This window comes from Enterococcus sp. DIV0174 (genome assembly GCF_050529065.1).
Classification (GTDB): domain Bacteria; phylum Bacillota; class Bacilli; order Lactobacillales; family Enterococcaceae; genus Enterococcus_B; species Enterococcus_B thailandicus.
Genome location: NZ_CP172881.1, coordinates 287,503 through 748,875, shown reverse-complemented (window position 1 = coordinate 748,875; position 461,373 = coordinate 287,503). Strand labels below are relative to the sequence as shown.

The window sequence follows — 461,373 nt, the reverse complement described above, 5'->3', positions numbered from 1 at the left end:
CCAGTTAAAATACGTGTAAAAAACGATTGATTTCTACTATAATTTTGACTCTACGTCTCCTGATTTACTAACATCTAAAGTTTTTTTCAGAAACATTGAAAGTCCCCACACTCTCTGATAAAATTTTAATTTGTACGAAAAGAAATCGATAAGGAGACTGAATATGTCCATAAAAAAAACACGGTTAGTTGTTCTGCTTGCTAGCCTCATCTTATGTGTTGCCTCCCTTTTCCCCACATTAACTGTTAGGGCTGACGACACGTTTTCTGTTGGCGCCAAAGCGGCCTTTGCAATTGATGCCGAAACCGGCAAGATTTTGTATAACCAAGATGGTGATACACCGATGGGAATTGCCTCAGTCACAAAAATCATTGGTCTTTACATTATCCTTGACCAAGTTAAACAGGGAAAGCTTGCTTGGGATGATGAAGTATCCATTTCAGATTATGCGGAAGAATTAAGTGTTACACCAGATCTATCAAATGTGCCATTGCACAAGGAAAACACGTATACTGTCAAAGAACTTTTTGATTCTGCTGCAATCCAATCTGCTAACGCATCAATTGTTGCACTTGCTGAAAAAATTGCTGGTAGTGAACCTAAATTCGTTGAGTTGATGCAAACACAATTAAAAAAATGGGGTATCACAGATGCTACTTTAGTCAATGCTTCTGGACTAAATAATAGCTATTTGGGGGATAATCGCTACCCAGGAAGCTCTGAAACAGACGAAAATCAGCTTTCTGCACGTGATGTCGCTATTGTTGCTCGTCACCTGATTCTAGATTATCCAGAGATTTTAGAAGTCACTAGTACTGCGACTCAAATGTTTGGTGAAGATACGGTTTCCCCAGTTGAGATGGTTAACTGGAACTGGATGCTTCCGGGATTTATCAACCACAAAGAAGGCGTTGATGGATTAAAAACTGGAACAACTGATTTGGCCGGTGCCTGTTTTGTTGGTACGATCAAAAAAGATGATCGTCGTGTAATCACCGTTGTATTAAATGCTGATGGCCATGAAGAAAATCCAAGTGCTCGCTTTACTGCTACTGCAAACTTAATGGACTACTGCTATGACAACTGGTCAGAAAAAGAATTAGGTAAAGCTGGCGCAAGTATTCCAGACATGAAAACAATCGATGTTCTTGATGGTAAAGAACAAACTGTTCCAGTCGCACTTAAGTCACCAGTTAAAGTTTGGGTTCGTAATGACATGGATACAGGAAAGTTAACCATTACACCTACACTTGCAAAAGATTCATTAACCGATCAAAAAATTCAAGCACCTGCAGACAAAGGAACAAAAGTCGGTACTGCTACAATCACTTTAGCAGATGACAAACTTGGCTATTTAGATGAAAAAGATGCACCTGCAACTGATATCATCACAACTGCTAAAGTTGAAAAAGCGAATATTTTCGTTCTTGGTTGGCGACATGTCGCTGAATTCTTTACAAATCTTTTTTAATCCTAAGTAAAGTAATCTACAATTCATTAAGCGTGAGAAACGTTTGTCACACGACAACGGCTCTCACGCTTTTTTATTTCGCTCATTTTCTTTCAATTTTTTAGTTTTATTAAAAGCTTTTTTAGAGAAATTTCGTTATACTTAATGAATGAAAAAGGAGTTGAACTTATGAATTTAACCAGAGATCTAGCTTTTATGGCTCTCTATTTTTTAGGCATTGTTGGTATTTATTATTGGCGGAAAAAACAAAAAGATCCTGCACTTTTTTTCTATGGTAGTACATGGTCCTTTGGTGTATTACTGACTTACTTGATTGTATTAGAAATTTCCTATCACTCACTCTTTTTTATGATTCCCTTATTCTTTTTTAGTGTCTTTGCCTTTTTTTATTTTACGGAGAAAAGGCGACTACTGAATGGGTGGTTGTTTAATTTATTTCTGATCAGCTTCGGTATTTACTTAGTCATGCTTTTGTTTGAAACAGAGAATGTTTTCATTGGTGGATTGCTTGCACTGATTGCTATTCCCCTTCTTTTAATCCTGTTGTTTGGATTATATATATTGATTGTCGTTTTATTTTGGAATGGCATCGTGGTATTAAAAAAAGAATCACATTCACTAGCGAATTTGTTGACATTATTGCTTGGTGTTTTCTTAACCATCTTTTTGTTAACTGAACTTTTCTTACTTCAATATCTGCCACAGTGGGCAAACGTTTTGTTCAGTGTTGTACCCATGATTTTATTCTACTTGTTTGTCGTATTTTATAATTTCTTGACGATTTCTGTTCTATATCAATTCAATCGTCCACGGTTCAACCAAGATTTCATCATCGTTTTAGGTGCTGGACTTTTGGGTGGTGAAAAAGTATCACCTTTACTTGGTCAACGAATTGATAAAGCAATTGCCTTTTATCGAGCGCAAGAGCGAGCAACACTTAATCCACCAAAATTATTGATGTCTGGCGGACAAGGAGCTGACGAGAAGTTGCCTGAAGCTGTTGCAATGAAGAATTACGCGTTGAAAAAAGGCATTCCGGAAGAACAGATTATTGTTGAAACAAATTCAACGACTACTTTAGAAAATATGCGTTTTTCTAAGGAAATCATGGATCGTTTAATGAAAGGCCCTTACCAAGCAATCTTCAGTTCAAATAACTATCATATTTTTCGTGCAGGACTTTATGCGCGACAAGCACAACTCAAAGCAAACGGAATTGGTTCAAAGACAGCTTTATATTATCTGCCAAATGCTTTTCTAAGAGAATACATTGCAATCTTGATGCTGAATAAAAAGCGCCATCTCATTATGTGTTCGTTGATTTTCGCTTTTGATTTGTTGCTGGTGTTGGTAACACTGTTTAATTAGGTTGTGGCGCAAAACGATTAGCTCCGACTAGATAGTGAGCAGACACTCAAAATAGCTTTTCATATTTTGAAGTGGTTGCAAGCTATCTTGAGGAGTTGTTTTGGGAACACCGTGTATTAGGTTGTGGCGCAAAACGGTTAGCTCCGACTAGATAGTGAGCAGACACTCAAAATAGCTTTTCATATTTCGAAGTGGTTGCAAGCTATCTTGAGGAGTTGTTTTGGGAACACCGTGAATAAAGGGTTGTAGCTCCAAACCTTAATTACTCAACAAAAAATATCCACAAAACAAAAAGCAAGTCGAAGTCCGAACTGACCTCGACTTGCTTTTTTATTTCCTTTTATTGCGGAATGATTCAAGAACAGGTGTAAAAAAGATTCCCTTTTTTATACTAACCTGTTGTGCAGAATAAATACCATTGTTGCCAGAACACATAAAGCTAACTAGACAAATCAAAAAGAAATACACGGCTGCTTCACTACCAAACAATTCAACTCCCATAATAAAGCAAGCTATTGGTGTATTCGTCGCACCAGAAAACACACCAATGAAACCAAGTCCAGCTAAAAATGGAACAGAGACATGTAAGATTGGTGCCAAACTTGCACCTAATGTTGCACCAATTTCAAACAGGGGTGTTACTTCCCCACCTTGGAATCCAGCGCCCAAAGATAAAATAGTAAAACCCAGTTTTCCTAAAAAATCAAAGGGGTGCGCATTACCATTAAAAGCATCTTGCAGTAAAGGTAAGCTTAAGCCAAGATAACGTTGTGTTTGCAAGACAACAGCTACCAAAACAACAATTGCTCCACCCATAAAGTTTCGTAAAACAGGATTCGTAAACCAATTAGCATAGACTTTTTTCAAAAAGACGATTGAACGACTAAATACCCAGCCACAAAGACCAAAGACAATTCCTGCCAACATCAATTTACCAAATAAACTACCACTCCACGCAGGAATTTCTCCCATTGGATAATGGACGTGAACAATTCCAAAACTTTCTGCCATGAGATTTGCAAAAATAGCTGCAAAAAAGCTTGGAAATAAAGCCTCTGTCCGAACTTTCCCAATTGCTAAAACCTCTAAGCCAAACAAGGTTCCTGCCAAAGGTGTGCCAAAAACAGAACTAAATCCTGCACTGATTCCACTGATAATCAAGATTTCTCGCTCTAACTGATTCAGTTTAAATACACGTGATAAGTTATCTGCTAATGCGCCCCCCATTTGAACAGCCGTTCCTTCACGACCAACTGATCCACCAAATAAGTGAGTCGTGATTGTTCCAAATAAAGTCAATGGAATCAATCGTAGCGGAACTCTTTCTTCCCCACCATTACCTTGATCGATAACTAAATTATTTCCACGACTTGAATTCCCACCATAATTTGTATATAAATAAGCAAAAATAGCACCACTTACGGGTAAAAGAAATAATAGCCACGTATGGGTCAAGCGCAAATTAGTTACAAACGTTAAACTGTTTAAGAAAAATGCTGAAAGGCTTCCCATTACCACTCCTAAAATGGCCGTAATCAGTAGCCACTTCAGCATATAGCCTCCTATTCTTAACACATTTGTTGTTTGTTTTTCCATTAAAACTCCTCCTAAAAAAAAGACACCTACTAAAAAAGAGGACACTTATCCCGTTTTTTAGTAGGCGTCATTAGTTTATTGATAAACGTTTAAAGGCGAACACCATCACCTATTCACTTCATTTAAAAATATAGCATGATTTTCTGAAAATGACAATCAACTATCGTTCTTTTTTCACGCGGTGAACAAATTCATAAAATGGCTCAAGTTGTACCAATTGATGATTACACATATCGCTATCGTGACAAATATAATTGCCTTTTTTTGTATAGGTACCGTCTGAACCAGACTTTGTCGTTGAAAGAAAGAGTGAAACATTCGATGTTTTCTGGCAAATAGCACAAATTCCTTTTGTAATGGTTGGTGATAGACTGCCGTAATCTCCTTGGAGTTTTCCTTCTTCATAGTAAAGCAAATACTTTCTTTGACTTCCCGGATCGTTGAACCCTACATAAGTGTGTTCTCTAAGATCATATGCTGACCAGGTTGGTTGTTTCAGCTTTTTCACTTTCCGAAAAATTTTGTCAACTTGTTGCTTCGAAGGTTGCTCAAAAGGTATGACATAGGATTTCAGTTCTTCCAACGCACGCTCCGCTTTTGCTCGTGTTAGCGTGACATTCATTACGATTGCTAAAAAATCGGTGATCTCAGGTAATTCTTCCTGAATGACAGAATGAATTTTTTCAGTTGCTAATGCTTGAACTGTTTGAACCGTTTTCGGATCGTTCACAGAAGAATAAGCATTAAGTAATTGTTCTACTTCACGTTGAATAAAATAATATTGATATGGTTGGATTGTTTGTTTCATTTTAAGAGTCCTTTCTTCTTTCAAAAGTCATACTTTGAAGAAAAAAGTTGTTTCAACAAAGCATGTCGTTACTTGTTCAAACCCAACTCTTTTAAATAAGATACGTTAGTGTGCATCTCATCATCACCCCCTTTAATGGTATTGATCTATGTACTTGCTTAAATGGTCATCTGTAAGTAAACACCAATTTCGCTTTTTCGTCAATCATTGCTTGTGATGTGTTCCTCTTCAAAGAAACATATCCAGATTCCTTCGACAGGTTTCAGACGCTTTCCACATTTTGAACACATCGACTCTTTTCTCTTCCATACTCAAACTTCAGACAATAAAAAAGATGGACAAAACGTGCTTGCGTTCTGTTCCATCTTTTTGGCTAAAAAACATTTTTCGATGTTTGGCTACTGATCAATAGCTAAAAGTCTTTTTTTGGTAACAATACTTGTACGAGTATTAGTTGTTTTGACTATTCTTATATTTTTCCTCTTGGATTTTCAACAAAATCTTGGTAAGATTCCCCCAATCGACGGGGCGAGGTGGATTTAACCAGACGACAACTTGTGGAGAACTTTCCCCATACAAATTATTCATGTTGGTAATAACTACATCTGTATAAGCTGATTGTTCATCATCAACGACCTCTACATTTAGATTGATATATAAACCTAAGTTTTCCTTGATAAATTGGTTATAAGCAGATCCGTAAGAAAAATCGATACCGACTTTTACCGGATCAGAAATCAATTTGATCGGTATATAATTGATTACTAACATCAAGTAACTAAAAAACAGAAAAATTTTATCTCGAGATAATTCTTTGTACTCTTCCGTTAATAACTTGACATAATCTAACAAATAGAAGTAGAACTCCGGATAATTTTGCCTAAAAAAATAAATATTAATAGTAAATTCATCAAATTTATTGATAGGATAATACAGAATATTAAAATGAATTTTACTTAGTTCTCTACGAATTTCCCAAGTATTTTCTTCTTGAAGCGGCTTAAATCGTTCTTCAATTTTTTGGATAAAGTGATCATTTAACTGTTCGATACCCTCGTCTTTATTGTTTTCGATATACGTTCGATCTACTTTATCATTCAGATAAAGCCAAATCAGAACTAGATAGCCAAAAGTAGTTGAAGATATTTTTAATAACTTTTTTATTTTTGTAACGTCTTCTTCAGAGAAAAAATGGATAATGTTTTTACAAATCTCTAACTCTTTTGACTTCTCTGCTAATAAATTGACAGATAGATAATGAAATAATTTTTTCTTTTCATAAACAGACAAAGAATATTCATTACTTAATAAAAAAATAAATTGATTTGTTTGATCGATGACATCTCCCGGATAAACTTTCGTATAAGAAATATCTGTAACCAGAAATAATTGATAATAGAAAATGACAATATTCCTTCGATTTCCGTATAATTTTTTTTTATCAAAAAAAATCTGATGCTTCTTCAACACTTTTTTTAGCTCTTGCAAGATAGTATACGCTGAAGAATAACTGATATGGTGCTCATCTGCAAAAACTTCAAGGGTAGTGTAATCTTCTCGAAAAAATTCAATCAATAAATCTAAATAAATGGATCGTTTGATATAATTTGACAATAAAAAACCACTAGAGTAATGGCCATCAATCTCTAAAGAAACTTCTGTACCTGTCGCAAGAATCTTTAAATGTTCACTTATACCTAGCTCATCAAGATCATCATTTAAGTTTTCAATCGTTTTTTTCAAAAGGAAAGTTGATAATGATAATTCCTCTTGGATTTTCAGTATTGATTCTGACAAATTTGAGCTTTCTTCCAAATATTTAAGTAAGGAATAACTGCGATAGTCCTCTTTGCTCAAAAAAAACTCATAATTCATTAGTAATCAGCTCTTTCTTCCATATATTGCTGTTCCCACTAATTCATCAATCAATTGGAAATAAAATAGATTATCGGGGTCTGGGTCGTCACCATCAAGACCACCATTTTGTATAACATCTTTGTTGACATTAAATAGTTCTTTCGTTAAATAAATTTTCTTAGTTGGTTTCTTTTGAGCCTTTTCATTTGTTACTGAAGTTGTAGCAGAAGATTTTTGTATTTCTTTCGATTCCTTACTACTCTCTTGTGTTTCAGATACTGTTTCAGAACTATCTTCGATTGAAACAACGGCTTCATTTTCATGTGTATTTTCCAGTGGTTGGACTTGTTGATTAGGGTTTGTTGGGTCATAAATAGGATGCTGATTTTCTTCTCCATATACTACACTTGTTGCTTTTAAAAGGGAGAGAATAATAGAACTCCACAATAAAATATTTTTATACTGATTCATCATTTTATACGTATCGCCAAATCACATAGCTACCTATACCTAATGCAGTGAACATTATGAAAAGAGGTATTAAGCTATATTTCACGATACTCCTTTGTAATATTTTTTTATTTGGTGTCACATTATTCTTAGTATTCTGTAAAGTTTCTTGTTCTTCCCGATCAACTAGTTTTGCAGTCACTACAATTCGTTTATCAGTAAGCTCAGGCTTATCACAAGTAATGAGTGTTAACTGAGGTATGTTCGTACTTTCTAAAACACTAAGATTCGTTTCATTGACTGTTTCCTTTTTAATTACTCGATATTGTATCTTGTTCGTTAGATAGGTCACAGTGATTTTGTCATTGACTTGTAAATTTTGAATATTGCCCAATAGTAGCTCCGTCATGCTTAAATGATGACCCAAAAGTACCAAGTTATCCTTTAGAACATTACGCTCTGGATACATAGCCCCTACACCAAATAACATTTGTTGATTGTTTAAACCAGCAAAAATAGGTATTTTTATTTTCTGGCTGGGAATGTTTAGTTCTCCGATAGCTGTTCCAAGATTTTTGGAAGATGCTGTTAGATAACTTTCAATTGTCGGTAAAACGATTCGTTCATTCGGGTTTACTACTGGCAGTTCTTCCTTTGTTACTACTTTTGTCTTTTGAATTTTTACGATTGTAATTGTATTTTTAATAATAGGAAAAGAAATCAAACATACACCCATAATAAAAAGTAAATTGATAATGATTTTAAGTTTGTTCTTCCTCATGTTTTTTCTTTCTCCAAATCAACCAAAGTATCAGCAACAACATCAATAACAAGAAAATGATTCCTATCAGGATATAAAGTTTAGTATTATCTTTTTTGATTGTGACATCCTTCGCATTTAACTTCTGAGCAACATCACCAGCAATTGTAAAATCTTTTTCAAATTCCCAATAGTTGGTGTAGTTAACAGTCGTGTTCTCTTTTTCTCTAGTAAACTTTCCTGACTCATTTTCATTTCCAAATACAGTCATTTTTAGATTATACTCACCTGGTTCCAAGGCAGCACCACCTAGAGAAGTAGGAAAAGAAAAGTTGCTGTTTGGTGCAATCTGTAAATCTTCTTTATCTTCACGGTATAAAACTTCTGAGCGACCTTTTTTTGTAATTTTGGTTTGAATACTCACTTGGTTGATATACGTTTTTTGATCATTTTGGATATTCGCTAAAATGACATTTCTAGCATTGATTTGCCCAGGCTCAACCTCATGAAGAATTAAATTAGGTGCCACTTCATTTAAGTTTTGGCGCATCAGTAAAGCTACAACATAAGAATACTCATTTTTGATTGATAATCCTTGCTCATCTTTTTCCTTTTGTTTCTCTTCATCTTGAACTTCTTTAAATGTAATCCCACTAGCCAGTACGCCATCAAATGTTTCATTTGGCATCGTAACTTGGAAGGTAACGGTTTGATTACTATGAGGTTTCAAGGTAACTGTTTCTGGATAGTCCACATAATCTTCCAGATTAAATGTTAGGCTACTATCTTTTTTTATCTCATTTTTTCCATATTCAACTACTACATTTGAATTAGTCGTAGCACTATTTAGTGAAACATCAATTTTAACTTCTTTATCCGTATCATTTCGCAAATTAACGTTTAACTTTTCTTGTTGATTTGGTTCGAGCTGGATATCAAAATAAGTTTTTTCCTTGTCAATTTGATTTGCAGGTGTTATCGGCGTAACCGCGAAATTGAATTCACTGGCAGCTATCGTTTTACTGCTAGCAAAAACACTTAAAATAACTAGTGCAATTGTGAATAGTATTTGTTTTCGTTTCAATCAAACCACTCCTTACCAATAGATAAGAGACGAGAATGATTTCTCGTCTCTCAAGGCATTAATTTCCTGGTACGTCAGTCAGTGTCCATGTTAACTTAGTTGAATATTTTTCAGCATATTTTGTTGTTGAACCTGGGACACTTAGTTCAATGCTTTCACTAGCTGTTGTAGCAGTTCCCCAAGTGTAAAGGTACGTTCCAGCACCGTTTCCTACACTGGCTGCCATAACATCAGATTGTGAACCATCTGCATTTAAAACGATTGTTTCTGGTCCAACTGGTTTACCTGAATCAGATGCTGTCACTACACGCCCATTTTTGAAACTAATTGTTGCACCAGTTAGTTCTTTTCCTGAAGTAGATGTAAATTGACCTTCTTGATTCACTTTCAATGACCAGCCAGCCTCTGTCCCACGATTATCAGTCACTTGAACATAATTGGGGCCCTCTTTCACTTCAGTTGATGGATTACCCTCTGCATCTAAGGTTTTATACTTTTGTGATGCAGCAAAGTAAGTTTGGTCTTTCGAAGTGATTTTTTGTACACCAAAATCTAAACTTGAAGCATAGTCAATTGATAGTGGACCATTTGTTCCAGGATTTGGTCCATCTGGATCCGTTGGATCGATTGGATTTACTGGACCTGTTGGATCCGTAGGGTCAACTGGATCGGTTGGGTCTTCATTTGGTACGAATTCTACCACACCGTTTGAAGTATAAACGCCACCGTCAGCTGCAAAAGTAGTTACTGGTACAGTTAGTGCGCCTAGGATAATTGTTGACATAAATAATTTAGTTGATTTTTTCATTTTATTTGCTCCATTCTTTTGATTATGGGACATCTTCAAGCGCCCATTCTAAAGTTCCTTTATAAGTCCCTAACAATTGTTTTTCTATCGGTATTTTCAGACTGAGTCCCTCTGTATCATTCCAACCGTCTGATAAATTTGTTTCGCCATCTTCTGTTAGCTTACCTTCTTCAACGGGAATTGATTCACTAGTAATATTGATTGTTTCCACATCATTCGTGTAATAAAATTGTCCCGCTAAGCTATTATGGTCCGAAACTAAAGGAGATTTTTCTTTCAACGTAATTCGCCAAGGATTTTTTTCAGCTCCCCGCGTATCAGAAACAATTAAGTTTCCAATTACATTGGGTGTATATTTTGTTCGGATACTGCTAACTTTTTGCGTACCAAAATCAAATGTTTCAGGTACAGCCTTCAGTTCTAAGGTTCCTATGACAACTATTTTTGTTGCAGCTTTAAAGACAGCATCGCGGTAAGCATATTCTTCTGCAGGCTGAATGTTCCCAACTTCAGTATTCGTTTTTGGTGGATCCGGAATTTGTGTTATTTTGCCACTTGTATCCTGTAAAAAGATTTGTAGTACATCATCTTTCTTTAAACTTAGATTTGAAAGGGACAACGTCCATTTTCCTTCACTAGAAACATTCGTAGTATTGGTTTGCCTTTCACCATTTAGTGTTATCGTAACGATTGCCCCAGCTTCACCAGTTCCTGATAGCTCTTTGACCAAAGGTGATAAGGTTTCACCGCTATCGATAATGGCTGGTTCTGGAGGTGTAACATCAATTACAAGATATTTTGATGCTTCTTCCGAAATCCATGGACCTCTTTGCGCTGTTGCCTGCATATCTTTTCCTGCAAGATTAAATGATTCTGATTGATAACTTGCATAGCCATTTTCATCTGTCAATAAATCTTTCGTTACTTTCCCGTGGGTATCAGTAATTGTCACATTTGCTTGATTTTTGGAAGCATAAACAGGAATATAGCTAACTTCTCCGTCAGCATTTAATCCATTATTATCTGGCACATAACCGATAATCACTCTGGCTTTAATTGTTTTATCTGCATCTGTAACAGGAACCCACTCAACGACAGGGTTTTGGTTCATTCCTGAGATTCTACGATAATTTTTTTGAGAAAAAGAATTCAATCCCGAGGTGGTAGCACTAATTTGTTCATTTGAGCCATTACCGGTTACTGAAAATTGAGCTACTTTTGTATATGTTTCATCTGAGGGGCCTAGAGGTTGGGTAGCTAACTTCCACAAATCAATATCAGAATCGACAATCTGAAAAAGATTATCCGTATAATTTCCCATAGCAACTTGAACTGCTGTGTAGCCATCTCTTAAATTACGAATGTCGTATTGAGCAGGACTATTCAAAATAAACTTGTTATTTTGTCTTCTAACATTTCCCGTACCTAGTCCATTGGCAGACAAATTAATCAGTGGCTGATTACTTACACCAATCGTGTAAAAGTAAGCCCCTGGTTCAACAATCAAATAATTATTGTCATTACTATAAGCTACAACTGAACCAGAATTTTGTTTACTAGTTAAGTTAACGATTGCCCCTGCTTTTATAGTCATTCCTGCACCATCCATATCAAATCGAACAGCATTTCCGGGCATATTTACATTAAATGTACTATTTTCTCCCACCGTCAATGCTTGATAATATGAATAAACTGCTGGATAAGTCGTACCCGTTGTCTGACTTTGTGTTAAATCGACACGACAATTTTTTCCAATCGTAAATTCTTTGCTTGCACCTGTGGATGTATCTGCAGCAGCAACGTTATACCAAAAAATCGAGAAATTGTAATAATTTACATTCCCTTTGTAATTGGTACCATCTTCCATTTTCAAACTACCTAAATAGAAGTTTTCCGCACGTGTATCGATGTCCATTTTTCCATATACGGTTACTTCAGAATAAGAGGCTCTTGCCAGCCTTTGGACATCGGGTTCCGTTGTAATATTGCCAAAACGATATCGCCATTTCCCGCCATTAGTGTAATTTAAACGAGTGCCCACAATGTCTTCACTATTTGCTCCACCGTAACGTTGATTAAGCACGATATCATGCATATGAAAATTCCCTGATCCTGTTGGCGAACCCAGCTGAATAGATGTACTTTTGAAATCCACTCGATGACCTCTACCATCTATTTCTAAGTCATTTTTTCTCGAATAGTTGGTTAAAGATGTATCTGTATTACTGGGATTGTCAAAATCACCTGTCAAAATAATCTTAGTGACTGCTTCGTCTCTAATAGCTTGAACAAATGTACTCCAACTGGATACTTCTACACCGTCAATAGCTGCTTCTCTTGTAGTGATTAGCGCATTGCCCTCATTTTTTTCTTCTACTTTAGACGTTTTCTTTGTAGTATCACTTGATTCTGTAGTACTTTCATTCCCATTTTCACTTGAAGAAAGTGTCTCACGGGTTGAATCAGCTGTCGGAATGTCGCTCGTTTCTGTTTGCTGATCAGAAATATCCGTGTTTAATCGTTCTGAAATGTCTGTATCAGGCAATTCATTTTGAGTGGTTTCAGAACTGTTTGTAATAGAGTCTGAACTAAATGTATTGGCAATAGGAGAGATATTGGTCGCTAATATGCCGCTTAACATTAGCGTAACTATTTTTCCTTTGAACATATCTCTTTCCCCCTAATCTCTAAATTCCTGGAACATCCGTTAACGTCCAAACTAATTTTGTTTGGTATTTAACCGCATCTTTAGGCGTTGAACCAGGTACAGCTAATTGGATAGCCTTTGTAACATTTACCTTTTGTGCATCACCATTTTCATCAACTTCTTCAACTTCTTCTACAGCTCCCCAATAGGTTGCCCAAGTTCCAGCACCAGCTTCTGCTTTGGCTGTTGTCACAACAGACTCCTGTCCAGGTACTAAAGCAATATTATCTTTTGCATCAGGAGATACTACGTTTTGTGCATTACTATTCACTGTTGGATCATTTAAAGTAATTTGTGCACCCGTTAAAACATTATTCAATGTTTGTGTTGTCGAAGTTAATTGAGTCTCTTGTTTAACTGTCAACGTCCAACCACCGTTTGTTCCGCGATTGTCAGAAATCTGAACAAAGTTCGCCGTATCTTTTTGGTCACCTTGATAAGCTTGTGCTCTGGCAAAGTAAACTTGATCTTTATTGGAGATACGATTTTTACCAAAATCTAAACTAGAAGCATAGTCAATTGACAATGGTCCTTGTGTTCCTGGATTTGGCCCATTTGGATCTGTTGGATCAATTGGGTTTACTGGTTTTTCTGGATCTGGATTTTCTGGATCAACTGGAACAGTTGGATCTAAATTAGGAATAAATTCTACGAGTCCAGTTGAGTCATACTGTTTGTTCTCTGCTGCATATCCTTCGATAGATGTCGCTAACAGTCCTAAAGTGCTAAAAGCTAACAGACCGATGAGTTGCTTTTTCATTGATACTCTCCTCCTCAAACTTAGTTATTTGGTGTATTTTCCAAAGACCATACTAATTTTGTTGAATATTGTTGTGCTAATTTGACCGATTTCCCTGGTACTGAAAGTTGAACAGCGTCTTTGTTTTCTTCTTCATTGGCACCAAAACGATAAACCCATGTTCCAACGCCAGTTCCTTCTTTCGCATTGATTGCAAGCGTATTACTTGCTCCAGGTGTCAATATTAAATCAGCGTTCACAGTTGTTGGTGTATATTTTTCATCCACTAAAGAAGCAGCTTGTCCCTTTGTAAATGCTAATTGTGCGCCAACTAACTCTTCACCTGATGCTGTTTTGAATTGTTCTGGTTGAGAAAGGCTTAGCTTCCATCCTGCCAATGTCCCTCTTTTATCGGTAACTTGGACATAAGTCGGTTTTTTAGAACCATCTGTCATTTCATCTGGTGCTGCGTAATACACTTTATCTGCTGTAGAGATTTTTTGTACACCAAATTTAAATTTTGAACCATAATCAATCGATAATGCCCCACCTGTTCCTGGTCCTGGAGGATCCACTGGATCTACAGGATCTGTTGGATCTGGATTTTCCGGATCGACTGGGGGTGTTACCTCTTCGTCCCCTGCTTCAAAAGTAATAATTCCTTCTGAGTTGTATTCTTTTGGAAATGTTTCCTCTGCAGCCACTTGAATCGAGTGTGCCATCAAACTGAATAGCAAAGTAGTTGACATCAATTTAACCATCTTTTTCATCTATCAAATTCCCCTTTTCTCTTTTTCATAAAAATAAAAATGCTTACTCCGATTAACAGAATAACCCCCACATGCGTAAAAGCTGGATAAGTATAATCTCCTGTACTTGGTAATATGACTTGGCCAGTTGATAAATAATTATTAGATCCTGCTACCCAATCAGATCCAGAATTATTTGAATCATTTTTATTCTCGTACTCATATTTACCATAAAAACTCGCTTGTCCATTTGAGTCATAGTTCTGCTCTATTGCATTTATTTCATTTGTAATCCCTATTACACAAAAAAATAGCAGTAGAACACTCATCATTTTTAAAATATTTCTCATATGCTACTCCTTTCTTGTCTTTTTGTGATTTGATTGAACTGGCCTCCAACCATACTTAATTATAAAAAAATAAAAAACTTGTTTCTTTCAAACTTTTTACTTAACTATCAAAAAAAAATATATAAACCGTTATGTGCCAACAATTGTTAGCGTTTACACACGGGATTTTTTGACCGCTTTCTTTTTTTGTATTGCAAATCATAGTTATTATTTTATTTTTCTTAATCGTTATTCATATACAAAATGATTATTCCATTAAGGCAATCAAAAAGAGAGCAGAAAAACAGATTATTCGCTGTTTTCTTGCTCTTTCGATAGAAAAAAAGACAACGATCAATTACGATCGCTGCCCTATGCTTTTTGTCTTAAATAGATTGTTCTTTTCCAAAATAATGTTGCCATTTTTGACGCATGCTACTAGTCATTGGTTGAGCAGCTTCTTTCACTGCACAATACTTATCAACAAATGTCACAATGTAGCTTTCTTTATATTTGGGTGGTGCAATGGTTGCTCCCCACATATGTTTCAAGATAATATCACGTTCTAAATCAGATAGTTCCGTGATTTTTTCTGCATTTTTCACAGCAATTCTTGGGTGTACATACGCATGTGAACCTTCATCAAATTTAGTCGTTCGCCAGTCGTAATAAAACAGATCATGTAAAAGCCCAGCTCTTGCTGTTGCCTTAGCATCCCCGCCCCATTTTTTCGCTAATAAATAACTATAATAAGAAACACTAATGGAATGTTCCAATCGTGTTGAGTGGACATGTTGCGTGTAGTCGGCTAATTTTTTCACTGCATCTGTTTCCAAAAGATCTGCTACATAAGACATGTATTCTTCGTCTTCACGCCATTTTTCTGTCATATTTTCAATCTGCCACCTTTTGATTTTCGTTATTTCTGAAATTGACCATAGTATATCACCTGAAACGATAAGATTCTAGCTACTGAGCAGTAAAATAAGAAAGCTTAATAGTTCCTTAACTAAACTGCAAAGTGGTACAACAAGATACCTGTCGCCACACCTACGTTCAATGATTCAGCATTTCCACTCATTGGTATATAGATATTTTTATCTGTGAAGTTCAATAATTCTTGGCTAACTCCCTGTCCTTCATTTCCCATAATAATGGCAAAATTAGCCGGTTTTTCTACTTCATTCAACGCAGTTGCTGCTTCATTCAACTCTGTTCCATAAATCATAATCCCCTGCTCTTTTAGTTGCTGAACAGCAAGTGATAAGTCCATCTGGATAACAGGCAAATGATAATTACTGCCTTGCATACTTCTTAACACTTTCGTACTGTATAAATCAGCTGTTCCCTGGCCAAGCAACACGCCTGCTAAGCCAAAAGCGTCAGCTGTTCGAATCATCGTCCCCACATTTCCGGGATCTTGGACATTATCTAGCAACAACCAGCCACCCGAAAAAACTGGTGGTTCCATTGCTTCACGTGCTACAACAGCAAGGATTCCCTGTGGTGTTGGTAAATCAGATAAGGCTTGCATGACTTCATCTGTTACGAAAAATAATTCAATCTCAGCTAGTTTCTCTAGCCAAGTTTGCCATTCTCTTTGACCTTTTTGGGTAACATAAATTTCTTTGATGACAGCATTTGCAGCCACTGCCTCTTCAATCAAGTGAAAACCTTCTAAAAGATAAGCGCGATTTTCTTCGCGATATTTTTTCTTATGCAATTTTTTCAATTCTTTGATTCGTGGATTTTTTGCGGATTGAATTTCTTTCACCTTTTTCACCTCACTTGATTATAGCATGTATTCAAGGCTGTAACTTGTTTCTCTCATAAAAAATAGTTATCATAAAGATAAGAAAATGAAAGCGGGTGACAACTTATGCGTAAAGTCAAAATGAATGTCCAAGGTCGCGTCCAAGGTGTTGGTTTTCGTTACACAACAAAAATGGTTGCAGATCGTTTAGGAATTTATGGAACAGTAAAAAATGAAGAAGATGGTTCCGTTACAATAGAGGCCGCAGGCGAGGATGAACAAGTAGAAAGCTTCATTAAAGAGATCAAAGATTCACCCAGTCCTGCTGGTCGAGTGACCTATCTCGATTTACAAGACAATCCGTGGATGGATAACCGAACAAGTTTTGACGTCATCTACTAAGAACTTCATGAAAAAGGAAAAAACAGGTTTCTGATTTTCCTCTTTATTTTTTCTGTGTATTCTGGGGACAGTTTCCGAACATTTCTATGACTTTTCTATGAAGTTGATTGAATTATGAAATTTTTTTTAGTATAGTTAATTTTGTGTAAAAATTATGGAAGAGGAAGTATTTTATGAATAAATGGAAAAATTGGTTATTGGGATCTGGACTAGTTACTGTCCTACTTTTTTTATCCGGTTGTGTTCGAACTGACTCGCATGGAAATCCTGACACATCAGGTTTTGTCTATCGAGTTCTTGTTCATCCGATGGGGCAAGCAATTACCTATTTAGTAGAAAATTTTAATTGGTCTTATGGCTGGGCCGTTATTGTTTTGACTATTATCGTTCGGTTAGTAATCCTGCCTTTAGGTATTAGCCAATCGAAAAAAACAATGATCCAATCAGAAAAAATGCAAGCGTTAAAACCACAAGTATCAGCTGCACAAGAAAAGTTAAAAGCTGCTACGACTCGTGAAGAACAAGTCGCTGCACAAGCAGAGATGCAACAAGTATATAAAGATAATGGGATGAGTATGACTGGTGGAATTGGTTGCTTACCCTTGCTAATCCAAATGCCTATCTTCTCAGCACTTTACTTTACTGCCCGTTATACTGAAGGAATCCGCGAATCAAGCTTTTACGGAATCGATCTTGGCTCACCAAGTTTAGTGTTAGTTGCTATCGCTGGTATTGCTTATTTGCTTCAAGGATATATCTCAACGATTGGTATTCCCGAAGAGCAAAAGAAAACCATGCGTACGATGCTGATTGTTTCACCAGCAATGATTGTCTTTATGTCAATTAGTGCACCAGCCGGCGTTACGCTGTACTGGGTAGTTGGTGGTATCTTTAGTTGTATTCAAACATTCATTACGAACGTTTTGATGAAGCCTCGTTTAAAAGCTCAAGTGGCTGAAGAATTGAAACAAAATCCGCCCAAGCAAGTCGTGACACCTCGAAAAGACGTCACACCTGCTGAAACGAAAAAAGCACCTAAACAAGTCAATACACAACAAAGAAATAATTCATCAAAAAAACGAAATGCTGGTAAACAAAACCGTAACTAAAATTTTTATTTCAAGCATTTTACTTTCAACAAGAAAAAGAGTGGCTGATCCTTCGATCAGCCACTCTTTTTCATGATGTATAATTTTATTCATCCTCTTCTTCATTCGTCAGTGCAATCATTTGATTAACAGAAACGATATTTTGCTGACCGGAAGTAATAAAATCAACAGGTGTATCAAGCAATGTCCCATTGATAAACTCAATCACCATTGGCATATTCATCCCTGCATAAAGTTCAATCGCTGCGCCTTCCATAATCATACGAGAGATGACATTGCAGGGCGTCCCTCCCATTAAGTCACAAAAGACAACATAGGAGTCTAATTCATCTGTGACTTGTAAAAATTTTTCTTTAAAGTCTTCTACTCCATCTGATTCTAACAACGACACCGTATGAATTGCTGTTTGTGGTCCCATAATCATTTCTGTACTTTTTTTCAAGGCTTCACATAATTGACCATGACTAATCAAAACTAACTCTTGACTCATTTCTTACACCCCATTATTTTGAAATCACACCAAGGGCTGATAACGCAACACAGACAATCAAAACAATAAAGATAGCGCGTGTAGATGTCATATTTTTCTTACCTAACATCCAATACACACCACCAACGATTGCTGCTGGTAAAAGCTTAGGTAAAATCATATCAATATTATTTTGCATGTTTAACGTCACATCACCAATGCTTGGTGCCCAAGAAAATTTTACATTGACCATCGTTGCTACTAAAGCGCCCACCATGAAGACACCGAGTAAAGTTGCTGCATCAGTTAACGCAGTGAGCCGCGATTGCATTGTTGTTACCAAGGAAATTCCTTCCTTATAGGCAAACTCCAATTGCTTCCAACGAAAGACCATGACTGCAATTTGAGCCGCGATCCAAATGAAAACACCCGCTGGATTTCCATTGATTGCCATGTTCGCAGCCAATGCACCAAAAATAGTTGGAATAAGTGCTGCGAAGATCGAGTCACCAATTGCGGCAAAAGGTCCCATTAACCCAGCTTTCATCCCAGAAACGGTTTGTTTTGCTGCAATGCCTTCCTTCTCTTCAATTGCAAGGTCGATACCAGTTACAATCGTATTAAAGAAGTTTGACGTATTAAAAAACTGCGTATGCGTTTTCATTATTTCTTTTAATTCAGGTGTATCATCACCATAAATTTTACGAAGTTGAGGTAAAATCGTATACAAATAACCTGAACCTTGCATCCGTTCATAGTTCCAACCTAGTTGAAAGGTGAATAAGCTTCTTCGATTGATTTGTTTAAAATCTTCCTTTGTCAATTTATAATTAGATTTCGTCATCTTCGATTTCCCCCTCAGCTGATTCTACTTGCTCGCTTGCTACTGGTTTTTGATTGTGATTGTTCTGACCATTTTTATAACTAATTGCTGCTAATGCAAATCCAATCAAAGCAACAGCTAACATTGGTAATGAGTTAAACGTTCCTGGCATTTCTTTCACTACACTTGCGACACTTGTTCCAAGTAATTGAACGTTTGAGAAAAGTGTTGCTAACAATGCAGTAATCGTGAAACCTAAAACAAGATATGGAAAATGTTTCTTAACAGGTAGATAACGTAATAAGATAGCAAACCCAACTGCTGGCAAAACAGCTCCGGCTACAGACAAACCATCACCTAGCCATTTTAGGTCACCATTTAACACACCAACAACATTTTCAACTAAGCCGCCACCAAAAGCCAAAGCTAAGAAGACAGGAACTAATCGAGAAAGTGACCAAGGTAAGGCACCCATCAAGAAGTTTCGTTCAATTGCTTTATAATTCATTGTTTCAACATGTCGATCAATTCGATGTGCAAAATACGTATTTGCAAAGCGAGCTAAAATATCTAATTGGATCATCAAACTAGCTACCGGCACAGCAATTGCTGCAATCGCTTGCTCAGGATTCATTCCAAGCGAGATAGAGAATGCCGTCGCTAAAATCGTCCCTGAGTTTGCGTCAATCTTAGAGGCACCACCAAATGTCCCAACACCTAACACTGTTAACTGCATACTACCACCAATAATAAGACCGGATTGCAAGTCACCCATCACTAAACCTGCAAATAAACCTGCAAACACGGGTGCACTCATTGACGAATAAATTTGTAACTCATCTAAAATTTGATAGCCTGCGTATAATGATAATAATAAGATCTGCCACCATTGAATATCCATGAATTATTCCTCCTATTTTGTTAACAGACTCATAAAGTCTTCGGCTTTGTCACTTGGGACCATTTGGGCAATCAGGTGTACACCTTTGGCTGCCAACTGCTTAAATACGGACACATCTTCTTCTACAACATTGATTGACTTAGTAATCGATCGAGTTTCATCTGTTTGAGACATATTGCCAACATTGATTTCTGTTAAAGGAACGCCTAATTCAACTAACTTCAATAAACGATCTGGCTTCTTTGCAACAATCAGCAATCGTTGCGAATCATACTTTCCAGCTAAAATATTAGTTGCTGCTTTTTCTACTGGTAACACGCTTAACTTTACCCCGGCTGGTGTAGCAAGCTTTAGACCACTTTTTTCGATTGCATTCGTTGCTACCTCGTCGTCCACTACCATGATTCGCGTAATATTTAATTTTGTTGTCCACAAATTCGCTACTTGTCCATGAATCAGTCTGCCATCAATCCGTACGCCAATAATTGCCATTTTGCTTCGTTCCCTTCTATTTTTAAATATGTGATGTTACTATAAAAAGCAATCGAAACCGCTTACTTTTCCTTCAATTAAAATGAAACTGTTATGCTTTTTCATACCAAGGTGTCGCTGTTTGTTCCACAACTTCATTTAATTCCTCGATGTTTGCCCGACCAGTCGTTTGCAACCAATCAATTGCGCCTGCTCGACCACTCTCAACATAGGCTTTTACACCGTCTTTCCAAGTTGCTCGGCCACAAAGAACACCGTTAAAGTCCGAACCAGATTTGTGGGCAAAGACCAACGTTTCTTGGAATAATTTCGTTGACACTCCTGCACTTAAGAAAATAAATGGTAAATTCGTTGCTTCACTTTGCTCTTTAAAGAATTCTTGTGCTTCAACTTGTGTGTAGCATGTTTCGCTAGTAGCAAACCCCTCAACGTAATTCATATTGACAGGCACTTCGACTTTTAATACATCCACTTTATAGTTTGGCCGTGAAAATTCTTTCATCATCTCAATGACTTTATGGGGTTTGATTTTCGCATATTCAATTGAATTACTATCTGTAATTGTTGCATCATAAGAAACCAATTCTAAGTAAAAAGGACGATCCTCTCCTGCGCACTCACTTCCTAAACGTTCGACAAAAACATGTTTTACATGATTGATTGCTGGGTCTTCATCTACGTCATAATATAGTAAGAATTTAACAGCATCTGCTTGCGCTATTTTTAAACGTAAGGCAGACCAATCTTCGAGCAAATCAGGTAGACGCCCTGGTTTCGTCGCATCATACCCCGTTTTTTCATAAGCTAATAACAAGCCTGCTTGTTCGTCACGAGCGTTTGCCGCAGGTAAGCCATACTCTGGATCTAACAAAATAGCAGAAGCAAAAGGTGTCAGTTCACTTGAAACGAGGGTTTTAAATTCGCTGATTTGTTCTGCTGTCGCATCCATTCCTAGTGCATTCATCATTTTTTTCAGTGCACCACGTTGATCAATTGCTAATGCACTGATTTTCCCGGTTTCTGTGGATAATCGATTCATTGCTGCTTGTTTTTCTGTTGTCAAGTTCACTTATTTTCTCCTCTTTTCTTTAAATTCCTGGATAGTCGTGAATCGTTACTCCCTTAACAACACGATTAACGGTTCCGCTTGGTGAAGGAGTATCTGGGGTATTTCCGATTTTGATGGATGTCAACAATGCAATCAGTTGTGCAACTAAGATCATCGCTAAAGATAGGTACCCATCAGGCAAACGAATTTCAGTTGCTTCGATTTGGAAAGTTTGACCAGAATAGTTTATTTTTCCAGGTTGAGCAATCGCAATCGCTTGTTTCGCAATTTTATCTCCGTGAATTTCTTCTAAAATATCTAAATCATAGGTTCGTGTGTAAGGCTGATTGTTGACAAATACAAAGACGAGCGTTTCGTCATTTACAAATGATTTAGGTCCATGACGAAAACCCATGGAAGAATCAAAACTAGTAGCGACTTTTCCCGCAGTTAATTCTAAAATTTTAAGTTGTGCTTCTCTTGCCAAACCTGCTAAGCTACCTGATCCTAGATAAACAATTCTTTGAAAATCTGGCGAAATCAATTCCTTAATCTCAGTTGCTCTGTTTAAGATATCCTTACCCAGCGTTGATAAAACGGTTACATATTTTTCCTTTGTTTCATCCGGTGTTTGATCAAAAATCAGTAAGGCACTTAACATCATGCACGTAAAACTTCCAGTCATTGCAAAACCAGCATCATTTGATTTTTCAGGCATCAATAATAAAAAGTTGTTTGCATCTTTTTCTGCTGCTTTAGCCAAACTTCCCTCTGCTGCACAAGTAATCGTTAAATGAAAAATCGTCGAAACAACTTGATTTGCGAGCTCAACTGCCGCTAAACTTTCAGGGCTATTCCCACTGCGTGCAAACGATACAAGTAATGTGGGTTCGTCTGGAATTAAATAATCTTGTGGTGCAGCAACGATATCAGTTGTTCCAATACTTTGGAAAATAAACTTTTGTGTTTCACCATGTCCATTCAAATAAGGAACAATTGTATCTCCAACATATTGAGACGTTCCCGCTCCAGTGAAAATCACTCGGATACGTTTTCCGTCTGCTGCTTCATCCATTTTTTCAAAAAATTCTTTGAGTTTTTCTTTTTTTTCCTTCATGATTGTAACGGTTTCTTGCCATAATTCTGGTTGCTGTTGAATTTCACTAGCCGTGATTGCTGCACCTAGCTCTTTCAACTTTGTTTTTTGTTCAAGCATTTGACTTCCTCCTTAATTACTACGTACGTGCCGAATTTTATAATGGAACTGATCTGCTCTGGCAACGCTGACTGTGTATTCGATAATTTCATTTTTATGATTGTACGTCGACCGAATCAAATGTAATACAGGTGCACTATCTGCGATACGTAATAAATCGGCGTCTTTCTTTTGAACGATGCTCGCATAAAATTCTTCATCTGCAAACTGGACGATTTGATTGTAGTCTTGTGAGAAAACATCATATAAGGGTTTACTTTCAAGTAACGGTAAATCTAAATTCATAAATAATTTAACTGGCAAGTAAGAACGTTCTACCATCAAGGGTTCTGCATCTGCCAATCGTAATCGTTTGATTTTAAACACTGGTTCACCAAGCATTATATTCAAAGCTTGGGCAATTTTCTTTGTTGCTTCGATTTGACGAAATTCTAAAATAACTGTCTTAGGTAGTCTGCCTAATTCTTTCATTGCTTCTGTAAAACTGTATGCTCCAGCTAAGTTGGATGATTTCACAGATAGATCAGAGACAAATGTACCTTTACCATGGCGGCGATAAATGCAACCTAGTGTTTCTAATTCTTGTAAAGCTAAGCGAACAGTCGTGCGACTAACGCCGTAATGTTGACATAATTCTCGTTCAGATGGCAGTTGATCGTGTGCTGTCATCTGCGTTTCGATTCGATCTTTTAATACATCAACAAGTTGATAGTATAATGATTTTCCTTTGCTTGAGCTCTCCATTATTTTTTCCTTCCTCTAACTGGTTATAACCACATGACAAGAATAAAAATATTTCTCTATTTTGTCAAACCTTTTTTTAAAAAAAATTATACATTATCAGTATTATCAAGGATTTTTTTTCATTTCAGAAAAGTACCAGACTGATACCAGTTGATAAAATTATGACACTTATTGCTTGATAATGGCTTCTAATGCAAAAAAACTGAGACAAATTTCATTGTCTCAGTTCTAAATAAACTTATTTTTTTGAAAAAGTATGGGCCCGCTATCTCAATGAAGCTGAACGTTTGGTGCCACAACCTTATTCACGGTGTTCCCCAAGCAACTCCTCAAAATAATTCATAACTGTCCAAAAACATGAAAAGCTATTTTTGTCAGTTGCTCATTATTTTTTTGGAGCTGAGCGCTTGGCGCCACAACCTTATTCACGGTGTTCCCCAAGCAACTCCTCAAAATAATTCATAACTGTCCAAAAACATGAAAAGCTATTTTTGTCAGTTGCTCATTATTTTTTTGGAGCTGAGCGCTTGGCGCCACAACCTTATTCACGGTGTTCCCCAAGCAGCTTCTTTGGCAATAAGTCCTCTTTTCTTAAAATATGGAAAACTATTTTTAGAAAAGTATTCTTATTGCTTGAAGCTTAACGCTTGGTACCACAACCTCATTTTGTCATAATCTTATCCAAGCTTGCCAAAGACAACGCCATAAATGCAATTTCTTTCAATTGCGTTAAGCGGTTGGCACGTACTGCTTGATCTTCCGCCATAACCATTGTTTGATCAAAATATTCTTCAATCAATGGGCGCAATTGGACTAAGCTTTCATAGCTTTCACCTAATGTTTGTGTTGCAAAATTAGCTTTTAACTCATTCACAGCTTCATTCAATGCTGATTCTGCTTCATTTTCAAATAATGCGGGGTCTACTACACCAACTTCTGTTGTTTCTGCTTTTTTCGCTAAGTTGATGACACGTGTCAAAGCTTCCATAGATGGTTTGAAATCTGCATCATTCAAATGTTCTTTAAATAATTGTGCTGCGCTAAAGACTTTTGTTAAATCTTTTTGTTCCGCATTCAATACTGCGTCAATCACATCGTGACGAATTTCTTTAGTGACTAATAATTGGCGTAGACGTCCTTTGATAAATGAAAGAACTTCGCCTTGACCACTGGCTAAGTCAATTCCAAAACGTGTTAGATCTTTACTGATTTCTTCATCAATAACTTCTTGCAATTTAGCTAACGGGAAGCTCCATCCTTTTGATTCAACGATACGAACCACACCATAAGCTTGGCGACGTAAAGCATATGGATCGTTTGATCCACTTGGTACCATTCCTACAGCAAAGAAAGAAAAGATACTATCTAACTTGTCTGCAACTGCTAAAACCGAACCAATAACTGATTCTGGTAGTTCACCTTCGCTTGAAATTGGCATGTAGTGTTCACGAATCGCTTTCGCAACTGCAGGTTTTTCACCTTCAAGTAACGCATATTTTTCACCCATGATTCCTTGCAGTTCAGGGAATTCACCGACCATATTCGTCACTAAATCAAATTTATAAATTTCGGCAGCTCGTTGAAGATCTGTTAATTCTGATTCAGATAACCCAACTTCTTCCCCAATAATGCGGGCAGCGATTTGAACACGTTGCATTTTTTCATAAATGCTACCGATTTTTTCATGGAAAGTAACTGATTTCAGTTTTTCTACGTCTTCTGCGATTGAAACTTTCTTGTCTTCATTGTAGAAAAATTCAGCATCTTCTAAACGTGCAGTCAATACTTTTTGATTTCCTTTAATAACATTGTCTAATTTGACAGCATCTCCATTACGAGCGGAAATAAAGTGAGGTAATAACATTCCTTGGTCATTTCGAACTTCAAAGTAACGTTGATGCTCTTTCATTGAAGTTACCAAGACTTCTTCTGGTACAGAAAGATATTTTTCTTCAAAATCACCAGCAAAAACAGTTGGATATTCTACCAAGTTATTTACTTCTTCAAGCAACTCTGGATCAAGGTCAATTACCCAATGATTTTTTTCTGCTAATTTTTGTGCTTGGCTAACAATCATTGCTTCTCTTTTTTGTGGTGAAGCAATCACAAACTGCTCATTCAATTTATCTTCATATTCTTTCGCATGGTCAAAAGTGATTGGTTCGCCTAAGAAACGATGTCCACGAGAAGTACGACCTGTTTCAACATCTAATACGCTAAATGGAATGACTTCATCATCTAACAACGCAACGATCCAATGAATTGGACGAATATATTCAAAATCAAAATTTGCCCAGTGCATTGTTACAGGGAAAGTTAAACTTTTAATTACATCTGCCAACCCAGCTAAAACTTCAATTGCAGGTTTTCCGTGCATGTATTTTGTAACATAAACATATTCAACATCTTTTAATTCTCTAAAAGTAATATCAGCTGTTGTTAGTCCTTGCCCACGAACAAATCCTTCGGCTGCTTTTGACCAATTTCCATCAGCATCTAATGCAATTTTTTTTGCAGGTCCCTTGATTTCTTCTTCACTGTCTGCTTGGCGTTCAGGAACATTTACTACTTTGATTGCTAAACGACGCGGTGTTGAAAATGTTTCGATTGAATCATAAGTCAATTGATGTTCATCTAAAAATTTTGCTGTTTTTTCTTCTAGTTGCTTCATGCTTGGTGTTACTACATGAGCGGGCATTTCTTCTAGTCCAATTTCTAATAATAAGTCTTTTGCCATCTTATTCAGCCTCCTTAACTGTTTCTGGATTTGCTGTGTTCTTGTTCAATAGTGGGAATCCTAATTTTTCACGCTCTGCAACAAAGATTTTTGCTACCGCGCGAGCCATATTTCGGATTCGAGAAAGATAGCCAGCACGTTCTGTAACTGAAACAGCGCCACGTGCATCAAGTAGATTAAACGTATGGCTACATTTTAAGATGTAATCATATGCTGGATGAACAAGGTTTTCATCAATGCAGCGATTCGCTTCTTTTTCAAAACGATCAAAATTTTGTAACAATAATTCTTGGTCACTGACTTCAAATGAATATTTTGAGTGCTCATATTCAGGTTGTTTGAAAATCTCACCATATTTCACGCCTGCCGACCATTCAAGATCATAAACACTTTCCACTTCTTGGATATAAGAAGCTAAACGTTCTAACCCGTAAGTGATTTCTGAAGTCACAGGTTTGCATGGTAAGCCACCTACTTGTTGGAAGTACGTAAACTGTGTAATTTCCATTCCATCTAACCAAACTTCCCAACCAACACCAGCACAACCCATTGAAGGATTTTCCCAGTTATCTTCAACGAAACGAATATCGTGTTCCAGTGGGTCGACTCCTAATAAACGTAAACTTTCTAAATATAATTCTTGGATATTTTCTGGTGAAGGCTTCATCACGACTTGAAATTGATGATGTTGATACAAACGGTTTGGATTTTCACCGTAACGACCATCTGCAGGACGACGTGAAGGCTCCACATAAGCTGCATTCCAAGGTTCTGGTCCAATGGCACGTAAAAATGTGTAAGGACTCATTGTTCCGGCACCTTTTTCTGTGTCATAGGCTTGCATCAGCATACAACCATTTGATGCCCAAAATTTTTGTAATGTTAAAATCATGTCTTGAACGCTTAATTTTTCACTCATAGTATAGTACCCCTTTCATTTCTTACAAAGCTTGCACGACTGGATAAAATGCGACGACTGAACCTGGAATCAACTTCACACGAACAACGTCTGTCTCAGCTAATTGTGCAGTAATTGAATAAATCGTTTCTTCTGGTCTGGTGGTAAAGCTTTCTTTCACTTGTTCTTGGTCATCAACAACACTGACTGCTAATGCGACACTTGAAAGAATTTTGATTCGGTTTTCTTTAAACTCTGTTGCCGGGATTTCCATGTCAAATTGCATCTTGATTTCCTCCTAAAAATACAAAAAGTCCCTATGTCTGACTACAGACATAGGGACGAATAAATTCGCGGTTCCACCCTACTTCCGAATAAACATTCGGCAGCTTCGTTTCACGTACTCCCAAGCGCCACTTCAAAAATCGATTGTATTCGGCTCACACTCTCCCGAACTCGCTTTTACCCACGTATTTTTTACTCTTCTTGATCAACGTACTATTTTTATCTACGGTTAATAATAGCCGTTTCGTTACTCTTTTGTCAAATTTTTTTATTGACCAATTAAATTTCTTTTTTTCTCGGCTCACTCATGATCTGTAGGATCAGCTGACAAGGGTGACTCGGGTTCCTCAGCTACTTCTTCTTGCTCAGTCGCTGGGGCGTCACCTTTTTTCTCTAATGGTTTGAGCACATGCTCCCATGATTTCATTTGATCAATAAATTTTTTGCTTTTAAGATGAATCCCCACATATTCTTCATAAAGCTGATCAATCAATTGACGAATCGCTTGCTTCGTTTCTTCTTTTAAATGGATTCCGTTGATTCTCTCATAAGAAATAGCAGAAAACATACGTGCAAAATAAACAGCTCGAGGATCCGCGTGATACCTTCTTGGATCAAGGGACCAATGACGTTCGCAAATCACACCGCCATATTTTGAAGAATAATCAAATTTTCCTTGTGTTTCACCGCAAACCGCGCAATGCGTCCAAATCGGTGCAATCCCAAATCGTTGTAGGATTTGGATCTCAAAAATATTGGTGATGATTTCTGCATCGTCTCCTTGATTCATTCTTTCCAACGCTTGTTGCGTAAAATGAAAAAGATTCGGATCATATTGGTGATCTTCAATTGCTGCATCAACCAAACTTAACAAATAAGTCCCATAGCCACTCAAAAAAATATCTTCTTGAATTTTACGATAGGCATGAACATCTTTGACACTCGTGATAAAAGATAGACCCTCACTTTTAAAGGTGCCAATATAAACAGCTTGAGTAAACGGTCGAATAGCAGGTGCTAATGGCTGGTTTTGTCGATGGATACCTTTGACATAAAACATCATTTTCCCCGCTGATTCTGTAAAAATCTTGACCAATTTATCTTTTTCTTTATAGTTGCGACTAGAAATAATCAAGCCTTTTGATTCAACCAATTGACTCAATCGATTCCCCTCCTCAAAAAAAGAAATCTGGAAAAAGTATTGCTACCTGTCCAGATCCGTTCTTTTTTACTGATTTTAGTATTCGTCTTTACGGTAACCAAAGTCTTGGAGATAGACTTTTTTGTCACGCCAATCCTTTTGAACTTTTACCCAAAGTTCCAAGAAAACTTTATCACCGAGTAAACTTTCAATATCTTTACGCGCTTTTGTTCCGATTTGTTTCAACATTTTTCCGCCTTTGCCAATGATGATTCCTTTTTGGCTATCACGTTCAACAATGATCGTTGCTTGGATTTGAATTTTATCATTTTCATTACGTTTCATCGAATCAACAACGACTGCTACGGAATGAGGAACTTCGTCACGAGTCAATACCAGTACTTTTTCTCGAATCAATTCTGAAACAACAAAATATTCTGGATGATCTGTTATTTGATCTTCTGGGAAATATTGCGGACCCTCTGGCATTTCATCCACTAAAGTTTCCATCAAACGATCCACATTGTTTCCTTCAGTTGCAGAAATCGGCACTACTTGAGCAAATGGCATCTGTGAAGAATAATCTTCGATAATACTTAACAACTCATCTGGATGGATTTTATCAATTTTATTGATAACTAGATAAACAGGTGAGGTTACATTTTTTAGTCGTTCAATAATAAAATCATCCCCACGGCCACGCTTTTGATCCGCACTAATCATAAACAACACAGCATCTACTTCTTTCAGTGCGCTGTAAGCTGCTTCGACCATGAAGTCACCTAAGCGATGTTTGGGTTTATGAATTCCTGGCGTATCAATAAAAATCAATTGTGCTTCTGGTGTCGTGTAGACTCCTTGGATTTTATTTCTAGTTGTTTGTGCTTTGTCACTCATGATGGCAATTTTTTGACCAACGATTCGATTCAAAAGTGTTGACTTACCAACGTTAGGGCGTCCAACAATGGCAACAAATCCTGATTTATGTTCTGGCATATTGTTTCTCCTTCTTCTTTAAAAAAATAATTGATAAATTTTGGGAACAAATAAAATCAAACCTACGATCACCGCAAAACAAGCCGTCAATAAAACCGCTCCCGCAGCCATGTCTTTAATTTTTTTCCCGATCGGGTGAAAATGAAAGTCCGTAAACATATCGACAACATTTTCAAAAACAGTATTTAAAATTTCAACGATCCACACTAAAAAAATAGCTAAAAACAGCCACAGCCATTCATTCTGACTAAGCTGAAAAATAACGCCAGCAATCAATGCAAAGATGCCGAACACAACATGAGTTTTCATGTTGCGTTCTTCATCAAAAACCGTTTTTACTCCTTGAATGGCAAATTCCACAGAAGTCATAAAATGTTTATTCTTCTCAACCTGTTTATCTTTTAAGTCCATAAGCATCCAAAATCTCTTTCTGTAACCCAAACATTTCTTTCTCGTCTTCAGGGGTCATGTGGTCATACCCGTTGATGTGTAAGAAACCATGTACTGCTAAGAAACCTAATTCGCGATCATATGAATGGCCATATGATTCTGCTTGTTCTGCAGCGCGTTCGATTGAAATCATAATGTCGCCAAGAACACGTGGCATTGGATTCTCTCCATCTTCAAAAATAACTGGGATCTCGTCTTCGCCTTCTTCTTCCAAAGCAAAACTAATGACGTCAGTTGGTGCATCTTTTCCTCGATAATCACGATTGATTACTTGAATCGCATCATTATCCATGAAAGTCACTGACATTTCAGTTTCTTCAGGCAATTTTAAATAATCGGCTGCAAACTGGAGTAGTTCGTCGATTTCTTGCATCTTCTCCTCAGGTACTTTGTTTGTTTCATCCATGAATGTAATATCCATTAGTCATCGCTTCTTTCTTTACTCACTTTTTAGATTATTCTTGTGTTTGTGCTTGCTCTTCTTTTAATTTTTCAGCTTCTGATTTCATTTTTGGATACTTGATTCGCGAGTGGAACGTACTACTTAATCCACTAATCAATGATTTCTCAACTTTGCGAATTTCTTTCAATGTTAAACCAGTCTCGTCTAGCTGACCATCTGAAATGCGTTCTGCAATCAAGTTATGAACAAATTGTTCGATTTTTTCACCAGTTGGATGATCCATTGCACGTACAGCTGCTTCACAGCTATCGGCAATATTGACAATCCCAGCTTCTCTTGTTTGTGGTTTTGGTCCCGGATAGCGGAACTGCTCCTCTGTTATTTCAGGGTTACGTTCCTTTGCTTTCACGTAAAAATACCGCATCAATGTCGTTCCGTGATGTTGGTTACAAATGTCAATGACCATTTCAGGCATACCATATTCTTCTAAAATTTTAGCACCATCAGTCACATGACCAAAAATAATTTGTTTACTATCTTCTGGCAACAGGAAATTATGTGGATTTTCAGCACCAGACGGTAGGTTTTCAACAAAAAAACTAGCATGTTTAATTTTACCAATATCATGATAGTAACAAGCCACTCGGGTTAATAGCGAGCGACCACCAATTTCTGCTACTGCATTTGCACTTAGATTAGCTACCATCATACTATGATGATACGTTCCCGGCGCTTCTTCTAATAGTTGTTTCAATAGTGGATGATTTGGGTTACTTAGTTCATTTAAGACAATCACACTATCATCTGTCACCATTAATTCAATGTAAGGATGCAAGCCCATCGTTAATAAGAAAGATAACAGTGCACCTGTTACACCACAAACTAAAGTCAACCAAGTTGTTCCATCACTAAAGCTCATACCTTGATAAACAATCAAGATGATATTCATCAACGTTGGGAAGATAATTACCCATAAAACCGCTGGTAATCCTTGTTCAGAAATTCGTTGACGACGAACGATTGTCCCCATCAAACCAGAAAACAGATACGAAACTAATAACACGGTTAAGGTATTTGTCCCAATAGAACCATAATAGATAAATAACGCTGTTACCGCTTGGAAAAGTGCTGCCATAATCCCGGCTCTTCGATTAAGGAAGAAATTTAAGACCAATGGGGTAAACGCCGCTGGGTAAAACAACGGGATATAAGTTGCTTGTTCCGTTTGGAATAATTGGAAAAATTTCATCATGATAATACTTAAAGACATTGCTGTTACATAAAACAACACATATTCCGTCCGTTTATCTGAATCTTGAAATTGCAATGAATTGTAAGTCAAAACAACAATTTGAAGCAACACAGCTAAAATCATTGCAACTAGCGGAAAAATCGAAGTTGTTTGATTGGTTAGTCCCAATAATTCTAATTTTTTCATTGCGGCTGCATCAATTTGATTTCCTTCGCGTACAATGATTTCTCCTTGGAAAATCATTACAGGCTGAACAGCTTCCCGCGCAGTAGCTTTCAGTTCTTCGGTCTTCTTCTCATTAAGAACATCATTCACTACGATTCCTTGATCCACCAAGTAGTTCAGTACTTGTTGTTGCGCAGAGGTAACATTGAGATATTGGATTTTATCCTGTGCCTCTTGCTTAAATGTGTCAACATCGCTTTCTCTTACTTGCTTACTCATTTGTTCATCGATTAATTTCAGACTTTCATCACGAACAGTCGACAATTCATCCTCTGTCATACCGAAAATGAGTGTATAAAAATTGCTAGGTAACTTTTGGTAAAACGCGACATCTTCTACGTTCACTGTTTCAAAATTCTTCTTCAGTGCTGCAATTCTTTCATCAATCGTCGGTTTAGGAATATTAGCATCGTCACTGGCCTTTTTGACTTTCTCATCATACGCCTTGTCGATTGTATCATTTGTTTTGTTAATCAAATCAAACAATTGCTTGATTCGGTCATTTTGATCAGCTGCTAAATCTTGTTGATAGGTGTACTCTGGTGTGACTGCTTCGGCTGCCAATTTTCTCTTTTGCTCGGTCTCTTCTGTATTCTCAATCGTTTTGGTTGCACGAATACTTTCTTCAGCTACTTGTCCTTCTCTAAAATCGTTTGCTTTTTGTTTGACACTACTAAAAGTAACTCCACAAACGATCACAAAAAACACAGCTAACAGCAAGGGCAAAAACGCTTTTCCTAATTTTGCTTGCAGTTGCTGGATTGTTTTATTCAACATGTGCTTATCCTCCTAAGCAAAGCTTATTCTTGATGAAGATCGGCTTTTTCGTACGCTTGAATAATTTCAGCAACTACTGGATGTCGCACAACATCGCTGGCTTCGAAATTAACAAAATCAATTTTTTTGATTTGCTTCAACGTACGTTCAGCATGAACTAAGCCACTCATTGTCCCTCTCGGCAAGTCAATTTGACTAGTGTCTCCATTGACGATCATTTTCGATTGGTAACCAAGACGAGTCAAAAACATCTTCATTTGAGCCACAGTCGTATTTTGTGCCTCATCTAAAATAACAAATGCGTCATCCAATGTTCGACCACGCATGTACGCCAAAGGTGCAATTTCAATTACGCCTCGTTCCATTAAACGGTTCGTATGTTCCAACCCGAAGATTTGGTAAAGTGCATCATAAACAGGACGTAGATAAGGATCAACTTTTTCTTTCAGATCCCCGGGTAAAAAGCCCAGATTCTCCCCTGCTTCAACAGCTGGTCGAGTCAAAATAATCTTTTGGACTTCGCCTTTTTTTAATGCGGCAATTGCTAACACAACCGCTAAGAAAGTCTTTCCAGTTCCAGCAGGTCCAATACCAAAAACGACGTCATGATGTTTGACGGACTCAACGTATTTCTTTTGTCCACTATTTTTTACCCGGATAGGTTTACCATTTCTGTCTTTCACAATTTCTTCTTCATACATCTCGATGAAGTAATCTAAGGTACCTTTTCGCCCCATATTTATCGCCGCTACCACATCTGGTGTACTGATATGGATTCCGCGTTTGATCAGTTCTTGTAGTGTGCGGATAACTGAACTAGCCAATTTCACTTGTTCATTTGTTCCAATTAGTTGAATTGTTTCACCACGCGTATTGATAACGGTGTCGGTTGCATCTTCTATAAGTTTGATGTGTTTATCGTGCGCACCAAAAAGTAAGCTGGCATCGTCAGCCGCTGTTAATCTAATCTCTAAAGAAATGGACTCTTCTGTCAAAAATAGACATCTCCTTTATCTCTTTCATTTCTTGTCTATTTTACCACACTCATAGAAAACTATATAGCAAATAAAAAGCGGGGCGTTGACACACCTTTTTCTTCAAACTCAAACAACAGAAAAAAACCGCAAACATTTCTGTCTGCGGTTCAGATTACAAAATTAAGCTTGTAATAGTTCTTTTACGATTGCATTTACTTGATTTCCGTCTGCTTTTCCTTTGACTTTAGGCATGATAACTCCCATTACTTTGCCAAATTCTTTAACAGATGAAGCACCAGTTTGTGCAATAGCGTCTTGAACAAGTTGTCGAATTTCATCATCAGAAAGTTGTTCTGGCATATACTTTTCGACAATTACAATTTCGCCTTTTACTTTATCAGCTAAATCATCGCGTCCTGCCTGCTCAAACTCATGTAAAGAATCACGACGTTGTTTCATCTCACGAGACAACACTGTTAATTCTTCATCTTCCGTCAAGTCGTGGCCTACTTTGATTTGCTCGTTTTGTATTGATGACTTAATCATACGAATGACTTGCAAAGTTTCTTTCTCTTTTGCCTTCATCGCTGCTTTCATGTCATCGTTCAATCTACTTAGTAGTGACACACTACCAGCTCCAATTCATCAAAGAACTAGAATTTTTTGCGTTTTCTAGCTGCTTCAGATTTTTTCTTACGTTTCACGCTTGGTTTTTCGTAGAATTCACGTTTACGAGATTCTTGTAAAGTACCCGCTTTTGACACGGAACGTTTGAAGCGACGAAGAGCATCGTCAAGTGATTCGTTTTTGCGAACGACTGTTTTTGACATGTTAATTCCCTCCCTCCGAGCTTAAAAAGTAACCGTAGTGCTATTGAAATAATTATCCCAAAAAACAAACTGTCCTTTAAACATTATAGCTAATGCTCTTTTGACCGTCAAGGGATTCTTTCTTTTTTTTTGATTTATTAGTTGTTATTTTATTTTATCGAATCATTGACAATCTTCACAACGCCCAAAGATTTCAAATCGGTGACCTTCAATCGTGCACCCACCAAGTTGTTCTTCAAAATAGTTCATTGGGCACATATGGATTTCTTTCGTCTTCCCACATACAGTGCAGATAAAATGATGATGGTGACCGATTTCGCCCTGACAACAATGAAAGCGGAATTTCATTTCCCCATTCAAGTCGGTTTCTTCCAATAAATCAAGTTCAGCAAAATCATGCAAGTTGCGGTAAATCGTATCGTAACTTACACCTTTGAATGTTTCGTTCATATAGTCAAAGACTTCTTTAGCAGAGACATAGCGATTACGCTTTACCAAGTAAGTCAACAAAGCTTCTCTTTTTTTCGTGTATTTAAATCCGTTATTTTTGAGTGTTTCCAAAGATTGTTCAATTAATGTTTGCTTTTTCATTCCTCTTCCTCCAAATCAAAACGATTACGAAGTACGCATTCCAGAGTATGGTATAATAAAGCAAAAAAAAAAGCAAGTGAGGTTTTTCTTATGGCTTCAGATTCAACTGAATTAGTTACTTTTTTTGTCATCTCTGATTCTGCTGGTGAAACAGCAACCAAATTAGCACAAGCAACAATGGCTCAGTATCCAAGTGTCGAATTCAATTTATTTCGTCGAACATTTGTCACTGACAAAGAAACTTTACTCAATGCATTAAATGATGCCTTGACAGAACAAGCCATCGTTCTCCACACCTTGATCAATCAAGAATTGATCGACACAGCTCGAACATTTTGTGATGAAAACGAATTGTTCAGCTTTGATATCATGACGCCACCTGTAGCCGAAATCGAACGACGAACCGGGATTCAACCAACGCGTCAACCTGGCGCACTTCATTTGTTGAATGAAAACTATTTCAAACGCATCAAAGCAATGGAATTTGCAGTGAAATATGATGATGGTAAAGACCCTCGAGGATTTTTAGAAGCAGATGTTGTTTTGCTTGGCGTTTCTCGTACTTCCAAAACACCTTTGAGTCTATTTTTAGCCAACAAAAATTTAAAGGTTGCAAATTTACCTTTGATTCCACAAGCACATATTCCAAAGCAATTGTGGGAAGTAGATCCTAAAAAAATTGTCGGTCTAACCAATGATCCCGATATTTTAAACAGCATTCGTAAGGAACGCATGCGCTCTTATGGGTTAAATCCAGATACTGCTTATTCTGATATTGAAAAGATTCGTGCAGAATTAGACTTCGCAAATGATCTTTATCAAAAACTGGGCTGTGTAGTAATCAATGTCGCCTCGCTTTCTATTGAAGAAACTGCTTCTCTGATTTTAAATGCACTTGAATTAGAAGACCACAGCTATTATGGAACAGAGTCTTCTGAAACTTCCGATTGATTCCCTGATTCTTATTTTAATTCGCACCAACGAAAAAGGTGAGCCCACATCCGATAACGGTTTGGGCTCACCTTTTTTCGAGCAAAATCATTTGGCTTTTATTTCTTAGACTGGATTACTGTTTCAAATACTTTTTGTTTTCTGACTTAGTCATGCTCCACATGCTTGACAGTCTGCTCTAAGATATCTAAAACATGGGAGTCATCCAGCACATATAAGATTGCTTTTCCTTCACGGCGAGAACGAACGATTTTATTTTCTCGGAGTAATCGCAGCTGATGCGAAACAGCTGATTGTTCCATTTCCACCGCTTGGCTGATAGCTGTCACATTTTGTTCACCATTTTTTAGATACAATAAAATTTTTAAACGTGTTGGATCGCTTAACATTTTAAATAGCTGACTGATCTTTTCAATTTTTGTTCCTTGAACCTCTGACAAAGGCTTCACCTCCAACTATCCAAAAAGACTGACTTCTAAAGTTTACCACTTTTTCCGTCAGTCTCAAATTCCTTAGTCTTTTGTAATTGCTTGGATGCTTGCTTCATAAGCTGCAATTTTTGCTTCAGCATCGTCTTGCGAGTTTCCTTTAACTCCAATGTAGAATTTGATCTTTGGTTCTGTACCAGAAGGTCGAATTGCTACCCAACCTTGTTCTTCTAACATATATTTCAAGACATCAGAAGGTGGTGTTGTTAATGCTTCAACATTTCCAGCTGCATCTGTTCTTGTTAATTTCTTGAAGTCTTCTGTCTGCAATACTTTGGCACCTGCAAATTCAGTTGGTGCTTCTTGACGGAATTTCTCCATTAACGCTGCGATTTTAGCTGATCCTTCTTGACCACTCATGGTAACAGAAATCGTTTTTTCTGCATAGTAACCATACGTTTCAAAAATTGATTGTAACCCATCATACAATGTTTTTCCTTGTTTCTTGTAAAAAGCAGCAACCTCTGCCAATAGAACTAATGCTTGGATTGCGTCTTTATCACGTACAAATGGTTTAACTAAATAGCCATAGCTTTCTTCAAAGCCAAACATAAATGTATGTGAATGGTCTTCTTCAAACTGTTGGATTTTTTCAGCAATAAATTTGAACCCAGTTAGCACATTGAACATCGTTGCACCATAGTTTTTTGCAATTGCAGTTGGTAATTCACTTGATACGATTGATTTCAACACCGCTGGATTCGCTGGCATCGTCTTTCTTGCTTGATGTGCTTCTAAGATGTATTGAATCATGATTGCGCCAAGTTGGTTTCCTGTTAATACTTCGTACGAACCATCAGGTAAACGAACGGCAGCACCAAGACGATCGGCATCTGGATCTGTTGCAATCAACAAATCAGCGCCTTCTTTTTCACCTAGACGGATTGCATATTCAAAAGCAGAATGTTCTTCCGGATTCGGAGATTTAACCGTTGTAAAATCAGGATCTGGAATGGCTTGTTCAGGTACCAAAACAAATTGCTCAAAACCAGCTTGTTTTAAGGCTTTTTCGCCTAACATTTTCCCGGTTCCGTGAAGAGGTGTATAAACCAATTTTAAGTCTTTACCCATTTCTTCAATCAATTCGTGGTCAATCGTTACAGCCTTCATTTCTGCTAAATAGGCGTTGTCTACTTCTTCGCCGATAATTGAAATCAGACCACTGTGTTTCACTTCTTCATCTGACATCACTTCGACTTTCAGCGGATTGCTAACTTCACGTACATATTTAGTCAATGCATCGGCATCTGCTGGTGGCATTTGTCCACCATCTTCGCCATAAACTTTATAACCATTATAAGCAGCAGGATTATGAGAAGCCGTAATCATGATGCCAGTAAACGCATTCAAGTGACGAACAGCAAAAGATAATTCTGGTGTTGGTCGTAAACTTTCAAAAACAAAAGATGGAATATCGTGCTTGGCTAAGGTCTTCGCAGCCTCCATCGCAAATTCCGGTGATTGATGACGTGAGTCATATGCGATTGCTACACCACGACGTTTTGTTTCAGGATCTTGTGCATCCATAAAACGAGCGAGTCCTTCAGTTGCTTGGCGGACTGTGTAAATATTCATACGATTAATACCAGGGCCTAAAATACCACGCATTCCTGCTGTACCAAATCCTAAAGGCGCATAAAAAGCATCTTCTAATTGTTTAGAATCCTGACTCAATACAGTTAATTGCTGTTTTAAATTTTCTTCTAGGTTCACTTCATTTGCCCATTGTTCATAAACTTGTTCCCAAGACATGAAAATAACACCTCTTTCTAAAATATGAATTCTGTTTTAGTATAGCATTCACTAAGATTAGATGAAAGTCACAACGAGAAAAAATGATATCAGTTAGGATTTTCAATGGGTAAATAAAAACAAAGCCCAACCAAAAATGAGGATACACTTTTGGTTGAGCTTTTTTATTTTGTTAACATAATAAGTTTATGCTTGTGTAGTGGATTCTGCTAAAGTTTCTAAATACTTGAACACTTGTTGCCCAGCAATCCCACCATCACCAACTGCTGTCGTGATTTGTCGTAAATCTTTTTCACGCACATCCCCTACAGCAAAAACACCTGGCATATTCGTTTTCATTTCTTGATCAGTTGGAATCCAACCAGCGGCATTGGTTAAGCCAGTTTGTTTGAACGGATCTGTTAGTGGATCAAGACCAACATAGATAAAGACACCGTCAGCTGCTAAAGCTACTTCATTCCCTGTTTTCACATTATGTGCTTTAACACCTGTTACCACCATTTCATTTCCAATGATTTCATCAACAACTGTGTCCCAAACAAATGAAATTTTTTCATTGGCAAAGGCACGCTCTTGGATAATTTTTTGTGCACGTAATTCATCACGACGATGAACGATCACAACTTCAGAAGCAAATTGCGTTAAGTAAATCGCTTCTTCAACTGCAGAATCTCCACCACCGATCACAACTAATCGTTTATTACGGAAAAACGCACCGTCACACACTGCACAGTAAGAAACGCCGCGACCTGCATACTCTTCTTCACCAGAAACACCAAGTTTACGGTGGACACAGCCAGTAGCAATGATGACTGTTTTTCCTTCATACGTTTTATCTTCACAGATGACTTCTTTGTACGTACCATGATCTCTGATATCTTGGACGATCCCATAGGCATTTTCTGTACCAAATTTTGAGACGCCTTCATACATTTTATACGCAAGATCAGGGCCCATAATTGACTCAAATCCTGGATAATTTTCGATTTCTGCTGTGTTATTCATTTGACCACCAGGCGCGCCTTGCTCAATCATCACAACTGATAAATTTGAGCGTGAAGCATACAAGGCAGCTGTCATTCCAGCAGGGCCTGCGCCAATGACAATTACATCATACATATGTACATTCCTCCGTTTAAAATCAAGTAAGCTTACTTTACAGCCAACATCAAAAAAAGTCTATTGTTCTGCTTACCTTTTCGAATATGTACATTATACTCGAACAAAAGGCGCAAAAACAATAGACTTTTCAGTTAATTATTCATTCGCTAAGTCTTCACCATTTGAGGCAATTACTTTTTTATACCAATCAAATGATTTTTTCTTCGTACGGGCTAACGTTCCTTCACCATAGTTATCTCGATCTACATAGATAAAGCCATAGCGTTTTTTCATTTCACCTGTTCCGGCTGATACTAAATCGATACAGCCCCAAGTCGTGTAGCCCAATAAATCTACTCCATCTAACTCAACAGCATCTTTCATTGCTTGGATATGAGCTGCTAAATAAGAAATGCGATAATCATCAACAACATACCCATTTTCATCAGGTTCATCTACCGCACCTAAGCCATTTTCAACAATAAAAAGTGGCTTTTGGTAACGATCATAGATATCATTCATTGTAATTCTTAACCCTAATGGATCAATTTGCCAACCCCATTCGCTTGCTTCTAAATAAGGGTTTTTAACAGAAGCAAAAATATTTCCTGCAGTTTGTTCTAATAATTTAGGATCTGTTGTCGATACACGAGAAGAGTAATAAGAGAAGGAAATAAAGTCCACCGTATGTTCTTTAAGTAAGTCCAAATCACCAGGTTCCATTTTTAATTCGATACCTTCACGTGCCATTTCTTTTAATGCGTAAGCAGGATATTCTCCACGTGACTGAACATCAATAAAGAAATAATTTTCGCGGTCTGCTTGGCGTGATGCCCACACATCCCCTGGCTTACATGTGTATGGATAATTTGCACCTGCGGCTAACATACAACCTACTTGGTTATTTGGATCCACTTCGTGCGCAATTTTTGTTGCAATTGCACTTGCTACTAATTCGTGATGTGCTGCTTGATATTTTACTTGTTCAACATTTTCGCCTTCTTCAAAAACAAGACCTGCGCCCATAAACGGTGCATGTAAAATCATATTGATTTCATTAAAAGTTAGCCAATATTTAACCAACCCTTTATAACGGTTAAAAATAACTCGGCATAGATTTTCATAGAAACCAACTACTTCACGTGAACGCCATGCACCATATTCTTTAATCAAATGCATTGGGCAGTCAAAGTGAGTGATTGTCACTAGTGGTTCTATACCATGCTTTTGACATTCTTTAAATACATCTTCGTAAAATTTTAGTCCTTCTTCATTTGGCTCCTTTTCGTCACCCATTGGAAAAATCCGACTCCAAGCAATTGATAAACGATATGTTTTAAAGCCCATTTCTGCAAATAAGGCAATATCTTCTTTATAACGATGATACATATCAATTGCTACTTTTGCTGGATAAAAATGTTCTTCGTCAAATTCAAGCATTGATTTTTGACCTGTAATAACTGGAAAACGATCTTCACCAATTGGTACCACATCCACATTAGCTAGGCCACGTCCACCTTCATCGTAGCCACCCTCACATTGATTGGCAGCTGTTGCGCCACCCCATAAAAAATCTTTTCTAAAACCCATTTGTCTTTCCCCTTTTCTTTTCAACTATTCCACTCATCATCTTGTCTTCTTGTTCTCAGATCAGTTCAAAATGCTTGAATGCTAACCAAATGCCATCATTATCAACAGATTCCGTAATGTAATCAGCCATTTCTTTGATTTCTGGGCCACCATTCCCCATCGCTATCCCAGTGCCGCAATGCTCTAGCATCGGAATATCAACTTTCGCATCACCAAATGCGAAACTATTCTCTATAGCAATATGCAAATGAGTTAATAGTTCATCTACTGCTACTGCTTTGTTGATACCACTTAGTGCAATATCACCAAACAAAGCTGTTTCACCAGCGCCGCCCCAAGTACCAAGCTTATATTCTGGGAAGGTTGCTACTGCCTCTAAATAGTCTTCATAGCTATCCAAGATAAAACTGATTTTATTCACATCTTCTCGGTATAGGTCTGCGCCAAAGAGCATCTCTGGAAAAACTTCTCGAACAGTCGCCTGTCCTTTCCCTTTTCGTTGTGAATACTCTTGAATCGTCTTTTCACCACGGTCTTCGAAAAAGTCACTAGCGTACAGTCCGCTATTCGCTTCCAAATAAAATTCCAGGCCCTTTTGCTTTAACCAATCAACAATTTTAGTTGTGTCTTCCAAGGTCAAGGTCGCTTCTTTTAGCACTTTGTCTTCAAACTCAATGTAGCTCCCATTACCGCCAATATACCCGTCAAAGCCAATATCCAATATATCTTGATACATCTCGGCTTTACTGCGACCCGTTACGGTAAAAACTAAATTTCCTTTTCTTCGTGTCTCTTGAATAGCTTTGATGGCTGACACAGGCAAATCATTTTCGTAATTCACTAGCGTTCCATCTACATCTAAAAAGACGATTTTTTTCGTCATGACGATTCCCCTCAAACTTTCACTGCGTCTAATTCACGAGCTACTTCATCTTGTACCTCAATGCCTTCTTGTTTTAATCGTTCAATTGTTTCACTAAATTGTGGTAAATACTCTTGATGTGCAATAAACAGTTCATCCATGATTCGTTTCGCTGTTTCTCCTGAACGCACCAACGGATTGATTGTAAATGCTTGCAATGCCGTTCCATAGTCGCCAGTTACGGCAGCTTCAATGGTTAACAATTCCATATTTTTCATTACTTGTAACCAACCTCTTTCAGCTGGTGCTAATGAACCAAAGGCAACATTTCGCGCACCTTGAGCACCAACATAAGCAGTTACTTCTACGACACAATCTGCTGGCAGATCAGGAACAGCACCTTCATTTTTCGTGGAAACGACAATTTGAGTCTCTTTGTTTCCATAAATTGAGGCAATCGTTTCACAAGCCGCATCTGAATAATAAGCGCCTCCGCGTTTTTGTAACTGCTCAGGTTTATGGTCAAGTTTTGGATCTTTGTAAAGCTCAAATAACTCTGCCTCTGTTTCTTTCACTTGTTGGGCACGAGTACCGATTGTCCGATATTCTTCCAGTGCATGAGCTAGCATTTCTTCTTCGCGATAATAATAACGGTGATAGCCACAAGGAACCATTTGCATTTGTTTTAATTGTTCTTTGAAAAATGGAATATCGAAAATGTTTTTTGGCAAACCATTATCTTCATCATAAAGTCGGTCAATCAGGCGGTCTGTGATGTCTTTCCCCGTTTTATCTGCAACTTTATGCCAGTGGAAATGATTTAAACCTGCAAATTTATAAATCAAATCTTCTTTCTTTTCACCCAGCATTTCTGGTTCAGTCATCATCGCCATAACAGGCACATTACATAAGCCAATGACCCGATCCCATTTTCCATAACGAACAACTGCTTCCGTTACCATACCACTTGGATTCGCAAAATTGATGAGCCATGCATTCGGACATAAACGTTTCATGTCTTCAACCACAGACAAAATCACAGGAACGGTACGAAAAGCTTTAAACATCCCACCAGCGCCATTTGTTTCTTGACCAATCATGCCATAATAAGCAGGAATTCGTTCATCCTTCACACGTGCATCTAGTTGACCCACTCGAAATTGAGTTGTTACAAAATCGGCATCTTTTAACGCTTCTTCACGGTCAAGTGTCGCATAGATTTTCACATCATAAGGGGTTGCATCCCACATCCGTTGGGCCATTTTACTAACAATTTCTAGTTTTTCTTTCCCCGCTTCAACATCAACCAACCAAATTTCACGTATTGGTAATTCTTCATAGCGTTTGATAAAGCCTTCCATTAATTCAGGGGTGTAACTACTGCCGCCGCCAATCGTCGCAATCTTGATTCCTTTTGTCATGTGCTCACTCCTTCAATTTTGTTTACATCTTCATTATCATTTTTGTAAAAGAAATTCTCAAGACACCTCCTTGATTTTGCAGAATCATTTACAAAAATCGAGGTTTTTTTGGTTTATTTTGTAAATACCACTTTGTCTAGCGCTTAATATTTCTTAAACTTTACTGATTTCTCTATAGAATAATTTAAAAACGTTTACAATCCATTCACAAAAAAGATATAATTCATGTAAAAAGGAGGCGTTCGATGCTTTTACGAGAAAAAATCAAACAAACTACTTTTTCACCTGCCGAAACACAAGTTGTTCACTTCCTCTTTGAGAACACGCAACAAGTTGCGCAACTGACGATTCAAGAAATTGCGAATCAATCTTTCGTTCATCCTTCAACTTTGATTCGCGTGGCAAAAAAACTGGAATTCAATGGCTGGCTTGAATTACGTGATACTTTTTTAGCTGAAGCTGAATATTTAGAAAGAAACTTTCAAGAAGTTGATGCCAATCTGCCTTTTACAGGTGAGGAAGGAATCATGACAATCGCAAACAAATTAGCTTCTTTGGAACAAACAACGATTCAAGATACGCTTTCATTGATTCATCATGATGACTTACAACAAGCAAAACAGTTACTACTCAAAGCAAAAAAAATCGTCATTTTTGCCAGCAATGCCAATACATTAATCTCCCAAGACTTCATTTTAAAAATGAAACGTATCAAAATGGATGTTCATATTGTTACCACATTTGGTGAATCATCTTATGAAGCGTATAACTGTGATGAAGACACATGTGCTTTACTGATTTCTTATACTGGTGAGAATCAGATGATTTTAAAAACCGCGCACATTTTACGCGAAAAAAATGTGCCAATTTTAGCTTTGACCAGCATCGGCGAGTGCAGTCTTTCCACTTTAAGTACCGTTGTCCTACGTTTGACAACTCGGGAACGACTCTATTCAAAAATTGGGAATTTTACAATCAATACGTCAATCTGCTATTTGCTAGATGTACTTTATGGCTGTGTCTTTGCTGAAAATTATCAACAAAACTTGAACCATCTGATCGCTGTTGGACAAAAAGTTGATAAACGTCCAATCAGCTCTGCGATCATGCAAGAGAACCACGGGGAAAACTTTCAAGTGAAGGATTCCTTTTTACCCAATTGATCCTTTACGCAAAAAATGTTTCTTTTTTGCAATAAAAAAAGCAAGTAATGAATGGACCTGTTTAGGCCTTCTTCATTGCTTGCTTTATTTTTACTATTGGTTAACTGCTTTGTAGTTGATACATATCTGCATATAAACCGCCAATTTGTAACAGTTCTTCATGATTTCCCCGTTCAACAATTTTTCCCTTATCTAAAACTAAAATAAGTTCTGCATCACGAATGGTCGACAGTCGGTGAGCAATAGCGATTGTTGTTCGTCCTTGCCTCATTTTAGCCAAACCTTCTTGAATCAAACCCTCTGTTTCCGTGTCAATGTTTGCTGTCGCCTCATCCAACACAAGAATTTTAGGATCTGTCACAATCGTCCGTGCAAAAGTAATCAACTGGCGTTGCCCGCTGGAGTAACTCGCGCCTCGTTCAATCACTTTCGAATGATACCCTTGCGGCAAGTCATCAATAAATCGATTCGCTTGGACAAACTCAGCCGCTTCGCGAATTTGTTCATCTGTGATCTTGTCGTTAAACATTCGGATATTCCCAGCAATGTCGCCGTAGAATAAAAATGCGTCTTGGAGAACCAACCCCATTTTTTCTCGAAGTTCATTGATTGGATAAGATCGGATGTCACGATCATCAATCAAAATTTCACCTTCATAAAATTCATAAAAGCGCATCAAAACATTGATGATTGAGCTTTTCCCACTACCGGTATGTCCAACTAAAGCCACTGTTTCACCAGGATTTGCAACAAACGAAATATTATTTAAAACATTGTTTTTTCCATCATAAGAGAAACTAACATTTCTAAATTCGATTTTGCCATTGATAATTTCACCGCTGGCATGTTCCTCTTGTTGTGGCGCATATTCTGTCGTATCCATAATTTTTAAGATTCGACTTCCAGCAACGATTCCATCGGTAAAGACACTTAAAAAGTCCATCATTTGTGACATTGGATTAAAGAAACCTTGAACATATGTCGTAAACGCATAAATCAATCCCACTTCCACTGGAGAGTGTAGGGCATCGATCCCAAATAAAGTTAAGACAAGCGCAATCGCTAACGCATATAAAAAATTGATGATTGGACTCAACAAAATTGAATTCGTTTTGATCATCGCATAGCGAGTCGCCAAATAATCATCATTTACTTCTTCAAACTCATTGGCCAAACGAGCTTCTTGCCGAAATTGCTGAATGATTTTCATTCCAGAAATTGATTCATTTAACTTGGTATTCAACTGACTCAGTTTTTCACGCATGTTCCGATAAATCCGAGAACTGAATTTTTGATAATACCAAATAACTACACCTAAAATTGGTAAAAAGATTAATGTCCAAAGTGTAATTTTCACATTGATCTGAATCATTGCAACTAATGAAGAAATCACTGCAAAGATTCCCGTCAGAACCATCAAGAATACATACCAGAATTCAAATAATGTTTCTGTATCATTCGTGACACGCGACACGATTGAACCTGCTGGTGTCTGGTCAAAATAGCGCATACCTAATGTATGAAGCTTTTCAAATAGTTTTACCCGAATATGCTGGAAGGTCTTTAATGAAGCCATTGAATATAAATACCACTGGAAAAACCAGATAATACTTTTGACAATAACTCCGAATAAATACAACCCCGCAAAAAACAAGATGACTTGGGTTGTCGCTGATTGATTTGCTAAATGGTTATCCATAAACGACTGGATGATCCTTGGCAAAATGACATTAATAACAGATAAACCTAACGCAAATAAGATAGCCACAATGAATGTTTGCTTAAATGGTTTGGCAAAAACCAGCAATCGCTTGATAATCTGTTTCTGTTCTTTTAAAGGAATGGATTTGGTCCATTCCGATTGATAATTTTCGTCCATTACGCCTCACCTCCCTCAATTTTTGCTTCTAGTTGTTGCTTGTCCCACATTTGTTGATACCAGCCACCTAACGTTAATAGCTCCTCGTGTGTTCCACGTTCTACAATCTTTCCTTGATCGATAACTAAGATTTCTTTGGCATGCATCACACTGCTTAAGCGATGGGCAGCAATGATTGTCGTTTTTTCTTTACGATTCGACTTTAAATTTTGAAGAATCGCTTCTTCTGTTTTAGCATCGACAGCCGATAACGCATCATCTAAAATCAACAACTCTGGATTTTGAATTAATGCTCGTGCAATGGAAATTCGTTGCTTCTGTCCTCCTGACAAGGACACGCCACGTTCACCAACCAATGTGTCATACCCTTTTGGTAACTCTTTGATTTCATTATTAATAAATGCCATAGTTGCAGCTTTTTCTACTGCATCTTCTGGCAATGCTGGATTAGAAAAACGAATATTTTCACGAATCGTCATGGAGAATAAGAAATGATCCTGTGGAACATAGCCAATTGATTGCAATAAAGCATCCAAAGAGTACTCTTTGATATCCTTTCCACCAATCATCAATTTTCCTTGATATTGGTCGTACTCGCGCATCAAAAGTTTAATAATCGTTGTTTTCCCAGCACCTGTTTTTCCTACAATCCCCAAAGTGTCCCCTTCATGAACTGTAAAATCAATTTTTTCTAATGCAGGTCCTTGTTCTTCAGGATAACTGAATGAATCAATTGCAACAGTCAACTCACCTTTGGCTGGTGTTTGAATGGCGCCTATTTGCTCAACAATATGCGTTTTCTCATGTAGTAGCTCGTTTACACGATCGTAAGAAGCATTTCCTCTTTCCAACACATTGAATAAACGTCCAATCGCAAACATTGGCCACACCAGCATCCCAATATAACTAATGAAAGAAACCAATTGGCCAATTGTAATCGTTCCTTCTAAAACATATTTTCCTCCAAGAATAATCGTCAAAACATAAGAAATACCAATAATCAGTGTAATAAATGGATCAAACAAGGCATCTAAAAAATTCACTCGTTTATTTTTTTCAATTGCCTCTGCAATCTTTGTTTCAAAATCCACCAAATCTTCTTGTTCTTGACCAAACGTTTTGATTACTTTGATCCCCGTGATACTTTCTTGTGTTTTATCATTAATCGATGAAAAGGCTTCTTGTGCTTCACGAAATCCATCATGAAGCTTGGTACCCAATACACGCGACGTTACAGCTAACAACGGTAACGGAATCAGTGCAATCAGCGTCAGTCGCCAATCAACAAATAAAATCATCGCAATGATTGTCGCACCTCCAGTGATTACTGAATCTGCAAAAGTCAAAATTCCTGCACCAGCCACATTTTGGATTGCATTTAAATCATTGGTCGCGTGTGCCATCAAGTCACCCGTTCGATATTTTTGATAAAAGAGGGTATCCATTTTAGTAAAGTGCTTGAATAAACGTTGACGCAACTCTTTCTCAAGTCGTGCGGCACTTCCCCAAATGTTCATACGCCAAATGTAACGAAAAAGATATTGAAGAACGGCTGCCACTAATAAGATGGCAATCCAAAAGGCAATCGTCGACAATGAAATTTTTTTATCTGCGATTTCATCAATGATTAGTCCGATGACTTTTGGTGGAACTAGTTGGACAAGTGCAACAATCATCAACGAGAATACGCCTACGAAATAATGCTTTTTTTCTTGTTTAAAAAACCAACCAAGTTTTCTAAAAATCGACATTTTATGCCTCCTTTGTTTTTTCTCAAGAGCATTCAGTTTTAATTATCTGAATTTTCTAACAACTGCAATCAAAAAAAGCGGGCTGAAAAAAATCAGCCCGCTTAAACGTGTGTCATTTTGGAAGGAGAACCTATTTTTTGCCTTGGTTCTTCATTTGCTGCATCATCTGACGAATTTTCTTTTCAGATGGTTTTTGCCCCATTGACATCATCATTGATCGTAACATGTCCTCATTAACGGGAGGATTTTTTTCTAAATAGTCTTGCATATATTTGCGCGCAAAAAAGAATCCACCTATTGCGCCGATTAGTAACGCGATTACAGCGATAAGTACGACAATACCTGTTGATACCATGTAAATCTCTCCTTTCCTTTTCCGAATTGCTCTCAATAAAACATTTTACTAAAGATTTTATAAAAAGAAAAGCCGTTTTCTGAATAATGCGTAAAAAATTGGATAAAAATTCCTTGTACACCCATTTTCTTTCGGATTTTTCCCATCCTCCCCTAAGAAGGTGCGCCTTATTATTAATTTTAGGCTAACCGAATTTTTTTCTTGAATTTTATTTAATTAGGTGTAAAATGTAGTCGTAAAATCAAAACAGAAAGGTGGTTTGATTGTGGAAAATTCAAACCAACATAAACACCGTTTAATTGAACATACAAACGGCTTATCCTTGGCCGAAGTCAATGGTACAGTTGAAGTACCGAAGGGAAAAGGCTTTTTCAAAACTTTACTTGCTTATTCAGGTCCTGGCGCTTTAGTAGCTGTTGGCTATATGGATCCAGGTAACTGGTCAACTTCTATTACAGGTGGACAAAATTTTCAATATTTACTCATGTCAGTCATTTTAATGTCAAGTTTGATTGCCATGCTTCTTCAATACATGGCAGCCAAATTAGGTATTGTTAGCCAAATGGACTTAGCACAAGCCATTCGAGCTCGTACCAGTAAAACATTAGGTATTATCCTCTGGGTACTGACAGAATTAGCTATCATGGCAACTGATATTGCTGAAGTCATTGGTGCAGCAATTGCTCTGTATCTTCTCTTTGGAATTCCATTAGTCGTTGCTGTTTTCATTACTGTTTTTGATGTCTTCTTACTTTTATTGTTAACGAAAGTTGGTTTTCGAAAAATTGAGGCAATTGTTGTTTGCTTGATTTTCGTGATTTTATTCGTTTTCGTTTATCAAGTTGCTTTGTCTGATCCCGATTGGAAAGCTTTATTTGCAGGCTTCATTCCAAACAGTCACACTTTTGCTGACAGTCCTGCAATTGGTGGACAGACACCATTGACTGGTGCTTTAGGTATCATTGGAGCAACAGTGATGCCACACAATTTATATCTCCATTCAGCTGTTTCACAAACAAGAAAAATCAACCATGATGACAACGCAGATGTAGCTCGTGCAGTGCGTTTTACTACTTGGGATTCTAACATTCAATTATCCATGGCCTTTCTTGTTAACGCTCTTCTATTGATTATGGGTGTTGCTGTTTTCAAAACTGGAACTGTAGAAGACCCCTCTTTCTTTGGCCTTTATGAAGCCTTATCAAATCCGGCCACGATGAGTAATGGGATTTTGGGTGAAGTTGCAAAATCAGGAATACTTTCTACTTTATTTGCGGTTGCCCTACTTGCTTCTGGTCAAAACTCAACGATTACGGGTACTTTGACTGGACAAGTTATTATGGAAGGTTTTATCCATATGCGTATTCCAGTTTGGTTGCGTCGTTTAGTAACTCGTTTACTTTCAGTTATTCCTGTTCTGATCTGTGTCATGTTAACTAGCGGAAAAAGTGCCATTGCTGAACATGAAGCATTAAATAATCTGATGAATGAATCACAAGTCTTCTTGGCTTTTGCTTTACCATTCTCAATGATTCCTTTATTGATGATGACTAATAGTCAAGTAGAAATGGGAAAACAATTCAAAAATTCATTCGTAATCAAAATTTTAGGTTGGTTTTCTGTCATTAGTCTGACTTATCTCAATTTACGAGGATTACCCGGACAAATCGAAAGTTTCTTTGGTAGCCAAGCAACGATTTCAGAAATCTCGTTGGCTGACAATATTGCCTATGCAATTATTGCGGCAGTCCTGTTATTGCTAGCTTGGACCATCATTGAATTGTATCAAGGAAACAAGAAACATGAACAATATCTAAAAGAAGTTATGCAAGAAGAAGGATAATAAGGCTGTGGTATAAAGCGTTCAGCTTCAAGCAATAAGGAAACTTTTCTAAAAATAGTTTCGCATATTTTTATGAAAGGTGGGCTTATTGCCGAAGAAGCTGCTTTAGGAACACCGTAAATGAGGTTGTGGCGCCAAGCGTTCAGCTCCGACAAGATAGCGAGCAGTCACTCAAATAGTTCTTCATATTTTGAAGTGAGTACAAGCTATTTCGAGGAGTTGCTTGGGGAACACCGTAAATGTGGTTGTAGCACAAAGCGTTACAGTACAAAACATTTAGCTACGACCAAATTTCAACATCTTGAAATTTGTCACAATGCTTCATTTAAATCACAAAAAAGAATCCGCAAAAATCGTTTGATTTTGCGGATTCTTTTTGTTTCATACTATCTATTTTATAATTTTACAATTGAGTTTATACTTCTTCAAGTAGTTCTGGAAAGAGAATTGGCTCAAATCTTTGTTCTTTGAACATTGTGATTTCTTTACCATACGGTGCATAAGCTTTCTTTTTATCTTTTCCAACGTAAGGTGTTTCTAAAATTTTTGATACATGTTCAAAGCGAGAATCGTGAACAATTGTGTTCAACGCATCAAAGCCAATCGTTCCAAAACCAATATTTGCATGACGATCTTTATGTGAGCCCTGTGGATTTTTAGAATCATTGATGTGCAACACTTTTAAGCGATCCAGCCCGATTACTCGATCAAATTCAGTCATTACACCATCAAAATCATTTTTCACATCGTATCCTGCATCATTTGTGTGACAAGTATCGAAAGTGACAGATAATTTTTCATTCAAAGTAACCCCATCCATAATTTTTGCAAGCTCTTCAAATGTGCGACCAATCTCTGTTCCTTTACCTGCCATCGTTTCTAAAGCAATCTGAGCAGTTTGGTCTTTCGTCAATACTTCATTCAATCCTTCGACAATGCGCGCAATTCCGGCTTCAGGGCCAGCACCAACATGTGCGCCTGGATGTAAAGTGATTTGAGTCGCACCTAATGCTTCAGCACGTTCGATTTCTTCTCTTAAAAATTGGATTGCAAAAGGAAACATTTCCGGCTTTATCGTATTTCCTAAATTAATGATATACGGTGCATGAACCACAATATTTGAAAGACCGTTTTCAGCCATAAACTCTTTTCCTGCAGGAATATTCATTTCGTCGATTGCTTTTCTTCTCGTATTCTGTGGTGCACCTGTATAGATCATAAAAGTTGAAGCGCCATAACTTGCTGCTTCTTCAGCTGCGCCTAAAAGCATTTTTTTCCCACTCATACTAACATGTGAGCCTAGTAACATGTATTTTTCCTCCTAATTTCCAGTCGTTTGCTCCAGATGATCGATCCCTTTTGAGCCCTTTTTTCATCTTAACCGAAACTGTACATAAAGAAAAGTTTAAGGATTGTTTGTTGGAGAAATTCTTCAAAATGATTGCTTATTTTCAATTAAAACTGGTAATTTTAACCTAAAAAATGCGTAGTCTGTTTTTTTGCCCGTTTTTTTGCTATAATTAGCGAAATAATTCAATAGTTGAGGTGACTCTTTTGCCACAAAAAGATATTAAAAAAAGGAAGAAACACGCCAACACTGAAAGATGGTTCATTCCTAAAATTATTTTTAGAGTTTTTCAGTCGTTAGCAGTCGTGATTGTCGTACTTTTATTACTAGCTGGTGCACTTGGTCTCGGGATTGGAGCTGGTTATTTTGCTTACCTTGTTGAAGACACCCAGACACCAACAAAAGAAGAATTGCAAGCTGACTTAGGCAATATCACAGAAACATCCAAACTTGTCTATTCAGATAACAGTGAGATTTCAACCATTCAAACAGATTTGATGCGAACAACCGTCGCTTCAGACAAGATTTCTCCCTTATTAAAAACAGCGATTATTAGTACAGAAGATGAGTATTTTGATGAACATGACGGCTTTGTACCTAAAGCAGTCTTACGTGCCTTAGTTTCTGAAGCTACTGGAATTGGTTCTTCTGGTGGATCAACGTTGACACAACAGTTAGTTAAGCAACAAATTTTAACTGACGAAACAACATTTAAAAGAAAAGCCAATGAAATTTTACTTTCGGCACAAGTCGAGAAATATTTTTCTAAAGACGAGATTATTTCAACTTATTTGAATGTCTCTCCTTTTGGCCGAAATAACAAAGGACAAAACATCGCCGGTGTACAAGAAGCAGCGAAAGGGATTTTTGGGGTAGATGCAAAAGATGTTTCTTTACCACAGGCTGCCTTTATTGCTGGACTGCCACAAAGCCCAATTACTTATAGCCCTTACACTAATACTGGTGCTTTGAAAGAAGACGTTTCAGACGGACTTGACCGAAAAGATTTTGTTTTGTTTAGTATGTATCGTGAAAAGAAAATTACGAAAGATGAATACGAAGCGGCGAAAGCTTACGATTTGACCAAAGATTTCTTACCGCAGCAAATTGCTGAACAAAATGATCGGGGTTTTCTCTACTACACTGTTATGAACAACGCAACTGAAATCGTAACGAAGCAACTAGCCGAAAAAGACAATGCGGATCTTGCCGACAGCAAAACGTATGATGCTTACTATCAAAAAGCGCAACAAACGATTCAAAACAAAGGATATACAGTTCATTCAACCATTGATAAAGATATTTATGCAGCTATGCAAGATGCCGTTGCAAATTACGGTTATTTATTAGATGACGTTTCTGGTACTCGTGTCGAAACTGGGAATGTATTGATGGACAATCGAACGGGTCGGATTTATGGCTTCGTTGGCAGTCGTGATTACGCGCAAAGTCAAAATAATCATGCCTTTGATATGATGCGCCAAGCCGGTTCGTCAATCAAGCCAGTATTGGTTTATGGACCCGCGATTGATATGGGCTTAGTTGGTTCCGAATCACGAATTTCCAACTACACCACAACTTGGAAAGAAGGCGCAAACTCTGGTGAAGAGATCGTGAATGCGACAAATCAACATCTCAACACTTTCCAAACGATTCGGGAATCTTTAGATTGGTCAAATAACATACCTGCCTATCATTTATATCAAGATGTACTTGATTCAGGTGGCTCAAAGCAAGCTGCTTATGATAACTATTTAGCCAAAATGAATTATCCAAAAAATGATAATTGGGGTGTTGAATCTGCACCACTAGGAACTGTAGAAGTGACTACCCTTCAGCAAACAAATGGGTTTCAAACATTAGCTAATAATGGAGTTTACCAAGAAGGTTACCTAATCGACTCGATTACAGATAACGAAGGTAACGTTATTTACCAACATGAAGAAAAACCTGTTCGCGTCTATTCAGAAGCAGCCGCTTCAATTATGAATAACTTAATGCGTAGTGTATTAGATCAAAAAATCACTACACCATTTAAAGAAGTGATTACGAATTTAGATGGTACATTAGGAAATGCTGATTGGGTTGGGAAAACTGGTTCGACCAATGAATATCGTGATTCTTGGTTAATTGTTTCAACGCCATCAATTACAATTAGTAGTTGGTCGGGACACGATGATAACACGCCAATGGATAATCAGGCTGGAAAACGTTCCGCAAACTATTTAGCCTATTTAATTAACCGTGTCTATCAGACCAATCCAACTGTTTTTGCAACACAAGAAAAATTCGAACTTTCCTCTGATGTGAAAAAAGAAAAAGTGGCTTCCTTTACTGGTCAACTTCCTGGAAAAGTCACAGTCAATAAGCGTTCGATTCAAACACCAAGTAATACGGTTGAATCTCTTTGGGCAAAAAATGAACCAGAAAAGAGTACCTTTAAATTCGGTATTGGTGGAACAGATGACAATTATACTGATTATTGGAAGACAGCTTCTACTTATGCACGTACAACTTCCAAGACAAAAAATGCACGAAACAACAATGACTAAAAGAAAAGCCACGGCATATGCTGTGGCTTTTCTTTTGGTTCTATTTTCTTTTGGTCCTTATTTTTAATTCCTAACTACTGTGCTCTCAAAAGTGGGTGTTTTTTATGTTTGTTTACTATTTTTTTGAGTGCTTGTTCGCTATCTTTTGAGTGCAGTGTTTTGTGCTACAAGCTTTATCCACGGTGTTCCCAAAGCAACTTCTTCGGCAATAAGTTCTCTTTTCTTAAAAATATGGGGAACTGTTTTTAGAAAAGCCTTCTTATTGCTTGAAGCTAAACGCTTGGCGCCACAACCTTATCCACGGTGTTCCCCAAGCAACTTCTTCGGCAATAAGTTCTCTTTTCTTAAAAATATGGGGAACTGTTTTTAGAAAAGCCTTCTTATTGCTTGAAGCTAAACGCTTGGCGCCACAACCTTATCCACGGTGTTCCCAAAACAACTCCTCCATATAGCTTGCATTCACTTCAAAATATGTAAAACTATTTTGAGTACTTGCTCGCTATCTTGTCGGAGTTAAGCGTTTTGCGCCACAACCTTTTATCAAAAAAGCCACGAACAATCAAAATGATTGCTCATGGCTACTTTTTCAATCAAAAATTATTTTGTTGAACCTTTTTCTTCAATTCCATAAGGTAAAACAATTGTTTTTTCTTCAACTTCTTCTTTGTTCATCATTTTTGTCAACAAACGCATTGAAACCGCACCAATATCATATAAAGGTTGTGTAATACTTGTCAAACGAGGACGAGCTACTTCAGTTAATAATGAGTTGTTGCTTGTGATGATCTCAAATTCTTCAGGAACTTTGATTCCTTTATCCAGCATGCCATCCAAGATACCAATTGCTAGTTCATCATCTGAAACATATACAGCAGTTGCTCCACTGTTATGGATACGATCAACTAATGACAAGCCATCTTTGAAGTTATAACTTGCTTCAAAAATCAGACCTTCACTATAAGGTAAGTTATTTTCTTTCAATGCATCTTTATAACCTTTCAAACGGTTTTGACCATTGATTGGGTCAATTAGTGCACCACTAACAAACGCAATTTTTTCGTTGCCGTTTTTTGCTAATTGATTCACTGCATCTTTTGTTGCAGAAGTATAATCAATGTTTACGCTACCTACTTGTTCATCTGGGTCAATTGAGCCCGCTAAAACAACTGGTGTTTTTGAGCGAGAAAATTCGCCACGGATTTCATCAGTAATATGATGTCCCATAAAAATTACACCATCAACTTGTTTTGCTAACAAGTTGTTTAGTACGTTTACTTCTTTTTGGTCATTACCATCTGAGTTAGCCAAAATAATATTGTATTTGTACATTGTCGCAACATCATCGATTCCTCGAGCCAATGAAGCGAAAAACATATTGCTGACATCAGGAATGATTACACCAACAGTAGTAGTTTTCTTGCTTGCTAATCCACGCGCAACAGCATTTGGTCGATAATCAAGACGATCGATTACTTCCAAAACTTTCTTTCGTGTCGCAGGTTTAACATTTGGGTTTCCGTTCACAACGCGTGAAACAGTTGCCATTGACACATTTGCTTCTCTAGCTACATCGTAGATAGTAATTGTTTGTTTTTCCATTTGTGTTCTCCCGTTCTTATTTATCTGATTTTTTCTGAAAATACGACTTACATTTCTAAATTAGAATATCAAATTATTTTATGGATTGCAACCGTTTTAACAGTGTTTTCATGAAAATTATGTTTTTCTTTCAATTTATCGGAATGGTCTTTCGAAAAATTTAATGTTACAATGATAAATAGTTTGAATTATCAGAAAGAAGGAAGCTAAATGAACAATGTAAAAATCAATGAATTGCGTCAATGGATGGCAAATAATCAGGTTGAGCTTGCTTATATCAGCGACCCTGGACACATCGCATATTTCTCCGGTTACGAAAGTGATCCACATGAACGTGTGCTTGCGTTATTTATTCCATTAGAACAAGACCCATTTTTATTCACACCAGCTTTAGAAGTTGATGATGCCAAAAATAGTGGTTGGACTTTTGATGTTCGCGGTTACCTTGATAGTGAAAACCCTTGGGAAATCATTGGCAAAGAAATTCGTACGCGTTATGGTCAACCCGGCAATGTTGGAATTGAAAAAAATGCTTTGACTGTTGAACGTTTTGATTATATGTCGGATATTTTATCTGGAACAGATTTCTTTACTGACTTGACTCCGGTTATTCAACGTTTACAATTGATCAAAACAGTGGAAGAAAAAGATAAATTAATTGCAGCTGGAAAATGGGCAGATGTTGCTTTTGAAATTGGATTTAAAGCAGTAAAGGAAGGCATTACAGAACAAGCAATCATTGCCGAAATTGAGTACCAATTGAAAAAACAAGGTGTTTCACAAATGTCTTTTGATACATTAGTTTTAGCTGGAAAAAATGCGGCTAGTCCTCATGGTGCACCAGGGAATACACAAGTTAAACCAAATGAACTTGTTCTATTTGATTTAGGTGTTGTTTGGGACGGTTACTGTAGTGATGCAACTCGAACAATTGCTTACAAAAAACCAACTGAATTCCAAGAAAAAATCTACAATATTACATTAGAAGCTCAACTAGCAGCTCATGATGCTGTTCGTCCTGGAATTACGGCTGGCGAATTAGATCAGATTGCACGCGGTGTAATTGATAGCTATGGCTATGGTGAATACTTCAATCATCGTTTAGGACATGGGATTGGTACAACTGTTCATGAGTACCCATCTTTAGTCGAAGGAAATGATTTGGTTATTGAGGAAGGTATGTGTTTCTCTCTTGAACCAGGTATTTACATTCCTGAACAAGTGGGTGTGCGTATTGAAGATTGTGTTTATGTGACAAAAGATGGTTGTGTGCCATTTACAACAACACCAAAAGAATTGTTGATTTTGGAATAAGGTTGTGGCACCAAGCGATTAGCTTCAAGCAATAAGAAGGCTTTTCTAAAAATAGTTCCCCATATTTTTAAGAAAAGAGAACTTATTGTTGAAGAAGCTGCTTGGGGAACACCGTGTATGAGGTTGTAAAAGAAGTGCCCAACTTCAATAAATAAGAATAAATTTTCGGAAATTGCTTTTCAAATTTTTGTGAAATTTAGGCTTATTTTGAAGGAGTTACTTCTTGAACACCGTGGATAAGGTTGTGACACCAAGCGATTAGCTCCGAAAAGATAGCGAGTAGGCACTCAAAATAGCATTTCATATTTTTAAGTGAGTGTGAGCTATGTCGAGTAGAAACAAAAAATAGCTTTCCATATTTTGAAGTGAATGTAAGCTATGTCGAGGAGTTGCTTTGGGAACACCACGATATCTAGCAAAAAAGACGGGTCGGAATAATTTCCGATCCGTCTTTTTATCAGTGTAGCTTACTTTTCTTCTACAACTTTTTTAGCAGCATCTTTCACATCTTCTTTTGCCATGTCTGCTAAATCTTTTGTATCTTCAACGACAGGTTTTGCTTCTGCAACACCATCTTTCACTGTTTCCTTTGCTTGCACTGCAGAATCCTTCACATCTTCTGCAATATCTGCTGTTGTGTCTTTTGCAAGACTACCTAAATCTGCAGTTTGTGCTTTTAATTCATCTGCTGATTTTTTAAAACGATCAGATAAATCTGCTGATTGTTCTTTCAGATTCAATAAAATATCATCTGATTCATCGCTTGCTTGCTCCGCAGTTTGGTCAACTTTGTTTTTGATGTTGCCGGCTAACTCACCAGCTTGTTGTGAAAGATCAGCCGCCTTTTCTTTTGCAATATCCGTTAGCTCTGCAGATTTTTCTTTTGCAAGGTCAGTATAATCTGAAGCTGCGTCTAATAGATCATCTGCTTGTGCTGCTAAGTCATCGCGTAACTCTTTTCCTGATTTTGGTGCTAACAATAATGCTGCAACTGCCGCTGCTGTTCCACCAATCACTGCACCTAATAGAAATCCACCTTTTTTAGCCATATTTATTTTCCTCCTGTCTGTTCATTCTGTTTTTTATTTTTAAAAAATTTCATTGCTGTTCCACCGACTTTACCAGCAACTGTCGCTTGCGCAGTTGTTTTTCCTAAGCCGCCAACTTTTGTTACCAAATTTTTACTTGAAGAATTCAATTCTGAAACACTTTCACTTAAATCAGCTACAGCTGTAAACAATGGATCAATCGTTGCAACTTTTCCATTGACATCTTCAAGCAAATCATTACTCTTCACAAGTAGTCCCTCTACTTGTCTTGAAAGGATATCTACATCCTTTGTTACAACTGCAATCGTTGTATTCGCTTCTGCAACAGTCTTATCAACTTTTTCTAATGTTTTTGATACTTGCATCAAGATACGTACTAAAAACACGACTAACACTGCAAAAGCTATTGCTGCAATCAATCCTGCGATTTCTCCGCCTGTCATAATCAATCTCCTTCCCTTGCCTCTCCTCTTAAGAATAGCATTTACGTTTTTTTTAGACAAATAAAATACTACCAATTCTTACTTTTATCAAAAAAGAAAGCCTCAACTACCAGTAAACTATGAGTAGTTGAAGCTTTTTCTTACTTACGCAAAAGTAACTTATTTTTCTTTTGATTCAACTTTTTTTGTTTCTTTTGCTGGAGTTGCTAATGTTTTGCTCAACTCAATAATATATTCTTTTAATGGTGCACCGACTTCTGGATGTTTTAATCCATATTCAATACTTGTTTTCATAAACCCAAATTTGTCTCCTACATCAAAACGTTGACCAGTAAACTGACGAGCGAAGACACGTTGCGTTTTATTCAGCGTGTCAATTGCATCCGTTAATTGGATTTCATTTCCCGCACCAGGTTCTTGGTTTTCTAGCACTTCAAAAATTTCTGGAGTCAATAAGTAACGACCAATGATTGCTAAATCACTTGGTGCTTTGCTTGGATCTGGTTTTTCTACAAAATTTTTCACATTGTAAAGACCTTTTTCTAGCTCGCCACCAGGATTGATAATACCGTATTTTGATGTTTCTTCATGTGGGACTTCCATTACAGCAATGGTTGAAGCATGGGTTTCTTCGTAGTCATTGATTAGTTGTTGTGTTAATGGAATGTCGTCCTCCATGATGTCGTCACCAAGCATTACAACAAATGGTTCGTTCCCAATAAAAGCTTTTGCTTGCAAAACAGCATGTCCTAACCCTTTAGGATGAGATTGTCGGATAAAATGTAGATTGACATCTGTTGTTTCTTCAACCAATTTCAATAAATCATTTTTCCCTTTTTCACGAAGATTTGTTTCTAGTTCAATATTGGCATCAAAATGATCTTCGATTGGACGTTTAGCTTTTCCAGTAACAATCAAAATATCTTCAATTCCAGATTTCAATGCCTCTTCGACAATAAATTGAATCGTTGGTTTATCCACGATTGGTAACATTTCTTTTGCCATTGCTTTCGTAGCCGGTAAAAATCTTGTTCCTAATCCTGCTGCTGGAATAACTGCTTTTTTTACTTTCATGATTGACGACTCCTTTAAAAAATAGTTAATGAAAATTCATTTTCAACTTTTCCATCACGTAACATAATTTCTTTTGCTGCTTTTTTGATGTCTTTTCCCTCATAAAGGACTTCATAAATCGTTTGTGTTATTGGCATTTCCACGCCCATACTATCGGCCAATTCCATAGCTGCTTGCGTCGTATTAACGCCTTCGACTACCATTCCCATGTTTTCTAATACTTCGGGTAATTTTTGACCTTGCCCTAATAAATTGCCGGCACGCCAGTTACGAGAATGAACACTAGTCCCTGTGACAATCAAATCACCAACACCACTTAACCCAATGAAAGTTAAAGGGTTAGCACCCATTGCAACACCTAAGCGACTGATTTCAGCTAATCCTCTTGTCATGATTGCAGCTTTTGCATTATCACCAAAGCCTAGTCCATGAATTGCTCCTGTGCCGATTGCAATAATGTTTTTTAACGCTGCCCCCATCTCAACTCCAATGACGTCAGGGTTGGTGTAAATTCGGAAATAGTCATTCATAAATAATCGTTGGACATATTTTGCAGCTTCTGTATTCGTACTTGCTGCTGTAACTGTCGTAATATCATGGTTAGCTACTTCTTCAGCATGACTTGGACCAGATAAGACAACGACTGCTTTTCTTTGTTCCACTGGAATTTCTTCTAATAAGATTTCTGAAATACGCTTATGTGTCTTTTGTTCCAATCCTTTGCTGGCATGAATGATGACAGGTTTCGTATTCGGCGTCATTTTCATCACAACTTCTTGTGCTACAGAACGAATCGCTTTCGTTGGCACCACGAATAAAATAGCGTCTACGTCAGCTAAGGCTTCTGCCATTTCGGTAAACGCCCGAATAGCTGTTGCTAATTTCAGTTCTGGTAAATACCGTTGATTCGTATGCTTTGTGTTGATTTCAGCTACTTGTTCTGCTCGGTGTCCCCAGATTCTTACATCATGACCATTTTCTGCAAGCACTTGGGCTAGTGCCGTCCCCCATGAACCAGGACCTAACACTGCGATTTTTTGTTGCATTTAACCACTCCTTTGCACGGAACATTGTTTGCTTGATCATTAAATAATTGATTGATTATCACCAAAACTTCGATCATAATCTGTTAAATTTTTATCTTTTTTACGACGTAAAATGAATACGATGATGGTTCCAATAAATAGTACTGCTGAGAGTAACTGAGAAATGCGAATGATATTTAGGAAGTATAAGCTATCTGTTCGAAGCCCTTCGATAAAGAAACGTCCGAAACTATACCAGATAAGATATAAAAGAAAAACTTCTCCTTTTTTAAGCAAATGTGGTCGTTTTCTCAACATCAATAATAAGATGACGCCAAGCAAACTCCATACTGATTCGTAGAGAAAAGTCGGCTGACGAAACGCGCCATCAATGTACATATTTTCAATAATAAACTGTGGTAAATGTAGACTTTCTAAAAAGCTACGAGTTGTTTCCGGCCCAAAAGCCTCATGATTCATAAAGTTTCCCCAACGACCAATGGCTTGTGCAAGCAACACGCTAGGCGCTGCAATGTCAAGAAAAGTCCACGGTGAAATAAAGTGATACTTGGTAAAGAAATACATCGTAAGTCCACCAGCAATCAATCCACCATAAATAGCTAACCCACCCGAGCGAATATTAAAAATCTGGATTGGGTCTGCAATATATTGAGGTAAATCAAAAAGAATATAATATAAACGAGCACCGATGATTGAAAGTGGTAATCCCCATAGCATAAAATCCGTCACGTCATCTGCTTTCATACCGACTCTGACTGCTTCTCTAGTGCTTAGCCACATGGCAATAATGATCCCTGAAACAATGATCAATGCATACCAATAAATAGGGATTCCGGCAAGCTCAAACGCTACTCGATTGATTTGTGCGAGCATTTTGTCACTCCTTATTTATTAATTTCCTGAATTTTCTTCGATTAAACGACTTAATCGTTCTTCAAATGTTTTTGTTGCGTCGAATCCCATTGTTTTCGCACGGAAGTTCATCGCAGCAACTTCAATGATGATAGCCACATTTCGTCCAGTCTTAACTGGAATTTTGATTTGTGGGATGCCGACTTCTGCAATTTCAACCGACGTATCCTCTGAGCCTAATCGATCATATTTCTTATCTTTCGCCCAAGCTTCTAAATAGACAGCCAGTTGGACTTGCATCGAACCACGTACCGCACTTGCACCAAATAAGTTCATGACATCGATGATGCCAATTCCACGAATCTCAATCAAATGCTCCAAGATTTTTGGTGGCTCACCAATCACGGTTAATTCATCTTGTTGATAAACATCCACTCGGTCATCTGCAATCAAACGGTGACCACGCTTGATCAATTCTAATGCTGTTTCACTCTTACCAATTCCGCTATCTCCTTGGATCAAGACACCTAGTCCATAGACATCAACTAAAACACCGTGGACACTTGTTCGTGGTGCTAATCGTCCGTCTAAATAGCTAGAAAGTTCTCCTAACAAACGTGATGTTGAAATTGGTGAGCGCAAGACAGCCATCCCATGTTCATTTGCAGCCTGAATCATTTCTTCTGGTGCAGATAAACCTCTGGAGATAATAAACGCGGGCATATCTTCGCTGCATAAACGTCGCATAATCATCAAACGTTCCTCTGGAATCATGCGCTCTGCAAAACTAATTTCTTTGCTTCCAAATAATTGAAGCCGATCATGTGAATAATAACTAAAATAACCAGTCAGTTCTAAGCCTGGACGTGAAATGTCACCTGTGACTATGACACGTTCTAAACTTTTTTCATCGCCGGTCACGATTTCTAAAGATAATTTTTCAACCAGTTGGCTAACTTTAACTACTTCTGCCATATTCATGCTACCTCATTTCTATTAGGGTGTTCGTTTTCATTTTATCATTGTCTACCCAAACTTACTACCAAATAAAAAAAACGGTTTATTTCTTTTTCAAATAAAAAAGATTGCAAGAAAAGTCTATTGAACTTTCCCTGCAATCTCTGTTTTTTCTTGCTGAATAAAGAAATGATGATTTTTTAGTTGGTGTCTTTCGTAGTTACTGACGATTTAAATTATGCTCACTAACAACAACATTTACTAATGACATAACAATTGCTACTAGAAATGCTGCTCCAAATGATGCAAATCCAAAATTGGCTGCTCCAACAAAGAAGGAAGTCAATTTTAATATTGCTGCGTTCACTACAAAGCTAAACAATCCAAAAGTAACTAAGGTCAGCGGTAAAGATAAAATTGTTAAAATCGGTTTGACGAACATGTTTAACACCGATAAAACAAAACTTGCTAACACCGCTGTCCAAATACTACTCACATGGATCATTTGGGGAAAAAGGACTGCTAGTGAAATGAATGTCAAAGTATTCACAACGATTCGTTGGAAATAAGACATTAGAAGTCACTCCAATCATCATCATCGATTTTTTCAGCTTCTTTGCGTTTATTCGTTTGTTCGCGATAATTATTTTTTTGGTAATATTCATTATTGTGACCATAGTTTGTACGAGAAGATTTACCAGACGGTATGATGACAGCTAGTAAAATGTACAAAATAATTGGACTGCCAAATGCAACAAGACTCAAAAAGACATACACCACACGAACAATTGTTGGATCAATACCAATAAACTCTGCAATTCCCGCAAGTGTACCGGTTAATACAATATTATCAGTTGATTTCGTTAATTTTTTTTTCATTCTATTTCACCTCTGTCCTATCTATTTTAATCGAAAATATTGGGAAACAAAAGTCTGTTCCACTTATTTTTTGGCGACTACACAGACTAGAATGAACAGCCCAGAATAGCCCATTTTTTTGGGCTATCCTGTGTCCATCTCACATTTGTTTTTCTATTTAATAAGCGTTCCCTTACTCAGCATCTTTCAAAAAGATGTTTCCTGTTGTGGTTGATAATTGAACTTGGGCAATTCCTGTATCAGAAATGCGGCGGAATTGTAACATTTGATTGGTTCTTTCTTTCTTTTCACGGACAACATCATACTCACTCATGCGGCTATTGATACTGCCTAAGCTTGTTTTTGCATGTCCTTCGACACCTAATGTTTCCGGTAACGCTACTTTGACGTTTCCATTGACAGAGCTTGCTTCGACTTTTCTTAATGAGTTCTCTGTTAATGTCAAGCGAACATCCCCATTGACTAATGATACCGAAACATTTTCAGGCGTTGTTGCCATGGTGACTGTTCCGTTGACCGTTTCAATGATTGAGTCTAAAATTTGACCGCGATTCACGTCAATATTGCCATTGACTCCTTCAATTTCTAACATAGTTGCTGTCAAATCATTAATTAGGATATTTCCATTCGTTGATTTCGCATAAGTGTCTTTTGTTTCTAAACCTTTAATTGTGATATTTCCGTTAAGCAATTTGATTGCTACATGGTCGTATAAGCGTGTTGGTAAGTAGAAAACAAGGTCTGCTCGTACACGTTTATTCGGAATTTGGAAAGAAATGTGGTCTTCATTGACTTCGATTTGGCTTCTTTCTAAAAAGGCATCAAATGGTTCAGCTGTCATTTTTCCGTAGAGTTTGATTTTGGCTTCTACTTTGACATCTTCACTATCCCACGTTTTCAAAAGCACGTTTCCGTTTGCCGCTTTGATATCGATGATACTTGCTTCTGGTGCTTCATAGTAAAATTCATGTTCGAATTTCGTTGTTGCAATACCAGGAACACGTAAATTAACATCTTTCCATTCCATGTTGTCGTTCACAGAATCAGAAACCGTTTGGAACGTTTTCTTCAAGAACTTGCCTAATTGGCTACCCGCTTCAGACATTTTTTCGCCAACTTGGTTCAAGGTGTCTGTTGCTTGTTCTTTCCAATCATCTGGTAAGTCAAATTTTTCAGCAATTGAATCTTTCGTTTCTGACCATTGATTTTTACGAATATCTTTTAATTCTGCTTCGAGCTTCAATTGTTGCTCAACTAGCTTATTGCCTTCTGCTTCTAACGTTTGGATTTCACTTTCCAACGCTTGACGTTGTTCAAGTTCTTCTGCGGTTAACTCATCTAGTTCTTCTTTTGTATTCAACTGCATCAATGCTTCCTGTTTGTCATTGCGTGCTTGTCGATTTTCTTGTAATTCAGCATTCACTTCATCTAAATGTGCAGATGCTTTGTTTGCTTCTGTTGCTAATTCATCAAGAATTTTTTCTAAGTTTTCTTGATCTTGTTTTTCTTTTTCCTTTGGATCCACTTCAGAATCAGTGAAGGTTTCCTCTGCATCATTTTCTAAATCATCCATCAATTGACTTACTTGATCTTTTTCTTTATGACTAGCAGTTACTTTGTCTGCTTCTTTTTTAATTGACTTTTCGTCTTTTTCAGTTGCCATACTTTCTAACAAATCTAAGCCTTCTTCAGTCGAAAGGATTCCTTTTTTTACTAAGTCTAAAATACGTTCTCTTTCTTTCATGGAAATTGCCTCCTTGAGCAAATATTGTTTGCAACTTTTCCTTACATCCATATTATGCCTTCATTTGAAGAAAATGTCATAGGACTTAAGATGTAACTTTTTCTCCACCTTCCGTCATTCCCTACTATTCTAATCATACTAAAAAAAGAGATTGGAAGAAAACAAAGTGCGTTTTCCCCCAATCTCTTAAAGGTAAGTTCATTTTTTATTGTTTGACACTAACTTTTTGGAACACTCGCTATCTTGTCAGAGCTAAACACTTTGCGTCACAAATTTTATCCACGGTGTTCAAGAAGTAACTCCTGCTAAATAAGTCTAAATTTCACAAAAATTTGAAAAGCAATTTCTGAAAATTTATTCTTATTTATTGGAGCTGTGCACTTCTTTCACAACCTTTTTCACGGTGTTCCCAAAACAACTCCTCGAAATAATTCATAACTGTCAAAAAATATGAAAAGCTATTTTTGTTAGTTACTCATTATTTTTTCGGAGCTGACCGCTTTGCGCCACAACCTTTTTAAAAAATCTCATCATGGGTCGTATTCAATTCCGTAATCTTACCTGTTGCCAAGTAAACAATCCACTCACAAATATTTGTAACATAGTCACCAATACGCTCCAAGTAACTAGCAACATTCAAATAGTCTGTTCCGCTAATGACTGTTTCTGGATTTGCTTCCATGTTTTTGATTGTTGCATTGTAGATTCGATTGAAATACTCATTTACACGTTGATCCATGTTGGCAATTGTCCGAGCGTCTTTTTCGTCCGTTTTAACATAGGCAACCAACACATTATCAACCATTTTCTTCACATAGTCTGACATGTCCGAGATTTCTTTTTCGATTTCAGGAATTCTCGTTTGTCCTTTGACACGAATCGTTGATTTTGCAACAGATACCGCGTGATCCGCCATTCTTTCCAAATCAGAACTTGCTTTCATAACGGTAATAATCATGCGCAAGTCTGTCGTTACTGGTTGTTGCAGAGCAATCATTTCAAAGCTTTTCTTTTCTAAACGAATTTCCATATCATTGATATTTGTATCGTTTTCGATTACTTCTTGTGCCAGGGCTTTGTCATGCTTCACATAAGAGCGAACAGACTTATGCACCGCACTACTTACCATCATACCCATTTCATAAAATTGATTATGAAGATTTAATAATTCCTCTTCAAATTGCGTTCGTAGCATTTTATTTCCCCCTTATCCGAATCGTCCTGAGATGTAATCTTCTGTTTCTTGCTTTTCTGGATTCATAAAAATTTTCTTTGTATCATTGAATTCAATTAAATGACCATCTAAGAAGAAAGCTGTCTTATCTGAAATACGAGAAGCCTGTGACATGTTATGTGTGACCATAATCATCGTATAGTTCTCTTTCAATTCTAACAACATACTTTCAATTTTTCCAGTTGAAACAGGGTCAAGTGCACTTGTTGGTTCATCTAGTAAAATAATTTCTGGGTTGACTGCTAAGACACGTGCGATACATACTCGTTGTTGCTGTCCACCTGATAAAGACAAAGCGCTCTTATGCAGTTTATCCTTCACATCATCCCAAACTGAAGCGGCTTTTAGACTTTCTTCAACTACTTGATCTAACACTTTTTTGTCTTTTTCGCCTTTTAGTTTCAATCCATAAATAACGTTCTCATAGATTGAAAAAGGAAAAGGATTAGGCTGTTGGAATACCATGCCGATTTCTTTGCGTAGTTCAACGGTATCAGTTTTAGGACCGTAAATATCTTTTCCTTTATACAGCACACTTCCGGTGATCGTTACACCAGGAATCAAGTCATTCATTCGATTCAATGAACGCAGGTAAGTTGACTTTCCACAACCTGAAGGACCAATCATCGCCGTAATCTCACCTTGGTTGATACTTAAGTCAATTCCTTTTAAAGCTTCTTTTTTTCCATAATATAAATGAAGATCTTTTGATGAAATAATTTCTTTTGTCATAATGAAGCCTCCGTTTTAACCAAAATGACCGGACACATAATCTTCGGTTGCTTGAATTTTCGGTCTAGTAAATATCTTCTTCGTTTGATCATATTCGATTACTTTTCCTAAGTAAAAGAATGCCGTGTAGTCACTGATACGCGCAGCCTGTTGCATGTTGTGTGTCACGATGATGATGGTAAAATCTTCTTTTAAGTTCACCAACGTTTCCTCAACTGTCCCAGTAGAAATAGGGTCCAATGCACTTGCTGGCTCGTCCAGTAATAAAATATCTGGTTTCATTGCAATCGCACGAGCAATACATAAACGTTGTTGTTGCCCTCCTGACAAGGCTAAAGCACTTTTATCAAGGTTATCTTTGACCTGTTCCCACAGGGCAGCTTGTTTCAAACTAGTTTCAACGATTTCATCTAGCTTCTTCTTGTCTTTTTCCCCATGTTGCTTCAAAGCAAACGTGATATTTTCATAAATGGATTTACTAAATGGGTTCGGACGTTGGAACACCATACCGATTCGTTTACGCATTTCATAAACGTCGACTTGGGGTGCGTTGACATCAACATCCTTATACATGATCTTCCCAGTGATTTTTGTGTTTGCAATACCATCATTCATTCGATTCAACGAACGTAAATAAGTTGACTTCCCACAACCAGAAGGACCAATTAATGCAGTGATTTTATTTTTTTCAAATTCTAAGTCAACACCTTTGATTGCTTCGTTATCACCATACCAAACATGTAAATCTTCAGTGTGTAAAGCAATCTTCTTTTCAGGAGGCATCGTGATGATATTTGTATCATTCAAATTGTATTCTTTCATAGTTTCTTCTTCTCCTTAGGCTGAAGTCATTTTACGGTATAACCGTTTCCCAATCGCACGTGCCCCAAAGTTGAAGAGCAAGACTGCAATGATCAATACGGCAGATGCTCCGGCTGACACAGCAGCGCCATCTGGCATCGTTCCTTCAGTATTGATTTTCCAAATATGAACAGCCAATGTTTCCGCTTGGCGGAAGATACTAATCGGACTTGAAACACTTAGTGGATTCCAGTTACTAAAATCAAGAGCTGGCGCGCTTTGTCCTGCTGTGTAAATCAAAGCAGCCGCTTCCCCAAAAATCCTTCCAGAACTTAAGATTACACCCGTTAGAATTCCAGGTGTTGCTTCTGGAACTACGACTTTTAAAACTGTTTCCCAACGTGATAAGCCCAAAGCTAAACCAGCTTCTCGTTGTGTGTAATGAACAGCTTGTAATGATTCTTCCACTGTTCTTGTCAAAAGTGGCAAATTAAAGACAGTCAACGCTAACGCACCAGACAAAATGGAAAAACCATATTGAAACTGAATAACGAAGACCAAGAAACCAAACAAACCAACTACGACAGAAGGTAATGAACTCAAAATTTCAATAGAAGTACGAACCACATCTGTCATCCAGTTCTTGCTTGCATACTCGGATAGATAAATTCCCGCACCAAGTGATAAAGGGAAACTAATAATCATTGTAATCAATAATAAATAAATCGAGTTGAATAATTGAATACCTACACCGCCACCTTCTTGATAAGCTTTTGATGGCTCAGTCAAGAAAGACCAAGAGATATGAGGAATTCCACGCACTAAAATATATAGTAACAAAGCAGCCAAAATCAAGACAATGATTCCAGAAACGGTATATAAAATACCAGTTGCGATTTTATCGGAACGTTTTGCATTCATATTATTTTAAGGCTCCCTTCTTACCAATCATGCGGATAACAATATTAAAGAATAATGACATCAATAATAGGATCAATGCTAAGGACCACAACACATTATTTTCAATCGTGCCCATGATCGTATTACCGATTCCCATTGTTAAAATCGAAGTCAAAGTTGAAGCTGGTGTTGTTAAGCTAGTTGGCATCAACGCTGCATTCCCGATCACCATTTGGATCGCCAAAGCTTCCCCGAAGGCACGTGCCATTCCGAAAACAACTGCTGTCAAAATTCCAGGTACAGCTGCTCTAAGAACTACCTTATAGATCGTTTGCCATCTCGTTGCTCCCAAAGCTAATGATGCTTCTCGGTAATGTCGAGGAACAGACTTCAATGCATCTACAGTCATCGTTGTTACTGTTGGCAAAATCATAACAAACAAGACAAATGTTCCGGCTAAGATTCCAAACCCTGTACCGCCAAAGACGTTACGAACAAACGGCACGATCACAGATAAACCGATAAAACCATAAACGACTGATGGAATACCAACTAACAGCTCAATTACTGGCTGTAAAATTTTTGTTCCGTTTTTCGGCGAAATTTCCGTCATGAAAACTGCAGCACCAATAGCAAATGGTGTTGCGATGATGGCAGATAAAAATGTCACGATAAATGAACCTGTGATCATTGGCAATGCCCCAACCATCGGTTTTCCATCTGGACCAACTTGACTTGGATTCCAACTCGTCCCAAATAAAAAGTCGAACACATTCACTTTGTCGACAAAGAAAGTCGCTAACCCTTTACTTGCAACAAAATAAAAAATAGCTAATACCACTAAAACAATTAAAGCGATACAAAGAAAACTAATAAATTTTCCACGTTGCTCCATTTTTGAACGCTTCGATTTTGTTAATAATACTTTTTTTACATCCTCCACAGATGACTCCCCCTTGCTCAGGTTTAACATACTTGTTCAGTGTACAAAACAAACATCAATTTGGTTTTAATAACATGTAAAAGTTTCGCTAAGTTTGTAAATTTTTTGTAAAGGTTATTCAGAAATGATATTTCCTTCCCAATCACGTTCCACTTTCATCTGTGAAACTGGAATATAGCCTAATTCGCCAACGATATTATTTTGAATTTCGTCTGAAAGAATATACGCTAAAAATTCATCCGTTAACTCCGTTGGTTTTCCTTTTGTATACATATGTTCATATGCCCAAATGGTCCATTCATTTGTTGTCACATTTTCATCTGTTGGTTCCACGCCATCGATTTTAAGCGTTGCTACTTCGTCTGTTACATAAGAAAAGGCAACATAACTGATTGCCCCCGGTGTGTCGGCAACAATTTGGCGAACCATGCCGCTTGAATCTTGTTCCTGTGCCTGGATTGCAGACTCACCATCCAATACCCATTTTTCAAACGTACTACGGGTTCCACTTCCAGAAGCTCGGTTTAAAATAACCACTGCTTGATCTTTTCCACCAAGTTCTTTCCAGTTTTTGATTTCACCAGTAAATAGTTTTTTTAACTCTTCCATGGAAATAGCTGAAACGCCCACTTTTTTATTCACAATCGGTGTTATTCCAACGACAGCAACCTTGTGATCTACTAAAGCTTTTGCATCAATCCCAGACTTTTCTTCCGCAAATAAGTCAGAGTTACCGATGTCCACAGCACCAGATTGAACTTGAGATAATCCCGTTCCGCTACCGCCACCTTGGACATTAACAAATTTTCCAGGATTTTCTGTTTGATAGCTCTCTGCGACCGTTTCAACTAGCGGTTGTAATGCAGAAGAACCTACCGCTGTAATTGATTCCCCGCGATCAATCCATTTCGCACATCCAGATAAAAGAACGGCTAATCCCAATACTGGTAATAATAATTTTAATTTTTTCATTAAAAATCTCCTTTAGTCATAAAGTAATTTTATTCTAACATTTTCCTTGTTTATTGAAAATGAATCAAAATCATTAAATAACGAATTGATGAGTTATTCTTGATAAAATAAAAATAAAACTATCTCATTATTTTTGACTATGCTATACTATTTCTGAAATGCGTCTCTTGAATAAAGACTTGAGTGAACTTATTTCTTGCTTTCCCCAAAAAACAAGAAATACCCCAAAGTTCATGAAAGTAGATTGAGACGTTTTCTTCATTTCTGAGTTTATTCAGAAGTGACCCCGATAAAAAAGGACCTGGAACATAAATCAATGATTTATGCTTCAAGTCCTTTTTGCTTATTCTTCTTAAAGTAACGGTGAGACTAATCTCGCTAAGCCTTCTTTAAGTTTGATTACCGTTCCACGATTTTCATAGATTTCTCTGGTTAATTGTTTCGATACATTTGAGTCATCAAAAAATGCTTTACGTACTTGTGAAGCCATTCGTTCATCATAAACTAGCGTATTGACTTCAAAATCCAAACGGAAAGAGCGAACATCAATATTTGCCGATCCAACTGAAACGACACCACCATCAATAATCATCGTCTTCGCATGAATAAACCCGTTCTCGTAGGTTTCAACAATTGCCCCATACTCAATCAGTTCTGCTGCAAAAGAATAAGTTGCCCAGTAAACCAATGGATGGTCAGGTTTATTTGGAATTTGCAAATGAACTTTGACGCCTGCCAGCAAAGCTAGCTTGAGTGCTTCATGAATCGAACCATCGGGAATGTAATAAGGCGTCTGAATCAAAATTTCTCGTTTTGCTAAAGAAATCATTTTTAAATAGGTCATCTTGATCTGTTCGTGTTCCGAATCCGGCCCGCTGGTCACGATTTGAACAGCCATCTCCCCTGTTGAATCAATCATTGGGAAAAAATTGGGCGAATAGCTGACTTCATTTGTGTGTTGAGAATTCCAGTCCATCAAAAATCGATTTTGTAAACTGTAAACAGCTTCGCCATAAATTCTTAAATGATTATCACGCCAATAACCAAATTTTTTGACCAAACCTAAGTACTCATTTCCCACATTAAATCCACCTGTATACCCAATCTGTCCATCAATTACAACGATTTTTCGATGATTTCGATAATTGATTCGCGGATTGATGTATGGAACAAATAATGGAAAAAAGAATGCGACTTCTCCGCCGTTTTTCTTTAATTCATCAAAAAAACTTAGTGAAACCTGCGTCGATCCCCAAGCATCTAATAAAACCCGCACTTTTACGCCTCGTTGTGCTGCAACAATCAATGCATCTCGCAGTTCTACGCCTAAATCATCACTTCGATAAATATAATACTCAAGATGGATATGATTTTGTGCATGATTGATATCATCAATCAACGCATCAAATTTTTCACGACCATCTGTAAACAACGTAACTTCGTTTTGCGTCGTGTATAATGTTCCTTCTGAAACAGTCAACATATAAATCAGTTGCCTGACATCGGCTTGTCCTGTTGGTGGATGGGGATACAATCCACGTTTTAATGCACGTTTATCTTCTTCAATTTCCAAATTCATCCCAATTTTTCCTTGCATCTTCAAATCAAAAATTTTGTCTTTTGAAATTCCCCTACCAAAAAAAATGTATAGAATAAATCCTAAAATCGGGATAAACATCAACACAAGTAACCAAGCCCATGTCTGTGCTGTTTCTCTTCTTTCACGAAACACAATGATTAACGATAATAAAATGTTCGCAATCAAAATGATCGTAAAAAAATTATCAACAATCACCTTCATGGATTCACCTCTTCATTTTCTAACCTCCTAAGCATAACCAAGTTTTTTTTTAAAGTAAAGAGAAAAAAGAACACGCTTCAATCCACCATTTTTCAGTATTCTTTTCGACACAACAAAAAAACATTGCACCCACTTTTCATGAGTACAATGTTCTTTTACTTTGAATGATTGATTAAATTTTCAAGAATCGTCTCATTGAGATCGTCGATCCTAAAGAACCAATGATTACGCCGATACCAGTCATCAAAACATTGATTTTCCAAACAAAATCAGCTGGTTGCAACAAGGAATAGTTCGAGCGTAGTAACGATGGATTAACCAATTGGAAAATTTCACGATAACCAAATGTTAAAATCAACATTGGAATAATTGCTCCAATCAAACCGATCCAACCGCCTTCTAAGAAGAACGGCCAACGAATATAGCCATTTTTTGCTCCAACTAATCGCATAATTTGAATCTCTCTTTGACGAGATAAAATTGTAATTCGAATCGTGTTAGAGATCAAGAACATAGCAACAAATAATAGCAACGCTGCTGCTGCTAATCCCCATGTACGAACAGCTCCCGCAATTTCAAAGATTCGGTCTGAAGAAGTGCCACCGTAATCTGCTCGGTAAACGTTAGACAATTTTGCCGCTTCTTTTGAGACATCTTTGGTGTAAGAAGGTTCTGTTGCACTTACCACGTATACATCATATAAAGGATTGCTATCTCCTTCAAACAAATTCCATGAATCACCCATTGCTGCTTGGATTTTTTTCAATTCTTGGTCTTTACTTGAAAAAGATACTTTTTCAACATGGTCAAGCTTTTCTAATTCTGTTCCTAATTTTTTGATATCCGCCTCTTTTGTACCAATATCAACAAAAACTGAAACATCTACGTTTCCTTCAATATCTTGTGCAAGTTTAGTTGCATTCATAATAACAGCCATAAAAATACCAACAAGTGCTAAAGTGATTGTTACCGCACTAACTGAGGCAACAGTCATCCAGCCATTACGTTTCAAGCTTTTGATACTTTCTAATAAGTGGCGGAAAAAGGTTCTAATCATCGTATCCGTATTCCCCTTCCGCTTGGTCTCGAATAATTCGGCCGTTTTCAATGGCGATTACCCGATGACGAATTGTATTTACGATCGTACTGTTATGTGTTGCCATAACAACTGTCGTTCCTTGTGCATTGATGCGGTCAAGAAGTTTCATGATTTCCCATGAATTTTCAGGATCTAAGTTACCTGTTGGTTCATCTGCAATCAAAACCTTTGGTGTGTTTACAATCGCGCGCGCAATCGCAACACGTTGCTGTTCCCCACCAGATAATTCACTTGGAAAAACACGTACTTTATGTTTTAAACCAACTAAATCCAAAACTTCCATCACACGTTTTTTAATTTCACGTGGTTTACGACCAATTACTTGCATAGCGTAAGCTACATTTTCATAAACAGTCTTTCGCGGCAATAATTTATAGTCTTGGAAGACGATTCCAATTTCTCTGCGTAAATAAGGAACTTCACGATTTTTGATAGCCATCAAATCATGTCCTGCAATAGTCAATGTTCCTTTAGTTGCTTTTTCTTCTCGGTACATCAATTTGATAAATGTAGATTTTCCTGCTCCTGATGGTCCAACTACATAAACGAATTCTCCTTGATCGATAACGACCGAGAGATTGCGGATGGCAGTCGTACCATTGGAGTACTTCTTCATTACATCCTTCATTTCAATCATGGCATTCTCTCCATATCTTTTTCAGTCTTCAGCCATTATAGCATGGCAATGTTTCAAGTTGCTTGCAAAATTTTACAATTTTATGTCAATTAAATAATAATCCACTAATGTTATACCAGATGCATTTTTAAATAAGCATCAATAAATAAGTCTAAGTCACCGTCCATGACCGCTTGAACATTCCCAGTTTCTGCATTTGTGCGGTGATCTTTAACCATTGAATAAGGATGGAATACATAGGAACGGATCTGTGAACCCCAGCCAATTTCTTTTTGTTCACCACGTAAAGCTGCAGCTTCTTGTTCTTTTTTCTCTACTTCAAGTTGATAAAGTTTCGCCTTCAACATGCCCATAGCTTGCTCTCTATTTTTTAACTGAGAACGTTGTGCTTGGCTTGCAACCACCGTTCCAGTTGGGATATGTGTGATTCGCACAGCAGACTCTGTTTTATTGATATGTTGTCCACCAGCTCCACTGGCACGGTACGTATCAATTTTTAAATCATCTGGATTGATCTCAATATCAATTGTCTCATCCAGTTCAGGCATGACATCTACCGAACAAAACGAAGTATGACGTCTTTTAGCTGAATCAAACGGTGAAATTCGAACTAACCGGTGAACACCTTTTTCAGATTTCAAATAACCAAATGCATTATGCCCTTTGATTAACAAAGTGACGCTCTTGATTCCAGCTTCGTCTCCCGCTTGGTAATCCAAGATTTCCACTTGATACCCATGCTGTTCTGACCAACGTGTATACATGCGTAACAACATGCTGCCCCAATCTTGTGATTCCGTACCGCCTGCTCCAGGATGTAATTCCAGAATAGCATTGTTTCGATCATACGGTCCATCAAGTAACATGGCTAACTCATACGTATTCATTTTTTCATTTAATGCATGTAACCGTGTCTCCAGCTCTGTTTGCATTTCTGCATCTGGTTCTTCTTGTAATAACTCCGTCAAAAGTTCTAACTCTTCCAATTCACCTGCTAAAGAATGAAATTGGTCGTAAGCTTCTTTATTCGCATTATTTTCATTAATTACTTGTTGCGCAGCAACACTGTCATCCCAAAAACCCGGTTCAGCCATTTTGTACTCAGCTTGTGCAATCGATTCTTCCAGCTGATCTAAGTCAAAGAGACCCCCTAAAGCTTGTGACCTTCTCTTGCATGTCAGCTAACAAATTACGAATCTCAAAAATTTCCATGTTTGCTTCCTTCTTTCTCTGGACAATCGTTTTCGTCTTCTTTTCACTTCTTTTTCTAGTCTACCAGAATCTAAAGATAACAGAAAGAAGGTGAGACAAATTCTTTCTAAAAAGAACTTCTCTCACCAGCTTCTTTCTATTTAAAAATGATTATGCTTCATTTTTTCCGTGGCAGTTTTTGTATTTCTTTCCACTTCCACAAGGGCAAGGATCATTTCGTCCAACTTTATTCACTTGAACTGGTTGTTTTTTTGCACTTGTATTACTTTTTTCTTCCGCACTTGCTTCGGTGGCATGTGAAGCTTCACCTTGAGAAACTTGTTCTCGTTGAACATTTTGGCGAATTTCAGCTTTCATGAATAAACGAGTTACTTCATATTCAATTGCGCCGACCATATCTTCAAACATTTTGTATCCTTCTGTTTGATATTCAACTAACGGATTATTTTGTCCATACGCACGTAACCCAATTGATTGACGTAATTGATCCATTGCATCAATATGATCTGTCCATTTCGAATCAACCACACGTAAGATAACAACTTTTTCAAATTCTAAGAGTTGTTCTGGACCATTTAAATGGTTGGCTTTTGTATTAAACACGTCTTGTGCTAACTCATTTAAATAAACTTTCATTTCATCTGGTGTTTTTCCTTCAAGATCTTTCACGCTGATGCTGTCTTCGTGGACAATTGCATTCCCCGCAAAATCGACGATTCCTTCAAGGTTCCAGTTTTCTTTTTCTAGTTGTGTGTGTGCATCTACTACTCGACTAATTGTTCGTTTGACCATATTCATCAATGGTTGAGACAAACTATTTTCTTCCATGATTACATCTTGACGTTGTTTATAGATTACTTCACGTTGTTCACGCATCACATCGTCATATTGTAAGACATTTTTACGCGTATCATAGTTATTTCCTTCTACGCGTTTTTGAGCAGACTCAACTTGCTTCGTTAGCATCTTACTTTGGATAACCGCATCTTCATCCCCAATTTTCATCCGATCCAAGAAAGCTTTGATTCGTTCTGAACCAAAACGTTTCATCAAATCATCTTCTAATGAAAGATAAAATTGTGACATACCTGGGTCTCCTTGACGTCCAGCACGTCCACGTAACTGATTATCGATACGACGAGATTCATGACGTTCTGTACCAATAACAGCTAAACCACCTAATTCACGTACACCAAGACCTAGCTTGATATCTGTCCCACGACCAGCCATATTGGTAGCAATCGTAACTGCACCTTTTTGACCAGCATTCATAATAATTTCAGCTTCTTTAAAGTGATTTTTAGCATTCAATACTTCATGTGGAATCCGTTCACGGTTCAACATATCTGATAGTAATTCAGATGTTTCAACCGCAACTGTACCTACCAAGACTGGTTGTCCTTTACGATAACGGTCTTTGATATCCTGAACAACTGCGTGGAATTTACTTTCCAATGTTGGATAAAGTAAATCTGCACGGTCATCACGAATAACTGGGCGATTCGTTGGAATTTGAATAACTTGAATGTTATAGATTTCTCTGAATTCTTCTTCTTCTGTTTTCGCAGTACCAGTCATCCCAGAAAGTTTTTTGTACATACGGAAATAGTTTTGGAATGTGATTGAAGCCATTGTTTTTGTTTCGTCTTCGATTTCCACGCCTTCTTTTGCTTCGATTGCTTGGTGAAGCCCATCAGAGTAACGACGTCCATCCATGATACGACCAGTAAATTGGTCAACGATCATGACTTTTCCGTCTTGAACCACATAATCAATATCAAGTAACATGATGTAGTTAGCACGCAATGCTTGATCTAAGTGATGTGTCAAAGCAGTATTTTCAAGATCATATAAGTTTTCTAATCCAAAAGTTTCCTCTGCTTTTTCGATTCCCGCTTCAGTTAGCCCAATGGTTTTTGATTGAACATCGATTTTATAATCTTCTTCTTCCTTCAAACGTTTAACGAAGTTATCTGTTCTTGTGTATAAAGCAGTTGATTTTTCTGCTTGTCCTGAAATAATCAATGGTGTTCTTGCTTCATCAATCAAAATTGAATCCACTTCATCGACAATCGCATAGTTCAATGGTCGTTGAACCATTTGATTACGATAAACAACCATGTTGTCACGCAAATAGTCAAATCCTAATTCATTATTTGTACTATAAGTAATATCACAGTTATACGCTTCACGTTTTTCATCAGCTGATTTAGAATTGATATTCAAACCAACGCTAAGTCCCAAAAAGTTATAAAGTTCTCCCATTTCAGTTGAGTCACGGGTTGCTAAATATTCATTTACTGTAACAACGTGTACCCCTTCACCTGACAATGCATTTAAATACACTGGCATAGTCGCAGTTAACGTTTTACCTTCACCAGTACGCATTTCTGGAATGTTCCCATCATGAAGAACGATCCCACCCATCAATTGGACGTGATAAGGGTATAAGCCCAAGACACGTTTCGCTGCTTCGCGAACAACGGCGAACGCTTCTGGCAATAGTTGGTCCAAAGTTTCACCTTTTTGATATCTACCTTTAAATTCATCAGTTTTTGCTTGTAATTGCTCATCAGTTAAAGCTGCCATTTTATCAGCGTGTAATTCAACTTTTTTAGCAATGCTATCTAAACGTTTTAGTTCTTTTTTATCATTTTCAATGATTGAACGTATAAAATTGGCCATTCGTTGTATAATCTCCTTTTTCTGCAGTATCCATCTCGCTTATGTAGACTCTCCTATCCATTTTATCATTACTTATAGATAATTGAAATATCTTAGCTATATTATTCTCTGAACTTCTTTATTCTTAATAAAAATACAGCTTCTTTATGTAAAAAAAACCTTGTGGTATCTAATCAGACACCACAAGGGTTTAAAAAATAGTTATTTTTAGTCAGTTTCAATTAAACCGTATTTTCCATCTTTACGACGGTAAACGATACTTGTACCATTGGTTTCAGCATCTTCAAAGATAAAGAAATTGTGTCCTAACATATTCATTTGTAAGACAGCTTCTTCACTATCCATTGGTTTCAATGACAAACGTTTTGTACGAACGATATCTAATTCAGATTCGTTTTCGCCTTCACCATTTTCTTCATTGAATAATACTGCAGCACTTGCAGTATTCATGCCCGTTTCACGAGATTTGCGGTTGATTTTTGTTTTAAATTTGCGAATTTGACGTTCTAATTTATCAACAACCAAATCAATACTTGCATATAAATCTGGTGAAGTTTCTTCCGCACGTAATACAAGATAAGGTAATGGAATCGTTACTTCCACTTTTGCTGTTTTTTCAGTATAAACTTTTAAGTTTACATGGGCTGTAGCATCGGGTGCATCACTGAAATAACGTTCTAACTTGCCTACTTTTTTTTCAACATAGTCACGAATCGCTTCAGTTACTTCGATATTTTCGCCGCGTACATTATATCTAAACATAAAAATTACCCCTTTCGTCTACCACAATCAAGAAGGAGAAGGACCACTCTTTCCCTCTTCTTATTTATATTATATCGAACTCTAATCTATTTGCAAACTAAATCGCTACCAATTTCACGTATTTTTTAGTTTTTCTTTTATCGTGCTAAAGAAAACGTCCGAATTTTAGTTGGTTGATGCTCTGCAAGACAAGCCGCAGCATGAAATAACGTCTGTCCTGTTGTATACACATCATCAATCAATAAAATTTTACATTGCTTGATTTGCTCCGGCTCAACACCTAAAGCGAACGGCTGAGGCATTGCCAGTCTTTCTTCCCGAGAATGTTGTGTTTGAGTCGACTGATGTTTGACTCGTTCAAGCAATGACTGAAAAGTCACCCTAGCCTCGGTCAACATCTGACTCACTTGATTAAATCCACGTTGTGCCAACCGCTCATTTGATAATGGAATCGGACAAAAAAGATAATCCGGAAATCTTTTTGGTAAACTTTGCCACTGCTTTTCAAACGTTTTAGCCAAGCGAACATCTCCAATAAACTTGTATTGTTGGAACCAAGCTTGCATCGCTTCATCATATTGAAAAAAACTTCTATGGCAAAAATCATATGTCGGGTAACGATTTTTCCAGTAAAGACAATCCGTGCAAAATGTTTTTTGACTTTGTACAAATTGTTTCTCACTCTCTAACAAACTTTTTTGGCAACCATCACAACTGTTTACTGTGGACAAAGGAGTAAATAGTTTGGCACATTGCCAACAAAGTTCACTCGATTTTTTCGGTTGAAAAAGTTCCTTAATGGTTAAATTTTTAATGATTGATTTTTGACAATAGCAGCATTTCATTGTATGAGTTTCCCCGCTTTGTTCATCCTTTTGATTTCTTTCACCGCTTTTTTGATTGCACTCGTTTTTTCATGATAAAAGAAACAGACTTGACTATTACTGAATTCTCCCTTGCGATCAGCTCGACCAGCAATTTGGACCAATGAAGATTTCGTAAAAACTTCATGTTCTGCCCCTAAAACAATAACTGAAATATTTTCGAAGGTAACACCTCGTTCAAGAATCATAGTAGTTAAAAGCACATCATATTTTTGCTGCCGCATCGCTTGTACTTTCTCTGGACGCTTTTCATCTTTTGAAGATACAGATGAAATTTTAATTGTTGGTAACCACTCTGCTAATTTCATTTGCAACTCATTCATCAACTCAATACTTGGACAAAACAATAAGACATGATTTTTTTTTACTAGTTTTTGGATTGCTTTGATTAATGGTTCCATTTTTTTTCGTTTGTTTAAGCATCGGCGCCAATTATTCCAGAAAATGAGTCGAGGCTCAGGTAACAATCGTTGATGAAAACGCAGAGGTAAGTAATGAATCTGAAACGTTCGTTTGATTTCTTTTAACAGACGTTCATCCGGTGTTGCCGTCAAATAAATCAATTGTCCCTCAGGTTTCTTTGCTGTTTCTGTTGCATACCGAAGTCCTTGATCGATAACATAAGGAAACGCATCAATTTCATCAACCACTAGCAAATCAAACGCATGGTAAAAACGATACAACTGATGAGTCGTACAAATAACGAAGGAACTAAACGCATAGGGAATCTGCTGTTTGCCATGAAGTAAAATGATTTTTTCTTCTGGAAAAACTGCAGTAAAACGTAGCCATAGTTCCTGGCACACGTCCACCCGCGGTGAAGCAATCGCAACTCGTTTCCCAGTTGCTAGCAACAATTGCAGAAGCGGATACAGGATTTCTGTTTTACCAGCACCGGTCACTGCAGAGGTTTTTGATAAAACGTAAAATTATATAGTCAAACCTTTCCACTTTTTGATATGATTAAATTGTCATAAAATAGGAGGATGTAAATGAAAAAAGTGGTTAAAGTGGTTTTTATTGGAATGTTAGCTTTGTTGTTTTTAGCTGGTTGTGGTTCAAGTTCTAAAGAGCAGAAAGCTGATTACACAACTGAGCAAGCTGAAAAAGCATTGAATGAAGGTAAATCAATTGATGGAAAGACTGTTAAAATTACAGTAGATGAATTAGTACCTGACAGCGCATTTGGATATAATATTCAAACTGGTGAGCATTTAAACTTTGTTTCATCAGAAAATCCAAAAGTTGAAAAAGGTGATACTTTGGTTGTGAAAGTTACAAAAGTCGAAAGCATGCTAGGTTCGTTTATTATTAGCTACGAAAAATAATCTAATTTCTCAATCTGAATAATATATGTACTGCCTCTCTATCAAAGAGAGGCTATTTTTTATAGTTTATTCGCATTCAAGCGACGTTGTAATTCTTTCACTACATCTGATGGTGCGCTGATAATTCCATCTTGCGTTGTACCAAAATATTTCTGCAATGATTTAATAGTAGCTTGACCGAACAAACCATCTTGTGAAATGTCCAAAAATTTTTGCAACGCTTTGACCACGTTTGATCCAATTAAGCTATTATCAAATTGAGCAGCATAGATATTTTGATTGTACTTCTGTTTGTACTGATGACTAACAACACCATCTTTTCCTGCAGTATCAAAGTATTCTTGCAGACGTCTAGCTGTTGCATTGCCAAATTGGCCATCAAGAGCTAGTTGAATCATTTGTGGTTTATCATCTGTGTTGTTAGCTGAACCACCTTCAATAATTCGATAGAAATTATGCTGCAGTCGCGTTCCCATGTACGCATCATTCGTATCAATCGCAATTCCGTTGTGTGTATATGAACAATGAATAAATGAGCCATTACTTAGAAATATTCCTGTGTGACCAGCCGACCCATTAGAACCGCCCGGAGTTCCGGATACAAAAATATCTCCTCGTTGTACTTCTGAACGACTAATTTTCTTTAGCTTCGTTCCAACCATTCCAAACAAAGTTTCGGTATTCCCCATTGAACCAGAAGGCAAAAATCCACCTGCAATCATTGCTAAGAAAACTGCAGAACTGCAATCGTAACTGTTTGGCCCTAAACGATGCGTCATCGAATAAGTAACTTTACCCAAGCGATTCTGCATCCATTGAATCATGCTTTCTTTACTCATTATTTGACATCCTTTCGCTCAGTGAATTCTTGCCCATCACCGTAGTCCGCTTTTTCGTCAATCTTAGGCGTGTCATATTCCAGCGCTTGTTTACTGTCTGTGACGCCTTGCGTTGTTGGATCAGGAATAACATTCAACGCGTTTACAAGCATCGTGCCCAGTACAAAAGGATTGCTAATTGCGTTAACAATCACATCGCCAATCGCTTTCCATGAAGTTAGATCTTCCGCTTTTAATCCGTAATACGTTAAAACAGGTAAGAAAACCGCAATTACAAATCTAAAAATAAATGTCTTATTTTCAGCCCAGTTAAAACGAATTTTCCAGTTAATATTTTTCATTTTCTAGTCTCCTTAAACAAAGTTATAATTTGCTGGTTATGTTTCACTAACTGCTTATCCTGATCGTCTAAACGCTCATCATGTCTGTTTAATTCGTCATGAATCATAGAACGATCATCCTTGCTAGCTTCTAAGTCTTTTGTCAGTAATCGCAACGTATAATTCACTTCTGACAACGTTTCTGTAATTTTTGCAAACGAAGAAATGACAGGTTTTATCACTAACAAAACAAGAGAGGCAATCGCCGTAATTGAACCAGCAATTGCCCCCCATTTTCCAATATCAATCACTTACTCACCAACTTCCGTAAAGAAAAAGTACACTCGAATGAGCACACTTATCTTTTAAATTAAAAAGCATAATTAAAATCAACAGTCACAAAATCACTTGCATTGTAGACTGCTTCTGAATTGTTCTCTAAATATAAATATCCATCTGTTTTTACTGTTAGACGAGTAATTACCGTTCTTCCCGAAATTGTTGTGCTGATGCCAGTCATGTACTGCTGTATTTGTGGTGGGATAGGCAGTTTCAATAACTGCTTATTTGCTGCATCCACTCCTTTGACAGCACCTTTACAGTAAATCCGTGAACCAATTAGCGAAAACGATACTTTGTTTACAGATGAACTCGTATACTCTGTAATTCCAGACGAAAATTGAAACGGCATTGTTGTAATCACGCTATCATTTGCAATATATCTTGCTTGGGTATATTTAGTTGGATTCGTTACTTTATTATCATGTATGGAAATATCTGTAGTTTGAGCGGTTGCTAAAATTGCACGTGTATTTTCATATCCATCATTGATTGTATTATTTGCGATTTGGCACATTGTTGAATTTAAACCGATTAATACACTTTCTTCTTTTTTTACTTTAGACGTATTTATCAAAGTGTTCGAGTTTGCGATAACAGCAATTGAATTATCCACAATATGAATGCCGTGCACATCACATTCGCTAATCGCATTAGCTGATATTAAAACATTTTCGGAAAACAATTCTAACGCTGCTTCATCTGTATTTGATTTAGAGACGTAAATCCCTGACGAACCACAATTACTAATTACATTTGCAGAGATTGATCCTCGTTTTGATCCTGAAACTGAAATTCCATTGTTAGAAACATCATTAACGACATTTCCAGAAACAGTGAAATCATCCGTCTTGTAAATAAAAATACCAGACCACTTTCCGCCCTCGCAGACATTGTCAGAGACAGTGACATTGGTTACTTTGCCCGTGTTTTGTCCCCACAACGAAATTGACGACACGTACTGTTCTGTAGCTTTTGACTGCACTATGGTATTGCCAGTAATTACAATCTTACTTGTATTCACGCTCATATTTGTCTGAACACCGTTTGAGTCAACTGTATCTTCTGGGCGCTCAATAATTGTGTTGATAACAATACCAGAAGCGCAGTTATAAAGCCTGTTGTTTTTTATAACTACATCTGTCCAATTATAGCCGCGGATTCCTACCGTCAAACAATCATGAATTTCGCAATCTGAAATGGTAATACGTTCAAATTGTTTATCCACTACAGCAGAATGACTTTCTACTGCACGCCCCCAAGAGCCAAGTTCACTGCTGATAAATTTACAACGTGCGACTGAAATATTTTTGGCAGGTGTATAGTCAAAACTTTGGTGATCCACATATAGATCTCCAAAAGCACCTTCCTTATCTAAATCAATTTGGATTGCACCGCGATAGGCCTCACCAATATATCCCTCAAAAACGCAATCCCGAACAGTGACACCATCCGAACTGTTAATCTCGATAGCATGACCATTATTGATATTTTTGACATGGGCATTTTTAATCATGACATTATGTGAGTGGCAAAAGAAAAAGCACTGACCTGTTGCTTGATTATTCGTGTAGAAATCCCAAAATCCACCATCAATCGTGATATTGCCATTTCCATTATATTGTGTTTTCGGCGCATCATGTAATTCAAAATTTAAAGTGAAGTTTTTGTTATGATATCGTAGAAATACGGCATTCTCGCCACACAACAAATGGGTTCCATCAAGCAAAATTAGCTCTTTAGTTAATTTGTATTTTCCATCTGGAATAAATACTTTAGTATTCGCAACTTTTGCAGCACGAATAGCAGCTTGAATCGCCTCTGTGTCATCTACAATTCCGTCTCCCGCAGCACCGTACCAACGCACGTTTATCGACAAATCTTGGATGTCTTCATCTACACTATTTAAGCGATCTTTTAGTAAAGGAAACTTTTGCCCACGAATATTCGTTCGAGCTTGTACTACTTCTGCATCGCTTGTTCCAGAATTAATAATTAAATCATCAATTTCACTTCTGAGTTTAGAGACTTCGATTTGAGCTGCTTCTGCTACATCACTCGCTTCTTTTGCAGAATTATAGGCATTTTCGCTATTTTTTTCTGCACGATTTGCTGGATCTATTGCAAACTTGTTAATTTTAACGCGACCATCATTTAGATAATCTGTTTCGTTAATATGTTCAACAGCCATCTAATTCACCACCTTAATCGATTGAATATTGATCGTAGAATAGATATTTTCTCCAAATACTAAAAAATCATTTTTTCTATTGCCCATTTCATCTTTTTCAGTCAACTTAGTGAATGTTTCTTTAGCATCATAGCTATCTACTTCAATAATGTCAGCATCTTTGCTGTGCTCTTTAATTTCTAATTTCATTTAGAATTCTCCTCCAAGCTGTGACTTAATAAACACTCTTAGTGTGACTTGCGCTTCTATTCTAGCTAAATTATTAGGTGTCATAACAATTTCATGCCATCCCTTTTGGATTGTTCCATCTTCATTTTTTTGAAGGTAAGGCACTAAATTAAATCGTTCTTTGCTTGTTTCAGTGCCAGAAATAGCATTGCCGTCTACAGTGATTTTTACCTGACTTGCTCGTTCCCTTGCTTCATAAATGCCGTACTCGATTTCGTGCGTGTGATTTGGCAATGTAATCTCATGTGTATGACTTGGCAAATTTATTTCATGTGTATGATCTGGCAATGTGATTTCATGGGTGTGGTTTGGAACGGTAAAGTTGTGACTATGGGCCGGTATATTGATAGATACTCTATGTGTGTGGGCTGGAATGGTTACATTGTGTGAGTGATTGTCCGCTGCTTCTGCAGTATAGATATCATTATTCGCACCTTGAAATTCCAAAAGGGAACTTCCATACGCTTTGTACCTTGTCGTTTGAATCGGACCAAGTTCACTAGTAGGCGAAAACATTCTATGTCTGTGACTGCCATTCGCGCTGGACGTTTGTGTTGATCCGCCACCACTTTCAGAAGTATTGCTTTGAACACTTGCCCCACCAGATTGAGTCGAACTAGCTGTATAACCACCAGAACTTGTGGATTTTACAATACTGCCACCGCCGCCAGTCGCTTTTACAATAGCGCCACCAGCTTTTGTACTTGTCACTACTGCACCGCCACCTTCGATAGCTTTCGAATACGCTCTGAATGCAGAAGTATCAAAAGTAAGCTCGCAAGTATTGATTTTTACTACATCATCATCAATGTAAAATTTGAATTTTACTGGGTAGGTTGGATCGCAATTATCAGCTTTGTCATAATTAAGAATATTCGTTGCGCCTTGAGAATAAAGCTGATTGATTTGAATGTTACGTTCATTATCAGCTTGTGTTGTTCCTAAATCACTTGGCACATAACCAACAGACAACTGCAAGTCTTGCGGATTGCCGAAAACGTCTGTTTTTGATTCTTTTAAAATTCGTAAATTCAATGTTCCGAATTTTTTTGTTTTTACTTGAATGACTTTGTTTAATCGTAATTCATCAATTTTAGGTATTTTTTGGTTTGGCTTTTGAGGAATAGCTTTGATTAAGTCAACTGCATCAATGGACCATGAAACACTCGGTAATTTCCATTTGTTCAGCAAAGCTTTAGTTGAGCTAAATAGACTATTCGCATCTGTAAACCTACGATCCGACCACACGTATTCAATCAATCCATATTTTGCAATAGAAGCCGAATCTTCTACATAATATTTTTTCGTTGGATTTACTTTTGCGATATTTAACTGATTGATTCCTTCGCCTTGACCAAGTGGATAGATTCTATTGATTAACTGATTAGGATTACTTTCAACTGTAAAACCTTTTAGATTGTGTCCTTCCCAAACACGCGCGGTAACGTCCATTGGCGGTTTCACTAAATTGAGCGTCCAAGGATATGTCTTCGTGTCAAATGTCCACATATACTCCTCATCAAAGGGTTGAGGAATACTCCAAATCGCATCAATCAAGCCATTTTCATTCTCCCAAGAATATTGAAAGTAGCGAGCGAACTCACATTTTCCTAATTTCCAATGAGTGACTTTTTGTAAACTTAATAAGTAATTTAAAACATCTACTGTTTTTGTATTTGGACTAATTTCGTGATAACGAAACATCACGCTATCCATCAAAGTTGATAGCACATGAAAACACGAGAATTTCACTCGATTATTTTCAACGCTGATTGCTGTTTCAGTTGGCATCACTCGAAAAAGTCCAATGTACTCATTATCGCTGTCAACAAATTCCACATAGCCCAATTGTTGAACCTTATCAACTTTTGGATCATCGAGTGGTAAACAAAAAGAAGCAGACCAAATTGAATTGGTTTGCTTCTCGTAGCTGACATTAAACGCATTTTCAAGATATGCTGTCGTTTGTCTATTAATATTCATTGCTTTAAGCATTTCACCACTCCTTACAAAACATCTCGATACTTGATTGTCAACGAAAAGTTCATATTTGTTCCTGTAACCACAATTTTTTGATTGGGCATAATGTAAAAATCATCCATTTCAATAATCTTTTCGCTTCCGTTGAAATAAGCGACAAACATTTCTGTATCAATTTTAATAGTTTGATTTGAAAAAGTGCCTACTGAAATCACTCGATTTCCGCAAGTAATTTTCACGTTTGTTCCTGTCCCAACAAGCGTAATTTCTGGCTTCACTGCGTTTCCTTCAACAAACGAATTGATGCTTGTATTAGATACGATTTTCAAAGCATTTGCGCCAGTTCCAGTATTGCCAAGACGATACCCTGCCTGAAATGAAATCTTTTTGGATCCCCACAAAATCTCATCTGTCGAAACATTTGAATATTTCATGCCATCCAAGCTAACGATTTCGAGAATAAATGTCGCGGCAGTTGAATAAAGCTTTGGAACAGGCGCTACTGCGATTTTTCCCCAGTAGTAAACGTCAGGTTCCAAACTCTTTTGAATTTTTACGATTCGTGGGTAACCAAATTCATCAAGAATAAATCGTTTAAAGGCTCTAATCTTGTATGAGCGTTCTACTTCCGTTTTTGCAAGTACGATGACAGGAAATTTTTCGCTAAAAGAGCCTACCTCATCCCCAAAGTCATATAATCCCTTTTTGCCTGGTATTTTTACTGTTTTAGATGAGATTGAACCGAATAGCTCTTGTTCATTTCCTTGCGTGTTTTTCATACCGAAATCATCTAAAGTATATTCGTCATCGAAAGTCAATACGTCCATTAAACGCTCACCCCTCTTCTAAAACCTTTTTTAGTTGCTGCGTCGTTACTCATTTTCTCTAAAGCAGTAGCCATTTTTGTTTTTGTTTTGTCAACAAGAGAGTCACCATCTAGCAAAACATCGAAATCCTTTTCTAAAATGGCAAGCAAGATATTAGTTATCGTGTCTAATGATTCACTGTTATCTGTTGTAGTATCGACTTTTGAACTTGTAACGATAGCTCGGCTAGTCGCCTCTTTTGTAACATTCATGCTGATATCGCTATCGTCAAAATTCAGCAAGCTATCTGTTGAAGTGATTCCGCTTGCCAATGATTGAACATTTTTTAATTGGTCATGTAAATTGCTAGTGATTGTTTTTCCTGCGTTCAATAAAGCGTTTGTTGGATATTTCGCATTTTTATCAATACCAATTTGCCAACCCAGCATCATGTTTTGACCAATCATATCTCGCATCCATCTTGATGGCGAATGAATGCCCAATGCGCTTTGGATTCTCCCTTTGATATTTCCTGCAACTTCTGAAATCTTTGAAGCTACTGAATCGACCATCGAACCAATACCATTTATCAAGCCTTGAATCAAATTTTTACCTGTATCGTAAAGGCTATCTGGGACAAATACACCAACAATTGCATCTAGCAAGTTTAGTGCTGCGTCACGAATATCTCCCTTTCGATTCCTAATGTTAGTAGCAAAGCCATTGATTAAAGTAATTGCAGCGTTCATTAATCTGTCTTGTGCGTCTATAACTCCTCGCACCATTGCATCGACTAATCCCATTGCCGCATTCACAATGTCGGGTATTTTATTCGCAATACCTGACAAAAATTTAACGATTAAGTTCACCGCTGCATTGATTATCTGGTCTAAGTTATTCGCAATACCATTAACAAAATTGACAATCAATGTAACTGCCGATTGAATGATGTCGGGCATTCTTGATGCTAAAGCATTGAGAAAACTAACCATCAAATTGACTGCAGTATTTACGATTGTTGGCATATTTTGAATAATCACATTCGCAAAATTAATAATAATATTTAACGCTTGTTGCGCTACTTGACCAATATTATTTGCGATGCCTTGTAAAAAAGTAATCAACAAATTGAATCCGGCCTGCAAAATCATCGGCAAATAAGCATTTAGTGACGTGAGCCACGTAGTGATCAAAACTGCGGTATTTGCTACGAGTGATGGAATAGCTAATGTAATACCTTGTAACAAACTGTTTATTAGATTAGTTCCTGCTAAAATAATCTGTGGTAGAGCTACTGTAAATGCTGCAAGAAAAGCAACAATAATTTGCGTTGCTGATAATACAATTATCGGAATAAGCAACAACATTGAAGTCGTAAAAGCAGTTATTAGTTGTGCAGCTGCTAATGCGATTTGTGGTAATCCCTGTGCGATACCTGAAATAAAACCAGCGATAACTCTCAACCCACCAGCGATAATGCCCGACAAAGCATTTGCAATAGCTGTCAAAATACCTTGCATAGCTGTACCAAACGACGTCCCAATCTCAGGCGCATTTTGTTTAATTCCACTTGCTAACGTACTAAAACTAGAAATCATTTGGTCGATACCAGCTTTTACTTCTCCACCGCCTAAAACTTTAGCAATTAAAGTAAATGCTTTTATCGCTAAACCGATCGGACCTAGCAAAGCTAAAATAACGGTTTTCACTACTTTGAAAGCTACGCCAAACCAGTCAACTGATCCAGCCGAACTTGATGCCTTCTTGCCGATATTCCCAATAGCGTTAGCTACTTTGTCACCTATTTCAGAAACAAGCTTCATGCCATTTGATAATGCTTTTGTGACTGTCTCAGACTTAGCAAAATTGCTGATTAGCTCTTTTGCTTTACCAGCAACATTATTGATACTGTTACGAACGTTTTCGTTTGTTTTGTATAGATACATCAAACCTGCGACAAGTGCCCCAACCGCAACTAATATCACGCCAAATGGATTAGCTAGCATTGCTGCTTTCAACACTGTGAAGGCTGTTTTGATTCCCGTTATTGCAGTTTTTAGAGAAGTAAATATACTGATTGCACCTTTAAAAGCTAAAAATCCAGCTAGCGCGCCTAACGCAACTGAACCAAGAAATTTGAACATTTCTGCGTTCTTTTGAATCCAATCAACCATTTTCCCAAAGACAGGAAAAGTTTCACTGATAGAACCGAGCAATTCGCCGAATGCCGATTTCACATAAGGAATTGAAGCTTTAATAAACGTCACAATTGCGCCCGGCAATGCTTTCAAAATATTAGCTACCATTGGAATAAAATTGCCAACTAAGAATGTCGATGTCGTTTCGGCTAGCTGGTTTAATGACGGTTTAATATCTTGCCCAAGCGCCATTTTACCTAGCACGTTAGAAAACGAAGCTTTCATTGCTGCAAACGAACCACTGAACGTTTCTGCTGCTTCTTTTGCTGTTGTGCCTGTAATATCGAGCTTGCCTTGAATTGCATGAATCGCATTGTAAACATCGCTTAAATTACTAATGTCATATTTCACACCAGTCAATTTTTCAGCATCAGTTAACAAGCGTTGCATTTCTTCTTTTGTACCGCCATACCCAAGTTTCAAGTTATCTAGCATGGTGTAATTCTGCTTAGCGAAACCCTGATAAGCATTTTGAATATCGCCCATGTTCGATCCCATTTTGTTGGCATTGTCTGACATGTCAATCATGGCCATGTTCGCAACATCTGCTGCTTTCTCGGTGTCTCCGCCAACTGATTGAAGCAAACTAGCACTAAAACTGGTTACATTTTCCATGTAAGCATTGGCGGATAATCCAGATGTTTTATATGCTTCATCTGCATATTTTTTCACTTTATCCGCACTGCCTTTGAACAGTGTTTCGATACCACCGAGCGACTGTTCAAGGTTCGCACCTTCGGTTAAAGCAGCGCCAATCGTTTTACCAATTGCAGCAGTAGCAATGACACCTTTTACAACAGTAACGAGCTTGCTTCCTAGACTATTACCAGCGCTTATACCAGCCGAGCTAGCTTCTGGATCAAGCTGTTTTGAAATAGCGCCCGAAATTCCTTTCGCTGATGGAATAATTTGCACATACGCTTGTCCTAACTCAGTTGCCATTAACTATCGCCTCCTTCGATTAAACGTTGACGTACGCGTTCAAACTCCTCGCCAGAATTAAACACAATTTCGCTTTTTTCTTGTTTTGTAGAATTCGTCAAACTTTCTGAAATTGAAGTTGGACGATTGACCCCTTTTTGCCCATCCTTTGTTTTGAACCAAATCAACAAACCTAGCTTGTCACTAATGCTTGCTAGCAATAGCGTATCGAGCGGCACTTGTTGATTATTCAACTTCATATGGATTCGAGAATCTTGTTTTAAACCACAAGAAAAAACAGCTACAGTCGAAACTGGTAGCTGTCTGTAATCGTATATATGATACGTTTCTGCAAGATCGCATATTAGCGCTTCTTCATCAATCTGTATCATTCTAGCAAGGGTTATTAGTTTTTTAATTTAGGATTGTTTAAAACGTCTGTGAATTCTTCCGTCAGTTTTGCCATTGGAACAAATCCGTCTTCGGTGCGAATATGGTCTTTTAGTTTTTCTAGTTGCTCCTTGCCAAAAAGCATTTTCAACACTTTCGGCAATTTCGAAGCATTTTCATCTGTTTCTGCGATAGCTTCGATAAACTCGTAATTTTCCACTTGTTCTTTTTGGATTTGATACGCGAAACCTGATTTAGTTTTTCCTGTGATAATCATAATGTTCCTCCTGATTTTATTCTTTCGTTAAGATAACTGGCTCTGACCAATCAGAACCTAATTTGTTCTCGTTTAAGTACGCAGCTTTTTCGATGTCATTCGACCCAACTCCGATTTCATTAAAGGTTTGAACGTACAAATAGATTTTGTCACCAGCTTGTAATTCTGGCACATCTGCTGTAGATAACGACCACTCGTTTGTTTCTGAATAGCCCATGAAAGTTGCTTTATGCGGATCAGATTCATTAGCATTTGAATAGTGAACAACATAGGCTTTTGCGTCATTCACAGCGTCCCAGTTCAAAGAAATTGCTCCTTCTTCATTAAGAACCCCAGTAACGTTCTGGGGCGCATTAGGGTGTAGGTTGTGAAGAAGGTTTTTGAATATATTCGTAGTGAGTATTTTCTTTTGCATCAGGTAAAGCAGTAATCGTTGTTTCATAACCGCTTGCTTCATCGTCTTTATAGACAATTTCCCCAACCTCTGACACTTTGCCATTAGGAACCACAATACGTTTTAAGATACCGCCCTTCATGATCATTTCTACAACTAAAGCATGTTCTTCCATCGGTGTAGAGTTCGCTTTGATGGCAATTCCTGTTTCTAGAGTTCCCGATACGTTCGCATCTCCATATACTTCTTTCAGTACATCTGGATTCAAAGCTTCAATTAAAGTGTAAGCAAAAGTGTCTTCTTTGGAAGTTTGCACTACAGCAACCGTGTCACCGCCCCAAGCTTTGATATTGTCCGATTCTGGACTATTTGTGTTTGTCATCCCGTCCTCGGAAATATAGCCTAGGCTTTTAAATGCTTCGGCAAGTTCATCAACTGCGTTTGTTGGTAATGTTGTCCCCAGCGGAGCTGAATAGACCGCACCGCCAATTTTCGGTTTTGCAGTTGTTACATTTTTTACATCTGACATGTTTGTACCTCCTAGTAATGGTTAATATCAAATACCGCTTGATAGCGATATTCTTTGGTCGTTGTATCTGTGAAATTGTAATCACTGTTTAATCTAACGTTGCTGATTTCATCTAACATCAGCAAATTTTCAACGACTGTCTTAACTTCTTCGTTAAGCTTTGCTGCTTCATACATTGATTCGGCGTAACTTTGAAATGCGAAAGTTGACGATGGTAATTGATTTCGTTTTGAGCTTCCCGTTTTTTCAAATAGCACGAACCGTTTTGGCATTTTGCCTGTCCGTTCTAAAAAAGCCGGCACAGACAAATGAACATCGAGAAATTGCTTAATGACAATCTCAATCATTTATCGCACCGCCTTTAGTAACGTATTATTTTTCATGTTGTCTCTTTTTGCTTTGTAAGAGTCAGCATAGACCATCGCATTTGCACGAGTTTTCCCAACGTACACATCTTGCCCGTAGCCTTCTCCAGCGCGATTTTTAATCGCTGTTGCCTTTTCAGCCAATACGCCTTGCATTTCTGCGGACTTCAAAAGTTGCCCAACGCCAGAATGGTTGAGTTTGAATTTTGATTTAGACATAACGCTCCACCATCACTTTCTTATTCCAAGCCAAAGGGATCAAATCGGCAATTCCTTCCGTCGGAAAGCCGAAAGTCCGCCAACGTTCGCCAAAAAATTTGACTTCTTTGTCTTCCCAATCGTGCGTATCGCCTTTTGGAATGCCTAAGGTGTAGACGGCTTTTTTTCCAGTTAAAGTCATTTGATTGACGATATCGTCTGATGACGTAGGACTAACAAGCACGTTCTCAACTTCAATGTCCCCATCTTCATAAATTGGGCTGCCGAATGGATCAGTTCCTGTTTTTACTTTATCCACTAAAATGATTGTTATACCTTTAATTTTCGCCATAAAAATCAATCACCCCATAACGCTGACGTCTTAAACCCAAGCGATTTAGCTCGCTATTTTTTATGAATAAGCCACCGCCTGGCACAAGATAAGAGCCAGACCAAGAATAGCCCAAAGCACTCTCTGTCGTCTGCGTCATTGGCTCCTGATCGGTTGAGGTCATAAGTGTACGTGCAACAATGTCGACCGTCACAGACTTAACTACATTGGTAAAATAAGGTGGCTTTTCATCAATCATCTTGTCTAAGTCTTTTCCCACTCGTCCAGCTTCTTCACGTAATGAATCAGAAACGATTTCAAGCAACTTTTCCGCTCGTTCATGTTCGCCTTGTTTCAAAGGACGCCACAAACTTTCTAAGTCTTCAATCGTTGCAAAAGGTTCCACGAGATCACTCCCCTTGTGCCATCATTAAGTCATACAATTCTTGTTTTTTAGCACGAGGGTTGTATTCAATCCCAAATGCATCAAGTTCTTGCTTAATTTGCGGAACAGTAATTGAATCAAAATTTTCATCACCTGTTTTAGATTCAATTCCTTCTTGTTGCTTTTCTTGTTGCTTTTCTTGTTGCTCTTCTTGTTGTTCTTGTTGATGTTCTTCATCAATAACTTGATGAATTTCTTGTTTAATCTGTTCTTTTGGTTTTTCTACACGTGCCCAATCGTCGCCAGAAATAACAAAGGAACTGTCAATGACAGCTCCTGTCTTAGTATTTTTGTAACGCATATTATTCGCCACCTTCTGCAGTAGTTTCAACGATACGAGCGAACATTTCAGGTGCCAAAATTCCCCATCCAAGGTATGCTTCTGCACGTACATAAATTTGGTTATGTCCTTTCAAGTCCATACCAGAGTTGTCAGGATCACCATATTCAATAATTTCCATTGGGATTTCTTTTGCATAACCCCATTTAAACGCATTTGCAAAATCACCAATTACCGCACGATCGTTTACAGTATCATTCATATCAGACACCGTTTTGTTAACATCTGTTGGCAACCCATTGATAGTTGATGGTGCATTTCCCCACGCTAAATCTGGAAACATTGGATTTCCTTGCTTATCTTGTTGTTTTGCTAAAGCAGACCGGAATGAAGGACTGATTGCCATTCCGGTCACTTCGCCTTCGGAACCCGTCACTAATTCAATCGCACTTTCTACAGCACCATTAGGATCTGCAAGTCCAGTTGTCATTTCTACTTTTTGTGTGACTTTAGCATCAAAATGATTTGTACCAATAACGGTTGACGCTTGGCCTGTTCTAGGAACAACCCCATGAAAAGCCATCAAATCAATACCGCGAGCGACTTTTTTTGCAAAACCATCGTTAAAAGATTCAAGAATCTCAATTTGTTCTTCTTCTGAACCATACATAAATTCATCGGAAATACGTGCACCGTATTCGATTTTAATCGGTGCCATTTTTTGTGGTGTTAAGGTCATCCCACCATGTGACTTAGCTCCGCTTTCTGCAACAATGTCAATTTCAGAATCCATTGTAAAAGTGAATACTTTTTCTCCGTTAAACGGGATTGGTTTTTGAGCTGATAAACGTGCAAGTGAGCTTTTTCCTTTTACTTTACTAATTAAATCTGTTACTAATTTTGGTTCAAATAAAGTTCCTTTTTCTAATGTCATGTTTTTATTCTCCTTCTTTTTTTAGTCCATTTAATAAATTTTTGTAAGCAATGGTTTTATCTTCTTTTGGTGCTGATTCTGTACTTTTTAGTGGTGGAGGTGTTTGTTGCTTTTTGCCTACAAAACCTGCCAAACGCTCTGCATCGGCTTTAATGCTTTTCTCGTCATCGCCAACTAAACGGTCAGCTAAGTCGATAGGCAAGCCATTTTGAATGGCAATTCGAGTTCGCAAGCTTGCTGTTTCATAGCCTGCGATTTTTTTGTTAAGGTCTGCTACTGTGTCGTCATGTGTTTTAATCTTTGCATTCGATTCGTCAATCGTTGTTTGCAAAGCATTCAATTTTGATTCGTACGATTCATTTTCACTTTTTAATTTGTCATAGTCCGCATATTTTTCACGTTCGCGAGCTAATCTATCCTTGATAATTTGGTCAAGTGCCTCTTGTGTTTCAATTGGTTTAAAATCTGACATAATAAACGTCCTTTCTCCTGCTTGCCCGGCAGTTCGGTAATTTTGTGTATTAAAAAAACGACTATCAAAATTGATAATCGTTTAATACCTGATTTGTTGTTTTTTCTTGGGCTTAACATTGCTACATGCCCAATGTGCTAATAAAGCACTATCCATAAGACCAATGTCCATATCTTCAAATTGCGATTTATACCCAAATCCACCATTTGACCCAATATTACGTTTTTCACTGTTTGTAACGACTTGTGTTAATGATGGTTGGTCACAATGACAAATGCTTTTTTGGTAGATTCCTTGCTCCCACAAAGAGTTTGCGGTAATAATTTCGGAAACTCTCGGCAAGATTGGTTCTTTTAGTCTGAAATCTTTCATTTCAGTTGCTAAAATATTCTGGCCGCCTGCACCATCAATCGTTACACTTTCAACTTTTGCTTGTTTCAAGAAATTAATAATCCATTGATTCCCATTTCTGACTGATTGGCAGTCAATTGCTTCAATGAATATTTTTCCTGATAAAGTTTTGACAGCGATACTCATTGACACGTTTGCGCCATCGTTGCCGTATTTGATGCCAACATGAAGTGGACCCTTTAAAACAGGCAAAGCATTCACTTTCAACGCTTCCCAGTCATTTTTTGAAATAGCCGATTTTTGATTGTATTTAGGCCAATAGCCAAGACGTTGTACGTTGTGATCTAGCTTGTCTTCGCCGAGTTCAGCTTCGATTTTACGTTCATTTAAATGGTAACCCATTGATGGATTCGAATTGTACCAAGCTTCCACATCGTGAATATCTTTGATTTCATCAACTGACCATTCTGCCCAACCTGAATACTTAGACTGACCGAATAACGTATTTTCGCGATAGTTCGTAAACACTGTACCAGATGAAACCGGCGTTGGCGGTGTACCACACATAATAGTCAAAGGATTTTGGCTGTCGGTAACTGTATACTTCAAAGCCGATTCTTGCTCTATAGTGTACTCTTGCGCTTCATCAATGATTAAAACGTCAAAGCCTTCACCAAGACCGCCGTTTGACGTACGAGTTCTAAACTGGATAACGCCTCCTGATTCGTACAACTCTATGCGTTCTTGCCCTTTTGCTTTAATCGAGTTGAAATCTTGTCCGTCAACGTACCCACTATCTTCAAGATATTTCTTCATTTTTTCAAAGGAAGAATGTGACGTACTAATCCTGTGTGCTGTATGCAAAACATTTAGTCCGTTTTCCAACGCCCACAATTCGACATCATAAACAATTTCTGTCTTACCATTCCGCCGAGAAATCGAGAAACCAAATTTTTGGTGAACCCACAAGCCGTCATCATCAATAGCCATCACGCTTTTTAGCAAATCTCGTTGCCATTCGTAGCATTTACGACCTGTTTTTTCATAGTATTCAATCGCTTCTTGATACAAAGATTTGTCATATGGCAATATTACCGATTGAGTAGGATGCTGATTACCAAAACGCGCTTTAGTAGTCATAGCTTTCCCCTTTCAATCTCAATCAAACCTTTTATAGCCGTGCTTAGGGCAAAATAAATATCCTTGCTTTAAGGTTTTATAAGTGTAATGCAGATGTTTTCCTGCTTTTTATAAACATCTAAATAAAATTCACTTTTATCACCGTTATAAGTTACTTCAAAATACAAGCCATCACCATCGATGTTTGTTGAAAGTAAAGCTTTGTTATTCTGTAATGCCTTTGTTAGCCAAACTACATACAGATTGGTTTCATTAAGTCTTGGTGCTAACGACCCTTTTCGAGCGTTATAAGATTCAACAATAAGTTCTTTGCATTTACTTACAAATTCTTGATTTCCCATTATTTATCCCTCTTTCTTAAATTCAGTGTTTTTCTTATTGCAATTTTTTCTTTTTGCTTTTGTTCTCTCCATTTTTTCGTGTGTGAGTTCTGAACTCTGCGACCATCTTTAGGATTGTATTCAACTGTGCATCTGCAACGCTCATGTCGTCGATAGATGTCGTCTGGTGCGTTGTAATAGTCATATGTTCCAGCTAAGCTTTTACACCAGTCACAAGCATCACCACGCATTTTTCTTGTAAGCGTCGGTTCAAGCCCTGTATTTGCATGAAAATCAACATTAGTTGCAATAACATCATCAACAATCGACTGACTAAAATTGATGATAGGATCATCCAAAAGCCATTTAACATCCTCAAAACTGTTTGCACTAGAAAGTTTATTGACTAGCCCATCGACACGATCTTGATTAAATTCTGGAGTTTGGCTTTTTAAATGCAAGTTTGCTTCATCGTTTAATAGTTTCTGTACATCAACAGCAAATCCAGAAATCAGTTCATAGTTTTTCTTCAAAGTTGAATTCAAAATACGTTCTGCGATATTAAAATACATTTTTCCATCTGGTAAAATTTCTGCAGTAACATTAGTGCCGAAAACATTCGTAAGAATTTCACCAACTTCAATCGCAAAGTCGTTTACATCGAGATAATTTGCTTTTTTGGACTCTAACAGCTTCACCGCTCTTTTTAGTTTTTCACTGTTATACGTTTGTTCATCAAATTGTGATTCAATCGTAGCAAGAAGTTCTGGGACAATGTCATCAGCCATTACCCTCATCTCCTTCAACGTTTGTATCTTTTTCTAGCATTTTGATAGCTTCCTCGTTTGAAAAACCAAGTTTGGTTAGCATCAAAATTGCATTATTTTTGGTGATTTTCCCTTCAACCCATTTTTGAAGCAAACTCGTAATTTCATAAGTTGAAATTTTTCTTTCTTGGTTTTCGACTTCGTTTTCGTTGCTTTGTGTTGGTGTAGATTCAACAACTACCGGAATTTCTTCTCCACCAACAATCCCGGTCAAATCTTGAATTGTATTTCTATCCATAAAGCCCGGAATTGCTTGATTTAGCTTAATTGCGCCATCACCAATCATGCTAAGCATACTTGCATCAGATTCGAATAATGGCTCCCATTTTGGCACAGTAGCATTAAATTGATATCGTCGATATTCCATTTCATCTCTTAAACACGCTGCAACATAAGCAACATTCAATAGACCGGAACCAAGAGACCGCTGCGCCTTTCTTCCAGCAAGTCTCAAATTTTCATGACTTGCTTTAATTGCCTCAACACTAGATGGATTGTCTGAAACAAAACCTAAATCATCCATTGTCAAACCTGTTTCACCTGCAAATCCAGCAGCAGCCGTTTTGAGTTGTTCAGTAAATGGCGACATGCTCGAAGTAGTGAACTGTCCCAGTTTAGGGCTATCACCGCCTTCGTCTTTAGTGAATTGAAGCATAGCGGAAATGGTAGCTTTCCACGCATCTATCGGTTCTGCTTCTTGGCTAATTCCTGTAACGTATTTTTGTGGGAAACTGTAGAATTCTGCTGTAACATCCGCTCTTTCTAAAGTTCTCTTTGCATAACGTTGCCAATACATACCAGAGCGAGTAATGCGTGAGCGTCCAAACGGTCGGACAGCATCAGGACGGTGTATAAGCGGTACAAGCAAAGGAATCTTGAATTCGTGCGTGGTTCTTTTTGGCTTGCCAGTCACATAATAGTAATCGGTATATCCCGGTCCAAAATAGGCTTCAATCGTCGGACTATTGTATTTATCTCGTTCAAGAACTGCATAACCTTCTGTTAGCAAACCCGTAATCGGATCAATAATGCCTGTCGCGTTGCTTGCCTCTATGACTTGTAGTCGAGGTAGTTCGTCCTCCCCTTTCGAGACATAAACAAAAGCGCATGATGCAATCAAAGCTGAAAGCACTGCGCTGTCAAAAAACACATCAGGGTTATTTGCTTGAAAAATCTCATTTACTTCAAAATCGTCATTTACGAACTCTCGAAAAACAAGACGATCTGCAAGGCTATCTACTGCTTTTGCTGACCAGCCCAGAACTGATCTGTAACGTCCTCTTACTTGCTTAGGAATCGTGACGCTGACGTCTTGATCAATGTATTTCATCGCATATTGCTTGTAACGCATATCAACACGATTTTTGTGCGTATTTAGCTTATTTCGCAAGTATTCTATACCTTGCAATTCCATTTCATCACTCCTTTCAAATATCGCGCGAGAAAAAATGTACAGTGACTGCGTGAACCACGGAGCAAGCACCGGTGGGGTGGGTATGCCCCCTCTTTTTTAAAGAACATTGATTTATCAACGTTTCTTTTTTTATTTTTTTCATAAATGCTGTTAAATCAACGTTTATAACCTTAAAGACTTAAAAAATAAATAATTTTAACGTTTTTTTGCTAATTTAGCGTATTATAAGTAATTTTGCTATTTTTGCTGATATAAAGCCCAATTCAAGCTTTGTGGCAAGTTTCTATTGCCAATAACTTTTGTTTCTTCCTTCTTAACGTTAAATAACTTATCCGACTTCTGCCTGTTGCACGTCCAGTGCGCTAGCTGAAGGTTCTCTATCGCTGACGGATGTCCTCCTTTATTTATTGGAATGATGTGGTCAATTACCGGGCTCATTGGATCAGGAGCTTTCAGATGTTTATTGACAGGCTTTCCACAGATTCCACAGACGTTTTCAGTCTTGAGTAATCTCTTTCTATTCTTATCGAATGCAACACGGTGTGCGCCTTGTTTGTCCGCTCTTAGTGCCATGATGATGATTCCCTAAACGTTATTAACGCTGAATGTGCGCATTACGAATTCCATTGCTTGTTCTTCATTGAAGCCCTGCATAACAAGCTGGTCATAGAAATACTTAGCTTGCTTTGCGATCAACGTTAGACTTTTTTGGGCTTCATAGAATGTTGCTTCTGCGGTTTGATTTGACTCATTCATCTTAAATAATTCTTGTAGTTGTTTTTCATTCATTTGTTTTCTCTCCTTCTTAAATTCCAACGACAACTTCTTTCTTTGAAAAGCAATAACACTTATTGAACAGGTTCAGTTGTAACCAAGAAACAATCACTAGTTTCCCATCATCAGTTTTATACTTAGTGATGTAATGATGCATTTGTTCTCAACTCCTTTCAAAATAAAAAGACCACTCAAAGAGTGATCTCATATGTACTAGCAATCTACACACAGACAAGTCTGTTACTTTCTGCACCTCGCCACTACCGCGTCCCTCGATTGCAATTGACGTGATCGGACTCGAACCGACGACCTGCGCATTATCAGTGCCCCGCTCTACCAACTGAGCTACACGTCACGACTTATATAGCAGTGAATCAGGAAAGTTAGGTTATCAGCCTTTCTCATTACGTCCGCTTAACTAGTATTGCGGAATCAACCTGACGTACTAATGCGTAAGTCGCTGGCAAGGAATCGAACCTTGCAGGTTGCACCTAAAAGATAGATGAGCTTTTACCATTCAGCCACAGCGACATAATAATAGACAGCAACCTGTTGAAATAGATAAGAGGAATGTGTTTTATTTTTTGTTGGTTGCTGTCTATCTGTTAAAGAAGAGCTGTTTGTTGACTGAAACAAAATAAACGATGTTCTTTTTATTTTTGTTTTTGTGAGTAGTCTTCAAAAACTCTCTGTAAAACAATTCAATCAGTCGAAAATAATAACAGTTAAAGTAGTTTGACTTTTCACGCTGATTGATTGTTTTGTGTCGTTTTATTTAATCTTTCGACACTATCATAATAAATCATTTAACAGGTATATGAAGTGTACAAAAAGTGTATAAAATGGGTAGTAAATAGGTATAAAAAGTGTAAAACTGGCTACTTAAAAGCAACCAGTTCTAGCGCTGATGCAAATTGAACGATAATCATGTTTGATTCTTGCTTTACTGACTCTTCACTAATGTGATTTCTTTCTGCGACTGCAAAGACCGCTTTTCCGCGTAAATAACGATCGTAGAATATTCTCTTTCTTCTCTCTGTGACATCTGGTTTGTGTGGATGTTGAATAGCTGAATAACCACGAATAAACAATTTATGAAGATAAATGAACTCTTCTTGCGCTTCTTCTTTATCAATCAGTATCTGTTCAGCTTCAAATGTGCTGTTAGCAGTAGATGGTGGAACCAAAGAAAAAGAAGCGGTAACTTTTGGCTCACGTGGTTGACCTACTCTGCATCTAGCTGAAAGATACGCTGAAAGAAAAACACTCACATTATGTTTCGTACGCTCCATATCCACGTCTTTTGCACTTGGCGTTTCGTATTTACTTACATCGAAAAGTACCATTTCTTGATTCCCCCTATGGTATAATAAACTTGTCGAATTTATTAAATAGTCGGAGGAATCCGGCTTTTTTATTTGTTTTCTTTACGACCTTCCTCTTTCCCTGCATAAAAGCCTAACATCAAAGTCATAATCCAAAATACGATACCTACAATTATTTTTAATATCATTCTGTCCCCTCCTGTTCCATTACCCACAAAGAAAATATTTCAAGAACTTGTGCAAATTCTTTGTTGCTTAACGTTCTTTCTGAATCACTTAGATAGTCATACAGTGCGTGGTCAACTAAACTTCCAAACCAACTATAATTATTCACTAATCTAGTAAACATTTCTTTCTGGTTGTCATTGAGTTGTGTTTTAGGAATCAACACTTTTTGTATCTTATCCAGTGTACTTTCTGACGTATCAGCTCTTGCGTTGTACATATCAAGAATGAACTTAATATCAACGAGTTTTTGTTCTACTTCATTCATCCTTCTGCCACCTCCTCAGCCTCAATAATATTAGAGCTATCGACATCAATACTTGTGATAGTGACATTAGGATCGTGTATAGGATAAACTAAAGCGTTGATAGCAGCCTCCCTAGTTTCTGCTACGACCTCATAAACATCTTTGCTTTCTAAAACAACTCTAAATTTTTTCATCCTTCCACCTCATCCACTTGCACAGCAAACTGTTTAATGTCTGGAAAATATTTATCTAGTTCTGCTTGTGTAAACTTCTGTGCATTTCCTTGTCTGAAAGAAACATGGTCATCTTTCACGCAGTAGTGTGCTGGGAATGAGACGTGTGGAACAGGCATAACGTACAACAGCTCTTTCTCGACCTCGTAGCCGTAACGAAGCGCATCACACAATATATAAAGCGTGTCAGAATCTTTAGCTAGCCAATTGTAAAAATCGACAGACCATCCCCATTTTTCCAATATAAGACCGTCTGAGTCTGTTGCATAGATAATGCTATCAAACAACTGAATTACATCAGTTGAAGATTGTGCTATTTTCAGAAATTGTTCTGCACATTTTGGCACAACTGGCTTTCGTGGTTCGTCTAGTTGTTGCGCTAGACCAATCGCATTGACATATGTTTCTGCTTTTCCTTGCCAATATTCACCAAGATTATCTGTTTCAATTTTTCGTTTGGCGCTTTCTTTAAGCTCTTCTAGTATTTCAATCAATTCTTGTTTATTCATCGTGTTCCTCCTAAAAAATTAACTGCCAAAGCAATATAATCACTTTCAATGATACAAATCCCACCAGTGCTATAATCACAGATATAAACGCACAGTTTATGAAACAGCCAACTAAGACACTTGCTTCTTCTAACCAGTCTTTCATCGTGTTCCTCCTTCAAATAAAATAATCTCTCATTTTTCTGACATCTTGTATGTGAATATTGCCATACCGTTTTTCTAAAATATCTACTGCTTTTTCAGAAGAGCTGCACTGAATCCATTTGATTGTATAAACTAGTTTATCCCACTCATAGTAAGCAAAGTCTACAGCATAAGTTTTCACTCACTCCGCCTCCAACAAATCTGGATTATCGTATATATTTCCGATGACCCTTACATAGGGCTTTAGCCGAGCTAATAACAAATCTCCAGCACACCATGTCAAGTCGTGTTGATTCCATCCAACTACATAATCACCTTCGATTTCCATCCCTGCACTGCTGTCTTCTTTTCTTTGAAACGGATGGTTTTCGACCACTACAACATCCCCCTCAAAAATTTCAACACCGTTCTTGTCTTTCAATCCTGTCGATTGCATGAGGGCTAAATTTCGTACATGATACGATTTCAATTCGGAAGGCGTCTTCCAATATTCGATACCGTTGACCTTACCACCTTTAGTAAAATGTAAGACTGCTACTTCTCTCATAACGCTCTTTCGCTTATCCCACGCTCGAAATTTAGGTATCATTTGCTGTCCTCCCTCGTAAACATCATTGGTTCTGGCATAATCTGATCTGCTTTTAAAAAAATATTCGGATATTTTTTCATTAGTTTTTTATTGTTTGTAAAAGTTTTTAGAAGCCATCTGCTAGCTTCCATCTTTGTTGCACCTGAAAAGTAAATTTTTCCTGTTCGAATACCTGCCACTTGAATCATAATTTCACCTCAAATTAAATTTTTATCGGTTAAATGGAGCAAAAGTAATCCGACATCAAGAATTTTTTGATCCATTATTTCCGCGACCTCAGTTGGTCGAACTCCTTGAGAAAAGAGCAGGCTCGCTTGCTCAATTTCCTCATGAGTCCAAATAAATTTCGCTTCTTCCAAAATGATAACTGGGCTAGTTCCCATTATTTTTCTGGGAAAATGATGTCGTCTTTATGTTTTGACCATGTATCAGCAAACGGCGCAAAGTATTTTCGAGCTGTCTCGATTTGGTCGATTAGAGCTGTTTCAGATAGTTCGTGATCTGCAGCAATGTCGTTCAAGCTGTCACCGTCTGATAATCTGATAAGAGCATCACGAACATTTACAGTTACGTTTTCAGGTAACTCTAACGTTGTTGCTTTTTTGATAAATTCATCAATTGTTTCTTTTGATACTAGAACTGTGACGTTTTCGACTTCTTCAACGTTATCGCCAATTTCAAGTGAAGTCTGTTCTTCTTTCAGCATTTCGATTGTTCCGTCAGAATTCACAACATATTCAACATTCGGTTTTTTCGTTTGTTTATTCACTGGTAATGTGTACTCTATTGTTTCTGGTTGAATTGTTACAGATACTGTTTTGCCTAACAACGCATCTAAATCGTCTTTTTTACCGACTAATGAGCCGTTGCTAACAACTAATAATACTTCTGTATTTCCATTTCCTTTTGATGTAGCTTTCTTTAATTCTGGTCTGAAATTTACTTGATTTGTCATTTTATTTTTCCTCCAATTTTTTCTTACGTCTGTCTGATTGTCTTTTTCGTTGCTGTCTTGCTGATTCAAAGCAATCCATTTCAATAAATTTGTTGATTTTTGAATCAAATTTGACAAAGATTACTGGGAAACCATAGCGATGCGCAAACATCTTCATTTTCAGCATTGAGATAGCATCTTGATAACCTTTCACATCAATCACTTTTTTCACTTTGCCATTTTCGTAAATAACAAAATCTGCTCGATAGTGAATTGGTGCGATTTTACGATCATTGCATAGATAACCTTCTTGCAATAAAACATTTTCTTGCATCGCACAATAAGTTTCTGACAGAGGCATAAAGCTCATGCCATTCCGTTTTAATTTCATGTAATAGCGAGCTTCTGCTTTCGAGTCGAACATAATACCGTCGACTTCTATCTTTTTGTTTCCATATTTGCTTCGTGTCGCCATCTCGCATACTCCTTTTTCCGTTTTTCCATGTATTCTTTTGCTTTCTGCCCCTTATCGTTGCATACGGGGCAAGGTTCACATGTTGACCATCCGAGCGAAGTCTTGTACCAAATAACCGTTTCATCATTGCATCTTAAGCAAGTCATTTTGCACCTCGCATCCAAGCCTGATTGCCAAGCTCTTTTTTAATCGGTTTAACAATTTGAGAAGTGCTTTTCCGCTCTACTTTTTTCCGTTTGGGTTTCAGTGTTTTAAAAACTTCACCACCACAAACTTTTGCTACTAAATCTGCTGTTTCGTAATCCTCGTAATACTCTGCTCCTTTAGAAGAAACGACACCATTACCATTTTTATCTAAATAACACATCTTCTTTACTACAAAACTCAAAGCTGTTCCCCCCTCTTGTCAGTCGTCGTTTTAAATACTGCGATGTTTCCTTTTGTCCCATTCATCACACGAGAGAACACTCGCTCACCGTATGCGTGTTTTAATTGTTTCGATGATAAATTAGTCGTGAATATCGTAGCTTTGTTTAAACGAGCTTCTGTGAGCGATGTAAGCACATCAACATCATACGCAGTAGCTTTGTTGTTCTCTTCCATTCGTCCAAGCTCGGCGCCCAAGTCATCAATAACAACAAAATCAGATTTCTTTATTTCAGCCATCAGTGAACCTGTAACGGCTTTTCTTGCTTCTTTGTCATCCATTGCGAATTTCAGTTGTTCTAACAACTCGCGATAGCTAATGAACGAACAAGATATTTTGTAATCTGATACACGCATTACTTCTTTAATTACCGATGCGCCTAAATGGGTTTTTCCTGAACCCGGTTTTCCTGTAATAACCGCATGAAGTTTACTACCTTCAATGATTTGTTCCGCCCAATTTTCAGCCATTCGTTTTGCTTGCGTAGTTTCTTCATCCGACGTTTGATAAGTTGCAAATTCATAAGTCCAAATTTCACCATCTGTAATCATTGAACTATTCATCATTCGATTGATAGCATCTTTTTTTCTAGCGGTTTCTGCTTTTTGAAGTGCTTCTCTCTGATTCTTTGTAACCATCTCGCGATAACCGCATGTTTTATTGATGCATGTAGGACCACAGCGATCTGTGCCATCTTTGTTTTTAGACTTCCAAACGTAAAGATCATCACCGCATTTTGGGCACTTGTGGTCTGCGATTTGCAAACCGCCATAAGGAGTAGCTAAAGCCTTTAGTTTTTCATTCATTACCATTCCTCACCTGTTTCTGGCAATTCTTCATCAGAAACACTTTGTTGTTTTCTTTTATTCTTTTGAGCTAGCATCTTGTCAAAGTGTTTTCTCAAACTTGTCGCTGACAAAATGACACCTGACCAGAAATCATTGCTAGTTGCCCAAACGATCATGTCTTGAACTTCTTTTCCAGTGCGTTTGTCAGATTCAATAGTCAATCGAATCGTATTCGCCCACTTATCCAAATCAGGTTCTTTGATGTTTTGATTCTTTTGAATGAGTTTGAATAAAAGAACTGCTAATTTTTTATTAGGGTCGTCGTCCGAGTAAATCCGTTTTTTGGATTTCTTCGACGTAATATTATTATTCTTTTCATTCTTATCATTCTTATCATTCTTGTATGTTGTCAGTGGCTTGTCACCTGATTGTCCATCGCTTGTCAGTGGCTTGTCACTCGACTGGTAGTCAGACCAGTTTTTTATTGTAATGACGCTATATCTAGCGTTTGATTGGATTGTCAATAATTCTTCATTTTCAAATTTCTTAAGCCATCTCCATAGGGTTCGCCATGCAATTGCTTTGTCACTTGGCACACCTTCGTTGTATTCTTTTGCTATTGCGTGGGCGCCTGTGACGAATTGTCCGCTTGTCAAGCGTACCTCTTGACCGTTAAACAGAAACTTTCTATCTTCGTGACTAGCTTTCATTAAACACAATATCCATAGCTTGAACATGTCGGAATTGGTCCAGACGAATGAACTAGTCACTTTACGGTACAACTTGATATATCCTAGATTCATTCGTAAAGTACCTCCGTTTAAAGATCGTCCATGCTAGTGAATCCAGTTATGCGATTGTTTCCGCGACAGTATTCGCAGATACCACAAGTGTGTGGCTTTTCTTCACCGTTCTTCACTTTGACAATTCTTTCTATTTTTTCTTTCAGTAAAACTAATTCATAAGCCATTTTGTCCTCATCAATGGTTATCAAGCGCGCTTCACTCGGCGTTTGCTTAGACACCGCTGCAATGATTGGAATGCAGTGTTTACCGAATTTTTGTAAAATCAGTTCTTGATAAATTGCCATCTGCAGTACATATCCAAAGTTGACTAGAAAAGTTTCACGTGCGCCGTATTCATCATTCCACTTGCGTTCGTGCATATCCTTTGTTGTTTTGATGTCAACAAAATATCCCTCGTCCAAATTTAAGCAATCAATTTTGCCTTTCCACGTAGTGCCAAAAAGCTCACCAATCACAATCGCTTCTTTTTCGCCCTGATAAATATTTAAAAAGGCATCTTCTGCAATTAAGCGATCAATCATTTGTTCAGCAATCTGAAAATCTTTCAAAAGCCCATGCGGTTTGCGACTAGAAAACATCTTAGATTTGTTCTCTTCTTTGAACGCTTCATGTACTTCTAACGATTCGAAATAAGAATGTACATAATTACCAACAAGTAACGCTTTTGGATCAGATGACGGTTGCCAATCGCCTTTTAATTTTGCTAAAGCAGCGGCTTCACATTTTAGGAATGACTTGTATTGCGAAGTTGACATATACTGCCAATCTGCTTCACTTGAGTAATAGTTTTCATCAGAAAGGATAGTCGTCGTCTTCAAATTCTGAGACATCTTTTACACCTTCCTCACGTCCAAAATTCGGAACATCTAGTAATTCTTCTTGGATTGGTTCATCAACTTGTTCAGTTAGAACTTCTGTTTTTGGCTCATCTGGCATTTCTTGTACATCATCAGGAATTACAATTGGTTCTGCTTCTTTTTGAATTGGTTCGTCGATTGTCTTATTTGAAAAAAGCTTTTGTTCGAGCGCCACCGTTTGTTTTTCAGGCGTTACATCTTTGCGACTGTTGTCATATTCGTTTTCTGTCGTACGCTTGATTGATTCTGTCAACAAGTCACTATCATCACTTGTGTTGATGAAACTTTTTGCCGCTCGATTGATAACTGTACGTTTCGCCATTTCTTGTGGAAAATCTGTTTGAACGTTTTTCGTTTTTGCTTTGCTCCAAGATTTATCAATTTCTTTTTTTGTCATCACTGTATAAACACGTTCACCGTCAATTTTTTCGATAACGGCAAATGCGCCAATAATTTCATTGTCTTGATTGGCAAAATCAGGTTCGAACTCTGTTATGATAGTTCTGCCTTGATTGCTCCCAATTTTGAACACATCGCCTTTGTGAACAACTTCCGCCCAAATATCCTTTACGTTGTTTAAACGTTTGAGAACGGCTTGTGTGCCGAAATACGAGCGTTGCAATTGCAATTCTTTTCCGAAGACTACAAAATAACATTGAGTTTTTGCTGGACTTAAACCTTGAACAACCATGTCAAGCAACGCATTAGCGATAGATTCTTTCGTTGCGACTTCCAAAGCTGGTTTTCTGTTTCTATCTTGTGCTTTTTGAATAGCAAACCACGCAGATTTTAAAGCGTTCGCTGCGTTGTAGTTCGATGGCAATTTCAGCCCTTCTTCTTCTAAACCTTTAATACGACTAGATACTTGATCTGTAATATCTTTTTGAATAATTACTTCGTTTGACATGTTTAAATTCCCCCTAGTATTCGGTTTTTTCGATGTTTAAATTTGCACTAAAGTTATATTTATAATCAAAAGCGTTCACCGCACCTTTTACAAAAGCATTCACCAAAGCGGATTTATTTTCTTCTTTTTCCATTTCTTTTTTCACCATGGATTTTAATAAGTTTTTGTTCTCTTCGATATATTCTTGTATAGCCTCTTTAGATGCATCTCTAATCGCCTTTTTTACTTGTGTATCAACGAACGTGAATTTATTATCGCTACTATAGCGACTTACATTACCGTTTTCATCTACTTTTTGAGACAAAGCGCTGTTAATCAACGCTGACATGTATTCTTCTTTGTTTCCCATCGCGCTTATAATCGATTGATTTAATGTTTGCTCGAAAATAGTTTTAATGACATCCTCGTTTATTTCTAAGTTCATATTTGCTAAATTCGTCATTTTAAATTCCCCCTAATTCAATTCTTGGATAATGTTGTTGTGCGTACTCTAAAAGATCATCTTCGTGGACATAGCCATCGCTAGTTAAATAGTAGAGATCGCCTGTAAATATTGGATTGTCTTGCCAATCTAACCCAACTGCGTTTCGCTCTGGTTTTGGTTGCTGTCTAGCTCCTAACGAATCAAAATCATTCATGACAATCCTCCTAAAATTCCCAAAATAATTTAACGCTGCCATCTTCACGCTCAAAATTTGAAATACCTTCGCTTTCTAGCGCGGCTAAAAATGATGGTGTCAGTCCTTTCGAACGAACGGTACAACTTGTTTGTCCGTAACTTGCAGCGGTTAATATTTTTTCTTGAATGTCTTGTTGTGCTTTATTCATCATTGCTTCGAATATTTCATCGCCTAGACCTTTTACTGAAATCATTTGAAGTCACCTCTTAAAATTCGTTCAAAAATGTTGGGTAAATCATTCAAATCGTCTACTACAATCGTGTGCTTGTTATTCGTTGATTTGTTCGCACTTTCCATCTCATTAAGTGCTTCTATTCCAGCCGAACGTAAAACATTTGATGGAATAGTCAATTCTTCATCTAAAGATTCTTCTTGAATAGCTAAACAAAGAGCAAAATCAGCTACTGAATCACCAACAGCCATATTTACACACTCACCATTTTTATTTAGAGTGCAAATAGCAGTTACGTTTTCTTTCGCACATTCATTTTGTAGCTCGTTTAATAGTGTTTTAATTTTTTCATTCATGTGGTAAAATCTCCTTGTATTTTGTATTTTTTGGACACGATTAAGCTTGGCGGCGGTCGTGTCTTTTTTTGGTTTATGCATCAAATCATCACTTTCTATAAAATGACTAAGACAACAGACAATAAAATGATGTTTAAAACTAAACTGATGTAGCAAAGTGCTTGCAGCTGACGTATCTTGTAAACTGGCTTTTTGTGTTGCGCTAGTGTCGCAAGTAGTAGCTTGTTGTTGATCCGTCTTTTGACTGGTTTTCTAAATTCAATCATGTGTACATGCTCCTTCTCTTCTGGAAAATATCGATCAATAACACATTCTGCCTCTTCTTTTGTTTTCACAGCATGAGACATCTGACCGTCTGAAATTTTTATTGTTGGCATTTTTCTTCACCTCGCTTGCTTTTTTCGAAAGCCTGAATCACGATTTTCCTAATTTCAATATCGAATTTAACTTTTGAGATATCTTTGATTACATTTCCATTTTTATCTAAATCAATTACATTCAAACCAATCCCCTCTCACTTCATTTCAAACTATCGCTAAAAGCGATTGAATCTCCAAAAAAAATACCATCAATCGGGTATTTATAAATCTTTGAAAATGCGAACATATACTTCACCGGCATATCAGAAGAATTTTTCTCCCAACGCATAATAGTTTCTCTTGTGACACCTAGTTCTTTAGCAACTTGTAGTTGCGTTAATTGCATTCTTTTTCTCAATGCTGCTAATGTCATCATTTGTTCTTTTGGCATTGTTTTCATCTCCTCTCGATGGCTTAATCATATATCGCTTAAAGCGATAAGTCAACACTTAAAGCGATAAAAAACACACACCAAGTAAAATAAATATTGTTTTAAGCTATGCAATTATCTCTTTAAGTGATATACTATTTTTTGTGGATGTATATAGGAAGGAGTTTTAATAAATGAGCGAAGATTTAAAGATTTTATTCGGGAAAAATTTACAAAGATTAAGAAAGTTAAAAAACATTAGTATGAATGAGTTAGCAGAATCCATAGGTGTTTCTCAATCTACGATATCAGATTGGGAAAATGGTAAGAAGATGCCTCGATCTGGATCAATACAAAAAATAGCTGATTATTTTAACGTTCCCAAAACAGAATTACTTATTGAGAAAAACGAAAGTGAAGGATTAAGCCTTTATCCAATAAGTCAATTAGTAAATATACCTATTCTTGGAACAATCACTTGCGGACAACCAATTTTAGCAGTAGAAAATTTTGAAGGTTATAGATACGAAGCGGAGGAAAGCCTTCCAGCAGGAAATCTTTTTTATTTAAAAACAAGAGGTAATTCGATGACTCCGACAATTCCAGAAGGAAGTTTTGTTTTAATAAAAGAACAACCGGACGTTGAAGATGGTGAAATCGCTGCGGTGATAGTAAACGGAGATGATGAAGCTACGTTGAAGAGGGTTAAACGTCAAAATGGTTTAGTAATGCTTATAGCTGATAATCCTAATTATGCACCAATAATCATCACACCTGATACACCAGCAAAAATTATTGGTAAAGCTGTAAAAGTAAGTTTTGATTTGTAAAACAAAAAAGTACATCCTGCCTGTCGCCAAACTAGAAGGATGTACTACAAAAAAATAAATCTTGGGTATAGATCTATTTCTATACCCTATTTTATCAAAAAATAGGAGTGCTTACTATGAAAAGAGCGGCATTATATGAAAGAGTATCAACAACTGCACAAGCAGAAGAAGGCTATTCTATTGGGGCTCAAATTGATAGATTAACGAAATTTGCTGAATCAAAAGGATACCAAGTTGTAAATCATTATACAGACGCTGGATATACCGGTTCTAAGCTGGATAGACCTGGACTGAAAAAGATGATTCAAGATATTGAGCATTCAAAAATTGATGTTGTCATTGTATTCAAGTTAGATAGACTCTCTCGTTCACAAAAAGACACATTATATTTAATTGATGATGTATTTTTGAAAAACAATGTTGAATTTGTTTCAATGTCAGAATCCTTTGACACCTCTACTGCTTACGGAAGAGCTATGCTTGGTTTATTATCTGTATTTGCTCAATTAGAAAGAGAAAATATTAGAGAGAGAATTAAAATGACTTTCGCAGAAAGAGCACGAAAAGGATTGTATCACGGAGGAAGTTCCATTCCCTCTGGCTACTATATGGAAAATGGCCTGCTCAAAGTAAATGAAACGGAAGCTTTTGTTGTAAGAAGAGTATTTGAATTGTATGCGGAAGGATGGAGCTATGAGAAAATAGGTGATTATATTATCGAAAAATATTCTGGAATGTTTTCATTTTCGCCGAAAAGCATTGTAAACATGTTGAAAAATTCTATCTTCAATCAAAAAATAAAATACTATGATAAAGAGTATCAAGGTATCCATGAAAGAATTATCTCGGAGGAATTATGGGAAAAAGTTCAAATTCGCTTAAAACGAAACTCGAAAATTGTAAGATCTGGTAGATATACTTATTTGTTAACAGGAATAATTTATTGTGCTCATTGCGGAGCTAAAATGATGGCGTTGAACGGCCCAAAATTAAAAAACGGACACAGACATGGATACTATCAGTGTTACTCAAAAAGAGGCACGCCTGAATACATGGTTGTCGATCATAACTGCCCAGCTAAAAAAACGTATAGAGCAGATATGATTGAAAGTCATGTTATTGACCAATTGAGTAAACTGACTATCGAAAAATTTGAGGAGTTAGTAGATGCAAAACAGCAAGATACAAGTGAAATCAAAACTCAAATCAATAAAATTGATACCCAGTTAAATAAATTAATCGAATTATATCAAATTGACAGCATTCCTATCGAAATTCTTAAAACCAAAACTTCAAAATTAAGTAAAGAGAAATCTAGCTTGCTAAAAATATTAGACGAAATGAATGAATCAAATCAAAAAAAGAAAGACAAACTAGCTCTTAATCAAAAAGAAAAAATAATTGAATTGAAAAACTTTGATTGGGAAAATTCAAGCATGGAAGAAAAAAGGGAAATTATTTATCCGCTAATAAATAAAATTGAGGTTAGCAAAACTGATATTTTCATATATTGGAATGTCTGACAATTTGTTTTACTAAAATGTTTCGGCTACTGCCCAGATTAAATGATGATCCGTTACCTGCGTAGTCAAACGATGAGCGATTTTGGCTTGTTCTGTCGTCAATGTTTTCTCCCAAGTAAAAACTATTTGGCGTGGAAACAGTGATGGCTGTTCAAACAGCCATAATTCTTGGGTCGTATCGTTTCGCCCCAAAAGCAAACAATGTGGGCAATAATAGTCTTCTTCATTTAGCTTGGCTTCTTGTTGCTGCGTAGTTCTTCCACATCGTTGACAAACAATCTGTTTATTTTGTTTTACTATACCTGCAATTCGTTGATAGGTGGCTTGATTCAGTATTTCTTTTGGTAGTTGGGCGACTTCTCTCGTTAATAGTCGCCTTCCCCAAACTGTTTTATATGGCATTTTGCTTCCCTAAAAAAAGATACGCAAAAAAAGTGCGAGGCATTTTCAAAATGAAAAAACCTCACACTTTTTAATTCGTCAGTACTCTTTATTTATCACCAATTAATGTCAAAGCTTGTTGTAACACTTTTTCACCATTCATCATACCGTAATCAGCCATGTTGATGATATCTAATGGAATTCCTTTTGGCTCAACGCGCTTTTCAAAATCGCCTTTCATAAAACGAACTTGTGGGCCTAATAATAAAACATCAACGTCTTTGCTTGCTAAATGATTATCTGCATCAGAAGCTGATACTGCAAAGATGTCTGTATCTAACCCTTGTGCTTCCGCAGCTTTTTCCATTTTAGTTACTAATAAGCTCGTACTCATACCAGCTGAACAGACAAGCATAATTGTTTTTTTTGACATTGTTAATCTCCCCTTTTCTAAGCCAAGGAACGTAACCGTTTTCTCGTCCCTATGAACCTATTATAGCTAAAAGATAACAATTGTCAACGTTTTCTGAATACGGTTAACTAATCGAATAACCAACTTGATTTTACTAATTGATTGAACACGATATATTCCTTTGCCAAATTAACAACAACAACTTCATACCCTGCATTCAACCAACCGTAAGCACCTTTTTCCGGATGACGGTAATCATTTGCCCACCAATCCGTCGTCTGTCTGGCAGACTTTGGAAGCCCACTGTTAGGAAATAACAACTCATCCATTTGAGTAAACGTCAAAGTAATTTGCGAACCACCATTATTTTTTATGTAGTGGGTTATAGCATCATATTTTTTCACACGTTCTTTCATTCCCAACTTCACCTACCTTTCCTTTATTATCGCATAGTCCAGCATTTGCGCAACCATTTCGGAAGTTGAAACATCAAAAGATTTTTCATATACTAAAGAAAGTAACTCTTCATTTGAAATGAGGTAAAACAATGATTGAACGTTATCTAACGGTCAAAGAAGATGGCCAAAGTGAAATTGAAATAAAAAAATCCCGATTTATTTGTTCCTTTAAACGCGTGACGACTGAAGAAGAAGCCAAAACGTTTATCCAAGCAGTCAAGAAGGAACACTGGAAAGCAAATCATAACTGTAGTGCTTTTGTCATTGGTGACAAAAGTGAGATTCAACGCAGTAGTGATGACGGAGAGCCAAGCGGAACAGCTGGCATCCCCATGCTTGAAGTTTTAAAAAAGAATGAACTCATCAATGTCGTTGCCGTTGTCACACGTTATTTTGGTGGTATCAAATTAGGTGCTGGTGGACTGATTCGTGCTTACACACAGGCTGTTTCTCACGGTCTAACTGAGGTTGGTATTGTTGAAGGTACCTTACAACAAGAACTCGCCGTTGCCATTACCTATCCTCAATTAGGAAAGCTAGAAAATTTTCTTGAGCTACAACAAGTGACTGTCAAGGAAACTCGTTATACTGATCAAGTAATTGTTGTTTGTATGGTTGATGAAACAGACATCTCACAGTTTAAAGCAACTGTCACTGAACTATTGAATGGACAAGTCACTTTTGAAAAAGGACCAATTTCTTATCACGAAAAACTCATCACACTAAATAAAAAATAAGCAAAAATAAAACAAGCTGAAACAACGAATTGTTTCAGCTTGTTTTATTTTTCTAGGTAAAATTCAAATCGGTTACCAACATATTGCGTACGTACGTATTCAAACGGTGTTCCTTCTTCAAAATAAGAAACTTGTCGTAATCGTAGAACTGCGTCCCCACGTTTGACTTCTAAGTATTCAGAAATCTGTTCTGAAGCTAACATAGCAGAAATAGTTTGGTTTGCATGCCCAATTTTCTTTCCACCTTTTTCTTCTAACGTTCGATACAAAGATTCTGTAATTTCTGATTTGCTATAGCCGTCAATGATTTTCTGTGGAATACTAGCAACTTCAAAACAGATTGGCACGTTATCTGCATAACGAATGCGCTCCATTCGAAGAATCACGTCCTCTTTCTCTAATTGTAATTTTTCCATCTCACTTGAACTAGGTGATGTTAAGAAATAAGAAACCGTTCGACTAGAAGGTACTCGATTTTGTGACTCCATAATTTCGGTGAAACTAGTTGTTCCAGACATTTTCTCTTGAACTTTTTCACGCGCAACATAAGTCCCAGAACCAATTTTTCTCTCTAAGATCCCTTCATCTGCTAAATTTTGGATTGCTTGGCGCAAAGTCATTCGACTCACATTAAATTTCACAGCCAATTCTCTTTCAGAGGGAAGGCGGTCACCGATTTTCCAGACCCCTTGTTCAATCTCATTTTTTAATTGATCATGAATTTGTATATATACGGGTAACTGATTTGACATCTGATTTCATCCTTCCTTTCGTTTTCTTTATTATAACTGGTATATACCTGATTCTCAACAAAAAAAGGATTTTCTCCGTTAGGTAATTGAAACCATTCAGCTTGTTTTCCTTAAGAAAAAGAGGAAAAAGTAAGTTTTAAACCTACTCTTTCCTCTTTTATTTTTGGTACAGTTAAGTTGTTTAGGAGATCGTTTCTTTTGCTAATGTTTTATTAGCTGTTGCCATCATTAAACGAATGCGATTTAATTGATTGACAATCGAAACGCCCGGATCATAATCAATCGCTGCAATATTTGCTTTAGGATATTGACGACGCAATTCTTTGATGACTCCTTTCCCAACTACGTGGTTAGGCAAACAGCCAAATGGTTGCATACAAACAATGTTATTCACATCATGCTTCAACAGTTCAATCATTTCTCCTGTTAAGAACCAACCTTCACCTGTCTGATTTCCAATGGACAAAATTTTACTTGCATCTTCTGCTAAGTCTTGAATTGACTGGATTCCATCAAATCGTTCTGATTTTCTCAAGGCTTTATCCATTGGTTTTTCAATCATTTCAATCATCCGAATCGCAAATTGCGCGAGCAACTTACTTTGTTTAGCCATCCCAAGATTTTCATATTTCCAAATTTGGTTGTATAAGGAATAGTTCATAAAACCAACAATATCAGGAACGACCGCTTCTGCACCTTCTGCTTCGAGTAAGCGAACAATATCGTTATTAGCAGTTGGAGAATACTTAACTAATATTTCTCCAACGACTCCGACTTTTGGCTTTTTCACATCAGAAATCGGTAAGGTATCAAATGCTTTGACAATTTTTTTCATATTGCTATTAAACAACGTTAAGGAGCCATTCCGAACATTTTTTTCAACTCGTTGTAGCCATTCTTCATGTAACCGATCAACTGTCCCTTTTTCTAACTCGTAAGGGCGCGTACGATAGACGACTCTTTCAAACAAATCACCATATAAAAAGGCAATCGCCAAACGTTTCAACATTGGAAACGTGAATTTAAATCCAGGGTTTGATTCAACCCCTTTGTTCCCCATTGAGACTGAAACAACTGGAATATTTCCAAATCCAGCATCATTCAACGCTTTTCTAAGTAATGGAATATAGTTTGTCGCACGACAGCCACCACCAGTTTGAGTCATCATCACACTTGTATTTTCCAAATCGTACTTACCACTTTCCAAGGCTTCCACTAGTTGACCAATGGAGATGATTGCTGGATAACACGCATCATTGTTCACGTATTTCAGTCCAACATTGATTGCTTCATTATCCTCTGCTGGTAAGCAGACAACATTGTAACCAGAAGCGTTTAACGCGACATCAACTAAGCCAGATTGGTGAATTGGGCTAAGCATTGGCAACAATAAAGTATGTTTTTCTTTCATTTCTTTTGTAAAGACGATTTTTTCTGGTTCTTCAAATCGTTTGACTGGAACAAAATTTTGCTTGGCTCGTTCATTGACTGCTGCTTTTAAGGATCGTAACCGAATACGAATTGCTCCGAGGTTTGCACCTTCATCAATTTTTAGAACTGTATAGATTTTTCCATATTGCTCCATGATTTCTTCGACTTGGTCTGTTGTTACGGCATCTAAGCCACAACCAAATGAATTCAATTGAACTAATTCAAGATTTTTTGATTTTGCAACAACTCGTGCAGCCGCATATAGCCGTGAGTGGTACACCCATTGATTCACGACGCGTAAATTCCCAACGTCACCTAAATGAGAAATGCTGTCTTCTGTCAAGACATGGAAACCTTCTTGCGTAATTACTTCTGAGATTCCATGATTGATTTCTGGATCTAAATGATAGGGACGACCTGAGATAACAATTCCCCGCTCATTTTTTTGATTCAACATCAATAAGGTTTCTTCACCTTTTTTCTGAATATCTTCCTTAAACGTTGCTAATTCTTCATACCCATGATGCAACGCTTTCGCAATCTGTTCTTCCGAAAAATCAAAATCCGCAAAAGTTTGATGTAAGACTTTTGCTACTGCCGATTCGTTCGCTAAGTTGATAAATGGATTCCGATAATCAACTTTACCATCGCGAATGTCATCCACATTATTTTTAATAACATCTGGATAACTTTGGACAATAGGACAGTTGAAATGATTATCCGCTTCAGTTGATTCTTGTCGTTCAAAGACAACGCCCGGATAGAAAATTCGTGGAATACCTGCATCAATCATTGCTTGAATATGCCCGTGTGTGATTTTAGCTGGATAACACGCTGTGTCACTTGGAATTGTTTCCATTCCTTGCTCGTATAATTCTTTGTTTGAGCGTGGGGATAATTCTACTCTGAATCCTAAATCAGTGAAGAAAGTATGCCACAAAGGATAGTTTTCATACATATTTAAGACTCGAGGGATACCAATCACACCATTGACTGCTTCTTTCTTACGTAATGGACGGTATTTAAACAAACGACGATACTTATAATCGACTAGGTTAACTTTTTTATCTTCCTTCTTGATCTTGATTCGAGCGCCACGTTCACAGCGATTTCCCGTGATAAATTGGCGACCATCAGAAAATAACGTAACTGTTAACATACAGTTATTTTCACACAAACCGCAATGCGTAAATTCCTTTTCTGCAGTAAAGTGATCAAGCTCTTCTTCTGACAAAATGGTGCTTTCTTCACCTAACGCATAATTTTCCATGGCAATCAGCGCTGCTCCGTAAGCCCCCATCAGTCCAGCAATTGAGGGACGAACAACTTCGCGTCCACTAATCAATTCAAATGCGCGTAACACCGCTTCGTTATAAAAAGTTCCACCTTGGCAAACAATTTTTTCGCCAAGATCTTCTGGTCTACGAATCTTAATTACTTTATAAATAGCATTTTTGATAACAGAATAAGACAACCCAGCAGAAATATCTCCTACAGATGCACCTTCTTTTTGAACTTGCTTCACTTTCGAATTCATAAAGACTGTACAGCGAGAACCTAAATCAACTGGTGCTTTGGATTCCACTGCAGCTTTCGCAAAATCTCGTACATCATAATTCAATGATTTAGCAAATGTTTCAATAAATGAACCACAGCCAGAAGAGCAGGCTTCATTTAATTGGATTGAAGAAAGCACACCATCTTTGATCGTCATGGCTTTCATATCTTGACCACCAATATCTAAAATAAAATCAACACCAGGTTGGAAAAAATTTGCCGCTTTGTAATGCGCCATCGTTTCCACTTCACCAATATCAACTTTTAAAGCATTCTTAATCAATAATTCGCCATAACCTGTTGCTGCTGCTTTTCCGATAAAAACGTCTTCTGGTAATTGACTGTATAATTCTTTTAGCACTTTCATCGTTGTTTCTAAAGGCTGGCCTTCATTATTACCATAGAAGGAAAAGAGAATCTCCCCTTCTTCATTAATCAAGGTAACTTTTGTCGTTGTTGAACCTGCATCGATTCCTAAAAATGCTACACCATGATGTTCTGAAAGTAATTTTTCTGAAGCAGTCGCTTGTGCATGACGCTCGCGAAAAGCGGTCAAATCTACCTCTTCTTCGAACAACGGAGCTAACGTAGTTGACGGGGTCAATTGTGCTTGATTACCATTTTCCAAAGCAGCAAGTAAAGCCTCAATTGTCGTCACTCGTGCTTCTTCAGCGTAAAACGCGGCACCCATTGCCACAAATAACTGCGGATTTTCTGGAAAAATGACATTTTCTGGCGCAATGTCTAACGTTTCAACAAATCGTTTGCGTAATTCTGACATAAAGTACAGTGGACCACCTAAAAATGCCACTTTGCCTTTAATTTTTCGTCCAGCTGCCAATCCAGCAATTGTTTGATTTACTACAGCTTGAAAAATACTCGCTGCAATATCCGCTTTATCTGCTCCTTCATTGATCAATGGCTGTACATCCGTTTTAGCGAACACGCCACACCGTGAAGCAATCGGGTAGATTTGCCGATATTCCTTGGCTAGCTCATTCACACCATTTGAATCAGTTTTCAACAAAACAGCCATTTGGTCAATAAATGCACCTGTCCCGCCAGCACAGCTACCATTCATACGTTGTTCCAGTGCACCTTCAAAAAAAGTAATTTTCGCATCTTCTCCACCTAATTCAATCGCCACATCTGTTTCAGGAATTATTTCTTCGACCGTGCGTGTACACGCAATCACCTCCTGAACAAAAGGAATGTTCAATACATCGGCAAGTCCCATACCGCCTGATCCAGTAATTGCCATTGCAATTGGTTGGTTTTGAACCAAGGCTTGTGCTTCACGTAAAGTCTTAGCTGTTGCTTTCTTGACATCTGAATAATGACGTTCATATTTAGAAAAAATTGTTTGATTTCGTTCATCTAGTAATACTAATTTGACAGTCGTAGACCCAACGTCAATTCCCGCTCGTAAGTTCATCTGTTCTTCACCCTCCTCAAACAGACAGTTTGTTGATTATCTAACAAAGTGTCTGTTATACTACTTATGTATATTTTAGGAATAATTTATTGGTTTTGCAACTGGCAAACACCCCCTATTTGTGAGATAAGCAACAAACAAATCAAAAATGTCGAATAACAAGTGAGGAATTTTTTATGGTTAAGAAAATTGATCTTCGAGTGAAGCGAACACACAAAATGATTATCGAGGCATTTATTCGCTTGGTGGAAGAAAAAGGATATGATAACGTGACCGTGCAAGATATTGCCGATGAAGCAATGATTAATCGTGCGACCTTTTATGCTCATTTTAAAGACAAACAAGATCTCTACGAACAAATTTTTGAAATGGCGATCAACGCCTTTACCTCTGTGTTAGATTTGGAACAACTTGTTCATGGCAACCGGATCAAAGTCAAACAAATCATTGCTGCACTGACGAATATTTACAAAAATATCCAAGAAAGAAAAGCTTTCTTTTTGACCATCATGGACGGTTCATCCAACGAGCTTTTGCGTAAAAAACTAGAAGAACTTTTATACAATAAATACGCAAACATCTTCAATCGCTTGAAAATTACAGAAAATGAACTTGAAGTGCCCATCGATTTTATCATCGAATACATGACTTCGATTTTTATCGGGACTCTTCACTGGTGGATTACTAGTGACACGAACATGTCGGCAGAACAATTGGCTGCTTTAGTCGTAAAATTAGTAGGAAACGGTCACCTAACTGTATTAGGAATCGAAGTCGAAAGATAACAAAAAACTGCCAAGCCGCTTTTTTTAGCGTTTGGCAGTTTTTTGTTATTATTAGCGGTTTTTTGCTAACCATTTTTTCGTATGATTGGTTGAACGTTTTGACTTGATTTGGACTGCTTTTTTTGCATTTTTTGGAAGTCCGACTTCTACATCATATTTTCCGGATTTAACCAAATCATATATTTTCTCAGCAGTTTCATCGACTTTTTCTTTCCATTTCATTCTCTTCACCCTTTCCATTTAAGTGCCTAATTTAACTCTAGCCTAATTCTTCAAATACTTCAAGAAGCAAGATACTGTAAGCAAAAAAAAAACGAGATAACAGAAACTGTTATCTCGTAAACGTCCATTTCATAACTGGGGTAGCTGGATTCGAACCAACGCATGAGGGAGTCAAAGTCCCTTGCCTTACCGCTTGGCTATACCCCAATAAAAAAATGGAGGAGAGTGGATTCGAACCACTGAACCCTAAGGAACGGATTTACAGTCCGTCGCGTTTAGCCACTTCGCTACTCCTCCGAAAGGTCTGTATCAACCTGACTTAGTTATAATACCTAATTTCACAGATTTTTGCAACCCTTTATTGAAAACTTTTTTGATATTTTTTTAGTCTTGTAAATTCCAATGGCGAATTACTGTTTCTATCGCATTTTCAAGACTTTTTTCTTTCCCAAAATCCTCTTCACCGAAAAATATTTCGAATTCTTTTGGGCCATATGCTAAAATTTCACCAATATTTTTTTTACCAATAAATAACTGAGTAACCTCATAATTTTTGCCATTAATTACTTTTTGGATTTCTTCTACTCGTACTTCAATATCTTTATTCTTTTTTGACATCATTCTCACCTCCCACCTATTTTAGCATACTCTCCACAATAAAATATACCCTGTTTACTCAACAGGGCATACAATCATTCTTTTGTTTCATTTCTTTTCGTTTTCATGCTTCTCTTTGACTTCGAGCATAGTAATTCGCAGCAGCGCCAACTAAATTTGCATCATTTCGATAGTCACATAATAAGATTTCTGGAACAAAATCGTGTAGATCCAACTTGTCCATTAATTTTTCAATACGTTGATTCAATTCGTCAATCAGCCCCTCTTTTGCAGAGATCCCACCACCGAGCACAATCACTTCTGGATCAAATGAAAACTGAATACTGAACAGTCCTTTTGCCAAGTAATCATAAAATTTTTCCACTTCTTCTTGTGCAATCACATCACCTGATTCAGCCAGTTGAAATACTTCTTTTCCAGAATAGGTCATCTTGTCTAAACCTAAACGTTCACAATAACGCCAAGCCATCTGCACAGCAGTTCCTAAGCGGCTGAATGTTTGATCACCATCTAAAAACATCATCCCAAACTCGCCACCATAAAGATGAGCACCTTTGTTCATTTGTCCCTTCGTAAACATTGCACCACCAATTCCTGTCCCAATAACAACAAATGCAACATCTTGGTAATTGCGCGCTGCACCTTCATAAAATTCTGCCATTCCAGCACAATTCGCATCATTTTCAATAGTAATTGGTAATCCAAATAATTCTTCTAATTCTTTAAAAATATTAAATCCGTGAATATAAGGAATCGCACTAATTCCCTCAATAATTTGACGCTCACTGTTAACCACACCGGGAGCGCTGATACCAATGCCTTCAATTGCGTTTGTTTCAGCAAACGCTTGGTATGTTTCACTTAATTTTTGTTTCATTTCTTCCCAAGTACCAGGTGTTGGAAATTGGTTGGTTGCTTCTAACTGATGGCCATTCCAATAACCATATTTTACTGCCGAACCACCAAAATCAAATACAAGAATTCCCATAACTATTTTCGCTCCTTTTTGCTTCCTAAAAATATTGTAAAACAATCCTTATATTTTTGAAAGCCTTTTCCGTAAATGGTTAGGGAATTCTAGCGAAGCGATTGAATCGTTCTGGCTAAGGTCACTTGATCTCTTAATCGAATACCTTCTTCATAAATGGGCTCTACGTAGTTTTTGATAAAATAATCCTTTTCTCGGGAAATTTCGCTAAAGCCCTTCTTTTGATACAAATGTAAAGCAGCAGAAGTAATGCTGCCTGTACGAATGATGATTTGTGTTTGGCTATCTACCTCTTCAATGATTTGTCGGAATGCAGCTTCTAATAATAAGCCACCGATTCCTTTTCCCTGACTTTGTGGTGCTACTGCAACATTCATGATTTCAAATTCGTTTTTTGTTGCGACAAAAATCAAGACTCCTAGCGTTTCTCCATTATCTTTCCAAACAATTCCTTCTCCTTGCTCAAGATAAGCAAGAACTTTTTCTTTTTCAGGATCTGCATCCAATAGCAAATCCCAAGGAAGTTCATTTGGTTTTAATTGTTCGATCATCGGTAACCTTTCTCCTTTCAACGACAAAAAAGAGTAAACTTTTCCCTTTTACTCTTTTCCTTCATAATCTGGCTGTTCTTTGTCGACTGTATTCCTTGTTAATTTAAAGTTCTTTGGCACATAGTCAATGCCCCCTCTTACAAAAGGATGACAACGTAAAATTCGTGCTGTTCCCATCAATGTTCCTTTCACAGCCCCATGTACTTGAATCGCACGGATCATGTAATTCGAACACGTTGGATAATACCGACAGCTCGGTGGAAATGCTGGCGAAATGAATCGTTGATAGCCTCTTACTAAATAAATCAGAAATTTTTTCATCTACTCTGCCTCACTAATCATTCTATGTAAAAAGGAGCTGCGACAAAAGTTTGCCACAACCCCTTAGATCTCAGTTAAAAAAGTCTCGAATATGAAGCCACAAATCAAGTTGGAAAACTCGGAAAGGATTTCCGCCACCGATTACGCCGTAACCAATCATTGTACCGGCAATAAAAAGAAGAAAAAGTAAGATGATTACGATTAAAATCTTCATCAAACTGACTAAAATATAACGATGGTTACTCATTCAAACACGTCCTTAAGCGATAGTTTGTGCAGTTTTTTCTGTTGGTGTTTGATCCATTTCAACACGTTCAACATTTGCACCAAGTTGTTGTAATTTCAAATGGAAATTATAATAGCCACGATCTAAATATTTCAAATTACGAACACGTGTCACACCATTTGCTTTTAATCCAGCTAAAATCAACGCAGCAGCAGCACGTAGATCCGTAGCATATACTTCTGCACCTTGTAATTCATGTGCCCCTTCAATCATTGCAACATTCCCATCAATTTTAACGTGCGCATTCATACGACGCATTTCTTCTAAATGTTGGAAACGATTTTCAAAGACTGTTTCAGTTACGACACTTGTGCCTTCAGCAACCATTTGAATGGCTGTCATTTGTGCTTGCATATCTGTTGGAAAGCCAGGATGAGGCATTGTTTTCACGTCAGTTGGTAATACATGTTTTGGTCCAACAACACGAACGCCGCCTTCTTCATCTGTAATCGTCGCACCCATTTCTGTTAACTTAGAAATCAAAGGACGATTGTGTTCAGAGATTGCATCAGCAATTAAAACATTTCCTTCTGTCATTGCTGCGGCGACCATAAATGTTCCTGCTTCAATACGGTCTTGAACGATTGAATGTGTCACTGCATGTAAATGCTCCACACCTTCAATACGCATTGTTTCTGTACCAGCACCATAAATATTGGCACCCATTTTATTTAAGATATTTGCTAAGTCAACAATTTCGGGTTCACGAGCAACGTTTTCGATAATCGTCGTACCTTTTGCTTTCACAGCAGCCATCATGATATTTTGTGTTGCACCTACACTTGGAAAGTCTAGGTAGATAGTATTACCAATCAATTCATCAGCGATTGCTTCGATATAACCATTTTTTTGGATAATCTTCGCGCCTAGCGCTTGGAATCCTTTTAAATGCAAATCAATTGGGCGTTTGCCAATGGCACAGCCACCAGGCATTGCCACTTTTGCATGACCATTTCTGGCTAACAATGGGCCCATAACAACGATTGATGCGCGCATTTGACTAACATATTCATAAGGCGCTTCGATTTCTAATTGTCTTGACGCATTAAGTGTCACTTGATTTTGATCTTCATCAAAGTCAACATCTACATTCAAATGACGAATCACTTGATTCATTGTAAATACATCTGAAAGAATTGGAACATTTGTTAATGTTGTTGTTCCTTCTTCCGCTAATAAACTAGCAGCTAAAATTGGTAATACAGCATTTTTAGCTCCTTCAATTTTGACAGTTCCTGTTAATTGATTGCCACCTTGTACGATGATCTCTTCCATGTTGTTCCCCCCAAAAAAATTCCAATGAGCATACTCTTACTCAAAATCTTTTTTATTATAGCATTTCTTCTTTTAAAATAGTACCCTTTTTTGAAATTAGATACTAACAAAAAGATTCCGACATAACGCTATGATTTCTAGAAAAAAATTACTGGCAGTGTATCCTAAAAAAATTGAAAAAAAGACAATTACCATTCTGATTTGCGTAGTATTCTGCATATATTTAAAAAACGTTTCTGTACGCAAAGAACGCAAAGACCAAAAAGCTAAATAAATAAACGCTAAATGACTCACAATTCGAATAATCGCGTCAATTCCATAGACTTGCATCATAACGTCCTTTCTTGCATCTATTTACTGTAAACTCAATAAAACGATAATACCATAAATTTTCTAAAAGGAAAAATAACTGTGCCTTTTTTACATAAAATAAATGCAATTAAAAAAACTGTGCCAAAATCAAGGACTGACTTTGGCACAGTTTTTATCAAAAAATAAGTTCATTTGAATCTACGTGTGCTTAGAAACATTAATCCGATTGATTGCACGGTGTAATGCAACAGTTGCACGTTTCAATTCATTCGTATCTTCTTTTTGTTTTGCTTCTTCGATTTGGCGTTCTGCTCGTTGTTTTGCTCTTTCAGCACGAGAAACATCAATATCGCGCTCACGTTCCGCAGTATCTGCGACGATTGAAACTAGATTATCACGAACTTCCATGATTCCTCCGTTAACGGCAATCCAGTCAACGTGCGTATCAGAGTCCGTTCTTTTGATGCGAACTTCATCAATGGCTAAAGGAACGATAATTGGAGCATGTTTCGGTAAAATCCCCAATTCTCCAGCAGTTGTACGTGCAACGACAATTGCTGCATGGTGATCATAGACCAAGCCGTCAGGTGTTACCACATTAACTGTTAAAAATTGATCCATGGGGCACCCCTTTCTAGTAGCCTAGTTTTTTCGCTTTTTCAACGACATCTTCAATTCGACCTACGCTTCGGAAAGCTTCTTCAGGAAGATCGTCATATTTACCTTCCAAGATTTCACGGAAACCTTTAACTGTTTCTTCAACAGGAACGTATGATCCTGGAAGACCAGTAAATTGTTCTGCAACGTTAAAGTTTTGTGACAAGAAGAATTGAATTCGACGTGCACGAGAAACTAAAACTTTTTCTTGATCAGATAATTCATCCATCCCTAAGATTGCAATGATATCTTGCAATTCACGGTAACGTTGTAAAACGTGTTGGACTTCAGTAGCGACTTTATAGTGTTCTTCCCCAACGATTTCCGGTGCAAGTGCACTTGAAGATGATGCAAGTGGATCTACCGCTGGATAAATCCCTTGTTCAGTTAATTTACGTTCCAAGTTGGTCGTTGCATCTAAGTGAGCAAATGTTGTAGCTGGCGCAGGGTCAGTATAGTCATCGGCTGGTACATAGATTGCTTGGATGGAAGTGATTGAACCTTTTTTCGTTGAAGTAATACGTTCTTGTAATTGACCCATTTCTGTTGCTAAAGTTGGTTGGTAACCAACGGCAGAAGGCATACGGCCAAGTAAGGCAGATACTTCTGAACCAGCTTGTGTGAAACGGAAAATATTATCAATAAATAGTAATACGTCCTGACCTTCAACATCACGGAAGTATTCAGCAATTGTTAAACCAGTCAAGGCAACACGCATACGCGCACCTGGTGGCTCATTCATTTGTCCAAACACCATCGCTGTTTTTTCAATAACGCCAGAATCTTTCATTTCATAGTAAAGGTCGTTCCCTTCACGTGTACGTTCACCAACACCGGTAAACACAGAAATACCACCATGTTCTTGTGCGATATTGTGGATCAATTCTTGGATCAGTACGGTTTTACCAACACCGGCACCACCGAACAAACCAACTTTCCCACCTTTAAGGTAAGGAGCTAATAAGTCAATAACTTTGATCCCTGTTTCTAAAATCTCAGTACTTGTGCTTAATTCATCAAAATTAGGTGCTTTTTTATGAATTTCGCTTCTTTCAGCATCTTCTGGGAAAGGTTTTTCTAAATCAATTGTATCCCCTAATACGTTGAATACGCGACCTAATGTTTCTTTACCAACTGGAACAGAGATTGCTTTGCCTGTATCGACAACTTCCATCCCTCTTTGTAAACCGTCTGTTGATTCCATCGCAATCGTACGGATTACACCGTCACCTAGTTCTAGGGTTGCTTCAAGAACAACTTTTGATTTTTTCTCATCTTTTTTATAAACAACTAAAGCGTTGTTGATATCTGGTAAGGATTGGTCTAAAGAAAATTCCACGTCGACAACGGGACCGATTACTTGAACAATCTTGCCTGAACTCATCTTTTTTCCTCCAATCTCAATACTATTCTAGTGCCGAAGCTCCGGCAACAATTTCGGTAATTTCTTGGGTAATAGCCCCTTGTCTTGCACGGTTATAAGAAACCGTCAAGTCATCAATAATGTTTGCAGCATTATCAGTTGCTGTTTTCATTGCAGTCATGCCTGCTGCGTGTTCGGCAGTTTTAGCATCTACAATCGCACCATAAATCAAACTTTCAGCATATTGAGGCAATAATTGAGCTAAGATTTTTTCTTTTGAAGGTTCAAAAATATATTCTTGCTCAAAGCTTGTTGCTTCTTCTGGATCTAAATCTGAGATTGGTAACATCTTTTCTACACGAAATTGACTAGTTAATGAATTTATATGGTGGTTATAGCACACATATAATTCGTCAAAAACTTCATTTTGATACATTGTTGTAGCCATGTTTACGATTTTTCTAACTTCGTCAAAACTTGGTTGGTCAGATAAGTTACGTAATTCATACGCAAGGTCAATGCCACGAGCTTTGAAAAAGTCTGCGCCAGTACCACCAATTGCAATCATCACATACTCGTCGGATGATTGGTGATCTTCTTCCAAAATAGACATCGTTTGTTTCAAAATTGAACTATTATAACCGCCAACTAAACCACCGTCAGCTGTGATGACAATATAGCCTGTCTTTTTAACAGGGCGACTAATCAACATTGAGTTATAATTAATGTCATTATTTGTGTTTGAAGAAGCAATATCACTTAATTGGGTTGCTGTTAAATGCGTAACGATTTCTCTCACTTTGTTCGCGTAGACCTGAAACTTCTTAGATGAAGCTTCCGACTTCGTTAACTTTGAAGCAGAAACCATTTGCATGGCACGCGTAATTTGACTTGTTTTTTTCGTTGAAGCAATACGTGTCTTAATTTCATTTAGTGAAGCACCCATTCATCTCACCTCACTATGCATTTTGAATGGATTTCAATTTGTCTTCTGTCGAGGATGTACTACCTTTAGAAGCTAAGAAAATGTCTTTATATTCTTTGATTACGCTGTTCAACTCATCTTCTTCTGGAAGATCTTGTGTTGTACGGATAATTTCAAAGATATTTGGATGATTTGTATCCAAGTATTCAAATAATTCACTTTCAAAGTCAAGAATGCTATCCACTGGGATGCTGTCTAGGAAACCATGCGTCAATGCATATAAAATGACTACTTGTTTTTCTACAGCAAGTGGTGCATGTAATTTTTGTTTCAAGATTTCTACAGTACGACGACCACGATTTAATTTAGCTTGTGTCGCTGCATCCAAATCTGAACCAAATTGCGTAAATGCTTCAAGTTCACGGTAACTTGCTAAGTCAAGACGTAGCGTTCCGGCAACTTTTTTCATTGCTTTGATTTGTGCAGAACCACCAACACGGGATACAGATAACCCAGCATCAACGGCTGGACGTGTTCCTGCGTAGAACAAATCACTTTCTAAGAAAATTTGTCCATCAGTGATTGAAATAACATTTGTTGGAATATATGCAGAGATATCTCCTGCTTGTGTTTCAACGAATGGCAAAGCAGTCATTGAACCGCCACCTAATTCATCACTTAATTTTGCTGCGCGTTCTAGCAAACGTGAATGCAAGTAGAAAACATCCCCTGGATATGCTTCACGACCTGGCGGACGGCGTAGTAGTAGTGAAAGTTCACGATAAGCAACAGCTTGTTTTGATAAATCATCAAAGATAATCAAAACATGTTTGCCGTTATACATGAATTCTTCACCCATCGCTGTACCAGCATAAGGTGCAATGTAAAGTAATGGTGCTGGTTGAGAAGCACCCGCATTGACTACGATTGTATAGTCCATAGCGCCATATTTTTTCAATGTTTCAACTTGTGTACGTACAGTTGAATCTTTTTGTCCAATCGCAACGTAGATACAAATCATATCTTGCCCTTTTTGGTTGATAATTGTATCAATTGCAATGGATGTTTTACCTGTTTTACGGTCACCGATAACTAATTCACGTTGACCACGACCAATTGGTACTAAAGCATCGATTGCTTTTAGACCTGTTTGCATTGGTTCATTAACTGATTTACGTTGCATAACACCTGGTGCCATTGCTTCTACGGGACGAGCTTTATCGGTAACGATTTCTCCTAGTCCATCAATCGGTTGACCTAAAGGATTCACGACACGTCCAATCAAAGAATCTCCAACTGGAACTTCCATGATTTTACCTGTACGTTTTACTTTATCACCTTCACGAATGGATTCGAAATCACCAAGGATAATAATCCCTACATCATTTGATTCTAAGTTTTGCGCCATTCCGTATGAGCCGTTTGAAAATTCAAGCAACTCACCACTCATTGCATTTTCCAATCCATGCGCACGAGCAATCCCGTCACCGACGTATGTGACAGTACCAATTTCTTCAACTGAAAGCACGCTTTGATAATTTTCAATTTGTTCTTTAATCAAGGCACTAATTTCTTCTGCTTTGATGGCCATTCGATTCACCTACCTCTTTGTACTATCTATTTAATTGATTACGCATTGTTTCCAATTGCGTCCGAATGCTGCCGTCGATCACTCGATGGTCGGCTTCAACAATTGCGCCACCAAGAATAGAAGAATCAACGATTGTTTCTAATTCAACTGTTTGATAGTTCATTGTTTTTGCTACATTCTGTTCTAATTTTTTTAACTGTTCATCAGATAAAGGAACGGCAGTTTTTACTGTTCCAAGTAATAATCCATTATTCTCATTATAACGATGTTCATATTCGTCAATCATGAACAACAGATCATCCATCCGATTGTAATTGTAGACCACTTCTAAAAAGTTCTTAACAACACCGTCATAGCCACTAATCAACTTATCCATGATAAGTCGTTTTTCATGTGGTTCTAAACGAGCATCACTGAGCACTTCCCCTAATTCAGGGACTTTTTCATAAATTTTACGCAAGCTCAACAGTTCTTGATAGATTTCTTCACTCTTGTTTGAATCGATCGCCAGTTCAAACAAAGCTTTTCCATAGCGTCTACCGACAGTATATTTATCTAGTTTCATTTGAAGAACCTAGACCTTCGATATATTGGTTGATTAATGATTCATGCATTTCTGGAGATAATTCTTTATTCAAGATTTTTTCCGCAATTTGAAGTGAAAGATCAGCAACATCGTCTTTAACAGAGTTTAACGCATTGTCACGTTCTAACGTGATATCCGATTTAGCTTTGTTTTTTAGACGAATAACTTCATCTTGTGTATCCTTCAAAATATTTTGGCGGCTAAGTTCTCCACTTTCTTTCGCATTTTTAATAATTTCAGCTGCGTCAGAGCGAGAAGCTAACAATTGTTGTTCGCGTTCTTGTTCCATTTTCGCTGAGTTGATGCGAGATTGTTCTGCAGAATCTAAATCATTGGCGATCTTATCTTCACGTTTCTTCAAAATTTCACTAATTGGTCCCCAAGCAAAATGCTTTAAAAGAGCAAGTAGGATCAAAAATGAGCCGCTGACAACGATGATATTACCTAACATCGGATTGCCAACTTCTGCAATTGCCAATTGATTCAGCATAAGCTAGCCTTCCTTTCTTTGAGGTCTCTCTAGTTTCAATGAGAATAATATAGTACTTAACTTCTTTCTACATGAATACTAGAATTAAAGCGATAACCACACCAAGAATAGGAACAGCTTCAACTAAGGCTACCCCAATAAACATTGTTGTACGTAATTGACCAGACATTTCAGGTTGGCGAGCCATTGATTCGATTGTTTTTGAGATTACCTTACCATTACCATAACCGGCACCGATTGCTGCCCCTAAAATTGCGATTGCTGCTGCGATATAATTCATAATATTTTTTCCTCCTAAAATAAATAGTAAATTACTTAAATAAATATTACTCTTCTACTTCAATCTTATGGCTCATATAAACCATCGATAAAGTGACAAAGACAAATGCTTGGATGCTTCCGATAAACAATGAAAATGCAATCCAGATCATCTCTAATGGAATCGCTAATGGCAAGGATAGCCACCCTAGACTTGTCATCATTTTTGCAATCAAGGTTAGCAAAACTTCCCCCGCAAAAATATTCCCATAAAGACGTAAAGCAAGTGTTAATAAGTTTGTAAATTCTTCAATGATCTTCATTGGTAACATGAAACTATACGGTTTCAAGAATGAATTTACAAAATAGCCTTTCAACCCAAATCGTTTTACCCCAAACAAATGTGTAAGTAAAATCATCATAAATGCCAAGGTCAATGTCACAAATGGGTCAGCTGTTGGGCTTTTCCAAAGTGTCGTTTCATCTGGTAATACGATTTTTGTCATTAGACCGATATTATTTGCAATAAATACAAATAAGAATAAGGTAAATGCAAGTAAATGGAAATTACTTAGTTCTTTTCTAGGCAAGTTATCTGTAACGATTCCTCGACTAAAATCAATTACCCATTCAATCGCATTTTGTTTTCCAGTTGGTTTCATCTTTAAGTTACGCGTAAAGAAGTACACTAGAAAGAAAACGATTAGACAAGTCAATAACACCATCATACAAACAGTACCATCAAACCACACAGGTCCAATGTGGAACGTTAGCGAGCGTTCATCCAATTCATTTCACCTCTTTTCTCTTTTCCCTGAAATTCACATGAAATAACTTTCAAGTGCGCATTTGGTTTCTCTGAAAAAATCTGATCATAACCAATCGGTATCATACCACCATGAAACAGAAAATACAAAACATTTTCATGAAAATTAGACACTTTTTCGTTTCAGTCTAATTTGATGAAGTTTTCACTTAAATTATGATGGTGATTTTCTAGGAAAACCTTTAGTAATCGTGCTTTATCAGATTAAATGCTACCAAATTTTATCACTAAGTAAAAGTAAAAGCACCGAATATGCGAAAAAGGATATTGAAATTATCTGGAGAAATTTTTCAACGTCCGATCAATTTGACGATCGACATCTTTACGCTTCAAATCTTCTCGTTTGTCGTAGGACTTTTTCCCTTTAGCTAAACCAATCAAAACTTTGGCGTACCCATTCTTGATGTACACTTTTAATGGGACGATTGTTACCCCTGCATTTTTTGTTTCACCAACTAGTCGGGCAATTTGTTTTTTGTGCAAAAGTAGTTTGCGTGTCCGCAACGGATCGTGGTTAAAAATATTTCCCTGTTCATACGGACTGATGTGGACATTATATAGGAAGGCTTCGCCATTTCGAACACGTACGAATCCATCTTTTAGATTGATTCGGCTATTTCGAATCGATTTAATCTCAGTCCCTTGTAAAACCATGCCTGCTTCCATCGTGTCAATAATCGAGTAGTCATGGCGAGCCTTCTTATTTTGTGCAATTAATTTTCCCTCGCCTTTTGGCATTCTACTTCCCCCAAACTATCTTATTTTTTCTTTTTCTTAATTCCTTTATAGAAAGGTTTTTTACCACCTTTTCCTTTTTTCTTAGCAGGCTGGAAGTCATTTCTCTTCCCGCCTACTTTTTTATTTCGTGGAGCTGCTTTGCGTCCACGATTTTGATTTTGTTTGCCTGATGCTTTCCCTTTTTGCTTTGCTTTTGGTCGTTCAAGTTGAGGCACTTCTTCTGCCGAAACTAACTCAAAATCAACTGCTCGTTCTTCTGGACTTGCTTTGACTACTTTGACGCGGACCTTTTGCCCAATTTTAAATGTTAGCCCCGTTCGTTCGCCAACTAATGCTAAATGATTTTCAATAAAGTGGAAATAGTCTTGTTTCAAGTCATTGATGTGGATCAGACCTTCGATTGTATTAGGTAGCTCAATAAACAAACCGAATTTTACCACTGAGCTAATGATGCCATCAAACTCTTCCCCGACTTTATCCATCATGTATTCTGCTTTTTTCATTGCATCAACTTCACGTTCTGCTTCCACTGCTCGGCGTTCCATTTTTGAGCTGTGTTCAGCAATGTCTGGAAGTTCTGCAGACCAGATTGCTTGTTTTTCTTCACTACGATCTTCACCATAAGAACGAATCAAACGGTGAACAATCAAGTCTGGATAACGGCGAATGGGTGAAGTAAAGTGTGTGTAGTACTCTGCTGCTAAGCCATAATGACCGTAGTTTTCTTCTGAATAACGAGCTTGTTGCATGCTTCGTAACAACATCGTATTAATTACCGCAGATTCAGGCTTTTCTTCCACATCTTCGATTACTTTTTGCAAGTCTTTCGGCGTAATCGTACCTTTTGTCCCTCTAACTAGGATTCCTAATGCTGAAGCAAAGTCAAAGAAGCGTTGCATTTTTTCTTCCTTAGGTTGTTCATGAATTCGATAGATGAATGGTAAATGAAGATCATGATAATGTTGCGCCACTGTCTCATTGGCAGCAAGCATAAATGATTCAATCAAGCGTTCCCCTACACCACGTGTTCGCAGCAAAATATCCAACGGATGTCCTTCTGGATTCACTAACACTTTCGCTTCGCGATCTTCAAAAGAAATAGCCCCACGGCGAATCCGCATACTCTCTAAAATCTCGTGTAGTTCTTTCATGGCTTGAAACATTGGCACTAATTGTTTATAACGTTTCATTGTTTCAGGTTCTTCATCTTCTAAAATTTCATTCACGGCAGTATAAGTCATTCGTTCGGTTGTTTGAATAACACTTTGGAAAATCTCATGGCTAACGACATGCCCACTTGAATCAATTTCCATTTCACAACTCATCGTCAATCTTGGCACATGTGGGTTTAATGAACAAATTCCGTTTGACAATCGTTGTGGAATCATTGGGATCACACGGTCAGTCAAATAGACACTTGTTCCACGATCATAAGCTTCTCGATCCAGCTGGCTTCCTTGTGTTACATAATAAGAAACATCTGCAATATGAACGCCTAAAAAGTAATTTCCATTTGCTAGTTTGCGAACAGTTACTGCATCATCTAAGTCCTTTGCATCTTCACCATCAATCGTTACAATCAATTGATCCCGTAAATCACGTCGACCAACCAAATCTTTTTCATTGATATGATCAGGAACTTTATCTGCTTCTGCCACTACATCATCAGGAAATTTTGTTGGAATTCCGTTTGCTACAACGATTGATAAAATATCCATACCAGGGTCATTTTTATGGCCAATTACTTGTTTGACAATTCCTTCTAAACTAGTAGCATAGCCATTTTCTGGGTAATGGGTCAATTCTACAATCACGATACTTCCATCTACTGGGCGGATTCCTTCTGCAGCTGCATACACCTTAAACTTTGTTAATTTTTTATCTTTAGGGATCACGACACCATAAAGATCCGTTTCTGCTTCTTCCTCAGGTGAATAAGCGACGAACTCACCAACGAGTTGTGTTGTTCCACGTTTTCGGATTTCAACAATCTTTCCTTCAGCTCCTCGATCAAGTGCCGTATCTGCCGTTTTAATAATATCGATTGCTACAGTGTCTCCGTCCATTGCATAACCAGTTGATTCTTTCGGGATATAGATGTCATCTTCTTCGGGATCAATCGTTACAAAACCAAAGCCACGTTCATTGCCACGAAATGTTCCTTCAATCAATAATGGTTGTAATGGTAATTTCACTTTACCTTTCTTATTAAAAACGATGCTCTGCTCTCTTTCCATTTGTGCAATTGTTTGAACTAATAATTTAAAGTCTTCACTTTTTTGAAAGCCTAAGCCTTCTGCAATTTCTTCCATTGAAAAGCTTTTTTTACGGCTACTTTCCATAAAAAAAATAATTTTTTCTTTAATTGTTTCTTTTGTCATTTATTTTCCTCATTCCAGGGTAATTTCTCTAAAAATTCTAAGACATCTCGTTCTAACTCCCGCCGAGCGTTTCCAACCGTAATCACATGCTTACTGGTTGGATACCATTGAAGCGTTACTCGCTGTTTATTCAAACGACGAGCCGTTTCATAAACACCCATTGGATCAATCATTTCATCTTGACCTGCTTGAGCTAGGAACATTGGTGCTTGAATTTTTGACAGCTTTTCATTTGCATAAGCTGCTTGTTCTTGTATATCTGTTAATTGTTCCTTAACTAAGGGACGATAAATTTCAAGTTGTTGCTGAATTTCTGTTTCTGACAGTCCTGCGATATTCAATACTTGTTGTGCATAAATGAGAAAGTTTTCTGGTACATTCGTTTCTACTGGTGAAATTGGTGAACAGAAAAAGCCGCCTCCAATCACATTTTCTTCTTCAAGTAGTCTTGTCGCAAAAATACCACCCATAGACAAACCAAAAACAGCAATCTCATGAAAGCCATTTGCTTTTAAAAACGCGAGTGCTGCTTTCGCATCTTCCCACCAAGTTGTGGCGTCTTGATGTAAAATATCTTCTGGATTCAACGTTCCATGTCCCGAAAACATCGGTGCATAAACAGTATAATTTGCTTTTTCTAAAAAACGGCAAAGCATTCGGACATCGTTTGAGCTACCTGAATATGCGTGCAAAAGTAAAACAGCTTTCTCTCCATGTTCCGCATAAAATGATTTTGGTAAACTTCCTTTCAATTCAATCACCTCTCGCTCTTCATTTTAACATAGTTGCACTCAGAAACTTCTCGTTTTCACCTGCTCCACCAATAAAAAAAGCCCCTCGCAAATCGGCGAGAGGTTTCTTGATTAGTTTGAAGATAAAAACGCTAGGACAAATAATAAAATCATCCAAACGGCTCCCAGCACAGCAGTTGTTCGTTGCATCACGGCTTCAAAGCCACGTGCTTTTTGCTTCCCAAACAACTGATCCGCTCCACCAGTAAATGCGCTCGCTGCACTATTTTGTTTACTTGGCTGCATCATAATTGCGATAATCATGACGATTGATAAGGCAATTACGATTCCTAAAATTAAATTATACATACGCTTCAGCTCCTCCTTCTTTGAAAAATATCATCTCTTTAACTTTACCATAGAATGAAAATAAATTCAAAATAAGGTTATAAAAGAAGGTTGTAGCTTCAAGCTTCGAAAAAATAAAAAGCAACTGATAAAAGTATTTTTTCATATTTTTGAACAATTATAAATCATTTTGCGAAGTTGCTTTGGTGACACCGTGAATAAAATTATGGCGCAAAGCATCTCGTTCCTACAAACTAGTGAACAGTCTGATAAAATAGCTCCCATTACTTTATTGATCTATGGCTTGTTGCGAGAATTTTTTGGGAAACATCGAAAAACTTTATCTTCCAATGTTTCATCGCAAATAGCAATGTTTTCTTTCCAACGCTAGCTCCATACGTTTAGACTCCTCATGAAAATCGACTTTCAACAATCTATTCAAAAAAAAGAGTCACGTCAAACGTAACTCTTCTACTTGTTTCTATTTATTTGCGTAATACATCTCCATATTCAGGTTTTGCATCAAATTCTTTTTTAGCAAATGGGCATAGTGGAATAATTTTTTTACCTTCGCGACGAGCTAATTCAACACCGCTATTCACTAATTTTTCCGCTAATTTTTGTCCACGATAAGTAGGTTCGACAAATGTATGATCAATAATCATGATATCTGGTCCAGCATCAGACCAAGTCATTTCTCCAATTTCTTGTTGTTCATCATTGTATAAAGCAAAACGATTTTTTTCTTCTTTGATTTCCATTTTACACTTCATCCTTTCGAATAAACTTCAATGCGCCACTCGGACATGTTTGAATAACGCGACTACTTTCATCAGCACTTGCATTATCCGGCATGATCCACGGTCTGCGACCAACTTCAAAAACAGCTGCATTCCCACGAACACAATTTCCACTGTGGATACAAATCTCTTTGTTATAAAAAATGTCTATCTTTTCACCCGAATATTTTCGATAACCAGCTTCAAACAATTCTTCTTCGGTTGAAAAGTGTTCATTGTTCACCTGTTGCCCCATCATACCACCCCTAAAATAACTTGTGTTTTTGTACAATTCATTCTAACAATCTCTCTTCAAACCAGCAACTATTTATCCTCGAAAACAGGAGTAATCAGATAAAGTATTCTTTTTTAATAAATCACACGTAACTACTCCGTCAGATCTTTGACTTGGAGTTCACTATAAATATAAATTGCTTATAGGAAACTTTGCGAATTTTTTTCTTCTATATTAATTAGTAGTTTGACAACTCATCATTCAAGAATGCAACACGATTTATTGCCCAGCTAAAATTCGTTCATTGATAAAAGAAAACACAACAGTCCAATAAGTCTTTGGCTCATTCAATACTGCCGCTAGATGCTCTGCATTTGGAACCAATAGTAATTCTTTTTTCCCCGCTGTTGCATTTTGCACAGTGTAAGCTGCTTCAACAGGCACAAAATAATCGTGTTCACCATGGATAATTAATAGTGGTAAATGATTACTACCTAGTTGGCGTGTAGCAGATGCTTGTTTCAAAGAATAACCAGCATATTTTTGGGCGTAAGAATTTGCATATCTCATAATCAACCACTTTGGAAATGAAGTTAACTTGCTTAGCATATAACGAAATTCTGCATAGACAGAAACATACCCGCTATCCAAGATAAAGCCTTTCACAGAAGAAGGCAGCTTCTCACCACTAGCCATCATAATCGTCGAAGCGCCCATTGAACCGCCATGTAAAACAATCGAAGCATCCGGATATTCTTTCATCAGTTGCTTGATCCAAGCAATCAAATCCAGACGATCCAACCAGCCCATTCCGATGATTTCTCCTTCACTTTCGCCATGGGCACGTAAATCTGGAATCAAAACATTAAACCCTTGTTCTGCATATTTTTTCCCAACAAAAGACATGTCACGCTTGCCCGTGCTTCGGTAATCATGGATACAAATCACCCAATTTTTTTGTCTTCGATCTGTAACAAACCATTTTCCCGTTAGTTTTAATCCATCGTGACTTTTGATTGTTTCTGTTACACCTGTTTGCCAAAAAGATTCTGCCGCTTCTTCTAACTGTTGTCGTTTTTCTTCGACAATTTCAGTCGCTGCAGGATCCATTAAGAGGTGTCCTGTTGTTTCATACCAGTTATGACCTCGTTGTACACCAACCGTGATCAACTTTTTTGCATAAGAATAAGAAATAACATTAAAAATAATAGCAAGAATCACGATTACTAAAATAAAATACAACATAATAATCAATTAATCACCTCCACCACTCAGCTATCCTTGATTTTTCACTATGCGATCAATTAACCAAGACTGATTTTTTCTTTAAAGAAAATTCAAGTAAACTATATTTTTATTGTACCATTCTAATAAATAAAACTGTTGAATTTTTAAATACTTAACTTAAAAAAAGAGTGAAACAAAAGCAATAATCGCTAATCCGCCTTGTGTAATAATAATTTTTTTATCACTCGTTATGCTTCCATACAAAGCCACTAAAATAATATAGACTAGCAAAACCTTTGCTAACTCACTACCTGCGGAAGAAACATATGTCGCATAAAGCAATCCTACTCCAATCAATCCATTGTAAATTCCTTGATTCTTGAATAAAACATTTACTGACGGACGTGCTAATTCTTCTTTTGATAAATGAAACACTCGTCCAGTGGTTGCTGATGTCGTTGCGAACGTCTCTAAATACATAATATAAAAAAATTCGATTGCTACTAATGTGATGATGATCGTTGAAAAAAGATGCATGTTGTTCCTCTCCTTAGCTACTTATTGATGCTACTTATTGATGCTATTTATCATATAAAAATTCGACCAGCTTGTAAAACAATTAACTACCTAGTATTTTATGGACAAAAAAAGACGTGGGGCAAGCCCCACGTCTAAAAATAGTTAATTAATAAAAATTATTTATTTTTCAAGTTGTAGAAAGATTTCAAACCTTTGTATTCAGCAACTTCACCAAGTTGGTCTTCGATACGTAATAATTGATTGTATTTAGCAATACGGTCAGTACGTGAAAGAGAACCAGTTTTGATTTGGCCAGCATTTGTTGCAACAGCGATATCAGAGATTGTTGAATCTTCTGTTTCACCAGAACGGTGAGATACAACTGCAGTGTAACCAGCTTCTTTAGCCATTTCAATAGCTTCAAAAGTTTCTGTCAAAGTACCAATTTGGTTAACTTTGATAAGGATTGAGTTAGCAATTCCTTTTTCGATACCTTCAGCTAATTTTTGAGTGTTTGTTACGAACAAGTCGTCACCAACTAATTGAACTTTGTCGCCTAATACGTCAGTTAATTTCTTGAATCCGTCCCAGTCGTTTTCGTCTAGGCCATCTTCGATTGAGATGATTGGGTATTTAGAAACTAATTCTTCGTAGAATTTGATCATTTCGTCAGTTGTTTTTTCGCCTTCGCCTGAGTCAGCTAAAACGTAAACACCTTTTTCTTTGTCGTAGAATTCTGAAGAAGCAGCATCCATAGCAAGAACAACGTCTTTACCAGGTACATAGCCAGCTTTTTCGATAGCTTCGATAATAACTTCGAAACCTTCTTCATTTGAACCAAGGTTAGGAGCAAATCCGCCTTCGTCACCAACTGAAGTTGCTAATCCGCGACCTTTTAAGATTGCAGCTAAAGCGTGGAATACTTCAGCACCCATACGTAGAGCTTCTTTAAACGTTGGAGCTCCTACAGGCATAATCATGAATTCTTGGAAGTCGATTGAGTTATCAGCATGTGATCCACCATTGATGATGTTCATCATTGGAGTTGGTAATACTTTTGTATTAAATCCGCCTAGGTAGTGGTATAAAGGTACTTCTAGGTAGTCAGCAGCTGCACGAGCAACAGCAATAGATACACCTAAAATAGCGTTCGCACCTAATTTACCTTTGTTAGGAGTTCCGTCTAAAGCGATCATAGCTTTGTCGATAGCCATTTGGTCACGTACATCGTAGCCAATGATTGCTTCAGCAATGATGTTGTTTACGTTGTCAACAGCTTTAGTAACACCTTTACCACCGTAACGAGCTTTGTCGCCATCACGTAATTCAACTGCTTCGTATTCACCAGTTGAAGCACCTGAAGGAACCATTCCACGGCCAAAAGCTCCGCTTTCTGTGTATACTTCTACTTCGATTGTTGGGTTACCGCGTGAGTCTAAGATCTCGCGAGCGTAAACATCAGTAATAATTGACATGTTTTGTCTCTCCTTTGAGTTTGTTTTTATCCTAAGGGATTTCCCTCATATACGATTTTAGTTAATTTTGTGATGAAGTGCAAACATTTATTGCTTTTTTTCACAAATTTTCAAAAATTATTTTACAGCGTCTAATAAAGATAAGAATGAATCAGCTTCTAAGCTAGCTCCGCCAACTAAAGCACCATCAACGTTTTCTTTAGCCATGTATTCAGCGATGTTTTCTGGTTTAACAGAACCACCGTATTGGATACGTACAGCTTCTGAAACTTCTTTACCATATAATTTTTCAACTGTTTGACGAACAACGCCACAAATTTCATCAGCGATCTGTGCATCAGCAGATTTACCAGTACCGATTGCCCAGATTGGTTCATAAGCAATTACCATATTGCTTACTTGACCGTCTGTTAAGTCTTTAAGACCTTCAGTGATTTGACCTTCGATCCATTCAGCAGTTTTTCCTGCTTCATATGTTTCTAAAGTTTCACCACAACATAAGATAGGTGTCATGCCGTTTGCAAAAATTGCTTTTGCTTTTTTGTTGATATCTTCATCAGTTTCATGGAAGTATTCACGACGTTCTGAGTGACCAATGATGACATATTGAACACCAAGATCTGCTAATGCAGCTGGTGAAGTTTCACCAGTGAATGCACCTGAGTTTTCCCAGAAACAGTTTTGTGCAGAAATTTTTAGTTCAGTACCTTCAGCAGATGCCATTAATTCTTGTAAGAATAATGAAGGTGATCCGATAACAGAATCAACTACTTCATTTGAAGGGATTTTGTTTTTTACTGCTTCAGCAAATGCTTTTGCTTCTGATGCAGTTTTGTTCATTTTCCAGTTACCAGCGATGATTGGTTTACGCATGATGAACACACACTCCTTTTTCTTTTTCAAAACACAAGGCTAAGCGTACACTCTTTTCAAAGTGTACACCTAGATATAAGTGAATTATTTGTCGTTAATTGCTGCTAGACCAGGTAACTCTTTACCTTCTAACAATTCTAAACTTGCGCCCCCACCAGTTGAGATGTGAGTAAATTTGTCAGCAAAGCCAAGTTGTTCAGCTGCAGCTGCAGAATCCCCACCACCGATGATTGTAGTAGCATCTTCAAGGTTTGCGATTGCTTCACAAACTCCGATTGTACCATTAGCGAAGTTACTCATTTCGAACACACCCATTGGTCCGTTCCAAACAACAGTTTTCGCACCTTTTAATGTATCAGCAAATAATTTAACTGATGCAGGTCCGATATCTAAAGCCATCAATCCATCAGGAATGTCGCCTTCGATAACTTGAGTTTCTACGTCGTTTGAGAATTCTGGTGCACAAACGTTGTCGATTGGTAATACAAGTTTGTCGCCTGCTTTTTCAATCAATTCTTTTGCTAATTCGATTTTGTCAGATTCAACTAAAGAACTACCGATTTTAATTCCTTTTGCTGCGTAGAATGTATAAGTCATTCCGCCACCGATCAAGATTTTGTCAGCTTTTGGAATCAAGTTTTCGATAACGCCGATTTTGTCAGAAACTTTAGCGCCACCAAGGATTGCGATCATTGGGCGTTTTGGTTCTTCAACAGCTTCACCGATAAATTTGATTTCTTTGTCCATTAAGAATCCAGCAACTGTTGGAATACCAGTTGAAGCGATTCCTACGTTAGAAGCATGTGCGCGGTGAGCTGTACCGAAAGCATCGTTTACAAAAACATCACCTAATGAAGCCCAATATTTACCTAATTCTGGGTCATTTTTGCTTTCTTTTTTACCATCAACATCTTCAAAACGAGTGTTTTCAAAAACAACAACTTCGCCGTCTTTCATGTTGCTGATTGCGTCTTCTAATTCTTTTCCACGAGTTTCAGGTACGAAAGTAACTTCTTTACCTAATAATTCGCCTAAACGTTTAGCAACTGGTGCTAAAGATTTACCTGCTTTATCTTCTTCAGCTTTCACACGTCCTAGATGAGAGAAAAGGATTGCTTTTCCGCCTTGTTCAAGCACGTAGTTGATTGTTGGTAAAGCAGCTTTGATACGTGTATCATCAGTGATCACGCCATCTTTCAAAGGAACATTAAAGTCAACACGGACAAGAACTTTTTTATCTTTTAAGTCGATATCTTTTACTGTTTTCTTAGCCATTTTGTTTCCTCCTAAATAAACTTGTTATCAAAAAAAGCGGAGAAGCGCGATTGCTTCCCCGCTTTTAAGTGTACTTGTTTAAATTTACACTCGTACGTGTTTCTTATAGTTTAGCGAAGTATTCTAAAGTACGTACTAATTGTGCAGTGTAAGACATTTCGTTGTCGTACCAAGCAACAGTTTTAACTAATTGTTGGTCGCCTACTGTCATTACTTTAGTTTGAGTTGCATCAAACAATGAACCGAAAGTCATACCTACGATATCTGAAGAAACGATTTCGTCAGTGTTGTATCCGTAAGATTCGTTTGCAGCTTCTTTCATAGCTTCGTTAACTTCGTCAACTGTTACTTTTTCGTTAAGAACAGTTACTAATTCAGTTAATGAACCAGTTGGAACAGGAACACGTTGAGCAGCTCCGTCTAATTTACCGTTCAATTCAGGGATAACTAAGCCAATAGCTTTAGCAGCACCTGTTGAGTTAGGAACGATGTTTGCAGCAGCAGCGCGTGCACGGCGGAAGTCACCTTTAGGGTGTGGTCCGTCTAGAGTCATTTGGTCACCTGTGTAAGCGTGGATAGTTGTCATTAATCCTTCAACAACACCAAATTTGTCGTTCAATGTTTTAGCCATAGGAGCTAAACAGTTAGTAGTACATGAAGCACCTGAGATAACTGTTTCTTTACCAGTTAATGTTTCGTGGTTAGTGTTATAAACGATTGTTGGAACATCGTCTCCACCAGGAGCAGAGATAACAACACGTTTAGCACCAGCTGTTAAATGTTTTTCAGCAGCTGCTTTAGAAGTGAAGAAACCAGTACATTCTAGAACGATGTCTACGCCTAGTTCGCCCCATGGTAATTCTTCAGGGTTACGGTTAGCTAAAACTTTAACTTCTTTACCGTTAACGTTGAAAGAACCTTCATGAACTTCAACTGTTCCGTTGAAACGTCCTTGAGTTGTGTCATATTTTAACAAGTGTGCTAACATTTTAGCATCTGTTAAGTCATTGATTGCTACTACTTCGATTCCATCTACATCTTGGATACGACGGAACGCTAGACGTCCGATACGTCCAAAACCATTAATACCTACTTTAACTGTCATTTAAGATTTCCTCCTTATGAAAATCAAAAAAATTTTTATTTTAAAGGGTTACCCCTTTTAAAATCTCATTTGCTGCGGCCTCATCTGTGATCAGCCACGTTTGTTTTGGTGCATTTTTCATATACGCTCGGATTGCTTTGGCTTTTGTTTTTCCGCCAGCAATCGCAAGGATGATTGGTACCTGTGTTAAATCTTTCAGTTCGATGCCGATTCTTGGAACCTTGTAAACAACTTCTCCATTTTCGTTAAAGAAATAACCAAAGGATTCCGCTACAGCATTCGCCTGCTTCAACATGATTAACTCTTCTTCAGTCATTTTTCGGCGGGCTGCCATATGCAACGCACGTCCAATACTATGAATAACACAATTTGCCTGACTTATCAAGTTTAACACTTCTTGAATAGATGGTTCATTGAGTAAAGAATTGTAGGTAGCTAAACTTAGTTGCTCTGGAACATACAATGCCCGATGATCCCCATTTGTGTTAGCTGCCATTCTGGCACTAACTGAATTCGCTTGTACGGTAACCGCCTCACCAATTCCCCCTCTTGCAGGAACAAACAAGTTATGTCGTTTCTTGTTTTCCAAATTCGTCAACTGTTCAGCAACCACAGCCATTGTGGTTCCTCCCATTACGGCAATGATATTTTCACCTTCTGGAAGTAATAAGTTCAAGGATTCATTTAAAGCTTCACCAAAAGCATCTGTCACTTTTGATTGTGCGTCACTATTCCCCGAAACAACGATACAACGTTGATTACCAAAATACTCAGCCAGTTTTTTTTCTGTCTGATGCATTCCTAAAAGCTGATCCATGAAGTTTTCAAGACTTTGATAAACTTCCTCACCTTTCGTGGTCAACGTCATGCCACTTTTTGACGTATCGATTAGTTGAAGATTTTTCAAAAGATCTGTTTCTGTTCGCAAAACTCGCTCTGTTATCCCCATACTTTCAGATAAGCTACGTCGACCAATCGGCTGCATCCAATAAATATTACGTAAAATTTTATAGCGTTCTTGAAGAACTTCGATAATATCTGGTGCAACGGACTCAATCATTTTCAATTCATCTAGCATAGCGATCTCCTTAGTTGGACGATAAACGTCCAATGTAGACTCAAAACGACCCATGTACGACAAAAAAATAAAATTGATTGTTTTACTTTCTTTTTTATGAAAAGGAAAACCTCAACCTCACATGCGTTAGTCTAACAGTTTCTTCCTAACTTTTCAACTAAAAAAGACTAGAAAAGTAAAATACTTTTACTAGCCCTCTTTTTTTTATTTATCATACCGTTTTCTTTTTGATGAACTCGGGATTCCTAAAAGATCTCGATATTTTGCAACGGTTCTTCTAGAAATCACAACTTCTTCTTTTTTTAGAAGTTCGACTAACTTTTGATCCGATAATGGCTTTGCTTTATCTTCCAGATCAACTAACTCTTGTAGTTTTTTCTTTGCCATTTCTGTGGATAAATCTTCCGACCCAGTCGTATTGTTATTTGCTATGCGGGTTGTAAAAAACTTTTTAAGTTCAAAAATGCCAAAAGTTGTTTCCAAATATTTTCCGTGAACAGCTCGACTCACAGTTGATTCATGGACATTGATTTCAGAAGCCACTTCTTTTAAGGTCAATGGTTTGATTGGTCGATTAACATCGGTGAAAAATTCTTTTTGGCGAGAAACGATTACTTGTGCCACTTTTAAAATAGTATCACCGCGTTGCATCATTGTTTTTTTTAGCCAATCAAATTCTTGCTTACGTTCTTTTAAATACGTAGCTGTTTCTTTGTCTGCTTTTTGATTCATTTGTTTGAAATAGGTTTCTTGAAAACGAATATTCGGCTGACTTGCTCGATTCGAAACTACCTGCACTTCGTTGTTGCTATGAACCAAAACCTTCACATCTGGAATGATATACAGTTCATTACTGTTGTCAAAGATCCTACCTGGACTTGGTGATAAAGTTTGAAGATAATCAAATATTTTTTGAACTTCACTAAGTTCGATTGAAAATTTTTGTGCGATGTCTTTCCATTTTCGTTGGACTAGTTCATCAAAGCATTCTTCCAAAACAATGTAAGCTAAAGCTGGAGCAAAATCATCTCTTTCAGTTTGTAACATCAGACATTCTTGAAGATTTCTAGCACCTACACCTGCCGGCTCTAGTTGTTGAATTAACGTCAATGCATCTAATAGTTGGATTGCTGATGCACCCGTGTCTTCGGACGCATCGGCCAAATCAATTGTCAAAAAACCATTTAAATCAATGTATTCAATCAAATATAAAATCATTTTACGTAAAAATGTGTCACGATAATTCAAATGTACTTGATCGATCAATGATTCAAACAACGAGCCTTTTGTATCAGGAATTTGATTAAGATAGCTTGTCTCTTCTCCATCATAATTGTTACTTGTTTTTTTGTAGTCCGGTTGCCATTCAGGCTCGACTACTTCAACCAAAGGATTTTCTAGCGCCTGATTTTCAACAAAGGCTAATAATTCTTCACTATTATATTGGAGGATTTGGATTGATTGCTGCAATTGCTGAGTCATAGCCAATTTTTGCGTTTGTTGTTGTTTTTGTGAAAAATTCTGTTGAAATTTCATTTTTTTGCCTTATCCCCTTGTAAATTATTTTTTGGTTGGTTACAATTATGCCAGTGCTTGCGTCCTTAGTGTAGTGGATATCACGTAAGATTCCGGTTCTTGAGACGGGGGTTCGATTCCCTCAGGACGCGTTCAATAGCCATTTTAGCATAATTTAAACATCTTTGCTTTCTATATTTAAAAGAAGAGGTTATGACAGAAGCAGTTGGCTTCTCCTTTTCTTGTGGAGTTTCGACTTACTTTCGAGGAAGTCGCGTCTGAAACATCATGTATTGAAACAGAGGCTGTGACAAAAGTATTGTCACAGCCTCTGTTTGTTCTCTTTTACCATCGACAAAAAAACCAACCAGCCATTTCCCAGCTAGTTGGTCCTGATCTTTCTATACATTTCTACAATTAGAATGCATTGCTCTTCAAGCGAAAGATTCGTTACTCTGTTTTTTCAGAAAATTCTTCATTGTCATACTCTTCATCATCATCGTCGTCATCGTCTTCGATAATGCTCAAGTCTTCTTCAATGTTTCCTGGTAATACTTCTTCATCGTCACTATTGTCATCCGCACCGATTTCTTGTAAATCAGAGTTGTACGCCGCGATTTCTTCATCGTCGTCATCATCATCTTCAAATAGATCATCGTCATCTTCATCAGACAAGTCAGTATCTTCTGGATCATCATCGTTATAGTCGATTGCATCTTCATCATCATTGATAAAGGCATTCACTTTTTTGCGTTTGCGGCGACGAGGTTTATCTTCATCTTCTTCGTCAATTCCATGATTTACTTCTTCATCAATTGAATCAATTGCATACCATGAGCGCAAGCCCCAACGGTTGTCACCTAAAGAAATAAAGCTGCCGTCAATATTTAAGTCAGTATAAAACTGTGCTAATGAATCACGAATATCTCCATCTGTTTTGCCAAGATAGTTTTGGATTTGATTAACTAAATCAGAAAAATCCATCACATCACCATGTTGTTCTAAAATCGCATGTGCAACTTCGATCATTGATAATTCGTTTTTGTTTGCACCTTCAAATACACTAATTTCCAATCAGGACACGTCCTTTCACAGTCTATCCCTTATCATACAAAATCAACGATAAAAAATCAAACTTTTCTTTTAAATTATGCTGTAAAATCTAAGGTCAAATGATATTCACCTAGTTTTTCTTCGCCCATAAATAGATCGTAAGCAATCACAATATTTCCTGAGGCCGGTCGATCTTTTAAACTAACATGCAGTTCGTTGGTAAAGGTCTGAATTAAAATCATTCCGTAAGGTGTCTTGTAGGCTGTTTCTAAACGTTCTTTATAGCCAAATTTTAGACGCATTCGCATTTCCCCAGCACGAATTAACTGAACATGACCATCAGGAATGATTTTGATCGTCACCGGAACTTCTTGTCCTGTTTCTTCTTGAACTTCTTTATACCGTATGTATAACGTATCACCAATTTTTACCATTTGACCCGTTAAATCAAAATAAAAGTCTTGCACTTCCCCTTGCTGTTTCACTTTTGTACGTAGTTTTATTGAAATCGGTGTTCCTTGTGATAAATCCATCTCGCATTCTCCTTTACTTCTCATAGGCTTATTGTTCCCAGTTTCTGCTATTTTGTCAACCAACTTGTATATTTTTTATCTTTTTGCTTTTTTCACCCTTCTTTAGCCGCTGTTAGTTCTTCTAATAAGAAGCGTACCTAAAAACTTCTGACTGTTTTTGAGGTATACTAGGAGAGAACTAAGGGAACTAACTGAACAAGGAGTTGATGAAATGAATCCTCCTATTTTATTGGATCAAGACATCTATCAAGGCAATGACTTTTCCCCTTTTGCATTGACCGATTTATTAACCGCTGAAACGAAGAAACAGCAACAAACATTTCTTCATTTCTGGCAATATAACAAAACAGTGATTTTTGGAATGAAAGATACCCGCACACCTTTCTTTACTGAAGGTGTTCAATCCATTCGCAAAGCGGGATATACGCCTGTCGTACGAAATTCAGGAGGCTTAGGTATCGTTTCTGATACTGGTATTTTGAATGTTTCCTTGCTATTTCCACAAACAGATGATAAAAAAATTTCAATTGATGATGGTTACGAACGAATGTTAGCTTTGACCAGAAAAGCTTTTCCTGAAGCAGCCATTGAAGCTTTTGAAATTTCTGACTCCTATTGTCCTGGAACGTATGATTTGAGTATCTCTGGGAAAAAATTTGCTGGAATTGCACAACGCCGAATCAAAAACGGGATTGCCGTCATGATGTATCTAAGCGTCAATGGGAATCAACAGGCACGCGGCGAATTGATGCGAAGCTTTTATCAAGTCTCACTAAAAGAAGCTTTTGGTATAGATGGCTATCCTGCTGTCCAACCAGAAAAAATGGCAAATCTTAGCGACCTTTTACAGCAACAATTGACCGTCTCTGAGGTTAAAATCCGCTTAGCAACTGCTTTTCAAAACCTTATGGGGCAATCTGTGCCTCTCATTCCCCTTTCTTCCACTGATTGGTTACAAAACTATATTTCAGCAGATGAATGGGAAACACAGCTAGCACGAATGGCTGACAGAAATTCTATCTTAAAGGAGCAACAGTATGACAATTCCTTATAAATACCAAGTTCTTCCTATTGAAAAGGTATTTCGTGATCCTGTCCATAATTATGTCCATGTACAGCATCAAGTTATTTTGGACTTAATCAACTCAAAAGAAGTCCAGCGACTACGACGCATTAAGCAATTAGGTACAGCTTCATTTACTTTTCATGGTGCAGAACACAGTCGCTTTACACATTCATTAGGTGTGTATGAAATTTCCCGACGAATTTGTGATATCTTTTCACGGAACTACTCGAAAGAAAAAATTGGTGAAAATGGCTGGGATGACAAAGAACGATTAGTTACGCTTTGCGCGGCACTTCTTCATGATGTCGGTCACGGTCCTTACTCACATACTTTTGAACATATTTTCCATACGGATCATGAAGCAATTACCGTAGAAATCATTACTTCACCAGAAACAGAAGTTTATCAAATCTTGAATCGAGTGGAAGATGGCTTTCCCGAAAAAGTTGCAAGTGTGATTCAAAAAACGTACCCCAATCCACAGGTTGTTCAAATGATTTCTAGTCAAATCGATGCCGATCGTATGGATTATTTATTGAGAGATGCTTATTACACAGGGACTGAATATGGAACTTTTGATTTGACTAGGATTTTACGAGTGATTCGTCCCTACGAAGGTGGTATCGCCTTTTCAATGAATGGGATGCACGCTGTGGAGGATTACATTGTTAGTCGTTACCAAATGTACGTTCAAGTTTATTTCCATCCAGTTTCTCGTGGAATGGAAGTCATTTTAGAACACCTACTTCATCGGGCACATGAACTTTATTTGGAAGACTCTGCTGCATTTGAAATGCATGCACAACTGTTGCTTCCTTTCTTGGCTGAATCATTTACGTTAGATGATTACTTGAAACTTGACGATGGCGTATTAGGGACTTATTTTACACAATGGACAGAAGCAACTGATCCGATTTTAAATGATTTAGCAAAACGATTTTTAAATCGAAAACCATTAAAATCTGCCACTTTTTCCGGTGATCGCAACTCACCACTAATCGAAGAACTCACTCTATTAGTTGAAAAAGTGGGGTACAATCCTGTGTACTACACCGCAATCAATTCTAGTTATGATTTACCTTATGATTTCTATCGTCCAGAGCAAAACCGACATCGTACCCAAATTGAGATTTTGAGAAATGACGGAACTTTGATAGAATTATCCAAGGTTAGCCAATTAGTTGCTGCTTTAGCTGGTCAAGAACAAGGTGACGAACGGTTCTTCTTCCCAAAAGAAATGGTTGATCCCACTTTGAGAAACCATTATGATCTCTTTGATGAAACATATCAAGAATTTGCCAGTCACATTCAAAATGGCGCACTAATTGAAAATAAGTAAGAAAAATGTTGGAGGAAATTATGTCTATCAAATTAATCGCTATCGACATCGATGGCACGTTGTTAAATGATCAACGTGAATTAACAACGGAAGTCAAAGAAGCAATTCAACAAGCAGACAAACAAGGAGTAAATATTGTCTTATGTACGGGTCGTCCATTACCTGGTGTCAGAGAACAACTCGAAGCATTAGAATTATTCAAAGACACAGACTATGTCATCACTTATAATGGTGCTTTAGTTCAACAAACGAAAACAGGAAACATCATCGCGCGTCACGGATTGACTCACGAAGACTTTTTAGAAATCGAAGTGATGGCGCGTCGAGTTGGCAGCCACTTACACTCAATTGATGAAAAAGCAATCTACACACCAAACCGTGATATTAGCCCTTACTCTGTCCATGAGTCTGGCCTTGTAAACATGCCGTTGAAATATCGTACCCCTGAAGAAATGACACCTGACATGAATATTGTCAAAATGATGATGATCGACGAACCTGAAATCTTAGATGCAGCAATTGCGCGTCTTCCTCAAGAATTTCGTGATAAATATACAACGGTTAAAAGTGCACCTTTTTACTTTGAAGTCTTGAATAAAGAAGCCAATAAAGGAGCCGCAGTTGCAAACTTAGCACAACATCTTGGCATCAAGCAAGACGAAGTCATGGCAATTGGCGACAATGAAAATGATTTGTCAATGATCGAATATGCTGGTCTTGGAGTAGCCATGGAAAATGCTTTAACCATCGTAAAAGAAGCAGCCAACGCACTAACAGCTTCAAATGAAGAACACGGCGTAGCTGAAGCAATCAAAAAATATGTGCTAAACTAAGCCAGCTGCATCACTTATTTGAGCAACTACTATTCCCAAAAAATTAGTAAGGTGAATCAGCAAAAAGGGCTGTGACAAATGGATTGTCACAGCCTTTTTTGCTGAATAAATGGCGTTCCTAAAGCAATTTCAAGTAATAAATCTACCCTTCCTAAAATTATGTGAAGTTGTTTTTAGAAACGACGTTCTTATTACTTGAAGTTAACTCCTTTGTGCCACAACTTTTTTACTTTCCTCAATGAATCACAAGCCAGAACTAAACGTTTAATAACCATCTGTTAAGTAAATCTTCTAAAATAGACGTTGAAGTTTTAAACAACTTAATTCTGTACTTACGATTTTAATTTTTTGTTTCAATTTCTTGTTCAACTTTATATTTGTCCTCTAGCCATTTTTTAACCGCCCATTGATGGCTACCTCTCTTCAGCTTCACAATCGCATCCGCAGGAGTTACCCACCAAATACGGTTTGTTGTTTCAGTAGGCTCCCCAATTTTTTCCCAACTTTTAGCAACATAAAAATAACCAGGGTTGTAATAATAGGTCGCGCGGTAGTTGGAATAAAAATATTCATCTGCTTGTCCTAAGAAACAATCAATGACTACCGTGATGCCAAGTTCTTCAATCATCTCACGAGCAATGGCTTCTTCTTTGGTTTCTTGTCCCTCAATTTCTCCGCCGGGTAGGAAAAATGCGCCATTTGGTGCCTCAACCAAAGCTATTTCTGTTTCTTTTTCTACAATGATATATGCAGCATAGCGTGTTTGATAGCTGGCTGACTGTTTCTTTTCTCCAAAAACTGGATAATCCATTCATTTTCCCACCTTTTTCTTTTTATTTTACATGAGAGTTTTCTCATGAACAAGCACCAATATTTATTTTTCTTGTTATTCTTTGCTATCATGAATAAAAAAGAAAGGAAGTTTTTATTTATGAAAATGGCACACACTTGCGTCCGCGTAAAAGACCTTGACGCATCTCTTGAATTTTATCAAACTGCGTTTGGCTTTGAAGAAAGTCGCCGTCGTGATTTTCCAGAAAATAAGTTCACTCTTGTTTACTTAACTTTGCCGGGAGATGATTACGAACTAGAATTAACGTACAACTACGATCATGAAGCATATGATCTAGGAAACGGTTATGGCCATATTGCAATTGCTGCAGATGACTTGGAAGCATTACATGAGAAACACCAAGCTGCTGGTTTAAATATAACTGACTTAAAAGGATTGCCGGGAACTGCTCCTTCTTATTACTTTGTTATCGATCCTGATGGTTATAAAATTGAAGTTATTCGTGGATAATCCACTCACTTAAAAAGAGCTAACCTAGATAGAAAAAACGCCTAAAATTCGTTTTGAAAACGTTGATTTTAGGCGTTTTTTTTTGAAATGTGTTAAGAACGATGGTTTTTTTATTTTTTCCCAGTTTCTTTTTTGTTTGGAGTATCGTCAAAAAAGTACTATTTTTATTTGACTTACCCAATCATCACACTTTCTTCTGGATATTTGATTTTTATTTCTTGCTGATGAACTTTTTTCATCAATGAAAAAGCAATCGTCAACACGCCAACGCGCCCAGTATACATCAATGCCATAATCAAAATTTTCCCAACAACTGATAAATCTGGCGTCAATCCCATTGTCAAACCAACCGTGCCAAAAGCAGAGAAGACCTCAAATGCGATATATTCAAGCCCCATTTTTTCTGGTACATATTCTGTAATTGATAAAATCATTACTGCCACCACACAAAGAGTCAGTGTTAAAAAAAATAAAGTCAACGCACGCAAAATAGTTGGTTGTCGTATCGTACGTCCAAAAATTTCAGCTCTTGTTCTCCCTTTAAACATTGAACGCATTTGCGCTAGCAACACACCCAAAGTGGTTGTTTTAAGTCCCCCCGCAGTTGAACCAGAAGTTCCACCGATGTACATCAAAAACATGGTTAGGATCAAACCAGCATGGCTCATCTTAGAATAATCAATCGACGAATAACCTGCCGTTCGAGGTGTCACGCTTAAAAAGAATGTATTAACTATCCGATTACTAAAATTGCCTTGTAAAAAGTTTGATCCATTTTTTTCCGTAAAAAGAAAAACGAAAAAACTACCTACTAACAAAATACTCGTCATACTTAAAGCAATTTTTGAGTGTAAACTGATTTTTTTCGTTTGATGAAAGGTCAACAAGTCACGCCAAACAATGAACCCTAATCCACCAGCAATAATCAATATTGAAATCACGAGTAATAAATAATTATTTTCTTGATGTGCAACCAGGCTCTCGCCTAACAAATCAAATCCAGCATTACAAAAACTAGAAATAGCATGAAAAATACCATACCAGCTTCCCTTAATCCAACCAAATTCAGGAACAAACACGATCGATAATGCCACGGCACCTACTAGCTGGATTACTAAAGCAAACTTAAAAATATAAAGCATCAAATCGGTTACACCAGCCATTTTTTCTAAATTCAACGCTTCTTTTAACACAATACGTGTACTCAAACTAATCTTTTTTCGAGCAAGCGTGAAATATAAAATTGGCACCATCATAAAGCCTAATCCACCAATTTCAATTAAAATCAGCAAAACCAGTTGTCCCAAACCATTCCAATGTTCGACAGTATTTAAAGTAGTTAGTCCGGTAACACAAATCGCCGATGTCGCTGTAAACAGCGCATCCAGATAGTTGGTTGCCTCCCCACTTCGACTAAAAAATGGCAGGGATAATAAGCTTCCTCCAGTAAAAATCAGCGCAAAAAAACCGAAAGCTAATAATTGTACCGCTGATAATTTTTGAAAAAGTTGAATCAATCGTGTCTTCAAGCAAGTTCACTGCCTTCCTGTTCGTCTTGTGCTAGTCCATTTTTGAGAAAAAGAGACTTGATTTTCATCAACTCTCTTTTTTCGCTTACGCGGAATTGTAGCTACTATGAATGGCTACTTCCCATATCCTTGATTTTGATTAAACGAGTAACTTCTGCACGTTCATTTTCTTCGAGTTTCATTTGAATGTAATAAATCGTTTCTTCCAACTGAGGAATCGTCATATACTCTAAAGCATTTACTCTTCGTCGTGTTTTTTCAATTTCGCTTGCCATCAACTGACACGTTTTTTCGATTTCCGTTAATGCCAACAGTTTAGGCAACACACTCGTAAATTGTTCAATTGCTTGATCTAGTTCTGCATTGGAGTTTAAATAGCCATATTCTAACGGCGCTTCTCCCAGTCGGTCATCATATTGAAAGTTCATCACAGGTACCTTGACGCTCATAATATTTTTTTCAGTCACTGCTAATTCCATCGTTTCGGCAGGTAGCACAAACAATTCTTCAATGAAGGCTTCATTGATTGATGCATTCGCAAGAACCACATTTGCCATGGCAGCCTGTAACTCAGCTTCCATTTCTTGACGAAGCTGATGATTTTTGCGAACGAGTAGAATAAACTGACGCATCAATTCATCTTGCTTATCTTTCAGTAATTTGTGTCCACGAGTAGCCGTTGTTAACTGTTTTTTTAAACGAGTAAACTCCATACGCGTTGGATTCACCGTTAGTCTTGCCATTAGCGCACTTCCTTTTCAGGTAAATATTCCTCTAGCAACTCTTCTTTGATTCGCTTTAACTCTGTCCTTGGTAACATCGAAAGTAATTCCCAACCTAGGTCAAGGGTTTCAAAAATTGAGCGATTCGTGGTAAATCCTTGATTGATGTACTCTTCTTCAAAACGGTTCGCAAATTTTGCATAGATTTTATCCACATCAGACAACGCCGACTCACCTAATACGATTGCAAGTTCTTTCGCTTGCTTTCCTTGCGCATAAGCTGCAAATAATTGATTCATCGTAGCTGCGTGATCGACCCTTGTTTTGCCGGCACCCGTTCCTTTATCCTTTAGTCGAGATAAGGAAGGTAACACATCAATCGGCGGCTGAATCCCACTCTTATACAATTCTCGTGATAAAATAATCTGCCCTTCTGTGATATAACCTGTCAAATCAGGAATCGGATGCGTTTTGTCATCTTCTGGCATCGTCAAAATCGGAATCTGAGTGACAGAACCCTTTACGCCACGAATTCGACCAGCACGTTCAAATAACGTTGCTAGATTCGTGTATAGATACCCTGGATAGCCACGACGTCCTGGAACCTCTCGTCGTGCCGCAGAAATTTCGCGCAAAGCTTCCGCATAATTGGTCATGTCTGTCATAATGACCAAGACATGCATCCCTTTTTCATAAGCTAAATACTCTGCTGCTGTCAATGCCATTCGTGGTGTAGCGATCCGCTCAATTGCAGGATCGTTAGCCAGATTCATAAACATGACACTTCGATCAATTGCACCCGTTTGACGAAAGTCTTCCATGAAAAATTCTGCTTCCTCAAATGTAATCCCAATTGCGGCAAAGACGACAGCAAAATCTTCCGCTTCATTCAGCACCGTTGCTTGTCGAGCAATTTGAGCGGCCAATTCTTTATGTGGGAGTCCTGAACCAGAGAATACAGGTAATTTTTGTCCTCTTACTAACGTATTCAAATGATCGATTGCTGAAATACCAGTTTGAATAAATTCATCGGGATAATCTCGTGCAACTGGATTGATAACTTCCCCATTAATATCGACTTTTTTCTCTGCCAAAATTTCTGGACCATGATCTTTCGGGCGACCTAGACCATCAAAGACTCTGCCAATCATGTCTTCAGAAACACCAAGTTCTAACGGATGCCCAAGAAATCGTACAGCAGAATCTCGCAGATTAATACCACTAGTTCCTTCAAAAATCTGAACCATTGCTTTGTCTTCTTGAACTTCTAACACTTGTCCTCGGCGAATTTCACCATTTTGCATACGAACTTCAATCAGCTCTTCGTACTTTACACCTGCTACTTTTTCTACCGCCATCAAAGGACCAACTACTTCACCAATCGTTTGGTATTCTTTAATCAACAGTCATTCCTCCTTCCACAATGATTTTTTGGATTGTTTCTTTCGTTTCAACCAATAGTACATCAAGCTGTTGGATTTCAGTTTCTGGTATATATTTACTTCGTGCAATTCGGTCACGAAGGACAACCGTTCCTTCCATGATTTCAGTTAAATATGAACCTACAGACAGCGCACGACGCGCTTCTTGTCCAAACGTTAAAATCAGTTGCAACATTTTGAACTGTTTTTCTCTTGAAGTAAATGTATCAACATCATCAAAAGCATTTTGCTGAAGATAGTCTTCTCGAATTGACTTTGCAACTTCCAAAGTCAAACGATCATTATCAGAAAGTGAATCAATCCCAACTAAACGAACGATTTCATTTAATTGTTCTTCCTCTTTTAATATACGCATGCCTTCTGTAACCATTTTTGACCAGTCTGCTTGCAATACTTGATCCAAATATTGACCAACTTCCGTCGAATACAAAGAATAACTTTGCATCCAGTTGATTGATGGAAAATGACGACGTTGTGCTAGGTTAGCATCTAACCCCCAGAAAACTTTCACCACACGCAATGTATTCTGTGTCACAGGCTCAGAAATATCTCCACCTGAAGGAGAAACGGCACTGATAGCTGTAATGCTACCTTCTCGGGGCACTGAACCAAGAGTCATTACTCGCCCTGACCGCTCATAATATTCTGCTAAACGCGAGCCCAGATAAGCTGGATACCCCTCGTCTCCCGGCATTTCTTCCAATCTACCACTCATTTCTCGTAAAGCTTCCGCCCAACGAGAAGTAGAATCTGCCATGATTGCCACATCATACCCCATATCACGGAAATACTCAGCAATTGTAATGCCTGTATAAATCGACGCTTCTCGTGCCGCAACTGGCATATTTGATGTGTTTGCAATTAAAACTGTACGTTCCATGATGGATTCACCAGTATTTGGATCAATCAATTCAGGAAATTCATTTAAGACATCCGTCATCTCGTTTCCACGCTCGCCACAACCAACATAAACAACCATATCAACATCTGCCCATTTAGCAATTTGATGCTGCACAACTGTTTTTCCAGCTCCAAATGGTCCGGGAACAGCTGCTGCTCCTCCCTTTGTCACTGGGAAGAAAGTATCAATCACTCGTTGTCCAGTAATCATAGGCGCTTCTGGGTTGCGTTTTTCCTTAATTGGTCGACTTCGTCTCACTGGCCATTTTTGCATCATCGTTAATTCTTGACTTCCTTGTTCAGTTTCAAGAACACATACAGCTTCATCAATCGTGAAATTTCCTGACGCTAATTGGCTGATTTTCCCACTGATTCCATTTGGAACCATGATTTTATGTTGGATTACTTTCGTTTCAGCCACAGTTCCAATTACATCCCCCGCAACGACAAACTCTCCTACCTCAGCTGTTGCTTCAAACCACCATTTTTTCTCATGATCTAAAGCTGGTAGTTGTACACCCCGACCTAAAAAATTACTTTGGGTGATTTCCATGAAGGTATCCAACGGGCGCTGGATACCATCAAACATTTGAGAAATAATTCCTGGTCCCAGTTCAACAGACAGTGCTTCGCCCGTTGAACGTACTGGTTCACCTGGTCCAATTCCTGATGTTTCTTCATAAACTTGGATTGAAGCGACATCACCACGCATTTCAATGATTTCGCCAATAACCCCAAGTTCTCCTACTAAACACATATCTTGAATGCTAGCATCACTCATATTTTCAGCCATAACAAGTGGTCCAGACACTTTGATAATTCTTCCAATTTGCAAATCATTCGCTCCTTTTCCCTACTATAAAATATTTTGACCTACGGCTTTTTCAACATTGTTTTGAATTTCAGTTAATCCAATCTTCTCTGTTCCTTGATAATTAGGAATCAATACGATTGCTGGTATCAGTTGTTCTTGGTAGCGAGCAATTACTTCTGGGATGGAAGTCGCACATTGTTCTGTGACATAGATTACACCATAGCCATCTTTTGCCATTTGCTCCACGAGTCGTCGTACATTCTGTGGATTTGTTTCAAAGTGAACATCAAAACCAACTAACTGAAAAGGTAAGACAGATGCCTTGTCACCAATTACACCAATTTTATGTCCCATAGACTGTCCTCACCCGCTCTCTGATTTGTTCTGTACTAAATTGGCTACGTTTACCAACTGCTAACAAACGCAAATTTTTTCCTTCTACTTCTTTTGCATTTAAAAAAGCAAGTAATGGTAATGGACCAAAAGCCTGTGTTTGCGCCTCTTGATAAAGGGAGGAAAGGTAATCATCCTTCAAACGTTCCAAAGTAATTAGATCAATTTCTGTTTCTTTTAGTGCAGGGCGAATAATTTCTGCATAATCAGTTGTTAATAAAAAGCGAGTATATGCTTCTAATTCTTGACCAACAAAAGACAAAAAGATTTCCTTTTCTATGCCACCCGCACTTGAAAGAACAGTTGTCATAAATCCTTTCGTTCGATTTTGACTCAGTCCACGTGCCATCGTTATAATATTTGTGAGATCAATCAATGCAATGATTTCCGTTAACAGTTCCTTGTACCCGAGTTTCTCGCCAAGTCGGCGCTGTTCTTTTAGAAAATGACGATCATAAATCACATCAATTCCCTGTAAAATAGTTGCCCCTTCAAAATAATCAAACACTTCACGGATACTGGCAAGTAATGTCTCCGGTAGTTCAACAGAATCTTGTGTTCGAATCGCTTCTTTCATCATATCTAATGAATAGAAGCCGTCATCAATAAATAACTGATCCAGATTTTTGCCTGTTAGCTCTGCCTTGGTTAAAACTTTCAAGTTATGGAAAGTAAAGCGCATCGTATAAATCCAAAGAATCTCTGGTTCAGGAACTCGTTCCTTTAGCCATGCAAACAATTCACTTTGTTCCTTTGCTAAGTTTTGTTCCAATTCGTATTCAAATCCCTCATAAACATAAGGTTGATAAATCGTCGTTTTCAATTGTTCGCCAAATGCGTCGATTGAAGGGGCTTGAATCAAACGCTCAAAATCTTCATTCGTCAATAATTCAAGCTCTCTCCCGCGAATCAAAGGATTTAATTCGTGATAGTTCATCGTTCCCCTCCTTAAGTAAACAATTGTTGTGCTAGCTCATACCCCATCGAGCCTCTTAACTCCGTCACTAACCGACTAAACAAAAAATTGTATTGAATTCCTTTACTGTCCAAGACAAAACCAGCTTCATTTGGGATTACCTTTGGATCTTTAACTAATGTAAAGGACAGTTTTTGAGAGAAATCTTTTATTTGCTCTTCCGTAAAAATATCTGCCGATTTTTCACCTACGCGAAAGATTACTTCTCCTTTTAATGCCAATGGACTTAAAGCTGTCTGTACAAATGCGAGAACATCTTGTGGTTTCCACGCTTCCATTTTCTCAATTGCTTCATCAAATAACTTATCTAAAAAAGCTTGTTTTTGATTTAGCATATCTTGTCGAGCTTCGACTTGCTGACGATTTTCTAATTGACGATAGTGTCGCTCTAATGACTCGAGTTGCTTACGCTCTTGTTGCTGAAAAGTAGTCGTTACTTGTTCTGATTTTTGTTTGAACACTTGCTCAATCTTTTTACGTTCAGCTGTCTCAAAAGCAGCACGTTCATTTGCTGCGTCTTCATTTATTTGCTTAATGATTTGTTCAATGGCATCCATTGATTCTCCTCCTTTACGTTTACGCGTTTAAAACTAATAAGAAAGAAATCACGAAGCCTAAAATCGCATAGGTTTCAACCATCGCAGCAAAAATAATTCCTTTCGTTGCATGTTCCGGTTTTTTCGCTAAAATTTGAATACCTGCTGCCGCCACTTTACCTTGTGCAATACCAGAAAATAATCCTGTAAATGCAATTGGTAAAGATGCACCTAGATAGCTCATTCCTTGAACAACAGATAGGTCGCCACTCAAGTTGATGAAAATCAAGAAAGCAATTACGAAGCCGTAGAGTCCTTGCGTTCCTGGTAACAATTGTAAAATCAGTGCCTGACCAAATTTTTCTGGTTGGCTAGTTGTCAGTGCTGCTGCTGCTTCACCAGTCATTCCCACACCTTTAGCTGAACCAATTCCTGAAAAAATCGTAGCCACGCCCATCGCTAATACTGCAAAAACAATTCCACCGTTATTTGTAATTAAGTAATCCATCATTTGTTAAAACTCCTCCATTATTCACTTTTTTTGTTTTCGATGATTGATGTTGACATATTTTTCTGCGGTTTTAAGTGGTTGAAATGCTCGCCCACCACCTGTATAAAACTTGCCAAAAAATTCGACATATTGTAACCGAGCACCATGAACATATGCACTCAATAATGTTAAGAATAGATTTAATGCATGTAAGAGAACAATCAAAAACAAACCTGCACTAAATCGCGCTACTGGTGGCATAAATGCTACCAACATATTAAACGCGGCGGCGATACTTCCACCAGAAATCCCAAGTGCCATCAAACGAGTATAACTAACTAGGTCACCGATATAACTCGTTAATCCGTATAGATTGTATACGCCCTTGGCAGCCCCTTTCGCTTTCGAAGTAGACTGAATGATTGGAATAATCACAATACAAAGCGCCGATAAAATCGCAATACTGCCTCCAAGATACAAAAATTGTTTTTGTTTTAACACAACTGCTCCGACTACAGCTAAGACAATTCCGATTAAGATACCTTGCCATGCAAATCCTTCGCTAATCGCATTTAAGTACGCTTTTCTCTTCAAGTTTTCTTTTGCTGAAACAAATAGACCAACTAAGATTTGAATCAAACCAAAAATAACTGATAAAATCAAAATCGTATTAACATCTTCTGTTGTTGATAAAATAGGAAATGGTAGTGGTAGACCAAAGATTGTTTTTGGTAACGCCATGCCGAAAAATGAACTGTAAATCAAGCCCCAGATAATCGTTGGGATAGATAAAATCTCAAAAAACTTAACAAATCTTGTAAGTCCACGTGGTAAAGTGACCCATTTTTGTAATAAGATCGAACCAATCAATAACAATAACCCATACCCAACATCTGCAACCATCATACCGAAAAAGACAAGATAAAACGGCATGAACCATGGCGTTGGATCAACTTCTTCGTATTTTGGTAAACTATACATCTCTGTTAGTAATTCAAATGGCTCGACTAGTGGATGATTGGTTAATTTTGTTGGTACTTCCATTTGAATTTCTTCGACTGTTGGTGACTCAAATTGAACATGAACAGCCGAAGCTGGAAGTTTTTCTGCTAAAGCTGTCATCAAATCTTCCTTTGTATCTATTCCAATCCAGCCTTGTAAAACAATCAGTTGCTTTGAACGCACAAATTGTTGCTTGACTCTTTCACGTTCAATCAGCGCTAAGGTCACTTCTTCCACCCATTCAAATTCACGAATCTTTTCACGATACAAACCAATCTTGGCAGCTAGTTCCTTTTGGTTAGTTTGCACTTCTAGCAATTGCTGTTTGATTTTGGTTAAAGCTTTGCTTGGCACTTCATCATAGGGATAATTACACACCGTTAAGCCATGCCGACCTGCAAGTTCTGCTACCTGTTCTGCTGCGTCTTGCAAAGTAATATACGCCAAGTAAACAGATTTTGGTGTAGAATAAATCTCTTCCAAATAAACAGGTAATTGTGCTACAGCTGTTTGAAAAGGCTCCAAACTAGTTGTTCCCATACTTCCCAAAACTAGAACTGTCTTTTGACTATGAAAAGTTGCAGGAATCACATCCAAGTATTGCCAATTTGAAAGATATTCCTCTTCTTCCGTTAGTTCTTTACGTCGTTCACTTAGCTTCTGCCACTGTTTTTTTAATTCCAAGATTTCTTGTAATTTTTTCAAAAAATCAGCTTCTGAATAAGCAGCTTCTAATTCATGCAAAGAAAGTTCCGTTCGTTTTAAATGAACCAGCTTTTGTTGAGAATGACCATGATGCTCAATAAATTGAACCGCTTCACGAATTGATTGTAACCGTTGTTCTAATTCATGTTGACTCGTATTCTCAGTAAAAGTTTTGGTCTGTGGAAAGTAGGTATCGACCCAATGATTATTAGTCGTTTCTTGAAATAAATTGCGGAATTCAACTTGTTGAATTCCTTGGATAGCTTGTAAAACAGCTTCTTGGTTCTTCTGATCTGAAATGAGTGTGACTTTTTCCATCTTAGTGACGGACATATTCTTTCACCCTTTCAATAATTAGATCTATTGCATGTTCTTGATGTTCGGCATATTGTTCAGCTAGTGTTTGTTGAACCTGTTGGATTTCCTCATCTAACTGTTTTTGTTTGGTCTGAAGTGTTGCTTCTTTGATTTGTTTTTTCTCTGAAAGAAGTTGAGTCAATTCTTGTCTTTTTCTTTCCTCAATCACGTGAATCTCATCTTCTTTTTTCTTTGTTAACTGTTGCATCTCAGTACGCAAAACTTGCATCTGTTGTTCATTTTTTTCTTCCGCTTTACGAATCTGTTCCAAAATTTCTAACAAATCGTTCACATCCTTTCGATAAAAAAAAAGAGGTAACTGCCTTTCAAGTTCATTGAAAGCAGCTACCTCTAACGATATCTGTCTGGTAATCGAGCTACTTTCAACAACTGTTCTTCTCACCCCTTGAAGAACTTGATCCTTGAAAGCTTGCGCCCAACCTTTTTTATTTGAATTTGTCTTTCATTATAGCAAAATGAGATAAATGTTCAACCATTTTCGGACGCTTTTTAATGGCGCCTTACGAAAAAAGTCCAGCCAACCCTAATGGCATCAGGGTTTCAGTACCACAAAAAATTCAAAGTATTTCCACTTTTTTTCAAAAGTTGTTACAATCAGTTTAGTTACAGTCTGGAGGAACAACTATGCAACCTATTATTGGAATTGCCGGTAATCATTTAAATAAAGCAACAGATACTTTTCAAGGAAATGAAGTTACTTATACCCCACAAGGATTTGTTCAAGCAGTGAAACAAGCAGGTGGTTTACCACTCGTCTTTCCCATACTTGAACCAAGCTACGCAGCTGCCTTTATCAGCCGTGTCGATAAATTATTATTAGCTGGGGGACAAGATATCAGCCCTCAATTATATCAGCAAGATCCACATCCAAAGCTACAAGAAACTAACTTGAACCGAGATCTTTTTGAACAAGCATTGATCAAAGAAGCAATCAAACAAAAGAAACCCATTTTTTCTGTTTGCCGTGGTACACAATTAGTGAATGTCGTACTAGGTGGAACCTTGTATCAGGATCTTTCCCTCTATCCCAATTGGGCAGTTAAACACGAACAACAACCAACTGTGCCAACTTTTGCTACTCATGAAGTAAAGGTTTCTGCTAATAGTCTACTTGGTTCTTTGTTACCAGAATCTTATTTTGTTAATTCCTACCATCATCAAGCAATCAAAGATTTGGCTCCTTCATTGAAAGCAATCGCCATTGCAAATGACGGAATCATTGAGGCAGTCGAAAGTAAAAATCCCGAAGAAAAAATTTTTGGTGTTCAATGGCACCCTGAGTTGACACACCAAGTCAATCCACTGGATCAAAGTCTCTTCGATTACTTTGTCAATGAACTATAAAAAAGAGGTTGTAGCGCAAAGCGTTTAGCTCCGAAAAAATAATGAGCAACTGACAAAAATAGCATGCCTTATTTTTAGGCAGTTACGAATTATTTCGAGGAGTTGCTTGGGGAACACCGTGTATGAGGTTGTAAAAGAAGTGCCCAGCTCCAATAAATAAGAATAAATTACCAGAAATTGCTTCTCAAATTTTTGAGTAATTTGGGCTTATTTTGCAGGAGTTACTTCTTGAACACCGTGAATAAGGTTGTGGCGCAATGCGTTTAGCTTCAAGCAATAAGAATGCTTTTCTAAAAATAGTTTTCCATATTTTAAGAAAAGAGGACTTATTGCCGAAGGAGCTGCTTTGGGAACACCGTTTGTTAGAAAAAAGGAGATATGACAAGACTTTTGTCACATCTCCTTTTTCTAATTAATTCAATTATCTGGTTGGATAAATCTCTAGTAATTGATGTAGATGATTAATCTCTCGTTGAAGGACTCTTCCCTTAGTCGTAGTTCGATTTAAACGACGTGGCAACTGTTGATCAATCACCTTTTTAACATAGGTTCCCTCATCTGTCTGCGCTAATTGCTGTTCGATTGATACAAAGGGATAATGAGTGACTAACTGGAAACCATAAGAATTCAAAAGTAGTGAATAGCCAGCAATCCCCGTTGTTTTCTGATACGCTTTAGACAGTCCTCCATCAATCACAAAAACAGTTCCCTCCGCTTTGACTGGTGACTCACCTTTACAAACTTTCACAGGAGTATGACCATTGATAATCACTGAACCAGTCGATTTTATACCAAATGAGGACAAGACCTTTTGGCTAAACCATAACTCATTTCTCAAACGATAGTAGGCGTTACTTTTTTCCACATGGGTCTGTGTTTCTTCTAAAAAATAGCGTTCAAAGGTTGCCATTTTACTTTTTCCAAATAAAGGTGAAACCCGCCCACTCCAAGCATACCAAATATAATCCGTTGCTAAATCTTCACCAGAATCTGGTGTCTTTGCACTTTCACGAATTTTTTCTTCAAAAAATGTTAACAGCTCAACTCCTCCAACAACTTGCTCTTGCTCTAACGCTAAAAAGTTTCCCTTTTCATCCACTGGAATACACCCATGGAATAACAAATGGTCATTGTAAACGAGATACATCGCTCCTTTTTCCAATAAAAATTCCATGTGGTTCTTCATTCGTAGCGAGTGCTGAAAGGAATACATCAAACTATCAATTATTTGCTCCTCTTCTTTTGTCAATTGTTCAGGTGTTTCAGGGGAAATTGTTTGAAAGCAGGCACCTTTAATCGAATAGCTTGCTCCTTCTAAAGTAATTATTTCTTTTTCATAATCAATTTTGTGTAGAAGTTGGCGCTCGTCCATTTCAAATTCTGGTCTTCGCATGAGCAACTGCTCTTCAACTTTAAATTGCATAATCGCTAATGCTTGATGAACTTGTTCCAATTCACTTTGTTCAGAATCGGTCATAGTTTCGCTATTTTTTGGTGTAAACACAGCATTTTTTTTATACGTTTGATGGGCAAACGAAAATAATGGTCGTAAATTAATCGCGTATTCTTTTTCTAACTCAAACAAATAATTATAGCGTGTTGCAATACGCAGTAAAGTCAACAAGCAAGCTTTTGAACCATAAAATGCACCTAACCATAAAATATCATGATTTCCCCACTGAATATCAATTGATGATTGTGTCATCAATCGATCCATCACTTTCGCCGCTTGTGTTCCGCGATCAAAAATATCACCAACAATGTGTAAATGATCGATCACTAACGTTTGAATCGTTAACGCAAGTTTTTCTAAAAAACGATCGACTTCTCCTAACCGTACAAGTTGTTCAATCACTTTTTGTGCGTAAGCTTTCTTTCCTTGTAACCGATTATCTAAGTACAAAAGTTCTTCGATAATATAGCTGTATTCTTTAGGTAAACTTTTTCTAACTTTAGACCGAGTATATTTAACTGAGGTAAATCCCAAGAGATCAATCAACTGTACGACTAGTTGTTCCTTTTCTTGTTGAGCGTACCAAGCTGTTCGTTGCACATATTCTGGGTAAGCAACAAACAAAGTTAACTGATTTCTTTCCTCTTCCGATAATTGATTTTCAAATAATTCGCGAACTTTTTCCTTCAAGTTTCCTGAACCAATTCGCAAAATATGATCGAAAGCCGGAAATTCACCATGAATATCGCTTAAAAATAATTCCGTTCCTTTAGGCAATTGTAAAATCGCTTCTAAATTAATGATTTCAGTTAAAACTGCTTCGGTCGTTGGAAATTTTTCTGACAATAATTCTAAATACGGATCCATCAATGACCCTCCTTAATCGGTATAGTTCATATTCTATTACCAATAAACTTTTTAAACAAGTTTAAAACAATAAAAATAGATAAAAACAAATAATTGGTCTATCCAAAAAAAGACTCAGACAGTTTTGTCTGAGTCTTTGACTTAAATTCAGTTAGAAAGAGATGAACTGCTTTTTCTCACAAACGCAGTTTACCCTTTTTTCCGTTCATTTCTCATAATCGAAATTGATTGTTTCAATGAACTCCAAATGCCACCTTCACTATAAACAAGAACATTCGATTTATACATGTTTGCTGAAACGACTGTTAAGAAGAAAGTAATCAAGAGTAAGAGAATCAACGAAATCCATGCACCACCCAATCCCACTGTATCATTCGCCAAACGAATTGGCATAACATAAGAAGAAAGGAACGGGATATAAGAAGTAATCCGAATCACAATATTATTAGGATCTGATGCGCCAAGAATCAATCCCAAAAGATAACCACCTAATGAAAGATAAGTTACAGGTAGAATAGCTTTTGCGGTATCCTCTGCTTTATTGACCAATGAGCCACATAAAGCTGCCAACACAGAGAAAATCAGAATCCCTAAAATCATGAACGCTAATGAGAACCACAAGAATGGACCGAAGATATTCGTCAAAGAAATACCTGCCAAAATTTCTTTGACCATGTCCATATTCTTAAATTGTTGATATCCTACTCCAAAGATAACGCCATATAAGCCCATCTGTGTCAAAGCGACCAACAAAACACCGGTTAATTTCCCATAAAAATGTTTTTGTGCTGTCGTACTAGACAAAATAACTTCCATGATTCTTGTCCCTTTTTCCGACGCAATTTCTTGAGCAATGATTTGTGCATACGTCAAAATGATAATAAATAGCGTAATAGTGACCACATAACTTACCACATATTGCACAAGGGAATTATCTTCCCCAATAGTCATCTTCCCTTGGTCATCAAAGCTAACTTTTTGTCTATCCAACCCAGCCATCTCACTTAAACTTGCCACTTCTTGTGCAGAAAGCCCAAGTTGACTAGCACGAACAGTTGATTGAATACCTGTCAATTGTTGTTGAATCAACAATTGAGTACTTTGTCCCAGTGAATTTTCACTGTATAAAGTTCCTTTGACTTCATTATTAGCCATTGTAACGACTAGATAGGCATCAATTTTTTCATCTTCAAGTTGCTTTTGTGCTGATTTTTCAGAATCTACTTTTTCAAAACTAAATTCATCTGATTTTAGTTGGCTCATCTGTTCACTCAGTTGAGGATTCTCTGATAAAATACCGATTTTATTTACTTCACTATTATTCTGTGCAAAGTTCCCCGCCACATACATGATTCCCATCATAATAAATGGAACCAGAATCATCACTAGAAAGGAAATTGATTTTACATTTTTTAAATAAACATCTTTTGTAATAATCCAAAATTTACGCATCGAACTCACCTGCCTTCAGTTTGAAAATTTCTTCAAGAGTTGGCGGCTGTTGATTAAACATTGGGATATAGCCAAATTGTGTTGCACGAGTAAAGATTTCTTTACCTGCCTCGGGGTCTGACAACGTAATTTCAAGTGAATCATCTTCACGCGAAACGACTTTTTCAACACCTTCAACTTCAGCAACTTCAGCTTGTGTTAAATCTGATTCTAAAAATATTTTTGTTCGACCAAAAGACTCACGAATTTCATGAACCTTACCATCAAGTACCATTTTCCCATTTCGCAACATAATCAAATGATCGCAGATTTTCTCCACGTTATCCATATTATGACTGGAAAAGATAACACATGATCCTTTTGCTTTCAGCTCAAGAATACCATCTTTCAGTAGTTCTGCATTCACTGGATCCAGTCCGCTAAATGGTTCATCTAAAATAATCAGTTTTGGTTCATGAATCAATGTAGCAATCAATTGAACCTTTTGCTGGTTCCCTTTAGACAAAGACTTTACCTTATCTGTTTTCTTTCCTTTAACTTGAAACTTTTCCATCCAAAAATCAATCTTGGGCTCAATCTCTTTTCGTGTTTTCCCACGTAACTCTGCAAAATAAATCAATTGATCTTGAATCGTAACTTTTGGATAAAGCCCACGTTCTTCAGGCAAATACCCAATAATATCATATTCTTTTTCCCCTAATGGTTTACCATTCCACAAAATTTCTCCTTGATCTTGAGTCAAGAAATCCAAAATCAAACGAAACGTAGTTGTTTTTCCTGCACCATTTTGTCCAATCAACCCCATGATTTTTCCATCTGGTATTCGAAAAGATACATGGTCAACTGCAGTATAGTCGCCAAATGTCTTAACTAAATCTGTAACCTCTAACATCACTTCACTCCTTTTCTTCCCTAAACTGTTGCTCTTCATTTCATTCATAAAAATAGTTGAAACAGATACAAAAAGAGACAAGCTTTCTTGACTTAAAGATATTGGTCAAAAAAAACTTGTTTCAATCCATTTTTTCTTTATATAAAAAATAATAGGACACTTTACAAGGTTTGTAAAGTGTCCCTAACTTAGTTTTGACTTAGCTTATCGTGTACATTTTGTGCAACATTCTTTGGTAGACCAATTGCTTGCAAGTCTTCAATTGATGCTGCAGTGATATTTTTTAAAGACTTGAACTCCTTAAGCAAGGCCTTCTTTCGCTTAGGTCCAAGCCCATCAATTCCATCCAAACGAGAAGCAAAGCTGTTTTTGCTACGTAATTGACGATGAAACGTAATCGCAAACCGATGCACTTCGTCTTGAATCCGTTGAAGTAAAAAGAATTCTTGAGAATTACGTTCTAAAGGAATCACCGAAAGTTCAGGACCAAATAAAAGCTCACTTGTTTTATGTTTATCATTTTTTGCCAGCCCAGCAATCGGGATATCGACACCCAACTGATTTGCTAGCACTTCTCTGGCAACATCAACTTGCCCTTTACCACCATCAATCAAAATTAAATCGGGGAGTGGTAAGCCTTCTTTTAACACGCGAGAATAACGGCGATAGATCACTTCTTTCATCGACGCATAATCATCTGGACCTTGAACTGTTTTGATTTTATATTTTCGATACTCCTTTTTGGCAGGTTTTCCATCAATAAATACAACCATTGCCGAAACGGGTGATGTTCCCATAATATTTGAGTTATCAAACGCTTCGATACGAATCGGTGTTGGAATGTTCATTGCATTTCCTAATTTTTCTACGGCACCAATTGTTCGTTCTTGTTTTCGAACAATGAGATCAAAACGCTCATTTAATGCCACTCGAGCATTCTTATTGGCTAATTCAACCAATTTTTTCTTTTCTCCTCTTTGCGGTTGCAAAACTTTAGTTGAAAGTAGGGCTTCCACACTTGGCTTATCAATCGTATCTGGAATGAGCACTTCTTGTGGAATGAAGTGTTCATTTTCTTGATAAAATTGCCCGATATAAGTTAAGAAATCTTCTTCAGGTTCATTATAAAAAGGGAACATGGAAACATCACGTTCAATCAACTTTCCTTGACGAACAAAAAACACTTGGACACACATCCAGCCTTTATCAACAGCATAACCAAAAACATCACGATTCTTCAAGTCGGTATTTGTCATTTTTTGGCGGGTCATCACGGTATCAATTGCCCGAATTTGATCACGATACTCCGCAGCTTTTTCAAATTCCATATTTTCAGCTGCTACTTCCATTTTTTGTTGAATCTCTGTCTCAATCGCTACATAGTCGCCACCTAAAAATCGTTTAACTTCGTCCACAATTTCTGTGTAAACAGCTGGATCAACATGGAAGAAATAAGGACATAAACATTGTCCTAGATGATAATACAAGCAAGGTTCCTTTGTCTGACTTGGTTTACATTTACGTAGTGGAAACAATCGATCTAAAATTTTTTTTGTTTCATTAGCCGCACCAACATCTGGATAGGGACCAAAATACGTTGCTTTATCTTTGAGAACTTTTCGGGTAATGACCAAACGTGGATACTTTTCATTTGTGATTTTGATAAAAGGATACGTTTTGTCATCCTTTAGCATAATATTATATTTAGGATCATTTTTCTTGATCAAATTAATTTCTAAAAGTAATGCTTCAATATTTGATTCTGTAACGATATATTCAAAGTCTTCAATTTCACTGACTAATCGTTCTGTTTTTGTATTATGACTACCAGTAAAATATGAACGAACTCGATTTTTCAAAATTTTTGCTTTACCAACATAAATGATCGTCCCGTTCTTATCTTTCATTAAGTAACAGCCCGGTTGATCAGGAAGCAAAGCTAATTTGTTCTTAATTCTTTCGTTCATCGGGTGCTCCCCTCTTCGTTATTCTTTTATTTATTATAACATGGTTGTCAAGAACAAAAGTTCCCCTTCTATTAATTAACGTCAAAAAGAAGAGGTCGACTAGTTGCCGACCTCTCGCAATTGCGCTCTTTGATTTTTATTTCTTATAGGTATTGGTCAACCATTTGACGCAATTGTTCTTTTGAATGAACACCAACAGCTTTTTCGACTACTTGACCATCTTTTTTCAAAAGTAAAGTTGGAATGCTCATGATTCCGAATTGTTGTGGTGTTTCAGGATTTTCATCTACATCCATTTTTACAATACGAAATTCGTCTTCATCATATTCTTCTTGTAATTGTTCCAAAATTGGTGCTTGCATTCGACAAGGGCCACACCATGTTGCCCAAAAATCGATTAAAACTAATCCTTTATCTGTTTCTTGGCTAAATGTTTGATCTGTAATTTCACGTGACATAAAAAAGACCTCCGTTTTTATTAATCTCTGGCTAGTATAACACCTTCAACTCAATCCATCGAACAATTTGCTTACCATTAGTAAGTCTTACTTAAATTTCACAATCGTTGCACCATTTCCACCTTGATTTGCAGGTGCAAATTCAAAACTTTTCACGCTACGATGTTTTTTCAAATACTCAGTGATTCCCTGACGTAACGCGCCAGTTCCTTTTCCATGAACAATCGTCACTTGTGGGTAGCCGGCTAAAATCGCCGAATCTAAGTATTGATCTACTTCATTTAGTGCCTCTTCATAACGTTTCCCACGCAAATCTAATTGATTCGCCACATGGCTACTTGATTCAGAACGAACAGCATGAACCACTCGTTGTTTTGGTTCTTTTTCAGGTGCTACTGGTGTTAAGTCATCTTCTGACACATTCATTTTCAAAATACCAATTTGAACTTGCCATTGATTCCCATTTTTCTTCAACAAAGTTCCTCTTTGACCATAAGTAGTGACTAAAACTTCATCTCCTACTTTTAAGATTTTTTGTTGTTTTGCTTTTTGTAACACTTTATTTTTTCTAAGAGTCTCTTCTTGATGTAAGTCAGCTAATTGTGATTTGGCATCAATCAGCTGGTGCTCTTTCACGTTCGTTTGACCGATTTGTTGCTGCATTTTGCGAATGTCAGCAATAATTTTTTCTGCCTTTTCCTCTGCTTCTGAAACCACTTCGTTCGCTTTTTTCTTTGCTTTTTCTAATTCCTTTTCGCGTTCTTCAAAGAAATAACTATATGCTTCTTTCAAGTTTGCTTGAAGTGCTTCCGCTTCTTCAACATAATGACGCATCTCTAAATATTCTGTTTCAGCCATTTTTCGACGCGTTTCTAAATCAGAAATCATTTCGTTTAAATCTTGGCTTTCGTCGTCGATTAGTTGTTTTGCTTCATCAATTACTTCTTGTGCTAACCCCAACCGGCTGGAAATTTCAAAAGCGTTACTTCGTCCTGGAACACCAATCAATAAATGATAGGTTGGACTCAAGGTATCAACGTTGAATTCCATACTAGCATTAATGGTGTTCGCTCGATTATACCCATAAATTTTTAATTCAGGATAATGAGTCGTTGCCATAACATAAGCCGATTTTTTACCCAAGTCATCCAAGATGGCGATCGCAAGGGCCGCACCTTCTTGTGGATCTGTTCCAGCACCTAACTCATCAAAAAGCACTAAACTTTTTTCATTTACTTTTGACAAGATTTCTACCGTGTTTGTCATATGAGAAGAAAAAGTAGAAAGACTTTGTTCAATTGATTGTTCGTCTCCAATATCCGCAAAAACTTCTTCAAAAATACCGATTTGGCTTTCCTCATCAACTGGAATTGGAAGACCTGCCTGTCCCATTAATTGAAGTAATCCAAGTGTTTTCAACGTGATTGTTTTCCCACCAGTATTTGGTCCAGTGATAACAATTGCCTGATACCCTTCACCAATGGAAATGTCATTTGGCACCACTTTTTCTTGATCGATTAAAGGATGACGTGCTTGCTTCAAGACAACATAGTTTTCTTCGCTGATCGTTGGCACGATTGCTTTGATTTCTTTCCCAAATCGAGCCTTTGCATTCATCAAGTCCATCTGTCCGATAACATACGCATTATGAATGATTTCTTGTCGATGTGGGACTAATTCTGCAGATAATTCACTTAAGATTCGTTGCACTTCATTTCGTTCTGCAATCTGATATTGACGTAAACGATTATTCAAATCCACAATTTGTTTTGGTTCAACAAATAACGTTTGCCCCGAAGCACTTTGGTCATGTACAACACCGCCAAAAACACCGCGGTACTCTTGCTTAACAGGAATAACATAACGATCATTACGCATAGTAATAATTGCATCGCTTAGATATTTCGCATTTTTCCCACGTACGATGCTATCCAATTGTTCACGAACCGTTTGTTCACTGCGACGAATATTTTGACGAATAATTTTTAATTCTGGCGAAGCATCATCTGTTACTCGCCCATCTTCATCAATTGCCTCTTTTAGTCGACGACTCAAAACAGGGATTGTAACTAATTGCTCCGCCCACATGTATAAACGATTAAACTCTATCTCACTGTCTTTTAAATCGTCGATAAAACGAGCTAATTCACTTGTTGTAGATAACACTCGAGAAACTTGCGCCAGTTCCACGCCATTTAAGTCAGCGCCAATTTCAATCCGTTTCATATGCGGACGAATATTTTCTAGTTTAGGGATTGGAATCCCTCCGCGTAATCGTTGTACTTTTAACCCGTCTTCTGTTTCCTGAAGAGCATTGGTAATCTTTTGCAATTGATTGTCTGGAACTAGTCGAGCAAGTTCTTCTTTTCCTTGGGCCGTCACGACAAATTGTTGGATCATCTGTTTTACTTTTTCAAATTCTAATGTTTCTAAAATTCGTTTATTCATTTTTTCACCTACTTCACTTTAACTATAAAAAGGAGTCTGGGATCAAACAAAAACCCCAGACTTTTTACATTTTTCAACTCACATACTACTAACTACATTAAAAACTCGTAATTTTCTTATCACTTTAAGAATGGTTCTTGTACCACAATCTTTTTCTCGAAATAACTCAGAATTGTTCAAAACTATGCATGCTGTTTTAGGGAAATTTTTATTGATGTAAGCTGAACGCCTTGCGCTACAACCTTATTTACGGTGTTCAAGAAGTAACTCCTGCAAAATAAGCCCAAATTACTCAAAAATTTGAGAAGCAATCTCTGGTAATTTATTCTTATTTATTGGAGCTGGGCACTTCTTTTACAACCTCATACACGGTGTTCTCAAAGCAGCTCCTTCGGCAATAAATCCCCTTTTCTTAAAATATGGAAAACTATTTTTAGAAAAGCATTCTTATTGCTTGAAGCTAAGTGCTTTGCGCCACAACCTTATCCACGGTGTTCCCAAAGCAACTCCTCGATATAGCTTGCAGTCACTTCAAAATATGAAGAACTATTTGAAGTGACCACTCGCTATCTTGTCGGAGTTAACGCTTTGCGCCACAACCTTATCCAATCACCCTCGTAATCCACAAATCATAAATTTTATTCGTTAATATTGGTGTGTTTTCAACAATATATCGAGCAAGTCCGCTACTTCTAAATTGGTTTTGGATAAAATCTGAAGGGACAAATGAAAGTAAACTCAACAGCAAGAAAATCATGACAAAAGTTACGACAACTGACAAAAGACCACCAGCTAGCCAATCAACTTGTTTCAGCACAGGCAAGTACGTTAAGCTGTGTACAAAGATACCAACAAATCGAGTAATCAACCAACCAGCCATTAAAATAAGAAGAAATGCGATACCTGCATAAAATGCTTGATCTAAACTAAAAGAAATCGTTTGATCGAAAAAGACCAAATCCGATGTTGGCGTTACGGCCGGATAAGGAATGTATAGTTCCAAATGATTCGCTAACTGCTTATAAAAATGTTGTGCGACAAGAAAAGATACCAAATAGCCAACAGTATAGACAACTTGTAAAGCAAATCCTCTTTTCGCACCAGAAAAAAAGGCAATCAGTAAAAAAATAATAATCAATAGACTTAGCATGCCATGTTCCTTTCTCTTCTAGCTTTAGTCAAAAAACTTTGTTTGATTAAGTAGCAGATTTCTGCTTGATTTGGCCTTTACGCTTCTCATTCAAAATCTGTTGTGCTTCAACATGATTTTTGATTTCACGATCAGGTTGACCATTTTCTTTCAAAACTTCACGTGCTTCGTTCTCGATGGCTTCCATCCGTTTCACACGATTTTCTAGTTCAGTAAACTTAATCATTTTTTTCTTTAATTGCGCGACTTCTTCATTTAATTCCAAGAGTTGCTCTTGTTTTTTCAACTGATCCGAAAGCGCGTTGACCGCCATTAAAATTGCGGCTTGTTCATTATCCATTTGTGGCGATAATTGTTTTAGCTCCATCAATTGGTCATTCACTAATTTTGTAACGATATCCATATGATGCTTCGTTTCGCGACCAATAATCGTATACGTCTGATTAGCAATCACTGCTTTATAGCGTGTTTTTTCATGCGCCATACGAACCATTTCCTTCCCATAATAAAATTCCTATATAGTGTACCACGAAGTTTTTATACGTGTGTACTTCGCACATTTTTCTTAAACATACTTTACTATTATATGATAAACTTTGAAAAAATGCTATGTCTCATCAGTGATACCTTGATCCTGTCAAATGAATCAAAACCTCATGATCACAGCAAATAATGGAGGCCTAAAATGAGTAATGTAATAATCAAAGTTTCTGAATCAAAAATGAATGAAATGAAAGCTGCTTACCAAGCAAATCTGCTTCAAAAAAAAATTCCCTATACAAATTTTTCTGCTAAAAAAAATGGGACAACAATCACTGCCTATACATCTGGAAAAGTCATGTTTCAAGGTGCCAATGCTGAGCAGGAAGCACGTCGATGGGGAAATGCAGCAGCTACCACCACAGCAAGTAAACCAAAAATCCCCGCCTCTCTTCCAAATAATCTCAGTCAACTGTCTGTATTAGGTAGTGATGAAGTGGGTAATGGAAGCTACTTCGGTCCCGTTACTGTCTGCGCCGCTTACGTTGATCGAGAGCACTTAAAAACTTTGAAAAACTTAGGAGTTAGAGATTCAAAAGAACTGAAAGATGCTCAGATTATCCAGCTATCGCAAGTTTTAAAGGAAACGATTCCTTATCAATTATTGGTACTTACACCAAAAAAATACAATGAAATTCAACCTGAATATAATGCTGTTAGGATGAAGGTAGCATTGCATAATCAAGCAATTCATTTGCTTTTACAAAAAATTTCACCAACAAAGCCTGAAGCAATTTTAATTGATCAATTTACCCCTGAAGCAAATTTCAAAAAGTATGCACGACTAGAAAAAAATAAAATTCAAGAAAAACTTTATTTTGTGACAAAGGGTGAACAATATCATCTAGCAGTTGCTGCAGCTTCTATCATCAGCCGTGCAAGTTTTTTAGAAGAACTTGATAAAGCTTCTGCTGAACTTGGAGTAACTTTACCATCTGGTGCAGGCACAAAATCAGATACAGTTGCAGCAACCATCTTAAAAAAGGGTGGTCTACCACTACTCGCCAATTATGCGAAGCTGCATTTTGCTAATACGCAAAAAGCACAAAAACTCATTTGATTATCCTTTTAAACTGTTGAAAAAATACTGAACAAACAAAGATCCCCGCAATGACTACTTTTAACTAAGCAGCCTTTTGCGGGGACAACATTGAAACTTTAGAATAAAAAGAACGAAATAGATTGAATTTCTAAAATATAGATAAGATAAGATAAAAACAAATCAATTTCCTTGTAGTCTTCTACTGACTTAACAAGAATTTTTGATTTTTACATAATATTAGCATTTCGAATATGAACAGAAACGAAGACTCATTTATCAATTCGTTTCTTATCAAAAGGAGGAAAGTAATCATGGGTGATTTAATCGTCAAGATAGGCGTGTTATCAGAAATGCTGTTTGCCTTTCTGATAATTGTGTTAGTGATTCTAACATTGGTACTCGTTATCAAAAAGCTAACAAAAAAATAAATAAAAATCGAAGATCTTAACCTACACATCTAAATACATGATTCGTTCACCATTTTCTGGATCATACCTTTGACTATCAACAAATCCAAAACGTTGATAATAAGGTATGATTTTTTCATTTTCGTCATGCACACTTAAATAAATTCGTTCAACGGCATATTGTTCTTTCATCAAATGAATGAGTAAAGGCAAAAATAAACTGCCATATGCTTTTCCCTGCGAGTTCGCTTCAATCATCAATCGGTCTAACCACATAGCCTGTTCCTTTTTAGCACCAATCATCGAAAAACCAACAAGTTTCTTACCGTCATACATGGCTAATGGTCGCCACCCCAGTGATACATCATAGGCTGCTTCCAGCAAAGATGTGGCATTCGTTTCAATAAAATTTACTTGATTATCTGAAACAGACAACGCAATAACGTCCCGCCAATTAGACTCGTCAACATCTTTAAGTAATAAGTTCATCCAAACACTCCTTCACAAAAAATATTTCCTTTTGCAATTATTATAGCTACTGAATTTTTCACCTCTTCTTAAAGCGAGTTTCTGATGCTTACTTTAAGTATAAGCTATTTGAGCTTAATGCTACATATCTTGCTAGATAACAATGTTCAGAAAACTAGTATTTAACATTTGTGAAAGTTCATCCTTTGTTTCTCACTGATATTTTCCACCTTGAGATCGAGTGTAAAAAATTGGCTACAACAATTGAGAAAAGCATAAAATCCAGATCATATCTGTTAAGTTATGATTTGGATTTTATGCTGTTGACGTATTCAATTAATCACTATCTTTTTGCACATTCATTACAATGTGGCTATATTTCTCGCAATACGTCACTTTGTAATTTATAAAAATTTCTTTGATCATATTGATTATCTCCTGCTTTTCTTTTGCTTTGAATTTAAAGCCAATCTTATGTCCAAGAGATTCTTGTTTTTTATTTTTATTCGCAAAAGGCAAGATAATATCGACATTCCCATCAAATGTTTGTGTAAACAGAAATATGTTTTCATATAGATTTCGAAGTTCTACGTCAGATAAAAATTCAGCAAATCCATTACAAGAAATAATTAAATGATCATATTGTCCGAGCGTGGCCCTTGGATATTTTTCCAAAAAATCAAAAATAGAAATATTTTCTCTTGTTATAAAATGATTCAAACCAAATAATTTTTCTGCTAATAGTTGATTATTATTCAACCATTTTGAATCAATGTCAATATTTAGACTTTCATAAGGTTTATTAAAGCAATTATTTGTTAAGTCGTTGATTCTATGTATTAGGCGCTCAATCTCAAGGCTATCAAAACCTGCCCCTGAACCAATATCAAGAAAGAAAAAAGATTCATTCTTTTCTATGTACTCTTTGATTTTTTGCCTTATTCCTTCTTGGATTTGTTGTCTCCTCCAAACAAGTGGTGGAGCAGCAACCTCTAACATTTTTTTGTCTACTTTTTTCCCAAAAAAACCCGACTGTGGTGTATTAAGTAAAACATAAAAAGTAACTTCTTCTGTTCCTGGACGTCGTGACATGATATTAGCTAAAGGACTCAACTTTGTTAGCACTTCACCCAAAAATGTTAATGTATAAGGAGATGACGGTAGATTTTTACTTTTAAAACTACTTAGAAACAATTCTTCCTGATTTATTTTGTAGTAGAAAGAATCATTTTTTATTTCTATAAATTCCCATACCGTTGGTTCTTGCTTCACAACCTCCCAAGCGTCCTCGAACTTCAGCAAACTTTGATTAGTCATAGTTTTTCTTCTCCTCATTTTTTATTTAAAGTCATTGTGGCAGTAGATAATTGTATCATGAAAGGGGACTCTCTCTAAACTTTTCTAAAAAAACCGATATCATCTGTCTATCAAACCTATTGTTCCTAATAAGTAAGATGAACAAAAATTATAGCGTATAACAATTATGAAGTATCACCTTTTACGTGAATGACAAATTTTGTAAAAACCAAAAGCAAAGCTACTTCAAAATAGAAAACATATAAAAAGAATAACAACACTTGTAGATTTATCCAAGGCACAATTTTTGTCTAAGGATATACAAAAACTGAAGAAACGATTAAGCAGCTTTTGACAGATATAAAAAACAGCATCCGATAGATCTCATATCAAAACTTGAAAAATCATACATACGATACTTATTTTTCTCACAATAAATCTAATCCTATAGTAAATGTGTACTCCTGTTGCTTTTTTATGAAAAAATAAACAAAGGCTTCAGATATCTTTTTTAAAACGAAGATAACTAAAGTCTTTGTTTACAGTCTAAATCAAACGCGCGATGAATCAGTTTATATTTGATTTTTATTTATTGATAATTGTTATTCACTAAAATAAGCAAGTAATGAATTTGTCAAACTTTCTGCAAATTTTTCTTGGTAATCATCCGTTACTAATTCAGCCAAGTCAGAATCATTATTCATATACCCCATCTCCACCAAGATGGCTGGTTGAAGATTTTCTCGCAACACTTGATAGTTGCCATACATGATTCCGCGAGAATTCAGAGGCAACTCAGAAAAGCCATCAGCAATTGTTTGTGCAAGCTCCTCATTTTTCTCATAATAATAATAAGTAGTGATTCCTGTTGCTTCGTTCGCAATTTCTGTTGAATCAGCGTGCAAACTGATAAAGACATCAGCTGATTTTTCTTTGCTGAAGGTACAAATGTCACCAAGTTGGATAAATTCATCTGTCGTATGGGTCAAATAAACAGTTGCTCCCTCCGCCTCTAAAGCTGCTTTTAGTTTTTTAGCTGTACTCAGCGTGAGTGTCTTTTCTTCCGTCTGTTCGTCATTGCTCAATGCGCCGACATCATCTCCACCGTGTCCAGGATCAAGTACAATCACTGCGTCAGACAAACTAGCTGGTTGATTTTGTGTTTTCTGCACAAGCATTGTTCCATCTGTCTTGGCTAAATAACCCGTTGTCCCTGCATTCGTTTTTATTTGATAGCTGTCGTCTGTTTCGGAAAGATATTCCGTTAGTTCCCCACCATTAATCGTTGCAAGTTTTATCGTTAATTCTTTATCGGCATATAACGTACTATCTTCTTTACCAATTTTGATTTGCTGTCGTGTTTCATGACTACTTGTCGTTGTGCTGGTTGCTTTTATCTCAGTTGTTTGGGTGCTTCCTGTTTGTTCAGCTGTTGTCTTTTGTTCAAAGATTCCCAAATGATTTGTAGCAATGAACAAGACACCCACCACTAAAAATAAGCCACATATTTTTTTCATCTTCTCACTCACCTCGTTACAGATAGTGTAAGAAGTGAAGCTTAAAGGGAACTTAAATGTTCAATGATTGGTTTGCTAATAAATTTCCTTTGATTTTTTGTAAAATAAAAAGTTGTTCCTAGAACAGGAACAACTTTAGACTATTCTTCTTCTGCCATGAATGATGTCTACGGAGCAGTAAACATCATTCTATGGAATACCAACAATTTACGAAGTAGAAAAAACTACAAATATTACTAAATCAAACTAAAAATCAAAAGAATGGCATTCAAAATTGGGGCACATAGGAAAGGTAATGAATCATTATTCACATATTGATTAGTAACGAATTTCTGACGGAGAAAAAATACTGTATAAACCATTTAACGAAAGTTCATGGCCTTTGATATTTACTTCATTCCCCTCTATTTCGGTGATATTTATAGTTGAAACAAACTACAGAAAGGGGCCCTCATCATTTGAGTCCACGATAATTGGAATTTCTATAGACCTCAAACCACTAGACCTTGATTCTTCTATCATCTGTCTGTGTAACGGAAAGCAGCTATTTTTTTATCAGACATACACTTCCTCTGTACAGATGTTCCGGTACCTCCTCGTTCCACATTTCTGTACCTAAACTTATTAATGTGATGACCGTCATTGTTTACAGCATAATAAAGGAAACGGAATAACATCTAGAATTTATTCCTACTCATTCAAATATTTCCTAAGGTTTGATTGTTTCACCCCGTTCAACCCCCATATGATTGATACGGCCAACATTAACAAAATCAAAAGAAAAATCACCATTATATTAAATGGTTCAAAAATAGTCGCGAATAACTGAAACATCGCAGTTTTGCTAAAATATATTCTGTTCGAGATGTATACAAGTATACAGGCGATAACGGAATATATGGAGAATAATATTGTGTTTTCCAAGGCGATAATTGAAAATATCTCTGTTTTTTTAAAACCCAAGCTATACAAAATAGCTAATTCTTTGCTTCGATTGTTGATATACCCCTTATTCAAAAAGGCAATAAGAATCCCCGTGATCAGGGCGATAAGCACAGAACCTATGAGTAGTATTCTAACTAGATAGGAATAGATGGAACCTAGCTCACCATTCTTCAAATCATATTGAGATATCAAGTGATAGTAAGGATACATCGCTTCTAATTTTTTGGATGCCTCAGAAAGGTTACGCCCCTTATTCACCTTTACAATCATCATTGGATTTCCTGTTCCGACAGCTTCTTTATATGACTCATAATCTTGAATTATATTTCGGTTGAAATTCTTGGTCGCTTCGTTCACAGTCAATTGATTTTTATAAAAATTGTATGACTCCTCAGTTAGATAACTGGAGAGCAAGTCTTCTTGAAAAAAACTAGTATAGATTGGATAAGTTATATTTAGTGCATTCTTATAGTTAGTATTATACACACCTGACACGATATATTCGTTCTTCTTCTCTTGATTATCCTTATCCTTTATACTTAAGACAATCTTTTTTCCAATAATCCCGTCAAAATCATCGTTATTTTTTTCTAAAAGAACATAAACATCTGGGACAATTATTTCATTGGTTTTATCCGTTGGAAACTCTCCACTAAGTAATTCGAGATTATCTTTATTGTAATCACTTATCAATTCTTTAGGTACATGGCTCTTCACAAAATTAAAGGAAAGAGTATCGATCATATTTCCAAGGTTCATGTATTTTTTAAGTTGATCCGAAAAGCTCGTACTTTGATAACTACTATTCAACGTATTATGGTCTTTGTCGTAATTAGATATAACGTCTCCAGCTGAAAGATAAACCTCCTTAACATTTTTGATATTTTCTGTTTTTTTTACATCTTCTTCAGAAAACGCTATTCGATTTCCGTCAAATGAACTTTGTATTCCACGTTCATTAAGGCTTTTAACTTCCTTTTGATTCACTCTTTGTGTATCTAAGAGTATGATTCGCTCTCCAATCCCATCAAATAATTTTTTGAAAGAGAGCGTTGAATTTGCCCGATACGCACTAAATCCTAAGATAAAAAAAGTCAGAATCAGAATCGTTGGAATCGCTAGATAAATAATCTTTTTTTTGGTTTTTGTTAAGCTGTTCAAGACATAGTTCCCTATCGGTTTTTTTTCACTAAATCTGTTTATTTCGATAGGCCGGGGAATATTGACACTTGAACTTGTCTCTGCTATTTTCGTGATTTTCTTATCCTGTAGTTCAAATACAACATCAGCTAGCTTTGATAGCGCTACGTCATGCGTAATAATAAAAATCAAGATTCCTTTATTCCTCAATTTATCAAGATAGTCCATAATTTTTTCAGAGGTCATCCCATCCAAATTTCCAGTCGGCTCGTCCAATAATACGATTTTAGGTTCTGCTATAATTGCTCGAGCTATAGCCACTCGTTGTTTTTGTCCCCCACTTAACTCTGAGACAGTATTTTGCTTAACCACTAAGATATCTAGATCATTTAATATTGTGTCGATTTTTTCATCTGGATAATTTCCAGTTAACTTTAGATTTTCATATACTGTGAAGTTATCGAGCAATTTGTAATCTTGGAAGACCAGCCGTATGTATTTTTCCCGAAGTATCGTCCATTCAGCATTGTTCAGGTTAGACGCTTCTTTTCCAAAAAGCCGATAGCTGCCAGAATAATCCTTATCCAAACCGAATAAAATATTAAACAAAGTTGTTTTTCCGCTACCGCTCTCGCCCACTAAGCTATATATCTTACTTGGATCATCGATATCGAGCGACATATGATCAAAAATCAGTTTATTCTTACTTTTGCTTTTGTATTTTTTAGTTAAATTTCTGATGGTTATCATAAAAAACCTCCTAAAAAAGAGCCATAGGAATGGCTCTTTTCAAAAATCCTTACATGTGACAAAAAATTAAGCATTAAACCAAGGAGCATGATAATATCTTGGGGCGATTAAAACCTGACCTTGACGATCAAGAAGAGGTTGTCCCCAAAAATCAGCAGAAGCAGATTGGTTAGGAGATAAGGTTACACTCTTGTCACCAATCCAAGCCCCACCAGCTCGTACAACTCTCAGATTATAATGTCCCGTCTCATTTTGAGCATTTGCAGTTCCGACCCCAGAAACACTATTTGCATCCCATTGCCAACTAGAAGTCCAATTACCTTGCGCTGCATATACAGTCGTAGCACCGCCAACAAAAAATAATGTTACCGCCAAAACACCAAACAATCTTTTCTTCATTGATTCTCCTCCTAAACGCTAATTTTATTAAAATTAAAGAATGCCACAAATAAATGAATACGAAAAACTAACATTCTTTTAATTTCTCTATCTAAACAAAAATATGCTACTTCTACACTTAATTTCAAAAGATACCAGTAATCAAAAAAGTTATAGTATATTAGGCATAATAATGTTACACAAACTTACTCAATTAATTCTCTTTTTTTAGAATATCTTGTTACATCCATATAATTCATTTTTGGTTTATCTTTTTCTTTTACTTCAATATGCTTCCCACTAACCAAGTAAATTTTTTCAGGAGAAACGGGGCTATCACTAACGGAAATTTTAGTAATATTTTCTTTAATCCCATCTTCCTTAATCAAAGACTTAGTTTTCATAACATAAATATAAAGTGTGTCGTTAATTTGAACAGCCCCATAATTGGATACTCTTTCGAATTGATCTAATTTTGCTTTCCCTACAAGAATCAGTTGATTATTTTCTTTTTTTATACTGACTTTATCTAAATCATCTACGGGAATGATTGTTCTAGTCGTATTTTGATAAAATTTCCACCCAAAATAGCCGCCAATCAGTATTATCACGCTACTTAGCAAAACAATAAATACCTTTTTCTTCTTCATAATAGTCTACCCCTCTAATAATTTTATAGACCAACTTGAATTTTATAGCCATATTCTTCGAGAATCAATTGAAATAAAACTGGATATACAACTCGAATTAATAACAATAATATTTTTTATATGTATTCAAAATTATTATCTTAATCTGTTTATCCCCATATTTTATCAGTGATATTATCACAAATATAATATCATTAATAATATTCTTCCTTGAAGCCCTAGATTATAGAGTGAAACTTTCCGTTAAGCTTGATTAGAGCAATATTTCCAATAAAATTCTCTTACGTTATCGCTTTATTTTGATAATAGTGAAAGTAGTTCTGATTCTAATTGCTGAGTTATTGAAATATATTTTCTCTTTAGTAGAATAAATAGAAAAACATTAATTGTAAGCGACTCCTTTTACCTAACATCAATTTGCCAACCATTATTCAACCAATCGAATAATTGAAGAATAATCATAATAATCGCCTCCTAGTTTTTATAGCTATTGAAATATATTTCTTTATGGTTATGATTATATATGATAGAATGCTTCACTCTGCTATTAGGTACAAATATTCACTTATGATTAAACTAACTGGAGAAGACATACTATGGAAATTCATGAATTGTTACGCAAAATGCGTATAGACAGGGGAATCACGCAAAAACAACTTGCAGATAAAATAACAACAAGAGAATCTGTGGTGAAATATGAAAACGGCAAAAATCAGGTACCATTACTTGTTCTTTTAGAACTCTTAGAAAAAATAAATGTGAATTTAGATGAATTTCTATTTTATCTGCAAGTTGACAATATCAGAATCAAAAATAAAGAATTAAAAAAGCTAGTTAGATGTATTCATGAGGGGAAAAAACCTCCCCAATATATCTTGCATAATCTAAAAATAATTGCTGATAAAACAGGTGATATTGTAGATGTTCGAAACTTTTTAGTTGCAAAGGCATTCAATTGGTATAATAGATCAGGGAACGAGAGAGAATTTACCCATAGTAATCAAATATATATCAAGCAGATTATAGAATACTTGGATAGAGTAAATGAGTTTGGGAGATTTGAAATCACATCCTTTACCTCGTTGCTATTTTTATTTGAAACAAGTTACATAAACCAGCGTATGAATGAAATTGAAAAAAAAATTGAAAAAAACAGAGATTATGAAATATTTCATACCTCGCTGTATGCTCTTTACAATAATGCCTTTCTTCTAATGCTAGAAAGAAAAGATTATCTACACGCAGTGAAATATCTAAAAAAATACAGTAATGTACGAAATAATATGGTCTTTTCTAGAGAAACGGAAATCTATGTAAATTTTTACAGTCTATTACTCGATTATTTATTTGATGGTACGGGCAAAGAAAAAGAACTTATTCAATTTTTTAAAGGGTTAAAAATGATAAGTGCGGAAGGTCTGATTGATGAATTTCGAAGTGACTTGAGAAAGTATGAGAAAATATATGGACTCTGCAGAATCGATATTGATGTTTGATTACTTTCAAACAAGTCTAATGGAAATGGGTAGGAAAATTGGCATTTCCTATCCATACTTTTTTTATTTCTGATTCCCTAACAAAACAATTTTTTCTGCTTTGTAATACATCGGGTATCAGGCCATGCTTGGTCGTAAATTCTTAAACCGACATTTGACACTCTCACGCTTCATAATCTCGTTATTGTCAATTGAATGGTCTAGTGTGTTTGATGGTGACTTACGTTGCTTTTTTACGGAATTGTCCTTCAAGAATTGTCATTGAATATTTGTACCCGATAATTTCATCGGTATAGAAGTTTCTAGGTTTGTTTTCTCGATCTAGAATGACCTGTCTATTTTCGTCGATTTGGGTTTCGGTCGTGACCTTTTGGGTGACATCATCTAGGTATCCATGTAACCAGACATACACATGCTAGCCTTCTTCTAGACGCTGGTGCATCATTAAAGGACGTACAAGATTGACTAAGACATGCTTCAATCAAAATTACAATGGATACTTATGGTCATCTAAGTAAAGAGACAAAAGTCCAAACTGTTGATAAATTTGTTCAACATCTTAATGCTTGATAATCTAATGGCATTCAAAAAAGAAGAAAAAGAGCAGAACCCTTATATAATAAGGATTCTGCTCTTTAAAAGGACTATTCTTCTTCTTCCGCCATGAATGTATTGAAAACTTCTTCAATCATATCCCATTCAGCATCTGTTTCAATTTGTTGCAATTCGCCTTCTGTACCATCTTCGTTTTCGATGTAAGCATAAGCTTGTAACTCAACATCTTCATCTTCAGAAGCCCCAGCTGGGTATAATAGTACGTAGTTACGACCGAATTCTTCTTGCCCATCAACAGTCAATAAGATTTCGTAAAGTGTTTCGTTTCCTTGATCATCAACTAATGTGATGTGCTCATGTCCTTCATGGTCATGATCGTGTGAATGATTATGTTCTGTCATATCAATTCCTCTTTTCGTTTTCTAAAATAGTTGTTTACCCGAGCCGTCAAGATAGTTTTGTAAAATCATGACTGCGGCTAATTTATCAATTACTTTTTTTCTTTTTGCTCGTGACGTATTTGCCTGTTCCACTAACATGCGTTCAGCTTGAACTGTTGTTAGCCGTTCATCTTGAAATTCGACCGGTAAAGAAAATAGTTCTTTGATTTTTTCTCCATAAGCCATGGAAGCTTCTGCTCTTGGTCCGATTGAGTTATTCATGTTTTTGGGCAATCCTACAACAAATCGATCCACTTCATATTCAGCGACCAATTCTTTTAGACGGTCAAAACCAAATTCACCAGCTGCCTCATCAATTCGAATAATTTCTACACCTTGGGCAGTCCAACCGAATGGATCACTTACTGCGATACCAACTGTTTTTGAGCCAACGTCTAAGCCCATTACTCTCATAAATTCACTCCATGATTTGAAAGATAATCTTTCACGATTACTTCCATAATTTCGTCGCGCTCATGACGTCTGATTAAATTTCGTGCGTCACGATAACGAGGAATGTAGGCCGGGTCTCCAGAAAGTAAATAGCCAACAATCTGGTTAATAGGATTGTAGCCCTTTTCTTCCAAAGCCCGATAAACGATTGCTAATGTTTCACCGACTTCTTTTTTGCGATTATCATCAAAATCAAAACGTACGGTTTCATCTGTAAAACCCATGATTCTACACCTCTTTCCCGCAAGGTATTTATTCTACCTTATCCACATTCATTTTACTAGAAGAACGCTCAAACTACAAATAAATCTTATGTACTTTTTTCAGTAATAATAAAACATTTAACAATTGGAAATTTACCATTTGTTTTTTGTTTCTTTTTTTATTTGTACAAGCTTCTTTAATAAAACATTCGTTGTTCATTATACGTTATTTTAGATAAAATGTACGTTTTTCTGTTTCAAATAAAAAAAGTGATGGCAAAGTACAAAAAATCATTCTGGAGAGTTTGTACTTTACCATCATTTTACTTATTTTTTACTCTTAACAGCTTGACCTGTTTGGTAATTGATTGTGTAACCGTCTTGAACGTTGTAAATAAAAACATTGAACTTCAACTTAGAGTCTTCGATACTTTGCGCTTCTAATTGAACACCGCGTGCTACTAACTCACTATCTTCAAAGTAAGGTGTCACTCGATAACGCACGTGATGATTTGTTTCTTTGATGTATGCAGCAATATCATTTTCATGCGCCAACATATAAGGTGTGTTTAGCGAACGAGTCCCTGTCATCAAATTTTTGATGTTATTATTTTGACCAGTTAGCTGAAAACCAATTAAGTGACTACGATTGTACAACCATTGACCATCAGTTAGTTTTTTTTGCTTCCATCCAGTTGGATTTACGTAAAGAGGTTCTCTTTTTTCTGTTGGAAATAACTCTTTTCCTAACATCGCATTTGCTGAACCTACTCGATTTAAACGATCAACCTCAGAATATTTTTCCCAAACACCGTTGGCCAAACTAAGATCTGATTGAGAAAAATCAGGCTGATTATTATTGATTTCTATTTCTTGATGCTTACCATCGTATTCAGGAACATCTGCTAACTTTGCTGCTTGTGGTGCTGAATCGAAAATTGCAGTAATCTGTTGAAAGATATCCGAATCGTTTTGCGTTGTCGAAATCCCAAAAGCTCCGGCTAAAATTGCGATGACAACACCCATAATAGTCTTAGTGGTTTTCTTACTCATCTATCTACTCCTCTTCTTGCCAATTCTTCTAAACTTTAACATATGTTCCCCTTTTTAGAAACTCCCTTTTTATCTTCAATCAAAAAAGAACGTGCAGTTATCGTCTATACGACAATAAAAGCACGTCCTTTGTACAAAGCGGGTGACGAGAATCGAACTCGCGACATCAGCTTGGGAAGCTGGGATTTTACCACTAAACTACACCCGCATGACTAAAAAAAGTATACGCCTCTTTTTTTCATTGCTCAAGTGTTTTTTCATTCAGTTTTTTACTTCATTTCTGTTTTTTGTAGTAGAATGAAAACAACAAATGAACTATTGGAGAAGATGGTATGTCGGAAAAAGAATTGAATTTATTACTTGATACTTGTTTACTTGCAGGTAAAATCATGATGGAAAGCAACGCCGAAATGTACCGAGTAGAAGATACAATGAGTCGAATTGCTCTAGCTTCTGGCAATTATCGTTTAGTTAGTTATGTCACACAAACAGGATTGTTTATTGGACTTGATCGAACTTCAACTATTCGAATGGAACAAATTACCAATCGTTCCATCAATCTTGAAAAAGTAGTAAAGGTCAATGATCTATCTCGACGATACGTAGCTAAGGAATTAACATTGACTGAACTCTACGATGCCTTACAAGGCATTTATAAAGAGCGCTTCTTTTTTCCTGTTTGGTTACAAATTTTTAGCGCAGCTATCATCAGTGCAACTATTATGGTTTTATTTGGTGGCGAATTAGCTGACCTTCCCATTGCATTACTCATTGGTGGCATAGGATACGCCATTTATTTATATAGCTTGAAATTTTTCAGAATAAAATTTCTTTCAGAATTTTTTTCTTCTTTATTTATTGGATTAGCGGCTATTCTTAGTGTTCGACTAAATATCGGAATCAATCAAGATTTGATTATTATCGGTTGTGTCATGCCGTTAGTACCTGGGGTTCAAATTACCAATGCCATTCGCGATTTGTTAGCTGGCCATTACCTTTCAGGTGTATCTCGCGGAACAGAAGCTATGATGACAGCCACTATGATTGGCTTTGCCATTGCTTTTATCTTTCAACTTTTTTAATCGAAAAGGAGCTTACCCATGTGGACGATACTGATACAATTTTCTTTTAGTTTTTTAGCAACAGCCGCGTTTGCTATTATCACAAATGTGCCACGAAGCGCATTGGCTTGGTGTGGTTTTTCTGGCGCACTTGGCTGGATGATCTACTGGGTCACGATTACCTTTGGTGGTAATGCTGCATTTGGCTCCTTACTTGGTTCACTGGGAGTCGCCTTTATTAGCGATGTTTTTTCAAAAAAATTCAAGATGCCGGTCACAATTTTTAATATTCCTGGAATGGTTCCATTGGTTCCTGGGGGGCTAGCTTATCAAGCTGTCCGCAATTTAGTCACTGGTTCTTATCAAGACGCGATTACATACGCGGTACAAGCAATTATGATTGCTGGTGCAATTGCTTTAGGACTAGTTTTATCTGAGGTTTTTAATCACAATATTCGAAACTTTAAATTAAAGCGTGAATCTATGATTAGCAAACGTAAAAAGAAATTCCTGACAAAAAAATAAAGAAAACGTCGAGCGTAACTGGGCTCGACGTTTTCTTTTGCTTTAATCCTTTACACTTGTTTTTTTAGTGTTAGGCGCTTTATGCCATGACTTTGTCTATAATGTTCAAGCAGTAATTCTTCAAAATAAAGTCAAATTACGCAAGAATGGGAGAAGTCATTTCTAGTTTTTTTCTTTTTAGAGTGGAATAATCCTTTCATATTCCTTCCCTAAAAAGAACGATAGACATACTGATTTTTTGGCGCAGTCACTTTTTTCGCTGTCGTCACATGTACGGTCGGAATATCCCGCTTGAATGGCTGGTAATATTCAGACTGAATCACACCTTCCACATGATACCATTCATCATTTTTGACCGTGATTCCTTCTGGCATCTGCGTCAATAACCCAAAAACACCTGAGTCTGCTACACAGTGAATGATGCCAAAACGGAATAAGAAAATATCTTGTTTTTCTTTATCTGGCGTCTGATAAACAAACCCATCATAGCTAATTGTTTTCCCAATAAATTCACTTGGATAATTATAGATCAGCTCCATAATCTCCAAATAATTTTCATCTGTGATTTGAATAGTTTGTTTATCTCCATATTTTGCTTTTAACTCGTTCATCTGTTCTTGATAATCAGACTGATTGAAATAAATACTTGTATCAGGTTTCAGATATTGCGTCTGCATTTCCGGATCACCCACAGATTCTTTACTAACAGGAAAATTAAATCCTTTTGCTTCAACAATCGTGGTATCCAAACTAACCGTTGGAAACAATGTTCCTACTATGATTGGTAAAGCTAGTAGTACATAAGCAACCAAACGCTGGCTTGGTTTTGTCAATCCGTGGTCATGATCGTGATGCTCATCTGTTCCTTTTTCTGGGTCATTTTTTCCCCATAAATAGAGTTGAACTAATGCTAGTACTGCAGATAAAATCATCGAAAGGATTGCTAAATACCGATAATGAACATTGATATACTGGTCTAACTTGCCAGAAACTTGTAAATACATCATCAGTTCAAAATAACCTGATAAAATTAAAAAACGGATCATCACTTTCCCTCCTAGATGAGTAATGTATAACCTATAACAACCACTGCAATGACACAAATCAATGCAAAGATAAATTGACTTTTAAAGTAACGCTTCATCATCAACAAGTTTTTGATATCCACCATTGGTCCAAAAACTAAAAAAGCGACGACAGGTGCTGTCCCAAATAAACTTAATAGGGAAGAACCAATAAATGCATCTGCTTCAGAACATAACGACATCGTAAATGCTAATAACAACATGATGACAATTGCTAAGATTTTAGTTGATCCTAAAGTCAACATTACTCGTGTTGGTAAATAAGTTTGCATCGCTGCCGCAATCAGTCCACCAATGATCAAATAGCGACCTGTATCAAAAAATTCATCAATCGCATGAGTCAAAACATGCCATACTTGCTGACCCAATCGATGGATGTTGGCAAATCTTCTTTCTTTCATCTTCTGGTCTTCAATCGGCAACTCATGATGATGATGTGAATGTTTTTGCTGTTCATTTAAGTGATTTTGAATCAATTTTTCTTTCAAAACAGATTCCTTTTGAAAATAAGCCAACCAAATGCCTACTACTAGGGCAACCAAAAAAGCACCTAGTACACGCCAGCCTGCCATTTTCCAAGAATTGCCAAATGCGATATAAGTTGAAAAAATCACCACTGGATTGATAATCGGTGCAGTCAACATAAAAGCAAATGCAGTTGGTACTGGAACATCTTTTTTTACAAATTGATGGACGATTGGCACAATGCCACACTCACATGAAGGAAAAAAGAATCCTAATCCAGAGCCAACTAAAATAGATAAAAATTTATTTTTAGGAAGCCAACGTCGAACACGTTCCGGCGTCAAAAAAACTTGTAATGCTCCCGAAATGATGCAACCTAATAAAACGAACGGTAATGCTTCGATAACGATGGATAAAAAAATCGTGCTCATTTGCAAAACCGAATTGGGTATCCAAGAAAACATACTGTCTCTCCTTCTAATACAACGTCATTTGCCAAAATAATATACGCTTTTCCTTAAAAAATTACAAGTTAAGAAAAAAAGTTTACTATTCTCTTATCTTTTAGTTTGTTTTTTTGTAAAAGCAACTTGATTGACAATTCACTCATTCCCAACTACATTAGTCACAGAAAATAAAAAAGAGAAACGAGGTCGTTTGAATGAAGAAAACAACTCAGCTAGCAGAAGCATTACAACTCATCGACACGGAAGACACGGTTGTCCTTTTTCTTTCCATGCCTCATTGTAGTGTCTGTCATGCAATTGAACCACGTTTACAGAAGTTGCTCACTTCATTCGATATTCCTGCCTTGCATTTGGATGCTCACGAAATTCCTGAGGTTGCTAGCACATTTGAAGTTTTGACTGTCCCAGTGATTTTGATTTTTCACAAAGGAAAAGAGATTGCACGTCAAGCACGTTTCATTGACTTAGAAAAAATTGAGTTCCTTTTAACTCAAATAACCCATACTACTGACGCACTAAACTATGAAGAAATTTTCAACACAAAAAAGGGATAATGACAAGAATAGCTCAAATAGAAAAGCCGCCTAAAATTCGTTTTTATAAACGATTATTTTAGGCGGTTTTAAATTGAGAAACGTTTTATTTTTAGTTCTACCATAGGTTCTTTTTTATGAATAAGCGGTGTTCCCAAAGCAGCTTCTTCGGCAATAAGTCATTTTTCATAAAAATATGCGAAACTATTTTTAGAAAAATTTTTTTATTGCTTGAAGCTAAACGCTTTGCGCCACAACCTTTTTCTCAATGTTCAAGAAGTAACTCCTTCAAAATAAGCCTAAATTTCACAAAAATTTAGAAGCAATTTCTGAAAATTTATTCTTATTTATTGGAGCTAGACACTTCTTTTACAACCTTCTTTAACTTATTCTTCACCCATTGTGTTTAAAGTTGCATCTGAATGCAAGAAATAAATCAATGTCTGTAATTCGTTTGTTAAGTCAACATTTTGAATCAAAACATCTGCTGGCGCGTTTAATCGCGCAGAGGTAAAGTTGAGAATCCCTTTGATTCCTGCTTCAGTTAAACGGTTTACTACTTCTTGCGCTTTTGAAGCTGGGATAGTCAAAATAGCTACTTCGATTTGTTGGATCTTGATTTGTTCCATCATATCATCCATTGGATAGACAGGGATTCCATCAACAATTCTTCCAACGATTTCTTCATTGACATCAAAAGCACAGCTAACACGTATACTATTACTTTGATGGAATTTATATTTTAACAAGGCGCTTCCAAGATTTCCGACACCAATCAAGGCAACGTTTGTTAGTTGATCATCATTTAGCGTTTTAGCAAAGAAGTGCATTAAATCTTCCACGTCATACCCATAGCCACGTTTTCCTAGTTCTCCAAAATAAGAAAAGTCACGTCGAATAGTTGCACTGTCGACTTGGACTGCCTCACTTAATTCAGTTGAAGAAACTTTTTTCTTTCCAGCATTATTTAAAATTCTCAAATAACGATAATATAAGGGCAAACGCTTTGCTGTTGCCTTTGGAATTATATGATCTTTCACTTGCTTACCTCCACGAGTTTCTAATTTTTCTTTGATTTACCCATCATAGCAGTATCTATAGGAAAAAATCAATTTGATTGCTCGGATATTGTGAATTTTTACTCTTTATTCATCTTTTTATCATTGTCGCTAATCTCGCAGTCTTAATGAATTTATGGTAGACTACAAGTTGAAAATTACTTTTTATTCCTAGAAGAATTCACAAAGTAGAAAAGAGGATTCGATGATTTTATTACAAGCCAACCAAGTCGCCCGCCATTTTGGTGCGGACGTTTTGTTTCAAAATATTCATTTAGAAATCAGCACTGGCGCACGAATTGCCTTAGTTGGTCGCAATGGTGCTGGAAAATCAACATTACTAAAAATAATTGCAGGTCTAGAAGCTCCGGATGAAGGCGCGATTACCAAAAATAAAACAGCTACACTCGGTTACTTAGCGCAAGATACCGGTTTGTCTTCTAATGAAACCGTCTGGAACGAAATGTTAAAAGCTTTTGCAGAAGTTCGCAAAATGGAGCAACGCATGCGCGAACTAGAGATTGCAATCAGTGAAGGAGTCCCTGAAACACCTGCTTACGACTCTTTTTTAAAAGAATATGATCGATTACAACACGAATTTTCCGACAAAAACGGCTATGGTTATGAAAACGAAATTCGTTCCGTCTTGCATGGATTCAAATTTGATCCTTCTTTTTATGAACAAACAATCGATACTTTATCAGGTGGCCAACGAACCCGTCTTGCACTAGCTCGGATGCTTTTGCAACATCCAGACATCTTGATTCTCGATGAACCAACTAACCACCTGGACATTGAAACACTTTCATGGTTAGAAAATTATTTACAAGGCTACACAGGTGCTTTACTAATTGTCTCACATGACCGTTATTTTCTTGACAAAGTTGTCACTGAAGTATACGAGCTTAGCCGTCAAAAGATGCGTCATTACAAAGGAAATTATTCCAAATATCTTGACCTAAAAGCGGAACAACTTGCAAGTGATTGGAAAGCATACGAAAAACAGCAAACAGAAATTCACAAACTGGAAGACTTTGTTGCGCGGAATCTTGTGCGAGCATCAACAACTAAGCGTGCCCAAAGCCGTCGGAAAGCGCTAGAAAAAATGGACCGCCTAGATCGTCCTCAAGGGGATGAAAAGCAAGCGCATTTTCTTTTCCACGCAGAAAAACCTTCTGGAAATGTTGTCTTACAAGTGGAAGATGCTGCAATTGGCTACGACGGTGAAGTATTATCTGAGCCAATTAATTTAGATGTTCGTCGTCAAGAAGCGATTGCTCTCGTTGGACCAAATGGAATCGGGAAGTCAACTTTGCTTAAATCAATTATTCATCAGCTGCCTTTTATTCGAGGAAATCAGCACCTTGGAACGAATGTAACAATTGGTTACTATGACCAAGGACAAGCAGACTTACACACAAATAAAACAATTTTGGCAGAATTATGGGATGAACATCCTACTTTACCGGAAAAAGAAATTCGTAGTGCGCTAGGAGCTTTTTTGTTTTCTGGCGAAGATGTTGAAAAAACGATTCCGTTATTAAGTGGTGGCGAAAAAGCACGAGTTGCATTAGCCAAACTAGCGATGAATCAAGAAAACTTTTTAATTCTTGATGAGCCAACAAACCACTTGGACATTGATAATAAAGAAGTTCTAGAAAATGCTCTGATAGATTACGATGGTACCCTGCTCTTTGTTTCTCATGACCGTTACTTTATCAATCGCATCGCAACAAAGGTTGTTGAGTTATCTGAAAATGGTAGCAAGATGTATCTTGGCGACTATGATTATTATTTGGAAAAGAAACAGGAAGAAGAAGAAATTGCAGAACTCTTGGCAAAAGAAGAACAAACAGAAGTCGTTGAAACACCCACTAGCAAATCAAATTACTATCAAAGTAAAGAACAACAAAAATTAATGCGTAGTTTAAGTCGAAAAATTACGCAAGTCGAAGAAGAAATGGCACAATTGGACGAAACAATTGCACAGCTAGAGGCCGAAATGGTTCGTCCTGATGTTCTTGACGATCATGTAAAATTAAACGACTTGAACCAGCAGTTGGAAAATGCGCGAGTTGAGCAAGAAGAAAAGCTAGTTGATTGGGAAAACTTGAGTATTGAGTTGGAAGAGTATGAATAAGGTTGTGGCGCAAAACGTTTAGCTCCGAAAAGATAGTGAACAGACACTCAAAATAGCTTTCCATATTTTGAAGTGAATGCAAACTATATCGAGGAATTGTTTTGGGAACACCGTGAATAAGGTTGTGGCGCAAAACGTTTAGCTCCGAAAAGATAGCGAACAGGCACTCAAAATAGCTTTTCATATTTTGAAGTGAATGCAAACTATATCGAGGAATTGTTTTGGGAACACCGTGAATAAGGTTGTGGCGCAAAACGTTTAGCTCCGAAAAGATAGTCAGCGGGCACTCAAAATAGCTTTTCATATTTTCGAACAGTTATGAATTATTTCGAGGAATTGCTTTGGGAACACTATAGCTAAAGTTGTGACACACAACATTAAGCTGACAAAAAAATTAAAAATCTTCACCACAAAATAAAACAATTATTTACTTGTCAAAAAAGCATGTAGCGACTTTTTTTCGTCTCACATGCTTTTTTCTTTTTGCTCATTTCCATTACTTGCTTTGCTTCCGGCACAATTCTTTGCTGGATTACAAATAAAATAGTACTATTCAAATTAGAAAAGGAGTTGTTTTTATGAAATTTGTAGTCATTGGTGGCGTTGCTGGCGGTCCTTCCTTTGCGACTCGCTTACGCCGATTAAATGAAGAACATGAAATTGTGATTTATGAACGAGGTGAACACATTTCCTATGCTAGTTGTGCACTTCCTTATTATCTCGGACAAGTAATTGATGATCGTGATTCATTGATCGAGCGGACACCTGAAATTTTAAAAGTTAAAAACAATATTGATGTCTTTACAAAACACGAAGTCACAAAGATTGACCCAGATAAAAAAGAGTTGACCATCCATGACTTAACAACTGGCCAAGTCAGCCAAACAAATTATGATTATCTAATTATTTCTGCGGGGGCTCGTCCTACTTTACCGTCAATCCCTGGTGCAGACCAAGCCGAAAATGGTTTTGTTTTGCGTAGTGTGACTGACGCCGACAAAATCCAATCCTTCATTCAAAACAATGCTCCGAAAAATGTTTTAGTTTTAGGTGCTGGAGTCATGGGATTGGAACTAGCTGAAAACTTTAAGCATCGCGGTATGGAAGTGACTTTAGTCGACCAGCTAGATCAAGTTGCTTTTCCTTACGATCATGAGATTGCCGATTTAGTCTATGATAAACTAATTGAACAAGGCTTAACGGTTCATTTAAATACGCACATCAATGAAATTCGACAACAAGGAAGCGAAGTCCACTTATCAGATGGAGATCTTCTGCATCCCGACATGATTTTATTTGCCACTGGTGTAGCACCAAATAATGAAATCATTCAGTCTGCTGGTATTTCAATGAATGAGCATGGCCAAATTATCGTTGATAATCAATTAAAAACAAATCTTCCTGATATCTTTGCCATTGGTGATATTATCGAAACAACTAGTGTTATTACGCATCAGCCAACACCAAGCATGTTGTCAAGTGCGGCAAATCGGCAAGGCCATCTACTAGCAGATATCGTAAATGGTGCGCCATTTACGTATCGTGGATATATTGGTGCAGGTGTAGCAAAAATTTTTAACTATACTGCAAGTTATGTTGGTCTTACTGAACACCAATTAAAAGACGCAGGTATCACTAACTATAGAACAATTTTCATTACACCTTTTGATCATGCTAATTTTTATCCAGGTGCTACTCGACTAAATCTCAAACTGATTTTTGAAGAAGAAACTGGTAAAATTTTGGGTGGGCAGGCAGTTGGTGAACATGGTGTCGATAAACGAATTGGGGAATTATCTGTTGCCATTACAGGAAACTTAACTGTCTTTGATTTACCAGATCTTGAGTTGCCCTACTCTCCACCTTATTCAACTACTAGAGATCCATTGAATATCGCTGGTTACGTTGCAATCAATCAACTGAATAATACAGTGGAAACAATCAAAGCAAGTGAATTAACCCAAGAAGAATTAAAAAATGGTTTCTTCTTAGATATCCGCGAAACAGATAAGCCAAAATCTGGTAGTATCGAAGCAACCAAAAATATTCCGATGAACGAATTGCGTGATCGAATTGATGAAATTCCTAAAGATCGACAAGTCTTTCTTACTTTTAGAAAAGGGTTGAATACGTATACTTCTGCTCGAATTTTGGCAGGTTTTGGTATTAAGGCAATGATGATTGAGGAATAAGGTTGTGGCGCTAAGCGTTCAGCTCCGACATGATAGCAAGCAGTCACTTAAGATAGCTCTTCATATTTTGAAGTGACTTCAAGCTATATTGAGGAGTTGCTTTGGGAACACCGCGAATTAGGTTGTGGCCCCAATTGGACCAGTCGGTGATTCTCATCGTTAGGATACCACCGCCACCATGTCTCTATTTGTGTTTTGTTCTTAATACCTAATTCTTCCTTATCATTTTTACAGGAATTTTATTTTGTTTCATCTGTATAACCATTTCTTTGATGTGAATCGGATAAGCGACTCGATTTTTCTCCCAAAAAGCACCTCCTAGTTAAATTCATTTTATTTGAATTCAACGAGAGGTGCTTTTTTAATTTGTCTCAGTTTGTTGGGTCAGTTCCATCAAATTGAGTTGCTCTTTTTATTTTGTATCAAAAAGTAGTTGCACTTCCATACGCTAACTAGTCTTTGATTATTTTACTTCATAAATCAATTCAAAATTATTACTATCATCTTTTAGCAATTTCTCAAATTCTTTATCACTAATGATATTGTTATCATTTTTCCTAATATAATAATCAGTGTCTACTCGACCCTGTTCTCTTAAATCAGAGTCTTTGTCCATTCTTTTTGAGAATCAAGTACACTAGTCAATTTATCATTTTCAGCTTCAAACATCACTTTAAATCTAGGTTCTTTCAACCATTTTTCTAAATAATCATTAAACATACTAGCGGACCTTTTTTCTACTAGCAATCTAGTATTTGTATTTTTCAAAAGAATTATGATATACTAAAGATAAGAAAAAGGAACTATGCTCTAACATAGCTCCAATGTAGAACCGTTAAAAAGACGGTGGCTTTTATTGTTTTGATTTTTTAACCATCTAACTACTCGCCAAAGTGTTATTAGATGGTTATTTTTTTTGGTCTTTATGGTCAATAATCAGCAAAACTAACGTCGCGAAAGCGATCATCAGTTGAATTGCTTCAAAACTTGACACGTGCCTACTCCCTTCTAGGGATAAAGCTATGAACCATAGGCATCACCCCTTTTTCAAGAGATTAGCCACCATCTTTTCACTTTTCTACCTCTTAATTATAGCATATCTCTTTGCTGAATAATTTCGATAGTTTATATAAAATTCTCATTCTTAATACTAAATAATTATTTCCATCTTTAAAATGGATCACTTGATTCAATAACGACAGATTTTTTTAAATATTCTAATACCTCTAACTCTGCAATATTTTTAAATACCACTTTTTTATAAAAATACATTCCTAAAAAAACAAAAGTAAGCCACCGTTGCCACGTTTCTATTTGTGTTTTGTTCTTAATACCTAATTCTCCCATTATCATTTTTACAGGAATTTCATTTTGTTTCATCTGTATATCCGTTTCTTTGAGGTGAAATCAGATAAGCTACTCGATTCCCCCCAAAAAAAACACCTCCTAGTTAAATTCATTTTATTTGAATTCAACAAGAGGTGCTTTTTTAATTTGTCTCAGTTTGTTGGATCAATTCCTTACAGTGCACGATGCTTCTTACTTCGGATGAGATAAAAATAAATGATATTCTTTTTGCTCTAAAATTGGAACAACTCATCTTGTAAGGAAACTTTTTGTTTTTCTTTCAAAATTTTCCCCTTAGTCATTCCCGGAAAAACAACCATAAGTGTAGCCTCTTTTTGTGCTTTTTCTAATTGTGGAAGATCGATAATAGCCAACAATGTTCCAGCCTTTACTTTCTGGTCTTTGGTTACTTGAATTGAAAAAGGTTTACCTTTTAATTCCACAGTATCTATTCCCATATGGATCAATAATTTCTCACCCGTTTTACATGCAATCGTGAGTGCATGAAGCGTTGGAAAAATACTCTCCACGCGTCCTTCAACCGGTGCGTAAACCTTACCATCATGTTGTTTTATGGCATAGCCTTCACCCATCATTTTTGAAGAGAAAACTTCATCATCAACCTCTTCTAATCGGATAACATAGCCGTTCGCAACAGACTTCAACATCTTCTTCGTTTTAAAAAAAAGCATTCTTTCATCTCCTAAACTAATTCTGGCCAGTATTCTTTGTTCGCTTCAATCATTTCATCCAAAACTTTTTTCGCAACTCTGGCATTAGGAACTGTTTGATTTAGTGTAAATGCCTGTAATGCTTTTTGATATGAACCTTCAAAATAAGCGTCAACTAATAGTTTTTCTGCTGCTACTTGTGCTTCCATCATACCTTTATGAAAATCACAAATTGGTTCTCTCAAGGAAATGGGTTCCACACCTGTTGCTCCGACATAAGCAGGAACTTCTACCACGGCGTCCGGGCGTAAATTAGGAATAGCACCTTGATTCGGAACAATCAACATAAAACGTCGGCGCTCATCGTTTAGTAAAGAGGTTGCCATGTCAACGATATATTGACCATGTTCACCAAAGTTAAAGTTTAAAACATCTTTGGTCACACCATTCCGAATTTTTTTCGCCATTTCTTTGGTATTTTTTTCTCGCCCTTCCATCACCATATTAGCACGAGTATAGTTTTTGTCAGAATGCTCAATAACCATATCCGGATATAAATAATACTCTAAATAATTATTCGGAATATTTTGTGGAAAGTTCTTTGTAATTACAGACATCATACTAAATGCTTCTTGCCATGTTTGATCTCCAGCATTAAAGTCTGCAACCTGCATTTCCTGACCGTTCAGCTTTTTGATGATTTCAGGCATAACATCACGCTTCAATTTCTTGTCATAAATAGCTGTGTACCAACCAAAATGGTTTAATCCATAATATGTCGGAATCCAGTTTTTACGATCATACCCATAGTTGATCGCAATTGTTTCCTCAATTGAGATTGTCATATCACAAGCATTAATCATTTTCGCTTTTGGATAGCGTCGACGAACAGCCTCCGAAACAATTGATTCAGGATTCGTATAATTCAAAATCCATGCTTCAGGTGCATATTTCTGTACATATCCTACGATTTCCAAGAGCCCGCTCATTGAACGCATCCCGTAAGCAAAGCCACCCAAACCACAAGTTTCTTGACCAACCAAACCATGACTCAAAGGAATTTTTTCATCTTTTTCACGCATTTTCAGACCACCAACTCGAATTTGCGAGAAAATGAAGTCGCAACCAGTAAAAGCTACTTCTGGATCTTCTGTTGATGAGATTACGACATCTGAAAAACCTTCTTTCTCCAACATATACTGAATAATCAAGTACATGTCCTCATTTCTTTGTGCATCAATGTCATACAACCGAATTTCTGAGAGTGGTAAGCGTTCTGAATTATTTAATACTGCTTGAATGATTCCTGGTGTATAAGTGCTACCTCCACCAGCAATTGTAATAATTTGTTTTTTTGTCATATTTTTCTTCCTTTCTATTGCTCTAATAATTTATTGAATTCCGCCATTACATACGTAACCTCTAACCCAATAATGACTTGATAATTTTTTTCTGTTGGTTTTATCAAGCCACTGATGCCCAACTGTTTGATACGTTGTTCATCAACAATTTCTGGTTTTTCCACTTCAACTCTTAAACGTGTGTTACAACTAAACGCATCAGAAATATTTTCGGAACCACCAAAAGCTTGCAACATTTTTTTTGCCATGTATTCATAATTTTTACTTGCTAAAACCAACTCATTTTCCTCAGTTACTGCCTCAGCGCCATATTCCGTTGCCACTTCTCTTCCTAAAGTTGGAATGTCCCGTTTCTTGATTAAATAATAAAAAGTAAAATAGTATAATCCAAAAAATACGAGGCCAACTGGAAGAATCAAAATCGCATTCGTCGCAATCTTAAAATTGATTAGATAGTCTACGATACAAGCACCAAATGTAAAACCAATCCTAATATTCAACAAGTAGCAAACCATTCCAGCCAAACCAGCAAATACCGCATGAACAACGTATAGCATTGGTGAAATAAACATAAAACTAAATTCTACTGGTTCTGTGATATTCGAGATAAAAGAAGTAGCTGCTCCACTCCCCATGATCCCTTTCACCATCTTTTTATTTTCTTTAAACGCAGCTCGATAAATAGCTAAACAAATCGCTGGTACCCCAAACATCATAACCACAAAAAATCCAGATAAAAACAAGCCTGCTTGTGGGTCACCATTGATAAAACGGGTCATTTCTCCTCGAAAAACCTCGCCATTGGGCGCAGTATAACTACCTAGATCATAATAGACATACGTATTAAGCACGTGGTGCAGTCCAAAAGGAATCAGTAGACGATTCAAGAACATGAAAATTCCGACACCAAAAGCACCCATATTGACCAATAATCGAGCAAAACTGTCGATCCCCGCTTGTGCAAATGGCCATAAAATGCCAAAAATAACTGCAGTGATCGTCTGAAAAATCATAACCATCGTCAATGGAAATTTTTCACCAGCAAAATAAGAAAACACCATTGGTAAGCGTTGCTCTTTAAACCGGTTATACGTCCAAGCCGCAATCAAACCAGAAATAATCCCTCCAAATATCCCCATGTTGACTGCCGGATTCATGATTTCCAATCCTTTTTTCAACGTTGCAATTGCCAAAAAACCTGTAAGTGCTGGAATCCCTTTGTCTTTCGTCTTCGCAAATCCAATCGTTACCCCAATTGCGAATAGAATATCCAAATTTCCAAACACAGCATTTCCGGCAGCCCCAATCACTGGGATATTTAACATATCGTCAGCAGAGAGACGCATAATCAATCCAGCTAACGGCATTGCAGCGACCGGTAACAGCATTGCTCTACCAAGTTTTTGTACGCTTTCTTTAAAATTTTGCAACTTTTTCTCCCCCTTATCTATAATTCTTTGTACGTGATTTGTTCAATCAATTCATCTTCTTTCACTTGTTTCGCAAAAGCTGAGTGAATCAAAAATTCAACTTGATTGACTCGTGGATAAATAAAACTTGATCCATTTAACAGCAACTGGTCAATATAAGCTGTGTGACACATGATTTCAACAGTTTTTTCTTCACGTAAAATTTCTAGTAGTCCTTCTAAATACTCTTCTACTGAACAATTAATCTGACGTTTTTCTACAATCATTTCTCCAACATCATCAAAATGTGGTTCAAAATAATCAACGTGCCGAACTTCTGCTCTTTTTTCAAAGTTTCCACGAACAGGTAACCCATATTTTTTTGCTAATGCCACAACAACTTCCTGATTCATTCCAAAAGTATGCGTATGATGATGACTATCTAAATGAGTCGGAATGATTCCAGCGTGATAAACCTTTTGAATTTGTGCATTCCATTCCTCATATAACTGGTCACCATCTATTTCAAAAGGCCGTTGATAAAAAGCTAATTTTTTGAAGTTTGCTCCATCCATCAAACTATCTACATTTTTCAAAAGTGGTTCTCCACATGTCAACGTTAAATGAACGCCAACCCCTAAATCTGGTAATTCTTTTTTCAACTTTACTGCGTGATCAAATCCTGGCATATTTGCCATTAAAGTTGTTGAAGTTAGAATCCCTTGCTGATGAGCATCAACAATTCCATAATTTACGCCATTGCTATAACCAAAATCATCTGAATTAATTATTACTTTTCCCATTTCTTCCTTCCTTTCTTTTTCACTAAAAATAGACGCAACCTCATGACCACAAAAAATTTTGTGTTTCAAAAGGTTACGCCTACCTGATAGTTACGCCCTAATTATTGAATTCTTGCTAAATGGATTGCGAGATAAGTCACTTCATTTTCTTGAACGTTTAAATGAAACTTTTCTTCAATCATTTTTTTGATTGCAAAAGCGACTCGATATGGCTCGCTTTCCTTAAAAGCATTACTAAAAAAACCAATATTTTTACTTGAAGAATCTTCTTGATAAACTAACCGTTTTGCCAAAAATTTGATATGGATCATCATCCGGGAATAGATCAAGGAGTCTGTATCAAAGCGATAGCCATAAATTTCTTCCAATGCCAAGCTGATTTCTTTGGTCATTTCCAATATTTTCAGGCTATTAAAACTATTGGGCTCACCTAATTCCGCATTGATAATATGCATTGTAATAAACCCAACTTCATTAGCACCTAATTGTGTCCCATACCGTTGATTGATAAGAGCAACGACTTCTTTTGCTGTTTCATATTCATCAGGATAAAGCAACTTCATCTCAGGCAACATAATAGCTGTTACTTGACTATCTTCCTTTTGTCTTTGGATTGCAAAATAAATATGATCTGTCAACGCGATATAAATATTTGAATCCAGCTGAGATGAGATATTTTTTGAAATAAATTGAATCACCTCTTCAGAAAACTCAATAAATTCGATTGGAATCTGAGCAGCCATTTCCGTAAACACCTTCGTTTTTTCTTTAGAATCTAAAGTAAAAAATTTATCTGCAACAGTCGGATCAAATAGTTCATTGACAGAAGTAGAAAAACCTATTCCTTTTCCCATCGCAACTTTCTCTATTCCTTCATCATCAATTAGCACCACATTATGATTGATTTTTTTTACAACTTTCATTGCTGCACGGATCCTCTCTAAAGAATAATTTTATGTGATCTACTATTAAAACAACAAAAAACGACCTAAGAAAAGTACTTTTCCTAGGTCGTGCCTAATTTAATAGTTGCACCCTCTTTATTTATACGCCCAATATAGCAAATAAAGAAAACGCTGTCAACGTTTTTTTAACCACTCTCATTATGAAACCAGTTTTCTAGCAAAATAGCAAAAAAACGACCGCGGTGGGTAGCCGCGGCCTTAGGAGTTATTTTTACTTGAGGAGTAAAAATGAAAAAGTATAGGGTTGTTTGTTGGTATGTATTTATAATAGAACTTAATTGTGAAGAAATTATGATTGAAACCTTGTCTTTTTTTTGGATTTGTTTAAGAAAAAGTAAACATCCTCCCTATGCAAAAAAATAGCTAACTCAACAGATCAAGTAGCATTGCAAAAACAGCGCTCCTAAGAAATAAAAAAGATACAGTCTCTCTAGCTACCGTATTAAATCAATTGTTTGCCGTTTACTATCACTCACCTCTACATGCTTTGATAGGTTTCTCATTTTATATGTACGCTGTCTAATTGAATGATATTTATTTTTACATCAAGAGTATCACGATTTTAATGAAATTAATGAGTGTCAACATCAGCTATTTATTAACAAGAAAAAAATTGAACTGAGCGCCACAAAAAAGGCTCGTTAGTCATTCACTAACCAGCCTCTAAGCCTTTACAAACTGCTAGAAAATTTCTACAACGTAAAAATTCAAAGCACACTTCACAAAAAAATAATGATGTTATGCTAAATAATCAAGAATAATTGATTGGTAGCTATCAATCATCGCTAAATAATTATCAATTTCAACATACTCATTCACTTGATGTGGCAAGGTTGGTACTCCTGGCCCAAATACAACAAAATCAAATGGCTGTCTTGCTTTGGTAAACTCAGCTGCATCAGTTGTTCCGGCAGCTCCAAATAATGGTAATGGCTCTTCAAACTGTTTTTGAATACTATAGATCAAAGAAGACTTGGGATTCGCTTTTACCGGAATTTTATTGAAATCAATTGTTAATTTAAGTTGATATTCATTCCCTTGGTTCAAGACATCGACAATCTTTTGCAACGTTTCAATGACTTTATCATTTGAAAATTCTGGAATCGAACGAATATTTCCTTGTAGCTGTGCATAACTAGGGATGCTGTTAACCTGATTCCCTCCGTTAATAATTGTTACGTTATGAATCGTCCGACCTAAAACAGGATTTTCAACTATTTCTGCAATGCACTTCATCTCTGCATTAACTTTTGTCATGAATTCATTCAAGTGATCAATTGCATTATATCCTTCTTGTGGCATAGAACTATGTGCTTCTTTACCATAAGATGCGACAGTATAATTGATTGAACCCATATGAGTATACAGCAAATTGTAATTGGTTGGTTCACCAATAATCAATCCATTCAAGTCGTCGACATAGCCTGCTTTGGTTAATTGTTCACTACCTAGTTCCCCTACTTCTTCACCCACCGTAGCTAATAATTTGATTTTTCCATTAAATGGTTTTCCAGTTTCCTTTAACTCGATCATCGCAAGAACCATTGCTGCAAGTCCACTCTTCATATCTGTTGCTCCACGACCATATAAACGATTTCCTTCAATTTTTGCTTCAAAGGGTGGATAAGTCCAAGCAGCTTCATCACCTACAGAAACAACATCCATATGTCCTGATAAACCTAGAACTTTTCCTGCATTGCCACTTTGGTAAGTAGCAACTAAATTATCTCGTCCTTTAGCATAAGAAACTATCTCGCTTTTCATTCCATGCTCAGCCAAAAGTTTTTTCAAATAGGATGCTACCTCAGCTTCATTGCCATTCACTGATTTAATACGAATAAGGTCTTGCAAAATGGAAATTTTTTCTTCTTTTTTCATCTGACTCTCTCCCATCCCATTTTATTTTATCCACATTGTATCACAATTCATTTTTTAAACTTCCATTGCAAATGCTTCGAAAAATTTATGTTAGAACCCATTTTTATTGTGGAAAAAAAAGAAAAAAACGCCTAAAAAGACGCTTTTGGTAGAACATCTAATGTCCAAATTTTTATTATTTTTTGACAGCACTACTGAAAAGTAAAATAAAATTTACTATAAGCCAGCCAATGATAAAAACATCTACTAGATGCATGTTATTGAAATGAAAAACTAACCAATAGATTGCTAATAAAAAATTCACAAGGCTAACTAAAATAGTTGTTTTGCTATTTATTTTCTTCAGAACTAGCACCTCCACTCAAGTATTAACTTCATCCATCTGTTAAAAACTGTTCTAGTTTGTTTTTATTGATACTTAAATTTATTGTACAGTATTTTTGATTCTTTTTTATTAACATAAAATTTTAGTTCAAGAATAATAATGTAGTTTTTTTACATTAAAATCTATTAACGCAACTAACTATATACAACATTATTAATGTTTTTATCCTAAAGAAATCGAGTTCATAATTAAGCACACTTAGTCCAAATTAAAAAGTAATGATTAAAAGTATAAACCTCTCCATCGTCGCTGTTCAACTACATACACTCGTCTCAAAGAACATCAAATACTCCCACGCGAACTTCTTCATGTTTATTATTCGGAGAAAACCAAATATCGTTCCATTCCACCATAATACATTCAAAATCTGTTCTTATTTCATAATCTTCTCTTGAATGATAATAAATATCTAAAACAATATAAACATCATCTCCAACTATCCTTTTAAACATATCAATTTTTTCGTTTGTCACGTTCGATACAAATTTAGGATTGCTTGCAGATTCAGCAAGCTCACCCATTAATTCAGGTAAATTCTCTTTAGCTGTTTTATACGTGAAAACTACTTTAATCTTTTTTTCTCTACCTCGTTAAATTTAGTGTTCCTAATTCTAACACCTATCTGGTTATTTATATCGACGGTTTACTTTATAGACTCGACTATCTTTCCCAACATATCAATATTTTTTCTATGGTAGAAAATTGATAAACCCAAACTGGTAATAGACTAACCTTTTTCGCCGTATGTTTACCTACATTTCATCGCTACTGTGACAATAAATTCACGAGGTTTCAAAAAATTTTATGGTATGTTCTATATTTTTAGCTTCCTTATCTCCATACAAGATTTGCTCTATTTCACCATTTTTTATAAAAATAACCGCAGGAATACTTTCAACACCTAATTTATTATAATATTTTCTGAAATCATCAACATCGTTTTTATTGCCAGTAGTATCTAGGTAATTAATTTCTAATTTTTCTTTTTCCAAATAAGAAATCAACTTAGGTCTGTATAGTATACAATCTGGACAATTTTCTCTGCCAACGTAAATAATACTATTTCCCTTACTATTGATGATAGAGTCTATATCTTGAACTGTAGTTGTCTTTAGAGGTTCTTGTTGAAGTCTTGATAATTGAGCCGAGCCTAACACAAGTGTCCCCATTGCTAACAATGATATTACCAAATAAAGGGCTTTTTTATTTTTTTTAGCATAAACTATTCCAAAAATTATGAAAGTTAAACAAGTATATAAAAGTAATATTTGCCAAAAAAAGATTTGTGTGAAATGTATTTCTAATGAATTTTCAGAGCCGTTTGCGACTCCCGCTATGGTTAACATGTTCAATGGTACCTGAAAACTTGTTCCGTTTAAAAAACTATTTACTCCATTTGGAATTATCAAAGCAACTAGAATTAAAAATGTTGCAAAAAATGAAATACCACTATATTTAAAGATGTCAAGAATTGTTTTTTTCATAGTCGTTCTTTCTCCCATTTAGTATTAAATATATGATTTGTTATGATAAAGCCACTAACAATAAAAATTGTTAATAACGTGATTTGGACAATATTAGAATAGCTATTAAAGCGATTGATTAAATATGTAATCGGAAATAAGCCAAGCACGCAAACCATTATAAGGCTAATTTGCGATAATGGATTTTCTTTACTATTTATTTATCAAAAAAATTCTCCTTACCCTTTTTAAAAAATAACAAACACCAATAAACTACTCTTTGAATGGTCGCACTAAAAAACTAAACATATTTTTATCACCTCATTGTTTTGTTCTTCACATGTGCTATTCTATTATAGTAACTAAGAAAAAAGAATTTAAATTATGGTCAAAATTTTCACATCATAAAAAATAAAATAACGGAGAGTCTATGGAAATTCATGAGCTACTAAGAAAACTTCGGGTAGAAAGAGGAATTTATCAAAAAGAGCTATCAGAAGGAATAACGACTAGAGAAACGTTTGTAAAATATGAAAATGGCAAAACAAAGATTCCATTTTTTGTTTTAATTGAATTATTGGAAAGAATGAATCTAAGCTTAGATGAATTTGTTTTTTATTTAGACAAAGATAGCGTAAGAGAAAAGAATTGGCGTTTAAAGAAATTAATAAAGAAAATCAGAGAAGATAAACCAAATTCCCAACGTACATTACGAACACTTCGAGAAAAAGTTAGAAAGACAAACAATATTGTAGATATCAGAAATTACTTAGTTGTTAAGACGATTGATTGGTATCAACTAGCAGATAGTGAAAGAAAACTAAATAATTCTGACAAAAAATATTTATCCGAGTTAAAAAAATATTTGGAAGTTGTTGATGAGTGGGGCAGATTTGAAATGGCAACCTTTACTACGCTTTTATTTATTTTTGAAACAAATTACATAAACGGTAGATTATCAGGCGTTGAAAAAAAAATAGAAAAACATAAAGATTATGAGATTTTTCATTCCATATTGATTGGTATGTATAACAATGCCTTTTTATTAATGCTCGAACGTAAAGAAACTACTTTAGCAAAAAAATATTTAGAGAAGATGACTGACGTTCGTCACAAACTTCTATTTTTTGGCGATACAGAAGTTTACTGTAATTTTTATAAATTACTTTTTAAACATTTAACGGAAGAATCTGGACGAGTAAATGAGTTAATAGAGTATTTTGAAGGATTAAAAATAATAGGTTCTCATAGCCTATCTAAACGCTTCAAAGTTGACTTAAGGAAATTTGAACTTATTTACAATACTACACCAATAATTTTTGTGGATTAATCATTGAAAGTGAATAGTAAAATAGGATCGATTACTGTGAATTTAAACAGTTACGCTAGTTACTAAGTACGTATAAAAGCTTTGAAACAACAAAAATGAATTAAAAGAAGATAATGAATGTCCGAGTGGAAATAAATTCTGTTAAAATCAACAAAACTAATGAGCTGAAAGGTACTAAAATATACTGCATTTTGAGTTGAACTAAGCAATTGGATGCCAGAGAAGAACTAAAGCTAAAAATTTAGAGACTTTAGTTCTGTTTATTAAGTCTGTATTTCTGTCTTAAGGTTCCCCGCCAACTGATACATAAAAAAGCTGTAACGATATTTGCTACAATCTTTTCAGAGAGAATCAATTCAACTTTGATTATTGTTTTTTTATTTATCGAACTATCCCCTACATCATAGCCTTTTTAGCCACTTTTCTCTGGTAGAAAACTGTGATAGAAAAAATAAAATAACACAAAAAAGCGCCTAAAAAGACGCTTTTGGTAGAAAATTGGAAAACTGAGCTTTTAAAAGCACGTAAACAAAGGCTTTTGAGCCTTGAGTTTTCGCCAGTTTTACTGAGTTTTGTCATCATTTGCGGTACATCTTCAACAGGAGCAACTCAACCAAAAACACTGGTACGAAAGTATTTATATGTCTTCTGGTAGCGTAGTGGAAAACTCAGACTGGCAATAAATCGTCATTTTTCGAAAGAATAGCGCCCTCTTGAACATTATCAATCGCATTTACCACTTGTTGATCTGACTTCGCATATAAGTGACCGTAAGTTCCTAAAGTAATTTGAATATTCGCATGGCCCAATCGTTCTTGAATAGATAGCGGTTGAATATTCTGCTCAATTAGAAATGCAACATGAGAATGTCGTAGCGCGTGAAGTTTAATCGGTTTGACACCCGCTTTTTTGGCAGCCTCTTTTAACCAGTTTGCGAAAGAATAAGGTGGCGTAAATGTTCCGTCCAACTGAGCAACATATTCAAAATTTCCAATACGTTTTTGCAAGTCATACCACTGTCTGAGCTTTAATGAAAGTTTCTTTCCCATCCCAATCGTTCGATAAGCACATTTCGTTTTTGGAGTCGAGAAGTACCAATCATCTTTTGTATTATAAATTAGTGTCTTCTCAATCGTTATCGTGTTTTTTTCGAAATCTACATTCGACCAAGACAAAGCTTCAAGTTCTCCAATCCGAATGCCAGTATAAAAGAGCATTTCATACACAATCTTCCGATGGTGGGTTTGAATCTTATCGTCCTTCAATTCATTCATCACTTTTAGAAACTCACTGTGTTCCCAAAACTCAACTTTCTTATTATCAGAAGGAAGTGAAGAAACATCATCAACGGGATTTTTAGCAATCACCCCCTCTTTAACAGCCCGATCCAATACAATTTTTAAGTGTCCCCGAATCCGATTGATATAAGATTTTGATAACGTTTCGCCATTGACTTTTTTCCGCGAATTGCGTGACTCTGTCTGGCTTAGTTCAAATAACCAATCCTCAATATCGTGACTTGTAATATCTCGAACACGAAAATGATAGAAAAACTGCATTCGCTTTTCGAATATGAATTGCGCATTCTCATATGTTTGACTCTTCACCTGTCTCTCGTACCATTTTACAAACCTATCCTTGTAAAACTCTTCGAAAGTCATTTGATTGGTAGAACACAGTTGATTAGGAACTGTCTTGTTGAAATCATGTGTTTCCATATACTTGTCATAAGCAATTTTGGCATCTTTTTGTGAAGCATAACCTCGTTTAGTCTTCTGAACCTTTCTTCCATCTTCATCTATGCCCAGATATGCTCGGAAGAACCATTTTTTTGTCTTTTTATCTTGGTAAATATTTTTAATTTTTGGCATCGTACCATTCCTCCCTGTGCTTGAGAAAAGCTACTTTAATAGTACCGCGCTTGTACTGTTTATTCCGCAACTTGAATGTGAAAAAGATGTTCAATTACTCGAGATGGCACCACACCAACTTGGCGATTATTATAAAAATCTATTCCTTCAACCCGTGCAAGATACGTTTTGCTCTCTTTAATCATTCGTGCAGCTTGACTAGGTTTAAAGCCCATTTCTATCAAAATTGCACGATTTACCATGAAATCACATTTTGTTTCCAATCTCTCACCCCCTGATACTTTACTCCTTTTAAATTAATCCTCTTTATAATCAATTGTTTCTCATTCAATGGTTGTGTTATACTCGTCTTGTCGAGGCGGAGTACGTTGCACAACTTGTTGTGTAAGCAGTACTTTGCTTTTTTAGTAGCTTGTTTTCTCATTTGATATACTTTGTAGTTTTCGTTCATAATACTCAACCTCCTCCTGATAATATTCTGGGTCTGCCTTCATATTTTGGAGAAGTTTAATCTGTCTTGGATTCATTTCTCCTTGTTCAATAATCAAAGACAACAAGGAAGAATGAAACGTTTGATCCACTTGTGCAATAAAAGCTAGCGATGGCGAAACACCATGAATTAACCAATTCATACTTTTCTCAAAGCTTTGAGGAATTGTCTCTAAAGAAATGGTGATTGCGCCATGATTGCCAATAAAGGCTGCCCATTTTTTATCAACCTTTGCCCCTGGATCATTTGGATCACGGTCATAAAAACAAATTGCTCCATTAAGTAACTCAAAGAACAGTTTGGTTAAATCATGGGTTCTTGAAATAATCTTTGCTAAGCTTTGCGCTTTCTCTTTTCGATACCGTAGTTCAAAGCGATTTTTCACTTCTGCCTCTTCTAAAGGAATTCCTCGTCGCTTTCGTTGTTCATAATCCTTCTGATAAAAACAAAAGCGACATTGACTCTTCTTTGAGCCTAAATACAAGGTCTCGCCATTTGATTCATTATTTGTGATATCCGTCCCGCCATGGGATTCACTCACTTGAAAAGTGGTCCACACATGGCCTAGCGTTACCTTACGCTTAAGTTCTGGAATGCTGAGACTCCCCACAAAATCATCTAAAGTAAAATCAATCCGTGTAAAGTTTCCCTGATAAGCTAATATCTTACGGAAGAACTCTTGCCAGTTTGATTTTGCGGTCTTCAAACGCATGGCAAGATGTTTACAGCCTTGACCTGAAAACTCCATCACGGTTCCTTTTACCGTATCGTCAATGGAATACCGAATTGTGATTACTTGATTCCATACGTATTGGCCAATATAGCCCTTTGGCGCATAATCCAGTTCCTCAAAGCGTTCAATGGGCATGCCAATGATTGCCTCAATCAGTTTTAAATATTGATTCGAGAAAAAGTGAATGGTTAGATAATCAATCAAAACACGATTAACTGGAACTAGCTCTTCTTGCAAACTATCCAGTATAAGATTCAATTTTTCTTCACTTAATTGTCTCGTTCCTTTTTCTACCTTTGATAATAACGATCTCGAAATCCCTACTTTTTCTGCTAAATATCGCTGGGTCCACCCCCTTTCTTCTCGAGAAACTCGAATCGATTCCCCGAGATCATGTTGATTCACTTGATTCATAGAAAAACCTCCTTCTGCTATTAAATTGTCAAAGAACCCACAGACTTATTTTAAGTACAAATCGATTGTACGTCTGTATTTATTTTAAGTCAATACATTTTGACTTTTTTTAAGTACACACGTATAATAAATTTAAGAATTCATCCTGAGGAGGAGTTTTCATGGAGATAGACAAGCAAGCAGTGGGCAATCGAATTCGGCAGATTCGCCAAGAGTTAAAGTTGAGTATGGAGAAATTTGGCAAACTAATTGGTGATTTACCACGAAGTACAGTCAATAACTGGGAACGTGGAATTAACCTTCCAAAAACCGAAACCCTTCACCAAATTGCAGAGGTGGGTCATGTCACAAACGAATATCTTTTGTATGGTGATCAAGAAAATCAATACATTTTAGAAATGCTTCAAAAGAAGGCAGGTAAGCTTGATCCTGAGATTGAAGGACTGATAGTAGACGAACTGAACCGAGCTGGTCTTGTTAGTGAAAAAGAAATGGATCGAATGATTGAATTTTTTATTACAAACCTCATTCCACCAACTGAACAAGATCAATTTACTTTTCAATGTATCGATGAGAAAAAGCAGCTTTACCTTGGTTCAACCAATTTTGGTAAAGAAGCGCAACTCTATTTACACCATGATAATCAAAATCATATTCTGCACATGATGCCCTTTACCTTCTCAAACTTTAGTGTGGATCGCTTACTCGTTTATTTAGCAAATCAAGAATCCTATTCCTATTTTGGGAAACATTTGCCAAAGAAACTAGTTGAAAAAGCCATTCTTTTATACTCGATCAATCAATCAACCGGAGATGTGCGAATTGCCCCGTTGGTCTATTCAAAAGAAACAGCTTCTTATCAGTACACAGAGGACAATCAATATCTACTAGAACAACAATATCTTTATCTGCCATTCGTGATGGAAGTCGAGAAAGAACGTCTGTTAAACGCAGCGTATCCATCATCAAAATAAGGTGACAAGATTGATAAGCACGTGACAAAGAAAATACTGCTAGGACACTCCCCAATGGGTAGTTGTCACAGTTTCCTGTTCTTTGTTAGCCCCCTGTTAGCCCCCTGTTAGAACCGGGGGCTTTATTCCTGCAGTCCGGCTACGCCTTCCTGCAATAGACAAAACTCCAGATCGGGTAATTCGCTTGTGGCGAAACCCGACCTGGAGTTTGTCTCTGTATTTTGAACCCTAACAATTAACCAAACTGACTGATATTCCCATAATCAGTGCGAAATAAGCCATTCAGTCCAGCTTTCCTACCTATCCCTCTGGTTAGTTCTTATTCCTTTTCCGAAAGGGATAAATGATTGGCTAAATCTGTGTACATTTCAACCTTCAAAAATGTTTTCGAAATATTTCATCAGCACATGTCATACAAATTACCGGTGCGTTCTCAAATTCTAGTTCTTTAATTGATTTCAATTGAGGAGCAGTTACTTTTGGCGGAAATTTCCATTTTGTCCAAACCTCTTCCCCCGTTGAAATTTCTTTGTTGCAATTATTGCAATGAAAAGTTTTCGTTTCAAAAATATAAATAATTGCTTTATCCAATAAAAGCTTTCTACTTCTCAAATTATTTTTCTCTAATAAGAAAAACAGAAAAGTAATAAGGTACAACAGTGATGATTCCCAATGAAGAACAAACCATAATAATATTTTTCTAACTTATCCCCTTCAAGGAAAGAATTTCTTGCAAAAAATAGAAACTACAAAATTATCAATCATTTCAAGGTAATATAACTACCTGAGTTTATTATCGATTAAAATGCTAAGCTAACTACATTTGCAAGAGAAGCGAGAGTTAAAGGTAAATATAGAATTTCTACTTTTTTAGCAATAGAAATAGGAATAAAATATTTAAAATGTATAGAAACTTTCTTTTTTTTTCTTGCTATCTTTTTATAATCACAACTCTCGATAATAGAATTACGATTTATTTTATACGGCTGAAAAAATCTATCACCAAAAAAATTCAAACATTAAGCCAAGGATTATGAAGTCAACATTTCGAAAAATGAACATACATTGGTAAGCAACTATAACTATTACCACAGACATAAAGTAACACAATATATTACTATTTAAGTGTACGCCACCAGTGAATATCCTCAAGGTATACAGCGCACAACAAAAAGAAAAAAGGAAACGCAGAAGCATTTCCTTTCAGTGATTTAATGAAAACAACACGATTTGACTTAGAGCCTTTTTATTTGAATTCATTTTCGCTTTATCCAACTTCATTTGATTACTCGGTTAAATACTTTTGACATGAGTATCAATGAAACATTCATTAATTATGGTTGCTTATTTCTTACTGCTTTTCTGGCCAATGCTAATCCGCCGATTATTCCGGCATTATCACCTAATTCGGGCGTAATAATGTAGCTATCAATTGGTGGTATTTCAACATATCCATTTATAAGCTCAACAAATTTATCCTGAACTTTTTTCTTCATGTGTTCTTGTTTCATTACACCACCGCCAAAAATAATTCTATCTGGCGAAAACATCAGTGTTGTATTGTATGCACATTGGGCAAGGTAAAAGGCTTCAATCTGCCAAAACGAATCGTCAGCCAATAAATTCTGGCCTTTTACACCCAACCGTTTTTCAATCGCTGGTCCTGCTGCCATCCCCTCTAAACAATCTTGATGGAAGGGACAGTTTCCTGAAAAATTGTCCTTTGGATGTCGCTTGATCAACATATGACCCATTTCCGGATGACTGAATCCCTCCACGAAAGTCCCATTGAGCAAGGCACCACCTCCTATACCTGTTCCCACAGTGAAATATGCAACACTTGCTAACCCTTTGCCAGAACCAGCAACATATTCACCATAGCAAGCCGCATTAACATCTGTTGTCCATTCAATCGGAATATTGAAATGTTGCTTTAGCGTTCCTACAAAATTGAAATTTTGCCAAGCAAGTTTTGGTGTTGATGTGATATGACCGAAACTCGTTGATTTGCATTGAACATCAATTGGACCAAAGCAGCCGACCCCGATGCCTGCCAATTGTTCCTTAAAAGGTTTAAAAAAATCAATGACCTGCTTCATTGTTTCAACTGGAGTTGTTGTGGGAAAACTGACTCTTTCCAAAATCGTTAATTCCTCAGTACCGACTGCACAGACAAATTTAGTCCCTCCAGCTTCAATTGCCCCATATATCATCATAGGTTCCTCCCTTCGAATATGTGAAAAACACTTCATTAACGCGGCAAGCGTTCTCGATCAGTGAAATGACGTTTAGTATTTCCTGAAGCTTCTGTTGAATACCAGTAAGCGACACTAGCAACATCGTCTTGCCGCTCAAATAAGCGAACATCATCGTTGCCGATTTGTTGTAAAGTGACCGATAAATCTTCGGTAAAACAGATGGGGTCTTGAAGATGCCAACGATAAAGACCATGTCGTGGCATTGCGTCGTCACCAAAGGCATGAACGGCATTCAATTTTCCCGTTTCAAAACGATCTCTTGTGGCATCTCTATTTGATTGGTAAGGATACCCTAAAAAGGCTGTTGAATAGTTTTTCGCATGTGGACGTCCGAACTCATCGTACTCATGAAAGGCCCACGCCCCGCCAAAATAATCTTCTGAACCTGTTGAGGTTACGGTCGGATACTCACTATCCCCATCAATGTAGAATTTAAACTCGCCTTCGCCCCACCAATAACGTTCTAGGCAGGTAAGCGCAAGGTAAGTACCCACGTAATAGCCTTGGCCCTTTAATCGATCAATTAACTTATAATCCTCCTGTAATTTGGTAATGCGTTCCCGATGCCAATTTGCGTGAAAATATAGGCTATTTTCTTCCAATTCGTCCACCAAAGCGTAATTTATCGTATAAAAAAATGAGGACATATCCTTCGGATGTAAATTCTCGATCGTAATTTTAGCGGATGTTTGGAAAGGCATTTCGAAATAGGAATTAAAGCCCCCCGTAGGATTAACCACTATCGGCAACGAGTTCACCTCGCAACGCTCTCCAAACCCATTACAAAAGAAATCCCCTAAAGGACTTTCAACAGCAGGGCTATCCGACCCATCCCAATAAATTCTTAAGATTAAATCACGTAAAACAAAACTGCCAAATTCTGTTCGATCACGAATCGTCATCCACATATGACGAATTATTCCCGTTCCAGTAATATCCGCAATCACAGTTTCTTCACCAGAAGTCAGCGGAATTGCGCCACGACCTTTGCGGCTTGGTCCTAGCCCGCTTGGCAACATCGCAGCTTTACCTTTCTCGCCTGTTGGATTTTCGGGAGTGATTGCTCGACTCTGGATTTTTTTAAATTGGGTAATATTTTTTAGTATACTCATCTTTTTCTCCTTTGAATGTGAATCGTTTTTCCCTTTTCTACGTGAAGAATTTTTTTCGTATCACTTATTTTCAATGGCTTTTCTGACAAATTTAAAATACTCAACTCGGATTGCGTACATTCAATCGAAATGAAGGCTTGACCGAACTTTAAATTTTTCCAAGAAAACGTTAAATTATCAACAGGATCAATTTGCAATACTCCTTTTTTGAATTTCAATCCGAAATATTGACTGATCATTGTACTGACAAAAAGGCCCGATGCCCAGCCGCATTTGCCGCAGCCAAAGTCTCGCACGACTTCTCCTTGTTTAGCCTCTAAGCGATACGGCCACCACCACCATGAACCGTCTAAATCTGCCAAACAAATCAGCTCCTCTAATCGGGTTGCGAAGGCTTGATGGTTGTGCAGATCACTCATTAAAACAGTGATAAAGCCTGGAAAAGTGGCGCCGGATTCTAATCCCCAAGTGATGCCTTTGATTTCCTCGCTATAGGTTGGATTGAAAGAACTAGCAGAAAAGGTCATGGTGTTCTGATATAAAGGATCTTTATTATCTAAAAATTGATAAAAAGGCATCAACGTAGTGTCTGATTCTTCTCCATCATGCATCAATAAATTGATTTTCCCATCCACAATCACATCACTTAAAAAGATTAACCCTTGCTCAAGAATCGGTTTTTGATAGTTCTTCACTGAATAGGTTGTTTTCTCCTCATCACCGATCCCCTCCAAAAATTGCTCCCCAAAAGTACCATCTATGGTCATTTGTTTACAAATTGATTCCTTTAGTTTACAGGCGATGTTTTTGTATCGCTTGCTAAGACTCAGTTGTTCTAGGACTTCAAAAATTTCTGCAAGTCCACTACAGGCCTTCCAAAGACAAAGATTGCTGCCGGTATGATACTTTCCAAGTGCAAAGGCGTCTGATAACCAAACAGATGGAAAAAGCATTGGTTCCCCTGACCGACGTTGAGCTAATATGTCCTCAATAATTCTTGAAGCATTCAGTAGAACCTGCGGATACCGCTCAAAGAATTTTGTATCCCCAGTATGTTCAAAATAAAGACTAGCCAGTAACGCACTGGATAACGAATTACTCAGAGAATGATTGATACCTCCTGTAAATTTTGAACCAGGAAACTTAACGCCATATTGATCAAACCATAGAACCGTTTTTTGACATAACTCCGGTTCAAACATGGTGAATGGCAATGATGCGTAATACATATCCTTATTCCAAATTCGATTAGTAGCAGGATAGCTGCCCCAATTGCTGCCGACGACCTGTCCCTGTCGATTCATACCGAAACTAGAAAAGCTTTGATAAAGTGCACGACGATAGAGATGGACAACTCTATCGTCTGGCATTGACAGCTGCCCAAATAGCTGAGCAAAATAGTTCAGTGTTTCCTTCAGCCATTTTTCGATATCAGATTCCTGAAAAGTCATTACTTCTTCAAAAGCATTTGGGTCCACAAAAGCAATGGCGAAGCTTGCCACTTCCTGTTGTGCGATCGTGTCCTTATTTCCTTTTTGAGAAATCAACACATTTTGCTGATCCGAATACTTCTCTTGATACAAAGGCACATCTTTCACTGAAACTTGAAGGCTTTCGTGTGTTTCATTCACAATGTAAACCTGTTGAACAAGCATACTTAAACGCTTATTAGCCAGTATGGGAGCAAAGGATACTACAATGACCTTAAACGTCGAATAATGATGAATATATCTAGGCAAACAGTCTTGAATCACATCGACTTCAATACGATGATCCGATTCTGACAAATGGTAGACAATCCCGTTTACTTCAACCTTTAAGGATAACGAATTGGTTTGAGAGAGCTGTTTATTGACCCAAACACCTGGTTTTTCCTCAGTTAGTAAATTTTCTCGATAAAAGGTCAACGTTTGAATCGTCCCGCAAACATCAAGGTTTGCTAATGTCTTTTGATTACTTACATCAAAGGTCAATCCCTTTACATCAGGGATATTTCGATAGTAGCTGTATTCGTTTGAGGTAGTCACAATTCCGTCGTTTAACTCGGTATTAAACAATGGATGCTTTGGAGAATGAATTACTTCATTAATAGTCATCTTTTCCCTCCTTGCTAAAAAAATGCAGCTACTAGGCTGCAGCTTTCTACTATGCGATTCCAAGTAATGACAATAAAATTCCCAACACGACCATTCCAAAAATAATTTTGATGACGCCGACTTTTTTATCTAGTAATTTGAAACAGCCCAATGTTACCAATAAAGGTACAATTCCTTTAAAAATACTATCGAGGATTTCTTGGACATTCATTAGCTCTTCGCCCTTCATTGAAAAGCTCAAAACGGTATTGAATTTGACCATACTGATCGTCATTGCGCCTACCATGATCAGACCCAAGATACTAGCAGCTTTTGTCAGAATTTCAATTAACCCGTTCGCATACAGCTTTTCAATATATTTAGAGCCTAATGAATAGCCTAAAACGCCGCCATAGTATCGCATCAAGTAATTAGGTATATTGAACATAACTAAAAAGATAATTGGTGCCAAAATATTTCCGGCATTGGCTAAGTTGATCGCTAGTCCCGCGGTAACGACACGCCAAACTCCCCAGAACAATGAATCGCCAATTCCAGCCAATGGTCCCATCAAACTCGTTTTGATCGCGTTGATACTTTCCACGTCAAAACCAGCTTTTTCAGAATTTTCCTTCTCCATCGATGCCGCAATCCCCATGACAAAGGACGCGCAAGGAATGGTCGTCGAAAAATACTGTGTATGACGCTCCAGCGCCGCAGCTCGATCTTCTTCACTTTTGTAGAAATGATTAATGAAGGGCATCATAGAATAGGCGAAACCACCGCCGCCCATCGTCACCGGATTCACCGAAGCATACATGGTCATCGAGCGCCAAAACATCTTTCGAACCAATTTTTTCTCATCTTTAGAAATTCCATCAGCTAATTTCATTGAAAGAAATCCTCCTCTTCTTGGTCAAGCGTTGCATTTACAGCAGCATCGCTTTGAACTGCATGAACAGATATATTTTTTAGTTGTAGATCTCTTTGGGCTATAACAATTGCAATAATCGTTCCAACTGCGGCAATTGCAATCAATGGTAACTCGAGATACGCCATAACAACGGCCCCAAAGAAAAACCACACAGCAATATTTTTACTCCAAAGCATCCGTAACAGCATCGCCATCCCAACTGCCGGCAGCAGATTTCCAGCGACTGTTAATCCGTTCATGATGACCTCTGGAATATTATCCAAGACGCTTTTGACAACATCTGCTCCAAATAAAACGGCAAAAAATGGAATAAGAGCATAAAGCGCATAGTGGACAAACCACATAAAGAAGTGCAGATTGATGATTCCTTTTTGATCACCAGATTTTGCAAATTTGAAAAATTTAGCAGCCATCGGTCCACATACAAAAGAAAAAATCATATTCATTAACTGTAATCCTAATACTGCTAGTGGAAAGACAATGGGAATAATCGCATCCACGTTTCCTCCCATTTTGATTGCGAACGCTGTAGCCAGCCCAGCAGCCAAAGAAGGCTCCGCCGTACTAGAGATTCCGATATTGACGACACCCATAAAGATGGCTTCTAGTGACGCCCCGACAATCAACCCCGTCTGCAAATCCCCCATCAACGCTCCTACTAACGGAGCAACAACAATCGGACGACTCAGCATGGACATCCCGAACATTTCATGTCCAGCAACTCCAATAAAAACGGCCAAAGCGACTACAAATGCATCATACATAATTTTTCTCCTTCCTTTTTCTAAAAATCACTCAAAATAGAGATAGCTGAACGTTTTTCCATCGCCGGTGTAGGCTGAAAAACGGTATCTGGATAAAGTTCAACTAATTCTTTTAAGTCTTGAATTTCTGACGTCGTTAACATCACTTCCTTTGATAAGGTTTTCTTATCTTCCGATGGCGGTGTCATTTTCCCAGCATTCCCCACGTTCATTAATTCGATTTCCGTTGGGAAAGCTTTCGCAACTTTTACCGCATCTTTGACATTAGGGACTAAAACCATCAAGCGCATGTCCTTCGCCCGCGGATCTTTTAACAAATGAATCGCGTCATCAACTGTTTTAATAATGACTTTGACATTCGATGGTGCAGCCATCTTCAATGTCATCTTTTGAATATCGTTGGTAGCCGCCTCATCGCTTGCTACTACTAACCCGGTTAAATTTAGACTCTTTGTCCAAGTCATCGCTACTTGTCCATGAATTAATCGTTCATCAATTCGCACTGCTTTAATCATTTTTCTTCCTCCTAAAAAAAATCTTCCTCTTCATTTACTACATGTACCTCATCAAGAATGGTCATCTTTAATTCCTGTTGGCATTTATTTACCAGTTCCTGAATATCCTCCTTTGTTAATTCCTTGGTTGCCAATACTATTTCGAGCAGAATTGGCAGATTAAAGCCAGACAAAATAGTTACAGCAATCTCTTTCTCCAAAAAGGTTTTGGTAATCTTCTGATTGACACTTCCGCCAAATAAATCGGTAAAAACAAAAATCTGATCCTGCTCATTCACCTGGTTTACAAATACATTCAACTCCTGTTCAAAATCACACTCATCCACATAAGCATTAATCACCGTAATCTCTTGAACCTTCCCCGTCAGTAATTGAATACTGCTAAGAAAGCCTGAAGCTAAGTGACCGTGAGTCGCTATTAGAATTTTCTTCATATGGTTAATTCCTTTCTTTCTGTTCACTTTTATATAAGCAATTCCTGTGCCAACTTTTAAAAACATTGGTTTAATCACGTTAATTCACATTAAAAAAAGTGTCTAACCTAAAAAAAACAGATTAGACACTTTTTTAGACACTTTATTTTTGAATATACGGTCCTAATAATTCATAGAGCAGCGAAAGCTCATAAGCATTGACTTTAAAATTATATTTCATCTCCATTGATTGAAAAATACTTCTAGAAACATAATAAAACTCATCTTCATCTGGTTTCAAATCATAATTCGGTTCTTCAGATTTTTCTGTCCGAGCCAAGAATAAACGTTCCATCATCAATGCCGTATGCATATAGAGATTTAGTTTTACACGGCCATTTAAAGTGAAATGATAGTAATTTTCATATTTAGAAATGACTGTTTCCACTTCACTCATCACGATCGTTGGGTTCAGAAAGTTCAAACGGTCCGCAATTCCTTCCAACGAAAAGAATTTTACTAGCTCCTGAATCAAGCGGTTAAATTCTGCCGGCTTCATTTCAGGACTCAAAATATGCTTCAAATTGGCTGCTCCATCACCGTCTAAGATGTCATAAACATTAATATTAGAAATTGAAAAGGAACGTGGAAGATCCGAAGTCGTGATGACCAATTTTGTCTTGTCAAAATAAGTTTCATCATTTTGGTCGATTAATTCACGTAGTTCTCTGTAGTCCTTCGTGAAAACTTCGATGGATTCATCCGATAAATGATGACGAAAAACATCTTTCAATTTGTCCGAAATCCCCAAACCCGACATACAGGAAATGATAATGTTGCTACTTTGAGAAAAGCCTTCAAAGTATTGAACATTGATTGAATACTTGTCTGCTGCATCCTCCGCAATCTGTTTAAATGGCGCATTCATCGTCATCTTCAAGCCAATATCAAGTGCAATGGAAGTCGTCAAATTATTCAGAAGAAGTAACTCCCCTTTTAAATCGTTCTTGATCTGTGTGTAAATTTGATTTAAAGAGCCCATATCTACGATCAGCACTAGACTATCTGTATTCACTTGCCTTTTCACGAAATTCCTTGTCGATTCGACAATCTCTGACACATTACTCTCTACTGGCATATCCAACGCTTCAAAAACATAATTGCCGCATAATTGATTCACTACTGCTTGAATGCTGCTAGCCGTACTATCTCCGTGAGCAAGCAACAGGCCCTTCAGCTCGATGGATTCATCTACATAATCAGATAAAGTCACGACAATAAGCAGTCTTAGAAAGTTCTCGTCCTTTTCTGAGAGCGGTGGTAAATGCTCCAAGAACTGATTACATAAGTAAGTCGTCCGAGGTAGATTTGCAGCTAATGTACGATTTATCCCGGTTAAGTCTGTCTTATAGCTTGGGGAAATGACATAGGATCTGCTAATAATTTCTGCAACAGGTCCACTCGTCGTCAATCCGTACGTTTTTCCTAAAACGGATACCCAGACCTTTCTAAACATCTGAATCATCAATTTTCTACTCATTGATAAAAAAGAATCCTTATCAATGTGATGCACCAAATGCTGTACTTCATTCTTTATCGAAGAAAAATTTTCATTGAAATTACCTTCATTTATCAACTGAGTAATTTTTTCCAAAATCGAATCATAATCAAACGGTTTGATTCGATCCGTTTTTATCTTTTGATTTTTCTTTATCAATAAACTAGCAATCGGCAAGCTTTCTATCTCGGATTCCAGCATATTTAACTGAATCAAGATCTCATTTTTCCCAATCGTTAATGGTTCTTCTTGTGTTCGACTATACACATCCGCACAACTGATTTTAATGATATTCTTCAGCTTACCAATATTCCCACTAAAGGGATGAGATAACATTAAAGACAAGGCTTCTCTTGAAACAATAATATCTTTTTGTAAAACATCCGCTTCATTTTGAAAAAATAATTGAATCAGCTCTAATCGTTCTCGAATAGGGCGATCTTCAAAAGTTGGCAACATAACACTAATTTGAATACGCCGATCAAAGGTGTCTAATAAATAATCTTCACCTTTTTCCGTCGTGGCGAAAATAAAACGAACCTTAGCAGAATGCCAATTTACATTTTCACCGACTGGACGATAGTTTCCAGTATCAATAAATAGAAAGAGCTTTTCTTGATTTTCTTTCGATAAGCGATGGACCTCATCGAGAAAAAGATAGCCGTTGTTGGCCGTTGCCAATAAACCATTGGTATCCTTTTCAGCCCCCGTAAAGGCCCCCTTCTTGTATCCAAACAGTGTTGCCGAAAGCAGTTCGGGATTGTCCGCATAATCGGCACAGTTTAAGATAGCAAATGGTGCATCTTCTTCAATAATTTGCTCATGGATAGCGTATTCAAAAATTTTTGTGGCTAAAAAACTTTTTCCAACACCCGTGGCTCCATTTATTAATACACTGAGTCCGTTAGGCGGATATTTGACAGCGGCTATACATTTTTGAATGACCTCTCTCAGACTTCCGTCATGACCAACTACAGAATGAAAGGCTTCGTTTATTTGCTCCGTATTATCTACAACCGCATATTCATCTAAAGGCTTCCACAAAACAGGCTTTCCCGGTAATTTCTCGACCTTTTTATCTTCCACTAATCTCGTCAAATAATGGCTGGCATTCTGACGAGAGATACCTAGATTCTTCGAAATTTTCTCGGCAGTGACAGAAGACATATTCCCTGTTAGTCGTATCAGCTCATCAAAAACTCGATCTTTAGCGCTCTTTTTCATTTTTTCCTCCAGTTTAATGTGTCTAAAAGCATAATAAACTGTCGGCTGCAATATGTCTATTCTATATTTGTATTCCAATTTTTACTTTGAAACACAAATAGTCGAATATTTGCCTCAGATATCTGACAAAATAATTTATCTACCAATTTAGTTTTTATCTAATATGATTTTTATGTTTTTTCATAGCTACAAATATTGAACTGGATTCATATATTAGTTTTATTAATAGATTACAGAAGGGTTAAGTATATTTGCATAGTTTCCAATTACTTTATCCTTCTGTAACTTTTTTAATCTTAGATTTACTAGCCCGTCTCGGGCCCTATTTTACAATGGTTTTGTCCACTTTTCTCTGGTAGAAAAACGTGGTAGAAAAAATAAAATAACACAAAAAAAGCGGCTTTTCAGCCGCTTTTGGTAGAAAATTGGAAAACTCAGATAGAAAAAGGACGATTTTTAGCTCTTTAGAACGTTGATAAATCCCCATTCTTACTGAGTTTTACCATTATCTCCTGTACATCTTGAATTCCAAAAATAAATCATTGTAGATACCCAAATATTTCGGACCAAGATTTTCATAGACTTCTAGATGAGCAATCGTTTCATCTGATGGATAGAATTGTTCATCCCCGGAAATTTCTTTTGGTAATAATTTTTCTGCTGCAGCATTCGGTGTTGAATAGCCAATATATTCTGCATTTTGTGCTGCATTTTCTGGTTTAAGCATAAAATTGATAAAATCGTACGCGCCTTCCGTATTCTTTGCGGTCTTTGGCATCACAATGTTATCAAACCATAAGTTTGAACCTTCTGTGGGAATAACATAATGCAAATGGTCGTTTTCTGACATCATGTCGGCTGCTTCTCCTGAGAAAGTTACAGCAACGGATGCTTCTTCATTAATCATGTACATTTTGATTTCATCCGCTACGATTGCTTTGACATTTGGGGTTAGCTGATTTAATTTGTCTGCAGCTTCTTGTAACTCTGAAAGATTTTTACTATTCAAGGAATAACCCAAACTATTTAAAGAAAGTCCCATCACTTCTCTGGCACCATCAATCAACATCAAGCTATCTTTCACTTCTGGTCGCCATAAATCGTCCCAATGTTGCATTTGTCCTGCATTTAAAAACTTATCATTGTAAACAATCCCCAAAGTTCCCCAAAAATAAGGAACCGAGTATTTATTTCCTTCATCAAAAGCCAAATCTAAAAATCGTGGATTGATATTGTTCAACCCTGTGATTTTGGAGTGATTCAGTGGCAACAGTAATTCTTCCTTAATCATTTTTTGAATCATGTATTCACTTGGAATCGCGATATCGTAATTCGTTCCACCTTGTTGGATTTTCGTAAACATCGCTTCATTTGAGTCAAATGTTTCGTAGTTGACTTTATAACCATATTCTTTTTCAAATTTAGTCAACAAACTAGGATCGATATAGTCGCCCCAGTTGTAAATCGTTAAAATTTTGGCATTGGTCATGCCACTTGATTTTTCCAATTGATGAACGCCGAATAACAAAACAACAATAATCATCACGATACCAAAAAATAAGGATTGCAAGTTTTTCATTGTAGTTTTGCCACCTCCTCACGTACTCGACGATTTTTTTTACCCCGTTTTGGACTATTTTCTTTACTAATAAAATAATAGCCAATCACTAGAATCATCGAGAACAAGAAAACGAGGGCACTCAACGCATTGATTTCTAAGCTAATTCCTTGGCGTGCACGAGAATAAATCTCTACTGATAAGGTAGTAAACCCATTCCCTGTAACAAAGAAGGTCACAGCAAAATCATCTAATGAATAGGTAAACGCCATGAAATACCCCGCAATAATTCCCGGAGAAAGAAAAGGTAAAATGATATTTTTTACTACCTGAAAATTATTTGCGCCTAAATCGCGGGCGGCATCAACCATCGAATCGTTCATTTCTTGTAACTTTGGTAGCACCATCAGTACCACAATCGGAATACTAAACGCAATATGCGAAAGTAACACGCTTTGGAATCCTAAACCAAAGCCCAGTAAAGTGAAAAAAATCAAAAAACTGGCACCAATAATTACATCTGGTGAAACCAATAAAATATTATTCATACTCAACAAAGCTGTGCGTGAACTTCTTTTTTTCGTGTAATAGATCCCCATTGCACCAAACGTCCCGATAATCGTAGCTAACAATGCAGATAAAAAGGCAAGCATGAATGTATTTAATACAATAATAATCAAACGCGTGTCTTCAAAAACTGCTTGGTAATTTTCCCAAGTAAAGCCAGTAAAACTTGTCATAGAGCCGCCATCATTAAAGGAGTAGAAAATCAAATAAAAGATTGGCAAATACAACAATAAAAAAACAATGGCTAGATAAACATATGACCACTTGAATTTTTTCATTAAGATCGCCCTCCTTTTTTCTTTTCACCGGTTAAAAGCATGACCACGAACATCGCAATAATCAAAATAACACCGATCGTCGAACCCATTCCCCAATTTTGGGTGACCAAAAAGTGTTGCTCAATTGCTGTCCCCAAAGTGATCACACGGTTTCCTCCAATCAGTCGCGTTAACATGAATAAAGAAAGTGAAGGAATAAAGACTGCTTGGACCCCACTTTTCACACCATTTAAAGATAAAGGAAAAATCACGCGACGAAATGTTTCTAGATTATTTGCACCTAAATCACGGCTCGCACTAATTAACGATGGATTCAACTCTTCTAGCGCGTTAAAAATTGGCATGATCATAAAGGGAATCTCAATATAAGTCGCAACAAATAAGAAACTCACATCGGTAAATAAAATTTGTTTCGTGCCAATACCAATGAAGTCAAAAAACTGATTGATACTTCCATTGATGCTAAAAATACCAATAAATGCATAAGCTTTCAGCAGTAAGTTGACCCACGTTGGCAAAATAATCAGCATCAGCCACAATTGTTTATGTTTCAATTTGGTCAAAAAATAAGCTGTTGGATAACTAATTAGTAACGCAAAAACTGTAATCAAAAACGCATACCAGACAGAGTTAAAGGTCATCCAAAGATACGTTCCTGAGGTAAAGTACGTAGCGTAGTTGGCTAAGGTGAAGTGCCCATTCATGTCAAAAAACGATTGGTAAATAATCATGATAACTGGCGCAATTACAAATAATCCTAGCCACAACATATAAGGGACTGAATAAATTCTCCGCATTGTTTTCATTACACAACCCCCTTACTCTTCGTAGCTTTCTAATCGTGCATCAAAGTCTTCCTCTGATTCGTTGAAACGCATAACATGGATATCTTCTGGTTCAAAAGAAAGACCTACTTTACTTCCTTCTTTGGCTTTCTTCGTTGAATGAACCATCCATTCATTGTGTTGTTCATCAAAACAAATAATTTCATAGTGTACGCCACGGAACAGCTGTGTGTCTACGGTAACAACTAATTTTCCTTTGTCTGGTGTCGTAATATTCAAATCTTCTGGGCGTAAAACGACTTCAACTGGTTCATTGGGACGCATTCCACCATCTACACACTCAAATTGTTTCCCAACAAATTCGACTAAGTTGTCCTCAATCATCACACCATCAACAATATTACTTTCTCCAACAAAATCAGCAACAAAATGATTAATCGGCTCATCATAAATGTCCACTGGTGTACCACTTTGAACAATTTTGCCTTTATTCATAACAAAAATTTCGTCACTCATTGCCAAAGCTTCTTCTTGATCATGTGTTACAAAAATAAAAGTGATTCCTAAACGTTGTTGCAATTCACGCAATTCATATTGCATATCTGTTCGTAGTTTTAAATCCAAAGCAGATAATGGCTCATCAAGTAACAAGACTTTTGGCTCATTAACAATAGCGCGTGCGATCGCAACACGCTGTCTTTGTCCTCCAGACATTTCACTGATTTCTCTCGTTTCGTACCCAGGAAGCTGAACCATTCTTAACGCATCCGTCACTTTTTTTCGAATTTCATTTTTAGGCATTTTTTTAATTTGTAATCCAAAAGCAACATTATCAAAGACGTTCATATGAGGAAATAACGCATAGTCTTGAAAAACCGTATTTACTTGACGTTTGTTTGCGGGAAGATCGTTCAGTCGTTTCCCTTCAAAATAAATATCTCCTTCAGTAGCTTCCGTAAAACCAGCGATAATTCGTAAAATCGTTGTTTTCCCACATCCCGAAGGCCCTAACAATGTATAAAATTTCCCTTGCTCAATTTCAAAACTAACCTTTTTTAAAATTGTTTCATCGTCATAGCGTTTCACTACTCGATCAAACGCAATAATTGGGTTCCCCACTTCTTCATACCTCCAATTTATAAATACGATTTTGTCGCAACAATCAATACTTTCGTCTTGGTCGTCAAATGATTTCTCAACTGATGTTGCTTTGTCGCTTGATAATAAACAGATTGACCTGCTTTTGCAAAATAACTCTTCTCACCTAAGGTTAACTCTAACTCCCCTTCTAACACAAAAATAAACGTTTCGGATAAAGAAGGTTCAAATGTCTTATACTCACCAGCTGACTCAAACGTCAAGAGAACTGGTTCCATTTCTTTTTCATTTGAATCAGAAACTAACCATTCTAATTCATAACCGTTTTCTTCATCAAAATAAATCGTATGATCTTCTGCTGAATAAACGATTTGCAAACTTGATGCTTCTTGGCGGAAAAATTCTTCTGGTGAGACACCCAAGACTTCAAGTATGGAAAAAAAAGTTTCCATTGATGGCGAACTCAAGTCTCTTTCTAATTGAGAAATATAGCCTTTTGATAAATCTGTCCGCTCGCCAAGTTCTTCTTGCGTCAAGTTCTTTTGAATTCGTAAATTTCGTAACTTTTCCCCGATTTCCATTTTTTCCTCCATCAGAAGTTTTCTAATAGTAAACTTAAAGTTTACAATCACCTGTATTAGTATACGAATTTTGACAAAAAACGCAACCCTTTCTGTTTATTTTTTTGGAGAAAAAAGAATGCGGGAAAAAAATAATTTTACAACTACAGCATAGAAAAATTTTTTCAGAATGCATTCCTCATTTTTTATAAAAAGCTTAGAGAAAGAACTCCAAAAAAAATGATGCGTTTATGGTATGATATAAGAAAATTTTGAGGGAGGTTTCATTTTATTATGGAAACTTTTAAAGCTTTTCAAGTAACAAAGGATCCAACATTTCAAGCAAAGATTATTGAACAAGAACCCATTGAACTAACAGACAATGAAGTACTTGTTGAAGTTGCTTATTCAGATGTTAATTATAAAGATGCTTTGGCTAGTAGCGAATCTGGAAATGTGATTCGGACTTACCCGATGACACCTGGCATTGATTTAGCTGGAACTGTTATCAAAAGTTCAACTGAACAATTCTCGCCCGGTGAAAAAGTTTTAGTTACTGGTTACGGACTAGGTGTTACTCACCCCGGTGGTTACAGTCAATATCAAGCGGTTCCAAGTGAATGGCTAGTTAAGTTACCTGAACGATTAAGTACACGTCAAGCAATGATTTTAGGAACAGCTGGATTTACTGCTGCTCTTGCAGTAAATGCGTTGTTAGAACAAGGAATGAAACCAACGAATCACGTATTAGTTACCGGTGCTTCAGGTGGCGTGGGTAGTGTGGCAATCGCTTTGCTGCATAAATTAGGTTTTACAACTATCACTGCTTTTTCTCGAAAAACAACTGCTGAATCTTGGCTAACAAAATTAGGCGCAACACAGGTTATTCAGCCTACAACTTTTTTACCAGAAAAAACAAAACCGTTAGCGAAACAAACAGTTGATTACGTGATTGACACGGTTGGTGGCGCTCAATTGAGTCAACTTTTGCCTTTGATTTCTTATAATGGTGCGGCTGCGCTGTGTGGCAATGCTAGCGGAATTGAATTGAATACGACCGTCTTACCTTTTATTTTGCGAAATATTCAGTTGATTGGAATCGACTCCGTCAATGTTCCCCATGAACAACGAGAAAAAATTTGGCAATCCTTGGCAGAACTAGCAATTACAGATGACTTGCTGGTCACAGAAATTTCACTTACCCAATTACCAGAAACGATTGCTCAATTATTAGCTGGAACACATCAAGGAAGAACTTTAGTTCATGTAGGTGAAAAAGAATGAACATTTTAATAACTGCTGGTGGCACTACGGAAAAAATTGATCAAGTACGTGCGATAACCAATCATTCGACTGGTCGACTAGGCAAACAAATTGCAGATGCTTTTTCGAACAATCCCGAAGCAATCATTGATTATGTCACTACCAAAAACAGTGTGTTACCTGAACCAAGTGACGCGATTCATCTCCATATGATTGAATCGACCCATGATTTATTAACGATTTTAGAAACATTGTTGCAAGCAAAAACCTATGACGCAATCATCCATAGTATGGCCGTCAGTGATTTCACTCCAAGCCTCAGTTTGTCAAAAGAGCATTTTATCGAAAGTTTTGGTACAAATAAAGTAACTGAAACTTCTTTTGATAACTGGTTGACTCAAACAAAGCAAGCTGACAGCAACTCTGTCAAAAAAATTTCTTCTGACACAGATCAATTAGTCATTGTTTTAGAAAAAACACCTAAAATTATTAGTTATTTGCGGGATTGGCAACCTACTGCGTGTATTGTTGGGTTTAAGCTACTTGTGGATGTTTCAAAAGAACACTTACTAAAGATTGCACAACAGAGCTTGGTGAAAAATCAAACTGATTTTATTTTAGCCAATGACTTAACCGAAATTTCACAAGAACATCATCATGGATGCTTACTCGCAGCAGATGGAACCATTGCTGAAGCTTTTACGAAAAAAGAAATTGCAGACCTGATTGTCGCAAATGTTCAAAAAAATAGAGGAGATGATTAAATGAAAACTGTTCTACTTGGCATTTCTGGAAGTATCTCTGCCTATAAAAGTGCAGATATCACTAACCAATTAATGAAGTTAGGTTATCAAGTCGAAGTCATCATGACTGAAAGTAGTACCCATTTCATTACACCATTAACTTTACAATCTTTAGCCAAACGTCCAATCCATACAGATGTCATGCAAGAAGCAAATCCTAAAGTAATCAACCATATTGAACTAGCAAAACAAGCTGACCTCTTTTTAGTTGCTCCGGCAACAGCGAATATCATCGGCAAGCTAGCAAATGGAATTGCAGATGATCTATTGTCTACTGTTGCACTTGCTTTGCCTGAAAAAACACCTAAATTGATTGCGCCAGCCATGAATACAACGATGTACACAAATCCAATCAATCAGCGAAACTTAGCTACTTTGAAATCCGTTGGTTATCAAGAAATCGAACCAAGAGAATCGCTACTAGCTTGTGGTGACTTTGGTAAAGGTGCCTTGGCAGAAGTCCAAATAATTATTGATCAAGTGTTATTACATTTGAATCAGCGAACAACGTAGAGGAGGAAAAGTGATGAAAAACACTAAAAATTTCACTTTAACCGCAATGTTTTTAGCCATTCTGATTTTATTAGCAGTCACACCACTTGGATTTATTCCGATTGGCCCAATCAACGCAACAACGATGCACATCCCAGTCATTATTGCTTCAATTGTTTTAGGACCAAGATTGGGTGCATTCCTTGGTGGCGTTTTTGGCTTCATCAGCTTAATTCGTAGCACAATTATTCAAACACCACTTTCCTTTGTGTTTTCACCTTTAGTCCCTGTAATTGGTACTACTCAAGGTAGCTGGAAGGCATTGTTAGTTGTGTTTATTCCACGAATTTTGATTGGAATCGTTCCCTATTTTGTTTATATGGGATTCAAACGTTTTTCTAAGAGAAACACTTCGCCTGTCGCATTATTTATCGCAGGATTAGCCGGTTCACTTACAAATACGATTTTAGTAATGAATTTGATTTATTTTTTATTCCAACAAGATTATGCGCAAGTAATTGGTGCGAATACCAATGCAGTCTATTCAGCGATTCTGGCTGTGATCTTTACTAGTGGTGTTCCTGAGGCAATTGTTGCGGGACTTGCTACTGCTGGTGTAGCAAGCGTATTGCTTAAATTGGTTAAGACGAACCCTACGCAAGAATTGTAAAAAAAGGTTGTGGCTCCAAGCGTTTAGCTTCAAGCAATAAGAATACTTTTCTAAAAATAGCTTCTCATATTTTTATGAAAAGAGGACTTATTGCCGAAGAAGCTGCTTGGGGAACACCGTGATTAAGGTTGTGGCTCCAAGCGTTCAGCTTCGAAAAAATAATGAGCAACTGACAAAAATAGCTTTCCATATTTTTGGACAGTTATGAATTATTTCGAGGAGTTGCTTGGGGAACACCGTGTATGAGGTTGTAAAAGAAGTGCCCAGCTCCAATAAATAAGAATAAATTACCAGAAATTGTTTCTCAAATTTTTGAGTAATTTGGGCTTATTTTGCAGGAGTTACTTCTTGAACACCGTGAATAAGGTTGTGGCTCCAAGCGTTCAGCTTCAAAAACGATCACCCTGAATGGTTAGTCTAGCTTTTATCACATTCATTAAACAAAATAAAGCAATAAAAAAGAAAGCCTTCCCAAACATTTACTTATGTTTAGGAAGGCTTATGCTATAATCAAATTTGACAGTAAAGTTGAATGACGGTGGTTACTTTTCGAAAGGTGGTGGTGCTTATGAATGTAAGTACTGGACGCTACGAAAGGAGTAACCTTTTTGTCCACATAGGAAACAATTCAAATCATTCTCGGCTTTGGTATGTTTACTATCGCATTGATTGGTTTGATTGTGGCTGTGCTTAAAAACGACAAAAAGAAATAGCCGTCACTTTAGCGAGACGACTAGCTATTTCTTTTTGATATAGGAATGTCTTTGCCACCGTCTTTAGCGGTGAAACTCAAAGATGATTAACTTTACTCCCATTTTTTTATTGTTCATTATGTATTTGATTTTTAATAGTTACTTTCCAAATAGTCGAAAACTATTTTCTTCGATTATTTTTATAGTATTTTATAAACAGCAATATTACTACAAAAACAGTCGAAAAGATCAGAAAATTTCTCATCGGAAACATATACGTAAACTCCTATCAGCTATCTTATAATCATTACATTATCAGATAGCACATTGTGTTTGTGAATCAAGGCTACAAATGGGAAATTCTGCTGTTAACGTCAGTCGAACACCACCTTTTGTTCTACCTTTATTAATCATAGCTTTAATGTCAGCCTGTCCTTGATTACAACGATTACTTAATATCCCAGCTCCAATAATAACACCGACGACAGCCCCCATAACTCCACCAATTACCGCTCCATAGGCTGCCCCATTCACAGCAAATCCTACAGCGGCACCGCCTAAATAATCTCTTAAGTTTGCTAAACCTGCCTTAGTGGTTGCGTACTCATTAATACCACCATTCACAAATTTTTCTGACCATCCATTACCTAATGGTACTATATAATCACCTAGAGTTTGAACTGCATAGCACATTTTGACTTCAGCACCATCATATTTTACTATAAGTGATTGAATCAAGTCTATCGTTTTTTGTGATTCTTCGTGAAGAGCTATTTGTTCTTTCATTTCTGGACTATTGATTTCATTAACAAATGCTTTGTACAAATTATTTGAGTCAAGTATGGTTATCTTCTCTGGTTGAAACATTTTATTTGTTTCTATACTATCATCATTTTCTGAAGCATAGATAACTTGAGAAGTACCTGGGGCTAATATACTCAGTAGCAACATACAAGACAACATCGTAATAATTAGTTTAACTTTTTTCATTTTAACACTCCCCTATATTTTTGTAAACGTTTACAAAAAATATTATAGCATACAGCTATTACTTCTATAATTAAATAACTCATATTATAAGGTAATATTTCATAGTCAGAAAGAATTAAATTGCGCAGAGAGGGTACTAAAAATTTGCTAGACTTTATATAAATATCAGTTTATTAGTTTGTTGGCTCCAAATTAAGTCTAGACTAACATTCTTAGACTATTCAACTCATTTTCTACTTTGATATATTATCTTTCTTTTTCATTCCCTTCCAAGGGTTAACACTGAACATTTAAATAACTTCGTGTTACTATGGGTGCGAAAGAAATTGAACTGAAAGGAAGATTCCTATGAACATTTTTGTTGTCGGTGCCAATGGTCAAATTGGTCGCCATTTAATCGAAGACCTTGCAAAGACTGACCACCAAGTTACTGCTGGTGTTCGTAATGTTGCCAAACAATCACTCGTTGAAGCAAATAACGTTACTTACGTTTCATTTGATTTGACTTGGACAGTAGAAGAAATGAGCAACACTTTTAAAGAAATCGATACAGTTATTTTTGCAGCTGGCTCTCAAGGAAAGAACTTATTACAAGTCGACCTTGATGGTGCAATCAAAACTATTCGTGCAGCAGAACAAGCTGCAGTGAAACGTTACCTGATGATTAGTGCTGTTTTTGCAGATAATCCAGCAAACTGGCCCGATTCAATGATTGACTACTACATTACAAAACATTATGCTGATGAGTGGTTGAAAAATCAAACGACTTTAGATTATGTGATTATTCAACCAGTTACTTTGACCAACGAAGAAAAAGTTTCACACATTCAATTAACTGCGCCTGGTGAACAAGCTGCTAAAACAATCAGTCGCCAAACAGTTGCTGCATTTTTAAGCCAATTAGTAGATACTTCCGCTTTTTCGCGAAAGACAATTGTTCTTTCTGAAGGAACTGAGGAAATTGCAAAGACACTAGCTAAATAGCAAAAAAATAAAGGTATGGCGAGTAGTTGCCATACCTTTATTTTTTATTTCATAAGTGTTAATTCATAAATTGGATCATAGGTGATACTTGCACCGTCATTTACGAAATCATTACTTGATCCTAGTAATACTTTGTTCACTTCATAATTAGATTGCGCAGAATTGATTTTTTCTAGGACTGAATTTTTTATTGGTCCTTCTTCACTTACTCGGTTCCAATGATGAATCGCAATATTTTTCGCTTGTTCTAAAGTAAATCCTTTTGCTTGCAAAATAGCCGTTTTTGTCCATAAAAAGTTTGACGGCACAACATGATTCAAATCATCTTCATTATATGTTCGCCCATCTCGATCCAAAGCATATAAAAACATTCCATATAATTGATGGTCTGCGGTAAATTTTGCTACTTTGTAGATATTACTTGTTTCATAAGGTTCTTTTGTGTCGTACCAACGGTTGTTGTCTTGCTCTTCAGGAAATGTCAAACCTGGCATAAAGCGCTCTTTTTCAATGACATTGGTATAATCATTGATTGCGCGTTGTGTTCGTGTGTCATCCGAGCCGTACTGTTGGTATCCTAAATAAGTGAAACTTGATGCAACATCTTGTAAAGGTGCCAAGTTGGAACCATTTGTGTCGTAAACAAAAACGGTCCCATTATTCGCTAGTGGCCCAATGTATTTCGCTAATGCTTTGATTACACCATCTGAAAGAGCAATGTCTGTGGCGCTTGGGAAAGTTTCCATATCAATATCAAGCCCATCAATACCATAAGCGCGTACATGTTCATCTAGTAATTGATTCGCATACGCATCAAATTCTTGTTCTGTTGGAAACGAACCAGCATAAGGGACTTTTAGCAATTCTGAATAATCAATTGCCTTGGTCAATTTCACACCGCGTGCATGCAGGTTAGGTACATAATGTTCTTTCAATTCCTTAAAAAAAGGTGCTGCTTTTTCTTCTTCCCCTTTTGGTACATAACTAAAGATGTTTACAATGTCGATCCCATAAGGAATGTCATCCATTGTCAGCCAATTTTCATCAGGTAAACTAGTGTTGACACCGTGCATCGTTTTATCGCGCCAAGCTCGATAGTAAACCATCGTCTGTGTTGAATGTTCTTGTTCTTGTCCATGAACTGTTACAGGAATAAAAAGTGTCATAGCAAAAAAAACGAGTGCAGCAAATCCAAACTTCATTTTCTTCATTTTGTTTTCTCCTCTTTTTCTGTAAAACATTCCGTCAAGCAGCATTTAACTATTCATTTTCCACCTAAATTCAAATAGTGAAAAACCAACCCACAATACGTCATATTCGCCCAAGAAAACCATTCTCTCGTATAATTCTCGGGATTATCCACATCAACTCCCTCATGACACTGCAAAGTTCCAGCGTCGTTTTTAGCAATTTGATCAATTTTTTCTTCAACAAAGTTACGATTCGTTGAAGTCAAGCCTTCCATCGCAAGTGAAATTGGCCAGACATAATTTGGTGGTGTATGTGGACTGCCAATTCCTGCCAAGTAGGTTCCAGAATAATAATAAGGATTTTCTTTACTTAAAATTTTCTGGCGTGTTGTTTGATAAAGCGGATTGTCTTCTTTCATGTAACCTAAAAACGGTAAAGATAATAAGCTAGGAACATTTGCATCATCCATAAATAAATGATTTCCTAAACCATCTACCTCATATGCATAATAACTTTCACCATTTTCGTCATTTAAAATAGCAAATTGTTGGACACCTTTTGAGATGTCTTCTTGTAATTTCTGGATTTTTTGACGTAATACTTCTTGGTCTTCTTTCGGTTTCACTGCTAATAATTCCAGCAATTGATCCAAGATAACTAGAATAAATAGATTTCCTGGAACAAAGTAACCATAAGTGCATGCATCATCACTTGGACGGAAGCCACTCCAGACCATTCCAGTATAATTTATCGGTGTTCCTCTTCCTTCTCTCGCTAAAGTATCTGATGGCGGACAATTTGTACGTTGGAAAAGATAATCTGATGATTCATGGTGCTGTTCCGTAATAAAAGTGTCAATTGCCAACTCAGCGACCGCCCAAAAATCAGGAGTCAAATGTGCTTCATAACCCGTTTTTTTGTAGAGATGAAATGCTAAGAAAAATGGCGCACATAATGAATCAATTTCAAATTTTCTTTCCCAAACTAATGGCGAAATTGGAATATTCGACGTGTCATTACTGTAATGACCACCACCAACTTCTTTGTTAAACGCATTAGAATAAGGATCATGTTTGATATACGTTAATTGTTGCTTCAATACGCCATGAATCAATTGTTTGATTGTCGGGACCTCATGGACGATTTCTAAATATGGCAAGACTTGAAAAGTTGAATCTCTTAGCCACATGGCAGGAATATCACCTGTAGCAACAAAGATTTCGCCATTTTCTCTCACAGAAACCGTATTCGTAATTGTATCAACGAGTGCATGTTGAAATAACTTTGTTGCTTTTGCATCTTTTAAATTGATAGTCATTGCATATTGTTGGATTTCATTGATTAAGTCTGTTTGATTGATCACGTCACTACTCCATTTCTTTTTGATTGAAAAAAATGCCATACGTTCGAATTTCACCTGGCTTGAAAGCACTCATCGGTAAAGTAGTCACATTTTCGCTTACCGAATCAATTACTTTCCCTTCCAAGTTCAGTAATTTTACTTCAGTAGGTGCATCAAAAGAGAGTTTACCTGGTGCTGTTTGCGCTACATCTGTTGGATTATACAAACGTAATTCAATCCCTGTTCCATCAATCGTTGCTTGAAGACTACTAAACACAACTGTCAGTTCATCGATGGTTACTTTTCCACGTGGGTCTTCAATAAGTGATTTTGGATTGACTGGGAAATATTGGATTGGTGTTGTAAAACGATTCAGTTCCTGCGTCTGATAGTCAAGTGCTTCTTGTGTTGTTTCTAAATAGTTGGTTTGTAACTTCTGGCTATCGAAAAATTCATCTAAAACAAGGCTGCCTTCGAACACAACTGTACCTACTAATTGGCTATCTGGTGTTGGAACAACTTTTGTTTGAAGTCCAGAGGCATCTCCGGGTCTTCGCAATGTATCTGGACGTCCCAAGTAGCCCACACCACGGAAAACAGTGATTGCTAATTGCTGCCTTTCGCCATCGATTACTTGAAAATCTTTCGTACCTCTAGTTAAAAATGACCAGCTTTCTTTTTCATCATGAAGATTGGCAAGATGTAACATTGGTCGCATACTTGTCGGTTCTTCTTTATACCCGATTTCTTTCCAATCAGGTAAATGTTTTTCTTCTATTGGACGTTTTATTATGCCAAATGGTGTATCACTTGTAGAAACCACGGCCTTTGTTTTTGTTGCAATCATCAAACGTAAGCGATGATCAAGCACTTGATTATCCAGTGTTAGATGCACATCAATCAAGTTCGTTTGCTTATTGCATTCCAGAACCATCGTATAGCTGACTGTTCCATCTGTTACTTGTTCTTTTCGTGAACATAGGTCAAAAGGTAATGCCCATTCTCCCTCAATCGTCATTCGACTAATCAAGTCCCCTTGCTCAACCATTGCGTGGTTATGCTGTGAAAAATCAAGTTTTAAGAACCAATCATTAAACGCTGGCGAATAATCATACGCGTCCCCTTCATCGCCACTGTCTTCAAACCATAAGAAATCATGGTACCATTTCTTCAATTCTTTTGAATAAAGGTTCAGTTTTCCTTCTTTCAATTGGATAACATACCAGTCATTTTCTAACTCCGTTGCTTTTGTGAGCTGTGGTACACTTGCAGTTGTTTCTTCGACCGTAAAACAAAGCCAGCCCATTGAAGGTAATGTACACTCGATTGCTACTTCACTTACATAATAATGTTCATCACTCATTGCCTCAGGATCTCTTCTCAAGAGTGCGGCATTTTCTCGTTTTTGACTTAACAGTTCAACTTCAACCGGTTGTCCCTTTTGATCGACTAATGAAAAAGTAGCTGTTTTAGTTGAAAGTGCTACTTTACGAATTGTTGTTAACTCAAAGGGTAACGGATTCCAAAGAAAAACTTGATTGTCTTGTCCGTGATTTAAAGAAATACTTAGTTTCCGCAATAAATAATCAACACAAGACTGAGCTTCTTGCAATCCATTAACCCCACGCAAATAAATGTCTTGATTTGTTTTATCGCTATTACAACCGCCTGCGCTATCATGAGCTTGTCCTCTAGCAACGATTTTCCATAGACTGGTAATCAGTCCTTGTTTAACAGGAATACCGTGATTTGCTGCTACGACAGATAGTGGTTCTAATTGGTAAGTCAAGCTACGTTCTAATCGATCATAAACCTGTTTCAAATCATATCTAGAAGAATAAATGCCACGATGAATTTTTGAATCAGATGGTTCAATAAATTCTCCAGAAAGTTCAGGCAGTTTTTCTGATTCGTTTTCTAAAGATTTAAAGAAAACCGGATAGTTGCTTTCAATGAATCGAGTAGCTTCTTCACTTTCTTGATTGGCTAAACTGATTCGTTGTTTCAAATCAAAGTCAACTGCTCGTTGGTCGCCACCAACAGGTAACAAATGGGTCTCACTCGGTGTCTGTGTACTGATTTTTTCTGCAAGCTCATCAAATTGATTTTGCTCAACCAATTCCACACCAGCATAGTAACCATTTTTAATATTAGCTGTTAGGACTTTTGAACCATCATTACTTGACCAGTAAAAATAACGGGCATTCGCTTCTCTTGGCATTCCTCGCCAAAATAATGCATGAGAAATATCAAATCCTTGATAAATTTTGGGCATATCTTGTCCTTGTCCAAAAGAATCTGGAAGATAACCAACTCGCATCACGCCACCTAGTGCTTTTGCTTCTGTAATTCCGATTTTTAGATTACGAACAATTGATTCACCTGAGGTAGTCATTTCATCAATTTGTGTAAACCATGGCCCAATAAATAAACGTCCTGCTGTCACAAATTTTTTGATTTCTACTTCTTTTTCTGGAAATAAAGCTAAATAATCTTCGATGATCGACATTTGACCATCTAACGTATAATAATCTAACTGATTCGTTTCTAAAGCTTCCAAAACTTCATCCATATGGAAAATAAATTGAACGCGTGCTTCTTGACGGGTAAAATACCATTCAAAATCCCAATGGGTATGTGCGACAGTGTAAATGTCTTTCATGCGTGCCACTCCTCTATTCTTCTACAATTCATGTTATTATTCAGCTGAATGCGCCATTAATTGATCGGCTGCTCGTTCTTGTCGTTGATTCAAAATGACAAAAGGTGCATACATAATGATGTCTAAGACAACCAATACAAAAGTCAAGATTACTGGACTGATATGGAATGCGCCTAAGACCCAAGTGCTAATAAAAATTGGTTCATTTCCTGAATTCAAAACAACTAATGGTACGACCCAGCCAAGTGAAGTCACCACATAGGCAATTACTGCATTGACAATTGGTACGACAATCCACGGAATAAACATCAATGGATTTAAAACAATTGGTAATCCAAAAATAACTGGTTCATTAATACCAAAGCATCCAGGAATCAATGCTAATTTAGCAACTTCTCGTTCTTTCTCACCTTTTCTCGTAAAAATCAACATGGCGATGATCAAGCCAAAGGTTGCCCCTGAACCACCAATCATTGCATAGACATTCGTCATTGTGTTTGGTGCAATTGAAATGCCAGCAAAACTTTGTGTTTCTGCAAATTTGGCAACATTTTCTAAGAAAACTGGTAACCAAAATGCGGAAACAACTCCCCAAACAATATTAAAACCATGTAATCCTAAGAACCATAAAATTTGTTGTAATAAAATGACAATAATGATTGCAGGCAATCCTGTTCCAACAGTCAACAGTGGTTTAATCAATACTTCAGAAATCATTTGTAACAATGAAACATATCCTAATGATTGGATTACAATGCGAAGAACACCAAAAATCAATAATACTTCACTGATTGGAATCAATGAGAAGAAGGAATCAAAAACATTTTGTGGGACATTTCCAGGCATCTTGATTGTAAATTTGCTTCGTGTAAACCGAGCAAATAAAGCAACGGCAATCATTCCAACAATCAACGCAGTAAACATTCCTTCATAACTGAAGAAAGAAGAAGCAAATCCTTCGATAATTTCCGCCTTAGAGTCGAGATAATTCACATTATTTGGTACCATTACAAAGTAAGCAGACAACGCAAGTAATGTTGCAATAATCGGATTTAAACGTTCATTTTTTTCTTTATGTTTTAGTTCAATTGCATAAGAATAAGCTGAAGAAAAAACAACAATAATGGCAACGATTCCTAATGTAGCATTTCCTAAGTAACCAAATAAATTACTGATATTTGTTAAAATTGCATTATCGATTCCTTGATTTTTAATCAATGCATCGATCTGCATTTTAATTAAATTTGAAAATGAGCCAACAACAGTAAACGGGATGGTGCGGACAAACGCATTTTTTACAGCTTGTAAAATAGTATTGCCTTCAACCCAAGCTGAAACTTTTAACAATGGTTCTTGAAGTTTTTGTACATCAAATTTCATAGTAATACTCCCTTTTCTACTTTTTAGAGAAAACGTTTTCTGATTTAATTATATACAACTAAGATAATTTGTAAACATTTAATTTTATAATTATATATACAAATTATCTATTTTATATTAAAATGTGTATACAAATAATAAAAAGTGAGGTTTACAAATTGTATAAATACCGTGAAATTTATTCAGATATCAAGCGTGATATTCTAACAAATCATTATCGTGCTGGGACTTTATTGCCTACCCAAGAATTTTTTGCAGAAAAATATGATGTTTCTCGTATTACGTTAAAAAAAGCACTATCTTTATTAGAAAACGAGGGATTAATATTTAGTAAGCAAGGATCTGGTACATATATTCGCCCAACAATTGAAAATAATACAAGTGAATTACTCCCTTTAGATCTGCCAGTTGGGGTAACTTACTCTCATCGTGATCAAGAAATCAAAAGTAATATTTTATTTTTTGATGCGCGTTTGCCTACAGAAGAAGAACAGCAAAATTTATCTTTAAATAAAACAGACCCTGTCTATGAATTTAAGCGTGTCCGTTTATTGAATGGTCAGTATTATAGTTTTGAACATGTTGTTATGCCTGTTGCAATCGCACCTATCACCGAAGAAATACTGCAAGGATCTGTCTATGATTATCTAGGGCATGAAGCCAAGTTGCAGCTGGTTGATGCGCGTCGAATTGTTTATGCAGACCAAGCAAATGAAGAAGTTAGTGCCTCTTTAAAAATCAAAAAAAATGATGCTGTATTGGTGATTGAGCAAATTGGTTACGATCAAAAAGGACGAGCATTTGAATTTTCAAAATCCTATTTTATTAGCAATCAAAGTAAGTTTGTTTTGGATGTACATTTAAAAAAATTGTGAAAGAAGTGTCCAGTCCCGATAAATAAGAATAAATTAACAGAAATTGCTGCTCACATTTTTGAATAGTTTAGACTTATTTTGAAGGAGTTACTTCTTGAACATCGTAAAAAAGGTTGTGGCGCAAAGTGGTTAGCTTCAAGTAATAAGGAATCTTTTCTAAAAATAGCTTTCTATATTTTTATGAAAAGAGGACTTATTACCGAAGAAGCTACTTTGGGAACACCGTAAAAGGTTGTGGCGCAAAGTGGTTAGCTCCGAACAGATAGCGAGCCGTTACTCTAAATAGCTATCCACACATACTTAGTTATAAGACCTGTAAAAAATAAACGGAACTGGGGCAAAAGTCGCCTAAATAGAAAAAACGCCTAAAATTCGTTTTTGAAAACGTTGATTTTAGGCGTTTTTTAAATTAAAAAATGTGTTAAGAACGACTGGACTTTTAGGTTTATCCCAGTCTCGTTTGTCCTACTGATTACTAGATTATAAAAAAACATTTTAAACAAAAAAGCTTGGGGCAACTGCTACCCCAAGCTCATTTTTAATTTTCAGAAACGAATTTAGCTGCTTGTTGACCAGCTTGACGTCCAAAAATAATAATTTCTGCTACTGAATTTCCACCAATTCGGTTATCTCCATGTAAGCCACCAGTTACTTCACCAGCTGCATATAAACCTTTAATTGGTTCATTATCTGCATTTAATACTTCTGTATTGGTATTAATTTTCACACCACCCATTGTATAGTGGATTCCTGGTGCGATTTTGATTGCATAATATTTTGGTTTTGATAGGTCATTATCCATTGCAGTTGTACGATTAAATTGTGTGTCATTTTTATCTGCTACTTCACTATTCCAAGTGTTAACTGTAGTTGCTAATGTTTCTTCAGGAACGTTGATTGCTTTGGCTAACTCTTCAATGCTGTCACCAGCTGTAACATAGCCTTTTTCATCATAGAAATCAATTGCTTTCGCGCGGTCGCGTACACCTTGGTCAAAAATCAAGTAAGCTGATTTGTCTGGTAAAGCAGTAATTGCTGCTGATACTTTATCACGAGTGTCCATTTCATTTACAAAACGTTCACCATCGTTATTGACAAGAATTGCACCCTCACCACGGACAACTTCGCCAATCAAAACACCTTTATCTTGCTGAACAGTTGGATGAATCTGAATTTTATCCATATCCACTGCTTGTCCACCAAGTTTTTCAATCATCTTGATTCCATCACCAGTTGAACCTTCTTGGTTAGTTGTTACATAGCCTTTTAGGTCTGGACGATATTCTTCAATCAACTCTTTACTTGCACCAAAACCACCAGTTGTTACGACAATTGCTTTTCCAGTGATTTCTTTTGGTTTTTCGCCTTGCACTTGAACAGTTACTTCATTCACTGTACCGTCATTTTTCTTGATATCTGTTACGTCTGTGTTTACAAAAATTGGAATCTCACGCTCATGAACGTTTTTCAAAAGACCTTCAACTAAGTACCCACCAATTGCAGAACCATCAGATGGACGATGTGTACGTTTTTCACTCATTCCACCAGTAATCGTTAAGTTATCTAAAGTAATACCATTTGTGTCTAACCAATCAATAGCGTCTGCTGAATGATCAACAAAGTAGCGTAACATTTCTTTGTCGTTCGTTCCTCCGCCACCTTTTAATGTTTCTTCATAAAACGCATCATTTGAATCTGTAATGCCATCTGCTTTTTGGAATTTTGTTTCAGAGGCATTCATTCCGCTTGAAGATTTTGAAGTATTTCCGCCCGCAACTGGCATTTTTTCTAAAATCACGGGATTTAGACCAGCATCTTTTGCCTCAATTGCAGCAGTCATTCCAGCTCCACCAGCACCAACAATCACTAGATCATAGGAATCTTTCATTTCTTTTGGATCAGTATATGCTTGCTCAGATGCACCAGAAGACACATCTGTTGTCTCTTTTGTACTTGAGTTTGATGATTCTTTTGAAGCTGAATTATCTGATGAACAGGCGCTCATCGTGATAACAGATGTAACAATAAATAAACTCGCTAATAATTTTTTCATTTTTTTCCTCCTTTTTCCCAAAGCCCATTATAAGTGAACAAAATCACAATAACAACTGCTATGAGAAAAATTTAAAAGTCATCTAAAAAAATCAGACACTACCAAGTATTTGATAAATAAAAACATAACATAATTTTTAATCGACAAAAAAAGTTGTGACAATCGTCACAACTTTTTTTGAAGTCTTCATCAGGTAATTACTCAAACAGATAATAAACTATTTTTTTGGTTATTCTTATTTACTCGAAGATGGATGCTTGAAGCCACAACCTTATCCACGGTGTTCCCCAAGCAGCTTCTCTCAATAATTCATAACTGTCCAAAAACATAAGCAGCTATTTTTGTCAGTTTCTCATTATTTTTTCGAAGCTGAGCGCTTGGAGCCACAACCTTCTTTTAAAATTTTGTTAAATTTTTTTCTGGAGCCAATTCACCAATGATTCGAACTTCCGTTTCTAAGTTTACATCAAACGTTTCTTTGATTACTTGCTGAATATGGCCAATCAATTCCACATAGTCTGTTGCTGTTGCATGATCAATATTGACAATAAATCCTGCATGCTTTTCAGAAATTTGTGCGCCGCCCCATTTTAAGCCTTGCAAGCCAGCTTCTTGGATTAATTGCCCAGTGTAATGGCCAACAGGACGTTTAAACACACTACCACAAGAAGGGTACTCAAGTGGTTGTTTAGACTGACGCAGTTCAGTTAGTTCATCCATTCGCGCTTTGATTTGTGGGTAATCCCCTTTTTTCAATTGAAAACGTGCTTCTAACACGATTGCCTTCATTTTTTGGATTTCGCTATGACGGTAAGAGAAATTCATTTCTTCATTAGTCAATGTTTGCATCGTTCCATCTTCAAGCAAAACATCTACTTCTGCAAATACATCCTTGATTTCACCATCATAAGCTCCGGCGTTCATATAAACAGCGCCACCAATACTTCCTGGAATTCCACAAGCAAATTCAAAACCTGTTAATGATTCTGCCAAAGCTGCGTAAGTTGTATCAATTAGTTTCGCACCCGCTTCTGCTACAACAACCATATCTTCTACATGAACAGCATTCATTTCAGTCAACATAATAACTACGCCACGAATTCCGCCATCACGAACGATCAAATTACTAGCATTTCCTAAAACCATCCAAGGAATTTGGTTTACTCTGCAATAATCAACGATTTCTTTGACTTCTTCTTTTCTCTTTGGAAAAGCAAGAACATCTGCTGGTCCACCAGTCTTGGTAAATGTATAATTCATCAACGGTTCATCTAAGAGCAAAGTTATCTCTGGTAAGTGCTTCATTACTTCTTCTTTATTCACTGAGGATTTTCCTTTCTATTAAAACATCCACATTATTCTATCACGCTTAAAACAAAGTTACTACCCTCGATGTTAAAGCAAGTGACGAAGCTGTGTCCGAATCATTTGTTCACAAAGTTCATGACTCTGATAAACCCCTGTTTGTTTTAACTGTTGATTGTTCGGTTGCGTGTGTTGGATCTGTTCAAAAAATGCCATAATCATTGGTTCAAATCCGCGTTTTTCTAAAGTGTTCGTCCAATCCCCAAACTCCTTTTGGCGTGTTTGTCCCTCCTGTTGAATCGTCATCTGTGTCAGATTACGAACTTCGTACGTCCCTTGTTCACTTGTTACTTGATACTGTTCTGTATTCGCACCACTTCTCAAGTCCATTGTTAAAATAGCCGTTTGATTCGCCGTTTCGAGATGCAACATAGCAAGTTCTAAGTAGTCATTCTTTTCAATAATTTTACTGTTCACTTGGGTAATTGGTTCATCCAATAAATAAACAGCTGTATCGACTAAATGTAAAAAGAGATCATACACAACAAATTCAGTTGTTTCTTGAGCAGCTATCCGATTTTTTTGTAATTGGATCAGACGTTTATTTGGCAATTGCTTCAATTCTTCAACCATTGGCGCAAAACGGCGATTAAACCCAATCATCAGCACAACCTGATGTTTTTTTGCCAAGGCTTGTAACTCAGCTACTTCATGCAACGAAGTACTTAATGGTTTGTCAATAAACACATGGATTCCCTGTTCTAAACATCTTTTTGCGAGTTCATAATGAACTTTTGTTGCTGCGTGAATCATACATGCTTCGATTTTTTCTGCAATCAATTCATCAATCGTTTCATACAAATGAGAAAATCCATACATCTCTTTGATTCTTTTTTTAGTTTGTTCATTTCTAGTTGCAAAATAAAAGGTCAATGTTCCTTGATTTTTTGCATACGTTGGTAGATATGCTTTTTCTGCAATGTTGCCAACACCGATTACGCCAATCTTCATTTGTTCTCCTCCAATAACGGTTTCTTAACTCAATCTTACACTATTTTTCATTTCGATAAAATTGAAGTACAATGAGAACAGAAAAAAAGACGTACTTAAAGTAAAAAGGAGTGTCTATTTTGAAACTTATCTCTTGGAATGTTAACGGCCTTAGAGCGATTATGAAGAAAAATTTTATGGAGGTCTTTCATGAACTAGATGCAGATTTCTTTTGTTTACAAGAAACTAAATTACAAGAAGGACAAATTGAGTTAAACTTGCCTGGTTATCATCAATATTGGAATTATGCAGTCAAAAAAGGTTATTCAGGTACCGCCATTTTTGCTAAGGAAGAGGCTCTATCTGTTTCTTACGGTATGGGCATTGATGAACACGATCAAGAAGGTCGTTTGATTACATTGGAATACCCAAACTTCTTCTTAGTTACCTGTTACACGCCCAACTCACAAAGCGAATTAAAGCGATTAGCTTATCGACTTGAATGGGAAAAATCTTTTGAAAATTACTTAAATGAGTTAGACAAACAAAAACCAGTAATTATTTGTGGTGATCTAAATGTGGCACATGAACAAATCGACTTAAAAAATTGGAAAACAAATCAAAAAAATGCTGGCTTTACCATTGAAGAGCGAACTGCCTTTTCACACTTACTTGCTACAGGATTTACTGATACTTTCCGTCATTTTTACCCAACGCAAGAAGGTATTTATTCTTGGTGGAGCTATCGCTTTAATGCACGGAAAAATAATGCTGGTTGGCGCATTGACTATTTTTTAACAAGTCGTTCTTTGGATAGCAACTTAATCGATGCCAAAATCCACACTGAAATTTTCGGTAGTGATCATTGCCCAGTTGAATTAGACTTAAAAATGTAAAGATTTATTTTGATTACTAGAAACAGTTTATTTTTCGATAATCTATGTTAGAATACTTTTTAAAAAGGAGGTTTTATGAAAATGAACTTCGTTGCAATGGACTTTGAAACGGCTAACCATCAACCATATAGTGCTTGTTCGTTGGCATTAGTGATGGTCCAAAATAGTCAAATCGTTGATGAATATTATACCTTGATCCAGCCTGAAACACCTTTTTTCTGGCGTAATGTTCAAATTCATGGGATTCATCAAGAAGATGTGCGAAATGCACCAAAATTTCCAGAGGTTTGGTCAACTATTCAGAATTATTTTCAACAAAATCGGCTGGTTGTTGCACATAATGCCGCTTTTGATACTAAAGTTTTAGCTGGCTGCTTAGACTACTATCAACTAGCTCAACCAAATTATTTATCATTATGTACGGTAAAAAGCAGTCGCAAACTATTTCCAGAATTCCCTAACCACAAACTCAATACGGTTTGTGAGAATCTCTCTATCTCACTAGATCATCATCACGATGCGCTAGAAGATAGTCGAGCTTGTGCTGAAATCTTGCTTTATCAAGAAAAGCATTTTGGGACGGAGCCACTTAAGAAATTGGTTACTTTGAAATAAGGTTGTGGCGCAAAGTGGTTAGCTCTGAAAAAATAAAGAATAACTGACAAAAATAGCTACTTATGTTTTTGGACAGTTATGAATTATTTCGAGGAGTTGCTTGGGGAACACCGTGGATAAAGGTTGTGGCGCCAAGCGTTCAGTCCAACAAGCTAGCGAACAGTCACTCAAAATAGCTTTTGATATTTTGAACTACCACAATCAAAACAAACAATTTTTTAACACTTAAAGACAAAAAAAGAGGCACAGTTTATAGTGTACATCGAAAGTTAGACCAGAATAGCTAACTTTTGGGGCACACTATGAGCCGTTCCTCTTTTTAATTCCCTAATCATTTTACTAGAAACACATCTTATACTTATAAATTCAAATAACTCATTTGATACACATCTAAAAATTCACCCGTATCACTTCGCGCACCTCTTGGCATCGTTGATTCAATTTTAAAACCCAATTTTTGATATAAATGTACTGCGCGTTCATTTCGAACTTGAACTTGTAACTCCAAGCGAAAAATTTCTTCACTGTTCTTTGCCCAATCAATCATTTCTTCAATCAGCAATGTTCCTAAACCAAAGCCCCAATACTCTTTTAGTAAACTAATTCCAATTTCTCCGATGTGAGCGATTCGGTATTCACTAGTAGCTTTTACGGAAGCTGTCCCAACAATTTTATCCCCAACTAAAGCAACCAATAACAAATTATTCGCACTTTCAGCCAAATAACCTAATTCTAAAGCAAGTCCTTCTGGTGACAATTGCAAGCCTTCTTCATCCATCACTAAAAATTCTGTTTCGCTGCCAACTTGTTTACTCATTGTCAAAATTTCTTGGGCATCTTCTGGAGCAGCTTCACGGATTACCACACTAATTTCCTCAGCCATTGATTTCTTCCCATCCATTTCGTATTCTTTTTTCAAAATCTGCTCCTTGACTGCCATATGCGCGGAACTTCACATAGCGTTTATCCAAATCTGTATCACTTTTTTCTAAAATCAGTTCCAAATAATCTTCTGGTACAGCTTCTTCCAGTAGATTTCCCCATTCAACAACAGAAAGCCCGTCACCTTCAAAATACTCATCTAATCCCAAGTCAGCACCACTTGCTGCCACGCGATAGATATCCATGTGATATAACGGTAAGCGTCCTTGTCCATACTCGCGAATAATCGTATAGGTTGGGCTTTTGATCATTTGATCGATGCCTAATCCTAAAGCAATTCCCTTGGTCATCGTCGTTTTTCCAGCACCAAGATCACCAGTTAGTATTAAATTGTCGCCTGCTTCAGCAACTTGCCCAATTACCTTCGCAAGTTTTTCTGTCATGTCTAATCCTGTTAATTCAATCATTTTTGGTTCACTACTTTCTATGATTCGTCCTGTTTCTATGTGCAAGTATAACGTGGAACAACCGATTTTTAAAGAAAAAATAAGAGTGTCGACCGAAGCCATACACTCTTACTAAAAATCAACTTTTCAAAAATAAAACGTTTATTGGTTTATTTGTTGGAGATGACCGCTTAAAGCTAACCACCTTGCGCCACAACCTTATTCACGGTGTTCCCCAAGCAACTCCTCGAAATAATTCATAACTGTCCAAAAACATAAATAGCTATTTTTGTCAGTTATTCTTTATTTTTTCAGAGCTGAACGCTTGACGCCACAACCTTATTAGTCCATCAAAGTTTGTGCTGCCGTAATAATTGACAATTTATAAACATCTTCTTCATTTGCCCCACGTGACAAATCAGAAACTGGCTTGTTTAGACCTTGTAAGATTGGACCAATTGCTTCAAAGTTACCAAAACGTTGCGCAATTTTATAGCCAATGTTTCCAGATTGAAGCTCTGGGAATACAAAAACAGTTGCTTGGCCTGCTACATCTGAATTAGGTGCTTTCAATTGTGCAACTGCTGGCACATATGAAGCATCAAATTGTAATTCACCATCAATCATGTATTGAGGTGCTAATTGTTTCGCAATTTTTGTTGCTTCTACAACTTTATCTACTTCAGCTGCTTTTGCAGAACCTTTTGTTGAAAAACTCATCAACGCAACTTTTGGCTCGATGTCGAATAATTCAGCTGTCTTAGCTGAGTCAACAGCGATTTCAGCTAATTCTTGCGCCGTTGGATTGACATTGATTGCACAGTCAGAAAAGACATATTTTTCTTGATCTCTTCCGCGAACCATAATCATCGCACCACTTGTACGACTCACACCAGGTTTTGTCTTGATGATTTGTAAAGCTGGACGAACTGTATCACCAGTCGAGTGAATAGCACCAGAAACCATGCCATCAGCAATCCCCATATAAGTCAACATTGTACCAAAATAGTTGACATCTTTTAAAATTTCTTGTGCTTGTTCTTTGGATGCCTTTCCATTACGACGTTCAACAAAAGCATCAACCATTTCATCCCATTGTGCATAATTAGCAGGGTCAATGACTGTAAATCCTGAAGCTTTAATCCCACGCGCATGGGCTGCATTTTTGATTTCTTCTGGGTTACCAATCAAAATTGGTTCCATCAATTCTTCTGCTTTCAAACGAGCAGCAGCGCCCAAAATTCTTGCATCAGTTGCTTCTGGAAAAACGATTTTAATACCACGACGAACAATTTTAAATCTTAAATTATCAAACAATTCCACGAGATGACCTCCAGATATTTTATATACCCAATCATACACTATTCTCAAAAAAAAGAACAGTTTATTTTATCTGTATTAGTCATAAATGCTATAAAAATGAAGTTTTTCACATAGATGCAAATCTGCACTATAACAGGAAAGCGCTGTTTTATTACACTGTTTCAGGCAGTTGCCATTCAATTGGTGTTTCGCCTAAAGCCACCAATGCATCGTTTGCTTTCGAAAATGGTTTCGAGCCAAAAAAACCACGATGTGCTGACAGCGGACTTGGATGTGGTGAAGCCAAAATGACATGGCGACTGCGATCAATCATTTTGATTTTTTCTTGAGCTGGTTTGCCCCATAAAATAAAAACGATTGGCTGTTCCCGCTCATTTAATTTTTCAATGATTCGATCTGTTAATTGTTCCCAGCCTTTTCCACGATGTGAATACGCTTGTCCTTCTCGAACAGTCAAAACAGTATTTAACAATAAAACGCCTTGCTTTGCCCAAGAAACCAGATTTCCATGTTGTACTGGCACGATGCCCAAATCTGACTGCATTTCTTTATAAATGTTCACAAGTGACGGTGGTGTCTTCACACCCGGTTGCACCGAAAACGATAAGCCATGTGCTTGATTCACACCATGATAAGGATCTTGACCCAGAATGACTACTTTGACTTTGTCATAGGGCGTTAATTCTAATGCTTCATAAATATGATACATATCGGGATGTATCTTTTGTGTTTGATATTCTGTTTTTAAAAATTCACGTAAAGATTGATAATAAGGTTTTTCAAATTCATCTGCTAAGATTTCTTGCCAGCTATTATGAATGATTTTTTTCAAAATCCTTCACCTCCTTTTCAAAGGATAACCTACAAATTATTCTTAAACAAGGGACAATCTTCCTCGCGTTGCCTCCTTAATATGGTAAACTAAGAAGAAGAATTAGAAAGGAACGGTAAACAATTATGATCAAACTAATTGCATCCGACATGGATGGTACATTATTAGATTCACACATGAGCGTGACACCGGAAAACGCCGAAGCGATTCGCTTTGCTACACAAGCTGGAATCGAATTTATGGTAGCTACTGGTCGTAATTATCAAGAAGCGCGTGCCGCTTTAGATGAAGTTGGTATCGATTGTGCGATGATTACTTTAAACGGTGCACAAGTTTTTGACAAAGAAGGCAATTCTCTTTTTACAGTTGCCATCCCTCACCAAGAAGCAGCGCTTGTACTAGATATTTTAGATCAAAATAAAATCTATTATGAAGTTTCAACCAACAAAGGCTTGTATTCTGAAAGCCAAGCAAAAAGAATAGAAAGCTTCGCCTCCATGGTTGCTACACATTTACCACATTTGACTTACAAAATGGCCATCGCAATGGCTTCAGCAAATTTAGAATTACTTCATATTAATTACATTGATAGTATTCGTGATCTTTTGCAACAAGACGAGGAAATTGAAGTTTTGAAAATTATTTGTTTCCATAATGAAGGGCCAAGTGTTCTCGGTCCTGTCGGCAAACAAATTGATGAACTTGGTAATCTAACAGTTACTTCTTCTGGTCAAAATAATATTGAAGTCAACCATAAAAATGCTCAAAAAGGAATTGCTGTCGCACACGTTGCAAACGACCGTGGCATTTCTTTAGATGACGTCATGACTATTGGAGATAATTTCAATGATGTCAGTATGTTGCAGGTAGCAGGTGTAAGCTTTGCTATGGGGAATGCAGAAATTGACGTGAAAGAATATGCAAAATACACAACTGCGACGAATTTAGAATCTGGCGTTGGCAAGGCAATTTTACGTGCAATTGCTGAAGACTTATAGTTTTTAGTTAGAAAAGAGGGATAACGATGTCAGAATTTTTCATTCAAGAAAAACAGCTTAGTCGTGCGACTCGGACAATCGTTAAAAACGAGGATGGTCAATCACTTTTCTTAATGGTTGGTCGTTGGGGAACGAAAGGCGATGCACTTTCGCTTTATTCAATGAATGGAAAACTCGTTGCGCACATCAAGCAAATCAGCCTGACATTTGGTACTCGCTTTGAACTTTACAAAGATTTTGAAAAAGTTGGCACCATGCAAAAGATTTTTAATTGGCCAGGTGATTTTTATTATATTCGTCACCTTCATTGGACAGTTCAAGGGGATATTTACAATCACCGTTACCACATCCATCATTTCAATCAGCCGATTATGGCGATGAACAAAGCCACTTTGTTTACTGGTGACTACTATGTACTAGATGTGACCAAAGATGAAGATGCGCCACTTTGCATTTGTATTGCTGCTGTTTTGGATTATTGGCTCTACCACAAAAACAAAAATAAGGAACATCCACTTGATTTTCGATTGGATCTGAATTAACGCCTCTCAGTAAAAAGCCCTAGAAGGGCTCACTACTTGCTGCTCCCTTCAAGGGAGCTTTTTTAAAAGACCGCCAACCGCTCTCTCTCTATTTTTTTCTAGTCTTTATTTGCTAAATAGATCGCTGTACTCTCTTTTACTTATACTATCTCTTACTCGATCTTCCGCTTCTTGTTCTCGTATATATTTTGCAATTGTTTTTTGATTGAATCCTACAGTACTCACGTAATATCCTTTGGCCCAAAACGATCGATTTCCATAATTATATTTCAGATTCCCATGACGCTCATGTATAATTACAGCACTTCTCCCTTTTAAATAGCCCATAAAACTTGATACACTCAGTTTAGGCGGGATTCTGACTAACAGATGAATATGATCTGGCATCACATGGGCTTCGATAATTTCTACCTTTTTCATTTCACACAGTTTTCTCAATATTTTCCCAATGTCTTGTCTCAACTTTCCATAAATGACTTTTCGTCTGTATTTTGGTGTAAGCACAATATGATACTTACAATTCCATCGAGTATGTGCTAAACTTTTATCGTCATTTGACATAAAAACTCCTTTCGATTTGATAACGGTTGGTAGCCTTTATCTAGTATATCGAAAGGAGTTTTATCGCTAAAGCTACTTCTTCCACGCGCAGTACGCGTGGTTTTTTTGTTTCAATCGCTTTACCGATTGAAACCGACTAAAGTCATGAGTAAAAAACTGCAGACATCATCCTTTTTTGGGACTTTGTCTACAGTCTGAGTAGTAGGTATCCTTACCTACTACTTTCAAAATCGAATTCTTGACAAATTAGTTAGCCTGAACAAAATAATTAAAATCAGCGATAGTGTTGCCCTGAAATCGTGTGTAACTCCCCTTTTCGATTTTAAAAAAAGATGGCACGCCAGAAATCTTTAGCTTAGCATACATTATCTGCTTTTCTTGAAACGTCAACATCTCAGTATCTATATAAAAGATAGGCTGGTCTATCTTTTGGTTCGTATAAGCAGTATAGCGTATGAAGGACCGACAAAACTCGCAAGTGATTCTTCCAACGTAAAGATAGCCAGTTTTTTTATTGAGGTTAGATAAATCAGAAGAAATGTTCGTAAATTTCTCTGTGTGTTTCTTATAAAATCGTTTATTTTCTTTTGTCAGTTCCAAGTCGCGTTTATCTACATTTATTAACATCTGTTGATTTGTAAATGATTCTACTGGAACCATTGAATGGTCATATTTTGCATAAGCAAATACGCTACAAAGAATTAGAATAAAAAGATACCCAAATAAAAACCACTTTTTTTCCTGTTTTTCTTCTTTCGATAATTTTGCTAGCATATAAATTGTCATGAATATGTTTATGGCGATAAACAAGTTTATGTATCTGATGATGTTATAAGTATGAGAAGTGATCAGATCAAATCCCCCATAACCTCCGAAAATAACAGCAAACGAAACGATGACTGGTAAGCAGTAGAAACTCTTATGCACAGTTTATTGCCATCCAGGATAATGTTCCCACCAATGCTATTACTGTAAATTCTGCACCAGCGAATTCAACAATTAAAGCAGCCACTTCACGCCATGCCATTTGTTTAATGAACCCCATAACACCAGCACTAATAATTGCAGACCATAAAGTTGCACCAATGAAATCTTTTATCGAGCTTGACATACAATCTAAAAACGCACCACGAACCAAATTATTTTGTCGTACTAAACTGAAATCTTTTATTTCGGAGTATCCCTGAGAACTAGTTAACTTTGTCCCATACTTTTCTTCTAGCTTCGCATAATCAATACCAACAATTTCTCCTTGTTCATTTGTTAACAAAGTTTGTGTAAACATAAACTCTAATTCACTGGCTACTTTATCTATCTCTGCTTTTTTTTGCTGATTAGATAAATTAGCAAAAACCATTTTTGATTTTTTAATTCCTTTTTGAAAATTCATACTTCCGCTTAATTCTACCTTTGATAGCTGATTTTTTTCAATGGTTTGAGCTGAAACCGATATAGGCACTACTACACTAAGTAAAACTAACAGTACAGAAAATAGTACAAATACTTTTTTTGACATAATTGTTCCCCCTGTAAGTATTATTTTTTTGAATTCAGCTGATTTCAAAAATAGCTTAGCATAAAATAACAAAAATAAAAAATGTTAATTCACATATCTCAACAACAGATAACTTAAATAAGCAAAAAAACCACTTTCAATCCATTTAAAATAACTAATTACCTATAAAAAATCATCAATTTCTCTCATAATTTAAATTTTCATGTAGTTTTCCACAACCAAAACAAAAAAAGTTGACAACTCTCCCTTATTTAGTTAGCATACTAACTAAATATCATTTATCGATTATTTTATTGAAGGAGGCCTCACTTAAATGGATACTGGCTATTTATTAATGAATATTTCAAAGCAATTAAAATATAATTTAAATCAAGTACTGAATACAAAAGGAATTACTGTTCAACAATGGGCAGTAATCCAACAACTCTCTCTCAAAGATGAACGGACTGCTGTCTTATTATCAGAAGCATTGGATATGGACAAACCCACTATTTCCGGAATCATCAAACGACTAGAAAAGAAAGGATTAGTTATCAAAACGGAGAATCCTTCAGATCTTCGCTCTCAGTTGATTTCATTGACCGATAGTGGGCATGAAATTTTAGGTGAATGCCAAGCACTTAGCGAACAAATTCTTGCAAACTATTTAACAGTTTTATCAACAGATGAGCAAACAACCTTGAATGTTTTACTAACAAAAATAAATCAGGAAAACAATCAAATAGAAAAGAGGAACGTATAGTGGATCATATACTTGTTATCGGTGGTACAGGAAATATTGGTTATCCTTTGATTGAAATTTTAGCAACAAATGATCAAATCAAACTCACAGTAGGCGTTCATACTGTTTCAAAGGTTCAAGAAGCATTTCAACATTTTCAACAGTTAACACTTGTCCCATTTGACTTTTTAGACCCAAAAACTTTTCCTAAAGCTTTTAAAGGTGTGAATAAAGTCTTCTTTATTCGGCCACCACAGTTATCTAAACCAAAAGAAGACATGGCACCTTTTCTAGCATATGCCAAACAACAAACTATCGAGCAAATCGTTTTCGTTTCTTTAATTGGAGTTGAAAAAAATCCGATGACTCCTCATCATAAAATTGAAAAAATGATCCGTGAAGCAAAAATACCTTATACTTTTATTCGTCCTAGCTTCTTCATGCAAAATTTAAATACAACGCATCAAAATGATATCAAGAACAACCATGATTTGTTTATTCCAGCAGGACATTCAAAAACAAGTTTTATTGATACCAGAGATATTGGTGAGGTAGCTGCTGTTTGTTTAACAAATTCAGCTTACTTGAACCAAGAGTTAGAACTTACTGGAGCACGCGCACTAACTTATGACGAGATAGCTGAAGTGATGACAACGATTTTGGACACGAAAATTACTTACAGCAAGCCAACTTTATTTAACTTTCGTCGGGTAATGATCCAACGTGGTATACCAAAAGACTACGTCAATGTTATGGTAATGCTTTATCTGATTACTCAATTAGGTAATGCTAAAAAGGTGACAAATACAATTGAACAAGTATTACATCGGCCACCACGAACCATTCAAGAATATGTCCGAGATTATAAACATGATTTTATTCGTGAATCCCACGAGTAATTTAGTTGTTGTTGAACCAAAATAATCGTAAAAAAAACAGTCTCCAAACTTAAGCAAAAGGCCTCAAGTGAAGGTATATACTTTGTTTTTTACTTATGATGGACTAAATAGGCATTCGCCAATTCAAAATTTCAAGTTATGCATGAATAACTAACTCTTTAACAGAAAATCTTGCCATTTCGTAACATTAAGCGCCTCAAAACAGCTGTTTTGAGGCGCTTAATTGTTTTTCATTTTTTATTGGCTAACCCTTAGTCTATCTACAAACAACTTTTATATTGTCTTTTGCATATGCTCATATTGATGCCCGCTGATTTCCGTTTCTTCAACGACTTCAAATCCATGACGCTCATATAATTTTTTTGCTTGTGGATTTTGTTGATCGACGCTCAAACCGATGATTGTTCGGTTCGCTTTTTCTGCTAACATCGGTAACGCTTCTAATAGTTTAGAGCCAATTCCTTTTCCTCTAAATTTTTCAGAAACAGAAATCGTATCCAGATACCATTCATTAGGTAAGGTTTCTTTATCTATAAATAAATATTGGTCACGTGGAAGTTCATGTTTTTCTAAAATATCAGCTAACGGTAAATCAATCATAGGTTCTTCTTCGTCTGTATAGCCAAAGGCAACACCTGCCACTTTTCCATCTATTTCTTCAACGATTCCACGAGTATAGCTATAACGATAGTCCGGATCAGCAATTGCATCAGTTAAAACCTCAATTGTTTTTTGCTCGCCAAAGGTTTGAACAAATGGTAATTCCATATCTTTTAAAATGACCAAAATCAACGGTGCAATTTCAGGTCCGTCTTCTTTTCTTGCAAAACGAATCATGTTTATTCTCTCTCCTTTTCTTGCCATTGTAGCATTTGGAAAAAGAAAGTGCAAAATTCGTTATTTTAAATAATTTTCAATTTTTTGAGTAACAAAGTAACCGTGAGAGACTCGTTTTGCTGCTTCTTCACGGCAATATGGACAAACAATTGGTACTTCTTTATCCACGTGTTCAACAACATTTCTAACTTCATGATACGCAAATTTTTTACCACAATGTGGGCACACCATCTTTTCCATAATCTCAACTTCCTTTCGGTTTTCACACCTTTAGATTACTCTTATATACAAAAAAAGAGAAGTGATAACCTTCTCTTTCTGGACTATGCTGATATTAAAAATTGCTGGATTTTTTTCTCGGCTAAAAGATGGATATTGTAGTAAAGTTTCCCTTCTTTTTCGAGAATTTCCCAAGCATGGACTTTTGCCCGCTTGTTTCCAGAAACAGCAATCGCTTCTTTCATAGCAACTTGCGGTTTCTTAGCTTTACGCAGCTTTTTCGTCTCTAATTGTGTCTGATTTTGCTTTTTTTGTTGGCTGATAGCTTTGGTCGTCGTTTTTCCCGTCGTTGGATTGACAACAACTTCATGCTCTTTATCTACAAATAAATAACTATAAGCTGAACTAGCAGTTTTCTTAACTTCATCAGGTAAAAAAAAGCCAATGCTTGTCACTTTCTGACTGTGTGCTTCCTCTTCAAAAATTGAAATTGCTTCTTCCAGAGAAATTTGATAATCTTGCTCACTCAAATCATCTGGTTGAAAAGTTGCATTTAACAAGCCCATTCCACCCGCAACGCCAACAAACACTAAAGCAGCCAAAGTAAGAACGATTTTTTTCATTTGCCTACTCCCTTTTCCCAATTTTTTTCAGTATACCAAGACTCTGTTTTTGGAAAAATCGAAGCAAGTGAAAAAGAAGTGACAGTTTTGTTATCTATTCATGTAATTCAAGTGGTAAGCCATCTGGATCAAAGAAAAACGTCATTTTTTCACCTGTAAAAGTATCTTTTCTAATTGGCTCTGTCTCAATACCCATTTGCTGAAGTTCAGCTACAACTTCTTCAATCTGATCGACTTTAAAAGCTAAGTGGCGCAACCCACAAGCTTCTGGATAGTTTGGTCTTGCTGGTGCAGAAGCAATGCCAAAAATCTCCAATTCAGCCTCTCCTAGTCTTAAGTCTAGTTTGTAATCACCTCTGTCTGTGCGATAGTTCTCACGAATTACTTCAAAGCCTAGTTTTTCGACATAAAACTCTCGCGATTTTTGATAATCAGAAACAATGATTGCTACATGGTGGATGGTTGATAAATTCATTCTTTTTCCCTTTCTTAACTCAAAAAAATTTATTGGTACAATCTTTAGAACTCTGATGATTTAATCCGGTTGTCATGAACACAAACTCCTCGCTTCTTAATTAAATTACTGCTAAGATATAGATATTTTAAGGAGGAGAAAATGAAAAAATTACTAAAAATACTTTTATCAATATTCGCAATTCTTGCACTTATTATAGCAGGCTATGTTGGTTACGTGTATCTAAGCTATCACCGAGAAGCTGACAACCAGGATCTTACTATTCAGTCAAGTAGTTCAGCCAAAGATCTCCAGACAGCTCAAGACTATCAAATCCTGACCTATAATATTGGTTATGCGGCCTATCCGCCCGATTATAGTTTTTTTATGGATGGCGGCACTGAGTCACGAGCATTTAGTAAACAAAATGTTAAACATAACTTACAGGAAATCCAAGGTGTTATCCAAGAACACCAACCAGACTTTGCCTTCTTTCAAGAAGTTGACAAGAAAGCAACTCGTTCATATAACATTGATGAAGTTGCCACTCTTTCACAAAATTTTAGTGACTATTCATCTGTTTATGGTCAAAATTATAACTCGGCTTATCTTTTTTATCCAATCACACAACCAATTGGTAAATCACAATCTGGGTTGGTCACTTTTAGTAAAGGAACGATTGCTGAAAGTACACGCTATTCTTTACCCATCGAAACTGGGTTCAATAAGTTTTTTGACTTAGACCGTGCATTTACGGTAAGTAAAATTCCTGTTGCAAATGGCAGATTTCTTTCACTTTATAATTTACATCTCTCTGCTTATACAAAAGATCCTGCAATTCAAAAAGCACAAATCAAAAAATTAGCCGCACAAATCAAAAAAGATCAAGCAGAAAAAAATTATATCATTGTAGGTGGTGATTATAATCACACTCTGTTGCCGGATAGCGAGAAAATTTTTGGCGAAACAAAAGAAGATTTGAGTTGGACACATGCGTTTCCTGAAGAACTTTTACCGAAAGGCATGCACATCGTTCGAAAAGATTTAGCAGAAAAAGCAGTTCCTTCTGTACGCAATTTAAACGAAGCTTATCAACCAGACAAAACTTTCGTCACGTTAATTGATGGATTTTTGGTTTCTGATAATCTTTCAATTAAAGATATTCAAGTAATTGATACGAAATTTGCTTATTCAGATCATAATCCGGTTCAGATGACATTCTCTCTACAATGAAAAAGAAAAGCCAAAAGTCAGGTAATTGACTAATGGCTTTTTTGTTTGATTTACGCTTTGAAATCTTTTCTGTTTTTTGCAGAAATTTGAAATAAAAATATCATAACACAGATTTTTTTAAATTGTAAGACTAGATTTTATCATTTAAAAGCATACAATAGATTGTGGTAAAAAAATCTAGAGACACTACATTTTGTGTCTAAAGGAGTTCTTATACATGAAATCATATTTTCATTTTCTAGCTCATCAGCTAAAAGGTTGGCCTCAACAAAATTATTATCTTTTCTTTTTTAGTCTGGGTTGTCAAATCATGACACTCGTAAATAGCCCCATTACTTGGCTGTCGATTGTTGCTTTTATCGGGACTAATTTAGGTGTTTTATGTATTTTATCGATCAACGCTGCGAAATCTGTTAATGGTGTTTTGGGCATTTTATCTGCTATGTGTTTCATCATTGTCGGCTTTTCAGCTAAAAATTATTTAAGTATAGGTGAACAAATTGCTTATATGGTAACTTTGGATATTCCCGTTTTATTAAGTAAAGAATGGAATCACAATATGGCTTCAAAAATTCGTAAATTTACTGGTAAAAGTTGGTTCATCGCAATTATCGGTACTATTCTTGTTTATTTTGTTTCAGGTTTCTTGATTGGTCGTTATACTGATGATCCTCGTCCTTGGATTGATGCGATTGCCTTTTCAATCAGTCTTTCAGCTGGTATCATCAGCTTCTTGCGATACAACAATCAATATTATTGGTGGTTAGCATCTGGTTTGGCTCAAATGGTTCTTTGGTATGTATCATTTACACATGGTTCTGCGAGTCTAGCAATGTTTGTTAACAGCTCTGTTTATTTGCTAAACGATGTATTGGCCTTCACCGTTTCTCCTTGGTACAACCAGAAAGAACGTGAAAGAATGCAAAAAATGGAAGAAGAATATTATCAGACACATCAACACGCGTAAGGTTGTGGCACAAAGCGTTTAGCTCCGACAAGATAGCGAGCAGGCTCTCAAAATAGCTTTTTATATTTTGAAGTGAATGCAAGTTATCTTGAGGAGTTGCTTTGGGAACACCGTGAATAAGGTTGTGGCGCAAAACGTTTAGCTCCGAACAGATAATGAGCAAACACTCAAAATAGCTTTTCATATTTTGAAGTGAATGCAAGTTATCTTGAGGAGTTGCTTTGGGAACACCGTGAATAAGGTTGTGGCGCAAAACGTTCAGCTCTGACAAAATAATGAGCAACTGGCAAAAAATAGTTTTTCATGTTTTTGGACAGTTGTGAATTATTTCGAGGAGTTGCTTTGGGAACACCGTGAATAAGGTTGTGACGCAAAATGGTTAGCTTCAACCAATAAGGAAATTTTTCTAAAAATAGTTTAGAAAAGAAATTCTTATTGGCGAAGGTTGTATCAAGAACAGCTTAAAGCAACGAACAAAAAACTACTGTGACTTTTCGTCACAGTAGTTTTTTTATAGCAATTCTTTCAATAGTGCTTTAACTTCTGGCTTTTCTAAATAAAGAGAGTGTTCTAATTTTTGATAATAATCTAACGCTGTTTTTTGTTCTTCTGAAAAGACATACTGCCGTTGTTCAAAATCAACAATCACTTCGGCTACTTTTTTGCCATGAAGTGAGTGAGCAAGGCTTTGCCATTCTTGTTCAGTCAGCTTTTTACTAGTTGATTTGACTTCAATGCTCGACAGTTGCTCACTCGTATTTTCTCGGCGTAAGGCTTTTAAAAATCCATTACGGATAACTCTCGGCAAACTATCAAAAAAGCCTTCTGTAAAACCATAATAGGCATATTTTTCCCAAATCAAGATGTAAATAGCCGGTTGGATAAAACGTTGTTGTTGTGCGCGCACCTTCGCTTCAGTCAACTGATGCGTCGGCTGTTCTCGATTGAACGAACGTAATTCAGCAATCAATAAGTCAAAATAACTGCTTGGTAATTTTTCCTTTGTATCCATCAAGACAGCTTGCCAATCTTTTCGTAAAAATGCACGGTAATTTGTCAAAAATTCTTCAACGTTCCTCGTTAACTCTTCTGTAAAATCTTCAAATAATTCCTTCTTTGCTCGACTTTTCTTTGGCTGATCAGCAATCTGCTCACTGATTTTTTGGATTTCATGTTCTATTGCCTGATAATCTGCTAAGTAAATGGGCATCTGAGCTTGTCGAAAATCTGCTACTCGTTTAGCCAAATGAACGTCTGGTAAATACGGTCGTTTCAATCGTCGGTTATGGTACAAAGAAAAAAGATATTCTTGCCATAACACTTCAGGAAATTCGATATTTTGTTGTTTTAACCATAATAGTTCATCCAATGCTAAATCAACTTGTGTCATCCCTTGATGGATTGAATTTGCAATTGCTGGTGAAACATGCAGATGCTCGGCAAAGTGATTGATTCCTAGTTTTAGAATTTTTCCTGTTTTTGGGGATTTAACGATGTATTGAACCTTTAATTCTCGTCCACAATCACAATACAACTTTTCTTGTCTTCGAGAAGTTCGAAAAAAAGGGTTGATTTTAAAGTCAGCAAATACCCAATCCGTAGCAGCCAAATAATTTTCTTCCATAAAACGTGAATTGATTAAGTAACGACGGTATTTATCAACTAATTTGCGTTGTGGCTTCGTCAACCGTTCATAAATTTCAAAGCGTTGATTGCTGGTATATTGTTTTGATACTTTAATTGGATAACTTTTCTTATTTAGTTCTTTGGGAAACCATTCTTCAAATACTGCTTTCCATTCTTCCATAACGTTTCCCTCCTAAAAAAAGAAGCTGGGATCTAACGAGTCGTTAGTTGCCAGCCTCTACTATTTGATTGCTAATTATTAGTGAGTTGTACCTGCATTACCAGAAATATCTTGTTCATTTTCAATTGCAGCTTCGACCGCATACGTTAGTGAATCGGCAATATCAGCTAATGACATAGATGCTGTACCCACTGGACGTTCGATTACTTGATCAGGTGAAAACGGCACATGGATAAAGCCACCACGAATTGTTGGAAATTCTGTATGAAGGACATGTAGTAAACGATACATGATATCATTGCAGACAAATGTTCCTGCAGTATAAGAAATATATGCTGGCAGTCCATGATCGTGAACATTTTTAGTCATTGCTTTGATTGGCAACGTAGTAAAATAAGCGGCTGGTCCGTCTTCTTCCAATGCCGTATCAAACGGTTGGTTTCCTTCATTATCAGGAATACGTGCTTCTGCTAGATTGATTGCTACTCGTTCAAATGAAACAGCTGAGCGACCTCCTGCTTGTCCAACACAAATGACAATTTCCGGTTGATGCTCTTTGATTGCTTCTCTGACTACTTGGCTACTTTTTCCAAAAACAGTTGGTACTTCTAGTTTGATAATCTCAGCTCCCGCAATTTCTGCAGGCATTTTTTTTACAGCTTCATAAGCTGGATTTACTTTGTCGCCACCAAATGGATCAAAACCTGTTACTAATACTTTCATCTTTTGTTCCTCCTAATTATTTAAATAAAATCATATAAGCAATTTGGAATACTAACATAAATAAAGCAATAAATAATTGATTTTTGATTACGCCATACTTGTCTTTCATTTCTAACATAGCGACTGGAACAATATTAAAGTTTGCAGCCATCGGTGTCAAGAGCGTTCCACAAAAACCACAAGTTAAAGCAACCATTCCAATCAGCGCTGGATTTGCTCCTTGACTAAAGACAAACGGTGCACCAATCCCAACAGTCATGACTGTAATTGCTGCGAAGGCATTCCCCATAATTACTGTGAAGACAACCATTCCCACTGCATAGATAATAATCCCAATATTCACGTTTCCTTCAGGAACAATTGTACCAACAGCATTTGAAATCACCGTTCCTACTCCTGCACTGGTAAACACAGCGCCCAATGAAGCAAGTAGCATTGGTAACATACTCAACGGACCAACTGTTCCTAACATATCAGCTGCGTCGTCTAAGAACGTTGTAGGCTGATTGTCGCGGGAAAAGAACATCAAAATCGCCATCGCTGCAAAGACACCAACTCCAACTCCAACTAAAGCACCTAATTTGGTGAATAAGGCAAACAAAATTGCAAATACCCCAATACTTAACGCTGGAATAAAAATCTTCATGCCTAGTTTGCTTGACATTTTTTCCATATATTCTTTTGAAGGCAAACGACTATCACCCTTGCTCACCCTTTTCGCAATTGCTGGAATCGTCATAGCAAAAATCAAGATACCACTTACTAGTGGTGGCAACCATCGGCCGGCTGCAATCACCACACCTAACGTTGCCCAAAAAAAGGCTGAGCCATAACGATGTGGATTCGTTTTATCAAGTAGATTTCGTAGCCCTGTATAAACTAAGACTAGACCCATGATGATATATAAAATTTCAAGTAATTTATCACTTAATAAAATATCAGGATTCGTAAAAAAATTCATCTTATTGCTCCTTTTCTTGAGAATAATATTTCTTTGCTAATTTCTTTTCTTTTAAATAGAAATAAATACTAGAAACAACTAATGCAGTCAGTGCCACTGGTACTTCAACCAGCGCTAACTGTCCTAAGGTCACTTCATAACCTAAGTCTTTCAATGTTGACTGTACTAGCAAGGCGCCCGCACCACCGATAAATAAAACTTGTCCAAAGAACCAACAAATATTTTCCATAGCAGATGCCATTCCTTTAAGCTCTTCCTCATGTTCTGGATGAACTTTCAGTCCTTTTGATTCAACTGTGCCTAATGCCATTGGTAGAATAATTGGACGAACAAATCCTGCAACGCCCCCAAAGCTCACATTAAACGCAGCAAAAATCATCCGGAAAACGCCATAGATATCGATAATCATGCCAGCTGAAACTTTTTTGAATCGTTGAATCAAAGTCGCAGCAGACTCTTTCAATCCATTTCTTTCTAACGTTCCTGTTGCTAACATGATAATAATAAAGATAGCCATGCCTCGATTATTTACAAAGCTGGTACCCAATAACTCAAGCATGCCATTAATCCCTAGCCCACCTGTTAAAGCAGTTACGACTAAAGCAACCATCACAATCAAAATTGAATCTAATTTTAGTGCAAAACCAATAATAACAATTAAAACGCCTAAAAGGCTTAGATAATTCTCCATTTGTTTTCCTCCCCCAAATGACAAGATATTTTTTAATTATAAAACAAATTTGAATGAAAATATAGTTGAAATCGAATGAAAAGACATCAATGTGCGAAAATTCTGTCAATTAATCGACAAAATAAAAAAACACTGTAATCAGTCATCCAGCGATTACAGTATTTTTTACGACAGCGTTAACGTACAAAATAGAAGATAACATAAATGATCCAGAGGTGAATAGGATAAAAAAGATAGAAGAAATATTTGTTCCACTTGCTATTAGTCCCACCTAATTGACCATTGTATAATGCAATTAATGGAATAACTGTCACCATCATAAACTCGTTATCAAAAGTTAAATAATCATACAAACTTTGATTCACTGGCGTCTGCATGTAACTAGAAATAGCTAGGGCAAGTAAAATCATGGTATAAACAAAAATCCCAATTAACAATTTGTTTCTTTGTCCCTCTTCTTTGAAAACAAACATCAGCAACATCATTGGAATCAGATAGATGCCTCCTTCTGATGCTGCTGTAAGCACCAATAAAATCAAAAATGTCAGGATCAACATAATTTTTTGTCCCACACTACTTTGTTTCATCGTAGCTAGCACCCACATCATACAAAATAAAAGAAATAGCGTAAGAAAAATATTGTGCGGGCCTAAAAATAAAAAGTAATCAGGTTGATGTGTCAAAGGATTGATATAGGCTCCCGTCAGCAACTGGTAAACCACATTACCGATTGCCGTAACGAATGCAGCCAACCCCAAACGCTTTGCATATTTTGCTCGACTTCGCGTGTGTCTAAATCCTTCTACTAATAAAAAAACAAATAAAGGTGCAACAAATCTCCCTAACCATGCTACCCATGAAGGAAAACCTAGCTGTGACCCAAAATAACTATTCACATGATCCACAACCATAAAAGCAATCGCTAACCACTTTAATTGAAAACTATTTATTCCTTTAAAATTCACTCTTAAACCCTCAACTTTTTCATTATTTAATAACATTTCTTTAGTATACTAATTCGCAAGAAACAAAACCATTTTAAGAGCAACTATTCCTCTTACAATTTTGTTGGATAGTGTTTTTTTATCTTTAGAAATGCCAACCTATTTAAAATGTGCTATACTGACTCTATTAATCGAATACAAAGCTGCCACCGGGTAGCATATGAGGATAATCATTCCGTTAGGTCTTTGAAGGAATGGTTCTCCTCTTTTTTGTGTTCAAAATTTTAGAAAGGAGCATTTGGCTATGGCATGGTTAGAATTAATTGTAGCAGGAGTTCTAGAAGTATTTTGGTCAACAATGATGAAATGGAGTGATGGCTTTTCAAAAGTTAATTATTCGATTTATACGATTATTGGTATGATTGCCAGTTTCTATTTTTTATCAAAAGCGATCAAACACTTACCAATGAGTTTATCTTACCCTATCTGGACAGGGATTGGTGCCCTAGGTTCCGTTATCATTGGAGTTGTCTTATTCCATGACAAACTGAATACAGCAACTTGGCTTTTTGTCGGGCTTTTGTTGATTAGCATCGTTGGTATCAAAATGACAAGTGGCCATTAAACAAGAATGAAAAATGAATTGGGTCGATTTGCGTATGTTACGTCAAAAAATAGCTGTCATTTTCACTGATTTGGATTACGCTGTTAATAGATGTACGAGCAAATCGGCTTTTTTAAAAAGAAAACAGAACAACTATTAAAAAAATATTATCAACTAAAAGGAGAGCACCAGCTTATGAATAAACAATTTTTTACTGGATCTAAGATTTCTTATGAAACAGACTTATTTCAGAAACATTTTAGTGCGTATTCCAATTACCTATATGACCAGAATTTTATTTGGTTAAAAAAAGAACCTTCTATTGATGAATTAGCTGCTATTGAAGAGAACTTTATGGAAAACTGGATGAACGATGCACCTATGTTTAAATTTAACTTCACCCCTTCTGATTCTTTTTTAGCTCATTTAGAGACGCAAGGATTCTCTACAGAAAAAATGTTGATTTTTACTATTCCAAGTAATCAGTTAGCCTCAACAAGCTTCCCCAAATTTGAGATTTCAAAGGTACATACAGCTACACTCACTGAATTTTTAAATAGCAAATTTACGCAAGACCTTATCTACGGTGAAGAATTTGCAAAAATCAATCAACACTTTCTCCTAACTTTATTTAAAGAGGACATCTTAGATCTATTTATTGCTTCAACAAATCAAGCGGTGATTGGCTTTGCGACGGTCATTAAGCATCCAACAAATATTGAAATTTATGATATTTATACTGCGCCAGACTTTAGAAATCAAACAGTTGCTAAATCATTACAACAATATGTAGCGAATTTTTATCAAGATACGACTATCGTTATTGTTGCTGACTATTCCGATACGCCAAAAGAAATGTACAAAAAGCTTGGCTATAAAATTAGTGGCTTATTTTATCAAGCACAAAAATGAACCATTGTTCCTTCTAGTTGACCTTGATAGGCCGTTGGTGCCAATTTATTATAAATAGGAACCTTGATATACATAAAAAGATAGCTTCAATTTCCGAAGGTTTGGAAATTAAAGCTATCTTTTTTACTAATAACTATTTTATTTACTTTAAAGAACTTGCAATCAACTACACATGCAGTTTTCCTGTTCCAAATAGGATTAAAGCTACGACTCCTACTAAAGTGACCAAAATCAATAAGAAGCGATCGATTTTCACATGATCGACTGGCTGTTCCTGCTCTTTTCTAGCTTGCAGATAGAAGTAAATACCTGGCAAGAAAAGAACCAAGACAAGCATTACTTCGTTAAAGGCAACCACAAACATTGCCCAAACTTGGAAGGCACTGGCTAACAGGCCAATCAAAAACTGTCCCCATTCACGACGTTGATAGGATAATTTCATTTGATACAATCCGAGAAATAACCACGTAAAGAAAATCGCTGCCGTTCCCAAAGTATACGCAAAGTTATACGCACTGTCTGTAAATAAAAGTGATAACAAGAACACATTTGTACACAACGTTGTTAAAATAATCGCGAAAGTTGGTGCGCCTTGTGCATTCACCTTACTCCAACTTTTTGGTAACAAACCATCTTGTGCCATATTGCGCATCGTTTCTACTGGTAAAATCGTCCATGAAAGCCACACACCAAATAACGAAATAATCAAACCTCCGTTAATTACTACTGCGCCCCATTTACCAACCATTTTTTCAAATACATACCCCATAGCCGGTTGTGTCTGAATCGATTGAAGTTCTTTCATTGGCATCGTTCCATACGGAAGCATAGAAACTAACACGTAAATCAAAATCAAGCCAAGAATCCCTAAAATCGTTGCTTTTCCAACATCTGATTTTTTCTTTGCACGCGAACCAACAACTGATGCACCTTCAATTCCAACAAATACCCAGAGCATCACCATAATACAACTTAAAATTTGACTCGAAAATGGAACAACTTGTCCATTGGCTGTTAAAATAATATCACTTGAAAAGTTTGCAATAAATTGTTGAATCGAGAATGTGCTGATTGCTACCACAATGAATAAAAAGAGTGGTACTAATTTACAAATCGTCACGATTGCATTCACAATACTTGCATTTTCTACTCCGCGATTGACTAACCAAGCATATCCCCAAAGTAAAAGAGTACTCATTATCACAGAAGGAATATTTTGACCACCAGCAAACACTGGGAAAAAATACCCCAATGCACTCATCAGCAACGTTGCAAAAGCAACATTTCCTAACCAACAAGTCAGCCAATAGCCCCAACCACTGATAAATCCTGCAAATCGACCAAATCCCGCTTCAGCATAACTAAAGATTCCGCCCTCTAAATCCGGACGTTTTTTGTTTAAATTGTTAATAGACAAAGATAACATCAACATTGCCGAGCCGACAAGTAACCAACTAAAGAGCGCTGCACCTCCTGCTGAACCAGAGATGTCTGTCATGATACCGAAAACGCCACCTCCAATAGCTGAACCAATGACCATGGCTGCTAGTGGAATTAGCCCAATCCCTTTTTTCTGTCGCTCTATCTCATTCATGCAAGTATCCTCCAAATAAAAAACCGCTTTTATCAAATTATAACAAACCACTGTTGCTTTTACCCTTTTCACTAAAACTCTCACAAAATTATTATTTTATACATTTTTTTCTAATTATTCACAAAACACCATATAAACATTCGCCTTTTTCCTTCTGTCGTTTCCTTAAAAACATGCTATACTAAACAGACGAATAGGAGGAACTCAAATGAACATTTTATATATATCAATCTCTGGTAACACGCGTGCTTTTGCTCATCATCTGATGGAATACGCCCAAGAACAGCATCAAGCAGATAACACTTTACCTGAAATCACGCTAAAAGAAATCCATGAAAATAGTGATTTTGAACAAGAAACTGAACCCTTCTTCACATTTGTTCCGACTTATTTGGAAGGTGGCAACGGAATTGATAATGGTGATACTGAAATTCTGACTGAAACCATGCGTGAATATCTGGATTTTCAAAATAATTATCAATTTTGTTTAGGTGTTGTTGGTAGTGGCAATAAAAATTTCAACAACCAGTATTGCTTAACTGCTAAACAATATGCGCAACAATTTGGTTTTCCTTTCTTAGCTGATTATGAATTACGTGGTACGCCAACTGATGTGGCACAAATTTATCAAACATTGACTCAAGTGTTTAACGACAATCAATAAACAAAAACATTGGTTAATATAAAAATCTTAACCAATTAACGATAAAAATGAATCGGGGCCTGGGACAAAACCAGTAAATGGCCTACCAAAATCAAAAACGCGTTGCCAAAATCTTTCTTAAGATTTTGGCAACGTGTTTTTGATTAACTATTTTATGTGAGTGGGAATCTAAGTTCCTCTTTGTGTTGTATTTCTTGATATTCATTGGCATAAAAACGGAGTCTAACTCATTTTTACTTTTTTTCATAAAGCACATATTTCAAGATATTTTCCTCACGTTCCTGGACATGGACAGCAATCGGATGATAGTTCTCGTGAAGCCAAGGCGTACCAAAATTATTCACATCATCATTCAAATCAAGACCAGCAACAACGTAGTCGGTCTTCTTTTCTTCTACATATTTATTTTGTTGATCCATACTTTCTTGATAAACTTCGTAAGGGATATTGACATTCATAAAATACTTGACGCTCGGAACAATATTGGGGATTACAGAAAATCCATAATCAACAAAGCGATAGTTTAGCAGAGTCACATCTTCCTTGCCTTTTAAGTATTTAGCAAATTCTAACTGCGCTGGTACTTTTGCATTTGGATTTGTATTTGCAGCATTTTTTATTTGAATGCTTGGTCGATTAGTAAAAAAGCGCATATCTCTAAAAGTATCATTTGAAATAACCATCAATAGGATTGCAAAAATAATGCCCCCTGGTATTAAAAATTTACTTACTTCAGGCCGTTGCAATTTATATCGAATTACTAAATTTTTCAACAATAAACAAAAACCCAAAAATCCTACTAATAATATGGTTAAGTCCAACAAGAGATAATAGTTCAATGGAATTCCACCATAAAAAACAAAAAAGTTAGTGCATAAAAACATAAACAGCCACAACACTTTAAAACGAGTTTGCTTAAAGATTGCCTTTGTAAATAAAAGGTAGACAGACCCAATCATCAAGACAGCTAAACTAATTTTGTTTGGCCACATCAAAGTAAAAAATATCTTTAATGTATTAAAAAAGCGGCTAACTATATTTACATTATTTCCCTGGTCAACTAATTGTGGATACAACACCATATTGAATTTGAAATAAACAAAATACATTTCATGTAACGCATGGTTGACTAAAAAATAGATGATAATTGGAATGCTGACTAACAAAAATCCCAGCAAGCTACAAATCACTGCTTTAAGTAACTGCTGATAATCTTTCCTTACTAGATAATAGATTCCAAAAAAGAGAAAAAAGGCAATCCACGGACTGATCATAGTATATTTTATCCAAAATACACATCCCATCAGTAAGCCTTGAATGAAATATTGCTTCCCTTTTATTCTTTCATCCGTATTAGAGATAGATATGATTAAATATAAAAGCCCTAGCACAAAAGGAAAAGCAAACTCTTCTGCACTATCTCCTGCACGAAAATAATCCTTATTTAGCAAGATTATTGGTGATAAACAAGTAACTGCAAAGGCTATTTTCTCTGAGAAATAATAATTACAAATTTTAAAAAATAAAATCATCGAAATAGCAAACGAAATACTTTCTAATAGATAAACACCGAAAAAAGAAGTTGCACTCAACTTGTAAGCCATCGCATGAATGAAATACAAGAGTATCCCTTTTTGTTCAAATAGATCTTTATACGGCACTTGCCCATGAGCGATTCCTTTACCGACTGAGAAAAAAGCATTGGCATCTACCCAGTCATTTATGAAGTAGAGCGGAGAAGATTTAGAAAATATCAGCATGATTAAAAAACTGAATACGGTCAGAAATACAGAGTATTTTCTTTCCCATAATTTATGATTCTCGATTTTGAATAGTATTGTCATTATTCCCCTTTCATAGCCCGCTACCTTTCTTGATTCATAGAAAAAAGAGGAGTTTTTTTACTCCTCGTAATGCAGGTAAAGGATCTATTTTTTTCTTATTCTTGCACTTCTAAAAAAACCTTCCGTATCATTTTTAATTATATCTCAAAAACTTTGTGCTATTTAAAACAATCTAAAAAAATTTATTTTTGAGCATAATTGTGAATACAGCACAACTTGCCTATTTTATTTGTTTACTTTTAAAATAAACTAAGCTACATTTGATTATCAGCGATATGCTAACCAGTCTTTAATTATTTTTACTCATGGATCAACTCAAATCATTGTTTTAATCTTTTAGTAAATTTAAAATTGGTAGCAACTAGCTATATAAATAACGTTAGTTTCAAAATTTAAATAACTATTTTATTTATCTTTAATTTTCTTAACTAGATAAATAATAGATAACACAAGAACAATGAATACTAATAATACAAAAATAAATTTTACAACTAAAAACAGGTTTAAGAGTAAATCACCCATAAAACAACCTCCTAAATTAAAAAACTTTCACCATCGTCGAAAACGGTTCCGAACACAAACTCAAATGCTATACTATTCTTGCGTACAATAACATAATGTTTATATACATAATAACATATTAAATGGGAAGTAACACTATGATTTCAAGAAAAATTGCAGGAATAGGTTTAGCAGCAGCAACAATTTTATCGGTAACTACAGGTGCAACAGGTGTATTAGCTGACGAGAATATCAATAATCTAAATGCTCTAGAAACTAATCTTCAGAAATCGCAAGATCCTTTACATTTTGGGAAAAATACAACAAGAATTAGTACGTATGTATTTGAAACTATGAAATCAGATACAGCCAAGGAAGCAGGAGATTTAGAAAGTATCCAAGTAGATTTTACCGACGCCACTTTCTATGATGAAAATGGTAATGAAGTGAATAAAGATAAAGTCGTTGAGAATATCAACAAAGAAATTGAAGAATCAAAAGATCCTATCCAAACTTTCTCTACATGGAGAGAAAGCAGAAGTTGGACTAGCGGTTCTGGCTATTCAAGTTGTAAAGGTACAGCAATCCATGGTCTTTATAGTGGTTTTGAACTTGTTCTCAAAGCTGATTATACTAGCGTGAAAGGAAATTACGATCAAATCGATCGAATTTACAGCGTAAACTGGGCTGGTGTTGGTAATTTTTCTCTAATTTCTCAAGGTATATTCAGAGCTAAGGAACAATCAGGATGTTCTGCATATGGCGGTGCTAAAGGTGCTTGGAATTTCAGCAATATATCTAAGTCATTATACTTATACTTCCGTGTTGGTAATGATACTGCTTGGATTGATAGCAATATGTAAAAGAATTTCATAAAAATTATTAATCTCTTTCGTTATGTTGTATTAGGCTTGTTAAATATAAGTATGTACATCTTGCACACCAGGCTAACGTACTTTATTTTCTTAGAGGTATAAGTTATACTGACAACGGTAGCAACTCATATAAGTTTTTAATAAACTCGTCAAACTTATATGAGTTGCTATGCGCTAACATAGCTTCAATTTGTCCCCCAAACGGTGGCAAATATTTAAGTTTAATAAACTCATCAAACTGGCTAAAAAGTTTATGACGGGTCTATTTTTTTGTCTAAAAACGGAACTATTCACGCCAGTTAAAAGGCTATGAATAGTTCCGTTTAATTTGATACTATTTGAAACAAGGGCACCTCTTCAATATTTAATCGTTTTTCTAGCAGCAATTTGTGCATCAAATTCTTACCTTTTTTTTCGTTATCAATACTTAATGCATATTCTCTAAGCATCTTACTAATTTTTTCAGATAAGTCTAATTCCATGTCCAATGCAGTAGTTCCTTCGTAAACTTTATAAAAAAAGACCAACTTCAAATCTGAGTCATACAAATTGTAATAATCAAATAGTGTCTGAAAATATGAGTAATCTAGTGGGCTTAATGAATGCCCAAAAAACATAATCTCACTAAGTTCTTCTTTTCTAGGTAAAATGTTGTGGCCATTGTTTTTAGATATAGGCGTTTCTGTCATTTGCCTAAATGTTTTCGTAAATCTAAAAATGGCATCATCAACATCAATTTGTTCTTGATCTATTCCAAATATTATTTTGCCAGATTCTAAAGTACCATGAACATTCGTAATATCAATACCCTTCAAAGGCGCAGTATAGTTAAAAGACATAATTTTGTGAGGGCTTTCTATTAATGTAAGTCTATCTTTTTCGCCTGTCATTTTGAGCAGTAAATCGAGTGCCTGCGGATGATAACTAGGATTATTAGTAAGTTCACTGTTTAGAAATTTAACAAATGCCTGTTCAAATAAAACTAATTCATCATAAACGTATTGAAGAAAATTCTCTTCTTCGTATTGTGTATATCTATCTGATAATAGAGCAGTTATGTGTAAGCAGAACCAGTTTATTTTATCCAAACGTCCATCCTGCGTGTCATTCAATAACTTATTTAATTGAGGTTTACCAGTAATATCCTGAGTCAAAAAATCTAACATTCTACTTTCTATATCTTGCCACTTTACATCCTCCAAATTTTTATCTTCAAACTCTTGGAAATAAAATAATACAATATCCCAAAATGATAATTCAGCAGGTTTTATTTTATCAAGCAATTGTTGCTCCGTATTAACTATAAGGGTAACTGAGGAATTATTCCCCCGATTTTCTAAATATCTACCTCGAGCATCAAAAATAGTCTCAAAGTTAATATTGCTTGTATTAATACTTTTCGGCTGTCGAAAGACTTCATTAAAATTTTGCCAAGCTAATGTTAAGCTTTGCGCAACTTCGTTAGGTATCCTCTCTTTAAAAAAATCAGCATATCTTGAATTCAAACCACAAGCTAAATCAAAGCCATTTCCTAAAACAATTAGTTTTGTTTCACTCACAAAATCACTACCACTTCTCTTCTTTTTATGTTACTAGCATTGTATCTTTCTCTTAAAAAATAGTGCCTATTTTTTTCTATCAGGATCACTAAAACGTATATTATTAGCAAGTAATTCATCTACCCGTTTTTTAGTTCTATACGCATTTATACTTGTAATTCCATTTTTATCGGTTACGTCACCATTCACAATTTTACGAGAAAAATATTCATGTTCTCCAGTTTCAACATTTAAAATTGCTATAATTCCCGGTTCGGATGTCACCTGTGCGGTCATAATAAGTGTCCTCCTTTCAAAAAATATGTTTTGATAATTAAGTTGGTAAAATCCCTGCAAATCATAGTCTATTAAGCTATTTTTATCACAACTGTACAAAATTAAAGTGACCTAGTTAAAAGCGCTAGGTTTTTAATCATTTTTGCTTGTTTTATATTAACTAAAACTTTCTTCATAGGCCACCTATTGATATTATTTAGTACTGAAAAAGATCAACGTTTAGAACAATCAACTTCCTCGATGAGACTAGCTGGTACAGATAATAATCATCCATTGACACTGGCAGAAAGTATACAAGTAGGAAAAGATGACATAAAATCATACAAAGCACGACCAGATTTAAATTACTTCAGTAACGCAAAAATCGTTACTTTACCTTCTGATATTGCACTCAATCTTTTAGAAGATGAAACTACTTACGATCTGAAAAATACAAGAAATCTTTATAAAGTAACATACTATTGTAAAGATTTCTTGTTAAATATTTGTTTAATCAACTAAAAGTTAGGGTAAGGGCACCAGCAAGTATCACAGCTATAGCGCTAATTAATACTGGGAGTACCATACCAACTAAAACAGCCGCTCCTATTAAAAATAATAATGAGTAGATCCTTCCTACTGTCATAGGTTGTTTCATCAGCAAATGTTGTTGTAGTAGCTAAAATTGCTGTTGCAAACAACGTTATACACACTAAAAGCTCTATACTTTTTTCATTTTTTAATTCCTCCATAATATTGTTATTGAGGTATAGTTACTTTTTAGTATATTGAATTCTTATCGAAGAGAAAAAGCTGACTCTCCTTTCAATAAACGCTCCACAATTTGAATTTTTAATGTATCTGGATAATAGTTATGCTTTGCCATTAGAAAAACACCTCCCAATTTATTTTACTAAATTTGAGGTGCTCTTTTTTAATTATAGTGTCAGTTCCGTAATATAAGAAACTGATTTTGTACTTTTTTATTTTTCTCTAAAATTAGAAATTAGTCAATGATGTCACAAACGTATTTTGTAACAGAGTTATAATTTTTGTAAGAGCTACAGAATTTATGTGCTCCCCAATTTAATAGTTTAGTTGCTAACCATCCACCTAATACACCAGCCGCCCATATGATGATTGGAGCAATACGAGTATTACTTTTTTCTTTAAGGTCCTTCATTAATTCTTTTTGTTCTTGACTAGAAAGAGAGTTGAACTCATTTCCTAGTTTATTTGCTTCAGTGGAAGTAAATAAATTAGTATTTACTAGCTTTTCCTTATTCATAAAAAGTTTGTTGCTTTCTTTATCAAATTCGATTGAATTAAGCAAAGAGTTTGTTAATTCAACTTGTTCTTTAGAACTTACTTCAGAAGCATAAACATTGGCAGTAGTTAAACCAATGTTTAAAAGTAAAGCAGATACTACAGCGACAATCATAACTTTTAGAATTGTAGTTTTTTTAACAAGTGATTTCATAATTTAAATTTCCCCTTTAAGTATGTTTTTAATTTTATTTTTGTTTAAATTAGGATAACTATAGACTTTGATAACTTTATTATTCTTGATACGAATTAATGTAGGAACAACGTTTATTTTTTCTCTTTTGATAAATTTGATAAATTGAGTATCATTTTTTTGCTTATCAGTGTCTATGTAGTAAATTTTTTCCTTTTTAGATACCTCGCTTAATTTTGAAACAAATTGACGGCAATTAGGGCATGTTTTTCTTCCTAAGTAAACAAGGTTATTCTGTTCAACATTATCAATTTCTGAAATAGATGTAATTGAAATAAAATCTTTTGATTGATAACTATACTTCACTACGTTAAAAAGGTTTTCACCTTTATTTATGAATAAAAAAGTGAGTACAAAAACAGAACAAAAAATAGCAATTTTTTTCTTAATAAATCGTCTTCCTTTCTAATCATTATTCCCTTGTTAATATCATAAGATATAATTTAATGTATTGAACACATGTTTCTTATTTGAAGAAAAGTTGAATATGTTCAAGTAAGCGAAATGTAAAATACTCTTTACTTTTTTGTGCATGAATGATTTAATTTTTGTATAGGAAACGGAAAGGAGAAAAGACATGATATATATATTGTCTATTATTTTTATTTTACTTATTTCGCTGTTTATCGGTAATATTCTTTCAAAAATTGGCAAAAAAAATGATGAATTGGGAATAATAATTTTGCGCAATGCTTTAAGCAAATCAATGCTTCTAACAATTGGGTTAATGATTCTTTCTTTGACAGCAGAATTAATTGGCGTTTTATTTAATATTTCATTTTTAATATCTTATAATCAACTTTGGTCAATATTAATTGTGAGTTTAATTAGTATTTTAGTGAATTTAAAAATAGAAAGTAAGAAGTATTTTAGCGATGAAGAATAATACTAAAAAACTACGAAAATCCAAAAAGATTACACAAGTTGAACTATCAAATATGGTACATGTAACAAGACAAACAATTATTGCAATTGAGAAAAATAAATACGATCCAAGTTTAAAATTAGCTTTTTCACTAGCCTATTCATTAGATACTACAGTGGATGAACTATTTATTTTTTCGGAGGATGATTAGCTATGCGAGTGGGAAGGGCACTAAAATTTATTCGTGTTAGAAAAGGAATTAGCCAAAGTGAGTTAGCTAATAATATAGTATCTGCTTCATTTCTATCGAAATTAGAAAATGAACATTCAAATATATCATTTGATTTAGCTTTATTATTAATTGATAGACTAGGTGTTAGCATTTCGGAGTTTATAGAGTTAGTAAAACTTTTAGATGAGGAACATTCAACATCTTCTTTGGTATCTATTGTAGACGAGTTGAATTTACGAATTAAAAATAAAGAGGATATTGAAGTAATACAACAGAAACTTATTCAGTTTGACTGTTCCTTGTCTAAGATTGCTTTAAATATTTGTAAGTTGACTATTTTAGATGGAAAATCAAAACTTTTACAAAATGAGATAGAAAATTTAATGTTTGATTGGGAATACATCGGTCATGTTGAGGTGATACTAATTAATTTATACTATTCATATTCAAGCGAGCAGTTTAAAAAAATTATTTTTGATAGATTTTGCCATTTACATTTATCAATTCCAAAAACAAAAGAATTTTTTGCGGATCATGATCAACTTTTATCTATAAGACAGCAAATGGTAGTGTAGCTATATTAATATACATAGTACAACTCAAAACCATTGTACTGGTGTCACTTTTCTTTTTAAATGGCAAAAACTACCAAAAATTAGGTTGTTTTTTATATACGATCAATCTATGCAAATAGACAATGTAAGTTCTCATGCTGTAGATGATTTTTAAGCTGAGATTATTGAAAAAAATAAAGAAGATATCTTAGGTATGTTCAAAGAAATATTCTATAATAACGATGCCAATGAGTATTATGATAACTACAGAAAAAGATAGCCTTTATTTTCGAAAATTGAATAAGTCAATAGAAGAATATTTCAATTTCCAGGACTATTTCCAGCCCGTTCATAACTTTTCAAGCAGAAATGTTACTTACTCAATATGCGCAAAATCAAATTTCACGTCAATCTGGAGAGTTAATCAACTAATGCGTCAAGGGAAAAAAATTCGATTATGTTATCCGAACCGACAAAAATAAAAATTCAAATTCTTATTTAACAAACAACTGCACAGGAAACCTGCAATCAATTTTTAGTATTAACGATCCTGATTTTGGTCATATTTATGGAGTTTACAGCGACATGATTGCATTAGGAAAAATTGATAATCGCGAGTCAACTGATAAAGAAATTCCAGAAGCAATTAAAAAATTCCTTTACTGGGGAATTGCTATTTCAAAAAATGAAAAACACGTTGCCAAAATCTTTCTTAAGATTTTGGCAACGTGTTTTTGGTTAGCTATTTTAAGCGAGTGGGAATCTAAGTTCTTCTTTTTGTTGTATTTCTTGATATTCCAGCCTAACTCATTTTTACTCCTTGATGTCCTCTAATCAGGAATCGAGTGAAGCCTAAATGACTCAAAAATTTAAGAAGTAATTCCTGGTAATTTATTCTTATTTATTGGAGCTGAGTATTTCTTTCACAACTTTATATACGGTGTTCCCAAAGCAACTACTTCGGCAATAAGTCCTCTTTTCTTAAAATATGGAAAACTATTTTTAGAAAAACATTTTTTATTACTTGAAGCTGATTGCTTTGCGCCACAACCTTTTTCACGGTGTTCCCAAAGCAACTCCTCAAGATAGTTTGCATCCACTTCAAACTATGGAAAGCTATTTTGAGTGCCTGCTCACTATCTTTTCGGAGCTAGCCGCTTTGCGCCACAACCTTTTTTACACAGTTTTCACATCCATCACAGCCGTCTTAGCCTTCATTTCGCCTGTTTTTTCCAAAACAAAATTTTCTACATGATCCATATTAGTTAAAAGAACCATCATTGACGTTTCTTTTCCAGCAGCCTTGATTGCATCAAGATCTGCATTTGCTACCAATGTATCAGTCGTAACTTTTTGTCCCTCTGTCACCTTCACGTCAAAGGGCGCACCGCCAAGGTCAACAGTATTAATCCCCATATGAAGTAATACTTCGATACCATTTTGTGTCGTGATACCAATTGCATGTTTTGTTGGAAAGACAGATTGAACTGTACCAGCAACTGGAGAATAAATTTGTCCGTTTGTTGGTTCAACGAAAAATCCTTCACCCATCATTTTTTGCGCAAATACAGGATCACTTGCTTCTTCTAATGACATTACTGTTCCATCAGCAACAGCTGTTAAGACAACTTCATTGGTTGTTGCTACATTGTCACTTGTTTCTTCTGCTAACGCTTCTTTTTCTAATTGTTCTTTCGGAATTCCGAAGAAGAATGTTGCCACAAATCCACCTGCGTAAGCTGCAAGTAAACCTAGAACATAGCCCCACCATTTACCATCTGAAATTAATGGAATCAATGCCGCACCTGAAGGACCAATAGCAATCGCACCAACATTACCAATCATTCCGATCACTGCCCCACCGATACCACCACCAATACATGCGGTGATAAATGGACGGCCAAGAGGTAATGTCACACCATAAATCAATGGTTCACCAATTCCTAAAATACCAACTGGTAACGCGCCCTTAATCATTTCTGTCAATTCCTTATCTTTTTTGCAACGAATCCATAAAGCGAGCGCTGCACCAACTTGCCCTGCACCTGCCATCGCAAGAATCGGAAGCAATAGTGTGCGACCTGTTTCATCAATCATTTGAACATGAATAGGTGTCAAAATTTGGTGCAATCCAAACATAACCATTGGCAAGAATAATGTCCCTAAAACAAACCCTGCAAATGCTCCGCCGACATTTAGCACCCAATCGATTCCGCCAACCATGCCGTCTGAAATAAAGCCAGCTAATGGCATAATCAAGAAGATTTCCACTAAACCAATTGCAATTAGAGATAACGTTGGTGTCACGATAATATCAATTGAATCCGGTATCACTTTGTGCAATTTCTTTTCTACTATTGAAAGTAACCAAACAGCAAAGATTACGCCAAGTATCCCACCTTGACCAGCTGCCAAAGCTTCACCAGTAAATAAATTTTTCAATGGTGCTTCTGGATTCATTCCCGTTAGCATCACAACGGCACCAATTACCCCACCAAGAGTTGGTGTAGCACCGAAAACTTGTGCTGCGTTAATCCCTGTGTAGATAACTAAGTAACTGAACATTCCGTTTTTCAGGATATTCATTACATCGATATATTGTTGCCAAGTTGCTGCATCAAGACTTCCTGCTGTGACTAAGTTAGCTAATACAGCGGCAATCCCCGCAACAATCCCTGTACCAACAAAAGCTGGAATCATCGGAACAAAGATATTAGAAATATCTTTTAAGATTGATTTGATTTTTGATGGTTTTTGTTTTGATTTTTGAGCTGCTTTCATTGCTTGTGCTCGTTCATTTACCAAATCCTTACCAGAATTGGCTGAGTGTTCTGCTGTCCCATGTTCCGGCAATTTTTCGCCTAGTTTTACACCCGCAAGATCAACCATTTGCTGAGCAACTTTGTTTACTTTCCCCGGGCCGATAATCACTTGTAGTTGTTCATCTTCAACAACACCCAGGACACCTGGAATCGCTTTTAATTTTTCTGTGTCAACTAGTTCGTCATTTTTGATTTTCATTCGTACGCGTGTCATGCAGTGGACAATGCTCTCAACATTGTCCATCCCACCAGCTTCTTCATAAATGCGTTTTGCTAATTCTTCTAAAGTCAATTCATTTTTAGCCATCAGTCGCTCCCCCTTATAAGGTTCCTTTTACAAAACCATTTGCTTCAACCAATTTATCCTGTGCAGTTTCTTTATCACTATTTGTTAAAATCATAACAATTGCTAATTTCACATTTTGCTCTGCTTCATTAAAGTATCGCTCAGCTGTTTCATAGTCAACCTCTGTTGCTTGCATGATGATTCGTTTTGAACGTTCCACTAATTTTTCGTTGGTTGGTTTAACATCGACCATCAAATTATTAAAGACCTTTCCAATACCAATCATGCTGATTGTTGAAATCATATTCAAAATCAATTTTTGTGCTGTACCAGACTTCAGGCGAGTTGAACCAGTCAAAAATTCTGGGCCTGCATCAACTTCGATTGGGAAATCAGCATGTTTACTGATTTCAGCATTTTTATTGCAAGAAATCGTTGCGGTCACTGCACCAATTGAGCGAGCATAATCTAAGCCACCAATAACATATGGTGTACGTCCGCTTGCGGCAATTCCGATGACCATGTCATTTTTTGTTAAATTTAAATGAATCAAGTCTTCTTCTCCAAGCTCGAATGAATCTTCCGCACCTTCAACAGCTACAGTCATTGCTGCCTCGCCACCTGCGATTAAGCCAATCACCATTTCTGGCTCAACGCCAAATGTTGGTACACACTCTGCTGCATCTAATACGCCCAAACGACCACTTGTGCCTGCGCCCATGTAAATCAAACGTCCACCTTTTTTAAATGAGTCAATCGTGTGCGCAATTACTGGTTCAATACTTCCTAGTTCTTTTGCAACTGCCTCTGCGACTTTTTGGTCTTCACGATTCATCAGCTCAACAGCTTGTGTTACACTCATCTCGTCTAGTCCAAATGTTTCTTGATTTCTACGTTCCGTTGTTAAGTTATCTAAATTAATTTTGCTCATCTTTTCTTCCCTCTTTACGAATTAGTTGATAGTTGACGCCTGCATGAATTTGGTGAATCAATGGTAAGTCTTCTGTAACCACTTGAGCCATGACATTCACTTTTTCATCAGCTGGTAAATTTCTTTTGGTTAATTGAATCTCACCCATATAACGAAGATAGTTTTCATTGTCGATCGTAATGCTCCCGACCGTTCGTTCAATCGTTTGCTTAGGTGAAATTTGTGGAATTTTTTTAAATCGTGCATCAGCACTTCGAATGACATCTCTCGCCTCATCTTGGCGATTGACATGCGTGCCTAAGACTAATTCAATCAATTCCTCATCAAGTACTTCTACTTGTAATGAAATCATTCGGTTATTTTGATAGGTTGCGAATTGTTGCTGCACTCTTTCTGACAAACCTGCATCACCAATGTAAATCAAATCAGTTTTACACTCGGCTAACTCTAGCGCTGCTGCTAATGGATGGACACCACGATGTTTTTCTAAAGTAGGTAACCCTTGATATAACGGGCCTCTTAAATCAGCGTCACCAGCAACAAATCCTTGAATTGTAAAGCCCTGTTCCGCTAACCACTGATTTTTTTCTTGATACCATGACTTGGCTAAGCCAGTTTCTGGACGTGGATAGTAATTGTGCCACGCTTCAAGATTAGAAAAATCCGCTTGATATTTTTTCAACTCACTAATATCTTCCGATGTAATCGTGCTAGCATTTAAACTAATTTTCAGCTGATGTGACCAAACAGCAATCTGTTTGTTAGACAATTCATAGTCCATTCGTAAGCCCGTCACACCGATTTCTTTTAGTGGCGTTAAATCGGTCAACGAAAACCCAGCTCGTTTCAACGCATCTCCTGAAATATCAACCATTAATTCGAGCTGATTTTTTTTTGCTTCTTCGCCCAGTTCTCTTAGTCGTCCTTGATAAGCACTGACATCATCTTCTGGAATATGCATCGAAGTAAAGATGCCAATAAAACCACTAGTTGCCATTTTATGAATATACGCTTTTTTTTGTGGAGTTAATGGCTCATTCATGAATATTGAAAACCCAAACATGTTCATCCCTCGCTTTATGTATCCGTCTTCATTTCTATGAACAGAGTATAACGCTTAAGAAATGAAATTTCAACACTTTTATAAAAATAATTAAATTTTATTTCTTAGATAGATAAAAAAATAGCGTGACTCTGACCTGGTCACGCCATTTTCAATCATTTAGTTATAAGATAATAGTTCAGTATTTTCTACAAAAAAATCAAAAAAGGTTTCGTTTGGCATTGGCGTAAAATACGCATTGATTGCCCGAATCAACGCATTGTGGCAGACCAACAAATAAGTATTTTCTTCATCTGCTAGACATTCCTGTAAAACTGGCACAACACGCGCATACATGTCAAAGAGTGACTCACCTTCTGGAAATCGTACCCCAAATTCTAAACGTGCTTCTTGAAATATCGTTTCATGGCTAGGCATGCCATCATATGCACCAAAATCCATTTCCATCAAACGTGGGTCAGCCGTCAACGGTAACTCCACTTTATCTGCAACAGCTTGTGCAGTATCTTTTGCTCGTTGTAATGGCGAATGAATAATTTTAGTTACTGGTACCTCGAGTGTCGCAACTTTTTCTGCTAATGCGACTGCTTGCTGTCTACCTTTCTCAGTTAAAGGAACATCTGCTCGTCCGCAAACAAGACCTTGAACATTCCAAGTAGTTTCTCCGTGCCTAGTTACATATAACATGTCATAAAACTCCCTTTGCTCTTCATCTTTGATTTTTATAAACTACCTACAACATACCAAAAGCTTTCATCAACGTCCACCTTTCAAGAAAGCAAAAACTAGTTGACTGGTGTTAAAGTAATCACTTGATTTGCGACTTTCTTCAAGAAAGTTTGATCATGTTCAACAAAAAGCATCGCTGGCTTGACCGTAAGCAATAGTTGTTCTAATTGCTTTTGATTGAATACATCCAAATAATTCAATGGTTCATCCCAAATATATAATTCAGCAGGTTGTGCTAATGATTTAGCTAGCTCAACTTTTTTTCGTTGTCCCATACTCATTTGTTCAATTTTATTATGAAAAACTTCACGTTCCATTCCCAGTTTCCGCAAATTGTTCAAGAAAGCTTGATAGTCTACTTGATTTTTTTCAGCAAAATCGCTAAGCGTTCCACGATTGTCTTCATAATTTTGGCGAACATAACTAATTCGGAGATTCTGAGGATAGCTCACTTTTCCTTCGGCTATTCCTTGAAATTGGTTTAGTAAGTAGTAAATTACTGAAGATTTTCCAGCACCATTTTGACCAGCTAATGCAACTCGTTCTCCTTGCTCAACCGTAAAATTAATTTTTTCAAACAATGGTGACTCATAGCTCAATTGCAACTCTTCTACACTCAACAAGCGTTTATGATAAGAAGGCTGATAATTCATTGTCAACGCATCAATATATTCAATATCCTTTAACAATTTTTCTTTCTCCCCAATCTGGGTTTCCATTCGATTAACAATGGCCTTGGAGCGTTTCATCGTTCGAGCAGCGTCTGCACCAATTGCTCCGAGATTTTTTCGGCGATCTTCAGTATCAACAAATCCGACACGTTTCTTCGTTTTATCGCCTTCACGCGAACGAGACCATTCTGCTTTTTCTGCAGCTGTTTTCTTCAACCGACTAACTTCTTTTTTGATTTTTTCATTCTGCGCTAGTTCAAATTCATCACGAAGACGTTTTTGTTCTTCATAAACAGTAAAGTTTCCTTGATAGAGTTCTAACTGTGTTTTTTCAATTGCTAATACATGATCCACCACTTCATCGATAAACGCCCGATCGTGGCTAACTACAATAAATCCTTGTTGTTTCTTCTTCAAGTATTTTGCTACTTGTTGCCGACCAGCTAAATCTAAATGATTGGTTGGCTCATCAATCAAAGGAAAATGGGCTTCGTCCACAAATAACAATGCCAATAAAACTTTTGTTTTTTCGCCACCAGAAAGAGTATCAAACGGACGCCATAAGATCTCCGGATTTGTTTCCATCAAGTTCAACTCGCGTTCAATTTCCCAAATCTCAAAATCAGTTACATCATTTAAGACATAATAAGTCAAGCGACTGGTGTCTTGTGTTTTTTGCGGAAAATAGACAAATTCTTGTTGATGGACGATTTGTCCTTGATAAGGTAATTGGTTTTGTAAAATCGTTAAGAGTGTTGTTTTACCACGACCATTTCGGCCAATCAATCCCAGTTTCCATTGTGTATCAAAGTTTAAGTTTGCTTCATTAAAAATAGTTGTTTCTTGGTTATCATAACCAAAAGTCAGTTGTTTTATTTCGATTTTAGACATCAATAATTCACCTCGTAAAAAAAGACCAGTCCTATTTTCAGAACTGGTCACAAAGGTACGGGCGCAAAAAAAGACCCCTCCATTGAAAAACTAGCCAATTCTGAAAATCTGCACACTGCTCCCTTGTTTCATCAAGGTACAGTCTGAATGCAGCTTCAATCAATTGACTTATTTTTTCAATGCACGGATCCCTCACTTTGGTTTATTTGTCTATTACGTTAACACAGATTTAAAATTTTTGTCAATCAAAAAAATTAACGACGGATAAGTTGACAAATATTTCCTGCCAAAATAGCAATATTTTCCATTGTTCGTTCATGCTCCATTGCCTCACGTAATCGAATTGGTCCTAATTGAATACTAAAAACTGCTGGCAAATAGTTGGTTAATTCCCCTAAATCGGGCTGGCGACTGCCACAAAAAGCAATAATCGGTTTCTCGTATTTTTTCGCTAACATGGCTACACCATAAGGAACCTTTCCATGGATTGTTTGCTGATCGATTTTCCCTTCACCCGTCACAATCCAGTCTGCTTGTTTTACTTTTGCTTCTAGTTCGATCATTTGGCTAATCAATTCAAAGCCATTAATCATCTGTGCCCCAAGTAAAAATAACGCACCACCTATGCCACCAGCTGCTCCACTTCCCGGAATTTTTTCAAGGTCAATTTGATATTCTTTGGACCATTGTTTCGCTAGTTTTTTTGCCTGTTTTTCTAAAAAATCGATTGTTTCAGGTGATGCTCCTTTTTGTTTACCGAATAATTTTGCTGCTCCTTTTTCGCCAGTATACGGGCTAGTTACATCCGCAGCAATTCGTAATTTTGTATGAGAAAAGTGGGCTTTACTTGCTTGAAGATTGACTTTTTCTGTTGTCAGTAATGGGTTGCCATCCTTTACGCCTTCCAGCTTTGCACCTAAAGATTGCAGTAAGCCCAACCCACCATCCGAACAACCACTGCCACCTAGTGTAACGATAATTTCATCCACTCGTTGTGCTAACGCATCCTTAATTATTTCTCCTAATGCAAAACTAGAAGCTAAACGAATTGTTTGATCTGTTGCTTGTTCCAGTAAATCAATACCAATCACTTCAGCAGACTCAATCACTGCGATTTTTTTTCCCTGCCACTGGGTAATCAAATAGCGACTTTCATGTTTTCTAAATAACAAATCTCCCCCAGAAAATTTTTGCCATTTTCCACCTAATGAATAGAACAAAGCTTGTGCTGTCCCTTCTCCGCCATCTGCAATGGGGACGTTTATTAACTGGTCAGTTGAATGAACGGCTTGCCAGCCACGAGCAACCGATTGATTTAATTCAAATGAAGTCGCGCTTCCCTTAAAGGAATCAATTGCAACCAAAATATTCATTTACTTCGCCTCCTGACATACTTTTTTTAGATTCTCTTTCTTTCAGTTAGACACTTTTCTTCGTTTTTATCAAACAAAACAATCCTAATTTTTGCTTTTTTTCTATATACTAGAATAGAACGGTTTTAAGAAACAAATTTTAAAGGAGAGAACTGACATGAAAATTGCTATCGCTGGTGCAGGCGCAATGGGTAGCCGAATCGGACTAATGCTTCATCAAAGTGGGAATGACGTGATTTTGATTGATCGTTGGCCCGAACATATTGAAGCTATTCGAGAACATGGCTTGGTTGCAGACTTCAATGGAGAAGAAGTTGTTGCCAAAATTCCTATTTATTCACCTGAAGAATTGATTGAAAGTCAAACACAAGTTGATTTGATCGTTGCATTAACTAAAGCAAATCAATTAGACGACATGTTCCACGCAATCCAATCAATTATTACTGAAAAGACCCATGTTCTTTGTTTATTGAATGGTTTAGGACATGAAGATGTGTTAGAAAAATATGTTCCTAAGAAAAACATTTTATTTGGTATCACAATGTGGACTGCCGGTTTGGATGGACCAGGGAAAGTAACCTTATTGGGAAATGGTGAAATCGAATTAGAAAATCTTGAACCTGAGGGCGAAACTTTTGCGCATGAAGTCGTTCGTGTTTTTGACGAAGCAAACCTAAATCCGGTCTATAGTCGAAATGTTCGTTATTCGATTTGGCGTAAAGCTTGTGTCAACGGTACACTAAATGGCTTATGTACGATTTTAGACTGCAACATCGCTGGCTTTGGGGAACAACCCGTCGCAAATGAGATTGTTGAAACAATTGTAGCAGAATTTGCTGCTGTTGCTGCTGAAGAAGGGATTCAGCTTGACCAACCAGAAGTCAACGAGCACATTGCAGCAACTTATGATCCTGCAAATATCGGTCTTCATTACCCTTCAATGTATCAAGACTTAATCAAAAATCATCGTTTGACTGAAATTGATTATATAAATGGTGCTGTTTGGCGCAAAGGACAAAAATATGGTATTCAAACACCTTATTGTGCTTTCTTAACGCAACTCGTTCATGCAAAAGAAGGCCTTTTGGGGGCAAAATAGAAAAAAGAGCGTAACCTAAACGGCTTACGCTCTTTTTAGTGTATTTATTTAATTACCCTCTCTTCTCCAATCTTTCCAGCAAATCTGCCCGGTACTCATAGCGCTCAAAAAGTAGTTCATCAGTAGCCAAGAAGCGCTTAGCCCAGTTTGGCGCATCAAAGAAATCAAGAATTTCTGGCGAAACTGACTGATAGGGCTGGTTAAGAAATTCGGGTAATTCATCCAAAGATCGTTGCGACAATAAAAAGATATTATCTGGATGGTAACATTGATAATCAAAAATCACATCGTTTCCAGTCACCAATTTCTTCTGGAAGTACATGGATTCAAATGTCCGCAATGTTACGCCCTGTTGTCCTGCACGAAGTAACTCTAAAATTCCCCGGCTTTTTGCCACTAATCTCAAATATTCCGAGTAACTTAAATAGCCAACTTGTTCGTTACCTCTCAATGGTAAAATAAAATAATTAGTCGTTACACCTCTTGCTGAAAAATCTGCTCGGTACTGTTCAGCAAGATTCTTTCGTCCATTATCAGTCGCACCAAAAAATAAATCTGTTGTGATTTGTTCCTTGGGTAGTTGGACATTTGTAGAATAGAAGGAGCTATTGTGCTTCAAACCTAACTCATGTGCTTCCAACGCATCAAAATGATAAACTTCATCAATCGCTGAATCCTTTTGTACTTGTTCCAATAATTCATAATGTTCTTTTTTAAAGTGATTCCAAAAGAAAACAACTATTTTTGCCTGAGTCAACGGACGAACTTGAGCAGCCATCGCCACTTCAAATCCAAAATCCAAAAAAATAATCAGTTGATATTGGCGAAACTTTGCAGCATTCATTCGTAAAAACTGTTCATCAAATAAGTCTTTTCCAGAAATCACTTCGAATGAGTCGATGAAAGGAAAAAAATATAAGTTTTTATCTTTTGCGACGAGTAAAATTTCATGAGTATCAGCCATTTCATTCTCCTCACTTTCCCATAAAGAATTTTCCTAATCATAGCTCTTATAGAAACAGAAAAGCGAATATTATGCTCTGAATGAATAAAATTAGTCTCTCTTTTTATCCATTCTTTTCGTTTTTATCTTTCAATTTTATGACGATTTGATTAAAGTATCCAAAAAATTTTTTAGAATAGTTGAAATTGTCAGAATATTTGGTATTATTAAGCAACGTTATTTTTTATTCATGAAACACGTACAGAAAAGAGGTTGCTTATGGAAAATACAAAACTAAAAAAACAAATGAGTTCGCGTCACATTACGATGCTAGCATTAGGTGGCGCGATTGGTGCAGGTTTATTTAAAGGGAGTGGTGAAGCAATTAGTATCGCAGGTCCCTCCGTCTTATTAGCATTTGCTATTGGCGGCATCGTTTTATTTATTGTTATGACTGGATTAGGAAAACTTGTTTTAGATGGTGAGAACCAGCATGGCCTTTCTGGATTGATCCGCCCTTATCTTGGTGACCACTCTGCTGACTTTATTGATTGGGTTTACTGGTCATTATGGATGATCAACATTATTGCAGAAGCTGTAGCAGCTGCATCTTTTTTACAGCTTTGGTTTCCTAATATCCCTGCGTGGATCTTCGTGTTGATTTTAGCAGTCCTCACAACACTGATTAATCTCTATTCCGTGAGACTTTTTGCTGAGACAGAATATTGGTTAGCTTTTGCTAAAATCAGTGTAATTATTGCACTTATTCTTTTTGGTCTTTATTTAGTTGGACAACAGATGTTTGGCCATGGCGTTTTTCCCACCTTACAACAAATGACAAATCATGGTGGCTTTGCACCGCATGGAATGAAAGGAATCATTAATTCTTTGTTAGTCGTAATTTATTCTTACGGTGGTTCTGAACTGATTGCGATTACAGTTAGTGAAGCAGATGATCCTAAAAAAGCTATTCCTAAAGCAGTCAAAGGTGTGATGGGACGAATCGTTTCCTTCTATATTATTCCTTTGTTTTTACTTTTGATTATTTTCCCTTGGAACACACTGGCTAACAGTAACGTGAGTCCTTTCGTAATGGTTTTTGAAAAAATGAATATTCCATTTGCTGCGGATATTGTCAATTTTGTCATTGTTCTAGCTTTGTTTTCTTCCATCAATTCAGGTGTCTATGCTGCTTCGCGCACGCTGTTTTTCCGATTGAAAGATAAGAAAGGAGCTGCAAAAACCTTTGCAGTCCTAAATAAACATCAAGTACCTCAACGCTCAGTTTTCTTTTGCACCAGTGTTCTTTACCTTGGTGTCATCCTTTCTTACTTTGTCGGTGATGAGTTATTTGGTTATCTAGCAGGTTCACTTTCTTATACCGTATTAGTTATTTGGTTGATGATTGTTTCTGCTGCTTTTGTTCTTTCACTAAAGAAAGGTACTTTGTTCGATAAAAGTCTCAACCTATTTGCGCTAATTGCATTGTCTTTAATTTTCATTGGTATTTTAATGACTAATATACTTGGTGTTACTTTATTAACTGCTTTACTTTACCTAATTATCTTCTTTAGTTATCGAAAACCCAAGGAACCCTTCGCTTTATCTGATCAGTCCTAGCAAAAAAGAGAGGTGACAAAATTTTGTCACCTCTCTTTTTTCTAATTACTAGTGTTCAAGAAGCAATTCCTCAATAGAGCTTGCATCCACTTCAAAACATGGAAAACTATTTTAATGATTGCTATCTTGTCGGAACTAGGCGTTTTGTGCCACAACCTTTATCCACGGTGTTCCCAAAACAACTCCTCGAAATAACTTACAACTGTCTAAAATATGAAATGCTATTTTTATCAGTTGCTCATTATTTTTTCGGAGCTGAACGTTTTGCGCCACAACCTTACTAGACAATTAGAGGGTAAAATCAATGATGTTTGATTTTACCCTCTAATCTTATTTTTACAGCATATTTTTCCTGTTTTTAAATACGCCGCTATTATTCAGAAACTAATTCTGATTCATCTTCTGATTCAATTTTTGAAATACCTAAACCAGTGAAAGCACTCACCATTGAAAAGACTGGTGATAACAAACTAAAGAAAACAAATGGTAAGTACGTTAATGTTGGAACACCAAATGTACTTGCTACGAAACTACCAGCAATCCCCCAAGGAACTAAGTAGTTAATAACTGTACCACCATCTTCCAATGTTCGTCCTAGAACAGTTGGATCAAGTCCAGCCTTTTTGAACGTGTCTTTAAATGCATTTCCTGGCAAAATGACTGACAAGAATTGTTCACCAATGAAAACGTTGACCCCGATACTTGTTAACAATGTTGTAAAAATTAACTTCGGTGTGCTGGTCATCCGCTTAGAAACAACATCCATCACAGTTGAAATCAACCCAAACTCAATTAGCAAACCACCTAGTGATAAAGTCAAGATAATCAATGCAACGGTCGGCATCATACTTTCGATTCCTCCACGACTTAGTAACGCATCAATTTGTTCATTTCCAGTATTTGCCACAAATCCTGATTCAATTACAGAAGCTAATTGGTTCACAGACGTCTGCGGGTTTTGAATAAAAATCATTCCGACTGCTACAGCAATATTCAATAAAATAGTTAAGATGGCTGGTACCTTTCTCCATGCACATACTAACATCAAAACAAGTGGAATCAATGACCAAAATGAAATTGTAAAATTGGCTTCTAACGTATTTGTGACTTCACGGATAGCTGAAAGACTTGCACCTTTATCCGTGTGGCCTAAGAACATGAATAAGAAAAACGAAAGTACGAATGCCGGAACAGTTGACCACATCATATGTTTGATATGTTTAAATAAATCTGCATCGACAATTGCTGCTGCCAAGTTCGTTGACTCTGACAACGGAGACATCTTATCTCCAAAGACAGAACCAGAAACAATGGCACCCACTACCAAAGCTGGACTTAAACCTAACGTTGTTCCGATACCGAAAAAGGCAATACCAATTGTTGACATAACTGTAAAAGCACTACCAACTGCACTCCCTACAATCGCACAAACAACAAAGACAGATGGGACAAACCATTGGACACTAATCAAATCAAACCCAATCACCATCAAGGTTGGGATAATTCCCGCTTGAATCCAAACTGCGATCAATGAACCAACTAAAATAAAAATAAAAATTGGAATAATTCCTGGTTTGATTCCATTAATAATTCCCTCATGCAACCATTCAGAAGGGTATTTCTTTACAACAGCGTAAACCATAACCATCCCGATAGCTGCTAAAATAGCAATATTTGGTGAGATTTTCAATCCCACTACCCCAACTGCAATGCTCAATACGACGACTGCTAATACTAATGTTGCTTCTACAAAACTCGGATTTGCTTTTTTCTCCATGATAATTTCTCCTTTTTTAGTTAAAAATATTAGGTACTAAAAAAGAAATAATATCGAATCATCCCGCCACAATTCATTTTGGCTTCCCCCTCTGGCTAAAAATAAAAAGACCCATTTTCAACTAAGGACGAATTGCTCCGCGGTACCACCTTAATTAAAAACAGATCTGTTTTCCACTTTAAATAACATATTTTATTTTTTGAACTTTTCATGTAATTCGTTAGCATGGCTTGATCGGTTCGCAGCAACCACCGACTTTCTGAACAAAACACCTCTGCTACTACTGTTGAAAAGATGACTTTCATGAAGTTTACATCCTCAAGAAATATTTGTCAACAAAAAAATCTGATTTATTTTTCTGTGCTCAAAATAAAAGATAACATTTTAGAAAGAAGATCCCTGTTCTTTCTTCTTAGCAAGCTGTTCTTGATGCTCTTTTTTGATTGTGGTTAATGTTTCTGGTTGTTGAAGCAAATCAAGTGCTGTTTTTGCCAAAAGCTCTGCTGCAATCGCAATTGATGCTAGTCCCTTTTCGCTTCTTGCTGCTGCTTTGAATTCAGTCGAATGACCTGCAATATACGTATCAGAGATGGAGACAGTTGGTTGAATCGTCGGGATTACCTGACTAACATTTCCAACATCAGATGAACCTAGACTTGTACGCTGTTGAGTTTCAATTTCTTCGTCTGGAATACCAAGTTCTTGAAGATGTTCAAAAAAGAGTTCATCAAACGCTGGGGTGACAACCACATCATCGACTGCATTTTGGAACAACCCAAATTCATAAGAGGTACCTGTACTGAGTGCCGCACCTTTCACAATGTTTTCAACTTTTTGAGATACTTCGTCCAACGTTTCACGGTTAGCTGCCCGCAAGTAGAAACGTCCAGCCGCATATTCAGGGATGACATTAGCAGCAACTCCACCGTCGGTAATAATACCATGGATATTGACATCCTTTGGTAAATGCAAGCGTAATCCGTTAATCCCATTGAACACTTGAATTAATGCTTCAAGTGCGTTGATTCCTTTTTCCGGTGCTCCTGCAGCATGGGAGGCAACTCCATAAAATTTGATATCTACTGGATCATTTGCTAAAGATTCTGTGGTTTTTCCATAACGATAGGCTGGGTGAACGCAAAGAGCTGCATCCACGTCTTCAAAAAATCCTTCGCGAACAAAACTTCCCTTCGCTGAGCCATTTTCACCACCTTCTTCACCAGGCGTACCATAGACTCGAATCTCCCCACCAAATTCATTGGTCCATTCCTTCACTGCACTAGCCGCTAATACTGAATACGTTCCAAATAAATTGTGCCCACATGCGTGCCCAATGCCCGGTAATGCGTCAAACTCGGCTAAAAAAACGAGGGTTGGACCAGGTTTTCCTGAAGCATAACGAGCGTCAAAACCTGTTCGATGACCCGCAACTTCTTTTTCAACAGTAAACCCTTCTTTTTCCAGCTGTTTAATCAATGCCTCTGAGGAGAAAAATTCATAGTTACTGACTTCTGGATGATCGTGGATCGTTAATGCTAACTCTTGATATTCTGGCAATCTTTCAGCAATAAATTCTTTTACAGATGTTGTCGTTTGTGTTGTACTCATAAAAAATTCCTCCCTTAGTTTTGGCTGATTTATTTACGTCCAAATGTTTCCCATGCAGGAACGCTTGAACCTTTTGATGTTTTTTCGATTACTTTAGCTGTATCTTCTGTTTGATATGCGTCGACAATTTTTTGATATGTTTTATTTTTTTCATCTTCTTTTCTTGCAACAATGATGTTGACATAAGGACGAGCATTTTCATCGACAGGTTCTAAGAAAATTGCATCGCTCGTTGGATTAAATCCTGCATCGACTGCGACACCACTATTAATGACGGAAATATCTACATCAGATAATGCACGTGCTGTTTGTGAAGCATCCAATTCAGAAATCACTAGATTTTTCTTATTTTCAGTAATATCCGAAACAGTTGGTGCTGGTCCTTTTGAGTCATCTACTTTGATTAAGCCAGCCGTTTGTAATAACAATAAGGCACGGCCACCATTAGTCACATCATTAGGAATGGCAACCTTTGCACCATCTTTCAGCTCTGTTATTTTTTTGAGTGAATTTGAGTAAATACCTAATGGCGCATTAACTGTATTTCCAATGGAAACTAAATCTGTTCCATGTTCTTCATTGTAGTTATCTAAAAAGAACTGATGTTGAAAAGCATTCAAATCGACTGAGCCATCTGCTAATGCCGCATTTGGTTGGTTGTAGTCGGTAAATTTAACATATTCCAAATTGATATTTTCTTTTTTCAAGCGATCTTTCACATCATCCCAAACATCTGTATCTTCACCAATCACACCTAGTTTAACGGTTGTTTCTTTTGATTTATCAGTGGTTTCAGCTGATCCTTTACTACATCCTGCTAACCAAACCACGGCAATAAGTGCAACTGCTACTAAACGAATAATTTTTTTCATCTCTTTTTCCCCCAATTAATGACTAATTTTTTTTATAATTTGATTACTAATAAATTGACTTAAAAATACCAAAAGTAAAATCAATAAGGTCGCAACAATCGTGACATCTGTTTGGAATCGATTGTACCCTCGAGAAATAGCTAAATTTCCTAATCCTCCGGCACCGACCGCGCCTGCCATCGTGGTCAAACCAATTACATTGATAATCGTCAAAGCAGATACTCTGACAATTCCTGGTAATCCTTCTAATAAATAAACTCGTACGATAATTCCAAATGGGCTCGTTCCCATTGATTCTGCTGCTTCGATTACTCCAGGATCAACTTCTAACAATGCATTTTCAATTTGCCTAGCAAAAAATGGTACGACGCCCACAATCAGTGGAACTAATGCTGCTTTGGCACCGATTGTCGTCCCAACAAAAAAGCGAGTAGTAAGTGCTAAAAGCGACAATAAAATAATAAACGGTATCGAACGAATAATATTGATTGCTTTATCTAAAATTTCATAGAATAACCGATGTGCTAATAATCCATTTGGGCGAGTCACAACTAGAATCACACCAAGCGCAATTCCAATAATTCCAGAAATTAATGCCGTCCAAAATGACATATATAGCGTCTGCTTCGTTGCTTCAATAAATTCATCAGGAATCGCAGAAGCATTTGGTAAATATGTTTCTAGGAATTTGGTCATGTTATCTTCCCCCTTCAATCACTTTTATTTGTTCATTACGTTCACTCTTCTTCAATACTTGAACTGTCACACCTTGTTCAAATAAAAAGTCTAAAGCTTTTTGTCGTTGATTTAATTCACCCGCCAAAGTCACAATCAAACTCCCCAGCGGGACATCTTGAAGCAATTCAATGTTTCCGTAAAGAATGTTGGTCGTTACTTGATATTTACTGTAAAGTTGGGCGATTAGTGGCTCATTGGTTTGCTCTCCAACGTAAGACAGTTCCACTAGCCATTTATCATTGGTTTGCTCAGCAAAATCCGGATAAGCAGTAATTGTTTCTAGCGCCTGATCGATATGTGTTGCTGTTCGGATAAAATCTTTTGTTAATGCTTGTTTCGGACGACTAAATATCTGAATACTACTTCCTTGTTCAATAATTTTTCCCTCCTCCATCACCGCTACTTTGTTGCAAACTTCTTTGACTACTTGCATTTCATGAGTAATCAGCACGATGGTCAAGCCTAATTTTTGATTTAGTTGTTTCAATAAAGCTAAAATTTGAAGCGTCGTTTTTGGATCCAAAGCGCTAGTTGCCTCATCACATAATAAAATTTCAGGATCATTGGCTAAAGCTCGGGCAATTGCCACGCGTTGTTTTTGCCCGCCGGATAATTGATTTGGATACGCATTAGCTTTATCTGAAAGACCTACCAAATCCAATAATTCAGTCACTTTTTGTTGACGTTCCTGTTTAGATTTCCCTGTGTATTTCAATGAAAAATCAACGTTATCAAAAATTGACCGACTGTTCATCAAATTAAAATGTTGAAAAATCATTCCGATCTTTCTTCTTTTTTCACGTAACTTTTTTGGTGAGAGCTTGGTTAGTTCCACATCGTTGATCCAAACTTCACCATCACTTGGTGGTTGAAGTAAATTGATTACTCGAACCAATGTACTTTTCCCGGCTCCAGAATAACCAACAATTCCAAAAACATCTCCCTCATCAATCGTTAGATTCACAGAATCTACTGCGCGAATCTCCTGCCCCTTTTGTTGAAAGGTGACAGATATATTTCGTAAATCAATCATTCTTTCTCCTCCCTTATCGATACTAAAAAAAAGCATCCTCAAGCAAACGACTAGTGTCATTTACTTGAGGACGCCTTTTTGCGTGTTACCACCTCATGTTCGAACTGTACTCACGCACAATTCCTCTTCAAGTACAAACATACTCTAGCGTGCTATCGGACGCAGCCGTCACCGCCTTACAAATTGCTCGGGGTGAATCGCTCAATGGCCATTTTCCAAAAGTTTAATCTTACTTCTTCTCAGCATTTCGAAGCTCTCTGTTAAAGACTTTACCAATGTACTTACCATTTCATCGCGAAAAATATATAAAAAAAAGTCCTTTTACTAGCAAATGCTAGTAAAAGGACGACGTATCGTGTTACCACCTTTATTCGGAAGTTTCCTTCCCTCAGCCCAACGTCTCATCTGTAATGAGAGATTGGTGTTCGTTTTAACGGTCGAACGAATCCGAATTTGCCTACTTATCGACAAATTTTTCTCCAAGGCCATTTTCAACTTTTCTTATACTGAACTCTTTTCACCAGCCAGAGTCTCTCTACGCAGTCTCCAAGTTTACTTTCCTTTTCATCGAAAAATTATTTGGTTGTTGACGATTAATTTACAGGATGAACAAATGAAAGTCAAGCATAAAATTTATTCTTTTTTTCTAAGAATTTTTTGCTGTTTTTTTATTCACAAAATCAATAACAATTTTCAAATCTTTTCCTTGTTCGATAATTTGCAAGTTTTCTTTGTCTTTTTCCGAATAATTTCGTTCAAAACTTGAGTCAGGTATCAGAAATACGCCCATGCCTGCGCGAGAAGCTGAAGTTGCACCCACTAATGAATCTTCGACTGCAAAAGCCTCGTTTGCTACTAATCCAGTTCGTTCTAATGCTGTTAAATAAGGAACTGGTGAAGGCTTATTTTCAGATACTTCATCCCCAAAAGTAAACGTATCAAAATAGTCCATTAATTCAAACTGATTTAAAATGGCTGTTGCTCTTTCAGTAACAGTTGTCGTTGCTAAGCCAAGTTTAAAATTCTGTTCTTTTAAATAACTCAGTACTTCTTTCGCATATGGTTTAAGCTGGATTTCTCCGGTCGTTAGTTTTTCATAAAAAAATTTTTCCCGTTTTGCTCGTACTTCTTGTACTTTTTCTGGGCTGCCAGCTAATTGGACTAAAATATCAAAACTTTGTTTCCAATTCTTTCCACCCCAAGTATTAACGATTTCTTGTGGAATCTCGATCCCAAATTGTGCAAAGCCCCAGACCCAACCATCACGATAAGCTCTTTCACTATCAACTAATAGTCCATCTAAATCAAATATTGCGCCTTTCATTTCCCCACGGTTCCTTTCAAAAAACAATATCCTTAGTTTAGCATGATTCAGTCATAAAATCATCGACTGCATGGAAGTTTCACGAAAATTATTTTATTTTTTTCATTCCAAATCAAAAAAGAGACAGAGCGCCTATGCACTCTGTCTCTAAGTAGTTATTTTCTGACATTTTTTACTTGTTTGATGTTTGCAAAGCAACTTTGTTCTTCTTGAAGTTTCTGCTCAAACACCTAACGCTTAGTTGCCGTAAAAACCGATTCCTTCGTAGCGCCAACCTAATTTCACTAAGTAATCTCTTTCTTTTGTACTCATTGTGTAATGATGCGTTCCTGTTTGTTCATTTGGATTGAACAGACGCAAGATCGCTTTTGAACCGCCAGAGTAAAAACTTAGTCCTTCATAACGCCAGCCTAGTTTTTTCAAGAAATTGATTTCTGACTGGGCTGCCGTATAATGATGGTCGCCACTGTTTGGATTATACATCCGATACACTTTTGTTCCGCTGTTTGGTGCTAACCAAGCCACACCTTCATATTTCCAACCAATTTTTGGTAAAGAATTTTTTTCACCCTCATTTAGAGAATACAAATGTTCACCAGTATTTGGGTTGTATAAACGATACATTGGTGATGTAGGTACTTGAGGTTGACTGTCATACTGCGTTAAATTATAGGTTTCGATTACACTGTTTAAGGTTGTTGCATAGTTTGGTGCTGTCGCATAACGTCCCGTTAACCAGGCTGTCGCATCTTTGTAAGATTTTGTGTTACTTTTCCATGCGCCCGAATAATAATAAACGCCAGATTGGAATGAAGTTGTTTTTAAAATGTGCACATTATCTTCTAGAGATTGTTTATAGGATGGATATTTTCTAAACGCAGCATTTACTGTAATCCATTGACCATTAACAAACTCTGCTGTTGGAAAAGTTACCGATTGGCCATTATAGCTACCTTTAATTCCAAATAAATTATAATTTGGTGCAGAAGCTAATTGACTCTTTCCCCAACCACTTTCCACAATCGCTTGAGCAATCATGACGGAAGCATACAAATCATTTTGGCTTGCTAGCGTTCTTGCAGAGGGAGCCACGCTGTCAATGAATTGCTGTTGTGTATTTGATGATGAACGTGCAAAGCGTGAAGCAATAGAAACTTCAAATTGTGAAAGGTCTGTTTGCGTTGTGTGAACAAGTACCTCTCCGTCATCCAACTGATTCTCCACTGTTTCTGTAGCCTTTGTTGCTTCTGTTGCTTCTGTTGCTTCCGTAGATTGTTCCTCTGATTCAGGAGCTGTTTCTTCCACTGCTGAACCAGTTGCTTCTGTTATTTCGCTTGATTCTACAGCAGTTGCCTCTGTTGTACTAATAGTCGAGCTATTTTGTGTCTCAAGTGCACTCTCTTGTGTTTCAGTTCCAGCTATTTGATTCTCATATGTGCTAACTGTTGATTGCGCAATTGCTTCATTGCCTGTGCCAACTTCATCTGCAAAACTCACAGGAGCAGCAGTTGAAACGATTCCGCCTAGTACCATCACACTAAGTAAAAAATTCGTTTTTTTCATTTTTTCTCCTTTATTCCTCATATTTTTTATTGGATGTATGTATCACCTATCTTTTATTTTAACAAAAAAACATATCCGCCTTAAGGGAAATTTAAAAACGACACATTCCAGTAATGTTTTGTAACTTGATTGAAACTAAAAAACACAAGCAAATGCAGAAGACTTTTCTTGAGAAAATTACTCCGCATGCTTGTGCTTTACTTAACCTTTAAATTACAACAGTTCACCAAATTTGTGGATATAATATTTTTTAACTACCGTAACCAGTGTTAAATAAGCTAAAACTGTTACGATTAACCAAATCCAATAACTACCTGGTAATGGCATCAAACCTAGCTCTGCACCAAAACTTGTGAATGGTAAAACAGAACCAACAGCAATGCCTAACGTAGTAATTGCTGTCATAGCAAAGGTTGCGTTGCTTTGGATAAATGGTAATTTTGGTGTGCGTAACGCATGTAATACTAACGTTTGTGACCAAAGTGATTCCACAAACCAACCTGCATGGAACAACGCAATAAATGCTACTTGTTGTGTGCCATTCAATGTGTGGAAATCTCCTCCAATAACCGCTGGACAAATAACAAAGTACATCAATAAATACGTTGTAATATCAAAGACAGAACTTGTTGGACCAAAATACACCATAAACTTGCCAATACTTGAAGCTTCCCATTTTTTAGGTTTTACTAAATATTCTGGATCCATTTTATCCCATGGTAAGGAAATGCAAGACACATCATAAATCAAATTCAAGAATAAAATTTGTAAAGGCAACATTGGCAAGAATGGCAAAAAGGTGCTGGCTATCAAAACGGAAAACATGTTTCCAAAGTTTGAACTAGCTGTCGCTTTGATATATTTCATGATATTTCCGAATGTTTCCCGACCCGCTAATAGTCCACGCTCTAAAATCATCAAATCTTTTTCTAATAAGATGACATCTGCTGATTCTTTTGCAATATCGACAGCTGTATCAACCGAAATACCGATATCGGCCACTTTCATCGCAGGAGCATCATTGATTCCATCTCCCAAGAACCCAACTGTGTGTCCATTATTTCTAAGTGCTGTTGTTAGGCGTGCTTTTTGTTGTGGATTTAGTTTTACAAAAACATCATTTTCATCAACAACCTGTGAAAGTTGGTGATCATCCATAGAAGCAATTTTTTCTCCGGTGATTAGCTCATCGATTTCTAAGCCAACTTGACGACAAACAGAACGTGTTACTAATTCGTTATCTCCAGTCAACACTTTAACAGCCACTCCGTGATCTTTCAATGCTTGCAATGCTTGTTTCGTTGTTTCTTTTGGTGGATCAAGGAACGCTAAGTAACCAATCAACACCATGTCTGATTCATCTTTGACTGAGAATTCTCCAACTACACTAGGATTTGTTTTTTGGGCTACACCAATTACACGTAATCCATCTTCATTAAGCGCTGTTACCTTTTCTAAAACTTCCTGTTTTCTTTCCTTCGTTAAAGGTGTAACTTCTCCTTCTAAGTCAATAAACTTAGAAATGCTCAACATTTCTTCAATCGCGCCTTTGGTAATCATTTGTGTCTTGCCTGTCACATCTTCTACGACGACACTCATGCGACGACGTTCAAAATCAAATGGAATCTCATCTATTTTTCTGTAACGCGTGTTGGTTGTATCAAGGGTTTCTTCAGCTTCGTCAATAATCGCGACATCAAGTAAATTTTTCAAACCTGTTTGATAATAACTGTTTAAATACGCATGGCGTAATACCCGATCGTCTTCAGCGCCTTCACAATTCATGTGGTATTCTAAGATAATTTTATCTTGAGTTAACGTTCCTGTTTTATCAGTACATAAAACATCAATTGCGCCAAAGTTTTGAATCGCACTCAAATTTTTGATAACTGTCCCTTTTTTTGCCATCACACTAGCGCCTTTAACCAAGTTCGTCGTAACAATCATTGGTAACATTTCTGGCGTTAGACCGACTGCAACAGACAATCCAAATAAGAAAGCTTCTAGCCAATCTCCTTTAGTTAATCCATTAATGACAATCACTGTGGGTGCCATCAAAGCCATGAACTTGATCAATAACATAGATGTTTTATGGATACCTAATTCAAAGTTGGATTTAATTGGTTTTTCAGATAACGTTTGTGCTACATGACCAAACAAAGTTTGATTTCCCACAGCTACGATAATTCCTGTGGCACTTCCGCTAATTACATTACTTCCCATAAACGCTAGGTTTTCATAGCTTGTTTCATTCTTATTCCCATCTATCGCAACTACGGCATTCTTTTCAACAGGATAGCTTTCACCTGTCAAAGCTGCTTGAGAAATAAATAAATCTTTTGCAGAAAGCAATCGCATATCTGCCGGAATCATATCGCCTGCAGATAATCGAACCAAGTCACCACAGACGATTTCTTCCATTGGAATCTCTTCGTATTTGCCTTGACGTTTTACTGCAGCGGTCACTTTTACTAATGATTTTAATTTTTCAGCTGCTTGGTTTGAACGAACTGATTGAATCAAAGTCATTGTGCCACTCACAATTACCATACTAAAAATAATAATTACACCGAATAGATCCTTCTCACCTGGAGCTGGTAGTAAATACTCTGTAATAAACGAAATAATCCCTAAAGCAATCAATACTAAGGTAAATGGTGTAATATAAGCCTTCAACACTTCAATTAAAAAAGGTGTTTTCTTTCCATATGAAATCGTGTTATCTCCATAGACTTCTTTTGATTGTTCGATTTGTTCTGTGCTCATTCCTTTTTCACTGCTATGGAACAAGTCAAATAATGCGCGTTCGCTTTTTTGTGCAAAATTTGCATATAATTTTTGCGTATCTTTCTTTTTTTCCATTGTATTCTCTCCCTTGTATCAGAAAAACAAACTTTTACAATTTTGTTTTTCGTATTTTTCGGGTCAAGAGAGAAGCATTTTTACATAAGTGGGCTGAAAACAGATAGATAATAGTTTCAGCAAACTTTTACTTTTCTCTAATCCCCTCGGTTTCGGTAAACTGTCATCCATTTGTTCTCATCTCCTTTATGCTTTCATAAATCTGTTCTTTTTCCTTACAAAAATTCACTCGTACTTGTCGCATCAATGTCCCAACAAAAATCAGCTCCCTTACTTTGCCGGATTACTAAAATTTAAACTGTTAGGTTGGCAACAAAAAAACCTTCCACCAAAAACTCAGCGAAAGGTTGAAATAAGCACAGCAAAAAGAAGCTATTTCGATCTCATCGTTGAGTTTTGACACTATACAACGTAAAAAGCAAATACCTCTGCCTTTAGCTACCTTATGAAAAGCCTTAGATCGACAATTCCTGTTCTACCCATTGGCGTCTCTCGACATTTTTGGGCAGTAGCCTGTGTTTGTATAGGAGCCTCACCTAACAAATCTTATTTAGTTTTCCAGTGGTTACTGTAACAACGATTTACAGAAATGTCAAATCTATTTCTCAAATTTTTCCTTTTTTCCTAAATAAAGCGTATTCATTTTTTAATTTATTTAACAAAAAAATGTTTTTTCGAATTTCATTTGTCATAAAAGCTTTCCATTACTATAATAAAATTATAGTAATGGACAAAAGGAGTGATCTTTATGGAACACACGCTTGTGATTATCAAACCAGATGGTGTCCGTCGACATCTAATTGGCCGCATTATTCAACGATTTGAAGAAAAAGGGCTAACAATCGTTGACATGAAACTAGCAACAATGACTCCAGAACTTGCCAAAGAACACTATCAACACTTAGCTGGTCGTAGCTTTTTTCAAGAGTTAATCGACTACATGATCTCTGGACCTGTTGTTTATCTTGTACTAGAGGGCGATGATGTCATTGATATCGTCCGGAAAATGGTTGGCGCAACCAAGGCTGTGGATGCACTGCCCGGAACGATTCGCGGAGATTTTGCAGTTCCTGGAACAGCAAACATTATCCATGCTTCTGATTCTCGTGATGCTTCAAAAAATGAGATTGCTCGATTCTTCCCACCAGCACATTATCAATATGAACAGGAAGCTGTGCTAGAAAGCAGCAGTTTACCATCTTAAAACACGCTATCAAAAGCTAGGATATTCTACTTCTAGCTTTTTTTATTTTTCCACAACTAACTGCTGATTGGCGTCATTCAACAATGCTTTTTCTCCAATAAAAATCCATTAAAATGACTTCTCAAAATAATCTATGTAAGTAACATTTTCTTAAATAATTGCGCCCTCCTACAGTTAGTCGATCATTCGTTCTTCTGATAACTTGAACCTATTGTAAAATATAAAGTACAATTTTGAGTGCCTGTTCACTATCTTCTCTGGGCTAAGTATTTTGCATCACAACCTTCTTCTAGATGTCCTCAAAATAATTCATAACTGTCCAAAAACATGAAAAGCTATTTTTGTCAGTTGCTCATTATTTTTTTTGAGCTGATCGCTTGAAGCCACAACCTCTATTCACGGTGTTCCCTAGCAACTCCTTCGGCAATAAGTCCTCTTTTCATAAAAATATGAGAAACTATTTTTAGAAAAGCATCCTTATTGCTTGAAGCTGACCGCTTGGAGCCACAACCTTTTTTATGGCAAAAGCACACGAAATTGCTCTTCCAACTGCCTACGTTGCTCTCTCCCCAAGCTATACTCCAAAACAGAAAACAGTTGATTGCATTCATCCTCATCAATCAACTCACCCAATCCAACAAGAATCAGTTGTTTTTGATAATTCATCATTAATGTTTCGTAAATAATTAAGTTCTTAGCTTTGGCTGCAAGGCTTCTTGCTAAATCATCATTGACATTTCGCGCTTTTTTAAATCGTTTTTTCGCAATGTAATGCGTAGTCAAGTTTAACAAAAACAAATCCATATACTGATCAGGATTATTTGTCAGAGAAAAATTCCGCATTCTCTTCTTGATTTTCACATAATTACTTTCGATGAAAGACTCGCTAAATAAAAAGGGTAATTCAGCTAGAATCGTCATCTCAAATTGGCTGTATTCTTGTATTCGCATAAAGTAATCCTCAATTTTTTTACATTCATAGCGTAAAAATTCAAACTGTAGTTCTTTTTGGAGTTGACTATCTGTTTTTAAAAACATGTGGATATTCAAAACTAAGTAATATAAATCTCCTGTTTGCTTGAACCGTTTTCGATTGTTCCCTACTTCCTTGTACGGATCAAAATTTTCTTCTTGTACCTTACTAAGCAGGCGTCTGGTTCTTTTGCTTTTTGTTGGTTCTTCCAATCTATGTCGCAACACTTCATACTCTGCCAAAGAAACGTTTAGGCGAGCCAAGATTGCTTGTAATGTCGTAAATGCGATTTTTCTCACTGTTCCTTTTTCCAGACTTACTAATGATGTCTTTGAACAAATCCCCTCCGCTAACTCAGCTTGAGTTAATTTTTTACTGATTCGAAGGCTCCTAATCAATCTACCGTCATGCATCGCTTTGTTCCTCCTCAAATTATTATTCTGTCGGTTAAATGAATGACCAACAGGTTTAGCAATTTTTCTGGTACGTATAATGAAAAAATCACTAGGTTCACTATTTACATACGTAAAAAAGGAAAAAAATATCAAAACATAAAAAAAACTTCTGAAAAACAAAAGTTTGTTTTTCAGAAGTTTAAAGTAGCTGATTCAATTCCCAGTAGAATCTGTAATTTTTGGATATAGGTTCTTAGTCGTTTTATTTCCATTTTTTGAATAAACGCTGGTTGAAGCTTTTCCTTTTTGCTGTTCAATTGTTTCATTTTTTTCTGCTTCTTTTTGATAATCAATTTTTTGTGGATCAACTGTTGTAAATCCATCTGGCACATAAAAACGTAATAAGTTTTCTTGATTCAATTTATCTGACAAGCTTAAAGCTTTCTTCACTTTGTCTTGATCTTTCGTGATTTCTTTTTGAATACCCAGAGCTTCAGTATCTAGAATTTGCCCTGATTTATTATCATACGTTTTATTCCCCAAAACAGTGTAATTTGGAGTAACAAAATTACCATTTCTAAAAGCAACTACTTGGTCATGTTTAGCAGACAATAAATCTGTTCCAAAATGAACATAATTTTTATCATCTACACCGACCAAATGAAGTAGCGTTGGCAAAACATCAATCTCGCCACCATACGCGTGACTGACTTTCCCGTTTGTGTATCCAGGAATGTGAAGCATCAATGGCACTCGTTGCATCTGTGCATCATCGAATTCGCTCCAAGTCTTCTCATCTTTGCCTAATACTGTAGCTAAATCTTTGTTATCTGAATTTGAAATCCCAAAATGATCACCATAAATAACAAACATTGAATTTTGATAAATACCTGAGGCTTTCAAATAAGTGAAAAATTGTTCCAATGATTGGTCAAGATAATGGGCTGTTCGCACATAATTATCAACTGTACTGTTACCAGTATTTAAACCTGGAAAATCAAAATTCTTATCATCAGTATAATAAGGCGTGTGATTGGTTACAGATAAGAATTTTGTATAAAACGGCTGTTGCAAATGTTCAAGATAGCCGACTGATTCACTGAATAAATTTTTGTCTAAAATACCATAGCCTAAAGTTTCGTCCGCTTCTTCAAAGTAAGAACGGTCAAAGAAATTATCATAACCCAAGTTTTTGTACACATGATCTCGATTCCAAAAACTAGCAACATTTCCGTGGAACACGGCACTTGTGTAGCCTTGGCTTTGCTTTAAAATAGCTGGTGCAGCTTGAAAAACATTATCAGAACCTAGTTCAGTAAATAACGACCCTTGTGGTAACCCAAATGTGCCCGTTTCTAGCATATTTTCAGCATCACTCGTTTTTCCTTGGCCTACTTCATGAAAGAAATTATCAAAACTAATTGTTGCTTGATTATCAAAAATACTATTAAGAAAAGGTGTCACTTCTTGACCATAAACCTTCATATTGATCAAAAATTGTTGAAAGCTTTCCAAATGGAGCACAATAACATTTTTCCCTTTTGCTATTCCAAACATACTTTTATCTGGTTCTGCGTAATGCTCTTTCGTATAATCTAAGACCTCAGTGATTCCGTTGCTACTTGCATGCGCGCGAACACTGCTTGTCATTCCCGTTTTGATGCCATCGTAAATCGTATATGCATCAATCCCTAGATATTTCACAATATAAGAACGATCGAAAGTTCTTTGTAACAGTTGAGGACGGTTCGCTTCACTCAACGCTAAGTTTCCAGAAAAAATAAACACAGCCAAACAACTTATTGCAATCGCCATTGGTTTCTTAACTGGTTGACTTTTAATGGGTACATTTTTGACAATTACCCAAATGAGCAAACCAAGAAAGACCAGAATATCCAACCAATATAAAATATCGTGAGGTTTCATTAAAGAAAACGAACTTCCTGACAGTCCTTGTGACACTTTCGAAAAACCTAAAACTGATTTAACTGTAATAAAATCAGTAAATTCTCGATAAAAAATAATATTGCAATATAAAAGAGCTGTATTCAAAATATCTAAAAACAATAGTAGAAATAGCGCTGGCTTTGTTTTTTTTACATACAAAGATAGTCCAAATAATAACAGCGTCGTTGCAACTGGATTAATCCATAAAATAAATGTTTGGATGATTCCCTCGACACCTAAGGAAAAATCAATATAGTAGGCTAAAAGAGTTTTTAACCAAAAAAATACACCTGCCAAAATAACAATAAACAAACGATTTTGACACCACGTTTTGATTGGAGTCACGATTATCACTTCTCTCTATTCGCTTTTGTCGTACATTTTGAACTTAAAAAATGAGAATAAGCTAAAAGACTATTTTTTTTAATAAATTTTTATATTTTAAGATAGTTTAACAAAAGCGACTGTATCACCTTTATCTGCCGAAATAAAGCCACATTTTTCATAAAAATGACGTATAGCTGGCGCCTCTTCCGTCAGTAATACTTTTTGACGAACTGCTTGATATTTCAACAAAATTTGCTGCATCAGTTCAAACCCGATTCCTTGATTTTGAACTACTTTTTTGACTAAGATATCTTGAATATAAATAATCGTTAGCCCATCGCCCACAACACGAATCAACCCAACTAGTTCGTCCTCTTTCCACGCAGTGATAACGGATAAGGAATGTTGAACGGCTTGCTGTAGTTGCTCGATATCTTTCGTATAGGCTGTCCAGCCAGCGTCTTCATATAACCCTAATAATTGCTGTTGTGTTAGTTTTTTCGTTGCACGATAAGAAATCATTTTCTCCCTCTTTTCCAAAAAAAAGCTGTGACAGTTGTCACAACTTTTCTTTTCACTATTTTTTGATCACTGGCTCGTCCCAGAAAGATGACTACTTGTGGATGAACTTTCAGACGAATTTGTTGCCGGTGGTACAGTCGTTGAGCCAGTTGTTGTTTTCGGATGACTGGAATCACTTGTTTTCGTTGGCGTATTTGTCTTTTTCCATTCCGCTAAGCGACTGGCCACGACTTTTTTATCTACTTTGTCAGAGTACCCTTTTGTTACTTTTCCATTTTTTAATCGGGCTAGCTTCTCTCCCGAATTTGATAACAGTAAAACGGTCAGTCGTTTATCTTTAAATTGATATTGTCTCAAGGAAATCGCACTTAAAACATCGTCGATATTTGTAAACTGGTTGTCTTCTTTTCCTTTTGGTAAATAAATCACTAATTCGCCTTGATCATAGTCGGCTTCAAATTTATAGTCCTCCCACCAATAAGTTGAGAATTCTTTTCTAAATTTATCTACTGATTCTTTGCTTGCAACGATTTTTTCCGTTTTTGTATGAACTATTTCTGTTGTGATTCGTCCAGAAATCGTTACAGATAGAATAAGCAAAAGGAAAAAACCAATTAACCAAAAGAGAAGAACAGGACGCTTCTTTCTCATACCTTCTTCCACTCCTATTTGAATTTACCTGTTCTATTATATACAAAAAATGAAATCTAAAGGTAAAAAACCTGTAAAAAAACAATAAATAACTAGCTGCTTTTTTTAATAAACAAACTATCGTTGAAAAGACAACTTGACTATAAAATTTCATAGTAATCAATAACACTTTTTTCTAGCGAAAAAAAACTGTGTTTAAATCTTTACGTGATTTAAACACAGTTTTTATTTTATTTTTGATGACCTGAGTAAAATTTAAAAAATTTTGCTCGCGCTAATTACGCATCAAATCCATTTTGGTCAGAAACTTGCTTGAACCAATGACCTGATTCTTTAATTGTACGCTCGCCATCTTTAGCTAAATTTACTGAAATAAAACCATAACGATTTTTATAAGCGTTCGTCCAAGACCAGTTATCCATGCATGTCCACATATGATACCCTAAACAATTGGCTCCTTCTTGAATTGCTTGATGCACATACTTCAAGTGATCTGTTACAAATTCAATTCGATAGTCATCGTGAATCATCCCATCTTCTTGAATAAATCTTGCTTCATCTTCAACACCCATTCCGTTTTCAGAGATGAAACAGTCAATATTTCCGTAATTGTCACGAACGTTGATCAAGATATCATAAATCCCTTTTTCATAGATTTCCCATCCACGGTAAGGATTCATCTTTCTGCCAGGCATTTCATAGTTATCAAAGAAGTCTTCAGGCATTGGCGAAAGAGCTTTGTCAATTGGTGTTTCCTTTGCTTTGATTCGACGTGGTTGGTAATAATTGATTCCTAAAATATCAACCGTATTTTCTTTGATGATTTCCTTGTCACCCTCTTTGATTTCAGGTAACAAATCTAAGCCTTTTAATACCTCAATCAGTTCTTTCGGAAACTCGCCCTTAACTGCTGGATCAAGGAATGAGCGATTAAAGAACGCATCTGCTAATTTTGCTGCCTTGACATCTTCCGGGTTATTTTCATCACGTGGATAACTAGGTGTTAAATTCAAAATAATCCCAATTTTTCCAGATAAGTCTAGAGAATGATATGCTTTGATTGCAAGCGCAGACGACAAAGCTTCGTGATATCCAACTTGAACAGCATGTTTCATATTTGCTTCTTCTGGATAGTGCCAACGATACAAGTAACCAGCTTCAACAGGAACGATTGGTTCGTTATGAGTAAACCATTTTTTGATTTTTTGTCCAAATAGTTCAAAGCAAATCGTTGCATAGCGTTCATAAGCTTCAACTGTTTCACGATTTAACCAGCCACCTTTTTCTTGAAGGTACATTGGCATGTCAAAGTGATACAAATTTACAAACGGTTCGATACCATTTTCGATTAATTCGTCAAAATAACTATTATAAAAATCAACCGCTTTTTGATTTACTTCACCAGATTCATCTGGTAACAAACGACTCCATTGAATCGATGTACGGAAAGAATTATGTCCAGTTTGTTTCATTAACTGTACATCTTCTTTGTACTTGGTATAAACTTGTGATGTTTTACCTGGACCTACTTCATTAAAAAATTTTTCTGGCTCTTGTGCATACCAATAATCAAAAATATTATCACCTTTGCCATCATTTGCTACGCGTCCTTCTGTTTGTGGGCCGCTTGCTGCTGAACCCCACCAGAAATTTTCAGGAAATTGATACTTTGCCATCTTCTCGTCCTCTTTTTTAGTTATTTTGTTTCATTCCATAAATTTTATTTTCTAAAAGAATCGTTTGACCACTTGTATGCTGGTTTTCCATTCTTTCAATCAAACGTTTCCCACACAATTCACCAATTGTCACAGCGGGTTGTTGAATGATGATTCGTTCAGGAAGTACCGTCTGTAACTCATCTAAGTAGTCGTAGTGCGCAAAATAAATCTCTTGATCAATTTGTTGATCACTTTTGTTAAAATATTCTAGTGCTCCAATAGACATGTTATAGTTACAAACAAATAAAGCTGTTATGTTTTTGGCTAATAATTCTTTCGCACCATAAAAGCCACTCAATCGTGAGTAATCACCCGTGTAAACGTCAATAGTTATTTCTTTTTCGCTGTATTTCTTGGCTTCCAATGCCCCGGCTAATCGCTCTCTAGCCACATATTCTGTTTGTGGCGCTGCGATAACACCAATTGACTGATGTCCCATCGCAATCATCTGCTCAATCGTTTTGCGGACACTTTTGCGATCATTAACTAAAATCGAATCGACATTTCCCAACCGATTAGGCGTATTTAAAGAAATGATTGGAATCGTTAGCTCTACTAATTTTTCCATTCCTGGCCAAGTTTCATCTGCTTCAAAAAGAATCAGTCCATCAATTGAGTGCGAAAGTAGATAGTCGATTTTTTGCGAAACTAATTGCGCTTCACCATTAAAACAACTTAAAAATAAACTATACCCGTTTGCTTCCATCAATGCTTCAATACTTGCTACGATATCCGCACTTAGTCGACTCGACAAATTATTCATTAACAGTCCGACTGAAAAGCTTCGATTATTCTTTAACCCTTTAGCAATAATATTTTCTTTGTAATTCAGTTGATTGATTGCCGTAGCGATTTTTTCCATATTGGCTACTTTTAGTGTTTGACCATTCAGGTAACGTGAGACACTACCTGTAGAAACGCCTGCTAATTTGGCTACTTCACGAATTGAACTCAACTTGTTCACCTCTTTTTTTAGTGAAGTATCTTTAGTTGCTCACCGATTTTTGAACCGGTTCAAAAATAATATAACAAACACTTTTCCAAGTTGCAACTACTTTTTAAGCGTTTTCCTTAAAAAGATTTTTACAATCCTTAGTTTCCTGTTGTTCATTCAAATGGTATAATTTCTTTATCCTATTAGACGGAGGCAGGATTTTGAAGAAACTATTAGCTATATTTACTCTAGGACTGGTACTTTTTACCTTAACTGGCTGTAATATGCTGGGTGGATCAAACCAATCAACAAACGAAACCACCGAATCTTCTACGCTTAAAGCAGAAAAAACTGATATTTCAAATAGTGTTTATTCTTTGAAAATGCGTAAGAACATGAATTTAGTTAGTGGGAAAATTACGTTTACCGATGATAAGATGGAATGGTTGCGTACCTATAACGAAGACAGTACGACTTCTTCTGAGACCAGTGAGAACATTACCTTAACTTCCATTAAAATTGACACAAAAGGTGACAGTTATACAATTACTGGGATGGCAGACAAAAAAGAAGTTTCCGTTGTCTTTACTAAAATTGGTAACTATCAGATAAAAGATGAAGATGGTAACGTTTATAGTATTTAAACAATTGTGATCCAGTACATGATTTGAGACTAGGACAAAACGAAAAATCCAGTCGTTCTTCACACGTTTTTCAATTTAAAAAAGCCTAAAATCAACGTTTTCAAAAACGAATTTTAGGCTTTTTTTCTATTTAAGCTTCTTTTGCCCCAGTCCTTTTTTTATGTAATAAACAAAAAGACTCAGAACACGTTAAATTCTCTTAATTTTTCTCCCTATTTTCTTTTTTTCTGTTATATTGGGAAAGTTAGATTGGTTACTAAGGAGAAAAAAATGAATATATTTGATAGTCATGACTATTGTACATGCACCAGTAATAAAAACATCCATACGGAATTTAGCGATCAAGGAAGTTTAAGCATTTGTGATAACTGCCATAAACTGATTCAAGATTCGTTTAAATCCTTTGATGCTTATGTTACAGATAACATTCAAGCAGTGAGCAGTAAGCCGCATTAATTGCATTAAAAGGCGCCGTGATTTTCTCACGACGCCTTTTTTATTTATCCTAATTCTTGCCCTTTTGCTAAGTTGTTATCTGTGTAATAACTTCCAGCAGGCGCTTTTTCTAATTCAACTAATTTTTGCTTAATTTGTTCAATTACTTCTTTCGCATGCTCTGGTTCTTCGACAAAGTCAAATTGATCTCCATCAATTTGGATTTTTGGACAAACATCAAAGTTCTCATACCATTGATCATAACGTTCATTCAATTGTTGATAATAATTGTACAATGTTTCATCGCTTTCTAATTGTTCATAATCACGACCACGTTTTTTGATTCGGCTTAGCATCGTGTCTAAAGAAACTTTGATATGAACCATTAGATCAGGACGTTTTTTAGGCGCCACATCATCTAACTCGTTTAACATCGTATCTAATAAATTATCATACTGCTGTACTTCGATATCCGTCACACGACCAAGATCTGCATTTAGATGAAACAATAAACTATCTTCATAAATTGAACGATCAAGAACATTATCATCATTGATCAATGCGTTTTTCATCGCTAAAAATCGTTTGTTCAAAAAGAAGATTTGTAATAAAAATGCATACTGTTCTGGATTTGAATAAAAAAGTGGTAATACTTCATTATCCTCTACACTTTCATAAAATGGTTTTGAACGGATCTCTGTTGCAAGCATATCTGTTAAGCTACTCTTTCCTGCGCCAATCGTTCCTGAAATTAAAATCACTGACATACAACCCTTCCTTTTCTATAAATACTCACCAATATATGCATGTTTCGGCATTTTTTCAAAATCATATTGCTGAATTTCTCTATCATTTTTTAAATAAGCATGAAGACTTTCTGTAACCATCAAATTCACTGGTACTGTCTCTTCTTGGAAAATAATTATTGGTTTGTTCAACATTGTCGCAACACCTAGCTCATATGCGGTGCCAGGATCAATCGTTTGATTTTCAAAATCCAAAATAGCTACTACAGCTTGCGCATCGGTTACTTCCGTCATATCTCGTTGATACACTTCTTGTGCCCAGCCTGCGCTAAACATTTCATAATCGCTCTCTTGGTGATGTCGTGGCGAATAGAAAGTCGAAACGGTAGTATTGTCTTCTAATGCTTGCTCGATTCGTTGAATACGTTCAACTTGTTCCTCTGAAAAAAATGGTCCTGCTAAATAAATTTGGCTCATCAATAAATCTCCTTCACTAAAGGACGGTTTTCTTGATGCGTCCCTTTTAATAAATCAACTAATTTTAATGGGTTATTTGAAAAAACAACTTGACCAAGCCATTTCTCATCCATAAACCCTTCTTTGGCAAAATTCTTCAACAACTGCTCCAGTCCTGTATAATACCCACCAATATCCAGAATCCCAATTGGTTTTTCTGGCACTAATCCGATCGCAATCCATGAAAGTAGCTGAGAAAACTCTTCTAATGTACCCAAACCTCCTGGAAACACTAAGACAGCATCGCCTTCACTAAATAATAACTCTTTACGCTCATCAATTGTTTCTGTTGCAATGAACGTCGTTACTTCTTCAGCTGGCGTTTCTGCTTCAAATAAACCAGTTGGATAGATTCCAGTAACTTTTCCTTCATTTTCGAGCACAGTTTGGCTGATGATCCCCATGATTCCAGCATTTGAACCACCATAAACGAGCTCTATTTCTTCTTGTGCTATATATTTTCCTAACGTTTGGGCAATAAATTTGTAGCTTTCTTTTTCGCCAAAACGGGAACCGCAAAAAACAGTTAATTTCAAAAAAACACTTCCTCACTTTAAAATCTATCTTCATTCTACTCGTGTTTTTTTAAAAGAAAAGACTAGATTTTGTGCATTTTTAGTGGTATACAATAAAAAAACACTATATATAGTGATTTACCCCTAAAACTTTTATTTCTTATTTTTTCATGAAAAATCAAGAAAAATAACAGATACCTAAATAATTGAAATGACTTTCTTTCCCATTGGCTTATTTATTATCTTATGTGAAAGAATAACACATTTTTTTCAACCGTTTGTTCATTCGCTTCTTCAACTTGGTTCAAACATTTTCTTCATTTTTTCCAAAAATTTTTTTATTTGTTATGTTTCACTAAGTAAGAATGTTTCGCGAAACACAAAAAAGAGGTTGGAAAATTTTCCAGACCTCTTTCATCTTTTCTTCGAAAAATGAACTACACGTTCTTTTTTTCAAATCCATTTTTATTTTGCTTTTTACTATCGTTGGATCATCGGATTAGTAAAAATATCACTCGCATCATCACTACTAGAAGAAAATTCTGTCACCACGGCGCCAGTCTCCCCTGCTTGAAACCAATGTTTGATATTTGGTTCAATCGTATACTGATCACCTGGTCGTAAAACAATCTCTTTCCTCACTGTATAAGTTGTTTGATTATTTTCAGGTAATTCGCATGATAGGACTTCAGGTTCCTCTCCTTCAACATACAAATAGACGATTCCTTTTCGACACCGAAACGTTTCTCTTTTACCAAGATCATTTTTTCTTGGTGGGTGTCGATGTTCAGGACATGTTTGATAGGGTAGCAAAGCTAGTTCTTTTCCACAATAGCGTTCATTGTTTTCATATACAAATAAGTTCAGTCCTTCGACCTCGATAGCACCTAAGCCAAAATCAACAAATTCAATGGTCTCTAGTTCTTCATCTGTAAAAATCATTCCTGAATCCAAAAATAGCTGTTTTACTTTTGTTTGATAGTCCATGACTGTTCTCCTCAATTGATTGTTAGATCATCCCAAGAAATTTCTTCTTCTGCTTTTTCGACCACAACAACTTCTGCATTTGGATCTACACGTTTCTTCAAAACTAAAATCGTTACAGCCGTTGCAAACGAACCAATCATTAATGCACCTATGAACGCCCAAGGTCTGGTCATCGTAGCAACAGCAAACATCCCTGAAGCAGGAATATGGCTGTCTGCTCCCCACAACATACTTAGTCCGCCGCCAATTCCACCGCCAACACCAGTAGCAATAACATTGCGGACCAAGTCATTCAATACAATAGGAAAACAGCCTTCGGTGATTTGACAAATTCCCATCGGAAACGCAGTTTTTAGCGTTTCGATTTCTTGACGATTAAAAATTTCTTTTTGAATGATCTTTCCTAGGAAAAATGCCATCGTCAAACCAAAAGGCGTTACCATTGATGCCAAAATCAGTACAGTGACCGGTTCATAGATTCCCTCTGAGAATAAAGCAAAGACAAAAGCAAAGACAACTTTATTGATTGCTCCCCCGTAATCAATCGCAGAAAGCACACCAATTACTGCACCGTATAAAAAGAGTGAAGAAGTATCCAATCCAGTCAAATAGTTCGTAATCAAGTTTGTAAACCAATTGATTGGCGTCCCAATTACATAGTACATGACCAGCCCGGCAATCAATGAACTAAGAAACGGTAAAACCAGAGTCGGCATCAAACCTTCCATCCATTTAGGTACTTTGATTCCAGCTGTTAAGAGAACCACGATGATCCCCGAAACGTACCCACCAAGCATTCCCCCTAGAAACCCTGCGCCAATTCCTTTTGCAACCATCCCAATAATTAAACCAGGAGCAATCCCCGGCTTGTCGGCAATGGAGTAAGAAATCGCACAAGAAACAATCATTGGCAACAAACCTAATCCATAATTTCCCATTGAAGTCAACGTATCTGCAAATGCGAATCCCTCAGAAAAAGTCTCAATTGCAACACCATCTAACATGTTTCCAATTGCTAATAAAAAACCTGAAGCAACAACGATTGGTAAAAAGAATGAAATTGCAGTCATCAAATGTTTTTTGATGCCTAAAGTCTTGATTTTATCCATTTTGTCCTCCTGAAATTTATTTGAGCATTTCTTCTAGCTTTTCCATCAATTTATTTGGTGATTTAACAACCAAGCTTGTAGGCACGTCCACGATACGTTTTCCCGTAAATCGACTACGCCCGCTAACTTTGATATCCGCAGCAATCAATACAATATCAGCAGCTTGAATATCGCTGGATAATAAAGCATCTTGCGTACCAGCTAGGCCTTGTGTTTCCACATGGATCTCATGTCCGCGTGCCTTAGCAGCTTGAAGTAGTTTTTCTTGGGCGATGTAAGTATGCGCAATTCCCGCTGTACATGCAGCAATTCCAACAATCTTCATGGATTGATCTCCTCCTATTTCGATGTAGTGTAGTATTTTGCCTTATCGTCAGCTTTAAATAAATGAATTTTTTGTAATGCAACTTCTTTTGTCGCTTCCATACATGGTGGGAACAGCACATTTGGTTCACGAATTTCCAGATTTCCTTCATTTAAGACTTCACGTAGTTTTTCTGCGAAAACAATTTTGATATCGCTAGAAATATTGATTTTATTGACACCCATCACTACAGCTTTTGAAATTTCATCATCCGGATTGCTTGAGCCACCATGCAAAACCAATGGGACATCAGTCAGATATTCAATCTCTTCTAAAATATCTAAGCGCAACTCTGGATCAACATCTTTTGGATAAATCCCATGCGCTGTTCCGATTGCCACAGCTAAGCTATCGACACCCGTTTCTTCAATAAACTTCTGCGCAACTTTTGGGTCCGTATAAATAATTTCGCTAACGCCACCTTCAACTGTGTTCCCTGTGTCACCAATCGTTCCTAACTCTGCTTCGACCGAGACGCCCACTGCATGGGCTGCTTCTACGACTTTTTGAGAAATTGCGATATTTTCTTCAAAAGAATGATGAGACACATCAATCATTACAGACGTAAACCCTAATTGGATCGCGTGAATAACCTGCTCAAAATTTGCTCCATGGTCTAAATGAATACAAACGGGAATCGTTACTTTTTCTGCTAAATATTTAACTTGTGAAACAAAACTATCTGTTAAAAAACGTAGTTCCTCTGGGTGAATCGCAATCATAACTGGCGCTTTTGCTTCCTCACACGCCTCCATCACTGCATTTAATAACTGACCTGAACCTGCATTGAATGCTGGTACTGCGAACCCTTTTTCTTTTGCCACTGCTAAAATTTCTTTTCCTGTTACTAACATATTAATCGACACTCCTTTTTTATTGGTTACTCATTAATTGATATAAAGCTTCAACTGTATCTACTTCTTTTAATTCATGAATAAATTCATTATCTGCAAGCAAAGTTGCAATTTTTTGTAATAGCCGCAGATGTTTAAGATTGGCATCTTCCGCTTTTACTGCAAATAAAAGAACAACTTTGACATCTTGATCATCGAGCGTTTCCCAAGGAATTGGTTGTGCTAAAGTAGCGATGAGAATTACGGTTTGATTCACGGTAGTGGACTTACCATGCGGTATCGCAATTCCCTGTCCGATACCAGTCGCGCCTTCTGATTCTCGCTGATAGACATCTGTTAAAAATATTTCTGAGCTTGCTACGTACCCTTTGCGTTCTAATAAATCGGCTAGTTCTTTCAGAATCTGGCCTTTGGTCGTTGCTTTCGAATCTACAACAAGTAAGTCTTTATGAATAATTTCCTGAATATCAAGTGCTTCCAACCAATCATCCTCCTAAAAAAAATAGACCTGACTCATTCCAAACATTGGAATGGGTCAAGCCTGCCAGACAGTAACTCCCCTAGTTATCCTATTGATATCTTTTGGTACATACATTCCACATTCTTTGGTTCGACGAGATCACCGACCTTCTTACCAAATCCAATTCCTCGTCGAATGAGTACCCACTCTCCCTTCTTTGATCTTGCAACGACTGCATTATGATTCAATATCAAAATCACTTGCACCTGCATGCCTCCTTTTTATGACAGAAACAGCCACATTGAAATGTGCCTTCATAAATTAATACGCGGACTTTATTTCAAACGATGAAAAAAGGCAATAAAATCACAAAAAATCTTCGCTCCTACAATTATGTAGCACAAACGATGCCACTTTTTAGTAGTTTTTGTCTCTTACGCGTATTTTAAGACAAAAGAAAAGGTATCGAACACAATCTGTCCAATACCTTTCAGCATAGCAAATAAACCGAATACATCCTCTAGAAAATTTCTCTAAAAAACTAGATTTATACTTCCAGATTCGTTACAATGAACGAGGTTGATGCATTGCGTTGACTATGGCAAACTTGATTGGTCCGTTTGGTTGACTGATTCAAGGCCTCAGCATTTGGCTGCCACCATTTGCTGAGGTGCCTTTTTTATTTGGCTGTTTCTATCTGCCACTTATGATACTGATAGCGTATCCAGTAGTCAAGAAAAACATAAAAACTACAAAAAACTGGGGTGTTTTTTTACCAAAAATGCGTAAATTATTTTTTTCAATAAACATTGAATGTCCAAGCTTTGTAAATAGTATAGAATAATCTAATTATAGATATCTTTGTTATAAAAAAGAAATAACTAACCCTTCAACTGATTGAGAGGTTAGTTATTTTTTGCTTAGTCTTCAACTTTTTCAAATAATCCTCGGCTGATCATTCCATCCATCAAGAAGTAAAACTTATCTTGACTCATTTTTTGCTTAGGATCTTTAAAAATATTCACGGCTTTCAGACCGTTAGCTGTGGTAATCGACATTTTTACTGTTTGGATATCCTTTGATACGGTTACCTTTAACTTAAAACCTTCTTTACTTTGTGGAGTTGCATCTAAAGGTCGGATCAATTGGTAATTTCCCCCATTTGTTTCAATAAAGCCATTATCTCTCAGTGTATATCGTTTTGCGCTTGGCGCTAAACGATAACTAGTTTCTGCACCAAGAACTGTCGCTGTTTTTTCAAATGCCACGTTCTTCACCTCGATAAAATTATTTTCTATCTTAATTATAAAAGTTTCCAATTTAATTTACTAGCTTCTTTGGCAAAAGTTTTATAAAAGCATAAAGAAAAAAGGACGGGCAAACGAAATCACGTTTGCCCGTCCTTTTTTCATTTTTCTAAAATTGAAAGCAATTGTTTGATAAAATGTTGAATCTCTTCTTCTGTGTTCCCAAACCCAAAGCTAATTCGAATTGATTCTTTTAGAATTGGTGTGTCTTCACCATACATTGCTTCTAACACGTGGGAAGGTTCAATATTTCCTGCTGTACATGCTGATCCTGTTGAAATAGCAATTCCTCTAAGATCCAATTTCATGAGTAATAAGTCATTCGTCACACCAGGTAATCTTAAATTCAAAACATGAGGTAATTTATTCGCTAAGTCACCATTCACTTGATACTCAATTCCGTGATCTTCCAGCGCTGTTAAAATCATTTGTTGGAATTTTTGGTATTTCTCACTTCTAGCTTGACGTTCTTCTTCATCTAAAATCGTTGCAGCTGTTGCCATCCCCCAGATACCTGCTAGATTTTCTGTTCCTGCGCGTCGTTTTTCTTCTTGTTCTCCACCTAAAAGTAGGGCTGGAATCACCACACCGTCACGTTTGTACAAGAACCCAACACCTTTTGGTCCATTGATTTTATGTGCAGAAACACTCAACAAATCAAGGCCCAAAGCTTCCGGACGAATCGTTTGGTTTCCGTAGGCTTGGACAGCGTCGGTGTGAAAATACGCAGGATGCTCTGCCAATAATTCACCGATTTCCTTGATAGGCATTAAATTTCCAATTTCATTATTTCCATACATAATCGAAACTAAAATCGTATCTTCACGCAATGCTTGTTGAAAGTCAGCGATTGAAAGATTCCCATTTTCATCAACAGGTAAATAAGTGACTTCAAACCCTTGCGTTTCCAAATATTTCATCGTATTCAATACTGCAGGATGTTCGATTGCAGTGGTAATCAGATGTTTGCCTTCACTTTGTCTTGCAAAAGCTGTTTCAAGAATTGCTGTATTATCGCCTTCAGTTCCACCACTATTAAAAATAATTTCATGCGATTTCACCTGTAATGTATCAGCAATCATTTGACGTGCTGTTTCAAGTTTTTCATGTGCTACTCTTCCGAATCCATGAATGCTTGAAGGATTTCCAAATGTTTCATTCATAATATCAGTCATTGCTTTGATTACTTGAGGATGCATTGGTGTCGTCGCCGCATGATCCAAATAAATTTTTTCCACCTTATTTCATCCTTTCCACTTATAACTAGGCACATTCTAGCACAGAATAGCTTACTTACCAAAAATAACTCCTTCATTCCTCAGAAAAAAGTAAGCAACTTGCTGAGTAAAAAAAACGAATAGCTCCTCTCACAACTTGAGGAAACTACTCGCTATTCTCACTTTTTGATTAGCAACCTTTCGATTGGTTAGTCAAAAGCTTTTTCTTCTAACTTGAATAATGGACTCATCGGTGTGTTTTCGTGAATTCGTTTCACAGCTTCACCCATCAGTTCAGAACAAGTAATAATCGTCAAGTTTTCTGGATGGAATTCGTCCTTTGTCCAAACAGAATCAGTGATACAGATATCTTTGATTGGTGCTCCGTCTAGAATGGATTTTGCAGGTACTGAAAGTAACCCATGAGAGGCACAAGCATAAACATCTTTCGCACCATTTTCTTTCAAGACATTTGCAGCGCGTGCAAATGTAGCACCTGTGTTTAAGATATCATCTACCATAATGCATGTTTTCCCTTCAACATCACCAATCACATAGCCGCTATCTAAGTCAGCATCATCTGCGTGATCAACGATTGCCAAAGTACTATCTAAGTATTCAGAAAGACTACGCGCACGTTGGACTCCACTATTTTTTGGCGACACAACAACGATGTCATCACCTGTTAAGCCAAGTTCGCGATAGTAATGTGCAAAAAGTGGCATCGTGAATAAATTATCTACAGGAATATCAAAGAATCCTTGTACTTGAACCGTGTGTAAATCCAATGTTAAAACACGTGTTGCTCCAGCTTCTTCAATTAAATTAGCAATCAGTTTTGCTGTAATTGGTTCATGAGGCTTCGCTGTACGGTCTTGACGCGCATATCCATAATAAGGCAAAACAACGTTAATCGTTTTAGCACTTGCACGTTTCATTGCATCAATCATTATCAATAGTTCCATATAATAATCATTCACCGGCGCATTCGTTGATTGAACGATGTAAACATGATCGCCACGAATACTTTCTTCAATATTGATTGCGATTTCACCATCACTAAATTGTTTTACCACACTTTTTCCTAGTTCTGTCCCAAACACTTTTGCAATTTTTTCAGCTAATGGACGATTTCCATTCAAGCTAAAAATTTTCAGCGTGTCATCCTGATACTTTTTACTCATGTAGGCCTCCCTAAAACTTCTATTCCACGTTAGTTTAACATACTTTCAACATATTTTCTGGTAATTTCAGCAAATTGTTACGAAAGTGAAACAGTTCCATTTGTCCAGCTTACTGGAATGATTTTTTTCGCATTTCCCCAATTATCATGTACCTTGTAATAACGTTCTCCTGTTGTTGATTCAAAATATGCGTAAGCCACCACCCAATGATTTCCGTAGGTACTTCCTAATCCTTTCAACAAACCAACTAACACTGGTTTTCCTTGCCGAATTCGTTTGGTTGCACGTTGCCATGACCCAAGCAAGGTTCCTCTAGCGCGCTGCGCTTCTCCCATTGCTTTTAAAAATCGAGAGAGTCCCTGACTAACTTGTAACGGGATTGTCGGCATTCCTAGTGGTTGGATATAGGCACGTAACAAATCAATTAGTACAGATTCATCTGGACTATCTTTGACACGAATTCGTTCCGGCAATGTGAACTCTTGTCGATAATCTTGATAATAAGCTAACAAAACTGCCGTCGCGTAAGTACCACATAAGTAGCCAGATGGCGTTTTCCAGTTCTGGTACTTTTCAAAACGTTCTTCTGGCAAACCAACCCACTGCTCTTTCATCATTTGATTGGTTGTTTCAGCTAAAGAAAACTCTTTCATTTCTGATTTCAGTTGTCTTCGCCTCCTTTTTTTCATTATAATAGATGACAACTAAAAAACAAATGACTTTGATTTTTCATTTCTCACAAAAAAATTGACAAACACCATAGTATTTGTTTAAAAAAACTTTTTGTTAGATAATGAATTCACGAGAAAAAAGGAGTGACTGATGAATGAATAAAGAACGATTGAAACAAGATTTCTTTGAAGCAGTCAATGAAGACTGGCTAAAGACAGCAAAAATTCCTGCTGATAAACCTGCTACAGGTGGATTTCAAGATTTAGTTGAAGGAATCGACCAGCTTTTGATGGGCGAAGTAGACAATTTACTCGCACATCCCGAAAAAGTTTCTTCCGAAAAAATGAAAAACTTTCTAGCCTACTATCAGCTAGCAAATGATTACTCCAAACGAAACGACTTAGGCGCAACACCGCTTTTACCTTTATTGGAAAAAATCGAAGCCATCAATTCTTATTCTGATTTAAATGCGTTGTTTCCTGACTGGACACTGGAAGGATTTGCATTGCCATTCACAGTTGATGTTGATGCAGATATGAAAAACGCGCAAACAAATGCTTATTTTGCTTATTCACCTTCTTTATTTCTACCCGACAAAACGTATTACACACCTGAACATCCAAACGGCGCACAGCTTTTATCTGTATTCTTTGACATGATGGTTCAGTTATTAGAGCTTACTGGTAAAGAAAAACAGCATGCTGAATCAATCGTGGAACAAGCCATTCAATTTGACAAACTGATTGCTCCACATGTTAAGAGTGCGGAAGAAAATGCAGATTACAGCAAAATGTATAACCCAAAATCATTTGAAACTTTTGTCGGTTACAGCGAAAAATTAGACCTAGAAAAATTAACGATTGGTTTGATTCGGACACAACCAGATAAAGTAATCGTAACGGATCCCGTTTACTTTGAACATTTGGATGAATTACTCACCGATGCGCATTTTTCATTATTGAAGAGCTGGTTATTTGTTAAAACCGTTCGTTCATTAAGTGGTTATCTTTCCGAAGACTTTCGACAAATCGGCAGCATCTATTCCCGTACACTTTCTGGTGCTGATGAAGCGATGCCACAAAAGAAAGCAGCCTTCTATTTAGCTTCTGGTCAATTCGATCAAGTCGTAGGTGATTATTACGGCAAAAAATATTTTGGTGAAGCGGCTAAAAAAGATGTTGAACAAATGGTACAAAAGATGATTGCTGTTTATCAAAAACGATTAGAAGAAAACAATTGGCTTAGTGATGAAACACGCGAAAAAGCCATTATTAAATTAAACAAATTAGGTATTCAAGTTGGTTATCCTGAGAAAATCCCAGCGATTTTTGATCAATTCCAAACAGTATCCTCTGAAGAAGGAGGCTCTTTACTTTCAAATGCCTTCGATTTTAGTAAAAAAGTACTGATTGACCGTTTCAGCAAATGGAACAAACCTGTTGATCGAACAGAATGGGAAATGAGTGCTGACACAGTCAATGCTTATTATCATCCATTTAGAAATATCATTGTTTTCCCAGCGGCAATTTTACAAGCACCTTTTTACAGTTTGGATCAATCGAGCTCTGCAAACTTTGGTGGGATTGGTGCTGTCATCGCACACGAAATCTCACATGCTTTTGATAATAACGGCGCACTTTTTGATGAGTATGGGAATTTAAACAACTGGTGGACAGATGAAGACTTAGCTCATTTCCAAGAAAAAGCAAAAGCCATGATTGCAGAGTTTGATGGAATTGAATTTGCAGAAGGTACCGTAAACGGAAAACTAACTGTTTCAGAAAACATCGCAGATGCAGGTGGGCTAAGCTGTGCCTTGGAAGCGGCTAAAGGTGAACCAGATCTTTCATTAGAAGCTTTCTTTGTTAACTGGGCAACCATTTGGCGCACCAAAGCAAAAAAAGAATACCAACAACTACTATTGCAAGTGGATGTTCATGCGCCAGCAAAGCTTCGCGCAAATATCCAACCACAAAATTTAGAAGAATTCTACACTACGTTTGATGTTACTCCAGATGATGCTATGTATCGTGTACCAGAAAAGCGTGTGCATATTTGGTAACATAGTGCACTAAAATTTCTGACTTTTGACTATTGATTACAAAAGAACTATCAAAAATGAGGACTGATAAATCAGCCCTCATTTTTTATTCCTATTTTTCTCTTGGTGAACATAATTTTTTCATTATCCATTCAAAGCTGAATATTTTTTTACAACCTCTATCTACGGTCTTCCTCAAGTAATTCCTCGAAATAAACTCATAACTGTTCCAAAATAGGAAAGGCTATTTTGTCAGTTGCTCATTATTTTTTCGGGGCTGAACACTTGAAGCCACAACCTCTATTTACGGTGTTCACAAAACAACTCCTCAAGATAGCTTGCATCTCCTACAAAATATGAGGAGCTATTTTGAGTGTCTGCCCACTATCTAGTCGGATCTGAACGTTTTGAGCCACAACCTTTATCCACGGTGTTCCCCAAGCAACTTCTTCGGCAATAAATCCTCTTTTCATAAAAATATGAGAAACTATTTTTAGAAAAGCATCCTTATTGCTTGAAGCTAAACGCTTGGAGCTACAACCTCTATCCACGGTGTTCCCAAGGCAGCTTCTTTGGCAATAAGTCCTTCTTTCATAAAAACATGAGGAACTGTTTTTAGAAAGAAATTCTTATTGCTTGAAGCTAAACGCCTTGTGCCACAACCTTTTAGACAATCGTTGCTCCCAACGTATTTTCAAAATGTCTGAGCGCCCATTCATGCCCCATTTCATCAAAGCTTGCCACAGCATCCTTGTAAATAAATAAGTTATAACCCAAATTATACGCATCAACAGCCGTATGCAAGACGCAAATATCTGTGCAAACACCTGTTAAATATAAGTCTGTAATCTTTCTTTCTCGCAAGCGAATATCTAAGTCTGTTCCACTAAAAGCAGAATAATGTCTTTTATCGATCCAGTAAATGTTTTCTTGTTCTTGGTATTTTTGATAAAGTGGCGCTAACGTCCCAAATAATTCTCGACCATCAGTTCCAATTACGTTATGAGGTGGAAACAAACGATTCTCTGGATGAAATACATCTTTTGGATCATGGGCATCAATTGCGAATACCACATATTCATTTTCCTCAATAAATTCACGGGTATGTGCTGTAATTGCTGTTTCAATTGCTTGTCCCGCAGCACCCGTCGTCAATTTCCCATCAGTTGCAACGAAGTCATTTGTATAATCAATTGACACTAATGCTTTCATGTGTTTCCTCCTTAAACGAGATGTTTAACAAATTGGATAACCATTTCTGCTGAACGTTTACCTGCATCTTCAATAAACTCATCGAATGTTTGTGTCGCTGAGTGATCTGCTGTATCGCTCATTGCGCGTACAATCAAGAATGGAATATTGAATTGACGTGCCGTTTGTCCTACAGCTGCCCCTTCCATCTCACAAGCCAATGCTTCTGGGAAGTTTGTCAAGATTTCTTGTACTTTTTTTGGAGAATCTACGAATGTATCCCCAGTTACAATCAAGCCTTCTTTTACATTTAAGTTGGTTGCGTTTGCTGCCTTCACCATTTCCGAACGTAAATAAGTACTTGCTTCATAATAAAGTGGCATTCCTGGTAATTGACCTGGTTCATAGCCAAATCCCGTTGCGTCTGCATCAAAATAGGCAACTTTATCTGAAACAACAATATCACCAACAGCTAAGCCTTCACCAATGCCACCGGCAGAACCAGTATTGATAACCATATTCACACCGTATTGTTGAATCAGTAAACTAGTTGTAATAGATGCCAATACTTTACCGATACCTGAGCGAACAACGATAACTTCATGTTTTCCTAGTGAGCCAGAAATGAATAATGCTCCTGCACGTTCCCAAGACAAAGGTTCACTTAAATTTTCTCGCAAAATTTTTACTTCTTCTTCCATTGCTCCGATAATACCGATTTTCATAAAAATTCCTTCTCTCTTAAATAAATATGATTGCCAAAATAACAACACAAAGCAACAAGATCACAATCGCTAATGCTTTCATCAAAAAAACATTCCACTTATGTGTTTTTTCTCGTTCACTTGTTCGAGTCTTCGTTACCTTTTGTTTCTTTTTACTTTCTTTACGATAAAAATTTGAGCTGTTAGCCGACTCTGGCTCACTCTGATTGTTTACCTGATAGTTAGTTTCATCAACTGGTTCTCTCAGTTGCTCTTCTTGTCGTTTTCGTAATTCTGAACGCGTAATCAGCGGTCCTTTGGCCATCAGCCGATCCCTCTACTTTCCTTTAGACAATAACGCCCAATACTGAATCGCAAAAATGGTTTTTGCATCGCAAATGACGCCTTCAGTCATTGCTTGTTTCGCCTCTGCCATTGTTAGCGCATAAAGTTCTAATACTTCATCTTCATCTTGCGCTAATGGATTCACAACTTTTTCTATGTTTGTTGCGTGATACACATGCAACAATTCATTAGCAAAACCTGGTGATAAATACATCGAGGTGATGTGGGTCATACCTTGTGCACGGTAGCCAGTTTCCTCTTCCAATTCTCTGCGTGCAGTTAATTCAGGTTCTTGTCCTTCTCCCGGATCAATTTTCCCAGCAGGAATTTCTAAAATCACTTTTTCTAGTGGTTTTCTAAACTGTTTGACTAACAATAAACGTTCTTGTTCATCAAAGGCGATGATTCCTACGCCACCCGGATGAAAAACTAATTCACGCTGAGCTATTTTTCCATCAGGTAAACGAACTTCATCTAAAGCGACATCAATAATTTTTCCATGAAAAATTTCTTTACGCGTCATTGTTTTTTCTTCAAATTGGTCATAATTCAGCATCCTGTTTCCTGCTTTCTTTTGTAATAATAACTGCTTTTTTTTATTTTTTCAATTTTCCTAGAAACTCCTTACTAGTTTACCATAGAAAAACCTTAGAATTTTCCTAAAATATGAAAATCCATCCTTAGCCCGATACTCTTTCTTAAGCTGGATATGCTAAAATAAAAGATGTAAACGGGAAATAAATCGAAACATCGATAGATACTCAATGGAAAGAATAATCTGGAGGGCATATTATGAAAAAACGAAAATGGCCATGGATTTTAGGAATCGGACTAATTCTGCTATTTGTTTCAAGCAGCGGAGATTCTTCGCTAATTAGTAGCTCAATCATTTTAGCCGGAATTTTATTGGTCTTATGGAAGCTATTTGGTTCTGGAAAAAATAAAAAACGTTCAAAAGAAATTCCTGAACTATCAGATGATTTAAAAGTTCACTATACAGAAGTTGGTATGACGCCAAGCGAAATTAATTTTTTTCGAGAAACAATGAATCACACAAAAACGCAAATCAATCGACTTCAAGTAAACTTAAATCAAACAGCAAAACTTAAAGCAATTGACCTACGTCACGACACCGTCAAAGCAGCCAAAGCACTCTTTAAAGAATTGGTCAAAGAGCCACATCGCTTACATGATGCTAGTCACTTTCTTTATACACATCTGCCAAACCTCATTGATTTGACGGATAAATATATCGAAATTAATAATCATGAAATCAAAAATAAGCAGACTTATGCAAAATTAGAAGAAAGTGCGCAGATCATCGATCAGGTTGCTAGCTTGATTGCGCAAGACTATCAACAATTTGTATCAGATGATTTAGATGACCTAGATTTAGAGATATCAGTTGCGAAACAAAACTTAAAACGTGATAATAGAAGAGAAGAAGACTAATCTTTTCTGAGTCACTCGAATAGTCAGCTAATGACTCGAAGCAGTTGCCGCTTTTTCGGTGTGCTTCGAGTTATTTTCAAACTTAGCTGTCAATTTCCGTCTCTCGGATTTTTTATACCATTTACCACAAGCCCTAAGGAGGAACTCAGATGGACAATAACAAGCCAAATGAACTAAAAAATGTTACACCTGTAGATAGTACGTTAGATGACCTATTAAACAATCCTTTTTCAACACCGACAGATACATTAACTCAAACGCAACAAGCAGAAATCAATGCTTTACAAGAGCAACAAGTCGCAACACGCTTGATTGATAAATTACCCCCAGAACGCCAGGAACAAGCAAAACAACTAGCTGGAAAGATTGATGCCACCGATGCACAATCAGTCATCAGTTATGGCTCTGCTGCGCAAACCAAACTAAGTGAATTTTCACAATCAATGCTGAATCATGTACAAGTACAAGACATTGGACCAGTTGGGGATTCTTTAACAGAATTGATGTATCGTTTACAAGAAGCAAATCCAGATGAGCTACGCGCTGGTGAAGGAAATATTTTCCAACGTGTTTTTGGTAAAGTAAAGCAATCTATTTATGAAGTAACTGCAAAATACCAAAAAATTGGTGCACAAATCGACAAAATTGCTGTTAAATTAGATAAAGAAAAAGATGGCCTACTAAAAGATAATTTAATGCTTGAACAGCTTTATCAAAAAAATAAAGACTATTTTGATGCGCTAAACATTTATATTGCCGCTGGGGAACTAAAAATGGAAGAGTTACAAACAACGACTATTCCTGAAGCAATGAAGAAAGCAGAAGAAACCGGCGATCAAATGGATGTCCAAATTGCTAACGACTACACCCAATTTTTAGATCGTTTAGATAAGCGTACCCACGATTTACGTTTAGCAAGACAAATCACGATTCAACAAGCACCACAAATTCGGCTGATTCAGAATACCAACCAAGCACTAGCAGAAAAAATTCAAGCTTCGGTTGCGACAGCGATTCCTTTATGGAAAAACCAAGTTGTCATTGCGTTGACGTTGCTTCGTCAAAAAGATGCTGTCACTGCGCAACGTCAAGTTTCGGAAACAACCAATGACTTGCTGAAGAAAAACTCAGAAATGTTGAAAATTTCTGCTATTGAAACGGCGAAAGAAAACGAACGAGGAATTGTGGACATCGAAACACTACAAAAAACACAAAATGATCTCGTTGAAACAATCCAAGAAACTTTACGTATCCAACAAGAAGGTAAAGAAAAACGTCGCCATGCAGAGCTTGAACTATCAAATATGGAAGAAGACTTGAAACAAAAATTACTTGATTTAACACAATAAAGTGACTAAAAAGGTTGCGGCACAAGGCGTTTAGCTTCAAGCAATAAGAATTTCTTTCTAAAAACAGTTCCTCATGTTTTTATGAAAGAAGGACTTATTGCCGAAGAAGCTGCCTTGGGGAACACCGTGGATAGAGGTTGTGGCTCCAAGCGCTTAGCTCCGAAAAAATAAAAAGCAACTGGCAAAAATAGCTTTTCATATTTTTGATCAGTTACAGATTATTTCGAGGAGTTGCTTGGGGAACACCGTGGATAGAGGTTGTGGCTCCATTAGCATCAATAAATAAGCCCAGAATTACTTCTGAAACACCATTTCTTTGAAAAAAAAGGGGTGTGACAAAATCATTGTCACAACCCCTTTTTCATTGTCATTTATTCAATTATTACTCGCCTTGTTGTTGATTCATCACGCTATTTTTATACCCGTAAGTAAAGTAGATAAGCAAGCCAATCACCATAACGATTGCAAAAACGATCCACGTAATCGCCTGTAAACGTAACATCAATACCACACAAGTCAAAATAGAAATCACCGGTAGAACTGGTACAAACGGCACTTTGAATTCTCCCGCTTTTGGTTGACCAAATTGCTTTCTTAATTTCAACAATCCTAAACTTACCAGAATCAAGTAAGTTAACGCAGTGATATTAGTTAATTCAGCTAAAATATCAAGTGGAAATGCCCCAGCAAAAAAGACTGCTACCACACCGGCTGTATAAGTTGCTTTTTTAGGTGTCCGATGTTTTTCGTCAATCTCCGTCATGTATTTTGGCAACAAACCATCTTTACTAATCGCAAATAACAATCTGGCTAAAGAATACATCATTGAAATCGTCACTGTTAATAACGTCAGTATCGCTCCGACTGCAATAATTGCCCCGACTGTATCATGGCCTACATAACGCATCGCAAACGCTACTGGATCACTCACACCTAATTCTGTAAATGGTACAATTCCTGTTAAAATCAACGTCACTACAATATATAAAACTGTCGCAATTAAAATCGAACCAATAATTCCTCTTGGAACATCTTTTTGTGGATTTTTCACTTCCTCAGCTGCCATTGCTACCGCATCAAAACCTAGAAAGGCAAAAAAGACTAGTGCCGCCCCATCTAACACACCTGAAAAACCAAATGGCGTAAACGGTGTCCAATTTGCAGGTTTTACAAAAAAGATTCCTACAACAATAAATAAAGCAATAATTCCAAATTTAACAAATACCATTACATTATTTAAACGCAAAGCTTTCTTTGCTTCCAATGAAACGATATAAGTTACAAACACGACAACTAAGATCGCAATTAGATCCAGATACGTACCCTTTCCAGGATTATATCCTCCGGTTAATGCTGTCGGTAATTCCACACCCAGACTAGCCAAAAATCCTTGAACATATCCAGACCAACCAGATGCAACTGATGATACAGCTAGTAAAAATTCGCCTATCAGCAACCAACCAGTCAACCATGCAATGAATTCCCCAAATACGACGTACAGATACGCATATGGCCCACCAAGTATTGGTACGCGTGATGCAAATTCAGCAAAACTTAGTCCTGATAGAATAACAACAACTGCCGCTAGAACGAACGAAAGTGACAGTGCTGGGCCTGCATTTTGATTGGCCGCAACTCCTGTCACTACAAATATCCCGGTTCCGATGATTGCACCAATACCTAGCATAATCAAATCCGTTGTTTTTAATTCTTTTTTCATACCACTCGTTTGATTGAGCTCGATCTTTTTCTTACGAAATAAATCCATTGAAGTTCCTCCCCATTTTAGGTTGGAAAACAGTAATTAAACTGTTTTCATATACCCTAAAAGGATACCACCTAAAATGACTAGAAGGCAACCAACAATCACGTAAACCATTTCTTTTTTGGTTTTGTGTTCGCCTAAAATGAAAATACCACCTAAAGTTGAGATGATGATTCCCATTTGTGATAAAGAAAAACCTACTGCTAAGCCTAGTGATTTAACTGTTAACAACATACAAATATTACCGATTCCCCAAAGTAAGCCAGAAATCATGTTTTTCCAAACAAATTGATCGATTTTAACTTTTTTAAAGGCAAAGAAACTTGCACCTAAAATCATCCCAACACTTTGTGGCAAGATAATTGACCATGCGTCAAGATGTGCCCAAGTAATGATAATCGTGTAGACGCCATAACCTAATGTTGAATAGATTAATGCTCTAAAACCCTTTCCAAAATCAAGCATTTTATTATCCGTGTTTACTTTTCCGTCCTCATCTTGGCGGGCAGTCAAATAAGCACCGCTTACAAGTAACGCTAAAGCAATAAAACCGTAAATAAAATCTTTTGTTTGCGTCCATTCATGGAAGAACACCGCGCCCGCAATCGTATTCAAAATCAATTGAAAACCAGTTGATAATGGCAAGCCAACAGATACACCCATAAATTTCATTCCATGGAATTGACCGTTTTGACCAACGCTCCACGCTAAACCAGATAAAAATCCGATCAAGAAAATCCAAGGGGTAATTACTGGATTTACTACAAAAAATAAGACTAAAGAAAACAAGAATGCACCTATGGTCATTCCTAAAGTTTGTTGATTGGCATCGCCACCAATTTTTCCGCTGACTAAGCCGATACTTCCCCAAGCAAGCATAGGGATTAATGCTATTAATATTTCCATAACTTTTCTCCTTTTATTTCACATGTAAAGAAACTTATCAGGGAAAACGTTAACAACACAAGCAAATTTTTTCTTTTCTAACGATTTTCTAACGTTCTTCATTGTAGAAATTTAAGGTTGGAAATAAAATAGTCATCGTTGTACCATGATTTTGGATTGAATCCGCGGTTAATTTCAGACCTAATTTTTCTGCCAGATTCTTTGCTAAATACAGACCTAAACCTGTTGAATGCTGCTGCGTCAAGCGGCCATTGACACCTGTGAAGCCCTTGTCAAAAATTCGTTTTACATCTTCAGTAGGGATACCAATTCCAGAATCTTTCACCGCTAAAGTTACTCCCTGAGCCGTTGTTTCGATTAAAATCATGATTTCTCCATGATTTGGTGTGTATTTGATTGCATTACTTAATAATTGTTTGAAAATAAATGCAACCCATTTCGCATCGGTTAATACCACGGCATCCTCGCCAATAATCTCATAACGGATTTGTTTTTGAATAAAATAATTGGCTTGACTGCGAATCACAGGTTGGATAATTCCTTTCAAGCTATACTCTTGGATTAAATAATCTCTCGAAAAACTATCTAAGCGTGCGTAGTATAACACTTGCTCAACATACTCATCAATTTTTGACAGCTCATTTTCTAATAACATATACTTTTTATCATCAATATCAAATTCAACCGAACGCACCAACAATTCTGAAGCTGCTAAAGGCACTTTGATTTCATGCACCCATGAATCAATGTAATCTTTTTGATCCTGTTGATTACTGATTGCTTGCTGCATCAGTTCTTGATGTTCTCGAATCAGTTGATTGATATATTCTTCAACTAGCTTCTCTTCTTCCGTATGAGCGCCCTCTAAGTAACTTTGCAAAGGAGAATGTTCTTTCACGTTTGCCAAATGTGCCCACCAGCGACGTTTTCCGAGGTAACCACCTAATAAATAAAATGCTAAAAAAACACTTTGGATAACAGTCAGATAAGCAATCGTTTCCCAATCAACTACGATATTAGGCGCTAACCACATAACGAAAGCTGTCAATATCATGAAAAAAAGCCAGCCTAAAATTAAAGACCATTGATCTTTTAAATACCTAAAAAAATTCATTGGCTATTGTCCGCCCTTTCTAAGGAACAATATATCCTTGTCCAACTTTTGTTTCAATGTAGCCCATGATTCCGGCTTGTTCGATTTTTCTTCGCAAGCGATTGATATTCACGGTCAACGTATTGTCATCAACAAAACGTTCATCATCCCACAAAGCGCGCAATAACTTTTCACGACTTAAAATTTTCCCATGTTGCTTCATTAAAATAAATAATAATCGATATTCATTTTTACTTAGATCAATGATTTCTCCGTCAATTTCCATACTGCCATTATCAACGTTTAACGTGATGCCATTATGACTCATCATTTCACTAGACAGTTCCGTATAATTGTAAGATCGACGCAATAGCGCGTTGATCTTAGCAATCAACACGTCCACTTGAAATGGTTTGGTTACAAAATCATCTGCTCCCATATTCATTGCCATAATCATATCCATATTCGTATTACGGCTTGAGATAAAAATAATTGGTACTTTTGATACTTCGCGAATTTTTTGACACCAGTAATAACCATCGAAAACTGGAAGATTGATATCTAATAAAACTAATTGCGGTGCTTCTTCTTCAAAATCCGAAAAAACTTGATTAAAATCAGTTGTTCCAAACGTTTCAAATTGCCACTTTTCTAACTCTTCCATAATTAGCTGACGAATGACTTCTTCGTCTTCGACTACCATGATTTTTGCCATCGACTAATCCTCCCACTTTCTCTTCTTGCATCTACAATAGCAAACCCCACAGCCCATGACAACTGTGGTTTCCGTTTCTTTATAATTGATTATAAATGTTTGAACGATTAAAAAACAAAAAAACGTAAAAACTGACAGCTAAGTCAGCTCTTACGTTCAAATATTCTTTCATTAATACTATTAAACAAGGTCTACTTGTACTTCGATATTTCCCTTAGTTGCTTTTGAATAAGGGCAAAATTCATGTGCATCATCAACTAATTTTCGTGCTTCTTCTTCACTAACACCTTCCACATGAGCTTCTAGAACAACACCAATTTGGTAGCCACCATCATCTAATGTGTAAAGTGAAACGCGTGCTTTAACTGTTGAATCAGCATCTAAGCCTGCTTCTTTGACCATGTGCTGTAATGCACCATTAAAACATGAAGCATATCCCGCTGCAAATAATTGTTCAGGATTTGTTCCCTCCGCATGGATTCCTGGTGGTGTGATCTTCATGTGCATTGAACCATTTGGTGCTTCGACTGAGCCTTCTCGCCCACCATGGTTAATCATCGCTGTTTCGTATAATTTTTTCATTGTACTACTCCTTTCGACTTTCTTACTACACTTCTAGTGTAAGCCTATTGGAGACGTTTATTCAAAGAATCTGCTCATTCAAATGCTAAAATGCCATCTTCAACTAGTTTACCAAAAAACATAAAAATACCACTTGTAAATAACAACGTCATGTTTGTTCCAAAATAAATAGCTAATTTTTCTAGATAATCCTTAATTTTATTGATTTTAAGATACATATATACTAAAAAATTTACTCCATACACCAACACAGTCAAAAAAATAATCATACCCGTCATCATTTTTTCCTCCTCCTCCATTACCAGAAAACGAACAAACTTCCCCACCTTTTGACTTCTTTCTTGCCCTAACTCAGATAGATCTTCCAGCCACTCAAGACCACTTTTAGAACGCTTTCATAAATAAGTCCTGCAAATAACTACCAAAAATTCAAGCTCACAATCTTTGTGTCAAAAACAGTTCTAGCTATTACTACTACTTATTATTTGGCTTTGGCGTTATTCGCGCATACTTTCTAATTTTTCGGCGAATGCTTGTGCTTCACTTTCTGAACGACAAACGACGATAAATGTATCAAAGCCTGCAATTGTCGCTGCAACTTCTGGATAAGCAACTTCATCCAACCAGTTTGTTACCACATCTGCTCCATTTTTTTCAGTTAACACAACAACCATAAATTGGACTGTCTCAATTCGTAAAACTTCTCGCTTAACGGCAGAGCGCAAACGTTGCTCATTTAACGAAACGGATGGTTGACTAAAAAGAGAATAACGAACACGTTGCTCTTCGTCTTGAACCTTAATCACTTTCATTTCACGAATATCACGAGAAATTGTTGCTTGAGTTGCACTAACACCCGATTCCTCTAATCGTGCACGCAACTCTTCTTGCGTGCTAATTGGATATTCTGTAATTATTTGGCGAATCAATGCCTGTCGTTGACTTTTTTTCATCCTGGACACCTCTCTCATCCATAATTATAACAAACTTACTCAATCATTTGCGTGTTTACTTTAGAAATTACTTCTGATTCGCCTATTTTTTTGCAATGCGCACACGTAAAATTGTTTTTCGTTTTTCTGGTGCCACTCTTCTAGGATCACTTAGATAGATTTCTTTATGCTCTTTGGATACTCGATAATAGCCTTCTTCTTCAAGAAAAGCGGTTAATTTTTCAAAACTCTCCTGCTCTTCATCATAAGAACCAATGTGTAAAATTTGTCCAACTACCCCTTCTTCAATCACCTCGAATTGTAATTGTGTAAGCAAATCTTCGGGAATTTTTTTTGCCGAACGCTCAATTGCAAGCTGGGCAATCTCTGGTGTCACGAAATCAGGTTGTTTAATCATCAATTGATAAGCAAAATGGTCTTTTAGCATCACTTTTTCCTGCAAATACTTTTCTTGTAATTCCCATTGACCTTCTAATGGATAGACAGTATAGGGTTGATAACCAGGAATGTTCCAATTATTTTTCGGTGACATTTTAATTGCATAACTCACTGGATACAATGTCCCAATACGTCGTTGGAAATCTTCTTGGTTTGGATCTCCTACACCTTTAATTGTGAAAAAATTTTGTTCAGGCAATTCTAAAATCTGCGTTTTTTTTGTTACCCGATAGCCTGGTTCAGCTTTACGCCATTCAATTTTATCCATTTTGTTTTTCTCCTACCCTTGCTTTATGTATTTACGATTTTTTTGATTTGTTTCCATTTTCACACTCCATTCAATCATAACCTTTTTGAGGATCCTTGACTAATCTTATTGACATAAAATTTGAGTCTATGCTAAAATAATCCCAGCAAACAATCGTACAGATAACACGTAAATGCGTGTCGAGAGAGAGGCGGTTTCTATTTTTTAATAGAAATCTTCTCTCTTTTTTTGCGAAATTTTTAAGAGGTGAAATGTATGACAAAACAAAAAGAACTACTACTTGTTCCCGCAGTGATTGCAACTGGTATTATGTCCTTCGCAGGTGTTCTGATTGAAACTGCGATGAACGTAACTTTTCCAACGCTGATTACTCAATTTGATTTGACAACGGCTCAAGTCCAATGGGTAACAACGATTTACTTATTGATGATTTCAATCATCGTGCCGTTATCAACCTATTTAAACCGCAATTTTAGTATTCGAAAATTATTTTTATTTTCAAATTTTCTGTTTCTTGCTGGTATCTTAGTTGATTTTTTCTCACCAACTTTCATGATTCTCCTAATGGGGCGCCTATTACAAGGGATTGCGACTGGTATCGCGCTTCCATTGATGTTTCATATCATTTTGACGTATGCCCCCATGAATCGCCGTGGTACGATGATCGGTGTCGGAACATTGACTACTGCAATTGCTCCGGCTATTGGACCAACTTATGGTGGAATTTTGACCTCCGCTTTTACTTGGAATCACATTTTTCTATTCCTTGTACCAGTTTTACTGATTTCATTAGTGATTGGTCTATTCTCCATCCCAGAAACAAGTGTAGAAAAAGGTGGCCACTTAGATTTTCTTAGCGTACTAGGTTTATGTTTACTTTTCAGCGGTGCTTTAACCTTCCTGAGCACGATTGGTCAGCTAATTAGTTGGCTCGCTTTGATTATCGCAATCATTGGTTTCTTTTTATTCTATCAACGTTCGAAAACAATCGAGCAACCATTGATTCGCTTATCAATTTTATCTAACAAAACCTTCCGATTATTTCTATTTAGTTTCTTAATTTATCAATTTCTATTACTTGGCGTTTCATTTGTCCTACCAAATTTCATTCAAATCGTTCAGGGAGATACTGCCTTTATCGCTGGTTTGTCCATGCTTCCGGGAGCCGCAATCGGTGCGATTTTATCTCCATTCTCTGGAAAATTACTCGACCAACATGGACCTAAAAAACCAATCTTAGTTGGTTTGATCTTATCCTTCATTGGTTGGTTGGCGCTCGTTCTATTGATTGGTCATGCTTCTTTGATTTGGTTAGTGGCTTGTCATGTTTTCTACATGATTGGTATCGGACTTTCCTACAGCAATATGATGACTACTGGGATGAACGCCTTAAGCGAAGAGTTACAAGGAGATGGAAATGCGCTATTCAACACTCTTCAACAATTCTCTGGTGCGATTGCTACATCACTGGTAGCAATCATTATCAACCTTGTACAAGACCATTCCACTTTGAATTATGAAGCAGCTACTACTTTAGGTTCAAAAGCAGCACTCGGTGTTTTACTTGTCTTGCTGATTATCAGCTTTGCTCAATTCATGCCTTACTATTTAAATAAAAAATAAAATTAAACGAAAGAAGATGGGTGTTTGCATCCATCTTCTTTTTGTGTAAGAATGAGAACGAAAAAGGAGGCTCTTTTATGGAAAAAATTGCCATTATTGGCGGTGGAATCATCGGTATGACCCTCGCAAATTACTTAGATACAACAAAATTCGAGGTCACTTTATTCGATGACGCTACTGGTCAAGCAACAAAAGCCAGTGCAGGAATAATTTCTCCTTGGCTTTCCAAAAGACGGAACAAACAGTGGTATCAACTAGCAAAAGATGGTGCTGCTTTCTTCGATAAATTGATTCAAGATTTTCAACTGGATTCAACCATTTATGATCGTTCAGGAACTCTTTTATTACGTTCTCAAGAAGACTTAATTTCACTTGCAGAATTAGCGGAGGAACGCAAAAAAGAAGCACCAGAAATCGGTGATATCGAACTACTAACACCAACTCAAACGGCCACTAAACTTGAACTGCTTAAACCAGCACCTTCACTTCATATCAGTGGTGGAGGAAAACTTGACGGCAAAGCTTATTTAACGCAACTAGCAAAACGATTAACCCATCAGCAAGTGGCAATTATCAATGATCGCGTTTCGTTTCAACCAAAAGGTGATACATGGTTGATTCAAGGCGATTTTGGTGAAAAACTAGTTGATCGAATCATTCTTACTCCGGGTCCTGCATTAAAACCTTTGCTGGAAACAATTGGCTATACAGTTGATATTCGACCTCAAAAAGGACAATTATTAGTTTTTGACTCTCCATATCAACACAGTAGCGAATGGCCTGTAGCGATGCTTGATGGTGAAGCTGATTTTATTCCATTCATGTCTGGTAAAATTTTGATTGGTGCCACGCATGAAAACGACGGTGGTTGGGACTTAGCTCCTACTAAAACAGCTTATGAAATGCTTACTACTCACACGAAACAATTTTTAGCAAAACCGGAGCAACTAAACGATTGGCACTATCATTTTCGTGTGGGTACTCGTGCATATACGTCTGATTTTTCACCATTTTTTGGTTCGGTTCCAGATGATCCCACCTTATTAGTTGCAAGCGGGCTAGGTTCCTCTGGTTTAACAACAGGTCCTTATATCGGGTATTTGTTAGCGGACTACCTAAACACGGGAAATTGGCAGGACAAAAATTATCAAAAAGAAATAAAAACTTATATCTCGAAGTCAGTTAGTTGAGTGTGAGTTAAAAAAAGAGCGGACATCTGTCTCGCTCTTTTTTGTTCTTCTTGTTCACTTGATAGGTCAATCAATCATTAATTTACCCCAAAAAATTTGTTAAAATCATCTCTTTCTCCTATACTGCAAACCAATATGTTGTCTGCTCTCAAAAGATGACTGTTTGATTTCCACAAGCTCTCTTTATTTCTTCAACTTTTTCAATAATCGTTCCAAATATTCCGTTGCTTCAGCAGGAAGTTCATGGTATCCCTCTAAAAGCTCTGCTTGTTCTTGCAGAAATTGATTTCTTGAACTCAACCGCTGATACAAACGTTCTTGATAAGTTACCTCATTAAATCGCTCAGAAAATCCAGCTATCGGTAAATAAGACAATTCCGTTAACTTTCCTAGTGGCAGAAATTGCACTTGTTTTTTAGCAATAGCCTCTACACTTTTCAATGTGATTTCAGGTGTAATTTTTTTTTGGTCAAAAAATCCTGTATTTAAAATATAGCAATCGGTGTTTTGTTGCTCAAACAGCTCTTTAAAAGCTTGATAGTCTTCAGCTAATGGATATACTCTAAATGGATTAGCGTATGGAACGAAGACTAGCTGATCCACTTCTTCTTGATTTCGAATGTTTTCTGCACTTGACCGTTTTGTTGCTAATGTTGCACCGAAAATTGCGGCTAAGATAGGATCATTCATTTTAACAACCGGTGGAAAAACATCATCTTTCATAATCCAAAAAACTGCGTCGATTTTATCATCTAAATGATCTACACGATTTGGCGTAACAAATCGTGATTTGATTGCCCGACCATTGCCATTACGAATATCTTCAGTCACCAATACTTTTTTCCCAGAGTCATTCAGCGTAACCCCCACATTTTGACAGGTTAAAAATGATGCAATTGTTGGATCATCTGAAGCATAGTCTTGTGTTTTATCAAAGTAGGCTGGCTCAAGTGCCGTGGTTGATCCTTTTGTTTTTGAGATGACAAACGCATCATCATGCAGCACAGTTACTACATCATCTGCGCGTTTTGCTAACGTAATCGTTGACTTTCCAGAACCAGATAAGCCAAAAACGGCCATCGTGTAATGATGTGATGGAAATTGATATTGCTTCAGTCCTCCATGACACGCAATGAAACCATTTCGATTTGCTAGCGCCCAAGCAAGAGTCAGCGTTGCTTTTTTTAGCTCACCAAAGTAACGTAGTCCCAAAACAGCTGCTACATTATGCACAGCATCAATCAATACCAAGCCATCAGGAAACGCTGGGTTTTGCCATTCTGGATCAGCAAAGATGTACAAGTCGCCCTCATGATATGTTTGCGAATGCTGATACTCGTTTTCAATTTCTGCTGTTAACGCTTGAAAGTTCAATAAATACGAGTATAGATTATTCTCAAAACCTTCAGGAATCAGCACATGTGCTTTAACTGAAAATTCCTGGTCCAACCCAACAATGACTTCACCATGATAAAACTGACGTGTTCTACTTTGATAAATTGCTTCCCGTAAAATTTTTTCATACTTCACCTGGTTAATCTCTGGTTCACCGATTACCCTACGTGCTGCCGCAGTTCGACCAACAATTTCACCATCATTAAAAACTAAAACTTTGCTATCTTTTGGAAGTTTTAACTCTTCTGTGTGAGAGACAGCTAAATCTGTCACGATCGTCCCAGGACTACTAGCTGCTAACTGATATGCTTGTGCTAAATGCTCGATCACTTGTACATTATTTCCATAAAATGCTGTTTCAATTATTACTCGAATACTCGAAAATAAGCTGCTCTTTGAGTTGATTGCTGCTTGTGGATATCCCGTTATCGTACTCATCCGCTCACCTTCCTTTTTTAAATCAAAAATAGAAAACGCTTTATAACTATTATATCTCAGCACTATTTTTTTGTCTTACGGCATCCCTCATCCGCTCCTCTACACAATTAGATATGCAAGAATAGCAATTATTTTTTTGAAAAACAAAAAAACCAAGAAAATCACTCGAAAGTAATTTCCTTGGCTTCAACTATTTTGGTTTCAGTTGATTACTCGACTTAGTACCAGCCGTTTGATAACCAGAATGCTTTAGCAGCATCCCATGAACCGTAGCGTGATGATACATATTCATCAGCAACACGTTCTTGGTTAGCAGCTGAGTAGTCACCATTTAAGTATGATGAATCTAATTGGTAACGTCCGATGTAACGTCCGTTAGTAGCTGTATAAGAACCGCTTGATTCTCTTTGAGCGATCCATTCTTTTGCATCACTTGTTGAAGCTGCAGGAGCTGCTGGTGTTGCAACTACTGGTTCAACAGTTTCAACTGGTGCAACGTATGTATATTGTTGAGTTGCTTGTTCAGTTGCTGCTGTTTCTTGTTTGGTTTCAGTTTTTACTTCTGCTTTAGTTGAAACTTCGCCTGATGTTGGGATAGTTAATTCTTCACCAACGTAGATACGGTTAATATCAGAAATAGAATTTTTTTCTGCAATTGTGTTAATTAAAGAATTGTCACCTGCAAATTGTTGTGAAATTGTAGATAAAGTGTCACCTGATTTGACTGTATAAGTTTCGTCAGCATGAGCTTCTGTAGCTCCCACAAACATTGCAGCACCTGCAGCAAAAGTTGTTCCTAAAACGATCTTCTTCATTGAATTCATATATTAAACTCCCTCATGTCCTCTTAGTTTCTTTCAACGTCATTAACTTTAACATTTGAAAATATTTCATAGGTAAAAGAATGATGACATTTGATGACAAAATGACATTTTTTTTAATATTTGTAACATTTCACTAGTCTGCCCTCTCAGACTAAAGTCGTAGAAACCGTTGGTATCAAAGAAGAAAACATTTTCATCAACCCGTGTGTTTTTTCACAAAAACTCGACATTTTGTAACATTACAACGAAAATTTTAGAAGAAAAATGCATTTTTTTTTGCTTAAATAACGAATTTCAGTCAAAAAACAACAAAAACAGCAAAAAAGTCAGTAATTGTTACAACAATTACTGACTAAAAATGAATGAATTAGCAAAAATTAGGCAAATCCTTGCACTTTTGAGCTATTTCTGTTTTTTTCTCTGCTTCGTTTGTAAAATTTCGATTGCTTTTTCAAATTCTAGCTTCGCTTCTTCATCTGTTTCTTTCGCCAATGAGTCTTGCAGAACTGTTAACCATTCTTCTGGAGCTTTCGCACCCAAACGTCCGATTGCCCAAGCGGCCGTTCCACGAATCACTGGACGGACATCTTTGAGACAAGCAGCAATCTCCGGTAATGAGTCTCGATCGCCGAGGTTTGCTAAGGCAATCAATGCATTTCGTTGAAGTGGCTTTTTCCCACGCCACGAACCAGCTAGATGACCAAATTGTTGCTTAAATTCTTTATTAGAAATAGAAAGCATTGGTTTTAGTTTAGGGTATACTTCATCAACTTTTGGCTCCATCTCTTCATGGAAATGAAAATCTTTCCCTTTATTATATGGGCAAACTAGCTGACAGATATCACAACCATAAATGACATTACGCATCTTTTTTCGATACTCTTCTGGCATCAACCCTTTTGTCTGGGTCTGATAAGACAAGCATCTTTGGGCATTCATTCGCCCATCTCCAAGCAGCGCTTTCGTCGGACAGCCGTCGATACAACGAGTACAATCCCCACAACCAAACACACCTGGTTCATCCGGTTCAAAAACAATATTTGTAACAATTTCACCTAAATAAACAAAAGAACCAAACTCTTCCGTAATCAGCAGACCATTGCGTCCAATAAAACCTAAGCCAGCTCGCTGTGCGACTGCTACATCAATCAACTCTCCTGTGTCTACTTGTGGAGCAAAGCGCCACTCTTCCTCTGCTTGCCACTGTTTTCCGCGTGTTGTAATAAATTCAATCAAACGATTTAAACGATCTCGCAGAATATCATGATAATCGATTCCCCAAGAAGCGCGGGCAAATTGCCCTCTTTTTTCATCTTTTGGGATTTCCTCATGAATTTTTGTGGGATATGCCAATGCAATTGAAATAATAGATTGAGGTTGATCAAATGTTTTTTCTGGATAAAGTCGTTCTTCAATTACTGGATGCTCAAAACCAGAAGTATGCCCTGCGGCTTTTTGTTCTTCCAGTGATTCTCTCAAGTGATCAAAAGGCTCCGCAGTCGTGAACCCGATTTTATCAATACCCAAGCGTTTACTTTCGCGAATGATTTCTTCCTTTAAAGTCATAAATTTCCTCGCTTATTTCATTTTTCTTCTATATTAAGTAATAGATTATTGATTAAGTAATAGATTATTGGTAGCAAGATTACCGACTATATAATCCATAATATAATTTTTCTTTTTTTAATTGGACGAACTCAATTTGTTGATCAGCGACTTTCTTTTCCTTTAGCCAACGATTACGAGTAACAAAAACTTCCCAATAATTCGTTGAGATTAGCTTTTTTTTGTCATCCAATGCTTGGAAGAAGTTCCAAGAGACTGGTTTTGTATTCAACAATTGATGTAAACGTACTTGCTCTGTTTGAGGAAGTTCTGATAAATCTCGAGAGTATAACACATCTTCATGTAAGTTTTTTTGTTGCGTATAAGTAAATGTTTGTGGTATTTTTCCTGGTCGTGCTACTAACATCAACTGGTTATAATAGCTATTCATTAACTTACTGTGTGCAATAAATGAACTCTTATAATACGCTGCTTGGATTTTCTGAATAACATTTTCAGTACCAATGACAGAAAAAAGTGCTGGCCAAGCTTTCGTTTGAACTTCTTGATTTTGCTTGACTAAGACTCCTGGTATAAATCCAACTGCAGAAATGAAAACAAAGTAACCAATTCCGGCCGTTTCATCTAGTGGCTGAAACTCATCAAAAATCCACTTTCCAATGTAACGTTCTGGTTCAACTGCGTCATCTGTTGCATTCGCTATGAATAATTTTGCCATCTCGGTTTCAAGAAATTGAAGGTCTTGGTCTTTTTTAGTTGCTTCTTGTTGGTCAAGCAAACGAAAGACGTCTTCTTTAATTTGATGCTTATCTTTACGTGTGAAATTCATAGCTACACCTCTCCTTCTTACCCTTAACTATAACGGAAATCGAAAGAAAAAAACATTATTACACTAAAAAAACGCGAAAAAAAATTATGATCCAAAGTAACTAGCTCATTGAATTAAAAAAGAACTTTTCGAAGATGTTTTTTCTTTTTTCGAATAACTATCTATCATTGATACTTCCTTTTGCTATCCATATACGAAAACAGAAAAAGGTTGAACTAAAACAAAAGAATGTTTTAGTTCAACCTTTTGGATAATGAATTTATTTTGATAACCCATCATGAATTGCTTCAATATTCCATTTCATCATTCCATAGTAAGAATCACCTGTTTCACCTGATTTGGCTACTGAATCTGTAAATAACTTTTCAGCGATAGGAACACCGGTTTCTTTCGATACACGTTCCATGCTCCGAGGATCGACACTCGACTCTACAAACAAACCAGGGACTTTTGACGCTTTGACTTGGTCAATAATTGCAGACATTTGATCGGGTGTTCCTTGACTTTCTGTATTGATTTCCCAAATGTAAGCGGCTGGTAATTGATACGCTTTTGAAAAATATTTAAATGCACCTTCACTGGTGACTAGTAACTTTTTCTCCTCACTGATCGTAGCAAATGACTCTTTTGCTTGTTGATCCAATGATTCAAGTTTTTTACGGTATTCTTGACTGTTTTTTTCATAAACTTCTTTATTCTCAGGATCTTTTTCGCTCAAAATTCGAGTGATTTCTTCAACATATTTGATTCCATTAGACACATCCAGCCATGCATGCGGGTCTGCCTGTGTTTCTTGACCAGCACTTGTTAAATAAAGTGGCTCTACTTCACGACTAACGGCAAAATAATCTTCATCTTCGACTTTTTTAGCAGTTTCCATCAAATTATTGAACCAACCATTCCCTGTTTCCAAATTCAGTCCATTATACAAGATAACTTTTGCATCACTAGCTTTTTTGATGTCTTCTGGTAAAACTTCATACTCATGTGGATCAGTTCCCACGGGCACGATACTATGAATCGTTACCTTGTCTTTTCCAACTTCTTTTGCCATGTCTGCCAGAATTGAATTTGTCGCAACAACAGTTAGTTTTCCATCTTTCGTTTGTTCTGATTTCTCGCTCTTTGCTGAGCAACCTACTAGGAAAATTCCTAGTGCGAATAACAAGATTAGTAATTTAGATTTCTTCATTTGTTTGCTCCTTTCTTTGAAACAAAATGCCTTTTGTTGGTGAAAATAAAAATGCTAGGGCAAAAAACACAGCTGATGCCAACACGATCGTTGCCCCTGAAGGTAAGTTATAACTGTAACTGAAAAATACACCCACGATTGCGCTCAACACACCAAAACTCGCAGATAAAGCAATCATTATAGATAAACGATTCGTTAACAAGTACGCTGTTGCAGCTGGTGTAATCAACATGGCAATCACCAAGATTGTTCCAACTGTTTGGAGACTCACTACAGCAACTAAAGTTAAGAAAAACATCAATGCGTAATGAATAAATGTTGTGTTTAACCCATAGGCTTTTGCCATCATTGGATCAAAAGAAGTAATTTTCAATTCCTTATAAAAAATGAAAATAAATAATAAGACAACAGCACTAACGATTGCCGTGAGATATAAATCACTCTCACGAACAGCTAGAACATTACCAAATAGAATATGATAAAGATCAGTTGCACTTTGAGCAAAAGAGATAAGAATGATTCCTAATGCAAAAAATGAACTAAAAACAATCCCGATTGCCGTATCATTTTTTAAGCGACTCTTTTGTGTGACAAAACCAATCAATGCAGCAGTCAGCACACCAAAAGCAGTTGCGCCCAAAATATAACTAAACCCAAACATATAAGAAATTGCCACTCCGGGTAAAACTGCATGAGAAATTGCATCCCCCATCAGAGACATTCCGCGTAAAATAATAAATGAACCGATCACTCCTGAAGCTAATCCGACTAAAATAGATGTAATCAATGCATATTGTAAAAATTGATAATTGAATACCCCCTCAACAAATGACTGAATCATGCTTGTTCCCCCTTTACCAACTGGCCAATTACTTCACCATAAGCTAACTGCAGATTATTTGAAGTAAAAGTTTCTTGAACCGTCCCAGATGCAATCAGCTCACGATTTAATAAAATTACTTCATCAAAGTATTCAGTTACTTTATGCAAATCATGATGAACAATCAAAATTGTTTTGCCTTCTGCACGCAATTCTTGTAAAATCGAAAAAATCTTTTTCTCACTAACAGCATCGATTCCCACAAAGGGTTCATCTAAAAAGATCCATTCCGCACCCTGTGTCAATGCCCGTGCAATAAACACTCGTTGTAATTGACCACCAGATAGTTCACTGATTTGTCGATTAGCAAATTTTTCCATTCCGACTTTGACTAGCGCCTGTGCTGCTCGTTCTTTCTCCAGTTTTCCTGGTCTTTTTCCAATCCTTAGCGAAGGATACGTTCCAAGTAATACCACACCAAAAACATCAATTGGAAAAGATAGATCCATTGCACTTCGTTGTTCAACGTAAGCAATTTTTTTCCGAACCTCTTTTACAGATTGACCTGAAAACGTCACCGTACCAGAAGATTTGGGAATTAATTCTAACAAAGATTTCATAAAAGTTGATTTCCCCGCACCATTCGGTCCAATAATTCCTGTCATTTTTTCTGATTGAATCGTTAAAGATATATTTTTTAAAGCGATCTTTCCTTGGTACGCAACGGAAAGATTCTCTACGCTGATTGTTGGTTTCGCCATCCTAAGCACTCCTTTTTAGGTTTACCTAACTTTTTATTTAAAGATAGTTTAACTCATTAAGAAAACATTTTCAACAAAAAACTTTGCAATTAAATTAAATTTCTTCTCGCGTTTTTTGAATCCTTTCTGTAAAATCACATCAAGAGATTAATTTAATAACTGTTTTTATTTATCAATAATTTATTTTTTTGACTGATAAATTTAATCAAATGTGTTGGCTTATTCTCTAAATTATGAAAGGAGTTTTTGTATGGAAGAAGGAAAATTAAATCGAAGTCTTAGCGCACGTCATATTCGAATGATCGCGTTGGGAGGAACAATTGGCGTTGGATTGTTTATGGGTGCCTCTTCAACCATTCGCTGGACTGGTCCCTCTGTAATGATTGCCTATGCTGTTGCTGGCTTGTTTTTATACTTGATTATGCGTGCATTAGGCGAGATGCTTTACGTTGACCCTTCTACAGGTTCATTTGCTAATTACGCGAGTGATTACATCCATCCAGTTGCTGGTTACTTAACTGCTTGGAGCAATATCTTTCAGTATGTCGTAGTTGGAATTAGTGAAGTCATTGCCGTTGGCGAGTATATGAATTATTGGTGGCCAAATTTGCCAACCATCATTCCTGGTATCGCTGTGATACTTTTCTTGATGTTAGCTAACTTGTTTTCAGTAAAAGCCTTCGGTGAATTAGAATTTTGGTTTTCGATGATCAAAGTCGTAACGATCATTTTGATGATTGTGGCTGGTTTAGGCGTTATCTTCTTTGGCTTTGGCAATCATGGTCAACCTATTGGTATTTCAAATCTTTGGAAAAATGGTGGCTTCTTTACCGGTGGCGTGAAAGGTTTCTTTTTTGCTTTATCCATCGTGATAGCTTCTTATCAAGGAATTGAGTTAATCGGGATGACTGCTGGTGAAGCAAAAAATCCACAAAAAACAATCGTTGAAGCTGTTCAATCTACCATTGGACGCATTCTTATTTTTTATATTGGTGCTATTTTTATTATCGTAAGTATTTATCCATGGAATCAGCTTGGTGAAATCGGGTCCCCATTTGTTCAAACATTCGCGAAAATTGGGATTACTTTTGCCGCTGGATTGATTAACTTTGTGGTAATCACTGCTGCCTTATCTGGCTGTAACTCTGGTATTTTCAGCGCCAGTCGCATGATTTACACATTGGCAGTTAATGGAAAAATGTCGAAGCGTTTCTTAAAACTATCTCGTCATGGTGTTCCATTTTATCCAGTTGTTGCCATTTCAGGAGGTATCTTGATTGGTTTGGTCATCAATTATTTGCTACCAATGTTTGTTACTCACTCTGAAAATATTTTTGTCTTTGTTTATAGTTCAAGTATTTTACCAGGAATGATTCCTTGGATTGTCATTTTAATCAGTGAAATCAAATTCCGTAAAATCCACGCTGAACAAATGACAAAACATCCATTCAAAATGCCATTATCCCCTTACACCAATTATTTAACTTTAGCATTTTTAGCTATTATTCTTTGTTTCATGTTTATTAACCCTGAAACAAGAATTTCCTTGCTTATTGGGTTAGCCTTCTTGTTTTTAATGACGATTCATTACTTTCTTCGCGAAAAACGCTTGAAGAAAGCTTAAACAACAAAAAAACTGCGAGTCTGTTCTACTCTTGGAAAGGGGACCTTTCTAGAGTTAGTAACATCTCGCAGTTTTTTATTGCTTATTGCAATTGAAGTACAGCACCAGGCGTTAAGAAATAATCATCCATCGTCATTCCATTCAATGCTAAGATTGTTTCGACTGGTACACCTGTACGTTGTGCAACTTGATTGGGGCCTTCACCAGCTAATACAACAGTTGTTGCAGATTGATTCGTTGTAGTTTCTGACGTATCAGTCATTTGATTACTTGTTGTTTCAGCCGTTTGTTCGGTAGTTGAAGTCATTGTTTCTTCTGAGGTTGAACTACTTGTTTCCTGTTTGTTTGCTTCTTCAGCTTGCAGCGCACTACTCGTTCGTAAATAAATATCTGATATTTTTGCTACTTCAGTTGTGTATTTACTTGATAGCTGGTCAACCAAAGAATTAATATCGACAGTTGAGGAACTATCTGCTTGATGTGCAGCTTTTAATTTGCTGATTCCTTCATTTGAAATTGCTTGTAGTGCTAATGCTTTCTGATTAGCAATCGAAGATAATCCTGCAACCCCATTTTGATTTGATTGAATTTCTGTTTGATATTCATCAATCAATATTGGTGTTTGTTCAGTCAACTTCTCTGAGTAAGTCGTCAAAATCGTTTGTAGTTCATCTGCTGACTCTTTATCTGTGCTACTCGTTTCTGTTGATGATTTTGTTGAACTATCGGTTGTTTTTGTCGCTTTTTTACTTTGTTTTTTCTTCGCTTTTTTTTCATTTTTTTGCGTTGAAGAAACAGTTGTTTCAGGTGTTTCTTTGGCACTAGAAGTTGATTTTCCGAACTGCGTCAATCCCCAGACTGAGCCGCCAATCACCAAGACTGCTACCAAACAGGCACCAATAATCAACAATCTTTTTTGCATTCGTTGCTTTTGCTGACGCCTTCTAGACATCCGAACATTTTCATCTCGTTCATTTTTGTTTTTCAATAAGTTCACCACCAATAATTTATGTTAAAAATAGTGTTATGCCTTATCCTCATTGTAACAAATAACAATAGTTATGCACATTTTTTTCTTAAAATTTTCTAATCCTTTTTACCACTCACGATGATTCCATGATTTTCCATCAATTTCTCCCTGCAGTTGAGCGATGCGCTCGTCGCTTTCTTTGACTAATTTTTTCAATTCAAATAACAAAGCAGCATCCTCATAATGAACATTTTTTTCATTCAGCTCGTCAATTTGTTGCTGTAACCACTCACTACTCATTCATTTTCCTCCTTTAATTCACCCAGTGTGAAGGTCAAGTCTTCGATCATCTCCTGTTGTTCTTTTAAGCCATCTAGGAGATAGGATTTTTGCGGTTCTGAAAAATGCGTATTTTTTTCTATTTGTTCAAGAAACCAGTTGATTCGCTGAACAAGACTTGGTTTTCCAGTTAAAGAAAGATATTGCTGATAAGCAATTAAGCGTTCAAATCGTATCTCTGAAGTCTGATACATAAATTGTGCTAATACGAATGGAGGCAAATAATTCATTTGAAATTTGTGTGCAATTCGTTGATATGGTCGCAAAAATTCAGACAGCGTGAACTCTTCTTTTCCGCCTGCTTGATATTCTTTTTCTGCAACGCCAGTCGTTACTACAACACCAAAATCTTTTCCTTTTAGCACTTTACTTGCTTTAGCCAACACTGTGTCTTGCCATATTTTTAAATGTGCAGGTGCGCTATACCAATAAAGAGGAAATTGGAAAATGATTCGCTCGTGCGTTGCTAACAACGCTAATTCGTCATTTTGGTTGATTTCTCCGGCTGGATAGACAGATTCTAAATGATGCCATGTAATCGAAAGCGATTGAGATGCCTCTTTAAAAAATTGTTGATTCAATGATTCTTGAAGATTGGGATGGCTGACAATTACTAATGTCTTCATCACGATTACGTCCTTTCTTCTTCGTACTGTTTCATAGTTTAGCATAACAAATAGACTTAGTTGATCATTATGCCTCAGCTTCAGCAAGACGTTTTTTACCCCACTCTTTTTTGATAGGTATATAATAAAATTATTAAAGCAAAGAGGCGAGAAATATGAAAACTGTAACAGCAAAAGAAATAGAAGATTATTTAACCAATCGTTTGGGTGGAATTAGCGTAATTGACATCCATATTGAATTTCCAAACGATCTTCAAGCATTTCATATTGAAGGTGAAAATGACTACTATCTCTTACAAGATGCCCAAAAAATGTATCATTTACTTGATGGGAAACGTGAGGAAAAATTAGTAGGAGAAGATCCCGAAAAATTTTTAGCGCATGTCATTCAACTAATTACCAATGAAGATACCACTGTCACTTACTAATCATTTAAGCTTGAAAATGATTTTCTCCTTATAAAAAAGTGCCGCAAAGACCTGAACAGATCTTTGCGGCACTTTTTTATTTCATTATTTTGAGGCACGTTTGATATAAGAACCTTCAGTTGTATTGATTTCTAATAACTCATCTACTTCAACAAAGTCAGGAACGTTGACAACTAAGCCAGTTTCCATTGTTGCTGGTTTACCTGAACCAGTTACTGTTGCACCTTTGATTGAAGGTTGTGTTTCAACAACACGTAAAACAACAGTTGTTGGTAATTGCACACCGATTACTTCGCTGCCGAAAAATTGAATTTTTACTTCCATATTTTCTAGGATGTATTTCATTTCTTCTTCAACTGTTTCAACAGGAATCTCATATTGTTCATATGTTTCTAGATCCATGAAGAACGCTGTGTCATCCATTGTATACAAGTATTGAACAGCTTTTGTATCAATGTGTGCTTTTTCAAATTTTTCTTCTGGGCGGAAAGTTGTATCATATGTTGCACCAGAACGAACATCTTTTAGTTTCATACGCATAACTGTATTTCCTTTACCAGGTTTGTGGTGACTTGCGTCTAAAACTTTAATTAATTTTCCATCTTGTACAAATGTCATACCGGCTTTTAAATCGCTTGCTGAAATCATTTAAATTGCTCCTTTTTTGTTTATCATCATCTTTTTTATTGTATCAAACAACAGTGGATAAGACTAGCAAATCTTCATTTTTATCTAGCAACACTTCTTCATTTGATTCTGTGATTCACTTTATCATGCACTCTATCCAATTATTCCTATCACTAAAAATCACCGAATACTTTGACTCTGACATTTTTTCATGCTATTTTTGATAAAAATATTACTGGAGGAACAGACATGATGAACACACAAAGTAACTTCAATCAATTGATTACTTGTTGTTGTATGGTGCAAAAAAGCAGCATACTATTTGCCGTGTCTATTAATTGCCCTTCATAATTTACGTGTACTCTCTGGAAAAGCACGAATAATTTATGGTATCTAGGAGCTGATTTAATAGTCAGCTCCTTTTTTTTATCGAATTTTTAGGAGGAAGCTATGATATTAACAACGATTCATGATTATATTGGCAAGACACCTTTATTTGAGTTTACGCATGATGCTTATGAAATACCAAAAGATTCAAAAATCTATGCGAAACTTGAATATTTGAATCCTGGAGGTAGCGTTAAAGATCGACTTGGTTTTTATTTGATTGAACAAGGTTTGAAAACTGGCAAGATCAACCAAGACACAACGATCATTGAGCCAACCGCTGGCAATACCGGAATTGGTTTAGCCTTAGCTGCTTTAAACTACCATTTAAAAACTATTTTTGTAGTACCAGAAAAGTTTAGTATTGAAAAACAACAACTTATGAAGGCACTAGGTGCAGAAATCATTCATACCCCTACTTCACTTGGAATGGTCGGTGCTATCAAAAAAAGTCAGGAGTTAGCAGCCAAATTAGAAAATGTTTATCTCCCAAAACAATTTGAAAATCCTGACAATCCAGCAACTTATTATCACACACTTGGACCAGAGTTGATTGACGAACTGGCAGGAAAAATAGATAGTTTCGTGGCTGGAATTGGTAGTGGCGGAACTTTTTCTGGCACAGCAAGTTATCTTAAAGAACAGATAAGTGATATTCGACTAATTGGTGTTGAACCCGAAGGCTCTATTTTGAATGGTGGCAAAGCAGCTTCTCATGAAATTGAAGGAATTGGTGTAGAATTTATTCCTCCGTTTATTGAGTCTTTGCCTATTACTCGTTTTGAAACTATCTCAGATGAGGAAGGATTCTATTACACGCGTGCTTTAGCTAAAAATCAAGGATTATTAGTTGGTAGTTCAAGTGGTGCCGCTTTTGCAGCATCCCTCAAAGAAGTGCAACAATTGCCTGCAGGAAGCACAATCGTAACCATCTTCCCTGATGCAAGTGATCGTTATCTGTCAAAAAATATTTATTTATAGGAGGAATAAAAATGCATATTCAAACAAAATTAATTCATGGTGGTATTAGTGAAGATCCAACAACGGGTGCTGTTAGTGTTCCAATTTATCAAACCTCAACTTACCGGCAAAACGGTGTTGGTCAACCAAAAAAATACGAGTATTCTCGTTCAGGTAATCCAACCCGATTTGCATTAGAAGAACTAATTGCAGACCTTGAAGGTGGAATCCAAGGCTTTGCTTTCTCGTCAGGATTGGCAGGAATCCATACAGTTTTATCACTGTTTGAACCTGGTGACCATATCTTACTCGGTGATGATGTTTATGGCGGAACTTTTCGATTAGTTGATAAAGTATTTTCTAAAATCGGTTTAGAATACACAATTATTGATACGAGTGATCTTAAACAAATTGAGCAAGCGATTCAACCAAACACAAAGGCACTTTATCTTGAAACACCAAGTAATCCACTCCTTAAAATTACTGATCTAAAAACTAGTCTTGCCATCGCAAAAAAACATAATCTATTAACAATCGTTGACAATACATTTGCGACACCTTATTTCCAACAGCCATTGGCACTTGGCGCAGATATCATTGTTCACAGTGGTACGAAATATCTTGGTGGACACAGTGATGTTGTTGCTGGTTTAGTCACCACTAATAAAGCAGACTTAGCGGAAAAAATTGGCTTTTTACAAAATGCGATGGGTGCAGTCTTAGGCCCTCAGGATAGTTGGCTAATCCAACGTGGGATCAAAACGCTAAGTGTGCGAATGGAAGCACATCAAAAAAATGCTTTAGCAGTAGCAACTTTTCTTGAGAATCATCCAGCTGTTGAAACTGTTTATTATCCTGGACTAACAAGTCATCCAAACTATCAGATTGCAAAAACACAAATGAGTGGTTTTAGTGGTATGGTCTCTTTTGACTTAAAAGAAGATGCAAAAGCAGTACCTTTTGTTGAATCATTAAAATTATTTATTCTAGCAGAAAGCTTAGGTGGCGTAGAAAGTCTAGTTGAGGTTCCTTCGATTATGACTCATGCTTCTATTCCAAAAGATAAACGTGAAAAAGCAGGAATCAAAGATGGGTTGATTCGTCTTTCTGTAGGTATCGAACATATAGATGATTTATTAGCAGACTTAACCCAAGCCTTAGATAAAATGGAAAGTACTAAATAAATTTCTTCATTTATAGAAATAAGGTTAAAAATCAAAGATGTACCTATAACTTATTCTAAATAAATGTTAGAATTTAGCTATCACTACTGAACAAAAAATGAATCGAGGTAACTTACATGAAAATGAATGTTGAAAGTTTCAATCTAGACCACACAAAAGTAAAAGCACCTTATATCCGTGTTGCTGATCGCAAAACTGGTGAAAATGGTGACATGATCATTAAATATGATGTCCGCTTCAAACAACCAAACAAAGAGCATATGGAGATGCCAAGCTTACATTCACTTGAACATTTAACAGCTGAACTAATTCGTAATCATGCTGACTACATTGTGGATTGGTCGCCGATGGGCTGCCAAACAGGTTTTTACCTAACTGTGCTGAATCATGAAAGTTATGACGATGTACTAGATGTTTTAGAAAAAACAATGAAGGACGTTCTTGAAGCTACTGAAGTACCCGCAAGCAATGAAACGCAATGTGGTTGGGCTGCAAGTCACACTTTAGAGGGTGCGCAAGCACTAGCACGTGAATTCTTAGCAAAACGAGATGAATGGTCTGACGTCTTTGCATAATTTAACTAAAAAAACTGAGAGCTTTTAAACAAGCTTCTCAGTTTTTTTGTTCTATAATAAGTGTGTACTTACTCAATTAGTAAAGGAGAATTTTTATGACAGTTTATGATTTTGATGCAACTTTGGAAAATGGAACTACTTACTCTCTAAACGACTACCGGAATCATCCAATGATTATCGTTAATACTGCAACCAAATGTGGACTTGCTCCACAATTTGAGCAGCTTGAACAACTTTACACTACCTATAAAGAAAAAGGATTAGTCGTTTTAGGCTTTCCTTCCAACCAATTTAAACAAGAACTGGATTCTGCTGAAGAAGCGGCGCAAGCTTGTCGAACTACTTATGGTGTTTCATTTCCAATGCATCAATTAGTCGAATTAAATGGAGCAGCTACTGATCCTTTATTCGCCTATTTGAAGGAAAATGCACCTGGTACAATGACTAACGCAATTAAATGGAATTTCACCAAATTTTTAATTGATAAAGATGGAGCTGTCATCAAACGCTTTGCACCACAGACTTCTCCTGAAAAGATGATTGATGATATCGAAAAGCTTCTTGCTGAATAGTAAAAAGAATACAAAAAAACAGATGAGTTTAATCATTCATCTGTTTTTTACCGTTGCGTGGCGACGTCCTACTCTCACAAGGGGCAACCCCTCACTACAATCGGCGCTAAGAAGCTTAACTTCTGTGTTCGGCATGGTTACAGGTGTATCCTTCTCGCTATCGCCACCACACTGTGGTGTTATCTTATTGAGTTTGCTTTTGCTCACTCAAAACTGGATTTGAAGTAATCTCAACTCTACCGAGTTTTTTCTTTTACCATTCTTGGTTAAGTCCTCGATCGATTAGTATCAGTCCGCTCCATACATCACTGTACTTCCACTTCTGACCTATCTACCTGATCATCTCTCAGGGATCTTACTTTCTTAAAGAAATGGGAAATCTCATCTTGAGGTGGGCTTCACACTTAGATGCTTTCAGCGTTTATCCCTTCCCTACATAGCTACCCAGCAATGCCCTTGGCAGAACAACTGGTACACCAGCGGTAAGTCCATCCCGGTCCTCTCGTACTAAGGACAGCTCCTCTCAAATTTCCAACGCCCGCGACGGATAGGGACCGAACTGTCTCACGACGTTCTGAACCCAGCTCGCGTGCCGCTTTAATGGGCGAACAGCCCAACCCTTGGGACCGACTACAGCCCCAGGATGCGACGAGCCGACATCGAGGTGCCAAACCTCCCCGTCGATGTGGACTCTTGGGGGAGATAAGCCTGTTATCCCCAGGGTAGCTTTTATCCGTTGAGCGATGGCCCTTCCATGCGGAACCACCGGATCACTAAGCCCGACTTTCGTCCCTGCTCGACTTGTTGGTCTCGCAGTCAAGCTCCCTTCTGCCTTTACACTCTTCGAATGATTTCCAACCATTCTGAGGGAACCTTTGGGCGCCTCCGTTACCTTTTAGGAGGCGACCGCCCCAGTCAAACTGCCCATCTGACACTGTCTCCCACCACGATTAGTGGTGCGGGTTAGAGTGGCCATAACGCAGGGGTAGTATCCCACCAGCGCCTCCATCGAAACTAGCGTTCCGATTTCTACGGCTCCTACCTATCCTGTACATGCGGTACAGACACTCAATATCAAACTACAGTAAAGCTCCATGGGGTCTTTCCGTCCTGTCGCGGGTAACCTGCATCTTCACAGGTACTAAAATTTCACCGAGTCTCTCGTTGAGACAGTGCCCAAATCGTTACGCCTTTCGTGCGGGTCGGAACTTACCCGACAAGGAATTTCGCTACCTTAGGACCGTTATAGTTACGGCCGCCGTTTACTGGGGCTTCAATTCGTACCTTCGCTTACGCTAAGCACTCCTCTTAACCTTCCAGCACCGGGCAGGCGTCAGCCCCTATACTTCATCTTACGATTTTGCAGAGACCTGTGTTTTTGATAAACAGTCGCTTGGGCCTATTCACTGCGGCTGATCTGACGATCAGCACCCCTTCTCCCGAAGTTACGGGGTCATTTTGCCGAGTTCCTTAACGAGAGTTCTCTCGCTCACCTTAGGATTCTCTCCTCGACTACCTGTGTCGGTTTGCGGTACGGGCCGTTGTTTTCTCACTAGAAGCTTTTCTTGGCAGTGTGACATCAGGAACTTCGGTACTATTATTTCCCTCCCCATCACAGCTTGTCCTTAAAAGATTAAGCATTTGACTCAACCTAAGACTTACTGCTTGGACAGACATTTCCAATCGTCTGCATTCCTTAGCCTCCTGCGTCCCTCCATTGTTCAAACAAAAACAACGGGTACAGGAATATCAACCTGTTATCCATCGCCTACGCCTTTCGGCCTCGGCTTAGGTCCCGACTAACCCTGGGCGGACGAGCCTTCCCCAGGAAACCTTAGTCATTCGGTGGACAGGATTCTCACCTGTCTTTCGCTACTCATACCGGCATTCTCACTTCTAAGCGCTCCAGCAGTCCTCACGATCTACCTTCAACGCCCTTAGAACGCTCTCCTACCATAACACCATAGGTGTTATCCACAGCTTCGGTAATATGTTTAGCCCCGGTACATTTTCGGCGCAGGGTCACTCGACTAGTGAGCTATTACGCACTCTTTAAATGGTGGCTGCTTCTGAGCCAACATCCTAGTTGTCTGTGCAACCCCACATCCTTTTCCACTTAACATATATTTTGGGACCTTAGCTGGTGGTCTGGGCTGTTTCCCTTTCGACTATGGATCTTATCACTCACAGTCTGACTCCCGGATATGAATGAATGGCATTCGGAGTTTATCTGAATTCGGTAACCCGAGATGGGCCCCTAGTCCAAACAGTGCTCTACCTCCATCATTCTCAATTCCGAGGCTAGCCCTAAAGCTATTTCGGAGAGAACCAGCTATCTCCAAGTTCGTTTGGAATTTCTCCGCTACCCACACCTCATCCCCGCACTTTTCAACGTACGTGGGTTCGGTCCTCCAGTGCGTTTTACCGCACCTTCAACCTGGACATGGGTAGATCACATGGTTTCGGGTCTACAACTACATACTCAAACGCCCTATTCAGACTCGCTTTCGCTACGGCTCCGTCTCTTCGACTTAACCTCGCATGCAATCGTAACTCGCCGGTTCATTCTACAAAAGGCACGCCATCACCCATTAACGGGCTTTGACTTGTTGTAGGCACACGGTTTCAGGTTCTATTTCACTCCCCTTCCGGGGTGCTTTTCACCTTTCCCTCACGGTACTGGTTCACTATCGGTCACTAGGGAGTATTTAGCCTTGGGAGATGGTCCTCCCGGATTCCGACGGAATTCCTCGTGTTCCGCCGTACTCAGGATCCTCCTAGGTGTCTTCCAAATTTCATCTACGGGGTTTTTACCCTCTTTGACTGACTTTTCCAAGTCATTCGATTATCTGAAAAAACTACCATATCGGAGTCCTACAACCCCAACAAGCAAGCTTGTTGGTTTGGGCTTTTCCCGTTTCGCTCGCCGCTACTCAGGGAATCGAATTTTCTTTCTCTTCCTGCAGGTACTTAGATGTTTCAGTTCTCTGCGTCTACCTCAAATATGCTATGTATTCACATATTTGTAACATCCTATAAAAGATGCTGGGTTCCCCCATTCGGAAATCTCTGGATCATAGCTTACGTACAGCTCCCCAAAGCATATCGGTGTTAGTCCCGTCCTTCATCGGCTCCTAGTGCCAAGGCATCCACCGTGCGCCCTTATTCACTTAACCTTATCAACCTTACGGTTGGGTTTTGACATCATTTCTAGCGATAGAAACTAGTCAAGAAAAATAAGCAATTGAACTTATTAAAAAACTCATTCAACGCGGTGTTCTCGGTTTGTTTTGATCTTACTTCAAATATCCAGTTTTCAATGAACAAAGTGTTTTGAGAGTAAACCTCTCAAAACTGAACAAAGTAATGATGACAAACGTGTGTAGTCTCCGTAATATTCCTTAGAAAGGAGGTGATCCAGCCGCACCTTCCGATACGGCTACCTTGTTACGACTTCACCCCAATCATCTATCCCACCTTAGGCGGCTGGCTCCAAAAAGGTTACCTCACCGACTTCGGGTGTTACAAACTTTCGTGGTGTGACGGGCGGTGTGTACAAGGCCCGGGAACGTATTCACCGCGGCGTGCTGATCCGCGATTACTAGCGATTCCGGCTTCATGTAGGCGAGTTGCAGCCTACAATCCGAACTGAGAGAAGCTTTAAGAGATTAGCTTAGCCTCGCGACTTCGCGACTCGTTGTACTTCCCATTGTAGCACGTGTGTAGCCCAGGTCATAAGGGGCATGATGATTTGACGTCATCCCCACCTTCCTCCGGTTTGTCACCGGCAGTCTTGCTAGAGTGCCCAACTAAATGATGGCAACTAACAATAAGGGTTGCGCTCGTTGCGGGACTTAACCCAACATCTCACGACACGAGCTGACGACAACCATGCACCACCTGTCACTTTGCCCCCGAAGGGGAAGCTCTATCTCTAGAGTAGTCAAAGGATGTCAAGACCTGGTAAGGTTCTTCGCGTTGCTTCGAATTAAACCACATGCTCCACCGCTTGTGCGGGCCCCCGTCAATTCCTTTGAGTTTCAACCTTGCGGTCGTACTCCCCAGGCGGAGTGCTTAATGCGTTAGCTGCAGCACTGAAGGGCGGAAACCCTCCAACACTTAGCACTCATCGTTTACGGCGTGGACTACCAGGGTATCTAATCCTGTTTGCTCCCCACGCTTTCGAGCCTCAGCGTCAGTTACAGACCAGAGAGTCGCCTTCGCCACTGGTGTTCCTCCATATATCTACGCATTTCACCGCTACACATGGAATTCCACTCTCCTCTTCTGCACTCAAGTCTCCCAGTTTCCAATGACCCTCCCCGGTTGAGCCGGGGGCTTTCACATCAGACTTAAGAAACCGCCTGCGCTCGCTTTACGCCCAATAAATCCGGACAACGCTTGCCACCTACGTATTACCGCGGCTGCTGGCACGTAGTTAGCCGTGGCTTTCTGGTTAGATACCGTCAAGGGATGAACAGTTACTCTCATCCTTGTTCTTCTCTAACAACAGAGTTTTACGATCCGAAAACCTTCTTCACTCACGCGGCGTTGCTCGGTCAGACTTTCGTCCATTGCCGAAGATTCCCTACTGCTGCCTCCCGTAGGAGTTTGGGCCGTGTCTCAGTCCCAATGTGGCCGATCACCCTCTCAGGTCGGCTATGCATCGTGGCCTTGGTGAGCCGTTACCTCACCAACTAGCTAATGCACCGCGGGTCCATCCATCAGCGACACCCGAAAGCGCCTTTCAAATCAAAACCATGCGGTTTCGATTGTTATACGGTATTAGCACCTGTTTCCAAGTGTTATCCCCTTCTGATGGGCAGGTTACCCACGTGTTACTCACCCGTTCGCCACTCCTTTTCTTTCGGTGGAGCAAGCTCCGGTGAAAGAAAAAGCGTACGACTTGCATGTATTAGGCACGCCGCCAGCGTTCGTCCTGAGCCAGGATCAAACTCTCATAATAAAAGTTAGAACAATCTTTCGATTGTTAAGCTCAATTTGTTTGCTAGCATATTGCTTGCTGTTTAAAAATGTTTGTTGTCTTGAATTGAATCAAGACGCCCTACACATTTGGTTTGTCTTACTTTGTTCAGTTTTCAAAGGTCTACTTGAATTGCCGTAGCAACTTTTATATCATATCAGAGTGACGTTTGAATGTCAACTCTTTTTTTAAAAAAAGTTTTTTTGATTTCGTTTGAGAAATCTTTCAGCAACTCATTTATCATATCGCATCGTTTGTTATTTGTCAAGAACTTTTTTGAATTTTTTCTTGATGAAATCAAGCTTCATAAGCAGTCCTTTTTAAACGACTTAGTTATCTTATCATGTGATAATTCACATGTCAACAACTATTTTTCATGTTATTTACGAAAGTTTCATGAATGTTACTTTCGCAACAACGGGAATAAATATATCATGTAATTTTTTACCTGTCAATAAGTATCAATATATTTTTTTAACCAAAAATAAAGATCTTGATATACCACCTTTTGGTTGATTTCATTAAGCAATTCGTGGCGTGCTTCTTCATATAGCAAAAGTGTTACTTGACTAGTAGTATATTCTTTCACTACTTGGACAAAGGTTTGAACACCACGGCCATTCGCACCTACTGGATCCTTCGCTCCCGAAACAACTAACATTGGAAGATGATCTGGAATCCGTTGTACTTCATCACGGCTACAAGCTTGTCTAACTAATCGGAATAGCTCTTTATAAGAAGACGCTGTAAAAATAAATTGCGTTCTAGGGTCCAGTAAATACTTATCCACCTCTATTTCATCACGCGTAAGCCAATCTTTTGAAGTTCTTGCAGGTTCAAATTGTCGATTAAACCCGCCAAATGCTAATTGATCTAGAAATTTTGAACGATACATTGCTCCGCGAATAGTGACGATTGTCGAAGCCATTAATTCAGCAACTGTCATCTCTTTGGGATTGTGCCACCCAGTCCCCATAATAATTACACCGGAAAAATTCGTCTCAAACTGTGCCAAATAATTTCTTACCAAAAAAGAACCCATACTATGACCAAAAATAAAATGTGGGAGTGTTGGATATTGTTCACTAATTTTTTCATTTACTGTATGAATATCTGAAAGTAAGAGTTCTGAACCATTTTCATCTGCAAAATGGCCAAAATGTTCCTTTGATTGAATAGACTGGCCGTGTCCCAAGTGATCATGCCCTACCACAATAATCCCATTTTTATTAAGATACTCAGCGAATAGATCATAACGTTCGATAAATTCAACCATCCCATGAACAATCTGTAAAGTGGCTACGGGCTGTTGCTCAGGATACCAACAGCTTACTTCCACCATAGTCTTTCCATCAGCAGATAGAAACTGTACTTGCTTTTTCATATTAAAAACGCCTCGCTTTTTTCTTTTATTCTATATAACGTTACTTAGATAGTATTACTTACTATTTTATCTTAGCAATCATGGTTAACTAATCAATAGTTAACTATAAAGATACCTTAAAGTGATTGCAAGCGTTGTTCCTTACCTCTATATAATATTCAATATAATATTCAATTTTTGAAACATCAAAAAAAGAGTAGACACGATTACGTCCTACTCTTCACTCAAATTTATTCATGAACAACTAACTGTTCTAATAATTGTTCATCATAGCCAATAAATAAAACATCATCAATAATAATCAGCGGACGTCTCAAGACTTCTGTGTGCTCTCTACAAAGTGAAATCAACTGAGAATTTTGTAAATTTGATAGATCCACCTGCATTTTGAGAAATGCTTCGGACCAAGTAGCAAACAATTGAGTTGCTTGGACTTCTTTAAAGCTACATAGTTCTTTGGCGTCCTGTATACTCAATGCTGTTTTTTCTAAGTCAATAAATTGATAAGCTAAACGATGATTTTCTAACCACTTTTTAGCTTTCACACAAGTCAAGCAATCTTTTGATCCAAATACTTTTATTCTCACAGGACCTCCCTCTTTCTTTTAATTGGCTAAGAGTTCAACGTGCCATAATTTTGCAAATAAATCAGATTTCGTTCAACACAACGAATTTTTCTGGGAACAAATGAGCGAATTTCATCCTCATTAAAACCAATCAGAATTCTCTTGTCATCAATTAAGATAGGGCGACGAATCAGCGAAGGGTACTCTTTAAACAAAACAATCATTTGTTTAAGCGTTAATTCATTGAAATCCAAACACAATTTTTCATAAATTTTTGACCGAGTGGAAATAATATCCTCAACCCCGCCTTCAGTTGCTGCTAGAATTTCTTTAATCTCTTCTTCAAGTAACGGATCGACAAAAATGTTTTTTTCTTCAAACTCAAGTTGATTCGTTTGCAACCATGCTCTAGCCTTACGACAAGAAGTACAACTAGGTGAGGTATATACTTTTATCATTTTCTCACTCCTCTTTAATTATAATCCCATTTTAACTGAATTATTTCAAAAAGACCAATCATTCGCTAAGTGAACTAAAAAAATTGTGCCACAATTATCAATTGCGGCACAATTTTTTAGTTATTTCCTGAGTTGAATACCAGACTCTTTAATAAAACGAGATGGCTTTAATTGCCGAGTTCCTTTCATTTGCGGTACACACAAATACAGGCGATTTCGAGCTCTGGTCATCGCCACATAAAATAAGCGGCGTTCTTCTTCAATCGTTGTCACAGGTTCTATCTTGATTTGTTCCGACGACACGGCTCCTTTTTCTGCAGCGCCGTTATGTGGCAACGCGCCTTCGTTACAGCCAATCAAGAAAACATTTCTGTAACTCAATCCTTTACTTTTATGAATACTTTGAATACATAACGCATCTAGCTTTCCTTGTCGATAAGCAATCAATCGTGTTTTCAGTTGCTTTGCTTGCGATTGAATTGATTTTTCTAACTCTATCAATTGCAGCAATGTCGGTTGTTTTTTGATTTCTTCTATTAACCAATCGCGCTCACTTTGTTCGAGTTCTTTTTTTGCTCGCGGAAGATTCATGAATAATTGCCAAAACTGGTACATGTTTTTTCTTGGTTGCTGCGTAAATCCTTGTAATTCTTTTACTAATTGCTCAATTTCTTTTTGCCGTGATTTTAATGAGGGTTTCATCTGAACAATGTACGCAGTTAGGTCGGTATCTGACTGTTTTTGAGAGAAGAAACGATCACATTCCGACTTTTTCAAATAACAGTTAATCATGATTTGTCTCAAAATTTGTTGGTAACTTTGCTCTTTTTTCTGACTAGTTGTTGCTCTGTGCCAGTCAAGAAATCTTCTATATAACTGTTGAAAGTTTCGTACACCAAAAATTCCTTCATATGGTGCATCTGCTTCAAGGACAAACGGAATGTCCGTTTGCAAAAGATTCTGTACCAATCTTTGTGTTTGCGAAAGTGAACGGTACAAAATAATAGATTCTTTGTATTTACCTTTCTGTTTGATAAATGTTTGAACCTGGCGAATCACCCACTGGCTTTCTGCTTGAAGATCCTTAAAAGAAATTGCCTCCATAACACCTGCTTCTTTTTGTGCAGGAATCATAGCTTTGGGAATACGATCCCCCTTATTGTAGCTAATCAATCGGTTTGCGCCTTGAACAATTGCGGCACGAGAACGGTAATTCGTTAGTAAGAAGAGTGTTTCAGTCGGATATTCTTGTTCAAATTCTTTGATGTAGGCTGGCTCTGATCCACGAAAACCATAAATACTTTGATCGTCATCTCCGACTACGACTAGCTTGATGTTTGTTCCTTTAGTAATCAATTTTACGACCGCCCATTGCAGAGGATTCGTATCTTGAAACTCATCAATAAATAAAAAATCATATTTCTTGCCAACAAACTGTCGAACATTTTCGTCAAGTAAAGCTTCTTTTAGATTTTGCAAAATATCATTAAAATCAGCCAGATGTTGTTGCTGTTTTAACTCCTTTAGCTCCGTCATCAACAGACCGATGCGTTCAGAAAGTGGTTGATTTGCATTTTTTTCTATTCCATCAAACTTTTCTTTCACCAAATGGATAATTTCTTCTTGCGATAGATTCATGTTTTGCCAATAATCTAAACGCGCTGGCAAATTTTTCTCACCATACTGATCAAAAGAATAAAGATTATATTTACGAATCAATTGCTGTAAAATCGCTCCAATTTTTTGACCAGAATCTTTTGAAAAGTCTCCATGAATACCTTGCATTGCAATGTCTGGGAATTCCTTACAAATTTCATTATAAAGACGAAAGAAAATACTATGGAATGTTCCGATATGTATCGCTGTTTTATGTTGGCTAAAATTATCCACTCTTTTTTTCAATTCATTCGCTGCGTTCCGCGTAAACGTAATCATCAAAATTCGCTGCTCGGCAACTTGTTTTTGTGTCATTAAGTAGACGGCTTTTGCACAAATCGTTTGCGTCTTACCGCTACCAGCGCCAGCAATAATACGAAGATTTTTTTCCATGTCATACGTAATTGCAGCTTTTTGTTCTTGGTTAAACTGATTATAAGAGCGTTTTTCCATCATTTTAAAAAACGAATCATCCACTCTTTCAGCTGGCTGATCTTCTTCAATTAATCCTGGTGCTTCCCCATAAGCAGCCTCATAACTAGCAATTATCTCTTCTTGTAATCGAAAGATTTGTTGAAGTTTGTGATATCTGTTCTTCCAAGACTTCAGCTCATTTTTTAACCGCAACATTTCCTTTTCATTTAGCTGAGTAATCAGTGCCACCAACTTTCTTTTTCAAAATTTTCTTATTTATCGTGTCATTCTTGTTTTCTTTATACTACCAGACCTTTATTGAAAATGAAACGCCGTTATCCAATCACTTTGTTTCAGAAAACTTATCATGTTTTTCGGAAAATTATGCTAAGATAGAGGAAACTACATCAGTAAAATAATAATTGAAGGTGGAAAAATCATGCGTACTTCGTTTCACGAGGATCGTACTATTGGACTGTTACTAACATTTATCGGCGGTGCAATGGATAGTTATACTTACATTCATTACGATGTCTTTGCTTCTGCACAAACTGGTAATATTATTCTGGCAATTATTCAAGCCTTTGATGGCGAATGGATTAGCTTTGGAAAAAAAGTGCTATCAACTCTTTTCTTTTTTCTTGGTATTTTATTGACCAAGTTTTTGATTGATTATTTTCGAAAGCGGGAAAAACATTTTTGGCGATTATTTGTTCTTTACTACGAAGCCCTGATTTTTTTCCTCGTTAGCTTAAGAATAATCAACATTCATCCCTCACTTGTAACAGTTTTGATTGCTTTTACAGCTGCAATCCAATGGGTGTCATTCGATAAAATCAATGGACGTGCCTATACAAATCTTTTTACAACCGGAAATTTGAAAGGTGTGGCAACCAATCTTTATGATTTTTTGATTTCAAAAGAAAAATCTGATTTTGATCAATTTTTTCACTTCCTCACAGTTGTACTAGCATTCATTTTAGGCGCTATCGTTTCTGTTTTTTGTTATCATTTATTTGGTGCTCAAGCTATTTTATTAGTGTCGTTTCTCTTTTTGGCAATGGCACTCAGCCAAACATTCCAGCTTTGGCGCTTTTTCAGAACCAATAAATATCCACTTTGATCAATTGGACTACAATAATTAATTCAAAAGGACGCAACAAAGAAAAAACATCTTTGTCGCGTCCTTTTTCTTATTTATTTTTTGTAAGAAAAAATTCCCTTTGCTTCTGGAACTGTGGTTGTATACCGAATTTTTTCTTTCATTGCTGTCTCGCTCATCTCTTTAGCTTGTGCTTTAATTGTTTGAACGATTTGTTCGCCACATTCTGGTTCTGCCACAAAATCATAACGATCTCCGTCAATCACAAGCTTTGGACAGACATCAAACGCATCAAACCATTCCTCATAACGGCGATTTAATTCTTGATAATAAGAAAACAACTCAGGATTTTGTTCGATTTGTTCATATTCTCGTCCGCGCTTTTTGATACGCTCAAGCATTGTTTCAAAAGAAACTCGAATATAAACTAATAAATCAGGCTTCTTCTGCGGCGCGATGTCTTCTAGTTCATTTAACATCGTTTCAAGTAATCCTTGATATTGCTCGACTTCTACCTGTGACACTCGGCCCAAATCTGCGTTTAAATGAAACAGTAAACTGTCTTCGTAAATAGATCGATCTAACACGTTATCATCATGACAAAATGCATCTTTAATTGCTAAAAAACGTTTATTTAAAAAGAAAATTTGTAATAAAAAAGTGTACTTTTCTGGGTTTGAGTAGAACAAAGGCAAGACTTCGTTGTCCTCAACATTTTCATAAAATGGCTTAGTGTCTAAGTTTTGCGCTAACATTTCTGTTAATGTACTTTTCCCAGCTCCGATAGTTCCCGCAACAATAATCACAATTATCGGCATCCTTCCTTTTATAAATTCTGCTTCTCATTTTACCACAAAAAAAGACTGAACTTTTCAATAGTTAATAACAATTTTTCTGCTATTTTTTGAAAGGTTAGTCTTTTTAATTATTAATTACAAAATTGAACTATTGGAAAACAACTAGTTCCTGTTTACTTAGTTATTTTCGATTAAAGCGTTCGATTTGCGAACAATCAGTTGCCATTGTAGATTATCGGCTGTTTCTGTTTCATCTGTTGCACATTTCGTTACGCGAATCATTACACTATTTTCATATATTTTTTCGATTTTCCCTTTGACTGGTGATTCAAACAAATCCGAATGAAATTCATAAGTTTCGCCTACTTCAAATAATTGTTCATTTTCCATAAGAATACCTCCATCACCTTTTATCAGGTTAGTACTTTTTTAACATAGAAATAAAAAATTAGTACACACACTCAAAAAAAGCATTTCTCGCATCAAAACTGTGAACTTTTTTCACAAATTTCACAAGATCTAGTAATTATACATAACAGTTAAATGAAATCGGACAGTTATGAGCTGAAACATACATTTTTTGAGTGAACCGTTTTTGTTCACTTTTTTTTATTACACTTTTAACTAAGAGTTTTCAGCTATTTTTGGTACACCGTGGGGAAAAAGAATCTCTGACTAAGCAATAATCCTTAAAATTTAGATGATGGTTTCTCACGATAAACATTAGACTTCAGCTACAATCTAACGTTCAGGTCTCTAACTAACCGAACTGGAATGAACATAACAAAAATAGCGTTCATTTACTGAAACATTGTTTGATACCTAGCAATTTATTTTAAGTGAAGGAGTATTGATATGATTCCGATTTATATTTGCGAAAAAGACCCACGGCAATTAGAAATTATCACAACTGTCATAAAAAATCAGATCACTCTTGAAGACCTCAACAGTCAAGTTGCTGTTTCTTCAACTGATCCAAATGAACTTCTTGAAATTGCCCGTCGTCGAACTGCTGATTTCGGTATTTATTTTTTGGATACGGAAATCCAAAGCCATGAATTAACCGGCATTACGCTTGGAAAAGAAATTCGTCAAATGGATCCATTAGGCAAGATTATTTATGTGACGGCTAACTCTGACTTTTCTTTAGAAATTCTAAAAAATCGAATTGAACCAACCGATTATATTTTGAAAGAAGATGTCTTTGAGTTAAAAGACCGTTTAGAACACATCTTAAGTAAAATCGTTCTTAACTTTCATAATTCTCAACCTCAAAAGGACATCTTTAAGCTAGAATTCAACGGAGAAATCAAATTTCTCCCACTAGACGAGATTCAATATTTTTCCACATCAGCAGTTACACCACATAAACTTGAAGTACACATGACTCATGCTCATCTTCAGTTCTACGATAAAATCAAAGATATTGAGAAAAAAAATAATTACTTTATTCGTTGCCACAAGTCATACGTTATTAACAAACTAAATATTCGGACTATTGATAAGAAAAAAAGAGAAGTCACTTTAGCAAACGGTGAAACAGTCCCCATCTCGATTCGCGGCTTAAAAAAAATTATTTCATAACAAGCTTACTCCTCAACTCGTTAGCATTTTACTAATCGATTGAGGATTTTTTTTTAATATCAGATTTCTTCCATATTTAGTTTGTTTCATTTTCTTTTTCGGTTAACTTCTGACTATAATAAAAACAAAAGAAAGAAAAGGAGGAAAAAAATTGAACAAAAAATCGAACGCTCGACTGATTCAATTTTTAGGGGGAAAAACTTCGTATTACGTACTGGGCTTGTTAGTAATGCTTGCCTTAGTCATTTATGTGTTTTGGCAAGTTGCCTTTATCTTTAAACCTTTAGGAGTTATTTTTGCAGCATCATTACCACCTGTACTATTTGCACTTATTTTGTATTATTTACTGGATCCAATTATTCGGCGTTTAAGTAAATGGATGTCACGTAATATTGCTGTTATTTTGGTGTATGTCTTGATTTTTGCCGTGATTGGTTTAGGAAGTGTCTGGTTTGCACCCTTTCTACAACAGCAAGCAACCGAGTTATTTGACAGCTTACCAAACTTATTTAATGATTTTCAAGAAGGTGTCAGAAATATTTTAGAACACACACCTTTTGCTAATAAATTCAATGAATTCTTCTCTTCAATTGATAATTTTACAGACCAAGCAACATCTTTCATTGGTAATTACTGGGAAAGTGGAGCGCAAAGTATCAGTAATCTGTTCTCTGCCGTAACAACTACTTTTATTACTCTGTTTACTGGTCCTATCGTTGCATTTTTCTTGCTTCAAAATCCACATGGTTTCTACCAATCAGTATTAAAAATCGTTCCACCGGCATTTCGCAAGGATTTCCAAGAATTGACTAAAATCGCTAACCAACAATTAGGTGCATTTTTGAAAGGACAAATTATTTCTTCGTTTATTTTAGGAGCTATTTACTGGGTCACATTTTTACTCATTGGAATTGATTTTGCTAGCATCCTAGCTATTGCTGCTGGTGTGTTATGTATCATTCCTTATATTGGACCATTCATTGCCTTCTTTCCTGGACTTTTTATCGCCTTCCAAGATTCAACTTTTATGGTCGTAAAATTTGTCCTTGTTTGGTTCATAGTCCAGTTGCTTCATGGTGACCTAGTCATTCCGCGTGTGATTGGGAACCGACTACAAGTTCATCCTATAACGATTTTGATTGTGCTGCTCGTTATGGGTGACTTACTTGGAATAATGGGTGTGATCTTTGGTATCCCAATCTATACTTTACTAAAATTACTGGTTGTCTTTGCTTTTAAAAAATTCAAGCAACGTTACAATAAGTATTACGGTGATAAAGGTGAATACGAAGAAGCTGATTTTTCAGAAGATGATTATTTTGATTGATATTTATTTGATAAAAAAATTCCTACTCAATGAACAATTGAGTAGGAATTCTTTTTTATTTCACAAGTAATGCAATCGCTTGATACGGTTTAAGCGTTAATTCTTTGCTTACGACTGTATCAGAATAGTTATCAATCAGTCTTTCGCCTTCAACAAATTCTTCTGGAAGATCAACTGTGGTTGTTTCTTCATAAAAGTTTGTTAGAACAAGTAATTTTTGTCCCTCATAAGATCGTAAGAAGGCATAAACTTGTGGATGTTCTGGTGCGTAGGCTTGATAATCTCCTTCAGAAATTACTTGGTGTGTTTTGCGTAGCTGAATCAAGTGTTGATAATAGGCAAAAATTGATTGGTCTTTCTCATTTTTTGCTGCCTCAACATTGATCTCAGGATAACTGGCTCCCACCTTCAGCCATGGTGTTCCTGTAGTGAAACCTGCATGTTCTTCATCGGTCCACTGCATCGGTGTTCGTGAATTATCACGAGATTTAGCTTGGATTCTACGAAAGGCTTCCTGAGCTGACAAGCCTTTTTCCACTAACATTTGATAAGCATTTTTACTTTCAATATCAACATAATCAGCCATAGACGTAAACGCCGGATCAATCATTCCGATTTCTTCCCCCATATAAATATAAGGTGTTCCACGATTAAGATGAATCAATGTCGCTAACATCTCTGCTCCTTGTTTTCGGTAACGGTCTACTGACACAAAACGATTCAAAGCTCGTGGTTGATCGTGGTTATTTAAAAACCAAGCATTCCAACCATTTCCTTTACTCATCTCTTCTCCCCACGTATGGAACAAACGTTTTAATTCTTCAAAATCAAAAGCCGGAGTTGTCCACTTATCTCCATTTTCATAATCCACTTTTAAATGATGGAAATTAAAAGTCATTGTTAGCTCATGTCGACTTGGTTCAGTGTATAAGATACAATTTTCAACAGTAGTCGCACTCATCTCACCAACTGTGATAATCTCTGGATCTCGTCCAAAAGTTTCTTGATTCAACCATTTTAAGTAATCATGAGTGACTGGTTTGTCAGTATATTCAGGTTTTCCATCATTCACTGGATTGTCTTTCAGAACTTCATCCTTTCCAATCACATTGATGACATCAAAACGAAATCCTTTCACACCTTTTTCCATCCAGAAACGCACAACTTTAAACAGCTCTTCGCGAACTGCTGGATTACGCCAATTCAAATCCGCTTGCGTAGTATCGTATAGATGTAAATAATATTTTCCTGTTTCTCCAAATGGTGCCCATGCATTCCCACCAAATTTTGAAACCCAGTCAGTTGGTTCATCACGGATATAAAAGAAATCTTGATAATATTTATCTCCCGCTAGTGCTTTTTGAAACCATTCATGTTCAATCGATACATGATTCAAAACCATATCAAGCATAAACTCAATCTGATAATCTTTTCCTTCTTTGATTAACGCTTCAAATTCTTCCATCGTCCCAAACAATGGATCAATAGCTAAATAATCTGAAATATCATAGCCATTATCTTTTTGTGGACTAGGATAAACTGGATTTAACCAAACCATATCTATACCCAGCTCACGTAAATAAGGTAATTTCTCTCGAATACCATTCAAGTCGCCAATTCCATCATGATCCGTATCATTAAATGATTTTGGATAAATTTGATAAATGACTTTTTCTTTAAATGACATATACTCTCCTCCATTAAATTATTCGTCTCCAAACTTATATATACAAGTTGCTCAAAATTATTATAGCTGAAAAGGAAGCGTTTGTAAAACTTACTTGACTATTTTCGACTAACTGCCTGCCTCATCCTACTTCAAAAAATTTTTCTTTTTTAAAATCAATCTGAATCTACTTTTATCGAATGATTTCGTTTACTTCTTTAACATTTCATGGGAAAATAGCCACAAGATTTAGATAGGAGTATGGAAAGTCATGGTGAAAAAAAAAGTAACAATTAAAGATGTTGCACATCATTCCGGTGTCTCGATTGCCACTGTTTCGCAAATTTTAAATGGCAACGAAGATAAATTTAGTTCAAAGACGGTCGAAAAAGTCCTAACTGCCAAAAATGAACTTGGTTACCAAGCCGATTATTTTGCGCGTCAAATGATTACGAAAGAAACAAAAACAATTGGTGTACTTGTTCCTGATATTACGAATCCTTTTTTCAATCTACTCATGCGAGGGATCGAAGAAATTTTATATCAACAACATTTCGTTACCATTCTTTGTAATGCCGACTCCAATCAACAAAAAGAAGTCCAGTATCTTTCAGAACTAACACGCCGTGGTGTAGATGGATTTATCATCGCTTCTTCTGCAATCTCGACTCAGGCAATCAAGGAAGATTTGCAACAACAAGGGCGTCCATTTATTGTCTTGGATCAAAAGAAAGCAGAAGATTTTAGTGACTCAGTGCGCACAGATGATTTTCGTGGAGGCTACTTAGCTGGTACACACTTGTTCTCTTTAAGACATCAACAAGTTGCCCTCGTTTATCCAGAGAATCCACCAGCAAATGTTCAAGAAAGAATCGAAGGGTTTAAATCAGCAGCAGATGCTTATCAAATTGACTACAATCAACTGCTTCTCATCCCGACAGCTTTTTCCAAACAAGGCGGTTACCAAATAACTAACCAAATCGTTGCTTCTGAAGCAACCGCCATTTTTGCTTTAAATGACGAATTAGCATTTGGCTTGTATCGCGGGCTAGAAGAATTAGGAAAAAAAATACCCGATGATTATAGTATTATTGGTTATGATAATGTAGATATGTCCGAGTATGTAAAACCAAAACTTACGACAATTGCTCAACCAATCTTCGAGTTAGGACAAGAAGCAGCGAAACTTTTATTAGAACGTATTCAGCATCCCGAAAAAAATCAAGAAGAGAAACTACTGCCAGTCCATTTAGAAAAAAGATTTTCAACAGCACCCTTGAAATAGCTTTCAAGGTGTGCTATATTTTAGCCAAGTTATTAAAACGTTTTAATAAAACGTTTTAATTTATTTTCTTGCAAGGAAAAATCTCATTGACTTTTTGGAGGTTCAAAAATGAACGCGGTTACAGTTATTGGCAGTATCAATATGGATACGACTTTACGTTTAACAAAAATGCCTAAACCAGGCGAAACACTACACACAAGTGACATCTTCCATTCAGGCGGAGGAAAAGGTGCAAATCAAGCTGTTGCAGCAAAACGTTCTGGTGCAAACACAGCTTTTATCGGTGCAGTTGGCGATGATAATGAAGGGGCTACTCTACTTGATTTATTGGCAAAGGAACAAATCGACATCTCTGGCATTTCTACAATTGCTGACACTGCAACTGGTCAAGCAATGATTATGGTTGACAATGCTGGTGAAAATAGTATTTTGATCCATGCTGGTGCAAATAATGCTTTTCATGAAGCAGAAGTTCAACAACAAAAAGCGCTGATTGAAAACAGTGATTTCCTAATTGCACAGTTTGAAAGTAGTTTAGATGCAACCTTGGCTGCTTTTACCCTTGCCAAAAAAGCTGGGAAGAAAACGATTTTGAATCCTGCACCAGCTCTTGAAACAATCCCAACAGAACTACTTGCACAAACAGATGTCATTATTCCAAATGAAACTGAAACAGAAATTATTACTGGAATTGAAGTAACAGATGAAGCAAGTTTATTCCAAGCTGCTACTGCTCTTCACCAACTTGGAATTGAAACAGTGATTATTACTTTAGGAAGCAAAGGTGCCTTCTACCACACTGCAACTCAACATGGTATTGTCCCAGCTTTTAAAGTAAAAGCAGTTGATACTACCGCTGCCGGAGATACATTCATTGGTGCCTTAAGTAGCCAATTGAATCCAGATTTTAGTAACTTACCAGAGGCAATTCGTTACGGCAATCTTGCTTCTTCTGTCGCTGTTCAAAGTTATGGTGCACAACCATCAATCCCACATCGTACAGACTTAACATTTGAATAACATGAACACATACATTTAATAAAAAAGGATGAATCTTGATATGAAAAAAAGTAAAGTTATCAATTCAGATATTTCTAGAGTTATTTCACAAATGGGACACTTTGACAAACTAAGTATTGGTGATGCTGGCATGCCCGTACCTTTTGGAACTGAAAAAATTGATCTTGCTGTCACGAATGGTGTACCTAGTTTTATGACTGTTTTAGAAAATGTCTTAGAAGAACTAGAAGTCCAATCAATTGAACTGGCAGAAGAAATAAAGGCAATGAATCCTAATGTACTAGAGCAAATCAAACAATTGATGCCTGAAACGCCTATCACTTTTATTCCTCATGAGGAAATGAAACAAGACTTAACGAATTGCCATGCGTTTATCCGCACAGGTGAAATGACGCCTTATGCAAATATTATTTTGGTGAGTGGAGTGGTTTTCTAATGGAAAAAATCATTCAACCAGAACAACTTTTATTGTCGGAACAAGTTCAGCTTTTGCTTACTCAATTAGGTGGAAAAAATAATATTGAATCGATTACCCCTTGTGCAACCCGATTGCGTATCCAGTTAAAGAAACAACCTGCGACTGAGTCAAATGAAATCATCCAACAAATTCCTGATGTAAAATATTTCATTCTTTTAGATAAATACGCAGAAGTCATCATGGAACAAGGATTAAGTGAAACGTATAAAGCCTTGAGCCAACAGTTGGATCAATCAGCAACCAAAGAAAAGTTGAACCCCATCGAAAAATTATTTGGCTTGATTTCTGAAATATTTACACCAATCATCCCGCTTTTTGCTGGTTCAGGAATTTTAAAAGGATTAGTTGTATTAGCAACAACACTTGGTTGGTTAAGTGAGACCAGCGGGACTTACCATATCTTAGCCGCTGCTTCCAATGCTGTCTTTTATTTCTTACCTATTTTTCTAGCATTTTCTGCAGCCAAAACATTTAAAGTCAACGGCTATATTGCAGGTGTCATTGCAGCTGCTTTGATTGAGCCAAATTTGACTGGTCTTTTGACAAGTGGAGGGAAAGCTTCAACTGATTTTCTAGGTATTCCCGTGGTACTAATGCAATATACATCTACAGTGATGCCAGCTATTTTAGGGATTTTCTTTTACTCTTTTGTAGAAAAATTTCTAAAAAAATATATTCGTGAAAGTATGCAATTAGTTTTTGTTCCCTTGCTTTCTTTAGTGATTACAGTCCCATTGACCTTAATGGTATTTGGCCCCGCAGGTGTGTACTTGGGTGAAGGATTAGCTGCTGTCATTACTTGGATGATGGACATTAACGGACCAATTAGTGGCGCAATTATTGCCGGTGGCTGGAATATCTTGGTGATTTTCGGTATTCAGTGGGCTGTCAACCCAGTCATGATTAGCAACATTTCAAGTTTTGGCTTTGACCGCATCGTTCCATTAACTGGAGCAGCAAATTTTGGAATGGCTGGAGCAGCTTTAGGTGTGTTTCTAAAAAGTAAACAGTCAAGAACACGCTCGATTTCTGGCTCAGCTTTTGCTTCTATTTTATTAGCCGGAGTCACTGAACCAACTGTTTACGGCATTGCAATTCCTTTGAAAAAACCTTTTGTAGCTGCTTGTATCGGTGCTGCAGCTGGTGGCGCAGTCATGGGCTTTGCGAAAGTAAAAGCAATCGCTTTTGTCTTTGGTAGCTTGACCACTCTTCCTGCATTTATTTCAAGTACATTTTGGTGGTACGTCATCGGACTTGCTGTCAGCTTAGTAGTTGCAATGATTACTACCTTAGTTAGCGGGTTTGATGAAACTTTAATGCCCCAAGAATAATCTTTCCTCCAAACAATGAGTTTTCTCACTGTTTGGAGTTTTTTTTATTTTTTACGTCCCTTTATTTAACTAATTTTTTGTCGAACTGCTCATCTTCTGGTACAATTGGATAGAGTATGCGTATCTTATTTTGAACCACACTCTTTCCCCAACAAAGTAAGAACGATACCCAAAAATTTAAGCCAGACAACTTTTACTCGTAACTATGCCAGCTACTCTGTCAGAAAAGTAGGTTCTTTCATTAAAAAATGGCGAACCGCTTTACCAGTTAAAGAGTATTTTATGAACTACTTGGATATGAGCAAAAAAAATGAAAAGGACTAGATGACTATGAAGAATAATAAGGCGATTCGCCTGTTAGCGGCTACGTGGCTCATTGCTCCGACTATCTTATCTACTCAGTCCGTTTTTGCAACAGAAGAACCACAAGTTGCAACGGCCGAAAGTTCAGTCGTAGCCTCAGAACAACCCGAGACCAGCACGTCAGACACGACAGCTTCTACTGACTCTTCCTCTCAACCAGAGAGCGAAACACCAGCAGAAGCTACTTACACAGCAACAATTAATCCAGCATTGATTGGCAAGATCACTATTACAACAATGGATGGTCAGCCTTTAACTATCAATGGTGGTGTCTTAACTGGGTTAACAGAAGGAACACAATTGAACTACACGATTACACCAGATGCTGGCGAACAAGTTGCATCTGTTCAAATTGATGGTGTTCAAACCGTTGATTACACAAATCAAACATTTGTTGTTGGCGCAGCCAACTTAGTAATCAATGCAACCTTTGAAGTCCTTCCTGATTCTTCAACAGAAGAATCAACAGAACCTTCGACTGCTCCAAGTGAAGGTACAGACAATACTTCAGATAGCACTACTGAAAATACCTCGGACAGCTCAACAGCTCCGACAGAAGACAGTACAACTCCTGATTCAAGCACTACAGAAAGCAGTAGTACAACAGACTCTTCTGATAAAGGTAATACATCAAATTCAAGCACTAATAAACCATCGAAGCCTGCTGGATCAACGAATAATTCACAAAAAGGTTCATCTAAACCAAGCACTGGGAATCATTCTTCAACAAACAATCAGCGACCTTCAACAAATGTAACACAACCAAAGACAGAAACTCCTTCTGCTTCGACTTCTGACTTTGTCACAAAAACACCAACAGATGCCGTTTTACCAGCGAATACGACAAGCGTTCAGCAGGCCATCGTCAAAGAAGCATACAAATATCTTGGAAGTCCTTATGTTTGGGGAGCAAAAGGCGCTTCAACTTTTGATTGTTCTGGGCTAGCTTATTACGTGTATATGCAAGCTACTGGTCATTATATTGGTGGCTGGACAGGTGAACAACAATACGCTGGTACTCAAATTCCAGTTAGCCAAGCACAACCTGGTGACTTGTTATTCTGGGGACCATCTTCTGGTGTGACACATCACGTAGCAATCTACATTGGTAATGGACAATACATTCACGCCCCTCAACCAGGCGATCATGTTCGTATTACTTCCATTGCTGATTACACACCTGACTTTGCCGTCCGGGTGAACTTAGCTGGTTTGCCAGTAGCATCTGGATCATTAGCTAATTCTATTGGTTCCTCTGCTTTAGATAATCTAGGTGATTTTTCATTTTCTAAAAATCAATCAACTGATGATTTCTTAAAGGAAATTGCTGATTTTGCTCAAGAGATTGGACAAAAAGAAGGCATCTACGCTTCAGTAATGATGGCACAGGCTATTCTAGAAAGTGGTTCAGGAAATAGCTTATTGTCTAGCGAACCAAATTATAATCTTTTTGGAATCAAAGGCGATTTTGAAGGTTCAAGTGTTTCCTTTAACACACTTGAGCAAGACGAAGCTGGGCAGAGCTACCAAATCAAAGCGCAGTTCCGTAAATATCCTTCTTACAAAGAAAGCTTGGAAGACTATGCTGATTTAATCAAAAATGGTTTATCTGGAAATAAAGATTTCTATAAGCCAATTTGGAAATCTGAAGCTAAATCTTACGAAGATGCGACGAAATATCTTGAAGGTCGCTACGCAACAGATAAGCAGTATTCGAAAAAATTAAATGCGATCATCAAAGCGTATGATTTAACAAAATATGATGAAGCCAAAGAAGAACCAATTAAGACACAAACAAAATCAACAGAACAACTTCTAACGGTTCCAACTGTTTGGAAAAAGAATCATTTAACGTTTAGTGATGTGCTAGATTTACCTATCATTAAATCGAACATCAATTCACCCGCTTTCCTTTCTGGATTGAAAGTCGCAAATGTTTGGGAGTTATGGTATCACTTCACTGTGAACCAGATTCCAGAAACACAAACGTTAACAGTTAAATCAAATGAATTACCAATGGTTAGTTTTTTAAGTTTAAACAAATCCTTTTGGTTAGACTTTCCACTTTTTAAATAAAGTAAAAGTGAGGTTGTAAAAGAAGTACCCAGCTCTAATAAATAAAAACAAATTACCAGAAATTGTTCTTCAAATTTTTGAGTAATTTGGGCTTATTTTGAAGGAGTTGCTTTGGGAACACCGAGGGTAAGGTTGTGGCTCAAAGCGTCTAGCTCCGACAAGATAGCGAGCAAGCACTCAAAATAGATTTCCATATTTTGAAGTGGTTGCAAACTATCTTGAGGAGTTGCTTTGGGAACACCGAGAATAAGGTTGTGGCTCAAAGCGCCTAGCTCCGACAAGATAGCGAGCAAGCACTCAAAATAGATTTCCATATTTTGAAGTGGTTGCAAACTATCTTGAGGAGTTGCTTTGGGAACACCGAGAATAAGGTTGTGGCTTTAAACGTTAAGCTTCAAACAATTCGGAAAGAGGGGCTGTGACAATACGCTTGTCACAGCCCCTCCCTTTTTATATTTTCTTTCGCTTATTTGATCTTCTGTGCGCCATCCCCAATATGAGCAACATAGAAATCAGGTGCATAACCAATTTTTTCTAGATAAGTTTCTTTGACTTTTTCTTCAAATACAGGGATAGCTTCTTCTTTTACTAATGCAATCGCGCATCCGCCAAAACCTGCTCCCGTCATTCTAGCACCTAATACACCCGTTTGCGCTTGAGCTGCTTGAACTAAAGTATCCAACTCGATGCCAGTCACTTCATAGTCATGTTGCAATGATTCATGCGAGGCATTCAACAGTTGCCCAAATAAAACTAAATCACCCGCTACTAAAGCATCTTTCGCTTTCAATGTCCGTTGATTTTCTGTCACTGCGTGTTTGGCACGCTTTGTTAAAATAGCATCCCCAATCGCTTCACTGTAACTTCGGAATGTTTCTTCATCTAATTCCCCTAATGATTGGATATCGACAACTGTTTGTAGGCGTTTCAATGCCTCTTCACACTCACCACGGCGCTCATTATATTTCGAGTCTGCTAGTTCGCGACGTTTGTTCGTATTCATGATTACAATTGCGTAGTCTCCTAATTCGGTCGGCACCATTTCATAGACTAAGGTATTCGTATCTAATAAAATAGCCTGTTCTTTTTGACCAAAACCAATTGCAAATTGATCCATAATTCCTGAATTGACTCCAATAAATTCATTTTCAACTTTTTGACCGATTTTAACCAATTCTAAACGACTAATTGGTAAATCATACAAATCCTCTAACATTACTCCGACTAGCAGTTCCAATGAAGCGCTACTTGATAAACCAGCACCATTGGGAATCGTTCCTTCAATCACAAGTTCAAAACCATGAGTAATCGGATAGCCTGCTTCTTGGACTTTTAGAATAAATCCTTTGACATAGTTTGCCCAGTTATCCTCTTTTGTATAATTTAAGTTATCCAAAGAAAAAGTAATCAAACCAACTTCTTCAAAATTTAGCGAGTAAACTTTCACTTGATTGTCTTCTCTTGGCGCTGCTACACCATAAGTTCCATACGTAATTGATGCTGGAAACACATGTCCCCCATTGTAATCCGTATGTTCTCCAATCAAATTGATTCGACCTGGAGCAAAAAATGCACTGGTTGCTTTTTCCCCAAATAATTTATGAAATGCTGCTGTTACTTCAGCTATTTTTTCCATCTGATATCCCTCATTCATCTATTTTTTTATTTGATATTCTGTCACAAACTCACGTGCCTGGTTAGGTAAAAGCGTAATGTCGCCAAAGCTTTCAAATCGTTCTGATCCAGGAGCTTCTTGCGTTTCAAAGGTGATTCCGCCATGATTCACTAGTTTGTCTCCGCGCATAACTGGTGCATCATCACCAAAATTTGCGGTAAACAAGACAATGCTTCCTACATTGGTTGCAACTTGGATCGCAACCTTTTTATCTGGACTTGTTAATTTTGCTACTTGATTCATTTGTCCTGTTTTCTGTAAGAAAAACGGATGATCCATCCCGCCAACCATTTTGGCTTGTGAAAAATCACTAATAAAAACATCTGAAAGGACTTTTGGCGTTGTAAAATCGAATGCTGTCCCTTTGACCGGTGCGACTTCCCCTTTTGGAATCAAATCTTTTTGTAAAGGAGCAAAAAATTGGCTTGCTAACCATAGTTCATGCTGATCGATTGGTTCAGTTACATCTCCTGTTAGATTAAAATACACATGATTGGTTGGATTAAATAAAGTCAATTGATCGCTAATCCCGCGAATACTTATTCGCCAAACATCATCATTTGTTAAAGTATAGCGTGCTTCCACGTCTAAATTACCCGGAAAACCATTTTCTTGATTAGGACTTGTTAAATAGAAAATAACTGAAGCTTCATTTTCACCTTTGATAATCGTGTATGGCCAATTTTTCTTTTCAAAGCTAGGATCTCCACCATGTAAACAATGTCCTGTTTCTTCACTGACTTTTGCCTGATACTCTTGATTGTCTAGATAAAATTTTCCCTTAGCGATTCGACCAGCTGTTCGACCAATTGTTGCACCGATATACGCGTCTTTCGAAAGATATTCTTCTGCATGATCAAACCCTAGGATCAATTCACGTTTTGTTCCATCAATTAGCGTCTGTAAATGAACGATTCGTGCGCCAAAATCAGTAACAGCCAATTCTGTCTTTTGATCATTGATTAATGTGATCAAATGGGAATCATTTCCAAATTCTTGCTCTTTGATTTGCATACTGTCGCCCTCTTTTCATTCCATAGTTGATTATTTCTCATTCATTATATCAAGTAATCGCTTTCTTTTTATTACTATCATGTGATACAAATTTAACTTTTTGTTGCATTTTTTTCCGAGTAAGTGTACCTTGAAGAAAAGGGGCTGAGCAGATGGAACAAACTGTATTTTTACGAAAAGAACATCATTTTTTATCAAGTGAACTTTACTTTAATTTTTGTGGATTTTCTAAAACCATGCCTTTTCACTCTTTTGGACCAGCTATCCGACAACATTTTGTTCTACATATCATCTTGGATGGTGAGGGTGTGTACTCGGTCAATCAGCAAAAGTATCATTTAAAAAAAGGAGATTTATTTCTCATTCGTCCAGGCGATCAAACTTTTTATCGCTCTGATGTAACCAATCCTTGGGTCTACGCTTGGCTTTCCTTTGGTGGAAAAGAAGCAGAGGAATTGATTAAGCATTCCCCTTTTAAAGAAAATGAGTATACGTTTCGCTCAAATCAGTTAGTTGACTATAGTCAATTGATTTTAGCTTGTTTTGATTATGCGCCAGACACGCTACTAAATGAAATCAAATTGAATGCATTGCTGTATCGCTTTTTTGAAAAATTACTAGTAGATGGTGGAAAAAATCACTTAAGCACACCTCAAAATATTTCACGTTTAACGATTGAAGCAATCGAATACATTCAAGCCCATGCAACAGAGGAACTCACTATCCAAGAAGTTGCTGACGCATTATCGGTCAACCGTAGCCACCTCTCCCGTACCTTCCATGAAAACATTGGGGTAAGTGTCAAAGAATGGTTATTAGGTATCCGAATCAATCGTGCTGCTTTTTTATTGTTGATGTCAGATGATTCCGTTGAAAATATTGCTTTTCAGTCCGGCTTTCATAGCTTAGTTGTCTTTAGCCGAATCTTTAAAAAAAAGACTGGTGAAACACCAACTGCTTATCGAAAACGAGCTAGTCAGAAACAGCACACCAATCTTTCACTGGAATCTATTATGGAATTATTAGAACAGCAAGCAATTGTAGGACGTGCAACATGATTTTTTTGTAAAAAAAAACAAAGATATACACAAAAAGTAGTTGTTCCGTTTTTTTTAGGTCAGAAAGCAAATCCGCAAAAAATAGAGGACTAACATGCGCGCGCATGTTAGTCCTCTTCCTGTTTTTTATGCTTTCTTTTTCAATACGATTCCCGTATACAACCATGTCGTTATTACATAATAAACAAAGTATAAGACAAAGAAAATTGTAAATGGCAACCACAAATTATCGTAAGGATCACTCATCAATAATTTGAACATTTGTAAGCCGAATAGGACGTGAACGACACCTAAAAGTCCTGGTGCTAAGAATAAGACACCAATTTCTCGGCGAATCGATTGTGTTAGTAACCCTTGACGTGTACCAATTTTTTGTAACATTTCATAACGCACTTGATCGCTCTTACTTCCAGAAAGAATCTTGAACATCAAACAACTTGCTAACATTGTCAAGAAAGCTAAGCCTAAGAAGAAGCCCATAAATTCAAATCCTGAAAACATACTGTTAAACGTATTGTAAACATCTGCTTTTTGCGTAAAGCTGTAGTCAACGTTTTTTAGTTCTTCATTATTTGCTTTATTTTCCGCTACCAGTTTTTCAAGGTTACTCAATTGCTTGTCAAAATCTGTTACTTGAATAAGTTGTAAAGTCGTTTCAGGTAAATTCAACTGACTGAATTCTTCTTGTGAAACCAATTTTATTTCTTTCGGTTGCTGTTCAGGCAACTCATACTCCCGTAAACTATCTTGTAAAGTAAGCTCTTGAGCCAATTGTGTTGCTGTAATTTCTTTGTTCTTTGGTTTGATATTTCTATCGCCATTCATTCCTTCTTTCACAATAAATGGCGTTTGCTCAAATTGTTCAGAAAGATAGTAAATGGTTTGTTCATCTTCTTTTTGCGTATAAGAAGCATTCACTTTAGGATCTAGTTTTGCAACCTCTTGTTGATCAATTTTTTGCGCGTTGTTCAACACGACATCATAAACAGTAAAGCTATTTGTCATTTTTGAAATTTCATTTTTGAAGCCCAAACCGACAGTGAGCGCACCTAATGCTAAAGCAAACAACATTGCTACCATCGAAAGCATTTGTGTATATTCGCGAATTCGAAAACTTAACTGTGATAAAGTAAAATTATTCAGCTTTCTTAATGCGATACCATCTGCTTTTTTCAGTAATGATAAACAGAAGATAATGACCGAATGGAAAATAAAATACGTCCCTAAAACAATCGTAACCAAAGCAATGACGATTCCAAACAACTGGAATTTTTCTAAGTTTTGCATCATGTAATAGCCACATGTTAAGCTGGCAATCCCCAACACAACTTCAAGGAAAAATAAAAACTTATGTTGCTTCATTTGTGTCGGAGTTTGATCCGCACGAATCAATGTTAAGATTGGTTTTTTAACGATTGAAAATGCATTAACAATGGCTGCTAATAAAAATAAAATAGAGAAGAACACAATCGTAATCAACAATCCATGAACGCTAAATGGTGAAAAATGAGAGATTTTTATATTTAATTGTTGGACTAATAAATGACTAACAATACTAGTCAATCCCATTCCAACAACTGAGCCAACCAATGTTGCCAAAATCCCCACAATAAAGGTTTCTGAAAAAATCATTTGCGCAATTTTTCGACCCTTAGCACCTAGCATCATAAACATCGCATAATCTTTTTGACGCATCGTCATCAAAAATGAATTAGCATACAGGATATAGACAAAAGTGATAATACTCAATAATACTGAGCCTAGTCGAAAGATAATGACTGTTGATGAAATCGTTGAATTACTTGTTAGAAAGGCTTCATTACTTGCCATTGACTCAAACATGTAAAAAATTGCTGATGCCATAACTAATCCTGAAAATAGGACAAGATAATCTCGCAAGCGACTCTTAATACCAGTAAGTGATAGTTTCCAAAGCATATTCTCTCCCCCTTACTGTTCCAAATTTCCTAGGATAGTTAAAATTTGACGATAAAATGCTTCACGACTTTGATCGCCTCGTTTAACTTCTTGATGGATTCCGCCATCTTTGATAAATAAAATTCGTTGACAATAACTTGCTGAAAAAGGATCATGTGTTACGAGTAAAATAGAAACGTTATCTTTTTGGTTCAATTCATCCATTGTATCTAATAGATCCCGCGCACTCTTGGAATCTAACGCTCCGGTTGGCTCGTCACCTAATAGAATCGTTGGTTGGGTAATCAATGCTCTAGCAGCCGCTACACGTTGTTTTTGTCCACCAGAAATAGCTGAAGGATAGCTGTCTAAAATATGGCTGATTGATAAACGTTCTGCAATTTGTTTGACTCTTTGCTTGATTTCTTTTGGACGAACACCTTGCAAAGATAATGGTACTGCAATATTTTCTTGTGCTGTTAAGTTTTCCAATAAATTGAAGTCTTGGAAAATAAATCCAATTTCTTTGGCACGAAAATCAGCTAGTTGATTCCCTTTTAAAGTAGTCACATCTTTTTGATTGATTCGAATGTGACCATCTGTTGGTTTATCTAAAGTAGATAAAATATTCAACAAAGTTGATTTACCAGAACCAGATGCTCCCATGATTCCGATAAATTCACCTTTTTCTACTGAAAATGAAATGCCATCTAAAGCTGTTGTTTTCTTTTCATTATTTTTCCCATATACTTTTGTTACATCTTGAATTTCAACAATTTTTTCCATTTTTGCGCCTACCCTTTAGTTAATTTTTCTTGTGCTGCTTTAGGTATTGCTGATTTTTCAACTTCTTCATAACCAGTTACACCTTTATTTTTATTCCAGACTACTTTAAGATACGCATTTTTTCGCAACGGACGTGTTTGCATCCCTTGAAATTCTAATTCTTTTTCTGCGCCTTCTTTGTTAAAGCCCGGCAAAGTGTATTGATAAGTAATCACTTCTTGATTTTTATCATCTTTTTGAACTAATTTTTCACCGTTTGTCGTAATTTGTACATAATAGTCATCGCCACCTAAAACTACGGCATCCGCTATTTTCAAACCAGCGACTCCGATACCAGCGACAATCAATAAGCCAATCAGAAATTTTTTCATCATTTTGCCCTCTCTTTTAACTTGATGAACTAAGTATAGAAAAAAAGAAACGAACATGCCTTAGATTCCTCTATCAGTCATCTTTCAATATTGTTAGCACGTGTCAAAGAAGGCCTTTCGACCTGATAATGAACTTTCTTCAAATAAAAGAGAGTGAGGCAAACCGCCCCACTCTCTTTTTTTTTTACTTTCAATCATTGTTTATTTTCGGTCAGTTAAATCCCCTGTGTTAATCACCGGCTGCGTTCCTTTATCCGTAATAATCGAGACTAACAAGTTATTGATTAGTTGAACTTTTCGGTCGTCCGTAAAGTTGATTTCTTGACCCGCTTCAATTTGTTCCAGTGCCATTTGAGTCATTGTTACCGCACCTTCAACGATTGTCTGACGTGCAGAAAGAATTGCTTTTGCTTGCTGTCTTTGCAACATGGCACTCGCAATTTCAGTCGCATAAGCTAAATGATTCAATCGTGCTTCGATGACTTCAACTCCGGCAACAGCTAGACGTTCTTGAAGTTCTGTTGCTAATTTATCTGAAACTTCGGTCGTATTTCCACGTAAAGTAATATCAGTATCATTGAAAGTATCATATGGATATTGACTTGCAATATGACGAACAGCTGTTTCACTTTGGATTTCCACAAAGTCTTGATAATAAGCAACATCAAACAAAGCTTTCGCCGTATCGACTACTTTAAAAACGACAACAGCAGAAATCTCAATTGGATTTCCATCTAAGTCATTTACTTTTAAAACAGAACTGTTAAAATTTCGAACTTTAAGTGATACGTTGATTTTATTGGTTAACGGAACCGTTAGAAAAAAACCATTCTCTTTAATTGTTCCTAAATAATTACCAAAAAGCAAAATAGCTTTTGATTGATTTGGACTGACCACAGTTGCTGAACTAACTAATAAACAAGCAATTCCCCACAAAATGACACTCATAATTATTAATGCTGGACTAGTTGCTACCGTTCCAAAATAGAATAAAATGGCACCCATGATTGCTAAAACAATGACACCAACTAAGCCAATATACCCATTGATATAGAGTGCTTTTTTCTCATTCATTTTCAAAATCTCTCCTCCTTCTGCACAATAGCATCAACTTTCTTTACTGACTATTCCGTTATTCTCAGTCTTGCTAATGCACCTTCTAATTCCAAATCTTTATCTTCGCTGATGAACCACCCCGTTGAGTGCGTTCCGCCAGCAGCTTTCGGCAAATACTCCAATCGAGTTCTGACCCAGTGTTTTTGTTCTGTAAAGTAATCTTCAACTAAAATTTCCAAATCCATTCCCGCATTGAGAACAATATTTTTTCGGACAGACTTAAAAATAAAGCGTTCTTTACTAGCATCATATTGTAAAACACCAGTATCCGTGATTGGCAAAGAGTAATAATCCATCTCCTTTTTCACTTTCATTAAATGGCGAAACATTTCATTATGTACTTGTTCTAACTGACGGCCTTCTGAATTTTTGGGATACTCAATCGCTACTTTTTCATTGTCATCATCATAATACAATTCGTTCAATGATTTTAATTGCGCATGTAACTCAAGCATTTTTTCTCGTAGTTGTTCTCGCTGAACATCTTCTGTTTTCATTTTCCCCACCCTAATTCTTTTGCTAAGTTTCAACATCTCATTTGTCTATACCTATCTTACTATAAGAAAACAACTTAAGCGAAACAAAAAATGATATTGAAACAAAAAAACTGTCTCAATACCATTTTTCGGAAATTCTATTCAGTTTCATCTTCCATATGGCTATCCATGTGATCCATATGATCCCCCATATCGTCCATGTCATCCATTTCGTCCATCTGTTCACTCATCGAATTTTGGTATTTTTCATCCATCCATTCAATAAATGTATCTTTACCTTCAATCGTTAGTCCTTTTTTCGAATTTCCTTTTTCAAAAGAAGAGCCTTCACGTGTTTCATTGTTTACTTGGAAAGTTGAATCTCCCGCAAGTGTCAATTGATACCCAGGAACATCGACGTCATTCAATCGAACAGAACCATTTTTAACAACAATCGTACTTGAGTCTGTCAACGCACTATCATAAAAGTAAAAATTACTTCCCTCACCAGTAAAGTTTCCTTTTTTAGCCTTTAATCGACTGAAATCAACAGAGCTAAATCGGTCTTTGACTGTCACTGAATCTGTTTTTAAACCAATAAAACTCAACCAGCTATCTGAATATGAGTCAACCGCTAAATTTTTAGTTGTAATATCTGTCATCGTTAAGCGATTATTGCTGCTTTCAATCGTAATATCACTTAATGAGATTTCTTTTGGTACCGTAATTGTTATTTCTGGATGAGTATCTTCTAAACTAATTTGCATTGGATATTCTTGTTTTCCTTTTGCTCGAATCGACAGAGTTTGATCTTTGAGAACAACTTTTGGTTCATCCGACTTTTCATATTGCGTCGTAACTTCAAAATCCAATCCTTGTCTGATATTGATCTCTTGATTTTCTGCTTGGATAACTAAGTTTTTGATTTCATTCGCCTTAAATTTTTCCGTATGTTCTTTCATATCCAATAGTTTAGGTCCATTTTCCCAAACGATTGTTTTTTGTGCTCCTGCAGTGTACGTTCCTGCTACCAGAATTCCACCAAATAACATAAAACCTGTACCAATCAATAAAAAGTGTTTTAGTTTCATTTTACTCACCTCTCATTCCCATCATGTGTTGGATGAAGACCACGTCTAGTAACAAACCGACGGCCGACCCATTTAACAAAACGCATAATCAACTGGGCTAACCATTTTGTTACTCTCACTAAAATCGGAGTGAAAAAGATGGCTGCACCAGTCGCAAACAAACCTAGTCCAACGAAGAATAAGCCACTGACAATCGATTGTCCCAAAACCATCAGTCCTGCTAACGTCATAACCACGCCTACTCCTAAAATCACAATACAAACAACATAGATACTAAAAATAACTGCGAATAATGCGATGATCAAACCAACCAATACAGCAACAAATAACAATGCTAATGGAATCAAGATTGGCGATGCAAATAATCCAAGTACAATTAACCAAATCAAACGCATTTGTCTTTTTGGACTACTTTGTTGTACCTCTTCTTGCCCTAAATCATCTGCTTCCGAAAAATAATTGATTTTTAACTTCAACGCAAACTGTTTAGGTGTACCATATTCTTCTAAAATTTCATCAACTGTCTTACCTGAATCCAAAAAATATTCTTCGTAATATTGGATCAAATCAAAACGGTCAGCTTCAGGAATTTCTTGAAGTTCATTTAAGACCTCACTTAAGTATTCATTCATGTCTATTATCCTCCAATAACCGATCTAAAGAGTCTCGAAAAACAATCCATTCATCAATAATTTCTTCCAAATGTGTATGTCCGATTGGTGTTAAACGATAATATCTTCGATTTCGACCTTCGAATGGTTCATCATAGGTTTCTAGATACCCTTCTTGTTTCAACCTTCTTAACACGGGATACATGGTAGATTCACTAATTGATAAACTTTCTTGCACAATTTTTGTTAGTGCGTATCCATACATATCTTCTCGGCTTAATGCTGCTAACACAGTTCCATCAAGAAGAACCGTTGGAATTTGAATATGCATAGCGCCACCTTCTTTTACAATATTTTTAATTCCACTATATTATATCATATATAATATAGTTAAGACAATAGATCATAAAGTTTATTTGAGAAAAACAACATCCGAGCGCAGAAGAATCTTGCTCTCAAGAAATATAGTGATACACATTTCTTCATTCGTCATGTAACTTCTTGATCACAAAAAATTGTCTACAAAAAAATTTTTCAAGAGACAACCTTCAAAGCTACATTACAAAATTGAAAGTGGTTTATGCTAACTTTTAATGGTACGGTCGAAATGAGCATTTATTTATAACTACTTAGTTGAAGAGGAAGCATAAAAAATGAATCATTCTCTAGTTCCTAATTCACTTCCTGCCTTCACTAAAAAATTTGGAGGACATTATTCCGTGAAAAAAACAAGCTTATTCCTACCTATCTTCATCAGCCTGTTCTTCTTGGCTGCCTGCACAGCGAATCCCGAAAACCAAACGGCTATTAGTTTCAAAGGTGGAACTATCTCAGAAAAAGACATTTTTAATCATTTAAAAAAATTCAAGGAGCTGATGCAGCTGTTCAGCAGTTAGTTGTTTATCAAATCTTCGACAATAAGTATGGGGCTACCTTATCTACCAAAGAAATTGACGCTGAATTTGATAAAACAAAAGACAGTTTAGGTGACTATTTTGAAGCACAGCTAAAGCAAGCTGGCTTTACTGAGAAAACATTTAAAGAAGAAATTAGACAACAATTGGCATACAAAAAAGGACTAGAAAAAAATGTCGAACTAAAAGATGAGGATCTACAAAAATTGTGGGCGTCCTTCCATCCAGAAGTAAAAACGCAACTTATTCAGTTACGTAGTGAAACGGATGCCAACGAAGTGAAAAAGGCTTTAGCTGCTGACGGAGATTTTTCTGAATTAGCAAAAGAAAAATCCATAGAACCAAATGTAAAAAACGATGAAGGAAAAAAGACCTTTGACTCCGGAACCGAAACGATTGCAAACGAAGTAAAGAATGCAAGCTTCAAGTTAAAAGACGGTGAAGTCTCAAATCTAATTACGGCAACCAATCCAAAAACAATGGCGAAAGAATATTACCTTGTTAAAATGCTTAAAAATCAAGACAAAGGAACTGACAAAAGCCACTATTTAGATGAGTTAAAAGAAATCGGAACAAAAGCTAAATTAGCTGATCCTGAATTTATCAAAGCAACAATCAGCAAAGAGTTAAAAAATGCTAATGTCAAAATTAAAGATAAAGACTTTGAAAATAGCTTACAGTCATTCACAAAAGAAGTACCTGATAAAGAAGAAACAACAGCTACAAAAAAATAAACAGTCTTAACATTCAAGAATTGATTTCCGTATACAACAACGCACTGAAAACAATTACTTTTAGTTTTTCAACTAAAGATTTCTTGTAAAAAAGGGTCGTGACAGAATTTATGTCACGACCCTTTTTACGAATAAACGTTATTCTCAGAGCAACTCCTTCGGAAATAACTCAAACCAGCTCAAAAATAGGTGAAACTCTTTTCGGATAGTCCTTCTTATTTCTTGGAAATAACTATCTTTATCGCGGTCTTCAATAACACTATGTAAGACAGCAACAAGTTCAGCAATAAAAAAATAATCAGCCACTCTATGTTCGCGGTTGAGGACTGGTTCCTTTTTTATTTTGGTTAGCCAAGCTAAGATGCCAAAAATGATTGTCGCGATGAATACACAAAAACCGACGATTAGCTCTAAAGCTGATTCAACTGGTAAAAAAGTATTTCCTTTCTCTGAATCAAGGAAATACGCACCTTTGCTTCTTCTCACTTTTGATTGGCTAGCCACCGGCACAAACTCTAGTTTCATCTGATAGGATGTGTGTAGAATTGAGGACACTTAACTTTAAAATAAGTTAGATTTGTTATAGTTGCGCTCTCTTACTGTAATTGTTTATTGATTTTAGATTTTAGAGCAGTGGCAAAATGATATTCGTCCACAACCAACTAAGTGGCATCACTACAATCATCGCTGGAATCATATCAGCAACTGGAAACATCTTGACATGGATCATTCGAAAACCCGTCGCAAGCATCAAGAAGCCACCGCAAGCCTTGAAATCCAAAATCATTGCTGGCGTGGTCATCGGGAAAATGAATTTTGCTAATAAAAACAAAGCATAAAAAATAATAAATTGTGGTATTGCAACGACGGAAACTACAAATCCTAAATTACAAGCAAAAATCGTTGCTGTAAAAAAATCTAAAACTGATTTTGAAATCAAAATCGTATTATCTCCGGTCATTCCTGAATCAATACTTCCGTAAATCCCCATCCCACTTGCACAAAACAATACAATCACCGTGACTAACGTGTTAATGAACTCTTCATGAGATAAACCCAAATTTTCACTAGGAAATAACTTTGAAATTGGCTTTTGCATCAGATTTGCACCTTGATCGATTCGCTCGCCCAGATGAATGACTAGCCCAATCACTGTTCCAATCACTAAAGCAAAAATGACAGGTGGCATATTTTTCATCGGACCCATCGAATAAATTCCCATTCCCATTGAACAGACACCAAATACCATCATCAATTGTGTTTTAAATCGATTACTTAGCTTCTCTCCTAAAAAACCTCCAAACAGTCCGCCAAAAAAGACTGTTCCGACGTTGATCAATACTCCAGTTGGCATAAAAAAACTCCCTTCGACTTTAACGCTCTTCATTTACCTTTTATCAAAAAAGCGTTCCTTTTCGCTGCATTTTTTAGTCTATCAAAGTTTTTTTATTCAACCAATTCAAATTTCATGTTAAAGTATTCGTAAACGGAATAGTTAGGAGAGGATTCCTTGAATATTCAAAAACTTGTTGTCTTTCTTGATCTAACAAAAACATTAAGCTTTACTAAAACAGCAGAACACCTTTTCACGACACAAGGAACCATTTCCAAACAAATCATTGCTTTAGAAAAAGAACTGGACGTTCAACTCTTTGATCGTACACATCGAAAAATCGAGTTAACTGAAGCCGCTAAACTCCTTCTACCATATGCAAAAAAAATTGTCGAACAATATCAAGAGATGAACGATGTACTAGAAACGCATACAAAAAAGCAAAATCTTTCTTTAAGCATTTTAACCATACCTACTATGACTCATTATGCTGGCTTTCGTCACATCACCCAATTTTTGAAACTTCATCCAGAATTTTCAATTCAACTTAAAGAGGTTGAAAGTGCAGAAGTCCCCTATTATTCAACTGAGCAAACTGACTCAATTATTTTTGGTCGAAATTTTCATGAGCCACCGGCAAATTTTGAATGGCTTCCAACCGAAAAAGATTATTTTGTTGCCGTACTTCCAGCTCATCATCCTTTAGCACAAGCTAAAAAATTAAATTTGCGCGAACTAAAAGACGAATCCTTTTTATTACTCGGACAACAGACCAATCTTTATCAGCCCGTAATTGATCTTTGCCACGAAGTTGGGTTTGAGCCTAACATTGTCTATAACGGTTCTCGAATGGACTTGATTCTCAACATGATCGCAAACGATATGGGCATCTCGATTGTGATGGAAAAAACGGTTAATTATCTATTAAAGGAAGATACAGTACTCGTTCCCATCACACCAAACAGAGAAAGTTTTCTGGCATTTGCTAGAAAACAAGGTGAACATTCTTTAGCCTCAAATACGTTTTGGAAATACTTAAAACAAAATATACAGCTTCTTAGAAGTTAACTTTCTTGTTCAATTTCTAAAAAACTGTATAAAATAATGTATCTTTTCTTCGCTTCTCTGATATAAAAAATCATGAGGAGCTTTTTTGGTTAACTCTTTTGTACCATGTGCGCTATCTGTTCGGAGCTAAGCATTTTGTGCCACAACCTTCTGTGTTGCCAAAGTAGTTCCCTTGGCAATAAATCCTCTTTTCATAAAAATAGAGAGAGCTATTTTTAGAAAAGCATTCTTATTACTTGAAGCTAAACGCTTTGCGCCACAACCTTTTTCTCGGTATTCTCCAAACGTATCATCACCGTTGTCCCCACATTTTCAATACTGCTATAATCAATCCGACCCTGATGCAATTCTAAAATTTTCTTTACTAGTGAAAGACCCAAACCATTCCCTGCATTTTGATGGCTCGTATCACCTTGATAGAACTTATCAAAAATTTTTGTCACAGTTCCTTCATTCATTCCAATCCCAGAATCTGTCACTTCTAGCACGACTTCTTCCTTTGTTTGCGCTAGTTTTACTGAAATTTTGCCAGTAGGAAGATTATATTTGATAGCATTATCCATAATATTTAGCCAAACTTGATACAAGAGTTCTTCATTTCCAAAATACTTCACTTTTTCCATTTGGATATCCAACTGCAACTGTTCCTTTTCCCATTTTGGTTGTAAAAATAAAATCACTTCTCGAATTTGTTCGTCCAAACGAAATTCTTTTTTCTCCATCAATGTATGTTGGTTTTCTAGCTTATTTAATTTCAAAACATTTTCTGTTAATTGCGAAAGTTGCGTGATTCCTTCAATGATTCGTTGTAAAAATACCTGTCGTTCCTCACCTGAGAGGTCAGGATTTTGTAATAATTGGACATATCCTTGAATGGTTGACAAAGGCGTCTTGAATTCATGTGAAACATTGGAAACAAAATCATTACGTAAAGTTTCGATACTATTTAATTCTTGTACCATCACATTAAAATCTTGATACAATTGCTGAACTTCTGCTACTTTTTGTTGTTCATTCATCTGAATTGTAAAATCACCCTTTGCTACTTGGCTCATGTTTTTTCGTAGTTCACTAATCGGATACAAGATCCCTCTACCAACAAAAGCAGAAATCCCTGTACCAACTACTGCACTAAAGCCAGCTAAAACCATGATTGGATACAACGTTGGCCGTTCTGTCGGTGTCCAAGAGCGTTGATTTGCCAGTAAATAAACTAATCCTACAAAACAAGCAAGTGTCACTAAAATAGACAAAAAGACAATCAATGCAAAATAAATCCAGAGCTGAGAAAATATTTTTTTCTTCATTTTTTGATAACCGCCTTATATCCGAGTCCACGAATCGTCACAATTTGAAAATCTTGGTTGTTCTCAAAACGCGTACGCAAACGTTTCACATGAACATCGATCGTTCGTTCCTCCGTATTCGTGTCAATCCCCCAAATCTCATCCATTAGTTGTTGGCGCGTAAAGATTTTATTAGGATAGGATAACAATTTATACAATAATAAAAATTCTTTCTGCGGTAAAATCATTGCATCCTCTTTGCATGTCACCTCGTATGTTTCTTGGTCTAAACAAGTCTCGCCAATTATCAGACGTTGACTATGATTGATTTTTGCTCGACGTAATAAAGCCTCTACCCGCAAAACCATTTCATTGACATCCACTGGTTTCGTCATGTAATCATCTGCACCCAAATGAAACCCACGTTTCTTATCCTCAAAGGCATGCTTTGCAGTAATAATTAATACAGGCGTTTCAATATTACTTCCTCGTAAAGTATCCAATAGTGTATAGCCATCCATCGCTGGCATCATCACATCGGTAATAATCAAATCAACATGATTATTTTCAAGTTTTCTCAGCGCATCTTCGCCATTAAATGCGAGGATCACAGAAAATCCAGCTCGTTTTAACACCGATTGATACAATAATTGTAAATTTTCATCGTCTTCAACAACTAAAAGTCGGTTCATTACGCTTTTCCTCATTTTTCTAAAAAATTTCTTGAATGTTTCACTCAGTTCATATTCAGTTAACATTCATTCATTATACTTCTACTATCATTCTGTTATAGTTGTTATTATACAGAATATTTTTAATGAGAGAAGGATGAAGATGCTACAACTAAAAGATATTAAAAAGTATTATAAAGTTGGTGAAACGACAACTAAAGCATTAGACGGCGTTTCCGTTGCTTTTAGACAAAAAGAATTCGTCGCGATTCTCGGTCCAAGTGGTTCTGGAAAAACGACTATGTTGAACGTTATCGGTGGATTAGATAATTATGATTCAGGCGACATGGTCATCAACGGAAAATCAACAAAAGATTTCAAAGATAGTGACTGGGATGCCTACCGTAACAATTCGATTGGTTTTGTTTTCCAAAGTTATAACTTGATTGGACATTTAGGAATTATTGAAAATGTCGAACTTGGGATGACTTTAAGTGGCGTTCCTAAAGAAGAAAAACGAAAAAAAGCAGAAGATGCTTTGGTTCGTGTTGGCCTTTCTGCCCACATGCACAAAAAACCAAATCAACTTTCTGGTGGTCAAATGCAACGTGTAGCAATTGCCCGTGCTTTAGCAAATAATCCTGATATTTTATTATGTGATGAACCAACTGGGGCGCTAGATACCGAAACAAGTATCCAAATTATGGAATTGATTCGAGAACTTTCTAAAGAAAAATTAGTCATCATGGTCACACACAACCCTGAACTAGCTAATCAATACGCTGATCGAATCATTGAATTTTCAGATGGAAAAATTTTGGCAGACTCTCATCCACATATTGAGCGACCAAAAAATGATCAATTCAATTTGCGCCGAACAAAAATGAGTTTTTGGACAGCCCTAAAACTTTCTTTCAATAATATCCGAACAAAAAAAGGGCGAACATTTTTGACCTCTTTTGCATCAAGTATTGGGATTATTGGGATTGCGATCGTCTTAGCCTTGTCTACTGGCTTCCAAAAACAAATTGATAGTACACAATCAGAAACAATGTCAAAATTCCCAATTACGATTTCAAAAGTTACAACTAGTCAAACAAATAACTCTGCCGCACTTGGCGCAAGTAAAGCTGACTATCCAAACAAAAAAACAATCACCGCAAAAACTAGCGATGAAGATAAAGCTCAACACACAAATAAAATTGATCAAAAATACGTCGATTATGTAAATGATATTGATCCTGATCTAAGCAATAACATTGGTTTTACTCGCTCAACAGGAATTAATTTGCTTCGTGAAATTGATGGAAAAGCTCAACCAGTAAGCTTCTCAAATGCGAACCCTGACAACGATGGACTTTCTTTCTCAAGTACGATGGCTTCCATGACTGGCGTTGGGGTCTCAACTTTCCCAACACAATTAGCAGCTGATAAAGGAAACTTTTTAAAAGACAACTATTCCCTACTTGCGGGTAATTATCCAAGTGCAGCAACTGATGTCGTTCTGATCGTTGATGGAAACAATAATACAAATATCAACGCACTTAAAAATCTTGGTTTTGATGTGAAAGAAGATCAAAAATTTGATTTTGATCAAATTATTGGCACAACGTTAAAACTAGTGAACAACAATGATTACTACTCACAATTGCCAACTGGAACATTTATTCCAAATTCTGACTATGAAAAAATGTACAATGACTCAACAGAAGAATTAAAAATCGCGGGTATTTTACGTGTGAAATCTTCTTCAACAATGAATCTTTTATCTCCAGGTATTGCTTACAGCGACCAGCTAACAACACAAATCGTGAATAACAACAAGGATTCTGAAATCGTTAAAGCACAACGAGACAGTGATACAAATGTGATGACCACTGAAAAACTAGATGCCTCTGCCAAAGAAACATTTATTAGTTATCTTGGTGGCGACAGCTTACCATCAAGTATTATGATTTATCCAAATAACTTTGAAGACAAAGATAAAGTTCTTAATTATCTAGATGACTACAACAAAGGGAAATCAGAAGAAGATAAAATCATCTATTCTGACCTTGCGGGTACGATGACTGAATTAACTGGCGGATTGATGGATGCCATCACTTATGTATTAGTCGCTTTTGCAGGAATTTCATTGGTTACAAGCATGATTATGATTAGTATCATCACCTATACTTCAGTAATTGAACGAACAAAAGAAATCGGTGTGTTAAAAGCCCTGGGTGCTCGTAAAAAAGATATTACTCGAGTCTTTGATGCCGAAACTTGTATCTTAGGGATTTCTTCTGGTATTTTAGGAATCTTGATTGCTTGGTTAGCTACATTCCCAATCAACAGTATCTTGTATAGCATGACTGATTTGAAAAATGTTGCTCAACTAAACCCTGTTCACGCATTGATTTTAGTAGTTGTTTCAACTATTTTAACAATGCTTGGCGGACACATTCCAGCTCGTATGGCAGCTAAAAAAGATGCTGCTATTGCTTTACGCGCTGAATAACCAACTTATATTTACAACCAAAAAAGCAGTTGAAATCTGAAGTGCGCCCCCTAAGTTAGACCCAAAAATCTAACTTAAGGGGTTTTTTTAGTGGTCAAATATGATTATGAGTTTAAAAGAATCGTCGTCGAAGCTTATCAGAATGGTGAAGGTGGCTATGGAATCTTGGCTCGTCGCTTTCATATTCCAGCAGATTCAACTGTAAAAAAATGGGTAAAAACTGTTGAACGACTTGGCTTCAGCGCTCTAAATCGAAGGAAAGGCAAACAAACTTATTCTTCTCAATTCAAGCAAGATGTCATACACTATTATTTGACTAGTGGTGACTCTTACCTTGATGTTGCGTTGAACTATGGATTGCCATCTGGAGACCTACTCCAGCACTGGCATCAAGTATTTCTACGCGAAGGCATGGAAGGTCTTTCACCAAAACCGAAAGGAAGACCGTCTATGACAAAGAAAAAGAAGATGAAAACACCAAAGAAACCATTGACGCGCGAGCAGGAACTGGAACGAGAGAATGAACTGCTTCGTGCAGAACTGGCCTTCATAAAAAAGCTCCGAGCTTTAGGGATGACTATCCCGGATCGACTCAAGAACGAGACGCACGAATCATCCACGAACTCCGAAAAGAGTTCCGATTAGGGATTCTCCTTGAAGCGACGAAATTTCCTAAAGCAACGTATATGTATTGGCAACAGCGCTTTGACCGTGAAAATCCAGACGCCGCATTAGAAAAAATGATTACAGAAATTTTCGAAGAAAACAATGGCAATTATGGCTATCGTCGGATTCAAATTGTCTTGAATGAGCGTGGACTAAAAGTGAACCAAAAGAAAATCCGCCGATTGATGTGTAAGCTTGGACTGAAATGCGCGAAGTTCACACGAAAATCTCGTAAGTACTGTTCTTACAAAGGAACGGTTGGACAAGTGGCGAAAAATCGTATTCATCGCCGTTTTTATACATCGGTTCCACATCAAAAAATCACTACAGATACCTCTGAATTTAAGTATTACGAAAGGGACAATACGAAGGGAATCGTAATCAAAAAACTGTACCTTAACCCGTTCCTTGATATGTTTAATGGGGAAATTTTGTCTTACCGAATTTCAGAGACACCAACGTTAAAGGCCATTCTTGAGGCTCAAAAAGAAGCGATTGACTACACCGCAGATTGTCCATATCGTCGGACATTCCACTCTGACCAAGGTTGGGCTTACCAGTTGAAGCAATATAGAAAACCATTATCAAATAAGAATATTTTTCAAAGCATGTCCCGAAAGGGAAACTGTTTGGACAACTCACTGATAGAAAACTTCTTCGGTTTATTAAAGCAAGAAATGTATCATGGTGTTGAATATACCAGTCTTGAAAGCTTAAAAAAAGCAATTGAGGATTGGATTGATTACTACAACCATCGTCGAATTAAGACGAGGCTTGGCTGTAGCCCAGTTCAGTATCGAGAACGAATAACAGCATAATAAAAATACCGACCAGATTTTCTAGTCGGTATGTGGTCTAACTATTGGGTCTCACTTCAATCAGCGCTGATTTCAACTGCTTTTTTTATTTGTTTTTCAACTATTCACAGCTTTGGAATACTATCTTGTCCCTTATGCCAAAGTTCTTCTGCAGTGTAGCGATCGGTTTCATTCAACACAACCGTTCCATCTGGTCGAATTTCAGCTTTGCTCCCAATCCACATATTTGTCGTTGTTCCTAAAAGGTTTTTACGTACCCCTTTGCTGTTTAGTTTGAAAGCATCTCCGAGATCTTCAACCCAGTGTGATTTTAGGTATTTGGTCTGACCATTCTCAAAATCTACTTTCAAAATATTGGCTACATTTTCCACTTTGATTGCTTTCGGTATCTGTTCTTCCATTACTACTCCTCCAATCTTTTTTCAGATATCCCCCACACCGCAAAAAAAGAAAGCGCTATCTTACACCAGTTTAACACGTTAGAAATCTTCCTACAATCACTCAAAAAAATAGACTAGAACCTTTACAGGTCCCAGCCTATTTTTTAAACAGTTGGTCAAACAACTGTTTTTATCATTTATTTTTTTTCACTTCTTGAATCAATTTGGCAAATGCTTCTTGTTGATAAGCAGCTGTCAATTTCTTGGTTAGCGCCTCTTGCTCAGATTGATTCATTTGTGGATTATTCATCATCGCTTGTTTCAAGCCGTCCTGAACATAAGCTTTTGCTTCACTTTCCATGGTACCTTGACGTTCTTTGGAAAGTTTAGCTAATTTTTCTGCTTGATCTGTACTTAAAGTAATCCAGTCTTTTGGTAACTTAAACGTATTGACGCGTTTGTCAAATTCGTGATTATTATCTGCTAAATTAAACCAAAATTTATAATGGTCGTTCTTGTATACCCAGTAAGTCGTTTTTGTGACTTTTTCAGCAGCTCCAGTGGTTGTTTCTACTTTGTTCGTTACATTGTCTGTTCCAGTAGCTGTTGGTTTTTTCTGACTGTCTTTGGTTTTATACAAGTAGATTTTTTCAGTGCCATCACCAAGTTCTTTATAAAGTAGCAGATTGGCACCCGAATCAGCACTAGAAACAATTTTTTTCGTTGTTGTTTCCGTCACTCTTTCCATTCCAAAATGGTTAGAAACATTCGCTACAATCAATCCTAAAGCTCCAACAAAAACGGCACCAAAGATTAATGAAAGGACTGTTTGCCATGCTTTTTTGGCAAAAACATTAACCAAAGCAAAGGCAAGTAAACTAATAATTAAAACACCAATTATCATGCTTGATCCCCCTTCACTGAAAGTTCTTTAAGTGGTTCTTTTTTCTTTAAGAAGAAAGCAATGACAAAACCAATGATTCCAAAAATAATCGCAACAACAAACGCAGCATGATAGCCAGATAAAGTTGCATTGATTGCTTGATCTTTATAAGCCAACGGTGTTGCTTTTAATATTTCTTTGTCAGGTAAATTATCTTTTGTAACATTGGTCAAGACACTAATCAAAATCGCTGTCCCAATAGAACTTGCAATTTGACGGAATGTATTATTAACTGCCGTACCATGGCTAATCAAATTATTTGGTAAAGCATTCATTCCTGAAGTTGTAACTGGCATCATAACCATTGAAATACCAAACATCCGAATCGCATATAAAATCACGATATAAACAATTGGTGTTGTTTCTGTTAAAAATGCAAATGGTGCAGTGGCAGCAGTTAAAATAAACATACCCGTGATAGCTAAGCGTTTCGCACCATGCTTATCAAAAATCATCCCTGTGATTGGCATCATCGCTCCCATGATCAATGCACCTGGAAGTAGCATCAATCCTGAGTGGAAGGCTGATTCTCCACGAATATTTTGAATATATAATGGAACAACCATTTCAGCACCAACCATCGCCATGTTCGTTACACCAGCTAAAATGGCTGCAATGGTGAAAGTTGCTGATTTAAAGACACGAAGCTCTAAGAATGGATGTTCTAGACGTAACTGACGTAATGAGAATAAGATAATAAAAATTATCCCAACAATCAAGAAACCAATTACTTGGACACTTCCCCAACCTTCATTACCTACACTAGAAAATCCATAAAGCAAGCTACCAAATCCAATTGTTGATAGGATTGCTGAAAGTATATCAATACTTGGATTAGATAACGGAATTACGCTCTTCATCAAGAAGATTGCCAAGACTAAAACCAAAAGAACGATTGGAATAATCATTCCAAATAAATCACGCCATTGGTAATTATCAATGATATAACCGGATAATGTTGGTCCTAATGCTGGTGCAAGTCCAATAACAATTCCAGACATCCCCATGGCCGAACCTCTTTTTTCTGGCGGGAATATCGATAACATAATATTTTGCAATAATGGCATTGAAACACCAACACCTGCAGCTTGGATTAAGCGACCAATCAACAATGTTGAAAAGTTAGGTGCGATATAACAAGTAATCGTTCCAATTAAAAACACAGTCATCGCTGAAAGGTATAAGCTTCTTGAGCTGAACTTGTTAATCAGCCAAGCTGTAATTGGGATCATGATCCCATTCACTAATAAGAATCCGGTTGTTAGCCACTGTACATCGGAAGCTGTAATATCAAAAGCTTTCATCAATGTAGGAAAAGCTGTTGTCAACAGCGTTTGATTCAATACGGTACAAAAGGTACCAATTAGTAAAACAACCACTAACAATGAGCGGTTATATGGTTTGCCGTAAATATCTACGGGCTGTTTTTTACTCATGTGTCTCCTTCTTTCTAATTATTTTTGCGAAATCACTAGAATACTTTATTCCTAATCAGATAATTTGTCAACATGCTTGACACGAAAGTCAACAAAAGTATAATTAAGGAAAGAAGAAGGTCAAAAGGAGTGACAAAAATGATTTATAACCACCTCAAAGAACTATTAAAAAATGATCATTTACTTGTTGGTATTAGTGAACTTAGTGAACTTGTTGGTGTTTCTCCACGTCAATTGCGTTATTGGGAAACGAAAGGTTTTATTCAATCTGTCGAAACCGATTCCACTGGGCCAAGAAAATATCGTTTGCCTACAGTTGCTAAGGTTGAAATTATCAAACAATACTTAGATGAAGGATATACTTTGACGAAAGCTGTTGAAAAAGCAACTGCTCATATTCAAAAAATGCATCATGTTCGTAAAGTTTTTTCAAAATGTATCAAAGAAATCGAATTATTCGATCAACGTTATACAGCGATTTCATTTGGGGATTTCAAAGAAGATGACTCTCAAATTTATATTATCCATGATGATGAAACAGATGAATTAACGTACAAAATCGTCCCTGTAGCTGAAAACGTAGACATTAAAGAACTAATTAGAGAAGCTTAGTCTTCGATCGCTCAAAATAAATTTCAAAAATTTGAAACACTCATTTTCTTCTTCAACTCAATTTATTTTGAGCACAATTAAGTGAGTGGTTCTTTTTTTTTGCTTTTTTATTCTTCTTCCACATTTTCATCGTCAAATGCACGCAATTCATGACTTATCACCTTTGTCTGACCATAAACTTGTTGATAAATCGAATAAATTTTTTGATAGGTTCGAACATTTTCGGTGATTGGTGTTGCTACTTTGTGATAACTCACAAAGCTTTTTGCACAAATTTCCAGTGAGTCAAACCAACCAACACCCACTGCTGCAATCATTGCAGCACCCATACTTGGTCCTTCTTCAACAGCCAAGGCAAAAATTTCTGCATCAAAAACATCCGCTTGAATCTGTGCCCATTCTTTATTTTTAGCACCTCCTCCCACAGAAATAATTTCAGTGAACGTTTTTCGCAGCATTTTTTCAAGCAATACCTGAACATCTTTCAAGGAAAAAGTAACACCTTCTATCACCGCACGCATAAAATGTGGAAATGTATGCTTCGTATCAATCCCTAAAAAGCTCCCTCTAATTTGTCCATCTGGATAAGGTACCCTTTCTCCAACAATATATGGAGTAAAGAGCAACCCATTTGCTCCTGGCAAAACCTTTTCAATTCCTGATAAAGCTTCTGGAAAGCTCTTCTCTTGAGCAAACGTCTGTTTCATCCACTGCAAACTATACCCTGCCGCTAAAGTAACACCCATCAAATAACAGCTAGCAGGAACTGCATGATTGAACCAATGAAGCTCCCCAGTGACTGGTTCCTGCCCCTCTCCACAAGTCAAAAATACGCCCGACGTACCAATACTTACTAAGCCTTTTTCTGAGGAAAAAATCCCCGCACTTAACGCTGCACAAGCGTTGTCCGCCGCGCCAGCCATAACTTTTACTTTTGGACTAATCTTTACATCGCCTAAAGACTCGGGCAACAACGTCCCAACACACTTTAATGATTCGACTAATGGTGGAAAATATGTGAATGGAATGCCAAAACTTTTTGCCACTTCTTCTGACCAAACTTGTCGTTCGAGATCCAGTAACAAGGTTCCTGCTGCATCTGAAAAATCTATGTGCATTTTTCCAGTTAATCGATATCTAAGATAATCTTTTGGTAATAAAATATGGCGAACTCTCGACCAGATTTCTGGTTCATTTTTCTTTACCCATAATAGTTTTGGAAGGGTGAATCCCTCCAGAACTTGATTTTTCGTAATTTCTAAAAGCTGTTCCCCCAGTTTGTCCTTAATCTGTTCACATTCTCGGCTTGTGCGAACATCATTCCACAAGATAGCTGGACGCAATACCTGCTTCTTTTCATCTAATAATACTAAGCTGTGCATTTGTCCTGAAAAACTTATTCCCTTTAGATTTTCGCTAAAATTTGCTACTTCTGCTATAAACTTCCTTAACACTTTTTGTAACGCAATGAACCAATCATCTGAATTTTGTTCACTCCAACCAGTCTGCTTCTGAAAAAAGGAATAATGCTCACTCGCACAAGCGATTACCTTGCCAGCTTTATTTGTCACAATTCCCTTTAACGAACTCGTTCCTAAATCAATCCCTACCACATATTCCATCAAAAACACTCCATTCTTTATTCTCTCTAACTGACAACTTTCGATCCCCTTCATCATGTAGTTACGTCTTTTTTTATTTTTGTGTGTCAAAAAGTAAATTTTTTTACAAAAAAATGCTGGAACAAATAATGTGTGTATCACTTGTCCCAGCTTTTTATTTTGATTTTATTCGACGATAAATTTTCGCTTACCAATTGCTAACTGTTTAACTCTTTTTCTTCTACTAATGAATAACATAGCTGATTCCTTCTTCTTTTTCACACCAAACTTAATCCTGCTGTCGTTATGGGAGACATCTACTAATTGATATTGTCCACCTGGCAATTGCTTAAATTCTACCCGTCCAAATGGATCACTCGTTGCTTCAACAGGTTCTCCCTCTCTAAAAACGAGTCGTCCTTTTTGCATTAAACGAAAAGTAGTTTCTGTTATTGGCACCTCAGACGTATCAAGCACAGTAAAAGAAAAATCAAATATTTTTTTACTCAATTGATGGTGATAAACTAAACGGTAAGCTAAATAAATTAAGGCTAACGTGGCAACAAGCACACCAACCAGAATCAAAACATACCGTAAAACTCGCCATTGATTTCCTTTTGATTCAGTTGCCTGCACTGCTTCGTTGTAAGGAATGCGGTACCCCGTCACTAATAAACGATGGGAATTAACCATATAAGGTGTACAAGTTAACAATGTAACCAGATCTCTGCCTTCTTGAATCGTTAAGGACGAAGTATCATCTGGCATTACCACTTCAATCGCATCGACTTGATAAGCTAATTTTTTGTCTAAGACAGTTAAGATAAACTGATCACCAATTTTTAATTCTTCTAAATCAGTAAAAAACAAGCGATTGGGTAAGCCTGAATGTGCGGAAATAACCGAATGTGTTGACTTCCCGCCGGTAGGAAAAGAGGTTCCCTGTAAAACTCCTGCACCAATTTCTAAAACATCAGTAGTTGTTTCATCGTAAAGTGGCAAATTGATGTTGATTTTAGGAATATTGATACTGCCAATCAATTCGGCTTGCGTGCTCTCTACCTTTTTTTCATCTTTAAAAGGATCTGCACCAGGATTGAGCCCGTTTTTTTGTAAACGTTCGTTCTCCGCTGTCATTTTTTGTTGTAAGGCATTCGTTTCTTCGACAGATTTCTTTTGCGCCTGTTCAATTCTCTTTTGATCAATCAATCCATTCAAAGAATCAACATAAAAAGGGTAGAGGGCTATCAGCAACCCAACGAGAATCAACAATAACATCGTTATTTTCAGTAATAGCTTTTTTATATTTTGTTTTCTTTGAGTTGGCTTTTCATTTTTCATACACACGCCTCCTTTGGTACCCTTTTCATTTATCATTACATAGTTAATAACCTTTTTCAACAATAGACAGTTGTTTCAATTTCTTTTCGAAATTCTTGCCTCCATTTTCAATTGGTTTTATCATAGAACTAATTCATTCAATTGAAAGGAGATTTCCCTTTGAAAAAAATCAGACCTTTTATGGTGATTGGCTTGATTGCGTTTATTTTTATTCTTCCACATTTGTTCACACACCAACTGATTCTTGGTGCAGATGCTTCGTTTCATTATAATCGCTTTTATGAAACAGCTCAGCAAATTAAAAACCATAATTTTCATTACTTTATTTCCGTTTATGGATTCCAACAAAGCGGCCGGATTGTCAACGCTGTTTACGGGCCATTTTTTGCTTATTTTCAAGGATTACTTGTACTGATTTCTGGAAGTTGGTTCCATTATCAGATAGTTTCTAATTTTATTTTGTATTTGATCGCTGGTTGCTCTATGATTACTTTGTTGAAGTATGCAAAAATAGTGGATTTGATTGTTGTACCAACTGCTGTCATTTTTATGAGTACTTATTCTATACAGTATTGGACAATCAATCAAGGGTTTACTAGCTGGGGAACAGCCTTTTTGCCTTTATGTTTACTACCAATCGTTGATTTTATCGTTAATAAAAAGTTCCCTTTGAAAAAAGTAGCTGTTTCCATAGCTTTAATGACTCAAATTCATTTACTTTCAACTATCATGCTTATTTTAATGTACGTGCCTTTTTATGTAGCTTTCTTTTTTTCGCAAACCGATCGAGGAAGCCAATTACTACAACTTGGAAAATCAATTTTACTTTACTTTCTTCTCACTGCGAATATCTGGGTTAGTCTACTAATTGTGTACTCTGGAAATGACATTTTAGCACCGTTCGTTAATAAAAACATGAGTGAAAAGGCAATTAATCTCGGTGGAAATTATTGGTTACACTATCCAAGAATATTTCCTATTATTTTAGCTGTAGGTGTTCTGTTACTAGTTTTATTCCGAAAAAAGTTAACTTTCTTTGATAAATTACTCTTTGGGACAAGTTTGTTTTTCTTGTTACTCTCAACCAGTCTGGTACCTTGGACGACCCTGATAACAAAGGGTGTCCCTTTTATTCGTTTGATCCAATTCCCTTTTCGTTTTTTCGTGCCCTTCACGGTACTGTTCTTACTACTCCTTGCATTGGTCTTCAGCCATTGGCATTCCCAAAAATGGTTAAAGGTAATCGGTGTATCTTTGGTAATTATTTGTACTGTTCAAACTATTCAGACACTCTCTAGTCACTTAGCCCAGTGGGAACAAACAAAATTTGTCAGCAGACATACTTATTTATTTGAAGACCAAGCTACCACGAGGAAAACATTTTTTAATAAAGATTTAGAAACTAGTTTATTTGCTTTTCAAAAAACAACGCCAGATTATCTACCAATCTATCAAGAAACTAGTGCAAATAAATATGACCGTTATAGTCAAGACATTCTAGATAATGAAACAAAATATATCAAGAGCTATTCCGACGGTGCTTTAACTGTTACGTGGAAAAACACGGGTACCCAAACAGTAAAACTGCCAATTATTGTCTACGATCGAACAAAATTAGTTCGAAATGGCCATACAATTACAGACTATCAATTAACTGATATTGGTACGCCAATCATTAAGCAACACAAAGGAATCAATAAAGTAACAGTTCATTACTCACCACCGTTTTATTTTTATTTTTCTTTCGTTGTCTCCCTTGTTACTTGGGGAATCTTATTATTGTTTTTTGGGTATCAAGCATATAAAGCCTTCCGCAAAAGCAAATAAACAGTTAGGAAATTTTTTTAAATAAGAAACTATTCTCATGTATAACAACTGAATCAAAAAACACCCCTATGATAGCTGACATTCTCAGCTATCATAGGGGTGTTTTGAGTCAATCGTCTAATTTTATGCCAAGTAAAACGACGTTTAATCCTGTAAAAAGCCAGTCATTTTATAGGTGGCGGAAGCTCATTTATTCAGCGTCAGGTGGCGAAATAAGTAAACCACTACTTCATTTTCTTCGTCTCCTCCCCAAAGCAAATAAAACTGCAATAATAATCAAAATGATTCCTGCTACGACCAATTCAATATAAACATTTTCTCCAAAGGACGCGATAGATTGTTTTCCTTCACTCTCAATCAAGTTTTCTTTACTAGATGAGGGATAACTAGCCGAACTTTCTTCCACCTTGCTCTCTACAGATGACTCATCAGTCGTTTCTTCTGTTTCCGGAACATAAAATTTCACTTTACCTTTTGTATCCGTAGCAACCAATAGATTATTCATTCACTACTCCCTCCTTCCAATTTATGAAAGCTTCCTCTCATTCAAAGCCTTACCAGTTTTTTATCTTTTGACTACTGCAAAACCTCCACTTAAAATAAAACGTTATTGTTTAACATAGACAAACTTCTTTTAAAACGATAAAAAGTCCTTTAACCTATGACTCAACTAAACCAACCTGAAATGCTCACTACTCACAGTTACTCTACGTCCTTCGAGAGCATTTTTTTGCATACATATTCTATTTTATGTATTAAATTTACCATACACACGAAGAAAGAAATATCTTTATGCTCATAGATTATTCTTAGTTTTATACTCTAAAAACAACGTCTTAAAGCTAGCTCTGCGAAAAAAACAACGCACAAAAAAACTACCGACCAAAGGTTTCTAGTCAGTAGTTTATTTGTTATTGTTTCTTGTTTCATTTCATCAACGCGTGTGCTGCTTAAAATTCAGTAATTTCTATTTCAACACCAAAATGATCACTAACAACTGGCGCATTTTTACCATCAAATACGACTTGGTGTGCGTCAACAATACTAGTTGCCGGAACAAAAATATAATCAATTCTTAGTTTCCGAGTATTTTCTTTCCAACCATCAATGGCTTGCTCTACCGTTGCTTCACCGCTCTTTACTTTTGCTATAGAATAGCTATCTCTTAGAGCAAGTGGACTTTTTTCAACGAGTGAGTAGCCTGCTTCTTGCGCTGGATTATTAAAATCACCAAGTAAGAAAAGGGGATTAGTTTCTGTTAATAATCGTTTTTCTAACTGATGCCATTCGAAAGCAAAGCCAGAATTTTCATCCTGCCACCAAGAAAAGTGAGTACTTACGACGCAAATTTCTTTTCCTTGGAATAACGTATTGCCAATCAGTAGTTTTCTCGTTCGATAATCTTGATAATTACTTGTTTCAGACACAACAATTGCTTCACTTGTCAAAGGATTTTTTGAAAGCAGAGCATTTCCTTCTTCATAAATATCATAGCCAATATGACTCATGTCCCAGCTCCAATAATAGGTCCGCCCTTTCATTGCCAACTTTTTGACTAAACAATAAGCAAAGTTATCTTCATGAATACCTTTTTGACCACTTACTGGGCAAAAACCAATAAGCTCACTTTGAGAAACAATAACTGAATCCACTAATTGATTCACTTCTTGTAATGCAATCACCTCATAATCAGCTTCGATAATTTTCTCAACTAATTGTTGTAACTTTTGTTCAGCCTCTTTTTCTAGCCAGCTATGTGTATTTAGTGTGAGCAAATTCATTTGTCTGACTCCTTTTTTATTCCACAGATTTTCCCTTTAAATATGGATAGTTCCAACCACTTCATTCGCTTGAACATTTCCAAAACGTGGGATTTCTAACGTTTCAATTTTATCACTGTTAGTAAAAACTACCATAATTGTTTTTTCTTTACCCGCTTTTTCGACAACAGCTAGATCCATCGATGCAAGTTTTGTTCCTGCAGTAACTGTTTGTCCTTCTTTAACAAAAACTTCAAAAGCTGTTTCCGTTAATTCAACTGTATCAATCCCCATATGAATTAAGATTTCAATGCCATCTGTTGTCTGCAAGCCCATTGCGTGTTTGCTTGGGAATATACTAATGACTTTCGCATCAACTGGTGCTACAACAGTTTCTTGTGCTGGAATAATAGCTAATCCTTCACCCATCATTTTTTGAGAAAATACAGGATCACCAACATCTTCTAGCGCAATCAGTTCTCCTGTTGCTACCGCATGAATCGCTTGCTCTTTGCCTAAAAAAGTCGTTTGTTCTTCTGTTGAACTTACTAGATTATTTTTTGGTAAAGGAATAGTTGCACCAGATTGTAACAAATCTTCAATATCAGATTTCAAAACATCTGCTTTTGGTCCATAAACGGCTTGCACTCCATTGTCTTTTACAATCAATCCCATTGCTCCAGCACGTTTCCAAGCATCTTCTGCTCCGACCTTTTCGCGATCATTGACACTCACACGTAAACGAGTCATACATGCGTCTACTTCACTAATATTTTCTTTACCACCTAACAAATGAATGATTTGAATAACTTGTTCGCTTGCTACACCTTCACTTGTAGTTGCCGTTTCCGTTGCTTCCCCGCCGTCATTGTCATAATTTCCATTACGTCCAGGTGTCGCAAAATTGAATTTTTTGATTAAAAAGTTTGCTAAGAAATAAGTTCCTACACCAAACACTACGACACACAGAACAAAGTTAAGTAGATCGCCACCTAATCCTGCCTTGATCGCTAATGGTGTCCGTGTCAATAACTCAATATTCCCAAAAGAATGTACTCGTAATGGCAAGATATCTGCCATTGCAAAAGCTGCCCCTTGGATAAAAGAATACACAATATATAAAGGCATTGCTGCAAACATAAACATGAACTCAAGTGGCTCTGTCACACCTGTCAAGAAAACTGCCAATGCTGCTGAGAAATACATTGATTTATATTTTGAGCGTTTGTCAGCATCCACATTACGATACATTGCCAAAGCCAAGCCCATTAAAATACCAGACGAACCAATCATTTGTCCGACTTTAAAACGTGCAGGTGTCCAATTTTCTAATACAAAAGCATATTGTGATGTGTCACCAGCACCTTTAAGGTTGACTAAGTCCGTTGCCCAAGCAAGCCATAATGGATCTTGACCAAATACTTGAGTTCCAGCTTGTGCACCAGATAAAATTTCATACGTTCCGCCCAATTGTGTGTAATTGATTGGAATCGTTAACATATGATGCAAACCAAAAGGTAAAAGTAATCTTTCAAGTGTTCCGTATAAGAATGGTGCTAAAATTGGCGCACTATCTTGTGATTGAGCAATCCATAGACCAAAGTTATTAATCCCTGCTTGGATATTTGGCCACACAATAGCAAGAATCAAAGCAACAATTGTAGACCATAAGATTACAACAAATGGGACAAAACGTTTCCCATTGAAAAATGATAATGCATCAGGTAATTTTCGATAATTGTAATATTTATTGTAAGCCATCGCACCAACAAATCCGGCGATAATCCCAACAAAAACCCCCATATTTAAAGCAGGCGATTCTAAAACACTAGTGAAGAAACCTTTAACCATGATTTTTGTACCAAATAAGGTATGAGTAAATGCCTCTTCATTCGCCAACATATCAGTAGTAACACCAAAAATTGCTCCAGTGATTCGATTGATTAATACAAATGAAATCCCTGCAGCAAATGCACCGCCTGCACGATCTTTTGCCCAACTACCTCCAATAGCTAATGCAAATAAAAGATGTAGATTTCCAATAATTGCCCAACCAATACTCTCAACTACACCACCAGTTGTAACTAGTGGTGCAAAATCTGGATTGATTAGTGGTAGTGACTTCCCAATACTAATCATTAACCCTGCAGCTGGCATCACTGCAACAACAACCATCAATGCTTTTCCGAATTTTTGCCAAAACTCAAAACTAAATAATTTCTTCATATTCTCTCTCCTTTACGCAATCGGTTTCGCTACATTGCCATTATAGCTTGGGTTTTATTTTTTGTAAATGCTTTATTTTTAATCAGTGCCAAAAAAATTTTTCCTACTTCTATTAGTCTCTTTCCCTGCTAATCACATTATTTTTTCAAAATAACCGTAAACGCTCAGTATTCCGTGCTTTTCTCTTACTCCGTTTAAAATAAAAAGATTTCTTGAATTATTTTTATTGACTAACGCAATCGGTTGCGTTTATTATGGACGTATCAATATGAATTATCTAGGAGGCAAATCATGAAACAAATCAAACGTCTTTTTCAAATCGACCCATGGAAAATCAAAACGAATCAACTAAACAAAAATGAACTACGTCTACAAGAGTCCCTTACTAGTATCGGAAATGGTTACATGGGTATGCGTGGCAACTTTGAAGAAAGCTATTCTGGCGACCATCACCAAGGAACATATCTTGCAGGGGTTTGGTATCCGGACAAAACGCGAGTTGGTTGGTGGAAAAACGGCTACCCAGAATATTTCGGTAAAGTAATCAACGCCGTGAATTTTATCGCAATGGATTTACTGATTGATGACCAATCAATCGATTTAGCGACACACCAGCCAGAAGATTTTTATCTAGAATTGGATATGAAGAACGGGCTACTATCACGCCAATTTACGATCACTACTGACACAAATAAAGTACGCTTTTCTTTCGAACGTTTTCTAAGTATATCTAAAAAAGAAGCTGCGTTTATTCACTTGACTGTTGAAATGCTTGAAGGCACAGGTACAATCAAGCTTCGTTCAAAATTAGACGGAGATGTTCAAAATGAAGACAGTAATTATGAAGAACATTTTTGGTTGCCAATAGCAGTCGGTTCAAAAGAAACGATTGGCTATTTAACTACCGAAACAATCCCTAATAACTTTGGAATTGAGACTTTCACTGTAACTTCTGCCATGCGTCATTTAATTGATGGTGAGCTAGCTTTACCAACATATGAAGAAACTGAATTGACTTTATCAGCAACATTCACCAAAACATTACAAGCTGGCGAATCGTTCACTATTGATAAAGAAGTCATTGTTTTAACCAGTCGCGATGTCGAAAAAGAAAAACAAGTTCAACGAGCAATCGAGATGCTTACTCAGCTTGATCAAACCTATGCACAAGAAAAATCAGATCAAACAGCAGCATGGGCAAAACGTTGGGAACTGGCTGACGTTGTCATCAAAGGTGATGATGAAGCACAGCAAGGAATCCGTTTCAATCTTTTCCAACTATTTTCAACTTATTATGGAGAAGATCAACGATTGAACATCGGACCAAAAGGATTTACTGGCGAAAAATATGGTGGTGCAACTTATTGGGACACTGAAGCTTACGCTGTACCACTTTATTTAGCTTTAGCTAAACCAGAAGTAACAAAAAACCTTTTGAAATATCGTCACAACCAATTGCCACAAGCTATTCACAACGCGCAACAGCAAGGATTAAAAGGCGCACTTTATCCAATGGTTACCTTCACAGGTGTCGAATGCCACAATGAGTGGGAAATCACTTTCGAAGAAATCCATCGAAATGGCGCGATTGCTTATGCTATTTATAACTATACAAATTATACTGGCGATCAAGAATACTTGAAAAAAGAGGGCTTAGAAGTCTTAGCTGAAATCGCACGTTTTTGGGCAGATCGCGTTCACTTCTCAAAACGACAAAATAAATACATGATTCATGGAGTTACTGGACCAAACGAATATGAAAACAACATCAATAACAACTGGTACACGAACACGATTGCTGCTTGGGTCTTACGTTACACAGCTGAAAAGTATTCTGAGTTCAAAAAAGAAGCGACTGCAACGATTTCTGACGAAGAGTTAGCGAAATGGACAGAAATTGCCACAAACATGTACTTCCCGACAGATCAAGAGTTAGGAATTTTTGTACAACACGATACTTTCTTAGACAAGGATCTACAACCAGTAACAGCCCTTTCTCCAAATGACTTACCTTTGAATCAACATTGGTCTTGGGATAAAATTTTACGTTCTTGCTTCATCAAGCAGGCAGATGTTTTACAAGGAATCTATTTCTTCAATGATCAATTCACAACTGAAGAGAAACGTCGTAATTTTGATTTTTATGAGCCAATGACCGTTCATGAGTCATCTCTTTCTCCAAGCATCCATGCCATTTTGGCTGCAGAATTGGGGATGGAAGATAAAGCAGTTGAAATGTACCAACGTACTGCACGTTTAGATCTAGATAATTATAATAATGATACCGAAGACGGGCTTCACATTACTTCAATGACCGGCAGTTGGTTAGCGATCGTTCAAGGTTTTGCGCAAATGAAAACAGACCACGAAACATTAAGTTTTGCACCATTTTTGCCTAAAACTTGGGAAGCCTATTCTTTCCATATCAATTATCGGAATCGTTTGATCTCTGTTGTTGTTGATAACAATCAAGTCACTTTCACTTTACTAGAAGGTGAACCGTTAACTTTCGTTGTCTATAACAAAACCTATGAATTAGCAAATACACTATCTCTATCACTTAGAAAGGAAGATGAAAATGTTTAAGGGCGTTTTATTTGACCTAGACGGTGTTATTACTGATACAGCTGAGTATCACTACCACGCTTGGAAAAAACTTGGTGAAGAAATCGGTATTTCAATTGATCGCTCATTCAACGAGCAGTTAAAAGGTGTTAGCCGTGAAGACTCTTTATCTTTAATGCTACGTTATGGAAATAAAGAGAACGATTTTACAGCTGAAGAATTTGCTGAGCTGGCTCAAAGAAAAAACGATTATTACTTGGAAATGATTCAAGCAATTACGCCCAAAGACGTTTATCCGGGAATTTTAGAACTACTAACAGACTTGAAAACAGCGAAGATTAAAATCGCTCTTGCTTCAGCAAGTAAAAACGGGCCTTTCTTACTTCAAAAAATGAACTTAACTTCTTATTTCGACGCAATCGCAGATCCTGAGAAAATTGCTCATGGTAAGCCAGCACCAGATATTTTTTTGCTGGCTGCTAAAGAAGTAGGCTTAACAACAAAAGAATGTCTTGGTATTGAAGATGCGCGAGCTGGAATCCAAGCAATTGCGGCGAGTGGCGCTCAACCCGTGGGCGTTGGTCAAAAGAAAGACCTGGGTGAAAATATTCCAATCGTTTCTGACACAACCGAATTAACACTAGCTTACCTTAAAGAAGTGTGGCGAGAACATGAATAAACCGAACATCCGCGTTACACCAATTACTCACAATTTAAAAAAAATCACTTTGAAGAACGACTTTTTAACAGTCGTTCTTCTCAATTATGGCGCTCGTCTTCATCAAATATTTGCACCTGACAAAGAAGGAAACGTTGAAAACATCTTGTTAAGTTATGATAATTACGAAGATGTTTTAGCTGATAAAAGTTTTTTTGGTGCAACTGTCGGCCCTGTCGCGGGGAGAATCCGCGACGGCAAATGGAAAAATCACCAACTTGAAAAAAACAATAGCACACATCACATTCACGGCGGAACAAATGGCTGGTCTTTTCAATATTGGGACATCGAAATTTTTGAAGAACCTGATGCAATCGGCGTGGTCTTTTATTTAAAAGATACTTTTTCTGGTTATCCAGGCCCAATAAAAGCTACCGTAACGTATCGTTTACAAAATAATCAGCTTGAAATGACCACGAAAACAACCAGTAACGTGACCACCATTACTAATCCAACCAACCATGCTTATTTCAATCTTTCAGGTAATGGACAAAGAGATATTTTAACGCATTCTTTGACGCTAAACACCTTAGGAATGTTGGAGTTAGATTCTGACAAATTACCCACAGGAAATTTACTCGAAGAAAGCGACTTATGTATAAACTTCAAGAAAACAAATTCGCTAAAACAAATTCTCGATGCTTACCCAGTTGGTTTGGATGATGTTTTTTTATTACGTTATCCTAAAGTAACTAAACCTTCACTTCTTATAGAAGAAAAGCAATCAGGTAGACAGATGGCTGTAGCAACTTCTAACAAAAGTGTGGTATTATTTTCTACGACTGGTTTTCATGCTGATTTTAAATTGAATGGTCAGAAAATGCATTCAAACTACGGATTAGCTATTGAACCACAGGAAGTACCCGACATCGTTCACTTTCCAGAATGGGGATCTATTACACTACATCCTGGTCAAGAACGCGTTACCCAAACAATTTATCAATTTATGACTACCTCATAGTTACAAGAAAGGCGTGGCAAAATAATGGCTATCACTGTAAAAGATGTCGCAAAAAAAGCAGGCGTTGCTACTTCAACCGTTTCGCGTGTAATCAACGATCACCCAAGCATCTCGGAAACAACCAAGAAAAAAGTCCGTAAAGTGATGGATGACCTTGGCTATGTTCCAAACATGACTGCCAGAAATCTCGGAAAGCGGACATCCAATGCCGTTGGTGTTATTTTGCCCCCACTGGATTCTAAAGAAAGACTTGGCAATCCGTTCTATCTTGAAATTATGGAAGCAATTAATGACGAAGCTCGGCTTTATGACATGACAACAGCGATTGCAACAGCTAAAAATTTTGAGCTTTTGCTCGAGAACGTCAAACGCATGCACCTCCAAAAGCAAGTTGATGGCTTCATTCTCGTTTATTCAGATAGCGCTGATCCAGTGATTGAGTATTTATACGAGAACCAGATTCCGTTTACCTTGATTGGACAACCTTATCAACATGAAAATAATATTGTTTATGTCGATAACGACAATCAACTACTTGGAAAACAAGCAACCGAATTTTTAATCCAAAATGGGCATAAAAATATCTTATTTGTCACAAATACTACGCATGAAAGTTTATACTTTGAGCGGTATTTTGGTTACCAAAAAGCGCTGATGCTTAATCAATTCCCCACTTTCCCTAGCGTCGTCTTGGAAAAGCCAGAAGACTATCTGACTTTTAATGATACGTTAGCGAAAACAAACGCGACTGCCTTGGTTGTCATTGATGATATTTTTGCACTGCGTACCATGCAGCTTGCAGAAATGTATGGCTACTCTATTCCTGATGATTTGTCAGTAGTGAGCTTTAATAATTCGATTTTTTCAACATTAACGCACCCTTACCTAACAAGTATTGATATCGATATTTCAGAATTAGGTAGAATGGCTATGCAGAAGCTAAGAGAGATCATCCATGATGAATTAAGCAGTGGCGTTCGCATGGTAATCCCTCATAAATTAATTAAACGAGAAACAGTCATTCCATTGGCTGAATAACCAAATAATTGAACAAAATAAAAAGCGTTAGGACGTCCATCCTAACGCTTTTTGAGACTGCGACAAAACTACCAGCCGTTCTTAACACCTTTTTCAATTTAAAGAACGCCTAAAATTAACGTTTTCAAAAACAAATTTTAGGCTTTTTCTATTTGGACTCCTTTTTCCTCAGCCCCCTTTTTTTCTGTTCAATAACAGTTGATTTCTTTTAGTTAGACGATTAACGCAAGAAACTTTATACTGTTAGATAGAACGATTGTGAAAATCAAGGAGTGTTTACATGGAAAACGAAGAAAAAAGAGAAAAAATTATTGGGCACATCGGGCGTGTTGCATCGGTTCTTTCTGTGATGATGTACGTTTCCTATATCCCACAAATCATGGATAATCTAGCTGGTTCAAAGGGAAATCCTATCCAACCTCTAGTAGCAATGGTCAACTGTATTATTTGGACCATTTACGGTACGTTCAAAAAAGAAAAGGACTGGCCTATCATCGTTGCCAATGTTCCAGGAATCTTTCTAGGTGCTATCACTTTCTTTACTTCACTATAACAAAGAAATGATTCAGTTCTTATTTAGCTATCTGTTCAACAAAAATAATCGGCATCCAGGACAATACATGTCCTAAATGCCGATTATTTTTATTTTTTCAATTTAATTCTCTTATTCAAAAGAAACCCAATTGCTATTGTAAATATTGGTGCAAACAACGGAAAATAAGCAAACGGTAGGTACTGTAACGCACTAACTTTCATCGTGCCCATAATAAACGTACCGCTAACTCCCCATGGAACTAAAGAATTGACCGCAGCACCCGCATCAGCTAACGTGCGTGTCAAATAGGTCTTACGTAAACCAGTTTGCTCAAACGACTCTTTAAAGGTCTCTCCCGGTAAAATAATCGATAGATATTGTTCACCGACAATCAAATTAATCCCGATGCTGCTTAACGCTGTGAAGCCAATCAAACGTGAAGGTCGATCCATTTTCTCGCGCAGCGTTTGAACGATCGTCCCAACGATTTCATACTTGATTAGCAATCCACCTAATGCCAAAGCTAACAAAATCAAACTGGCAGAACCAAGCATACTCATAATTCCTCCTCGAGAAAGCAATGTATTCAACTTTTCATCTGAGGTTTGAGCAAGATAACCATTCATCAAGATATCTGCGACTTTTTGAATCGTTATTTTTTGATGGATAAACGCCAAGACAACTGCTGCCGAAGAACCAACTAATAAAGTTGGAATAGCTGGAATTTTTTTAATTGCACCACCAAATAAAATAACTAGTGGAATCAACGTCCAAGGAGAGATCCAAAAACTCGCCTGCATCTTATCAATCATTCCAGTAATATTTGATAAATCTGCCGAATGGCTATTTTGACCTAACAATGTATACAAGATCAAGGACACAATAAACGCTGGCAAATCCGTATAGCGCATCGCTGCAATGTGGTCAAATAGATTTACCCCACCAATTCCTGCCGCTAAATTTGTCGTATCAGATAGTGGTGAACAGTTGTTTCCAAGGAATGCCCCAGAGACCACAGCCCCTGTTGTCATTGCGTCAGAAAATCCTAACAAATGACCAATCCCCAAGAAAGCAATTCCGATAGTTGAAATCGTCGTAAACGAACTTCCTACTGTAATCCCCACAATTGTACAAACCAAAAACGCCGTAGGTAAAAAGAAACGGATAGAAATCAATTGGAAGCCATAAACCATAATTGTTGGGATTGTCCCTGCTAAAATCCATGAGGCAACTAACACACCAATCAACAAAAAAATCAAAATTGGAATGATTCCCGGTGTGATTCCTTGCACGATTCCTGCATGGATGTCATCCCAAGAAAAGCCTCTGATTTTACCATAAAATAACAAACCCATAAAAACGATTAAGATGGGAATATGTGGTGTCAAATGAAACCCAATAATCAAAACGCCTAATATTGCTAATAGTACCACCAACACAGCGATACTTTCTTTTATCGAACTTTTTTTATTCACTTGTTCTCACTTCTCCATTATTTTTTCATGAAAAAAGTCCCACCTCGAAAATATTATTCTCTTGGTAGGACAATCTGGATTAGTGACTATGTGTCACTTGATCAGAGTATTCATCTAAATTTTCTTCTAAACTTGCTTCAACTGCAGTATTCCAAGAATCTTTCTTGAAATGATTGATGATCAATGGGATTACAAACATAACAACTGCGATAGCTGTTACAAGTAATGCATCCCCCATTGTTGCTGTTCCTAATGTAGCAAAAACAACGACAACGATTGAGAAAATCAACATACAACTAACAACCCAAGCAAAGAAGTTTCCTGACTTACCAATACGATAAGGTCGGTTCAATTCTGGATGTTTTTTTCTCATTTCAAGTAAAGAAATAGCAATCAACACATAAACAATACAATAAATAACTGTAGTTGCGTTTGTTAATGTCAAGAAAACAGCACTAACATCATCCATTACACCATAAAGAAGTGCAAATAATGAAATAACAATAGATTGTGTTAACACGACATTTTTAGAAACACCATATTTGTTTTCTTTGTGGAAACCAAATTTTGGTGGTAAAAAGCCTTCTCTGGCCACTTGGATGATTGTTTTTGATGGTCCAGTAACCCAAGCAGATAATTGTAACAACACACCAATAAAGACCATGAAGCTAAAAATATTTCCGATTACTTCTGGTAAACCTAAAATTTGGCAATCAATCAAGATTGGTTGTGTGATGTTTGCCAACTCCATTTTTCCATTTGGAACAACGTTAGCAACTAACATCGCATTGATGACATTCAATAAAACTAAACCAATCAAGGCAATGAATACACCTTTCGTATAGTTTTTCGTTGCATCTTTTAAGCGAGGCATATAAACCGAGCTCATTTCAATCCCTACAAAAATAAAAGTGATACCAGCTAGATATTTTAATGATTCCACGTGTTCTAAGTCTGGGAAAGCTTTTGACCAAGAAAATGCACCTAGATAGCCGTTTGAAACCAAACCAACTTTAAATGCTGCCAATAAACCAAGCACAAACATAATGACAACGGGAATATATACACCTAACCAAACACCGATATTTCCGCCGACTTTTGCCATATCAAATTTTAAATTCAATAAAGTAATAACCCAATAAATAACTAGAATACAAGCTAATACGAACCAATGATTATTTCCTAGTTCAACATTCCCAAACGTATTTCCAAGCAATGGGCCTAATGTTGAAGCAACCATTACCATACCAGGGAACATTTGAACCCATAGCAACCAAGCAACGACAAATCCCCATTTACTACCCAAAGCTGTTTTTACCCATAACTGTGGGCCGCCTTCTTGAGGAAGCATCGTTGAAAGTTCACCAGAAACCATTGAGATCGGACCAGCAAAGAATAAAACTGCAAAAATCGAATAAAAAATTAACGTCCAACCTACTGCTGCCAAAGTCGGAATACTTCGGACTGTAGCACACAATGCCATTGTCAGACCAATAAAGGTTCCAAGACCCATCTTACTTACTTTAGATTCACTCACGGTTGACACTCTCCTTGATTTGTTGGATAAAATAGTGTCTTTGAAGCAATCTAAGTTTGGCAATAAACAAAAGTAATTCCATCGATTCAAAGTTCGGTTTCATGCTTCAGCCTATCGCTTAAACGACAATGCTCCAAAGACGACCTCAAAACTAAGAAATGGAGAAGTGAAGTCTGGGCAATCATTCCCAGACTTCTCCTACCTTCACGAAATAAACGGGTACTCCATCTCGATTAACTTATTTTGCTTCGCTTGCCAATAATTGGTCTGCGTAGATTTTTTCCAATTTTTCTTGAAGAGCAGCTTTAATTTTTTCAGCATATTCTTCAAAGTTTTCTGCTTTATTCATATATGGTGTCATTACACTTGCGCGTAAAACTGTTACTTTTCCAGCACGGTTCCATTCTTCATCTGAGAAGCCTAGTTGGTTCACAAATTGTAATGGGCTGTTACCGTAATCAGGAATAGCAAAATCAGTATGTGAAGTTAAGAACTCATTTCCATAGATGCTACCTTTCACATATGAAGAGTAGTCATACACGTCATGGTTTAATTTATTCATAGAAACTAGATCATCATTTCCTTTTTCTTTGAACACATAATCAACCATGTTGAAATCTGGATAAGTTAATGGATGAACTTCGATTTCTTTATCGCCAACTTTAAATGACAAGTTGTTTAGGAAATTGAAGAAACGATGTGCCCCTTCAATTGATGCACCCATTAATTTTCCGTAACCAGTTACGTTTAAAGGTAATACATGGTGAGCAGCCCAAACACTAGCAGCAGTTGCCCCAGCTTTTGAACCTTCAAGAATGTACGCACCAAGTAAAGCAGGAATATCTGCTCCTTTTTCAAATACGTAAGTAGCAAAGTAAGAAATAACGTCTCTCATGCGGATATCTTTAATAACGATTCCACCAGCTGAATAAGGTACATAACCCATTTTATGTGGGTCAATTGTTACAGATTCAGCTTCAGAAATTGCTTCATATGCATGATGAACTTCTTCTAAAAGATAATTTTTGTTTTCAGTAAAGACATGATGTTTCGCATGAACATCTTTTAATTCTTCAAAAGGAATAAAGTTGTTGTCTTCGTCTAAGAAAATTGCGCGACCATATCCACCGTAAGCAGCATCTACGTGCAAGTAGAAGTAAATTCCTTCTTTTTCTAAGACACGACGCAAAGCAACGATTTTATCAATGCTATCAATTGCGCCTTCTTCAGTTGAACCAACAACTCCGACTACACCTAAGATTGGTGTTTTTTCAGCAGCTAATTCACGAACGATTTTTTCTAATTCGTTAATATCCATGCGATAGTTATGATCCACTGGTACTGGAATAACTTGGTCTAACCCAACACCGATGATATCGGCTGCTTTTAGCCATGAATAGTGTTTTGTTTGTGGCACTAACCATTTACCTAATTTTGTTAAATGTTTACCACTACGTGCTGAATGAGCTTTGATATCATCAATTTTTTCTGGAACACTATCTAACAGATTCATGATTTCTTCTGTTGACATGTTCATTAATTCCCAATCGCTCTTACCAGCAACTAATTCAGGTGTTACTTCTTGCATCGCAAGAGGTAAAGATTTGATATTACGAGCATACCAAAGACCTTCTAAGTTTGCTAAAGAACCATCGGCAACAATGTGTCCCCAGCCATCTTCATAGCTCATTAATTTTGCAAATTCATGTCCTACTTCTTCTTCCATTTGACTTGTTGCTGGAGAAGATTCGTAGGCAACGTTATTACCATTCCATAACATTGCGAAATTGTACGCTAGTAAAGATGGCATTAATGTTTCAGAGTTCATGTGTCCCCAATAACGTCCGGCATTGTGCCAAGGAACAGAATGGGTACGCATACGTGCTGAAATTTCTGATAAAACGTCTTTCGTTTTATTTACAGTGTGCTCGAAACTAGCACTACTTTTTTCTTCCGGCGTAATAATAGGCATGTCTTGAGGCATGTAGTTTTGACGCCATCCTAAATGTTCATCAACTAACTCATTTAACAAAGCTTTATAGATTTGGCCGTTCTCCGCTTTGTCACCAATGAATAGTGCATTCAGGTTTAGATCATTTGACAATGATTCACTCATGTGAAACCCTCCTAAAAAAATATTTAAATTTTGTCGAGCCCTACATTACACCTGTTCTTTAATTCTGTAAACTAAAAATAAGTCGATTTTATAATCATTTTCTAATAATATGTAATTGAACGAATTGTATGTGATTTTAAAAAAATTTAAAAAAAGGAGGGAATTTACAAAAGTAAATTCCCTCTTAAAGATTGTATTAACGACAACCGTCGTTCCCTTTTAGGATGGGTTTCAAAAGTTTGAATCTTGTAATAGAGCTTACCTTTTTCAAGGCAAAAAATTACTAAATTCTAATCAACTACTTTGGCCAAAAAGTAATTTTTCTTACCTTTTCGAATAACCACAAACTTACCATCGAATTCATCTGATGGATTTACGACAAAATTTAAATCGGTAATACGGTCACCGTTAATACTAATAGCTCCGTTTGAAACATCTTCGCGTGCTTGACGTTTTGATGGTTCAATTTTTGTTGAAACAAGTAGTTCCACGATATTTTCAGGTGTGCTTGAAATGTCAACGTTTGGCATTTTACCAAAGCCTTGCGCGATTTCTTCAGCATTTAGTTCTTTAATGTTTCCAGAGAACAAAGCTGCTGTTATTTTTTGCGCTTCTTCCAAGTCTTCTTTACTATGAACAAAAGCAGTTACTTCTTCTGCTAAACGTCTTTGTGCTTCACGTTTTTCAGGTTCCGTTTCAACTTTTTTAGCTAAATCATCGATTTCTTCTTCTGTTAAGAATGTGAAGAATTTCAAGTATTTCACAACGTCACGATCATCTTGGTTTAACCAGAATTGGTAGAATTCAAATGGTGATGTTTTCTTAGGATCTAGCCAGATTGCTCCACCAGCTGTTTTCCCGAATTTTGTTCCGTCTGCTTTTAGCATCAATGGAATTGTTAGTCCAAAGGCTTCTGCATCAGGACCTTCTAGTTTACGGATTAAGTCTAAACCAGCAGTGATATTTCCCCATTGGTCAGCGCCACCGATTTGTAATTGCACATCAAATGTTTTGTGTAAGTGCAAGAAATCAATTGATTGAAGGATTTGGTAAGTGAATTCAGTAAATGAAATCCCTACTTCTAAACGACTTGCAACGATATCTTTTGCCAACATTGTGTTAATGTTGAAGTTTTTACCGTAGTCTCTCAAAAATTCTAGTAAAGAAATGTTTGATAACCAGTCGTAGTTATTTACAAATGTGATGTTTGCATCTGCGCCAAATAATTTACCCATTTGTGCTGAAAGTGCATCAACATTGTGTTGTACTTGTTCCATTGTTTGTAAAACACGTTCTGTTTGTCGTCCGCTTGGATCACCAATTGTTCCTGTTCCGCCACCAATAAGAATATATGGATGATGGCCTGCCAATTGAAATCTTTTCATCATCATAAAGGGAATCAAATGTCCGATATGCATAGAATCGCCTGTCGGATCAACGCCACAATAAAGTGAAATACTCTTCTCTTCAACGAGTTCGCGAAGTCTTTCTTCGTTTGTTTGTTGATTAATGGCATCACGCCAAGTTAATTCATCAATAATATTCATTATATTGACCTCCGTATAGTTTTTTATGAAAGCAGGAACCTGCTAGCATTCGTAAAATTAGTAAAACTTTTTTGAGTGAACAAAAAAAGTCCCTTGACTAATAACTAGTCAAGGGACGAAAATTCGCGGTACCACCCAAATTATATGTTCTTCAAGAACATATCTCTCAAACATTTAACGCTGTCGCGTGACAAAAACTGTCAAAGACTCCTGAAATGTAATTCGTTTTAAGGCTTGTACTAGTTCGCAGCAACCACTAGCTTTCTGAAACATCGACCTTAATCACTACTTCGTTTCGTTCTTCGTCTTGTTATCTATTAACATGTGTCTATCATAGAGCCCGTTTTTTTCTTTGTCAACACAAAACAAATATTTTTTTATTAAATAACAAAAAATATTAATAATTATGATGAGTAAAATCACATTCGAGCAGTTTTTTGAATAATTTTATAACATATCATTTTTTTCGTCAGAATTGATGATAAAAATAGCTGATTTTCTCATAAATCAGCGTATCACTTTCACTTCTTTCCTGTCTTCGTTACAATAAAAGAAACAAAGTTATTCTATTATTTGAGTAAAAGTGTAAAGGTAGGGGTATAAGTTAATGGAACAAAAACAAAAAAAGATTCTTGGAGTCACTGCTGGTATAACAGTGCTAATTTCAATCTTCAGCCTATTTTTGATTATTCATGCAACTTCTAATGAAAAGTCAGCTTCTTCAACCACGGCTGAACAATCAACCGAAAGCCAACCAGCAGCTGTCAATTCCGATGATAAAAAACTGAGTGAAGCACAACAACTAGTCAAAAGTTATCACTATGATGAAGCGATCAAGCAACTAGCTGACGCTCATTCCGATGAAGCGAAGGCGTTCCTTCAAACCATCAAAAAAGAAAAAGAACAATTAGTCAAATGGGATGACCCAACAAAAATTTCTCATTTGTTTTTCCATAGCTTGATTGTTGATCCAGCTAAAGCATTCCAGTCACAACAAGCACAAGGCTATAAGGAATATATGGTCACAATTCCTGAGTTCAACAAAACGATTGAACAGCTTTATAAAAATAATTATGTTTTAGTAAATTTACCCGACTTAGTTACGATTGATGATCAAGGAAATGTTTCCTTTGTAGGTGTTTCTTTGCCTAAAGACAAAAAGCCACTCGTCCTTTCAGAAGATGATGTCAGCTACTATGAATACATGAAAGATTCAGGTTTTCCTGACAAATTGGTCATTGATAAGGACAAAGTGAAAAATGTGTATGTTAATAATAAAAAAGAACAAATCGGTGATTTTGATATGGTTCCCTTAATCGATACATTTGTTGAAGAACATCCTGATTTTTCTTATCAAGGAGCTAAGGGAACACTCGCATTAACTGGCTACAATGGTGTGCTTGGTTATCGAACATCAAAATCAGAATATGGAGATAACGAGAAAACAAATACAGAAATCAAAAAAGCGAAAAAAGTTGCTGAACAATTGAAAAAAGATGGCTGGACGTTCGCTTCTCATACTTGGGGGCATCTGAATATGACGAATGCTTCCCTAGAAGATGTGAAACGCGACAATGAACTTTGGCAAAACGAAGTCGCTCCAATCTTAGGAAAAACAACCATGTTGATTTATCCTTTTGGCGCAGATATCAGCGATTGGCACGACTATACAGCTGAAAATCAAAAATTTGATTACTTAAAATCACAAGGTTTTTCAATTTTCTGTAATGTCGATGCCTCTACTCCTTCTTGGGGACAATTAGGTGCAAACTATTACCGACAAGCACGGATCAATATTGACGGCATTCGCTTTGAATCTGAACTTTCGGGTCAAAATAATGTCTTAGAGCAGTTCATCAACGTGCCTTCTGTTGTTGATAAACAAGCTCGTGGGTTAAGCTAATAGAAGCATTCATCCAAAGAGAGTCAGAAAAAAGAAACATCAAGAAATAAATTTTTTCAAAGTAACAACTTTTTCTCACTCTGTCACAAATAAGAGTGTGGGACAAAACTAGATAGCCAGTCGTTCTCAACAAATTTCCACAAAAAAAAGCCTAAAATCAACGTTTTCAAAAACGAATTTTAGGCTTTTTTCTATTTAGGCTACTTTTATCCCAGCCTCTACGAATAAATGGTGTTCCCAAAGCAGCTTCTTCGGCTATAAGTCTTTTTTTCACAAAAATACGAGAAACTATTTCTAGAAAAAATCCTTATTGCTTGAAGCTATTTACTTTGAGCCACACCCTTTTTTTATTTTGCTTCTACTTTTCCGATTACTTCATTTCCATGAACAGAAGTCACCGTGTCTACTATGACTGTTTCAATTGCTTCTCCGTTTGTGAAAACAACAATCATATCGGTTTTTTTCTCATTCACTGCTAACATGGCTAGATCCACTTCTGCAATCAATTGTCCGCGCGCAATGTGCTGACCTTCCTCAACATAGATCGTAAACGGTTCTCCTTTTAAGTCAACCGTGTTGATTCCCATATGAAGCAACACTTCGATACCACTATCCGTCTTGATACCAACAGCATGTTTCGTTGGGAAAATACTTGCAATCGTTCCAGAAACCGGTGCAAAAATTTCTCCTGAAGTTGGGATAACCGCAAAGCCATCTCCCATCATTTTTTCAGAAAAAACCGCATCTGCAACTTCACTAATTGGAATCAATTTCCCATTTGCTACAGCGTACAGCTCATTTGTTTTTGCAACTTCCTTATCAACTGGTGTTTCATCCTCAAATGATTGTTTTGGTACGTTCATCCTCTTAGCTGGTGCTGATTGTCCATGTAGTTTACCCATTTCATCAGCAACAAATTGTACCTCAGTTCCAACAATAACTTGAATATTTGTGTCATCAATTACTTTAACTCCCGGAACACCGGTTGCTTTGATTTTTTCTTGATTCACTTGATTAGTATCTTTTACTTGTAAACGTAAGCGGGTGGTACAATTATCAATTACTCGAACATTGTCACTACCACCAAGTGCTGTATAAATTTCAGTTGCTAGGTGTGAAAACTTGTCTTCTCCGGTGGCAACTTCTGGTGTTTCCTCTCCAGTTCCCACTTCTCTTCCCGGAGTCATCAAATTGAACTTTTGAATAGCAAATCGGAACCCAAAATAATAAATAACTGCAAACGCAGCACCTTGAACAAGCAACATCAAAGGTTGATTTGCGACTGGGTTTTTCAATGACAAAAAATAGTCAACAAAACCTGCACTGAAGGCAAAGCCTGCCGTCCAATGGAAAAAGGCACTAACTGCCAATGAGATTCCCGTAAAAATAGCATGCAAAACATACAACGGCCAAGCAACAAACATAAATGAAAATTCTAATGGTTCCGTTACGCCAGTAAAAAATGAAGCAAAGCCTGCTGCAAGCATCAGGGAAGCCGTTTGTTTTTTCTTTTCAGGACGAGCACTTTGATAAATAGCTAACGCTCCAGCTGGTAAGCCAAACATCATCACAGGGAAAAATCCTGCTTGATACATCCCCGTTTGTCCAACAATTGCTTTGCCAGTATCCAACGCTTGTTGTCCGGCCAAGAAGTTTCCAATGTCATTAATTCCAGCTACATCAAACCAAAAAACCGAATTCAACGCATGGTGTAATCCAGTAGGAATCAATAAACGGTTAAACAAACCATATACGCCGGCGCCAATGAATCCTAAACCAGAAATCCCTTTACCAAATGCAACTAACACATCATATACACTAGGCCAAATGAATAATAAAATAGCCGAAACTACCAACATTCCTAATGCTGACATAATTGGAACCAACCGTTTCCCACTGAAAAATGATAAAGCCATTGGTAACTTGACTTGACTAAAACGATTGTACATTTCAGCAGCCACTAAACCAGCTACGATTCCCACAAAAACATTGTTATCCATACTATTGAATGCTGGATTGACGTCAGCAAGATTGGTTAAGCCCAACAATCCTTGAACAGAAAGCGGAGCTAAAACAGTTTGTGGAACTAAATAAGCAACTAAACCAGCTAAAGCAGCCGAGCCATCCTTATCTTTAGACATTCCTAACGCTAACCCAACAGCAAATAATAGAGCCAAATGATTTAAAATAGCTAAACCAGCATTCATCAAAAAAGTTGTTCCCGCGTTACTGATCCCCATTCCTACGATCCAATTCGCAATCCCAACTAAAAGTGATGCCGCTGGCAAAACTGCAACGGGTAGCATTAGCGAGCGACCCATCCTTTGCATATATGCTTTCATTCTCTTCCTCCCAAAAAAACAGACCATTTATTTCTCTGATCTAGTCTAAATTATTATTGATTTTCATTCTCGGAAAGTTTTCATGAAAAATAAAAAATCAACAAAAGAAAGTATACCACTTCAAATAAAAAAAAGCATGAAAATTTCACCAAACAAGAAAGATGCTCCTCATCCAGCTATTTTCATACTTAAAAATAAACTTATATTCGATTGTAAAAATAAAAACGCGCAAAACCAATCTATACCAATTTCAATTGTTAGGCGAGATTCCTTTTAATAATAACTCTGTCCACTCCGCTGTGTAAGGTAATAATTTACTATAAATAGCAGGTTTAGAAATCCCTTCGATCATTGCTTGAAAGTACAGCAACAAAAATTCATCTGAGTATTTCAAGTCCACTTTTCCTTCTTTTCGTCCACGATGAAAAAGGTCTAGCATCATGTTTAAACTCTCTTTCGTATATTCGTCCATCATTTCTGAAAATTGTTGGTTATTTCTTTTCGTATAATAAGCCATTAAATCAAGATAAAATTGTTGATCTACTCGTTTTAAGTAATCGATCTTATTTTCACTAATCTTGATTAAAGTTTCTTCAAACGAAAGATTTTGTTCCATAATTCGTTTTGCTGAATCTTTTAACTCATCCATAAACTCAAAGAATACTTGATAAATTAACGCTTCTTTGTTTCCAAAGTACTTAAAAACTGTTGCTTTACTAACAGATGTCCTAGCAATTACTTCATCAATCGTTAAACCTGCCAACCCATTTTCAGAGTTGATTATATCGAATGTTGCTTCAACAATTTGTTTCTTTTTTTCTTCTGTTCTTTTTTCAAAACCATTCATTCTACCAACCTCTTTTTTAAACTTTACTATCAGAAATAGTTCATTTTTACAATTAAAGGTATTATACACCCGAAAAATTAAACCAACAATAGTATTTTAGTTTTATTTGCGCAATGATTTTTATTGACAGTGAAAAATAAAAGGAATATCATCAGTGACAAGATTCACTACAGTTAACCAAACATGAATCTGTAGTTGAATGTGAAAGGAGTGACTTGGGGATGTCAGAAGTTGTTAAGGTACAGCATTTACAAAAAAAGTTTGGAAAATTCGAAGCACTAAAAGACGTGTCTTTTTCTGTGAACGCTGGTGAAGTTGTTGGTTTTATCGGCCCAAACGGGGCAGGAAAATCAACAACTATCAAAACATTGTTAGGAATCATTCGTAAAGATGGCGGACAAGCTGAAATTTTCGGCAAAGATGTATTTAAAGAGAGTCTTGTCATTCACGAACGTCTCTCGTATGTTCCAGGAGATGTTGCTTTATGGGGAAGTTTGACTGGTGGCGAAATCATTGACTTGTTTATGAAATTACATGGAAATGGGAACAAAGAAAAACGTGATGAGTTGATTAAACGTTTTGAATTAGATCCTAAGAAAAAAGCCAAAAATTATTCAAAGGGGAACCGCCAAAAAGTTGGATTGATTGCTGCATTATCAGTAGATTCTGATTTGTATCTGTTTGACGAACCAACTTCAGGTCTTGATCCGTTAATGGAAGCAGTATTTCAAGAAGAGGTCGAAAAAATCAAACGTGCTGGGAAAGCAATCTTGCTTTCTTCACACATTCTCAGTGAAGTGGAACGCTTGGCAGATAAGATTGTTATTATCCGGCAAGGAACAGTTGTCGAAGAAGGTTCGTTAGCCGAATTAAGACACTTGACTCGCTCAACAATCACTATTGAAACACAAGGCGATGTCGCAACTCTTGCAAGTTTGTCTGGTGTTCACGACTTTGTTCAAAAAGAAAATCAAGCACATTTTTCTGCGGATACTGAACAACTCAATGAAATTTTACTTGCCGCTACAAAATTAGGAGTGAAGAAGTTTGAGTCTGTCCCACCAACACTCGAAGACTTATTTATGCGTCATTATGAAAATTAAGTCACAGGGAGGTTTTTTATTATGAACGAACGTTTTTCACGTTGGTCTGTTCTTTTCTTGCAGTACCTCAAGCGTGATTGGAAAAAAATAAGTTTTTGGGTCATTGGTTTGGGTTTATTTTCTGGTGCTTATGTTCCAGCCTTCGAAGAGATTGCAAAAGGAAATGGTCTAACAGGAATGTATGAAACGATGCAAAACCCTGCGATGATTTCAATGGTCGGACCTTCACCTGTCCATTCAGCAGCTGACTATACACTAGGTGCGATGTACGCAAACGAAATGTTACTTTTCTGTGGGTTATTTGCAGCTGTGCTATCCATTTTACACGTGGTCGGCCATACAAGAAAAGAAGAAGATCTTGGCTTAGCAGAATTGATTCGTTCCTTCAGAGTTGGTCGACAAGCCAATTCATTTGCTGTTTTAGCTGAAACTTTGTTAATCAATTTGTTACTAGCAGGACTCACTGGTGGAATTATGATTGCCTTTCAAGCTTCTTCTATAACAGTGGAAGGATCCTTGCTGTTTGGTTTTTCCGTGGGAGCTGCTGGTTTTTTAGGTGGTGTGATTGCTTTATTCTTTGCTCAACTCATGCCGGTTTCTTCAAGCGCAACTGGCACATCACTTTCACTATTAGGTCTGATGTACTTAATGAGAGCCTGGACTGACGTTAGCAAAAGTGATTTGTCCATGCTTAATCCTTTAGGTTGGACCTATTTAACGTATCCTTTTACTAAAAATAACTGGATTCCACTCCTTTACCTCCTTTTGTTTAGTATAGTAATCAGCGTTGGTGCGGGTTTATTAGAAGAACATCGTGATTTGAATTCTGGTTATTTTCCAGAAAGTGAGGGACCTGCAAGAGCCAAACGCTCGTTATTATCCGTTCCCGGTCTGTTTTTCCGTCTAAATCGAGGAGTCATTATCAGTTGGCTCGTAGCTTTTACTGTCATGGGTGCTGCTTATGGTTCGATTTATGGCGATATGCAAGATTTTTTAGAAAGTAATGAGTTAATGAAACAAATGTTTATGCAATCAGGTTCCTCTATAGAAGAATCGTTTACTAGCACGATTATGATGGTCTTAATTTGCCTTTCGGCCATTTTGCCAATTGCGTTAACGAATAAATTATTCTCAGAAGAAACTCGCGGGCACCTGGATCAATTGTTTTCAACTAAGACTTCTCGTAATACATTTTATTGGACTACAATTATTTTGGCTGTGATTGCCGGCGTGTTAGCAACTTTGTTGAGCGCGGGCTCTCTCGGGGTAACAGCATTGTCAGTGATGACTGCCACATCACCAATGACACTAGCTACTTTTTTAACAGCTGGGTTTAATCTTTTTCCGACAATTTTGTTTTTCATTGGGTTAGCTGGATTGTTCTTAGGTTGGGCACCCAAACTCGGCAAAATTAGTTACATTTATTTAGGTTATTCGTTCATGCTGAATTACTTCGGCGGAATTTTAAATTTGCCTGATTGGTTTGCCAAAACGGCCATCCAAAGTTGGTTTCCTAAGATGCCAGTGGAAACATTTGATTTTTCAACGTTTAGCACAATAATGGTCATTAGTATAGGTATGATTTGCTTAGGTGCCCTTGGCTATCGTCAAAGAGATTTGATTGTCGATTAAAAAGAGGATGAATCCAAACCATCAGTTTGGATTCATCCTCTCTTTGACATTCTAATAATAGTTACAGTTCTTCTAATCCCTCGATGTCAGTCAGTTCAATGACTCGACCTTTTCGTTGAATTAGTTGTTGTTTTTCCAACAACTTGAATTTTCTGGATAATGTTTCAGGGGTAGTTCCCAAAAAAGCAGCTAGCTCTTTCATTTTCATTGGGAGGTTTAATTGAACATTTTCTTCTACTTGAAACAGGTCAAGCAAATACGTGGCTAAGCGTTCTTCCACTTTTTCCATCATCAAAAATTGTGTTTGTTGCTCAATCTTCGCCATTTTTTCTGCATTAATTTCTAACAACTTTAAGCTTAATTCTGGATAATGAAGTAACAAATTTGAAAAATCTCGTTGTCTTAACAAGCAAATTTCTGTGGGCTCCAATGCTTCAGCAAATAAGGAGTCATTAGGAACACCAAACAATTGGCTTTCTCCCTCATAACTTCCTGGCAAAGAAACACGCAACAACTGTTCCTTTCCACTAGAAGAAAGCTGGTACACTTTCAACTTTCCTTGAGCGACAATCACTAATTGAGCCTCGTCAGCTGGTGAAAAGATTTGTTCACCTTTCTTAAACTTTCGGTGGCTCACTAATTCATGGATTTTTTGTTGTTCTGCTTCTGCCAGATGATTGAATAATGGTACGACTGAGACACACAAATGTTGATGTTCCACGTAACTCCCTCCTTATTCTTCCTCCATTAACCCTTCTCGAATATCATTTCCTAAATAACTTTGCCAAGTATATAATTGGTGATTAAGCCAAGCATATAATCCTTTGAGCCATTCTGCTAATCCATATTTATTTTCTTTTTCTGCTAAAACAATTCCACGAGTAACAAATAAATTTTGAGTTGCAAAATCAGCGACCATCTCGGTCAACATTTTTTCAGGAGATTCATATTTCAGCTGACCACTTTCCTTAATTATTGTATAATCGACAAATTCCGTAGTCGTTGTTGGAATGAGTTCCCCTTCATCTAATACCAATTGACTTAATTCGTCAAACAACTCATCTTCTTTCGCGATGATTGTTGGTAACTTGGTTTCTAAATAACTACGTTGGTTACCTTTAAGGTACGCTCTTATCTGTTTAAGTTTTGTACGATGAATAACTAAGTTAGACAGAATATGACTAATCATTGCTGCAGCAGTTGGCGTATGATGATCTTGTTCACTTTGAAGTTTTTCTTGTTCATATTTTTGAATTGAATTCATCTTAAGCTAACTCCTTTACTTTCATTCCTTCGACATCATAACCTAACGCTTCGATTTTCTTGCTTAAATCTTCTGGTTGAATGTCTTTTTCATTTATTTCAACTTTTACTTTGCTAGCATTAAACAAAACTTTTACTTTTTCAACACCAGTTTGTTGACTAAGTCCTTGTTCGATTTTTTGCATACAAGATGGACAAGTCAGTGTTCCTAATTGGATAATTACTTTTTTCATGATAAATCCTCCCTTTCACTACATCTCTAGTTTAATTCCTCTGTTTCTTTAAATAATTGATTTCTATCAAGTTTTTTCTTTTTTTGCCGATAAGATAATAAACGCATACCATTAAAAACGACTAGTAGAATACTTAATTCATGAAATAACATACCACTCGCCATATAGACATAGCCGAAAATCAATCCGATTAGTAAGAATAAAACTGTTCCTAACGCAATCCCAATATTTTCTTTCATATTCAAAACTGATTTTTTGGTTAAATCAAACGCATAAAGCAATTTTTTAAAATCAGACTGCATCAACACAATATCGGAAGTTTCCACCGCAACATCTGTCCCGTTCCCCATTGCAATTCCAATATCTGCAATCGCTAAAGAAGGGCTGTCATTGATTCCATCACCAACAAAAGCAACTACTTGACCCTCTTTTTGTATTTTTTTGATATAGTTTGCTTTTTCTTCTGGTAATAGGTTTCCATGTATTTCCGACAGACCGATTTCTTTTCCTATGCTTTCAGCAGTCAGTTGATTATCACCAGATAACATCACGAGCCGTTTGATCCCTTTTTCTTGCAGTTTCTGTAAAGTTTCTTTGACGCCCTCACGAAGTTGATCCTTGATTCCAATCAATAAGACGACCTCATTTTTTGTTGCCACAAATACTAAAGAATTACCTTCTTGTTGTAGTCGTTGCTCGTCTGCTTCAACCTCTGACAGAGAGATAGCTTGATCGCTTAACAATTGGCGATTACCTATAAATAGTTTTTCTCCTGCTACTGTCGCAATAATTCCTTTTCCTTTGATTACAGTGGTATTTGTTACTTGGTACTGTTCAATATTTCCCATCTGTTTTTCCACATACTTTACAATTGCCTGTCCCAAAGGATGATCTGATTCTTGCTCGATTCTAGCGACGAATGGCAGAACATTCGTCGCTGATTGACCATAAGACTTAACACTTGAAACACTTGGTTTTCCATTAGTTAACGTTCCTGTTTTATCGAAAACCATGGTATCTACTCGGCTAAACACTTGCATTACTTCGCTACCTTTGACCAGCACACCGTTTTTTGCACCGTTCCCAATTCCAGCAACATTGGAGACAGGAACACCTATGATTAACGCTCCTGGGCATCCTAAAACTAAAATTGTGATTGCCAAACGAATATCTTTAGAAAACACCCCAATTAAAAGTGCAAGAATCAACACAAACGGTGTGTAGTATGTTGCAAATCGGTCAATAAATCGTTCAGTTGTTGATTTAGCATCTTGTGCTTCTTCAACTAGTTCAATAATTTTCCCAAAAGTTGTCTCTTCACCGACTCGCATTGCCTGTACTTTCAATGTTCCATTTTCTAAAATTGTTCCAGCAAACACTTGATCCTTGGCTTTTTTTGCTACTCGCTGCGCTTCACCGGTAACGCTTGATTCATCAATTGAGCCTTCACCTTCTATAACTACCCCATCTACTGGAACTTGGGCACCAGTTTTAACTAATAACAAATCATCTTCCTCGACCTCATCAATCGGAATCTTTTCCACCGTGTCTTCAAAAAATTTCCAAGCTGTCGTCGGGGCTAATTGAACAAGACTTTGAATAGCAGAACGTGTTTTTTCCAATGTTTTTTGTTCAAGAAAATGACCAAATAAAAACAAGAATGCAACAATCGCAGCTTCATTATACTCACCAATCGCAAACGCACCAAAAATCGCAATTGTTACTAACAGATCAATACTGATAACTTTCACTTTAATTGCTTGGTATGCTTGAAGTCCAATTGGTAAAATCCCAAAAAGAGCCGAAATCGCCATACTTAAACGATACCCTTCTTGATACGAAAAAAATTTAGCAACAAGCGCTAAAAAGATGAAACTCCCACTAATTACCATCAATTGTTTTTTATGACTTAAAATTATTTTTTGACTATTCATTCTAACTCCTCCTTTACTTTTCAATAACAGAATAATCAAAAGAGAAGCGAAAAACATTGATAGCTATCAAGAAAACAAAAAAGGTTGCAATGAGCGGTCACACTCATTACAACCTTTTATCCTTAGCTTTAGTCCAATAATCTTTTTTGTCCTTCAAGTGACTGGATTGGTGTCACATCTTGGGTTACTTCTAAACAACCAAGATAGTCGTCTGCTTCGTTTCTTAACGCAAAATAGCGAATATAGATTTTTTTCCCACGCATATCAATCCAAAACTCGGCTTCAGAACGGGCACCTGAACGAAAATCATCTAAGATTTGCTGCACAATATGCATGCTCTTTGGTGGATGACAATTTACTACTTCTCGCCCAATCACTGACGTCGTTCGTGGAAAAACACGTTCTTTTCCTTCAGAGAAAAAGCGTACTCGATCGTCGTTATCCACAAAGGTTAAATCAACGGGTAGAACTTGAAACATTGCAATCATTTGTTCCAGTTTTAACGTTCCTGTTGGTAGGACAATTGGCTCAGAAACTTCTTTCATTTCGGCTTTGTCTTGTTTTTCTACAAATACTGGTACGCTATCCGTTTCGTTCAACAAGCTTTCGGCAATTCCGTCTGTGGTTGCTTTTGCTTGTTGGATTGCCAACTGACGAGCTGGTTCGCGCTCGCTTTCTTTTTCCAATGCCTCTTGGCTCGGTTTCCAAGGAAGCGGTTCTGGAATAAAGGCAAAACCAATATCAAAACTATCTGCTGCGATTTTTTCCCAATCAGATAAACTAAAGACATCCAGCGTCATCGGCGCCATGATTTCTTCTTCTTTAAAAATCATTTCCTCGATTTCGTTTTTCGTTTCTTCCCATTTGGTAGCAATGGGGTTATATGCTGCTCGTTCGTCTTCCGCTAGCTGAATCAAAGCTTTTACCATGTCGCGAATATCATCATCCACACCCCACATCACTTTGGGTGGTGCTGAAATTCCATATTTTTCCATGTAAGAAAAAATCAATGTTTCTTTACGTGCATAATGCTTATCAATTTGTCTTAGATCCTTGAGTGCTTTAAGTAGTCGTTCTTTTTGTGTCCAATCGCCTGCTTTGATTTTTAACAATAAGTCATCAACTTCATCTGTTAACAAAGATTGTAACACTTGATTTTCTAACTTCAGCGTATGAATAGGATGCCCAGGTTGTTCATGCTCCAAATTCGATCGATGAATCTCATTAATTGATCCCTTAAATACTGCCGCATGAATGTTACATAATCGTTGGATTTCTTGTGGATTTAAGCCACTCTGAATCAATGCTTTTTCAGCTGCTGTGATTTCTGTCACATCCACTCCGTCAAACTCTTGATTAAACAATTCTTTCGCTGCTTCAAACGAACCACCTTCATGTAACAACGTTAAAATTTCTACAATGCGTTCTTGTCGTTGCTGTCTTGTTCGCTCCATCACTCTACTCCTTTCACAATAAATCCATTTTCTTCAAATAATCCGATCACTTTTTCTAAAGGAATTTTTTTCATTTTTGCACCTTTAGGAATCGTCATATAACGACCCGCTGTTTGTAACATTCCTGGTTTTGCAATTGCTTCAAAACCTAATCTATACATCAATTCCTTTACTTCGGGGTAAAGGGAAACTAGTTCAAACAAAGACTTTGATAAATCCAATTCTTTCATTGACATCCTCCTTTTTAATCATGAATGCTCGCTTATTATACGCCTCTTTACTATTATTTTCATTCAAAATTAACACACTTTTTCACAAGCCTTGCTAGAAAAGACAGGGACAGGTTTATTTTTTTAATGCAAAATACAAAGGTGCTAACTCTTTTAACGCTTTGATTGTTTCTGCTACAAGATTTTCTACTGGAGCCTCTGTTTCAAAAAACAAGCGACCAATCTGAAACGAACGATTCCCCATTGCTTCTCTCAATTTTTCTTGCCCTTTCGAATCTGCTAAATAGGTAGCCAAAGGTAAGTGATCCTCCAACTCGTGTTCCACTTGAGGCCAAATGTAATAGCGTTCTATCGCAACTTGTTTACTCCATTCTGGTAATGCAGCTAGCAACTCATTGTATTCTTCCACTCCACCACTTCGCTCTTCACTTTTATACTGTTGAAACATCAAATAAACTTGAAATTGTTTTTTATTTAATAACACAGCCAAGCATGCATTTTCTCGCTGGCGATCTTCGCTGCGGTAAGCACTCCAAAAATGACTTCGTAAATTCCAGCCATTCGTCCAACTTTCAACTTTGGGTTTTTGCATCCCATATTCTACAGGTAACGCTGTTGCAACTTCTAACTGTAACGTTTTCCACTTTTGCCACTGTTTTTTATAATCTGCTTTGATTTCTTCGATTTCTTGTGTTGAATACTGTTCTTTTAATTGCTTGAAAGTATATATTTCTCGATCAAATAATTGGAAATCAGCTTGATTCAATTCCATGTGCGCACCTCTTTCTGTCACCAGTTTTATTGTAAACAGCTCGAGTCAAAGTTGCAATTTTTACTTAGATTTTCAACACTTCCGCTGAAAAAGAGCGCTTTATTAAAAAATTTGCTATACTTTTGCTAAGAAAGGAGTGATCGAATTGATTACAACAACTACAAATAGTGTTGAAGGAACAACAATCGAGGCTTATAAAGGAATCGTGTTTGGTGAAGTAATTACTGGTATCAACGTGTTTAAAGATATCGGTGCAGGATTACGAAATGTATTTGGCGGACGCTCAAAAAGCTACGAAGATGAGCTATTACAAGCTCGAGAAGAAGCGCTAGCTGAAATGGCACGTCGCGCGGAATCCCTTGGTGCTAACGCCATCATTGGTGTAAAAATGGACTATGAGGTTCTTGGTAGTGACAACGGTATGTTAATGGTTACTTGTAGCGGAACTGCTGTAGCTACCCGATAAACAGCATTTCTACAAGTTAGAACGAGACAAAAGCATCGCTTCTCAAAAAAACGACTATTTTTGAGAAAGCGATGCTTTTATTCTGTTTCTAAAAATGAATGGATGTGCTATAAAAAAACATCCAGGATTATTTTAAAGTCAAGTTTTTTTTCTGACGAACATGGTATACTAACAAACGACAGTAGAGTTTATGACGGTGGCTATCCAATTAAAAGTGAGGGGGGATGCGTATGTGCGTACTTCCAAAATCCAGAGAGAGGAGAAGCCTTTTTGCCTGTTGAATCAGCTTTGGAGCTAATGATCGGTTTCGGTTCGTTAATCGCAACGATCATTTTTGGCATCCTAGCAGTAGTCAACCAAGACAAAAAAAAATAACCGTCTACTGCTTCTAACCAGGACGATTATTTTTTCGTTAAATTAATCTGGTCACCGTCTTAAACGGTGCTGTTAGGGAGTTGTTGACGCAACTCCTTTTTCTATACTTATTTTAGCATATTTTCGTTTAAAACACTAGAAACAATTTTTTCCTACTTAGCCTAACTAAAGCTATTCAGGCTCTTTTTTTCATTAAAATAGCTGTGAAACTAACCAATCCTAATCCTAAAACAGCTAACCCAATTGATTGTTCGTCATTCGTTTTAGGTAACTCTTTTACCGTAGAGCTAGCTGCTAAAGGTTCCACACTTTGTTTCGTGTCTGCCGCATAAACTTCTTGGTTTTCTACGTTAGAACCAGCTGAGTGTAAAATAGACTTGATTCGACCGATACTTGACTCAAGATCTGTTTTCTTTGCCTTTGCGTCTTCAATCGCCGCTTGTGCATCTTGAATTTTCGCATCAATTTCAGCACTCGCTGTTTCAATATCTGATTGTGTATTGGTTAAAGTAGTAGATGCGTCTGTCCCCAATGAATGGATTTGTTCTTGAATCTCTTTGGCTTTTTGAATTTTTCCGTCAATATCTTTTTGTGTCGCATCAGCAATTTCTTGTGCATGCGCTAAATTTTGTTCCAATTGTTCATGATTTTTTTGTGCGTTCTCTTTTAGTTCAGTCAAATCTTGATGAATTGTTTCTTGATTTTCTTTCAATTGATTCTTAGCATCTTCTAAAGACTGTTCGATTTCTTTTCGTCGTTCTTCCAACTTTTGAAACCAATCAGGGTCGAATCGCTGTGTTGAAGATTCTGTATTTTCGATTTCATCAGAAGTGATCATTGATTCTGTTGACTCATTTGGTTGTGTTGCTGATTGTGACTCACTCGTTGTCACCGTGTCCTCGATACTTGTCGAGCTAGTTGCTTGTGTTATTCCCGTTGTTTCTGCTAAGACTGGTTGTGCTAAAAAAAACAATCCCGAAGCAGTAACGGTCACTGCTAGACTTGTAACAAATTTTTTCATGCCTGGATCCCGTCCTTATTCTTCAATATTCGTTTTAGTATAAAACAAATCAAGAAAAAGAAACATAAACATTCGTAGGAATCTGTCTAATAAAACCAAGTTACTAGCAATCCACTCTTACACTATTATCAAATTGAGTAGCTATCAGCTAACTGTTTATTTAAATCACTAATTAAAATCATTTACTGAGATCATTTACTGAGATCACATGCCAAAGAAAAGCAGTCACTAAATTCTATCATTCAGTTCCATCTAAACCAGACGATCTGGCCAAGCTGAAGTTCCCCCCATTACATTGATAACATCAAATCCTTGTGAAGCTAACCAATGACAAGCAGTTGCTGAACGTCCGCCTGATTGGCAGATGACATAATACGTCTTCTCTTTTTTCAACTGTGAGCTGGCAGCTTCTAGCTCACTTAACGGAAATGATTCCGCATTTGGCACATGCCCCATTTGATACTCAACTGATTCACGGACATCAATAACAGGTATACTTTTCTTTTTTATTTCTTGATAAAATTCTGCTGGACCAATACTTCTATACATAACTAATCTCCTCTGGTAACACCATTTTATACAGCGCAAACGCACCGTCTAAATTTTTCACTTTAAAGCCTGCTTGTTTCAAAATACGCTCCGCAAGATAACTACGCAATCCACTATGACAACTCACAATATATTCTTTGCCTTGATCCAACTCACCTAAACGCTCTCTCAAATCATTTAGTGGAATAGTGATTGCTTCTTTAAATTTCCCGTGAGCTAGCTCATTTTCATCGCGCACATCTAAAAGAATTTTCCCGTTTTCTAGCTCTGTTGCAAGTTCGTGCCACTGAATCGTTTCACTCACTCCTTCCGCGATATTCATCGCCGCATATCCTAATAAATTCACTGGATCTTTTGCCGAACCAAACGGTGGCGCGTACGTAAATTCTAATTCAGGTAGATCAAAAATCGTCAGTTGTCCTTTGATTGCTGTTGCCAAAATATCTAGACGCTTATCAACTCCTGCAACACCCACACCTTGCGCACCATAAATTTCACCAGTCATTGGATTAAAAATTAATTTTAACAACAACTCAGTTGCACCAGGATAATAAGAAGCATGACTTTTTCCAAGCACATGTGTCACTTGCACTGGCAATCCAGCTGCTTTCGCACTTTTTTCGCTCAAGCCAGTTGAACCTGCAGCTAAATCAAACGTTCGAACAATCGCTGTTCCAATACTTCCTTGATTCGTTCTCGGCAACCCAGCAATAACATCAGCAACTTGACGCCCTTGACGATTGGCTGGAGAAGCTAACGAAATCAGTGCATCTTCACCAGTAATTTGCTGTTTGACTACGATTGCATCACCCACAGCATAAATCGCAGGGTTGCTTGTTTGATAGTTTTCATTCACAACGATTCCGCCACGTAAGCCCAGTTTTAATCCAGCATTTTCAGCCAACGTACTTTCTGGTTGAACACCCACTGATAAAATCGTCAAATCAGAAGCTAACGTTTCACCATTTGCTAAACGAAGTTTCTTCCCTTTTTCTTCAAACCCTACAACTGATTGACTTGTTAAAACTGCTACACCTTGTTTAATTAATTCTTGTTGGACATAGACTGCCATCTCTTCGTCAAGCGTTGGTAAGACGTGTGGCGCCTGCTCTACAATCGTGACTTGCAGTCCACTCTTTTGTAAATTTTCTGCCATCTCTAAACCGATAAAACCAGCACCAACAACAACCGCTTTTTGAGGTTTCGCTTCCAATGCACGCATTACTCGGTCAATATCAGGTACATTTCTGATTGAAAAAACATTTTCAGCTGTTGAAATTCCCGAAATATTAGGAACAAATGGTTTTGCCCCTGGAGATAGAATCAGTGCATCATATTCAACCGTTTCTTTCTGTCCATTTGCTACCACTTCTACCTGCTTCTCTTCTGGAGAAATGTTCACTACTTCATGATTTGGTCGGACATCTAAGCGAAAACGAGCAGCCAATGCTTCTGGTGTTTGAACCAATAACTTTTCTCGCTCATCAATTTCTCCTGAAACAAAGTAAGGTAATCCACAGTTTGCAAACGAAACAAATGGTCCCTTTTCAAATACGATAATCTCTGCATCTTCCATCAAACGTCTTAATCTCGTAGCAGCAGACATCCCGCCAGCTACACCACCGATAATAACAATCTTCATTTTACTTTCCTCTCACTTTCGTTCCACGCCATTGATTCATACCACCACGAACATTCACAGCAGAATAGCCCGCTTTTCTTAACTTCTTAACAGCTTGTTTACTCCGCATACCAGATTGACAAATCACATAAACCGTTTCTTCTTGATTTCCGCGATAATTATTGATTTGCGCTAAAGGAAGATTTTTGGCTTGTCGAATATGCCCCCCTCGGTATTCAGAACTTGTCCGAACATCAACAATTTTAGGATTAGTTGGTAATTTTTCAGCCAATTCTTGCGTAGTGATTGTCGGAATAACCTTAAAAAATGAAAACATTCCTTTCCCTCTTTTCTTTTTTAAAAATATACCTCATGGGGTATATTTAACAGAAGTATTTCAAAACTGTCAAGAAAAACAATTTTGTTAACTTTGAAAAAAAGATTTTTATTTGCAAAAAATACCTACCTGAGGTATATTTCATTTATTATCATCAAAGGAGGACGTCACATTGGAAAACGAAACCAAAGAAACCAAAAAAATCATGAATCGTCTCAAACGAACCGAAGGACAAATCCGCGGCATTCAAAAAATGATTGAAAATGAACAAGAGTGCATTGACGTCATCACTCAGCTAACCGCCGTCCGTTCAAGTATTGATCGGGTGATGGGAATGATTGTTGCCGACAATCTTAAAAATTGTTTTGAAAACCCTGAAACCAATCCTGAAGAACAGTCAAAAAAACTAGAACAAGCAATCAATATGATTATTAAAAAATAAAGATTGTTGGTTCCTCTCCACAAAAAAAGGCTATGACAATATTTTGTCACAGCCTTTTCTTCCGAATAAATAGTGTTCCCAAAGCAGTTTCTTCGACAATAAGTCCTCTCTTCTTAAAAATATGGAAAGCTATTTTTAGAAAAGCATCCTTATTGCTTGAAGCTTGACGCTTTGCGCCACAACCTTCTCATAAAACATTCAGTTAAGTTTAGTCGAACGTAACATTTTTCGATACTCTAAGGCATATAGAACAAACGACAACATCAAGCATATAGCAATTACACCGAAGATTACACTTACCCACGTTTCCGCCAATTGAGGACATACTAATAAGATTACCATCCCTAAATAAATCACTGCTGTCGCCAATTTGCCATACCATTTGGCTCCACTTAATTTTACCCCATGTTTCAGTCCAATTATTCCTGCAATCATCATAAAGCCTTCTTTGATCACAAATAACCCCAGCAATAACCAGATCCATGGTCGATACCATGCCATTGATAAAATCAATACAAATTGAGTAAGTTTATCAGACAAAGGATCTAATAATTTCCCTAATTCAGTAATTTGGTTGAAACGGCGCGCGATATAACCATCCAAAAAATCAGTTAATCCTGAGACAGCAATCACTAACCCTGCCAAATAAAAGGAACGTTGCCAAACAAAATAAAGATATACCGGCAACAAAACGATTCGAAAAAGCGAAAGCCCATTGGGAATTGTTTTGATTTCTTCTCGCCAATTTTGCGTAATTTTCATCTGTTAACAACTCCTTTATCAAAACTTGTTCCATTTTATTTTAACTTAAGCTCTACTAAAACACTACCGTAGTGGATTACGCTTCTTAGTGATAGTAACTATCTGTTTCTTTTTTCTTTTGATGCTGTCGCGTACGCATTTCTTTCAGCAACTCTTTATGCGCCTTTTTTGATCCTCTTTCTAAATCACGTTGTTTTTTTCTCGTTTTAAAATCAATAAACAAACTATCTAAATCGTAACCTTCAGGATATAGTTCACTTGCACTTCGTCTGAACTGCACACGTTGACGAAGAACTGCTATCTTTTCGTTGTTGAAATAAATCATTACTTTTTCTGAACCGTCATCTTCAAATACTAGTCCCTCTTTTTGATGTTCTGTTAGCCATACACGATCCCCTTTTTCAAAATGCCGTTTAGCTAATTCGTTCTTTTTATTCTCAAAGATTTGACCCAAATCAGCAAAGTCTTTTTTCTTTGTTTGATACGTTTTTTGTTGGATATACGTTTGTGCTTGATCGATCAGTTTGGAAGACATCTTCATTTTTTTCGCAATCCACAACGCTTGGCTATCCCCTGTTTCACCTACTTGTAATAAGTATTTCGGTTGTAAAGCATCTCTATCAAATGCCATCGCTGCAGGAATAAAATCTTCATGCTCCTTAGCAAACTTTTTGATTTCACCATAATGGGTCGTCGCAACTAACAAGGCACCTTGCTCATACATTGTTTCCATAATCGCAACAGCTAGTGCCGCACCCTCATTTGGTTCTGTTCCACTGCCAATTTCATCAAGTAAAACTAACGTATTTCTGTTCACCCTTTTTAGAATTTCTGCAATGTTTTGCATATGACCTGAGAAAGTACTCAACGCATTTTCTAAATTTTGTTGATCGCCAATGTCTACGAATAATTCATCGAAAATAGCAAGTTCGGTTCCTTCTTGTGCTGGAACTTGCAAACCAAACATCGCCATCAATGTAAATAATCCTACTGTTTTTAATACAACTGTTTTCCCACCAGCATTCGCGCCTGTAATCACCAATCCACGATAATCAATTCCTAACTCAAAGTCTAATGGTACTGCATTTTCAGCTAAGAAAGGATGTTTTCCTTGCTTGATTGAAATTCGTTCTGACTTATTGACGCGTGGCGTGATTCCTTGTAATTCACGGCTATACTTCGCGCGGGCAAAAATGATATCTAACGCTGTAATTGTTTCAATAATCAAACTGATTGCTTGCTCTTCTTCTGCTAGTAACCCGGTTAGTTCAGCTAACACTTGGTATTCTTCCGCAATTTCTTCTGCTTTCAGCAACTGGTACTGCTCGTTTGACTTAGCGATAACCGTGGGTTCGATAAAAACAGTCGTTCCTTTATTTGATTGTTCAATAATCGTTCCTGAAAATTTATTTTTATAACTTGCCTTGATTGGAATCGTGTAATGCTCACCCTTTTGAACAATCATTGCCTCTTGAATCATTTCTTTATGATTCGGATGCCGTAAAATTTTTAGTAAGCGTTCTTGAATTTCTTTTTCTAAATTCTGTAATTGTTTTCGTACTTTTCTTAAATTTCGTGAAGCGTCATCGCTTACTTGTTGATTAGTTATTTTTTGATAAATCATTTCTTCCACTGGCAATAAATCTGGCAAATGATTACTATACACATGTAAAGTGGGTGTTTGATATTGATTTTTCTCAAAAAACTTCGTAATCATTCGACTACTTCTCAAAAAATCAGCATATTCAACCAAGTCTGCGGGTGCTAAAATCAAGCCTTTTTTTACTTGATCTGTTAAATAACCAATTCGACTAAGTCCCATAAATGGTACATGTTGGTTACTTTCTAAAATCATTCGTGCTTCTTTTGTCTCGATTTGCCAAACCTGAACAGTTTGCAAATTTGTTTGAACAGTTGTTTGTTCAATTCGCTCCTTGGTGTATTGCCCAATCGCACGTTTTTTTACTTCTTCTTTGATTTCATTAAATTGTAGTTTTTCAATCATTTGATTATTCATATTCTCTCCTTTTCTGCGAAGAGATACCCGTCTCAAAATAAATAAACACCTAGAAACATTTCATTGCACAAAATAAACACTTACTTCAAACCCTTTTCAAAACTCATTGGAGCAACGCAACCCACATTCGCTTATGACGTCTTTTTTCGTACAAAAAAAGGACGCAACACAGCTTAGAAGTTGTGTCCCATCCTTAAAAGGTCAAAAAGTATGTTCTTCTGACAGGTATCACTCATAAGCACACCAAATAAACCACTAGTGGTTCATTGGTTATTCAACTTACTAATTAGATACCTGCTACACTCACAAAAATTCCCCATTCATCTAGGTTTATTTATTTTCTACTTAAATATAGCAAGCGAATTTTAGTTTGTCAATTTTATGCATCAATCTGTGGATTTCTGCCAGTGATTCTGATTTGAATTCCATTTGGATCAAAAAGAATCAATTGTCCTTCTTCATTTTTTTCATAGTCGATTGTTTTTGTTTTCCAATGTTTCTCTAGACGAGTCAATTCAGCTAGTGGTACTTCAAACGTATAGTAATTTAAGCCAAGATCATTGGGCTCCATCGCTGGGATATGTGTACCTAACCAAATGTTGCTACCAATATGATGATGATAAGAACCTGCCGCAAAAAATTTTGCTTGATTACCAAAATCATTTTTCAAACTCAACCCGAGCACTTCTGTAAAAAATGTTTGTGTTTGGTCTAAATCACTAACTTTTAAATGAACATGACCTACAATCGTCCCCTTAGGAAAGCCTTGCCAGTGCCGACTAGCTGCTTCCAGTACACCATCGCCATCCAACTCTTCCGTTACTCCGACGATTTCACCGTCTTCTTTAATCGTCCATTCACTCATCGGTTTATCTCGATAAACTTCGATGCCATTTCCTTCGGGATCAGTTAGATACAATGCTTCGCTATACCCATGGTCACTAGCACCCGCAATCGGCGCTTCGATTTGTAAATAGTGAAGTAAAGCATCACCCAACGCTTCTCGTGTAGGTAATAAAAACGCGACATGATATAACCCAGTTTTTCGAGTAACGGGTAATGGATTTTCGATTTTGATTAAAATCAATAGCGCTTGATCTTTCACGCCCAAAACACTTTGATTTTCTGTTGATTCAAGTAACGTTAATCCGATGACACGTTCATAGAAATCAGTCATTTTTACTAAGTTTGAAACATTTAATGCAACTACTCCGATGTGTGCCGTAGCTGTTAATTGAAAATCTGGTATTAAAATTGCCATCGCACTTTCCTCTTTTTCTATTTATTTGATTACATCCAGTATACAGCTTACTTTTTGTAAGTTAAAATAAAATGCTTGTCCGCAAAAAAAGTGTGAGGCAAATTTTCACCTCACACTGATAAAGATTCACGATTTAATTTGTCTAATAATCAAACCATCAATGAAAAGACACCGACAGCTACGATGGCACCAACAACTGGTCCAAGAACTGGTACCCAAGAATACGCCCAGTCCGAAGTTCCTTTATTACCAATTGGTAACACGGCGTGAGCAATACGCGGACCCAAGTCACGAGCTGGATTGATTGCATATCCCGTAGGTCCACCAAGTGATAGACCGATTGCTAAAATCAAGCCTCCAACAGCAAATACGTTCGTTCCAGCAGCAAATGTATTTTCACCAAATGCTAGTAGACCTAAAACTAAAACAAAGGTCCCAATCAACTCTGTAATAAAGTTTGCAGGATAATTTCTAATTGCTGGTCCAGTGGCAAACGTTCCTAAAATAGCACCTTGATCTTTCGTTGCTTCCCAATGTGGTAAGTAAGATAGCCATACTAATACTGCACCAAGAAATGCACCTAACATTTGAGCAATAATGAATGGAAAAACAAGATTCCAACCGATTGCACCTGTCATCGCCATTGCAATACTAACTGCAGGGTTTAAGTGGGCTGGTCCCATAAACCCAGAAATATAAACAGCCATCGTTACTGCCATCCCCCAGCCTAAAGCAATGACGATCCAACCAGACGCTTGTGCTTTACTCTTGTTCAAGTTAACAGCTGCACAGACACCATCACCAAGTAATACTAAAATCAACGTACCAATAAACTCTCCCATGATTTGGGTCATTTCTGCGCTCATTTATTCTCCTCCTTTAATTCACGTAAATCTGACTCATCGACCAATTGATTGAAGCGACTTGTTTCTTGTTCTTTTTCTTCTTCAGACCAGTTGAAATAAGTAGCAATTGCGTCAATCACAGGTTGTTTTAATTCATCTAACTGATCGCGTTCAAACAACATATGGTTTGTTCGACGGATGAAGTAATCACCTGGTGTTAAAACCATTTCATTTTCTAACCCGTAACGTAACCGAGCAGATTCTGCCAAACTCAACCCAGCATATGGTGTCATTTCTTTAGCTAATTCAAAGATTCGTTTAGCATTCGTCCCATAAAAATCAGCGATATAACGTGCATCTTCTTCAGACAAGCCAGCTTCCACACCGCTTTTTGCTAATTCTTCGACTGTTTCTTCTAGTTTTGTTGGATCAAAATCGCCACCGGAAATAGCATAGGTTTTTGAATCAATTTCTTTGAAGGTCAAGTCATATTTTTCTTGTAATAGTTTGCGAATCAAGGTCAATGCCCCTTCAGACATCTTGCGGTAATCGGTAATTTTCCCACCTGACAAAGTTACTAATCCATCTGGTTCGATTTCAAGAGAACTTCCTCGAGAAATGGCAGATGGTGCTAAATCTTTTTCGCCACGACTATTTTCTAAATGATTCAAGACATCTTCGACTTCAATTCGAGAAAGTTGATTTTCTTTAAATTGAGTTACTGCATCAATCACTTGATTAAAACTTTTATCTGAGATGGAACCATTATCGCCACCATTGTAATCTGAACCAGAATTACCAATCAATAATGGACGCAATCCCGCCCAGCTTGCTTCAATATCATCTAAAGTAATCGCTGCTTCTGGATAACGATGATTGATAACATCTAAAAGATAGTCAACATCTTCTTGTGTTACTTTTGGATCAGTATATTCTCCTTGATAATCCGTATCTGTTGTTCCAAAATACGTTTTGTTTTCACGAGGAATAGCGAAGACCATTCGGCCATCTTGCTTGCCAGTATCAAAATAAGTTGGTTGTGGTACTGGTAATTTCTTGCTATCAACAACTAGATGAATCCCTTTTGTCGGACGCATTTTTGGTACAACTGCCCGAGAGAAATTCATATTACGAACTTTATCGACCCAAGGCCCACTTGTATTGATTACAACTTTTGCTTTGATTTCAACTACTTCGTCGCTCAATAAATCTCTTGCTTTAACGCCAACGATTTGATTTCCTTCATACAAAAAGCCAACCGCTTTCATTTTACTTACCAAGTAAGCACCATCTTCAGCTGCTTTTTTGATGTTGTCAATGACTAATCGTGCATCATTGTTACGAAAATCAAGGTACACGCCCGCACCTAACAACCCCTCTTTTTTCAAAAATGGTTCACGTTTTAAAACTTCATCTGGCGTCAATGTATAATTTTCATACTTTGTCCCAATCACATTAGCCAAACGATCGTATAAATCCATAGCAATTTTGACAGAAAACATATTGAAAGTCGTTGCACCTTCATCTTCATAAATAGGTAGTAGCATTGGATCTGGCTTAGGAATGTGTGGTGCAACCTGTTGGACCACAGCACGTTCAGTAACTGTGTCTGCTACAACTTCGACATCAAAATTTTTCAAATAACGAATTCCACCATGAACTAGTTTAGTTGAACGTGAAGAAGTTCCTTCAGCAAAATCTTGCATTTCGATTAAACCAGTCTTCATGCCAGCCGCAGCAGCTTGCACTGCTACCCCAGCACCAGTAATCCCACCACCAATGATGAGTAAATCCAACTCTTCTTTTTGCATTGCTTGAATACTTGCTTGTCGTGTTTTCTTTGAGAACATGGTTTTTCCTCCCTTATTCAAATACGCGTGTTGCTTCTACAGCTTTTTTCCAGCCACTGTAAAGTTTCTCACGTCTTGGTTCTTCCATTTGAACCTCAAACATTTTTCCAGCTTCGTAAAATTCACGAATTTCATCCATATCTTTCCAATAACCTACTGCTAAACCTGCCAAGAAAGCTGCTCCTAAAGCAGTGGTTTCCAAGTTTTCAGCTCGTTGGATTGGTGTGTTCAAAATATCTGTTTGAAATTGCATCAAATACTCATTGTTGGCAGCTCCACCATCTACTTTTAATACTGGAATTTGAATGCCCGTATCTGCCTGCATTGTTTCAATGATGTCACGCACTTGGTAAGCAATTCCTTGTAATGTTGCTTTAATGATATCTTCTTTCGTCGTCCCACGAGTAATCCCAAACATTGCTCCACGTGCGGCTTGATCCCAATAAGGGGCACCTAGACCTACAAATGCTGGAACAACATAGACTTCATCATCACTTGTTGAACGTCTTGCCGCTTCCTCTGAGTCACTTGCTTTTTGCATCATCTGTAACCCATCGCGTAGCCATTGGATAGAAGAGCCTGCCACAAAAATACTTCCTTCTAACGCATAGTACACTTTGCCATTGATCCCATAACCAATCGTGGTTAATAAATTATTTTTTGATAATTGCGGCGTTTCTCCAGTGTTCATGACAATAAATGAACCTGTACCATACGTATTTTTTACCATCCCAGGTTCAAATGCCATCTGACCAAATAATGCTGCTTGTTGGTCGCCAGCCATTCCTGAAATTGGTGCTTCACTACCATAAAAATGATAGCCTTGTGTATGACCATACACTTCTGAATTTGACGTTGCTTTTGGTAGCATTGCACGAGGAATGTTCAACAAATCAAGAATCTCTTGATCCCATTCTAAATTATGAATATTAAACAACATCGTTCTGCTGGCGTTTGAATAGTCTGTTACGTGTGCTTGTCCATCCGTCAACTTCCAAACCAACCATGAATCAATTGTTCCAAAAAGTAATTCGCCTTTTTCTGCACGCTCTTGCGCACCCTCCACATGGTCTAAAATCCAACGAATTTTAGTAGCCGAGAAGTAAGCATCAATCACTAATCCTGTTTTTTCATGGAAGAATTTTTGATAACCTTCTTCTTTCAATTGATTCGCAATATCTGCTGATTGACGAGATTGCCAAACAATTGCGTGATAAATTGGTCGTCCTGTATCTTTTTCCCAAATAACTGTCGTTTCACGTTGATTCGTAATACCAATCCCAGCGATTTGATTGGGTTTGATTCCTGATTCAATAAATGCTCCTGCAATCACTGATTGAACTGAGTTCCAAATTTCATTTGCATCGTGCTCTACCCAACCATCTTGAGGAAAATGTTGAGTGAACTCTTTTTGCGAACTGCCGATGTGTCTTCCCTTTTTGTCAAAGATGATCGCTCGTGAGCTCGTTGTTCCTTGATCAATGGCCATAATGTAAGTTGATTCTGTCATTGTTATCCCTCCATTTTTTTGCAAACGCTTTCTTTAACTGAACTAATCATACAATGTATTTAAAAAAAGAAACTGCCAAAAATTGATTTTTTTGAATTATTTTTGACAGTTTTCTTTCAACCCCTTGATACATCTGGTTTTCAAAGATATTAATTTTTTTCTTTTTTGTAGCGTTCAATTTGTTTTTTCAATCGCACAATGTCATAACTAGAAGCAAATTCAGAAAGATAATACCGATTCTCTTCCTTATTGATTTGATTAAACGTTATGATAAGATCGTATTTTTTCCCTTCTTGATACGATTCTACCTGAACACCGCTGATTCCCTTAAGCTCGCTCAATAAAAATTGTTGGAAAGCAATGCGGTAAATCGGTAACGTTGTCAAATCAATCCCGATAACTACCAATTTAGCAATATAAAAATCAATCATCATCAGAACGCTGGCATATAAAATCATTAAGTTATCCAACGTTTGAGCATCAAACTTTTTCGCAGGTAACTGCTTGATTGCTGTTTCTTTTAGTTGTTCCAATAACTTGCTCAAAGAATGACCAAGCATTTTTTTCTGCTGTTCGAGCAAATGTTTACGATCATAAATCGTTAATTTACCATAAAAGAAATATAATTCATTGTTGATTTGCGAGAGTTGATACCCCACAGCCTTTTCTTCACTGATTTTTAATCTCCTTGGACGGTAATGCCATAACATTGTTTCTCGAATGTATGTATCCAAAACCGCAGTTGGTAATTTTTTGCTTCGGGTTAACTCATATTGGTAAAAAGTCTCCTCTTCTAAAATAGAAAAAGAAACAAAAAAACTATAAAACATCAGTGTTTCATATGCACTTAAATCCGCTGCTAATCGACTCAAATATAAAATCAAGATCGAGTCAACTGCTTGATATAGCCGGTCCTCTTGATACAGCTTTTTCTTTTCCCGCAAAGTTGAAAAAGTAGTTTTTTCGCTCACCAATCGCTTCTTCGTAATTCCAACCCAACAAGCTAGTTGGGCAGTCGAAAATGCGGAAAAACTAGTTTCTAACACATTTTCCAACCCTAAAATAATGGTCTTTTTATCTGGTGTATTTTGAAGATAAAGTGGACGTTGTTCTTCAGGAATAAATTGGAATAATTCGTAATAAAAATACCGTACTTGGAGTTCTTCTCCGTAAAGTTGACCATTCTTTATCTGGATTCCAAACTCTTTCAATAATAGATTTAATTCTTTGATTTTACGAAAAACAGACGACTCACTGATAGAAAAAGCCGTTGCTAATTGAACGATTGAAGCTTGCTGATGTTCCAATAAATATGTCAGTAATTTATATTTCAAGCTATCTTGTAAAAGATGTAACACAATTTGTTCCAAACTTACTGTTTCATCCAAAGACAAGATTACTTGATAATCGGTTCGAACAACTTCTACTTTTTTTTGCATACTTAAACCAATCAGTTCAATTTCTTCCAAGTAGGAATCAAAGGATGACTTGGACAAATCCACCTCATGACGTAACTCATTCAAGGATGCCTGTCCACCTCGCAAGACCAACTGACGTAAAATTGTTACTTGTAGTTGCTCCTTCTTTTCTAGTAATTCTTCAATCCTCATAGGAAGACCCACTCATCTCTGTCAAAATCGTTTCTGGAGTCCGGTATTCTGGTTGGAAAAATAACTCATGCGCTTCCAGTTGTTGTAGCGTCCACTGCTGCTCAATCGCAATCGTCAATAAATCCAATAATCGGAAAACCGATGATTTACTTTGAAGTTGTGCACCAATCAACTGATCCGTCTCTTGATCAACTAATAACTGAAGAGAAATCTTTTCATTATTCGTCAGCGAAACACGATGTTCTTGATTGATTTTCCGAACTTTTCTTGCATAAAAAAATCGTTCACTTTCCGTTAAGCCTACACTGCCAACAAAGTGACCAAACCATTTATTACCAACGGGTCGGTAGGTGCCCACATCTTTCGTCGGTTTGCCGCTGATTGTTTGACTAACTACTTGTGCTGTTCGAATGGCATTGTTCACTAGCGAAACATACATTTTTTCTTGTGTTGGTCGAAAGGTTACTTGGATGGCATCGCCAATAGCATACACATCTTTTCGTGAAGTTCGTAAATAGTCGTCTACCCAAATCGTTCCATCATCATTCAGCTTGATAGTCTCTGCCCACAAACGGTTATCTGGGCGCGTATGATTCGCTAATAAAACTACATCATAACGAGCTTTGCGTTTTTCAGATTCTAAAATAGCACCATTTTTATCGGCTAAAACTTGGACTTGTTCATTCAAGAAAAGCTGTATGCCGCTTTTTGTCATCTCATTCAGGATTGGCTCTGCCATTTGTTCATCAAGATAACGAAACAAAATCTGGTTGCGGCTTTCATAAAGATCAACTTTCTTCCCTAGAGTTGTTAAGTCTTCTGCTAATTCCACACCCACTTGGCCGCCCCCAACCACCGCTACTTTATCCGCTTGTGCGAGCACTGTTTCCAGCTCAGTAAAATTGGTTCCACTCTTAACTGAATAAATATGCTGTGCCTCAGCCTCGTCCAATCGTTTAAAGCTTTGTGCTGAACCCGTCGCAATAATCAATTGGTCAAAAGGCACCTTTTCGCCGTTGTCTAATAACACTTCGTTTTCAACTAATCCAATCGCTGACTTTTGTGTCAATACATTGATTCGACTAGTTTCTTCAAGTCTTTCTTTTGTTATCCAGTGACTTTGTTTTTTATCAACGATTTGTTTCGTCAAAAGCAGATGAAAGCTACTTGGGATAAAACCGATTTCATTTTGTTTTTCGATCAAATAGATTTCTGCTTGTGGACACGCTTCGTTAAGTAATTGAGCTGCGCGGATTCCTGCGAATGAACCACCAATGATTACAATCTTCATCTATGTTCTCCTTTTCTGATCTTCCTATTTGCAGAATAGCATTTCAACCAAAATGTTTCAAAAATATCACTCTTCTTAACGATTTTTTCTTAAAAACAACAAAAAAACTCAGAAAAAAAGAATCCTTCTCTCCCTCAGGTGAGTTCGTCTCTTTTACTAAGTTTTCTTGTGTGTGTTTGAATTGTAAATGAATTGGAGCGAATTTATGTAAAGTTTCTGATCAAGAATTATTACTTAAGCAAAAACTTCCAATGATTTGAACCACGCCGGTTGCATTTGTTAGCTACTCTTTCTTTTCACGAAAAAAATGATTCAAGCATCTTAATTTTCGTTATTTAAAGTTACAAAACAATTGTATACCTTTGTTGAAAAAATCATGTGTGCATATCATATGATGCTTTGGATTATTTGTCAAAAATCTATACCTATTTTTTCGTAATAACTTGTCAATAAAGTCAGACAGCTCACGAAAATTATTGGAATTGCCTGACTTTTATCGTTTATTTCTTGTCAAACCTTTAACACAAACGCTTCATAAGGACGCATCGTCACTTCCCCAACAGGTACCTCAGTCAATTCATAGTTGGTTAAAATAATTTCTTTACTTTTTGGAACTGAAAGTGTCTGACTTTGTTCAGATAAATTGCATGCAATCAGCCATTTTTCATCACCTAAACTACGTAAATAAGCAAAAATCTCTGTGGATGTTTGCACTAATTCATACTCCCCCCACACAATAACGTCATGTTCTTTTCGTAAAGCAATCAATTGCTGATAGGTATAAAAAATCGAACTCGAATCTGTTAATGCTTGTTCCACATTGATCGTTTGATAGTTTGGATTCACATGTAACCATGGTGTTCCTGTAGTGAATCCACCGTTTGGACTGTCGTCCCACTGCATGGGGGTACGTGCGTTATCTCGTCCTTTTGTATTGATTGACCGAATAATTTCTTCTTTGGTATAGCCTTTTTCAATTCGTTCATGATACATATTGATGGTTTCAATGTCTTCTGCTTCTGAAATGTCAGAAATCGGATAATTCGTCATTCCAATTTCTTCTCCTTGATAAATATACGGCGTCCCTTTCATCATGTGCAAAAGAATCGCAAACATTTTGGCACTCTCTACTCGATACTGTTGGTCGTTTCCCCATCTTGAAACGATTCGCGGCAAATCATGGTTATTCCAAAATAAACTATTCCATCCTTCGTTTCCTAAAGAAGTTTGCCATTTTGACAATACTTCCTTCAACTTGGTTAAATCTAATGGTGCTAAATCCCATTTTTCTTTTCCTACTTGTTGGTCTAAGCCAACATGTTCAAATTGGAAAACCATAGATAGTTCATTTCGCTTCGGATCAGAATATCGCTTCGCAATTTCTGGCGTGGCACCCCATGTTTCGCCAACCGTTAAGAGATCTTTTCCACCAAACGTTTCAGTATTCATTTCCTGTAAATATTCATGAAGTCTTGGTCCATTTCCTGTAATTTCTTGATCTGGAAGTTTGCCTATCAAGTCAATCACGTCCATTCGGAATCCGCCGACGCCTTTTTCAATCCAAAAATTCATCATGTCATAGACTTCTTGACGAACTTTTTCATTTTCCCAGTTTAAATCCGGTTGTTTTTTACTAAATAAATGCAAGAAATATTGTCCTGATGCCTCATCAAATTCCCAAGCAGAACCACTAAAAGTAGAACGCAGCTCATTAGGCACCTGACCGGCAACAGGGTCACGCCAAATGTAGTAATCACGATAAGGATTTTCTGGACTCTTGCGTGCTTCAACAAACCAAGCATGTTCATCTGAGGTATGATTGACTACCAAATCCATAATGATTCGGATATTTCTCTTTCTTCCTTCCGCAATCAATTCTTCCATATCCGTCATCGTGCCAAATTCACTCATGATTTCTTCGTAATTACTGATGTCGTACCCATTATCGTCGTTCGGTGATTGATAAACAGGTGAAAGCCAGATAGCATCAATCCCTAAATTTTCTAAATAATCTAATCGCCGAATGATTCCTTGTAAATCGCCAATTCCATCTCCATTTGTATCTTGAAAACTACGTGGATAAATTTGATACACGACTGCGCGTTGCCACCACTGTTCACTCATATTCATTCCTCCTGCACATTTACTAAAGCAAAAAAGAAATCGCTTACGTTTTTGTTCAACTAAATTAGCTTTTTCGCTTTAAATCTTGTTGATTGAATTGTAGCGTGACTAAATCAAATAGTAAATAGACCGTTTCTTGTCGTTTTTCATTAAAAAAAACAAAAAGCCTTTCACAACAATCACTAGAAAGAATATTCGTGATGAATGTTAACGATAACAATTTTTGAATCAATTAACATCTCACCACAACACAAAAAAATCCAGAGGACTTCTCCTCTGGATTACTTCTCTCTACCAAGATCACTTGGTGAAAAAGCTAGATGTTATTTAGTTAAATACATCATTTTATTCAGCGACTGTTACGTCACCAGTTACTGATGCACCATCTTCATCTAAAACAGCAGAATCTTTATATTCTTGTTTTTCAAATGTGATGTTTCCGTCAACTTTAGCACCGTTTAAAACAAAGCCGTTTGCTTTTACTTCGATGTTTCCTTTAACTGTTCCGTGAACGATGTTGAAGTTTTCTGATTCAACGATCAATGTTGGAACTGTTACTGTATATTCATCTGTTACTGTATGTTTATCATCTTGTGCATACAAAGCAAATTTACGGTAGATATCGTTACTTGCTTCACCTTTGTCGTGGAATTCACCAGCAACGGTTACGTCGTTATCAAATGTAACGTCTGCAGTGGTTGCAACGATCCAGTTACCGTCAGCACCTAATGCTTTTTCTAAGTCGCTTGCTTTATCACTTACTGATGCACCTGAAACTACTTCTGTTGTTGAAGCAGTGCTTGAAGAAGATGCTGCTGTTCCTTTATCTGAATCTGAGCCACAAGCTGTTAAAAACATTCCTGCTGCTGCCAAAGTTACGACTGTTGTTGCTAATTTTGTGTGTTTCATGATGTTACCTCCAATTGTTGTGAGTTAGTTTTACTCATCACAATTTTACTAATAAAACGCCTACAAATCAATAAATTGTATCTTTTCTTCTGTTTTAATTAAGAAAAAAGCCTATCTGTAAGTTATTTCACTTACAAATAGGCCATGATTTATCTGCTAATTCACATTTAAAATCCACATAAAGCCAATAAAAACAAAGAATAATAAATACATGATAGGCGAAACTTCTTTTCCACGTTTGGCAGCAATCATTGTGATTGGATAGAAAATAAATCCTAACGCAATCCCATCAGAGATACTGTAAGTTAATGGCATACCAATCAAAATCAAGAAAGAAGGGATCGCAATTTCCATTTTTCCCCATTCAATTTGGCGAAGTGACTGAGCCATCAGTACACCTACAATAATCAATGCTGGTGCCGTAACTTGTGGTGTTACGATTGCTAATAAAGGTGAGAAGAACAAACCTAGTAAGAAAAATCCACCCGTTGTAATAGCAGTCAAACCAGAGCGTCCGCCCACGGCAATCCCTGCGGAAGATTCTACATAGGCGCCAACTGGCGAAGTTCCTAACAATGAGCCAGCTAACATTGCTGTTGAATCAGCTGCCAACGCTTTACCAACTCGAGGCATTTTGTTCTCTCGCATGAAGCCCGCTTGATTGGCTAAACCAACTAAAGTTCCAGCTGTATCAAAGAAAGTAACTAATAAGAAAGTTAAGACAACGACCCACATTTGTAGAGAATTAATGTCACCAATGTGTTTCAGAGCAACCAAAAATGTTGGTTTCAAGCTTGGTGCAGCTGAAATGATTTGTGTTGGCATTTGGATCAAACCAGTAACTAAACCAAGTAATGTGGTTCCAATCATCCCAATAAAAATTCCACCTGGAACACGACGAACCAATAGAATAGCTGTCACTACCAAACCAAATATAGTTAACCAAGTAGATCCCACGTTCAACGGGCCTAAGCCTACCAATGTTGATTCATTTGCTACAATAATTCCACCTTCACTTAAACCTAAGAAAGCAATAAATAAACCAATTCCCCCAGAAATCGCATACTTTAAATCTGCTGGAATCGCATCAATAATCATCTCACGTAATTTAAAAATCGTAATGATTATAAAAATCAACGAAGCTACAAATACCCCTGCTAGTGCTGTTTCCCAAGGAATACCCATTCCCAAACAAACAGAATAAGCAAAAAACGCATTAATTCCTAGTGCTGGTGCAGTTGCTATCGGATAACGTGCTAAAACGCCCATTAAAATACAGCCCAGCGCACTTGCTAAGGCCGTTGCTGTAAAGACCGCTCCTTCATCCATACCAGAAGCACCCAATACAGTTGGATTAACAAATAAAATATACGCCATCGAAATAAACGTAGTAAAACCAGCTAACACCTCACGTTTGACCGTAGTATTTAGCTTTTCTAGCTCGAAGTAGGAAAGTATTTTTTCCTTCATCTGACATCCTCCTAAAAATCCGAACATTAAAAAATAAGTCCGCAAAAAAATGATTAAACACTAAAACGACGTGTTTAATCATATAATAATTAGCAACATAAGTAAACCAAAATTTAGAATAATCAGCAAAACACGAACATTTTCCAGCCTAAGCTTTCATTTAAGACGATCATACTAACATTAGTTTTTTTATTGAATAACCGTTTCAGGGTTTTCAGCTGTTAACGTACTTCTTTTTCCAGTTATGTTGAACGTTTTCTCCGTTAATTCTTTCAAAGCTTCCATTGCTTGTGCGCCACGAAATGCCTGCTCTTCATTGATTGACTCAATCACCAAGACTGCCTTTGTGGTTTCTTCCGTCAGCATCGTTCGCTGTGCTTCACGCCAATTCAAACACCGACAAATTGCGCCCTCTTCATCAAAATAAATTAGTTCTTCTGGTAAAGCCGGCGCATCATCTAGTGCACCCAAAGGCAAAAATTTTTCGCCACCAACTGCTTTTCCCAGTTGTAAATGACCTTTGATTTTTTCTAGATCTTCGCCCCCACATGGCACACCATATTCTAAAGAAATACTGTTGTAGCAGTCCACTAATGGATTGATTGGCAAAAATTTGCGGCCTTGGCTAACTCGCTTTAATAAAGCTTCAATTGATGAACGTGCGCCTTTTTTAGTTTTGAATTTCGTAAAAGCTTTACGCCACTGTGCAATCACTTCATTTTGACTAAATGGCTCCTCCGTTAGATAAACTTGTGCTTTTTTCGCCGCTTGATCCAGTAACTGAGTAAATCCCGGTTCATTGGACAGATCAACCTGATTATTCATTCCTTCAATAACTAGTAGTTCAATCGTCGCCTCCGGAAAAACTTCCCAAAATGTTGTATCAACTATCACCTTTTTCATTTCACTTTTCATCCTCTCCAAGAAGTTCTTTGACAAAGATATAATCTGTTTGTGCATCATCACCCATATAAAAAATATGTTCACTAAAATGAGTAAATCCCCATTTATCATAAAAAGCTAATGCTGTTTTATTGTGTTCCCAAACACCTAACCAAATTTTTTCTTTCTTTTTTTCCTTCGCTTTAGCAATCGCTAGTTCCATCAAACGATTTCCTAGACCCATACGTTTAAACTGTTTTCGCACATAAATGCGTTCAATTTCTAAAAAGATTGCTGGCATCTCTTCTGATTGTTGTTCATCAATATTAATTTTTAGATAAGCTGCTGGGATATCGGACACCATTAATAAATAAAATTCCGAACCAATCGTAGTTAATTCTCGACGTAACTTATCGATTTCATAAGCTTCTTCCAAATAAGTCGCCATATTTTCTGCTGTATTGAATTCTCCAAATGTGTCTACATACGTTTCAATGCTGATTGTTTGTAGTTGTTGTGCATCGTCTTCTGTTAGTTTTTTTAGCGTTATTTCTTCCATATAAAATAAGATTTCCTTTCAATAAATTCGTTTATTTCCTTTTTTTACAAAATTCCAATCATCACTTACGTTTGCACTCACTTTTTCTAATAAAGTTTTCAGTTGTTGTGCTTCCTCTTCTGTAATCCCTTGTAACGCAACTTGATTTGAATGCTCATTTTCTCGAATGATCAAAGGATAAACAGTTTTTCCTTTACTTGTTGGGTAAAGATGTCTTATTTTTCTATTTTCTTGATCTTGCTCTTTCTTGATCATCCCGTTTTTTTCCAATTTTTTAATGGCACGAGCAGTTGTTGTCCGATCTACTTTGATCATTTCTGCTAATTTTTCCTGAATAATTCCGGGATTTTCACAAATTCGAACCAGGTAAAGATACTGCCCACGTGTCAAATCAACTTCTTTGAATTCAATATTACTGATTGAGTCCAATGCTCGAGCAATCACACCAATATCTCGAAGAATCTCTACCAATTAAACCCCTCTTTTCACTTATTTATTTTCTAGTTTACTCTTATTTGTTGTAAATGCAACAATTTATTTTGATTAACTAAGAGCCAAATCAATCCGCTCATCTGCTAATTGATTTGACTCAATGGTTTGAATTACTTCACTCAAAATAAGTGTTCTCTTGTTGCTGCAAATACGCTAGTTGTTCTCTCGTTGTTCGTTTTACCGACAGTTTAGGTAAGCTATCTAATGCAAAAAAAGCCATATTTGAAGTTTCGTTATTTTCAACAAAAGAACCTTTGATAATCGAGCAACTAAAAATCAGTTTATAATATTGATAGACTTGCGGAATATCTTTTCTCAAATTCGTATCAAAAACACCTAATAAATCATTCACTTGAACAATTAATCCGGTTTCTTCTAATACTTCTTTTTGAATATTTTCTTTTGGAGACAAACCTACTTCGGCATAACCACCTGGTAACGCCCATTCTTTTGTTTTTTTGTCTTCAACCAGCAACACTTTAGCTTCTTCCTTAATGTACGCGCGAACATCAACTTTAGGTGTCGGGTATCCTTCATTTCTTTCTGTTAATTGAGATAGCTCGTCAACGGACTCCTTCCCCACCTTGCTCAGTAGCTCCAAAGAAAGCTTCTTTAACTCTTGATACCGCTCTTTGTCAAATTCATCTTTTCCATAGTACAATCCTGCTTCAGCAATCGCTAATAGCCTGCGATACATCTCTAAATCATTCATACTTCTTTTCTCCTTCCAAAAAATACAATCACTTACTCTCAGTCTAACGTAATCGTTTACGCTTAACTAAATGTTTCAATTTTCTTGACAAAACTTTAGAGAAAATTTCCAAATATTTATTTTGACACACAAGTAGAAACTCAATAAGTTTTCTGCTATTCTTAGTGGCACATCAAGAAAGGAGAAAAAGGATGAACGGACAATTAGATTATAAAACAGCCATTAAAGATACTTTGCCTACTGTTTTTGGGTATATCGGCATTGGCATTGCATTCGGTGTCGTTGGACACGCTGCTGGTCTTCATTTATTCGTTATTTTCATGCTCTCAGCTTTTGTTTACGCAGGTTCTGCACAATTCATCACTGTCAGCATGCTAACTGTTTCAAGCCCTGTATTATCAATTATTTTATCCACTTTTCTAGTCAACTCACGTATGATCTTAATGAGTACAACCTTAGCAAATTATTTGAAAGAAAATACATTAGCACAAAATATGATGCTAGGAACACTACTAACAGATGAAAGTTTTGCGTTGGGAATGAACAAATTGAATTTTAGTAAAGGAAAGCTATCATTTGAGTGGCTCAATACAGCAAATATTATTTCTTATTTAACATGGGTTGGAGCAACAATGATTGGTGCTCTGATGGGTAACTTTATTAACGATCCCAAACAACTCGGACTTGATTTTGCAATTGTTGCGATGTTTATTGGCCTGCTTTATCTTCAGGTAATCGCAGATCGGACATTACCTCTTTCTCTGCAATTTTCCGTTATTCTATTTACACTCGTATTAATCGTTCTTGGATTAATCTTTATACCAAGTAATTTATTAATTATTGTGGTAACACTTTTAGGCTGTGGATTTGGGGTGATGATGAAACATGTATTCTACTAGTTATCTTTTTTTTACTATTTTAGGTTGCGGCTTAGCGACTTGGTTATCACGAGTCTTACCTTTTCTTTTTATTAAGCGAATGAACTTTTCCCAACCCGTAGCAGAATTTTTGAGCTTCGTACCAATCGTTATCATGTCTGCCTTATGGTTCAATAGTTTATTCATTCAAAACCTGGGACATCTTCCAAGCATTGACTGGGAAAACTTACTTGCTTCCTTGCCAACAGTAATCAGTGCAATCATTTCTAAAAACTTACTAGTAATTGTCATCGTAGGGATGATCTCTTTAGCAGCTCTTCGATTTTTCATTTTATAATAAGCAAAAAAATCCTGCAATCACAGTAAAAAACACTGTATTTGTAGGATTTTTTGTATTAATTTTTATGAATTTTATGAAACTGTCCCTAATATGATTATCGTAAAAATCAGAAATACAATCACAAGAGCAAACTTTACGCTAGAAACGATCAACCTGCAACTCAAACAACAAATGAAGTTTATTTAAAAGTCTCAAGTCTCCCTACTTTGAATCTGTACTCGTTACTTCTCTGATTATATCAAGTATTTGCCAGTGACATCGTATCTTTATCTATTCTCGGTGAACATTATGTATATAGTAGAGAGGATCATCCTATCAAGCTCATGAATCATGAGTTTTTGTAGCAAAAAAACTTAAAGTAATTAACAAAATTTCACAATCTCTAGCATTCCCCTCAGATTTGTGTCAAAAATAATCTTTGTACCTATTCAAGACAGTATAGCTCTAAAGCATTATTGTATGGAATATTCAAAAGATATTTCTTCAAAATATTGCCTTTTTTTAATATCCTCTTTAGTTTCAACTATTTTTATATCAATCTTGTGTTTCCCTTTTTTCAAAAATTGACTATTTTTGTCTTCATCCAAATAAAAACCAAATTCCAGTTTAGTGGCACCAGTTGGTTGCTGGACCTCTTCGCCATCCAAATAAAGACCAGTATAATAATCGAAAGGCAAATAATCAA

General features: G+C 36.8%; 453 protein-coding genes, 6 tRNA genes, 3 rRNA genes, 5 pseudogenes, 2 riboswitches and 4 other annotated features (1 of these 473 only partly in view). Of the genes and pseudogenes, 98 read left to right on the top strand and 369 right to left on the bottom strand.

The annotated features are described in order from the left end of the window. Positions 1–163 precede the first annotated feature (163 nt). Positions 164–1,471, top strand: a complete 1,308-nt coding sequence (locus tag IGJ93_RS03755; protein WP_067483930.1) for a serine hydrolase — start codon at positions 164–166, stop codon at positions 1,469–1,471. A gap of 168 nt (positions 1,472–1,639) precedes the next feature. Next, positions 1,640–2,839 carry a YdcF family protein gene (locus IGJ93_RS03750; protein WP_095803471.1) on the top strand — a complete coding sequence of 400 codons (1,200 nt, stop codon included), beginning with the start codon at positions 1,640–1,642 and terminating at the stop codon, positions 2,837–2,839. Positions 2,840–3,169: 330 nt separating this feature from the next. On the opposite strand, the gene IGJ93_RS03745 is transcribed toward IGJ93_RS03750, so the two are convergent. From IGJ93_RS03745 to IGJ93_RS03685, 13 genes are all read right to left on the bottom strand, one after another. Next, the gene (locus tag IGJ93_RS03745) at positions 3,170–4,435 is read right to left on the bottom strand and encodes a voltage-gated chloride channel family protein (RefSeq protein WP_270345137.1); all 1,266 of its coding nucleotides are present in this window, start codon (positions 4,433–4,435) and stop codon (positions 3,170–3,172) included. Positions 4,436–4,489: 54 nt separating this feature from the next. Beyond that, positions 4,490–4,554: riboswitch (Fluoride riboswitch) on the bottom strand. A 41-nt stretch (positions 4,555–4,595) separates the two neighbouring features. Continuing rightward, the gene (locus IGJ93_RS03740) at positions 4,596–5,243 is read right to left on the bottom strand and encodes a FusB/FusC family EF-G-binding protein (protein WP_067483924.1); all 648 of its coding nucleotides are present in this window, start codon (positions 5,241–5,243) and stop codon (positions 4,596–4,598) included. A gap of 450 nt (positions 5,244–5,693) precedes the next feature. After that, positions 5,694–7,118 carry a helix-turn-helix domain-containing protein gene (locus IGJ93_RS03735; RefSeq protein WP_285701090.1) on the bottom strand — a complete coding sequence of 475 codons (1,425 nt, stop codon included), beginning with the start codon at positions 7,116–7,118 and terminating at the stop codon, positions 5,694–5,696. Positions 7,119–7,124: 6 nt separating this feature from the next. Next, positions 7,125–7,574 (bottom strand): hypothetical protein, encoded by a 450-nt coding sequence (locus tag IGJ93_RS03730; protein ID WP_083571982.1) that lies wholly within the window; start codon positions 7,572–7,574, stop codon positions 7,125–7,127. 1 nt (position 7,575) lies between these two features. Continuing rightward, entirely contained in the window at positions 7,576–8,331 is a 756-nt protein-coding gene (locus IGJ93_RS03725; protein WP_071869154.1) for a class A sortase, read from the bottom strand. Beyond that, the gene (locus IGJ93_RS03720) at positions 8,312–9,394 is read right to left on the bottom strand and encodes a DUF916 and DUF3324 domain-containing protein (protein WP_095803469.1); all 1,083 of its coding nucleotides are present in this window, start codon (positions 9,392–9,394) and stop codon (positions 8,312–8,314) included. Before IGJ93_RS03720 ends, IGJ93_RS03725 begins: the two co-directional genes overlap by 20 nt. Positions 9,395–9,452: 58 nt before the next feature. Next, the gene (locus tag IGJ93_RS03715) at positions 9,453–10,202 is read right to left on the bottom strand and encodes a WxL domain-containing protein (protein ID WP_095803468.1); all 750 of its coding nucleotides are present in this window, start codon (positions 10,200–10,202) and stop codon (positions 9,453–9,455) included. Between the two features lie 22 nt (positions 10,203–10,224). Next, complete coding sequence (locus IGJ93_RS03710) at positions 10,225–12,870, bottom strand: pectate lyase-like adhesive domain-containing protein (protein ID WP_285701086.1); 2,646 nt, start codon at positions 12,868–12,870, stop codon at positions 10,225–10,227. Between the two features lie 19 nt (positions 12,871–12,889). Then, positions 12,890–13,669, bottom strand: a complete 780-nt coding sequence (locus IGJ93_RS03705; RefSeq protein WP_284590845.1) for a WxL domain-containing protein — start codon at positions 13,667–13,669, stop codon at positions 12,890–12,892. Between the two features lie 20 nt (positions 13,670–13,689). Then, a complete protein-coding gene (locus tag IGJ93_RS03700) occupies positions 13,690–14,418 on the bottom strand; it encodes a WxL domain-containing protein (protein WP_285701083.1) in 729 nt (242 codons plus the stop codon). Next, positions 14,415–14,747, bottom strand: coding sequence for an LPXTG cell wall anchor domain-containing protein (locus tag IGJ93_RS03695; RefSeq protein ID WP_071868704.1), 333 nt, complete (start codon positions 14,745–14,747; stop codon positions 14,415–14,417). Before IGJ93_RS03695 ends, IGJ93_RS03700 begins: the two co-directional genes overlap by 4 nt. A 365-nt stretch (positions 14,748–15,112) precedes the next feature. Beyond that, positions 15,113–15,616, bottom strand: coding sequence for an HD domain-containing protein (locus IGJ93_RS03690; RefSeq protein WP_067483904.1), 504 nt, complete (start codon positions 15,614–15,616; stop codon positions 15,113–15,115). Between the two features lie 119 nt (positions 15,617–15,735). After that, on the bottom strand, positions 15,736–16,500 hold the full coding sequence (locus IGJ93_RS03685) for a TrmH family RNA methyltransferase (protein ID WP_071868703.1): 765 nt from the start codon (positions 16,498–16,500) through the stop codon (positions 15,736–15,738). A 105-nt stretch (positions 16,501–16,605) separates the two neighbouring features. Between IGJ93_RS03685 and IGJ93_RS03680 the strand changes: the two genes are divergently transcribed. Beyond that, positions 16,606–16,881, top strand: coding sequence for an acylphosphatase (locus tag IGJ93_RS03680; protein WP_067483900.1), 276 nt, complete (start codon positions 16,606–16,608; stop codon positions 16,879–16,881). A gap of 173 nt (positions 16,882–17,054) precedes the next feature. Then, positions 17,055–17,990 (top strand): membrane protein insertase YidC, encoded by a 936-nt coding sequence (gene yidC / locus IGJ93_RS03675; RefSeq protein WP_067483898.1) that lies wholly within the window; start codon positions 17,055–17,057, stop codon positions 17,988–17,990. An 85-nt stretch (positions 17,991–18,075) separates the two neighbouring features. On the opposite strand, the gene IGJ93_RS03670 is transcribed toward yidC, so the two are convergent. The 19 genes from IGJ93_RS03670 to IGJ93_RS03580 all read right to left on the bottom strand — a co-directional run bounded on the left by IGJ93_RS03670 (position 18,076) and on the right by IGJ93_RS03580 (position 35,245). Further along, on the bottom strand, positions 18,076–18,480 hold the full coding sequence (locus IGJ93_RS03670; protein ID WP_086270637.1) for a PTS sugar transporter subunit IIA: 405 nt from the start codon (positions 18,478–18,480) through the stop codon (positions 18,076–18,078). A 13-nt stretch (positions 18,481–18,493) separates the two neighbouring features. Further along, on the bottom strand, positions 18,494–19,303 hold the full coding sequence (locus IGJ93_RS03665; protein WP_067483896.1) for a PTS system mannose/fructose/sorbose family transporter subunit IID: 810 nt from the start codon (positions 19,301–19,303) through the stop codon (positions 18,494–18,496). Next, positions 19,290–20,183: a PTS mannose/fructose/sorbose/N-acetylgalactosamine transporter subunit IIC gene (locus IGJ93_RS03660; RefSeq protein WP_067483895.1), complete on the bottom strand. Its 894-nt coding sequence runs from the start codon at positions 20,181–20,183 to the stop codon at positions 19,290–19,292. The genes IGJ93_RS03665 and IGJ93_RS03660 overlap by 14 nt, the downstream gene beginning before the upstream one ends. Before the next feature lie 12 nt (positions 20,184–20,195). After that, positions 20,196–20,675 carry a PTS system mannose/fructose/N-acetylgalactosamine-transporter subunit IIB gene (locus tag IGJ93_RS03655; RefSeq protein ID WP_067483894.1) on the bottom strand — a complete coding sequence of 160 codons (480 nt, stop codon included), beginning with the start codon at positions 20,673–20,675 and terminating at the stop codon, positions 20,196–20,198. Positions 20,676–20,766: 91 nt separating this feature from the next. Continuing rightward, a complete protein-coding gene (lacD, locus tag IGJ93_RS03650; protein WP_067484145.1) occupies positions 20,767–21,738 on the bottom strand; it encodes a tagatose-bisphosphate aldolase in 972 nt (323 codons plus the stop codon). Between the two features lie 25 nt (positions 21,739–21,763). Then, the gene (locus IGJ93_RS03645; protein WP_067483893.1) at positions 21,764–22,939 is read right to left on the bottom strand and encodes an SIS domain-containing protein; all 1,176 of its coding nucleotides are present in this window, start codon (positions 22,937–22,939) and stop codon (positions 21,764–21,766) included. A 12-nt stretch (positions 22,940–22,951) separates the two neighbouring features. After that, positions 22,952–23,683 (bottom strand): GntR family transcriptional regulator, encoded by a 732-nt coding sequence (locus tag IGJ93_RS03640; RefSeq protein WP_067483891.1) that lies wholly within the window; start codon positions 23,681–23,683, stop codon positions 22,952–22,954. 661 nt (positions 23,684–24,344) lie between these two features. Next, positions 24,345–26,420 carry a glycine--tRNA ligase subunit beta gene (glyS, locus tag IGJ93_RS03635; RefSeq protein WP_285701637.1) on the bottom strand — a complete coding sequence of 692 codons (2,076 nt, stop codon included), beginning with the start codon at positions 26,418–26,420 and terminating at the stop codon, positions 24,345–24,347. Between the two features lies 1 nt (position 26,421). Next, complete coding sequence (gene glyQ, locus IGJ93_RS03630) at positions 26,422–27,339, bottom strand: glycine--tRNA ligase subunit alpha (protein WP_071868701.1); 918 nt, start codon at positions 27,337–27,339, stop codon at positions 26,422–26,424. A gap of 22 nt (positions 27,340–27,361) precedes the next feature. Beyond that, positions 27,362–27,604 (bottom strand): hypothetical protein, encoded by a 243-nt coding sequence (locus IGJ93_RS03625; protein ID WP_067483886.1) that lies wholly within the window; start codon positions 27,602–27,604, stop codon positions 27,362–27,364. A gap of 300 nt (positions 27,605–27,904) precedes the next feature. Next, on the bottom strand, positions 27,905–28,765 hold the full coding sequence (gene recO, locus IGJ93_RS03620) for a DNA repair protein RecO (RefSeq protein WP_067483884.1): 861 nt from the start codon (positions 28,763–28,765) through the stop codon (positions 27,905–27,907). Between the two features lie 75 nt (positions 28,766–28,840). Beyond that, positions 28,841–29,740: a GTPase Era gene (era, locus tag IGJ93_RS03615; RefSeq protein ID WP_067483882.1), complete on the bottom strand. Its 900-nt coding sequence runs from the start codon at positions 29,738–29,740 to the stop codon at positions 28,841–28,843. Between the two features lie 18 nt (positions 29,741–29,758). Continuing rightward, the gene (locus IGJ93_RS03610) at positions 29,759–30,151 is read right to left on the bottom strand and encodes a diacylglycerol kinase family protein (protein ID WP_172843720.1); all 393 of its coding nucleotides are present in this window, start codon (positions 30,149–30,151) and stop codon (positions 29,759–29,761) included. After that, entirely contained in the window at positions 30,135–30,611 is a 477-nt protein-coding gene (gene ybeY, locus IGJ93_RS03605) for an rRNA maturation RNase YbeY (protein WP_067483877.1), read from the bottom strand. Before ybeY ends, IGJ93_RS03610 begins: the two co-directional genes overlap by 17 nt. 34 nt (positions 30,612–30,645) lie before the next feature. Continuing rightward, the gene (locus IGJ93_RS03600) at positions 30,646–32,847 is read right to left on the bottom strand and encodes an HD family phosphohydrolase (protein ID WP_067483875.1); all 2,202 of its coding nucleotides are present in this window, start codon (positions 32,845–32,847) and stop codon (positions 30,646–30,648) included. 23 nt (positions 32,848–32,870) lie between these two features. Further along, entirely contained in the window at positions 32,871–33,842 is a 972-nt protein-coding gene (locus IGJ93_RS03595) for a PhoH family protein (RefSeq protein WP_067483873.1), read from the bottom strand. A gap of 162 nt (positions 33,843–34,004) precedes the next feature. Then, positions 34,005–34,451: a GatB/YqeY domain-containing protein gene (locus IGJ93_RS03590; RefSeq protein WP_071868699.1), complete on the bottom strand. Its 447-nt coding sequence runs from the start codon at positions 34,449–34,451 to the stop codon at positions 34,005–34,007. Between the two features lie 26 nt (positions 34,452–34,477). Further along, entirely contained in the window at positions 34,478–34,654 is a 177-nt protein-coding gene (gene rpsU, locus IGJ93_RS03585; protein ID WP_002356740.1) for a 30S ribosomal protein S21, read from the bottom strand. A gap of 162 nt (positions 34,655–34,816) precedes the next feature. Next, a complete protein-coding gene (locus IGJ93_RS03580; RefSeq protein WP_067483869.1) occupies positions 34,817–35,245 on the bottom strand; it encodes a Fur family transcriptional regulator in 429 nt (142 codons plus the stop codon). A 90-nt stretch (positions 35,246–35,335) separates the two neighbouring features. Here IGJ93_RS03580 and IGJ93_RS03575 point away from each other — a divergent pair, with 90 nt between their 5' ends. Then, positions 35,336–36,196, top strand: a complete 861-nt coding sequence (locus IGJ93_RS03575; protein WP_067483867.1) for a pyruvate, water dikinase regulatory protein — start codon at positions 35,336–35,338, stop codon at positions 36,194–36,196. A 146-nt stretch (positions 36,197–36,342) separates the two neighbouring features. Here IGJ93_RS03575 and IGJ93_RS03570 read toward each other — a convergent pair whose 3' ends face one another. The 6 genes from IGJ93_RS03570 to IGJ93_RS03545 all read right to left on the bottom strand — a co-directional run bounded on the left by IGJ93_RS03570 (position 36,343) and on the right by IGJ93_RS03545 (position 43,410). Continuing rightward, positions 36,343–36,585 (bottom strand): ArsR/SmtB family transcription factor, encoded by a 243-nt coding sequence (locus tag IGJ93_RS03570; protein ID WP_370629926.1) that lies wholly within the window; start codon positions 36,583–36,585, stop codon positions 36,343–36,345. Positions 36,586–36,708: 123 nt separating this feature from the next. Next, positions 36,709–38,436, bottom strand: coding sequence for a phospho-sugar mutase (locus IGJ93_RS03565; protein ID WP_095803461.1), 1,728 nt, complete (start codon positions 38,434–38,436; stop codon positions 36,709–36,711). Positions 38,437–38,622: 186 nt separating this feature from the next. Beyond that, positions 38,623–39,555, bottom strand: a complete 933-nt coding sequence (trxB, locus tag IGJ93_RS03560) for a thioredoxin-disulfide reductase (RefSeq protein WP_071868698.1) — start codon at positions 39,553–39,555, stop codon at positions 38,623–38,625. A 138-nt stretch (positions 39,556–39,693) separates the two neighbouring features. Continuing rightward, positions 39,694–41,127 carry a 6-phospho-beta-glucosidase gene (locus IGJ93_RS03555; protein WP_095803460.1) on the bottom strand — a complete coding sequence of 478 codons (1,434 nt, stop codon included), beginning with the start codon at positions 41,125–41,127 and terminating at the stop codon, positions 39,694–39,696. 55 nt (positions 41,128–41,182) lie between these two features. Beyond that, positions 41,183–42,010: a Cof-type HAD-IIB family hydrolase gene (locus IGJ93_RS03550; protein ID WP_071868697.1), complete on the bottom strand. Its 828-nt coding sequence runs from the start codon at positions 42,008–42,010 to the stop codon at positions 41,183–41,185. Positions 42,011–42,021: 11 nt separating this feature from the next. Next, positions 42,022–43,410, bottom strand: coding sequence for a 6-phospho-beta-glucosidase (locus IGJ93_RS03545; protein ID WP_067483855.1), 1,389 nt, complete (start codon positions 43,408–43,410; stop codon positions 42,022–42,024). Positions 43,411–43,655: 245 nt separating this feature from the next. On the opposite strand from IGJ93_RS03545, the gene IGJ93_RS03540 reads away from it, so the two are divergent. Further along, entirely contained in the window at positions 43,656–44,573 is a 918-nt protein-coding gene (locus IGJ93_RS03540; RefSeq protein ID WP_067483853.1) for a MurR/RpiR family transcriptional regulator, read from the top strand. Positions 44,574–44,673: 100 nt separating this feature from the next. Here the strand turns inward: IGJ93_RS03540 and IGJ93_RS03535 are convergent, their stop codons facing one another. The 3 genes from IGJ93_RS03535 to IGJ93_RS03525 form a co-directional block, all read right to left on the bottom strand. Further along, positions 44,674–46,452 carry an ABC transporter ATP-binding protein gene (locus IGJ93_RS03535; RefSeq protein WP_067483851.1) on the bottom strand — a complete coding sequence of 593 codons (1,779 nt, stop codon included), beginning with the start codon at positions 46,450–46,452 and terminating at the stop codon, positions 44,674–44,676. Then, entirely contained in the window at positions 46,452–48,203 is a 1,752-nt protein-coding gene (locus IGJ93_RS03530) for an ABC transporter ATP-binding protein (protein ID WP_218658116.1), read from the bottom strand. The genes IGJ93_RS03535 and IGJ93_RS03530 overlap by 1 nt, the downstream gene beginning before the upstream one ends. 130 nt (positions 48,204–48,333) lie before the next feature. Continuing rightward, positions 48,334–48,558 (bottom strand): YneF family protein, encoded by a 225-nt coding sequence (locus IGJ93_RS03525; protein WP_071868695.1) that lies wholly within the window; start codon positions 48,556–48,558, stop codon positions 48,334–48,336. Positions 48,559–48,823: 265 nt separating this feature from the next. Here IGJ93_RS03525 and IGJ93_RS03520 point away from each other — a divergent pair, with 265 nt between their 5' ends. Beyond that, positions 48,824–50,401, top strand: a complete 1,578-nt coding sequence (locus IGJ93_RS03520) for an Nramp family divalent metal transporter (protein WP_370629914.1) — start codon at positions 48,824–48,826, stop codon at positions 50,399–50,401. 415 nt (positions 50,402–50,816) lie between these two features. On the opposite strand, the gene IGJ93_RS03515 is transcribed toward IGJ93_RS03520, so the two are convergent. Further along, a complete protein-coding gene (locus tag IGJ93_RS03515; RefSeq protein WP_430597009.1) occupies positions 50,817–51,710 on the bottom strand; it encodes a deoxyribonuclease IV in 894 nt (297 codons plus the stop codon). A gap of 236 nt (positions 51,711–51,946) precedes the next feature. On the opposite strand from IGJ93_RS03515, the gene IGJ93_RS03510 reads away from it, so the two are divergent. Next, positions 51,947–54,301, top strand: coding sequence for a transglycosylase domain-containing protein (locus IGJ93_RS03510; RefSeq protein ID WP_370629913.1), 2,355 nt, complete (start codon positions 51,947–51,949; stop codon positions 54,299–54,301). A gap of 597 nt (positions 54,302–54,898) precedes the next feature. On the opposite strand, the gene ccpA is transcribed toward IGJ93_RS03510, so the two are convergent. Continuing rightward, a complete protein-coding gene (gene ccpA, locus IGJ93_RS03505) occupies positions 54,899–55,900 on the bottom strand; it encodes a catabolite control protein A (protein WP_067483841.1) in 1,002 nt (333 codons plus the stop codon). Positions 55,901–56,110: 210 nt separating this feature from the next. On the opposite strand from ccpA, the gene IGJ93_RS03500 reads away from it, so the two are divergent. Next, a complete protein-coding gene (locus IGJ93_RS03500; RefSeq protein WP_067483839.1) occupies positions 56,111–57,214 on the top strand; it encodes an aminopeptidase P family protein in 1,104 nt (367 codons plus the stop codon). 467 nt (positions 57,215–57,681) lie between these two features. On the opposite strand, the gene IGJ93_RS03495 is transcribed toward IGJ93_RS03500, so the two are convergent. From IGJ93_RS03495 to IGJ93_RS03385, 23 genes and pseudogenes are all read right to left on the bottom strand, one after another. Beyond that, positions 57,682–58,263, bottom strand: a complete 582-nt coding sequence (locus IGJ93_RS03495; RefSeq protein ID WP_071868692.1) for a YtxH domain-containing protein — start codon at positions 58,261–58,263, stop codon at positions 57,682–57,684. Positions 58,264–58,265: 2 nt separating this feature from the next. Continuing rightward, the gene (locus tag IGJ93_RS03490; RefSeq protein WP_067483835.1) at positions 58,266–58,706 is read right to left on the bottom strand and encodes a DUF948 domain-containing protein; all 441 of its coding nucleotides are present in this window, start codon (positions 58,704–58,706) and stop codon (positions 58,266–58,268) included. Between the two features lie 159 nt (positions 58,707–58,865). Next, positions 58,866–59,780: a UTP--glucose-1-phosphate uridylyltransferase GalU gene (gene galU / locus IGJ93_RS03485; protein WP_067483833.1), complete on the bottom strand. Its 915-nt coding sequence runs from the start codon at positions 59,778–59,780 to the stop codon at positions 58,866–58,868. A gap of 14 nt (positions 59,781–59,794) precedes the next feature. Next, positions 59,795–60,826: an NAD(P)H-dependent glycerol-3-phosphate dehydrogenase gene (locus IGJ93_RS03480; protein WP_075491425.1), complete on the bottom strand. Its 1,032-nt coding sequence runs from the start codon at positions 60,824–60,826 to the stop codon at positions 59,795–59,797. A 39-nt stretch (positions 60,827–60,865) separates the two neighbouring features. After that, positions 60,866–61,699, bottom strand: a complete 834-nt coding sequence (lgt, locus tag IGJ93_RS03475) for a prolipoprotein diacylglyceryl transferase (protein ID WP_075491426.1) — start codon at positions 61,697–61,699, stop codon at positions 60,866–60,868. An 18-nt stretch (positions 61,700–61,717) separates the two neighbouring features. Further along, a complete protein-coding gene (gene hprK / locus IGJ93_RS03470) occupies positions 61,718–62,653 on the bottom strand; it encodes an HPr(Ser) kinase/phosphatase (protein ID WP_067483827.1) in 936 nt (311 codons plus the stop codon). Between the two features lie 202 nt (positions 62,654–62,855). Further along, positions 62,856–63,209 carry a phage holin family protein gene (locus IGJ93_RS03465; RefSeq protein WP_067483825.1) on the bottom strand — a complete coding sequence of 118 codons (354 nt, stop codon included), beginning with the start codon at positions 63,207–63,209 and terminating at the stop codon, positions 62,856–62,858. Further along, positions 63,209–63,514, bottom strand: coding sequence for a PspC domain-containing protein (locus IGJ93_RS03460; protein WP_067483823.1), 306 nt, complete (start codon positions 63,512–63,514; stop codon positions 63,209–63,211). The genes IGJ93_RS03465 and IGJ93_RS03460 overlap by 1 nt, the downstream gene beginning before the upstream one ends. 172 nt (positions 63,515–63,686) lie before the next feature. Beyond that, the gene (liaX, locus tag IGJ93_RS03455; RefSeq protein ID WP_067483821.1) at positions 63,687–65,258 is read right to left on the bottom strand and encodes a daptomycin-sensing surface protein LiaX; all 1,572 of its coding nucleotides are present in this window, start codon (positions 65,256–65,258) and stop codon (positions 63,687–63,689) included. A 517-nt stretch (positions 65,259–65,775) separates the two neighbouring features. Beyond that, entirely contained in the window at positions 65,776–66,453 is a 678-nt protein-coding gene (gene phoU / locus IGJ93_RS03450) for a phosphate signaling complex protein PhoU (RefSeq protein WP_067483819.1), read from the bottom strand. 12 nt (positions 66,454–66,465) lie between these two features. Next, positions 66,466–67,224, bottom strand: coding sequence for a phosphate ABC transporter ATP-binding protein PstB (gene pstB / locus IGJ93_RS03445; protein WP_067483817.1), 759 nt, complete (start codon positions 67,222–67,224; stop codon positions 66,466–66,468). 15 nt (positions 67,225–67,239) lie between these two features. Further along, positions 67,240–68,046, bottom strand: coding sequence for a phosphate ABC transporter ATP-binding protein PstB (gene pstB / locus IGJ93_RS03440; RefSeq protein WP_067483816.1), 807 nt, complete (start codon positions 68,044–68,046; stop codon positions 67,240–67,242). Between the two features lie 15 nt (positions 68,047–68,061). After that, a complete protein-coding gene (pstA, locus tag IGJ93_RS03435) occupies positions 68,062–68,946 on the bottom strand; it encodes a phosphate ABC transporter permease PstA (protein ID WP_067483814.1) in 885 nt (294 codons plus the stop codon). A 1-nt stretch (position 68,947) separates the two neighbouring features. After that, complete coding sequence (pstC, locus tag IGJ93_RS03430) at positions 68,948–69,868, bottom strand: phosphate ABC transporter permease subunit PstC (protein ID WP_067483811.1); 921 nt, start codon at positions 69,866–69,868, stop codon at positions 68,948–68,950. A 114-nt stretch (positions 69,869–69,982) separates the two neighbouring features. Further along, entirely contained in the window at positions 69,983–70,840 is an 858-nt protein-coding gene (locus IGJ93_RS03425; protein WP_067483810.1) for a phosphate ABC transporter substrate-binding protein PstS family protein, read from the bottom strand. 352 nt (positions 70,841–71,192) lie between these two features. Next, positions 71,193–72,641 carry a cardiolipin synthase gene (gene cls, locus IGJ93_RS03420; RefSeq protein WP_067483809.1) on the bottom strand — a complete coding sequence of 483 codons (1,449 nt, stop codon included), beginning with the start codon at positions 72,639–72,641 and terminating at the stop codon, positions 71,193–71,195. A gap of 172 nt (positions 72,642–72,813) precedes the next feature. Next, positions 72,814–73,698, bottom strand: coding sequence for a permease-like cell division protein FtsX (gene ftsX, locus IGJ93_RS03415; protein WP_067483808.1), 885 nt, complete (start codon positions 73,696–73,698; stop codon positions 72,814–72,816). Next, positions 73,691–74,377: a cell division ATP-binding protein FtsE gene (ftsE, locus tag IGJ93_RS03410; protein WP_067483807.1), complete on the bottom strand. Its 687-nt coding sequence runs from the start codon at positions 74,375–74,377 to the stop codon at positions 73,691–73,693. Before ftsE ends, ftsX begins: the two co-directional genes overlap by 8 nt. A 110-nt stretch (positions 74,378–74,487) precedes the next feature. After that, a protein-coding gene (gene prfB / locus IGJ93_RS03405) for a peptide chain release factor 2 (protein ID WP_179189241.1) occupies positions 74,488–75,589 on the bottom strand; the annotation gives its coding sequence in 2 pieces (ribosomal slippage) (positions 74,488–75,516 and positions 75,518–75,589; 1,101 coding nt in all). Positions 75,590–75,739: 150 nt separating this feature from the next. Then, a complete protein-coding gene (secA, locus tag IGJ93_RS03400) occupies positions 75,740–78,274 on the bottom strand; it encodes a preprotein translocase subunit SecA (protein ID WP_071868689.1) in 2,535 nt (844 codons plus the stop codon). Positions 78,275–78,481: 207 nt separating this feature from the next. Beyond that, positions 78,482–79,036 carry a ribosome hibernation-promoting factor, HPF/YfiA family gene (hpf, locus tag IGJ93_RS03395; protein ID WP_067483801.1) on the bottom strand — a complete coding sequence of 185 codons (555 nt, stop codon included), beginning with the start codon at positions 79,034–79,036 and terminating at the stop codon, positions 78,482–78,484. Positions 79,037–79,173: 137 nt separating this feature from the next. Beyond that, positions 79,174–79,557: a ComF family protein gene (locus tag IGJ93_RS03390; protein WP_244897481.1), complete on the bottom strand. Its 384-nt coding sequence runs from the start codon at positions 79,555–79,557 to the stop codon at positions 79,174–79,176. A gap of 320 nt (positions 79,558–79,877) precedes the next feature. Then, a pseudogene (locus IGJ93_RS03385) lies at positions 79,878–80,825 on the bottom strand (DEAD/DEAH box helicase); the annotation flags it as partial. An 87-nt stretch (positions 80,826–80,912) separates the two neighbouring features. On the opposite strand from IGJ93_RS03385, the gene IGJ93_RS03380 reads away from it, so the two are divergent. Beyond that, a complete protein-coding gene (locus IGJ93_RS03380) occupies positions 80,913–81,248 on the top strand; it encodes a hypothetical protein (RefSeq protein WP_430597008.1) in 336 nt (111 codons plus the stop codon). Between the two features lie 59 nt (positions 81,249–81,307). Here the strand turns inward: IGJ93_RS03380 and IGJ93_RS03375 are convergent, their stop codons facing one another. The 51 genes from IGJ93_RS03375 to IGJ93_RS03125 all read right to left on the bottom strand — a co-directional run bounded on the left by IGJ93_RS03375 (position 81,308) and on the right by IGJ93_RS03125 (position 110,935). Next, complete coding sequence (locus IGJ93_RS03375; protein WP_430597045.1) at positions 81,308–82,090, bottom strand: peptidoglycan amidohydrolase family protein; 783 nt, start codon at positions 82,088–82,090, stop codon at positions 81,308–81,310. Next, complete coding sequence (locus IGJ93_RS03370; RefSeq protein WP_430597007.1) at positions 82,087–82,428, bottom strand: phage holin family protein; 342 nt, start codon at positions 82,426–82,428, stop codon at positions 82,087–82,089. Before IGJ93_RS03370 ends, IGJ93_RS03375 begins: the two co-directional genes overlap by 4 nt. After that, on the bottom strand, positions 82,425–82,718 hold the full coding sequence (locus tag IGJ93_RS03365) for a hypothetical protein (RefSeq protein WP_430597006.1): 294 nt from the start codon (positions 82,716–82,718) through the stop codon (positions 82,425–82,427). Before IGJ93_RS03365 ends, IGJ93_RS03370 begins: the two co-directional genes overlap by 4 nt. A 59-nt stretch (positions 82,719–82,777) precedes the next feature. Next, a complete protein-coding gene (locus IGJ93_RS03360) occupies positions 82,778–84,937 on the bottom strand; it encodes a right-handed parallel beta-helix repeat-containing protein (protein WP_430597005.1) in 2,160 nt (719 codons plus the stop codon). Continuing rightward, on the bottom strand, positions 84,938–85,126 hold the full coding sequence (locus IGJ93_RS03355; protein ID WP_349703171.1) for a hypothetical protein: 189 nt from the start codon (positions 85,124–85,126) through the stop codon (positions 84,938–84,940). Further along, a complete protein-coding gene (locus IGJ93_RS03350) occupies positions 85,127–87,160 on the bottom strand; it encodes a phage tail spike protein (RefSeq protein ID WP_430597004.1) in 2,034 nt (677 codons plus the stop codon). A gap of 11 nt (positions 87,161–87,171) precedes the next feature. Beyond that, positions 87,172–87,972, bottom strand: a complete 801-nt coding sequence (locus IGJ93_RS03345) for a hypothetical protein (protein WP_349703173.1) — start codon at positions 87,970–87,972, stop codon at positions 87,172–87,174. Further along, positions 87,972–91,091: a hypothetical protein gene (locus IGJ93_RS03340; RefSeq protein WP_430597003.1), complete on the bottom strand. Its 3,120-nt coding sequence runs from the start codon at positions 91,089–91,091 to the stop codon at positions 87,972–87,974. Before IGJ93_RS03340 ends, IGJ93_RS03345 begins: the two co-directional genes overlap by 1 nt. Continuing rightward, complete coding sequence (locus IGJ93_RS03335) at positions 91,091–91,462, bottom strand: DUF5361 domain-containing protein (protein ID WP_413128470.1); 372 nt, start codon at positions 91,460–91,462, stop codon at positions 91,091–91,093. The genes IGJ93_RS03340 and IGJ93_RS03335 overlap by 1 nt, the downstream gene beginning before the upstream one ends. Positions 91,463–91,476: 14 nt before the next feature. Continuing rightward, on the bottom strand, positions 91,477–91,737 hold the full coding sequence (locus IGJ93_RS03330) for a hypothetical protein (protein ID WP_311798220.1): 261 nt from the start codon (positions 91,735–91,737) through the stop codon (positions 91,477–91,479). 16 nt (positions 91,738–91,753) lie between these two features. Continuing rightward, a complete protein-coding gene (locus IGJ93_RS03325) occupies positions 91,754–92,152 on the bottom strand; it encodes a fibronectin type III domain-containing protein (protein ID WP_349703208.1) in 399 nt (132 codons plus the stop codon). After that, on the bottom strand, positions 92,091–92,660 hold the full coding sequence (locus IGJ93_RS03320) for a phage tail protein (protein ID WP_349703176.1): 570 nt from the start codon (positions 92,658–92,660) through the stop codon (positions 92,091–92,093). The genes IGJ93_RS03325 and IGJ93_RS03320 overlap by 62 nt, the downstream gene beginning before the upstream one ends. Before the next feature lie 11 nt (positions 92,661–92,671). Then, positions 92,672–93,007, bottom strand: a complete 336-nt coding sequence (locus IGJ93_RS03315) for a hypothetical protein (RefSeq protein ID WP_376175422.1) — start codon at positions 93,005–93,007, stop codon at positions 92,672–92,674. Continuing rightward, positions 93,008–93,244: a hypothetical protein gene (locus IGJ93_RS03310; RefSeq protein WP_430597002.1), complete on the bottom strand. Its 237-nt coding sequence runs from the start codon at positions 93,242–93,244 to the stop codon at positions 93,008–93,010. Beyond that, positions 93,237–93,575 carry a hypothetical protein gene (locus IGJ93_RS03305; protein WP_430597001.1) on the bottom strand — a complete coding sequence of 113 codons (339 nt, stop codon included), beginning with the start codon at positions 93,573–93,575 and terminating at the stop codon, positions 93,237–93,239. The genes IGJ93_RS03310 and IGJ93_RS03305 overlap by 8 nt, the downstream gene beginning before the upstream one ends. Further along, positions 93,562–93,960: a phage Gp19/Gp15/Gp42 family protein gene (locus IGJ93_RS03300; RefSeq protein WP_430597000.1), complete on the bottom strand. Its 399-nt coding sequence runs from the start codon at positions 93,958–93,960 to the stop codon at positions 93,562–93,564. The genes IGJ93_RS03305 and IGJ93_RS03300 overlap by 14 nt, the downstream gene beginning before the upstream one ends. 4 nt (positions 93,961–93,964) lie before the next feature. Continuing rightward, entirely contained in the window at positions 93,965–94,300 is a 336-nt protein-coding gene (locus tag IGJ93_RS03295; RefSeq protein WP_430596999.1) for a hypothetical protein, read from the bottom strand. A 1-nt stretch (position 94,301) separates the two neighbouring features. Continuing rightward, a complete protein-coding gene (locus tag IGJ93_RS03290) occupies positions 94,302–95,213 on the bottom strand; it encodes a phage major capsid protein (protein WP_349703182.1) in 912 nt (303 codons plus the stop codon). 4 nt (positions 95,214–95,217) lie between these two features. Then, on the bottom strand, positions 95,218–95,685 hold the full coding sequence (locus IGJ93_RS03285) for a capsid assembly scaffolding protein Gp46 family protein (protein ID WP_430596998.1): 468 nt from the start codon (positions 95,683–95,685) through the stop codon (positions 95,218–95,220). Positions 95,686–95,766: 81 nt separating this feature from the next. After that, positions 95,767–97,176 carry a terminase gene (locus tag IGJ93_RS03280; RefSeq protein WP_430596997.1) on the bottom strand — a complete coding sequence of 470 codons (1,410 nt, stop codon included), beginning with the start codon at positions 97,174–97,176 and terminating at the stop codon, positions 95,767–95,769. Between the two features lie 68 nt (positions 97,177–97,244). Continuing rightward, the gene (locus IGJ93_RS03275; protein ID WP_430596996.1) at positions 97,245–97,517 is read right to left on the bottom strand and encodes a DUF6275 family protein; all 273 of its coding nucleotides are present in this window, start codon (positions 97,515–97,517) and stop codon (positions 97,245–97,247) included. Next, positions 97,517–98,284 carry a hypothetical protein gene (locus tag IGJ93_RS03270; protein WP_430596995.1) on the bottom strand — a complete coding sequence of 256 codons (768 nt, stop codon included), beginning with the start codon at positions 98,282–98,284 and terminating at the stop codon, positions 97,517–97,519. Before IGJ93_RS03270 ends, IGJ93_RS03275 begins: the two co-directional genes overlap by 1 nt. Further along, the gene (locus IGJ93_RS03265) at positions 98,277–99,737 is read right to left on the bottom strand and encodes a hypothetical protein (RefSeq protein ID WP_430596994.1); all 1,461 of its coding nucleotides are present in this window, start codon (positions 99,735–99,737) and stop codon (positions 98,277–98,279) included. The genes IGJ93_RS03270 and IGJ93_RS03265 overlap by 8 nt, the downstream gene beginning before the upstream one ends. 237 nt (positions 99,738–99,974) lie before the next feature. Next, the gene (locus IGJ93_RS03260) at positions 99,975–100,310 is read right to left on the bottom strand and encodes an HNH endonuclease signature motif containing protein (RefSeq protein ID WP_349703188.1); all 336 of its coding nucleotides are present in this window, start codon (positions 100,308–100,310) and stop codon (positions 99,975–99,977) included. Positions 100,311–100,322: 12 nt separating this feature from the next. Next, the gene (locus IGJ93_RS03255) at positions 100,323–100,526 is read right to left on the bottom strand and encodes a hypothetical protein (RefSeq protein ID WP_349703189.1); all 204 of its coding nucleotides are present in this window, start codon (positions 100,524–100,526) and stop codon (positions 100,323–100,325) included. 16 nt (positions 100,527–100,542) lie between these two features. Continuing rightward, on the bottom strand, positions 100,543–100,668 hold the full coding sequence (locus tag IGJ93_RS03250; protein ID WP_349703190.1) for a hypothetical protein: 126 nt from the start codon (positions 100,666–100,668) through the stop codon (positions 100,543–100,545). A 125-nt stretch (positions 100,669–100,793) separates the two neighbouring features. Next, positions 100,794–100,866 (bottom strand) — tRNA-Ile (locus IGJ93_RS03245). Between the two features lie 100 nt (positions 100,867–100,966). Further along, a tRNA-Lys gene (locus tag IGJ93_RS03240) sits at positions 100,967–101,042 on the bottom strand. 347 nt (positions 101,043–101,389) lie between these two features. Continuing rightward, complete coding sequence (locus IGJ93_RS03235; RefSeq protein WP_311817841.1) at positions 101,390–101,857, bottom strand: ArpU family phage packaging/lysis transcriptional regulator; 468 nt, start codon at positions 101,855–101,857, stop codon at positions 101,390–101,392. 163 nt (positions 101,858–102,020) lie between these two features. Further along, positions 102,021–102,329: a hypothetical protein gene (locus tag IGJ93_RS03230; RefSeq protein ID WP_430596993.1), complete on the bottom strand. Its 309-nt coding sequence runs from the start codon at positions 102,327–102,329 to the stop codon at positions 102,021–102,023. Beyond that, the gene (locus tag IGJ93_RS03225; protein ID WP_430596992.1) at positions 102,326–102,502 is read right to left on the bottom strand and encodes a hypothetical protein; all 177 of its coding nucleotides are present in this window, start codon (positions 102,500–102,502) and stop codon (positions 102,326–102,328) included. Before IGJ93_RS03225 ends, IGJ93_RS03230 begins: the two co-directional genes overlap by 4 nt. After that, on the bottom strand, positions 102,499–103,050 hold the full coding sequence (locus IGJ93_RS03220; RefSeq protein WP_430596991.1) for a DUF1642 domain-containing protein: 552 nt from the start codon (positions 103,048–103,050) through the stop codon (positions 102,499–102,501). Before IGJ93_RS03220 ends, IGJ93_RS03225 begins: the two co-directional genes overlap by 4 nt. Before the next feature lie 10 nt (positions 103,051–103,060). Then, a complete protein-coding gene (locus IGJ93_RS03215; RefSeq protein WP_002333289.1) occupies positions 103,061–103,195 on the bottom strand; it encodes a hypothetical protein in 135 nt (44 codons plus the stop codon). Positions 103,196–103,207: 12 nt separating this feature from the next. Then, a complete protein-coding gene (locus tag IGJ93_RS03210) occupies positions 103,208–103,375 on the bottom strand; it encodes a hypothetical protein (RefSeq protein WP_311817761.1) in 168 nt (55 codons plus the stop codon). After that, complete coding sequence (locus IGJ93_RS03205) at positions 103,376–103,783, bottom strand: YopX family protein (RefSeq protein ID WP_270375394.1); 408 nt, start codon at positions 103,781–103,783, stop codon at positions 103,376–103,378. Next, on the bottom strand, positions 103,780–103,971 hold the full coding sequence (locus IGJ93_RS03200) for a hypothetical protein (RefSeq protein ID WP_430596990.1): 192 nt from the start codon (positions 103,969–103,971) through the stop codon (positions 103,780–103,782). Before IGJ93_RS03200 ends, IGJ93_RS03205 begins: the two co-directional genes overlap by 4 nt. Positions 103,972–103,980: 9 nt before the next feature. Further along, complete coding sequence (locus IGJ93_RS03195) at positions 103,981–104,169, bottom strand: hypothetical protein (RefSeq protein ID WP_430597044.1); 189 nt, start codon at positions 104,167–104,169, stop codon at positions 103,981–103,983. Then, entirely contained in the window at positions 104,166–104,738 is a 573-nt protein-coding gene (locus tag IGJ93_RS03190; protein ID WP_376022254.1) for a hypothetical protein, read from the bottom strand. Before IGJ93_RS03190 ends, IGJ93_RS03195 begins: the two co-directional genes overlap by 4 nt. Position 104,739: 1 nt before the next feature. Beyond that, the gene (locus IGJ93_RS03185; protein ID WP_430596989.1) at positions 104,740–105,192 is read right to left on the bottom strand and encodes a DUF1064 domain-containing protein; all 453 of its coding nucleotides are present in this window, start codon (positions 105,190–105,192) and stop codon (positions 104,740–104,742) included. Between the two features lie 142 nt (positions 105,193–105,334). After that, positions 105,335–105,580 (bottom strand): hypothetical protein, encoded by a 246-nt coding sequence (locus tag IGJ93_RS03180; protein WP_430596988.1) that lies wholly within the window; start codon positions 105,578–105,580, stop codon positions 105,335–105,337. After that, positions 105,577–106,425, bottom strand: a complete 849-nt coding sequence (locus IGJ93_RS03175; RefSeq protein ID WP_430596987.1) for an ATP-binding protein — start codon at positions 106,423–106,425, stop codon at positions 105,577–105,579. Before IGJ93_RS03175 ends, IGJ93_RS03180 begins: the two co-directional genes overlap by 4 nt. Further along, positions 106,425–107,210, bottom strand: a complete 786-nt coding sequence (locus IGJ93_RS03170; RefSeq protein ID WP_430596986.1) for a hypothetical protein — start codon at positions 107,208–107,210, stop codon at positions 106,425–106,427. The genes IGJ93_RS03175 and IGJ93_RS03170 overlap by 1 nt, the downstream gene beginning before the upstream one ends. A gap of 17 nt (positions 107,211–107,227) precedes the next feature. Then, positions 107,228–108,043 carry a PD-(D/E)XK nuclease-like domain-containing protein gene (locus IGJ93_RS03165; protein ID WP_430596985.1) on the bottom strand — a complete coding sequence of 272 codons (816 nt, stop codon included), beginning with the start codon at positions 108,041–108,043 and terminating at the stop codon, positions 107,228–107,230. Continuing rightward, positions 108,006–108,977 (bottom strand): recombinase RecT, encoded by a 972-nt coding sequence (locus tag IGJ93_RS03160; RefSeq protein WP_430596984.1) that lies wholly within the window; start codon positions 108,975–108,977, stop codon positions 108,006–108,008. Before IGJ93_RS03160 ends, IGJ93_RS03165 begins: the two co-directional genes overlap by 38 nt. Before the next feature lie 13 nt (positions 108,978–108,990). Then, positions 108,991–109,419, bottom strand: coding sequence for a hypothetical protein (locus IGJ93_RS03155; protein ID WP_067484096.1), 429 nt, complete (start codon positions 109,417–109,419; stop codon positions 108,991–108,993). Position 109,420: 1 nt separating this feature from the next. Then, positions 109,421–109,615 (bottom strand): hypothetical protein, encoded by a 195-nt coding sequence (locus IGJ93_RS03150; protein WP_430596983.1) that lies wholly within the window; start codon positions 109,613–109,615, stop codon positions 109,421–109,423. 10 nt (positions 109,616–109,625) lie between these two features. Next, complete coding sequence (locus tag IGJ93_RS03145; RefSeq protein WP_430596982.1) at positions 109,626–109,850, bottom strand: hypothetical protein; 225 nt, start codon at positions 109,848–109,850, stop codon at positions 109,626–109,628. Beyond that, positions 109,847–110,185, bottom strand: coding sequence for a hypothetical protein (locus IGJ93_RS03140; RefSeq protein ID WP_067484088.1), 339 nt, complete (start codon positions 110,183–110,185; stop codon positions 109,847–109,849). Before IGJ93_RS03140 ends, IGJ93_RS03145 begins: the two co-directional genes overlap by 4 nt. A gap of 95 nt (positions 110,186–110,280) precedes the next feature. After that, positions 110,281–110,562, bottom strand: coding sequence for a hypothetical protein (locus tag IGJ93_RS03135; RefSeq protein WP_413124234.1), 282 nt, complete (start codon positions 110,560–110,562; stop codon positions 110,281–110,283). Then, the gene (locus IGJ93_RS03130) at positions 110,550–110,687 is read right to left on the bottom strand and encodes a hypothetical protein (RefSeq protein ID WP_413124235.1); all 138 of its coding nucleotides are present in this window, start codon (positions 110,685–110,687) and stop codon (positions 110,550–110,552) included. The genes IGJ93_RS03135 and IGJ93_RS03130 overlap by 13 nt, the downstream gene beginning before the upstream one ends. Positions 110,688–110,704: 17 nt before the next feature. Then, complete coding sequence (locus IGJ93_RS03125) at positions 110,705–110,935, bottom strand: helix-turn-helix transcriptional regulator (protein WP_270660550.1); 231 nt, start codon at positions 110,933–110,935, stop codon at positions 110,705–110,707. Between the two features lie 173 nt (positions 110,936–111,108). Here IGJ93_RS03125 and IGJ93_RS03120 point away from each other — a divergent pair, with 173 nt between their 5' ends. Together IGJ93_RS03120 and IGJ93_RS03115 are read left to right on the top strand one after the other, a co-directional pair. Then, on the top strand, positions 111,109–111,744 hold the full coding sequence (locus IGJ93_RS03120; RefSeq protein WP_270660551.1) for a LexA family protein: 636 nt from the start codon (positions 111,109–111,111) through the stop codon (positions 111,742–111,744). A 116-nt stretch (positions 111,745–111,860) separates the two neighbouring features. Further along, positions 111,861–113,267, top strand: coding sequence for a recombinase family protein (locus IGJ93_RS03115; RefSeq protein ID WP_430596981.1), 1,407 nt, complete (start codon positions 111,861–111,863; stop codon positions 113,265–113,267). A gap of 12 nt (positions 113,268–113,279) precedes the next feature. Here the strand turns inward: IGJ93_RS03115 and IGJ93_RS03110 are convergent, their stop codons facing one another. From IGJ93_RS03110 to IGJ93_RS03100, 3 genes are all read right to left on the bottom strand, one after another. After that, on the bottom strand, positions 113,280–113,669 hold the full coding sequence (locus IGJ93_RS03110; protein ID WP_284590570.1) for a hypothetical protein: 390 nt from the start codon (positions 113,667–113,669) through the stop codon (positions 113,280–113,282). Positions 113,670–113,757: 88 nt separating this feature from the next. Then, the gene (locus tag IGJ93_RS03105; RefSeq protein WP_067483795.1) at positions 113,758–114,081 is read right to left on the bottom strand and encodes a PTS sugar transporter subunit IIB; all 324 of its coding nucleotides are present in this window, start codon (positions 114,079–114,081) and stop codon (positions 113,758–113,760) included. 107 nt (positions 114,082–114,188) lie between these two features. Beyond that, on the bottom strand, positions 114,189–114,476 hold the full coding sequence (locus tag IGJ93_RS03100) for a DUF7662 domain-containing protein (RefSeq protein ID WP_067483793.1): 288 nt from the start codon (positions 114,474–114,476) through the stop codon (positions 114,189–114,191). Between the two features lie 131 nt (positions 114,477–114,607). On the opposite strand from IGJ93_RS03100, the gene IGJ93_RS03095 reads away from it, so the two are divergent. Beyond that, complete coding sequence (locus IGJ93_RS03095) at positions 114,608–115,255, top strand: YigZ family protein (RefSeq protein WP_067483791.1); 648 nt, start codon at positions 114,608–114,610, stop codon at positions 115,253–115,255. A gap of 44 nt (positions 115,256–115,299) precedes the next feature. Here IGJ93_RS03095 and IGJ93_RS03090 read toward each other — a convergent pair whose 3' ends face one another. Continuing rightward, entirely contained in the window at positions 115,300–116,007 is a 708-nt protein-coding gene (locus tag IGJ93_RS03090; protein WP_067483789.1) for a GntR family transcriptional regulator, read from the bottom strand. A gap of 181 nt (positions 116,008–116,188) precedes the next feature. Next, the gene (locus IGJ93_RS03085) at positions 116,189–120,430 is read right to left on the bottom strand and encodes a 2-hydroxyacyl-CoA dehydratase (RefSeq protein WP_071868686.1); all 4,242 of its coding nucleotides are present in this window, start codon (positions 120,428–120,430) and stop codon (positions 116,189–116,191) included. Positions 120,431–120,606: 176 nt separating this feature from the next. On the opposite strand from IGJ93_RS03085, the gene IGJ93_RS03080 reads away from it, so the two are divergent. Beyond that, a complete protein-coding gene (locus IGJ93_RS03080; RefSeq protein ID WP_067483786.1) occupies positions 120,607–121,215 on the top strand; it encodes a TetR/AcrR family transcriptional regulator in 609 nt (202 codons plus the stop codon). A gap of 51 nt (positions 121,216–121,266) precedes the next feature. Here the strand turns inward: IGJ93_RS03080 and IGJ93_RS03075 are convergent, their stop codons facing one another. The 32 genes from IGJ93_RS03075 to rpoN form a co-directional block, all read right to left on the bottom strand. Further along, on the bottom strand, positions 121,267–121,437 hold the full coding sequence (locus IGJ93_RS03075) for a hypothetical protein (protein ID WP_285701628.1): 171 nt from the start codon (positions 121,435–121,437) through the stop codon (positions 121,267–121,269). 135 nt (positions 121,438–121,572) lie between these two features. Next, positions 121,573–121,644, bottom strand: a tRNA-Gln gene (locus IGJ93_RS03070). A gap of 9 nt (positions 121,645–121,653) precedes the next feature. After that, a tRNA-Tyr gene (locus tag IGJ93_RS03065) sits at positions 121,654–121,734 on the bottom strand. Between the two features lie 87 nt (positions 121,735–121,821). Continuing rightward, on the bottom strand, positions 121,822–122,058 hold the full coding sequence (locus IGJ93_RS03060; RefSeq protein ID WP_172843719.1) for a DUF2969 domain-containing protein: 237 nt from the start codon (positions 122,056–122,058) through the stop codon (positions 121,822–121,824). A 100-nt stretch (positions 122,059–122,158) separates the two neighbouring features. Next, positions 122,159–123,043: an ROK family protein gene (locus IGJ93_RS03055; protein ID WP_071868685.1), complete on the bottom strand. Its 885-nt coding sequence runs from the start codon at positions 123,041–123,043 to the stop codon at positions 122,159–122,161. Positions 123,044–123,132: 89 nt separating this feature from the next. Beyond that, on the bottom strand, positions 123,133–123,594 hold the full coding sequence (locus IGJ93_RS03050) for a GNAT family N-acetyltransferase (protein ID WP_086270627.1): 462 nt from the start codon (positions 123,592–123,594) through the stop codon (positions 123,133–123,135). 48 nt (positions 123,595–123,642) lie between these two features. Beyond that, the gene (gene yidD, locus IGJ93_RS03045; RefSeq protein WP_067483780.1) at positions 123,643–123,915 is read right to left on the bottom strand and encodes a membrane protein insertion efficiency factor YidD; all 273 of its coding nucleotides are present in this window, start codon (positions 123,913–123,915) and stop codon (positions 123,643–123,645) included. A gap of 70 nt (positions 123,916–123,985) precedes the next feature. Then, the gene (locus IGJ93_RS03040) at positions 123,986–124,162 is read right to left on the bottom strand and encodes a DNA-directed RNA polymerase subunit beta (protein ID WP_067483778.1); all 177 of its coding nucleotides are present in this window, start codon (positions 124,160–124,162) and stop codon (positions 123,986–123,988) included. Between the two features lie 12 nt (positions 124,163–124,174). Then, on the bottom strand, positions 124,175–125,476 hold the full coding sequence (gene murA / locus IGJ93_RS03035) for a UDP-N-acetylglucosamine 1-carboxyvinyltransferase (RefSeq protein WP_067483776.1): 1,302 nt from the start codon (positions 125,474–125,476) through the stop codon (positions 124,175–124,177). 96 nt (positions 125,477–125,572) lie between these two features. Beyond that, the gene (locus IGJ93_RS03030; RefSeq protein ID WP_067483774.1) at positions 125,573–125,806 is read right to left on the bottom strand and encodes a DUF1146 family protein; all 234 of its coding nucleotides are present in this window, start codon (positions 125,804–125,806) and stop codon (positions 125,573–125,575) included. A 180-nt stretch (positions 125,807–125,986) separates the two neighbouring features. Next, on the bottom strand, positions 125,987–126,409 hold the full coding sequence (locus tag IGJ93_RS03025; protein ID WP_067483772.1) for a F0F1 ATP synthase subunit epsilon: 423 nt from the start codon (positions 126,407–126,409) through the stop codon (positions 125,987–125,989). 13 nt (positions 126,410–126,422) lie between these two features. After that, the gene (atpD, locus tag IGJ93_RS03020) at positions 126,423–127,829 is read right to left on the bottom strand and encodes a F0F1 ATP synthase subunit beta (RefSeq protein WP_067483770.1); all 1,407 of its coding nucleotides are present in this window, start codon (positions 127,827–127,829) and stop codon (positions 126,423–126,425) included. A 22-nt stretch (positions 127,830–127,851) separates the two neighbouring features. Then, entirely contained in the window at positions 127,852–128,754 is a 903-nt protein-coding gene (locus IGJ93_RS03015) for a F0F1 ATP synthase subunit gamma (RefSeq protein WP_067483768.1), read from the bottom strand. Positions 128,755–128,767: 13 nt separating this feature from the next. Next, a complete protein-coding gene (atpA, locus tag IGJ93_RS03010) occupies positions 128,768–130,324 on the bottom strand; it encodes a F0F1 ATP synthase subunit alpha (protein ID WP_067483766.1) in 1,557 nt (518 codons plus the stop codon). Between the two features lie 22 nt (positions 130,325–130,346). Beyond that, positions 130,347–130,889: an ATP synthase F1 subunit delta gene (gene atpH / locus IGJ93_RS03005; RefSeq protein WP_067483764.1), complete on the bottom strand. Its 543-nt coding sequence runs from the start codon at positions 130,887–130,889 to the stop codon at positions 130,347–130,349. Next, positions 130,876–131,400: a F0F1 ATP synthase subunit B gene (gene atpF, locus IGJ93_RS03000; RefSeq protein ID WP_067483762.1), complete on the bottom strand. Its 525-nt coding sequence runs from the start codon at positions 131,398–131,400 to the stop codon at positions 130,876–130,878. The genes atpH and atpF overlap by 14 nt, the downstream gene beginning before the upstream one ends. Positions 131,401–131,467: 67 nt before the next feature. Continuing rightward, positions 131,468–131,680, bottom strand: a complete 213-nt coding sequence (gene atpE / locus IGJ93_RS02995; protein ID WP_067483760.1) for an ATP synthase F0 subunit C — start codon at positions 131,678–131,680, stop codon at positions 131,468–131,470. A gap of 46 nt (positions 131,681–131,726) precedes the next feature. Continuing rightward, positions 131,727–132,446, bottom strand: a complete 720-nt coding sequence (gene atpB, locus IGJ93_RS02990) for a F0F1 ATP synthase subunit A (RefSeq protein ID WP_067483758.1) — start codon at positions 132,444–132,446, stop codon at positions 131,727–131,729. Between the two features lie 311 nt (positions 132,447–132,757). Continuing rightward, the gene (gene smpB, locus IGJ93_RS02985; protein WP_067483756.1) at positions 132,758–133,222 is read right to left on the bottom strand and encodes an SsrA-binding protein SmpB; all 465 of its coding nucleotides are present in this window, start codon (positions 133,220–133,222) and stop codon (positions 132,758–132,760) included. A 20-nt stretch (positions 133,223–133,242) separates the two neighbouring features. Further along, entirely contained in the window at positions 133,243–135,603 is a 2,361-nt protein-coding gene (gene rnr, locus IGJ93_RS02980) for a ribonuclease R (protein WP_067483754.1), read from the bottom strand. Continuing rightward, positions 135,600–136,355 (bottom strand): alpha/beta hydrolase, encoded by a 756-nt coding sequence (locus IGJ93_RS02975; protein ID WP_067484143.1) that lies wholly within the window; start codon positions 136,353–136,355, stop codon positions 135,600–135,602. Before IGJ93_RS02975 ends, rnr begins: the two co-directional genes overlap by 4 nt. A gap of 111 nt (positions 136,356–136,466) precedes the next feature. Further along, positions 136,467–136,703: a preprotein translocase subunit SecG gene (gene secG / locus IGJ93_RS02970; RefSeq protein ID WP_067483752.1), complete on the bottom strand. Its 237-nt coding sequence runs from the start codon at positions 136,701–136,703 to the stop codon at positions 136,467–136,469. Between the two features lie 464 nt (positions 136,704–137,167). Further along, positions 137,168–137,443, bottom strand: coding sequence for a GNAT family N-acetyltransferase (locus tag IGJ93_RS02965; RefSeq protein ID WP_075491433.1), 276 nt, complete (start codon positions 137,441–137,443; stop codon positions 137,168–137,170). Position 137,444: 1 nt separating this feature from the next. Beyond that, entirely contained in the window at positions 137,445–137,720 is a 276-nt protein-coding gene (locus tag IGJ93_RS02960) for a (4Fe-4S)-binding protein (RefSeq protein ID WP_067483748.1), read from the bottom strand. A 255-nt stretch (positions 137,721–137,975) separates the two neighbouring features. Then, positions 137,976–138,947, bottom strand: coding sequence for an alpha/beta hydrolase (locus IGJ93_RS02955; RefSeq protein ID WP_311797949.1), 972 nt, complete (start codon positions 138,945–138,947; stop codon positions 137,976–137,978). Between the two features lie 153 nt (positions 138,948–139,100). Next, positions 139,101–139,460 (bottom strand): DUF1304 domain-containing protein, encoded by a 360-nt coding sequence (locus IGJ93_RS02950; RefSeq protein ID WP_067483746.1) that lies wholly within the window; start codon positions 139,458–139,460, stop codon positions 139,101–139,103. Positions 139,461–139,618: 158 nt separating this feature from the next. Beyond that, a complete protein-coding gene (eno, locus tag IGJ93_RS02945) occupies positions 139,619–140,917 on the bottom strand; it encodes a phosphopyruvate hydratase (RefSeq protein WP_067483744.1) in 1,299 nt (432 codons plus the stop codon). Between the two features lie 117 nt (positions 140,918–141,034). Then, entirely contained in the window at positions 141,035–141,790 is a 756-nt protein-coding gene (gene tpiA, locus IGJ93_RS02940) for a triose-phosphate isomerase (RefSeq protein WP_067483743.1), read from the bottom strand. 84 nt (positions 141,791–141,874) lie between these two features. Next, positions 141,875–143,065: a phosphoglycerate kinase gene (locus tag IGJ93_RS02935; protein ID WP_067483742.1), complete on the bottom strand. Its 1,191-nt coding sequence runs from the start codon at positions 143,063–143,065 to the stop codon at positions 141,875–141,877. Between the two features lie 103 nt (positions 143,066–143,168). Next, a complete protein-coding gene (gene gap / locus IGJ93_RS02930; protein ID WP_067483741.1) occupies positions 143,169–144,170 on the bottom strand; it encodes a type I glyceraldehyde-3-phosphate dehydrogenase in 1,002 nt (333 codons plus the stop codon). A 40-nt stretch (positions 144,171–144,210) separates the two neighbouring features. Next, positions 144,211–145,302: a sugar-binding transcriptional regulator gene (locus tag IGJ93_RS02925; protein WP_176694879.1), complete on the bottom strand. Its 1,092-nt coding sequence runs from the start codon at positions 145,300–145,302 to the stop codon at positions 144,211–144,213. 150 nt (positions 145,303–145,452) lie between these two features. Beyond that, entirely contained in the window at positions 145,453–146,784 is a 1,332-nt protein-coding gene (gene rpoN / locus IGJ93_RS02920; RefSeq protein WP_067483738.1) for an RNA polymerase factor sigma-54, read from the bottom strand. A gap of 59 nt (positions 146,785–146,843) precedes the next feature. Here rpoN and IGJ93_RS02915 point away from each other — a divergent pair. Beyond that, positions 146,844–146,915, top strand: a tRNA-Arg gene (locus tag IGJ93_RS02915). A 298-nt stretch (positions 146,916–147,213) separates the two neighbouring features. Here the strand turns inward: IGJ93_RS02915 and rpoE are convergent. After that, a complete protein-coding gene (rpoE, locus tag IGJ93_RS02910; RefSeq protein ID WP_067483737.1) occupies positions 147,214–147,837 on the bottom strand; it encodes a DNA-directed RNA polymerase subunit delta in 624 nt (207 codons plus the stop codon). A 74-nt stretch (positions 147,838–147,911) separates the two neighbouring features. Further along, on the bottom strand, positions 147,912–148,349 hold the full coding sequence (locus IGJ93_RS02905; protein WP_067483735.1) for a DUF1934 domain-containing protein: 438 nt from the start codon (positions 148,347–148,349) through the stop codon (positions 147,912–147,914). Positions 148,350–148,560: 211 nt separating this feature from the next. Between IGJ93_RS02905 and IGJ93_RS02900 the strand changes: the two genes are divergently transcribed. The 3 genes from IGJ93_RS02900 to yidA are packed head-to-tail and all read left to right on the top strand — an operon-like array spanning position 148,561 to position 151,587. Next, a complete protein-coding gene (locus IGJ93_RS02900; protein WP_270345966.1) occupies positions 148,561–149,403 on the top strand; it encodes a lipoate--protein ligase family protein in 843 nt (280 codons plus the stop codon). Beyond that, the gene (locus IGJ93_RS02895; protein WP_067483731.1) at positions 149,387–150,754 is read left to right on the top strand and encodes an HD domain-containing protein; all 1,368 of its coding nucleotides are present in this window, start codon (positions 149,387–149,389) and stop codon (positions 150,752–150,754) included. Before IGJ93_RS02900 ends, IGJ93_RS02895 begins: the two co-directional genes overlap by 17 nt. 20 nt (positions 150,755–150,774) lie before the next feature. Beyond that, entirely contained in the window at positions 150,775–151,587 is an 813-nt protein-coding gene (gene yidA / locus IGJ93_RS02890) for a sugar-phosphatase (RefSeq protein ID WP_071868663.1), read from the top strand. A 340-nt stretch (positions 151,588–151,927) separates the two neighbouring features. Here the strand turns inward: yidA and IGJ93_RS02885 are convergent, their stop codons facing one another. Then, the gene (locus IGJ93_RS02885) at positions 151,928–152,398 is read right to left on the bottom strand and encodes an NUDIX hydrolase (protein WP_067483727.1); all 471 of its coding nucleotides are present in this window, start codon (positions 152,396–152,398) and stop codon (positions 151,928–151,930) included. Between the two features lie 120 nt (positions 152,399–152,518). On the opposite strand from IGJ93_RS02885, the gene gloA reads away from it, so the two are divergent. Continuing rightward, positions 152,519–152,890: a lactoylglutathione lyase gene (gloA, locus tag IGJ93_RS02880; protein ID WP_067484141.1), complete on the top strand. Its 372-nt coding sequence runs from the start codon at positions 152,519–152,521 to the stop codon at positions 152,888–152,890. Between the two features lie 173 nt (positions 152,891–153,063). Here the strand turns inward: gloA and IGJ93_RS02875 are convergent, their stop codons facing one another. From IGJ93_RS02875 to IGJ93_RS02830, 10 genes are all read right to left on the bottom strand, one after another. Then, the gene (locus tag IGJ93_RS02875) at positions 153,064–154,419 is read right to left on the bottom strand and encodes a TrkH family potassium uptake protein (RefSeq protein WP_067483726.1); all 1,356 of its coding nucleotides are present in this window, start codon (positions 154,417–154,419) and stop codon (positions 153,064–153,066) included. Positions 154,420–154,523: 104 nt separating this feature from the next. Continuing rightward, the gene (locus IGJ93_RS02870) at positions 154,524–155,162 is read right to left on the bottom strand and encodes a V-type ATP synthase subunit D (RefSeq protein ID WP_067483725.1); all 639 of its coding nucleotides are present in this window, start codon (positions 155,160–155,162) and stop codon (positions 154,524–154,526) included. Then, positions 155,162–156,544, bottom strand: coding sequence for a V-type ATP synthase subunit B (locus IGJ93_RS02865; RefSeq protein ID WP_067483724.1), 1,383 nt, complete (start codon positions 156,542–156,544; stop codon positions 155,162–155,164). The genes IGJ93_RS02870 and IGJ93_RS02865 overlap by 1 nt, the downstream gene beginning before the upstream one ends. Beyond that, on the bottom strand, positions 156,537–158,318 hold the full coding sequence (locus IGJ93_RS02860; protein WP_067483722.1) for a V-type ATP synthase subunit A: 1,782 nt from the start codon (positions 158,316–158,318) through the stop codon (positions 156,537–156,539). Before IGJ93_RS02860 ends, IGJ93_RS02865 begins: the two co-directional genes overlap by 8 nt. A 21-nt stretch (positions 158,319–158,339) precedes the next feature. Beyond that, positions 158,340–158,651, bottom strand: a complete 312-nt coding sequence (locus tag IGJ93_RS02855) for a V-type ATP synthase subunit F (RefSeq protein WP_067483720.1) — start codon at positions 158,649–158,651, stop codon at positions 158,340–158,342. Then, a complete protein-coding gene (locus IGJ93_RS02850) occupies positions 158,641–159,627 on the bottom strand; it encodes a V-type ATPase subunit (protein ID WP_067483718.1) in 987 nt (328 codons plus the stop codon). The genes IGJ93_RS02855 and IGJ93_RS02850 overlap by 11 nt, the downstream gene beginning before the upstream one ends. Before the next feature lie 11 nt (positions 159,628–159,638). Then, on the bottom strand, positions 159,639–160,223 hold the full coding sequence (locus IGJ93_RS02845) for an ATPase V (protein WP_067483717.1): 585 nt from the start codon (positions 160,221–160,223) through the stop codon (positions 159,639–159,641). 19 nt (positions 160,224–160,242) lie between these two features. After that, entirely contained in the window at positions 160,243–160,713 is a 471-nt protein-coding gene (locus tag IGJ93_RS02840) for a V-type ATP synthase subunit K (RefSeq protein ID WP_067483716.1), read from the bottom strand. Between the two features lie 21 nt (positions 160,714–160,734). Next, positions 160,735–162,732: a V-type ATP synthase subunit I gene (locus tag IGJ93_RS02835; protein ID WP_067483715.1), complete on the bottom strand. Its 1,998-nt coding sequence runs from the start codon at positions 162,730–162,732 to the stop codon at positions 160,735–160,737. Further along, positions 162,719–163,039, bottom strand: a complete 321-nt coding sequence (locus IGJ93_RS02830) for a hypothetical protein (protein WP_067483714.1) — start codon at positions 163,037–163,039, stop codon at positions 162,719–162,721. The genes IGJ93_RS02835 and IGJ93_RS02830 overlap by 14 nt, the downstream gene beginning before the upstream one ends. A gap of 110 nt (positions 163,040–163,149) precedes the next feature. Then, positions 163,150–163,198 (bottom strand) — a sequence feature (sodium ion sensor (DUF1646 type); this cis-regulatory element may regulate processes involved in with the transportation of sodium ions). A 203-nt stretch (positions 163,199–163,401) separates the two neighbouring features. Here IGJ93_RS02830 and IGJ93_RS02825 point away from each other — a divergent pair. Then, the gene (locus IGJ93_RS02825; protein ID WP_067483712.1) at positions 163,402–164,121 is read left to right on the top strand and encodes a gamma-glutamyl-gamma-aminobutyrate hydrolase family protein; all 720 of its coding nucleotides are present in this window, start codon (positions 163,402–163,404) and stop codon (positions 164,119–164,121) included. A gap of 421 nt (positions 164,122–164,542) precedes the next feature. On the opposite strand, the gene IGJ93_RS02820 is transcribed toward IGJ93_RS02825, so the two are convergent. The 8 genes from IGJ93_RS02820 to zapA all read right to left on the bottom strand — a co-directional run bounded on the left by IGJ93_RS02820 (position 164,543) and on the right by zapA (position 175,292). Continuing rightward, positions 164,543–166,441 carry a fructose-bisphosphatase class III gene (locus tag IGJ93_RS02820; RefSeq protein WP_067481718.1) on the bottom strand — a complete coding sequence of 633 codons (1,899 nt, stop codon included), beginning with the start codon at positions 166,439–166,441 and terminating at the stop codon, positions 164,543–164,545. A 189-nt stretch (positions 166,442–166,630) separates the two neighbouring features. Further along, positions 166,631–167,893 carry an ABC transporter permease gene (locus IGJ93_RS02815; RefSeq protein WP_067481716.1) on the bottom strand — a complete coding sequence of 421 codons (1,263 nt, stop codon included), beginning with the start codon at positions 167,891–167,893 and terminating at the stop codon, positions 166,631–166,633. Next, positions 167,886–168,785: an ABC transporter ATP-binding protein gene (locus IGJ93_RS02810; RefSeq protein WP_067481714.1), complete on the bottom strand. Its 900-nt coding sequence runs from the start codon at positions 168,783–168,785 to the stop codon at positions 167,886–167,888. Before IGJ93_RS02810 ends, IGJ93_RS02815 begins: the two co-directional genes overlap by 8 nt. Before the next feature lie 188 nt (positions 168,786–168,973). Beyond that, the gene (uvrC, locus tag IGJ93_RS02805; protein ID WP_067481712.1) at positions 168,974–170,752 is read right to left on the bottom strand and encodes an excinuclease ABC subunit UvrC; all 1,779 of its coding nucleotides are present in this window, start codon (positions 170,750–170,752) and stop codon (positions 168,974–168,976) included. A gap of 143 nt (positions 170,753–170,895) precedes the next feature. Next, on the bottom strand, positions 170,896–171,210 hold the full coding sequence (gene trxA / locus IGJ93_RS02800) for a thioredoxin (protein ID WP_067481710.1): 315 nt from the start codon (positions 171,208–171,210) through the stop codon (positions 170,896–170,898). Positions 171,211–171,297: 87 nt separating this feature from the next. Next, positions 171,298–173,658, bottom strand: coding sequence for an endonuclease MutS2 (locus IGJ93_RS02795; protein WP_067481708.1), 2,361 nt, complete (start codon positions 173,656–173,658; stop codon positions 171,298–171,300). A 601-nt stretch (positions 173,659–174,259) separates the two neighbouring features. Next, positions 174,260–174,808 (bottom strand): CvpA family protein, encoded by a 549-nt coding sequence (locus IGJ93_RS02790; protein ID WP_067481644.1) that lies wholly within the window; start codon positions 174,806–174,808, stop codon positions 174,260–174,262. A gap of 46 nt (positions 174,809–174,854) precedes the next feature. Continuing rightward, positions 174,855–175,292 (bottom strand): cell division protein ZapA, encoded by a 438-nt coding sequence (gene zapA / locus IGJ93_RS02785; protein WP_067481642.1) that lies wholly within the window; start codon positions 175,290–175,292, stop codon positions 174,855–174,857. A 201-nt stretch (positions 175,293–175,493) separates the two neighbouring features. On the opposite strand from zapA, the gene rnhC reads away from it, so the two are divergent. Next, entirely contained in the window at positions 175,494–176,408 is a 915-nt protein-coding gene (gene rnhC, locus IGJ93_RS02780; RefSeq protein WP_270607284.1) for a ribonuclease HIII, read from the top strand. Positions 176,409–176,839: 431 nt separating this feature from the next. Here rnhC and IGJ93_RS02775 read toward each other — a convergent pair whose 3' ends face one another. The 6 genes from IGJ93_RS02775 to IGJ93_RS02750 form a co-directional block, all read right to left on the bottom strand. Continuing rightward, entirely contained in the window at positions 176,840–177,286 is a 447-nt protein-coding gene (locus IGJ93_RS02775) for a GNAT family N-acetyltransferase (RefSeq protein ID WP_067481636.1), read from the bottom strand. Between the two features lie 315 nt (positions 177,287–177,601). Further along, positions 177,602–178,582, bottom strand: coding sequence for a hypothetical protein (locus IGJ93_RS02770; protein WP_285701049.1), 981 nt, complete (start codon positions 178,580–178,582; stop codon positions 177,602–177,604). A 581-nt stretch (positions 178,583–179,163) separates the two neighbouring features. Beyond that, the gene (locus IGJ93_RS02765; RefSeq protein ID WP_067481631.1) at positions 179,164–180,078 is read right to left on the bottom strand and encodes an N-acetylmuramoyl-L-alanine amidase family protein; all 915 of its coding nucleotides are present in this window, start codon (positions 180,076–180,078) and stop codon (positions 179,164–179,166) included. A gap of 690 nt (positions 180,079–180,768) precedes the next feature. Further along, the gene (locus IGJ93_RS02760) at positions 180,769–182,913 is read right to left on the bottom strand and encodes an ATP-binding cassette domain-containing protein (RefSeq protein WP_285701046.1); all 2,145 of its coding nucleotides are present in this window, start codon (positions 182,911–182,913) and stop codon (positions 180,769–180,771) included. A 66-nt stretch (positions 182,914–182,979) separates the two neighbouring features. Beyond that, positions 182,980–183,312, bottom strand: coding sequence for a hypothetical protein (locus IGJ93_RS02755; protein WP_071868652.1), 333 nt, complete (start codon positions 183,310–183,312; stop codon positions 182,980–182,982). Between the two features lie 185 nt (positions 183,313–183,497). After that, positions 183,498–183,941 carry a hypothetical protein gene (locus tag IGJ93_RS02750; protein ID WP_071868651.1) on the bottom strand — a complete coding sequence of 148 codons (444 nt, stop codon included), beginning with the start codon at positions 183,939–183,941 and terminating at the stop codon, positions 183,498–183,500. Positions 183,942–184,537: 596 nt separating this feature from the next. On the opposite strand from IGJ93_RS02750, the gene IGJ93_RS02745 reads away from it, so the two are divergent. Next, positions 184,538–185,437, top strand: coding sequence for a helix-turn-helix domain-containing protein (locus IGJ93_RS02745; RefSeq protein ID WP_285603158.1), 900 nt, complete (start codon positions 184,538–184,540; stop codon positions 185,435–185,437). Between the two features lie 220 nt (positions 185,438–185,657). On the opposite strand, the gene IGJ93_RS02740 is transcribed toward IGJ93_RS02745, so the two are convergent. Beyond that, entirely contained in the window at positions 185,658–185,849 is a 192-nt protein-coding gene (locus IGJ93_RS02740; RefSeq protein ID WP_071868649.1) for a hypothetical protein, read from the bottom strand. On the opposite strand from IGJ93_RS02740, the pseudogene IGJ93_RS02735 reads away from it, so the two are divergent. Further along, a pseudogene (locus IGJ93_RS02735) lies at positions 185,822–186,007 on the top strand (tyrosine-type recombinase/integrase); the annotation flags it as partial. The gene IGJ93_RS02740 and the pseudogene IGJ93_RS02735 overlap by 28 nt on opposite strands. A gap of 74 nt (positions 186,008–186,081) precedes the next feature. Here the strand turns inward: IGJ93_RS02735 and IGJ93_RS02730 are convergent. The 5 genes from IGJ93_RS02730 to IGJ93_RS02710 form a co-directional block, all read right to left on the bottom strand. After that, positions 186,082–186,393: a DUF1292 domain-containing protein gene (locus IGJ93_RS02730; protein ID WP_067481590.1), complete on the bottom strand. Its 312-nt coding sequence runs from the start codon at positions 186,391–186,393 to the stop codon at positions 186,082–186,084. Positions 186,394–186,414: 21 nt separating this feature from the next. After that, entirely contained in the window at positions 186,415–186,846 is a 432-nt protein-coding gene (ruvX, locus tag IGJ93_RS02725) for a Holliday junction resolvase RuvX (RefSeq protein ID WP_067481589.1), read from the bottom strand. Continuing rightward, a complete protein-coding gene (locus tag IGJ93_RS02720; protein ID WP_067481587.1) occupies positions 186,843–187,109 on the bottom strand; it encodes an IreB family regulatory phosphoprotein in 267 nt (88 codons plus the stop codon). The genes ruvX and IGJ93_RS02720 overlap by 4 nt, the downstream gene beginning before the upstream one ends. Positions 187,110–187,415: 306 nt before the next feature. Further along, positions 187,416–188,141 (bottom strand): DNA/RNA non-specific endonuclease, encoded by a 726-nt coding sequence (locus IGJ93_RS02715; RefSeq protein ID WP_071868648.1) that lies wholly within the window; start codon positions 188,139–188,141, stop codon positions 187,416–187,418. A 137-nt stretch (positions 188,142–188,278) separates the two neighbouring features. Continuing rightward, positions 188,279–188,349 (bottom strand) — tRNA-Gly (locus IGJ93_RS02710). A 124-nt stretch (positions 188,350–188,473) separates the two neighbouring features. On the opposite strand from IGJ93_RS02710, the gene IGJ93_RS02705 reads away from it, so the two are divergent. Further along, positions 188,474–189,223 carry a threonine/serine exporter family protein gene (locus tag IGJ93_RS02705; RefSeq protein ID WP_075492162.1) on the top strand — a complete coding sequence of 250 codons (750 nt, stop codon included), beginning with the start codon at positions 188,474–188,476 and terminating at the stop codon, positions 189,221–189,223. Between the two features lie 18 nt (positions 189,224–189,241). Beyond that, positions 189,242–189,727 carry a threonine/serine exporter family protein gene (locus IGJ93_RS02700; RefSeq protein WP_067481582.1) on the top strand — a complete coding sequence of 162 codons (486 nt, stop codon included), beginning with the start codon at positions 189,242–189,244 and terminating at the stop codon, positions 189,725–189,727. Between the two features lie 209 nt (positions 189,728–189,936). On the opposite strand, the gene IGJ93_RS02695 is transcribed toward IGJ93_RS02700, so the two are convergent. Beyond that, the gene (locus IGJ93_RS02695; RefSeq protein WP_075492160.1) at positions 189,937–190,773 is read right to left on the bottom strand and encodes a TIGR03943 family putative permease subunit; all 837 of its coding nucleotides are present in this window, start codon (positions 190,771–190,773) and stop codon (positions 189,937–189,939) included. An 11-nt stretch (positions 190,774–190,784) separates the two neighbouring features. Further along, a complete protein-coding gene (locus IGJ93_RS02690; protein WP_071868644.1) occupies positions 190,785–191,741 on the bottom strand; it encodes a permease in 957 nt (318 codons plus the stop codon). Between the two features lie 197 nt (positions 191,742–191,938). Between IGJ93_RS02690 and IGJ93_RS02685 the strand changes: the two genes are divergently transcribed. Next, entirely contained in the window at positions 191,939–192,298 is a 360-nt protein-coding gene (locus IGJ93_RS02685) for a thioredoxin family protein (protein WP_067481578.1), read from the top strand. Positions 192,299–192,663: 365 nt separating this feature from the next. On the opposite strand, the gene IGJ93_RS02680 is transcribed toward IGJ93_RS02685, so the two are convergent. Further along, entirely contained in the window at positions 192,664–193,317 is a 654-nt protein-coding gene (locus IGJ93_RS02680) for a redox-sensing transcriptional repressor Rex (protein WP_095803441.1), read from the bottom strand. Positions 193,318–193,540: 223 nt separating this feature from the next. Between IGJ93_RS02680 and IGJ93_RS02675 the strand changes: the two genes are divergently transcribed. Further along, positions 193,541–195,475, top strand: a complete 1,935-nt coding sequence (locus IGJ93_RS02675; protein ID WP_067481574.1) for an ABC-F family ATP-binding cassette domain-containing protein — start codon at positions 193,541–193,543, stop codon at positions 195,473–195,475. A gap of 578 nt (positions 195,476–196,053) precedes the next feature. Further along, on the top strand, positions 196,054–197,667 hold the full coding sequence (locus IGJ93_RS02670) for an FAD-dependent oxidoreductase (RefSeq protein WP_075492158.1): 1,614 nt from the start codon (positions 196,054–196,056) through the stop codon (positions 197,665–197,667). Between the two features lie 907 nt (positions 197,668–198,574). Here IGJ93_RS02670 and IGJ93_RS02665 read toward each other — a convergent pair. From IGJ93_RS02665 to IGJ93_RS02620, 10 genes are all read right to left on the bottom strand, one after another. Continuing rightward, positions 198,575–198,661: a putative holin-like toxin gene (locus tag IGJ93_RS02665; protein WP_353879443.1), complete on the bottom strand. Its 87-nt coding sequence runs from the start codon at positions 198,659–198,661 to the stop codon at positions 198,575–198,577. 176 nt (positions 198,662–198,837) lie between these two features. Further along, on the bottom strand, positions 198,838–199,047 hold the full coding sequence (locus tag IGJ93_RS02660) for a hypothetical protein (RefSeq protein WP_311797917.1): 210 nt from the start codon (positions 199,045–199,047) through the stop codon (positions 198,838–198,840). Positions 199,048–199,247: 200 nt separating this feature from the next. Then, positions 199,248–199,706, bottom strand: coding sequence for a PTS sugar transporter subunit IIA (locus tag IGJ93_RS02655; protein ID WP_311797916.1), 459 nt, complete (start codon positions 199,704–199,706; stop codon positions 199,248–199,250). An 11-nt stretch (positions 199,707–199,717) separates the two neighbouring features. Continuing rightward, complete coding sequence (locus IGJ93_RS02650) at positions 199,718–201,046, bottom strand: maltose-6'-phosphate glucosidase (protein WP_071868641.1); 1,329 nt, start codon at positions 201,044–201,046, stop codon at positions 199,718–199,720. Between the two features lie 14 nt (positions 201,047–201,060). Next, positions 201,061–202,434 (bottom strand): PTS transporter subunit EIIC, encoded by a 1,374-nt coding sequence (locus IGJ93_RS02645; RefSeq protein ID WP_231885377.1) that lies wholly within the window; start codon positions 202,432–202,434, stop codon positions 201,061–201,063. 59 nt (positions 202,435–202,493) lie between these two features. Next, on the bottom strand, positions 202,494–203,258 hold the full coding sequence (locus IGJ93_RS02640; protein ID WP_071868640.1) for a carbohydrate deacetylase: 765 nt from the start codon (positions 203,256–203,258) through the stop codon (positions 202,494–202,496). Between the two features lie 101 nt (positions 203,259–203,359). After that, complete coding sequence (locus IGJ93_RS02635; RefSeq protein ID WP_075492136.1) at positions 203,360–204,181, bottom strand: PRD domain-containing protein; 822 nt, start codon at positions 204,179–204,181, stop codon at positions 203,360–203,362. A 780-nt stretch (positions 204,182–204,961) separates the two neighbouring features. Beyond that, a complete protein-coding gene (locus tag IGJ93_RS02630) occupies positions 204,962–206,101 on the bottom strand; it encodes an ArgE/DapE family deacylase (protein WP_270345990.1) in 1,140 nt (379 codons plus the stop codon). 657 nt (positions 206,102–206,758) lie between these two features. Beyond that, entirely contained in the window at positions 206,759–207,007 is a 249-nt protein-coding gene (locus IGJ93_RS02625) for a hypothetical protein (protein ID WP_075491847.1), read from the bottom strand. Between the two features lie 261 nt (positions 207,008–207,268). Next, positions 207,269–207,970, bottom strand: a complete 702-nt coding sequence (locus tag IGJ93_RS02620; RefSeq protein ID WP_270492767.1) for a thioredoxin family protein — start codon at positions 207,968–207,970, stop codon at positions 207,269–207,271. Between the two features lie 409 nt (positions 207,971–208,379). Here IGJ93_RS02620 and IGJ93_RS02615 point away from each other — a divergent pair, with 409 nt between their 5' ends. Beyond that, complete coding sequence (locus IGJ93_RS02615; RefSeq protein WP_086270610.1) at positions 208,380–209,279, top strand: helix-turn-helix domain-containing protein; 900 nt, start codon at positions 208,380–208,382, stop codon at positions 209,277–209,279. 668 nt (positions 209,280–209,947) lie between these two features. On the opposite strand, the gene IGJ93_RS02610 is transcribed toward IGJ93_RS02615, so the two are convergent. The 3 genes from IGJ93_RS02610 to IGJ93_RS02600 all read right to left on the bottom strand — a co-directional run bounded on the left by IGJ93_RS02610 (position 209,948) and on the right by IGJ93_RS02600 (position 212,787). Beyond that, positions 209,948–211,150, bottom strand: a complete 1,203-nt coding sequence (locus tag IGJ93_RS02610) for a site-specific integrase (protein ID WP_002295028.1) — start codon at positions 211,148–211,150, stop codon at positions 209,948–209,950. A gap of 59 nt (positions 211,151–211,209) precedes the next feature. After that, positions 211,210–211,413 carry a DUF3173 domain-containing protein gene (locus IGJ93_RS02605; RefSeq protein ID WP_002295027.1) on the bottom strand — a complete coding sequence of 68 codons (204 nt, stop codon included), beginning with the start codon at positions 211,411–211,413 and terminating at the stop codon, positions 211,210–211,212. Positions 211,414–211,554: 141 nt separating this feature from the next. After that, positions 211,555–212,787, bottom strand: a complete 1,233-nt coding sequence (locus IGJ93_RS02600; RefSeq protein WP_285701040.1) for a replication initiation factor domain-containing protein — start codon at positions 212,785–212,787, stop codon at positions 211,555–211,557. Positions 212,788–212,948: 161 nt separating this feature from the next. Between IGJ93_RS02600 and IGJ93_RS02595 the strand changes: the two genes are divergently transcribed. Further along, positions 212,949–213,761, top strand: coding sequence for a helix-turn-helix domain-containing protein (locus IGJ93_RS02595; protein WP_002295024.1), 813 nt, complete (start codon positions 212,949–212,951; stop codon positions 213,759–213,761). Positions 213,762–214,541: 780 nt separating this feature from the next. Here IGJ93_RS02595 and IGJ93_RS02590 read toward each other — a convergent pair. The 15 genes and pseudogenes from IGJ93_RS02590 to IGJ93_RS02520 form a co-directional block, all read right to left on the bottom strand. Continuing rightward, positions 214,542–214,777 (bottom strand): annotated as a pseudogene (locus IGJ93_RS02590) (hypothetical protein). Continuing rightward, positions 214,761–214,958 (bottom strand): accessory gene regulator B family protein, encoded by a 198-nt coding sequence (locus tag IGJ93_RS02585; protein ID WP_071868827.1) that lies wholly within the window; start codon positions 214,956–214,958, stop codon positions 214,761–214,763. The pseudogene IGJ93_RS02590 and the gene IGJ93_RS02585 overlap by 17 nt, the downstream one beginning before the upstream one ends. 137 nt (positions 214,959–215,095) lie before the next feature. After that, a complete protein-coding gene (locus IGJ93_RS02580) occupies positions 215,096–215,974 on the bottom strand; it encodes an ROK family protein (RefSeq protein ID WP_025477583.1) in 879 nt (292 codons plus the stop codon). A gap of 38 nt (positions 215,975–216,012) precedes the next feature. Next, entirely contained in the window at positions 216,013–217,131 is a 1,119-nt protein-coding gene (locus IGJ93_RS02575; RefSeq protein ID WP_002295018.1) for a glycoside hydrolase family 172 protein, read from the bottom strand. Further along, a complete protein-coding gene (locus IGJ93_RS02570) occupies positions 217,128–219,227 on the bottom strand; it encodes a hypothetical protein (RefSeq protein WP_002295016.1) in 2,100 nt (699 codons plus the stop codon). Before IGJ93_RS02570 ends, IGJ93_RS02575 begins: the two co-directional genes overlap by 4 nt. Before the next feature lie 49 nt (positions 219,228–219,276). Next, positions 219,277–220,098: a PTS system mannose/fructose/sorbose family transporter subunit IID gene (locus tag IGJ93_RS02565; RefSeq protein WP_002295014.1), complete on the bottom strand. Its 822-nt coding sequence runs from the start codon at positions 220,096–220,098 to the stop codon at positions 219,277–219,279. Beyond that, complete coding sequence (locus IGJ93_RS02560; RefSeq protein ID WP_002295012.1) at positions 220,095–220,904, bottom strand: PTS sugar transporter subunit IIC; 810 nt, start codon at positions 220,902–220,904, stop codon at positions 220,095–220,097. Before IGJ93_RS02560 ends, IGJ93_RS02565 begins: the two co-directional genes overlap by 4 nt. A gap of 20 nt (positions 220,905–220,924) precedes the next feature. Further along, the gene (locus IGJ93_RS02555) at positions 220,925–221,419 is read right to left on the bottom strand and encodes a PTS sugar transporter subunit IIB (protein ID WP_002287026.1); all 495 of its coding nucleotides are present in this window, start codon (positions 221,417–221,419) and stop codon (positions 220,925–220,927) included. A gap of 11 nt (positions 221,420–221,430) precedes the next feature. After that, positions 221,431–221,931, bottom strand: a complete 501-nt coding sequence (locus IGJ93_RS02550) for a PTS sugar transporter subunit IIA (RefSeq protein ID WP_256664972.1) — start codon at positions 221,929–221,931, stop codon at positions 221,431–221,433. Between the two features lie 64 nt (positions 221,932–221,995). Further along, entirely contained in the window at positions 221,996–224,692 is a 2,697-nt protein-coding gene (locus tag IGJ93_RS02545; RefSeq protein ID WP_071868826.1) for a sigma 54-interacting transcriptional regulator, read from the bottom strand. Between the two features lie 427 nt (positions 224,693–225,119). After that, on the bottom strand, positions 225,120–226,193 hold the full coding sequence (locus tag IGJ93_RS02540) for an ABC transporter substrate-binding protein (protein ID WP_285700949.1): 1,074 nt from the start codon (positions 226,191–226,193) through the stop codon (positions 225,120–225,122). After that, positions 226,190–227,017 carry an ABC transporter permease gene (locus IGJ93_RS02535; protein WP_067481553.1) on the bottom strand — a complete coding sequence of 276 codons (828 nt, stop codon included), beginning with the start codon at positions 227,015–227,017 and terminating at the stop codon, positions 226,190–226,192. The genes IGJ93_RS02540 and IGJ93_RS02535 overlap by 4 nt, the downstream gene beginning before the upstream one ends. Continuing rightward, complete coding sequence (locus IGJ93_RS02530) at positions 227,017–227,823, bottom strand: ABC transporter permease (protein WP_067481552.1); 807 nt, start codon at positions 227,821–227,823, stop codon at positions 227,017–227,019. The genes IGJ93_RS02535 and IGJ93_RS02530 overlap by 1 nt, the downstream gene beginning before the upstream one ends. A gap of 12 nt (positions 227,824–227,835) precedes the next feature. After that, positions 227,836–228,921, bottom strand: coding sequence for an ABC transporter ATP-binding protein (locus IGJ93_RS02525; protein WP_067481551.1), 1,086 nt, complete (start codon positions 228,919–228,921; stop codon positions 227,836–227,838). 17 nt (positions 228,922–228,938) lie between these two features. Then, complete coding sequence (locus IGJ93_RS02520) at positions 228,939–229,481, bottom strand: helix-turn-helix domain-containing protein (protein WP_067481550.1); 543 nt, start codon at positions 229,479–229,481, stop codon at positions 228,939–228,941. 273 nt (positions 229,482–229,754) lie between these two features. On the opposite strand from IGJ93_RS02520, the gene IGJ93_RS02515 reads away from it, so the two are divergent. From IGJ93_RS02515 to IGJ93_RS02495, 5 genes and pseudogenes are all read left to right on the top strand, one after another. Beyond that, the gene (locus IGJ93_RS02515; RefSeq protein ID WP_285700947.1) at positions 229,755–230,744 is read left to right on the top strand and encodes an acryloyl-CoA reductase; all 990 of its coding nucleotides are present in this window, start codon (positions 229,755–229,757) and stop codon (positions 230,742–230,744) included. Continuing rightward, entirely contained in the window at positions 230,741–231,487 is a 747-nt protein-coding gene (locus IGJ93_RS02510; RefSeq protein ID WP_285700944.1) for a phosphopantothenate--cysteine ligase, read from the top strand. The genes IGJ93_RS02515 and IGJ93_RS02510 overlap by 4 nt, the downstream gene beginning before the upstream one ends. Beyond that, on the top strand, positions 231,488–232,039 hold the full coding sequence (gene coaC, locus IGJ93_RS02505) for a phosphopantothenoylcysteine decarboxylase (protein ID WP_067481544.1): 552 nt from the start codon (positions 231,488–231,490) through the stop codon (positions 232,037–232,039). A 13-nt stretch (positions 232,040–232,052) separates the two neighbouring features. Beyond that, positions 232,053–232,688 (top strand): ECF transporter S component, encoded by a 636-nt coding sequence (locus IGJ93_RS02500; RefSeq protein ID WP_067481541.1) that lies wholly within the window; start codon positions 232,053–232,055, stop codon positions 232,686–232,688. 620 nt (positions 232,689–233,308) lie between these two features. Next, positions 233,309–233,401, top strand: a pseudogene (locus IGJ93_RS02495) (putative holin-like toxin); the annotation flags it as partial. A gap of 294 nt (positions 233,402–233,695) precedes the next feature. On the opposite strand, the gene IGJ93_RS02490 reads toward IGJ93_RS02495, so the two are convergent. Further along, the gene (locus IGJ93_RS02490) at positions 233,696–234,370 is read right to left on the bottom strand and encodes a glycine zipper family protein (protein WP_249024353.1); all 675 of its coding nucleotides are present in this window, start codon (positions 234,368–234,370) and stop codon (positions 233,696–233,698) included. Positions 234,371–234,718: 348 nt separating this feature from the next. Here IGJ93_RS02490 and IGJ93_RS02485 point away from each other — a divergent pair, with 348 nt between their 5' ends. After that, positions 234,719–235,354 (top strand): SDR family oxidoreductase, encoded by a 636-nt coding sequence (locus tag IGJ93_RS02485; protein WP_067481539.1) that lies wholly within the window; start codon positions 234,719–234,721, stop codon positions 235,352–235,354. A gap of 44 nt (positions 235,355–235,398) precedes the next feature. On the opposite strand, the gene IGJ93_RS02480 is transcribed toward IGJ93_RS02485, so the two are convergent. From IGJ93_RS02480 to IGJ93_RS02465, 4 genes are read right to left on the bottom strand one after another with little or no spacing between them, the layout of a single operon-like run. After that, positions 235,399–236,565, bottom strand: coding sequence for an EndoS/ChiA family endoglycosidase (locus IGJ93_RS02480; protein WP_071868818.1), 1,167 nt, complete (start codon positions 236,563–236,565; stop codon positions 235,399–235,401). A gap of 53 nt (positions 236,566–236,618) precedes the next feature. Further along, a complete protein-coding gene (locus tag IGJ93_RS02475; protein WP_086270606.1) occupies positions 236,619–237,947 on the bottom strand; it encodes a glycoside hydrolase family 125 protein in 1,329 nt (442 codons plus the stop codon). Then, a complete protein-coding gene (locus tag IGJ93_RS02470; RefSeq protein WP_075491839.1) occupies positions 237,913–240,549 on the bottom strand; it encodes a glycoside hydrolase family 38 C-terminal domain-containing protein in 2,637 nt (878 codons plus the stop codon). The genes IGJ93_RS02475 and IGJ93_RS02470 overlap by 35 nt, the downstream gene beginning before the upstream one ends. A 36-nt stretch (positions 240,550–240,585) precedes the next feature. Next, the gene (locus IGJ93_RS02465; protein ID WP_067481531.1) at positions 240,586–241,929 is read right to left on the bottom strand and encodes a PTS sugar transporter subunit IIC; all 1,344 of its coding nucleotides are present in this window, start codon (positions 241,927–241,929) and stop codon (positions 240,586–240,588) included. Positions 241,930–242,087: 158 nt separating this feature from the next. Here IGJ93_RS02465 and IGJ93_RS02460 point away from each other — a divergent pair, with 158 nt between their 5' ends. Further along, positions 242,088–242,804, top strand: coding sequence for a GntR family transcriptional regulator (locus tag IGJ93_RS02460; RefSeq protein WP_071868815.1), 717 nt, complete (start codon positions 242,088–242,090; stop codon positions 242,802–242,804). A gap of 538 nt (positions 242,805–243,342) precedes the next feature. Here the strand turns inward: IGJ93_RS02460 and IGJ93_RS02455 are convergent. The 3 genes from IGJ93_RS02455 to IGJ93_RS02445 all read right to left on the bottom strand — a co-directional run bounded on the left by IGJ93_RS02455 (position 243,343) and on the right by IGJ93_RS02445 (position 247,173). After that, a complete protein-coding gene (locus IGJ93_RS02455) occupies positions 243,343–244,857 on the bottom strand; it encodes a flavocytochrome c (RefSeq protein ID WP_067481520.1) in 1,515 nt (504 codons plus the stop codon). A gap of 396 nt (positions 244,858–245,253) precedes the next feature. After that, the gene (gene murB, locus IGJ93_RS02450; protein WP_067481519.1) at positions 245,254–246,180 is read right to left on the bottom strand and encodes a UDP-N-acetylmuramate dehydrogenase; all 927 of its coding nucleotides are present in this window, start codon (positions 246,178–246,180) and stop codon (positions 245,254–245,256) included. A gap of 72 nt (positions 246,181–246,252) precedes the next feature. After that, on the bottom strand, positions 246,253–247,173 hold the full coding sequence (locus IGJ93_RS02445) for a Gfo/Idh/MocA family protein (RefSeq protein ID WP_067481518.1): 921 nt from the start codon (positions 247,171–247,173) through the stop codon (positions 246,253–246,255). 119 nt (positions 247,174–247,292) lie between these two features. On the opposite strand from IGJ93_RS02445, the gene IGJ93_RS02440 reads away from it, so the two are divergent. Together IGJ93_RS02440 and IGJ93_RS02435 are read left to right on the top strand one after the other, a co-directional pair. Continuing rightward, entirely contained in the window at positions 247,293–248,048 is a 756-nt protein-coding gene (locus IGJ93_RS02440; RefSeq protein ID WP_071868814.1) for an exodeoxyribonuclease III, read from the top strand. Positions 248,049–248,129: 81 nt separating this feature from the next. Next, the gene (locus tag IGJ93_RS02435) at positions 248,130–248,663 is read left to right on the top strand and encodes a 3'-5' exonuclease (RefSeq protein WP_067481646.1); all 534 of its coding nucleotides are present in this window, start codon (positions 248,130–248,132) and stop codon (positions 248,661–248,663) included. Between the two features lie 358 nt (positions 248,664–249,021). Here IGJ93_RS02435 and IGJ93_RS02430 read toward each other — a convergent pair whose 3' ends face one another. The 4 genes from IGJ93_RS02430 to IGJ93_RS02415 form a co-directional block, all read right to left on the bottom strand. After that, the gene (locus tag IGJ93_RS02430) at positions 249,022–249,546 is read right to left on the bottom strand and encodes a GNAT family N-acetyltransferase (protein ID WP_067485403.1); all 525 of its coding nucleotides are present in this window, start codon (positions 249,544–249,546) and stop codon (positions 249,022–249,024) included. Then, complete coding sequence (gene tsaE, locus IGJ93_RS02425; protein WP_067485401.1) at positions 249,539–250,012, bottom strand: tRNA (adenosine(37)-N6)-threonylcarbamoyltransferase complex ATPase subunit type 1 TsaE; 474 nt, start codon at positions 250,010–250,012, stop codon at positions 249,539–249,541. Before tsaE ends, IGJ93_RS02430 begins: the two co-directional genes overlap by 8 nt. Positions 250,013–250,333: 321 nt before the next feature. Continuing rightward, on the bottom strand, positions 250,334–251,314 hold the full coding sequence (gene pta, locus IGJ93_RS02420; RefSeq protein ID WP_071868813.1) for a phosphate acetyltransferase: 981 nt from the start codon (positions 251,312–251,314) through the stop codon (positions 250,334–250,336). A 151-nt stretch (positions 251,315–251,465) separates the two neighbouring features. Next, positions 251,466–252,146 (bottom strand): uracil-DNA glycosylase, encoded by a 681-nt coding sequence (locus IGJ93_RS02415; RefSeq protein ID WP_067485113.1) that lies wholly within the window; start codon positions 252,144–252,146, stop codon positions 251,466–251,468. A gap of 125 nt (positions 252,147–252,271) precedes the next feature. Here IGJ93_RS02415 and IGJ93_RS02410 point away from each other — a divergent pair, with 125 nt between their 5' ends. Together IGJ93_RS02410 and IGJ93_RS02405 are read left to right on the top strand one after the other, a co-directional pair. After that, on the top strand, positions 252,272–253,144 hold the full coding sequence (locus IGJ93_RS02410; protein ID WP_067485117.1) for a Cof-type HAD-IIB family hydrolase: 873 nt from the start codon (positions 252,272–252,274) through the stop codon (positions 253,142–253,144). A 26-nt stretch (positions 253,145–253,170) separates the two neighbouring features. Continuing rightward, complete coding sequence (locus IGJ93_RS02405; RefSeq protein ID WP_067485120.1) at positions 253,171–253,686, top strand: LURP-one-related/scramblase family protein; 516 nt, start codon at positions 253,171–253,173, stop codon at positions 253,684–253,686. A gap of 105 nt (positions 253,687–253,791) precedes the next feature. On the opposite strand, the gene tnpA is transcribed toward IGJ93_RS02405, so the two are convergent. The 3 genes from tnpA to IGJ93_RS02390 all read right to left on the bottom strand — a co-directional run bounded on the left by tnpA (position 253,792) and on the right by IGJ93_RS02390 (position 255,763). After that, the gene (gene tnpA, locus IGJ93_RS02400) at positions 253,792–254,247 is read right to left on the bottom strand and encodes an IS200/IS605 family transposase (RefSeq protein WP_071868812.1); all 456 of its coding nucleotides are present in this window, start codon (positions 254,245–254,247) and stop codon (positions 253,792–253,794) included. Between the two features lie 246 nt (positions 254,248–254,493). Beyond that, positions 254,494–255,021, bottom strand: a complete 528-nt coding sequence (locus tag IGJ93_RS02395; protein ID WP_143139930.1) for a hypothetical protein — start codon at positions 255,019–255,021, stop codon at positions 254,494–254,496. Positions 255,022–255,166: 145 nt separating this feature from the next. Continuing rightward, positions 255,167–255,763, bottom strand: a complete 597-nt coding sequence (locus IGJ93_RS02390) for a hypothetical protein (protein ID WP_430596980.1) — start codon at positions 255,761–255,763, stop codon at positions 255,167–255,169. Between the two features lie 313 nt (positions 255,764–256,076). Between IGJ93_RS02390 and IGJ93_RS02385 the strand changes: the two genes are divergently transcribed. Both IGJ93_RS02385 and IGJ93_RS02380 read left to right on the top strand, forming a co-directional pair. Beyond that, positions 256,077–256,505: a MarR family winged helix-turn-helix transcriptional regulator gene (locus IGJ93_RS02385; protein WP_430596979.1), complete on the top strand. Its 429-nt coding sequence runs from the start codon at positions 256,077–256,079 to the stop codon at positions 256,503–256,505. After that, positions 256,505–257,383 (top strand): SDR family oxidoreductase, encoded by an 879-nt coding sequence (locus IGJ93_RS02380; RefSeq protein WP_349702601.1) that lies wholly within the window; start codon positions 256,505–256,507, stop codon positions 257,381–257,383. The genes IGJ93_RS02385 and IGJ93_RS02380 overlap by 1 nt, the downstream gene beginning before the upstream one ends. A 273-nt stretch (positions 257,384–257,656) precedes the next feature. Here IGJ93_RS02380 and IGJ93_RS02375 read toward each other — a convergent pair whose 3' ends face one another. From IGJ93_RS02375 to gloA2, 4 genes are all read right to left on the bottom strand, one after another. Then, complete coding sequence (locus IGJ93_RS02375; protein WP_067485131.1) at positions 257,657–258,220, bottom strand: GNAT family N-acetyltransferase; 564 nt, start codon at positions 258,218–258,220, stop codon at positions 257,657–257,659. A gap of 60 nt (positions 258,221–258,280) precedes the next feature. After that, positions 258,281–258,460, bottom strand: a complete 180-nt coding sequence (locus IGJ93_RS02370) for a hypothetical protein (protein WP_067485133.1) — start codon at positions 258,458–258,460, stop codon at positions 258,281–258,283. Positions 258,461–258,543: 83 nt separating this feature from the next. Beyond that, positions 258,544–259,062, bottom strand: a complete 519-nt coding sequence (locus IGJ93_RS02365; protein ID WP_067485136.1) for a PepSY domain-containing protein — start codon at positions 259,060–259,062, stop codon at positions 258,544–258,546. A 94-nt stretch (positions 259,063–259,156) separates the two neighbouring features. Further along, a complete protein-coding gene (gene gloA2, locus IGJ93_RS02360; protein WP_071868808.1) occupies positions 259,157–259,537 on the bottom strand; it encodes an SMU1112c/YaeR family gloxylase I-like metalloprotein in 381 nt (126 codons plus the stop codon). Positions 259,538–259,678: 141 nt separating this feature from the next. On the opposite strand from gloA2, the gene IGJ93_RS02355 reads away from it, so the two are divergent. Further along, complete coding sequence (locus IGJ93_RS02355) at positions 259,679–260,749, top strand: endonuclease/exonuclease/phosphatase family protein (protein WP_284590583.1); 1,071 nt, start codon at positions 259,679–259,681, stop codon at positions 260,747–260,749. A gap of 217 nt (positions 260,750–260,966) precedes the next feature. Beyond that, a complete protein-coding gene (gene pnuC, locus IGJ93_RS02350) occupies positions 260,967–261,716 on the top strand; it encodes a nicotinamide riboside transporter PnuC (RefSeq protein ID WP_067485144.1) in 750 nt (249 codons plus the stop codon). A 511-nt stretch (positions 261,717–262,227) separates the two neighbouring features. Here pnuC and IGJ93_RS02345 read toward each other — a convergent pair. The 5 genes from IGJ93_RS02345 to IGJ93_RS02325 form a co-directional block, all read right to left on the bottom strand. Further along, positions 262,228–263,523: a hypothetical protein gene (locus IGJ93_RS02345; RefSeq protein WP_075491899.1), complete on the bottom strand. Its 1,296-nt coding sequence runs from the start codon at positions 263,521–263,523 to the stop codon at positions 262,228–262,230. Positions 263,524–263,601: 78 nt separating this feature from the next. Continuing rightward, positions 263,602–264,246, bottom strand: coding sequence for a pyroglutamyl-peptidase I (gene pcp / locus IGJ93_RS02340; RefSeq protein WP_067485150.1), 645 nt, complete (start codon positions 264,244–264,246; stop codon positions 263,602–263,604). A 16-nt stretch (positions 264,247–264,262) separates the two neighbouring features. Then, the gene (locus IGJ93_RS02335; RefSeq protein WP_067485154.1) at positions 264,263–265,207 is read right to left on the bottom strand and encodes a DUF979 domain-containing protein; all 945 of its coding nucleotides are present in this window, start codon (positions 265,205–265,207) and stop codon (positions 264,263–264,265) included. Between the two features lies 1 nt (position 265,208). Beyond that, on the bottom strand, positions 265,209–265,898 hold the full coding sequence (locus IGJ93_RS02330) for a DUF969 domain-containing protein (RefSeq protein WP_067485156.1): 690 nt from the start codon (positions 265,896–265,898) through the stop codon (positions 265,209–265,211). A 176-nt stretch (positions 265,899–266,074) separates the two neighbouring features. Continuing rightward, the gene (locus IGJ93_RS02325) at positions 266,075–266,863 is read right to left on the bottom strand and encodes a TraX family protein (RefSeq protein WP_157729245.1); all 789 of its coding nucleotides are present in this window, start codon (positions 266,861–266,863) and stop codon (positions 266,075–266,077) included. 283 nt (positions 266,864–267,146) lie between these two features. On the opposite strand from IGJ93_RS02325, the gene IGJ93_RS02320 reads away from it, so the two are divergent. Beyond that, on the top strand, positions 267,147–267,467 hold the full coding sequence (locus tag IGJ93_RS02320; protein WP_067485163.1) for a DMT family transporter: 321 nt from the start codon (positions 267,147–267,149) through the stop codon (positions 267,465–267,467). Positions 267,468–267,641: 174 nt separating this feature from the next. Then, positions 267,642–268,358, top strand: coding sequence for a GNAT family N-acetyltransferase (locus IGJ93_RS02315; protein WP_071868804.1), 717 nt, complete (start codon positions 267,642–267,644; stop codon positions 268,356–268,358). A gap of 166 nt (positions 268,359–268,524) precedes the next feature. Here the strand turns inward: IGJ93_RS02315 and IGJ93_RS02310 are convergent, their stop codons facing one another. After that, positions 268,525–269,952 (bottom strand): basic amino acid/polyamine antiporter, encoded by a 1,428-nt coding sequence (locus IGJ93_RS02310; RefSeq protein ID WP_067485169.1) that lies wholly within the window; start codon positions 269,950–269,952, stop codon positions 268,525–268,527. 208 nt (positions 269,953–270,160) lie between these two features. Here IGJ93_RS02310 and nrdI point away from each other — a divergent pair, with 208 nt between their 5' ends. Continuing rightward, complete coding sequence (gene nrdI / locus IGJ93_RS02305; protein ID WP_071868803.1) at positions 270,161–270,616, top strand: class Ib ribonucleoside-diphosphate reductase assembly flavoprotein NrdI; 456 nt, start codon at positions 270,161–270,163, stop codon at positions 270,614–270,616. A gap of 233 nt (positions 270,617–270,849) precedes the next feature. Here nrdI and IGJ93_RS02300 read toward each other — a convergent pair whose 3' ends face one another. Then, positions 270,850–272,460 carry a glycosyltransferase family 39 protein gene (locus IGJ93_RS02300; protein ID WP_067485175.1) on the bottom strand — a complete coding sequence of 537 codons (1,611 nt, stop codon included), beginning with the start codon at positions 272,458–272,460 and terminating at the stop codon, positions 270,850–270,852. Positions 272,461–273,119: 659 nt separating this feature from the next. Between IGJ93_RS02300 and IGJ93_RS02295 the strand changes: the two genes are divergently transcribed. Next, positions 273,120–273,824 (top strand): hypothetical protein, encoded by a 705-nt coding sequence (locus tag IGJ93_RS02295; RefSeq protein WP_430596978.1) that lies wholly within the window; start codon positions 273,120–273,122, stop codon positions 273,822–273,824. A gap of 335 nt (positions 273,825–274,159) precedes the next feature. Here IGJ93_RS02295 and IGJ93_RS02290 read toward each other — a convergent pair whose 3' ends face one another. The 3 genes from IGJ93_RS02290 to IGJ93_RS02280 form a co-directional block, all read right to left on the bottom strand. Continuing rightward, a complete protein-coding gene (locus IGJ93_RS02290) occupies positions 274,160–275,395 on the bottom strand; it encodes an AbiH family protein (protein WP_285701595.1) in 1,236 nt (411 codons plus the stop codon). Positions 275,396–275,461: 66 nt separating this feature from the next. Further along, positions 275,462–275,671, bottom strand: coding sequence for a hypothetical protein (locus IGJ93_RS02285; protein WP_311797906.1), 210 nt, complete (start codon positions 275,669–275,671; stop codon positions 275,462–275,464). Positions 275,672–276,656: 985 nt separating this feature from the next. Continuing rightward, a complete protein-coding gene (locus IGJ93_RS02280; RefSeq protein WP_067485188.1) occupies positions 276,657–277,130 on the bottom strand; it encodes a hypothetical protein in 474 nt (157 codons plus the stop codon). A 616-nt stretch (positions 277,131–277,746) separates the two neighbouring features. Here IGJ93_RS02280 and IGJ93_RS02275 point away from each other — a divergent pair. The 4 genes from IGJ93_RS02275 to IGJ93_RS02260 all read left to right on the top strand — a co-directional run bounded on the left by IGJ93_RS02275 (position 277,747) and on the right by IGJ93_RS02260 (position 279,654). Continuing rightward, positions 277,747–278,055 (top strand): hypothetical protein, encoded by a 309-nt coding sequence (locus IGJ93_RS02275; protein ID WP_067485193.1) that lies wholly within the window; start codon positions 277,747–277,749, stop codon positions 278,053–278,055. Continuing rightward, a complete protein-coding gene (locus IGJ93_RS02270; protein WP_067485195.1) occupies positions 278,045–278,245 on the top strand; it encodes a helix-turn-helix transcriptional regulator in 201 nt (66 codons plus the stop codon). Before IGJ93_RS02275 ends, IGJ93_RS02270 begins: the two co-directional genes overlap by 11 nt. A gap of 2 nt (positions 278,246–278,247) precedes the next feature. Beyond that, the gene (locus IGJ93_RS02265) at positions 278,248–278,841 is read left to right on the top strand and encodes a helix-turn-helix domain-containing protein (RefSeq protein WP_067485198.1); all 594 of its coding nucleotides are present in this window, start codon (positions 278,248–278,250) and stop codon (positions 278,839–278,841) included. Positions 278,842–279,405: 564 nt separating this feature from the next. Beyond that, complete coding sequence (locus IGJ93_RS02260) at positions 279,406–279,654, top strand: hypothetical protein (protein ID WP_071868799.1); 249 nt, start codon at positions 279,406–279,408, stop codon at positions 279,652–279,654. 342 nt (positions 279,655–279,996) lie between these two features. Here the strand turns inward: IGJ93_RS02260 and IGJ93_RS02255 are convergent, their stop codons facing one another. The 6 genes from IGJ93_RS02255 to IGJ93_RS02230 all read right to left on the bottom strand — a co-directional run bounded on the left by IGJ93_RS02255 (position 279,997) and on the right by IGJ93_RS02230 (position 287,586). Continuing rightward, a complete protein-coding gene (locus IGJ93_RS02255; RefSeq protein ID WP_270344678.1) occupies positions 279,997–281,949 on the bottom strand; it encodes a glucose PTS transporter subunit IIA in 1,953 nt (650 codons plus the stop codon). A 13-nt stretch (positions 281,950–281,962) separates the two neighbouring features. Then, positions 281,963–282,859 carry an N-acetylmuramic acid 6-phosphate etherase gene (gene murQ / locus IGJ93_RS02250; RefSeq protein ID WP_067485204.1) on the bottom strand — a complete coding sequence of 299 codons (897 nt, stop codon included), beginning with the start codon at positions 282,857–282,859 and terminating at the stop codon, positions 281,963–281,965. Further along, positions 282,846–283,922, bottom strand: coding sequence for a DUF871 domain-containing protein (locus tag IGJ93_RS02245; protein ID WP_071868797.1), 1,077 nt, complete (start codon positions 283,920–283,922; stop codon positions 282,846–282,848). Before IGJ93_RS02245 ends, murQ begins: the two co-directional genes overlap by 14 nt. A 159-nt stretch (positions 283,923–284,081) precedes the next feature. Continuing rightward, positions 284,082–284,609: a histidine phosphatase family protein gene (locus IGJ93_RS02240; RefSeq protein WP_067485209.1), complete on the bottom strand. Its 528-nt coding sequence runs from the start codon at positions 284,607–284,609 to the stop codon at positions 284,082–284,084. A 98-nt stretch (positions 284,610–284,707) separates the two neighbouring features. Further along, positions 284,708–286,213 (bottom strand): Lsa family ABC-F type ribosomal protection protein, encoded by a 1,506-nt coding sequence (locus IGJ93_RS02235; protein WP_067485212.1) that lies wholly within the window; start codon positions 286,211–286,213, stop codon positions 284,708–284,710. A 254-nt stretch (positions 286,214–286,467) separates the two neighbouring features. Continuing rightward, a complete protein-coding gene (locus IGJ93_RS02230; protein WP_075491883.1) occupies positions 286,468–287,586 on the bottom strand; it encodes a glycerate kinase family protein in 1,119 nt (372 codons plus the stop codon). A gap of 157 nt (positions 287,587–287,743) precedes the next feature. On the opposite strand from IGJ93_RS02230, the gene IGJ93_RS02225 reads away from it, so the two are divergent. Continuing rightward, positions 287,744–288,685 (top strand): 2-dehydropantoate 2-reductase, encoded by a 942-nt coding sequence (locus IGJ93_RS02225; protein WP_071868794.1) that lies wholly within the window; start codon positions 287,744–287,746, stop codon positions 288,683–288,685. Positions 288,686–288,737: 52 nt separating this feature from the next. On the opposite strand, the gene IGJ93_RS02220 is transcribed toward IGJ93_RS02225, so the two are convergent. After that, positions 288,738–289,649 carry an oligosaccharide biosynthesis protein Alg14 gene (locus IGJ93_RS02220; RefSeq protein ID WP_075491881.1) on the bottom strand — a complete coding sequence of 304 codons (912 nt, stop codon included), beginning with the start codon at positions 289,647–289,649 and terminating at the stop codon, positions 288,738–288,740. A 258-nt stretch (positions 289,650–289,907) separates the two neighbouring features. On the opposite strand from IGJ93_RS02220, the gene IGJ93_RS02215 reads away from it, so the two are divergent. After that, on the top strand, positions 289,908–291,248 hold the full coding sequence (locus IGJ93_RS02215) for an amino acid permease (protein WP_075491879.1): 1,341 nt from the start codon (positions 289,908–289,910) through the stop codon (positions 291,246–291,248). 373 nt (positions 291,249–291,621) lie between these two features. Here the strand turns inward: IGJ93_RS02215 and nhaC (IGJ93_RS02210) are convergent, their stop codons facing one another. The 8 genes from nhaC (IGJ93_RS02210) to mgtA all read right to left on the bottom strand — a co-directional run bounded on the left by nhaC (IGJ93_RS02210) (position 291,622) and on the right by mgtA (position 303,025). Then, a complete protein-coding gene (nhaC, locus tag IGJ93_RS02210; protein WP_067485226.1) occupies positions 291,622–293,025 on the bottom strand; it encodes a Na+/H+ antiporter NhaC in 1,404 nt (467 codons plus the stop codon). Positions 293,026–293,409: 384 nt separating this feature from the next. Continuing rightward, positions 293,410–294,633 carry a M20 family metallopeptidase gene (locus IGJ93_RS02205; RefSeq protein WP_067485229.1) on the bottom strand — a complete coding sequence of 408 codons (1,224 nt, stop codon included), beginning with the start codon at positions 294,631–294,633 and terminating at the stop codon, positions 293,410–293,412. A 29-nt stretch (positions 294,634–294,662) separates the two neighbouring features. Next, entirely contained in the window at positions 294,663–295,505 is an 843-nt protein-coding gene (locus IGJ93_RS02200) for a MetQ/NlpA family ABC transporter substrate-binding protein (RefSeq protein ID WP_075491877.1), read from the bottom strand. A 15-nt stretch (positions 295,506–295,520) separates the two neighbouring features. Further along, positions 295,521–296,201: a methionine ABC transporter permease gene (locus IGJ93_RS02195; protein ID WP_067485236.1), complete on the bottom strand. Its 681-nt coding sequence runs from the start codon at positions 296,199–296,201 to the stop codon at positions 295,521–295,523. A gap of 1 nt (position 296,202) precedes the next feature. Further along, positions 296,203–297,276 carry a methionine ABC transporter ATP-binding protein gene (locus IGJ93_RS02190; RefSeq protein ID WP_067485239.1) on the bottom strand — a complete coding sequence of 358 codons (1,074 nt, stop codon included), beginning with the start codon at positions 297,274–297,276 and terminating at the stop codon, positions 296,203–296,205. A gap of 63 nt (positions 297,277–297,339) precedes the next feature. Then, positions 297,340–297,578 (bottom strand) — a binding site (T-box leader). A 36-nt stretch (positions 297,579–297,614) separates the two neighbouring features. Beyond that, positions 297,615–297,853, bottom strand: a binding site (T-box leader). Positions 297,854–297,922: 69 nt separating this feature from the next. Beyond that, positions 297,923–298,600, bottom strand: coding sequence for an HAD family hydrolase (locus tag IGJ93_RS02185; RefSeq protein ID WP_071868790.1), 678 nt, complete (start codon positions 298,598–298,600; stop codon positions 297,923–297,925). Positions 298,601–298,837: 237 nt separating this feature from the next. Then, the gene (locus tag IGJ93_RS02180; protein WP_284590592.1) at positions 298,838–300,163 is read right to left on the bottom strand and encodes a glycoside hydrolase family 73 protein; all 1,326 of its coding nucleotides are present in this window, start codon (positions 300,161–300,163) and stop codon (positions 298,838–298,840) included. Between the two features lie 213 nt (positions 300,164–300,376). After that, positions 300,377–303,025, bottom strand: a complete 2,649-nt coding sequence (gene mgtA / locus IGJ93_RS02175) for a magnesium-translocating P-type ATPase (RefSeq protein ID WP_067485248.1) — start codon at positions 303,023–303,025, stop codon at positions 300,377–300,379. A 374-nt stretch (positions 303,026–303,399) separates the two neighbouring features. Then, positions 303,400–303,576: riboswitch (M-box (ykoK) riboswitch) on the bottom strand. Between the two features lie 197 nt (positions 303,577–303,773). Between mgtA and ndk the strand changes: the two genes are divergently transcribed. Further along, entirely contained in the window at positions 303,774–304,229 is a 456-nt protein-coding gene (gene ndk / locus IGJ93_RS02170; protein WP_071868789.1) for a nucleoside-diphosphate kinase, read from the top strand. Between the two features lie 516 nt (positions 304,230–304,745). On the opposite strand, the gene IGJ93_RS02165 is transcribed toward ndk, so the two are convergent. The 6 genes from IGJ93_RS02165 to IGJ93_RS02140 form a co-directional block, all read right to left on the bottom strand. Then, a complete protein-coding gene (locus tag IGJ93_RS02165) occupies positions 304,746–305,615 on the bottom strand; it encodes a helix-turn-helix domain-containing protein (RefSeq protein ID WP_218658085.1) in 870 nt (289 codons plus the stop codon). A gap of 195 nt (positions 305,616–305,810) precedes the next feature. Continuing rightward, positions 305,811–307,898 (bottom strand): LTA synthase family protein, encoded by a 2,088-nt coding sequence (locus tag IGJ93_RS02160; RefSeq protein ID WP_379903864.1) that lies wholly within the window; start codon positions 307,896–307,898, stop codon positions 305,811–305,813. Positions 307,899–307,985: 87 nt separating this feature from the next. Further along, the gene (locus tag IGJ93_RS02155) at positions 307,986–308,393 is read right to left on the bottom strand and encodes a GNAT family N-acetyltransferase (protein WP_071868787.1); all 408 of its coding nucleotides are present in this window, start codon (positions 308,391–308,393) and stop codon (positions 307,986–307,988) included. Between the two features lie 66 nt (positions 308,394–308,459). Next, positions 308,460–309,044: a hypothetical protein gene (locus IGJ93_RS02150; protein ID WP_071868786.1), complete on the bottom strand. Its 585-nt coding sequence runs from the start codon at positions 309,042–309,044 to the stop codon at positions 308,460–308,462. Between the two features lie 278 nt (positions 309,045–309,322). After that, positions 309,323–310,720 carry a glycoside hydrolase family 1 protein gene (locus IGJ93_RS02145; RefSeq protein WP_095803420.1) on the bottom strand — a complete coding sequence of 466 codons (1,398 nt, stop codon included), beginning with the start codon at positions 310,718–310,720 and terminating at the stop codon, positions 309,323–309,325. 16 nt (positions 310,721–310,736) lie between these two features. Next, a complete protein-coding gene (locus IGJ93_RS02140) occupies positions 310,737–311,717 on the bottom strand; it encodes a LacI family DNA-binding transcriptional regulator (protein WP_067485267.1) in 981 nt (326 codons plus the stop codon). A 200-nt stretch (positions 311,718–311,917) separates the two neighbouring features. Between IGJ93_RS02140 and IGJ93_RS02135 the strand changes: the two genes are divergently transcribed. Then, on the top strand, positions 311,918–312,340 hold the full coding sequence (locus tag IGJ93_RS02135; protein ID WP_067485270.1) for a hypothetical protein: 423 nt from the start codon (positions 311,918–311,920) through the stop codon (positions 312,338–312,340). 276 nt (positions 312,341–312,616) lie between these two features. Next, positions 312,617–312,796 (top strand): hypothetical protein, encoded by a 180-nt coding sequence (locus tag IGJ93_RS02130; RefSeq protein ID WP_172843738.1) that lies wholly within the window; start codon positions 312,617–312,619, stop codon positions 312,794–312,796. Between the two features lie 44 nt (positions 312,797–312,840). Here the strand turns inward: IGJ93_RS02130 and IGJ93_RS02125 are convergent, their stop codons facing one another. The 13 genes and pseudogenes from IGJ93_RS02125 to IGJ93_RS02065 all read right to left on the bottom strand — a co-directional run. Next, entirely contained in the window at positions 312,841–313,542 is a 702-nt protein-coding gene (locus IGJ93_RS02125) for a deoxynucleoside kinase (RefSeq protein ID WP_071868782.1), read from the bottom strand. A gap of 15 nt (positions 313,543–313,557) precedes the next feature. Next, entirely contained in the window at positions 313,558–313,998 is a 441-nt protein-coding gene (locus tag IGJ93_RS02120; protein WP_071868781.1) for a nucleoside 2-deoxyribosyltransferase, read from the bottom strand. Then, positions 313,998–314,573 carry a TIGR00730 family Rossman fold protein gene (locus IGJ93_RS02115; protein ID WP_270344688.1) on the bottom strand — a complete coding sequence of 192 codons (576 nt, stop codon included), beginning with the start codon at positions 314,571–314,573 and terminating at the stop codon, positions 313,998–314,000. The genes IGJ93_RS02120 and IGJ93_RS02115 overlap by 1 nt, the downstream gene beginning before the upstream one ends. Positions 314,574–315,032: 459 nt before the next feature. Next, entirely contained in the window at positions 315,033–315,539 is a 507-nt protein-coding gene (locus IGJ93_RS02110; RefSeq protein WP_270492798.1) for a D-lyxose/D-mannose family sugar isomerase, read from the bottom strand. 11 nt (positions 315,540–315,550) lie between these two features. After that, positions 315,551–316,648, bottom strand: coding sequence for a PTS fructose transporter subunit IIC (locus tag IGJ93_RS02105; RefSeq protein ID WP_067485287.1), 1,098 nt, complete (start codon positions 316,646–316,648; stop codon positions 315,551–315,553). Positions 316,649–316,664: 16 nt separating this feature from the next. Next, on the bottom strand, positions 316,665–316,973 hold the full coding sequence (locus IGJ93_RS02100) for a PTS fructose transporter subunit IIB (protein WP_270492799.1): 309 nt from the start codon (positions 316,971–316,973) through the stop codon (positions 316,665–316,667). 14 nt (positions 316,974–316,987) lie between these two features. Next, positions 316,988–317,866: a ketose-bisphosphate aldolase gene (locus tag IGJ93_RS02095; protein ID WP_430596977.1), complete on the bottom strand. Its 879-nt coding sequence runs from the start codon at positions 317,864–317,866 to the stop codon at positions 316,988–316,990. 19 nt (positions 317,867–317,885) lie between these two features. Beyond that, positions 317,886–318,347, bottom strand: a complete 462-nt coding sequence (locus IGJ93_RS02090) for a PTS sugar transporter subunit IIA (protein ID WP_256924724.1) — start codon at positions 318,345–318,347, stop codon at positions 317,886–317,888. A gap of 83 nt (positions 318,348–318,430) precedes the next feature. Next, positions 318,431–318,598 (bottom strand): CAT RNA binding domain-containing protein, encoded by a 168-nt coding sequence (locus IGJ93_RS02085; protein ID WP_231885469.1) that lies wholly within the window; start codon positions 318,596–318,598, stop codon positions 318,431–318,433. 648 nt (positions 318,599–319,246) lie between these two features. Then, positions 319,247–319,594: a DUF1831 domain-containing protein gene (locus IGJ93_RS02080; protein ID WP_067485296.1), complete on the bottom strand. Its 348-nt coding sequence runs from the start codon at positions 319,592–319,594 to the stop codon at positions 319,247–319,249. Between the two features lie 140 nt (positions 319,595–319,734). Further along, the gene (locus IGJ93_RS02075; RefSeq protein WP_071868778.1) at positions 319,735–320,871 is read right to left on the bottom strand and encodes a cysteine desulfurase family protein; all 1,137 of its coding nucleotides are present in this window, start codon (positions 320,869–320,871) and stop codon (positions 319,735–319,737) included. 188 nt (positions 320,872–321,059) lie between these two features. Then, the gene (locus IGJ93_RS02070) at positions 321,060–322,034 is read right to left on the bottom strand and encodes a ribose-phosphate diphosphokinase (protein ID WP_067485302.1); all 975 of its coding nucleotides are present in this window, start codon (positions 322,032–322,034) and stop codon (positions 321,060–321,062) included. A 77-nt stretch (positions 322,035–322,111) separates the two neighbouring features. Further along, positions 322,112–322,636: pseudogene (locus IGJ93_RS02065) on the bottom strand (dihydrolipoamide dehydrogenase); the annotation flags it as partial. 224 nt (positions 322,637–322,860) lie between these two features. Between IGJ93_RS02065 and IGJ93_RS02060 the strand changes: the two are divergent. Then, positions 322,861–324,768, top strand: coding sequence for a M13 family metallopeptidase (locus IGJ93_RS02060; protein ID WP_430596976.1), 1,908 nt, complete (start codon positions 322,861–322,863; stop codon positions 324,766–324,768). Positions 324,769–325,413: 645 nt separating this feature from the next. Here the strand turns inward: IGJ93_RS02060 and IGJ93_RS02055 are convergent. Genes IGJ93_RS02055 through IGJ93_RS02040 form a run of 4 tightly spaced genes read right to left on the bottom strand, consistent with a single transcriptional unit; the run spans position 325,414 to position 327,543 of the window. Continuing rightward, the gene (locus IGJ93_RS02055) at positions 325,414–325,959 is read right to left on the bottom strand and encodes a cysteine hydrolase family protein (RefSeq protein ID WP_067485311.1); all 546 of its coding nucleotides are present in this window, start codon (positions 325,957–325,959) and stop codon (positions 325,414–325,416) included. Positions 325,960–325,970: 11 nt separating this feature from the next. Next, on the bottom strand, positions 325,971–326,663 hold the full coding sequence (locus tag IGJ93_RS02050) for a 5'-methylthioadenosine/adenosylhomocysteine nucleosidase (protein WP_071868776.1): 693 nt from the start codon (positions 326,661–326,663) through the stop codon (positions 325,971–325,973). 16 nt (positions 326,664–326,679) lie between these two features. Further along, a complete protein-coding gene (gene macP / locus IGJ93_RS02045; RefSeq protein ID WP_067485317.1) occupies positions 326,680–326,967 on the bottom strand; it encodes a cell wall synthase accessory phosphoprotein MacP in 288 nt (95 codons plus the stop codon). Positions 326,968–326,979: 12 nt separating this feature from the next. After that, on the bottom strand, positions 326,980–327,543 hold the full coding sequence (locus tag IGJ93_RS02040; protein ID WP_075491960.1) for an NUDIX hydrolase: 564 nt from the start codon (positions 327,541–327,543) through the stop codon (positions 326,980–326,982). Between the two features lie 236 nt (positions 327,544–327,779). Here IGJ93_RS02040 and IGJ93_RS02035 point away from each other — a divergent pair, with 236 nt between their 5' ends. Both IGJ93_RS02035 and IGJ93_RS02030 read left to right on the top strand, forming a co-directional pair. Further along, entirely contained in the window at positions 327,780–328,439 is a 660-nt protein-coding gene (locus IGJ93_RS02035; protein ID WP_067485323.1) for a 5-bromo-4-chloroindolyl phosphate hydrolysis family protein, read from the top strand. A gap of 149 nt (positions 328,440–328,588) precedes the next feature. Then, entirely contained in the window at positions 328,589–329,788 is a 1,200-nt protein-coding gene (locus tag IGJ93_RS02030; RefSeq protein WP_067485325.1) for a toxic anion resistance protein, read from the top strand. Between the two features lie 382 nt (positions 329,789–330,170). Here IGJ93_RS02030 and IGJ93_RS02025 read toward each other — a convergent pair whose 3' ends face one another. The 8 genes from IGJ93_RS02025 to IGJ93_RS01990 all read right to left on the bottom strand — a co-directional run bounded on the left by IGJ93_RS02025 (position 330,171) and on the right by IGJ93_RS01990 (position 336,508). Further along, positions 330,171–331,556, bottom strand: a complete 1,386-nt coding sequence (locus IGJ93_RS02025; RefSeq protein WP_067485331.1) for an amino acid permease — start codon at positions 331,554–331,556, stop codon at positions 330,171–330,173. Positions 331,557–331,592: 36 nt separating this feature from the next. Beyond that, positions 331,593–332,459: a GRP family sugar transporter gene (locus IGJ93_RS02020; protein WP_067485334.1), complete on the bottom strand. Its 867-nt coding sequence runs from the start codon at positions 332,457–332,459 to the stop codon at positions 331,593–331,595. Positions 332,460–332,547: 88 nt separating this feature from the next. Beyond that, positions 332,548–333,573, bottom strand: a complete 1,026-nt coding sequence (gene sapS / locus IGJ93_RS02015) for a two-component system sensor histidine kinase SapS (RefSeq protein WP_086270590.1) — start codon at positions 333,571–333,573, stop codon at positions 332,548–332,550. Positions 333,574–333,592: 19 nt separating this feature from the next. Continuing rightward, positions 333,593–334,267 (bottom strand): two-component system response regulator SapR, encoded by a 675-nt coding sequence (gene sapR / locus IGJ93_RS02010; RefSeq protein ID WP_067485340.1) that lies wholly within the window; start codon positions 334,265–334,267, stop codon positions 333,593–333,595. 180 nt (positions 334,268–334,447) lie between these two features. Beyond that, positions 334,448–334,849 carry an organic hydroperoxide resistance protein gene (locus tag IGJ93_RS02005; protein ID WP_067485342.1) on the bottom strand — a complete coding sequence of 134 codons (402 nt, stop codon included), beginning with the start codon at positions 334,847–334,849 and terminating at the stop codon, positions 334,448–334,450. 74 nt (positions 334,850–334,923) lie between these two features. Beyond that, entirely contained in the window at positions 334,924–335,130 is a 207-nt protein-coding gene (locus IGJ93_RS02000) for a hypothetical protein (protein WP_067485345.1), read from the bottom strand. A gap of 216 nt (positions 335,131–335,346) precedes the next feature. Then, positions 335,347–335,802 (bottom strand): arginine repressor, encoded by a 456-nt coding sequence (locus IGJ93_RS01995; RefSeq protein WP_071868774.1) that lies wholly within the window; start codon positions 335,800–335,802, stop codon positions 335,347–335,349. 82 nt (positions 335,803–335,884) lie between these two features. Further along, positions 335,885–336,508 carry a GyrI-like domain-containing protein gene (locus tag IGJ93_RS01990; RefSeq protein WP_430596975.1) on the bottom strand — a complete coding sequence of 208 codons (624 nt, stop codon included), beginning with the start codon at positions 336,506–336,508 and terminating at the stop codon, positions 335,885–335,887. Positions 336,509–336,763: 255 nt separating this feature from the next. On the opposite strand from IGJ93_RS01990, the gene IGJ93_RS01985 reads away from it, so the two are divergent. Beyond that, a complete protein-coding gene (locus tag IGJ93_RS01985; RefSeq protein WP_095803414.1) occupies positions 336,764–338,131 on the top strand; it encodes an MFS transporter in 1,368 nt (455 codons plus the stop codon). Positions 338,132–338,208: 77 nt separating this feature from the next. Continuing rightward, entirely contained in the window at positions 338,209–339,321 is a 1,113-nt protein-coding gene (locus IGJ93_RS01980; RefSeq protein ID WP_086270589.1) for an NAD(P)/FAD-dependent oxidoreductase, read from the top strand. A 183-nt stretch (positions 339,322–339,504) separates the two neighbouring features. On the opposite strand, the gene IGJ93_RS01975 is transcribed toward IGJ93_RS01980, so the two are convergent. The 7 genes from IGJ93_RS01975 to IGJ93_RS01945 form a co-directional block, all read right to left on the bottom strand. Beyond that, on the bottom strand, positions 339,505–341,154 hold the full coding sequence (locus IGJ93_RS01975; protein ID WP_285701617.1) for a phosphoenolpyruvate carboxykinase (ATP): 1,650 nt from the start codon (positions 341,152–341,154) through the stop codon (positions 339,505–339,507). A 218-nt stretch (positions 341,155–341,372) separates the two neighbouring features. Further along, positions 341,373–341,978: a LysM peptidoglycan-binding domain-containing protein gene (locus IGJ93_RS01970; RefSeq protein WP_067485361.1), complete on the bottom strand. Its 606-nt coding sequence runs from the start codon at positions 341,976–341,978 to the stop codon at positions 341,373–341,375. A gap of 402 nt (positions 341,979–342,380) precedes the next feature. Beyond that, positions 342,381–343,544: a tRNA epoxyqueuosine(34) reductase QueG gene (gene queG / locus IGJ93_RS01965; protein WP_086270587.1), complete on the bottom strand. Its 1,164-nt coding sequence runs from the start codon at positions 343,542–343,544 to the stop codon at positions 342,381–342,383. A gap of 79 nt (positions 343,545–343,623) precedes the next feature. Beyond that, the gene (locus tag IGJ93_RS01960) at positions 343,624–344,373 is read right to left on the bottom strand and encodes a hypothetical protein (RefSeq protein ID WP_071868768.1); all 750 of its coding nucleotides are present in this window, start codon (positions 344,371–344,373) and stop codon (positions 343,624–343,626) included. A 259-nt stretch (positions 344,374–344,632) separates the two neighbouring features. Further along, positions 344,633–345,565 (bottom strand): metal ABC transporter substrate-binding protein, encoded by a 933-nt coding sequence (locus IGJ93_RS01955; RefSeq protein ID WP_067485370.1) that lies wholly within the window; start codon positions 345,563–345,565, stop codon positions 344,633–344,635. Further along, positions 345,552–346,406, bottom strand: coding sequence for a metal ABC transporter permease (locus IGJ93_RS01950; protein ID WP_071868767.1), 855 nt, complete (start codon positions 346,404–346,406; stop codon positions 345,552–345,554). Before IGJ93_RS01950 ends, IGJ93_RS01955 begins: the two co-directional genes overlap by 14 nt. Further along, positions 346,403–347,146, bottom strand: a complete 744-nt coding sequence (locus IGJ93_RS01945) for a metal ABC transporter ATP-binding protein (RefSeq protein ID WP_285701619.1) — start codon at positions 347,144–347,146, stop codon at positions 346,403–346,405. The genes IGJ93_RS01950 and IGJ93_RS01945 overlap by 4 nt, the downstream gene beginning before the upstream one ends. Positions 347,147–347,396: 250 nt before the next feature. Between IGJ93_RS01945 and IGJ93_RS01940 the strand changes: the two genes are divergently transcribed. Next, the gene (locus IGJ93_RS01940; RefSeq protein WP_067485379.1) at positions 347,397–348,770 is read left to right on the top strand and encodes an amino acid permease; all 1,374 of its coding nucleotides are present in this window, start codon (positions 347,397–347,399) and stop codon (positions 348,768–348,770) included. 82 nt (positions 348,771–348,852) lie between these two features. Here the strand turns inward: IGJ93_RS01940 and IGJ93_RS01935 are convergent, their stop codons facing one another. From IGJ93_RS01935 to IGJ93_RS01925, 3 genes are all read right to left on the bottom strand, one after another. Next, complete coding sequence (locus IGJ93_RS01935; RefSeq protein WP_086270584.1) at positions 348,853–349,758, bottom strand: peptidoglycan-binding protein LysM; 906 nt, start codon at positions 349,756–349,758, stop codon at positions 348,853–348,855. Positions 349,759–349,866: 108 nt separating this feature from the next. Then, positions 349,867–350,040 (bottom strand): hypothetical protein, encoded by a 174-nt coding sequence (locus IGJ93_RS01930; protein ID WP_169819325.1) that lies wholly within the window; start codon positions 350,038–350,040, stop codon positions 349,867–349,869. After that, complete coding sequence (locus IGJ93_RS01925) at positions 350,037–350,705, bottom strand: NAD(P)H-dependent oxidoreductase (protein WP_067485382.1); 669 nt, start codon at positions 350,703–350,705, stop codon at positions 350,037–350,039. Before IGJ93_RS01925 ends, IGJ93_RS01930 begins: the two co-directional genes overlap by 4 nt. A gap of 155 nt (positions 350,706–350,860) precedes the next feature. Here IGJ93_RS01925 and IGJ93_RS01920 point away from each other — a divergent pair, with 155 nt between their 5' ends. Continuing rightward, positions 350,861–351,133 carry a hypothetical protein gene (locus tag IGJ93_RS01920; protein WP_071868765.1) on the top strand — a complete coding sequence of 91 codons (273 nt, stop codon included), beginning with the start codon at positions 350,861–350,863 and terminating at the stop codon, positions 351,131–351,133. A gap of 84 nt (positions 351,134–351,217) precedes the next feature. Here IGJ93_RS01920 and efp read toward each other — a convergent pair whose 3' ends face one another. Further along, on the bottom strand, positions 351,218–351,781 hold the full coding sequence (efp, locus tag IGJ93_RS01915) for an elongation factor P (protein WP_067485388.1): 564 nt from the start codon (positions 351,779–351,781) through the stop codon (positions 351,218–351,220). A gap of 429 nt (positions 351,782–352,210) precedes the next feature. Between efp and IGJ93_RS01910 the strand changes: the two genes are divergently transcribed. The 4 genes from IGJ93_RS01910 (at position 352,211) to IGJ93_RS01895 (ending at position 355,438) form a co-directional block, all read left to right on the top strand. Continuing rightward, positions 352,211–353,128, top strand: a complete 918-nt coding sequence (locus IGJ93_RS01910) for a PLP-dependent cysteine synthase family protein (protein ID WP_071868764.1) — start codon at positions 352,211–352,213, stop codon at positions 353,126–353,128. 11 nt (positions 353,129–353,139) lie between these two features. Next, complete coding sequence (locus tag IGJ93_RS01905; RefSeq protein WP_095803409.1) at positions 353,140–354,291, top strand: cystathionine gamma-synthase; 1,152 nt, start codon at positions 353,140–353,142, stop codon at positions 354,289–354,291. A gap of 116 nt (positions 354,292–354,407) precedes the next feature. After that, on the top strand, positions 354,408–354,866 hold the full coding sequence (locus IGJ93_RS01900; RefSeq protein WP_067485396.1) for an S-ribosylhomocysteine lyase: 459 nt from the start codon (positions 354,408–354,410) through the stop codon (positions 354,864–354,866). Between the two features lie 95 nt (positions 354,867–354,961). Further along, positions 354,962–355,438, top strand: a complete 477-nt coding sequence (locus tag IGJ93_RS01895) for a glutathione peroxidase (protein WP_095803408.1) — start codon at positions 354,962–354,964, stop codon at positions 355,436–355,438. A gap of 55 nt (positions 355,439–355,493) precedes the next feature. On the opposite strand, the gene rrf is transcribed toward IGJ93_RS01895, so the two are convergent. From rrf to IGJ93_RS01860, 7 genes are all read right to left on the bottom strand, one after another. Next, a 5S ribosomal RNA gene (rrf, locus tag IGJ93_RS01890) occupies positions 355,494–355,609 on the bottom strand. Positions 355,610–355,700: 91 nt separating this feature from the next. Then, positions 355,701–358,614 (bottom strand): 23S ribosomal RNA (locus tag IGJ93_RS01885). Positions 358,615–358,843: 229 nt separating this feature from the next. Then, positions 358,844–360,404, bottom strand: a 16S ribosomal RNA gene (locus tag IGJ93_RS01880). Together the 16S, 23S and 5S rRNA genes form the textbook arrangement of a ribosomal RNA operon. 469 nt (positions 360,405–360,873) lie before the next feature. Continuing rightward, the gene (locus IGJ93_RS01875) at positions 360,874–361,806 is read right to left on the bottom strand and encodes an alpha/beta fold hydrolase (RefSeq protein ID WP_071868628.1); all 933 of its coding nucleotides are present in this window, start codon (positions 361,804–361,806) and stop codon (positions 360,874–360,876) included. Between the two features lie 230 nt (positions 361,807–362,036). After that, positions 362,037–362,393: a Spx/MgsR family RNA polymerase-binding regulatory protein gene (locus IGJ93_RS01870; RefSeq protein WP_095803407.1), complete on the bottom strand. Its 357-nt coding sequence runs from the start codon at positions 362,391–362,393 to the stop codon at positions 362,037–362,039. A gap of 26 nt (positions 362,394–362,419) precedes the next feature. Beyond that, positions 362,420–362,830: a transcriptional regulator Spx gene (gene spx, locus IGJ93_RS01865; protein WP_095803406.1), complete on the bottom strand. Its 411-nt coding sequence runs from the start codon at positions 362,828–362,830 to the stop codon at positions 362,420–362,422. Between the two features lie 120 nt (positions 362,831–362,950). Beyond that, positions 362,951–365,116 (bottom strand): ATP-dependent helicase, encoded by a 2,166-nt coding sequence (locus IGJ93_RS01860; RefSeq protein ID WP_095803896.1) that lies wholly within the window; start codon positions 365,114–365,116, stop codon positions 362,951–362,953. A 223-nt stretch (positions 365,117–365,339) separates the two neighbouring features. On the opposite strand from IGJ93_RS01860, the gene IGJ93_RS01855 reads away from it, so the two are divergent. Beyond that, on the top strand, positions 365,340–366,023 hold the full coding sequence (locus IGJ93_RS01855) for a YoaK family protein (protein WP_071868625.1): 684 nt from the start codon (positions 365,340–365,342) through the stop codon (positions 366,021–366,023). 74 nt (positions 366,024–366,097) lie between these two features. Here IGJ93_RS01855 and IGJ93_RS01850 read toward each other — a convergent pair whose 3' ends face one another. Both IGJ93_RS01850 and IGJ93_RS01845 read right to left on the bottom strand, forming a co-directional pair. Then, on the bottom strand, positions 366,098–366,820 hold the full coding sequence (locus IGJ93_RS01850; RefSeq protein ID WP_067481366.1) for a deoxynucleoside kinase: 723 nt from the start codon (positions 366,818–366,820) through the stop codon (positions 366,098–366,100). A 156-nt stretch (positions 366,821–366,976) separates the two neighbouring features. Beyond that, positions 366,977–367,189, bottom strand: coding sequence for a hypothetical protein (locus tag IGJ93_RS01845; protein WP_067481368.1), 213 nt, complete (start codon positions 367,187–367,189; stop codon positions 366,977–366,979). 465 nt (positions 367,190–367,654) lie between these two features. Between IGJ93_RS01845 and IGJ93_RS01840 the strand changes: the two genes are divergently transcribed. Both IGJ93_RS01840 and IGJ93_RS01835 read left to right on the top strand, forming a co-directional pair. Next, positions 367,655–368,383 carry a LytR/AlgR family response regulator transcription factor gene (locus tag IGJ93_RS01840; protein WP_067481371.1) on the top strand — a complete coding sequence of 243 codons (729 nt, stop codon included), beginning with the start codon at positions 367,655–367,657 and terminating at the stop codon, positions 368,381–368,383. A 118-nt stretch (positions 368,384–368,501) separates the two neighbouring features. Beyond that, complete coding sequence (locus IGJ93_RS01835) at positions 368,502–369,710, top strand: AI-2E family transporter (protein WP_306297864.1); 1,209 nt, start codon at positions 368,502–368,504, stop codon at positions 369,708–369,710. Between the two features lie 55 nt (positions 369,711–369,765). Here IGJ93_RS01835 and treC read toward each other — a convergent pair whose 3' ends face one another. Next, a complete protein-coding gene (gene treC / locus IGJ93_RS01830; protein ID WP_067481375.1) occupies positions 369,766–371,397 on the bottom strand; it encodes an alpha,alpha-phosphotrehalase in 1,632 nt (543 codons plus the stop codon). Positions 371,398–371,647: 250 nt separating this feature from the next. On the opposite strand from treC, the gene rbsR reads away from it, so the two are divergent. The 5 genes from rbsR to IGJ93_RS01805 all read left to right on the top strand — a co-directional run bounded on the left by rbsR (position 371,648) and on the right by IGJ93_RS01805 (position 377,929). Further along, positions 371,648–372,661, top strand: coding sequence for a ribose utilization transcriptional repressor RbsR (rbsR, locus tag IGJ93_RS01825; protein WP_285701799.1), 1,014 nt, complete (start codon positions 371,648–371,650; stop codon positions 372,659–372,661). A gap of 108 nt (positions 372,662–372,769) precedes the next feature. Next, positions 372,770–373,681, top strand: coding sequence for a ribokinase (gene rbsK / locus IGJ93_RS01820; protein ID WP_071868622.1), 912 nt, complete (start codon positions 372,770–372,772; stop codon positions 373,679–373,681). Between the two features lie 40 nt (positions 373,682–373,721). After that, positions 373,722–374,117, top strand: coding sequence for a D-ribose pyranase (gene rbsD, locus IGJ93_RS01815; protein WP_071868621.1), 396 nt, complete (start codon positions 373,722–373,724; stop codon positions 374,115–374,117). Beyond that, positions 374,117–375,490 (top strand): PTS transporter subunit EIIC, encoded by a 1,374-nt coding sequence (locus tag IGJ93_RS01810; RefSeq protein WP_067481383.1) that lies wholly within the window; start codon positions 374,117–374,119, stop codon positions 375,488–375,490. The genes rbsD and IGJ93_RS01810 overlap by 1 nt, the downstream gene beginning before the upstream one ends. Positions 375,491–375,820: 330 nt before the next feature. Continuing rightward, positions 375,821–377,929, top strand: a complete 2,109-nt coding sequence (locus IGJ93_RS01805; RefSeq protein WP_071868634.1) for a glucosaminidase domain-containing protein — start codon at positions 375,821–375,823, stop codon at positions 377,927–377,929. A 466-nt stretch (positions 377,930–378,395) separates the two neighbouring features. On the opposite strand, the gene IGJ93_RS01800 is transcribed toward IGJ93_RS01805, so the two are convergent. Further along, entirely contained in the window at positions 378,396–379,565 is a 1,170-nt protein-coding gene (locus tag IGJ93_RS01800) for a galactokinase (RefSeq protein ID WP_067481387.1), read from the bottom strand. 18 nt (positions 379,566–379,583) lie between these two features. After that, a complete protein-coding gene (locus IGJ93_RS01795; protein ID WP_067481389.1) occupies positions 379,584–380,618 on the bottom strand; it encodes an aldose epimerase family protein in 1,035 nt (344 codons plus the stop codon). A gap of 152 nt (positions 380,619–380,770) precedes the next feature. On the opposite strand from IGJ93_RS01795, the gene IGJ93_RS01790 reads away from it, so the two are divergent. Next, positions 380,771–381,676: an AraC family transcriptional regulator gene (locus IGJ93_RS01790; protein WP_067481391.1), complete on the top strand. Its 906-nt coding sequence runs from the start codon at positions 380,771–380,773 to the stop codon at positions 381,674–381,676. Positions 381,677–381,802: 126 nt separating this feature from the next. Here IGJ93_RS01790 and IGJ93_RS01785 read toward each other — a convergent pair whose 3' ends face one another. From IGJ93_RS01785 to IGJ93_RS01750, 8 genes are all read right to left on the bottom strand, one after another. Beyond that, positions 381,803–383,614: an FtsX-like permease family protein gene (locus tag IGJ93_RS01785; protein WP_067481394.1), complete on the bottom strand. Its 1,812-nt coding sequence runs from the start codon at positions 383,612–383,614 to the stop codon at positions 381,803–381,805. A gap of 12 nt (positions 383,615–383,626) precedes the next feature. Continuing rightward, positions 383,627–384,379 (bottom strand): ABC transporter ATP-binding protein, encoded by a 753-nt coding sequence (locus IGJ93_RS01780; protein ID WP_067481396.1) that lies wholly within the window; start codon positions 384,377–384,379, stop codon positions 383,627–383,629. 8 nt (positions 384,380–384,387) lie between these two features. Further along, on the bottom strand, positions 384,388–384,750 hold the full coding sequence (locus tag IGJ93_RS01775; RefSeq protein WP_071868633.1) for a YxeA family protein: 363 nt from the start codon (positions 384,748–384,750) through the stop codon (positions 384,388–384,390). A gap of 201 nt (positions 384,751–384,951) precedes the next feature. After that, the gene (locus IGJ93_RS01770) at positions 384,952–385,824 is read right to left on the bottom strand and encodes an SPFH domain-containing protein (RefSeq protein WP_067481510.1); all 873 of its coding nucleotides are present in this window, start codon (positions 385,822–385,824) and stop codon (positions 384,952–384,954) included. Positions 385,825–385,874: 50 nt separating this feature from the next. Then, positions 385,875–386,363, bottom strand: coding sequence for a DUF5348 domain-containing protein (locus IGJ93_RS01765; protein ID WP_067481398.1), 489 nt, complete (start codon positions 386,361–386,363; stop codon positions 385,875–385,877). A 137-nt stretch (positions 386,364–386,500) separates the two neighbouring features. Next, positions 386,501–387,433 carry a DUF4097 family beta strand repeat-containing protein gene (locus IGJ93_RS01760; protein ID WP_095803402.1) on the bottom strand — a complete coding sequence of 311 codons (933 nt, stop codon included), beginning with the start codon at positions 387,431–387,433 and terminating at the stop codon, positions 386,501–386,503. 5 nt (positions 387,434–387,438) lie between these two features. After that, on the bottom strand, positions 387,439–388,065 hold the full coding sequence (locus tag IGJ93_RS01755) for a DUF1700 domain-containing protein (protein ID WP_095803401.1): 627 nt from the start codon (positions 388,063–388,065) through the stop codon (positions 387,439–387,441). Further along, positions 388,058–388,375 (bottom strand): PadR family transcriptional regulator, encoded by a 318-nt coding sequence (locus IGJ93_RS01750; protein WP_067481404.1) that lies wholly within the window; start codon positions 388,373–388,375, stop codon positions 388,058–388,060. Before IGJ93_RS01750 ends, IGJ93_RS01755 begins: the two co-directional genes overlap by 8 nt. 322 nt (positions 388,376–388,697) lie before the next feature. Here IGJ93_RS01750 and IGJ93_RS01745 point away from each other — a divergent pair, with 322 nt between their 5' ends. Together IGJ93_RS01745 and IGJ93_RS01740 are read left to right on the top strand one after the other, a co-directional pair. Next, on the top strand, positions 388,698–388,940 hold the full coding sequence (locus tag IGJ93_RS01745; protein WP_244897465.1) for a hypothetical protein: 243 nt from the start codon (positions 388,698–388,700) through the stop codon (positions 388,938–388,940). 164 nt (positions 388,941–389,104) lie between these two features. Beyond that, a complete protein-coding gene (locus tag IGJ93_RS01740; protein WP_258173300.1) occupies positions 389,105–389,692 on the top strand; it encodes a peptidylprolyl isomerase in 588 nt (195 codons plus the stop codon). A gap of 144 nt (positions 389,693–389,836) precedes the next feature. Here the strand turns inward: IGJ93_RS01740 and IGJ93_RS01735 are convergent, their stop codons facing one another. Further along, positions 389,837–390,196, bottom strand: coding sequence for a hypothetical protein (locus IGJ93_RS01735; protein ID WP_285701804.1), 360 nt, complete (start codon positions 390,194–390,196; stop codon positions 389,837–389,839). Positions 390,197–390,317: 121 nt separating this feature from the next. Beyond that, positions 390,318–391,046, bottom strand: a complete 729-nt coding sequence (locus IGJ93_RS01730; RefSeq protein WP_218658070.1) for a DUF554 domain-containing protein — start codon at positions 391,044–391,046, stop codon at positions 390,318–390,320. A 156-nt stretch (positions 391,047–391,202) separates the two neighbouring features. Here IGJ93_RS01730 and IGJ93_RS01725 point away from each other — a divergent pair, with 156 nt between their 5' ends. Continuing rightward, a complete protein-coding gene (locus IGJ93_RS01725; protein WP_218658069.1) occupies positions 391,203–392,093 on the top strand; it encodes a LysR family transcriptional regulator in 891 nt (296 codons plus the stop codon). Between the two features lie 242 nt (positions 392,094–392,335). Here IGJ93_RS01725 and IGJ93_RS01720 read toward each other — a convergent pair whose 3' ends face one another. Both IGJ93_RS01720 and IGJ93_RS01715 read right to left on the bottom strand, forming a co-directional pair. Further along, positions 392,336–393,400 (bottom strand): sensor histidine kinase, encoded by a 1,065-nt coding sequence (locus tag IGJ93_RS01720; protein WP_071868619.1) that lies wholly within the window; start codon positions 393,398–393,400, stop codon positions 392,336–392,338. Continuing rightward, on the bottom strand, positions 393,397–394,071 hold the full coding sequence (locus IGJ93_RS01715) for a response regulator transcription factor (protein WP_067481415.1): 675 nt from the start codon (positions 394,069–394,071) through the stop codon (positions 393,397–393,399). Before IGJ93_RS01715 ends, IGJ93_RS01720 begins: the two co-directional genes overlap by 4 nt. Before the next feature lie 142 nt (positions 394,072–394,213). Between IGJ93_RS01715 and IGJ93_RS01710 the strand changes: the two genes are divergently transcribed. Beyond that, complete coding sequence (locus IGJ93_RS01710; RefSeq protein ID WP_067481417.1) at positions 394,214–396,550, top strand: ATP-binding cassette domain-containing protein; 2,337 nt, start codon at positions 394,214–394,216, stop codon at positions 396,548–396,550. A 90-nt stretch (positions 396,551–396,640) separates the two neighbouring features. After that, positions 396,641–398,034, top strand: a protein-coding gene (locus IGJ93_RS01705; protein WP_095803321.1) for an IS3 family transposase whose coding sequence is annotated in 2 segments (ribosomal slippage) — positions 396,641–397,181 and positions 397,181–398,034 — 1,395 coding nt in all. Because the reading frame shifts where the segments join, the coding sequence is not laid out codon by codon here. A 104-nt stretch (positions 398,035–398,138) separates the two neighbouring features. Here IGJ93_RS01705 and IGJ93_RS01700 read toward each other — a convergent pair. The 3 genes from IGJ93_RS01700 to IGJ93_RS01690 form a co-directional block, all read right to left on the bottom strand. Further along, positions 398,139–398,435, bottom strand: coding sequence for a hypothetical protein (locus IGJ93_RS01700; RefSeq protein ID WP_218658068.1), 297 nt, complete (start codon positions 398,433–398,435; stop codon positions 398,139–398,141). Between the two features lie 172 nt (positions 398,436–398,607). Beyond that, positions 398,608–399,318 carry a DUF4811 domain-containing protein gene (locus IGJ93_RS01695; protein WP_218658067.1) on the bottom strand — a complete coding sequence of 237 codons (711 nt, stop codon included), beginning with the start codon at positions 399,316–399,318 and terminating at the stop codon, positions 398,608–398,610. Continuing rightward, positions 399,315–400,793, bottom strand: coding sequence for an MDR family MFS transporter (locus tag IGJ93_RS01690; RefSeq protein WP_067481423.1), 1,479 nt, complete (start codon positions 400,791–400,793; stop codon positions 399,315–399,317). The genes IGJ93_RS01695 and IGJ93_RS01690 overlap by 4 nt, the downstream gene beginning before the upstream one ends. A gap of 138 nt (positions 400,794–400,931) precedes the next feature. On the opposite strand from IGJ93_RS01690, the gene IGJ93_RS01685 reads away from it, so the two are divergent. Beyond that, positions 400,932–401,405 carry a MerR family transcriptional regulator gene (locus tag IGJ93_RS01685; RefSeq protein WP_067481425.1) on the top strand — a complete coding sequence of 158 codons (474 nt, stop codon included), beginning with the start codon at positions 400,932–400,934 and terminating at the stop codon, positions 401,403–401,405. 107 nt (positions 401,406–401,512) lie between these two features. Here IGJ93_RS01685 and xylB read toward each other — a convergent pair whose 3' ends face one another. Further along, on the bottom strand, positions 401,513–403,027 hold the full coding sequence (gene xylB / locus IGJ93_RS01680) for a xylulokinase (protein ID WP_067481427.1): 1,515 nt from the start codon (positions 403,025–403,027) through the stop codon (positions 401,513–401,515). Between the two features lie 165 nt (positions 403,028–403,192). Next, complete coding sequence (locus IGJ93_RS01675) at positions 403,193–404,347, bottom strand: class C sortase (RefSeq protein WP_082904060.1); 1,155 nt, start codon at positions 404,345–404,347, stop codon at positions 403,193–403,195. A 159-nt stretch (positions 404,348–404,506) separates the two neighbouring features. Here IGJ93_RS01675 and IGJ93_RS01670 point away from each other — a divergent pair, with 159 nt between their 5' ends. Further along, positions 404,507–406,174, top strand: a complete 1,668-nt coding sequence (locus tag IGJ93_RS01670; protein WP_067481429.1) for a hypothetical protein — start codon at positions 404,507–404,509, stop codon at positions 406,172–406,174. 229 nt (positions 406,175–406,403) lie between these two features. On the opposite strand, the gene IGJ93_RS01665 is transcribed toward IGJ93_RS01670, so the two are convergent. The 3 genes from IGJ93_RS01665 to IGJ93_RS01655 form a co-directional block, all read right to left on the bottom strand. After that, on the bottom strand, positions 406,404–406,679 hold the full coding sequence (locus tag IGJ93_RS01665; RefSeq protein WP_067481431.1) for a hypothetical protein: 276 nt from the start codon (positions 406,677–406,679) through the stop codon (positions 406,404–406,406). Between the two features lie 445 nt (positions 406,680–407,124). After that, on the bottom strand, positions 407,125–407,955 hold the full coding sequence (locus IGJ93_RS01660; protein ID WP_067481433.1) for an endonuclease/exonuclease/phosphatase family protein: 831 nt from the start codon (positions 407,953–407,955) through the stop codon (positions 407,125–407,127). A gap of 36 nt (positions 407,956–407,991) precedes the next feature. Continuing rightward, positions 407,992–410,160 (bottom strand): PTS transporter subunit IIBC, encoded by a 2,169-nt coding sequence (locus IGJ93_RS01655; protein WP_067481435.1) that lies wholly within the window; start codon positions 410,158–410,160, stop codon positions 407,992–407,994. 291 nt (positions 410,161–410,451) lie between these two features. Between IGJ93_RS01655 and IGJ93_RS01650 the strand changes: the two genes are divergently transcribed. The 5 genes from IGJ93_RS01650 to IGJ93_RS01630 all read left to right on the top strand — a co-directional run bounded on the left by IGJ93_RS01650 (position 410,452) and on the right by IGJ93_RS01630 (position 415,995). Continuing rightward, complete coding sequence (locus IGJ93_RS01650; protein ID WP_067481437.1) at positions 410,452–412,746, top strand: glycoside hydrolase family 65 protein; 2,295 nt, start codon at positions 410,452–410,454, stop codon at positions 412,744–412,746. Further along, on the top strand, positions 412,739–413,404 hold the full coding sequence (gene pgmB, locus IGJ93_RS01645) for a beta-phosphoglucomutase (protein WP_067481439.1): 666 nt from the start codon (positions 412,739–412,741) through the stop codon (positions 413,402–413,404). The genes IGJ93_RS01650 and pgmB overlap by 8 nt, the downstream gene beginning before the upstream one ends. Further along, entirely contained in the window at positions 413,397–414,404 is a 1,008-nt protein-coding gene (locus tag IGJ93_RS01640; RefSeq protein ID WP_071868612.1) for an aldose epimerase family protein, read from the top strand. The genes pgmB and IGJ93_RS01640 overlap by 8 nt, the downstream gene beginning before the upstream one ends. Positions 414,405–414,428: 24 nt before the next feature. Beyond that, positions 414,429–415,442 carry a LacI family DNA-binding transcriptional regulator gene (locus IGJ93_RS01635; RefSeq protein ID WP_071868611.1) on the top strand — a complete coding sequence of 338 codons (1,014 nt, stop codon included), beginning with the start codon at positions 414,429–414,431 and terminating at the stop codon, positions 415,440–415,442. Positions 415,443–415,722: 280 nt separating this feature from the next. Next, positions 415,723–415,995: a SemiSWEET family transporter gene (locus tag IGJ93_RS01630; protein ID WP_067481446.1), complete on the top strand. Its 273-nt coding sequence runs from the start codon at positions 415,723–415,725 to the stop codon at positions 415,993–415,995. A gap of 89 nt (positions 415,996–416,084) precedes the next feature. On the opposite strand, the gene nhaC (IGJ93_RS01625) is transcribed toward IGJ93_RS01630, so the two are convergent. From nhaC (IGJ93_RS01625) to tyrS, 4 genes are all read right to left on the bottom strand, one after another. Beyond that, a complete protein-coding gene (nhaC, locus tag IGJ93_RS01625) occupies positions 416,085–417,452 on the bottom strand; it encodes a Na+/H+ antiporter NhaC (protein WP_067481448.1) in 1,368 nt (455 codons plus the stop codon). 79 nt (positions 417,453–417,531) lie between these two features. Next, positions 417,532–418,965: a tyrosine-tyramine antiporter gene (tyrP, locus tag IGJ93_RS01620; protein WP_370629925.1), complete on the bottom strand. Its 1,434-nt coding sequence runs from the start codon at positions 418,963–418,965 to the stop codon at positions 417,532–417,534. A 262-nt stretch (positions 418,966–419,227) separates the two neighbouring features. After that, positions 419,228–421,105: a tyrosine decarboxylase gene (gene tdc, locus IGJ93_RS01615; RefSeq protein WP_067481452.1), complete on the bottom strand. Its 1,878-nt coding sequence runs from the start codon at positions 421,103–421,105 to the stop codon at positions 419,228–419,230. Positions 421,106–421,395: 290 nt separating this feature from the next. Continuing rightward, a complete protein-coding gene (gene tyrS, locus IGJ93_RS01610) occupies positions 421,396–422,652 on the bottom strand; it encodes a tyrosine--tRNA ligase (RefSeq protein ID WP_311801913.1) in 1,257 nt (418 codons plus the stop codon). A gap of 108 nt (positions 422,653–422,760) precedes the next feature. Then, positions 422,761–422,964 (bottom strand) — a binding site (T-box leader). Positions 422,965–423,259: 295 nt separating this feature from the next. Here tyrS and IGJ93_RS01605 point away from each other — a divergent pair. Continuing rightward, the gene (locus IGJ93_RS01605) at positions 423,260–424,555 is read left to right on the top strand and encodes a polysaccharide deacetylase family protein (protein WP_067481456.1); all 1,296 of its coding nucleotides are present in this window, start codon (positions 423,260–423,262) and stop codon (positions 424,553–424,555) included. A gap of 347 nt (positions 424,556–424,902) precedes the next feature. Here IGJ93_RS01605 and nagE read toward each other — a convergent pair whose 3' ends face one another. Continuing rightward, a complete protein-coding gene (gene nagE / locus IGJ93_RS01600) occupies positions 424,903–426,897 on the bottom strand; it encodes an N-acetylglucosamine-specific PTS transporter subunit IIBC (protein ID WP_071868610.1) in 1,995 nt (664 codons plus the stop codon). 250 nt (positions 426,898–427,147) lie between these two features. Beyond that, positions 427,148–427,744, bottom strand: a complete 597-nt coding sequence (locus IGJ93_RS01595; RefSeq protein ID WP_086270569.1) for a TetR/AcrR family transcriptional regulator — start codon at positions 427,742–427,744, stop codon at positions 427,148–427,150. Positions 427,745–427,965: 221 nt separating this feature from the next. Here IGJ93_RS01595 and IGJ93_RS01590 point away from each other — a divergent pair, with 221 nt between their 5' ends. Both IGJ93_RS01590 and IGJ93_RS01585 read left to right on the top strand, forming a co-directional pair. Next, entirely contained in the window at positions 427,966–428,847 is an 882-nt protein-coding gene (locus IGJ93_RS01590; protein WP_067481464.1) for an ABC transporter ATP-binding protein, read from the top strand. Between the two features lie 21 nt (positions 428,848–428,868). Then, the gene (locus IGJ93_RS01585) at positions 428,869–430,479 is read left to right on the top strand and encodes an ABC transporter permease (RefSeq protein ID WP_071868609.1); all 1,611 of its coding nucleotides are present in this window, start codon (positions 428,869–428,871) and stop codon (positions 430,477–430,479) included. A 61-nt stretch (positions 430,480–430,540) separates the two neighbouring features. Here IGJ93_RS01585 and IGJ93_RS01580 read toward each other — a convergent pair whose 3' ends face one another. The 7 genes from IGJ93_RS01580 to IGJ93_RS01550 form a co-directional block, all read right to left on the bottom strand. Continuing rightward, positions 430,541–431,200 (bottom strand): Crp/Fnr family transcriptional regulator, encoded by a 660-nt coding sequence (locus IGJ93_RS01580; protein ID WP_067481468.1) that lies wholly within the window; start codon positions 431,198–431,200, stop codon positions 430,541–430,543. A 12-nt stretch (positions 431,201–431,212) separates the two neighbouring features. Then, on the bottom strand, positions 431,213–431,743 hold the full coding sequence (locus tag IGJ93_RS01575; protein ID WP_270344449.1) for a ferritin-like domain-containing protein: 531 nt from the start codon (positions 431,741–431,743) through the stop codon (positions 431,213–431,215). A 1-nt stretch (position 431,744) separates the two neighbouring features. Next, positions 431,745–431,975: a heavy-metal-associated domain-containing protein gene (locus IGJ93_RS01570; protein ID WP_086270567.1), complete on the bottom strand. Its 231-nt coding sequence runs from the start codon at positions 431,973–431,975 to the stop codon at positions 431,745–431,747. A 26-nt stretch (positions 431,976–432,001) separates the two neighbouring features. Then, positions 432,002–433,909, bottom strand: coding sequence for a heavy metal translocating P-type ATPase (locus tag IGJ93_RS01565; RefSeq protein WP_086270566.1), 1,908 nt, complete (start codon positions 433,907–433,909; stop codon positions 432,002–432,004). A gap of 128 nt (positions 433,910–434,037) precedes the next feature. Further along, positions 434,038–435,363 (bottom strand): DUF438 domain-containing protein, encoded by a 1,326-nt coding sequence (locus IGJ93_RS01560; RefSeq protein ID WP_430596974.1) that lies wholly within the window; start codon positions 435,361–435,363, stop codon positions 434,038–434,040. After that, on the bottom strand, positions 435,363–435,593 hold the full coding sequence (locus IGJ93_RS01555; RefSeq protein ID WP_067481478.1) for a DUF1858 domain-containing protein: 231 nt from the start codon (positions 435,591–435,593) through the stop codon (positions 435,363–435,365). The genes IGJ93_RS01560 and IGJ93_RS01555 overlap by 1 nt, the downstream gene beginning before the upstream one ends. A gap of 115 nt (positions 435,594–435,708) precedes the next feature. Then, entirely contained in the window at positions 435,709–436,365 is a 657-nt protein-coding gene (locus tag IGJ93_RS01550; protein ID WP_067481480.1) for an HI_0552 family protein, read from the bottom strand. 145 nt (positions 436,366–436,510) lie between these two features. Here IGJ93_RS01550 and IGJ93_RS01545 point away from each other — a divergent pair, with 145 nt between their 5' ends. Both IGJ93_RS01545 and IGJ93_RS01540 read left to right on the top strand, forming a co-directional pair. Beyond that, positions 436,511–436,831, top strand: coding sequence for a putative heavy metal-binding protein (locus IGJ93_RS01545; RefSeq protein WP_218658062.1), 321 nt, complete (start codon positions 436,511–436,513; stop codon positions 436,829–436,831). A 270-nt stretch (positions 436,832–437,101) separates the two neighbouring features. Further along, entirely contained in the window at positions 437,102–437,206 is a 105-nt protein-coding gene (locus IGJ93_RS01540; protein ID WP_231885371.1) for a putative holin-like toxin, read from the top strand. Positions 437,207–437,381: 175 nt separating this feature from the next. Here IGJ93_RS01540 and IGJ93_RS01535 read toward each other — a convergent pair whose 3' ends face one another. From IGJ93_RS01535 to IGJ93_RS01520, 4 genes are all read right to left on the bottom strand, one after another. After that, on the bottom strand, positions 437,382–438,227 hold the full coding sequence (locus tag IGJ93_RS01535; protein WP_067481484.1) for an LPXTG cell wall anchor domain-containing protein: 846 nt from the start codon (positions 438,225–438,227) through the stop codon (positions 437,382–437,384). Between the two features lie 252 nt (positions 438,228–438,479). Next, entirely contained in the window at positions 438,480–438,776 is a 297-nt protein-coding gene (locus IGJ93_RS01530; protein ID WP_311798017.1) for a rhodanese-like domain-containing protein, read from the bottom strand. After that, positions 438,769–440,418 carry an FAD-dependent oxidoreductase gene (locus IGJ93_RS01525; RefSeq protein WP_067481488.1) on the bottom strand — a complete coding sequence of 550 codons (1,650 nt, stop codon included), beginning with the start codon at positions 440,416–440,418 and terminating at the stop codon, positions 438,769–438,771. Before IGJ93_RS01525 ends, IGJ93_RS01530 begins: the two co-directional genes overlap by 8 nt. A gap of 1 nt (position 440,419) precedes the next feature. After that, positions 440,420–440,734 carry a rhodanese-like domain-containing protein gene (locus tag IGJ93_RS01520; RefSeq protein ID WP_067481490.1) on the bottom strand — a complete coding sequence of 105 codons (315 nt, stop codon included), beginning with the start codon at positions 440,732–440,734 and terminating at the stop codon, positions 440,420–440,422. 205 nt (positions 440,735–440,939) lie between these two features. Here IGJ93_RS01520 and IGJ93_RS01515 point away from each other — a divergent pair, with 205 nt between their 5' ends. Further along, complete coding sequence (locus IGJ93_RS01515; protein ID WP_067481516.1) at positions 440,940–441,176, top strand: metal-sensitive transcriptional regulator; 237 nt, start codon at positions 440,940–440,942, stop codon at positions 441,174–441,176. 198 nt (positions 441,177–441,374) lie between these two features. On the opposite strand, the gene IGJ93_RS01510 is transcribed toward IGJ93_RS01515, so the two are convergent. From IGJ93_RS01510 to IGJ93_RS01440, 15 genes are all read right to left on the bottom strand, one after another. Further along, positions 441,375–441,938, bottom strand: coding sequence for a CDP-alcohol phosphatidyltransferase family protein (locus IGJ93_RS01510; RefSeq protein WP_067481491.1), 564 nt, complete (start codon positions 441,936–441,938; stop codon positions 441,375–441,377). Between the two features lie 85 nt (positions 441,939–442,023). Then, positions 442,024–443,955: an endonuclease MutS2 gene (locus tag IGJ93_RS01505; RefSeq protein WP_270492905.1), complete on the bottom strand. Its 1,932-nt coding sequence runs from the start codon at positions 443,953–443,955 to the stop codon at positions 442,024–442,026. Between the two features lie 379 nt (positions 443,956–444,334). Further along, the gene (locus IGJ93_RS01500) at positions 444,335–445,216 is read right to left on the bottom strand and encodes a VOC family protein (protein WP_311801921.1); all 882 of its coding nucleotides are present in this window, start codon (positions 445,214–445,216) and stop codon (positions 444,335–444,337) included. A gap of 149 nt (positions 445,217–445,365) precedes the next feature. Then, positions 445,366–446,082: an MIP/aquaporin family protein gene (locus IGJ93_RS01495; RefSeq protein ID WP_067481497.1), complete on the bottom strand. Its 717-nt coding sequence runs from the start codon at positions 446,080–446,082 to the stop codon at positions 445,366–445,368. Then, complete coding sequence (gene glpO / locus IGJ93_RS01490; protein ID WP_284591044.1) at positions 446,079–447,911, bottom strand: type 1 glycerol-3-phosphate oxidase; 1,833 nt, start codon at positions 447,909–447,911, stop codon at positions 446,079–446,081. The genes IGJ93_RS01495 and glpO overlap by 4 nt, the downstream gene beginning before the upstream one ends. Positions 447,912–447,924: 13 nt before the next feature. Continuing rightward, complete coding sequence (gene glpK / locus IGJ93_RS01485) at positions 447,925–449,421, bottom strand: glycerol kinase GlpK (protein ID WP_067481501.1); 1,497 nt, start codon at positions 449,419–449,421, stop codon at positions 447,925–447,927. Between the two features lie 149 nt (positions 449,422–449,570). Then, the gene (locus IGJ93_RS01480; RefSeq protein WP_067481503.1) at positions 449,571–451,031 is read right to left on the bottom strand and encodes a helix-turn-helix domain-containing protein; all 1,461 of its coding nucleotides are present in this window, start codon (positions 451,029–451,031) and stop codon (positions 449,571–449,573) included. Then, positions 451,021–452,322: an FAD-dependent oxidoreductase gene (locus IGJ93_RS01475; protein WP_430596973.1), complete on the bottom strand. Its 1,302-nt coding sequence runs from the start codon at positions 452,320–452,322 to the stop codon at positions 451,021–451,023. Before IGJ93_RS01475 ends, IGJ93_RS01480 begins: the two co-directional genes overlap by 11 nt. 510 nt (positions 452,323–452,832) lie before the next feature. Next, complete coding sequence (locus IGJ93_RS01470) at positions 452,833–454,446, bottom strand: glycoside hydrolase family 13 protein (RefSeq protein ID WP_075490980.1); 1,614 nt, start codon at positions 454,444–454,446, stop codon at positions 452,833–452,835. Positions 454,447–454,791: 345 nt separating this feature from the next. Next, on the bottom strand, positions 454,792–455,355 hold the full coding sequence (locus IGJ93_RS01465) for a polymer-forming cytoskeletal protein (protein ID WP_067483127.1): 564 nt from the start codon (positions 455,353–455,355) through the stop codon (positions 454,792–454,794). 156 nt (positions 455,356–455,511) lie between these two features. Next, complete coding sequence (locus IGJ93_RS01460; protein ID WP_067483128.1) at positions 455,512–456,825, bottom strand: NCS2 family permease; 1,314 nt, start codon at positions 456,823–456,825, stop codon at positions 455,512–455,514. Positions 456,826–457,014: 189 nt separating this feature from the next. Then, positions 457,015–457,728, bottom strand: a complete 714-nt coding sequence (locus IGJ93_RS01455) for a B3/B4 domain-containing protein (protein ID WP_067483694.1) — start codon at positions 457,726–457,728, stop codon at positions 457,015–457,017. Position 457,729: 1 nt separating this feature from the next. Next, the gene (locus tag IGJ93_RS01450) at positions 457,730–458,266 is read right to left on the bottom strand and encodes a GNAT family N-acetyltransferase (RefSeq protein ID WP_067483130.1); all 537 of its coding nucleotides are present in this window, start codon (positions 458,264–458,266) and stop codon (positions 457,730–457,732) included. Between the two features lie 18 nt (positions 458,267–458,284). Further along, complete coding sequence (locus IGJ93_RS01445; RefSeq protein WP_067483132.1) at positions 458,285–458,737, bottom strand: MarR family winged helix-turn-helix transcriptional regulator; 453 nt, start codon at positions 458,735–458,737, stop codon at positions 458,285–458,287. Between the two features lie 136 nt (positions 458,738–458,873). Next, positions 458,874–459,470, bottom strand: coding sequence for an NUDIX hydrolase N-terminal domain-containing protein (locus tag IGJ93_RS01440; RefSeq protein ID WP_071868600.1), 597 nt, complete (start codon positions 459,468–459,470; stop codon positions 458,874–458,876). A 191-nt stretch (positions 459,471–459,661) separates the two neighbouring features. Between IGJ93_RS01440 and IGJ93_RS01435 the strand changes: the two genes are divergently transcribed. Then, the gene (locus IGJ93_RS01435) at positions 459,662–460,369 is read left to right on the top strand and encodes an AzlC family ABC transporter permease (protein WP_071868599.1); all 708 of its coding nucleotides are present in this window, start codon (positions 459,662–459,664) and stop codon (positions 460,367–460,369) included. Further along, complete coding sequence (locus tag IGJ93_RS01430; RefSeq protein ID WP_071868598.1) at positions 460,356–460,685, top strand: AzlD domain-containing protein; 330 nt, start codon at positions 460,356–460,358, stop codon at positions 460,683–460,685. The genes IGJ93_RS01435 and IGJ93_RS01430 overlap by 14 nt, the downstream gene beginning before the upstream one ends. A 455-nt stretch (positions 460,686–461,140) precedes the next feature. Here the strand turns inward: IGJ93_RS01430 and IGJ93_RS01425 are convergent, their stop codons facing one another. Further along, a protein-coding gene (locus tag IGJ93_RS01425) for a hypothetical protein (RefSeq protein WP_071868597.1) crosses the window boundary here: on the bottom strand, positions 461,141–461,373 show its final stretch. The gene runs 235 nt beyond the window's last position; only the last 233 of its 468 coding nucleotides appear in the window; its start codon lies off the right edge, out of view — the gene reads right to left on this strand; the stop codon is at positions 461,141–461,143.

Coding starts and splice junctions, on each gene's coding strand:
- IGJ93_RS03755 (WP_067483930.1), top strand. CDS start 164: ATGTCCATAAAAAAAACACGGTTAGTTGTTCTGCTTGCTAGCCTCATC.
- IGJ93_RS03750 (WP_095803471.1), top strand. CDS start 1,640: ATGAATTTAACCAGAGATCTAGCTTTTATGGCTCTCTATTTTTTAGGC.
- IGJ93_RS03745 (WP_270345137.1), bottom strand. CDS start 4,435: ATGGAAAAACAAACAACAAATGTGTTAAGAATAGGAGGCTATATGCTG.
- IGJ93_RS03740 (WP_067483924.1), bottom strand. CDS start 5,243: ATGAAACAAACAATCCAACCATATCAATATTATTTTATTCAACGTGAA.
- IGJ93_RS03735 (WP_285701090.1), bottom strand. CDS start 7,118: ATGAATTATGAGTTTTTTTTGAGCAAAGAGGACTATCGCAGTTATTCC.
- IGJ93_RS03730 (WP_083571982.1), bottom strand. CDS start 7,574: ATGATGAATCAGTATAAAAATATTTTATTGTGGAGTTCTATTATTCTC.
- IGJ93_RS03725 (WP_071869154.1), bottom strand. CDS start 8,331: ATGAGGAAGAACAAACTTAAAATCATTATCAATTTACTTTTTATTATG.
- IGJ93_RS03715 (WP_095803468.1), bottom strand. CDS start 10,202: ATGAAAAAATCAACTAAATTATTTATGTCAACAATTATCCTAGGCGCA.
- IGJ93_RS03710 (WP_285701086.1), bottom strand. CDS start 12,870: ATGTTCAAAGGAAAAATAGTTACGCTAATGTTAAGCGGCATATTAGCG.
- IGJ93_RS03705 (WP_284590845.1), bottom strand. CDS start 13,669: ATGAAAAAGCAACTCATCGGTCTGTTAGCTTTTAGCACTTTAGGACTG.
- IGJ93_RS03700 (WP_285701083.1), bottom strand. CDS start 14,418: ATGAAAAAGATGGTTAAATTGATGTCAACTACTTTGCTATTCAGTTTG.
- IGJ93_RS03695 (WP_071868704.1), bottom strand. CDS start 14,747: ATGAGAAATATTTTAAAAATGATGAGTGTTCTACTGCTATTTTTTTGT.
- IGJ93_RS03690 (WP_067483904.1), bottom strand. CDS start 15,616: ATGACAGAAAAATGGCGTGAAGACGAAGAATACATGTCTTATGTAGCA.
- IGJ93_RS03680 (WP_067483900.1), top strand. CDS start 16,606: ATGCGTAAAGTCAAAATGAATGTCCAAGGTCGCGTCCAAGGTGTTGGT.
- yidC (WP_067483898.1), top strand. CDS start 17,055: ATGAATAAATGGAAAAATTGGTTATTGGGATCTGGACTAGTTACTGTC.
- IGJ93_RS03670 (WP_086270637.1), bottom strand. CDS start 18,480: ATGAGTCAAGAGTTAGTTTTGATTAGTCATGGTCAATTATGTGAAGCC.
- IGJ93_RS03665 (WP_067483896.1), bottom strand. CDS start 19,303: ATGACGAAATCTAATTATAAATTGACAAAGGAAGATTTTAAACAAATC.
- IGJ93_RS03660 (WP_067483895.1), bottom strand. CDS start 20,183: ATGGATATTCAATGGTGGCAGATCTTATTATTATCATTATACGCAGGC.
- IGJ93_RS03655 (WP_067483894.1), bottom strand. CDS start 20,675: ATGGCAATTATTGGCGTACGGATTGATGGCAGACTGATTCATGGACAA.
- IGJ93_RS03645 (WP_067483893.1), bottom strand. CDS start 22,939: ATGCTTGAACAAAAAACAAAGTTGAAAGAGCTAGGTGCAGCAATCACG.
- IGJ93_RS03640 (WP_067483891.1), bottom strand. CDS start 23,683: ATGGAGAGCTCAAGCAAAGGAAAATCATTATACTATCAACTTGTTGAT.
- glyS (WP_285701637.1), bottom strand. CDS start 26,420: ATGGCAAAAGACTTATTATTAGAAATTGGACTAGAAGAAATGCCCGCT.
- glyQ (WP_071868701.1), bottom strand. CDS start 27,339: ATGAGTGAAAAATTAAGCGTTCAAGACATGATTTTAACATTACAAAAA.
- IGJ93_RS03625 (WP_067483886.1), bottom strand. CDS start 27,604: ATGCAATTTGACATGGAAATCCCGGCAACAGAGTTTAAAGAAAACCGA.
- era (WP_067483882.1), bottom strand. CDS start 29,740: ATGCCAGAACATAAATCAGGATTTGTTGCCATTGTTGGACGCCCTAAC.
- IGJ93_RS03610 (WP_172843720.1), bottom strand. CDS start 30,151: ATGGACTTAAAAGATAAACAGGTTGAGAAGAATAAACATTTTATGACT.
- ybeY (WP_067483877.1), bottom strand. CDS start 30,611: ATGGATATTACATTCATGGATGAAACAAACAAAGTACCTGAGGAGAAG.
- IGJ93_RS03600 (WP_067483875.1), bottom strand. CDS start 32,847: ATGTTGAATAAAACAATCCAGCAACTGCAAGCAAAATTAGGAAAAGCG.
- rpsU (WP_002356740.1), bottom strand. CDS start 34,654: ATGTCAAAAACAGTCGTTCGCAAAAACGAATCACTTGACGATGCTCTT.
- IGJ93_RS03580 (WP_067483869.1), bottom strand. CDS start 35,245: ATGAAAAAGCAAACATTAATTGAACAATCTTTGGAAACACTCAAAAAT.
- IGJ93_RS03575 (WP_067483867.1), top strand. CDS start 35,336: ATGGCTTCAGATTCAACTGAATTAGTTACTTTTTTTGTCATCTCTGAT.
- IGJ93_RS03570 (WP_370629926.1), bottom strand. CDS start 36,585: ATGTTAAGCGATCCAACACGTTTAAAAATTTTATTGTATCTAAAAAAT.
- IGJ93_RS03565 (WP_095803461.1), bottom strand. CDS start 38,436: ATGTCTTGGGAACAAGTTTATGAACAATGGGCAAATGAAGTGAACCTA.
- trxB (WP_071868698.1), bottom strand. CDS start 39,555: ATGTATGATGTAATTGTCATTGGCGCAGGCCCTGCTGGAATGACAGCT.
- IGJ93_RS03555 (WP_095803460.1), bottom strand. CDS start 41,127: ATGGGTTTTAGAAAAGATTTTTTATGGGGTGGCGCAACAGCTGCCAAT.
- IGJ93_RS03550 (WP_071868697.1), bottom strand. CDS start 42,010: ATGACGAAAAAAATCGTCTTTTTAGATGTAGATGGAACGCTAGTGAAT.
- IGJ93_RS03545 (WP_067483855.1), bottom strand. CDS start 43,410: ATGACAAAAGGAATCAAGATTGCGACGATTGGCGGCGGCAGTAGTTAC.
- IGJ93_RS03540 (WP_067483853.1), top strand. CDS start 43,656: ATGCTTTTACGAGAAAAAATCAAACAAACTACTTTTTCACCTGCCGAA.
- IGJ93_RS03535 (WP_067483851.1), bottom strand. CDS start 46,452: ATGGACGAAAATTATCAATCGGAATGGACCAAATCCATTCCTTTAAAA.
- IGJ93_RS03530 (WP_218658116.1), bottom strand. CDS start 48,203: ATGTCGATTTTTAGAAAACTTGGTTGGTTTTTTAAACAAGAAAAAAAG.
- IGJ93_RS03525 (WP_071868695.1), bottom strand. CDS start 48,558: ATGGTATCAACAGGTATTGTCGTACTTATCGCTGTAATCGCGTTACTA.
- IGJ93_RS03515 (WP_430597009.1), bottom strand. CDS start 51,710: ATGTTACTAGGCTCACATGTTAGTATGAGTGGGAAAAAAATGCTTTTA.
- ccpA (WP_067483841.1), bottom strand. CDS start 55,900: ATGGAAAAACAAACAATTACTATCTACGATGTAGCTAGAGAAGCAAAT.
- IGJ93_RS03500 (WP_067483839.1), top strand. CDS start 56,111: ATGAACAATGTAAAAATCAATGAATTGCGTCAATGGATGGCAAATAAT.
- IGJ93_RS03495 (WP_071868692.1), bottom strand. CDS start 58,263: ATGGCTAAAAAAGGTGGATTTCTATTAGGTGCAGTGATTGGTGGAACA.
- IGJ93_RS03490 (WP_067483835.1), bottom strand. CDS start 58,706: ATGACAGGCGGAGAAATCGCAGGATTGATTGCAGCAATAGCTTTTGCA.
- galU (WP_067483833.1), bottom strand. CDS start 59,780: ATGAAAGTAAAAAAAGCAGTTATTCCAGCAGCAGGATTAGGAACAAGA.
- IGJ93_RS03480 (WP_075491425.1), bottom strand. CDS start 60,826: ATGCAACAAAAAATCGCAGTGTTAGGTCCTGGTTCATGGGGGACGGCA.
- lgt (WP_075491426.1), bottom strand. CDS start 61,699: ATGCTCGCACAAATCAATCGAGTAGCGTTTGAGCTTGCCGGAATCCCT.
- hprK (WP_067483827.1), bottom strand. CDS start 62,653: ATGGCAGAAGTAGTTAAAGTTAGCCAACTGGTTGAAAAATTATCTTTA.
- IGJ93_RS03465 (WP_067483825.1), bottom strand. CDS start 63,209: ATGTCTTATTTCCAACGAATCGTTGTGAATACTTTGACATTCATTTCA.
- IGJ93_RS03460 (WP_067483823.1), bottom strand. CDS start 63,514: ATGAAAAAAAAATTAACGAAATCAACTGATAATATTGTATTAACCGGT.
- liaX (WP_067483821.1), bottom strand. CDS start 65,258: ATGAAAGAAAGAGAACGTATTTTAGACTTAGTAAAAAAAGGAATCCTT.
- phoU (WP_067483819.1), bottom strand. CDS start 66,453: ATGCTACGAACGCAATTTGAAGAGGAATTATTAAATCTTCATAATCAA.
- pstB (WP_067483817.1), bottom strand. CDS start 67,224: ATGACAAAAGAAATTATTTCATCAAAAGATCTTCATTTATATTATGGA.
- pstB (WP_067483816.1), bottom strand. CDS start 68,046: ATGAAAGAATACAATTTGAATGATACAAATATCATCACGATGCCTCCT.
- pstA (WP_067483814.1), bottom strand. CDS start 68,946: ATGAATGCAAAACGTTCCGATAAAATCGCAACTGGTATTTTATATACC.
- IGJ93_RS03425 (WP_067483810.1), bottom strand. CDS start 70,840: ATGAAAAAATTAAAATTATTATTACCAGTATTGGGATTAGCCGTTCTT.
- cls (WP_067483809.1), bottom strand. CDS start 72,641: ATGAAGGTGATTGTTGATAATTTTTTTACGATCATTTTGATTGCGAAC.
- ftsX (WP_067483808.1), bottom strand. CDS start 73,698: ATGATTAGAACCTTTTTCCGCCACTTATTAGAAAGTATCAAAAGCTTG.
- ftsE (WP_067483807.1), bottom strand. CDS start 74,377: ATGATTGAAATGAAGGATGTAATGAAGAAGTACTCCAATGGTACGACT.
- secA (WP_071868689.1), bottom strand. CDS start 78,274: ATGGCCAATTTTATACGTTCAATCATTGAAAATGATAAAAAAGAACTA.
- hpf (WP_067483801.1), bottom strand. CDS start 79,036: ATGTTTAGATATAATGTACGCGGCGAAAATATCGAAGTAACTGAAGCG.
- IGJ93_RS03380 (WP_430597008.1), top strand. CDS start 80,913: ATGAAAAAAGTGGTTAAAGTGGTTTTTATTGGAATGTTAGCTTTGTTG.
- IGJ93_RS03370 (WP_430597007.1), bottom strand. CDS start 82,428: ATGAAAAATATTAACTGGAAAATTCGTTTTAACTGGGCTGAAAATAAG.
- IGJ93_RS03360 (WP_430597005.1), bottom strand. CDS start 84,937: ATGGCTGTTGAACATATTAACGAAACAGATTATCTAAATGATGGTCGC.
- IGJ93_RS03355 (WP_349703171.1), bottom strand. CDS start 85,126: ATGAAATTAGAAATTAAAGAGCACAGCAAAGATGCTGACATTATTGAA.
- IGJ93_RS03350 (WP_430597004.1), bottom strand. CDS start 87,160: ATGCTTAAAGCAATGAATATTAATAGACAAACGACAGCATATCTTGAA.
- IGJ93_RS03345 (WP_349703173.1), bottom strand. CDS start 87,972: ATGGACGTATTGACTTTCGATGACGAATATACTTTAGATGATTTCGGT.
- IGJ93_RS03340 (WP_430597003.1), bottom strand. CDS start 91,091: ATGGCAACTGAGTTAGGACAAGCGTATGTGCAAATTATTCCATCAGCG.
- IGJ93_RS03335 (WP_413128470.1), bottom strand. CDS start 91,462: ATGATACAGATTGATGAAGAAGCGCTAATATGCGATCTTGCAGAAACG.
- IGJ93_RS03330 (WP_311798220.1), bottom strand. CDS start 91,737: ATGATTATCACAGGAAAAACTAAATCAGGTTTCGCGTATCAAATCCAA.
- IGJ93_RS03325 (WP_349703208.1), bottom strand. CDS start 92,152: ATGCAAAAGAAAATACTCACTACGAATATATTCAAAAACCTTCTTCAC.
- IGJ93_RS03320 (WP_349703176.1), bottom strand. CDS start 92,660: ATGTCAGATGTAAAAAATGTAACAACTGCAAAACCGAAAATTGGCGGT.
- IGJ93_RS03315 (WP_376175422.1), bottom strand. CDS start 93,007: ATGATTGAGATTGTCATTAAGCAATTTCTCGATGTTCATTTGTCTGTG.
- IGJ93_RS03310 (WP_430597002.1), bottom strand. CDS start 93,244: ATGTCTAAATCAAAATTCAAACTCAACCATTCTGGCGTTGGGCAACTT.
- IGJ93_RS03305 (WP_430597001.1), bottom strand. CDS start 93,575: ATGGCGAAAATTAAAGGTATAACAATCATTTTAGTGGATAAAGTAAAA.
- IGJ93_RS03295 (WP_430596999.1), bottom strand. CDS start 94,300: ATGCGTTACAAAAATACTAAGACAGGAGCTGTCATTGACAGTTCCTTT.
- IGJ93_RS03290 (WP_349703182.1), bottom strand. CDS start 95,213: ATGACATTAGAAAAAGGAACTTTATTTGAACCAAAATTAGTAACAGAT.
- IGJ93_RS03285 (WP_430596998.1), bottom strand. CDS start 95,685: ATGTCAGATTTTAAACCAATTGAAACACAAGAGGCACTTGACCAAATT.
- IGJ93_RS03280 (WP_430596997.1), bottom strand. CDS start 97,176: ATGACTACTAAAGCGCGTTTTGGTAATCAGCATCCTACTCAATCGGTA.
- IGJ93_RS03275 (WP_430596996.1), bottom strand. CDS start 97,517: ATGGGAAATCAAGAATTTGTAAGTAAATGCAAAGAACTTATTGTTGAA.
- IGJ93_RS03270 (WP_430596995.1), bottom strand. CDS start 98,284: ATGGCTGATGACATTGTCCCAGAACTTCTTGCTACGATTGAATCACAA.
- IGJ93_RS03265 (WP_430596994.1), bottom strand. CDS start 99,737: ATGGAATTGCAAGGTATAGAATACTTGCGAAATAAGCTAAATACGCAC.
- IGJ93_RS03260 (WP_349703188.1), bottom strand. CDS start 100,310: ATGGCACTAAGAGCGGACAAACAAGGCGCACACCGTGTTGCATTCGAT.
- IGJ93_RS03255 (WP_349703189.1), bottom strand. CDS start 100,526: ATGAATGAAAAACAACTACAAGAATTATTTAAGATGAATGAGTCAAAT.
- IGJ93_RS03250 (WP_349703190.1), bottom strand. CDS start 100,668: ATGCATCATTACATCACTAAGTATAAAACTGATGATGGGAAACTAGTG.
- IGJ93_RS03235 (WP_311817841.1), bottom strand. CDS start 101,857: ATGGTACTTTTCGATGTAAGTAAATACGAAACGCCAAGTGCAAAAGAC.
- IGJ93_RS03230 (WP_430596993.1), bottom strand. CDS start 102,329: ATGAATGAAGTAGAACAAAAACTCGTTGATATTAAGTTCATTCTTGAT.
- IGJ93_RS03225 (WP_430596992.1), bottom strand. CDS start 102,502: ATGAAAAAATTTAGAGTTGTTTTAGAAAGCAAAGATGTTTATGAGGTC.
- IGJ93_RS03220 (WP_430596991.1), bottom strand. CDS start 103,050: ATGAATAAACAAGAATTGATTGAAATACTAGAAGAGCTTAAAGAAAGC.
- IGJ93_RS03215 (WP_002333289.1), bottom strand. CDS start 103,195: ATGAAAGACTGGTTAGAAGAAGCAAGTGTCTTAGTTGGCTGTTTCATA.
- IGJ93_RS03205 (WP_270375394.1), bottom strand. CDS start 103,783: ATGATACCTAAATTTCGAGCGTGGGATAAGCGAAAGAGCGTTATGAGA.
- IGJ93_RS03200 (WP_430596990.1), bottom strand. CDS start 103,971: ATGATTCAAGTGGCAGGTATTCGAACAGGAAAAATTTACTTTTCAGGT.
- IGJ93_RS03190 (WP_376022254.1), bottom strand. CDS start 104,738: ATGACAAATCAAGTAAATTTCAGACCAGAATTAAAGAAAGCTACATCA.
- IGJ93_RS03185 (WP_430596989.1), bottom strand. CDS start 105,192: ATGGCGACACGAAGCAAATATGGAAACAAAAAGATAGAAGTCGACGGT.
- IGJ93_RS03175 (WP_430596987.1), bottom strand. CDS start 106,425: ATGAATGAAAAACTAAAGGCTTTAGCTACTCCTTATGGCGGTTTGCAA.
- IGJ93_RS03170 (WP_430596986.1), bottom strand. CDS start 107,210: ATGAATCTAGGATATATCAAGTTGTACCGTAAAGTGACTAGTTCATTC.
- IGJ93_RS03165 (WP_430596985.1), bottom strand. CDS start 108,043: ATGTCTCAGAATTTGAAGACGACGACTATCCTTTCTGATGAAAACTAT.
- IGJ93_RS03160 (WP_430596984.1), bottom strand. CDS start 108,977: ATGTCAAACGAAGTAATTATTCAAAAAGATATTACAGATCAAGTATCT.
- IGJ93_RS03155 (WP_067484096.1), bottom strand. CDS start 109,419: ATGACGAATTTAGCAAATATGAACTTAGAAATAAACGAGGATGTCATT.
- IGJ93_RS03150 (WP_430596983.1), bottom strand. CDS start 109,615: ATGAATGATTTTGATTCGTTAGGAGCTAGACAGCAACCAAAACCAGAG.
- IGJ93_RS03145 (WP_430596982.1), bottom strand. CDS start 109,850: ATGATTTCAGTAAAAGGTCTAGGCGATGAAATATTCGAAGCAATGATG.
- IGJ93_RS03140 (WP_067484088.1), bottom strand. CDS start 110,185: ATGAATGAAAAAATTAAAACACTATTAAACGAGCTACAAAATGAATGT.
- IGJ93_RS03135 (WP_413124234.1), bottom strand. CDS start 110,562: ATGCCAACAATAAAAATTTCAGACGGTCAGATGTCTCATGCTGTGAAA.
- IGJ93_RS03125 (WP_270660550.1), bottom strand. CDS start 110,935: ATGCCAAAAGAACAAATGATGACATTAGCAGCATTGAGAAAAAGAATG.
- IGJ93_RS03120 (WP_270660551.1), top strand. CDS start 111,109: ATGAGCGAAGATTTAAAGATTTTATTCGGGAAAAATTTACAAAGATTA.
- IGJ93_RS03115 (WP_430596981.1), top strand. CDS start 111,861: ATGAAAAGAGCGGCATTATATGAAAGAGTATCAACAACTGCACAAGCA.
- IGJ93_RS03110 (WP_284590570.1), bottom strand. CDS start 113,669: ATGCCATATAAAACAGTTTGGGGAAGGCGACTATTAACGAGAGAAGTC.
- IGJ93_RS03105 (WP_067483795.1), bottom strand. CDS start 114,081: ATGTCAAAAAAAACAATTATGCTTGTCTGTTCAGCTGGTATGAGTACG.
- IGJ93_RS03100 (WP_067483793.1), bottom strand. CDS start 114,476: ATGAAAGAACGTGTGAAAAAATATGATGCTATAACCCACTACATAAAA.
- IGJ93_RS03095 (WP_067483791.1), top strand. CDS start 114,608: ATGATTGAACGTTATCTAACGGTCAAAGAAGATGGCCAAAGTGAAATT.
- IGJ93_RS03090 (WP_067483789.1), bottom strand. CDS start 116,007: ATGTCAAATCAGTTACCCGTATATATACAAATTCATGATCAATTAAAA.
- IGJ93_RS03085 (WP_071868686.1), bottom strand. CDS start 120,430: ATGAACTTACGAGCGGGAATTGACGTTGGGTCTACGACTGTCAAATTA.
- IGJ93_RS03080 (WP_067483786.1), top strand. CDS start 120,607: ATGGTTAAGAAAATTGATCTTCGAGTGAAGCGAACACACAAAATGATT.
- IGJ93_RS03075 (WP_285701628.1), bottom strand. CDS start 121,437: ATGAAATGGAAAGAAAAAGTCGATGAAACTGCTGAGAAAATATATGAT.
- IGJ93_RS03060 (WP_172843719.1), bottom strand. CDS start 122,058: ATGATGTCAAAAAAGAATAAAGATATTGAAGTACGAGTAGAAGAAATC.
- IGJ93_RS03055 (WP_071868685.1), bottom strand. CDS start 123,043: ATGGGAATTCTTGTATTTGATTTTGGTGGTTCGGCAGTAAAATATGGT.
- IGJ93_RS03050 (WP_086270627.1), bottom strand. CDS start 123,594: ATGATCGAACAATTAAAACCAAATGAACTTCCTTGGGATTTGCTATTG.
- yidD (WP_067483780.1), bottom strand. CDS start 123,915: ATGAAAAAATTTCTGATTTATTTAGTAAGAGGCTATCAACGATTCATT.
- IGJ93_RS03040 (WP_067483778.1), bottom strand. CDS start 124,162: ATGAGTAACCATCGTTATATTTTAGTCAGTTTGATGAAGATTTTAATC.
- murA (WP_067483776.1), bottom strand. CDS start 125,476: ATGGAAGAGATCATCGTACAAGGTGGCAATCAATTAACAGGAACTGTC.
- IGJ93_RS03030 (WP_067483774.1), bottom strand. CDS start 125,806: ATGCAAGTCTATGGAATTGACGCGATTATTCGAATTGTGAGTCATTTA.
- IGJ93_RS03025 (WP_067483772.1), bottom strand. CDS start 126,409: ATGGATCAATTTTTAACAGTTAATGTGGTAACACCTGACGGCTTGGTC.
- atpD (WP_067483770.1), bottom strand. CDS start 127,829: ATGAGTTCAGGCAAGATTGTTCAAGTAATCGGTCCCGTTGTCGACGTG.
- IGJ93_RS03015 (WP_067483768.1), bottom strand. CDS start 128,754: ATGGGTGCTTCACTAAATGAAATTAAGACACGTATTGCTTCAACGAAA.
- atpA (WP_067483766.1), bottom strand. CDS start 130,324: ATGGCCATCAAAGCAGAAGAAATTAGTGCCTTGATTAAAGAACAAATT.
- atpH (WP_067483764.1), bottom strand. CDS start 130,889: ATGAAACTAGATAAATATACTGTCGGTAGACGCTATGGAAAAGCTTTG.
- atpF (WP_067483762.1), bottom strand. CDS start 131,400: ATGCTGAATCAATTGGCAATTGCAGAAGTTGGCAATCCGATGTTAGGT.
- atpE (WP_067483760.1), bottom strand. CDS start 131,680: ATGAATTATATCGCAGCAGCAATCGCAATTTTAGGGGCAGCAATCGGT.
- smpB (WP_067483756.1), bottom strand. CDS start 133,222: ATGCCAAAAGGCGAGGGAAAATTAATTGCACAAAATAAGAAGGCTCGC.
- rnr (WP_067483754.1), bottom strand. CDS start 135,603: ATGACAAAAGAAACAATTAAAGAAAAAATTATTTTTTTTATGGAAAGT.
- secG (WP_067483752.1), bottom strand. CDS start 136,703: ATGTATAATTTAATTTTAGGAATCGTAATTGCCTTATCAATCGTCATG.
- IGJ93_RS02965 (WP_075491433.1), bottom strand. CDS start 137,443: ATGGAAATCAAAGAAGAAAAAAATCGTTTTGCTTTATACAATGATGAA.
- IGJ93_RS02960 (WP_067483748.1), bottom strand. CDS start 137,720: ATGATGGGGCAACAGGTGAACAATGAACACTTTTCAACCGAAGAAGAA.
- IGJ93_RS02950 (WP_067483746.1), bottom strand. CDS start 139,460: ATGCATCTTTTTTCAACGATCATCATCACATTAGTAGCAATCGAATTT.
- eno (WP_067483744.1), bottom strand. CDS start 140,917: ATGTCAATTATTACTGATGTTTACGCTCGCGAGATCTTAGACTCACGC.
- tpiA (WP_067483743.1), bottom strand. CDS start 141,790: ATGCGTAAACCAATCATCGCTGGTAACTGGAAAATGAACAAAACTGCA.
- IGJ93_RS02935 (WP_067483742.1), bottom strand. CDS start 143,065: ATGGCTAAGAAAACAGTAAAAGATATCGACTTAAAAGATAAAAAAGTT.
- gap (WP_067483741.1), bottom strand. CDS start 144,170: ATGACAGTTAAAGTAGGTATTAATGGTTTTGGACGTATCGGACGTCTA.
- IGJ93_RS02925 (WP_176694879.1), bottom strand. CDS start 145,302: ATGGGTCGTTTTGAGTCTACATTGGACGTTTATCGTCCAACTAAGGAG.
- rpoN (WP_067483738.1), bottom strand. CDS start 146,784: ATGAAATTTCAACAGAATTTTTCACAAAAACAACAACAAACGCAAAAA.
- IGJ93_RS02905 (WP_067483735.1), bottom strand. CDS start 148,349: ATGGATTTATCACAAGGAACACCGATTTCAATAAAACTACGTACAAAA.
- IGJ93_RS02900 (WP_270345966.1), top strand. CDS start 148,561: ATGAATCCTCCTATTTTATTGGATCAAGACATCTATCAAGGCAATGAC.
- IGJ93_RS02895 (WP_067483731.1), top strand. CDS start 149,387: ATGACAATTCCTTATAAATACCAAGTTCTTCCTATTGAAAAGGTATTT.
- yidA (WP_071868663.1), top strand. CDS start 150,775: ATGTCTATCAAATTAATCGCTATCGACATCGATGGCACGTTGTTAAAT.
- IGJ93_RS02885 (WP_067483727.1), bottom strand. CDS start 152,398: ATGGATTATCCAGTTTTTGGAGAAAAGAAACAGTCAGCCAGCTATCAA.
- gloA (WP_067484141.1), top strand. CDS start 152,519: ATGAAAATGGCACACACTTGCGTCCGCGTAAAAGACCTTGACGCATCT.
- IGJ93_RS02870 (WP_067483725.1), bottom strand. CDS start 155,162: ATGGCAAGACTAACGGTGAATCCAACGCGTATGGAGTTTACTCGTTTA.
- IGJ93_RS02855 (WP_067483720.1), bottom strand. CDS start 158,651: ATGGGACATAAAATTGGTGTAATTGGTGACAAGGCATCTGTCTTACCT.
- IGJ93_RS02850 (WP_067483718.1), bottom strand. CDS start 159,627: ATGAACTATCACGAATTAAATCCTTTGATTCGCGGGAGAGAGCTTGAA.
- IGJ93_RS02845 (WP_067483717.1), bottom strand. CDS start 160,223: ATGGATGCCATTGAACAAATCATTAAGCAAATAAATGAAGACGCAGCA.
- IGJ93_RS02840 (WP_067483716.1), bottom strand. CDS start 160,713: ATGATGGATTACTTAATTACAAATAACGGTGGAATTGTTTTTGCAGTA.
- IGJ93_RS02835 (WP_067483715.1), bottom strand. CDS start 162,732: ATGTCCGTCACTAAGATGGAAAAAGTCACACTCATTTCAGATCAGAAG.
- IGJ93_RS02825 (WP_067483712.1), top strand. CDS start 163,402: ATGCAACCTATTATTGGAATTGCCGGTAATCATTTAAATAAAGCAACA.
- IGJ93_RS02820 (WP_067481718.1), bottom strand. CDS start 166,441: ATGGATCCGTATTTAGAATTATTGTCAGAAAAATTTCCAACGACCGAA.
- IGJ93_RS02815 (WP_067481716.1), bottom strand. CDS start 167,893: ATGCGTAAATTTTGGATTATTACAAAAGATGTTTATTTAAAAAATGTA.
- IGJ93_RS02810 (WP_067481714.1), bottom strand. CDS start 168,785: ATGTTAGAGGTTACAGATTTAGTTAAGACATTTGGCGACTATACTGCA.
- uvrC (WP_067481712.1), bottom strand. CDS start 170,752: ATGAACGAAAGAATTAAGAACAAATTAGCTTTGCTTCCTGATCAACCG.
- trxA (WP_067481710.1), bottom strand. CDS start 171,210: ATGTCACGTGAAATTACAGATCAAACATTTAGCCAAGAAACAGATAAA.
- IGJ93_RS02795 (WP_067481708.1), bottom strand. CDS start 173,658: ATGAATAAACGAATTTTAGAAACATTAGAATTTGAAAAAGTAAAACAG.
- IGJ93_RS02790 (WP_067481644.1), bottom strand. CDS start 174,808: ATGCTAAGTCTATTGATTATTATTTTTTTACTGATTGCCTTTTTTTCT.
- zapA (WP_067481642.1), bottom strand. CDS start 175,292: ATGGCGCATGAAAAAACACGCTATAAAGCAGTGATTGCTAATCAGACG.
- rnhC (WP_270607284.1), top strand. CDS start 175,494: ATGAGTAATGTAATAATCAAAGTTTCTGAATCAAAAATGAATGAAATG.
- IGJ93_RS02775 (WP_067481636.1), bottom strand. CDS start 177,286: ATGAACTTATTACTTAAAGATGTTGACGAGTCTAATTGGCGGGACGTT.
- IGJ93_RS02770 (WP_285701049.1), bottom strand. CDS start 178,582: ATGACTAATCAAAGTTTGCTGAAGTTCGAGGACGCTTGGGAGGTTGTG.
- IGJ93_RS02765 (WP_067481631.1), bottom strand. CDS start 180,078: ATGAAAAAAATATGTGGCTTATTTTTAGTGGTGGGTGTCTTGTTCATT.
- IGJ93_RS02760 (WP_285701046.1), bottom strand. CDS start 182,913: ATGATAACCATCAGAAATTTAACTAAAAAATACAAAAGCAAAAGTAAG.
- IGJ93_RS02755 (WP_071868652.1), bottom strand. CDS start 183,312: ATGAAGAAAAGATTGTTTGGTGTTTTGGCGGTAACATTATTTTTTGTT.
- IGJ93_RS02750 (WP_071868651.1), bottom strand. CDS start 183,941: ATGAAGAAGAAAAAGGTATTTATTGTTTTGCTAAGTAGCGTGATAATA.
- IGJ93_RS02745 (WP_285603158.1), top strand. CDS start 184,538: ATGGAAATTCATGAATTGTTACGCAAAATGCGTATAGACAGGGGAATC.
- IGJ93_RS02730 (WP_067481590.1), bottom strand. CDS start 186,393: ATGACAGAACATAATCATTCACACGATCATGACCATGAAGGACATGAG.
- ruvX (WP_067481589.1), bottom strand. CDS start 186,846: ATGAGAGTAATGGGCTTAGACGTTGGCTCAAAAACAGTTGGTATCGCA.
- IGJ93_RS02720 (WP_067481587.1), bottom strand. CDS start 187,109: ATGGGTTTTACAGATGAAACCGTACGTTTTGATTTTGATGATAATCGC.
- IGJ93_RS02715 (WP_071868648.1), bottom strand. CDS start 188,141: ATGAGTAAGAAAACCACTAAGACTATTATGGGTGTTGTCATCGCAATT.
- IGJ93_RS02705 (WP_075492162.1), top strand. CDS start 188,474: ATGTCGGAAAAAGAATTGAATTTATTACTTGATACTTGTTTACTTGCA.
- IGJ93_RS02700 (WP_067481582.1), top strand. CDS start 189,242: ATGTGGACGATACTGATACAATTTTCTTTTAGTTTTTTAGCAACAGCC.
- IGJ93_RS02695 (WP_075492160.1), bottom strand. CDS start 190,773: ATGATCCGTTTTTTAATTTTATCAGGTTATTTTGAACTGATGATGTAT.
- IGJ93_RS02690 (WP_071868644.1), bottom strand. CDS start 191,741: ATGTTTTCTTGGATACCCAATTCGGTTTTGCAAATGAGCACGATTTTT.
- IGJ93_RS02685 (WP_067481578.1), top strand. CDS start 191,939: ATGAAGAAAACAACTCAGCTAGCAGAAGCATTACAACTCATCGACACG.
- IGJ93_RS02675 (WP_067481574.1), top strand. CDS start 193,541: ATGATTTTATTACAAGCCAACCAAGTCGCCCGCCATTTTGGTGCGGAC.
- IGJ93_RS02670 (WP_075492158.1), top strand. CDS start 196,054: ATGAAATTTGTAGTCATTGGTGGCGTTGCTGGCGGTCCTTCCTTTGCG.
- IGJ93_RS02660 (WP_311797917.1), bottom strand. CDS start 199,047: ATGAAACAAAATGAAATTCCTGTAAAAATGATAATGGGAGAATTAGGT.
- IGJ93_RS02655 (WP_311797916.1), bottom strand. CDS start 199,706: ATGCTTTTTTTTAAAACGAAGAAGATGTTGAAGTCTGTTGCGAACGGC.
- IGJ93_RS02650 (WP_071868641.1), bottom strand. CDS start 201,046: ATGACAAAAAAACAAATTATTACAATTGCTGGTGGAGGTAGCACTTAT.
- IGJ93_RS02645 (WP_231885377.1), bottom strand. CDS start 202,434: ATGCTGTTACCGGTCGCTGCAATGCCGTTAGCTGGATTGATTATGCGT.
- IGJ93_RS02640 (WP_071868640.1), bottom strand. CDS start 203,258: ATGGGAAAAGTAATAATTAATTCAGATGATTTTGGTTATAGCAATGGC.
- IGJ93_RS02635 (WP_075492136.1), bottom strand. CDS start 204,181: ATGAAAGTTGTAAAAAAAATCAATCATAATGTGGTGCTAATTGATGAT.
- IGJ93_RS02630 (WP_270345990.1), bottom strand. CDS start 206,101: ATGAAAAAAGAAGAAAAAATTTCCATTTTGCAAGACCTTATTCGTATT.
- IGJ93_RS02625 (WP_075491847.1), bottom strand. CDS start 207,007: ATGGGTGAGCTTGCTGAATCTGCAAGCAATCCTAAATTTGTATCGAAC.
- IGJ93_RS02620 (WP_270492767.1), bottom strand. CDS start 207,970: ATGAAAAAAACAATTCTTGACATCTTTAAATATAGTGGTATTTCATTT.
- IGJ93_RS02615 (WP_086270610.1), top strand. CDS start 208,380: ATGGAAATTCATGAGCTACTAAGAAAACTTCGGGTAGAAAGAGGAATT.
- IGJ93_RS02610 (WP_002295028.1), bottom strand. CDS start 211,150: ATGCCAAAAATTAAAAATATTTACCAAGATAAAAAGACAAAAAAATGG.
- IGJ93_RS02600 (WP_285701040.1), bottom strand. CDS start 212,787: ATGAATCAAGTGAATCAACATGATCTCGGGGAATCGATTCGAGTTTCT.
- IGJ93_RS02595 (WP_002295024.1), top strand. CDS start 212,949: ATGGAGATAGACAAGCAAGCAGTGGGCAATCGAATTCGGCAGATTCGC.
- IGJ93_RS02585 (WP_071868827.1), bottom strand. CDS start 214,958: ATGCTTCTGCGTTTCCTTTTTTCTTTTTGTTGTGCGCTGTATACCTTG.
- IGJ93_RS02580 (WP_025477583.1), bottom strand. CDS start 215,974: ATGATATATGGGGCAATTGAAGCTGGAGGGACTAAATTTGTCTGTGCA.
- IGJ93_RS02575 (WP_002295018.1), bottom strand. CDS start 217,131: ATGAGTATACTAAAAAATATTACCCAATTTAAAAAAATCCAGAGTCGA.
- IGJ93_RS02570 (WP_002295016.1), bottom strand. CDS start 219,227: ATGACTATTAATGAAGTAATTCATTCTCCAAAGCATCCATTGTTTAAT.
- IGJ93_RS02565 (WP_002295014.1), bottom strand. CDS start 220,098: ATGAAATTAGCTGATGGAATTTCTAAAGATGAGAAAAAATTGGTTCGA.
- IGJ93_RS02560 (WP_002295012.1), bottom strand. CDS start 220,904: ATGTATGATGCATTTGTAGTCGCTTTGGCCGTTTTTATTGGAGTTGCT.
- IGJ93_RS02555 (WP_002287026.1), bottom strand. CDS start 221,419: ATGATTAAAGCAGTGCGAATTGATGAACGATTAATTCATGGACAAGTA.
- IGJ93_RS02540 (WP_285700949.1), bottom strand. CDS start 226,193: ATGAAAAACTTGCAATCCTTATTTTTTGGTATCGTGATGATTATTGTT.
- IGJ93_RS02535 (WP_067481553.1), bottom strand. CDS start 227,017: ATGAAAAAATTCAAGTGGTCATATGTTTATCTAGCCATTGTTTTTTTA.
- IGJ93_RS02530 (WP_067481552.1), bottom strand. CDS start 227,823: ATGAAAACAATGCGGAGAATTTATTCAGTCCCTTATATGTTGTGGCTA.
- IGJ93_RS02520 (WP_067481550.1), bottom strand. CDS start 229,481: ATGGAAATCGGGGAAAAGTTACGAAATTTACGAATTCAAAAGAACTTG.
- IGJ93_RS02515 (WP_285700947.1), top strand. CDS start 229,755: ATGGAAACTTTTAAAGCTTTTCAAGTAACAAAGGATCCAACATTTCAA.
- IGJ93_RS02510 (WP_285700944.1), top strand. CDS start 230,741: ATGAACATTTTAATAACTGCTGGTGGCACTACGGAAAAAATTGATCAA.
- coaC (WP_067481544.1), top strand. CDS start 231,488: ATGAAAACTGTTCTACTTGGCATTTCTGGAAGTATCTCTGCCTATAAA.
- IGJ93_RS02500 (WP_067481541.1), top strand. CDS start 232,053: ATGAAAAACACTAAAAATTTCACTTTAACCGCAATGTTTTTAGCCATT.
- IGJ93_RS02490 (WP_249024353.1), bottom strand. CDS start 234,370: ATGAAAAAAGTTAAACTAATTATTACGATGTTGTCTTGTATGTTGCTA.
- IGJ93_RS02485 (WP_067481539.1), top strand. CDS start 234,719: ATGAACATTTTTGTTGTCGGTGCCAATGGTCAAATTGGTCGCCATTTA.
- IGJ93_RS02480 (WP_071868818.1), bottom strand. CDS start 236,565: ATGAAGAAAATGAAGTTTGGATTTGCTGCACTCGTTTTTTTTGCTATG.
- IGJ93_RS02475 (WP_086270606.1), bottom strand. CDS start 237,947: ATGGCATTTTTTTCAATCAAAAAGAAATGGAGTAGTGACGTGATCAAT.
- IGJ93_RS02470 (WP_075491839.1), bottom strand. CDS start 240,549: ATGAAAGACATTTACACTGTCGCACATACCCATTGGGATTTTGAATGG.
- IGJ93_RS02465 (WP_067481531.1), bottom strand. CDS start 241,929: ATGAAATTTGATGTACAAAAACTTCAAGAACCATTGTTAAAAGTTTCA.
- IGJ93_RS02455 (WP_067481520.1), bottom strand. CDS start 244,857: ATGAAAAAATTATTAGCGAGTTTATTTATTGTTACATCTGTTATCACG.
- IGJ93_RS02445 (WP_067481518.1), bottom strand. CDS start 247,173: ATGAAGATTGGCGTAATCGGTGTTGGCAACATTGCAGAAAAAGCATAT.
- IGJ93_RS02435 (WP_067481646.1), top strand. CDS start 248,130: ATGAACTTCGTTGCAATGGACTTTGAAACGGCTAACCATCAACCATAT.
- IGJ93_RS02430 (WP_067485403.1), bottom strand. CDS start 249,546: ATGGCTGAGGAAATTAGTGTGGTAATCCGTGAAGCTGCTCCAGAAGAT.
- tsaE (WP_067485401.1), bottom strand. CDS start 250,012: ATGATTGAATTAACAGGATTAGACATGACAGAAAAACTTGCGAAGGTA.
- IGJ93_RS02410 (WP_067485117.1), top strand. CDS start 252,272: ATGATCAAACTAATTGCATCCGACATGGATGGTACATTATTAGATTCA.
- IGJ93_RS02405 (WP_067485120.1), top strand. CDS start 253,171: ATGTCAGAATTTTTCATTCAAGAAAAACAGCTTAGTCGTGCGACTCGG.
- tnpA (WP_071868812.1), bottom strand. CDS start 254,247: ATGTCAAATGACGATAAAAGTTTAGCACATACTCGATGGAATTGTAAG.
- IGJ93_RS02395 (WP_143139930.1), bottom strand. CDS start 255,021: ATGCTAGCAAAATTATCGAAAGAAGAAAAACAGGAAAAAAAGTGGTTT.
- IGJ93_RS02390 (WP_430596980.1), bottom strand. CDS start 255,763: ATGTCAAAAAAAGTATTTGTACTATTTTCTGTACTGTTAGTTTTACTT.
- IGJ93_RS02385 (WP_430596979.1), top strand. CDS start 256,077: ATGGATACTGGCTATTTATTAATGAATATTTCAAAGCAATTAAAATAT.
- IGJ93_RS02375 (WP_067485131.1), bottom strand. CDS start 258,220: ATGATTCGTTTTGCAAGAAAAGAAGACGGACCTGAAATTGCACCGTTG.
- IGJ93_RS02370 (WP_067485133.1), bottom strand. CDS start 258,460: ATGGAAAAGATGGTGTGCCCACATTGTGGTAAAAAATTTGCGTATCAT.
- IGJ93_RS02365 (WP_067485136.1), bottom strand. CDS start 259,062: ATGAAAAAAATCGTTCTTACTTTGGCTGCTTTAGTGTTTGTTGGCGTT.
- gloA2 (WP_071868808.1), bottom strand. CDS start 259,537: ATGAATTTATCAACCATCCACCATGTAGCAATCATTGTTTCTGATTAT.
- IGJ93_RS02355 (WP_284590583.1), top strand. CDS start 259,679: ATGAAAAAATTACTAAAAATACTTTTATCAATATTCGCAATTCTTGCA.
- pnuC (WP_067485144.1), top strand. CDS start 260,967: ATGAAATCATATTTTCATTTTCTAGCTCATCAGCTAAAAGGTTGGCCT.
- IGJ93_RS02345 (WP_075491899.1), bottom strand. CDS start 263,523: ATGGAAGAATGGAAAGCAGTATTTGAAGAATGGTTTCCCAAAGAACTA.
- pcp (WP_067485150.1), bottom strand. CDS start 264,246: ATGAAAGTATTAGTAACAGGTTTTGATCCATTTGGTGGCGACAAAGTA.
- IGJ93_RS02335 (WP_067485154.1), bottom strand. CDS start 265,207: ATGAATTTTTTTACGAATCCTGATATTTTATTAAGTGATAAATTACTT.
- IGJ93_RS02330 (WP_067485156.1), bottom strand. CDS start 265,898: ATGGAGAATTATCTAAGCCTTTTAGGCGTTTTAATTGTTATTATTGGT.
- IGJ93_RS02320 (WP_067485163.1), top strand. CDS start 267,147: ATGGCATGGTTAGAATTAATTGTAGCAGGAGTTCTAGAAGTATTTTGG.
- IGJ93_RS02315 (WP_071868804.1), top strand. CDS start 267,642: ATGAATAAACAATTTTTTACTGGATCTAAGATTTCTTATGAAACAGAC.
- IGJ93_RS02310 (WP_067485169.1), bottom strand. CDS start 269,952: ATGAATGAGATAGAGCGACAGAAAAAAGGGATTGGGCTAATTCCACTA.
- nrdI (WP_071868803.1), top strand. CDS start 270,161: ATGAACATTTTATATATATCAATCTCTGGTAACACGCGTGCTTTTGCT.
- IGJ93_RS02300 (WP_067485175.1), bottom strand. CDS start 272,460: ATGACAATACTATTCAAAATCGAGAATCATAAATTATGGGAAAGAAAA.
- IGJ93_RS02295 (WP_430596978.1), top strand. CDS start 273,120: ATGATTTCAAGAAAAATTGCAGGAATAGGTTTAGCAGCAGCAACAATT.
- IGJ93_RS02285 (WP_311797906.1), bottom strand. CDS start 275,671: ATGACCGCACAGGTGACATCCGAACCGGGAATTATAGCAATTTTAAAT.
- IGJ93_RS02280 (WP_067485188.1), bottom strand. CDS start 277,130: ATGAAATCACTTGTTAAAAAAACTACAATTCTAAAAGTTATGATTGTC.
- IGJ93_RS02275 (WP_067485193.1), top strand. CDS start 277,747: ATGATATATATATTGTCTATTATTTTTATTTTACTTATTTCGCTGTTT.
- IGJ93_RS02270 (WP_067485195.1), top strand. CDS start 278,045: ATGAAGAATAATACTAAAAAACTACGAAAATCCAAAAAGATTACACAA.
- IGJ93_RS02265 (WP_067485198.1), top strand. CDS start 278,248: ATGCGAGTGGGAAGGGCACTAAAATTTATTCGTGTTAGAAAAGGAATT.
- IGJ93_RS02260 (WP_071868799.1), top strand. CDS start 279,406: ATGATTGCATTAGGAAAAATTGATAATCGCGAGTCAACTGATAAAGAA.
- IGJ93_RS02255 (WP_270344678.1), bottom strand. CDS start 281,949: ATGGCTAAAAATGAATTGACTTTAGAAGAATTAGCAAAACGCATTTAT.
- murQ (WP_067485204.1), bottom strand. CDS start 282,859: ATGAGCAAAATTAATTTAGATAACTTAACAACGGAACGTAGAAATCAA.
- IGJ93_RS02245 (WP_071868797.1), bottom strand. CDS start 283,922: ATGTTTGGGTTTTCAATATTCATGAATGAGCCATTAACTCCACAAAAA.
- IGJ93_RS02240 (WP_067485209.1), bottom strand. CDS start 284,609: ATGTTATATGTAACTAGGCACGGAGAAACTACTTGGAATGTTCAAGGT.
- IGJ93_RS02235 (WP_067485212.1), bottom strand. CDS start 286,213: ATGTCTAAAATCGAAATAAAACAACTGACTTTTGGTTATGATAACCAA.
- IGJ93_RS02230 (WP_075491883.1), bottom strand. CDS start 287,586: ATGAATATTTTGGTTGCAATTGATTCCTTTAAGGGAAGCGCGACTTCA.
- IGJ93_RS02225 (WP_071868794.1), top strand. CDS start 287,744: ATGAAAATTGCTATCGCTGGTGCAGGCGCAATGGGTAGCCGAATCGGA.
- IGJ93_RS02220 (WP_075491881.1), bottom strand. CDS start 289,649: ATGGCTGATACTCATGAAATTTTACTCGTCGCAAAAGATAAAAACTTA.
- IGJ93_RS02215 (WP_075491879.1), top strand. CDS start 289,908: ATGGAAAATACAAAACTAAAAAAACAAATGAGTTCGCGTCACATTACG.
- nhaC (WP_067485226.1), bottom strand. CDS start 293,025: ATGGAGAAAAAAGCAAATCCGAGTTTTGTAGAAGCAACATTAGTATTA.
- IGJ93_RS02205 (WP_067485229.1), bottom strand. CDS start 294,633: ATGAGTACAACACAAACGACAACATCTGTAAAAGAATTTATTGCTGAA.
- IGJ93_RS02200 (WP_075491877.1), bottom strand. CDS start 295,505: ATGAAAAAAATTATTCGTTTAGTAGCAGTTGCACTTATTGCCGTGGTT.
- IGJ93_RS02195 (WP_067485236.1), bottom strand. CDS start 296,201: ATGACCAAATTCCTAGAAACATATTTACCAAATGCTTCTGCGATTCCT.
- IGJ93_RS02190 (WP_067485239.1), bottom strand. CDS start 297,276: ATGATTGATTTACGAAATATATCTGTCACCTTTCAACAAAAGGGGCAG.
- IGJ93_RS02185 (WP_071868790.1), bottom strand. CDS start 298,600: ATGAAAGGCGCAATATTTGATTTAGATGGACTATTAGTTGATAGTGAA.
- IGJ93_RS02180 (WP_284590592.1), bottom strand. CDS start 300,163: ATGAAAAAAACGAATTTTTTACTTAGTGTGATGGTACTAGGCGGAATC.
- mgtA (WP_067485248.1), bottom strand. CDS start 303,025: ATGGAAAAAAAGAAAGATACGCAAAAATTATATGCAAATTTTGCACAA.
- ndk (WP_071868789.1), top strand. CDS start 303,774: ATGGAACACACGCTTGTGATTATCAAACCAGATGGTGTCCGTCGACAT.
- IGJ93_RS02165 (WP_218658085.1), bottom strand. CDS start 305,615: ATGCATGACGGTAGATTGATTAGGAGCCTTCGAATCAGTAAAAAATTA.
- IGJ93_RS02155 (WP_071868787.1), bottom strand. CDS start 308,393: ATGATTTCTTATCGTGCAACGAAAAAACTAACACAACAGCAATTATTA.
- IGJ93_RS02150 (WP_071868786.1), bottom strand. CDS start 309,044: ATGAGAAAGAAGCGTCCTGTTCTTCTCTTTTGGTTAATTGGTTTTTTC.
- IGJ93_RS02145 (WP_095803420.1), bottom strand. CDS start 310,720: ATGGCAAAGTATCAATTTCCTGAAAATTTCTGGTGGGGTTCAGCAGCA.
- IGJ93_RS02125 (WP_071868782.1), bottom strand. CDS start 313,542: ATGTCAGTGATTTTAATTTCAGGAACGATTGGCGCAGGAAAGAGTAGC.
- IGJ93_RS02120 (WP_071868781.1), bottom strand. CDS start 313,998: ATGAGCCAAATTTATTTAGCAGGACCATTTTTTTCAGAGGAACAAGTT.
- IGJ93_RS02110 (WP_270492798.1), bottom strand. CDS start 315,539: ATGGACTATCAAACAAAAGTAAAACAGCTATTTTTGGATTCAGGAATG.
- IGJ93_RS02105 (WP_067485287.1), bottom strand. CDS start 316,648: ATGGATAAAATCAAGACTTTAGGCATCAAAAAACATTTGATGACTGCA.
- IGJ93_RS02100 (WP_270492799.1), bottom strand. CDS start 316,973: ATGAAGATTGTTGGAATTGCTGCATGTACAGCGGGAATTGCGCATACT.
- IGJ93_RS02095 (WP_430596977.1), bottom strand. CDS start 317,866: ATGTTAGTAACAGGAAAAGAAATTTTAGCAGTGGCAAAAGAAAAAGGG.
- IGJ93_RS02085 (WP_231885469.1), bottom strand. CDS start 318,598: ATGCAGGTGCAAGTGATTTTGATATTGAATCATAATGCAGTCGTTGCA.
- IGJ93_RS02070 (WP_067485302.1), bottom strand. CDS start 322,034: ATGAGTAAAAAGTATCAGGATGACACGCTGAAAATTTTTAGCTTGAAT.
- IGJ93_RS02060 (WP_430596976.1), top strand. CDS start 322,861: ATGAATAAAGAACGATTGAAACAAGATTTCTTTGAAGCAGTCAATGAA.
- IGJ93_RS02055 (WP_067485311.1), bottom strand. CDS start 325,959: ATGAAAGCATTAGTGTCAATTGATTATACAAATGACTTCGTTGCAACT.
- IGJ93_RS02050 (WP_071868776.1), bottom strand. CDS start 326,663: ATGAAAATCGGTATTATCGGAGCAATGGAAGAAGAAGTAAAAATTTTG.
- macP (WP_067485317.1), bottom strand. CDS start 326,967: ATGGCCAAAGGACCGCTGATTACGCGTTCAGAATTACGAAAACGACAA.
- IGJ93_RS02040 (WP_075491960.1), bottom strand. CDS start 327,543: ATGCTGAATTATGACCAATTTGAAGAAAAAACAATGACGCGTAAAGAA.
- IGJ93_RS02035 (WP_067485323.1), top strand. CDS start 327,780: ATGAAAAAACGAAAATGGCCATGGATTTTAGGAATCGGACTAATTCTG.
- IGJ93_RS02030 (WP_067485325.1), top strand. CDS start 328,589: ATGGACAATAACAAGCCAAATGAACTAAAAAATGTTACACCTGTAGAT.
- IGJ93_RS02025 (WP_067485331.1), bottom strand. CDS start 331,556: ATGGATTTATTTCGTAAGAAAAAGATCGAGCTCAATCAAACGAGTGGT.
- IGJ93_RS02020 (WP_067485334.1), bottom strand. CDS start 332,459: ATGGAAATATTAATAGCATTAATCCCTATGCTTGCTTGGGGAAGTATC.
- sapS (WP_086270590.1), bottom strand. CDS start 333,573: ATGAATTTTTTTAGGTATTTAAAAGATCAATGGTCTTTAATTTTAGGC.
- sapR (WP_067485340.1), bottom strand. CDS start 334,267: ATGGCAAAAATCATGGTAGTCGAAGACGAAGAAGTCATTCGTCAGCTA.
- IGJ93_RS02005 (WP_067485342.1), bottom strand. CDS start 334,849: ATGAAAAAATTATACGAAACAGCGATGATTAACCATGGTGGGCGAGAA.
- IGJ93_RS02000 (WP_067485345.1), bottom strand. CDS start 335,130: ATGATGACGGGTATGATTATTTTTTTGACTGTGTTGGTGTATGGAGTA.
- IGJ93_RS01995 (WP_071868774.1), bottom strand. CDS start 335,802: ATGAAAAAAAGTCAACGACAGGCATTGATTCGCCAAATAATTACAGAA.
- IGJ93_RS01990 (WP_430596975.1), bottom strand. CDS start 336,508: ATGGATAAAATTGAATGGCGTAAAGCTGAACCAGGCTATCGGGTAACA.
- IGJ93_RS01985 (WP_095803414.1), top strand. CDS start 336,764: ATGACAAAACAAAAAGAACTACTACTTGTTCCCGCAGTGATTGCAACT.
- IGJ93_RS01980 (WP_086270589.1), top strand. CDS start 338,209: ATGGAAAAAATTGCCATTATTGGCGGTGGAATCATCGGTATGACCCTC.
- IGJ93_RS01975 (WP_285701617.1), bottom strand. CDS start 341,154: ATGAGTACGATAACGGGATATCCACAAGCAGCAATCAACTCAAAGAGC.
- IGJ93_RS01970 (WP_067485361.1), bottom strand. CDS start 341,978: ATGAATTCAATGAAGAAGATCGTTTTAGGAACAACTTTTGCTGCAGGT.
- queG (WP_086270587.1), bottom strand. CDS start 343,544: ATGACTTTAAAGGAAGAAATCATTCGCGAAAGTAAACGCTTGGGTATT.
- IGJ93_RS01960 (WP_071868768.1), bottom strand. CDS start 344,373: ATGAATTTCACACGTAAAGATAAGCATCAAATTAAAGAAGACGTCTTT.
- IGJ93_RS01955 (WP_067485370.1), bottom strand. CDS start 345,565: ATGAAGAAATCTAAATTACTAATCTTGTTATTCGCACTAGGAATTTTC.
- IGJ93_RS01950 (WP_071868767.1), bottom strand. CDS start 346,406: ATGATTCAGTCATTTGTTGAGGGGGTATTCAATTATCAATTTTTACAA.
- IGJ93_RS01945 (WP_285701619.1), bottom strand. CDS start 347,146: ATGGCGAAACCAACAATCAGCGTAGAGAATCTTTCCGTTGCGTACCAA.
- IGJ93_RS01940 (WP_067485379.1), top strand. CDS start 347,397: ATGGAAGAAGGAAAATTAAATCGAAGTCTTAGCGCACGTCATATTCGA.
- IGJ93_RS01930 (WP_169819325.1), bottom strand. CDS start 350,040: ATGAGTAGTGAGTGGTTACAGCAACAAATTGACGAGCTGAATGAAAAA.
- IGJ93_RS01925 (WP_067485382.1), bottom strand. CDS start 350,705: ATGAAGACATTAGTAATTGTCAGCCATCCCAATCTTCAAGAATCATTG.
- IGJ93_RS01920 (WP_071868765.1), top strand. CDS start 350,861: ATGAAAACTGTAACAGCAAAAGAAATAGAAGATTATTTAACCAATCGT.
- efp (WP_067485388.1), bottom strand. CDS start 351,781: ATGATTTCAGCAAGCGATTTAAAAGCCGGTATGACATTTGTACAAGAT.
- IGJ93_RS01910 (WP_071868764.1), top strand. CDS start 352,211: ATGATATTAACAACGATTCATGATTATATTGGCAAGACACCTTTATTT.
- IGJ93_RS01905 (WP_095803409.1), top strand. CDS start 353,140: ATGCATATTCAAACAAAATTAATTCATGGTGGTATTAGTGAAGATCCA.
- IGJ93_RS01900 (WP_067485396.1), top strand. CDS start 354,408: ATGAAAATGAATGTTGAAAGTTTCAATCTAGACCACACAAAAGTAAAA.
- IGJ93_RS01895 (WP_095803408.1), top strand. CDS start 354,962: ATGACAGTTTATGATTTTGATGCAACTTTGGAAAATGGAACTACTTAC.
- IGJ93_RS01875 (WP_071868628.1), bottom strand. CDS start 361,806: ATGAAAAAGCAAGTACAGTTTCTATCTGCTGATGGAAAGACTATGGTG.
- spx (WP_095803406.1), bottom strand. CDS start 362,830: ATGATAAAAGTATATACCTCACCTAGTTGTACTTCTTGTCGTAAGGCT.
- IGJ93_RS01860 (WP_095803896.1), bottom strand. CDS start 365,116: ATGTTGCGGTTAAAAAATGAGCTGAAGTCTTGGAAGAACAGATATCAC.
- IGJ93_RS01855 (WP_071868625.1), top strand. CDS start 365,340: ATGCGTACTTCGTTTCACGAGGATCGTACTATTGGACTGTTACTAACA.
- IGJ93_RS01850 (WP_067481366.1), bottom strand. CDS start 366,820: ATGCCGATAATTGTGATTATTGTTGCGGGAACTATCGGAGCTGGGAAA.
- IGJ93_RS01845 (WP_067481368.1), bottom strand. CDS start 367,189: ATGGAAAATGAACAATTATTTGAAGTAGGCGAAACTTATGAATTTCAT.
- IGJ93_RS01840 (WP_067481371.1), top strand. CDS start 367,655: ATGATTCCGATTTATATTTGCGAAAAAGACCCACGGCAATTAGAAATT.
- treC (WP_067481375.1), bottom strand. CDS start 371,397: ATGTCATTTAAAGAAAAAGTCATTTATCAAATTTATCCAAAATCATTT.
- rbsR (WP_285701799.1), top strand. CDS start 371,648: ATGGTGAAAAAAAAAGTAACAATTAAAGATGTTGCACATCATTCCGGT.
- rbsK (WP_071868622.1), top strand. CDS start 372,770: ATGAACGCGGTTACAGTTATTGGCAGTATCAATATGGATACGACTTTA.
- rbsD (WP_071868621.1), top strand. CDS start 373,722: ATGAAAAAAAGTAAAGTTATCAATTCAGATATTTCTAGAGTTATTTCA.
- IGJ93_RS01810 (WP_067481383.1), top strand. CDS start 374,117: ATGGAAAAAATCATTCAACCAGAACAACTTTTATTGTCGGAACAAGTT.
- IGJ93_RS01805 (WP_071868634.1), top strand. CDS start 375,821: ATGAAGAATAATAAGGCGATTCGCCTGTTAGCGGCTACGTGGCTCATT.
- IGJ93_RS01800 (WP_067481387.1), bottom strand. CDS start 379,565: ATGGAAAAAATAGCTGAAGTAACAGCAGCATTTCATAAATTATTTGGG.
- IGJ93_RS01795 (WP_067481389.1), bottom strand. CDS start 380,618: ATGCAAATCAAAGAGCAAGAATTTGGAAATGATTCCCATTTGATCACA.
- IGJ93_RS01790 (WP_067481391.1), top strand. CDS start 380,771: ATGGAACAAACTGTATTTTTACGAAAAGAACATCATTTTTTATCAAGT.
- IGJ93_RS01785 (WP_067481394.1), bottom strand. CDS start 383,614: ATGCTTTGGAAACTATCACTTACTGGTATTAAGAGTCGCTTGCGAGAT.
- IGJ93_RS01780 (WP_067481396.1), bottom strand. CDS start 384,379: ATGGAAAAAATTGTTGAAATTCAAGATGTAACAAAAGTATATGGGAAA.
- IGJ93_RS01775 (WP_071868633.1), bottom strand. CDS start 384,750: ATGAAAAAATTTCTGATTGGCTTATTGATTGTCGCTGGTATCGGAGTC.
- IGJ93_RS01770 (WP_067481510.1), bottom strand. CDS start 385,824: ATGAATGAGAAAAAAGCACTCTATATCAATGGGTATATTGGCTTAGTT.
- IGJ93_RS01765 (WP_067481398.1), bottom strand. CDS start 386,363: ATGAAAACAGAAGATGTTCAGCGAGAACAACTACGAGAAAAAATGCTT.
- IGJ93_RS01760 (WP_095803402.1), bottom strand. CDS start 387,433: ATGAAACTAAAACACTTTTTATTGATTGGTACAGGTTTTATGTTATTT.
- IGJ93_RS01755 (WP_095803401.1), bottom strand. CDS start 388,065: ATGAATGAATACTTAAGTGAGGTCTTAAATGAACTTCAAGAAATTCCT.
- IGJ93_RS01750 (WP_067481404.1), bottom strand. CDS start 388,375: ATGCATATTCAAATTCCAACGGTTCTTCTTGATGGAACTGTGTTAGCA.
- IGJ93_RS01745 (WP_244897465.1), top strand. CDS start 388,698: ATGAATCATTCTCTAGTTCCTAATTCACTTCCTGCCTTCACTAAAAAA.
- IGJ93_RS01730 (WP_218658070.1), bottom strand. CDS start 391,046: ATGCCAACTGGAGTATTGATCAACGTCGGAACAGTCTTTTTTGGCGGA.
- IGJ93_RS01720 (WP_071868619.1), bottom strand. CDS start 393,400: ATGAAGAAAAAAATATTTTCTCAGCTCTGGATTTATTTTGCATTGATT.
- IGJ93_RS01715 (WP_067481415.1), bottom strand. CDS start 394,071: ATGAACCGACTTTTAGTTGTTGAAGACGATGAAAATTTACAATTATTG.
- IGJ93_RS01710 (WP_067481417.1), top strand. CDS start 394,214: ATGCTACAACTAAAAGATATTAAAAAGTATTATAAAGTTGGTGAAACG.
- IGJ93_RS01700 (WP_218658068.1), bottom strand. CDS start 398,435: ATGGAAGAACAGATACCGAAAGCAATCAAAGTGGAAAATGTAGCCAAT.
- IGJ93_RS01695 (WP_218658067.1), bottom strand. CDS start 399,318: ATGATAATTGGTGTTTTAATTATTAGTTTACTTGCCTTTGCTTTGGTT.
- IGJ93_RS01690 (WP_067481423.1), bottom strand. CDS start 400,793: ATGAGTAAAAAACAGCCCGTAGATATTTACGGCAAACCATATAACCGC.
- IGJ93_RS01685 (WP_067481425.1), top strand. CDS start 400,932: ATGATTTATAACCACCTCAAAGAACTATTAAAAAATGATCATTTACTT.
- xylB (WP_067481427.1), bottom strand. CDS start 403,027: ATGGAATATGTGGTAGGGATTGATTTAGGAACGAGTTCGTTAAAGGGA.
- IGJ93_RS01675 (WP_082904060.1), bottom strand. CDS start 404,347: ATGAAAAATGAAAAGCCAACTCAAAGAAAACAAAATATAAAAAAGCTA.
- IGJ93_RS01665 (WP_067481431.1), bottom strand. CDS start 406,679: ATGAATAATCTATTGGTTGCTACGGATACAAAAGGTAAAGTGAAATTT.
- IGJ93_RS01660 (WP_067481433.1), bottom strand. CDS start 407,955: ATGAATTTGCTCACACTAAATACACATAGCTGGCTAGAAAAAGAGGCT.
- IGJ93_RS01655 (WP_067481435.1), bottom strand. CDS start 410,160: ATGAAGAAATTATTTAGTTTTGAGTTTTGGCAAAAATTCGGAAAAGCA.
- IGJ93_RS01650 (WP_067481437.1), top strand. CDS start 410,452: ATGAAACAAATCAAACGTCTTTTTCAAATCGACCCATGGAAAATCAAA.
- pgmB (WP_067481439.1), top strand. CDS start 412,739: ATGTTTAAGGGCGTTTTATTTGACCTAGACGGTGTTATTACTGATACA.
- IGJ93_RS01640 (WP_071868612.1), top strand. CDS start 413,397: ATGAATAAACCGAACATCCGCGTTACACCAATTACTCACAATTTAAAA.
- IGJ93_RS01635 (WP_071868611.1), top strand. CDS start 414,429: ATGGCTATCACTGTAAAAGATGTCGCAAAAAAAGCAGGCGTTGCTACT.
- IGJ93_RS01630 (WP_067481446.1), top strand. CDS start 415,723: ATGGAAAACGAAGAAAAAAGAGAAAAAATTATTGGGCACATCGGGCGT.
- tyrP (WP_370629925.1), bottom strand. CDS start 418,965: ATGGGTCTTGGAACCTTTATTGGTCTGACAATGGCATTGTGTGCTACA.
- tdc (WP_067481452.1), bottom strand. CDS start 421,105: ATGAGTGAATCATTGTCAAATGATCTAAACCTGAATGCACTATTCATT.
- tyrS (WP_311801913.1), bottom strand. CDS start 422,652: ATGAATATTATTGATGAATTAACTTGGCGTGATGCCATTAATCAACAA.
- IGJ93_RS01605 (WP_067481456.1), top strand. CDS start 423,260: ATGGAACAAAAACAAAAAAAGATTCTTGGAGTCACTGCTGGTATAACA.
- nagE (WP_071868610.1), bottom strand. CDS start 426,897: ATGAAAGCATATATGCAAAGGATGGGTCGCTCGCTAATGCTACCCGTT.
- IGJ93_RS01595 (WP_086270569.1), bottom strand. CDS start 427,744: ATGAATGGTTTTGAAAAAAGAACAGAAGAAAAAAAGAAACAAATTGTT.
- IGJ93_RS01590 (WP_067481464.1), top strand. CDS start 427,966: ATGTCAGAAGTTGTTAAGGTACAGCATTTACAAAAAAAGTTTGGAAAA.
- IGJ93_RS01585 (WP_071868609.1), top strand. CDS start 428,869: ATGAACGAACGTTTTTCACGTTGGTCTGTTCTTTTCTTGCAGTACCTC.
- IGJ93_RS01575 (WP_270344449.1), bottom strand. CDS start 431,743: ATGAATTCAATTCAAAAATATGAACAAGAAAAACTTCAAAGTGAACAA.
- IGJ93_RS01570 (WP_086270567.1), bottom strand. CDS start 431,975: ATGAAAAAAGTAATTATCCAATTAGGAACACTGACTTGTCCATCTTGT.
- IGJ93_RS01565 (WP_086270566.1), bottom strand. CDS start 433,909: ATGAATAGTCAAAAAATAATTTTAAGTCATAAAAAACAATTGATGGTA.
- IGJ93_RS01560 (WP_430596974.1), bottom strand. CDS start 435,363: ATGGAGCGAACAAGACAGCAACGACAAGAACGCATTGTAGAAATTTTA.
- IGJ93_RS01555 (WP_067481478.1), bottom strand. CDS start 435,593: ATGAAAGAATTGGATTTATCAAAGTCTTTGTTTGAACTAGTTTCCCTT.
- IGJ93_RS01550 (WP_067481480.1), bottom strand. CDS start 436,365: ATGGAATTGAATCAAGCTGATTTCCAATTATTTGATCGAGAAATATAT.
- IGJ93_RS01535 (WP_067481484.1), bottom strand. CDS start 438,227: ATGAAAAAATTTGTTACAAGTCTAGCAGTGACCGTTACTGCTTCGGGA.
- IGJ93_RS01530 (WP_311798017.1), bottom strand. CDS start 438,776: ATGTATAGAAGTATTGGTCCAGCAGAATTTTATCAAGAAATAAAAAAG.
- IGJ93_RS01525 (WP_067481488.1), bottom strand. CDS start 440,418: ATGAAGATTGTTATTATCGGTGGTGTAGCTGGCGGGATGTCTGCTGCT.
- IGJ93_RS01520 (WP_067481490.1), bottom strand. CDS start 440,734: ATGTTTTCATTTTTTAAGGTTATTCCGACAATCACTACGCAAGAATTG.
- IGJ93_RS01515 (WP_067481516.1), top strand. CDS start 440,940: ATGAATCGTCTCAAACGAACCGAAGGACAAATCCGCGGCATTCAAAAA.
- IGJ93_RS01510 (WP_067481491.1), bottom strand. CDS start 441,938: ATGAAAATTACGCAAAATTGGCGAGAAGAAATCAAAACAATTCCCAAT.
- IGJ93_RS01505 (WP_270492905.1), bottom strand. CDS start 443,955: ATGAATAATCAAATGATTGAAAAACTACAATTTAATGAAATCAAAGAA.
- IGJ93_RS01500 (WP_311801921.1), bottom strand. CDS start 445,216: ATGGCAATTTTAATACCAGATTTTCAATTAACAGCTACGGCACACATC.
- IGJ93_RS01495 (WP_067481497.1), bottom strand. CDS start 446,082: ATGAGCGCAGAAATGACCCAAATCATGGGAGAGTTTATTGGTACGTTG.
- glpO (WP_284591044.1), bottom strand. CDS start 447,911: ATGTTCTCAAAGAAAACACGACAAGCAAGTATTCAAGCAATGCAAAAA.
- glpK (WP_067481501.1), bottom strand. CDS start 449,421: ATGACAGAATCAACTTACATTATGGCCATTGATCAAGGAACAACGAGC.
- IGJ93_RS01480 (WP_067481503.1), bottom strand. CDS start 451,031: ATGAGGATTGAAGAATTACTAGAAAAGAAGGAGCAACTACAAGTAACA.
- IGJ93_RS01475 (WP_430596973.1), bottom strand. CDS start 452,322: ATGAAGATTGTAATCATTGGTGGTTCATTCGCAGGAATCCGCGCAGCT.
- IGJ93_RS01470 (WP_075490980.1), bottom strand. CDS start 454,446: ATGAGTGAACAGTGGTGGCAACGCGCAGTCGTGTATCAAATTTATCCA.
- IGJ93_RS01465 (WP_067483127.1), bottom strand. CDS start 455,355: ATGAAACACACAAAATTAGCAACAACAGTCGTAACTTTGGCAGCAGCA.
- IGJ93_RS01460 (WP_067483128.1), bottom strand. CDS start 456,825: ATGAAGGAAAAAATACTTTCCTACTTCGAGCTAGAAAAGCTAAATACT.
- IGJ93_RS01455 (WP_067483694.1), bottom strand. CDS start 457,728: ATGAAAAAGGTGATAGTTGATACAACATTTTGGGAAGTTTTTCCGGAG.
- IGJ93_RS01450 (WP_067483130.1), bottom strand. CDS start 458,266: ATGGAAGAAATAACGCTAAAAAAACTAACAGAAGACGATGCACAACAA.
- IGJ93_RS01440 (WP_071868600.1), bottom strand. CDS start 459,470: ATGAATGATTTAGAGATGTATCGCAGGCTATTAGCGATTGCTGAAGCA.
- IGJ93_RS01435 (WP_071868599.1), top strand. CDS start 459,662: ATGAACGGACAATTAGATTATAAAACAGCCATTAAAGATACTTTGCCT.
- IGJ93_RS01430 (WP_071868598.1), top strand. CDS start 460,356: ATGTATTCTACTAGTTATCTTTTTTTTACTATTTTAGGTTGCGGCTTA.